The organism is Pseudomonas sp. B21-019, from assembly GCF_024749225.1.
In the GTDB taxonomy this organism is placed as follows: Bacteria; Pseudomonadota; Gammaproteobacteria; order Pseudomonadales; family Pseudomonadaceae; genus Aquipseudomonas.
This window is the reverse complement of record NZ_CP087193.1, coordinates 290,238-751,610: the sequence shown is the minus strand read 5'-3', so window position 1 is coordinate 751,610 and position 461,373 is coordinate 290,238. Positions and strand designations below refer to the sequence as shown.

Below are 461,373 nucleotides of genomic sequence, written 5' to 3'. Positions count from 1 at the left end.
ATGCTCGCGCCGGGCTCGCAGGACATCAAACTCAAGGCTGGGGATGTGTTGAAGTTCCGGATTGCGATGACGCAGGAAGGGATGTACCTCAAGCCTGCGGCTTTGGAGTACTGAGTCGTCTGCAATCTTTTGATCTGAGACATGGCACTTGACCTTGCCAGCATGGCAAGGTTGATCCTGTAGGTAATTTCTACAGGGAGCGTGACCGATGTCCGAATCCACCACTTTCGATCTGCCGATTGCCGGCATGACCTGCGCCAGTTGCGCCGGGCGTGTCGAGCGTGCCTTGAGCAAAGTCATCGGCGCCACGGCCGTCAGCGTCAACCTGGCCACCGAACAGGCTCGGGTGCAAGCGCCCAGTGACAGCCTGCCGGCCTTGATGGACGCCGTGCAGCGGGCTGGTTACAGCGTTCCACAGCAGACCCTCGAATTGAGTATCGACGGCATGACCTGTGCGTCTTGCGCCGGCCGCGTCGAACGGGCATTGACCAAGGTGCCTGGGGTGAAGAGTGTCAGCGTCAACCTGGCCAACGAACGGGCGCACCTCGAACTGCTTGGCCAGGTCGATCCGCAAACCTTGATCGGCGCCGTGACCAGGGCCGGTTATTCCGCCCGCGTCTGGGAAGTCGAACACCCGCAAACCGACAATCAGCAACAACGCCTGAACCGTGAACGCTGGGCCTTGCTGGCGGCCATCGCCCTCGCCTTGCCGCTGGTGCTGCCGATGCTGCTGCAACCTTTCGGTGTGCACTGGATGCTCCCGGCGTGGGTGCAGTTCGCGCTGGCAACGCCGGTGCAATTCGTCTTCGGCGCCCGCTTCTATGTCGCTGCGTGGAAAGCCGTGCGCGCTGGTGCCGGCAACATGGATTTGCTGGTGGCTCTGGGCACCAGCGCCGGCTACGGCTTGAGCGTTTACGAGTGGGCCACCGCTGCCGGTCGCATGCCGCACCTGTATTTCGAAGCCTCGGCGGTGGTGATTGCCTTGGTGTTGCTGGGCAAATACCTGGAAAGCCGCGCCAAGCGCCAGACCGCCAGCGCCATCCGCGCCCTCGAAGCCTTGCGTCCGGAGCGAGCCATTCAAGTGATCGACGGCCGCGAGCAGGAGGTTGCGATCAGTGCCTTGCGCCTCAACGATCTGGTCATGGTCAAACCCGGCGAGCGCTTCCCGGTGGATGGCGAAGTGGTGGAAGGCCAGAGCCACGCCGATGAAGCGTTGATCAGCGGCGAAAGCCTGCCGGTGCCAAAACAACCGGGCGACAAGGTCACCGGCGGTGCGATCAACGGTGAAGGTCGGCTGCTGGTGCGGACCTTGGCGCTCGGCGCAGAAACCGTGCTGGCGCGGATCATCCGCCTGGTCGAAGACGCGCAGGCGGCGAAAGCGCCGATCCAGAAACTGGTGGATAAAGTCAGCCAGGTGTTCGTGCCCGTGGTGCTGCTGATTGCACTGGCGACCCTGGTTGGTTGGTGGCTGTACGGTGCGCCGCTGGAAACCGCATTGATCAACGCCGTCGCAGTGTTGGTGATCGCCTGTCCTTGCGCGCTCGGGTTGGCCACTCCGACCGCAATCATGGCAGGCACCGGTGTGGCGGCGCACCACGGAATTCTGATCAAGGACGCCGAAGCCCTGGAGCGCGCCCACGAAGTCAGCGCCGTGGTGTTCGACAAGACCGGCACACTGACCTCGGGCACGCCGCGCATCGCGCATTTGAGTGCCATCGAGGGTGACGAAGCCGCCTTGCTGCAAATGGCCGGAGCGCTGCAACGCGGCAGTGAGCACCCGCTGGCCAAGGCGGTGCTGGATGCCTGCGCCGAGCGCGGCTTGACCGTGGCCGATGTCAGCGACAGTCAATCGCTGACCGGGCGCGGCATTGCCGGCAGCCTCGATGGTCGGCGATTGGCCCTGGGCAATCGGCGTTTGCTGGAAGAAAGTGGCTTGAATGCCGGGCCATTGACCGACTCCGCAAGCGCCTGGGAAACCGAAGGCCGGACGCTGTCCTGGCTGATCGAACAAAGCCCCGAACCTCGGGTGCTGGGCCTGTTCGCCTTCGGTGACACGCTCAAGCCCGGCGCCCTGCAAGCGGTGCAACGCCTAAGCGCCCGCAATATCAGCAGCCACCTGCTGACCGGCGATAACCGCGGCAGTGCCAAAGTCGTCGCCCAAGCGCTGGGCATCAAGGATGTTCACGCCGAAGTACTGCCAGCGGACAAAGCCGCCACCGTCGCCGCGCTGAAAAAAACCGGCGTGGTGGCGATGGTCGGCGACGGCATCAACGACGCCCCGGCCCTGGCTGCTGCTGACATCGGCATTGCCATGGGCGGCGGCACGGATGTCGCCATGCACGCTGCCGGCATCACTCTGATGCGCGGTGACCCACGGCTGGTGCCGGCGGCGCTGGAGATCAGCCGCAAGACCTACGCGAAAATTCGCCAGAACCTGTTCTGGGCCTTCGTCTATAACCTGATCGGCCTGCCACTGGCGGCATTCGGCTTCCTCAACCCGGTGCTGGCCGGCGCGGCCATGGCGCTGTCGAGCGTCAGCGTGGTCAGCAATGCGTTACTGTTGAAAACCTGGAAACCCAAAGACCCGGAGGACGATCGATGAACATTGGCCAAGCGGCCCGCCAGAGCGGTCTGAGCGCGAAGATGATCCGCTATTACGAATCCATCGGCCTGCTCAAGGCGGCCCATCGCACCGACAGTGGCTACCGGGTCTATGGCGACGACGACCTGCACACCCTGGCGTTCATCAAGCGCTCTCGGGACTTGGGTTTTTCACTGGAAGAAGTCGGCAAACTACTGACCCTCTGGCAGGATCGCCAGCGCGCCAGTGCCGATGTGAAGGCCTTGGCCCGTCAACACATCGATGAGCTGAACCAGAAGATCCGCGAACTTGGTCAGTTGCGCGACACCCTGCAAGACCTCGTAGAACACTGCCACGGCGACCACCGCCCGGACTGCCCGATTCTCAAGGAGCTGGCCTCGGGTTGCTGCGTCGAACCCGCTCATTCTTGAGCGCCAACCCCTTCACCACCAGCAACAGGGTGAGGGGAATGCCGTGGAACAACAGCACCACCGCGCCGGGTGTCCACCAGGAATAGAACGGCGCGGCGATCAACATGCCGACGCCGAACCCGGTCATTTGCAGCAGCGTCAGAAAACTGAAAATCGGCAGGCGCAGGCTGTCCGGTTCACGTTGCAGGCGCGACATCAGGCCAACCTCCGAGAACCCGTCGCCTATCCCGGCGGGCAACGAAAACAGCAGCAAACCGTACAGGGTCTGCTGCTGAAACGTCAGGATGAATCCGCAGGACATCAGCAACACGCCAAAGAAAAATCGCCGCTCAAGGTGCGCGTTGTCCGTGCCTTTCAGGCGACTGGCGATTCGCGCACCGATGAACTTGCCGCAGGCCCACACCGCCAGCATCAGGCCCAGGGTGGTGCTGGCCGACTCGGGTGTGAGCAGTTTTGAAATGATCGGAAGACCGACGTTGTGCGCGGCGCTGCCCAAGGTGTCGGCCATGGCGACGGCCAACATCGCCGCCAGTACCGGCGCCGTGCGCAAACCCTGGCGCAAGGCCTGCCATTCGCCCTGTTTGTGAAGAGGTTCATCACAGCTGGGGGCCGGTCCGCAAAACCGCAGTGGCACAATCAGCAGCGCAGCCAGCAGGTACGTGACCACGTTCAATGCAAATACCGTTTCAAAGCCAAATCCCGCCACCAACAACCCAGCCACCAGACTCCCGCTGACCATCGCCGCAGACGACGCCGAAGTTATCCAGGCGTTGGTCTTGAGTAATTGCGCCTCTTCGATCAGGTGCGGCAATTGGCTGTTGAGGCCGATGGCGAACATCGAATTACCAAACCCCAGGCCAAACGCGATCAGCGGCAATAGCAACGCTTGTTGGCTGACCGGCAGCACCAGCAGCAGCCCCAGCAAACCGGCACGCAGCAGATCGAAGGCAATCAGCGGCAGGCGCCCGGCCCAGCGGCGATAGAACCGGGTACCGATCAGGCTGGCCAGGATCCCCCCGGCGACACGGCTGGCGAGGAAGATGCCGACGCTCATGGCGTTATTGCTGAGCAGGTAGACGTAGGTAGCCAGGGCGACCATGTTGAGGAAAGCGCCGAAGTCCGAAATCAGCCGGGCGGCGACGATCAACTGAGCATTGCGGATGGAGTTCACATTCAGTCCTTGAGTGTGCGGGGTATTGCTGGTGTAAAAAACCCGGCCAAAGCCGGGTTTTGGGTCAACCGATCACTGCATCCACGGCGGAGGCGGTTCTTCGGCTTTGCTTGGTGGCGCATCGTCCGCCGCCCGAATCGCTTGGCGACGCTCTTCGTCGAGACGGGCCGCCTCGATCTCGCGCATGATCCCGCCGACGTCCGCCAGTTCTTCCGGCTCGTCGAACTCGCCGGTCAACACGCTGGCCGGGTGCAAGGTGCCGGCTTCGTACAACGCCCACATTTCCTTGGCATACTTGGTGCGTTTCAACTCCGGTGCAAAACGACCGAAGTACGACGCCATGTTGCCCACGTCCCGCTCCAGCATGCTGAACGCGTGGTTGTTGCCCGCCGCATCCACTGCTTGCGGCAGGTCGATGATGACCGGGCCAGTCGGCGTCAGCAGCACGTTGAACTCGGACAGGTCACCGTGCACCAGACCGGTACACAACATCAGCACGATTTGCGAAATCAGGTAAGCGTGATACTCGCGTGCCTGGTCCGGCTCCAGCACCACATCGTTCAGGCGAGGCGCGGCATCGCCGTACTCGTCAGCCACCAGTTCCATCAGCAGCACGCCTTCGAGGAAGTCATACGGCTTGGGCACCCGCACCCCGGCACTGGCCAGGCGGAACAGCGCCGCCACTTCGGCGTTCTGCCAGGCGTCTTCGGTTTCCTTGCGGCCAAACTTGGAGCCCTTGGCCATTGCGCGAGCCTGCCGGCTGTTGCGCACCTTGCGGCCTTCCTGATACTCGGCCGCTTGACGAAAACTGCGTTTGTTCGCCTCCTTGTAGACCTTGGCACAACGCAGCTCGTTGCCGCAGCGCACCACATAAACAGCTGCTTCTTTACCACTCATGAGTGGGCGCAGCACCTCGTCGACCAGACCGTCCTCGATCAGGGGTTCAATGCGTTTTGGAGTCTTCATCAGCTTTTATTGTGGGTCCTTTATTACCAAACACGCGAAAGTCATTCGTTATACGGCAATCCTCTCATTCGGGGGAGGGGTTGCCGACCTATGAACGTTCCCATGAACATCAAGATGCACACAATGTGCCGGATTAATCGGGCAAAACTCATCGACCACCCCGGATCATAGCTGAGCGAGAACCACTTGTTGACGACGGAGTGCCAAGGTATTTGCGACAGAATCTAACCTCGATCGCTGGCGTTCGCAGGATTTTTCTCAACAGGCCTCAATTTCCCCTCTCCCCGGCCGAAGTCATTAGAGAGAAAAGGAATTGTCTGACAAACGCCTCGACAACAATCAAGAAGGCGCGCTCAAGGATCGGGGCGTATCAAACGTTTTCGGCTGCCAATAATCCGCGAGTCATCAGTACTGCGTGGGCCTACAAGAAAAACTGGAGCGCGGATGAACATCAAACAGAAGTTGACCTGGGCGTTTGCAATCATCGCCTGCTTGCCCGTGGTGCTGGTCGCCACCCTCGTCGTGCTGAACTTGCGCAGTGATGCCAAGGACAATTTTGTCGACGGCAGTGGCCGCGAGATTCGTCAGGTCAGCAATGCCATGCAGCTGTTCTTTGATGGCATCAGCCAGAACGTTGACTACCTGGCGACCCAACCGCTGATCAAGAACTCCGACGACAGCCTCAAGACCTACATGAGTGCCAACGCCGAGAGCATTCCCCAAGGCGAAATGGACAAGAAGGTCTTCGCCCTCCTCCAGGACCTTGGCAACAGCCACCCGGCCTACGCCTACGCGATTCTCGGGACGGCGGCGGGCGGTTACGTGTCCTGGCCGGACGATGCGAAGCTGAGCAATTACGACCCGCGCCAGCGCCCGTGGTACAAGGCGGCCCAGGCCAAGCCGGGCAAGCCGCTTCGCACCGAGGCCTATTACTGGGCCCAGGATGACGCGACCTACGTCAGCACCGTGCGCACCATCGATAACAAACTGGGCAGCAATGGCGGCGTGGTCAGCATCGACGTGACGCTCAAGCAGCTCACTGAAATCGTCAAACAGATCAAACTCGGCGAAACCGGCTACCTGATGCTGGTGGAAAACACCGGCACCATACTGGTCGATCCCAAGCAGCCGGAACACAATTTCAAAGCACTGAGCAGCCTCGGCGACGGTTACGCGCAACTCGGCAAGGCCGGCAAAGGGCTGGTAGAGGTTGAGCTCAATGGCGAGCGCTACATGGCCAACGTCTGGCCGTCGGAGCAACTGGGCTGGACCTTTATCGGCCTGATCAAGCAGACCGACGTGATGAGCTCGGCCACTCAACTGACCTGGCTGATCGCGATCATCGCGGCGGTACTGGCGGTGTTCTTCGCCATCGTCGGCGCCAGTTTCGCCAGCCTGATCGTGCGGCCGATCCGCAGCGTGGCCAGCGGTCTGGAAGGCATCGCCCAGGGCGAAGGCGACCTGACCAAGAACCTGCACATCCGTGGCAGCGATGAAACCGCGCAACTGGCCAACTGGTTCAACCAGTTTCTGGCGGCGATCCGCAACCTGATTCAAAGCATCGGCGGCGCCGCGACCAAGATCCTCGCCACCTCCAAGAGTTCGACCCAAGTGTCCAGCGACATGGCCGAAGCCGCCGGGCGTCAGCGTGAAGCGGTGGACATGGTGTCCACGGCGTTCCACGAAATGGTCGCCACCGCCAACGAAGTCGCGCGCTCTTGCAGCCAGGCCGCCGAGTCGGCCGACAGCGGTCAGCGCCAGGCCCGTGAAGGCCAGCAGCAGATCGATGCCGCGGTGAGCAGTGTCGATCGCTTGAGCCAGGAAATCGAACAGTCGGCGCAATCGATGCAACAGCTTGAGCGCGACAGCAACGACATTCAGTCGATCCTCGGGACCATCCGTTCCATCGCCGAACAGACCAACTTGTTGGCCCTGAACGCGGCCATCGAAGCAGCCCGGGCCGGTGAACAGGGTCGTGGCTTTGCGGTGGTGGCGGATGAAGTTCGCGCCCTGGCCAAACGAACTGCCGATTCCACGGCGGAAATCGACGGCCTGCTGGGCAACCTGGCCAAGCGCACCAGTCAGGTAACACAGCAGATGCATGCGAGCCTGGAGGTGTCTCAGCAATCGGTGACCCGCATCGGTGAAGCGCGCAGCAGCTTCGGGCAGATCCGTGAGTCGGTGGATGTGATTCGTGACATGAATACTCAAATCGCCACGGCGGCTGAGGAACAGCATCAGGTGGCCGAGGACATCAATCGGCATATCAGCCAGATTCATGGCGATGCGCAGTTGGTGGCGGAATTGGCAAACTCGGCGCGGCTGGATTCTCAGAGCCTGGCAGGGTTGTCGAATGAGCTGGACGGGTTGGTTCGCCGCTTCAGGACCTGAGGTTCAAAGGACAAGATCAAAAGATAAGATCAAAAGATCGCAGCCTTCGGCAGCTCCTACGCGCCTGTGGGCGCTGCCGCAGGCTGCGATCTTTTAGCAGTGTTACTGCTTGAACAACTCACCAGGGGTAAACCCGAACAACCCCTTGAACGCCGCAATAAACGCCGACGTCGAGTCATACCCGCAAGACAGCGCGGCATTGGTCACGCTGTCCCCCTCCTCCAGCAAACTCAACGACGACAGCAGCCGCATGCGCTGCCGCCAACTGCGGAAGCTCAACCCGGTCTCGCGCTGAAACAGCCGCATCAGGGTTTTCTCCGACATGCCCAAACGCTCGGCCCATTCCTGCAAGGTCACCGTGCACTCGGGACTTTCGATCAGTTCGTTGCACAAACCCAGCAGTCGCTCATGCCGGGGCAACGGCAAGGAAAACCCAACCTCCGGCAGACTCGCCAACTGATCCAGCAGCACGCCCACCAATCGCGCCTCCTGACTGTCGCCCTGTGGATACTCCACCGGCAACTGGCAAAAGCGCTTGATCAGCTCCCGGGCCAATGGCGTGACTTCCAGCACCCGGCAACGCCCGTCCGCCCATTGGCAGTCCTCGCGGCGCACGTACAGGCTGCGCATTTCGGCACGCATCGAGGTCACGACCTGATGCTCGAGATCCGCCGGAATCCAGATGCCCCACTGCGGCGGCGCAAAGAAACTGCCCTCAGCGGTGTGCACGCCGAGAACACCGCTGATGGCGTAGGAAAACTGCACCCAATCATGACGATGAGGCGGCGTCCACGAACCGGCGTTCAGGCTTTCCGCCCGCGCATACAACGGACGCGGCAACACCGTCAGCGCCGGGATGGTCCGCTCGAGGGTAAGTTGTCCGTTAGTCGGCATTGATTGGCCTTATGTCGCAAGACGGCTGATAGGGCCGACGTTAGGCTAAGTCATCAATTCTTACAAATGGATTCGGTGCCGGTTATGCATGCCTTCAAACACCTCAAACGCGTGGTCACCGACTGGTTCTTGTGCGGCATGCTGATCGCCACGCTGCTGGCGTATTTCTTCCCGACCTTCGGCGCCACCGGCGGCGGGATGCATGCCGAGTGGGTGATCAACATCGGCGTGTTCCTGGTGTTCTTCCTGCACGGGGTCAACCTCTCCAGCGAGCAGATCCGCCACGGGCTGAAAAACTGGAAGCTGCACGTGATGGTCCAAGCCTTCACCTTTGCGGTGTTTCCGTTGATCTGGCTGCTGAGCGACACACTGCTGGGCTCACACATTCCATCGTTGCTGATGCTCGGTTTCCTCTACCTCTGTGCCCTGCCCTCGACCATTTCCTCATCCGTAGCCCTCACCGGCAGCGCGGGCGGCAACGTACCGGCGGCGATTCTCAACGCGAGCCTGTCCAGCGTGCTGGGGATTTTCCTGACACCGTTGCTGGTGAGTTTCGTGGTCGGCAGCGGCGCTGGCGGCATCGACCTGGGTTCAACCCTGCTCGATCTGTGCGCGATGCTGTTGTTGCCGCTGGTGCTTGGGCAATTATTGCGGCCGTTGCTGGGAAAAGTTTTCGCCCGGTACAAGCGCTACACCAACATCGCCGACAAACTGGTGATCCTGCTGCTAGTGTACTCGGCGTTCTGCAACTCGATGGTCTCGGGGATGTGGCAGCAACAGGGCAATAGCGTGATTCTCACGGCGCTGATCGGCAGTGCGATTCTGCTGGCGATCATCTTGTGGATGACCACCCGCACCGCCCACGCGCTGAAATTCAGCCCCGCCGATGAGATCGCCGCGGTGTTCTGCGCCAGCAAAAAATCCCTGGCGGCCGGAGCGCCGATGGCGGCGCTGATCTTCGGCGCCAACCCCGGCCTTGGGTTGATCCTGCTGCCAATCATGATCTACCACCCGTTGCAGCTGATCGTGTGCTCGGTGATGGCCGAGGGTTACGCCAATCGCAACCGGGAACTGGCCGCACAGCAAAATGCGGCAGTGCTTAGCCCTCAATAATCAGCGCTCGATAATCGCCGTCACGCCCTGACCGCCGGCGGCGCAGATCGAGATCAACCCTCGGCCCTTGCCCGCCGCGTCCAGCAGCTTCGCCAGGTTGGCGACGATCCGCGCACCGGTGGCGGCAAACGGATGCCCGACGGCCAATGAACTGCCTTTGACGTTGAGGCGACTGCGGTCGATGGAACCCAGCGGTGCGTCGAGGCCGAGGCGGGTTTTGCAGTACTCCGGATCTTCCCAGGCCTTCAATGTGCACAACACCTGCGCGGCAAACGCTTCGTGGATTTCGTAGTAATCGAAGTCCTGCAAGGTCAGGCCATTGCGCGCCAACAAACGCGGCACCGCATACACCGGTGCCATCAGCAGCCCCTCGGCACCCTTGACGAAATCCACCGCCGCCGCCTCGCCATCGCGCCAATAGGCAAGCACCGGCAAACCACGCGCCTTCGCCCATTCCTCACTGCCCAGCAGCACCACCGACGCGCCATCGGTGAGTGGCGTAGAGTTGCCCGCGGTCAGGGTGCCCTTGGCACTTTTCTCGAAGGCCGGTTTCAGTGAGGCGAGTTTTTCCAGGGTCAGCTCCGGGCGCAGGTTGTTGTCCCGGGTCAGGCCGAGGAACGGCGTCATCAAATCGTTGTGCCAGCCTTCGGCGTAAGACGCCGCCAGTTTCTGATGGCTTTCGAGGGTCAGCCGATCCTGCTCGTCACGCGGGATGCCCCAGGTCTGGGCCATCAATTCACAGTGTTCGCCCATCGACCGGCCGGTGCGCGGCTCGCCGATGCTTGGGAAGTCCGGGATCAGGTGTCGGGGACGCAATTGCAGGAAGGCTTTCAGTTTGTCGGCGGTGCTTTTGGCGCGGTTGGCTTGCAAGAGGATCTTGCGCAGGCTTTCGTTGACGCCGATCGGCACGTCCGAGGCCGTGTCGACACCACCGGCAATGCCACATTCGATTTGCCCCAGGGCGATTTTGTTCGCCACCAACAACGTCGCCTCCAGCCCCGTACCGCAGGCCTGCTGGATGTCGTAGGCCGGCGTCGTCGGCGACAAACGCGAGCCCAATACACATTCGCGGGTCAGGCCGTAGTCGCGCAAATACTTGAGCAAGGCCCCGGCGGCCACTTCGCCCATGCGCACACCGTGCAGGTTATAGCGCTCGATCAGGCCTTCCAGCGCTGCGGTGAACATCGCCTGGTTACTGGCAGTGGCGTACGGCCCGTTGGACCGGGCAAAAGGAATACGGTTACCACCGATAATCGCGACGCGACGCAGCTGATTCATGAAAAAAGCTCCTTCTGATAGTCAATGGTGAACACACATCCCTGTGGGAGCGGGCTGCAATTCCTGAAAGACCTGCTAAACCCAAGCTCAAACCAACCTGCAATGTTCAAGCGTAGGCCTTATCTCGTGGATCGAACGACTAATTGCCATTCCTGGTCCACACTTTTAACCCCGGCTTCTGGAGCGTGATTCATGTCTGACCGCTATATCGACTTCGCCAATTCGTCCATCGGCCATCGTGTGGTCGGTGCCCTGGGTCTGCCGTCGCCGGTACGGCTGGAACGCTGGCAAGCAGGCCGACTGCGGCCTGTCGAGGGGGCGCTGTTGATTGGCGGTGGCCCGCTGGCGGAAAAAGTCAGCGCCTTGGCCAACCGCCTGACCGACACGATTTACAGCTACGGCACCGACCCGACCCTGGCCACCGCGTGGATTCCCGGCCACGGCCAGAAACTCAAGGCCGTGGTGTTCGACGCCAGTGACCTGGTGCAGGTCGATCAGCTGAAACAGCTGCGCGAGTTCTTCCAGCCACTGATGAAAAACCTCGATCACCATGCGCATCTGGTAATTCTGGGTCGGGCGCCGGAGACCTTGAGCGACCCGTTCGCCGCCAGCACCCAACGGGCCCTGGAAGGGTTCAGCCGTTCGCTGGCCAAGGAACTGCGCAGCGGCGGCACCTTGCAGCTGATCTATGTCGGCGAAGGGGCCGAAGATCAACTCGAAGGCCCGTTGCGGTTTTTCCTCTCGCCCAAAAGTGCGTTCATTTCCGGGCAAGTCATACGCTTGAAGGCGTGTGCGGCGCAGGTGATGGACTGGACCCGTCCGTTGTCAGGGCGCAAGGCACTGGTGACGGGCGCGGCCCGCGGCATCGGCGCCTCGATCGCCGAAACCCTGGCCCGCGACGGCGCCGAGGTGATCCTGCTCGACGTGGCGCCGGCCAAAACCGATCTCGATGCCCTGGCCGCGCGCCTCGGCGGGCGCAGCATCACCCTGGACATCTGCGCCGAAAACGCCGCCACGCAACTGATCGAACAGTTGCCGGATGGCGTCGACATCGTGGTGCACAACGCGGGCATCACCCGGGATAAAACCCTGGCCAACATGACCCCGGAATTCTGGGACGCGGTGCTGGCAGTCAACCTCAACGCGCCGCAAGTGCTGACCAAGGCGCTGCTCGACAGCGGCACCTTGCGCGACAACGGCCGAGTGATCCTGCTGGCGTCCATCAGCGGCATCGCCGGCAATCGCGGGCAAACCAATTACGCCGCGAGCAAGGCCGGGCTGATTGGCCTGGCCCAGGCCTGGGCGCCACTGCTGGCAGGGCGCGGCATCAGCATCAACGCGGTGGCGCCAGGATTCATCGAAACCCAGATGACCGCGCACCTGCCCTTCGGCGTACGCGAAGCCGGGCGGCGCTTGAGTTCGTTGGGCCAGGGCGGCCTGCCGCAAGACGTCGCCGAAGCCGTGGCCTGGATGGCACAACCGGGCACCGGAGCGTTTACCGGGCAAGCGCTGCGCGTGTGCGGGCAAAGCGTGTTGGGAGCCTGACCATGACCACCGACTGGCACACACTCAATAGCGAACCGGGCCTGCAGACGCTGTATTTAAGAGCGGCAACGCGACGCAAAATCACCGGCACCGCACTGCCTGAGCTGGGTTATCACTGTTGGGTCAACGTCGATCCGAAACGCCTGGAGGCTTATCGCAAAGTGTGTGGTTTCGCCGACAACGGGCTGCTGCCACCGACGTATCCGCACATCCTGGCGTTTGCCTTGCAGATGCAACTGCTCACCGCCAAGGCGTTTCCCTTCCCGCTGCTGGGGCTGATTCACTTGAGCAATCGCATTCGAGTCATGCGCCCCATGGGCGGCGTGAGTCGCGTGCGGGTCAGCGTGAAGGTGCAGAACCTGCAACCCCATGCCAAGGGCGCGACCTTCGAGTTAGTGACGACGCTCGACGACCAATTGGGGCTGCTGTGGGAAGCCGAAAGCCAGATGCTCTGTCGCAGGGTCAAACTGGCAGGCGAGCCTGTCGAGCAAGCGTTTGCAACGACCTTGTCGCTGACCGAAGTGGCCCACTGGAAAGCACCGGCGGACATTGGTCGCCGGTACGCCAAAGTGTCTGGAGACTACAACCCGATTCACCTGAGCGCGATCAGCGCCAGACTCTTCGGCTTTCCCAGCGCCATCGCCCATGGTCTGTGGAACAAGGCGCGCACCCTGGCAGCCCTGAGTGATCATTTGCCGACGGCCAACGTCGAGATTGCGGTGCAGTTCAGAAAACCGGTGCGTTTGCCCAGCGAAGTGACGCTGATGTCCAGCGCGGAGGGGTCCAGTGGCGACTTCCAGTTGATGGGGGCCGGGGAGATCGAGCATATGGTGGGGCAGTGGCGGCCGGTTGCCTGATGGATTGTGGTGAGGGGGGCTTTCCCCCTCGCCACAGTACGCTCAGGAACTCAGCAAACCCCGAGGCTGCGGAAACAAATTATTCAACGTATCCAACAAACGCACGTGATAGATCGGCTTGCGAAACAGATCCAGCACCTGCAACCGCAACATGTCACTCACATCCTCCATATCCGCATGCCCCGACGTCACAATCACCGGCAAATGCTGACGAGCCGTGTGCTCACGCAGACGCTTGATCAACGATATGCCGCTTTCCTCCGGCATCCGCAAATCAGTAATCACCAGCGCAATATCAGGATGACGAGTCAAATGATGCAGGGCGAGCTTGACCGACGTTGCCGTAAAACACGTAAAACCCTCGCCCTCCAGCAACTCCGCCAGTTCCAGTAACGCATCCTCCTCATCATCGACCAGAAGAAGCTGTTGCCGAGGGAGGGCTGGAGCGTTCATGGGGCAACACCTGCAATGGACTAAGCCATGACGTTAGAAGCCCTTTGCAGGATTGGCAAATGACTGCCTGTGCCAGTCTTCAAATCAAAGCGCAGCTGAAATCGTGTTGAACATTGTGGTGACCGCCGTGGAGATAGGTGCCACAAACGTTGCCAGCACCACGGCCACCATGCCTGCAATGATTGCGTACTCGATGCCCGAAGCACCTTCGGTGTCTTTGGCAAGGTCTTTGTAAAAAGCGATGTGGGATTTGATCTTCTGAACCGTTTTAGAGAAGGACATGACGCGTCTCCTGAATGACAGCGGTTGTTGCACTGCCGCAACATGATTCCCATATGCCAGCATCAGCATTGTCGGCAAACCCATGCCCAACAACTGTAAGAACGCATTAATACTTAAGCAGTAACCGGTTGATTAACGTCACAAAACAGTACTTTGGGCATCAGTCCGTTACTTTTGTCAGATATTTACCGCTCAGTGATGGCATTTTGCTTTACCTGCGCTACCGTCAAATAGCGAAACAGTCCCACGTTCATAACTGCCTGATTACGAAGTCATCTCGTTAGAAGGCTTGGGGGCGTTACGCCGCAGGAAAGGGGGAGAGCCTTCATGAACAGCCGCGTCACCCTGGGCCTGGCCGGGCTGTTCCTGGCAGGCGCCATCATTGCCGGTTACTGGGGGCTGGCGCTGAGTCGCCAACCGGCCCCCGAGCCTGTCGCGCAAATCGGCACATCAACGCCCTCGATACAGGTCTCGGTGGATGACCCGACCCGCCAACCGGTGGTGGTGCTGCTGCGTGATATCGCACCGTTCGAGCAGATCACCGCCGCCGACGTGACCCTGGAAAAACTGCGTACCGCCCCGGTTGGCAGCCTGACCCGTCTCGAACAAGCCATTGGCCGTACACCCTGGCACGCGCTCACCGCCGGCAGCTGGCTCAATGATCAGAGTTTCGAAGCCGGCGGTACGCTGGCGCGGATGATCCGCGCCGATGAACGCGCCCTCGCCGTGGCGGCGGATGATGTGATCAATGTCGGCGGCCAACTGAGCCCCGGCGATTATGTCGATGTGCTGCTGTTTCTGCGCATGGACACCAACAACCTCCAGCAGTCGGCCCAGGTCGTGGTCCCGGCGTTGCGCGTACTCGGGGTCGGCGAGCAGTTGGGGCTGACGAACGATGGCAAGCCTGCCAACCCGGCACTCAGCCATGAAGAGAAACTCAAGCAGGAACAACTGCGCACCAGCGCCCGCACCGTGTTGCTCGCCGTCCCTGAATCCCTCTTGAGCCGCCTGATGCTCGCGGCACAGGTCGGGGTTTTGCGTCTGGCTGTGCGCAGCGCCGAGGAACAACGCCTGAGCCAATACTGGGCCGGCCGTGGTGACTCATCGGCGAGCCTGGCCAACGCCAACCGCGAGCTGGTGCAGTTCAGTCAACTGGCCCTGGCCGGCACTCCACAATCCCCCGCCCCCAGAGGCGCAGCACCGCGCAAGCCGAGCGTGGAAGTCATTCGCGGCAATGCCGTCACCCAACAAACGCCCTGAATCGAGCGAGGACGCTTCTCCATGCGTAGATGTTTCACGCAGCACTTCCTCGAAAACGGCCACGTCGATAAACACGGCGGATTATCGCAATGAGCCAGAGCCAGAACCTGAGCCAGACCTTCCTCGCGATCACACGCAACAACACCGACTTGGAGTGGCTGCAAGGGGCGCTCGCCCCTTTGGGCCGGGTGATCAGCGCCGGTGGCGGCAACCTCGACGAGCTCCTGACGCTGGTGGACGTGACCTTCGCCAGCCTGGTGTTCGTGGGCCTGGACCATGAGCATGTGGTGGCCCAGAGCGCGTTGATCGAGGGAGCCCTGGAAGCCAAACCGATGCTGGCGATCGTGGCCCTGGGCGATGGCATGGACAACCAACTGGTGCTCAATGCCATGCGCGCCGGAGCGCGGGATTTTGTCTCTTACGGCTCGCGGTCCAGTGAAGTCGCCGGCCTGGTGCGACGTCTGAGTAAACGCCTGCCGACCGTGGCGCCGAACACCCAACAGATTCCACAAGGTGGCCTGACCGTACTTTACGGCGCACAGAACAATGCCGACGGCGCGTTGCTCGCCCACCACCTGGCGCACGTGGTGCAAAAGAGCGGCCAGCAAACGCTGCTGCTGGATCTGGGGCTGCCCCGTGGCGACAGCCTGGCCTTGCTGGGGTTGGAGAGTTCGTTTCATTTCGGCGATGCATTGCGCCACCTCAGGCGCCTCGACGCAACGCTGATCGACAGCGCCTTCACCACCTGCGACGCCGGGCTGCGAATCCTCGCCTACGCCAGCAACGATGAACCGCTCGAACAGACCAGCGCCGCCGAGCTGTACATGCTGCTCAGTGCCTTGCGCCAACATTTCCAGCACATCGTGGTGAACCTCACCGGCCAGTCGGACAGCGAAGCCTTGCGCACCTTCGTCAGCCATTGCGACAAGTTGCTGTGGTACACCGATCAAAACGTGCTCGACTGCCGACGCAACCTTGAGGTGCTCAGCCGCTGGCGCGAAAAAGGCCTGAAGCTCGACCACGCCAGATTGCTGGTGGACCGCTACCTGCGCAGCGTCGCGCCGGACTCCGACACCTTGGGCAAAACTTTCGGCATGGAGGTGATCGCGGTGTTTGCCTACAGCCCGGAAGTGCGACTCAACGCCAAGAATCAAGGGCTGAGCCTGTTCGAGCTGGCCCCGCGCGAGGGCCTGACCCAAAGCCTGCGCGCCCTCGGCGAGCAGCTGGCCAAACGCTCCGAAAGCCCGGATAAGCCCAAGGCCGGCTGGTTCAACCGGTTGAGGGGCGTGCAATGAGCGGGGAAAAACTCTTCGGCGCGCCTTCGCACGGGCCGACCGGCAATACCGACCACGAAGGCCTGAAACTGGTGCTGCACCGCTACATCATCGACGCCATCGAAGAGTCCGGAAAAAACCTGCTGGAAGGGTCGCGGCCCATGCTGTCGCAGTTCGTCACCGACAAAGTCGCCGAATACATCGCCCGTCTGCACCTGGCGATTTCCCGCTACGAGATGGAACGGCTGGCGGAAGAAATCGTCGACGAACTCACCGGTTTCGGTCCGCTGGAAGTGCTGCTGCGCGACTCGGCGGTGACCGAAATATTGGTCAACGGCCCGCACCGGGTGTTCGTCGAACGTGAGGGAGTGTTGCACCTCAGCGACCTGCGGTTCATCGACGACCACCACGTCGAGCGGGTCATGCAACGGATTCTCGCGCCCCTGGGCCGACGGCTCGATGAGTCTTCGCCGATGGTCGATGCACGCCTGCCCGATGGCAGTCGGGTCAACGCGATCATTCCACCGATTGCCCTCGACGGCCCATGCCTGTCGATTCGGAAGTTCCGCAAGGACATGCTCAAAAGCACCGACCTGATGGCGATGCAAACCATCGACCAGGCGATCTTCGAGTTCATTCAGGAGGCTGTGGGCAAGCGTTGCAACATCCTGGTCAGCGGCGGTACCGGCACCGGCAAGACCACACTGCTGAACATTCTCAGCCAATTGATCGCCCCTCACGAACGGCTGGTCACCATCGAAGACGTCGCCGAACTGCAACTCGGCCATCCTCACGTGGTACGCCTGGAAACCCGACCGCCGAATGCCGAAGGCCACGGCGAAGTGAAGGCCAGCGACCTGATTCGCAACGCGCTGCGGATGCGCCCGGACCGGATCATCCTCGGCGAGATTCGCGGCGTCGAAGTGGTCGACGTGCTCACCGCCATGAACACCGGGCACGACGGCTCCATGAGCACCGTGCACGCCAACAACGCCCAGGATGCACTCTTGCGCCTAGAGACGCTGGTGGGCCTGACCGGGCGGCTCATCGCCGAACGCACCCTGCGGCAAATGATTTGCGCGGCGCTGGACGTAGTGATCCAACTCACGCGCCTGCCCGATGGCCGCCGCTGCGTCAGCGAAGTGGTGGAGGTCGTCGGTATTCGTGACGACGTCTACGTGACCAACACCCTGTTCCGCTTCGACCGACACACCGGCCGCGGTTTTCTGCGCGAGGCGGCCAACCCCGCCGGCGACAAACTGCGTCGCGAGTCGGCACTCTCTCCCTTGGCGTATTGAGGGTCACGGCATGCTCAAACCGGCGCTGCTCATCCTGCTTTGCCTGACGCTGTTGGGGGTGTCGATCCGTTTGTTCTACAACAGTCTGCGCCAGGCCGGCATCGACCGAACCCTCGGCCGCCTGACCCAGGGGCAACCGCAACTGACCGTGGCGAAATCATCCTGGTCTGGCCTGGAACGGACCTTTCTACGCGCCGGCCTCGGGCGCCCCACCGAGCGCATCGGGTCGTGGCTGCTGCTCTGGGCCTTGGGCGCCCTGCTGGGGTTTGCCCTCGCGGGCTGGATCGGTTTGTTGATGTTGCTACTGGTGCCGCCCCTGGCTCTGCGGCTGTACATCAGCTGGCGATATCAGCGCCGACTCAAGCGCATGATCGAACAACTGCCGACGCTGCTCGACCACACCGTGCGCAGCCTGAAGTCCGGACGCACCCTGGCCGATGCAGTGCTGGGCGCCATCAACGCCGCCGAAGCGCCACTGAAAGACGCCATGGCTCGGGTTCAACGCAACGTGCACTTGGGCGTCAGCCTGCCGGACGCCATCTCGGACCTCGCCGAGCTGTATGAGAAAGACGAGTTTCGCCTGTTCGCCCTGGGCCTGAAGGTCAATCACCGCTACGGCGGCAATGCCAGTGAGCTGTTTGAAAACCTGATCAAAATGATCCGCGAACGAGACCAGGCGGCGCGCCAACTGCGCGCCATGACCGGCGAAACCCGCGTCACGGCCGTGGTGCTGGGGCTGATGCCTGTGGGGCTTGCCGGTTACTTTTTGGTGTCCAATCCGAAATACCTGTTGGCCATGTGGAACAGCGGCTCGGGACAAATGATGCTGGCGACCGCGTTCGGCTTGCAGGTCGTGGGCTGCCTGGCGCTGTGGCGCATGTTGCGAAGCGTATGAAAATCGCCCTGCTGCTGAGCGCACTGCTGTTTCTGGCGGCCACGCTGTTGCTGCTCAGTGGCCTGCTGGACCAGCACCGGCGTGCACGCCAGGTAGCCCAACGGCTGGACGGCAAACCGCTGAGCGACCATCGCGTCAGTCACTGGCTACAACTGCTGGGCGACAGCCGCATCGGTCAGCGTTCGATCCAACTGGACAACGAAACCCAGACCCTGCTCAACCGCCTCGGCTGGCGCAGCGCCCGACAACGCTCGCTGTTCGCCGCCTGCCAGATCGGCACACCGGTGCTGGCGTTGGCCCTGTGCCTGTTGATTCAGGGCCTGTTCTTCCCGCAGGTGAACAACCACTGGATCACTCCAACCCTCGCCACAGCCCTCGGTTACCTGCTGCCCAAACGCTTGCTCGCCGCCGCCGCGCAGCAGCGGCAAAAACAACTGGCGATCGAGGTATCAACCTTCATTCCACTGCTGCGCATCCTGTTCGAATCCGGCATGGCGGTGGAACAGTCACTGCGAGTGTTGAGCGTCGAAGGCAAACAACTGCTACCGACCCTGACCCACGAATTGCGCCTGATACTGGCGCGGGTCGATTCCGGTCTGGAACTGGGCGAAGAACTGAACAAGGCCACCCAATTGCTCGCGGTGGACGAATTCACCGACACCTGCGTGATCCTTCAACAACTGATTCACCAAGGCGGCGGCGCGATGAAATCACTGCTGGCGCTCAAGCTGCTGCTCGATGACCGACGCCTGACACGCTTGCAGGAATACATCTCCAAGATGTCCGCAAAAATGTCCGTGGTGATGATGTTGTTTCTCTTCCCGGCATTGCTGATCGTGCTGGCCGGACCAAGCTTCACCGCGCTGGCGCGGGCGTTTGGTTCTTGAAAGACCAACGAGCCTGTGGCGAGGGGACTTGCCCCCGTTGGGCTGCGAAGCTGCCCCAAAATCTCTGGTGGTCCAAAGATCTTGTGAGTGCTACGCACTCAAACGGGGGCAAGCCCCCTCGCCACAGGTCGTTCCTACAAGGGGTCAGCTGTGTGGCGCGGCTTTTGGTACGTCGACGTTATCCAGCACCCGATTCACCGCCAGCTCGGCCAGCATGATCACCTGCTGAATCGCCAGGAGCGTATGCCGCTGTGGGGCGTCGACATAGACTGCAATGTCGCTGGTCATGACGCTGGCCGAGGCCAGTGATTCGCAGACATGGGCCAGCAAGCTTTCGTTGTCCATGTCCGGGGCGACCAGAAACATCCTGCTTGGTTTGCGGCCTTCGGGTTGTTTGGGTGGTGGTTTTAGGTAGTGGTCGAGCGCGCGTTCGGCGGCTTCGTTGAGTTTTTTGGAATCGGGGGATTCGTAGGGGGAAGTGCTGTCCACTTCAGGCGGATTCGGTGTGGCTTTGAACATGGTGAAGCTCCAAGTAAGTAATGGAGTTGCCACTAATCGCCGCGATGCGATGGGGGTGGCAGCTGTACGCAGGTTCGCGGACCGAGCTACTTGGAAACCCGGCATACCCAAAGGTATCCCGCGCACAGCCACCATAAGACCAAACGACACACTCCGAAGGAACGGCGGTTGGGGACGATGATTATGCACCAAGTAAGCTATTTCAGGCCGCGACGCCCGGTCGCTGAATTGTCAGCGACGGACAAAGGCTAGAGACGCAGCTTCCGACGGGCAACCTGAAAAATGCGTGGGAAAAGATCTGCGCACTGAGACATCAATTAAACATTCAAAAGCGGAGCGCGGAGCGTCCCTGGCGGCGTTCCCACGCGGGAGCGTGGGAACGATCATTCGTTAACCGATTGGTCGGCTGTCAGGCCGCCAAGATCAAAAGATCGCAGCCTTCGGCAGCTCCTACAGGGGAACGGCGTACACCCGCCCCTCACCACTCAACAGGCCGAGCGTTAGCTCGCCTGCCGCCTTTGATTTTGATCTGCCCGCCCCTTCGGGAGGCTGAGTGGAGGTGTTCATCTGGGGATTGGCGCGCAGCGCCGTTCGACGCAGTCGAACCCATCGCATGTAGGTTGAAGCGAAGCCAACCGTAGGGCGATGCCCCCAGATGGATACCGGAGCGAAGGAACGCCGAGCCTTAGCGAGGGGCCGTACGCTTGGGGCGAGACCTTTTGGTTCCTTTTGGGGCGTTTGCCAAAAGGGACTCGCCGTCAGGGCGAAACCATAAGTAGCCGTTACCGCAGAAACGGATATGTACACACCGCAAACAAGAACATGGTCGGCCCAAAGGCCGCCAAGATCAATGCGCAGAAACCCGCCGCCCCCCAGCATTCCCGGGCGACAACGCCAACGCCACCTGCGTACGATTATGCATATGCGTCAACCGCAACACCTGCGACACATAAAGCTTCACCGTGTTCTCGGTAATCCCCAACTCACAGGCAATCTGATAATTGGTCTGCCCCTTGCCCACCAACTGCGCCACCTCCAACTGCCGCGGCGACAACTGATTGAACACCGCCGGCATCCCCACCACCCGCTCCGGTTCACCGACCACACCGTCAACCGAACCTGACACAGGTTCCGGGGACGCCCCCCGACGAACCTTGTCCAGATCCTGATAAAGCTCATCGATCGATTCACAAAGATACTGCAGCTTCTGACTCAAATGCCCCAACTGCAGATTTCTCTGCCGCTCCTGCAAGGCCACCTCCTGACGCTGCAAACCTTCGAGCAACTCAGCCAGATCAATCGGCTTCTGATAGTAATCGGCGAACCCGATACGCAAAGCCTTGATCACATCCTGCTTGTTCGCATGCCCGGTGAGCATGATCGCCTCGAATGCCCGATGCTTGCCGGACAACCGCTGCAGCGCCTGGACAAGCTGGATGCCATCCATGTCAGGCATCTGCAAATCACACAGCACCAAGCCGATATTCACGTCTTCGCTGAAACGCTCGATCGCCTGATGGCCGGAGACACAAGGCACACACCGATAACCATTGAGCTCGATGAACTCGCAAAGCTCTTCGACAATCAACGGCTCATCATCAACCACAAGAACTTTTACTGCCGAGGTAAGCTTGTTCACGTGCCACTCCATGCCAAGTCTGGCTTGGCTGCTCCTGCACCGACACCACAGGCTGTACAACAACAGTTTTGAAAGTAGACGCACTTTCCAACTATGTACATAGAACAGGGGACGCCTGCGATTAATGCATCCAGGCCAGTGTGAGCAGCACACCCACCAGCACGAACGGCGCAAAGGGCTGTTTTTTTGACGCGCCAGGCTCCAGGTAACGAAGACGCGCTCTAAGCCTCTGCCCCATATGCAGCCAGAGTCTTGGCGCCAGCAGCAGCCAGAGCACACTGGCCACCCCGGCGCCGATGAAACCGCCGAGCAGGTGCGTACCGTCCGTCGCAAGACCCAGCGTCGCCATCAGCTTCACGTCGCCTGCCCCCATGCGTCGCACTGCATAACCGGGCAAGGTGAAGGCCAATGCCAACAACAAAGCCCAGCCGCCCTGCACCGCCTCGGCCCCCAGCCACGTAGTCCCTGTCCACAACAGATAGATAAGCGCCAGCACACCTGCACCGACGGTCAGGCCATTGGCGATGTGGCGCTCTCGGGCATCCTGTGCTGCGCAAAGCGTCAGCCAGATGAGTAGGACAAGGCTCTGCATCCGGTAAAAAACGTCCGTTTTGGCTGAATGATTCTATGCTGACACTACGCAGTAATTGTCAGGGTAGACGCACTCATGAAAATAGGCCTCCCCCGCCAACAAAAAGGTGCCGTGGCGATTGAGTTCGCCTTGGTGTTCGTGATTTTTTTCGCCGTGTTTTATGGGTTGGTCAGTTACAGCCTGCCGCTGTTACTGATGCAATCGTTCAATAAATCCACGGCCGAAGCGGTGCGTCGCAGCGTGGCGCTGGACCCAAGCACCGCCAATTACGACACCGCCGTACGAACCGTTGCCACCACCGAACTGACCCGGCAGCTGGCCTGGATTCCCGCCGCACTGAACTTCAACGTGGCCACCGACGCCAGCGCCACCTACACCGGCGGCGTGCTGACGGTCAGCATCAACTACCCCACCAGTAAACTGAATCAAGTGCTGCCGTTTCTGGTGCTGCCGGGAATCGGTTCGGTGCCCAATCTGCCGGCGACCCTCACGGCCCAATCGAGCCTGCAGTTTTGAGCTCCGGGGACAAACTCTTCGGGCGTCTGCTCAATCGCCATCCGCCACAGACCCCGAACACGCCAGACCCTGCGAGCGTGCAACGTGTCGGCTTGCAGCTGCATCTGAATGATGAAGGTCGAGTGATTCAGCTGAGCGGTCCGCTGCGTCATCTGCTGGCGCAACAAATAACCGACACGCAGTCACCACCGCACCTGCTCGATTACCTCATGCCCCATAGCACCCTGTCGGTCGAAGGCTCGCCGGCCGAATGGCAAGGACAGAGCCTGGACCTGGATTTTTTCAGCCTCGCCGGACAACCGCTGCACCTGCGCGGCTGGGTGCAGCCGTTGGGCGAAGAATGGTTGTTGCAGTTGATCGACATCGGCGATCTGTTGCTCGAACGTCGACAAGCGCGCAGTCGTGAACAGTGCCAGTTGCTCGCGGCGCAGGTCAGCGAGCAGTTGCGCCTGTGCAGCCTGACGCGCCTGCCCGAGGTACTGGCCGAACAACTGCAAGGCCTGGCCCAGCGTTTTCAGATTCCGTGCATGGCCATGGCCTTGCTCGATGAACAGGCCGAGGGTTGGTTGATTCACCAGCAGTACGCGGCCTTCGATGCACCAAGGTTGTGGGAAACCCATCAACACCTGGGCACCGGCCTCGACAGTTTGAATGGCTCAGTCCCCCAACAGTTGACACCCAGCGAGCACCCACGCCTGCAAAGCATCTTCGGCAATGCCGAAGGGTTCGCGGTGCCCTATCGCAATGCCCTGGGCGTGGTCGCGTGGTTGCTCTGTGGTTTCTACCCGGTGCAAGAACGTGCTCCCGACTTGAGCGAGCGCGACTGGTTGCAACTCACCGCCGCCCTGGCCGGCCCGCTGCTTGAGCGCTTGCGCGAGCATCAGCACCACCTGCAACTGGAACGGCTGGAATCTCTACAAGCCTTGCTCGGTACCGGTTGGTGGGAGGTCTTCAGCGACCATGCCGAAGTGCAATTGGCGCCGTCGCTCGCCAGTACGCTGAACCTTGCGAGCGCTCGTTTTCCGCTGCACGACTGGCTCGAACAGATTCATCCCGCCGACCGTGAAGAGCTGACGATTCGCCTGCAATCCTTGCAGGACGAAGGCGCGCCGTTGCTGTTGTGCGTACGTCTGCATCGCCCCGACACGACACAAACGCCGATCTGGTATCGACTGCAAGGCCAGGCGTTGGGCATCGGTAAAAACCGCCGGCTGGTGGGTTTCATGCTCGACATCAGCGACATCAAAAACCAGCAGCAGAACGCCGCTGCCGCCCATGCCCGGCTGGACAACTTGATCGCCAGTTCACCGGCGGTGATCTACGTGCAGCGCTATGTCGAAGGTGCGCTGCAACCGACGTTTTTCAGCGACAGCCTGTTGCCGCTGCTCGGTTGGTCGCTCGCCGACTGCGCCGCAGGCTCGCTGGTGGAGCGGGTCCATCCCGAAGACCGCGACGGCTATTTCGAGCGTACCCGGCAACTGCTGCGCGAGGGTTCGGTGAGCGCCCGTTATCGACTGCGCGACAGTCACGGCGATTACCACTGGCTGCTCGACGAAGCCAAACTGCTGCGCGATGACCTCGGGTTGCCGGTGGAAGCCGTGGGCCTGTGGCTGGATGTCACCGAGGCGACCCTGGCCACCGAGAAAGTCAAACAGAGTGAAGAGCGCTATCGGATTCTGGTGGAAGATTCCCCGGCGATGATCTGCCGCTACCGCCCCGACCTGACGCTGACCTTCGGCAACCGGCCTCTGGCGACCTATCTGGAATGCCAGCCCGAGCAGCTGCCGGGGGTGAACCTGGGCAGCTGGATGTCGCCGGAGCAGCGCGAAGCGTTCCTCCAGCGCCTCAGTCGACTGAGCCCGGAGTTCCCGGTCAGCACTGCGGAGATCAACCTGCAACTGCCGGGACGGGAACACGCCTGGTGGGTCTGGTCGGATCGCGGCGTGTTCGACGACCAGGGTCGTTTGCTGGAAATTCAAGCCGTGGGCCGCGACAACACTGAGGTCAGGCGCGCCCAGCAGCAGCTTACCCAGAGCGCGAAAATGGCCACCCTCGGCGAAATGGCCACCGGGCTTGCCCATGAAATCAATCAGCCGCTGAACGTGATGCGCATGGCCATCGTCAATGTGCTCAAGCGTCTGAGCAATGGCGACGCGCAAATCGATTACCTGACTGACAAGCTCAATCGCATCGACGCCCAAGTCCAGCGCGCCGCGCGGGTGGTGGATCACATGAGGGTGTTCGGCCGGCGTTCGGAGGTCGAGCAGCAGCCGTTCAATCCGGTTCAAGCCATCGACGGCACGCTGGCGCTGCTGTCCGAAGGCCTGCGTGGCAAAGGCATCGAGCTGCGGGTCAGCGAGAGCGGTTTTGATGTGCAGGTGCGCGGTTACGTCGATCAGCTGGAACAGGTGCTGATCAACCTGATGGTCAATGCACGGGATGCGTTGCTGAGCAAACGCGAGGCCGACCCGGCGTTTAAACCGTGGATTTCGCTGTACGCCGAACGTGATGAGCATTCAGTGCGGCTGTGGGTCGAGGACAACGGCGGCGGCATCGACCCACGGTTGCTGGAGCGGATTTTCGAGCCATTCTTCACCACCAAACCGGTGGGCGTCGGCACCGGGCTCGGGTTGTCGGTGAGTTACGGCATCGTCGAGAACATGGGCGGACGGTTGAGCGTAAGAAACGCAGCCGAAGGCGCGCGATTCTGTATCGAGTTGCCGATTGTCACGGGCGATCAGATCACCAGCGACGCGCGCCCTGAGTGACAACTGAGGTTGGCGCCGACGTCAACCTTGTTCAAGTCGACCCCAAGGCTTATCAGCACAGTGTTGATCAGACTGTCGAGCAACGGGTTGAGCACGCCGTTGATTGCGCTGACCAGCAAACTGGTCACGCTGCTCAGGATCGCCCCCAGACCGCCGACGAGACTGCCTGACGGGCCATACATATCGACATGAAGGTTGACCGGGGTGTTGAGCAAGTTGCTGACAATGCTGCTGGTGGAAAATGAGTAGTAAAACGGCGGCTGGTTGATGTCCGGCAGGCTGTTGGCCGGTGGTGCGGAGTAGACATGGGGCATGTTGGTGTTCGCCGCCACACTGGTGTCGGCAACGACATCGATGCCACCACCGATGCCTGGCACACGCGGATCGCAGGTGATGGGCACGAACAAAAACCTGCGACAGGTTTTGATGCCGATATCGATCAGTTTCAACGGCTGCACCGTGACCGTCGGTGGTGCGGTGTTGCTGCCGAACATACTGGCGGCATCGATCCGGCCGATTTTCAGGTTCACCAGCGATGTTCTGGTGTTGGTGGTCAGGGTTTTGTTGGTGTTGCTGACGCAGCTGTAAGCCGTGACGTAACTATCGGCACTGGCGACGTCCAGCGCCACGTCGAGCCGTATCGGCCCCGGTAGCACGATGACGTCGGGCGTCTGACAGGGCACGCCGATGGCACAGGTCAGTGAATTGAGCACCGCCACCAGGTCGAGATTGAGCAAGGCGTTGAGGGTGTTGGTCAGCGGTCCTGCCAGATCCGCCGCGGCATTGACCAGCGCCGCGATGGCGTCCAGCGCTGGCAAGTCGATCGACAACAACGTGCGAAGCTGTGCGGTTCTCACGTAGATCCGATTGGGCCCCAGCGGATCCAGCGCGGCGTTTTTCGGATTGCCGATCGCGGAGAGTTGCGGCGGCTCCAACACCTGCACCCGAGCGGTGATTTGCGCCAGCCCTGCCAGATTGATCGGCACTGTCGCCACCACACCGTTTTTCTTGTTGGCCAGTTGCACGACGCCTTCGATCAGGTTGAACACACTCACAGTCGTCGCGAACGTTGAGACGTCGCTGCCGTTCTCGACGTGCAGCAGATTGCCCAACACCACAGTCGTGGAGCCAGCGGCCACCTTGAGGGCTTGCAGACCGACAATGGTCGCCGTCGCGCCGAGGGTGCCGCCGGGGTCCAGCACATTGACGGCGGTCTGGATCAATTGGCTGACGGCCACCGAAGCGCCCAATACCTGGTTATACCCGGCGGCGTTGAGGCCGAGGTCGACCTTCAGTCGGTCAAGGTAACCCAGCAGGCTGATGTTGGTGTTCACCAACCCATCCCACCCTGCCACGGACACGTTCAGACTGCCGCCGAGCAAACCGCCGAACAGCGCATTGAGGGTGGCCGACTTGCTGCTATCGATGCTCAGCGCCGTGGTGCGCAGGGTCAGCGAAGCCAGCGGTGGCGGCAGCCCCGCAACGGCGGTCGCCGTCAGGTTGAGGGTGGCCCCGGCCGGCGCACCGCCGAATAGGGCGCCAACGCCACCGGCGAAACTCTGCGGCACCGAATGACTGACGATCACCCGAATGGCTTCGCTGCTGCTTGGGTTAGCCACAAAAACCCGAAGACTGTTGGCGTCCAGGCTCAAGGTGCCACAGGCTACCGCCAGGCTGCGCGTGGGGTCAGGAAGGGTGAAGCCGTTACGATTTACGCTGGCAGTGGCATAAGCGGTGGCTGTGGCACCCACGGCGCAATCACCGTTGCGCGTGGCAGCCTCCAGTGCGGCCATGTCGGCTATCCGCTGCAAGCTGCGTTTTTCCAGGTACAAGTGGCCACTGTCGACCACGATCAGCAGGAACACCAGGGCCATGCCGAGGGTCAGCACTGCCATCAAACCGATCGCTCCCCGTTGCCGGGCCGGGCTACGAAACTGCAAGCAGGGAGACATGGCGCACTCCTTTGCCGGCGCACCGCCGAGGGCTACCTCCATTGATGAACAGCAGTGTAGACAAGGGTTTGCCGGATTGCTGGCAACTAGCCATCCCACCAACAAAAACTCCCTGTGGGAATGGGCTTATTGTGGGAGCGGGCTCGTGTGGCGAGGGGGCTTGCCCCCGTTCGGCTGCGAAGCAGTCGTAAAACCAGTCACCACTTTCTAAGTTCAAGATTGTGGTTGCTGGTTTTAGGGGAGCTTCGCGCCCCAACGGGGGCAAGCCCCCTCGCCACAGGCTCGCTCCTTGGGGGCTGTGGTGTTTTCAGCGCGGTGGATAGTTAGCCAATATGCGCCCGACCGTCTGGCGTATCGTACTGCTGCGGTCCTCTGGCTTGGGTGTGCGGCTGAGGGTTTGCTCGTCGCTGCCACGCCACACCAGTTTGCCGTCCTTGCCATCGAGCAGGTCGATCTGGATGGTCGCCACCTTGTAGCTGACGTTGCGGGTTTCGTTGTACATCGGCCCGCCCCAATAACCGTTCCATGGGCCACCATAACCGCCACCATAGGAGGTGGTCACTTGTTGCTGGCGATCTTCAACGATCAGGTAGGTCTGCACCTTAAGGTCTGCCTTGGCGCCGGCGGCGGCCGGACGCAAGCCACGCTGATCCAGTTGATCGGCAACGGCCTGGCGGATGCGTCGCTCGGTCAGGTCACTCTTGATCCTTGGGTCGTCGGGACGGTATTGCACGGCGGGCTCTTTCCAGCTCCAACTGCGATAGGCGGCAAAGTCGCGGCTGGCATCGAAGTCATGATTGACCTCGTTGGCGGCGCAGGCAGTGAGCAGCGCGGCGATAGCCAGTAAAACGAGACGGCGGAACATGATTTTTCTCCGATTGAAGACATGCACCTGCGGGGCGCTTCCTGAACAGGAAGCTAACTAGGAGGATACGCCGACATGGCCTTTTCGACAGCTTCGCGCAGGGCATCGGCACGCTCGCTCTGGTTGCCCTGACTGCTGGTTTCGGCACTGGCACTCCACACCGGTTGACCGGTGCTTGCGTCGAACAGATCGACCCGCACCACCACAACCTGTACCTGATAAGTACGGACGACCGGCACGCTGTTGTACATGCCGTAACCCGTGCCATAGCGGTTGTAACCACCGCCGTAATACCCGCCGCCATAGCCGCCACCGTAACCAGAGCCGTCCTGCACCTGGCGCAAGCGGGTTTCCAGATGCAGGTCGGCGCTGACCAACAGGTCCGCCGGGCGGTTGTCGTGCAGTGGGCGCAAGCCGCGCTGGTCAAGGGCATTGCTGACGACTTCGGCCACCTGCTCCGAATCGGCCCAGGCCGTGCCCGCAGGCAGGCTCCCGTTGAGCCAGGCCCAGCTGCGGTAGCGACCGTAATCCCGTGGCGCCGCCGGGTAGGCGCTGCGGTCGAAAGTGCCGGCGGCCTGGGGCGGTGCCGGTGGCAAGGGATTGGACGTCGCGATGTAAGGGTTGCTGCCCTGACAGGCCGCCAACCCCAGACAGATCACCAGTAAACCTGAACGACTATTCATTGCGCACTCCGGTCAGATCGGCCGACAGATCCAGTGCAAGTAGCGCCCAAGCCCGGCGAAGCTTGGGTGACGGCGGTGAGCCAGTTCCATTTCCAGCAAGTCGAGCAGTTCGGCGCGGGCCTGGAATTCCACCGGCATGTAGTCATGAAAAACCCGCACTCCACTCTGGGTTTCGACCCGCCACAGACCCTCAAGTTGCGCTGCCAGATCCCGTGGATCAAGCGGCTGTTGCGGCGTCAGGCTCTGCTTCTCGCCAGCCATGTCGTTCTTGCGCATCTTGCGGAAATGGCCCTTGAGCAGGTTGCGGTAGATCAGCGCGTCGCGGTTATAGAACGCCAGGGACAACCAGCCGTCCGGCTTCGTCAACTGATGCAGCACCGGCAAAATCGCATGGGGTTCGGCCAGCCATTCCAGCACGGCGTGGCACAGCACCAGGTCATAGGGTTCGGTGAGTTGACCGAGCAACTCCTGCCACGGCGCTTGAATGAACGTCGCCGTCTGCCCGGCTTCGGCGAAACGCTGGCGAGCGCCTTCAAGCATCGGCTCGGCGGGTTCGGCCAGGGTCACCTGATGACCGCGCTGGGCCAGCCACAACGACATGTGGCCCAGGCCGGCGCCGATGTCCAGTACGCGCAACGGGCGGTCCGGCAGGGTTTCGGCCAGGTCGGCCTGCAGCACCGCGAGGCGGATCGCCCCTTTTGCGCCACCGTAGATTTTTTCAGCGAAGCGGGTCGCCAACTGATCGAAATGACGGTCGCTCATCAGCTGAACCGCCGTTCGCTGTCCGCGAGCTTGTTACGTACCACTTCATTCATGTCCAGCCCCAACTCGCTGCACAGCAGCAGTAAATACAGCACGATGTCGCCGATTTCCTGCCCGGCATGGGCCAGTTTGTCCGCCGGCAACTGGCGCGACTGGTCTTCGGTCAGCCACTGGAAGATTTCCACCAGCTCGGACATTTCCACGCTCGCGGCCATGGCCAGGTTTTTCGGGCTGTGAAATTGCCGCCAGTCATTGCGGTCACGAATGGCGTGCAGGCGTTCGGTCAGTTCAACAAGGTTCATCGGGCTCTCCTGAAGGCGTATAGCTTCAGGGGGATGACGGGTGAAGGCAAGTGGCAGCGTTGTGTCTGCGTACTTGCGCCATACTCAAAAAAATCGCAGCCTTCGGCAGCTTCCACGGGAACCCCGGAGCACGATCAATAGCCCAAGGCTCGGATCCGGCAACCACGCCACCACTCCATCAGGACGTACACATGCAGGTAGACAGCTTTTTCGAATGGCTCGGCCAGGCAATCGGTTCGGTCATCCGTTTTATCATCGACACCCTCAGTGGCCTGTTCAACCTGTTGAGCAACGCCGGCAGCAATTTTGTCGAAGGGCTGGCCCAGGCATTGGGCATGGAAACCTCGATCATCAGCATCATCACCTTGATCCTCGGGCTGATGCTGCTGTGGTCGGCGATCCGCGCCTTCATGAACGCGTCGATCATCATGGGGATTATCTGGTTGCTGCTGGGGTTGTGGTTGCTGAGCTGGATCATTCACTAAGGCTGCCCCACAGGCTCGCTCCCACAATGGATCGATGCGAATTCCGAGTTCGTCGCTACAATGCAGGCGCCCCCAAGGAGCCTGCATGTCCAACCTGATTGCCGACTGGCGCGACCGTCCGACCCATCGCCGCGTCTGGGCGCTCGCCGCCCCGATGATTCTCTCGAACATTTCCGTACCGCTGGTGGCGCTGGTCGACAGTACCGTCATCGGTCACCTGCCCTATGCTCATCAGCTCGGCGCCGTCGCGGTGGGCGCCAGTCTGTATACCTTTCTTGCCTGGGCCATGGGCTTTCTGCGCATGGGCTCCACCGGATTTGCCGCCCAGGCGGCCGGGCGTGGGGATGGCGCTGCGTTGCGGCAGATTTTGCTGCAAGGTCTGTTGTTGGCCATGGGCCTGGCCATTCTGTTGGGAGCGTTGGGCGTGCCGTTGAGCGGGGTCGCGTTGCACTTCATGCAACCGTCGGCGGAGCTGGATCAACTGACCCGCGAGTTTTTCCACACACGGCTGTTCGGGCTGCCGGCGGCGCTGGCCAGTTATGCGCTGGTCGGCTGGTTTCTCGGCACCCAGAATGCCCGGGCTCCGCTGGCGATTCTGCTGAGCACCAACTTGGTCAACATCGCACTCAACCTGTGGTTTGTGCTTGGCCTGGAGTGGGGAGTGGTCGGCGCGGCACGGGCCTCGGTGATCGCCGAGTGGACCGGCGCGTTGATCGGCCTGTTCATGACCCGCAAAGCCCTGCGCGCTTATCCCGGCCATATTGCCTGGGCCGCGCTGGCGTTGTGGCAGAGCTGGCGCCCATTGTTGGCGGTCAACCGCGACATTTTCATCCGCAGCCTGGCGTTGCAGTCGGTGTTCTTCCTGATCACCGTGCAGGGTGCACGACTGGGAGATGCCACGGTCGCCGCCAATGCGCTGCTGCTCAACGGCCTGCTACTGACCGCCCACGCACTGGACGGTCTGGCCCACGCCGTGGAAGCCCTGTGCGGACACGCCATCGGCGCTCGCGACCGCGATGCCCTGCGCCGCTCACTGGTGGTGGCGTGCGGTTGGTCGCTGCTGGCAAGCCTGGGGTTTGCCCTGCTGTTTCTGTTCGCCGGGCACCTGTTCATCCAGATGCAGACCAACATTCAGAGCGTGCGCGACACCGCCTTCATCTATCTGCCGTACCTCGCCGCGCTGCCGCTGATTGCGGTCTGGAGTTACCTGCTCGACGGCCTGTTCATCGGCGCCACCCGTGCCCGGGAAATGCGCAACGGCATGCTGTTGACCGTGATCCTGCTGCTGCCCTTCGCCTGGATGCTGCAAGGCTTGGGCAACCATGGACTGTGGATAACCTTCCTGTTGTTCATGGTGCTGCGCAGCCTGACCCTTGGCACATTCGCCTGGTACTTGCGCAAGAACGACGGCTGGTTAAAAGGATGACGAGCGACATACCTTCAACCCGTTCAGGGTTGATCGTTCTGCCACAGGTTGCGCAGGCTATCGAGACGCTCCTGCTGGGTGGTTCCCGATAACGGTTGCCCCGGCACGGCGTCAGGGTGCTGCAAGCGCAGCCATAACCAGCCATCGAGCACCGGGCGCTCACTGAAACCCAGCGCCAGCCCTTCCTGCAGGTGAGCCCACAAGCTGTTGTAGTCGGTGCCGGTGGATCGGCTCCAGCGCCAGGCATGCTGCTCCAGCAGGCAGGTCTGCAAGCTGTCTCGCTGACGCGAGCTGAGGTTTTCTTCGATGGCCAGCGGCCTGACGGCAAGCCGTGGATTGAACAACTGTTGCCAGCCCAGACAGCCAATGGCCCGATCGGCCCAAGTGCCGCCGAACCAGCGTAGCTGATCGATCGGACCGAGCCAGCGACTCAGCTCCTGCGCATCGCAGGCATCGAAAAAGTAACTCGCCGTTTGAGGGTTGTAGTAACACAACAAGGCCCGGTGATGCAGGCTGAAGGTGACGGTGAGCATGTGGCGCAAATGCTCCAGCAGTTGTGATGAAGAGGCTTCACTGACCAGCAGCAACCCGCCCCATGTGTGCGGCTCACTTGAGTACAGCTCGGCGAGTGCCGGGCATTCGCGAAGGTCGACCAACACTGGCCCGTGCTCACGCAACGGATGAAACTCGGTGCCTTCGAACAGCCAGAACCATCGGACATGAGCAAACTGTTGCCGCAACATCGCACCGGCCCGAGGCACGCCCGGCACATCGAGCAACAGCCATTGCGGGGTCGAGTCGGGCGCCTGAACGGCAATCATGCCGCACCGCTCTGGCCAAGCTGCGTCGCTGCCCGGCAAGTGCATAAGGATTGCGCGCAATGACTGAAACTGCCCCCACCTGGCAGCAAACACAGGAGTACCAAGGGTTCGCTGGATTGCAGCAAGCCCAATAAACCATCAACCGCGCGGCTGGTTTCAGTGGTCGAGGCGGATAGCAGCTCGGCCATGCCCGGCTCTGCGCTGGACGGTGCTCCGGGAAGAAATCCGCTGATCAAGGGTTGATCAGGATCACCTTCGATAAAGCTCACCAGCACTTGCGTGCCCTCACTCAAGGGCATGACACCCGCGCTTTCCAGCTCGCCAGACAACGGCAACCAACAGTGGCTGGGGGCTGCGCCTTCGCCCTGATATAGCCAGTCAAACTGCACGGCGACCGATCTGCTGGGATCGGGGCGAGATTCACCGACGTCGACTACCCATCCCCTTTGCAGGCTGTGCATCCTGGGTTTCACAACGGGATGAGCCGCGATGAAAGGCACCTCCTGCGCAACGACGCGCAGCTGGTTGCGATACAAAAAATCTGGCTGTTGTCCTCCCTGATGCTCGACATGGGTCACTAGCCAGAGACGATTCCAGTCCGCATACGGATGACCTGACAACGGCATCAGTTGACCGCTGCGCAGCGTTGGCAGGTTCGTCTGCCCCTCGGCAATCTGCCCGCAGCCATGAAGCTTGAACTGATGCACTCCCGGTCGTTCGCTCACATCCTCGAAGCCCCTCTCTTCACCACGGCGAAACTGCCCCGGACCGTCGCCCAAGACCAGACAATGCCCACGCGCACGGTGCTCGAAGTAGTAATGAAGCCGCTCCTGGGCGCATAGACGCTGGAGAAACTGCAGGTCCGATTCCCGATACTGCGTGCAGAAATCACGGGGCGGATAATCGCCGCTCAGGTCGAAACGACGATCCTTGCCGGCAATGCCGTGCTCCTTGAGAACCTGGGCGAGAATGTCCGGCACCGAGCGATCGCTGAAAATTCGCTGATTGAAGCGCTGGGCCAGGCAAGCAAGCCTGGGGCCCAGACGTACACGACAAAGCCTGGGCTCATCGCCATGACCAGATTGAACGAGGCCAAGCAACTGCCCGTGAATGCCCTCCCCCTGCGGCCCGAAGTGCAAAAAGGCCGAGCGGTACAGCAGGCTTGCAAGGTCCAGCGTCGGGTCATCGTTCAGCAGATCCACGTCGAACGCAAAAGGCTCGCTGATCGCTTCACTACCGGTAAAGGCCAAGACCTCAAAGGGGTCGGCAAGACCCGCTATATCCAGACGAAATGACGGTTCGTTGACTGGATCGAACATCGGCGATTCTCTACAGGAGGGGCGGCCGGGGATTCTCGCTGAGAGACATGGCCGAGTAGAGTGCCGAAGTACAACTTAGGAAATGACCTACGTGAAAAGAAGACCACATCGCTTGGATTGCTAGGTATGTGGGTCATTTCGCGTGAAAAAAGAGAAGCCCCGCACCAGGTCATCTGAAATTTCCGCAACCTACGGAGAAATTTCAGACAACCTGATGGGCGCGGAGCCTTACCTCAAGAAGACAGGTAAGACGAACGGGTCAGGCCCAGACGCAAGGCATCGAGGAACTGGGTGCGCTCGCTGGCGCTGATGCGGGCACTGGCGCACTTGTCGCGGTAGTGGGTCATCAGCTCTTCCGGCGACAAGTGCACGTAACGCAGCATGTCTTCGATGGTGTCGTGGGTTTCGATACCGGCGTGGTAAACGCTGCCGTCAGCATTCTGATAGATGTTCACCGAGTCGGTGTCACCGAACAGGTTGTGCATGTCGCCAAGAATTTCCTGGTAGGCACCCACCAGGAAGATCCCCAGCAGATAGTCTTCACCGTCATTCAGACCGTGCACCGGCAGGCTGGTCTCGATGCTCTGCTCGTCGACGTACTGCTTGATCTTGCCGTCGGAGTCGCAGGTCAGGTCTTGCAGCACCGCACGGCGCAGCGGCTCTTCGTCGAGACGGTGCAGCGGCAGGATCGGCAGGACCTGGCCGATGGCCCAGGTGTCCGGCAGGCTCTGGAATACCGAGAAATTGCAGATGTACTTGTCGGCCAGTTTGTCGTTGAGTTCGTCGAGCACCTGACGGTGGGAACGCTGACGGGCCTTCAACGAGTTGTGCAGGCGGCGGCAAACGGCAAAGTAGCACTGCTCGGCCAGGGCTTTTTGCGCCAGGGTCAGCTTGCCATCGGCGTATTGGGTGGCCACATCGCTCATGTAGTGCGTGGCGCGCCAGTAGGTCTCGGTGACCATTTCGATGTCGGTCGGGCCGAGCAGGTCAACCAGCCACTGCACGGTTTCCGGCAGTTCTTCCTTGTTGTCGATCTTCGGCACGTCGTCGTTGTGTTTCTCGACGTCGGTCACCTGCACCACCAGCATCGCGTGATGGGCGGTCAGAGAGCGGCCACTTTCAGAGAAGATGTTCGGGTGCGGCAGGCTCTGCGCGTCGCAGAATTCCTTGAGCATCCCGACCACGACACCGGCGTAATCGTCCATGTCGTAGTTGATCGAACTGGCGTTACGCGAGTGAGTACCGTCGTAGTCCACGCCCAGACCGCCGCCGACGTCGATGTGATCGACCGGCAGGCCAAGGTTGCGCAGTTCGCCGTAGTAACGAATCGCTTCCTTGAAGCCATGCTGGTAGTCCGCCAGGTTGGCGATCTGCGAACCCATGTGGAAGTGCAGCAGGCGAATGCCCTGGTCCAGGCCAGCGGCACGGAAACGCTCGACCACCGACAGCAGCTGCGCCGCCGACAGGCCGAACTTGGATTTTTCGCCACCGGTGTCTGCCCACTTGCTCGACGCCAGGGACGACAGACGCACACGCAGGCCGACCTGAGGCTTGACCTTGAGCGACGCCGCTTCTTCGATCACCAGACCGACTTCGGATTCTTTCTCGATCACGATGAACACGTTGTGGCCCAGCTTCTGGCCCATCAGCGCCAGACGGATGAACTCACGGTCCTTGTAACCGTTGCAGACGATGGTGCCACCCTTCGGCGCCAGCGCCAGTACCGCCAGCAGCTCAGGCTTGGAGCCGGCTTCCAGACCGATCGATACGTTCTGGGTGGCGATGATGTTCTCGATCACCGCTTCCTGCTGGTTGACCTTGATCGGGTACAGCGCGGTGTACTTGCTCTGGTATTCCAGGCGCTCGATGTTGGCGTCGAACGCACCGGTCAGCTGACGCACGCGGTCTTGCAGAATGTCTGGGAAACGCACCAGCAACGGCAAGGACAAACCGCTTTTGCGCAGTTGGTCGACTTGCTCGAACAGGTCGATAGGCGAACTGGTCGGGCCGTTCGGACGAACTTCGACGCGACCGGCGTCATTGATCGCGAAATACCCGGCCCCCCAATGGCGAATCCCGTAAACACTGCGGCTGTCCGCAACTGTCCATTGGCTGCCATCGTCTTTGCGTGTGCGTCTTACGGACATCGAAGTCCCCTATAAAGAAGTCATAGAGCGTCGCCTTGAGTTCAGGCCGGCGCAGTCTAAAGAATGAAAATGACGTTTCGTCAACGAGGGGGTAGACCTCGCTGACCGCAGTGAGTTTAGAAACCGGTCATGAACAGGCTCTGTGAAAACCATGGAGACGACGCCAGACCAGAATGCAATCAGGACTGGATCAAGCCGCAGGTGGTTTTCACAGAGGCTGCTAGCCGCCGGACTTCTTCGCTTTGAAACCGTGCTTGATCAGCTCAGCCAAGAGTAGCTCGACATGATCGCCCTGGATTTCGATGATCCCGTCTTTCAACGCCCCACCGGTCCCACAACGTTTCTTCAACGTAGTGGCCAGTTCCTTGAGCGCGTCTTCGGCCAACGGCACGCCGGTGATGGTCGTCACCGTCTTGCCGCCACGGCCCTTGCTTTCGCGACGCACGCGAGCGATGCCGTCGCCGGCCGGGATAACGGTTTGTTTGCAGATGCAGGCATCCACCGGTTTACTGCATTCCGGGCAATGACGACCTGCGTCGGTGGAAAATACCAGGCCACCAAGGGCGGCGAAGGATGCGGCTTTTTTGGCCACCGGCAATCCTCTTGGGAGGACAAAGACTGATCGCAACCTTGGGCAAGGTTATCGACCGCGAAGCCCCACTCAGGCAGGGGCAGCGCTACTGAAACGGTTACAACACTGTGTATGCGCGTAGGAGCTGACGAATGAAACGAGGCTGCGATCCTTTGATTTTGCTTCAAAAGCCAGATCAAAAGATCGCAGCCTCGTTGCACTCGACAGCTCCTACAAAAAGCAATGCCGGTTCAGTTTGAAAAGGTCGCGCAGTGTAACGGCAAAAAGCCGACTTGCTAAGAGCCAATCGGCGCCAATTTACAGCTCTTTTGCGACGTCATCCCCTTGTGCGCGAAGATAGCGCTTCAGAGCTGCCAAAGAGTCCGGGCAGTACGGCTTTTGCTGGATTTCCAGCAGGACCTGATCGATCGGGATAAAGCGCGCTTCCAGCACCTCTTCCGGTTGCAGGATCAATGGGCCGTCCCACACCGCCGAAAACGCCGAACACCAGAGCCGGTTGCCGGTGTCCTCGAAAAAAAAGTGATCGTGGGCGGTCAGTTCCACACCGCTCACCCCCAGCTCTTCTTCCAGCTCACGGGCCGCCGATTCGGCGTAGGTCTCGGTGGCCAGCACCATGCCGCCGGCCGCCACGTCCCAATAACCGGGATAAATCGCTTTGCTCAGGGTGCGCCGGTGAACGCACAGCTCACCGGCAGAATTGAACAGCATGATGTAGGTGCCGCGCCCGATCAGCCCGCGCTCGCGCAAGTCGGAGCGCACCAGAGCGCCGAGCAGGTTGTCCTGCTCGTCGACCCAGGCGATCTGTTCGGCATCGGAGGCCGCGCGGTGGGCGGCCTCTTTAGCGCTATCTACCATGACTCAGCCCTGATTGAGCAGTTGACGCAAGTCGATCACCGCGGCGTTGGCCCGGGAGATGTAATTGGCCATGACCAGCGAGTGGTTGGCCAGCACACCGAAGCCGCTGCCGTTGAGGATCATCGGACTCCAGACCGGCTCTTGCGAAGCCTCCAGCTCACGGATGATCTGGCGCACGCTGACCGTAGCGTTTTTCTTCGCCAGCACATCGGCGAAGTCGACTTCGATGGCGCGCAGCAGATGGGACAATGCCCAGGCCTGACCACGGGCTTCGTAGAACACGTTATCGATCTGCATCCACGGGGTTTCAACGACTTCTTCGTCAACCTGCGGCACCTGACCGAGCGCCGGGACTTCGGTTTTCAGCGCAGTGTTGAGCTTGACCCGGCCAACGCTGGCCGACAGCCGTTGCGACAGCGAGCCCAGACGAGTCCCTACATCACCCAGCCAGTTGTTCAGGTTGTCGGCGCGGGCGTAGAACAGCGCGCTCTTCTGGTCAGGACCCGACAGGCGTGCCTGATAGCGGCTCAGGGAGTTGATGCCTTCCTGATACTCGGACTCACTGGATGGCAGCACCCAGCTCTTGTTGTCGAAGTTGAAGCGCGGCTCGGCCTTGGCCAGGTCGGCGTCTTCGGCGGACTGCGACTGGGAACGGGCGAAGTCTTTACGCAGCGCACGGCTCAGGTCGCGGACCTGGACCAGCACGCCATATTCCCAGCTCGGCATGTTGTCCATCCACAGGCCCGGCGGGAAACGGTCGTTGGAAATATAGCCACCCGGTTTGGTCAGCAAGGTACCGGCGACAGTCTTGAGGGTTTCCACCGTGGTGTACCCGACCACCATCTGCTTGCCTTCTTTCTCGGCTGCCACCTGGGCATTTTGCTGAACCGGGAACAGCGCGGGCTCCTGGCTCCAGTACCAGCCCAGCGCGATAGCCACCAACAGGTAAAGGCAAATCAGAGTGGCCAGCGCCCGACTGAACAACAGGCCACCAAAATAACTGCGGGTGGCCGATTTCGGTTCAGCGGCACGCTCAGGCGCGCTGCCCGTGCGGTTCTTCCAGTCCAGCATGGCGATATCCTTTCAATCACTTGAGTTCATCGGTTCGACTACAACCCTACGCCATCGTGCCTTATTTGCCGCGCATTAAATCCTGCGGGACACAGCGAGCCATACAATGACTGCAATCGAAGCCGTCACTATAAATGAAGCACAGCGTTGAGCCTATGCGACCAGTCGGTCGGGAACTGAATGATGTCGCTTTGCAGATTATTGACGCAGGACACTCATGCAATTGAAAAGAGGTGCTAGCATAGAGCCACCAGTCGATCTCAGCATGCACCCTAACTAGTAGTCAGGATATGACCGAGCCAGAAGACCCCAGCCGTGAGCGCCTCAAGCACCACTTTGCCCAGCGGGTAATTCATCAGGCACGTCAGATTCTTGAGATATGGCAACGCCTGCAACGCAACGAATGGTCCATCGCCGACTTGTCGGAGCTGAGCGAGGCCAATCTGCGCCTGCTGCGCTTTGCCGAACGTTTCGAACAACCGGAACACACCCTGCTGGCCCGTCATATCGGCCAGTCGCTGGAGGCCGTCGACGCCAATCGCGGACGCCTGAGCAGCGGATTGATCACTGACCTCAACCGCCTGATGCAGCGCTTGTCCCGCACCGGCCTGCGCCATGGCGATCAGCTCGAACACACCTTTCTGCCACCGCTGCGCAAGCCGATCTACGTGATGCTGCAGGATCACGACCGGGCCGAACGGCTGGCCAAGCAACTTGAGTTCTTCGGGCTCAGCGCCCAATCCCTGGGCAGTGTCGCCGCGTTCCGCGCCTCGATGGTCGAGCGGTTACCGGCGGCGATTGTCATGGACGTCGACTTCAGCGGTGCCGGCATCGGCCTGAAACTGGCGGCCGAAGCCCAGCAAGGCCTGGAGCAGCCCTTGCCGTTGCTGTTTTTCAGCTTGCACGAAACCGACACCCCGACTCGCCTCGCTGCCGTGCGCGCCGGCGGCCAGGAGTTTCTCACCGGTACCCTCGAAGCCTCGAGCCTGCTGGAAAAGATCGAAGTGCTGACCTGCGTCGCCCAGTACGAACCTTATAAAGTGCTGATCATCGACGACTCCCGCGCACAGGCCTTGCACACCGAACGCCTGCTCAACAGCGCCGGGATCGTCACACGGACCTTGATCGAACCGATCCAGGCCATGGCCGAACTGGCGGATTTCCAGCCTGACCTGATCATCCTCGACATGTACATGCCGGCCTGCACCGGTACGGAACTGGCCAAGGTAATCCGCCATAACGACCGCTATGTCAGCGTGCCGATCATTTATCTGTCGGCCGAAGACGATCTGGACAAGCAGCTCGACGCCATGAGTGAGGGCGGCGACGACTTCCTGACCAAACCGATCAAGCCGCGACACCTGATCACCACCGTGCGCAACCGCGCGGCGCGGGCGCGCAATCTGAAAGCGCGGATGGTGCGCGACAGCCTGACCGGTTTGTACAACCACACCCATATTCTGCAGCTGCTCGAAGACTGTTCATTCCGTGCCCGTCGCGAAAACAAGCCGCTGAGCTTTGCGATGCTCGACATCGACCACTTCAAACGGGTCAACGACAGCCACGGCCATCCCATGGGCGACCGGGTGATCAAGAGCCTGGCGCTGTTCCTCAAGCAACGGTTGCGCAAGACCGACTTCATCGGCCGTTACGGCGGTGAAGAGTTCGCCATTGTCATGCCAGACACCGATATTGAATCGGCCTACAAGGTGCTCGATGAAATCCGTCAGCGCTTTGCCGAAATTCACTACCCCGCGCAACCCCTGGACCTCTGGTGCACCTTCAGTGCCGGCGTCGTCGAACTGCACGAAGGCTCCGACAGCCTGATGATGGCCACACAGGCAGACGAGGCGCTGTACCGCGCCAAGGACGCCGGACGCAACCGCGTGCAAGCCGCGCGGGAGTCAAAGCAAAGTGCCACTTTTTCATCGGAATCGACCGACTCGGTCATAACGCTGTAACAGAAACGCAATAACTTCAGGTACTTACCATTCTGCCATTGGTAGTCCGCAATGCGCCTGAAGCTGTTGACCAATCTCAATACTCTCCTTCTGGTCGCCGTTTGCGTGGCCCTCGGCGCTACCCTCTGGTGGTCGCAAAAAGCCCTGGAACGCCCCTATCTGTTGATGGAGCGTTACTTGGGCCTGTCTCAGCAGTTTCAAAATGAAGTGGCGCGCAACGTCGAGGATTACCTGGCCAGCGGCGATGCCCTGCGCCTGAGCAGCGCCAGCCAGGCCATCGACAGCCTGCAAAAAGAGCTCGGCGAATTACCTCCGAGCCTGGCCGACACCTTGCGCCCCAGCCTGTCGAACCTGGAAGAGTTCAGCAAGACTGACTTGCTGGCTGCCGGCAAACTCGCCGGTGATCCACAAGCCCTGCTGCTGCAAGCTGAACGCGAGCTCGGCGCCAGCCTCGATCAGCTCAGTCAATACGCCAATGGCAACGCGGCGTACCTGACGCCTTTGCTCTCCGCTTCCCAGCATCTGGGCAAGTTGTCTCTGGCCCGGGACAAACTGGTCAGCAGCGGGCGCAGCGAACTGGCCGCCGATGTCGAGCGCGAAGTCGCCAACATCCGCATTCAGGCTGAACAATTGAACACCTTGCCGCTACTGGGGGTGACCGCCAGCAGTGAATCGAACACCGATGATTTCGCCGCCATGATGGGCCTGGAGAACGGCGAAAAAACCGTCGCCGAAGATGCCGGCGTCAGCCTCAAGCGTGAACTCAACAGCCTGCTCACCCGCTACCCGGCTGAACTGGCGCGCACGCGCGAACAGATCCAGAAACGCGCCGACCTCAGCGCCGCGACTCACTTGAAAATCACCGCCGTGCAACAGGCCACCGCCGGGCTGGAACCAGTAGTGCGCGCCCAGCACGGGCAAATCCAGGGCGAAGTGCGGCTGATGCAGGGCGTGATGATCGGGCTGATCCTGCTGATCGCATTGCTCATCGATACCTTGCAGCGACGCCTGGCCCGAACCCTGACCAATCTAGCCCCGGCGCTTTCGATCTGGGCCGAGGGCGACTTCAGTCGCGACATTCAACTGGGTGCGACCAACCGCGAGTTGCATGACATTCAAGCCTCGCTCAATCGCTTGCGCGCCTATCTGGTCGACCTGGTGGGAACCATTCGCCTCAACGCCGAGCAGGTCGCCGGCAGCAGCCGGACGCTGGCCGAATTGAGCAATGACCTGCACAGCGGCGCCGAGCATCAGGCCGGCGACACCGCGTTGATCCGCGACTCCCTCGGCGAACTCGAGGCGACGATTCAACAAGTCGCCGGTGACGCCAGCCAGGCCGCGAACGCCAGTCGTCATGCAGGGCTGGCGGTGGAGCACGGTCAGAAAGTCATCGGCCTGAGCCTCACCGGGCTGCATGCGCTGGTGGGTGAAGTGCAAGGCAACGCGCAGATGATCGAACATCTGGCCGAAGAGTCGGCGACCATCGGCGGCGTGCTGACGGTGATTCGCTCGATTGCCGACCAGACCAACCTGCTGGCGCTGAATGCCGCCATCGAGGCGGCCCGCGCCGGGGAGATGGGCCGGGGGTTTGCGGTGGTGGCCGAAGAGGTTCGCTCACTGGCGCAACGCACCGCCGGTGCCACCGCCGAGATTCAGACGCTGATCGCCGGCCTGCAAACCGCCGCGCGGCAATCGGTCGAAGGCATGCGCGCCCAAGTCGAACACGCCGAAGCCACGGCCAACCAGGCCCAGGCCGCCGACGGTGCATTGGATAAAATCGTCGGAGCGATCCAGACCATTTCCGACACCGCCGTGCGCATCGCCGATGTCACTGCCCAGCAGAGCGGCGCCGTCAGCGAAATCCGCGATCACAGTGAGCGGATTCATCAATTGGGTGGGGATAACTTGCTGCGTATCGGCGAGGGGCGTGAGCAAGGGGAGAATTTGCTGGTGCTGGGCGGACGGTTGCATACCGCCGTTCAAGCCTTCCGCGTCTAGTTGCCCCCCTGCAGGAGCTGCCGAAGGCTGCGATCATTTGATGTTGATCCTGGCGGCAGATCGAGCGTTGAAGATCAAAGTCAAAATATCGCAGCCTTTGGCAGCGCCTACGGGAGATCGGCGTAGTCGCATACATTGCACACTCAGCTATCATGCCCGCACCTCCGATACGCGAGATTGTCATGCGCCGTTTGCTCTGCCTGCTGTTTTTAGTGCTCGCCCTCCCGGCCTCCGCCGCCGGGTTGCTGGACAGTCGCCCCAGTTCCACCCTGGGTTCGATCAACAACAGCGCCGACTTTCTGCCGGTGCGCGAAGCCTTTCAGTTGAGCCTGGTAGAAAGTACGCCACAATCGATCAAGCTGCGTTTCGTCGCCACCGAGGGTTACTACCTCTACCGCCATCGCTTCCAGTTTCGCGCAGATCCGGCCGACGTTGGCCTCGGCGCGGCTCAACTGCCCAAGGGCGAACAAAAGCACGATGAATACTTCGGCGATGTCGAGGTTTACCACGGCATTCTCGACGTAGAACTGCCACGCACCGATTCCCGCGCCTTTACGCTGGCCGTGACCTATCAAGGCTGCGCCGACAAAGGCCTGTGCTACCCGCCCGAAACCGAACGCCTGAGTATTGATGGCAGCGGTGCCACGACCACAGCCTGGGGCTGGCGCGAACTGGCGCTGTTCTTCCTCGCAGGCCTCGGGCTGACCTTCACCCCCTGCGTGCTGCCGATGCTGCCGATCCTCTCCGGGGTGGTCCTGCGCGGACAGATCGGCGGTTTACGTGGCTTCAACCTGTCGCTGGCTTATGTGCTGCCGATGGCCATCTGCTTCGCCCTGCTGGGCGCCTTGATGGGCATGTTCGGCGCACAGCTTAATCTTCAGGCGCGCTTGCAATCGGCCTGGGTGCTGGTGCCGTTCGCGCTGTTTTTCGCGGTGTTTGCCTTGGCCATGTTCGGGGTGTTCGAACTGAAACTGCCCTACGCCATCAGCAGCCGCCTGGACCGGATCGCCGGGCGTACCGAGGGTGGCTCGCTGTGGGGCGCGGCGGTGCTGGGCGTGGTGTCGAGCCTGCTGGTTTCGCCCTGCGTCTCGGCCCCCTTGGCCGGTGCGCTGCTGTACATCAGCGCCAGCGGCGATGCGCTGGGTGGCGGCTTGAAACTGTTCATGCTCGGCCTGGGCATGGGCGCGCCGCTGTTGCTGGTAGCGACTGGCGGCGCGGCCTGGTTGCCGAAAAGCGGGCCGTGGTTGATCTACGTGAAAAACGCGATTGGTGTGCTGCTGCTGGGGCTGGCGATCGGTTTGCTCAGCCGGGTATTGCCGGGCCAGATCACCTTGCTGTTGATCGGCCTGCTCGCCGGTGGCGTCGGTTTGTTCATGGGCGCGCTGGAATTCGTCTATAAACCGCCGAGAAAACGCTTGGGGCAATTGTTGGGGATGTTCCTGCTGTTTTATGCACTGGCCTGTTGGTACGGCGCGTTCAGCGGTCAGTCCGATCCGTTCAACCCCATTGGCCAGCCGCGCATCGTCGCCAGCAACGAGCAGCAACCGCAAATCGCCAGCACCTGGCAAACCATCACCACTCCAGCCGAACTGGATCGTGTCCTTGCCGAAGCCAAATCCTCTAGCGCGCCGCTGCTGCTCGACTGGTACGCCGACTGGTGCATCAGTTGCAAAGTCATCGAACACGAAGTGCTCAACGATGCCAACGTCGTCGAACGTCTCAAAGGCTATCGACTGATCCGCTTCGACATCACCGCCAGTAACACCGAACAGCGCGCCCTGCTCGACCGCTACAAGCTGTTCGGCCCTCCGGCGCTGATGTTTTTCGGCAGGGACGGCGTCGAACGCATCGATGTGCGAGTGATCGGCGAGATAAACGCCATGGACTTCGCCGAACGTGTTGCGAAAGCAAATGACCGGATTTAATCACCCGGTCACATATTTCGCGCAAACATCGGCCATCGTGCTGCCTATTGCATAGAACTGGACAGTCACAAAGGCTTTGCGGCATAGTCGCCGGGTTCTGACAATTGCACACAGATTACAAAGGAGCAGCAGATGGCGACCCTATTGGTTTTGCACGGCCCTAACCTGAACCTGCTCGGTACCCGGGAACCGGGCGTCTACGGTGCAACCACCCTGGCACAAATCAACCAGGACCTGGAACAGCGGGCGCGCAATGCCGGCCACCATTTGCTTTACCTGCAAAGCAACGCCGAGTACGAATTGATTGACCGCATCCACGCTGCTCGCGGCGAAGGTGTGGACTTCATTCTGATCAATCCAGCAGCTTTTACGCATACAAGTGTCGCGTTACGTGACGCGCTGCTGGCGGTGAGCATCCCATTCATCGAAGTGCATTTGTCTAACGTGCATAAACGCGAACCTTTCCGCCATCACTCTTACTTCTCCGATGTAGCGGTGGGAGTGATCTGCGGCCTTGGCGCCAGCGGTTATCGACTGGCCCTGGAGGCCGCACTAGAGCAGCTTGAAAGACAGGCAACGGCTTGAACAACAAGCGTTAAACGCCCCTGACCGACCCTTGGGAGTTGATGATTCATGGATATCCGTAAAGTTAAGAAACTGATCGAATTGCTGGAAGAGTCCGGCATCGACGAGCTTGAGATCAAGGAAGGCGAAGAGTCCGTACGCATCAGCCGTCACAGCAAGACGCCGGCTCAGCAGTACTACGCACCGGCTCCGATGCATGCACCGGCACCGGCACCAGTTGCTGCCGCCGCTCCGGTTGCTGCCGCTGCTCCTGCGGCTCCAGCGGCTCCAACGCTGAACGGCAATGTTGCCCGTTCGCCGATGGTCGGCACGTTCTATCGCAAATCTTCGCCGTCCTCGCCGTCCTTCGTTGAAGTTGGCCAGACCGTGAAGAAAGGCGACACCCTGTGCATCGTCGAAGCCATGAAGATGATGAACCACATCGAAGCTGAAGCCAGCGGTGTGATCGAATCCATCCTCGTCGAAGACGGCCAGCCGGTTGAGTACGACCAACCGCTGTTCACCATCGTTTGAATCGCGGAGAGCCTTTGATGACTGCGAAGTTGGAAAAAGTTCTGATCGCCAACCGCGGTGAGATCGCCCTGCGGATTCTGCGTGCCTGCAAGGAAATGGGCATCAAGACCGTCGCCGTTTACTCCAAGGCCGACAAAGAGCTGATGCACCTGGGCCTGGCAGACGAATCCGTCTGCATCGGTCCGGCCTCCGCCGCTCACTCCTACCTGCACATTCCGGCCATCATCGCCGCCGCTGAAGTGACCGGCGCAACCGCCATTCACCCAGGCTACGGTTTCCTTGCGGAAAACGCCGACTTTGCCGAACAGGTCGAGAACTCCGGTTTCGCGTTCATTGGCCCGAAAGCCGATACCATCCGCCTGATGGGCGACAAGGTATCGGCCAAGCACGCCATGATCGCCGCTGGCGTTCCAACCGTCCCGGGCTCCGACGGCCCACTGCCTGAAGACGAAGAAACCGCTCTGCGCATTGGTCGCGAAGTCGGTTACCCGGTGATCATCAAAGCCGCTGGTGGCGGTGGTGGTCGTGGCATGCGCGTGGTGCACAAAGAAGAAGACCTGATCTCCTCGGCGAAACTGACCCGCTCCGAAGCGGGCGCAGCGTTCGGCAACCCGATGGTCTATCTGGAAAAATTCCTGACCAACCCACGCCACGTGGAAGTTCAGGTACTTTCCGACGGTCAGGGCCACGCCATCCATCTGGGCGACCGCGACTGCTCGCTGCAACGTCGTCACCAGAAGGTTCTCGAAGAAGCGCCGGCACCGGGCATCGACGAGAACGCGCGCGAAGAAGTCCTCGCCCGCTGCGTCAAGGCTTGCATCGACATCGGATACCGTGGCGCCGGCACTTTCGAGTTCCTGTACGAAAACGGCCGCTTCTACTTCATCGAGATGAACACTCGTGTCCAGGTAGAGCACCCGGTATCGGAAATGGTCACCGGCATCGACATCGTCAAGGAGATGCTCAGCATCGCCGCCGGCAACAAGCTGTCGTTCACCCAGGATGACGTGGTCATCCGCGGTCACGCGCTGGAATGCCGGATCAACGCCGAAGACCCGAAAACGTTCATGCCGAGCCCAGGCACGGTCAAGCATTTCCACGCACCAGGCGGCAACGGCGTTCGCGTCGATTCGCACCTGTACAGTGGCTACGCCGTTCCGCCGAACTACGACTCGTTGATCGGCAAGCTGATCACCTACGGCGCAACCCGTGACGAAGCCATGGCGCGCATGCGCAATGCGCTGGACGAGATCGTTGTCGACGGGATCAAGACCAACATCCCGCTGCACCGTGATCTGACCCGTGACGAAGGCTTCTGCAAAGGGGGGGTGAACATTCACTACCTCGAGCACAAGCTGGCTGGCGACAAGCACTAAGCTTCAGCCGGAACATGACAAGGCCGCCTTCGGGCGGCTTTGTTGTTTCTGAAGATGCCGCCCAGAAACCTTGTGGCGAGGGAGCTTGCTCCCGCTCGGTTGCGCAGCAGCCGCAAGACCATTCATCCGAGCGGTGTCAGACAGAGCCGTATCTGCCATTTTGGGACCGCTTCGCGCTCCAGCGGGAGCAAGCTCCCTCGCCACAGAGACCGACGTCTCCGCTATTGGATGGCAACCCGGTCGTCTTCTGCCGCGCGCTCGCGTAAACTTGCGCGCTTCTCGCAGCCCGCTAGGCTGCAATCTATATTTTTCAAAGGTGCCCGCCATGCCTTGGCTGCAAGTCCGTCTCGCCATCAGCCCAGAACAAGCCGAAACCTACGAAGACGCTTTCCTTGAAGTGGGCGCCGTGTCGGTGACCTTCATGGACGCCGAAGATCAGCCGATCTTCGAGCCGGAACTCAACACCACCCCGCTGTGGTCGCACACACACCTGCTGGCCCTGTTCGAAGGCGGCACCGACGCCGCCAGCGTACTGGCCCACCTCGAGTTGCTGACCGGCAGCCCGCTGCCCGAGCATCACAGCGAAGTGATCGAAGACCAGGACTGGGAACGCAGCTGGATGGATGGCTTCCAGCCGATGCGCTTCGGCCAGCGCCTGTGGATTGTCCCGAGCTGGCACGCCGCACCCGAGCCTGACGCGGTAAACCTGCTGCTGGATCCGGGCCTGGCGTTCGGCACCGGCACTCACCCGACCACCGCGCTGTGCCTGGAATGGCTCGATGGCCAGGACCTGAAAGACTGCAACGTGCTGGATTTCGGCTGCGGCTCGGGAATTCTGGCGATTGCCGCCCTGTTGCTGGGCGCCAAACAAGCCGTCGGCACCGATATCGATGTGCAGGCCCTGGAGGCCTCCCGCGACAACGCCGGACGCAACAACATTGCCGACGAGCTGTTGCCGCTCTATCTGCCGGAAGATTTGCCGCAGGTTCAAGCCGACGTGCTGGTGGCCAACATTCTTGCCGGCCCGCTGGTGTCCCTGGCGCCGCAACTGTCCAGCCTGGTCAAGCCCGGCGGTCGCCTGGCGCTGTCGGGCATCCTCGCCGAACAGGGCGAAGAGGTCGCTGCCGCTTATGCCCGGGATTTCGATCTGGATCCGATCGCCAATCGCGACGGCTGGGTACGCATCACTGGCCGTCGGCGCTAGAATGAGCGCCTGCATAAACCGGATTGCCGCATGACCGATAGCTTCGTCACCCAGTGCCCGCATTGCCAAACCAGCTTCCGCGTCAGCCATGCTCAGTTGAGCGTGGCCCGGGGAGTGGTTCGTTGCGGCTCATGCTTGCAGGTGTTCAACGCCGCCAGGCAGTTGCTTGAGCAACGGGCCGGCAAGGAAGCGGTAAAACCGGCTGCATCGGCGCCCGTAGAACCGCCAGTGCAGCGAGCCATCAGCCAAAAGCAATGGACCGCGGCCGAAATGGACCTGGACAGCCTGGATCTGGACGAAGAACTCGCCCGGCTCGAACAGCGGGAAATCCAGCCGACGACGGAATTCGGTCGCCCCCGCGAAGACAGCCTCAGCGCTCATCGCGACAGCACCGAACACGACGAAGCCCCTTGGCCCGACAGTCTCTTCAGTGAGTCGGCCGCCGATCGCGCGCAAGCCGCCGACGCGCTGACACCAGCACCGATGGTCGAATCGACGATCGAGCCAAGCAAACACTCGCGCACCGAGCCTTCGCTGTCCATGGAGCCCGTGCCACTGGACGATGAGCCCGAGATACAGCAACTGCGCCTGCATGACCCGCTCGACGCCCCGATCCCTTTTGGCAGCCTGTCGGCGAAAACCGATGACGATGAGATCGACGATGACCTGCCCTCCGTCGAGCCCCTGCGCAAGCGACGCGAACGCAGCGAACCGGCCATGCGCGCTGAAGTGCTACAGGACCTGACCGACGATCCGTTGCAACTGGATTGGCAAAAACGCCGCTCCCCTTGGGGTCGGCGCTTTTTCTGGCTGCTGCTGATCCTGCTCGGCGCCGCCGGCCTCGTTGGCCAATACGTCGCCTACCACTTCGATGAACTGGCGCGCCAGGACCAGTATCGTCCGTGGTTCCAGCAACTGTGCCCGCACATCGGCTGCACAGTGCCGTCCAAGGTCGACATCGCGAAAGTCAAAAGCAGCAATCTGGTGGTCCGCAGCCACCCGGACTTCAACGGTGCGCTGGTGGTCGATGCCATCATCTACAACCGTGCACCCTTCTCCCAGCCGTTCCCGCTGCTGGAGCTGCGCTTTGCCGACCTCAACGGCCACCTGATCGCCAGCCGTCGCTTCAAGCCCGGCGAGTACCTCAACGGCGATCTCGAAGGCCTGGCCGAAATGCCGCCGCAAACGCCGATCCACATCGCGCTGGACATTCTCGACCCAGGCCCCAAAGCGGTGAACTACAGCCTGAGCTTCCATTCGCCCGAGTGAAACACTCAAGCGTTGCAGGCTTGACGGCGGTTTCCTGACTTTAGCCGTTCAAACCAAACCGCTGGCGATAACGAATTAGTTGTTCAGATTTTGTTCAATTCAGCCTTTATCCAGTCATCGAGAGCGGGTATCATGCCAACCCTTTTTCGAACTCTCATGATCCGGCCCCACAACAGGGAAGTCCTATGTCGGCGGTACGCATCGGTCCATATACATTGCACAACGGCTTGATCCTCGCCCCCATGGCGGGTGTCACCGACCAGCCCTTTCGTCAGCTGTGCAAACGATTGGGCGCAGGACTTGTAGTCTCGGAAATGGTCACCAGCGACATGAGCTTGTGGAACACCCGCAAATCGCGGATGCGCATGATCCACGAAGGCGATCCCGAGCCCCGCTCGGTACAGATCGCCGGCGGAGATGCGCAGATGCTGGCGGATGCGGCCCGAGCCAACGTCGAACTGGGCGCACAGATTATTGACATCAACATGGGCTGTCCGGCGAAGAAGGTCTGCAACAAGGCCGCCGGCTCTGCACTGTTGAAAGATGAAGCATTGGTGACCGAGATCCTGCAGGCCGTGGTGGCTGCGGTCGATGTGCCGGTCACCCTGAAGATTCGCACCGGCTGGGACCGGGCGAACAAGAACGGTCTGACGGTGGCGAAGATCGCCGAACAGGCAGGCATCACGGCGTTGGCCGTACATGGCCGCACGCGTGCCGACCTGTACACCGGGGAAGCTGAGTACGACACCATTGCCGCGATCAAGCAGGCGGTGTCGATTCCGGTCTTCGCCAATGGCGATATCGATTCGCCCGAGAAAGCCCGGTACGTGCTCGACGCGACCGGTGCCGATGGCCTGTTGGTGGGTCGGGCTGCCCAGGGGCAGCCATGGATTTTTCGTGAAATCGACCATTATCTGCGTACCGGTGAAAAACTCCCGGCACCGGAACTGATCGAGGTGGAATGTATTCTGCTTGAGCATCTGGCCGCGCTGCATGCCTTCTATGGCGACGTCATGGGCGTGCGCATAGCTCGCAAGCATGTGGGCTGGTATCTCGCAACCTTGCCGGGCGCCAGGGAGTTTCGCGCCCACTTCAATCGTTTGGAAGATACGGAAGCACAATGCGCCTACGTTCGGGGCTTCTTCGCCGAACGCTACAAGAGCCTGACAGGGGACGGAGAAGGGGTGGCCGCATGACGATGATGACCGAGACTTTAGTGAGTGGAACAACACCCGTGAGCGACAACGTGAATTTGAAACAGCACCTCAATACACCGAGCGAAGAAGGTCAGACCCTTCGCGGGAGTGTCGAGAAGGCGCTGCACAATTATTTCGCCCACCTTGAGGGCGCTGCCGTCACGGATGTGTACAACCTGGTGCTCTCCGAAGTCGAGGCTCCCCTGCTCGAATGCGTGATGAACTACGTCAAGGGTAACCAGACCAAGGCCAGTGAGCTGCTCGGACTGAACCGGGGCACCCTGCGCAAGAAACTCAAGCAGTACGATTTGCTGTAAGCATTCAATCAAACCAGAAAGGCGCCCGCGTAAAACCGGTCGCCTTTTTTGCTGACTCCTTTGCTTTTGATGGAAATTGAGATGACCGACCAGACTACCCGCCTGCCGATCCGCCGCGCCTTGATCAGCGTTTCCGACAAGACCGGGATCCTTGAATTCGCCAAAGAGCTCGAAGCCCTGGGCGTAGAGATCCTCTCCACCGGCGGGACGTTCAAGCTGCTGCGCGACAATGGTGTTGCCGCAGTGGAAGTCGCGGATTACACCGGTTTCGCAGAAATGATGGACGGCCGGGTGAAAACCCTGCACCCGAAAATCCACGGCGGGATCCTCGGTCGTCGCGGTATCGACGACGCCATCATGAGCGAGCACGGCATCAAGCCGATCGATCTGGTAGCGGTCAACCTGTACCCGTTCGAAGCCACCATTAACAAGCCAGGCTGCGACCTGCCGACCGCCATCGAGAACATCGACATCGGCGGCCCGACCATGGTTCGTTCGGCGGCAAAAAACCACAAAGACGTGGCCATCGTGGTGAATGCCAGCGATTACGCCAACGTACTGGAAAGCCTCAAGGCCGGCGGCCTGACCTATGCTCAGCGTTTCGACCTGATGCTCAAGGCCTTCGAACACACCGCGGCCTACGACGGCATGATCGCCAACTACATGGGCACCGTGAACCAGGCGGCTGAAACCCTCAGCACAGAAGGCCGCAGCGAATTCCCGCGCACCTTCAACAGCCAGTTCATCAAGGCTCAGGAAATGCGCTACGGCGAGAACCCGCACCAGAGCGCGGCGTTCTACGTTGAAGCCAAGCCTGCCGAAGTCGGCATCGCCACGGCGACCCAACTGCAAGGCAAAGAGCTGTCGTACAACAACGTGGCCGACACCGACGCCGCACTGGAATGCGTGAAGAGCTTCGTCAAACCGGCCTGCGTGATCGTCAAGCACGCCAACCCGTGCGGCGTGGCCGTGAGCCCGGACGCCGAAGGCGGCATCCGTCAAGCCTACGAACTGGCCTACGCCACCGACACCGAGTCGGCGTTCGGCGGCATCATCGCGTTCAACCGCGAGCTGGATGCTGAAACCGCCAAGGCCATCGTCGAGCGTCAGTTCGTCGAAGTGATCATCGCCCCATCCGTCAGCGCAGAAGCCCGCGCCATCGTGGCCGCCAAAGCCAACGTACGCCTGCTGGCCTGCGGCGAGTGGTCGGCTGACCGCGTTCCGGCCTGGGACTACAAACGCGTCAACGGCGGTTTGCTGGTACAGAGCCGCGACATCGGCATGATCGGCAGCGAAGACCTGAAAGTGGTGACCAAGCGCGCGCCAACCGAGCAGGAAATCAACGACCTGATCTTCGCCTGGAAAGTCGCCAAGTACGTCAAATCCAACGCCATCGTCTACGCCAAGAACCGTCAGACCATCGGTGTCGGCGCCGGCCAGATGAGCCGCGTGAACTCCGCGCGTATCGCCGCGATCAAGGCTGAACACGCCGGTCTGCAAGTCGCCGGTTCGGTGATGGCATCCGATGCGTTCTTCCCGTTCCGCGACGGTCTGGACAATGCGGCCAAGGTCGGCATCACTGCGGTGATCCAGCCAGGCGGCTCGATGCGTGATGCTGAAGTGATTGCTGCTGCCGACGAGGCCGGCATCGCCATGGTCTTTACAGGCATGCGCCACTTCCGTCACTGATAGACCGCTCCCCCTGTAGGAGCCTGTAAAAGCTCGTAGGAGCTCGTAGGAGCTGTCGAGTGAAACGAGGCTGCGATCTTTTGATCTGGCTTTTGAAGCAAAGTCAAAAGATCGCAGCCTCGTTTCACTCGACAGCTCCTACAGTTCCTACAGCGCCCACAGGGGTTTGCAGCGCCACTCATAGTTTTTTGAGGTTTTTGAAATGAATGTTTTGATCATTGGCAGCGGTGGCCGTGAACACGCCCTGGCCTGGAAAGTGGCTCAGGATCCGCGCGTGCAGAAAGTGTTCGTTGCCCCGGGCAACGCAGGCACAGCCATTGAAGCCAAGTGCGAGAACGTCGCCATCGACGTGCTGGCCCTCGAGCAGCTGGCTGACTTTGCCGAGAAGAACGTTTCCCTGACCATCGTCGGCCCGGAAGTGCCGCTGGTAGCAGGCGTTGTCGATCTGTTCCGCGCCCGTGGCCTGGATTGCTTCGGCCCGACCGCGGGTGCCGCGCAACTGGAAGGTTCGAAAGCCTTCACGAAGGATTTCCTGGCACGCCACAAGATCCCGACCGCCGACTACCAGAACTTCACCGAGATCGAGCCGGCCCTGGCTTATCTGCGTGAAAAAGGCGCACCGATCGTGATCAAGGCCGATGGCCTGGCCGCCGGCAAAGGCGTGATCGTGGCCATGACATTGGCTGAAGCTGAAGACGCGGTGCGCGATATGCTCGCTGGCAACGCGTTTGGCGATGCCGGTTCCCGCGTGGTCATCGAAGAGTTCCTGGACGGCGAAGAAGCCAGCTTCATCGTCATGGTCGACGGCAAGAACGTACTGCCGATGGCCACCAGCCAGGACCACAAACGCGTCGGCGACGGCGACACCGGTCCGAATACCGGCGGCATGGGCGCCTACTCCCCGGCACCGGTCGTCACCGCCGAAGTCCATCAGCGGGTCATGGACCTGGTGATCTGGCCAACCGTGCGCGGCATGGCCGAGGAAGGCAACGTCTACACCGGTTTCCTCTATGCCGGCTTGATGATCGACAAGGCTGGTAACCCAAAAGTTATCGAGTTCAACTGCCGTTTCGGCGATCCTGAGACTCAACCGGTGATGCTGCGCTTGCAGTCGAGCCTGGTGTTGCTGGTCGAAGCGGCCCTGGCGCAAGCGCTGGACAAGGTCGAAGCACAGTGGGATCCACGTCCGAGCGTCGGTATCGTATTGGCCGCTGGCGGTTACCCGGGTGACTACACCAAAGGCGTTGCCATCAACGGTCTGGATGCAGCCGCGGCACTGGAAGGCAAAGTCTTCCACGCCGGCACTGCACTCAAGGACGGTCAGGTGGTGACGGCCGGTGGTCGGGTACTGTGCGCAACCGCCATGGGCACCAGCGTCGACGCAGCCCAGCAGCAGGCTTACAAACTGGCGGCTAAAATCGACTGGGAAGGCTGCTTCTATCGTAAGGACATTGGCTACCGCGCCATTGCCCGCGAGCGTGGCGAAAATCAGGAATAAGCCATCCATTCGGCCAGGCAGGGGCTTGCAGCCCTTGCCGGACTATTCCGGCGCCGCGCATAGTTATAATCTGGCATCAACCTACGAAGGGATTTCGCCGTGCGCTGGCTCAGGATTGCCATAGGCTTCACCGTCACTCTGCTGACCTTGCTCTGCATGCTCCCGGCCCAGGCCACGCAAGGCAGTGGCTGGGCGGTATTGCTCGACGAACAGGGCGATCTACAGCTGAGCGACATCCGCTCCGGCCGCTACACCAATCAATTCAGTCCCGTCGAACTCGACCGCCTCACCGCAGCCGGGCCCGAGGGTGCGCTGTGGCTGCGTTTCAGGCTGGCACCCGGCAAACACGAACAGTTGCTGAGGGTGTTCGCCCCCGACCTGTCGCACCTCAATCTGTATGTGCTCGACGGCGACCAGCTGATCGATCAATTGAATACCGGCACCGGGCAGCCTCAGGCTGAGCGCCCCCTGCCCAGCAACGACTTCATGTTGCCGCTGCCACAAAGCGACAAAACCCTCGACATCTATATGCGACTGGTCTCCGAACACCAGTTTCGGCCTTACATCACCCTGCAATCGGCGGTCATGAGCGCAGCCACTCAGAACCAGACGTTGATCTACGGTCTGCTCTTTGGCTGTCTCGGGATGCTGATCCTGCATAACCTGACCCGCTACACCTACACCCGCTCGCGTAGCAGCCTCTGGCTGGCAGCGTGCGAAGGGTTGCTGCTGCTCAGCCTGGTGCTGCTGCTGAACCTGGCCCGCCCATGGTTGCCGAACTGGTCCGTCGTACAAACACCCGGTGCCTATCTTGCCTTGCTGCTGACCGCACCTTGCGGCCTGATGTTCGCCTACCGCTTCTTCGCCCCGCTCGGCCCACACCCGCTGAACAAGCTGCTGCTGGGGGACATCCTGTTCATCGTGGCCTGCGGCCTGCTGCTGTTGTTCGTCAACACCCTGCCGCTGAACCTGATCACGTACGCACTGGTTGCCCTGGCCGGCCTGAGCATGCTGTTCGTCAGCGCCCATCACTGGCAAAAAGGTTATCGCCCGGCCCGCCTGTTCGTGGCGGCCATGGTGGTGTTCAACCTTGGCACGTTGATTATCCTGCCGGCGCTGCAGGGGCTGACCCTTGTCGCCCCGCAAGGCCTGATCATCACCCTTCTGGTGTTTATCTGTATCAGTGGCCTGTTGATGAGTGTGGCCCTGGGCGAGCGACAGCGTAGCATCACCGAAGACCGTTTCAGCGTCAGTCGCGACCTGGCTGCCAGCAATGCCGAAATAAACGCCAAAGCTGAATTCCTGGCGAAAATCAGCCACGAAATCCGCACCCCGATGAATGGTGTGCTGGGCATGACCGAACTGCTGCTGGGCACACCGCTGTCGGTCAAGCAGCGCGACTACGTGCAAACCATCCATAGCGCCGGCAACGAACTGCTGACGCTGATCAACGAAATTCTCGACATCTCCAAACTCGAGTCCGGACAGATCGAGCTGGACGACGTGCAGTTCGACCTCAATGCCCTGATCGAAGATTGCCTGAGCATCTTCCGCGCCAAGGCCGAACAACAGAACATCGAGCTGATCAGTTTTATCCAGCCGCAGGTGCCGCGCGTCATCAGCGGTGATCCGACGCGCCTGCGCCAAACCTTGCTGAGCCTGCTGGAAAACGCCCTGAAGAAAACCGATGAAGGCGAGATTCTGATCGTTGTCGCCCTGGATGAACGCAGCGCCAAACCGCGGCTGCGCATCGCCGTGCAGGACAGCGGCCAGCCGATGGAGGCTGAAGAGCGCGACGCACTGATGCACGCCGAGCTGCACAGCAAGCATTTCCTCTCGGCCACCAGCCTGGGGGGCAATCTGGGGCTGGTGATTGCCCGTCAGCTGATCCGTTTGATGCAGGGCGAATTCGGCATCAAGAGCGGCGCCAACCAGGGCAGCACATTGTGGCTGACCCTGCCACTGGACCCGGACCGTCTCGAACACCCGACCTCGGACCTGGACAGCCCGTTGCAAGGCGCACGCGTACTGGTCGTGGACGACAACGACACCTGTCGCAAGGTGCTGGTGCAGCAGTGCAGCGCCTGGGGCTTGAACGTCAGCGCCGTACCGTCCGGCAAGGAGGCCCTGGCGCTGCTGCGCACCAAGGCCCACCTGCGCGATTATTTCGACGTGGTCCTGCTGGACCAGAACATGCCCGGTATGACCGGCATGCAACTGGCCGCCAAGATCAAGGAAGACCCGAGCCTGAACCACGACATTCTGCTGATCATGCTCACCGGCATCAGCAACGCGCCGAGCAAGATCATCGCGCGCAACTCCGGGATCAAGCGCATCCTCGCCAAGCCAGTGGCCGGCTACACCCTCAAGACCACCCTGGCGGACGAACTGAACCAGCGCAACAACGGCCCGGCCACCTCGCAGCACCTGCCCACCGGCCCTACCCTTCCGGTCAAGGTACCCAGCGACTTCCGCATCCTGGTGGCCGAAGACAACAGCATCTCGACCAAAGTCATCCGCGGCATGCTGGGCAAGCTCAACCTGCAACCGGATACCGCCAGCAATGGCGAGGAAGCCTTGGTGGCAATGAAGGCCCAGCGTTACGACCTGGTGCTGATGGACTGCGAAATGCCAATCCTTGACGGCTTCTCCGCCACTCAGCAATTGCGTGCCTGGGAAGTCGGCAACCAGCGGATTCGCACCCCCGTGGTGGCGTTGACCGCACACATCCTCGCCGAGCACAAAGAGCGCGCGCGTCAGGCCGGCATGGACGGGCACATGGCCAAACCGGTCGAGCTGTCGCAGTTGCGCGATTTGATCGAGCATTGGGTTGCCCAGCGTGATCAGCAGAACCGCACAGTGTCGACCCTCTGAGAGCCCTCGGGCTGGCACTCGGTCAAATGTCCAGAGCGCTCAAGTATTTCAGGGACTGAGACACCACAGACTTCTTCACTTTCTCCCGAAACGTGCCGTAATGAAGCGTGTTGAACGTGATCGTGGTTATCTGTTCGGTGCTTTTTTGCTCAAGCGAATCATTGTTGCTGAACAGGAACCGAGAGATATCTCGCACTATCGAAAACTTGCGGTGATAGACCGCCATATCCACCTTGTGCGTGCCGTTCATCACGCAAGGAATCATCTGAAAGTAAGCCATATCTCCCTTCAGGGTCGTGGATTCAAACATTTCGAGCGCCAGCGAATTGCGCTCCAACGCTGTCAGGGCGCGGCTGATGGGTATTGAGAATCTATCACCGATGGACTCCCGGATACGTTGTATCGCCTTGCTGCCCATCGGAGCAGCTGGCGCGGGCGAAAACGTTTGAGGTGCGGGCACATCCCATCCCAGAAAACGAAGTTGCCCGCAGTAGTAGTCGAACCAGTCGCCCGATAATCCATCATTAATTGCATCGCGTGTGGCTCTTTGCGCAAAAGCCGTGCTCATGTAGACGTCTTCGCGGTGGGACGCCGGCAGATCGCTGGCGAACGACACGATACTGCCGCCAACCACCGCTGCCGGTGGTGCAATCAGATCCGTCATGACCGAACCTCCTCTGGCTGCGTGGTGCTGCAGGCATTGTCGCGCACGGTCAACATTGCAACATTGGTCTCAATCCGGTCCTTGACCTTCAGAGCAATTTGATCTCGTACAGGTGCATATACCGTTTCCGATAGATTCGCCCGGACGTAACGGCAGCTAATGATGCCTTGTACGTCTTCGCCCCAATAGAGGTGCGCCAAAGGGCTGGAACTCAGCAATTGACGGGTTTTGAGCTCGATACATACACTACTGAACGAAGTCGGTGTTGGCGCCACGATCACCAGCAAACGAACATCCATCGCAGGTGCCGACACCTCGGTGGACTGCTCTTCGGACACTTTTTGCATATGGCTGCGCAACAAGTTGGCTGCCGGGTTGATGTCCGATTCGTTGACAATTTGTGACAGCACTTCTGCAGTCACATGCCCTTCATCTGCCCCTACTTTGGACATCGCTGAGGCCACCCACTGAACCGCCGTTTCAACACTCTCTGGAGGGAGACTCAAGTCTTCGCGCGCTTTACCGCGCCACATCCAGATACCATCCAAAACTTTCATGTAGGTGTCATACCAACTCACACCCGGCTCTAGTTCTGTTTTTTTATTGGCTGCCAACTGTGCATACAACACCGTATTGACCACATCATCATAAGTGGTCAAATCCTCTGATTCGGGCACTATCAAAACCGCAGCCCCGACAATCAACACTGAATAATCACATCTCATTTAAATACCTTCATACAGAGAAGGACAGTCGTTTTTTTCGACCGCCCTTCCAAGCATTCATCAAATGTCGTAATCGAGCTTATCAGCCGAGTACTTCACCAGTTTCGTTGCAATCAGCTCACGAGTAGCCGCAGCCAAAAGATCATTTTTTTCGAAAGCTGCCTCACCGCGATACAGACTTACGTCACGAACATCCGTATCGACGAACATTACTTTTACCGATGAATTCCGGCGTGTAAAACGTACTGCGCCAATGGCAAAAACAGTGGTCCCGTTCACATCGATACACGAGCCGGTCGTTACTCCACCCACACCTTGTGCCAGCAAGTTGCGCTCATAAAGCGTCAATGCGGTATCGCGTTTTTGCAGGGCGGCAATCGCATCACCCGCGGTTTTCAGCATCAGTGCAGTAGCCGGACCCGGTACGGCAAGGCCTGTGACTACCGAAGCAAGAATCTCCAGCACCATCTTGTCCATGCGGACACTGGTTCCCGACACGTTCAGATCGTTGTAGTACTTGCTGATGGTCATCCAACCCGTTTCACCCATGACTTTACAGAACTGCGCATACCATTCTTTGCCCTGGTGCTCCAGTGGAAACTGTTTGTTTGCCACAAGCGACGCATAGTGAAACGCATTCTGCGCGTCACTGCGGTTAATACCGGTGAGGTTACCGCTGAAACTAATGAGGCCTTCGCCTACAACCGATCCTTTCGACGGCGCTTCAATTTCGTCACCCGGCGCCAACAAACCACGAGATCTAATAAGCGGCGTCTCACCCAGATCATAACCCTGAAGATTTTCCAAGCAGGCAGCAATATAACTTTCACTAAACATATTATTCATAACTTCTTCCTTATTGACATTAAAGCAAGCTCCTCATGAACTTGCCGAAAGAAACAATAAACAAATTAACCCACCACGACAAACCCAAACATGTAACATCATCCACAACAGCAATCACACAACTAACCATTCAGACTCAGCCCAACAGCCTACACATGAATAAAAATAACTTTCAGACCTTATAAACTCGCCCCCCACAGGCACTTGACCAACTGATAGACTCCGCTTCACCCGTCTCTGGATGCGAGCCAAAACCATGCTCCATGTGTTATTCAGCGTTTACCTGAAGATGTTGGTGCTCTACAGCCCGTTCTTCGTGTTGTCCTGCTTCATCAGCCTGACCCGCGGTTATTCGCGCAAGGAACAACGTCGCCTGGCCTGGAAAGTGGCAATTGCCACACTGGTTTCCAGCGTTTTGCTGTACCTGTTCGGGAGGGTGATATTTGACGTGTTCGGCATTACCGTGGATGCATTTCGCATCGGCGCCGGCAGCGTGCTATTCATTTCGGCGCTGGGCATGGCTCAGGGCAAGTCGGTGGTGCAGACCGACAATGTGCAGCAGGACGTGACCATCGTCCCGCTGACCATCCCCCTGACTGTCGGCCCGGGCACCATCGGCGCCTTGCTGGTGATGGGCGTGAGCCAGCCGCATTGGGACGACAAACTCACGGCCATTCTCAGTATCGCCCTCGCCAGCTTCACCGTTGGCGTGGTGCTGTATTTGTCGAACCGCATCGAACGGATTCTGGGTGACCAGGGGTTGCAGATTGTCAGCCGGTTGATGGGATTGTTCGTGTGCGCTCTGGCGGCACAGATAATCTTCACCGGGGTGAAAGGTTATCTGGTGCCTTAATCGGCCAAGGAGCTCTAAAAAGCCGGTTCTACAAGCGCCTCGATCTGATGATTCGACATCAGCTCCGTTAGCATTGCGCTGCCCGAAACGCCCTTTTGCCTCAGCAACTCGGTCACTATTTCCGAAACCGCGCGCGATCGATAACCACTGAGCGCAAGGAACACGTCCCCCCGCAACGTCACATCCGATGAGTAAACACCGCGAAAGATCAGACTGTGCCCGCTGTCCAGGCCGTTCATTACCAGGTGTTCATCGACCAGGCTGACCCATAACTGATCCATGATTGAAGCGTCCAGAATCAGCTTCCCCGGAATCAAGGGTGGGAGCTCAAGCGGGTAACGACAATCGACGATAACCGATTCAAGTTTCAACCACGCCGTCTGGGTCAGCCGGCTAGTCGTTGTCCCTTGACCCATTTTGAGTACCAGGATACTGACATCATCGGCAATCAACGGGAGTAGGTCATCGGCCGTCTTCAGTCCCTCGACCACCAGTACTTCGGCGTTTCGCTGAATATACTCAAGTGGCCCGACCGTATTTTTTTGCGGATAGGTGTGCAACAAACCATTCCCGATCTGGTGCAGCATCACATTGGTTTGATGCCGGGTACCCACCAGTGTGTATTGCGCAGGAAGGGTGGTTTTCGGAATCCGGATCAATCGTCCGGTCCGGACCACATACCATTGAAGGTAGTCAGGATCTTTGACGGACAGAAAATCGGCGCATCGATGTTGGTTCGCCAGCGCTGCCAGCCGCTCACTCAATGGACCGTCCAGTGCAGCGACCCAGAGGCTGTCCACACCCGTAACCCGTACCGGTTCGTTGTGCTGTAAATCCACCTCCACGCCCTCGAGAGTCGTCGCCCTCAGACCCGCGCCCTCTACCGTCACGTCGGTAAAGGTCCAAGGGGCCCACACCTGTATCGGGGCCGGCAATGCTTCTACTTGCAAAAGTCTGGTGCCCTGGGCAAATGCCGTACTCAAATGTTTCGTATCAATAAAGCGCTGGCTGAAAATCTTGCCCGTTGAAAGATCGAACAACCAGGCGGCCTGATTGTCTGGAGCAATACTCAGTAACCGTACTTCTTTTCCATGGCCAGGATCCGAGAGCAACAGTCGATCGTCCAGATACCAGGCGCATAAGCCGGCATCCCCCGTAAAGTTGGTCAAGCCAAGGAGGGCGAAACTCGACACCGGATAGCGCGTCGACACTTGCGGCAGTGCGGACCACCATTGGGCTCGATCCTTGAACCAGGTGTCGCTGAGTCCGCCCAATCGAAGCATGCCATCGGGCATCACATTGAAGAACAGACCGGATTCGGTCAGAGCCAGGTAGCCCTGCTCAACGGCGACAACATTATTCAGGCCCGAGGGTGCAATTTCTGTGGAAGACCATTGCACGCGGCCATCCACCATCGACCTTTGCTGTCGCACGAGGCGTTGGTCAGGCTGGTCGTAGGTAACAAATACTTCGCCCTCGGCACCGGCAGGAACAATCAGTCGAAGATCATTCAGAATCGAATCTTTCCATCCCCGCGCATGGCGACGTCGGGCCGGCGCACGGATGATCAACCCGTCAACCTCTCGGACCCAGACCAGATCGTGCCACTTGTCTTCGAACTGCCAACAAATCGAAACCAGCGCACCGGGGCGCCAATTCACGGTATCGATGGACTCTGCCGGCAACACATAGTTGCCCAGCACCGGCTTCCAGTCCGTGAGCGTGTTGACCTGTAGAACAGCCTGCAATGCCGGATCGTGACCGCGGGTGATCGAGCCAAGCAACACCGCACCGTCATGGATCATATATGTCAGCTCATCATGCGGGCCTTCCTTTGGAATGGACCGCTGCACGATCTGAATGCCGCCATTGGCCACGGCCTCACAGCGGACAATGGTCAAGCCTTCTCTTACCAGCAAACGGTATCGTTGAAGCAGCGTGCCGGTGATCGCGTCGACCTGCCAGACATCGAAGTTCTCGGGGTGATAGAAATAGGCCGAGCCCTCGACCACCGCGCCCAATACGACCTCGTCGGCCAACAGCACATTCGGGTCGCGGATATACAGAAAACGATCCTCAGCCGAGTCGTAATACGCAGCCACCGTCCTCGGTTCGTCCGGCTTTTCAAACGGCACCACAAAGTTGTGAACGGGGGTGTAAGGCATGGCCAGGCGATGTTCACGAGCCAGTGATTTGAAGTGATCCAGCAACGCTTGCTCTCCGAGCGCCGGATCGGCCGTTTCTTCGACAACCTCCAATTGCAGGGCAACGAGATCAACGCGCACGATCTTGTTACCTGCCAGTTTGAGCAACACATCGTGAACCCCGCTACCTGTGAACCTCACAGCCAGAGTGCCCAACATGAGGCTGCCCGCAGGCTCTATCTGGATATCTGTCTCCGCCAGCCAGGTAGCCAGCAACACCCAGTGCATGGCCGCGTGACCCGGTGCGTCGAGCTCAAGACTCACCCCCTGATTGAGCAGCACGGAACATTGAGCACCGGCACCCGCTATCCGATAGGAGACCAGGCCGTGCCATGCCTTGGGTAGCACAGGCACCACCAGCGAGCGCTCAACATTATCGAGACGAACGTTGAAAACTGTTGGTTTGCAGACAGGGTTCAGTCGGTGGACGACGTACTCACCCGGAAACGAATAAAAGGAAAACAGGAACTGCCATTTCCCCTGTTCATTCTTTTTTTCCAGCCGACGTGCCGTATCGAATCCGTCAGCATGACGAAACGTGACGAACGGCAGCAACTTGTACTCATAGCCATACCAGGTTTTGGGTGTGCACGGCAAAACGATCGTCTGCCCAGGCTTCGGCGAAAAAAGCGCCGAGCCCGGCAACTCAAGGCCCAAGCGTATATCAATAGCGCGGTGGTAATCCTCATCGTAATCCGGAACCCCGAAATGATCCCGAAGCGGGAACAGTTTAGGGCTGTCGAAATGGACCGTTGATGCGCGTAAATCCAGCTCGGTGAGCACCAGCAACGGATGTGCAATCCAGGCATCCGACGCCTTGTCCAAGTGAAAGCCGCCCTGAAGATACGCTTTCTCCAGTCGTTCAAAAAAGAGGCCGACCCCTTTGGCCTCCTCGGCAATGGTGGCAAACCCTTCGGCCAGCGCAGCGACACCCACCGCCAACCCGCCCAGAATCACCCCGACACCGCCCAGCACCGCAGATACGGCGCCTGCGCCGGCCAATCCCGCACCCAGCCCGGCCGCCCCCAACACAGCGCTCGCGGAGTCGAACGCCAATTGCGTCCCGAATTGCGCCTTTTCAATGTCATTGCCGGCATGGCTCAACTGGTAAATATCAAACCCGACATTCACCATTCCCAACACCGTGCCAACGCCTTCATTCGCCACATGCCCCAACGCCTTTTGCACCAATGGCGCACTGGTGCGAGCGATCAGCTTTTCATCATCCAGGGCCTGTCGCACCAGTGTCACAACGCCAATCACATCCACCACATTGCCATGGACCAGTTGGGCGTAGTTGACGTAGGCATGCAGGCGAATGGCGGTGGTCAGTGCCTTGTCGCTACCGCCGGCCGCGCCTTCGTGATGACGCAGCGAGTTCATCAAGGCTTGTACGGTGAAACCGGCATTGAGCGTATGAACACTACCGGCGTCCACAGGATCAGGCGAGTTGGCCGGCGCACGCGGTTGAGCCGCCAAGGAATGGAAGGTTTGCGAGAGGAAGTTTTTAATCCTGAGGAGTCGATGATCATCGGTGGTGACACGCACAATGGTCTGCGCTGGATCGTTATTGACCAGACTGATCTTGTAAGCGCCTGTCGGGGTGATCTCCAATGTCTCAAACAATGCAATGGCACCCGACGATAGCCCGTGTTTCTCCTGTAGCTGCCATGTCGCCTGCGCGATCTGCCCGCCCCACCAGTGAGCGTCCAGTTCCAGCAACGAACTGCCCAATACCCCATTGTTGACCAGTGACCGTCCTCGCGCGCTGGCCAGTCGCTGTCTTGCCCGGGGCGTCTGTTCAGGCAGGCTGCCTGACTCGGAAAGACTGGACACCCGGACACCCGACGGCAGCACTCGTTCATTGAGTCGGCCAGCGTCGAGGTCAATCAAATCAAAGGTTGGACGCGCAGGCTCTCCATATGCTGCGTAAGGCTTGGCCATCTCTTGCCGAACGAAAAAATGTGTCAGCGCTTTGCTGAGCGCTTCAGCGGTATCAAACTCGAAAACACTAAAATTCGGATCGTAGAAATGATAAGTACTGCGGCCTCCACTGAATGTTTTAGCCACCAGCATCGAGTGGTTGTCAGAGTTGAGCATCAGGGTGCTGCTGCCGGTTTTACCTTCGAGCGTCGCAATGACGTGTGCCAGATCGGAGCGCACCACCGGTCCGCCCAAGTCATGGACGTCAACATCGCGCAGTTCCTCGATAATGCTCACAAACGCTTTCGAATGGCCGGTGTCAGGTTCAATGACCGCCAGGTAAAACCGTTCACGCAGTGTGTTGGCAGCTTCATCACCCTTGCTGATCGCCGCTGCCATGGCCAATGCCAATGGGTAGCAACGCCCCGCGATCCGGTCGCCGACCCCCTGAAGCAACAAATCCTGCGGCACCAGTTTGAAGCTGCCGTGATCGAAACTTTCCAGCACATCGGCCATGCGCTCGGCAATCCGGTCACGGAATTCGAGTTTTGCTACCTGCTGAATACGGGCGACCTGACGCCCCCATTGCAGCAAGGTCAGAGCCCCCTCCAGCGCCTGCTTCTTCAGTTCAATGCTGGTCTCGGACAACACCAAGGAAGGTATCGAAGCGCTGGCCAAACCGGCAACGAATGCGGGGTGATTCTCTTTGAACAGCTCCCGTTCAATCGCCCCGTAACGGTGTGACACGCCCAACTCAGACACATTGTTCGCGAGGTTTTCCAGGCGTGCGTTGACGTGTCCGAAGTTGCGTTGATCCATTGCCCGCGCGCCCAGCAACGAACCGATCAACCACCGCTGCAAGGGGTTAAGCTGTTCAACCTGCAAAGTGCCCCGGCCAATTCGATGAAGCAATTCATCAAGCGGCAGATCCCCGTCTGCCGGCTCTCCGACCAACGATGGCGGTAGCGTGATCTCCTGCGTGAGGATGGACTGGCGCTCGTCAAAACTCAGCTGCACTTGCTTGTCGAAAGTCACTTCACCAGAGACACGTTGGCTCATCGCTCGCAAAAAGGGTTCACCAAGGTGCTGCGCCAAGGACTGCAACAAATCGGTCGACATCACATGTCGACCTTCGATGACTGGCCAGCCATGGTCGAAATGGATTGTCTGACTCTTTAGTAATTGATCCACCTTGCCGACGTAACGCGCCTTGAATTGCCCGGCCTCCCAACGTTGTTTTTCCCTGCGCAGCCACTCGACGGTGTCGCTTTCGTTTTCTTTCCAGGAATGATCCAGCTCCTCCTCGGTGTCCCGGTTCACCATGGCGGCGGCGACAATAGCCACATCCTTTCGCCACGCCCCCGCTGCTGGAGGTATGGAGTGGATTTTTGCGTAATCCGCGAGTGCATCGCGCATCGCAGCAGGCCCGGTCAGATAGATTGTCACTTCGCTCTGGGGGCGAATGCCGTCGCTGTAGTAAATCGCTGCGGCTTCCACCAAAAAAGTGAGGGCGAGTTCTTCTTCAGGCGGGAGTGCATCCAACGAACCAAATTTTTTCTCGACCACCTCCCGCGCAAAACCGCTCATGGCCTCGCTATCAATCAAGGCGACCTGGTTCTCCATAGCCAAGCGGGTCGTGGCATCAACAATCTCATAGTTGAGTTTGAAACGATCGATGACAGCACTCAACATTGCCGATCCGGCATGAGCCATGAGAAACGCATTACTCAGGCTGGCCTGCTCGGCAACTGCCCGCATTCCATCCGGACGTACGAGACGTTCGACGGGGGCGCGAAAAACGCTGTTCAAGTCCGGGCGACTTTTCGCGAAACGCTCCAGTGCGGGACGATGCTCTGCAGGGATGACTTCGAAATAGTTTGTATATTTACCTCTTAACGCTTCTCGACCTGGCATCCATCCAGGATTTTGATCGAGCAACAACTGCAACACGCCCAGGCGCTCATCACTGCTGAATTGATTGATCTCCACATCGCCCAACTTTTCTACAAGAGGTGGCAAGTTATCGACATCTGCGTAAAATCCGCCTTCAGCCATCAAAGCTTCAATGCGCACCACATCGGAGGCGGCGGCAAAATTGCCTCGCAAACTTATCTCGCGCTCATAAATGCTCTGCAAGTGCAGCGGTGTTGCATTCTCCGCCAGGTTGCGGAGTTCCACTCCCGCCAATGCCAAAATGCTCTGACCATTCTTTTTCCGCAACATTTCCAGGGCGGTTTTATCCTGGCCATACCCACGGACCAGAAGATCAATCCGGGCATCATCCGCTTTAACACCGCGTTCCACCGCCTTGTTGATATGTGCGAACATTTGCTGCTTAAGAACAATGGCTCGCTCTTCATATTTGTCACCCAGCTCAAGAAATGTTCCCGTGCTATGTCCGCCATTAATCATCGCATCGGCCTTCGCGGCCTCGACAATGATCCGATTGGTTTCATAGGCCAATAACGCGTCGCTGTCATACCAGAGTTTCACGGCATAATCGTGCCCGGCCAAAACCTTGCACCAAACATTAATGTAGTCGCGCTGAATATTTCCTACCCCCCCTCCAAGCCAAACGAAGTGTAGATTTTTCGGCACTTCGGTTGCTGCGGCAGACAGCTCTGCAATGCTGGTGGACAGGCGCGTGTGAAAGCCTTCGACTCTGTCGCGGATTTCAGTCAAACCCGGAGCTTCAGCGCCCTCCGGCGCAGCTTTCGGCTCCACTTCCACGGCACGTCGATGCCGGCTCTTGGATTCAACAAAAGCCCCCAGGGCTTCGCGCAGCAAACCAAGCGGTGGAAGCATTCTCGGAAAATCGAGCATGCCGATACAAGAAAAGTAATATCGAAATACCGCATCGTATTTCTCTGTACCCTTATGTTCCTGTAACGCCTTTTCAAGATCAGACAGTTTAAATAAATCAATAAAATTGACGTAACCGCTCACACGACGAGCCGATTGCTCACCCATAAAGATACTTCCCTGTAAAAATAAGATTTCTCATCCGTCAAAATGGATGGATGCACCCGACGCTCAAACAACACTAACTGAACAAAACTTCAGCCCGGAAGCAAAAAAAACAAACAACTGATGACCAACCGAACACTTAGAAATATTAAAGCCGTCAAACACAACAAAAAAAGACAAGCAAAAGGCAACCCTCAACAAACGCGACAGTTTCTTTTGTGCCAGAGAAAAACAAACTTACATCAAGACATCTAACCGCCTGCCGCAAAAACTTCCTGTTTATCAACGCCAGGCCATTTTGAAACGCGGCCTCCAGCGAGGCCGCCGACACTCATGATGTTGGCTTGTCGCCATACCAACGAGGCGTATACACCCACTTGCCGCCCTCGGCACGAGGAAACACGCAAGTGGTGGAGGAGCCGATCAGCACCATGGTGCGCATATCGACCTGATCGGGGGTCAGTTCGCCGAGCGTCGTGACCCGGAGCGTCTGGCCGGGGCGACCGATGTCACGGCCCAGCACCACCACCGTTTCCGGCGTTCGATGCCGGCCGACGATGTCCAGCGCCTGGCCCAGTTGCCATGGCCGTGCGCGGGAGATCGGGTTGTAGAACGCCAGCGCCAGATCGGCCTCGGCCGCCAGGTCCAGACGCTTTTCGATGATCGTCCATGGTTTGAGGTTGTCCGACAGCGACATCACACAGAAGTCATGGCCCAGCGGCGCACCGGCCTGCGCAGCAGTGGCCAGAGAAGCAGAAACGCCTGGAAGGATCTGCAGATCAACGCTGTGCCATGCTGGCTCACTCGACTCGTGTAACGCCTCAAGCACCGCCGCCGCCATGGCGAACACGCCCGGATCCCCGGATGAAACCACCACCACCGAGCGCCCTTGGGCGGCCAGCTCAAAGGCGTGGCGAGCGCGTTGCATTTCCTCGCGATTGTCGGTGCAATGCAGCACCTGATCGTCGCGAAACGGCCCAGCCATACGTACGTAAGTTTCATAACCGAGCACGTCATTGGCGCGCGCCAGTTCGGCCTTGACCGCCGACACCATCAGTTCGGCAGCGCCAGGGCCCAGGCCGATCACAGCCAAACGACCGCGCGCACGACCGATCTGCGCAAGCTCCAGTGGCTGACTGGCCACCGCGATGGCGATTCCGTTATCCGCCGTCACGACTGTGGCGTTCGGTACGGTGTGGCGGGCCAATTCGCTGACGCCGCTGACCGACGCAAAACGCAGTGGCACGCCCAACTCAAGCGCCGCCTCGCGCAACGCAGGGTTGGCCATGTCCAGGTCGCTGGCCAACAGGCACGCCAGCGATTGCACGGCGATTTTCGCCTGATGCAAAGCCATTCGAACGGCGCTCGGCAGGTCCGCCACCTCGGCGCTCACCGCCACCAGCACGCTGCGCGGGTAGATCATCAATTCATTGGCCACAGGCGTGCGCTCGGCACTGCCGACATGAATCGACAACCGAGCCTGGGGATCTTCCGGTAACTGTGCCTGATCAAGCCACGGCGCAGCCCCTTCAATGCGCACGCTTTGGCCCGCGAGCAAATCCGAGACGAAGCGCTTGCCCAGTTCCAGATCACCCAGGGCGTAGCCGCTTGGTGGATTGAGCAGGCAAGTGCCGAAGCGCAATTCACCGCTGGTGGTGATCGCCGCCGCGACGTCCAGGCCGGCGGCAATCTCGCGCGCCATGACGTTCACCCCGCCGAGACCACCGAGCAGCGGCACCACCGCGCTGCCGTCCTCAGCCACGGCCAGCACCGGCGGCTCGACACCCTTCTCCAGCAACAATGGCGCCAGGGTGCGGATCACGATCCCTGCCGCGCACAGGGCGATGATCGGTGTGTCCTGTTGATAAAGCTCACGCAGGGTCGCGCCGAACTCGCGATAGCTGCGATCCGCGCCTTCGACCCGATCAGCCAACCCATGGATCAAAGCCCCCGAGTAAAGCTGTTGGATTTTGCGTGCGGTCGCAAGGCTGCCATTGCCGAGAATGACAATCGCCGGAGCAGAATGGGCCATCAGCCTTGCCACCTTTCACCTGGAACGATAATCAGCGAGAAATACGGCGAGGACATCGGCTCGACCTGATCCAGCGGCACGATTTTCTGGTTGGCCATGGTCGCGCGCTCCACATACAGCGCACGCTCTGCCAGACCGAGTTCTTCCAGCACCTGACGGACCTTGGGAAAGTTGCGCCCCAGTTTCATGATCACTGCCGCATCGGCATCGGCCAGGCGACGCTTGAGGTCTTCGTGGGGCAGCACGCCGGACAACACCGACAGGCTCTGATTGCGATACACCAGCGGCGCGCCCAGTACCGAGGCGCCACCGAGCATCGAGCAGACACCCGGCACGACTTCGGCTTCGTAACGCTCGGCCAGTCGATCGTGCAGGTACATGTAGGAGCCGTAGAAGAACGGATCGCCTTCGCAGATCACCGCCACATCACGGCCGGCGTCCAGATGCGCGGCGAGTTGTTCGGCGGCCGTATCGTAGAAATCGCTGATCACTTGTTCATACGACAACGGCGCCGGCAGCGCTTCGGTGGTCACCGGATAAACCAGCGGCAGCAGGGTTTGTGGATCTTGCAGATGCGCTTCGATGATGCCGAACGCATTGCCCTTCTTGCCCTTGGCAACGAAGTACGCCACTACCGGCGATTCGCGCAGCAGGCGCAAGGCTTTGACGGTAATCAGTTCCGGATCACCGGGGCCGACGCCCAGGCCAATCAAACGTCCAGGTTGCTGCATCATTCGATCTCCGTGGCGAGGGCATTGACGGCGGCGGCGGCCATGGCGCTACCGCCCAGCCGGCCTTGCATGATGACGAAAGGCACGCCACGGCTGTCCGCCGCGAGCATCGCCTTGGATTCGGCGGCGCCGACGAAGCCCACCGGGAAGCCGAGGATCAGCGCCGGCTTCGGCGCGCCGGCATCGAGCATTTCCAACAGATAAAACAGTGCGGTCGGTGCGTTGCCGATCACCACCACGCTGCCTTCCAGATGCGGGCGCCACAGCTCCAGCGCGGCGGCGGAACGGGTATTGCCCAACTCGCGGGCAAGCTCCGGCACGCTGTCGTCGCGCAGGGTACAGATCACCGGGTTGTTGGCCGGCAAGCGCGCGCGGGTCACGCCTTCGCTGACCATCCGCGCGTCGCACAGAATCGGCGCACCGGCCGCCAGCGCATCGCGCCCGGCCTTGCCGGCGCCTTCGGAAAATTGCAGACCGTCGATGGCTTCGACCATGCCGCAGGCGTGGATCACCCGCACGGCGAGTTTCTCCAGATCGGCCGGAATACGGTCGAGGTTGGCCTCGGCACGAATGATCGCGAAGGAGTTGCGATAGATCTCCTGACCGTCGCGGATGTAATCAAGCATCAAGGGAACTCCGTGAGCGGGCGTCGAGCAAGGCTGCGACCGCTTCAATAGTAAGGTTGTGTGCGTGCAGGGCGCCGAAACCCGGATGCCCTGCATCGCGAAAATAGAGGTCGTAGTGACCGGGGGCGACGGCCAGCAGCGTGACCGGTGCTACATGGGCCGCGGCGCAGGAACGCTGGCAGCCGGACAAATGCACTGCTTGATCGTGACGTTGCAACAGCGCGGCCAACTGCATGGCGTCGCTCTTGGTATCGGCCAGGCCCTTGCCGCAGCCAACGGAACCGGTGCAGGCGATCAACCGTGACACAGGCTGATCAGCCTCACATAGCAGGCCCAGTTGCTCCAGACGCCTAATCACTTCAGGCGCTCGCTCTTTTTGAACGTTGGGCAGCAACAGACTTTGCCATGGGGTGAAACGCAGGCTTGCGTCGCCGAATTCGCACGCCAGTTGCGCCGCACCTCTGAGCATGACGGGATCGAGCCGCCCCAACGGAGGGACGGCGCCGATGTAGACGTATTCGGTTCCAACCTGTGGATGGACGCCGATGTGCAGGGCACCCGGAGTCAACAAGCGCTGCCAATCGGTAATCGACTTCAAGGGCACACGCTCGGCCAGGCGAGCGAGAAACTCTGCGAGTGGATACTCGGCCAACAAATGACGCATTCGTGTTTGATCCGGACGCGCCAGGTCGAGAAACAACTCCAGCACCGCTACCACCAGTGCGTGCCCCTGCTCGAGTGACACCGCGCCTGCGGGCCTGTCCGTAGGGCAACCCGCCAGACCGAACGCCAGCAACAGCTCGCCGTTTCGCTCAGCAGCAGACAACCACAGATCATGCGGGTGTTCGAGCATCGCCAACGCCTCGCCGCCATCGAGTTGCACGGCAAACTTGGCGCTGAGTTCGTGGAAACGTTCGTGGCTTTGCAGGGTGGTGAGGATCTGCTCCGCCAGCGCATGCGTGTCGAAGAACATGTGCCGGTCAATCCCGGCAGACGGGCTGAGCATCAGATTGCGCACATCGTCGCCCGCCGCGGTACGCGGCCCCAACCCTGCGGCGAGCAGGCTGTCGATCAAAGCCGTCTGCTCACTGCCAATTCCGCGAATCTGCAGGTTGGCCCGGTTGGTCGCCTCGATCACGCCCCCGGCAAACCGTTCGGCCGCGCTGGCCACCGCTTCAGCCTGGGCCGCGCTGATCGAGCCGCCGTTCAATTTGATCCGGCAGATTCCGCCATCCAGCGCCGGGACGATACGCAGCAACCCCGGGCAGGCCGAGGGGCGTAAGGCGGTAGACATCGGGCGTTCGTTCAAAGGGGCGACCGGCTGTGTGGGAAAGGCGCTTCGCGGGCGAAGGCGCGGTATTATGCCTGCTTTGTCCGACGGCATGAAAAGCCTGCCCGTCGGAACACCCCGTTTGAGGCATTTTTTGAGGACTGCAGATGTCGCCCTGGCTGACAGTAGTAGGTATCGGTGAAGACGGCTTCAAGGGCCTGGGCAAGAACGCCCGTCGCGCCCTTCTGGGCGCTTCGCGGATATTCGGCGGCCAACGGCAACTGGATTTGTTGCCCGTGTGCATTCGCGGCGAGCGCCAGCTCTGGCCCAGTCCATTCTCCCTTGAACCACTATTGGCGCTGCGGGGCGAACCGGTTTGCGTGCTGGCCAGCGGCGACCCGATGTTCTTTGGCGTCGGTGCCAGCCTGGCGCGGCAACTTCCCGGCGCAGAAATGCTGATCCTGCCCGCCCCATCCTCCGCGTCACTGGCGGCCGCTCGCCTGGGCTGGCCGTTACAGGATGTGGTGACGCTGTCGGTGGTCGCCCGCCCCGTCGCGGCGCTCAACGCTCATTTGTTCAGTGGTGTGCGTTTGCTGGTGCTGAGCAACGACGGCCAGAGTCCAGCGGCCATTGCGGCGCTGCTGCGTGAGCGCGGTTTCGGGCCGAGTCGCCTGACCGTGCTGGAACATCTGGGCGGCAACGCCGAACGACGCATCGAGGGCGCTGCCAACGACTGGAGCGACCCGACGATCGCCGATCTGAACCTGATCGCCATCGAATGCATCGCTGAACCCAACACACCGCGCCTGTCGCGCCTGGCCGGCCTGCCGGATTCGGCCTTCCAGCACGACGGCCAACTGACTAAACGCGACGTGCGCGCCATCACCCTTGCGCGCCTAGCCCCGGTCCCCGGCGAACTGCTGTGGGACGTCGGCGCCGGCAGCGGTTCGATCGGCATCGAATGGATGCGCGCTCACCCGAGTTGCCGAGCGCTGGCCATCGAAGCGGATGAGGGACGGCAGGCGTTGATCGAACACAACCGCGATGCCCTGGGCGTTCCCGGCCTGCAATTGATTCGCGGCAGTGCGCCGCAAGCCCTGAGCGGACTCGAACGCCCGGACGCGATTTTCATCGGCGGTGGCGTTACCCGTGAGGGCGTGCTCGATACCTGCTGGGCGCAACTCAAACCCGGCGGCCGGTTGATCGCCAACGCTGTGACACTGCAAAGCGAAGTGACCTTGATGGCCTGGCGTGAACGGCATGGCGGTGAGCTGACCCGCATTCACGTCGCCCAGGCGCAACCGCTGGGCGAGTTCGATACCTGGCGTCAGGCGCTGCCGATTACCTTGCTGGACGTGACGAAACCCCTCGATGCGTGACGAAACCGCCGAACAACCCGCCCCGCTGCGCAGCGGCCTGACCACCGGCAGCTGCGCCACCGCCACCAGCCTCGCAGCTGCCCGCTTGCTGCTCGGCGGCGTGGAAGCGGACGCCGTCGAGATCATTCTGCCCAAAGGCAAACGGGTGCAAATGCGCCTGGAATTCTGTCGGCTGACGGACGACGGCGCCGAAGCCGGAACGATCAAGGACGCCGGCGACGACCCCGACGTGACCCACGGCGCCCTGCTGTTTTCCCAGGTGCGCCTGCACAGCGAACCGGGCATCCGCTTCAGCGCCGGCCGTGGTGTCGGCACCGTCACCCGACCAGGGCTAGTGCTGAACGTCGGTGAACCGGCGATCAACCCGGTGCCGCGCAAGATGATCACCGACCACCTGACGTTGCTGGCCGAGGAGCTGGATTACCAGGGCGGCTTCGAGGTCACGGTGAACGTCGAGGACGGCGAAGCCCTGGCGCTGAAAACCATGAACCCGCGGCTGGGAATTCTCGGCGGCTTGTCGATCCTCGGCACCAGCGGCATCGTCCGGCCGTTCTCCTGCGCGGCCTATATCGCCTCGATCCACCAAGGCATCGACGTCGCCAAAACCAACGGCTACCTGCACATCGCCGCGTGCACCGGCAACGCCAGCGAAGACACCATGCGCCGGGTCTACGACTTGCCGGAAATCGCCCTGATCGAAATGGGCGACTTCGTCGGCGCGGTGCTCAAGCACTTGCGCAAAGTGCCTGTGGATAAACTCAGCCTGTGCGGCGGCTTCGGCAAGATCAGCAAACTGGCGGCCGGGCACATGGATTTGCACAGTCGGCATTCAAGCATCGACCTGCCGCAACTGGCCGAATGGGCCGCAGCGGTCGGTGCCGATACGGCGTTGCAACAGGCGATCCGCGACGCCAATACCAGTCAGCAAGCCTTGGCCATGGCCAGCACCGCCGGGATCGCCCTCGGCGACGCGGTGTGTCAGCACGCCCTCGACTTTGCCCGCAGCGTGGTGCCGGCGCAGGTTCAGGTCGAAGTGTTCGCCATCGATCGCCAGGGCGGGATTGTCGGCCATGCGGGAGTTTTTCAATGAAGCGCGTGTTGTTGCTCGGCGGTGTCACTGAAGCATTGGCCATCGCCCGAACCCTGGGGCCGGAGCACATCTACAGCCTGGCTGGCGTCGGTCGGGTGCCGACCGATCTGAACTGTCAGGTCCGCGTTGGTGGCTATGGCGGCGCCGAAGGTCTGGCGCAGTTCATCCGTGACGAAGGCATTGACCTGCTGCTGGATGCGACCCACCCCTACGCGGCTCGCATCAGCCACAACGCCGCCACCGCCGCGAAGTTGAGCGGCATTGCCTGCTGGGCCTTGCGCCGTCCGGCCTGGCAGCCACACGCCTGCGACGACTGGCGCGAAGTCAGCGACTGGGCCGAGCTGATCGAAGCGCTGAAAACCTTTCGCCGACCGCTGTTCACCCTCGGTCGCGAACCATTGCAGCACCTGCACGAAATCCCGCCTGAGCAATTCTGGACGTTGCGTGCACTGGACGTTTATCCGGGCAACGAGCGCTGCGAAGTGATCGGCGCGCGTGGGCCGTTTCTGATCGAGGACGAACGCGCGTTGTTCGAGCGGCGGCGGATCGACGTGCTGATCAGCAAGAACAGCGGCAGCACCGCCACCGAGCCGAAGCTGGAAGTGGCGCGGGAACGTGGGGTGCCGGTGCTGGTGTTGAAGCGGCCGGTGTTGCCGGGGGTTGAGCGGGAGTTTGGGTCTGTGACTGAGGTTTTAGCGGCCCTCACACAAAACCTGTAGCAGCTGGCGAAGCCTGCGTTCGGCAGCTGCTACAGAAAATGTGCAACCCCCTACATATCCATCGGACCTAACGCACAACATCATCCAAATCGGCTGACTTGTGGGCTCACAACCCAACTCCTATATTTCGAGCCCCACCCATGTAGCGGGGAATGCCGGATGACTGAAAAATTCACTCGTTTCGATATCACTGAGTTTCTCCTGACGTCTGCCGATATGTGGCACTACATCAAGGCCTGCGAAGAGGAAGACCCGGGCGATGGAAGTTTCAATCGTGTGGCGCTCAGGGACGTCAAACACACAATCCGGGCAAGAATCCAAAGCGACCCTCAATTCGCTCAGGCATTAAGAATCGAAGTCGCTACACTCTTTCAAAACGGCGAGGCTGAGCTTGCACGCCGGCTGCTCGACATGCTGACTGACGCGCTGCGACACCACACCGCACGCGGTCTTTTTACTTATCGCCCCTGATCAGGCTAAATAACCGCGCCTGATCGCCCACTCAAACGGATCTGTCCCATGTCCCGACAACGGCTCGCATTTGCCTGGATCGCCTGCTTTGCAGTGCTGTTCAACATGCTCGCCATGCCGATGTCCGGAGCGATGGCGCAAACGGCGAAATCGCCGGCCGAACAGTTGCTGTGGGGCAGTTTCTGCTCTTCCAGCGGCACGAAGCTGGTGGCGATTTCCCTGGGCGACATCGAGCAGAAAGCCCCGCAGAACGACGATCATTCCAACATGCAGCATTGCTGGTGTTGCTCGGGCTCCGCGCCGTTGGTGGCGTTGCCGGGGCATTCGCCGCAGTTGTATTTCGCGCGTTTCGACGCCAATCGAAGCGTGCCGCCCGCCACGCTCGACACACCGACACCGCGCCAGCAATGGCCGAGTCTCAATCCCCGCGCGTCCCCTCTGGTGTGATTCCTTCTCGCAATTGACCTGCGTTTTGAATCGTTCTGGAGAACTGCCATGTTGAACAAACTCATCGTCCTGGCTGTGTTGCTGCTGCCTGCCTGTTTTGCCAATGCCCACGAATACAAGGTTGGCGAACTTGAGATCGCCCATCCGTGGTCGCAGGAGTTGCCGCCCAACGCGCCCACCGTCGCGGCGTATTTCGTGATTCACAACAGCGGCAAAACCGCTGATCGGCTGCTTAGCGTCGGATCGCCAATATCCGGCAAGGCCGAGTTGCACGAACATGTGATGCAAAACGATCTGATGAAAATGCAGCAAGTGCCCAGCGTCGAGATTCCGGCTGGCGGCGATGTCACCTTCGCCCCGATGGCATACCACGTGATGCTGCTGGAGCTCAGAGACCGCAGCCTGTTGAGCGACGGCAAGCGCTTCCCGCTGACCCTGCACTTCGAGAAGTCCGGTGATGTAACGGTCGAGGTCTCGGTGCAGAAAAAGGCACCGGACAGCATGCAAGAGCACATGCACGCCCAGTAATCGCCCCCGTTGAAAACGCCTATGCGCCCGCATAACGCCAGGTCATCCGCGCACCGCCGTCAGCCAATGAGCCTGACCCGCGGCAGCTGGATCAGCCTGTTCGCCATGCTGATGATCTTTATCGGCCCGCTGATTTCTCAGTCGATGCCGATGGATTCGCGCGCGCCTGCGTCTACAAACATGGCTGCAAGCATGTCCATGAACATGTCGATGGGCATGAGCATGGACATGTCGGCAATGGAGCACGCCGACCACGACGCACAACCCACCGCCGAACACTGCCGGCCGGCAGCCGAGCATCACGCGCTGTGGGAAAAATGCGGCTATTGCAGTCTGCTGTTCAATTGCCCGGCGCTCACCGGTGGCGCTTCATTCACCGCGTTCGACACCCCGCCCGCCACCACCTTCACCACACCCGCCACCCGCCTGGGCCATGCCCGGCAAACCTTCTTCCCCGGCGCCCGCACCCGCGCCCCGCCCATCGTCGCGTAAACACCCACCTCTGATCTCACACGGTTTAGAAGACAGCCGCAGGCTGCCGGCCGTGTCGTTTACGACTGTTCGATGGAAATTGTCATGTCCAGGTTTTCTGCTGACACACGTTTGGGCGCTGCCCAGGCTTTTTTTGCCCTGAACCCATCCCGCGTTCGCTTCAGGCAGGCCACCGCCGCCCTTTGCGGCTTGTTGCTGACGCCAATGGTGCTGGCCGATGAACACGCCGGCCACACCGAAGAACTGAGCCCGACGGTAATCACTGCCATCGCGCCGAGTTCGCCGCTGACTGTCGTCACCAACCCCAAGGACCCGCGCCAACCAGTGCCGGCCAGCGATGGTGGTGATTATCTGAAGACCATCCCCGGCTTCGCGCTGGTGCGCAACGGCGGCACCAATGGCGACCCGGTGCTGCGCGGCATGTTCGGCTCGCGTCTGAATATCCTCACCAACGGCAGCATGATGCTCGGCGCCTGCCCGGGCCGGATGGACGCGCCGACCTCGTACATTTCACCGGAAACCTACGACAAACTCACCGTGATCAAAGGCCCGCAAACCGTGCTCTGGGGCCCCGGCGCATCGGCCGGCACCATCCTGTTCGACCGGGAGCCGGAAAGCTTCGGCGAACTCGGCACCCGGGTGAATGCCAGCGTATTGGCCGGCTCCAACGGCCGCTTCGACAAAGTGCTGGACGCCGCCGCTGGCGGGTCGCTGGGTTACGTGCGCGTGATCGGCAACACCGCGCATTCCGATGACTACAAGGACGGCAACAACGACACCGTGCCCTCGCGCTACGACAAGTGGAACGGCGATGTTGCTGTCGGCTGGACGCCGAACGCCGACACCCTGCTGGAATTGACTGCCGGCAAGGGCGACGGCGAAGCCCGTTACGCCGGGCGCGGCATGGACGGTTCACAGTTCTTGCGCGAAAGCCTCGGCCTGCGCTTCGAGCAGTCGAACATCGGTGAAGTGCTGGATAAGGTCGAGGCGCAGGTCTACTACAACTACGCCGACCACGTCATGGACAACTACACCCTGCGCACGCCGTCCGGCACCGGGATGATGGCCGGCCCCATGGCTTCCAACGTCGACCGCCGAACCCTCGGTGCGCGGATCAAAGCCACCTGGCGCTGGGCCGATGTGCAGCTGATCAGTGGCCTGGATGCGCAGACCAACGAACACCGCCAACGCAGCGCCATGGGCGTCGACACTTACAAGGATGTGCCCCGCAACAAGGACGCCGACTTCCACAATTACGGCGTGTTCAGCGAACTGACCTGGTACGCCGCCGACCGTGATCGACTGATCACCGGCGCACGACTGGACCGTGCTTCGGCCAAGGATTATCGGCAGACCATCGGCTCCGGGATGATGGCCCGCCCCAACCCGACCGCCGACGACACCCGCGCCGACACCCTGCCCAGCGGTTTCGTGCGTTACGAGCATGACCTGGCCGACAGCCCGACCACGCTGTATGCGGGCCTCGGTCATGCCCAGCGTTTCCCGGATTACTGGGAGCTGTTTTCGCCCAAGTCCGGTCCTGCCGGTTCGGTAAATGCGTTCGACTCGATCAAGCCGGAGAAAACCACCCAGCTCGACTTCGGCCTGCAATACAAGACCGCAGACCTCGAAGCCTGGGCCTCGGGTTACGTCGGGCAGGTGCGTGACTACATCCTGTTCAACTACACGCCGGGGATGATGGGCATGACCTCGCAAGCCGAGAACATCGACGCGCGAATCATGGGCGGCGAACTCGGTGCAGCCTACAAACTGACGGCCAACTGGAAAGCCGACGCGACCCTGGCCTATGCCTGGGGCAAGAACAGCAGCGACGGCACTGCCCTGCCGCAAATGCCACCGCTGGATGCACGTTTCGGCCTGACCTACAGCGAAGACAACTGGAGCGCCGGCGCCTTGTGGCGGGTGGTCGCGGCGCAAAACCGCATCGACCGGAACAAGGGCAACGTGGTCGGCAAAGACTTCGACAAAAGCTCGGGGTTCGGCGTGTTCTCGCTCAACGGCGCGTACCGGATCAACAAGAACTGGAAGGTCAGCAGCGGCGTCGACAACTTGTTCGGCAAGGCCTACGCCGAACACCTGAACCTGGCCGGCAACGCCGGTTTCGGCTTCCCGGCCAATGATCCGCAAGCCATCAACGAACCGGGGCGCACGCTCTGGACCAAGGTGGACATGAGTTTCTAACAAGAAAAATCAAAAGATCGCAGCCTCCGGCAGCTCCTACGGGATGTGTGTACACCCGCAATTGCGGCGGTATCCTCGGCCCGTGTAGGAGCTGCCGAAGGCTGCGATCTTTTAACAAAAACAATTGAATCGCCACGCGGAGCACACCCGATGAAACAACCCAAACCGAATTTCTACAACCTGGCCTGGCGTTGGCATTTCTACGCCGGCCTGTTCGTCGCGCCGTTCATGGTGATGCTGGCCCTGACCGGCATCGTCTACCTGTTCAAACCGCAACTCGATCCATTGATGTACGGCAGCCTGATGAACATCCCGGCAGGTCATCACACCGTGGCCGCCGACGACCTGCTCAAACGGGTGAAAGAGGCGTATCCACAAGCCCGAATCAAACAATACCTGCCGCCGGTCAACGCCGAACGCAGCGCGCAATTTGTGGTGATCAATGAAGGTCATGAACTGAACGTATTCATCGATCCGTACCACGGCGACATCCTCGGCGAGCAGGACGCGAAGAACAATCTGCAGGCGCTCGCACGCTCGATTCACGGCGAGTTGATGATCGGCACCGTCGGTGATCGACTGGTGGAACTGGCCGCCGGTTGGGGCGTGGTGTTGGTGGTCTCCGGGGTGTTTTTGTGGTGGCCACGCGGTCAGTACGCCGGCGTGCTGTGGCCGCGCCTCAGTCGTCGCGGACGTGTGCTGTGGCGTGACTTGCACGCAGTGACTGGCTTCTGGGGCGCGGCGTTTTTGCTGGTGATGCTGCTCAGCGGCATGACCTGGACCGGCTTCTGGGGCAAGCAATACGCCGACCTCTGGAACCGCTTTCCGGTCGCCATGTGGAATGACGTGCCCAAGTCCGACGTCGAGGCCCGCAGCCTCAACAGCGCCACGCGCCAGACCGTGCCGTGGGCCATGGAAAATACGCCGATGCCAATGTCCGGCGACCACGCCGAACACATGGCTCACGCCAACACCCAGACCGGCCCGGCAGCGCCGACCATCAGCCTGCAAGACGTGCAAAACATCGCCGTGCAGCGCAAGGTCGAGCCCGGCTACAGCATCACCTTCCCCACCACCGCCACCGGCGTGTTCACCATCGCGGTGTTCGCCGATGACCCGCGCAACGACGCCACCCTGCATGTCGACCAATACACCGGCGACGTCCTCGCCGACGTGCGCTGGCAGCATTACAGCAACGTCGCCCGCGCCACGGAGGTCGGCGTGATGCTGCACGAAGGCAAGATGTTCGGCCCGTTCAATCAGATCATCGTGCTGCTGATCTGCCTGATGATTTTGCTCAGCGCCGTCAGCGGCGTGGTGATCTGGTGGAAGCGTCGGCCACAGGGCAAGTTCGGTGTGCCACCGTTGCGTCACGACCTGCCGAAATGGAAAACCGCAATGGTCATCATGTTCGCCCTGGCGGTAATGTTTCCGTTGGTGGGGGCTTCGCTGGTTGTCGTGTGGCTATTGGATTGGGGGCTGCTGTCACGCCTGGGCCGGCAAATTGAATCCACCTCACCTTCATCATGAAACAGGCGAGATACGCGTACGCGTAAAGCCAATACAATGCGGGGCCGCCAAGCTTTTGTGGCGAGGGAGCTTGCTCCCGCTGGGTTGCGCAGCGACCCCAAACCTGACGCCGCGGTTTCTGAGGGGATACCGCGTTGTAGGGTTTTACGACTGCTGCGCAGCCGAGCGGGAGCAAGCTCCCTCGCCACAGGTGTGTGCTGGTTTGAACGATCATCAGGAATGAAATGACTTCGCTGAACATCACCAACCTCGCCTGGACACCCCTGGGCCACGGCCACTGCCATCACCAGTTCCAGCTGCGTGACGCCTCCTTGCACGTGGCTGCCGGTGAGTTCGTCGGGTTGATCGGCCCCAACGGCAGCGGTAAAACCAGCCTGCTGCGGTGTGCTTATCGCTTCAGTAAACCGGAAAGCGGCGACGTAAAACTCGACCATCACAACGTCTGGAAGCAATCCTCACGCTGGTGCGCGCAACGCATCGCGGTGGTGTTGCAGGAATTTCCCGACGCCTTCGGTCTGACCGTCGATGAAGTGGTCGCCATGGGCCGCACACCGCACAAAGGTCTGTTCGATGGCGACACTCTCGAAGACCGGAAGCTCGCAACCCAAGCCCTCGAATCGGTCGGCCTCAAGGGCTTCGAAGACCACGCCTTCGCCACCCTGTCCGGCGGTGAAAAGCAGCGCGTGATCCTCGCCCGCGCCCTGGCCCAGCAACCGCAATTGCTGATCCTCGATGAGCCGACCAACCACCTCGACCCGCGCTATCAACTGGAACTGCTGCAGCTGGTCAAACGCCTGCAGATCGGCACGCTGGCGAGCATCCACGACCTCAATCTGGCGGCGGCCTTCTGCGATCGGCTCTACGTGATCCATCACGGTCGCATCGTCGCCAGTGGCACCCCCAAAGAAGTCCTGACCACACACCTTTTGCACAACGTGTTCGGCGTCGACGCTCTGATCGATGACCATCCCTTGCACGGCTACCCACGAATCACCTGGATAACCCAACCATGACTTTGCGTTCCCTGCTTTGCGTCGCGTTGTTGCTGGGCAGTGCCCATGCCTTCGCCGAGGCCACGAAATACCCGCTGACGGTTCAGAGTTGCAACCGTGCAGTCACCTTCAAGCAAGCGCCGAAACACGCGGTCAGCCACGACATCAACATGACCCAGATGATGCTCGCCCTCGGTCTCAAACCCAGGATGGCCGGCTACAGCGGCGTGACCGGATGGAAATCGGTGACACCCGAAATGCAGACCATCCTCGACGGTTTGCCGGAGCTGGCGGCCAAGTACCCGTCGGTGGAAACCCTGCTCAACGCCAACGTCGATTTCTTCTTCGCCGGTTGGGACTACGGCATGCGCGTCGGTGGTGACCTCACGCCGCAAACCCTGCAACCACTGGGCATCAACGTCTACGAGCTCACCGAGTCCTGCGCGTTCGTGATGAAGCGTCCACCGGCCAGCCTGGAAGACACCTACAACGACCTGCGCAACCTCGGCAAAATCTTCGACGTGCAGGATCGCGCCAATGCCGTGATCGCCCAGATGCAGGCGCAAGTCGCCGAGGTGCGCAAGGACCTGCCGACGGACAAGCCTCGGGTGTTTCTCTACGACAGCGGTGAAGACCGGGCCATGACTTCCGGGCGCCTCGGCATGCCGCAAGCGCTGATCGATGCTGCCGGCGGACGCAACATTCTCGATGACGTAGAGGCGAGCTGGACCCGGGTCAACTGGGAGAACGTGGTCGAGCGCAATCCGCAGGTGATCGTGATCGTCGATTACGGCGAAGTCACCGCCGAGCAGAAGGAGCAGTTTTTGCTGAACAACCAGGCCCTGCAATCGGTGGACGCGATCAAGAACCAGCGCTTCATCGTCATTCCTTACGTGCAGGCCACCCCGGGGATCGACAACGTGCTGGCGGTCAAAACCCTGGCCAAGGGTTTCCACGGCGAATGATTGACCGTCGCTATGCCTTGTTGCTGATCGGCCTCGGCGTGCTGTTGCTGATGTCGTGTGTGGTGTCGCTGGGCTTCGGCCCGGCGCGGGTGCCGGTGGACGTGGTGTGGCGGATTCTGCTGCACAAGGCCTTCGGTCTTGGCGAGCAGAACTGGACGGCCGGACAGGAACACATCGTCTGGCTGATCCGCGTGCCGCGCATGTTGCTCGGCGCGCTGGTGGGCGCCGGCCTGGCGCTGATCGGTGCGGTGCTGCAAGCGGTGACGCGCAATCCGCTGGCCGATCCGCACTTGTTGGGCGTGACCTCCGGCGCGACCCTCGGCGCAGTGATCGTGGTGTTGCATGTCGGTGAAATCGTCGGCCTGCTGACCTTGCCCATCGCAGCGTTTATCGGCGCATTGTTGAGCATGTTGACTGTGCTGATGATCGCCAATCGCAATGGGCGGCTGGACAGTGATCGGCTGCTGCTGTGCGGTGTCGCGGTGTCGTTCGTGATGATGGCGATCGCCAACCTGCTGCTGTTTCTGGGCGACCATCGCGCCAGTTCGGCGGTGATGTTCTGGATGCTCGGCGGCCTAGGGCTGGCGCGTTGGGAATTGCTCGCCGTGCCCGCCGCGAGTGTGTTGCTCGGGTTGGTGTTGCTGCTGGGCATGGCCCGGCCGTTGAATGCGTTGATGGCCGGTGAACAGACCGCCGTGACCCTGGGCCTCAATGCCCGCACTGTGCGGCTGCGGGTGTTTTTGATTGCCTCGCTGATGACCGGGGTGCTGGTGTCCATCAGCGGCTCGATTGGTTTTGTCGGGCTGATGGTGCCGCACATTGCCCGGCGATTGGTGGGTGCCGAGCATCGGCGGTTGCTGCCGGTGTGCGTGTTGTTGGGCAGCCTGTTCCTCGTCTGGGTCGACGTGGCCGCACGCACCCTGATCGCCCCGGAAGACCTGCCCATCGGCGTCGCCACCGCTGCGATTGGCGGGCTGTTCTTCATCGGCCTGATGCGCCGGCGCTGACCTCTCCGGAGGTGCGCAGTCCCCTGTAGGAGCTGCCGAGTGAAACGAGGCTGCGATCTTTTGATCTTAAAAAATCAAGATCAAAAGATCGCAGCCTTCGGCAGCTCCTACAAGGGATTGCAATTCTGCGTTTGTTTTTGTGTGTTTATGTGAATACCAAAATACCAGACCTTTCCCACGCATCTTTCAGGTTGTCCGTCGGAAGCGGGCTCTCTAGTCTTTGGCTGTCGCTGACAACTCAGCGATCGGGTGTGAGAAGCCCGGCAACTTATGGTCATCCAGTGTCTGTACACGCATAATCGCCGCCAGCTTATTAGCTGCCTGCAAATGTGTTATGGCGGCTGTGTGCGGGCGGACTTCGGTCCGGCCGGGTGTCCATAACCGGTCTTCTCACCTCGCACATAGCTGCCACCTCTTCCCTTGTGAGAAGCGGCAAGTGGAGGCTCCAACGCTGGAGAAATTTTTCAATGGACAAATTAATTCCTGACCCACCCTTCAACACCACCACCCCCAACGCCGAAGCCTCGCGCAACGAAGAATTACTCAAGGATCGCGAAGCCATAAAACGCGCCCTCGACTATTACCTCGATCCCCCGGCGCCCTACACCGAAAAACCCCGCCGCCCCAGCACCATGTTCTTGGTCGCCCCGAATATGGACACCGAAAGCCTCCTGGCCCACGCCTACGAATCGTTAGCCACGGCGAGTGTCCTGGCCAGCGATTTCGCTAACTCCCTGACCGGCCCGCAGCGCTACACGGCGCTGGCGATTCAACAGAGCATCATGCTGGCGGAACTGGCGGTGAACCGGGCGCTGGATAACGTCGACCCGGCGTAGTCCCCCTGCTCGCGATGGAGGCAGCACCTTCAGCATCATTGGTGACTGACACATCGCATTCGCGAGCAGGCTCGCTCCCGGTGAGCCCCTGCGAAAGCTTAGTGAGCGATCGCAGGGGGTGGCGGGGGTAGCCATTTCATTGTTGGTTCATCGACCCTTAGAATGCACGCCTGACTATTCTCAGGATGAGCCTCATGTTGAAAACTGTTTTCCTGTCGCTGCTTGTGTTCGGCTCCAGCTCGGTGCTGGCCGATACCAAGGTCGATGTCTCAAAGATTTACGGCAACATCCAGTTCGTCGACTCTTACCCAGACTACAAGGTCAAGATTGACAACGGCTGGCCCGATCTGAAAGTAAAAAAAGTCGATAGCTACCCCGACTCTGTCGGCAAATGGAAAATTGTCGATAGCTACCCCGATTACAAGATTCAAATCGTTGACTCCTACCCTGACTTCACCATCAAGTATGTGGACTCCTACCCAGGCGTGAACTGACAAACTTTGCATCACCGCTGCCGTCACGCGGCAGCACCACAATGAAGCACGTCTGCGCACCACGCACCGCCGCTCGTCCTCTCCTGGTGCGTTCAATCCCCGCGCAACCGCTCTAACACGACATTTCCGTGCCCGTCCCCGACCGGGCACAGCCCTTGCAAATCAGCCTTCAGTCGTCCGCATCTGCCAACCATAAAAAACTTTAACGTTCATGGAGATCGCACAATGAAGCGTCGCAGTTTGATCAAGGCTTTCACACTCACGGCAAGCATTGCCGCGATGGGCATGACCTGGACTGTCCAGGCCGCCGAGACCATCAAGGTCGGTATTCTGCATTCGTTGTCCGGGACCATGGCGATCTCCGAAACCTCGCTCAAAGACATGGCGTTGATGACCATCGACGAAATCAACGCCAAGGGCGGTGTGAACGGCAAGATGCTCGAACCTGTGGTCGTGGACCCGGCATCGAACTGGCCGCTGTTCGCCGAAAAGGGCCGGCAGTTGCTGACCCAGGACAAAGTGGCGGTGGTGTTCGGTTGCTGGACCTCGGTGTCGCGTAAATCGGTATTGCCGGTGTTCGAAGAGCTCAACGGCCTGCTGTTCTACCCAGTGCAATACGAAGGCGAAGAGATGTCGCCGAACGTGTTCTACACCGGCGCGGCGCCCAACCAACAGGCGATTCCGGCAGTGGAATACCTGATGAGCGAAGAAGGCGGCAGCGCCAAGCGCTACTTCCTGCTCGGCACCGACTACGTCTACCCACGCACCACCAACAAGATCCTGCGCTCGTTCCTGCACTCCAAAGGTGTGGCCGACAAGGACATCGAAGAGGTCTACACCCCGTTCGGCCACAGCGACTATCAAACCATCGTGGCCAGCATCAAAAAGTTCTCCGCCGGTGGCAAGACCGCGGTCATCTCCACCGTCAACGGCGACTCCAACGTGCCGTTCTATAAAGAGCTGGCCAACCAGGGCCTGAAAGCCACCGACGTACCGGTCGTGGCGTTCTCGGTGGGCGAAGAAGAATTGCGCGGCATCGACACCAAACCGCTGGTGGGCAACCTCGCGGCATGGAACTACTTTGAGTCGGTGGAAAACCCGGTGAACAAGAAGTTCGTCGATGACTGGAAAGCCTACGCCAAGAAACACAACCTGCCGGGCGCCGACAAAGCGGTGACCAACGACCCGATGGAAGCCACCTACGTCGGCATCCACATGTGGGCGCAAGCCGCCGAAAAAGCCAAGTCCACCGACGTCGACAAAGTCCGCGAAGCCTTGGCCGGCCAGACTTTCGCCGCACCGTCCGGCTACACCCTGACCATGGACAAGACCAACCATCACCTGCACAAACCAGTGATGATCGGCGAGATTCAGGCCGACGGTCAGTTCAACGTGGTGTGGCAGACCGAAGGGCCGATCCGCGCCCAACCGTGGAGCCCGTTCATCCCGGGCAACGACAAGAAGCCGGAGTATGCGGTGAAGAGCAACTGAGCCACTGGGGCCTGAGCATGGAGCTCAGGCCCGACACAACTCCTGTGTGAGCGGGCTTTGTGGTGAGGGGGCTTGCCCCCGTTGGGCTGCGAAGCGGCCCCAAAAAACGGGACTACTGCGTAGTCCAGCGGGAGCAAGCTCCCTCGCCACAAAATTTGCTCCCACACTTAGTCCGCGCAAGGACACTGACATGCCCATTGCCTTTTACCGCTTGATCCTCGCCATCGCTCTGTTACTGCCGATGGCCGTCCACGCCGGCGACGCCGAAGACTTCGTCGCGGCCAATCCCGTGCAGCAAGCCAAGCTTCTGGAAACCTGGGCCGCGCAGCCCGATCCGGCCCGTATCGAACTGATCAACGCCCTGCAACAAGGCGAACTGACCATCGATGGCCAACCGAAAACCCTGCGCCTGAACAATCGCCTGCGGGGTCTGATCGACACCGCTTTGGCCAGCCACCAATTGCTCGCCGCCGACGCCAAAATCCGTCTGGCCGCCGCGCAGCAATTGCAGAAAAGCGCCAAACCGGCGCAACTGAAATTCCTCGACCAACAGCTGACCAGCGAACAAGACGAAACCGTTCACGCCGCCCTGAGCCTGGCCTTGGCCAATCTGCAACTGGTCGACAGTGACCCCGCCGTGCGCCTCGCCGCCGTGCGTTTGCTCGGCGAAACCGGCGACCCGCTGGCCCGCACCCGCCTCGAAGGCTTGCTCGAACCCGGCGTCGAAGCCGACGCCAGTGTGCACACCGCCGCCGAAACCAGCCTGGCCCAGGTCAAACGCAAACTGCTGATCGGCGAGATGCTCGGCCAGGCCTTCAGTGGCATGTCCCTCGGTTCGATTCTGCTGTTGGCGGCCCTCGGATTGGCGATCACCTTCGGCCTGCTCGGGGTGATCAACATGGCCCACGGCGAGATGCTGATGCTCGGCGCGTACTCGACGTACGTGGTGCAGTTGATGTTCCAGCGCTTCGCCCCACAAGCCATCGAGTTCTATCCGCTGATTGCGCTGCCGGTGGCGTTTTTCGTCACCGCCGCCATCGGCATGGCGCTGGAGCGCACGGTGATTCGTCACCTCTACGGTCGCCCGCTGGAAACGCTGCTCGCGACGTGGGGCATCAGCCTGATGCTGATCCAGTTGGTGCGGCTGGTGTTCGGCGCGCAGAACGTCGAAGTGGCCAACCCGGCGTGGTTGTCGGGCGGGATTCAGGTGCTGCCCAATCTGGTGCTGCCGTACAACCGTATCGTGATCATCGCGTTTGCCTTGTTTGTGGTGGTGCTGACCTGGCTGCTGTTGAACAAGACGCGCCTCGGCTTGAACGTGCGTGCCGTCACCCAAAACCGCAACATGGCCGCCTGCTGCGGCGTGCCCACCGGGCGCGTCGACATGCTCGCCTTCGGTTTAGGCTCGGGCATCGCCGGGCTCGGTGGCGTGGCGCTCAGCCAGATCGGCAACGTCGGCCCGGACCTCGGCCAGAGCTACATCATCGATTCGTTCCTGGTGGTGGTGCTCGGCGGTGTCGGTCAATTGGCCGGTAGCGTGCTGGCCGCATTCGGCTTAGGCATCGCCAACAAGATTCTCGAACCGCAGATCGGTGCGGTGCTGGGCAAGATCCTGATCCTCGCGCTGATCATTCTGTTCATCCAGAAACGTCCGCAAGGCCTCTTCGCACTGAAAGGACGGGTGATCGACTGATGAACCAGCCTCTGCTCGTTACCGCGACAAAAAAAGCCGGCCCCAAAGTCACCATCACTGTTGGCACGGTGATTCTCGTTTTGCTACTGGCGTTGCCATTGCTGTCGTTGTTATCGCCCGATAGCGCGCTTCACGTCTCGGCCTACACGCTGACACTGGTGGGCAAGATTCTTTGCTACGCCATCGTCGCCCTCGCCCTCGATCTGGTCTGGGGTTACGCCGGCCTCCTGTCCCTCGGTCACGGTCTGTTCTTCGCCCTCGGCGGTTATGCCATGGGCATGTACCTGATGCGCCAAGCCTCGGGTGACGGCTTGCCGGCGTTCATGACGTTCCTGTCGTGGACCGAATTGCCGTGGTACTGGACCGGCACCAGCAGCTTCCTCTGGGCCATGTGCCTGGTGGTATTAGCGCCGGGATTGCTGGCGCTGGTGTTCGGTTTCTTCGCCTTCCGCTCGCGGATCAAGGGCGTGTATTTCTCGATCATGACCCAGGCCCTGACCTTCGCCGGGATGCTGCTGTTTTTCCGCAACGAAACCGGGTTTGGCGGCAACAATGGCTTCACCAATTTCCGCAGCATTCTCGGGTTTGGCATCACGGAACCTGGGACTCGCGCGGTGTTGTTTTTCGCCACGGTACTGTTGCTGGTGGCGAGCCTGTTCATCGGCTGGCGGCTGGCGCAAAGCAAGTTCGGCCGGGTGCTGACCGCGTTGCGCGATGCCGAGAACCGCCTGATGTTTTGCGGCTACGACCCGCGCGGCTTCAAGCTGTTTGTCTGGGTGTTGAGTGCGGTGTTGTGTGGCCTGGCGGGGGCGCTGTATGTGCCGCAAGTCGGGATCATCAACCCGAGCGAAATGTCGCCGACCAACTCGATCGAAGCGGCGGTCTGGGTTGCCTTGGGGGGGCGCGGCACGCTGATCGGCCCGCTGCTGGGTGCCGGTGTGGTCAACGGGATGAAGAGCTGGTTCACCGTGGCGTTTCCGGAATACTGGCTGTTCTTCCTCGGCGCGCTGTTCATCGTCGTGACGTTGTATCTGCCTAAGGGTGTGATCGGTCTGCTGAAGAAAAGGGGTGAATCATGAGAATCACAGCGACTGCGGAATTCATGCTCGAACCGGCCTTTTTTCCACCGCAGCCCAACAAGGACGCTGGCAGCAGCCGCGATGCCATCGGCCTCGGCCAACGCGTCGGCCCCGGCCTTAATACGCGCCACGGCACCATACTGACCCTGGAAGACATCAGCGTCAGTTTCGATGGTTTCAAGGCGCTCAATAATCTGAACCTGTACATCGGCGTCGGCGAATTGCGCTGCATCATCGGCCCCAACGGCGCGGGCAAAACCACGCTGATGGACGTGATCACCGGCAAGACCCGCCCCAGTCACGGCAAGGCCTGGTTCGGTGAAACCCTGGACCTGACGCAGATGAGCGAAGTGCAAATCGCCCAGGCCGGTATCGGTCGCAAGTTCCAGAAGCCAACCGTGTTCGAAGCCCTGAGCGTGTTCGAAAACCTGGAGCTGGCGCAGAAAACCGACAAGTCGGTGTGGGCCAGCTTGCGGGCTCGCCTGAGTGGTGAACAAAAAGATCGCATCAGTGAGGTGCTGGAAACCATTCGCCTGACCAGTTCGGTCAATCGCCCGGCAGGGTTGTTGTCTCACGGGCAGAAGCAGTTTCTGGAAATCGGCATGCTGCTGATGCAAGACCCGCAACTGCTGCTGCTCGACGAGCCGGTGGCGGGCATGACCGACGCCGAAACCGAATTCACCGCCGAGCTGTTCAAGCGCCTGGCCGGCAAGCATTCGCTGATGGTGGTGGAACACGACATGGGCTTCGTCGGCTCGATCGCCGACCACGTCACCGTGTTGCACCAGGGCAGCGTGCTGGCCGAAGGGTCGCTGGAGCAGGTGCAGGACAATGAGCGGGTGATCGAGGTGTATCTCGGTCGCTAGCTGCTCCCTGCGTAGGAGCTGTCGAGTGAAACGAGGCTGCGATCTTTTGATCTTTGCATGTCGCGCCCGATGAAGATCAAAAGATCGCAGCCTCGCTCCGCTCGACAGCTCCTACAAGGGTGGGTCAAGGGTGGGGCGGTGCAGGTAAAGCCCGGGATCGGGTGGAACAGAAGGAATCTTGAACATGCTGCAAGTCGACAAGCTGCACCAGTACTACGGCGGTAGCCACATCCTGCGGGGCCTGACGTTTGAGGTGAAGGTCGGCGAAGTCACCTGCCTGCTCGGGCGCAACGGCGTGGGCAAGACCACCTTGCTCAAATGCCTGATGGGTTTGCTGCCGGCCAAGGAGGGCGCGGTGAACTGGGAAGGTAAACCGATCACCACGTTCAAGCCGCACCAACGGGTTCACGCCGGGATCGCCTACGTGCCTCAGGGCCGGGAAATCTTCGGCCGGCTGACCGTGGAAGAAAACCTGCTGATGGGCCTGTCGCGGTTTCCTGGCTCCGAGGCCAAGGAAGTCCCGGCGTTCATCTACGAGCTTTTCCCGGTGCTGCTGCAAATGAAGCAACGGCGTGGCGGTGACTTGTCCGGCGGTCAGCAACAGCAACTGGCGATCGGCAGGGCACTGGCCAGTCGTCCACGGCTGCTGATTCTCGATGAGCCCACCGAAGGCATCCAGCCGTCGGTGATCAAGGAAATCGGCGCAGTGATCAAAAAGCTCGCGGCCCGTGGCGACATGGCGATTTTGCTGGTGGAGCAGTTCTACGATTTCGCCGCCGAGCTGGCCGATCAATACCTGGTGATGTCCCGGGGCGAGATCGTGCAGCAGGGTCGTGGCGAAAATATGGAAGCCGAAGGTGTGCGTGGACTGGTTACGATCTAACCTGCAGCCTTCTGACGATAAATTAGACGATATGAATTTACCTCTCCCCACTGCGCTGTTTACCCCGAGCTGGCATGCCGAGCTGGAGCTGGGCTACGCCCGTTTCGGCACCAGCACCCGCCCGGTGCAGCGCCGTCATCAAGGCCCGCTGCGGGTGCAGAAGCACTTGTATGCCGAAGGCCCCGAGGTCTGTCAGCACATCATCGTCCACCCGCCGGGCGGGATTGCCGGCGGTGATCGGCTGGATATATCGGCCAGCGTCGGTACGCACGCCTGGGCGCAAATCACCAGCCCTGGCGCCGCCAAGTGGTATCGCGCGGCCGGGCCGGCTTATCAGAAACTCGAATTGCGCGTTGGCGCCGGTGCGACGTTGGAGTGGCTGCCACAAGAGACGATTATCTTCAGCGCCGCTCAGGCTGAACTCAGCACGAGCATTGATCTTGAGGGCGATGCCCGGTTGTTCTACTGGGACGTGGTAGCGCTGGGGCGTCCGGCCAGTGGCGAGCGCTTCGACCTCGGGCACTTCCAGGCCCACCTGGATATCCGCCGCGACGGCCAGTTGCTCTGGCACGAACGCCAGCGCATTACCGGGGATGACGGCTTGCTGGACTCGCCGATCGGGCTGGATGGGCAACCGGTGTTTGCGACGTTGCTGGTGACCGGAGAGATTGATAGTGAATTGCTGGAGAAGTGCCGCTCGCTGCCCAATGAGGTGCGCGGGGATCTGACACAGCTGCCAGGGCTTTTGGTCGCCCGATGCCTGGCCAGCGAGGCGCTGTTGGCACGGGGCTGGCTGATTGATTTATGGCGATTGCTCCGGCCGGCGTTGCTCGGCCGCGAAGCCGTTCCGCCCAGAATATGGGCCACCTGAATACGCTCCTACAGAAGACTTTTTAACTGCCGATTATGGATTTCTACGATGGACCTGACCCCACGCGAAAAAGACAAGCTGCTGATCTTCACCGCCGGCCTCGTGGCCGAGCGGCGTTTGGCTCGCGGCGTGAAACTCAATTACCCGGAGGCCATGGCCTACATTTCCGCGGCGCTGCTCGAAGGCGCGCGTGACGGCCAGACCGTGGCCGAGCTGATGCACTACGGCACCACCCTGCTCAGCCGCGAACAAGTGATGGAAGGCATCCCGGAAATGATCCCGGAGATCCAGGTCGAAGCGACGTTTCCCGACGGCACCAAACTGGTCACCGTTCACCAACCGATCGCCTGAGGCCGCGCCATGACTTACCACATCCGCGATGCGCTGCACGCCGATCTGCCGGCGATCCGCGACATCTACAACGATGCCGTGCTCAACACCACGGCGATCTGGAACGAACAAGCCGTAGACCTGGGCAACCGCCAGGCCTGGTTCAGCGCGCGGCAAGCCCAGGGCTATCCGATTCTGGTGATCGTCGACGGCGACGACAACGTACTCGGCTACGCTTCATTCGGTGACTGGCGGCCCTTCGACGGGTTCCGCCACACAGTCGAGCACTCGGTGTACGTGCGCAACGACCAGCGTGGCAATGGCCTCGGCCCGCAACTGATGGCAGCGCTGATCGAGCGCGCCAAAGGCTGCAACAAACACGTGATGGTCGCCGCCATCGAAAGCGGTAACGGCGCCTCGATCCGGCTGCACGATCGGGCCGGTTTTGTCGTCACCGGCCAAATGCCGCAGGTGGGTACCAAGTTCGGCCGCTGGCTGGACCTGACCTTCATGCAACTGATCCTCGACCCCGGCGCAATGCCACCCGGTTCCCACAAGGAGTGATGCCCCATGAACGCCGCCCAACTGCGACGCGTCAACGTTGAAAGCTTTGCGCACTATCGTCAGGGATTGATTGATCTGCTGCTCGACGCCGTCGGCTATGGCGCCAGCGTCGGGTTCATGGCGGATCTGGACGCCACCCAGGCCCGAGCCCATTTCGATGAAGTCCAGGACAATCTGAACAAAGGCAACGTGCTGCTGTGGGTGGTGGTCAAGGACGAACAGGTACAGGCCAGCGTGCAACTGAACCTGTGCCAGAAAGCCAATGGACTGAATCGCGCCGAAGTGCAGAAACTGCTGGTGCGTGAACACGCCCGTCGTCGCGGCCTGGGCCAGCAGTTGATGAATGCCCTTGAGCTTACGGCCCGCCAGCACAAGCGCGGCATGCTCTACCTCGACACCGAGGCCGGCTCCCCCGCCGAAGACTTCTACAAGGCCATGGGTTACACCCGTGCCGGCGAAATTCCGGACTACGCCTGTGACCCGAACGGGCGCTACAAACCGACCGCCCTCTACTACAAGATTCTCCAAGGAGCCCAGTGATGATTCCCGGTGAGTACCAGATCCAGCCCGGCGACATCGAGCTTAACGCGGGCCGACGCACTGTCAGCCTGAAGGTGGCCAACAGCGGCGACCGGCCGATCCAGGTCGGCTCGCATTATCACTTCTTCGAAACCAACGACGCGCTGACCTTCGACCGCGCCGCCAGCCGTGGCATGCGCCTGAACATCCCCGCCGGCACCGCCGTGCGCTTCGAACCGGGGCAGAGCCGCGAGGTCGAGCTGGTGGACTTGGCCGGGTATCGCCGGGTGTTCGGGTTTGCCGGCAGGATCATGGGCGACCTCGATTAAAGATCAAAAGATCGCAGCCTCGCTTCGCTCGACAGCTCCTACAGAAAAACGCGATAGACGGGGGAACACGATCCCCTGTAGGAGCTGTCGAGCGGAGCGAGGCTGCGATAGCGAGCGACGCGAGCGGTCTAAAACCCAATTGAATCCCAAGGCAAGCGCATGAAAATCTCAAGACAAGCCTACGCCGACATGTTCGGCCCCACCGTCGGTGACAAGGTCCGCCTGGCCGACACCGAACTGTGGATCGAAGTGGAACAGGACTTCACCACCTACGGCGAAGAGGTGAAATTCGGCGGCGGCAAAGTCATTCGCGACGGCCAGGGCCAAAGCCAATTATTGGCACGCGATGTCGTCGACACCCTGATCACCAACGCGCTGATCATCGACCACTGGGGCATCGTCAAAGCCGACGTCGGCCTCAAGGACGGACGCATCGCGGCCATCGGCAAGGCCGGCAACCCGGACATCCAGCCCAACGTCACCATCGCGGTCGGCGCCAGCACCGAAGTGATTGCCGGTGAAGGCATGATCCTCACCGCCGGCGGCATCGACACCCACATCCACTTCATCTGCCCGCAGCAGATCGAAGAAGCGCTGATGAGCGGCGTCACCACCATGATCGGTGGCGGCACGGGACCTGCCACCGGCACCAACGCCACCACCTGCACTTCAGGGCCGTGGCACCTGGCGCGCATGCTCCAGGCCGCCGATGCGTTCCCGATGAACATCGGCCTCACCGGCAAGGGCAACGCCAGCCTGCCGGAACCTCTGATCGAGCAGGTCAAGGCCGGCGCCATCGGCCTCAAGCTGCACGAAGACTGGGGCACCACCCCGGCGAGCATCGACAATTGCCTGACCGTGGCTGACCAGTACGATGTGCAGGTGGCGATTCACACCGACACCCTCAACGAGTCCGGCTTCGTCGAAACCACCCTCGCCGCCTTCAAGGGCCGCACCATCCACACCTATCACACCGAAGGTGCCGGTGGAGGACATGCGCCGGACATCATCAAGGCCTGCGGTTTCGCCAACGTGCTGCCGAGCTCGACCAACCCGACCCGGCCGTTCACCCGCAACACCATCGACGAACACCTCGACATGTTGATGGTCTGCCACCACCTGGACCCGAGCATTGCTGAAGACGTGGCTTTCGCCGAAAGCCGCATACGCCGCGAGACGATTGCCGCAGAAGACATCCTGCATGACCTCGGCGCCTTCTCGATGATCAGCTCCGATAGCCAGGCCATGGGTCGCGTCGGCGAAGTCATCACGCGCACCTGGCAGACTGCCGACAAAATGAAAAAACAGCGCGGTCCGCTACCCCTGGACGGTGAAGGCAACGACAACTTCCGCGCCAAACGCTACATCGCCAAGTACACGATCAACCCGGCGATCACCCACGGCATCAGCCATGAAGTGGGCTCGATCGAAGTCGGCAAGTGGGCGGATCTGGTGCTCTGGCGCCCGGCATTTTTCGGGGTAAAGCCGACGTTGATCCTCAAGGGCGGTGCCATTGCGGCCAGCCTGATGGGCGACGCCAACGCGTCTATTCCAACGCCGCAACCGGTGCACTACCGCCCGATGTTCGCCAGTTACGGCGGCTCGTTGCACGCCACCAGCCTGACGTTTATCAGCCAGGCGGCACAGGAAGCCGGTTTGCCTGAAGCCCTGGGCCTGAAGAAGAAAATCGCCGTGGTCAAAGGCTGCCGCGATGTGCAGAAAACCGATTTGATTCACAACGATTATCTGCCGAACATTGACGTTGACCCGCAGACTTATCAGGTCAAGGCCGACGGTGTCTTGCTCTGGTGCGAGCCAGCGGATGTGTTGCCGATGGCTCAGCGTTACTTCCTGTTTTGAGATTCGGTCAGGCATAAACCCGGCGCGAGGGGTGTCATTCTTCGTGCCGGGTTAGCTGTTTCTCAGGTCAATCCGTTGCTGGTGCGTTCATAAAGGCGATGTCCACCCTTTGCAGTTTCGCCCGATCCATCGCCTGTTGGGTCAGGGTTTTAAGCAGCGTTTTCATCTCGATATCGATCAGGTTCAGCTCGGCCGCATAAGCCTCGTCAGTCATGACCTGTCCCGGGGCAATTTGGCTTTCCGGCTTACCCAACTCTGCGGCGAGTACCCTGAGCTCCTGCTTCAGATCGGCCTTTGCCTGCAACGAAAGGTCCGGTTCGGAGGTTCTCTTTTCAAGCGCCATGTAAAACTCCGTCGTTGCATCGATTCGGCGCCTGAAGACCTTGAAGGCGCTTCGATTCGAGCCCTGGAGGTAAGTTTCCCAGAACGGCTGTTCGATGATCGAATCACGCAATAAATCGCCGGCTTCCAGTTCTACGACCCGCCGATACGCACTCTCGATCATCTCGGGAGTCACACCGGTGTGCGTGCGAAATTGCAAATCACGGGACTGCCAGGGCAGGTCCAGTCGCTCCGCCAGATCCGTCATGTAAGCCAGGTGAACCTCGACCTCATCGATGCTTCCCGACACTTGACCTTCAGCATCGACATTTCTGAATTGCTCTCCGTTCGCCAATCGTTCAGCCACCACTTTGTGGGCGATCCGGCTCAACTCGTCCAGCCTTGATTTGCCTCTGGCCAGCTCCACCAACTCGCCTTCCACCAGGCTTGGGTTAGCCAATGCGTAGGCCTCATGGATCAGCACTTCCACGCCCATCGCATTGAACAACTGCGCACCGGCATCCACGCATCGGGCAACCTCGTCGCGGCCCATGACAAACAGATTGCGCCGCAGCTCGCTGTCCCTGGCCATGGCCTCCAACATTCGCCACAGCTTGCTCGTCACATCCGTCCGGAAGGCCTTGTCGTTCTTGAAGTGAACGGATCGGGTCAGTTTCCTGATCTGATTAAAAAAGGGCTCCGAGCCAAACTCATCCTCAACGCTGTTCCATACCTCTTGTCTGGCGACCCATTCGGGTCGCGTCAGGCCTTCCTCCCAATCCAGACTGTCGCGAACGCCACGGGGCGGATACGGGCGATCAGGGTCCATGCCGACAGACTGGATGTACTCTCTGAGCGTCTGCAGAGTGAAACGCGGCAACCATCGCTCATCGCGACTCAATAGTGTGCGAGCCAACAGCTCCGCTTCAACGGAGCCACGCCTGACCATGGGAATATAGGTCAGCTCGTTATGCCGCAAATCCAGGTAAAAGTGGCGATACCGCGGCTGGGAAAACAGCCCGTCAGGCCAGGTTCCAATACTGGTATCGGCAAGGAGCACGGTATGTAATCTGCGCATGCCGCCAATGTCCGGAACCTGCCGCAACGGGTTTCCTTGCAGGTCCAGGGTTTCCAGACGGGAAAGATTCCTCAGACCGGCGATCGACTGCTCATTCAACTCGATTCGATTGTTCCTGAGGCTTAACTCCATCAGCCCACGCGCTCGCCCCACCGCACGGGGAAGCTGTGTGAGCTGGTTGTCGTGCATGTCCAGCGAACACAAACGGGGAAAATGATCGAGAAAAGACACCTGTGCATCGGCAAACCCGGTCCCGGACACATGGAGTCTGGTGACGTGGGCAAAATTGCCTTCCAGGGCCGGCATCGTCTGCAGAAGGCGCCCCAGCGGCATGCCTTCGAGGTTGAGCACATAGCCTCGCGGATTGCCATGCGGATCCAGATCGCGGATCCCGGTTCGCTGCCAGCACTGGCGAATGGCTCTGTACAGCGTGTTTCTGGAGTGCCACTCAGCTCTCCCGGCCGAGCTGTACCTGAAGGCTTCGGTCGGCGAATCCAGCCAGCGCTGGAAATTGGCGTTGAGGCGATTGAATTCGGCTTCAAGTGCACTTGCTCGCTGCTCTGGGTGGCCGCCCTGACCGCCGGCATCCAGATAAGTCTGAGCTTCGGCCTCCGTCCAACCCGGGCGCACACTCCTGACCCGCTCCTGTGGTGTCAGTCGCCCGGTGAGTCGCTGAATGCCTGAAGAAGCTTGCATACCACCGCGCAGCTTCATCGTCTCGGGATCGTAGGTGGGCTTGCGCAAAGGATTTTCCACCAGCATCAGACGTAGCTTGTCACGCGCCAATGGTGCATTTTGAACGGTGCGTTTGAGCATCGCGCCCTGGTTGATCTCATAGCCCAGTGCTCTGCGCTCCGCGTCAGGCAGGGCATGCAATACCGAAGAAAACAGGTCATCGGCTCCGTGCAGATGCTGATCATCGGCATCGCGCGCCTCATACCCTTCGTCCGTGCTGACCAGCACTTTGCGCACCGGCGCGTCTTCAGGGCCAACACTGTCGCGCAGACGGCCAGTCAGCGAATGTTCGCGAATTTCGATGCGCACATCACCCGGCCAGTTCGGCAAGGTTTCCAGGGTGTGTAGTGCCAGCCTCTCTGTGTCCAGTGCATGCAGTGAATCAAGGAAAAGCCCTTCATAGGCACGCGCCAGACGCAACTCCAGCAAAGCGGCTCGCACCTGTTGCCGCAGGTGCAACCCAATGCGCTTGTGCTCGGCAAGCGCCTTCAAGTCAGCGGGTTCAGCTGTGCTCAGCAGTTCCTCGGCCATGCGGGTGGGCAATTGGGCATAGGCGTCCTGAAGCACCAACGCGCCGACATTGCTTGAGCGTGGCAGGCCATTTGCGGGCAGCTTTCCCGTGTCCGCCCATGTTTTGAACCGGTTGATCTCATCGATCAGCAACGCTGGCGGCGCTTCGTTTTCGACATGCAGCCGACGCAATATCGCTTCTTCAACACCACTGGCAATACGGATGTGTTCAAGCATCGCATCATCGAACGCATCGACGATTGTCCCCAAACGTCGCATGAGCTGGGCCTTGGTCCATTCAACGGGACGGTCGAACTCGGCATGCCAGGTACCGGCATTGTTGTGCTCGAGTTTTGGCTTGTAGGCCGTCGGCCGGCCGGGATGCTGGATTCGCGATTGACCCGTCTGCGGATCGTCTTGTACGGCGAAATATTTGCCGTCGCGCGACAGAAACTCCTGACCGTCATGCCGATGCAGGCCTCGCTCGTTAAGCGTTGAATCCGGGGCCAAATCGACCTGACGCTCGTAAGGGCTCAAGTCAGGATTCCACAAACGGGTCTTGCCGTCGTCAAGCACGACCGGCTTCAACTGGTCGATAAACGTCGAAGGCTTGATCGCTGCCGCCGCGCCCGTCGGTAGAACATGCCCTGCCCCCATGATTGCCAGCTGGGCAGCATTGATCAGGACACCGCTCAGCAGTGCCGCCGCTTCATCCTTGTCTCCCTTGCTCCAGTCCTCGATGCCCTCCATGGTTTCGAGCACCATTTGCCCGACCATGATGCCCAGCATGGCTTCTCCCAAACCCGGTACCAGCATCGCGCCGAAGTTGAATACGTTCCAGCCGATACTCGCGTAACTGTTCAGTCGCGCCCAACGGGCGTTGGCATCTTCGTCGTCAGTGGGAACGGCAATGTGTCGCGCATCCGCGATGGCCTTGTCACGCCGCCATCGACCGAGCGCAGACCAAAGCAAACCGTCAATCACGTTGGTGATCGGCTCCGCATCGGGATTCTCCACCGCCGTCTCCCGCCACCACGGCCCCATGTTCAAAGGTTCACGCTGTTGCCAGGTGAAGGTGGTAAAGCGTTCTCTGATGCGAGTGAAAAACCTGCCCTTGTCTTTTTGCGGCACGAACCGGCTGAAGAATTGTTGATAGTCCGAGGAGCGCAGCTGACTCGTCAGCTCCTTCATGAAATCAGTGAAGGAGCCGTACTCTTTCAAGGGATGATCAGGGTCATCGGGCACATAGGCAATCAGGGGGCCCTCAAGCCGACTTTGCTTATAAACATCTTCCCTTCGCAGCATTTCCTCGACAACGCCGCTAGGGCCATTGGCAAAAAATGCCTTGAGTAGTTTGAACTGGTCAAACTCTTGCCCAGGCAAAATTGCCAATCGCTGCGACCACTCCATCATTGCTCGCTGATGTACCGGGACCAGATTGTCGTAAAGTTTTTTTATTTGCGTTGGATCAGCCACGGCACTGAACAGCACAATACCGGTCAACTTCACACCCATCAGTGTCAAGCGATGAGACTGTAAAGGGTGATGCCCCATCAAGACAGTTGCCTGGTTATCCCGCAGTTGCTTTAGTTTTCCGTATGCATAAGAAGTGACATCGCCCTTCAAGTACGCAATTAATGCCGATTCACTGAACGCGGCCTTTTCGGTCCCGATGAAGTGCTGCTCAAGGGATGCCTTCGCATCAGCCCGGGCCGGGTCCAGCAACCCGGTAATGTGCCGCTGATACTGCGCACCGAGATCCAGCTCTCGACAAAGGCTCGCAAAACTTTCGACGGTCAACGGATGGCGCTTCAGCGCACCTTCGGCATCGGTAACGAAAATGCCGGAGCCGTCGCGAAAGGCGCCTGCACGGGTGTCAGCGTCCTCGAAGTTGTGCAGCGCGGCCTCCATCAGGGTGGACTGCCTGAGCCGGCTGGCTTGGGTATCGATGCCAAAACCCAGCGGGGCTGGAATATAAAGCCGTACTGTAGTTGCCTGGACATCCAGTTCCAGGTTCCGTTTTTCTTTCAGCGCTTGAATGAGCAAGGGTTCAGCGAATGCATTGATGTCCTCTTGTAAATCCCCCAAGACGTCATCGAGGTTGTCTTGCAATCGCCAGCGCTCACTGATGAGTTCCTGGAGATACTGACGGTCGATAGCGCTGGCCTTGACGTACCACTCGGGAAAGTCGGGTGGCTGAATTGCATTTGATACAAGTTTTGATACCGATGCTTTATTTATTAACGCCGGAACTTTGGTTGCAAGATAATTCAGATAAATGTTTTCGCTGACAGCGAAAGCTGGAGAAGCGTCCGAAACAGATCCTTCTGATATTTCATTCATTACGCATGTATCCCTATGCGATCAACAGAACACCAAGCTTATTCAATAGCGGCAAAAACAAAAGCTCAAATAGTTGTTGGAAAACAGCGACAAAACAAACAACACCACTCAACTTGAGAATCTAAAAAATAAATAAATACCACCCGCAAAATTCGCAAGCCTGATCCGCCTTGCCAGCGGTAGTTTTTACCCGCCGGCAAAGGGGCTAAGATGCCAAGAGTTTCCAGTCAGGTACCGGCCATGCGCTTATCCGAATTCATCAGGCAACACGTGGACCGTATCGTCGATGAATGGGAACAGTTCGCCAGAACGATCGCCCCGGCGGCCGAGTACATGGATCAAGCAGCCTTGCGCGACCACGCCAAGGCGATTCTGCTGGCTGCCGCGCGAGACATGTCCACTGCACAGACTGCCAGCGAACAACAGGCCAAAGCCAAGGGCGAAGGCCCTGAGAAGACCCCGAGCCTGGACAAGGCCGGCGCCAGCCATGGCGAGCTGCGCCATACCGTGGGTTTCGACCTGGTGCAGATGACCAGCGAATTTCGCCATTTGCGTGCCTGCGTGATCCGCCTGTGGGTCAACAGCCTGGACGCCCCCGAAATCGCCTATTTCCAGGACATGATCCGTTTCAACGAGGCCATCGACGAAGCCCTGGCCGAATCCACCGAGGCTTATGCCGAGCAGGTCAATCGCTCCCGGGACATCTTTTTGGCAATCCTCGGCCATGACCTGCGCGCACCGCTGCAAGCAGTGAGCATGTCCACGGAAATGCTGCTGCGCAAAGCCGCTCTCGAAGGCGATGCGCTGACGTGCGCAATCCATATCCAGCGTGGCGCGCGGCACATGGCGGTGATGGTCAGCGATTTGCTGGAGCTGGTCCGCAGTCGCCTGGGCAAGCGCCTGCCGATTGAACCGGCGCCCATGGACCTGGCCGAGACGGCGCGCGAAGCGATTGCCCAAGCCTGCGCGGCTCATCCGCAATGCGATCCGACACTGAGCGTCGAAGGTGATACCCAGGGTGTATGGGATGGCCGAAGGCTCGCTCAAATGCTGCAGAACCTGATCGGCAATGCGTTGCAACACGGTTCGAACCACTGCGCGGTCAAACTGACCCTCAGGGGTGAAACGGACAACATTCGCCTCACCGTGCACAACGACGGTACGCCGATTCCACCCGAGGCAATCGGCACCATCTTCGATCCGTTGGTACGCAGTGCCGACGAAGAACTCGGCGCGCCGAGCACCAGCCTTGGTCTGGGATTGTTCATCGTCAAGGAAGTGGTTGATGCCCATCAAGGGACGATCGAGGTCAGTTCCAGCGCCGAGCAGGGCACGCTGTTTAGCGTGGTGTTGCCCAGGAAGGTGTGACGCCTTGGGACCGCTGTGGCGAGGGGGCTTGCCCCCGTTCGGCTGCGCAGCAGTCGTAAAATCGACGCATGCGGTCAGTCTGAAAAACCGCGATGACCGGATTTGGGGTCGCTACGCAACCCAACGGGGTGGTGCGGCGTTCCGACAAGCCCCCTCGCCACAGGTTTAGTGTTTACAGCTATTCGATCACCAAGCGCCCCAACCGCTGCTTGAGCATGCGGTTCTCGGCCCGAAGTTGCTGGACCTCGTCAAGCAGGTCCAGCGCCAGGGCGACGCCTTCCCATTCCAGCTCCAGCTCGCGCCGCAGCTTGGCGGCACGCTTGGCCAAGGTCAGTTCATAGTCGGTGAAACGCCAATCCTTGGGCACAGCCCCCTGCGGTTCGAGGATGCCGTGTTCAACGATCTCGATCACATGCACGTCCGACAATTCGGTCGCCTCGCAGAATTCTGCCAGGTCCAATTGAACGATCACGGGGTCGCTCATGATTGGGCTCCTCCTTATCTCGGAATCAAAAATTCTCTCGCGGATCAAAAGCAGCTTTCTTCGCCAACTCCTCCCACAACGCCTTGACGTCATGGTCGAGTTTTTTCGGCATCACCGCCTTGAGCTGCACGAACAGGTAGCCGCGGTGGCCGGCCTTGTGCAGCAGGCCGTGGCCCTTGGCGCGCATGCGCTGGCCATTCTGGCTGCCGGCCGGCACCTTGAGGTTGATCTTGCCGGTCAGGGTCGGCACCGCGACTTCGGTCCCCAGCGCCAGTTCCCACGGCGCCAGCGGCAAGGTGATGATCAGGTTCTCGCCTTCGACATCGAATTTGGGGTGCGGCGCAAAACGAATGGTCAGGTACAGGTCGCCATTGACCCCGCCACCGATACCCGGCGCGCCCTGGCCCTTGAGGCGAATGCGCTCGCCGTCGGTCACGCCGGCCGGGATCTTCACGTTCAGGCTTTTGCTGGTGTTGCTGACATGCTGGCCGGCAGCGTTGTACTGCGGCACCTGAAAGCTGACCTTCTTCGATTCGGTCGACAGGGTTTCTTCCAGAAAAACCGGTAATTCCATTTCCACGTCTTGCCCTCGACGCCCGGTACTGCGACGCGACTGTCCACCACCACCAAAACCAGGCCCACGGTTGCCGAAGATCGAACTGAAGAAGTCCGAGAAATCGCCCGTGTCCTGACCACCGCCACCGAAACCACCACGACTCTGCCAACCCGGCGGGCCCTGGAACGGCTGGCCATGGTGACCGTATTTGCGCAAGTCGTCGTATTCGGCGCGCTTGTCGGCGCTTTTCAGCGCTTCATAGGCTTCGGACGCGTCCTTGAACTTGGCCTCGGCGTCTTTTTCCTTGCTGACATCGGGGTGGTATTTGCGCGCCAGCTTTCGATAGGCGGCCTTGATCGCCTTATCGTCCGCGGTCGGCTCCACACCGAGAATCTTGTAATAGTCTTTGAAGTCCATCGAGGGAATCACCATCCATTATCGAAATCGCGCCGCTCGGTACAGCATGCTCTGGTTTACAGCGTTTGAATTGATCAATCTCAATTTGTGACCGGGCAGCGCATCAGTAGTTTATCGGCAGCCAGGCGCAGTTCTTGCTGTCGCCCAAGGATTGCCAAACCTATGCAGGGAAGTTTGGGGGTGATGGACCATCTTTCAAGCGCAGATCAATGTGATTTAACAGATAGTCGGCCTTCGAATCTGCGCCGCACTGACATACACTGCGCGGCCGTTTTTTAACCGGAACTTGAAAGACATGAAAAACGCATCTCCAGCCCGTGCCTGTGGTATCGACTTCGGCACGTCCAACTCCACCGTCGGCTGGCTGCGCCCCGGCATGGAAACGCTGATCGCGCTGGAGGACGACAAGATAACCCTGCCCTCGGTGGTCTTCTTCAATATGGAAGAACGCCGCCCGGTGTACGGCCGGCTGGCGCTGCACGAGTACCTGGAAGGTTACGAAGGCCGGCTGATGCGCTCGCTCAAGAGCCTGCTGGGTTCCAAGCTGATCAAGCACGACACCAGCGTCCTCGGCACGGCGATGCCGTTCAAGGACCTGCTCGGGCTGTTCATCGGCCAGTTGAAGAAGCGCGCCGAAACCGCCGCCGGTCGGGAGTTCGAGGAAGTGGTGCTGGGCCGTCCGGTGTTTTTCGTCGATGACGACGAGGTGGCCGACCAGGAAGCCGAGAACACCCTGGTGGACGTGGCCCGCGCCATCGGCTTCAAGGACGTCTCGTTCCAGTACGAGCCGATCGCCGCGGCGTTCGACTACGAGTCGACCATCGAAAAGGAAGAGCTGGTACTGATCGTCGACATCGGCGGCGGTACGTCGGACTTCTCCCTGGTGCGCCTGTCCCCTGAGCGACGCGGGCACGACAACCGTCACGACGACATCCTCGCCACTGGCGGCGTGCACATCGGCGGGACCGATTTCGACAAGCAGCTGAGCCTGCAAGGCCTGATGCCGCTGTTCGGCTACGGCAGCCGCATGAAGAGCGGCGCCTACATGCCCACCAGCCATCACATGAACCTGGCGACCTGGCACACCATCAACTCGGTGTACTCGCAGAAATCGACCCTGGCCCTGGGCAGCATGCGTTACGACATCGAAGACACCGGCGGCATCGATCGCCTGTTCAAGCTGATCGACCAGCGCGCCGGGCACTGGCTGGCGATGGAAGTGGAAGAGACCAAGATCCAGCTGACCCACGCCGACAGCCGTCATGTGCCGCTGGATCGCATCGAGTCCGGTTTGAGTGTGGAACTGACTCGTGCGCTGTTCGAATCAGCCATCGACAATTTGCTGGAGCGGGTGCGCAACAGCGTGACCCAGCTGCTGAACGACGCCAATGTGCGGGTCGATCAGGTGGATACGGTGTTCTTCACTGGCGGTTCGAGCGGGATTCCGGCGCTGCGCAACAGCGTCTCGGCGATGTTGCCGAACGCGCAGCATGTGGAAGGCAACATCTTCGGCAGCATTGGCAGCGGGTTGGCGATCGAGGCGGCCAAGCGTTACGGCCCGATGGATTGACCTGAAACCCAGTGGCGAGGGGGCTTGCCCCCGTTGGACTGCGCAGCAGTCCCTTCTTTTGGAGATAAGGGGGGCCGCTTCGCGACCCAACGGGGGCAAGCCCCCTCGCCACAGTAGATCAACACAGGATCAAACCATCCCCACCTGCTTCAACTCACTCTTCAGGTACGCGTAATAAATCGGCCCCGCCACCACCCCCGGCAGGCCGAACGCGGCTTCGAACACTAGCATCGCCAGCAGCAACTCCCACGACTTGGCACTGATCTGCCCGCCTACGATGCGCGCGTTGAGGAAGTATTCGAGCTTGTGGATAAAGATCAGATACCCCAGTGCCGCCACCGCCACCCAGATCGACAGCGACAAGCCGACGATGGTGATCAACGTGTTCGACATCAGGTTGCCGATCACCGGCAACAAGCCGAGCAGGAAGGTCAGCACGATCAGGGTTTTGGTCAGCGGCAGCTTGATCCCGAACATCGGCAGGACCACCGCGAGGAAAATCCCGGTGAAAAAGGTGTTGAGCAGGGAAATCTTGATCTGCGCGAAGACGATGTTGCGAAACGCCTGGACCAACAGATGCAAGCGGTCGAACAGCGCCGCAGCCAAGGGCTTGCGCTTGGTCAGGTCCGGCACGCGCTGCAAGGCGATGATCGCCCCCAGCACCATGCCGATCAGCAGCGTCACGAACATGTGCGCCGCGTCCTTGCCCACCAGTTGCAAGTCGCTGAGGTGCTTGCTAACCCACTCGCCGATGGCCACACGAAACTCGGCGGCACTGGCCGGCAAATAAGCGTCGATGAACGGCGGCAGCTGCCCGCGTGCGCGGTCGACCACACCCATGAATTTGTCGAGGGAAGCACCGGGGTTTTCCGCCTCGTGCAGCAGGAAACTGATCGCACCGGCAAAGATCAGCGCCAGCACACTGACCACCAAAGTCCCCAGTAACGCCACCGCCAGCCAGCGCGCGCGGCGGCCTTCGATCAGCCGTTGCAATTGCGGCGTGAGCATGTTGACCAGTTCAAACACCAACAACCCGGCCAGCAGGCTGGGCAGCAATCGCAGAGGGATCACCAGCAGCAAACCGCCAAAAATGATGACCCAACTGATGAGCAACAAGACCTGACGCTGAGAAAACGCTGACATACAGCCTCAAAACGAACGACGTAAAAGGATTGGCAGTCTGCCAGCGTTCCGGCGCCGAAGCGAGCGGATGACCCACAAGCGGCGTCGCCCCGAAAAGTTCGCAGCCTGCGGCAGCACCCACAGGCGCGTAGGAACTGCCGCAGGCTCGGGCCGCGTTCGGACGATCTTTTGATTTTTTACTTTTTCTTCAGGCACTCGCTCATGAACGCTTTGCGCGCATCGCCCTTGAGGGCCTTGGTGGCGGCATCGGCGTTGCAGGTTTTCATTTTTTCTTGCTGAGGAGTCAGGGGTTTGGCGACATCGGCGGCCGGCGCGGCTTTGAGGCAGGTGCTCATGAAGGCTTTGCGCTCATCGCCTTTAAGGCTCTTGGCGGTAGCGTCGGCATTGCAAGTGGTCATCTTGTTCTGTTGGGCAGTGGCAGCAAAACCCTGAGAGCAGAGCAGCAGACCGATCATCAACAACGGGGCACGCAACATCTTCATGGAGTTTTCTCCTTGTTACCGCACCGATGGGTACGGCCTCGCTCTGGAGTGTAGACAAAGCCTGTTACACGTTCACCTGCTATCAAGGTGGCTGCGCCGATACTGTTCCGGCGTGCACCCGGCCTGGCGCTGAAACATCGCGATAAACGCCGAGCCAGTGCTGTAACCCATGTCGAAGGCGATTTCCTGAATGCTGCGATGGCTGTCCAGCGCTTCGATCGCCGCCAGAAACCGCAACCGTTGCCGCCATTCACCGAAACTCATGCCCAATTCGCGAACAAACTGCCGGGCCAACGTGCGTTCGCTGACGTGAATCTGCCCGGCCCAATACGCCAACGGCCGGTTATCCCCAGGCTCGGTCTGCAAGGCTTCCAGAATGCCAAGTAACCCGGGGCTGCTGGCGTAGGGCAAATAGCACTCATGCATTGGCGCCTGTTGCAGTTGGTCCACCAGCACTTGAGCCAGACGCTGATCCGCGTCGTGCTCGGGAATTTTCACATCGCGGGCGGCGAAGTCTTTCAGGATCGCCTTGAGGATGTCGCTGATCGCCAGGGTGCAGGCCTGTTGCGGTAGATTGCGGCACAACGTCGGCGCGAGGCAGACCGCGCGATAGTTGATCGGCTGATGGCTATAGAAACTGTGTTCGGTCCCGGGCGGCACCCACACCGCGTATTGCGGCGGTGACATGAAGCGGCTGCCGTCGACATCCATGTGCAACACGCCATGGGCCGCGTACTCCAGCGTGCCCCACGGATGCCGGTGAGGCGCAGCGTATTCGTGGGCGTTGAAGTCGGCATAGCGGAAATACACCGCCGACGGCAGTTCGCTGAAATCCAACAGGTCGATGTGTTTACTGTTCATGCTGTCCGGAATCAGGGGCAGGTTGTCTGGATCGCAGTATAGGCTTGTATCCAGACAGGCGGATAATTGCCCCTCATTAACGTTCTGGCTTTTTCCCGATGCAATACGCTTATCCCCTGCTGGCCATTTTCATTTGGGCTGGCAACACCGTGATCAACAAACTCGCGGTGGGCGCAATCTTCCCCGCCGAAATCGGCTTCTACCGCTGGCTGCTGGCCGGGATTCTGTTCACGCCTTTCATGCTTAAGCCGGTGATCGCCCATTGGCCGGTAATACGTCCAAACCTGGGGAGGATCTTCATCCTCGGCGTACTCGGCATGGCGGTTTATCAGAGCCTGGCCTATTTCGCTGCAACACTGACGTCGGCCACCAACATGGGGATCATTCTGTCGCTGATGCCGTTGATGTCGCTGGCCATGGCGATAGTCAGCCTCGGCCAACGCCTGACCGCCGGAGCCCTGGCCGGTGCGGTATTGTCGTTTGCCGGTGTTCTGGTGGTGGTGTCGTCCGGCAGCCTTGGCGCGTTGCTGGAGCACGGGGTGAACCTGGGCGACGCGATGATGCTGATCGCCACGCTGGCGTATGCGGTTTACAGCACCTTGCTGAAAAAATGGCAACTGCGCTTGCCGCCGCTGGTGTTGCTGTATTTGCAGGTGCTGGTGGCGGTGGTGGTGCTGTTTCCGCTGTTCCTCGCCTCACCGAAAATCGGTCCGACCCTGCATAACATTCCGCTGGTGCTTTACGCCTGTCTGCTGGCCTCGATGCTTGCGCCACTGGCGTGGATGCAGGCCGTGGTGCGCCTGGGCCCGAGCCGGACCACGCTGTTTTTCAACCTGCTGCCGTTGATCACCGCGCTGATTGCGGCGGTGGTGCTGCATGAGCAGTTGGCGTTGTATCACCTGGTGGGTGGGGTGCTGACGTTGGGTGGGGTGATTTTGTCGGAGCGCTGGACCACCACGTTGGGCCGCGCATAACCCTTTGTAACGAGGGAGCTTGCTCCCGCTCGAGCGCAAGGCGGTCGCATTCTGGGGGCTGCTTCGCCGCCCAACGGGAGCAAGCTCCCTCGCCACAGGGGTTAAACGCCTGCCGCCTTCAACCGCGCGGCATGCTCGACAAACAACCGCACCGGCTCCGCCCCTTTGCCCACCAGCCCCAGGGATTGGTTGACGATATCGAAGTGATCCATTGGGTATTGGTCGCCAATCACCGTCCCGAGATGCGAGCTGTAGCGCCCGACCATCCCGTCGCAATGCCCCGCTTCACGCACGAAGGTTCTGGCAAACAACCGGCAACTGCGGTTAGTGCCGTCGAACAGGTTGCACCCGCGATCGGTCTTGCCCGGCTGCAAAGTCCCGGACCAGGAGTAATAGCGCACGCCATTGACCACTTCCGGACCATGCCCACCCCAGGTGTCAGGCAGCCCCTGTGGATAACGCTGATTGAACAGCGCCACGCCGGCCGTGGTCAGCGATTGATGCGAAGCCGGGATATCCACCGGCAGTCGCGGCCCGCGATAACCGGTTTCCAGCAGGCACATCAACGCGCTGATCAGCCACAGTAGAAAGCTGAGCAGTCGGCCCCTGGCGCTGTTGGCCGGATAGTGATCGTGCAGGTAGTCCACCAACTCCGAACCGTGATTGGGCCCGGCCACCGAGGTCACCGACGCCACCTGGTCCGGGCGTTTTGCGGCAGCGTAACGAGCGGTGAGCGAGCCCTGGCTATGGCCGATCAGGTTGACCTTCTCGGCCCCGGTGTCGCGCAAAATTTCCTCGATCCGCGCCAGCAATTGCTCACCGCGCACCTCGGTTGAATTGAGCGGCGAGACCTGCACCGCGATCACAGTCGCCCCGTCCCGGCGTAATGCCGAAATGATCCCGAACCAGTACGGATAGAGCAGCAGACGGATAAACCCGAGCATCCCCGGAACCAGCACCAACGGGTAACGCGTGGCGGAGCCTTGCGACATGGATGAACATCCTTGTGGTCGGTGAGATGAAGCAAGGCTGGATGCAAGGCCTCAGCCAAGCATCGCCACCCAAGATGACAACTCGACGACCAGTCTATGACATCCACCCTACTTCAACCCCACCACGCCCGCCACAATCAGCCCGACCGACACCAGCTTGAGCGCCGTCAGGCTTTCGCCCAGTAGCGCAAAGCCAAGAAACACCGTGCCCAGTGAACCGATAGCGGTCCAGATCGGGTAGGCGATGCTCACCGGCAATTCGCGCATGGCCAGGGTCAGGAAGTAAATCCCGCCCACCGCGGCCACCACGGTGATCACCGAAGGCCAGAGCCGGGTAAAACCTTCGGCGTACTTCATGCCCATGGCGAAGGTGACTTCAAACCCGGCGGCGATCAGCAAGAACAGCCAGGCCATCTAGAACGCCCTGGCCAGCGCCAGCAAGCGCTGTTCGGCCTCGGCCACGGATACCTGGAAGGTGCGCTCGGCCGACTCTTCGCCCTCGGCGGCGACAACCGTGACGTCAGTGATGCCGATGAACCCCAGTGCCGTGCGCAGCAACGGGTCGGCATGGTTCATCGCTTCAAGCTCACCACCCGGCCCGAAACCAAACCCGCCGCGACTGGTAATGATCAACGCCTTCTTGCCCCGCACCAGCGGCTCGTACTGCGCGATGCCGTTGTCCAGGGTGTGATTGAACGTCAGCCCGAGCCGCACAATCTGGTCGATCCAGGCCTTGAGGCCGCTGGGCACGCTGAAGTTGTACATCGGCGTGGAAATCACCAGCAGATCATGGCCGAGCAACTCACCCACCAACTCATCGCTGAGTGCCAGGTCGGCCTGCATCGACAGCGGTCGCGCTTGAGGCTCCGGATGAAAAGCAGCCGCTACGAAGGCTTCGTTGACGGCCGGGATCAACGCCCGGCCGACTTCACGGCGGGTCAATTGCGACTGCGGGTTACGGACCTGCCAGGCTGAAAGAAACACCTCGGCCAACCGCCGCGAATGAGAGCGTTCGCCACGGGGGCTAGCGTGAATGGCAAGAATTGTGCTCATCTGAATCTCCTTGAGGGCTAAACTGAAACGGCTTGTGGCTGCAGCTTGAAGCGCACAGCCGCCTGCCTTCAAATGAGCAAAAATCAGTCTGGATGAATCTATTTCATCCATGGAGTTTTAAATGTTTGCCTCGTTGCCATTGACCGCCCTGCGGGCTTTCGAATCCGCCTCGCGCCTGCTGAGTTTCAAGGCTGCCGCCGAAGAGCTGTCTGTGACGCCTACGGCGGTTTCCCACCAGATCCGCTCCCTGGAAAACTGGCTCGGCGTGCCGCTGTTCGAACGACTGCCCCGGCAGGTGCGCCTCACCGAGTGCGGCGAACGGCTGTTCCGTAGCCTGCATGGCGCCCTGCTGGAGGTGGCGCAAAGCGTCGATACCTTGCGCCCGCAACGCAGCGGCACGAGCCTGACGATCTCCACCACCGCCGCTTTCGCCGCCCTCTGGCTGGTGCCTCGGCTGGGACGGTTTTATGCCCGGCACCCGAACATCAACGTGCGGCTGGACACTCACTGCGAAGTCATCGATTTGCATCAGGACGCCAGTGTCGATCTGGTGCTGCGTTACAGCCAAGACGACTACCCGAACCTGTATGGGTTGTGCCTGTTCGACGAATCCTTCGGGGTTTATGGCTCGCCTGAACAAGTGGCCCTGGCGACCCGTCGGGTACCCACCCTGATCAGCGTGCAGTGGCAAAACTCCAAACTGTATGCCCACGGCTGGGAAGCCTGGTGCGCGCAATCCGGCGAAACCTGGCTGACCGGACAGCCAGCGGTGCGTGAATACGACGAAGAACATTACGCCCTGCAAGCCGCCGTCGCCGGGCAAGGTCTGGTGCTGGCGAGCAATATTCTGGTGTCGGAGAGTGTGGCCAGCGGCTTATTGCTGCCTTACCGGGGTGAGATTCAGGTCGACGGGGCCGGATATAGCGCACTGTGCGTACCAGGGCGCGAACGGCATCCGCCGGTGCGGGCGTTTTTTGTGTGGTTGCAGGAGGAGGCTCGATTGTCTGGCCTATTGCCAAGATCGAAGCCAGCGGCAGCTCCTGCAGGGGAACGCGCTCCAATGTAGCTGCCGCTGGCTGCGATCTTTTGATCTACCGGGTGGGCTTGACCGTCACCGGCGCCTTGCCCGCCTTCATCTGCTCCAGCAACGGCGCACATTGATTCGGCTCGCCAGCGCTCGGCGCGATCAGCGCCAGCAAACCCGCCGCCGGCGCGGCAATCACCCCCAGCGCCACCATCCCGGCCCCGCGCAGCATCAGCGGCACCGCTTTCACCCCCGCATCCGGCTTGATGAACTTGCCCCGCACATACAGTGGCGAACGCAGCGAAATCAAGCGCCAGCCCTTGGATTCCGGGCTGATGGTCAGGTCCAGTTGCTCGGTCGCCATGTTCGCAGTGCCATCGATGTAGACAATCGCGTTCTCGGTATCGAAGACGAACAACTGCGTGGTCGCCAGACCGCTCTTGATGTCGAAATTGGCCGCCGCGCAGTTGATCTTCACTTCCTTGTCGCCAAAGATTTTCCCGACCACATAGTTGCCGACATTGAGCCCGGCCAGCTCCATCAGCTCGCGACTGATGGCGCCATCATTGATCAACATCTTCAAATTGCCGTCGGCAGTGCCCAGCAGCTTGGCCACCGAGTTGCCACGACCGGTAAGGTCGGCGTCGCCATTGAGCTCACCGAAACTGGTTTTCATCCGTTCAATGGACGGGAACAACTGTTTGAGCTTGAACTTGCGCGCGGTCAGTTTGGCCCGGCCTTCCAATGGTTCGGCGCGCCCGTTCAGGCGAATCTGCGCATCCAGATTGCCGCCAGCCACGCCGAAACGCAGGGGCTCGAGGCTGAGCACGCCATCGGTGAGCACCAAATGAGTGTAGAGGTCGTTGAACGGCAGTTTTTCGCTGTGGACGATGCGCTTGCCAGTGAACTCGACGTCAGCGTCCATGTCGCGCCAGCGCTCGGTCTTGAATTCCTCGACCGGCAGTATCTTGTCCGCCGGCTGCTTGCTTTCACCGCCGCGGGCCTTTTGCTTGGCATTGGAGTCGGCGCCGATCAGTGGGGCCAGGTCGGCAAACAACAGTTGATTGGACTCCACCGCCCCGCTGAGCTTGGGCCGCGGTTGGCTCGCGACATAAGCCAGGTTGCCATGGATGTCGCTCTCGCCAATCTTGCCGTTGAAGTCCTCATAGCGGTAAACCGCCCCGCCCGACTCATGCAACTTGGCAGTCAAATGCCCATCCGTGGCGTACGGCGGGGTATCCGGCAGGGGCACGCCGATCAGCGGATAGAGCTTGCCCAGGCTGGCACCGGCCAGTTTCAGGCGCAGATCCAGGGCGCCGAGATTCAATGGATCGGTAAGCGTACCGGCCAGTTCGACGCTGGTGTCGGCAATCTTGATTTGCGCATGAAGCGGGAACGGCTTGGCGGCATCCTGTAAGGCCAGCAGACCGCCGATCTTGCCTTGGCCGGCGAGATTCTGGTCGTGGTATTGGCCTTTGACCTTCAACGCGAACGCGTAATCCTGCGGCGAACCGCCCTTCTCAAGCGCAGCTTTCGCCGCTTTGTCGCCGACGATGTCACTGAACGGAATCGGTTTGCCCAGCGGATCGATAAGCAAGTCGAGGCGGGTTTTCAGGCTCTGGTCGTCGAGCGTGACATGGCCCTTGTCGAAGCCGATGGCACCGATGTCCACCACCCAGTTAGAAGGCTCGGCATTCGGATCCTTGGGGTCGAACTTGAATGTCCAGTTGGCGCGGCCGTCGGCCAGACGCTGCAGGTCGGCATTGGGCTCGGTCAGGTCGATGCGCGGGATCGTCACCCGCTGTGTCAGCAAGGCCAGCGGCGAAATGCGCAGTTCGACGCGTTTGAGGGAGGCCATCTGCGGTTGCTTCGACCAGTCCGGGTTGCCCAGGCTCAGGTCCTCGGCCACCACGTGCGGCCACGGCACCCAGGCCCGCCAGCCGCCTTCGTCGGGCTCGCGCTGCCAGACCACCGCGAGGTTGCCATTGATGGCGAACGGACGATGCAGTTCTTCAGAGACTTTGGCGTTAAGGGGCGGTTTGATCCGGTTCCAATCGAAGAACGCGATGATCAGCACCAGGACGGCCAGCAGCACAACGAGGCTGGCGGAGGTCCAGGCAAGCATTTTACGAGTGCGCGTCATTGCACAGAGCTCCTGAATACGACTGAGCGCCCTGACAGCGACGCACTGATGAAACGTTAGGCCAGAACCGGCCTGCCATGAAATCTAGGACTGGGAAATGGCGCGCAGGTTTAACCGAATAGGGACTTAACACTCAAATAATCGGCCGGAGACACCCTGCTCCCTCATCCGGTGTTACCGCACCCGCACTTTTGCGAGGCGAGAGCGGGTCGAAAATACCCACCTCAGTGCAAAAAAGCTCGCCGGAAACGCCCGTTCTAGAGCGCTGCGGCCGAACAATCAATTCTGTTGATTATTACCATTGCGTTTATGAACTTTTGTATCGACTTATCGAGAGTAGCATTGACCTCGTACCCACTTTATCGCCCTCCCAAGGAGCAACCCATCATGAAACGCGAATTACTGCTTAGCCTGACCCTCTCAATGTTAGCCAGCACCGCTTTTGCTCTGCCGGCTGCCGATCAGGCCACTCCACAAGTCAAAGACAGCCACTCGGTGTTCAGCCAGACCGTTGCCGATGGTGCCAACGGTAACGAGCGCCTGAAAGAAAAAGGCCTGATCACCCAGGATGGCTCGGATCGCACTCCACAGGGCCAAACCCTGGCCGCTGACGGTACTGACCGCACTCCACAAGGCCAAACCCTGGCGGCTGACGGTACCGACCGTACCCCACAAGGCCAAACCCTGGCTGCTGACGGTACCGATCGCACTCCACAAGGCCAAACCCTCGCTGCTGACGGTACTGACCGCACTCCACAAGGCCAAACCCTGGCTGCTGACGGTGCCGACCGTACCCCACAAGGTCAAACCCTGGCCGCTGACGGTACCGATCGCACTCCACAAGGCCAAACCCTTGCTGAAGGTGGTGGTGACCGTGTGATCGAACGCAACAGCGCTGTGAGCTAAGCCCATGGCGGCCTGGAAAAAAAGCCCAATCCCCGGATTGGGCTTTTGACTTTATAGAAGCTGCATTTCCCCCGCGTGATCCCCCGACAGTCCGTTCGACGCCAGCGAAGCCGATTTGCTAGAGTGCGCCGCTGTCCCTGTCCAGAAAACACCCTTGCGATGCTGCCCCGCGCCGAACAGAAACAACAGACCCGCAACGCCCTGATGGACGCTGCCCGCCACCTGATGGAAAGCGGCCGAGGATTCGGCAGCTTGAGCCTGCGCGAAGTGACGCGAACCGCCGGGATCGTGCCCACTGGTTTCTACCGGCACTTCGCCGACATGGACGAATTGGGCCTGGCGCTGGTGTGCGAAGTCGGCCAGACCTTCCGCGAAACCATCCGCCTGGTGCGCCATAACGAGTTCGTCATGGGCGGTATCATCGATGCCTCGGTGCGGATCTTTCTCGACGTGGTCACGGCCAATCGCTCGCAGTTCCTGTTTCTTGCCCGCGAGCAGTACGGTGGCTCGCTACCAGTGCGCCTGGCCATCGGTCGCTTGCGCGAAGGTATCAGCTCAGACCTGGCAGCCGATTTGTCACTGATGCCCAAACTGCAGCATCTGGACATCGCCGGCCTGAGCGTCATGGCCGATCTGATCGTCAAAAGCGTGTTCGCGACCCTGCCGGACATCATCGATCCGCCGGCCGAAGCATTGCCCGAGCACCTGACACCACAGGCGAAAATCACCCAGCAGTTGCGGTTTATCTTTATCGGGCTGAAGCATTGGCAGGGACTCGGCAGTACCGAGTAACCCGTTAGAAAAAGATCGCAGCCTTCGGCAGAAGGCTGCGATTTTTTTGTGCGCTGCAAATTGGTGCGTAAACACCCGTCACGCACCAACTTCAATCAAAGTCCTGCAACATTGTGAGCCTCCCCCGTCGCTCTGACAGGCATTTCCTACCTCCCCCCCGATTGGCAAGCCCCTTGCTCTAGCCTGAACATTGTTCATTGCTGGAAGCCTTCCGATGCTGGTGATTCATCGCAGAATCGACCCTCAACCCGTCTGGGCCGCCGAGTTGCACCTGACCTTCGAAGCCAGGAGCAAAAGTCGCTTGCGCTGTTTCAGTGCCGAGGGTGAGGACGTCGGCTTGTTTCTGGAGCGCGGCCAGCCGCCGTTGTATGACGGCGAATGCCTGCAAGCCGAAGACGGGCGCATCGTTCGCGTCTGCGCTCGCCCCGAACAACTGCTGCACGTCACCTGTGCCAATGCGTTCGAACTGACCCGCGCCGCCTATCACCTGGGCAATCGACACGTGGCCCTGCAAGTCGGCGACGGCTGGTTGCGCCTGCTCGACGATTACGTGCTCAAGGCCATGCTCGAACAGCTTGGCGCCAAGGCCGAGAACATCGAAGCGCAGTTCCAGCCGGAACACGGTGCCTACGGTGGTGGCCATCACCACTCGCGCCACGGTGACGAGGACTTCAACTACCCGCCGAAACTGCACCAGTTCGGCGTGCGTTTATGAACCCGGCCTGGGCGCTGCTGCGCCTGGCCAGCCCGCAGCTGCCGATCGGCGGCTACAGCTATTCCCAGGGCCTGGAAATGGCGGTGGATAACGGCCGGGTCAATGATCCCGACAGCGCGCGACGCTGGATCAGTGATCAGTTGCTGTTGAACCTGGCGCGTTTCGAAGCGCCACTGTTGCTCGCCCATTGCACCGCTGCCGCCGAAGAAAACTGGGGCCTATTGCTGCAACGCTGCGAAGAGCATCGCGCCAGCCGCGAAACCCGCGAGCTGCATCAGGAGAGCCGGCAGATGGGCTATTCGCTGCAGCAACTGCTCAACGGATTGCCGGAACTGGATGCACCAGCCCGTGCCTTTCTCGAGCAACGCCCCGAACCGCACCTGGCTCTCGGCTGGGCGCTGGCGGCTCGCGCCTGGAACATCAGCCCGCAAGATGCGCTGGCCGCCTGGCTCTGGAGCTGGCTCGAAAACCAACTGGCGGTGTTGATGAAAACCCTGCCGTTGGGCCAGCAAGCCGCACAACGCCTGACCAGCGAACTGCTGCCGTTGCTGCAACAGGCGCAGCAAGACGCTACCCGAATCAATCCCGAACACGTTGGCAGCGCCGCTTTCGGCCTGTCCCTGGCGTGCATGGCCCATGAGCGCCAGTACAGCCGTCTGTTCCGTTCCTAGGGCCTTTTAGTTTGGAGAATCACATGAACACACAACCCCTGCGCGTCGGCATCGGCGGCCCGGTCGGCTCCGGCAAAACCGCCTTGACCCTGGCCCTGTGCCTGGCCCTGCGCGAGCGCTACAACCTGGCCGTCGTGACCAATGACATCTATACCCGCGAAGACGCTGACTTTCTGGTGCGCAACGAAGCCTTGGCGCCGGAGCGGATCATCGGCGTGGAAACCGGCGGCTGCCCGCACACGGCGATCCGCGAAGACGCCTCGATCAACCTCGAAGCCGTGGACCAACTGAACCGTCGCTTTCCGGGGCTGGATCTGATCCTGGTGGAGTCCGGCGGCGACAACCTCTCGGCGACCTTCAGCCCGGAACTGTCCGACCTGACCATTTACGTGATCGATGTCTCCGCCGGCGACAAGCTGCCGCGCAAGGGTGGCCCCGGCATCTGTAAATCCGACCTGCTGGTGATCAACAAGATCGACTTGGCGCCGCTGGTAGGCGCCTCTCTGGAAATGATGAACAGCGACACCCAACGCATGCGCAACGGCAAGCCGTTTGTCTTCAGCAACCAGAAAACCGGCCAGGGCCTTGAAGAAATCATCGCCTTCATCGAACGCCAGGGCCTGCTGACTGCGGCCTGATCACACTTATCAACAAGGAAGCTTATCCATGACACTGAAACGCATTCTGGGCGCCATGGCCCTGCTGCTGACCCCAGCCATTGCCTTCGCCCACCCGGGCCATGGCGACAACGGCTTGATCGCCGGCATCAGCCACCCGATCGGCGGCCTCGATCACTTGCTGGCGATGGTTGCCGTGGGGTTGTGGGCGGCGCAGCAGAAAGGCGCTGCGCGCTGGGCCCTGCCGTGCACATTCGTGGGCACCATGTTGATCGGCGGCTTGCTGGGTTTTGAAGGGCTGAACCTGCCGGCGCTGGAGAGCGGGATTGCGGCATCGGTATTGGCGCTGGGCCTGGCGGTGGCGTTGGCAGTGCGTCCGCCGTTGAGCCTGGCGGTGGCGGCGACCGCGTTGTTCGCGCTGTTTCATGGCGTGGCGCATGGTCTGGAATTGCCGGACATGTCCAGTCCCTGGGCGTATGCCGCAGGGTTTGTGGCAGCGACAGCGGCGTTGCATGCCGCGGGTTATGCGGTGGTTCGCGTCTTGCCTCAGGCCGCGGCACCGTTGGTTCGGCTGGCGGGTGCAGCGTCGGCGGCAACCGGTGCCTGGTTGCTGGCGGGTTGATTCCCTAGCGTCTGAACTGGCCCCTTCGCGATCCGGTTTGCCCGCGAAGGCGGCCTGACAGACACCGCATCTCTAAGGCCTGCTAACATGTCGCGCAATTAACCCTGCCGTGACGACGCCAGCCAATGCCGCATGCTTCCCGCTCTGCCTCCCAGCCTGAATTGACCGCCCTGTTCGCCTCAGTGCATCAGCACTTCCAGGACGTGATCGTGCCGCTCTGGCAGGGCCCCGGCTGGAACGCCGACATGGCGTTGCCTTATGAGGCGCTGGATGCCGAGCATAAACCGCTGCCCCCTCAGCGCTACCGGGCCATGGCCTGCGCGCGGCAGCTGTACCTGTTCTCCAGCCTGATCGGCCAGGTGCCCAAGGCTGAAGAGCGCGCGGCGGCGCTGTTTCGTTCCTTGCAACGGCATTTCCACGATGCCGAGCATGGCGGCTGGTTCTACAGCATCGACCCGCAAGGTACGCCGCTGGACCAGCGCAAAGACCTCTACACCCACGCCTTCATCCTGTTCGCCTGCGCCCATTATTGGGACAAGGTTCGCGAACCGCTGGTGGAGTCGGTACTCAACGCCGCGCTGGAAGTGGTGGCGCAGCGTTTCGCCACGGGCGACGGCCTGTACGAAGCCAGCCTGGACCGTGATTGGTCCTCGCTCGACTCCGGGCCATTGCAGAACCCTCTGATGCATTTGGCCGAAGCCTTCCTCGCCACCCTTTCGGTGCGCGAAGACGCGGCTGTGCAGAACGCTCTCATCGAGTTATGCACAGCCATGCAAAAGCGTTTCATCGACCCGGGACATGCGGTGTTGATGGAGAAGCCGCTGGGAGCTGTGGATAACTGGTTCGAGCCGGGCCATCAGTTCGAATGGTATTTCCTGCTGCAATCCTCGCCATTGCTGCGCGGCTCGACACTGCACGCCTCGCTCGAGCGCGCGTTTGCGTTCACCGAGCAACGGGGTGTCGATCAGCAGACCGGTGCCGTGCGAGCGATGCTGGAACTGGACGACCGCCCTCGCGACGCAACCCAACGCATCTGGGCTCAGGCCGAATACCTGCGCGCCCTGACCTTGCGCCCGGACAGCGAAGCATCGGTGCAATGCCAATTGCAGGCGTTGCAGCAGCGCTTCCTGCATGCGGGCGGTTGGTATGAGTGTCGCGATGAGCAGGGCGAAGTGAGCCGCAAGGACATGCCTTCGACCACGCCTTATCACTTGGCAACCTGCTATCGCGGATTGGCCGAGTATCTCGGCTGAGTTTTTGTGGCGAGGGGGCTTGCCCCCGTTGGGCCGCGCAGCAGCCCTAGTGTTCTGTCAGTTGCATCGCAGGCGGCTGCTTCGCACCCGAACGGGGCGGTGCGGCGTTCCGACAAGCCCCCTCGCCACAATTACGCCTTGCTGCCATTACGCTCAATGGCAAACCCGCTCCAGGTCTGGCTCACCGGCATCAGCTCGAGGCTGTTGATGTTGATGTGGGCCGGTGCGTTGAGCACCCAGAAAATGGTCTCGGCGATGTCTTGCGGCTGGATCGGATCGGCACCGGCGTAAGTGGCGTTGTAACGCTCCTGATCACCGGCGAAACGCACCAGCGAGAACTCGCTCTCGCACAGGCCCGGCTCGATGTTGCTGACCCGCACGCCCGTACCTTGCAGGTCGCAGCGCAGGTTCAGGGAGAACTGTTTGACGAACGCCTTGCTCGCGCCATACACGTGGCTGCCCGGGTACGGGTAGTTGCCGGCGATGGAGCCGAGGTTGACGATGCTGGCACCACGACCATGAGCGATCAAACGCGGCAGCAACAGGCGGGTGCTGTACATCAGGCCTTTGATGTTGGTGTCGACCATGGTGTCCCAATCATCGAGATCGCACTTGGGTGCCGGGTCCACACCGAGGGCCAGGCCGGCGTTGTTGATCAGCCCGCGCAGCTTGGCGAAGGACGGCGGCAGGTTGGCAATCGCCTCCTCCATGGCCTTGCGGTCCCGTACGTCGAGCACCAGGCCATGGACCTCGGTCTGCTTCGACAACTCGGCGCACAGGGCATTGAGGCGCTCTTCACGACGACCTGTCAGCACCAGTTTCCAGCCGGCCTCGGCAAAACGACGGGCACAGGCTTCACCAAAACCGGAGGTCGCGCCGGTAATAAACAGGGTGTTGGACATCGTGTTCTCCTTGCGTCGGCTGACAGTCAGCCCTTGGAATAGAAAATCAACCGGCAGCATGCCCGGCCTTTTCCACAGCGGCAACCATGGCAAAAACCGTACAAAAAATGATCAATGCTGGCAACACCCCATGCCCCGTGGCTTGCAGCCATGTACACGCACCTTATCCACAGGCCGGTCCACAGTTTCCGGGGGCAAGTGGAAAAGCTGCAAGCCGCTATCCACAAGGCTTTGCGGGTAGGTTTGAAAGTTTTTTCTTGACCCTGAGGCATCCGCTGTGTAGCCAAGGGCAATTTGCAAGACCGAGTGGTCATAGCGACGATGGCGCCAAGCCAGCAACCACGGCCCTCAGCCGAGTCTTTCCAGAGTTTAACCACAGACTTATCCACAGGCTTGTCCACCTCGATTCATACCGTGTTCGCTCATAACAAAAAGGTTGACAATGCCCACTTCAGGCTCGCCAAAAGCACCTGATCAAAAAACAATCATCTCTCTGCAAGCCACGTATTCAAAGGCTTACAGCCAGCTACTCCCACGTTATTCACAGCCAGCTCCACAGCAAACGGGGACAAGTCAAAACCGTGACAAAACAGCAATTTGCAGCGGCTTTATGTCGCGCTTTGAGAGGTCATGAATATTGTTTTCCACAATTTCCCTTTACCTCAAACCACTGCCTCGTGTAGGGATTGTGCGGGCATAAAAAACGCCCTGAGTTCGTCAGGGCGTTTTCCAGGCTCTTCTGTTTTAGTGCCCGCCGAGATAGGCGTTACGCACCTCCTCGTTCACCAGCAGCTCCTTGCCGGTGCCGCTGAGGCGGATCTGGCCGTTGACCATCACATACGCCCGGTCCGACAGCTTGAGGGCGTGGTTGGCGTTCTGCTCCACCAAAAAGATGGTCATGCCCGTCTTGGCCAGTTCCCGCAGGGTCGCGAAGATCTGTTTCACCACAATCGGCGCCAGCCCCAGGCTCGGCTCATCGAGCAGCAACAGCTTGGGTCGACTCATCAACGCCCGGGCGATGGCGAGCATTTGCTGCTCGCCGCCAGACATGGTCATGGCCCGCTGGTTACGCCGCTCTTCAAGCCGCGGAAACAACTCAAACATGCGCTGCATATCTTCCTTGGCGTACTTGTCACCGATCGGGATGGTGCCCATCAGCAGGTTTTCCTCGACGGTCATGTCGGGGAACACCCGGCGGCCTTCCGGCGACTGAGCGATACCGTTGGAGGCGATGTAGTGGGACGACTTGTGAGTGATATCCACACCCTGATAGACGATTTGCCCGTCAGTCGCCCGTGGCTGACCGAAAATCGACATCAGCAGAGTCGACTTGCCGGCGCCGTTGGAGCCGATCAGGCTGACGGTCTCCCCTTCATTGATGTGCAACGAGACTTTCTTCAGGGCCTGGATCGGTCCGTAGAACACGTCGATCTCTTTCAGTTCGAGGATCGGTTGACTCATACCAGTTCCTCTTCGTCGGCGCCCAGGTAGGCGGCAATCACTTTCGGATCGTGTCGGATCGCATCAGGCCCGCCCTCGGCGATGACAACGCCGTGGTCCAGCACCACGATGTGGTCGGAAATGCTCATGACCATGCCCATGTCGTGTTCGATCAGCACCACGGTCAGATCATGCTCGTCACGCAGCAGCCGGATCATCGCGCTCAGCGCTTCGGTTTCCTGAGGGTTGAGGCCGGCGGCCGGTTCGTCGAGGCAGATGATCTGCGGCCGGGTACACATGGCCCGGGCGATCTCCAGACGGCGTTGCTGACCATAGGACAGTTCACCGGCCAGACGGTTGGCGCAGTCCACCAGGTCCACCACTTCCAGCCAGTAGAACGCGTGGTCCAGCGCATCGCTTTCGGCCTTGCGATAACCCTTGGTGTTGAGGATGCCGGCCAGCATGCCGCGGTTGACCCACATGTGCTGGGCCACCAGCAGGTTTTCCAGCACCGACATTTCCTTGAACAGACGAATGTTCTGGAAAGTCCGCGCCAGACCGGCACGGTTGATCAGGTGCGTGCCACCGAACATCTTGTAGTGGAGCCGGCTGATGAAGCTTTTCGGCGAAACGAAATCGGTTGCCTTGAACGGCTCCCCGAGCATTTTGATGACGTTGGTTTTCACCCCACGGGTGTTGAGCTCGATATGCCCGCCGGACGCTTTGTAGAACCCGGTCAAGCAGTTGAACACAGTGGTCTTGCCCGCGCCGTTGGGGCCGATCAACGCGAAGATCGAGTTGCGCTTGACCTTCAGGCTGACGTCACTCAGCGCCTTGATGCCACCGAAGTGCATCATCAGATTCTCGACCGAGAGTACGACTTCACTCATGGCGCTACTCCTTTACGCGGGGTCACACCGGTACGGCTGATCCGGATCAGGCCGCGCGGTCGCCAAATCATCATCAACACCATCAGGATGCCGAACAGCAGCACGCGATATTCAGCGAAGCCGCGTAGCAGTTCCGGGGCGACGGTCAACACGAATGCTGCCATCACCACGCCGATGGTCGAACCCATGCCGCCAAGTACCACGATGGCGAGGATCAATGCCGATTCGAAGAAGGTGAACGAGGTCGGGTTCACAAAGCCTTGATAGGTCGCGAAGAACACACCGGCCAGACCCGCTGTCGATGCACCAATGGTGAACGCCGACAGTTTGACCAGCACGTGATTCAGGCCCATGGAGCGGCAGGCGATTTCGTCTTCACGCAAGGCTTCCCATGCGCGACCGACCGGCATGCGGGTCAAGCGATGCTTGATGTACAACACGGCCAGCACCACCAGGAACAACACCGCATAAATGAAGTAGTACTTCACATCCGGGTTGTAGGCGATGCCGAAGAACTCATGAAACGGTATTCCGCCGTCCTTCGCCCGCTTTCCGAATTCGAGACCGAAGAAAGTCGGCAACGGCGCCGCCATGCCATTCGGGCCACCGGTCAGGGACAGCCAGTTATTGAGGATCAACCGGATGATTTCACCGAAGCCCAGGGTCACGATCGCCAGATAGTCGCCGTGCAGACGCAGCACCGGGAAACCCAGTATGCATCCCGCCAGCCCGGCAGTGATCGCCGCCAAAGGCAGCACAGTCCAGAAGCCCAGCCCCAGGTATTGGTAACCGAGCGCCAGACCGTAGGCACCGATGGCATAGAACGCCACATAACCCAGGTCGAGCAGGCCGGCCAGGCCGACCACGATGTTCAGGCCCAGGCCCAGCAGCACGTAGATCAACCCAAGGATGACCACGCCCAACAGGTAAGAGTTGGAGAAGAACGGGAATACCACGGCGACAACGACCACTAGCGGGACGACCCAGCGCAACCGGGATTTGTAATCAGGCGCCAGAACATGAACCCCGGAACCGGTGCTCTCAAAGCCTTCGAGAATTCTCAGGCCTTTGGGGGTTTGCAAGAACAGGCTCAGGGCAAAGCGGCCAGCCATAACGATGGCGACTATCCATGCCACGCGCGTCGGCTGCAGGTTGAAGCCGTAGCCGTCGAGGACCACACCAACAATCGGGCCGAACACAATCAGGGCGATGAGGCCGGCAAGAATCGCGTCAACCAGGCTTTTTTTGATATCAATGGTTTTTTTAGTGGTTGAAGACATCGCTTACACCTTCGACACAAGAGGACGGCCAAGCAGGCCTTGGGGCCGAAAGACCAGAACAAGAACGAGCAGCGAGAAGCTGAAAACGTCTTTGTAATCCGAGTTGACCAGCCCCGAGAACAGCGACTCGGAGATCCCGAGAATGATCCCTCCCAGCATGGCGCCGGGCAGTGAGCCGATCCCGCCGAGCACCGCCGCGGTGAACGCCTTGATCCCGATGACGAAGCCTGCGTAGAAGTCGAACGTGCCGTAGTTCATGGTGATCAGCACGCCGGCCAGGGCCGCCATCGCTGCACCGATGATGAACACGTAGGAAATCACCCGATCGGTGTTGATCCCCAGAATCGAAGCCATCTTGCGGTCTTGCTGGGTGGCGCGGCACATGCGGCCGAGTTTGGTGTACTTGATGACGTAGGTCAGCAGGCCCATGCCGACGAATGCGGCAACCAGAATGAAGATTTTGGTGTAGGTGAGTTGAACGAAGCCGCTCCCGACTTCAACTCGCCATGCACCGGTCAGCAGTGTCGGTACACCCTGTTGACGGGCGCCCTGACTGATCTGTGCATAGTTTTGCAGGATCAGCGAAATACCGATGGCGCTGATCAGCGGTGCCAGTCGGGTGGAGTTGCGCAGCGGTTTGTAAGCGACACGCTCGATGACCCAGCCATACACCGCAGTGACGATGATGGTGAAAACCAGGGTGCCGAGCATCAGCAGCGGGAAGGATTCAATACCGAAGTAAGCCAGCAGAGCCAGACTGATCGCCGCGAGGTACGCAGAGATCATATAAACCTCGCCATGGGCGAAGTTGATCATGCCGATGATGCCATAGACCATTGTGTAGCCGATGGCGATCAGGCCATAGACCGACCCGAGGGTCAGGCCGTTGACCAGTTGCTGCAGGAAAATACCATCCATAACGCAATCTCACGCACTTGAGAGACTGCACAGAAGCCAGTTGCAACGGACCGGGGTTCAGCCGCCGGTGCAACACGCTGGTGTGCAGCTCTACGAGAAAAGACAGGTACTGCACGGACATGTTTCAGGACTGCCCGGCGCGCAAGGCGCCGGGCAGATCAACCGCTCATATCACTTCTGTTTTTCCAGCTGGTGGTATTTGCCGTCCTTGTCCCACTTGTAAACCACGTAGTCGGAGACTTTCAGGTCGCCCTTGCTGTCCCAGGTCTTCTCGCCCATGACGGTCTTGACCGGGTTGGCTTTCAGCCATTTGGCAGCGTCTTCGCCCTTGTTGGATTTGGCGCCATTGAACGCCGCGGCCAGGGTCTGGACCGAAGCGTAGGCGTACAGGGTGTAGCCTTCAGGTTCGGTGCCGGCCTTGCGGAAGGCGTCTACCACGGTCTTGCTGTCTGGCAGCAGACGTGGGTCGGCGCCGAAGGTCATCAGTACGCCATCAACGTTCTGTGGGCCACCGGCGGTGGTCACCAGTTCGTCAGTCACGATGCCGTCATCGGACATGAACTTGACGTCTTTGAGGCCCTGTTCACGCAGCTGCCGAACCAGTGGACCGGCTTCCGGGTGCAAGCCGCCGAAGTAGACCACGTCGGCACCGGCCGCACGGATCTTGGTGACGACGGCGCTGAAGTCTTTCTCGCCGCGGGTCAAGCCTTCATACAGCACTGGCGTTACGCCGCGCTTGATCAGTTGAGCCTTGGTGGCATCTGCCAAGCCTTGGCCATAGGTGTCCTTGTCGTGCAGCACGGCGACTTTCTTGCCCTTGAGCACGTCGACGATATAGTCGCCAGCCACGATACCTTGCTGGTCGTCACGCCCGCACATGCGGAACATGGCACTCAGGCCGCGCTCGGTCACCTTGGGGTTGGTGGAACCTGGGGTGATCGTGATGATGCCGGCTTCGTCGTAGATCTCGGAGGCAGGGATGGTCGACGAGGAGCAGAAGTGACCTACCACACCAACGACTTTCTTTTCAGTCAGGTCTTTGGCGACCGTCACAGCCTGCTTCGGCTCGCAGGCGTCATCGCCTTTGACCAGTACGATTTTTTCCCCGTTGACACCGCCGGCGGCGTTGACCGCATCGGCGGCTGCCTGCGCACCCTTCATGTACTGCTCGCCAAATGCCGCGTTGGCGCCTGTCATAGGGCCCGCCACACCGATTTTCACATCAGCCTGTGCAAACGCAGAAACACCCAACGCAGCTGCCACTGCGAGGGCCAGAAAGCCTTTCTTGTAAAACGTCTGGGACATGAGGTGGTGCTCCAAGGTTTTTTTTAGTTGGCACTGCGACTTCACTGAATGCTCAGAGCAAGGGCCGTGCCATCGGTTTTTTATTCTGAAAAAAGTCGCTGCTTTCTTGTTATTTCGACTGTTTCGATCCCATTTTCATTGGGCGTGCAACCGTCTAAACCGCGGGAGGTGAAACCATTTATTTCAAAAGGCGCAACCCGCATGCGCCATCATTGCAACCGCAGCGCCAAACGGTGTGCAACCTGCCTGTAACAGCCCGCGTCACCGAACTGCACACTGCCGGTGCACAACTGCTACAACCCGCACCATTACAGGCTAGCCGCTTCGCTGAAAAGCGCTGCTTCCAGCAACATATTTCAACAATCAGATCACGATCCGCAGGCACTGGCCCGCGTGATACAGCGAAAAACCGGCCTCATACAGACAGCTTCGCAGCCCCACACCCGCCAATGGCTGCATGGGTGCGAAGGGAATCGGCAGGGCTTGAGGATTTCCGTTACACAAGTAGTCGGCGAAGGCTTTGCCGACCACTGTGCCGGTGGTCACGCCTCGTCCGTTGTAACCGGTGACGGCCACCAGACCCGGCGCTGGCTCGAACAGGCGCATCAAATGATCGGGGGTGAAGGCGATGCAACCGGTCCAGGTGCATTCCCATTCCACCGGTTTCAGGTAGGGGAAGTAATGCTGCTGAACCCGATCGGCCCAGGCTTTGAGGAACCAGGTCGGTTTCTGGTTGCCATTGCCGAGACTGCCGAGCAACAACCGCCCCTCGGCATCACGACGGATGCTGCTGAGCACTTGCCGGGTGTCCCAGGAGCCCTGACCACCGGGCAGAATTTGCTGCGCGGCGTCTTCGGTCAGCGGCACCGAAGCCACTTGATAGTAATAACCGGGGAAGAAGTTGCGGCGTAGTTCCGTCCAGTCGCCTTCGGTATAAGCATTGGAGGCGATCACCACCTGTTCGGCCAGCACCGAACCCTGGGCGGTCTGCACTGACCAGCGCTGGCCCTGACGTTCGAGTCGGGTCACCGGGGAATGATCGAACAACTGACCGCCAAGGCCGATGGCCGCGTTGGCCAGCCCCGTGGTGTAGGCCATCGGGTTGATCGTGCCGGCACGCCGGTCGAGCAGCGCAGCGGCGATTTTCCTGGTGCCCGTGGCTTGTTCGCAGGCAGTTCCGGTCAATAGCTCCACCGGTGCCCCACGACGTTTCCATTGTTCTTCGCGACTGCGCAGGTCCGCCTCGCCACGCGCGTTGTGCGCCATGTGCAGCGTGCCTTCGCGGCGCAACTGGCAATCGATGTTGTATTTGTCGACGAGGCTGAACACCAGCGACGGCGCCGCTCCGAGCATACGGTTGAGCTGACTGCCGACCGCCTTGCCAAAACCGGCTTCGATTTCGTCCGGAGGAATCCACATCCCGGCGTTGACCAGCCCGACGTTACGCCCCGAACCGCCATGGCCGGCGCGATGCGCTTCCAGCACACAGACACTTTTGCCTTGCTCCAGCAGATGCACCGCCGCCGACAGCCCGGTGAAACCGGCACCGATGACGCAGACATCCACCGTCACTTCCCCCTTGAGCGCCGCATTGTCGGGCCTTTGCGGCGTCAGTTTTTCCCACAGACACTCTTCGCGTAACGGCATTGCCAGACTCCAATCAGAAACCTAACCAACCCTCGTTGTGCAGAGGCCGCCAAAAGATCGCAGCCTGCGGCAGCTCCTACAAAACCGCAGCCAGGCACAATCCCGTAGGAGCTGCCGAAGGTTCGGGCCGCGTTCGGACGATCTTTTAAGGCGCACCACCATTGTGTCAGTCGAACGTAATCCCCTGAGCCAACGGCAATTCCAGCGAATAGTTCACGGTGTTGGTCTGACGGCGCATGTACCCGCGCCATGCGTCGGAGCCCGACTCACGACCACCGCCCGTTTCCTTCTCGCCGCCGAACGCGCCGCCGATTTCCGCGCCGCTCGGGCCGATGTTGACGTTGGCGATGCCGCAATCGCTGCCCACCGCTGACATGAACCGCTCGGCTTCACGCACGTCGGTGGTGAAAATGCACGACGACAGGCCCTGTGGCACGGCGTTGTTCAGGCGCAATGCCTCTTCGAAATCGGTGTAACCGATCACGTACAGAATCGGCGCGAAGGTTTCGTCGCGCACCACATCGCTCTGTTCCGGCATTTCGACGATGGCCGGCGAAACGTAGTAAGCGTTGGGGAATTTATCTTCCAGCTGACGCTGGCCGCCAAACACCCGACCGCCTTCGCTCAAGGCTTGCTCCAGCGCGTCCTGCATGTTGTCGAAGCTGTGTTTGTCGATCAGCGGCCCGATCAGGTTGCCTTCCAGTGGATGGCCGATGCGCACCTTGGAGTAAGCGGCTTTCAGGCGGGTGACGATTTCTTCTTTCACCGATTCGTGGGCAATCAGGCGACGCAAGGTGGTGCAACGCTGACCGGCAGTGCCGACGGCGCTGAACAGAATCGCCCGTACGGCCATGTCCAGATCGGCGCTTGGGCCGAGGATCATCGCGTTATTACCGCCCAGTTCCAGAATGCTACGGGCGAAACGCGCGGCGATTTTCGGCGCCACTTCGCGACCCATGCGGGTGCTGCCGGTAGCGCTGATCAGCGCGACACGCGGGTCATCGACCAGGGCTTCGCCTGCATCGCGACCACCGATGATCACTTGGCTCAGGTGCGGCGTGGCGTCGCTGAAGTTCTTCAGGACACGGTCGAACAGCGCCTGACAGGCCAGCGCGGTCAGCGGGGTTTTCTCCGACGGCTTCCAGATCACCGGGTTGCCGCACACCAGCGCCAGCGCCGCGTTCCAGGCCCAGACGGCGACCGGGAAGTTGAACGCGCTGATCACGCCGACGATGCCCAGCGGGTGCCAGGTTTCGCGCATGTGGTGGCCAGGGCGCTCGGAGGCGATGGTCAAACCGTACAACTGACGGGACAGACCGACCGCGAAGTCGCAGATGTCGATCATTTCCTGAACTTCACCCAGGCCTTCCTGAGTGATCTTGCCGGCTTCCCAGGAAACCAGCTCACCGAGATCGGCCTTGTACTCGCGCAGGATGTCGCCCAATTGACGAACCAGTTCGCCACGGCGCGGCGCCGGCACCTTGCGCCACAATTCGAACGCATGATCTGCGCGACTGATGTGCTGCTCGACTTCAGCGGCGCCTTCCCAGTTCACGGCGGCAATCCGACTACCGTCGATGGGCGAATGCACCGGCACTTTGCCGTTCTGGTACAGGGCCGGGTTCACACCAAGACGATCAAGCAATGCGGCAACCATGGGTCACTCCTCGAGCAGAAACAGAAAACGTGCAGCCGGATTGATTCGACTGATCTGACCTGTAGTTTTAGCGCTCCCGAGGTTCTCCAACAAACGACGATTAAGCGAGATATCATTCCGTTTATTCATGCTGCGAATCTACCGGTAACACGCGTGCCACGTAGAGAGACAAGAACAAGGAGAACCGATGCTGAATAAACGCTACTTGCCGTCGATCACTGCGCTGCAGTGTTTCGAGGCCGTGACCCGGCATTTGAGCTTCACCCGCGCCGCCGAAGAGCTGAACCTGACCCAGAGCGCCGTGAGCAAACAGGTCGCGCAACTCGAAGAGTTGTTGCAGCACCTGCTGTTCCGCCGGGTGCGCCGACGCCTGCAAATGACCCCCGCCGGCGATTTGTATTTGGTGGAGGTGCGAAAAATCCTCACCCAAGTCGAAATGTCGACCCATTACCTGCGCTCCTACGGCGGTGACACCGAAGTCTTGCGCGTCTCCACGCCTCCGACCTTCGGCGCGCGCTGGCTGGTGCCACGCTTGAAAGGCTGGCGCCTGCGTCATCCATCAATTCATCTGGACCTGTGCAGCGAGCAGGAAGCCGACGATCTGCTGCAAGGCCGCAGCGACCTGGCGTTCTACTTCGGCCAGGGCTCACGGCCCGGCACCGAATGCCTGAAGCTGTTCGGCGAAGAGCTTGTTCCTGTGTGTGCCCCCGGCAGTCTGCCGGACACACCGTTCACCGATCCGACCCAACTCACCGACCTGGTCCTGCTGCAAAACGCCTCCCGGCCCCAGGCCTGGCACGACTGGTTCGACAGTCAGGGCTACCACACCGAACACAGCTACCACGGCCCGCGTTTCGAAACGTTCTATATGTGCATCCGCGCCGCCCAGGTCGGCTGCGGCGTGGCGCTGTTGCCGAAGTTTCTGGTGGAAGAGGAATTGGCCGACGGCAAACTGGTCATTCCCTGGCAGCATGCAATGCCCAGCACCGACGCCTATTACCTGGCGTATCCGGAGCATTCGGCGGAAGTGCCCAAGGTGCGGGATTTTGTGAAGTGGATGCTGGAGCGGACGGATAATCCGGATGCACCGCAAAATTGAAATATCACGCAAAACTCTGTGGCGAGGGGGCTTGCCCCCGTTGGGTCGCGTAGCGACCCCAAAACCTGCAATAGTGGCCCCTCAGACAGATCGTGCATGCCGAATTTACGACTGCTGCGCAGCCGAACGGGGGCAAGCCCCCTCGCCACAAAAAATTGCTGGCAATCCTCACCGCTGATATGCGCCACTAGCCCCATTCATTGAAACAGCTGCAACGTCGCGGCCACGGGCCGCGACCCGCCTGGAGACCCGTTATGAGCGAGAGTGTGTTTGCCGATCGCATCGTGCAGAACCTGCTCGACACCGACTTCTACAAATTGACGATGATGCAGGCGGTGCTGCACAACTACCCTAACGTGGAAGTCGAATGGGAGTTTCGTTGCCGTAACAGCGAGGATCTGCGCCCGTACCTGGCGGAGATCCGTTTCCAGATCGAGCGCCTGGCCGAGTTGAGCCTGAGCGCCGATCAGTTGAGCTTCCTGGAGCGCATCAGCTTCCTGAAACCGGACTTTCTGCGCTTTCTCGGACTGTTCCGTTTCAATCTGCGCTATATCCACACCGGCATTGAAAACGGCGAGTTGTTCATCCGCCTGCGCGGGCCGTGGCTGCACGTGATTCTGTTCGAAGTGCCGTTGCTGGCCATGGTCAGCGAAGTGCGCAACCGCTATCGCTACCGGGAAATCGTCCTGGAACAGGCCCGCGAGCAGCTCTATCGCAAGTTCGACTGGTTGACCGCCAACGCCAGCACCGACGAATTGTCCGAGTTGCAGGTAGCCGATTTCGGCACTCGCCGACGCTTCTCGTATCGCGTGCAGGAAGAAGTGGTGAACGTGCTCAAGCACGACTTCCCCGGTCGTTTCGTCGGCACCAGCAACGTGCACCTGTCCCGCGAGCTGGACATGAAGCCGCTGGGCACCATGGCCCACGAATGGATCATGGCCCACCAGCAACTCGGTCCGCGGCTGATCGACAGCCAGATCGCCGCCCTCGACTGCTGGGTCCGCGAGTACCGTGGCCTGCTGGGGATCGCCCTGACCGACTGCATCACTTCCGATGCGTTTCTCGGCGATTTCGACCTGTTCTTTGCCAAGCTCTTCGACGGCTTGCGTCACGACTCCGGTGACCCGGTGCTCTGGGCGGAAAAGGCCATCGCCCACTACCACAAGCTGGGCATCGACCCGATGAGCAAGACCCTGGTGTTTTCCGACAGCCTGACGTTGCCCAAGTCCCTGGAGATTTTTCGGGCGTTGCGCGGTCGGATCAATGTCAGTTTCGGTATCGGCACTAACCTGACCTGTGACATTCCGGGTGTCGAACCGATGAGCATCGTGCTTAAAATGACCGCATGCAACGGCCAACCGGTGGCCAAGATTTCTGATGAGCCTGGCAAGACTCACTGCAAAGACCCGAATTTCGTCGCCTATTTGCGACACGTTTTCCAAGTACCTGCCACCCTTTCCAGTACATCAAGCAAGGAGTGAATTCATGCAAGCCGTACAGCGTGAGATTGCTGAACAGCTCAAGGTCCAACCGCCGTTTGTGGATCAACTCGCCCTTGAGGCTGAAGTCGCCCGGCGAATCACCTTCATTCAGGATTGCCTGGTCAATTCCGGGCTCAAGGCCCTGGTGCTCGGTATCAGCGGCGGCGTCGACTCCCTGACCGCCGGCCTGCTGGCCCAACGCGCCGTACGTGAACTGCGTGAACGTACCGGTGATAACCGCTACAAGTTCATCGCCGTGCGCCTGCCGTACCAGACGCAGTTCGATGAACACGACGCCCAGGCCTCGGTGGACTTCATCGCCCCTGACGAACGCCACACGGTGAACATCGGCCCGGCAGTCAAATCCCTGGCCAGTGAAGTGGCAGCCTTCGAAGGCAAGGAGGCAGTCTCGGTGGATTTCGTATTGGGCAATACCAAGGCGCGGATGCGCATGGTCGCGCAATACACCATCGCTGGCGCGGCTCATGGCCTGGTGATCGGCACCGACCACGCGGCAGAAGCCGTGATGGGTTTCTTCACCAAATTCGGTGACGGTGCCTGCGACCTCGCACCGCTGAGCGGCCTGGTGAAAAACCAGGTCCGGGCAATTGCCCGCAGCTTTGGCGCGCCGGAGTCGCTGGTGGAAAAAACCCCGACCGCCGACCTCGAAGACCTGTCGCCGGGCAAACCGGACGAAGCGTCCCACGGCGTGACCTACGCCGAGATCGACGCCTTCCTGCACGGCGAACCGGTGCGCGAAGAAGCGTTCAAGATCATTTGTGATACGTACAAGAAGACTCATCACAAGCGTGTGATGCCGTTCGCGCCTTGATTCTGTCCCCTGTAGAAATGAGCACAAAAAAAGCGTCCCGGGTGGACGCTTTTTTTATGCGTTTGAATCGATTACTTCAGTGTAACCGTGCCTTTCATCATCGAGATGTGGCCCGGGAACGAGCAGAAGAAGCCGTATTTTTCGGCTGCATTGAGCTTCGACACATCGAACGTCACAGAATCCTTTTCGCCAGCGCCAATGACTTTGGTGTGAGCGATGACGCGGGTATCACCTTCTTTCAGGTAATTCTTGTCGATGCCAGCCGACAGGCCGTCGGTGGCGATCGGCTGCATGTCAGCCTCTTTGCTGATCACCAGGTTATGGCCCATGACGTTTTTCGGCAGGCTGCCGGAGTGGGTCAGTTCAACGGTGAAGGTCTTGCAGCTTTTGTCGATTTCAATGGCCTTGGTGTTGAAGGACATCTGATCGGTGGAGTCGATGGTCGTTTTGCACTCAGCAGCCATCAATTGGCTGCTGGCCAGTGTCAGCAGGGATACCGCAACAAGTTTGGCAAACATGGTGAATCTCCAAGGCAGGGTTAACAAAAGTGCGAATGGACAGAAGACTGCCTGAAATCTTCGCAAGTTCCTATGACCTGAATCAAAAATTGTATACAACTTTCGGGCTATGACACCCATCGAAACAATCTACCAGCCAGACGTCTGGGACGGCCCTATCATCAGCGCCATCATTACTCACCTGGAGCGCCTGTCATGTCTTTCAGCAGCTTGTTGAGCAGTTTGTTGGCCGCCTACGCCTGTGGCGCCAGTGGCACTTACGAAACACCTGAACGCGCGGTTTAACCCTTGGAACGATGCGAGCCTGCCTTTACTCTGTGGTCCTGGTTGACCATGGAGTAAGGCATGTCTTTAACGTCCGTTTGTGTATTTTGCGGTGCCAGCACCGGCACCAATCCGGCTTATCGTGAAGCGGCTGTCGCCCTGGGGCGAGCATTGGCCGAGCGCAAGCTGACCCTGGTCTATGGCGGCGGCGCTGTCGGGCTGATGGGGATTGTGGCTGATGCCGCACTGGCGGCCGGTGGCGAAGTGATCGGGATCATTCCGCAGAGCCTCAAGGACAAGGAAATCGGCCACAGCGGCCTGACCCGCCTGGAAGTGGTCGACGGCATGCATGCGCGCAAGGCGCGAATGGCCGAGCTCAGCGATGCCTTCATTGCCTTGCCCGGCGGTCTGGGCACGCTGGAAGAGCTGTTCGAAGTCTGGACCTGGGGCCAGCTCGGTTATCACGGCAAACCGCTGGGTTTGCTGGAAGTGAACGGTTTCTACAGCAAGTTGACGTCTTTTCTCGATCATATCGTCGGCGAAGGCTTCGTTCGCGGGCAGCACCGTGACATGCTGCAAATGAGCGAATCACCGCAAACCCTGCTCGATGCACTGGACGCCTGGCAACCCTCGGTACCGCCAAAATGGACCGAGCAAAAACCCAGCTAACGGCTCGGTGCCGATACAGGGCAGAATATGCGCCGCTCAACCTCACCTTCGACCCCAGAGGATCGCCCATGGCTAAACCTAATTATTCCTTCGCCAAACGTCAGAGAGACTTGGCCAAGGAGCAGAAGAAAGAGGAAAAGCTTCAGCGCAAGAAAGCTACAGCTGAAGAAGAAGCAGCAGCACTGAACCCGGATGCAGAAGGTGAAGTGGCGGCAGAAGATGATGCTGAAGCACCGAAAGATCAGGCGCCCGACGCCTGAGACCCTCCGGGCCCGATGATCTGATCAGGCCCACCGGATCTGTGTCCAGGGTCAGCAACGATGTTGCTGACCCTCACAGGCCAAATTGAAACCTTCCTCCAAAAAAACACATACCCACGTGGGGTCTGCGCTACTCCAATGGCATCACTGTCACCCGAACTTCGGGATCATGGCTGCCGCCGCCCAGAATCACCCCACGCAACGGCGACACATCGGAAAAATCCCGGCCCCAGGCCAGGGTGATGTGCTCCAGCGCCGGTTGCACATTGTTGGTCGGGTCAAAATCCACCCAACCCAGCACCGGGCAAAACACCGACACCCACGCATGCGACGCATCGGCGCCGATCAGCCGTGGCTGGCCCGGTGGGGGCTGTGTCAGCAGATAGCCGCTGACGTACCGCGCCGCCAACCCACGGGAGCGCAGGCAAGCGAGCATCAAATGCGCGAAGTCCTGGCAAACCCCACGACGCCTCTCCAGCACTTCCACCAACGGCGTCGCCACTTGGGTCGCCTCGGCGTCGAAGGTGAACTCGCTGAAGATCTTCTCCATCAACGCTTGAACACCCAGCAGCAATGGCCGGCCAGCAGGAAAGCAACTTTCGGAGAACTCGACGAAACTGCGCTTCAAATGCACGTAGGGCGATTCGAACCGATAACGGCAGGCTTCCAGCAACGCAGGCGAGAGTGGCTGACTGCTGTAGGTCAGCGCGTTGCAGGTCGCTTCCCAGGCCGGTGATTGATTGAAGTCCAGTGACGGCCGTTCCAGCACTTCGACGGTGAGCCGAGCGTTGACCAGCAACTCATCGTGGGGGCGCTCGAACGCCAACCGGGTCAGCGGATTGCCGAACACATCCAGCTCATCCCGGCGTGAAGTCGGCTGGGGACTGATCTGCAACTGCTGTTCGGTACAGCGCTGCCAGGCACAGGCGCGCGGCCACAGGTGCGCCAGTTGCTGGGCCAGGGATACCGGGCTGTCGTAGTGATAATGGGTGTCGTGGAAAATCTGGTAATGGGCACTCATCAGACGGACACCGTGCGCTGGCTGACATCATCGACATGGGCGAAATGGCGCAAGGCCAGGCGATCCGACACCTGTCCGCTGGCATCGGCGATCTCTTGCAGCAGATCTGCCAGCCCCTCTAAGGCGGCGTGAACACTGGCCTCGCCGAACAGCGAGTTCTCCAGGCAGCCCAGATCGAAGTGCACCAGCCGCTCCACCAACTGCAGCAGACCCGTTTCGCGCGGCGCGCCGAAGTCGTCGTTCAAGCGCTTCAACGTACGGGTCACCAGTTTCAACTGGAACAGCACCGCGTGCGGGTTCTGCTCGTCGAGCAGCAGCAGGTCGAGCACCGGGATCAATTGCGCCACCGCCAGGTACCGCGATCGGTAGGTGATGCTGCTGTTACCCAGTTCCAGCAGCCACTCCAGCCCGGCCTGATCGAAAGCCCCTGCGCCGCGCAAAAACGCCGCCAGACTGCCGCTGAGAAATTGCAGCCGTTCGATTCGCCGACCGATCATCAGGAAACGCCAGCCCTCATCCCGGGTCATGTCGTCGAGGGCAAAACCGGACAGCGCCGCCAGCGACATCACCAACCGATTGAGGAAGTCCAGCAACTCGCCGAAATCCGGCTCTTCGGTTTCCAGCCCCATAGCCTCGCGCTGCAACTCCACCAGCGCTTGCCAGTTCTCTCGCGAGAGCTTGCCGCGTACTTGCGACGCCGCCCACTGCAAACGCTGCAGATTGGAGCGCAGGCTGAACGGCCAATCATCGCCGAGCAGCGCCGCCAGCAATCGTTCCGGCAACTCACCCTCCTCCGGCAACAGATTCAGGCGTTCACCGAGATCGACCGCCGCCTCCAGGGCTTGCGGGTCATCGCCATCGACATAGCGCGCGAGCATGACCCTCAGTAGCCGCGCGCTGTCATCGCAGCGCTCGCAGTAACGGCCGAACCAGAACAGATTCTCGACCACCCGCGATGGCAGATACGGATCACGGCGCACCAGATCGTGAACGCCAATGTTGCGCTGGGCTTTCCATTGTTCGCCGCTGGGCGGGTGATCGCCCAATACCCAGGTGTCCTTGCTCGCACCGCCGCGCTGCATCGACACCGCTTCGGCATCGGCCTCGGCGGCAACCCGGGTCAGGCCACCGGACAGCACTCGATAACCCTCCCGACTGGCCACCGCATACACGCGCATGCCGATGGCTCGCGGTTGCAACTGTCCGCCTTCGGCCTGCCAGATCGGCGCCTGGGACAGTTGCGCCAATTCTTGCGCAACATAGGCATAAGGCCGTGCCTGCATGCGCTCGGCCAGAGCCTGGCGCTGTTTTTCACTCAAATCACGCCCAAACACCGGTGCGAAGCTCTGCGACGGAAATGCTGGTTTGATCAACAGTTCCGGCAGTTTCTCCAAGGCCTGGGCCAGCACCGGCGCTTCGCCGCACCACCAGGTTGCGATGGACGGCAGGATCAATTCTTCGCCGAACAGGAATTGATTGATTCTCGGCAGGAAGCCCAGCAAACCCGGCGACTCCAGCACACCGCTGCCGAGGGCGTTGGCCACCAACACCCGGCCCTGACGCACCGCTTCGAGCAGCCCCGGCACGCCAAGGGCCGAGTCGGTGCGCAGCTCCAGCGGGTCGCAGAAATCATCGTCGAGCCGACGCATGATCGCGTGAACCCGACGCAGCCCGCTCAAGGTCTTCAGGTACACCGTGGCATCACGGACGGTCAGATCACCGCCTTCCACCAGTGGATAACCGAGCTGACGAGCCAGGTACAAGTGCTCGAAATAGCTTTCATTGAAACGCCCCGGTGTCAGCAGGACCACCAGTGGCGCTTCATCGTCGCTCGGCGCCTGCCGGGCGAGTGTTTCCTGAAGTGTGCGGAAGAACCCGGACAGGTGCCGCACCTTCAAGTCGCGGTACAACTCGGGGAACGCTCGGGACACGATGGTGCGGTTTTCCAGGGCGTAACCGGCACCGGATGGCGCTTGAGTGCGGTCGGCGGTCACCCACCAGCGACCGTCAGGCGTGCGCGCCAGATCCACCGCATACAGATGCAGAAAAGCCCCGTCGGGCGGGGCAATGCCCTGGCAAGGCCAGAGGAAGTTGTTATGACCGAACACCAGTTCAGCCGGCAGCAGGCCTTCGGCGATCAAGCGTTGAGGACCGTACAGGTCCGCCAGCACAGCATTGAGCAAACGCGCCCGTTGAGCGATCCCGGCCGATAACTGCTGCCACTCATCGGCTGCAATCACATGAGGCAACAAATCCAGCTCCCACGGCCGATCGGCGCCCTTGGGGTCGGCGTAGACATTGTAGGTCACGCCGTTTTCCTGAATCTGCCGGGTCAGCAGCGCCTGACGCTGCACCAGTTGCGCTGGCGTGCTGCGTTGCAATTGATCGAACAGCCGCCGCCAGTGCGGGCGCACGGCGCCGCTGTTGTCGAGCAGTTCGTGATAGGTGCCCGCGGTCAACGGGTAGCGGTCAAGCAGGTCAGGCATGGAAAGCTCGGCAGACAGCAAAGAACGGTCAGACTAACGCAGGCTCATGACGCCCGGATAGACGAAAAATCCGAGCGTCGCGTACGGTTTAAAAACGTCGTAAATCGAGCGTCATCGGCAGCTCGTCGTTGATTTCCAGATTCGGTATCGGAAGTTTCCCTGGCGAGTGTCCGACGCGGAAGAAACGCGCCATCCGCCGGCTCTCGGCCTCATTGGCGTTCACCGGCAGGCTGTCGTAGTTGCGCCCGCCCGGATGGGCGACGTGGTACTGACAACCGCCCAGCGAGCGCCCCATCCAGGTGTCGAGCAAGTCGAACACCAGCGGTGCGTGGACCGGGATAGTCGGTTGCAGACAGTTGTACGGTTGCCAGGCACGGAAACGTACACCGGCGACGAACTCGCCGACCCGACCGGTAGGTTGTAACGGCACCGGGATGCCATTGCAGGTCAGCAGATAACGTTGCGGCGCCAACCCCGTCAGCTTGACCTGCAAACGTTCCAGGGACGAATCCACATAACGCACCGTACCGCCCGCGCTGCCCTCTTCGCCCAACACATGCCAGGGCTCCAGCGCCTGACGCAATTCCAGCTCGATGCCGCTGACGGCGTAGTCGCCGACCTTGGGAAAACGGAACTCCAGATGCGCCGCGAACCACTCTGCCCGCACCGGATAACCGGCGGCATTCAGGTCGACGATCACATCGGCGAAATCCTGCTCGATAAAGTGCGGCAGCAGGAACCGGTCGTGCAGTTCGGTGCCCCAGCGCGCCAGTTTCGGCGGCGCATAAGGCTCGCGCCAGAACCGCGCCACCAGCGCCCGCAACAACAACTGCTGAGCCAGGCTCATGCGTGCATGGGGCGGCATTTCAAAGGCTCGCAGTTCCAGCAAGCCGAGGCGTCCGGTGGCGCCGTCCGGTGAATAGAGCTTGTCGATGCAGAACTCGGCGCGGTGGGTGTTGCCGGTCACGTCGATCAGCAAATTGCGAAGCAAGCGATCCACCAGCCATGGCGGGCATTCTTCGCCTGGCGTCGGCATCTGGGCGAAGGCGATTTCCAGCTCATACAGCGAATCATTGCGCGCTTCGTCCACCCGCGGTGCCTGGGATGTCGGACCGATGAACAGCCCGGAAAACAGGTAGGACAGGGATGGGTGGTTATGCCAGTAGCTGATCAGGCTGCGCAGCAGGTCAGGACGGCGCAGAAACGGTGAGTCAGCCGGGGTCGCGCCACCCAGGACGAAATGGTTGCCGCCGCCGGTGCCGGTGTGCCGGCCATCGATCATGAACTTCTCGGTGGTCAGCCGGGTCTGGCGCGCCTCTTCATAAAGAAACTCGGTGCGTTCCACCAACTCGTCCCAGGTGGCGGACGGCTGGACGTTGACCTCGATCACGCCCGGATCCGGGGTAATGCGGAAGTTGCTCAGGCGCGGATCGCTCGGCGGTTCATAGCCTTCCAGCAATACCGGGCAATGCAGTTCCTCGGCGGTGGCTTCGATGGCGGCGACCAGCTCCAGGTAGTCCTCGACCCGCTCCAGTGGCGGCATGAACAGGTACAACCGACCTTCACGTGCTTCGGCGCAGAACGCGGTGCGGGTCAGCCAGTCGGCGGACTGGTCGATCTCGGGTACACGTTCGTCGGCCGTTTTCGGTTGAGCGTGATTCTGTAGCTGCTCGGTGTCCGGCAGCGCCGGGAAATCCTGATTCGGGTCCGTGGGGTGAATGAACGGGTACTCCGCGGCTTTCACCCAAGGCTGCGAACCGAGCGGCAAGCGATACCCCAGTGGCGAATCCCCCGGCACCAACCGGCAGTGTTCCTCGCGCAGGTACCAGCGACCGCTCTGCCATTGATCGCCCTTGGCGGTGCGCGCCAGCGGCAGGACCTGACCGATGACCTTGTCCAGGCCTTGACTGAAGACTTTGCGCAGGCGCGCACGCTCCAAAGGTTCTTCCAGGCGTGAGTCTTCAGCGCTGACGTTCTGCGGTAAGGCGCCTTCACGCCAGAGGTAATAGAAATTGTCTTCGTAGGCCGGGAACACGAAGCGTGTCGGAATTTTCAAGCGTTCGGCGACGCTCGCCAGAAAACGCCCGGCCAGTTCACCATCGGCGCCGTAATCTTCCTGCTCATCGGCAATCAGCGCGCTGTTATGCCAGATCGGCACGCCATCGCGGCGCCAATAGCAGTTCAGCGACCAGCGCGGCAGTTGCTCGCCGGGGTACCACTTGCCCTGACCGAAATGCACCAGGCCCTTGGGCGCGTAATGCTTGCGCATGCGCTGGAACAGTTCGGCGGAGAGGCGCCGCTTGTCTGGCCCGAGCGCGGCGGTGTTCCACTCGGCGCCGTCCGGGTCATCAATGGAAACGAATGTCGGCTCACCGCCCATGGTCAGGCGCACGTCGCCTTCGAGCAAATCGGCATCGATCTGCCGGCCCAACGCCTGAATCGCCAGCCATTGGTCTTCGGTGTAGGGTTTGGTAACCCTTGGCGCTTCCCAAATCCGCTCGACCGACATTTCGTGGGTGAATTCGCACTCGCACGGTTCCACCAAACCACTGATCGGTGCCGCAGAGGATGGGTCGGGACTGCACGCCAACGGAATGTGTCCTTCACCGGCAAACAACCCCGAGGTCGCGTCCAGGCCGATCCAGCCTGCACCGGGCAAATAGACTTCGCACCAGGCATGCAGGTCAGTGAAATCCACTTCAGTGCCCGAGGGACCGTCGAGGCTTTTGACGTCGGCGGTCAGCTGAATCAGGTAACCGGAAACGAATCGCGCCGCCAGGCCGAGGTTGCGCAGCAACTGCACCAACAACCACGCCGAGTCGCGGCAGGAGCCGGAAGCATGCTCGAGGGTGTATTCCGGGGTCTGTACGCCCGGCTCCATACGAATCAGGTAACCGATGTCTTCGCTCAGGCGCTGGTTGAGTGCGACGAGGAAATCCACGCTGGGCAGCGGCGTGCGGTCGATGCCGTCCAGATAGGCCTTGAATGTCGGCGTCAGGGGCAAGGTTTCCAGGTACGGCGCCAGCTCTTTGCGCTCATCCGCTGCATAGGCGAAAGGGATCTTCTCGGCGTAGGGCTCGAGGAAGAAGTCGAAGGGATTGAAGACTGCCATCTCGGCCAGCAGGTCGACCTCGATCCTCAGTTCATCGGTTTTCTCCGGGAACACCAACCGCGCCAGGTAATTGCCCTGAGGGTCTTGTTGCCAGTTGATGAAATGCTGCTCGGGCGAGACCTTCAGCGCATAGGACAGTATCCGCGTGCGGCTGTGGGCAGCCGGACGCAGGCGAACGATCTGCGGACCGAGCTCGACGGCGCGGTCGTAGCGGTAATGCGTGACGTGATGCAATGCGACATGAATCGACACGGCGTGCCTCCTGCGAGCCTTAAACTTATAGGAAAGCGCGCAAGACTTATGCCAGACAGCGGCGTTGGCGCTTTCTCCAATTGCTTGAGGCAGTACAGCACCAAAATCGGGCGATGCGGGAAATTGGTTTGGCGCAGTTGCACGCAAATGTGGCGAGGACGTGAATGTACGCGGTCTCTGTGGCGAGGGAGCTTGCTCCCGCTGGGGCGCGCAGCGGCCCTAAAAAACTGACGACTGCTTCGCAGCCGAACGGGAGCAAGCTCCCTCGCCACAATGAGATTCGTTGTTCCTGAAACGCAGAACGCCAACCCGAAGGTTGGCGTTCTGTTCAGCTCAAGCGACGTTTAGCGCGGTACAACCGGCTTGCGCGCAGGCTTCGGCCCCTTGCCTTTGGCCGCGTCCTTGCGCTCCTTGGCCGCCTGCTGGTTGCGGGCGAATGCCGCCGCCTTGGCCTGTTCACGCTTGTCCCACGGGTTGCCGCCATCGCTGGCACGCGGTGGCAGGCCGGTGTGCTGGGTCAGGATCTTGGTGGTCGTTTCCTTGGCCACTTTGTGGCTGCCGGCCGGCGTCGAGTTCTTGCGACGGGCGCTCTGGTAGCTGTCGGTCGCGGGCTGATGCAACGGGATCAACTGGTTCTTGCCCGGCCCGATCAGGTCGGCGCGGCCCATGCGGGTCAGCGCTTCACGCAGCATCGGCCAGCCTTTCGGGTCGTGATAACGCAAGAACGCTTTGTGCAGGCGGCGCTGCTCTTCGCTCTTGACGATGGTCACGCCGTCGCTCTTGTAAGTGACCTTGCGCAGCGGGTTCTTGCCCGAGTGGTACATCGCGGTGGCGGTGGCCATCGGCGACGGGTAGAACGCCTGCACCTGGTCGGCACGGAAACCGTTGCCCTTGAGCCACAGGGCCAGGTTCATCATGTCTTCGTCGGTGGTGCCCGGGTGAGCGGCGATGAAGTACGGAATCAGGTACTGCTCTTTCCCGGCTTCCTTGGTGTACTTCTCGAACATGCGCTTGAACTTGTCATAGCTGCCGATGCCCGGTTTCATCATCTGGTTGAGCGGACCTTCCTCGGTGTGTTCCGGGGCGATCTTCAGGTAACCACCGACGTGGTGGGTCACCAGCTCCTTGACGTACTCCGGCGACTCGACCGCGAGGTCGTAGCGCAGGCCGGAGGCGATCAGGATCTTCTTCACACCCGGCAAGGCCCGGGCGCTGCGATAGAGCTGGATCAGCGACGAGTGATCGGTGTTGAGGTTCGGGCAAATGCCTGGGAACACGCATGAAGGCTTGCGGCACGCGGATTCGATTTCCGGGGTCTTGCAGGCGATGCGGTACATGTTCGCGGTCGGGCCGCCGAGGTCGGAAATGACGCCGGTGAAGCCCGGGACCTTGTCGCGGATCTCTTCGATTTCGCGAATGATCGACTCTTCGGAACGGTTCTGGATGATCCGGCCTTCGTGCTCGGTAATCGAGCAGAAGGTGCAGCCACCAAAGCAGCCACGCATGATGTTCACCGAGAAACGGATCATCTCGTAGGCCGGGATCTTTTCCTTGCCGTACGCCGGGTGCGGAATGCGCGCATAGGGCATGCCGAACACGTAGTCCATTTCTTCGGTGGTCATCGGAATCGGTGGCGGGTTGAACCAGACGTCGACTTCGCCGTGCTTTTGCACCAGAGCGCGGGCGTTGCCCGGGTTGGTTTCCAGGTGCAGCACGCGGTTGGCGTGAGCGTAAAGCACCGCATCGCCACGGACTTTTTCAACCGATGGCAGACGAATGACGGTCTTGTCGCGAGTCATTTTCGGGCTGGCCAGGATCTGTACGACCTTGGCTTCTTCCGGATCTTCGACCGGTCCCTTTTCCTGCTCGATTGCGCAAGCCTGAGTGTCTTGGGTGTTCACGTACGGGTTGATGATCTTGTCGATCTTGCCCGGACGGTCGATGCGCGTGGAGTCGACTTCGTACCAGCCTTGCGGCGTATCACGACGAATGAACGCGGTACCGCGAACATCGGTGATGTCTTCGATCTTGTGACCGTAGGACAGGCGCTGGGCGACTTCGACGATCGCACGCTCGGCGTTGCCGTAGAGCAGGATGTCGGCGCAGGCGTCGATCAGGATCGAGTTGCGCACCCGATCCTGCCAGTAATCGTAGTGGGCGATGCGGCGCAGGGAGGCTTCGATGCCGCCGAGCACAATCGGTACGTGCTTGTAGGCTTCCTTGCAGCGCTGGCTGTAAACCAGACTCGCGCGGTCCGGACGTTTGCCCGCCAGGCCACCGGGGGTGTAGGCGTCGTCGGAACGGATTTTCTTGTCGGCGGTGTAGCGGTTGATCATCGAGTCCATGTTGCCGGCCGCGACACCGAAAAACAGGTTCGGCTCGCCAAGCTTCATGAAATCGTCTTTGGACTGCCAGTTCGGCTGCGCGATGATCCCGACGCGGAAGCCCTGGGCCTCCAGCAGCCGGCCGATGATCGCCATGCCGAACGACGGATGGTCGACGTAGGCATCACCGGTGACGATGATGATGTCGCAGGAATCCCAGCCGAGCTGATCCATCTCCTCCCTGCTCATGGGCAGGAATGGCGCTGGCCCGAAACATTCGGCCCAGTACTTGGGATAGTCAAATAACGGCTTGGCTGCTTGCATGTCGATAACCGGTGTTGGCTTTCATTGAATTTCGCGGGCGCGGAATATAGCACAAATTTTGACCAATTCCGACGGCTATGGTCGGAAATCGGTGGAGCTGTTTTCGCAAAAATCCCGGGGCTACATATAACCCTTGTGGCGAGGGGGCTTGCCCCCGTTGGGCTGCGAAGCGGCCCCCATAGTTTATCTGTGATACCGCAAATTCAGGATCTACGACTGCTTCGCAGCCGAACGGGGCGGTGCGGCGCTCCGACAAGCCCCCTCACCACAGAAGCCCTCGCCACAGTTATTCATCGTCGTCGAAGTTGTAGCTACCCGGCGCCAGGTTTTCAAATCGGGTGTATTTGCCGATGAAGGCCAGGCGGATAAAGCCGATCGGGCCGTTCCGCTGCTTGCCGATGATGATTTCGGCAATGCCTTTGTGTTCGGTTTCCGGGTGATACACCTCGTCCCGGTAAACGAACATGATTACGTCGGCGTCCTGCTCGATCGCTCCCGATTCCCGCAAGTCGGAGTTCACCGGGCGCTTGTTCGGGCGTTGTTCCAGGGAACGGTTGAGCTGGGACAGTGCCACCACCGGGCAGTTGAATTCCTTGGCCAGGGCTTTCAGGGACCGGGAGATCTCGGAAATCTCGTTGGTCCGGTTGTCACCACTGGACCCCGGGATCTGCATCAGTTGCAGGTAGTCGATCATGATCAGACCGATCTCACCGTGCTCACGCACCAGACGACGGGTCCGGGCGCGCATTTCCGAGGGGCTGATACCCGCCGTGTCGTCGATGAACAACTTGCGATCATTGAGCAGGTTGACCGCCGACGTCAGGCGCGGCCAGTCGTCGTCTTCCAGGCGACCGGCCCGGACCTTGGTCTGGTCGATGCGACCGAGGGACGACAGCATACGCATGATCAGCGATTCGCCTGGCATCTCGAGGGAGTAAACCAGGACAGCCTTCTCGCTGCGTAGCACGGCGTTTTCCACCAGGTTCATCGCAAAGGTGGTTTTACCCATGGACGGACGGCCGGCGACGATGATCAGGTCGGCCGGTTGCAGGCCACTGGTCTTCTCGTCGAGGTCGGTGTAACCGGTGGACAGGCCGGTGATCGAGTTATCGGTGTTGAACAAGGTGTCGATGCGGTCGATGGCCTTGGTCAGCAGGTCGTTGACGCTGACCGGGCCGCCGGTTTTCGGACGGGCCTCGGCGATCTGGAAGATCTGCCGTTCAGCCTCGTCGAGAATCTCGGCGGCGGTGCGGCCTTCAGGGTTGAAAGCGCTGTCGGCGATTTCGGTACTGATGCCGATCAACTGGCGCAGGGTTGCCCGCTCGCGAACGATCTGGGCATAGGCCTTGATGTTGGCGACGGACGGCGTGTTTTTTGCCAGTTCGCCAAGGTAACCGAGACCGCCGACCTGGGACGTCTGACCTTCCTTGTCCAATTGCTCGGCCAGGGTCACGACGTCGATCGGCTGGTTCTGGTCCGCCAGTTTGGCGATGGCCCGGAAGATCAGGCGGTGGTCATGCCGATAGAAATCGCCGTCGGAGACTTGATCGAGCACGCGCTCCCAGGCGTTGTTGTCCAGCATCAGACCACCGAGCACGGCCTGTTCGGCCTCGATGGAATGCGGCGGCACCTTCAGGGCAGCGGTTTGCAGATCGTATTGCTCGGGAGCGGAGATATCGTTCATGGCCACTTGGTTTATTCAGGAAAAGCAGGAGTTGTGAAAATCAGGAACTGCAGAAAGACAAAGGGCACGACCTGTAAACAGGATCGTGCCCGATGTTACCGGCAAGCACCCGAGGGTGCCAGCCGACAAGTACTGCTTAAGCTGCTACCACGACAACGCGTACGGTGGCTTCAACTTCGGCGTGCAGGTGCACGGCTACGTCGAATTCGCCTACGTTGCGGATGGTGCCGTTCGGCAGACGAACTTCGCTTTTTGCAACTTCAACGCCAGAGGCGGTCAGTGCATCAGCGATGTCGTGGGTGCCGATCGAACCGAACAGCTTGCCTTCGTCACCAGCGGTGGCAGTGATAGTCACTTCCAGCTCAGCCAGTTGGGCGGCGCGGCTTTCAGCCGATGCTTTACGGTCTGCTGCGGCTTTTTCCAGCTCAGCGCGACGCTCTTCGAACGCAGCCAGGTTGGCTGGGGTCGCAGCGGTAGCTTTGCCGTATGGCAGCAGGTAGTTACGACCGTAACCAGCCTTAACGTTCACTTTGTCACCCAGGTTGCCCAGGTTGGTGACTTTTTCCAGAAGGATCAGTTGCATGTGAAAATCCTCTTAACTTTTAACCTTCACCGTTCGCGCTATCGGCATCTTTCGGTGCCGAACGACCGCGAAAATCAATCAGGCTGTCGACGATGGCCAGAACCACCAGCAACGGATAGATCAGCTGCATGAACAGCAACAGCGTGACGTACAACCCCACCAGCCAGAATTTGGCCAGTCGCTTTTGCGCCACCAGCCCGTGAATCAGGGCCAGTCCGGCGAACACCAGCGGTACGCTGCACAACGGCGTCAACATGGCCATCTGCGGGCCAAGATTTGGCCCCAGAAGCATTAACGCCAGCAGCAACATCGCCGGTCCCAGCGGGATTCGGATGGCGCGAAACTCGCGACCAAAACCACCCGGGTTGTACAACAACGCCTGCCAGTAGCGCCCGACAATCAGGCTCAGCACACTGACGATTTGCAACAAGGCCGCAATCAGGCCGGTCAGGACCGGTGCAATCAGGGACGCAAAGCGCGCTTGCTCGTCTACCGACAATTGCTGGTAGACCTCACCGAGTAGCGACGGCATGACTTTTATCAAAGCCTGCGCCAGCATCTCGATCTGGGGCGCAAAAGCCGCCCCCAGCACCACTGAAAACACCAATCCCATCGCTATGCTGACCAGCAGCACGCGGTTCCAGGACTCGCTTGCGCGCAAAACCAACGCAAGGCTCGAAGACCCCAGCAGCACCAGAAGTGCCCGTGGGTCGTCGAAGAAAAGCCACCAGATCAACGCCGGCAGCAGTCCCAGAGCAAGTACGCCAACGGCGTCCTTCAATCCGCGCCGCAGGAGCACAAGGCATCCAGCGGCAGCACCCAACCAATACAACAACGGCAATGTTGCGCATCCGGCCACTACCAGAGTGGCCTGCATACGGCCGCGCATGATGAACTCAGCTAAGGCGCGCATGCATTCAATCCTTTGCTACGTGTCGACTGCCCGGTCTCAGCGGCCGTGGCTGTCGGTGTAGGCCAGCAGGGCCAGGAAGCGGGCGCGCTTGATAGCGGTGGCCAGCTGACGCTGATAACGTGCTTTGGTACCGGTGATGCGGCTTGGAACGATTTTGCCGGTCTCGGATACGTAAGCTTTCAGAGTGTTGAGATCTTTGTAATCGATCTCTTTCACGTCTTCAGCGGTGAAGCGGCAGAATTTACGACGACGGAAGAAACGTGCCATGTAATAGGCTCCTCAAAAGGTCCGTGGATTACTCGTCAGCGTTATCGCTGTTGTCGCTGTCATCACTGTCAACGCCTTCAGCGTCGGAGTGCTCAGGACGGTCGCGACGCTCACGGCGCTCACTGCGGTTTTCTTCAGCCTTGAGCATCTCGGATTGGCCGGTAACGGCTTCTTCGCGACGGATGACCAGGTTACGGATCACTGCATCGTTGTAGCGGAAGTTGTCTTCCAGCTCGGCCAGGGCCTTGCCAGTGCACTCAACGTTCAGCATCACGTAGTGAGCCTTGTGAACATTGTTGATTGCGTAGGCCAGTTGACGACGGCCCCAATCTTCCAGACGGTGGATTTTGCCGCCGTCTTCTTCGATCAGCTTGGTGTAACGCTCAACCATGCCGCCGACTTGCTCGCTTTGATCCGGGTGGACCAAAAAGATGATTTCGTAATGACGCATGAATGCTCCTTACGGGTTGTAGCCTGCCGCTCAAAAGCGGTCAGACAAGGAGTGAATGACACTTATGGACTTGCTTGCGATAGACACATGCGTGCCTGCCGTCACAGCAAGGGGCGCAATTGTAGAGAAGGGTCGAGGGAGGTGCAAGGCAATTGGTGATTATTTGAACAATCACCCGAACTAAAATCCGAACACCTGTAGGACTGTAGGACTGTAGGAGCTGTCGAGTGAAACGAGGCTGCGATCTTTTGATCTCGAAAAATCAAAGTCAAAAGATCGCAGCCTCGTTTCACTCGACAGCTCCTACAAGAGGAGTGTCAGGACTTTTTGGCGGTCCCGGCGGCTTTGACGCCGCGCTGGCGCAGCGCTTCGAACAGGCAGACGCCGGTGGCGACGGACACGTTGAGGCTGCTGACGCTGCCAGCCATCGGCAGGCGCACCAAATAGTCGCAAAGGTCGCGAGTCAGGCGGCGCATGCCGCTACCTTCGGCACCCATGATCAGGATGGTCGGGCCCGTCAGGTCCTGCTGATACAGATCCTGCTCAGCCTCGCCCGCCGTACCGACGACCCACAAGCCGCGCTGCTTGAGTTTTTCCAGGGTGCGCGCCAGGTTGGTCACGGCGACCAACGGAATCACTTCCGCCGCGCCACAAGCAACTTTTCGAACCGTCGGGGTCAGCGTGGCTGATTTGTCCTTCGGCACGATCACCGCCAGCGCGCCGGCCGCATCGGCCGAACGCAGGCAAGCGCCGAGGTTGTGCGGATCGGTCACACCGTCGAGCACCAGCAGCAACGGTGCGCCTTCGGTGCGATCGAGCAGCTCGTCGAGCATCGCCTCGCCCCAGACCTGGCTCGGGCTCACGTCCGCCACCACGCCCTGGTGCACGCCTTCAACCCAGGCATCCAGCTCACGACGCTCAGCCTGACCGACGGCCACGCGATTTTCGGCAGCGAGTTCGATCAGCGTCTGAACCCGCGGATCGCTGCGGCCTTCAGCCAGCCAGATCTGCTTGACGCGTTTTGGGTGGTGACGCAGCAACGCTTCTACCGCGTGCACGCCGTAGATCTTTTCCAACTGACTCATGACTTGGCCTTAGGTTTACGCGCCCCGCCGCTTCTGGCGGCTGGAGCGGAACCCGCTTTTGGCGGGCCTTTACGGTGTTTGCTCGGTTTGGCTGGCTTGCCGCCGGAGGCCTTTTCAGGCGCCGACCGCCCGGTCTTTCCCCCAGACGCCGCTTTACCGCCGCTTTTCGCTTCAGACAGCAATGCCTGTTTCATTTCACGACTTTTGCGCAACTCGGCATTTTTTGCCGCCGCATCGCTCGGACGATAGGCCTCGACGGCCTTTTCCTTGGCAGGACGACGCCCGGCCTTGGCCAGTACCGGCTCGGCAGCTGTTTTGATAGCAGGCGCTGCGGTTTCAGTGCCGCGCTTTTTGCGACCGATCGGTGCGCTGATGGTTTTTTCGGCCATCTCGAAGTCGATCTTGCGCTCGTCGAGGTCGACGCGCATGACGCGCACTTCAACAGTGTCGCCCAGGCGGAAGCTACGACCGGTACGCTCACCGGCGAGGCGGTGGTGTACAGGATCGAAGTGGTAGTAGTCGCCCGGCAGCGCGGTGACGTGCACCAGGCCTTCGACGTAAATATCGGTCAGTTCGACGAACAGGCCGAAACCGGTCACGGCGGTGATCACCCCCGGGAACGATTCGCCCACGCGGTCTTTCATGAACTCGCACTTGAGCCAGTTCACTACGTCGCGGGTCGCTTCGTCGGCACGACGCTCGCTCATCGAGCACTGCTCGCCGAGCTGCTCCAGGATCGCTTCGTCGTACGGATAGATCCGCGCTTTCGGAATGGTCATCGCGCCAGCACGGCGAACGTGCGGGGTGTCCATTTTCGAATGGATGACGCTGCGAATCGCCCGGTGCGTGAGCAAGTCCGGGTAGCGGCGAATCGGCGAAGTGAAGTGGGTATAGGCTTCGTAATTCAGGCCGAAGTGGCCCTGGTTATCGGCGCTGTACACCGCCTGGCTCAACGAGCGCAGCATGACGGTCTGGATCAGGTGGAAATCCGGACGATCCTTGATGCCCGCGAGCAAAGCCTGGTAATCCTTCGGCGACGGGCCGTCCTTGCCTTTGTGCAGGGACAGGCCGAGCTCGCCGAGGAAGGCGCGCAGTTTTTCCAGACGCTCCGGTGGCGGACCGTCGTGGACGCGATACAACGCAGGAATTTCGTGCTTTTTCAGGAATTCGGCGGTGGCCACGTTGGCCGCCAGCATGCATTCTTCAATCAGCTTGTGAGCATCGTTGCGAACGGTCGGACGGATTTCGGCAATCTTGCGCTCGGAACCGAAGATGATCCGGGTTTCCTGGGTTTCGAAATCGATCGCGCCACGCACGTGACGGGCCGCCAGCAGAACCTTGTACAGCGAGTACAGCTGCTTGAGGTGCGGCAGAACGTTGGTGTATTCACCACGCAGCTGACGCGCTTCGGTGACTTTTGGCGTCTCCAGCATGGTGCTGACCTTGTTGTAGGTCAGGCGGGCATGGGAGTGAATCACCGCTTCGTAGAAGCAGTAGTCGGTCATTTCGCCGGATTTGGAGATAGTCATCTCGCAAACCATGGCCAGGCGATCGACGTGCGGGTTCAGCGAGCACAGGCCGTTGGACAGCTGCTCAGGCAGCATCGGCACCACGCGCTCGGGGAAGTACACCGAGTTGCCGCGAACCTGGGATTCGTTATCCAGCGCCGAACCGATTTTCACATAGCTGGAAACGTCAGCGATCGCCACGTACAACTTCCAGCCACCGGAGAACAGGCGCAGCTTGCCCGGCTTGGCTTCGCAGTAGACCGCGTCATCGAAGTCGCGCGCATCTTCACCGTCGATGGTCACGAACGGCAGATGACGCAGGTCGATGCGCTTCTCTTTGTCTTTCTCTTCGACTTCAGGCTTGAGCTTGGCGGCTTCTTTCAAGACCGCTTCAGGCCAGACGTGCGGAATATCGTAGGTGCGCAGGGCAACATCGATTTCCATGCCCGGCGCCATGTAGTTACCCACCACCTCGACCACGTCGCCTTGCGGCTGGAAGCGTGGCGTCGGCCAGTGAGTGATCTTCACTTCGACGAACTGACCGATCTGCGCGTTGGCGTTGCGACCTGGCGTCACCAGCACTTCTTGCTGGATCTTCGGATTGTCCGCGACGACGAAACCGATACCGCCCTCTTCGAAGTAACGACCGACGATGCTCTCGTGGGCACGGGACACCACTTCGACAATCATGCCTTCGCGGCGACCGCGACGGTCGAGGCCGGAAACTCGTGCCAGGGCACGGTCGCCATCGAACACCAGGCGCATTTGCGCCGGGCTCATGAACAGGTCGTCACTGCCGTCGTCCGGGACCAGGAAGCCGAAACCGTCACGGTGACCGCTGATGCGGCCCAGGATCAGGTCGAGCTTGTCCACCGGCGCATAAGTGCCGCGACGGGTATAGATCAGTTGAGCGTCGCGCTCCATGGCGCGCAGGCGGCGGCGCAGGGCTTCGATCTGGTCTTCTGTGGTCAGACCAAACTCTTCGACCAGCTGCTCGCGGTTAGCAGGCGAACCTCGATCAGCAAGGTGCTGAAGGATCAGTTCGCGGCTAGGAATAGGGTTTTCATATTTTTCCGCTTCACGAGCGGCCTCGGGATCGAGGGACTGCCAATCGGCCATTAGAGAGTTTTCACCTTGTCTATATGCGGGTTAGTTTGGCATAGGCGTAATGAAACGGGAAATTTCAGGCTGTGACAGCCCATCTAAAGCCCTTTATCGACACCGCGAAGCTGATTTGAATGCCGTCGGTAAAATTTTCCAGGTTTTTTTGATGACAGGGGTTTACAGTTAAAAAGACGCTCCGTATAGTGCGCGCCATCGACGACGCACTAGCGCTGCCGATACTGCCCAGATGGTGAAATTGGTAGACACGCCAGCTTCAGGTGCTGGTGACCGCAAGGTCGTGGAAGTTCGAGTCTTCTTCTGGGCACCAATTTCGAGCTTGAGATTAGATCAATTTCAAGGCTCACACAAAAACCCGCGAAAGCGGGTTTTTGCATTCCAGGCTTCTGAATTATTAAAATTAAATCAGGGGTTTACAGATCAAAATGCTCTCCGTATAGTGCGCCACATCAACAGCGGCAACGCTGAAGATCATGCCCAGATGGTGAAATTGGTAGACACGCCAGCTTCAGGTGCTGGTGACCGCAAGGTCGTGGAAGTTCGAGTCTTCTTCTGGGCACCAATTCAAATTCAAGGTCACGATCTTGAATTTCACAAAAACCCGCGAAAGCGGGTTTTTGCGTTTCTGGCCTTTGAAGCCATCGCCGCCCTTTGTGGCGAGGGAGCTTGCTCCCGCTGGGCTGCGAAGCGGCCCCCTCATTCTTTCAGTCAAACCTTATTGCCCGGTTTTGCGACTGCTCCGCAGCCGAGCGGGAGCAAGCTCCCTCGCCACAGAAGTCTGCACCAGGCCCTCTAGCAAACCCTCACCCGCCCCGCAAGGCGCACTTGAGAAACAATATCGTTTATCATTGTTTCAAGTTTTTGCAATGCGACAGTGAGGAACCCTGCGAATGATGTTTCGAAATACCCTGCGCCGCGGCCTGACCATCACCCTCCTCGGCCTGACACTCGCCACGCCCCTCACCCAAGCCGCCGATCCGGTTTCCCTGACACTCTATAACGGTCAACACAAGGAAGTCGGCGACGCGGTCGCCAAAGCCTTCGAAGCCAAGACAGGGATTCACGTCAATGTGCGCAAGGGCAGCAGCAACCAGCTCGCCAGCCAGATCGTCGAAGAAGGCGATCGCTCCCCCGCCGACGTGATCTACACCGAAGAATCGCCACCGCTGAACAAGCTCGGCGAACAAGGCCTGCTGGCAAAAGCCGATGCCGCCACGCTTGAAGTCCTGCCCAAGGATTACGTTGCCGGTAATGGCACCTGGATTGGCATCACGGCACGGGTCCGGGTCGTCGCTTTCAACCCTAAACTGATCGACGAGAAAGACCTGCCCAAGTCAGTGATGGAGTTCTCCAATCCAAAATGGCAAGGCAAGGTCGGCTTCGTGCCTTCCAGCGGTGCCTTCCAGGAACAGGCCGTGGCGATTATCAAGGTCCACGGGATGGACGCCGCCGAAGAGTGGCTGACCGGCCTGCGCGCGTTCGGCAAGACCTACAGCAACAACATGGTTGCACTGAAAGCCGTGGAAAATGGCGAAGTCGCCACCGTGCTGGTGAACAACTATTACTGGTTCGCCTTGCAGCGTGAAAAAGGCCAACTCGACTCGAAACTGCATTACTTCACCGGTGGCGACGTCGGCGGACTGATCACCGTTTCCAGCGCTGGCGTACTGAAATCCAGCAAACATCCAAAAGAAGCCCAACAATTGCTCGCCTATATGGCCAGCGAAGAAGGTCAGCGCGTGATCACCCAGACCACCGCCGAATACCCACTGCACAAGGGTATGGCATCGGATCGCGGGCTCAAGCCATTCAGCGAACTGCAAGCGCCGAACGTCACGCCAGCCGACCTCGGCAACGCCGAAGAAGCCCTGGACCTGGAACGTGACGTTGGCTTGAACTGATGAGCACCTCGTTATCCGCCCCCGCCTCGCGTGGGGGCTACATGCCACGGCGCAAGCGGCCATCGATCTGGCTGCTGCTACCGGTTCTGCTGCTGGTGGTACTCAGCCTGTTGCCACTGGCCTATGTCGGTCTCAAAACCTGGCAAGCCGGCTGGGTCGAGGCACTGCATCTGCTGTGGCGGCCCTACGTGTTTGGCCTGCTGCGCAATACCCTGGCGCTGATGCTGGGCGTGACACTGGCCTGCGGTGTGATTGGCTTGTCACTCGCCTGGCTGCTGGAGCGCAGCAATCTGCCGGGACGGCGGTTATGGGGCGTGATTCTGTGCCTGCCGTTCGCGGTGCCGGCATTTGTCAGCAGCTTCACCTGGGTGTCCCTGAGCGCTCACTTCGAAGGGCTGGGTGGGGCGATTCTGGTGATGACGCTGTCCAAGTACCCGCTGATCTTTCTGCCGGTCGCGGCAACGCTGCGCAATCTCGACCCCTCTCTTGAAGAGTCTGCCCGCACCCTGGGGCAGAATCGTTGGGGTGTATTCTTCAAAATCACCCTGCCCCTGCTCTGGCCGTCACTGCTGGCCGGTTCACTGTTGATTGCGCTGCACATGCTGGTGGAGTTCGGCGCGCTGTCGATCATCGGCCTGCAAACCTTTACCACGGCGATCTATCAGCAGTTCGAACTGGAATTCAGCAACGCCAATGCAGCGATGCTTTCTGCGGTGTTGCTGGCGCTGTGCCTGGTGCTGCTATGGCTTGAGTTACGCGTGCGCGGCAAAGGCCGTCACGTACGCACCGGTCAGGGCGCTGCGCGACATGCGGAGCAGGTTCGCCTCGGGCCGTGGACGGCTGTGGGACAACTTTACTGCTTGCTGCTGGCGATCATCGGCAGCGGCATTCCACTGGGAATGCTGGCGTACTGGCTGATGGTGGGTTCCTCGGCAGCGTTCCCGGTGGCCGCGATCAGCGAGGCATTGCTCTCGTCGCTGGCGCTGTCGCTCGGTGGCGCTGCGCTGTGCCTGGTGCTGGCGGTGCCGGTGGGGTTGCTGGTGGTGCGCCATAAAGGCCGACTGGCAATCTGGGCCGAGCGCTTGCCGTATCTGCTGCATGCACTGCCGGGATTGGTGATTGCGCTGACCCTGGTGTATTTCGCCCTGCATTATGTGCCAGTGCTGTACCAGACCTCGGCGTTGCTGCTGATTGCCTATGCGCTGTTGTTTCTGCCACTGGCGCAGGCACCGATTCGCACTGCACTGAACAAGGCCGCGCCGCAATTGGAAGAAGCCGCACGCACGCTGGGGGCGTCGTCTTTCAGCGCGTTTTGTCGGGTGACCCTGCCCATCATCTTCCCCGCCCTGGGCGCTGCGTTTGCGCTGGTGTTTCTGGATGCAATGAAGGAACTGACGGCGACGCTGCTGCTGAGCCCGACCGGGCTCAATACTCTGGCGACGGAAGTCTGGGCGCATACCGCGAATGTGGAGTTCGCGGCGGCGGCGCCTTATGCGGCGTTGTTGATATTAGTGTCGGGATTACCGGTGTACCTGCTGACGACGCGGATGTATTTGAGCCGCTGATAAAGCAAAAGATCGCAGCCTTCGGCAGCTCCTACACAGGGATATGCGTTTCCACTGTAGGAGCTGCCGAAGACTGCGATCTTTTGATCTGCGGGGTTTATTACGCCCTGAACTGCCCCAGGCTCGCCTTCAACTGCGCCGCCAACCCATCCAGCACCTTGCCGCTGGCCGTGGTCTCCACGACCGCCTGAGCTGCTTTCTCAGCTTGAGCATGAATGGTCTCAACCCGCCCACGCACGGCCTGCGCACCTTGCGCCTGATGCGCCGCGGCCTGGGTCGCCAGGCCGATCGCCGCATGCACCTGCTCGACCGACGCCTGCACCGACTGCTGCAACCGCGCACTGTCGCGCAACACCAGCAAACCTTCACTGGCCTGACGCCCAGCCTGCCCGATTGCCGCAACAGCCTCACGCGCGCCCTGCTGCAGCGCAACAATGTGCGCCTGAATGTCACCGGTGGAGCTCTGCGTCTTGCTCGCCAGCGCCCGCACCTCGTCCGCCACCACGGCAAACCCACGACCGGTCTCGCCGGCACGCGCAGCTTCAATGGCCGCGTTCAGCGCCAGCAAGTTGGTTTGTTCGGCGATCCCGTGAATCACCGTCAGCACCACTTCAATCTGCTCACTCTGCTGCGCCAGACGCTCGATGACTTTCGCACCGGTGTCGACTTGTCCGGCCAATGCCTCGATGAGACTGCCGACTTTCGCCGAAGTCCGGGTGTTCTCATCCGTGGCCTGACGAATGCCCACCACCTGCTGCAAAGCGGCCTGCATGGCGTGGCTTTCAGATTGAGCCTCATCAGCCATTTGCGACAACGCGCGCAGGCTTTCGGCCACTTCATCGCGCTGCATGCCAGCCGCCGCATCGGCACCGGCATTGCGCAGGGTCATGGCGCCGATTTCCACGCCGGTACGCTGAGCCACATCGCCCGCCTCACGCACGATCGGCTGCAATTTATCCACAAAGCGATTGACCGCCGAGGCCATGTCGCCGATCTCGTCCTGGCTGTTGATCTGCACGCGCTTGGTCAGGTCGCCCTCACCCGCCGCCAGGTCATCCATCGCGACAATGAGCATTTTCAGGCGATTGACCACTCGACGCCCCAGCACCACCGCCAGTAACAGCAGCACACCGAAACCCACCACCGCCAGGCCCATGCCGATGCGCCAGCGCAAAGCCCCCGCGGCTTCCTGCACAGCGCCCGTGGTGTTGGCTTTCATTTCAGAAGCGGTGGACTGCGCCGACTGTAGACGCCCGCGCATCGCCGTTGCGCTGTCGGCCGCCGCACCTTTGAGGCTGTCACCCACCAATTGATCGCTGCTGGCGATCAGCGCCGAGAAGCGCTTGTCCAGCGCCGCCAGATCGGTTTCCACGGAGGCAGTTGAGACCCCCATCAAGACCTTGCCGATTTCCACCCCATTGGGACTGATCGAAGCCTCAAGGTAGTAGACCGAAGGATCGCTCTTCGCTGCATCCAGCACCTTATCCAGCGCCCGCTCACCCTGGCCTTTCTCCAGCAGCCCCTTGTTGATCGGGTTCTCTCGGTTGAGGTAGCGCGTCAGGTGCTGGCCCGTGGCGTCGTCATAGACCACGAACAGCACGTTGGGATTGCGCTGGGCGCGGCGAGCGAATTCGGACAGGGTAGGAATGTCGCTGTCCCACATGGCGCGGGGTGCGACCGAGGCCAGAAGTTGCGCCATGTCATTGGCCGATTCCTTCAGGTCCTTCTCCAGCGTCGTACGCAGTTGAGCCTGCTCGTCTTTCAAACGTGAAGACAGCCCAGCGGTCAGGCGCTGACGGGTACTGCTGGACAGGTTATCCAGGCTCGACGTGACTTCACGCCCCGCCTGCTCCAGCTCACTGGAGAGCTTTTGGCTATCGGCGCCCAGGCGCACGCCCAGATCGGTTTCCAGCGCAGTCACCGTGCTCCGGGTCAGAGCGACAGCCACCAGCACCTGCACCAAAAGGGCGATACCAAGGGTAACGAACACGGGCCGCAACAAACGGCTTTGTAACAGTGAGAGAACGGCCGACACAGGAAATCCCTCTACTCTAACGCCATTAAATTGATGGCATTCTGAAGGCGATATTCACAGCAAAGGTCATGCCGTCCAACAGGCATAAACGACAAAGGCCCCGATTAAGGGGCCTTTGTGTTTTACATCAACGACTTATTAAGCGAACGGGTGACGCAGAACGATAGTTTCGTTGCGGTCCGGGCCCGTCGAAATAATGTCGATCGGCGCGCCGACCAACTCTTCGATGCGCTTGATGTAGTTGCGCGCAGCCTGAGGCAGCTCTTCCAGGGTCTTGGCACCCAGAGTCGATTCGCTCCAGCCCGGCATCTGCTCGTACACCGGCTCCAGGCCGATGTAGCTGTCGGCGTCGGTCGGTGCGTCGATCACTGCACCATCTTCGTTCTTGTAGCCTACGCAGATGTTGATGGTTTCCAGGCCGTCCAGCACGTCCAGCTTGGTCAGGCACAGGCCCGAGATGCTGTTCACATCGATAGCGCGACGCAGGATCACGGCATCGAACCAGCCGCAACGACGGGCACGGCCAGTGGTGGCGCCGAACTCGTGGCCACGCTTGGCCAGGAACGCACCAACGTCGTCGAACAGCTCAGTCGGGAACGGACCGGAGCCGACGCGCGTGGTGTAAGCCTTGGTGATGCCGAGGATGTAGTCCAGGAACATCGGACCAACACCCGAACCGGTGGCGATGCCGCCAGCGGTGGTGTTGGAGCTGGTGACGTACGGGTAGGTGCCGTGGTCGATGTCCAGCAGGGAGCCCTGGGCGCCTTCGAACATGATGTCCTTGCCGGCACGACGCAGGTTGTGCAGCTCTGCGGTGACGTCGAGCATCATCGGCTTGAGCAGCTCGGCGTATTCCATGCACTCGTCGAGTGTCTTCTGGAAGTCGATCGCTGGCTCTTTGTAGTAATTGACCAGTACGAAGTTGTGGTAATCCAGCAACTCGCCCAGCTTGGCGGCGAAACGCTCACGATGGAACAGATCACCGATGCGCAGACCGCGACGGGCAACCTTGTCTTCGTAAGCCGGGCCGATGCCGCGACCGGTGGTGCCGATCTTCAGCTCGCCACGGGCCTTTTCACGGGCCTGGTCCAGCGCTACGTGGTAGGACAGGATCAGCGGGCAGGACGGGCTGATACGCAGGCGCTCGCGCACCGGTACGCCTTTCTCTTCCAGCTTGTTGATTTCCCGCAGCAGGGCGTCGGGTGCAACCACCACGCCGTTACCGATCAGGCACTGCACGCCTTCGCGCAGCACGCCAGACGGGATCAGGTGCAAGACGGTTTTTTCGCCGTCGATCACCAGAGTGTGACCAGCGTTGTGGCCACCTTGGTAGCGCACTACGGCGGCAGCATGTTCGGTCAGCAGATCAACGATCTTGCCTTTGCCCTCATCACCCCATTGGGTGCCCAGGACTACGACATTCTTACCCATAACACTTGTCCTCATTCGCGCAAACTTGGTGCCGGCGGCGGCCGGCAGGAAAACTCAAGAAGCCAGTGGCGATACTTGCCAAAGCCCGTTCTGCTGAATCAATTGCCGGTCGCAGTCCGCTTCACGGGCGGCGGCCAAAGGTTGCCCAGGCAATGCCTGAACGACACGCTGACCCTCACTGCGCAACTGGCAAACCTGCTGCCAGAGTGCTGCATCCGTACTGTCAGGCATCCAGATACCGCCAGACGGTAGCTCGATCTCAGCACGCCCCAGGGTCACCAGGGTTTTCAAATCGGTGGAGAAGCCTGTCGCCGGACGGGCGCGACCGAAGTCGGCACCGATATCGTCGTAACGACCGCCCTGAGCGATGGACTGGCCAACACCTGGCACGAACACGGCGAACACCACACCGGTGTGGTAGTGGTAGCCGCGCAATTCGCCCAGGTCGAAGTACAGCGGTAACTCCGGGAAACGCGTGGACAGACGCTCGGCAATCGCCAGCAAATCGTCCAGGGCCGCCAGAACAGGCGCCGGCGCATTGGCCAGACGCTCGCGGGCAGCGCTCAACACTTCACGACCGCCACACAGGTCGACCAGCGCTCGCAGCATGCCCGACAGATCGGCAGGCAGGCCTTCGGTCAAGGTAATGACCTCGTCGATGGCTTTACGTTGCAATGCATCGAACAACTGTTGCTCGACTTCGCCGGACAAACCGGCGGCGCGGGCCAGGCCGCGGTAGATGCCGACATGCCCGAGGTCCATGTGCACATCCGGCACATCGGCCAGTTGCAGCATGGCCAGCATCAGGCTGATGACTTCCACGTCGCTGCTCGGGCTGGCATCGCCGTACAACTCGGCGCCCAGTTGAATCGGGCTGCGCGAGGACGACAACGCACGTGGCTGAGCATGCAGCACGCTACCGGCATAGCACAGACGGCTCGGGCCTTCGCGACGCAGGGTGTGCGCATCGATGCGCGCCACTTGCGGCGTGATGTCGGCACGGAAACCCATCTGCCGGCCCGACTGCGGGTCGATGACCTTGAAGGTGCGCAGATCGAGGTCCTGGCCTGCGCCGGTCAGCAGGGATTCCAGGTACTCGATATGGGGAGTCACGACAAACTCGTAACCCCAGCTCTGGAACAGATCCAACACCTGGCGACGCGCAACTTCAATGCGCGCAGCCTCCGGTGGCAGTACTTCTTCGATGCCATCTGGCAGCAGCCAGCGGTCTACCGTTGCCATTACGCCATTCCCCTATGATCCGGGCAGCAAGCCTTTGGGCGAGCCTTGAGTGAAGCAGAAAATGATCGGCTCATGTGCATAAACCCCGCGCATGAACAACGTGGCGAAAAGCCTGGAACCGGCTTCGCCAACCACTTTCCTCGAAAAACCTGTCGAGTCATTCAACTCGGGCGCCTGCATCAAAACAGCAATCAAACGTGCAGACGCAAAAAAGCCGGGAATTTCCCGGCTGCCGCATCATACACACGTTTTCCCAAAGGATCACCCCGCCCGAGGCTTTAGCCGCCAGGCGGGGGATGATTCAGGTCAACGTCGTATCAAGGCTTGGCTTTTTCCAGGTAACGGAAGAAGTCACTGCTCGGGTCCAGGACCATGACGTCGGATTTGTTCGCGAAGCTTTCACGGTAGGCACGCAGGCTACGGTAGAACGCGTAGAACTCCTGATCCTGGCCGTATGCCTTGGAGTAGATCGCAGCAGCCTGGGCATCACCGTCACCGCGAACCTCTTCGGATTCACGATAGGCTTCAGCCAGCAGCACGCGGCGTTGACGGTCGGCGTCGGCACGGATGCCTTCGGCCAGCTCGTTACCCTTGGCGCGGTGCTCGCGAGCTTCACGCTCACGCTCGGTGCTCATACGCTCGAACACGCTGCGGTTCACTTCCTTCGGCAGGTCGATGGCTTTGACCCGGACATCGACAACTTCAATGCCCAGCTCTTTTTCCGCCATCTTGTTCAGCGAAGCGGTGATGTCCGCCATCAGCGCATCACGCTCACCGGACACCACTTCGTGCAGGGTGCGTTTACCGAACTGGTCACGCAGGCCCGATTCCAGACGACGGGAAAGACGCTCGTCGGCAATCTGCTTGAGGCCGGAAGTCGCGGTGTAGAAGCGCTCGGCATCTTTCACGCGCCACTTGGCGTAGGCATCGACCATCACGGCTTTCTTTTCCAGCGTCAGGAAACGCTGTGTCGGTGCATCCAGCGTCATCAGGCGCGCGTCGAATATGCGCACCTTGTTAACGTAAGGCACTTTCACATGCAGGCCTGGCTGAACATCGGCCTGGACCACGCGACCGAACTGCAGCAACACCGCACGCTCGGTCTGAGCCACGATGTAGAAGCAGTTCCAGGCAACGATCGCCACGACGACGCCGACAATAAGGGCGATCAGCGATTTATTGCTCATCAGCGACTCTCCCTGGTACGTGCCTGCTGTTGCTGCAGATCAGCTGCCGCACGCACATTCACTTCATTGCTGCTGGCTGCTGCGCCGGTCACCGGAGTGCTGGTGCGGCGACCATCCTCGACCATCTTGTCCAGCGGCAGATACAGCAGATTGCTCTGGCCATTCTTGTTGCCGGTCACGAGAACCTTGCTGGTGTTGCTGAAGATTTCCTGCATGGTGTCCAGGTACAGACGCTGACGGGTAACTTCAGGCGCCTTGCGGTACTCGGCCACCAGCTTGGTGAAGCGGTCGGCCTCACCCTTGGCGCGGGAAACGGTCTCGTCGCGGTAACCGTTGGCATCCTCGAGGATGCGCTGGGCCTGACCACGGGCTTCCGGCACGACGCCGTTGGCGTAGGTTTCAGCCTGGTTACGCGAACGCTGCTCGTCTTCACGGGCGCGGATCACGTCATCGAAGGCTTCCTGGACTTCACGCGGTGCAGCAGCGCTCTGTACGTTGACCTGAGTGACGGTGATACCGGTGCGATAGGTATCGAGGAAACGTTGCAGACGTTCCTTGATTTCGCTGGCCATCAATTCACGACCTTCGGTCAGCACCTGGTCCATGGCGGTAGAACCCACCACGTGGCGCAAGGCACTGTCGGTCGCGTGCTGCAGGCTGATTTCCGGCTGATCGACGTTCAGCACGAAGTCCTGCAGGTTGCTGATCTTGTACTGCACGGTCAGCGGCACTTCGACGATGTTTTCGTCTTCAGTCAGCATTTGACCCTGCTTGGTATAGGCACGCTCACGCGTGACGTTTTCCAGGTACTTGCGATCGATCGGCGGGAAATAGATGTTCAGGCCCGGGCCGACGGTTTCATAGTATTTGCCGAAGCGCAGCACCACGGCCTGCTCCTGCTCGTCGACCACGTAGACAGCGCTGTACAGCCACACGGCCGCGAGCACGGTCAGACCGATGCCGAGCAGGCCACCAAAGCCGCCACTCTTGCCCGGACCACCGCCCTCGTCACCGCGTTTCTTGCCACCACCGAACAACCCGTTCAGGCTTTCCTGCAGCTTTCGGAAGGCCTCGTCGAGATCCGGTGGTCCCTTGCGGTCGCCGTTATTGCGGCGCTTGCCACCCCAAGGATCCTGATTATTCGAGTTGCCACCCGGCTCATTCCAAGCCATAGCGCTCTCCATCTGATAAAGCAAAGACGCACCCACGGCGCGCCGACCAATGCTACAGAATGCCTGTCACCGCGGCACAACCGCTTTCTCAGGCTTTTATTGCAAAGTGTGTTGCTCGATGAATTCCATCGGTTGCAGACCTTCGCGGCTCACGAGTCGATTCAATTCGATCCGTGGCAAGCGAACGGCCAGCAGGCTGATGCCTTCTTCGTCGTGTTCTTCTTTTTGCACCGCACCGAGTTCGAAAAACTGCGCACGCAGTCGAGCAAAACGTTGCGGCAAGCGCAAGGTGCCAACAAACAAATCGCTGCCCAACAGTTCCGCCACTGCCTGCTTGAGCAAATCCAGGCCGGTACCGTCCTTGGCCGACAACCAGACCCGCTGCGGCTTGCCATCGGCATCGCGCTGGATCTGCGGCTCAACCCCCTCGAGCAAATCGAGTTTGTTGTATACCTCAAGGATCGGCAAGTCTTGTGCCCCGATCTCCCCGAGCACCACCATGACCTGTTCGATCTGGGCCATACGATCAGGCTCGTGCGCATCGATCACGTGCAGCAGCAGGTCGGAGTTGCTCGACTCTTCGAGCGTAGCTCGAAATGCCTCGACCAGTTTGTGCGGCAGGTGACGAATGAAGCCCACGGTGTCGGCCAGCACGATCGGCCCGAGGTCATCGAGCTCGAGTCGGCGCAAGGTCGGGTCGAGGGTCGCGAATAGCTGGTTGGCGGCGAAGACGTCGGAATCGGTGACCGAGTTGAACAGCGTCGATTTGCCGGCGTTGGTATAACCCACCAGTGAAACCGTCGGAATGTCAGCACGTTTGCGCCCGCGACGAGACTGCTCGCGCTGGCTGCGGACCTTTTCCAGGCGCCCCTTGATCTGCCGCAGACGAATCCGCAACAGGCGCCGGTCGGTTTCCAGCTGGGTTTCACCCGGGCCGCGCAGACCGATACCGCCCTTCTGCCGCTCAAGGTGAGTCCAGCCGCGAACCAGTCGCGTACTCATGTACTCAAGCTGGGCCAGTTCGACCTGGAGCTTGCCTTCATGGGTGCGGGCGCGTTGAGCGAAGATATCGAGAATCAGACCCGTGCGATCGATCACGCGACACTCGAAAATACGTTCGAGGTTACGTTCCTGACTGGGCGTGAGGATGTGATTGAAAATCACCAGATCGACCTGCTCGGCTTTGACCAGGTCGCGTAACTCTTCGACCTTGCCGCTGCTGATCAGGGTTTTGGCGGTTGGCCGATGACGCGGCACGTTAAAAAACGCGACGGTCTCGGCACCTGCCGAAATTGCCAACTCCTGAAACTCCTGCGGATCTTCGCGCGCCTCAGGGTCCTGACCATCCAAGTGAACGAGAATTGCCCGCTCACCACCACCGTGGCGCTCAAAGAACAAAGGAGACTCCTATCAGGCGTTACCTGGCTCAGCGTCGCCTGCTTCGGATTCGGTTGCGCTAGGCAGACGAATTGGACGAACCGGCACCACTGTAGAGATAGCGTGTTTGTAAACCATCTGGCTGACGGTGTTTTTCAGCAGGATAACGAACTGGTCGAAAGACTCGATCGTGCCTTGCAGTTTGATCCCGTTGACCAGGTAGATGGAAACCCCCACTTTCTCTTTACGTAAAGTATTCAAGTAAGGGTCTTGTAGCGAATGCCCTTTTGACATGTGCCGCACTCCTTTAAGGATTCAATATAAAAAATAGGTAAACAGATGGCTTGGGGCCGTCACACCCCCAAGGATAGACGGCAATTGCAAGGACTCAGCTCAATATGGAGATGGTCCCGAGGTATTTCAAGGCGCGCGGCAGATTGTCGCAATCGAGGCTGTCCAACCAGTGTAAATCAGCCCAACTACGCAGCCAGGTGAACTGGCGCTTCGCCAATTGGCGCGTGGCAATGATTCCACGCTCCTGCATCTCGGCTTGCGTCAGCTTGCCATCCAGGTAATCCCAGACTTGTCGATAACCTACAGCACGTATAGACGGCAACCCGGAATGCAAGTCACCTCTATCTCGCAGGGCTACGACCTCGTCGACGAATCCCTGTTCCAACATATTTGTGAATCTTTGTTTAATGCGCTCGTGCAGTACCTGGCGATTTGCCGGAGCGATGGCCAAGTTCGCGACAGTATAGGGCAATTGTTGCAGTCCCGAAGCGGCTGCTTCAGTACTTTGCGCAGATTGTCGCAAGCGTAGCTCAGTCATGCTCTGACCGCTGACGCGATAAACTTCCAGTGCACGACTAAGGCGCTGCGGATCGTTCGGGTGAATTCGCGCCGCGGATTGCGGATCAATCACCGCCAATTGATCGTGCAGGGCTTGCCAGCCAAGGCGTGCAGCCTCTTCTTCGATTTGCGCACGAACGTCCGCATCGGCCGCCGGCATGTCAGCCAGACCTTCGAGCAAAGCCTTGTAATAGAGCATTGTGCCGCCCACCAGCAGCGGAATATTGCCCCGCGCGGTGATCTCGCTCATGGCTTGCAACGCATCGCGACGGAAATCCGCGGCGGAATAACTCTCGGCCGGATCGAGAATATCGATCAGGCGGTGCGGGAATTCGGCCAGAATCTCTTTGGAGGGTTTGGCGGTGCCGATGTCCATGCCGCGATAAACCAGCGCCGAATCGACACTGATCAGCTCGCAGGGCAGGACCTTGGTGAGTTCGATGGCCAGGTCGGTCTTGCCGGCGGCCGTCGGCCCCATCAGGAAAATCGCGGGAGGGAACTGGCTCATCAACGACCGCGCAAGAACAGTTTGTCCAGATCGTCCAGGCCCAGTTGGGTCCAGGTCGGTCGGCCATGGTTGCATTGACCGCTGCGCTCGGTGTTTTCCATGTCCCGCAGCAGGCCGTTCATTTCCGGCAAGGCCAGGCGCCGATTCGCGCGAATCGCGCCGTGGCAGGCCATGGTGCCGAGCAGTTCGTTCAGGTGCGCCTGAATCCGGTCGCTGGTGCCGTATTCCATCAAATCCGCCAGAACGTCGCTGACCAGTCGGTTAGCCTCGGCCTGTTTCAGCAAGGCGGGGATTTGCCGGATGGCCAGGGTTTCCGGGCCAAGACGCTGCAATTCAAAACCCAGACGCTGGAACCAGGCGACGTTTTCTTCGGCGCAGTCGGCTTCGCGCTGGCTGACCGCCAGGGATTCCGGCACCAGCAACGGCTGACCGCTCAACCCCTCACTGGCCATGGCGACTTTCAGGCGTTCGTACATGATCCGCTCATGGGCGGCATGCATGTCTACCAGCACCAGGCCTTGGGCGTTTTCCGAAAGAATGTAGATGCCCTTGAGCTGCGCCAGTGCGTAGCCCAGCGGCGGGATGTCGTCCTGCCCGGCCGGCAGCGCGACTGCGTTGGCCTCGGGCAACGGCGCGAAGAACTCGCGATAGGCCGCCTGGGCTTCAGCGACGGGCACGCCGGACTGAGGCCGCGGCGTGTATTGATACTGATAACCGGCACCGGCGCCAGTACCCGCCGAGGTATTGAAGGACGGCTGGGCCTGAGGCTGCTCCAGCAGCGCATTGGCCGCCAAACGCATCTCGCCTTGAGGGCCAAACTCGCCAGCTTCGATACCGGTCGGCCGGACCATGGCCGTCGCGACAGGCGCGGCCAACTGGTCTTCCGGCCGCACATCGCCCAAGGCGCGGTGCAAAGTGCCGTAAAGGAAGTCGTGAACCATGCGCCCGTCACGGAAACGCACTTCGTGTTTGGTAGGGTGCACGTTGACGTCGACGCCCGCCGGATCGACTTCGAAAAACAGCACGAATGTCGGGTGCCGACCGTTGAACAGCACGTCGCGATACGCCTGGCGCACTGCGTGGGCTACCAGTTTGTCGCGCACGGCACGGCCATTCACAAAGAAATACTGCAGATCCGCCTGGCTGCGGTTGAAGGTCGGCAACCCGACCCAACCCCACAAATGCAGGCCATTGCGTTCGATTTCGATCGGCAGCGCCTGCTCCAGAAAGCCCGCCCCACAGATCGCCGCCACACGCCGGGCGCGGGCCGCGTCATCATGGGCTTCGTGCAGGCTGAGGATGGTTTTGCCGTTGTGACGCAGATGGAACGCCACATCGAACCGCGCCAGCGCCAGACGCTTGATCACTTCTTGCAGGTGATCGAATTCGGTTTTTTCGGTCTTCAGAAACTTGCGGCGCGCCGGGGTATTGAAGAACAAATCGCGCACTTCCACCGAAGTGCCCACCGGATGAGCCGCTGGTTGCACGCGAGGAGCCATGTCCCGGCCTTCGGTTTCCACCTGCCAGGCCTGATCGGCATCGCGAGTGCGGGAGGTCAGGGTCAGGCGCGCCACGGAACTGATAGATGCCAGCGCCTCACCACGAAACCCCAGGCTCATAACCTGTTCGAGGTCTTCCAGGTTGCGAATCTTGCTGGTGGCGTGACGGGCCAGGGCCAAAGGCAGGTCATCGGCGGAAATGCCGCTGCCATCGTCGCGCACCCGCAGCAGCTTGACACCGCCCTGCTCCACATCGACATCGATGCGTTTGGCGCCGGAGTCGAGGCTGTTTTCCAGCAACTCCTTGATCACCGAGGCCGGGCGCTCAACCACTTCACCGGCGGCAATCTGGTTCGCCAGCCGTGGGCTGAGTAGCTCGATACGCGCCGTGTTGGTCAGCACCTGGTTCATTCTTTGGCCGCCAGTTCAGTGCCTGGAATGGTCAACGTCTGACCAATCTTCAGCTCGTCACTTTGCAAGTTGTTGGCACTGCGCAAGGTGGCCGCAGACACCTGATAACGCACGGCGATCATCGCCAGGGTTTCACCGGGGCTGACGCGATGGTCACGCGGGCCTTGGGCGATCTTGCCGGAATCGCGCAGCCAGGCAATGTAGGTGCCCGGCGGCGGGTTTTGCTGGAAGAATTGCCGCACGCCGCTGCTGATGGAGCGCGCCAGCGCCTGCTGGTGGCTCGATGCCGCGAGTTTCGAGGCTTCGTTGGCGTTGGAGATGAACCCGGTTTCCACCAGGATCGACGGGATGTCCGGCGACTTCAACACCATGAACCCGGCTTGCTCCACGCGCTGTTTGTGCAGCGGCGTGACGCGACCGATGTTGCTCAAGACTTTCTGGCCAACGTTCAGGCTGGAAGTCAGCGAAGCGGTCATCGACAGGTCGAGCAGCACGCCGGCAAGCATCCGGTCCTTGTCGTCGAGGCTGACGTTGCCGGCACCGCCGATCAAGTCGGAACGGTTTTCGCTGTCGGCCAGCCAACGGGCGGTCTCCGACGTAGCGCCGCGGTCAGACAGGGCAAACACCGACGCACCGAACGCAGCGGCTGAAGGCGCGGCGTCGGCGTGGATCGAAACGAACAGGTCGGCGCCCTTCTTGCGGGCGATTTCGGTACGGCCGCGCAACGGAATGAAGTAGTCGCCGGTACGGGTCAGTTCGGCGCGGAAACCTTTCATGCCATTGACCTGACGCTGCAACTCACGGGCGATGGCCAGCACCACGTCTTTTTCACGCTGACCGCGAGAGCCCGAGGCGCCCGGGTCTTCGCCGCCGTGACCGGCATCGATCACCACGATAATGTCGCGCTTGCCAGCCGGTGCGGGTGGCAGCTTGATCGAAGGCTCGGACGGCGTGACGGGTACGGCGGGTACCGTGGCCACAGACGGTGTTGGCGCAGGCGGTGGCGCGGCGTCGGCCGCGTTGTCGAACAGGTCGACTACCAGGCGATTGCCGTACTGGGCGTTCGGCGCCAAGGTGAAGCTTTTCGGCGTGACGGCTTTTTTCAGGTCGATGACCACCCGCAAATCGGTCGGCGTACGCTGAGCCGAACGCATTGCCGTGATCGGCGTATTGGCCGTGGAGACGTTCAGCGGCGAGCCGAGCGTCGCGCCATTGATGTCGATTACCAGCCGATCCGGTGCGGTCAGGGTAAAGACGCTGTGCTGGACAGGCCCCGTCAGGTCGAACACCAGTCGAGTGTTATCCGGCGCCCGCCAAAGGCGAACACTGTTGACCTTCGTCTCGGCCACAGCGTCGACGGTCACCGCCAAAAACAACACCCCTACGGCAGCAACCAACGCGCGAAAGCGCATACCTAACCCCATCATTTATTTGGATTCCAATGCCAAAACGGCACACCACGACTCGCCACGCGAGCCTTGGGGCAAAATTCTCAGCGAACGCCCGCTGTCTTGCGGGCTAATGGTAATGGTCAGGTCGGGCTTTGGCAAAAAGCCTGCACCCTTCTGGGGCCATTCAATAAGACACAATGCGTCGTCATCGAAATAGTCGCGGATGCCGAGGTACTCCAGCTCCTCGGGGTCGACCAATCGATATAAGTCGAAATGGAAGGCGCGGACGGCGCCGATCTCGTAAGGCTCGACCAGGGTAAAGGTTGGACTTTTTACCGCGCCGGTATGCCCCAGGCCACGGATGATGCCCCGGGACAGCGTGGTTTTCCCCGCGCCCAGATCCCCTTCAAGAAAGATCAGACCGTGCCCTTCGGTGGTTTTGGCGATACGTGCGCCAAAATCGCTCATGGCCTGTTCATCGGCCAGGTACAGGGTTACTTCAGACACGGTGCTTGCTCCTCCAACAACTGACGAATGGCTGGAATCAGATCACTGGCCGCCAGCCCGCGGCCGAATTTACCTTGTTGCTCGCCGGCATTGGCGTGCAGCCAGACCGCCAGGCAGGCCGCGTCATACGCGTCCAGGCCCTGAGCGAGTAAGGCGCCCACCAGACCGGCCAGCACATCACCCAACCCGGCCGACGCCATGGCCGGATGGCCCTGATGACACAGCGCCAGACGCCCATCGGGGCTGGCAATCAGACTGCCAGCGCCCTTGAGCACTACCACCGCTGTATATTTTTTGCTCAACGCATGGGCCGCGGCCGGGCGGTCAGCCTGCACGGCGGCTGTCGATATCCCCAGCAATCGTGCCGCTTCGCCCGGATGCGGCGTGATGACACTACCTGCGGGCAAGCTCACGCCACCTTCGGCCAACAGGTTCAATGCATCGGCATCCCAGACTTGTGGCTGCGACGCGTTGGCCGCGGCCGACAACAGACTGCGCCCCCAGGCGGCCTGCCCCAGACCCGGGCCGACCACCAGCACCGTGGCCTTCTCCAGCAGGCCCATCAATTGATTGGCCGACGACGTGCCGAGCACCATGGCTTCCGGCAAACGCGCCAGGGCGGCCGGAACGTGCTCACTGCGCGTGGCCACGGACACCATGCCGGCACCGCTGCGCAGGGCACTTTGTGCGCTAAGCAGGATGGCGCCGCCAAAACCGCGATCACCACCAACGAGCAATACGTGACCAAATTTGCCTTTGTGGGCAGTTGGAGCGCGGCCGGTCAGACGCGGCACATTACCGGCCGTCAGGCGACGCGCACTGATCTCGGCCCCAATAAATGTCTCGGGGGCGACGTGCAGATCGTTGAATACCAAATCGCCCACCACATCCGCCGCGTCACCGGTAAACAGCCCCACCTTCAAACCGATGAACGTCACCGTCAGGTCTGCTCGAACCGCAATGCCGAGCTGGCGCCCCGTATCGGCGCACAGCCCCGAGGGGATATCCACCGCCGCAACCGGGAGCCCACTGGCATTGATCGCGGCGATGACGCTGGCGAACGGCTCGCGTACTTCACCGGTCAGGCCGGTGCCGAGCAAGGCATCCAGCACAATGCCGCGCAACTCGGAGTGCGGGGTCCAGCCTTGAATGGCCACGCCTTCGGCCACCGCCTCGGCATGGGCCGACGCGGCATCGCCCTGCAAACGCCCGGGGTCGCCGGCGGCCAGCACCCGCACATGCCAGCCGGCACGTCGGGCCAGCACGGCCACCAGATAACCGTCGCCCGCGTTATTGCCGTGGCCGGCCACCACACTCAGTTCGTGCCCGGTCGGCCAATGGCGGACCAGCGCACGCCAGGTCGCCCGCGCCGCACGCTGCATCAATTCGAAGCCCGGTGTACCGGCCGCGATCACGCTCGCATCGAGCCCTCGGACTTGCGCGGCGCTATACAGCGCGTCGGGTAATTCATCTTTAGTGTGCGGCATGCGTCTTCAGGCTCCGATGTCTGGCAGAATTATACGCATCTCAGCTCCGGTTTCTCTCGCCTCATGCCCGCTATTACCACAGACCTGCCCGCCCTCGCCCAATCCATCAAGGACTGGGGCCGCGAGCTGGGCTTTCAGCAAGTCGGCATCAGCGGCCTCGACCTGGCCGAGCATGAGCAGCACCTGGAGCGCTGGCTCGCCGCTGGCTATCACGGCGAAATGGATTACATGGGCGCCCATGGCAGCAAACGCTCGCACCCGGAAGAACTGGTGCCGGGCACCCTGCGCGTGGTTTCCCTGCGCATGGACTACCTGCCGGGCGACACGCACATGGCGCAACGGCTGGCCCAACCAGAAAAAGCCTACGTCTCGCGCTATGCCTTGGGCCGTGATTACCACAAATTAATTCGTAAACGCGTGCAACAACTGGCGGAAAAAATCCAGGCAGTGATCGGCCCGTTCGGCTACCGCGCCTTCGTCGACAGCGCCCCGGTGCTGGAAAAGGCCATCGCCGAACAGGCTGGCCTGGGCTGGATCGGCAAAAACACGCTGGTCTTGAATCGCAAGGCCGGCAGTTACTTCTTCCTCAGCGAACTGTTCGTCGACCTGCCGCTGCCGGTGGACCCGCCCCACGCCACCGAGCACTGCGGTCGCTGCACGGCCTGCCTGGACATTTGCCCGACCAATGCCTTCGTCGGCCCCTATGTGCTGGACGCCCGTCGCTGCATTTCGTACCTGACCATCGAACTGAAAAGCGCGATTCCTGAAGATTTACGACCGCTGATCGGCAATCGGGTGTTCGGTTGCGATGACTGCCAGATTGTCTGCCCGTGGAACCGCTTCGCCCGGCCCTCCGGGGAAAGCGACTTCAAACCCCGGCACAACCTGGACAACGCCGAACTGGCCGAACTGTTCATGTGGGACGAAGAAAAATTCCTCAGCAGCACCGAAGGTTCACCGCTGCGCCGGGCCGGTTACGAGCGTTGGTTGCGCAATCTGGCGGTCGGCCTGGGCAATGCGCCGTCGAGCATTCCGGTGCTGGAAGCGCTGAAGGCCCGGCGGGACTATCCGTCGGAACTGGTGCGTGAACACGTCGAATGGGCGCTGAAACAACACGGGCTCGCGTAGGAGCTGCCGCAGGCTGCGATCTTTTGATCTTAAAAAATCAAAGTCAAAAGATCGCAGCCTGCGGCAGCTCCTACACAGGGATCGCGGGGTCAGGCTTCATCGTTATAAACGAACTTGGGCATTTCCCAATGGAAACGGATCGCCAGCAAGCGCAGCAGGAAGCCGCCGAATAGCGTGATCAGGATCGCCTGTTCACCCGGCAATTGCAGATAGATACAGAATAAATAGCACCATGCCGCGGCAAACGAGACGCTGGCGTAGAGTTCGCGGCGGAAAATCAGCGGGATGTCGTTGCAGAAGATGTCCCGCAGAATGCCACCGAATACCCCGGTGATCACGCCGCTGACCGAGGCCACCAGCATGCCGTGGCCCATTTCCAGGGCGGTCATGCAGCCGATCAGGGTGAACGCCACCAGGCCCACGGCGTCGAGCACCAGAAACAGCGAGCGCAGATGACGCATCCAGCGCGCCGCGAAGACCGTGAACATCGCTGCGATCGACGTCAGCACCAGGTATTCCGGGTGTTTGACCCAGGTCAGCGGGTAATGGCCAAGCAGCACGTCGCGCACCGAACCGCCACCCAGCGCCGTGACACACGCAATCAGCACCACGCCAAACCAGTCCATGCCGCGACGGCCCGCAGACAGGGCGCCAGTCATGGCTTCGGCAGTAATGGCGATCAGGTAGAGCATCAGCAACATGGTGGCGGTCCTTACAAGAAGGCGCGCAGTCTAGCCATTTAGGGACGGCACCAAAAGAGGGCAGCAACAACACAACGCCCCCCGTAGGAGCTGCCGAAGGCTGCGATCTTTTGATTCTGTTTTTCAAGATCAAAAGATCGCAGCCTTCGGCAGCTCCTACAGGGGCGGACTGTGGTGCGCAATCAGAACTTGATGAAATTCTTGCGGTAGTGCTGCAGCTCGGCGATCGATTCGCGGATGTCGTCCAGGGCCAGGTGAGTGCTGCCTTTTTTGAAGCTGTCGCGCACATCCGGTGCCCAACGCGCGGCCAACTCCTTGAGGGTCGACACGTCGAGGTTGCGGTAGTGGAAATAGCTTTCCAGCGACTTCATGTGGGTATAAAGGAAGCGACGGTCCTGGCAGATGCTGTTGCCACAGATCGGCGACTTGCCCTTCGGCACCCATTTCTCCAGGAAGGCGATGGTCTCGGCTTCCGCTTCGGCCATGCTGATGCGGCTGTCGCGAACCCGTTGGGTCAGTCCGGAGCCGCCGTGTTGACGGGTATTCCACTCGTCCATGCCGGCGAGGATCTCGTCGCTGTGATGGATGGCGATCACCGGACCTTCAGCCAAGGTGTTCAAATTACTGTCGGTGACGATGGTGGCCATCTCGATGATGACGTCGGTATCAGGGTTCAGCCCGGTCATTTCCAGGTCGATCCAGATCAGGTTCTGCGGGTTTTGCATTGTGTCGGCTCCTAGGCAATGGTGCGCAGTTTAGCCTAGGCCGGTGGCCGGGCGTGCTAAACTCGCGGCCGTTTTACCTAATCGCTGCATTCTCGATACGGAACACCCATGGCCAAACGCCAACTCAATCGTCGTCAAAACTGGCGCATCGAAAAGATTCAGGGCGAGCGCGCTGCCCGCGCCGCCAAACGCGAGTCCTCGGCTGTCGAGGCACTCGAAGGTGGCGACCTGGGTCCGGAACAGACGGGCCTGGTGATCGCGCACTTCGGTGTACAGGTCGAAGTCGAGGCCCTCGATGGCGAATTGGCCGGCCAGGTATTCCGCTGCCACTTGCGCGCCAACCTGCCGGCGCTGGTGACCGGCGATCAGGTCGTATGGCGTGCCGGCAACCAGGGCATCGGTGTGATCGTGGCGCAACTGCCGCGCAAAACCGAACTCTGCCGTCCGGACAGCCGTGGCCAGCTCAAGCCGGTGGCGGCCAACGTCGATATGATCGTCATCGTCTTCGCCCCGCTGCCCGAGCCTCACGCCAACCTGATCGACCGCTATCTGGTCGCCGCCGAACACGCCGGTATCCGGCCGTTGCTGCTGCTGAACAAATTCGACCTGATCGACGAGCAGAACGCTCCGGCGCTGAATGCCTTGCTGGCGGTTTACCGCACGCTGGGTTACCCGGTGCTGGAAGTGTCGGCGCACCACGGCAACGGCATGGAGCAACTTCAAAAACTGTTGGATGGGCACATCAGTGTGTTCGTCGGCCAGTCCGGCGTCGGCAAGTCGTCGCTGGTCAACAGCTTGCTGCCAGAAGTCGAAACCCGCGTCGGCCCGCTGTCCGAGCTGTCGGGCCAGGGCACCCACACCACCACCACCGCGCGGTTGTTCCACTTCCCCGGTGGCGGTGAGTTGATTGACTCCCCGGGTATCCGCGAGTTCGGCCTGGGTCACGTCAGCCGTGCCGACGTCGAAGCCGGCTTCATCGAGTTCAACGACCTGCTCGGCACCTGCCGCTTCCGCGACTGCAAACACGACCGCGAGCCGGGCTGCGCCTTGCTCAAGGCCCTGGAAGACGGCCGCGTGCAGCAGCAGCGAATGAACAGCTACCGGTCGATCATCGCCAGCTTGCCTGAAAACAGCTATTAAACCGACGCGCCGGCCGCCCCGACATTAATCGGACGGCTGGCCGCTCGTAACTACCTACAAAACAACCTACAAAACACCCCGTCGACTTAAACATCAGATATTTCTGTAGGGCGTCCGCACGCCTGTTTGAAGGGCACTTCTCTTTAACCGTGAAGGCCTTGTTCCAGCCATTCAACTGCATACATTCAAGCCCTCTTCGCACATTAGCGATACCGAGGGACAGCCATGCAAACCTATCATTTGTTCATCAGCCACTCGTGGAACTATTCAGACGCCCACGACAATCTGGTCCGCCTGCTGGGCGCACAGCCGGACTTCAGTTTCAAGAACTTCTCAGTACCACCGCACAACCCGATCATGGGCGCCCGCACCGACAAGCAGCTCGAAGAAGCCATCGAAAACAAGATTCGTCCCTGCTCGGCAGTGCTGATCATGGCCGGGATGTATTCGACCTACAGCAAGTGGATCAACAAGGAAATCGAGATCGCCAAACGCATGGGCAAAGTGATCATCGCGATCAAACCGTTCGGAGCCGAGCGGATTTCCAACGTAGTGCGCGAGGCCGCACACGCCGAATGCGCGTGGAACACCAAGAGCATCGTCAATGCGATTCGCCTGCATACGGCGGTGTGATCATGCGCAAGGGACTGTTTATCGGTATCAACGACTACACCCATGTTTCGCGCTTGAGCGGCTGCAGCAATGACGCCATCGCCATGGCTTCCGTGCTTAAAACCGACGCCAACGGCGATCCGAACTTCAAGAACATCGTGCTGACCTCCGCCGAGGATTACCTGAGCCGGGAAAAACTCGAAGACCAGATCCGCGAGCTGTTTTCCGGTGACTGCAATGTCGCGCTGTTGTACTTCGCCGGGCATGGCGGCTTTGACGCCGATACCGACGAAGGCATGCTGATCCCGCAGGACTACAAAAACGCCAAGGACGGAATTCGCATCAGCGACATCCTCAACTGGGCGACCAAAGCCACCAAGATCAAAAACAAAGTGATCATTCTCGACTGTTGCCAGAGCGGCTCGGCTGGCCAGGTGCGCGCGTTGCGCAGCGAAAGCAGCATGGTCGGCGAAGGCATGACGATTCTTACCGCCTGCAAAAAGGAAGAGCCGGCCATGGAGGGTGCGCAACACGGCGTGTTCACCGGGTTATTGCTCCAGGCCCTGCACGGCGGCGCGGCGAACATCCTCGGCAAGATCACCCCCGGCAGCCTCTATTCGTTTGTCGACAACGCCCTCGACGCCTGGGAGCAGCGTCCGGTGTTCAAGACCAACGTGTCGCAGTTCATTTCCCTGCGCGAAGTGTCGCCACTGATCCCCAAGGAGATCCTGCGCAAACTGCCCGACTGGTTCGCCGAAGCAGAGTCCGTGTTCCCCCTCGATCCCAGCTACGAGCCCACGGAAACGACGTTCGATCCGGAGCACGGCGACGTCTTCAAGCAACTGCAAAAGTGCAACCGCCACAGCCTGATCGAACCGGTGGACGCCGAACACATGTACTACGCGGCCATCAACTCCACCGGTTGCTGCCTCACGGCACTCGGCGCCTATTACCGCGAACTCGCCCTCAAAGGACATTTCTGATGCCCGTATTCATCAGCTACCGTCACGTGGATCGCCCCCACGCGATCGCCATCAACAGCCGTCTGATACAGGCCAACATCAAGACCTACTTCGACGTGCTGGATCCGGAATCACAGACCACCGACGACATCACCGGGGTCATCACCCGCAACATAACCGCATGCACGCATCTGATGGCGGTGGTCTCTGACAAGACTGCGCTCTCGTGGTGGGTACCGTTCGAAATCGGCGAAGCGACCATCAGCAACCGACGGATTTGCTCATTCAAGACCGAACCGGCGGAACTGCCGCTGTACCTCGATAAATGGCCAAAGCTCAGCACTGACAAGGATCTGGATTTTTTCATTGATGCCTACCGTGAAGAAGTGGCGACCAAGCGCTCCATGACGCTGGATTCGATCAGCGAATCCCTTTACGGCACCTACAGACGCAATGCCGAGGTGTTCCACGACCAGCTCAAAAACCGCATCCGACGGGGTTACTGACAGGTGTGAAAAAGCCGCGATGATCGCGGCTTTCTTGTATTTCGCAGTTCAATCCTTTTTGGGCCGTGGCGGGTTGTCCTGACGATAGGTGTGCTGGGGATTGATGACCAGTTGCCTGACCTGGCTGTCCAACTCTTTGCTGTGATACAGGTCCAGGCATTTGAGCAGCTCAAAACGAACACCTTTTCGCTCTGATTCGACCAGTGGATTGTGATAATCACGAGCCAGAAACTGGTCAACCAGAGATCTACCAGCTTGAGGTGCTTGCTCCAGATCGAAATAGGTCCAATCCATAAGCGCACTGGCACTGCTTCCGGCATCCTGGGCGGCTTCAGGTTCGCTCTTGTAGGCTGTAGCGATGCAGTCCGCCAGCACCATATCCTTGTAATTTTGCGCGTAGGTGCGCCCGCCTGCCTGTGGGGAGTTGGTCGGATCATCCTTGGCCCAACTGTTGGAAGGTGCGGCCGCCCAAGCCAGTGCCAAAACCGCAGTCAAATATTTCATCACGACAAACTCCAGAAGTTCGCGCGGTCGGTTTGATAATTCACACCCGGCTCATTGAAATAGCAGTGGTCGTAACACATTCTGCCGTCAAACAATGTGGCATGCCCTTGAGCATCCGACCAGCCAGAAACTTCAAACAAAATAAGTCCCTTCCGGCCCGCCAGGGTGCCGCCGTTTGCGGCCGGGTATCTGACCGTCTCGGCACTTCCCCATTGCTGTTCCAGATAGGCAATCAGGCTTTTGACGCGATAAAAGTACCAGCGCTTGTCAGCGCCAGACACGGTTTCGCCAACTATTCGTGGTATGAGTGAGCCGGAGTAATTGAGGATATAACTCATGCGTACTGCGCACGTGTTGACCCACCTTAGGGCCGGATCACGGCTTTTGATGTTCATTGCAACATTGCCGCCGATGACTGTCGCAACTTTTTCAGATGGATTGAGGGTGTCGTAAATCCGTTGAGAAGCCGCCCACGCGCTAGAAAATGAGGGTCGAATCATGTTTCATCCTTGATGTTGGGAAGCAGAAAATCGCAGCAGTTTAATCCTTCATACTTGAGGTGACGATGGTGACACGCGCCGCTCAACAGCACCTCATGCTTCCGGCCCTTGGCGTTACGACCAGCGTGCTGGGACCGAACGGTGTACATCTGAGCAGACGGCTGCCATAGCCCTGAACGACGGTGTCATGAAGGTGTGTTGCCCTGAAGTTACGACGCACAGGCAGATGATGCGGTGCCCCTATTAACGGCCAAATAACAGGATCTACGCACGCTATCAGCGCTAGTGATACCGTGCGAAAAACGCTGCCCGCCTTTGCCGATCTCGATCATTTTCGTGACGTCACGAAAATGATTAGCGGCATCCACTCCAGCGGTTTCGCTGTTGCAGCTGTGGCAAGGATTGATTATCCATAACGACTTCCTGATAAGAAGCCAGAAGGTGTAAACCTTATTCAGGACGAAGCAGCAGAGACAAAAAAGCCGCGATCATTCGCGGCTTTTTTGTGGGTCACTACTTGGCTGGCGCTGCCGGCTTCGGCGCAGGATTATCAAACAGATTCAAACGTTCACGAAGTTCGTGTGCCGGCAGCGGTTCTTTGTCCGCCGGCAATGCGTTCGGATCGGCTGGCGGCGCAGGCACTTCGCCCGGACCACCCTGCCCTTGCGTCGGCGCTGGCGCCGGTTCGGCACCTTGTTCGCCTTCGATGGCTCGCTGGGCTTTCTTGGTCAGCACCACGATGTCGATCCGGCGGTTGACCGGGTTGAACGGGTTCTCCCGATCGAACAGTGCCGATGAGGCATAACCCACGACGCGCGCCACCTGTGAGTCTGGGTAGCTGCCGGCGACCAATGCGCGACGAGCCGCGTTGGCGCGGTTGGCCGAGAGTTCCCAGTTGCCGAAATCGCCGGTGCCCGAGTACGGCTTGGCATCGGTGTGGCCGCTGATGCTGATCTTGTTCGGCACCGCTTTGATGGTGTCGGCCATGGCCAGCAGAATATCTTCGAAGTACGGCTTCAGGCGCGCACTGCCGGAGTCGAACATCGGGCGGTTTTCGGCGTCCATGATCTGGATGCGCAAACCGTCCTGGGTGATCTCGAAGAGGATCTGATCCTTGAATTTCTGCAATTGCGGGTTTTCATTGACCTTGTTCTGCAACTCTTGCAGCAACAACTCCAGGCGTTCCTTCTCGACCTGCTCGGCCATGCCTTCAACCTGCTCGGCGTCGATGGTCACCTTGTCTGGCTGCGGCTGAGATTTCACCTCCGGGTTGAGGGTGTTCTCCGGCGCCAGGGTCGGCGTGCCGCCCAGGTCGATGATGTACGGCGTACCGCTTTCGGAAAACCCGACCGGGTCCTTGAAGTAACCGGCGATGGCGATCTTCTGTTCAGGCGTCGCGGTGGACAGCAGCCACAACACCAGGAAGAACGCCATCATCGCCGTCGCGAAGTCCGCGAAGGCGATTTTCCAGGCGCCCCCGTGATGTCCGCCGGCGATGCGCTTGACGCGCTTGATGATTATCGGCTGGTTATTTTCCATGACTTAACGACCGCGAACCGCTTGTTCCAGCTCAGCGAAGCTAGGACGGTGCGCCGGGTACAGAACCTTGCGACCGAACTCCACCGCCAGCGACGGCGGCATCCCGGAAGCCGAAGCCACCAGCGAGGCCTTGATGGCTTCGTAGGTATTCAGTTCTTCCTTGGCATCGTGAGCCAGGGAGTGGGCCAGCGGGCCAAAGAAACCGTAGGCCGCGAGAATACCGAAGAAGGTACCGACCAGTGCCGCCCCCACGTGCAGACCGATGGACTTCTGGTCGCCTTCGCCCAGGGATGCCATGGTCACCACGATCCCCAATACCGCCGCGACGATACCGAAACCGGGCATGGCGTCGGCGATGCCGTTCACCGCGTGGGACGGGTGCTCGAGGTCTTCCTTGAGGCTGTAGAGTTCCATGTCGAACAGGCCTTCCAGCTCATGGGGAGCCATGTTGCCGGAGGACATGATGCGCAGGTAATCGCAGATGAACGCGGTCATGCGTTCGTCTTTGAGCACCGCCGGGTACTTGGCGAAGATCGGGCTCGCGGCGGCATCTTCGATGTCGCCTTCGATCGCCATCATGCCTTCGCGACGGCTCTTGTTGAGGATCTCGTAAATCAGCCCCAGCACTTCCAGGTAGAAGGTGTGGTTGAAACGCGAACTGAACATGCCCAAGGACTTCTTGAGCACGTGCATTGTCATGTGGCCGGGGTTGGCCTGCAGGAAGGCGCCAAGGGCCGCGCCACCGATAATCATCACCTCGAAAGGCTGGATGAGAGCGGCAATCTTGCCGTGGGAAAGCACGTATCCGCCGAGCACGCTCGCGAATACGACGATGATGCCGATAATTTTAGCCATAGGTAGGAGAGCACTTACTGAGTCGGGTTCAAGGTCATATTCGGAAGTTAAAAAATCTCTTCTTCTACTTATCGGCAAAACTGCGCCAGACTATAGCCAGTTAAGGCGAAAAGCTAATTTGACCCGTTCAGGGCATAGGTAAAGCAGACGATGATCGCGTCCAGACATGGCTAACGAAACGAACGTCCCAACGCCAAAACCAACCACGCTTGAAAGCTGGGTCAAGCTTCTCGATGGCGTACGCCTGCCGGTTCCGCAAGCCAGCCACGACCGGGTCTGCAAAGCCATCCGCGATAACCGCAGCTCGCTGCGCGACATCGCCGACCTGATGCAGGAAAGCCCGGCCCTGGCCTTGAGCGTGATTCGCGAAGCCAACCGTCACACCCATGGCAGCATGACCGAGCCTGCTGAAAACCTTGAGGTGGCGATCAATCGCCTCGGTTTGAAACGCACCGAAGAACTGCTCGACCGCCTGCCTGCCGAACCCCAATTGCAAATCCCCGTCGCCCTGCGCCAGCTCCAACTGATCAGCCAACACGCCACTCAACAGGCCAACGGTTTTTTTGCCAGTCGCCTGGCGCGACTGTGGCAGGACATCCACTGGGGCAGCCTGCTGTTTCTCTCGCCACTCTGGCCCATGGCGCTGACCCATCCGCAGTTGCTTGAAGAGTGGGAGTTGCGGGTCATCCATAAAGGCGAGTCGGCACGCAAAGTCGAAAAGCAATTGTTCGGCGTGCGCCTGCTGGAAATCTGTCTGGCGCTGGTGGACGTCTGGCGCCTGCCGATCTGGGTACAGCAAGGTTATCGGCTGCTGCGCAGCGAACAACGTGAGCTGGTGAAAGTCCTGCGCATCGCACGTGACAGCGATCACCCGTTGCGCCAACAGAACCGCCTGGATGACGACCCGACGTTGCGCCGCTGGCTCAATCAGCCCGCCAATACCGTGCTGCTGGCCAACGGTCTGGCGCTGGCGGCACAACAGGCCTGGGATAGCCCCCATTGCGAGCGCTGGCAGTACCTGACCAGCCTTTACCTGCAAATGCCGATGGATGAGGTGCAGCAACAATTGCACCAGCAGGCCGCCAACAGCGCTCGTCAACACGCCATGCCGGACCTCTGGCACCCGGCCGAATCGCTGATCTGGCCACCGGGTGCGCACCGCGTGCATGCCGGGTTGTTGCCCGCCCCGGCGCCGACCGCCGAAGACCTGGCGAAGTGGCGCAAGCAATGTGCCGAATTGCTGGTGGAGCCGAGCCGTTTTACCAATGCCATGCACTTGACCACATCGGCCCTGGATGCCCTGGTGGCGTGTGGCATGCGCCGGGTGATGATTCTGATGGCCGACCGCACGCACGCCAATTTGCGCGTGCACCAGACCGCCGGGCTACCCAAGGAAGTGGCCGGTTTGAACCTGGTGGTCAGCCAGAGCACCGTGCTGCAACGCCTGCTCGCGCAACAGGCCCAGGTGCGCCTGACGCCGGCCAACAACGCACAATTCTCGGCCCTGCTGCCAGCCAGCCTGCGCTCACAGTTCAGCGGCGAACACCTGCTGCTGCGCTCACTGGTCAACAACGGCCGGGTGATCATGATCGTGGTGGCGGATCAGGGCGGCGGACCGTTCTCGGAAATCACCGTGCAAGCCTTCGGCAAAACCGCACAATGCATCGAAAAGGCCCTGCACAGCTTTAGCCACCGCTAGGGCCTGTTTACCGTTATTTCCTGCCCCAAAATAACTGATAACAGGCCCTCATGACGCTGCGCTACAATCCTCCCCTTTGTGCTCTGGAGACCTCACATGTCTGACTTCTCTGGCTTGGCGCTGGTGATCGAGCCGAGCGACCTGCTCCCGCGTCTCGACTCCCGCGAACTGATTCTGGTGGACCTGACCAGCAGCGCCCGCTATGCCGAAGGGCATATCCCCGGTGCACGCTTTGTCGATCCAAAACGCACTCAGCTGGGCCAGGCGCCTGCGCCGGGCCTGCTGCCGACCCACGCCGCGCTTGAAGCATTGTTCGGCGAACTGGGGCACAACCCTGATGCGGTCTATGTCGTCTATGACGATGAAGGCGGCGGTTGGGCCGGGCGCTTTATCTGGCTGCTGGATGTCATCGGCCACAGCAAGTATCACTATGTCGACGGCGGCCTGCCGGCCTGGCTGGCAGAAGGCTTGCCCATGTCAATCCAGATCCCGCCGGCAGTCGGCGGCCCGGTCGCCCTGACCCTGCACGACGAACCTGTCGCCACCCGCGAATACCTGCAAAGCCGCCTCGGCGCCGCTGACCTGGCGATCTGGGACGCACGTGGCCCGCTGGAATACTCCGGCGAGAAAGTGCTGGCGGCCAAGGGCGGGCACATCCCCGGCGCGGTCAATTTCGAATGGACCGCCGGCATGGATCAGGCGCGCAACCTGCGTATCCGCACCGACATGCCGAAAATCCTGGAACAACTCGGCATTACCAAAGACAAAGAAGTCATTACCCACTGCCAGACACACCATCGTTCTGGCTTCACCTATCTGGTGGCCAAGGCGCTCGGTTATCCGCGGGTCAAAGGCTACGCCGGCTCCTGGGGCGAATGGGGCAACCACCCCGACACGCCCGTAGAGATTTAAGTTTTTCAAGGACAGTTAATGAATAAGCGTTTGTTTATCCTCAGCCAATACCTGCTGCCCCATCACTTGCTCTCGCGACTGGCCGGCTGCATTGCCGAATGCCGTGTGCGCTGGTTCAAGAACGCCTTTACCGCCTGGTTCGCCAAGCGTTATCAAGTGGACATGTCCCAGGCGCTAGTCGAAGACCTGACCGCTTACGAGCACTTCAATGCGTTCTTCACCCGCGCCTTGAAGGACGGTGCTCGCCCGCTGGATCAAACGCCTGGCGCGATCCTCAGCCCGGCCGACGGCGCCGTCAGCCAGCTCGGTCCGATCGAACACGGTCGCGTTTTCCAGGCCAAGGGCCACAGCTTCAGCGTGCTGGAACTGCTGGGTGGCGACGCGGCCAACGCAGCGCCCTTCATGGGCGGCGATTTCGCCACCATTTATCTGTCGCCGAAAGACTACCACCGTGTGCACATGCCGCTGGCCGGTACCCTGCGCGAGATGGTCTACATCCCCGGCCGCATCTTCTCGGTCAACCAGACCACCGCTGAAAACGTTCCGGAACTGTTCGCCCGCAACGAGCGTGTAGCGTGCATTTTCGACACCGAGCGCGGCCCGATGGCCGTGGTGTTGGTGGGTGCGATGATTGTGGCGTCGATCGAAACCGTTTGGGCTGGCTTGGTCACACCGCCAAAACGCGAGCTGAAAACCTTCCGCTACGATGAAGCGGCCCGTGCGCCGATTCACTTGGAAAAAGGTGCGGAACTGGGTCGTTTCAAGCTCGGTTCTACGGCGGTCGTGCTGTTCGGGCCGGATCAAGTGAAATGGGCTGAAGGGCTGGGCGCTCTTTCGCCGGTGCAGATGGGCCAGGGCATCGGCCTGCCAACCGCCTGATCCCTCGATCCGATCCCACGAACGCCTTTCGTGGGATCGGACATTTCCTCCCGCTGCGCCCCCTCCTCCAGCGTTCATAGCTGCTACAGTCAAAGTCATTCGTTGCCCATTTCCCGGTCGGAGTTTGTCCACGGCATGAATGAGACCAATCCTGCCCTGCTGCTACGCGCACCGATCCCGATGCAGTCGCGCCTGTCTTTCTGCGAAGCCACGCCACGCGACCTCAAGCGCTGGATCGCCAACCTGCCCAAAGCCAACATCGGCGAAACCGCTCGCCAGTTGTATCAAGGCTTGAATGAACTCAACCAGCTGCTCACACCCAGCGACAATCGCCTGCAATTGCTCGAATTGCTGCGGCCCGAGGTGTATTACGTCTGCAAGCACCTGGAGCGGCATTTTCTGCACCAGGCCATTGTGCTCGACGAGCGTTCGCGCAAGATTGCCAACCTTTGCCAGGCGCTGCAGAGCCACTTGGCGATCGGTTACAAGCAGATCGTCGTCCGCATTGCACCGCGTTTCAGTAAAGACCGTGCGCCGCTGCTGACCCAGGCATTGCAACGGGCCGTCCATTGCCTGAATGGTACGTTGATCCGCGCCACTGAGCTCTATTGCCCGGCGCCCGAAGGGCTGTGGCTGGAACTGCATCAGCTGTACCGGATCGGCTGCGAACATCAGCTGCAACATCAGAGCGTGCGCGATGAACTGGCCAGCCAGACGCAAAGCCTGAGCATCGAGCAGACCTACGTCGTCGCCCTCCTGCTGGGTGCTTCACGCTGCAATCAACTGCGCCAGAACCAGATCGCCCGGCTCGCCGAGGTGCTGGAACCCTGGAGCCAATGGATCAAGCTGCAACCCTTCAAACCGGACAACGGGCTGTTTGCCGTCGCCCCGGACCTCGACAGCGGCCCGCGTTATCGCGTCAAATTCCCTGCCGAACAACAGGAGCGCTTGTTGGGGATCGACCCGCAGCCCCTGGTCGCCGCCATCGAAACCCATCTGCAACAATCAGCCGACAAGGCATCGCCGCTGCCGGTTCCGACAGGGCTGAATCTGGATACGCTGCAACACCTGTATGCCGCCTGGGGCCAGGCCTCCGAGCGCGGTTTCCAGCGCACCGTCGGCCACGGCACATTGACCCTGTGCGTGGGCATGAGCGCCCTGCACTTTTATCTCGGTGGCAAACGCCCGTTCAACGACATCCTGAAAAAAACCGGCGCCCGTCCCGCGCAGTTCTCGGCAGCCGAGCCGGCAGGACGCGCCAAGGACCAATGGAAACAGGCCTTCGACGCCGCCCCCCATGGCACGGCAGACACGCTGCTGCCCTACGAAGAGATCGAATATCCACACCTTCAGAAACATGACAACCACGAGGCGTCCGGCCAACAGCATTTCCCGACCTACGCGCTACCGGTGATCAATCACAGCCCTGGCGGTTATTGCCTGGCCTGGCCCGGCGCAGTGCCTGCCGAACTGCAGGCTGGCGAAATGGTCGGCATCGAGGATACGGCCGGTCAAGGCTGGAGCGTTGCCGTGGTGCGCTGGATCCGCCAGGTACGGGGCGGCGGCACGCAGATGGGTATCGAACACGTTGCGCCTTACGCCGAACCCTGCGGCCTGCAACTGATTCGCTCCGGCGACGAACACAGCCAGTACTTGCGCGGGCTGTTACTGCCCGCTATCAGTGCCATCGACCTCCCGGCCACCCTGCTCACGCCGCGCCTGCCGTTCCAGGAAGGTAATAAGGTGTTGATCAACACCAATGGCCAGGAACGCCCGGCCGAGCTGGAGAGACGGATGACGAGCACCAACAGCTTCAATCAGTTTGCCTACCGTTCGCTGGAGGTAGCCAGAAACGAAAACGCCGCGGAAGGCGGCGTGGTCGGGGTAGCGCAAGAGTTTGATTCGTTGTGGAAGTCGCTATAACGGCGAGTCCCAGAAGGTGCCCCCATCGCGAGCACGCTCGCGATGGGGCTCGCCCGGACGGTCGAAAACTCAGAGCTGCCCGTCGCGATCCCGGAAGCCCAGCAGATACAGCACGCCATCCAGCCCAAGGGTGGAAATTGCCTGCTTCGCCGATTGCTTGACCAATGGTTTGGCGCGGAACGCTACGCCCAGCCCGGCAATCGCCAGCATCGGCAGGTCGTTGGCACCGTCACCGACGGCAATCGTCTGCTCCAGACGCAAACCTTCTTTATGCGCCAGCTCACGCAGCAAATCCGCCTTGCGTTGCGCATCGACAATCGGCTCGACCGCCACGCCGGTGACCTTGCCGTCGACCACTTCCAGTTCGTTGGCGAACACATAGTCGATGCCCAGCTTGGCCTGCAGTTGCTTGGCGAAGTAGGTGAAGCCGCCCGACAGAATCGCGGTCTTGTAGCCCAGGCGCTTGAGTTCGGCGAACAGGGTTTCGGCGCCTTCGGTCAGGCGCAGGGAAGCACCGATGGAGTCCAGCACGCTGACGTCCAGCCCTTGCAGCAAGGCCAGGCGTTCCTTGAAGCTGGCGCGGAAGTCCAACTCGCCGGCCATCGCCCGCTCAGTAATCGCGGACACCTGGTCGCCAACGCCGGCGGCCTTGGCCAGTTCGTCGATGACCTCGGCTTCAATCAGCGTCGAGTCCATGTCGAACACCGCCAGACGACGGTTACGGCGGAACAGCGAATCTTCCTGGAAGGCGATGTCGACGTTCAGCTCTTGCGCAACGCTGAGGAATTCAGCCCGCAGCGCTTGCGGGTCAGCCGCTTCGCCACGCACGGAAAACTCGATGCAACCCTTGCCCTTGTCGGCCGGGGTGTCCAGCGGCATGCGCCCGGAAAGGCGATCGATATGGTCGATGTTCAGGCCATATTTGGCGGTGATCGAACTCACACGCTGCAATTGCTCGGCGGTCACTTTGCGGGTCAACAGGGTGACGATGTGGCGTTTCTTGCCCTGGTTGCCGACCCACTGCTGGTAATCCTCTTCGGACACCGGCGTGAAACGCACTTGTTGCTCAAGCTCATAGCCTTTGAACAGGATGTCTTTGAGCACCGAGTTGCCTTGCTCGGTGTCAGGAATTTCAACCAGGATGCCGAACGACAGGGTGTCGTGGATCACCGCCTGACCGATGTCGAGAATGTTCACACCACCCTGGGCCAGAACGCCGGTTATGGCCGCAGTCAGACCCGGACGGTCGACTCCCGTGATGTTTATCAGGACGATTTCGCGCAAGGCGCACCCCCGCAGGTGGAAAAAAACCGCATTCTACCCATTTTCAGTGACCATCGGGCACCGCGAGCGCTTTGACGGCCTAGGGCCTGTCGCTATACTGCGCGTCAACTTCACGGACAAAGAGCCGAGCTCAAGTGAACCGGCCCACGCCAGTAAAAACCGATAACTTCTTTCTGCTGATCTTCCGGGCACTGCGTCATCGCCGTGTGCCGATCGCATTACGCATTGCCAGCCATAACGTGATCCTGGTCGCTCTGGCCCTGGTGATCTATGCCTGTGTGATGGGTTTGCAGTTCAAGCAGGCCATGCACGAGCAGGCGGATGCCCTGGGCGAAAGCCTGACCACCCAGACGGCTACGTCGGCCACGGAGCTGCTGGTGTCCAACGACATCCTCAGCCTGAATGTGCTGCTCAACAACCTGACCAAGAACAAGCTGGTGGCCCACGCTGCCATCTACAGCGTGGATAACCGCATCCTCGCCGAAGCCGGTCAGCGTCCCAAGCACGGCCTGCTGGGCGAAGCCGAAGGCATGTACCAGAGCAAGATCACCTTCCAGGACGTGACCGCCGGGCAACTGCGCATCAGCCTGGACATGGATCAGTTCCAGCAGCCGATGACCATCAGCCTGCAAAGCATGGGCATTCTGAGCGCGATTCTGCTGGCGCTGTCCCTGGCCTTGAGCCTGCGCCTGGGCCGCAATATCTCCACGCCGCTGCTGCAATTGCGGGTGTGGCTGCGCAATATCGACGAATACACCCCGGCCACCGAGCGTCAGGATGAAGTCGGCGATCTCGCTCGTCAGCTGCACGCCAATTTCGCGCCGGAGCCGGCCGAACCGGAGCCTGTTCCGGAGCCCGAGTTCAACGACAGCGATGACGACGAAGAGACCGATCCGGCCTTCGAAGTGCGCAACCTGCGTGATCCGAGCTTCGATGAAACCCGACCGGTGGCAGGTCTCAAGCCTGCGCCGCGACGCATTGTCAGCACGGTCGAAGACGACGATGACGACGAAGATCCGTTTGCCGATCTGCGTGACGACTCGACAGACAGCGCGCCGAAATCCGTCGCAAAGCCGCAGGTATCGAACGTACCTCAACACAGCGCGGTACTGGCGGTGCAACTGGGTGCACAGGATCAACTGCGTCGCCTGCCCCGCGCACGTCTGGAAGAGCTGCTCAAGCGCTACCGCGATTGCCTCGATCAGGCGGCGTCGCTCTACCAGAGCGAACTGCACACCCTGAACGATGGCAGCACGCTGATGCTGTTCCACACCGAAGACAGCGGCGATGACTACCTGACCAACGCCATCTGCTGTGGTGAGTTGCTGCGCGCCCTGGGCCATCAATTGCAGATCGAAGTCGCCGACAGCGGCATCACCCTGCAATTGCAGTTGGGCCTGACACTGGGCGACGAACTGTTCGGCTTGAGCCAGATCGACCTGCTGTTGACCGAAACCGCTCAGGATGCACTGGCCCTGTCGCAACACAGCCGCAACCTGCTGCTGGTGGAGCGCAAGATCAGCGACGACGCGCTAATTCGCCAGCGTGCACGGATCCGCCCGATTGCAAGCCCTGAGGGTGCGTGCTGCGTAGAACGCCTGATGGAGCCTTATCCATCGATGCTGGAGCGGCAACTGGCGCGGATGCACGAACGCCGGGCGTAAATCTTGCCCCCCCGCTGCAAAGAGGCCCGCAGACGATTGATCGTTTGCGGGCTTTTTGTTGCCCCCTTAACTCTTGTAGCAGCTGCCGAGCCTGCGAGGCTGCGTTCGGCTGCACAGCAGTCGTAAAATCAGGCGATGGGTACGGTCAGGCAAAACGCGCCAACAGGCTCTGCGAGGACTTCGTCCTCGAACGCAGCCTCGCAGGCTCGGCAGCTGCTACGACCAACCCGCAAAAACAACAAAGCCCGCACGATGGCGGGCTTTGCTTTGGATCAATCCAGGCTCAGAACCTGAACACTTCCATATCCGTACGAATCGGCGAGGCCATCGGGATCTTTGGCTGTTTCTCCGGCTCTGCTGCCGGTGCCACAGGCTTGGCAGCCGGTTTGCGCGGTGCTTCAGCGATCGGCGGCTGGTTGGCCAGCGGCTTGAGCGCTGTCGACAGTTGCTCGGCCAGACGCTGCAGCAACACACCCTGGGCCTGAACCTGAGACGCCGTACCGCCGGCGTGCTGCTCTTGCAGATGAATGATACGGTTATCACGCACCTGACCACGACGATCGATCAGGCGCCATTGCGCGTCCAGGATCGCCGGTTGCGACACACCCGAGTCCAGACGGGTGATGGTCAGCAGAACCTGAACGTCCGGCGTGAAGCCCACTGTCGCAGGTGCCAGGACAACGCGTTGGCTGTCCAGATGACCAGCGACCTGACGCAGCAACAGCTGATCGATGTCCGACGACAGGCTGCCCGCCCAACGACCGTCGGCCGATGCTTGAAGGCTGCCATCCGGCTGACGCTGCAACAAGGTTTCGCGTTGCAGGTAATCAGCAACCGTTACCGGGCCCAACAATACCGCCATGCCCGCGCTTTGCGCAGGCTGAGCCGGACTTCCGCTGTCCAGCTGATACAGCGACACCGGCTGGTGCACGCTGCAACCCGCCAGGCCAAGAACGCCAGCGAGCATCAAAATAAAAGGAAGGCGCAGAGCAGTCATCGTCCCATCCAGGTGGCTGCCACAAGGCTCACCACAGTGAAAATACTCAAAAAATATGAAGAACGCTCGGCCACGCCGGCGCTTGAAAGGCCATATCATCCGTGAATATGCGTTCCGACTCCAGCGCCAAAGCGTCGATCTACGCGTCAAATCGTAGATCGAGCGCTCTAGGACGCTTAATTGAGGTTTTCGACGAACAGCGCATCCACCCTCTGGAAGCCCCGTGGCAGTTTGTTACCGCGACGTCCACGCTCACCTTTATAGTGTTCAAGGTCGTCCGCCTTCAGTGACAAGGTACGTTTGCCGGCCTGCAGCACCAAAGTAGCGCCCTCCGGCAAAACAGCGATGTCCGTGACATATTCTTCGCGACTGGCAACACGCTCACCGGGAATCCCGATGATCTTATTCCCTTTACCTTTACCTAATTGTGGCAGATCGCTGATTTTGAAGATCAGCAGGCGACCCTCGGTGGTCACCGAGGCCAGCCAGTTGTGTTCACGGTCGGCCACCGGACGCGGCAGGATGACCTTGGCGTTGTTCGGCAGGCTCAACAGGGCCTTGCCCGCCTTGTTCTTGGCTTGCAGGTCTTCGCCCTTGACCACGAAACCGTAACCGGCGTCGGATGCGATCACGTACAGCGCATCGTCTTCAGGCATCAGCACGCATTCGAAGCTCGCCCCTGGTGGCGGCGTCAGACGGCCGGTCAGCGGTTCACCCTGGCCACGGGCCGACGGCAGTGTGTGGGATGCAACCGAATAACTGCGGCCGGTGGAGTCGATAAACACCGCAAACTGGTTGGAACGCCCGGCCGCCGAGGTCTTGAAGCCATCCCCGGCCTTGTAGGACAGTCCGGTAGCATCGATGTCGTGACCTTTGGCGGAGCGAACCCAGCCTTTTTCCGACAACACGACCGTCACTTTCTCGTTCGGCAGCAGATCGTGCTCGGTCATCGCCTTGGCTTCGGCGCGCTCGACGATTGGCGAACGACGGTCGTCGCCATAGGTTTCGGCGTCTTTGATCAGCTCGCTGCGTACCAGTTTCTTCAGCTTGGCTTCGCTGCCCAGCAGGGCTTGCAGCTTGGCCTGTTCCTTGAGCAGTTCATCCTGCTCGGCACGCAGCTTCATTTCTTCCAGTCGCGCCAACTGACGCAAGCGGGTGTCGAGAATGTAGTCGGCCTGGATTTCGCTCAGGGCATAGCGCTCGATCAGGCTGGCCTTCGGCTGCTCCTCGGTACGGATGATGTGGATCACTTCGTCCAGGTTGAGGTAGGCAATCAGCAAACCGTCCAACAGGTGCAGGCGACGCTCGACCTTGTCCAGACGGAATTGCAGGCGTCGACGCACGGTCCGCACGCGGAATTCCAGCCATTCCACCAACAATGCGCGCAGGTTCTTGAGCTGCGGCTTGCCGTCGAGGCCAATGATGTTGATGTTGACCCGGTAGCTGGATTCCAGCTCGGTGGTCGCGAACAGGTGTTGCATCAGCGCTTCGTGATCGACCCGGCTGTTGACCGGAATAATCACGATGCGGCAAGGGTTCTCGTGGTCCGACTCGTCGCGCAAGTCCGCGATCTGCGGGGCTTTCGACGGTTTGGCCTGCATCATCGCGGCAATCTGCTCCAGCACTTTGGCACCAGAGACCTGGTGCGGCAGCGCCGTCACGACGATGTCGCCGTCTTCGACGTGGTAAACAGCGCGCATGCGCACCGAACCGCGACCGGTTTCGTAGATTTTCAGCAGGTCGGCGCGCGGCGTGATGATTTCCGCTTCGGTCGGATAATCCGGGCCCTGAATGTGTTCGCAGAGCTCCTCGACCGTGGCTTTCGGTTCATCCAGCAAACGCACGCAAGCGGTCGCGACTTCGCGCAGGTTATGCGGCGGGACGTCGGTGGCCATGCCCACGGCGATACCGGTGGTGCCGTTGAGCAGAATGTTCGGCAAACGGGCCGGCAACACCAGAGGTTCTTCCAGGGTGCCGTCGAAGTTCGGGCCCCAGTCCGCCGTGCCCTGGCCCAGTTCGCTGAGCAGCACTTCGGAATAACGCGACAGCCGCGCTTCGGTGTAACGCATGGCCGCGAAGGACTTGGGATCATCCGGCGCACCCCAGTTACCCTGGCCGTCGACCAGCGTGTAGCGGTAGCTGAACGGCTGGGCCATCAGCACCATGGCTTCGTAGCACGCCGAGTCGCCGTGAGGGTGGAATTTACCGAGCACGTCACCGACGGTACGCGCCGACTTCTTGTGCTTGGAATCGGCGTCCAGCCCCAACTCGCTCATCGCATAGACGATGCGTCGCTGTACCGGTTTCAGGCCGTCGCCGATATGCGGCAAGGCACGGTCCATGATCACGTACATGGAGTAGTTGAGGTAGGCATTTTCGGTGAAGTCAGCCAGTGACCGGCGCTCTACACCGTCCAGGCTGAGATCAAGGGAGTCGCTCATGCGGGCCTCATTATTTCGTGGTCTGGCGCAGCAGCATGGTGCCACCGCGCTGGGTAAATTCAAGTTTGTTCAGTGCGCTCATGCCGAGCAGCACTTGATTGCCGTGCAAACCGGGCGCCACCAGCGCGCGAACGTCACGCAGCACGATGGCGCCCAGTTGCAGCCGGTCGAGGCGGGTTCGATAGCCCTCGCTCAAGCCATTGGCCGTGCTCAGGGTCACCCCGAAGCCTTTTTCCAGCTTCAATCGTTCAGCCATTTCGGCCGGGATCGACACATCGGTCGCACCGGTATCGAGCATGAACTCCACGGGCTGGCCGTTGATCTGGCCGGTGGCGACAAAATGCCCCTGGCTGTTGCCGATCAGCTTCACTTCGATAAAACCCTGGCCCTGCTCAGAGCTGACGACGGTGTTGGGATTCTGTTGACGCTCCTCCCATTGACCGAAGAACCGCGTCGCCAGAAACAGCGCGGCGCCCCAGGCCAGCACCATCAACACCCGACCGGCGCGTTTGCCCGGCGGTTGCTGACTCATGGCTTGGCACTCCAGCCACCTTCAGGCGCGGCAAAGCGCCACACAATCGGCCGTACTTCACCGTCGGCGCGCGCACCGTTGTTGTTGTCGATACCGATCCAGGCACCTTCGACGTCGATGATCAGCGCTTCCGCCAGCCCAAAGGGTTGTGAATAACGACGATTTTCCTGCAAGGCCTCGGCAGCAAACGACCAGCAGCGCTCGACCTTGGTCGTCACCGCATCACGGCGACAGATCTGAAAGGCGTTGCGCTCAAGGGTAAACAGCTTGCCGTCGAACAATGACAGATCAGCAAAATCCCGAGGGCGAGCTCTGGCGTGGGGAAATTGCGCTGGCTGCATTTCCACCCCGCCTTCACTCAGCAGCACACAGCTACCGTCGCAGTCCCACACTGTTTGCTGGCGCTTGATCAGCAGCAAACCGCGGCGCTCACGTTCGGCGGCCAGCCACAGCGTGTCACCGGCCGGATTGATCGCCAAGCCTTCGAATAATGCATTGAAGTGCAACAACATGCCGCTCGCCCGCGCTTCGCGAACCAGCATCGGCGAGATTTTCAGCCAGGACGCAGGCCCGGTTGGCGGTACTTGCAACACCGCGGCGTGGCCTTCGCTGACGATGTAACGATTGCCCGCGCTGTCACAGGTGATGCCTTCGAAATCCAGATCCCCGCCCCGCACGAACGATGCCGCCCAAGTCCGCGCACGCAAGCCCCAAGGCAAACCGGTGTCGGGCACCAGGGGTACGTCAATGTGCACGGTTTCGGCTTGCCAGGTGGAGTTGCGGGTGTCGAGGCGATAGATTTGATCATCGTCGCGATCCGAAACGGTCCACAGCTCCTTGCCACACTGGGCCAGCCCCGAAAGATTGCCGCCGCGCATGCCGTCGACGGCATGTTCGGACAACAGGCGCAGCTCTGGCGCGGGTTCGGCAGAAACCGTCACCGAAGTCAGCAGCAACGCACACGCCAGGGCCCAGCCAAACCGCATCAGCCCAGAACCTCGGCCAGGTTGCCTTTGGATTCCAGCCAGGTCTTGCGATCGCCCGCGCGTTTTTTCGCCAGCAGCATGTCCATCATTTCCGAGGTCTCGGCGAAATCTTCACCCAGTGTCAGTTGCACCAGGCGCCGCGTGTTCGGGTCCATGGTGGTTTCGCGCAACTGTGGCGGGTTCATTTCACCCAGCCCCTTGAATCGGGTGACCTGCGGCTTGCCGCGTTTCTTCTCGGCCACCAGGCGATCGAGGATGCCGTCGCGCTCGGCCTCGTCGAGGGCGTAGTAGATCTCTTTGCCCAGGTCGATACGGTACAGCGGCGGCATGGCGACATAGACGTGACCGGCATCCACCAGCGGGCGGAAATGCTGGACGAACAAGGCGCAGAGCAAGGTTGCGATGTGCAGACCGTCGGAGTCGGCGTCGGCGAGGATGCAGATCTTGCCGTAACGCAGCTGGCTCATGTCCGCCGCGCCCGGGTCGACACCGATCGCCACGGCGATATTGTGCACTTCCTGGCTGGCCAGCACTTCGCTGCCGTCGACTTCCCAGGTGTTCAGGATCTTGCCGCGCAACGGCAGGATCGCCTGAAATTCTTTGTCCCGCGCTTGCTTGGCCGAACCGCCTGCGGAGTCACCTTCCACCAGGAACAGCTCGGAACGCATCGGGTCCTGCCCGGCGCAGTCGGCGAGCTTGCCCGGCAATGCCGGCCCTTGGGTAATGCGTTTGCGCTCGACCTTCTTGCTGGCCTTCAGACGACGACCGGCGTTGTTGATCGCCAGTTCGGCCAGCAACATGCCGGTTTCCGGGTTGGCGTTGAGCCACAGGCTGAAAGCATCCTTGACCACACCGGAAACGAAGGCGGCCGCTTCACGGGAGGACAGGCGCTCCTTGGTCTGGCCGGAGAATTGCGGTTCCTGCATCTTCATCGACAGGACGAAAGCGATACGCTCCCAGACGTCTTCCGGCGCCAGCTTCACACCACGCGGCAACAGGCTGCGGAACTCGCAGAACTCGCGCATGGCGTCGAGCAAGCCCTGACGCAGACCGTTGACGTGAGTACCGCCCTGGGCTGTCGGGATCAGGTTGACGTAGCTTTCCTGAACGCTGTCGCCGCCCTCGGGCAACCACAGCAACGCCCAATCGACGGCTTCCTTGTTACCGGCCAGGCTGCCGCAGAACGGCTCGTCAGGCAGGCGTTCAAATTCGCTGACCGCGTCTACCAGGTAGGAGCGCAGGCCGTCTTCGTAATGCCATTCGACTTTCTCGCCGGTGGCCTTGTCTTCAAAACTGACCAGCAACCCCGGGCACAGAACGGCCTTGGCCTTGAGCACGTGCTTGAGGCGGCTGATGGAGAATTTCGGTGAATCGAAATACTTCGGGTCCGGTGCGAAGAACACGCTGGTGCCGGTATTGCGCTTGCCGACGGTGCCGATGACTTCCAGCTCGGTTTTCTTGTAACCGTCGGCGAAGGTCATCTGGTATTCGTTGCCGTCACGTTTTACACGCACCCGGACTTCGGTCGACAAGGCGTTGACCACGGAAATACCCACCCCGTGCAAACCGCCGGAGAACTGGTAGTTCTTGTTGGAAAACTTGCCGCCCGCATGGAGTTTGGTGAGGATCAGCTCGACGCCCGAAACACCCTCTTCCGGGTGAATGTCCACCGGCATGCCACGGCCGTCATCGCTGACTTCCAGGGAGTGATCGGCGTGCAGGATGACCTGCACCGACGTCGCGTGCCCGGCCAAAGCTTCGTCGACGCTGTTGTCGATGACTTCCTGGGCGAGGTGGTTCGGCCGACTGGTGTCGGTGTACATGCCGGGGCGTTTGCGCACCGGGTCGAGGCCCGAGAGGACTTCGATGGCGTCTGCGTTATAAGAGCTAGCGCTGGGAGTGGCCATGGGGTCTCGTCGTCAGTGTTCAGTGAAAATAGGGGGGCAATGATCACAGTGCTGTGAAATCGATCGCCTGATACAAATCTGCGCCGATGCCGGCAAAACTCAATATTGCCGGCAGTTGCGCGGCAAAACCCTGGAAACTATGGTCGCCGCCGGCCTGAATGCGCAAGGCACAGGCCCGGTAATATTGTTGGGCGAGGCGATAGTCCAGCGTTTCATCGCCAGTCTGCAACCATACCTGAAACCGCTGCGGATCCTGGGGCGCCGGCACTTCCAGCTCGGCCAGGGCCGTCACGTGGTCGTGGGTCATTTCCCAGGTCTCATCGGTATACAGGTTTTTCTGCGTCCCCAGAAACCCGTCGAACATCCGGTGTGGGCTGACGGCAGGGTTGATCAACAGGGCTTTCAAGCCATGGCGCTCGGCCAGGTGAGTCGCATAGTAGCCGCCGAGTGAGCTGCCGACCAGCAGTGGCCGCCCCAGCTCCGCAATCGCCTGTTCCAGCTGAGCGATGGCCTCGCGGGGATGGTGATGCAGGGCCGGCACACGCAACTGATCGCTCAAGCCCAGCCGCTCCATCACTTCGATCAACTGAGTGGCCTTTTTTGAGGCAGGCGCGCTGTTGAAACCGTGGATATAAAGGATCGAACCAGACATTTGAGCTCCCTGTGCGTCGGGTAAAGAAGGCGGAGTTTACTGCAGGAGCTGTCGAGTGCAACGAGGCTGCGATCTTTTGACTTTGTTTAAAAGCAAGATCAAGAGATCGCAGCCTCGTTGCACTCGACAGCTCCTACAAGCTCCTACAGGGGGAATCGGTAAGTGTCAGTAGCCGTTGGAGCCGTAATCAATCTGGAAATCGAACCCGGTCACGCGCTCAACGCCAGTTTCAAGCTGACCATCGGGCAACAGCCGCAACCACCGATACCCCGGCGCCTGCTCACTCACTTTGAAATCGTCACTGCCCGGTTCGAACTGGATGCAGGTCGAGGGTGATGCGATCAGGCGAACACCGTTGCGCACTTGATCAATCTCCTGATGAACATGCCCCCAAAGCACCGCACGTACCTGCGGAAACCGATCCAGCACCGCGAACAACGCCTCTGGATTGCGCAATCCAATCGGCTCCATCCACGCGCACCCGATCGACACCGGATGATGATGGAAGCACACCAGATGATGCCGCTGCGGCGCCTCGCTCAACGAGCGCACGAGCAATTGCAACTGCTCATCCTGCAAATACCCCGGCACTGAACCCGGCACCGCCGAATCGAGCAACGTCACCCGCCAGTTGCCGATGTCCACCACCGGCTCCAGCAATGCACTGTGCACCGCCGCCTCGGCCATGATCCGCGGCTCGTCGTGATTACCGGGGATCCAGCGCGCCGGGGCATCGATCTGCCGGGTCAGGTCGCGAAACAGCTGGTACGACTCCAGCGTCCCGTCCTGGGACAGATCGCCAGTGGCAATCATCAGATCGATCTGCGGTTGCTGCTTCAATACCAGCTCAATCACCTGTTGCAGGCTGTCGCGGGTATTCATGCCCAGCAACGTCGCGTCCGCCTCGGCAAACAGATGACTGTCGGAGAGTTGCACCAGCAACGCCGGATCGGCGGTGGTCAAAGTGGATACGCTCGGCAAGGCGTTCTCCCAGGGCGTGATCACGGGATTGGAAAGTGCCGCAATTATGCTGGGGGACGATCAAAAGAGGAAACCTGTGAACCGGAAGCAGTTCACAACTACACAGCACTCTTAGCGCACAACGGCGTACTCGTGTCCGCAAGCCAGGCAATGACTCAGCCATTCCCCCAGGAACAGATTGAGTTGAGCCTTTTCGTCCGGCTGATGCATCGCGGCGTTCGGGTAAGGATAGATGCCGCGAAAGCGTCGTGCATGTTCGGCGCTGATAACTTCAGCCATGCGCGCGTCGTGATACACCTGCACTTCCAGTTGCGGCACTGGCAACCAGGGCAGGCTGTGCTCCTGACGCACCTGCAGGGTGGTGGTGTACGGACAGGCTTGCAGCACTTCCAGGGCCAGCACGCCAAGCATCTGGTCACCTTGGGTCACGGCAATGCGCCGGGCCGCCGGATCGTTGCGCATGTCCGGCAACAGTCGCATCAGGCGCGCGTAGTTGGCCTCGCAAGAGGCTTGCAGCCCCACGAGGTCGACCCGATATCGATCGCGCAGCTTGTTTACGACCATAACCCCCTCACTTCCACGCGGTTCAAAGCCAGCCACTGCAAGGCAATGATGCTCGCCGCGTTGGCAATACGTCCGTCACGCACGGCTTGCAGGGCATCTTCGAAAGCCCAGACCGTGACGCGAATATCTTCTGCCTCTTCCTCCAGCCCATGCAGGCCGCCAACCCCGGCACTGTCACAACGCCCCAGGTACAAATGCACAAACTCGTTACTGCCACCCGGCGATGGAAAATATTTGGTCATCGGCCAGAGCGCCCCGAATACAAGTCCAGCTTCCTCCTGCGCTTCGCGGTGAGCAACTTCTTCCGGTACTTCATCCTTGTCGATCAGACCGGCGACCAGTTCGATCAGCCACGGATTGTCGGTCTTGCCCATGGCGCCGACGCGAAACTGCTCGATCAGCACCACTTCGTCGCGCTGTGGATCATAAGGCAGCACACACACTGCATCGTGGCGCAAGAACACTTCACGATTGATCTCGCGACTCATGCCGCCGTCGAACAATTCGTGGCGCAGGTGCACGCGGTCGAGCTTGTAGAAACCCTCGTAGCACTTTTCACGCCGAACAATATCAACGGCGGTCGGAATGGCGTTGGCAAAATCAGTCATGACAATCCTCGTTTACTGCAAATCCGTTACGAGGCTCCTTTTTGTTACTTGCAACCTCGACTTCGCGCCATCCTAACGCGCCCGCGATGTTTGATGCAGCCCCTTTACAGTCAGCGGGATAGACGGTGAGGGCGAAACCAACTCTAATTAGCTTAGTGGCGAACTGACTGCCTCGTTGAGAGTCGAAGCGGTTAACTTTTCGCCTTCCCCTGTTTCATTAAGGACGCCCATGTCGCTTTTCAAGATCGCCTCCGTGGCCGCCATCGCCCTGACCCTGGGTGCGTGCCAGAGTCTTTTCCAGCCCAATTACCGGGCGCCGCTGGAAACCACCCGCGACGCTTCCGAACAGCTGAAACCAGGTTGCGCCAACCCTGACTGCCCGCTGGTGAACATCGATACGCTGCACTTCCCGGCTGAGCCTGCGCTTGACGGCATCATCGAAAAACGTTTGCTGCAAATGACCCGCACCTCACCCGACGCCTCTGTAGCGCCGACGCTGGCGGCGTATCGCGAGCAATTTTTGAGCAGTGCCGAGCCGCGCTACAGCAGCTACTTGCAAGCCAAGGTACGTGAGCAGCATGACGGCTTGGTGATCATTGAACTGTCCAGCTATCTGGACAATGGCGGTGCCCATGGCACGCCAGGCCGCGGTTTCATCAACTACTCGCGTCAGCAGCATAAAGTGCTGACGCTGTCGGACATGGTGATCCCGGGGCAGGAAGAAGCGTTCTGGAAAGCGGCCCAGGTGGCGCACAACAGCTGGCTGATCAGCACCAAACTCGATCAGGAGCCGGAGTTCGTCAAGAGCTGGCCCTTCGTGAAAACCCAGAACGTGGCGTTGACGTATGGCGGGGTGATCCTCAAGTACGAAGTGAGCACCCTTGCGCCTTACGCATTGGGCCACGTCGAACTGAAGATCCCCTACCCACGCCTGAACGGCATTCTCAAGCCTGAGCTGTTTCCCGGCCGTAGCTGAAGGCTCGACCAAGCACCAGTTGCAGCAGCCCTGCCAGTACCAGCGACGGCAGGGTTGCGCCGATGTCCGGATAGAGATTGGCCAGCAAGTGATAAGTACTCACCCCGCCCAACCAGGCGAGCAACGCCGGCCAGCGCAAGGCGGCCGAGGCCACTTGGCTACTGCGTTTGCGCAGGATGAAGTGATCCACTAGCACCACGCCGAACAGCGGCGCAAACACCGAACCGATCAACAGCAGGAAATTCTGGTACTGGGCCAATGGCGCCAGGCAAGCGATCAGCGTGCAGATCACGCCGATGGCCAAGGCCAGATGCTCAACTTTCAAGCGCAGCAGAATCCCGCTGGACACCGCCGCCGAATGAATATCGGCAAAGGCATTTTCTGATTCATCCAACAGAATCAGCAGCAACGGAATCCCCAGGCCAGCACCGGCCAGCGCCAGCAGCAAGGCATTCACTTCACCACTCGGCGCGAACGCCAGGGTGTACGCCACGCCCAGGCTCATCAGCCAGAAGTTACCGATAAAGAAACCCAACGCCGTACCGCCGAAGACATTCTTCGCACGCTTGCCGAACCGCGAGTAGTCGGCAATCAGCGGCAGCCAGGACAGCGGCATCGCGATCGCAATGTCGAAACCGACGGCGAACGGCATCGAACCATCACCGGCCTGCGCCCACAACGCCGCCAGGTCGGCCTTGGCGAACAGGTTCCAGGTCAGCCAGATGCACGCGGCCAGCAACAGCCAGATGCCCCACTTGCGCAGGATCTTGCGCACGAAGGTCAGCGGACCGCTGACCGCCAGCAAGGTGGCCAGTGCACCGAAGAACAGCGTCCACAGCAATGGGTTCGACCACAGGCTGCCTTCGCTGAATGCACGGGCGCCGAGCAGGCTGGCGGCGTCGCGCATCACAATGATTTCGAACGAACCCCAACCGATCAGTTGCAGCAGGTTCAGCACCGCCGGAAGGCTCGCGCCTTTTGCACCGAGGCTGAGTTTGAGCGCGGCCATCGATGACAGGCCGGTGTCACTGCCGATCACGCCGACAGCGGCCAGCAACAGCACGCCGACCAGCGTGCCGAGAAAAATCGCCAGCAATGAGCCGGACAGGCCCAGACCCGGTGCGAGCAAAGCGCCGGTCTGCAACACCATCAAGCCGATGCCGAGGGAAAACCACAGGGAAAACAGATCACGACCGCCGAAGACGCGCTTGTCGGTCGGCACCGCGATATCCGGGGAGTAAGTGCTGGGTTGAATGCTCAAGGGTGTTATCTCAGAGGAACATGTGTTGTGGTGTTGACCACCCTTTGTGGCGAGGGAGCTTGCTCCCGCTGGTCTGCGAAGCAGACCCAAAACAAGTCACCGCGGTCTGACAGTCAGGTTGCGATTACCGATTTTACGACTGCTTCGCAGCCGAGCGGGAGCAAGCTCCCTCGCCACAAGGGTAAGCGGCGCACCCGAGTGCGCCGGTCAGATCAAACCTTCTTGTACAGCTGACTGCCTTCCTGCTTGAACCGCTCAGCCTGCTCCGCCAGTCCCTTGGCGACTTCGACATCGACGGTTTCGATCCGCTGGTTGGCCGCGTATTCACGGACTTCCTGGGTGATTTTCATCGAGCAGAATTTCGGCCCGCACATGGAGCAGAAGTGCGCGACCTTGGCCGAATCCTTCGGCAGTGTTTCATCGTGGTACGAACGTGCGGTATCTGGATCGAGGCCCAGGTTGAACTGGTCTTCCCAACGGAATTCGAAACGCGCCTTGCTCAAGGCGTTGTCGCGAATCTGTGCCCCCGGATGCCCTTTGGCCAGGTCGGCGGCGTGAGCGGCGATCTTGTAGGTGATGATCCCGGTCTTCACGTCATCCTTGTTCGGCAGGCCCAAGTGCTCCTTCGGCGTCACGTAGCAGAGCATGGCGCAACCGAACCAGCCGATCATCGCCGCACCGATACCGGAAGTGATGTGGTCGTAGCCTGGGGCGATGTCGGTGGTCAGTGGGCCAAGGGTGTAGAACGGCGCCTCGTCGCAGCACTCCAGCTGCTTGTCCATGTTCTCTTTGATCAACTGCATCGGCACGTGGCCCGGGCCTTCGATCATGCACTGCACGTCGTGCTTCCAGGCGATTTTGGTCAGCTCGCCGAGGGTTTCCAGCTCACCGAATTGCGCTTCGTCGTTGGCGTCGGCAATCGAGCCCGGACGCAGGCCATCACCCAGCGAGAAGCTGACGTCGTAGGCCTTCATGATTTCGCAGATGTCTTCAAAATGGGTGTAGAGGAAGTTTTCCTTGTGGTGCGCCAGGCACCACTTGGCCATGATCGAACCGCCACGGGAGACGATACCGGTCACGCGCTTGGCGGTCAGCGGCACGTAGCGCAGCAACACACCGGCGTGGATGGTGAAGTAGTCGACGCCCTGCTCGGCCTGCTCGATCAGCGTGTCGCGGAACAGCTCCCAGGTCAGGTCTTCGGCGACGCCATTGACCTTCTCCAGTGCCTGATAGATCGGCACGGTACCGATCGGCACCGGCGAGTTACGGATGATCCATTCGCGGGTTTCGTGGATGTGCTTGCCGGTGGACAGGTCCATGACCGTGTCCGAACCCCAGCGAATGCCCCAGGTCAGCTTCGCCACTTCTTCTTCGATGGACGAACCCAAGGCACTGTTGCCGATGTTGCCGTTGATCTTCACCAGGAAGTTACGGCCGATGATCATCGGTTCCAGTTCGGTGTGGTTGATGTTGGCCGGAATGATCGCGCGACCGCGGGCGATCTCTTCACGGACGAATTCCGGGGTGATGATTTTCGGCACGCTGGCGCCAAAGCTGTGGCCGGCGTGTTGCTGGTCCAGCAGGCCGGCGGCGCGGGCCACTTCGAGCTTCATGTTTTCGCGGATGGCGACGTATTCCATCTCGGCGGTGATGATGCCTTTGCGGGCGTAGTGCATCTGGCTGACGTTGGCACCCGGCTTGGCGCGACGCGGGTTGTTGACGTGGGCGAAACGCAGCTTGGTCAGCTCCGGATCAGCGAGGCGTTCCTGGCCGAAGTTGGAGCTCAGGCCGGACAGGCGTTCGGTGTCGCCACGGGATTCGATCCACGGCGACCGCACATCGCCCAGGCCTTTGCGCACGTCGATGATGACGTTGGGATCGGTGTACGGGCCCGAGGTGTCATACACCACCACTGGCGCGTTGATTTCGCCGCCGAAGTCGGTCGGGGTCACGTCCAGGCTGATTTCGCGCATCGGCACGAGGATGTCGGGGCGTGTGCCCTGAACATAGATTTTTTGCGAGCGGGTAAACGGCTGAACCGATTGCTGATCGACCTTGGCCGAATCACTCAGGTTGGTTGCGATTTTTGATTTTGTAGTCATCACGGGCTCTCCAGACACACATCCAGGCAGTGGATTTTTGTCGGAGCGAACCTGTAAACGAATGGACGCACGGGCGCTGAAAAATCCAGCAGGTGCTGTGCTCGATGCTCGAGGGGTGTTCGATTGTCGAACAACATCCCGGACGAAGCACAAGAGGACTCGCCGGGTGACGAGAAATCTTGTTCCCTACGCAGGCGCTAACCTGATCAGGTTCAACGGGATCCGAAATTATTCGATCTCAGCCTCATAGCAAGGCACCCCGACAAGAACCCGGCCAGTCTAGACATAACCGGCAAAGAACGCCAACACCACGGTAAACACCATGATGAATGGCGCAATCAGCGGATTGTTGCCGTGCCTGCGTGCAACTACACTCGCTACGCCGTGCCGCGCCTTGACGCTCTGCCTTGACGCTGCAGGGCGCCGCGCCGTAGCCTTGGCGCTCAAATTATCAGCGTAATTTTTAGGGATGGCCTCATGCTGCGCAAACTCTCACTGGCCCTTGCCGTGTCTTGTGCGTCCAATGGAATGGCCTGGGCAGCAGAAGCGCCCTTATCGACCAAGACCGACCTGGTCAGCGTCTATCAGGAAGCGGTGGATAACAACGCCGATATCGCCGCCGCCCGTGCCCAATACGGCGCCCAGAAGGAAGTCGTGCCCCAGGCCCGCGCCGGGCTGCTGCCCAACCTGTCGGCCGGTGCCAACATGAACGACACCCGTACCGCGCTCGATCAGCCATCGGTGACCTCGAACCGCAGCGGTACGGTGTATCAGGCGACCCTGTCGCAACCGATTTTCCGCGCCGACCGCTGGTTCCAGTTCCAGGCCGCCAAGGACGTCAACGAACAGGCCGCCTTGCAACTCTCGGCCACCGAACAGAACCTGATCCTGCAAAGCGCCGAAAGCTACTTCAACGTGCTGCGCAGCCAGGACAACCTGGCCTCGACCAAGGCCGAAGAAGCAGCGTTCAAACGCCAGCTCGACCAGTCCAACGAGCGCTTCGACGTCGGCCTGTCGGACAAGACCGATGTGCTGCAATCCCAGGCCAGTTACGACACGGCGCGGGCCAACCGGATTCTCGCCCAGCGTCAGGTGGATGACGCGTTCGAAGCGCTGATCACCCTGACCAACCGTCAGTACAACTCGATCCAGGGCATCGTCCACACCTTGCCGATCCTGCCGCCGGCGCCGAACGACGCCAAAGCCTGGGTCGATACCGCCGCCAGGCAGAACCTCAATCTGCTGGCCAGCAACTACGCGGTGAGCGCCGCCGAGGAAACCCTCAAGCAGCGCAAGGCCGGGCATGCACCCACCTTGGATGCGGTCGCGCAATACAAGAAAGGTGACAACGACGCCCTCGGCTTTACCAACCCGAGCGCGACCGGCGTGCATTACGGCGGCGATGTCGAGCAGCGCACTGTCGGCCTGCAATTGAGCATTCCGATCTACAGCGGCGGGCTCACCAGTTCCCAGGTGCGTGAGTCTTACTCACGGCTGGATCAGACCGAGCAACAACGCGAAGCGCTGCGTCGTCAGGTCGTGGAAAACACCCGCAATCTGCACCGCGCCGTGAACACCGACGTCGAGCAGGTGCAGGCGCGTCGGCAGTCGATCATTTCCAACCAGAGCGCGGTGGAAGCGACCGAAATCGGTTATCAGGTGGGGACGCGCAACATCGTCGACGTGCTCGATGCCCAGCGTCAGCTGTACACCTCGGTGCGCAACTACAACAACACCCGCTACGACTACATCCTCGACAACCTGCGCCTGAAGCAGGCCGCCGGCACCTTGAACCCGGGGGATTTGCAGGACCTGACGCGTTATCTCAAAGCCGACTACAACCCGGACAAGGACTTCTTGCCACCGGATCTGGCGAAGGCTGCGGCGGAGCAGTTACGAGCTAATCCCGCTCATTAAAAGGTAAACCTGTGGCGAGGGAGCAAGCTCCCTCGCCACAATTGGTCGGTGACAAACTCAAGACTTGTCGATCAACCGCCCCAACCCATCCAGCAACCGTTGCAACGCGCCCTGATTGGTGCGCATCACCTTCAGCCCCGCCTCCGCCATCCGCTGTGCATCGCGCGGCAGTTCGAACAGCCGCTGCACCGCCAGTGCCAGACCTTCGGCATCATCGACCTCGGCCAGCGCCCCGGCGCTGCGCAACTGCGCGGCGATTTCGAGGAAGTTGAACAGGTGCGGCCCGCTGAGCACCGGTTTGGCCAAGGCCGCCGGCTCCAGCAGGTTATGGCCGCCGTTGGGCACCAGGCTGCCACCGACGAAAGCGCTGTCGGCCAGGGCGTAGAGAAACAGCAACTCGCCCATGGTGTCGCCCAGCAGCACCGAAGTGTCTGCATTCACCGGCTCGCCCGTCGAACGCCGTACCGTGGCGAAACCTTTTTGCCGGCACAACTCAAACACCGGGTTGAAGCGCTCCGGATGACGCGGCACCAGAATCAGCAAGGCATCGGGGTGATTGGCCAGCAGCCGACGATGGGCATCGAGCACCACCTCGTCTTCACCTTCGTGGGTACTCGCGGCGATCCACACCGGGCGTTCCTGCGCCTGCCATTGTCCACGCAACTCGGCAGCACGTTGCAGTAATTGCGGGTCGATAGTCAGGTCGAACTTGATCGAACCGGTCACTTCAACCGTTTCCGGGCGCGCGCCCAAATCGCGAAAACGCTGCGCTTCGGCTTCGGTCTGTACTGCGAACAGGCTCATCTCGGCGAGCATCGGCTGGGTCAGTTTATGGAAGCGGCCATAGCCTTTGGCCGAGCGTTCGGACAGTCGCGCATTGGCCAGGGCCACGGGAATTCCACGCTTGGCGCACTGATGGATATGGTTGGGCCAGAGCTCGGTTTCCATGATCACCGCCAGTTTCGGCCGGGCCCGATCAAGGAATCGCGCCGCAGCGCAAGGCAAGTCATAAGGCAAATAGCAGTGCTGAATGCGCGGCTCGTTGGCAAACAGCGCCTGGATGCGCTCGGATCCGGTCGGGGTCATGCAGGTGACGGTGATCGGCAGCGTCGGATATCGCTGCAGCAAGGCACGGATCATCGGCGCCGCGGCGATGCTTTCGCCCACCGACACCGCGTGCACCCAAAGGCCGTCCGGCTTCATCGCCGGTAGCGCGAGGGAGAAACGCTCGCCAATGCGTTTGGCGTACGCGGGCGCCTTGCGCGCCCGCAGCCAAAGCCGAATCGCTACCAATGGCAGCCCCAGGTAAAACAGCGCGGTGTAGAGGGTTCTATTCATGGCGGCGGAGTTTATCGGTTTTTTAGCCAATCGCCTGCAAGTGCACGGCAAAACGTTCCGCCAGCCAACGGGCTGCCGGGCCGAGGGGCTCGTCGCGGCGCCAGACCAGCTCCACAATCAATGCCGGCGGCGTCCATTCGCTGGTCAGTTCGACCATCAGATTCTGATACGCCGGGTACTGCACGACATGGCGCGGCAACCAGGCCCAGCCAAGGCCGCGCATCACCCACTCGGCCATCACATAGAAACTGTCGGCCCGCCAGACCTGCGGGCTGGCTGGTTCACTGCCGGGATAGACGCTGGACTGCGTGGACATCAGCAACTGTCGATGCTGCGCCAGTTGCTGGCAATTGACCTGCGTCTGTTGCGCCAATGGATGCCCCACGCCGCACACCGTGACCATTTCAACGCTGCCCAGCACTCGGCGCTCAAGGGCTTCGGGAATCTGCTCGTGATAAAACAGCAAACCCAGGTCGGCCCGACGCTCCACCAGTTTGCGCGCGACATCACCCTGGGCAGCGCTGGTCAGTTGCACTTCGAGGCTGGGAAATTGTTCGGCCAGGGCTTCGAAGCTTTCAACCACTGCCTGATAAGGCATTGCCTCGTCCTGAGCCACCCGCAAACTCGCTTCCTGGCCGCGCATCATCGCCAATGCCCGGCCGTTGAGGCGCTCACATTGGCGCAGCACTTCCCGTGCCTCTTCAAGCAGCGCGGTGCCGGCTTCGGTGAGTTTCGGCTGGCGACCACTGCTGCGATCGAACAGGCTGACGCCCAGGTCTTCTTCCAGCAGCGCAATCGAACTGCTGACCGCCGACTGCGCCTTGCGCTGATCCCGCGCCACCGCGGAAAAGGAACGCTGTTCCGCGACACTGACAAACAAGTGCAGCTGTTCCAGACTCCATTGCATGTTCATGGCTCAACCCATCTTCAGAACAGATAGGTAATGACTTTACCGCATCTGGCGGATCTCTAGAATGCCGACCTCAGAAAGCAACACTTCATACGAGGATTGACCCATGACCGCTTACTACTACCTCGCAATTGCCATCTGCGCCGAAGTGATCGCCACCGTTTCGATGAAAGCGGTCAAGGGTATCAGCACGCCACTGCCGCTGCTGCTGGTCATCGTCGGTTACGGCATTGCTTTCGGGATGCTGACCCTGGTGGTGCGCAGCGTTCCGGTCGGCGTGGCCTACGCGGTGTGGGCCGGCATGGGCATCGTGATGGTCAGCGTCGCGGCACTGTTTATCTACGGGCAGAAACTGGATGTGCCGGCAATGCTGGGGATGGCGTTGATTGTGCTGGGCGTCGTGGTTATTCAGTTGTTCTCGAAAACAGCGGGGCATTAACTGCTGACATCAACCTCTTGTGGCGAGGGGGCTTGCCCCCGTTGGGCCGCGAAGCGGCCCCGAATCCGGTCACCGCTTTTTTCTGACATATTGCGGCGGCAGGCTTTACGACTGCTGCGCAGTCGAACGGGGGCAAGCCCCCTCGCCACAATGGATCTCTTGATCGCCAGCAAAACCTCCAATCCATGAGTCTGTATACTGCGCCCTCGTCTTGAACACTGAGGTCGCTGCATGCCATCCGTTATTTCCACCGACGTTCTGATTGTCGGCGCTGGTGTCGCCGGCCTCTGGCTGAATGCACGCCTGCGCCGCCAGGGTTTCTCGACCGTGCTGGTGGAAAGCGCCAGCCTCGGTGGCGGGCAAAGCCTGAAGTCCCAGGGCATCATCCACGGCGGTGCCAAATACGCGTTGCACGGCGCCCTGACCGGCGCCTCGGAAGCCATTGCCGACATGCCGCGTCGCTGGCGTGAGGCGCTGGCCGGCGACGGCGAACTGGACCTGTCCGACGTGCGCGTATTGTCCGATGCCCATTACCTCTGGTCCCCCGGCACCCTCGCTGGCAACCTCACCAGCTTTTTCGCCAGCAAAGCCGTGCGCGGGCGGGTCGATCAGGTCAAAGGTGATCAATTGCCGCCGGCGCTGCAAGACAAGCGCTTCAAGGGCAAGGTCTATCGCTTGACGGAACTGGTGGTCGACGTGCCAAGCCTGATCCAGCGCCTGGCCGACCTGGCTGGCGACGGTCTGCTGGCCGGTCAGCACATCGAACCGCTACTGGAGAATGGCGAACTGGTCGGTTTGAAAGTCGACGAACGCGAAATCCGCGCCCAGCGCATCGTTCTCAGTGCCGGTGCCGGCACCGCTGACCTGCTGACCACGCTGGGCCTGAGCCAGCCGGCCATGCAGCGCCGTCCCCTGCACATGATCATCGTCAAAGGCCCGAGCCTCAAACCGCTGTACGCCCACTGCCTGGGCGGCGGGCCGAAGCCGCGCGTCACCGTGACCACTCACCCGGCCGCCGATGGCCAGTGGGTCTGGTACGTGGGAGGCGACATCGCCGAAGCTGAAGGCGTGGCCCGCGAGCCAGCCGCGCAAATTGCCGCCGCCCAGAAAGAACTTGGCCAACTTCTGCCGTGGATCGACCTGAGCACCGCACAGTGGGCGACCTTGCGGGTCGAACGCGCCGAGCCGCTGCAATCGGGCCTGACCCGCCCGGACAACGCCTTCCTCGCCGAGCAGAATCGTTTGCTGGTGGGCTGGCCGACCAAACTGGCCCTGGCACCGGACTTCGCCGACCGCGTCATCGCCTCGTTGCAACGCGACGGCATTCAGCCAAGCCATGCCGCCCCGCTGCCGGAACTGCCGAAACCGCCGATCGGTGTCCCTGCCTGGGAGCAACTGCTGCCATGAGCCAACCGACCCTGCATGACCTGCATCGCCCGCTGGGCAGCACAGGCCTGCTGGTATCACCCCTGGGCCTGGGCACAGTGAAACTTGGCCGCGATCAAGGGGTGAAATACCCCAACGGTTTTCAGATCCCCGACGACGACGAAGCCCGCAGGCTGCTCAAACTCGCGCGCGACCTGGGCATCAACCTGATCGACACCGCCCCGGCCTATGGCCGCAGCGAAGAGCGTCTCGGCCCGTTGCTGCGTGGTCAGCGTCAGGACTGGGTAATCGTCAGCAAGGTCGGCGAAGAGTTTGCCGACGGTCAGTCCCGCCATGATTTCAGCGCTGCGCATACCCGGTTCTCGGTGGAGCGCAGCCTGCAACGCCTGGAAACGGACTTTATCGATCTGGTGCTGGTGCATTCCGACGGCAACGACCTGGCGATCCTCAACGACAATGAGGTCTATGCGACCCTTGCCGAGCTCAAGCGCGAAGGCAAGATTCGCGGTTTCGGCTTTTCCGGTAAAACCGTCGAAGGCGGTTTGAAGGCTCTGGAACAAGGTGATTGCGCAATGGTCACCTACAATCTGAACGAACAGAGCGAGAAGCCAGTCATTGACTATGCTGCTGCTCACGGCAAAGCGATCCTGGTCAAAAAGGCCCTGGCCAGCGGCCACGTCTGCCTGAGCCCGGGTGTTGATCCGGTGCGTGCCAGCTTCGAGTTGTTGTTTGAACACCCGGGGGTGGCCAGTGCTATTGTCGGGACCATCAATCCGCTGCACCTCGCCCACAACGTCGCGACCGTTGCCCAGGTCCTTCATAGGGCCTGTTGACGTTTGGTGACGACCGCGACGCTGGCCGTCAACAGACCCTAGCCATTGATGCCGCCCACGCGGCCTTAAGCAGGAGCCGACATGCCGCGTACGCTGATCAGAAAGAACCCGAGCAACTTCAAGACCCTGCCGCTGTTCGTCGAAGCCACGCCCGAAGGTTTGAGTTATCAGAGCGTCGGGATGCCGTTGAATTTTTCCCAGACCCTGCAACGCCGCCGTCCGGTGACGGTGGCCGATAGCGAGCGGTTTGCCCTGGAGCTGGCGAACCTCGGGGTTTCGGTGCGCCTGACCCTGCATTGGCAGAATCGCGACTACTGGGTGTTGGTGCGTCAACGTCGGCAGGATCGCGGCGACGTGGTGCTCAAGCTGATCTCCGGCTACGTGCCGGCCCATGAGCTGAACCTGCCGCTGCACACGGCGACCCAGGAAATTGCCGAAGAGTGCCTGCTGGAAACCCCGGAAGGCTGGCTCAGCGGGCGCTTCAACGAAACCTGGCTGCCAGCGCCCTACTCGGCTGCCCTGCACTACCGCGAAGCCCTGCCGTTTCGCCTGACACCACTCTCCGGCTCGGCGCGGCCGGTGCGCTGCGCGAACATGCCGCTGATCGAACGTCCCCGGGCCTACGTGCACTTGCCGACAGCCTCGCTGCAATTGATCTACGATTTGCGCCTGGACGTGCCCAAGGAAGCCAAATCCCTGAGCCTGTTCCATGTCGACGAGCGGCTGGAGGGCGATCAACTGGTGGCCCGGCTCGATCGCAAACGTCCCGATTTGTACCTGATGCCACTTGAAGACGGGGTGCCCCTCCCCGAGTTGTATACGCTCAAGCGCGATAAGCTTTTACCGGCCAGTACCCGTGGACTGTACCTGGCGGAGAGCTTCGCTATCCAACAAGGTTGGGTGGTCCGTGAAGAACGTATTCGCTGGAAGGACTGGATAGCACAACAAGGGCTGGGGGTACCGAAAGCTCAGCGACAAGGGTTGAAGCAACTTAGCGTGAAGGCTCTCCGACTGGTGAAGCTGGTGCGGGGAACACTGAGTAAATAATTGCTTGCGCCTAGCTTGATCGTTGCTTGTCCATGAACGTGCGGAACTGCGCAAACAAATGAAAGTAGCGATTCTCCCGCTTGCCCATGCCGCGCTTGGGAGAGAACGATTCATCAGCAAATGCACCGGTGATACGAACACGGGAAGCCTTGGTATCCATGGTGCAAATCCGGGCTCCTGCCTGTTGTAATACGTATTTGAGCAGTCGTTCGGAATGTAACTGCCTTCCTGTCGCCTTGCAGAAGTCGAAGATGTGCTCGATCCTTTTCCCATAAGCCATATAGGTATCGCGCCCACAAATGGCAAAACGATCGTTCAGCCCCCCCACCACTGCCAATCAGGGATATAGCTATTCAGTCGCCTGGCTTCAGGGTGATCGAACACATAGGCGGGAAGCGGTGTGTGATAGAAATTGTCCGGACGAACGAATACTACGAAATCAGGATTGAAGGACTCCATCATGGCGGTGACTGTGTGCAGCGAATTCAGCTGATAGATCAGGTTCCGAAGTGATGCGTACTCGTCAGCCCAGGTATCGCCGAGTGCCTTGACTTGTTCAAAGTTCCAACGCTCAAGAACACCTTCCGTTGAAGTGAGCTGGCCCGTCATAACCTCGAAGGCCTTATAGTTATCCGCCTTCAGCTCCCCCCTTTCGCCTGAGCGCGCGTTCTGGACTTCGTCGACTTTATACAGATGATAAAAGCATTTTACGTTGCTGTTCGGGGGCAACTGCGCAAGAACGTTTTCTTGAATGGAGGGAAAGCAGATTTCCGAATTTCTTGGGATACCAAAAAAAGCCACCGCAACATTTAACACTCGACAACACCCCTGAAAGAAAACGAGCCCGCTTTTCGGCGCCCTGCTGGTGACCGGTTACCAACAATCATTCATTTGCGACGAAGCAATGTTTGCCACCAACTACGACGCCGCAGAGGCACGACGATGACGTCCGACTTTTGCAGCCAGTCTCGCTCATAGTCCCAGGCATGCCCGCCCCAGAGCTTTCCTGCCTCGTTGGAAAAACCCAATGTCATCAGTTGGTAGGTATAACCAGTGTGACTGCGCAGCCAATCGAACAACACCAGTGCATTAAAGCCGGTGGAAGGTCCAACATACCGCTTGCCTCCTGGTCGGTCGACCGGATAGTTCCACAGTGCCGGTAACGGAATGCGCTCCCAAAAAAGCGCCACTCGCGGCAAAGCGCACATTGGCTCCGTACATCCCACCAGCATTGTGAAACAACGCTCGCCAGCGTGTTCGAAAAGTCGCCGCACTTCAGATCCATAAGGAAGGCCGAAAAAGTAAGCGTCCGGCGCGTTGTAGCCATGAACGAATACATTGACGCTCTGCGGGCGAAGCAATGCTGATTTAACACAGGTGTTGAAGCTGACCACGACGTCATCAATGCCAATATTCAGTGCCTGGAAATCGGCCGACGTAATAGCCGGATTATTAGCTATAAGCACAACGCGAGCGGCCGAGCGCAGACAGTCTTTCAGCTCCTGCGGCAGTCCATCCATAACGGACTGGTGCCCACCAGGCATTGCATCCAGCGCCAATTGTTCACAGGTTTGAGGCTTCTGACATTCCATGAGCTACTCCGGAACCTTCATCCCATGACGTAACTTGACCCACAGACGAGTGAATGCCGATGGCGGTCGCCAAGGACGCATTTCACGCTGGATTTCAACAGCGAGGGTACGTCCCACACGTGCAAAGGAATACTGGCTCTCAGCGAACGCCTGCCCGTTACTGGCGATACGAGACGCTAACGCAGGATCATTCTCCAACAGCTTGAGTTTTTCCACTGCCTCCTCTTCGGAGCGATAGAACACGGTGTTGTGCATATCCTGAAAGCCCAACAACTCATCTTCTTCACCTTGACTCCAGGCCAGCAGTACACAGCCACAGGCCATGGCTTCAAAGTTTTTGATCATGAATTCGCCCATGCCGATATCGGCACTGACAAAGATCTTGATGCGATTGAGTGTTTCAAGATATTCGGCGCCAGACTGGGTCCGGGTTACCAACATGCCGGTACGCCGAGCCAGCGATTCAAGGACGGCCTTGCGCTGCGCATATTCGGTACTTTTCAAACTGCCCAGAAACCCGATCGGAATGTCTCGAACACCGTCCATGTTATGCAGCATCTGTTCGTCATATCCTTTTGAAACGAACACTGCATCAATATTTTCAGCTTGCATCCTACGCGCAACAACAGCGCCAGACACCAGCACGCGAGAGCTTGGGAGACGGCGATACAGACGCGAATAAACTCTCCGGTACTTACTGTCGGGCATGTAGTTCTGATAGGCGTCATGCTCGAGAAAAATCAGCCCGGGAATACACTTTAGAACACTGAGCTGCGGCGCGAGGCGCTTGACTCTGGAGAAAATCACGACCCGGTCAAAGTTCTGATAATTGACCGAAGCGAGAAACGGGCCGAGCTTCATCTGTTGCAGTTTGCTTAGGCGATAGACAACGCAATCGGTGCAGTTCTGCTGCACGATTTCATACAGACGGTCCAATATGACACGCTGCTCATCCATCACCAGGAGCATGACTTTCATAAAATAACTACCACAAGACAACAGCAGGTAAGCGCGGATTTGTACCGGCCAACGTCAACGGGAACGGTTATACCTCCAAGGTAAGACCGTTCACGTACATTACAAAACGAGAGACGCCCACCTCAACGGCTGCGTATCTTCTCGACGATTGCAGTGGTCGAGCTGTTTTCCACCAACCCCAGTACTTTCACCGTCCCGCCGTAAGCGTTGACGATGTCCGCGCCAACCACTTGGTCGACCCCGTAATCACCGCCCTTGACCAGTACATCCGGTTTGACCGCACGCAGCAGGTTTTCCGGGGTGCCTTCAGAGAAACTGATCACCCAATCCACGGCGCCTAAACCCGCCAGTACCGCCATGCGACGGTCGACGCTGTTGATCGGCCGACCCGGCCCTTTCAAGCGGCTCACCGACGCATCGTCATTGACCGCCACGATAAGGCGATCACCTTGGGCGCGCGCCTGTTCGAGGTAAGTCACATGGCCGGCATGCAGGATGTCGAAGCAACCGTTGGTGAACACGATCTTCTCTTTGTGCGCTCGCGCGTCATCGACCGCCAGCAGCAACTGCTCGAGGCCCAGCACACCGCGCTCGGAGCCTTCCTCGCGCTGGATCGCGCGACGCAGTTCCGGTGCGCTGATGGCCGCGGTACCGAGCTTGCCGACCACGATGCCCGCCGCCAGATTAGCCAGGGCCACCGCATGGGGCAGCTCTTCGCCAGCGGCGATCGCCGCCGCCAGGGTAGAAATCACCGTGTCGCCGGCGCCGGTCACGTCGAACACTTCACGGGCACGGGCCGGCAGGTGCAGCGCCGGATGATCCGGACGCAGCAAGGTCATGCCGTGCTCGCCACGGGTTACCAGCAACGCACCGAGGTCGAGGTCGTGCATCAGCTGCGCGCCCTTGCTCACCAGTTCGTGCTCATCGGCGCAACCGCCGACGATGGTTTCGAACTCGCTGAGGTTCGGGGTGATCAGGCTCGCGCCACGGTAGATCGAGAAATCCTTGCCCTTGGGATCGGCCAACACCGGAATGCCACGGGCACGGGCGGCCTGGATCAGCACCTGATGGTTTTTCAGCGCGCCTTTACCGTAATCGGACAGCACCAGCACCTTGATGCCTTCGAGCAATTCGTCGACTTGCTCGCCCAGCGCCAGAGCGTCAGTTGCGAAAGGCTCTTCGAAGTCGATACGCAGCAATTGCTGGTGACGGCTCATGACCCGCAGCTTGACGATGGTCGGCTGGTGCGCAATGCGCTGGAACAACGCACGCACGCCGGCGCCCTTGAGGCTATTGACCAGGCTGTCGGCGGCTTCGTCGTCGCCAGTCACACCGACCAGCGAGGCCGGCGCACCGAGCGCGGCAATGTTCAAGGCAACGTTGGCGGCGCCGCCCGGGCGGTCCTCGATGTGCTCGACCTTGACGACCGGTACCGGCGCCTCAGGAGAGATCCGTGAGGTACCACCATGCCAGTAACGGTCGAGCATGACATCGCCGACCACCAAGACAGGGGCTTGATTGAATCGCGGCATGGACAACTTCATGGAGCAACCCACATACAAAATGAACAGGGGCGCGATATTAACACAGGGTTGGCGCTGGCTTGCGGGGCGCCTGCAAGCGGATGAATCGGCGGGGATTTCTGTTCATTTATTGAGCAGAAATTGCGATAAACGATGGCAAGCGCCCTCAAGTTGCAGCGCCTGGGTGTCGATCTCGCACTCCGCCGTCAGCGGTGCCTCATAAGGGCTGTCGATGCCGGTGAAGTTCGTGATCCGCCCTTGGCGGGCCGCTCGATACAGGCCTTTGGGGTCTCGTTGCGCACACACCGCCAAGGGCGTGCTCACATATACCTCGATGAAATCGCCCTCAGCGAACAACCGACGAGCGGCATCACGCTCAGCGCGAAACGGCGAGATCGCCGCCACAATCACAATCAAACCGGCGTCGACCATCAGCCGTGCCACCTCGGCCATGCGCCGGATGTTTTCCCGGCGACACTCGGCACTCATTCCCAAGTCACGACACAGGCCATTGCGCAAATTGTCGCCATCGAGCAGGAACGTGTGCAGCCCGTGCCGATTGAGTTGCAACTCCAGCGCATTGGCCAGGGTCGACTTGCCCGCGCCTGACAGGCCCGTCAACCAGAGGCAACGCGGGTGCTGGAATTTGATTGCGGCGCGGTCGCGGTTCGACAATGACAAATCGTAAGGCCTGATCTCCGGAACAGGTATCGACAGGGTCTCATTCATAACCGAGCATTTCGTAATCGCGCTGGTACACCCGTCGCACCAGCCGACGGGTACGCACCGAGCAGAAGTCGCGGGCGAGCATCGGACGCCGCTGTTGCGAGCCGTTGACGTGAGGTAACACCGCCCAGTGGCCCACCTGTTCGCAGACCAGGCGAAAATCTCGCTCCAGATGCTCCTGGTAGCCGATGAAGTCCAGGGCCAGATGCCCCAGGGAGTCGGTCAGAAAATCCGTTTGCGCGGCAAAATGCATTTGCCGGCGGATTGTCTCCGAATGCAGCCAGCGAGCGACGAAGTCATCAAAGTCGCGGTAGTGGCTGACCAGCTTCTGCGCCGCCTGGTCGCGCCGGCCCAACTCGTTGCCCCGCAAAAAAGCATAAGCCGAGTAGGCCCTTTCCAGCGGATCACGAACGAAGGCGAACTTGAAACTGGCGGCGAACTGCTCGGGAAATTGCTGCTCGTACCAGTACAACGGCAAGTGCCCGGGGCTCCAGCCATCGAACATCGCTGCACACACGCTGCTCCCGGCACACTTGGGAACATGAATGAATAGACAGGAACGCTGCTCGAAGGCCTGTGGGAAACTCAGGTTGGCCGACATCGACTTGTTGATCACCTGACGGTCCACGACCGACAGGCGTCCCAGCAGGAAAGCCCGCTGCGGCTTGGGCAAGAGCTTCCAGAGATAACGTTGCAGCATGGCAGTACCCGCGCGAAAGGGTTGGCCCCCTCGATTGAAGTCAAAGTTCGTTCAGGAACCTTAACAAGCGCGTTGCCGAGATTTATTCCGGTTTGGTCAAGAAGCGTAAAGGTCTGGATACAATCCACCGGACGCGTTGCACGTCGGTGAACGCAAGGGTGAGCAGGGCTCACCCTTGCATCGAGTCAGGCGATGTCTTCCGCCGGGGCGTCGAGCCCCATGGCGTTCAGGCGGGCGTAGTAGCCATTCTGCGCCAGAAGCTCGGCATGGGTGCCGCGCTCGACGATCCGGCCCTGATCCATGACCAGAATCAGGTCAGCCTTCTCGATGGTCGACAACCGGTGAGCGATGACCAGCGTCGTGCGACCTTTCATGACCTGATCCAGCGCAGCCTGAATATGCCGCTCGGATTCGGTATCGAGGGCCGAAGTGGCTTCGTCGAGAATCAGCAACGGTGCATTCTTCAGCAGAGCCCGGGCAATTGCCAGACGCTGACGCTGACCGCCGGACAGCAACACGCCGTTCTCGCCGACCTGGGTGTCCAGGCCTTCGGGCAACTGCGCAATGAAGTCCATCGCGTAGGCGTCTCTTGCCGCTTTCTCGATGTCTTCGCGGGGAGCCCCAGCCAGATCGCCATACGCAATGTTGTTGGCCACGGTGTCGCTGAACAGCGTCACATGCTGGGTCACTTGGGCGATGTGCCTGCGCAGGTTCAGCAGCTTGTACTGTTCCACTTCAACGCCATCGATCAGGATCTCGCCCTTGTCGTGGTGGTAGAAGCGCGGAATCAGGTTGGCCAATGTCGACTTGCCGCTGCCCGAACGCCCCACCAATGCCACCATTTGCCCCGGCTCGACCGAGAAACTGATGTCATCGAGTACCTGGCGATCGGTGCCCGGGTAAGTGAAGCTCAAGTGACGCACATCCAGACGACCGCTGACGGCATCGCGCTCGATGGTGCCGGTATCGACTTCAGGTTCGACGTCCAGTTGCTCGAAGATACTCTCGGCGCCGGCCACACCTTTCTGGATGGTCGAGCTGACTTCGGACAATTGGCGGATCGGCTTCGGCAGCAGGCCCGCCAGAGTAATGTAGGCCACCATGTCACCGGCGGACGCATCGCCGCGCAGGAACAACACCAGGAACATCAGCACCGCCATGGCGGTGTAGATCACCAGTTGCAGCAGCGGTGTATAGATGGCGCCGGTGCGAGTCATGCGCAGTTGCTTGTCGGTGTTGCCCTGGCTGGCATTGAAGAAACGCCTTTCTTCATAGACTTCGCCGCCGAAGCTGCGCACCACACGATAGCCCTGGATCGTTTCCGAGGCCACGTGCGTCACGTCGCCCATGGCGGCCTGGATCTTCTTGCTCTGTTTACGGAATTTCTTGCTGGCGGTGCGCACCATCAAGGCGATCAACGGCAGGATCGCGACCATGACCAGCGTCAAGCGCCAGTTCATGAACAGCAGCGAGGCGAACAGGAACATCACCGTCATGCCTTCACGAATTACGACCTTGATCGCATCTGTGGCCGCCCCCGTGACCATGGTCACGTTGAAGGTGATGCGCGAAATCAGATGACCCGAGTTATGCTTGTCGAAATAGCGGTTGGGCAGGACCAGCAGGTTGTTGAACAGCTGCACACGCAAGTCGTGGACCAGCCCGAGAGAAACCTTGGCCAGGAAGTAGTTGCCCAGATAAGATCCGAGCCCCTGCCACGCTGCAATCAGGATGATCAGCAGAGGCACGGCCTGCAGCAGCTGCAGGTCACGCAGGTACGGTACGGTTGGAAACAGCGCCGCTTCGGGGTTGGACAGGCCGTCGACGAAATACTTGAGGATGTACCCGAGCATTGGCTGAGTCGAAGCGAAAATCAGAAAACCGACAATGCTGATCAGGAACAGGCTGATGTACGGCCGGACATAGCTGAGCAGGCGGAAGTAGATTTTCAAGCTCGATGGGCTTGCGGAGAGACTGGAGTCGGTCATATCACGCGAATGTCGATAAAAAGGACGCTGACTTTAGCACAGCTTCTTCTGGGTTCTGGCAATCGCATAAAGGCTGTTATTGTTAAGCGTCATATTCAGCATCAAATAGCCATCACCCCGAATGGCCGATCAACTTCAGGATTGAATCTCTCAGCATGCAACTCAGTGGCTTCAACAACACATCCAATCGAGTCTTCGATTTCATTTGCCTCTGGATTCTTCCACTTGGCTACTTCTTGCTGCTGTGCGCGATGTTCTTTCTGCCTGGTCGCAGCCTGCATCACAAGCTTTTTTATGGGCTGTTCAGCATTCCATCGTTTATTGTCCTGTGCCTGCGCCCCCGCGAACTCAAAGAGTTGCTGCGCGAACCGATCTTCGTCGCGGCACTGTTGTTCGCCGCCTGGGCCTTGCTCAGCCTGAGCTGGGGGCCGCCGATGGAGCAAAGCGTCATCGGTCAGTTCAAACCCTCTTTACACACCCTGCTGTTGTTCGCTGGCTGCTACCTGCTGGTGCGCTACCGAAGCGAGATCATCCAGCCCCTGCTGTTCAGTGCCGCAATGGTCGGGCTGTTCGCGTCGGCCTACAACCTGTTCATGTTTACCCGCCTCTACGAGCCGGGCATGCGCCTGATCGGGAGCGGCGCATTCGACAACCCACTGCTCAGCTCCCACGTATTCGGTTTTTTTTGTACCTACTGGCTGAGCGTGAGCATGACCTGCAAGCGTCGCCAGATACTCTGGCTGAGCATCCCGGCGATGGCGATCATGTTCGCCGCGGTGATCGCCACCGGCTCCAGAACCCCGCTGGTTGCTTTGACAATGGCAGCGCTCTGGCTGAGTTTCATCATCTGGAGCCGCCGTTCTTTCGTATTGCTGGGCGCGCTGTTGATCATCGGCGCAGCGGTTGCCGTACTGTTTTCGCAGATGATCGTCGAGCGCGGCGACTCCTATCGCTTTGAAATCTGGCAGCTGGCCCTGCAAAAAATTGCCGAGCACCCATGGATCGGTCATGGCTACAACGCCACCCTGACTCTCGACCCCGGTATCGGCTACACCTTGCAGGAGCCTCATAGCTTCGCCTTGGGGGTGCTCTATTACGTTGGTATTTTCGGCTTGCTGCCGTGGCTGTTCTTCCAGGTCCGGGCCTTGCTGAATAGCTGGCGGTATCGCCTGCAACCGTTGTTCATCATCGCCTCGACCTGGCTGGTATTCGGCATCGGCGCCGGCCTGACCGAAGGCGGTGGCATCATCTCCCGGCCCAAGGAGCACTGGTTTCTGCTGTGGATTCCGCTGGCGCTGATCGCCGCATTAAGCATCAACCAGCGTGCCAGGCGCCTATTGGCAATGCCGATCAGAACCTTGACACCAGCCGCCCTGCAACAACTGACCGCCAATGCCCAAGTGATCGAAGAAGACGGGCTGGGACCAAAAGTCCTACGCCTGGTCGATGGCAGCTTTCTCAAGTTGTTCCGTCGCCGTCGCTGGTACACCTCGGGCAGCTTCAATCCCTATTCCGAACGGTTTGCCGCCAACAGCCAGCAATTGCGCAACATGGGTATCCCGACCCCGCAAATTCTGGACCTGTATCGACTCAAGGACGGTAGCAGTGCCGTGCACTATTCGCCGCTGCCAGGCAGCACTTTGCGTCAAGTTCTTCAAGGCATTACCGCGCCCGCGGTGCGTCAGGCACTGGTTGAGCGTTTCGGCAAGCTCCTGGCGCAACTGCATGAACAAGGTATCTATTTCCGCTCCCTGCACCTGGGCAACGTACTGGTCCTGGATGACGGTGAGTTCGGCCTGATCGATCTGGCAGACATGCGCATCTATCCGTCATCGCTGAGCCTGTCCCTGCGCAAGCGCAATCTGCGCCATATGCAGCGTTACACCGAAGATCGACGCTGGCTGTTCGAAGAACACTTTGATGCGCTACTTCAGGGCTACGCCGTGATGGCGTCGAAATCTGCCGTGGATAACCTGCACAGGCAAGTGCTAACCAGGAGTCATCCCGCCCAGGCTCATTAATGGTCGAAACCAACCCCTTCATTGCGCTGGCGGCCTATCTGCTGGCCATCGTGACCGCCGCCCTGTTGTTGCGCGCCGTTCCGAAAATCGCCCGACACCTCAGGCATGCCGGTGAGAGCCGCTTTGCCAGTATCGATGGGTTGCGCGGCTATCTGGCTTTCGGCGTGTTCGTGCACCACTCGATCATTACCTGGATCTTCCTGCGGACCGGTGTGATCGGATTTCCACCGAGCAATTTCTACTCCCAGCTGGGTCAGGGCAGCGTCGCGCTGTTTTTCATGATTACCGGTTTTCTGTTCTGGAACCGCTTACTCACCCAGGGGCGTCAACACGACTGGCTGGCCTTCGCCGTATCGCGACTGTTTCGTCTCTACCCGCTGTACTTGCCGCTGATGTCGATTGTGTTTGTCACCGTGTTCTATCTGCAGAACTGGGAACTCAAGGATCCGGCTACCCGACTGCTCGGCCAGACACTGGCGTGGCTGACCTTCGACCGACCGGACGTCAACCAATACCCGCAGACCGGCATGCTGATCTCCAACGTCACCTGGACCCTGGGCTACGAAGTGTTCTTCTATCTGGCGCTGCCGCTGGCTGCCATGGTGTTCATCTATCGCGGCAGCTGGTTGCGGGTGGGGTTGTGCCTAATCGGCATTTACGCACTGTACAAATTGGTCGGTTGGGAGCACTCGCTGAAAAATCACTTCCTGGTCAGTTTTCTCGGCGGAATAGGCGCCGCGTACTGGATTCGTCGGCCGTCTCTGGTGGCCTGGGGTCAGACCCGACTGGCGGGGATCATCGCCCTGATAGCGTTGGCGATTGCGTTTACAGCATTCAACCGCGCGTTCAACCTGATGCCGTTGCTGTTGCTCTCGCTGTTTTTTGTGATCGTGGCGTCTGGCAACACGCTGTCTGGTGCCCTCAAGCCGTGCAGCATCCGCTGGCTTGGAGAAATCAGCTACAGCGTCTATCTGCTGCACGGGTTCGTGCTCTGGGCGATAGTGCAGCGCCTGCCGTTGGTGTTGCAGCTGGATGCCCGGGAAGCCTGGATCTTCCTACCGTTGCTCGCCCTATGCAGCTGCCTGCTGATCATCATCAGCAGCCTGACATTCCTGTACATCGAGAAACCGGGCATCGATGCTGGCAAGAAAACCCTGCAGTGGCTGCGCCAGCACAGGGAAGGTCAGAAAAAACTCCCGCAGAAGGTCGCTCCACAACGTTGAGCAATCACCGGGGCTGTCACTGACGGGCATACGCAAGAAAGCCCTCGAAACGTGCGGCAAGCTGTAACTGCCACGACCGAAGGTGTACTCCGGGTATCGCAGCTTGAAACGCGCCCGCTTCGCGCGTTTTTCTCGATAGCGTTGTATCCAGCCCATGTCTCAGTCTTTTTCCAAGGGTGAGAAAAACAACCGCCCCAGCCCTCGCCAGGTCTTCTTGTTCCAGGCCTTGAACGGTATCTGCGCCAGCAGCTCCCGCGCCAGCTTGCGGTCACGATTGGAGGTTTTCAGGAACATTGAGCTGAGGAATTTGTAGCGCACCTCGTCGTACAGCGGATGATCGCTGAACAGCGCGTAGGAGCGCAGGATGTTGTCGATCATGAAGCGGTTATTCTTGTAGGAGTTGGTGGCGTGCTTGCGATAGCGTGCCATCAGCACATTCAGGCCATCAATGAAGTAACCGGCGCGGGTCACCTTCAACTCGATCAGCAAGTCCTCCAGCCGAATGTTCGGATCGAAACCGCCCACCTTGTCCAGAGCTTCGCGGCGGATCATCAGGGTCGGTGCCGGCGGATAGGGCTTGCGCTCCAGGAACATGTCATCGAAATCCAGACGACGGAACGGCACATCTCGACGCTGACGTTTCTCCGGATAGAGATTGCCGTCGGCGTCGATCAGTTCGATGTTGCCGGCGCAGATCCCGACCTCGGGCTTGCCATCCATATACGCCACCTGGGTGGCGATGCGCTCCGGCAACATGATGTCATCAGACCCGAACGGCGCGATCAAACTGCCCTTCGAGCGCGCAATGGCACCGTTGAGGGTGTTGGTCAGCCCCTGGTTCTGCTGGACCCGGAAATCGAAGCCGTGCTGCGCCTGCAAGACATTGATCCGCTCGACGCTGTCATCGCTGGAGCCATCATCGATGACCAGCAACTCGATATTTTTGTAGGTCTGGTTGAGGACGCTGAGAATGCTTTCCTCAATATAGCGAGCGTGGTTGTACGACGCGATGATGACCGTGACGAGAGGTTGCACGTCGCTCATGGTTGTTCCCTGCGGGCTTGGCTCAAGCCGGAGTCGATCAGGTTCAGGTACTCCTGGCGGAATACCTCGATGTCGTGTTGCTCCTGGAGATAGCGGTAGGCCTGCTCACCCTTGGCCTTGAGCTCGTCATCCGACAGCCCCAGGTAGTTATCCAGCGCAGCGACCAGCGTCGGTACGTCTGCCGGGGTAATTGCCAGACCGCCCGCGCCCTGAATCAGCGGCAACATGGCCGGCACGTTCGAGGCGATCACCGGCAGGTGCCCGCTCATGCCCTCGAGCAATGCCAGCCCCAGGCCTTCAGCCAAGGACGGCATGGTCCAGATGTCGAACGCCCGAACATACTGCAAGGCGTTTTCCTTGAAACCCAGCAAGTGGGCGCGACCGGTCAGCCCAAGGCGCTCGATCTCGGCGGCCAGGCGCGACTCTTCACGCCCCGCACCAATGATTGCCAGTTGGGTGTTCGGGTATTTGTCCTTGAGGGTGGCAAAGGCCTGCAGCAGATAGGTGTGGCCCTTGACCGGCACCAGTCGGCCCAATGCGCCGATCAAGCGCACCGAGGGATCGATGCCCAACAACTCGCGGGCACGCTCGCGGCGGTGCTGCAAACCTTCAGCCTGCTCGATGTCGATGGCGTTGGTGATTGCGTAGGTATTCTGGTCGGTAAAGCCGCAGTCGCAATCGAGCAGGTACTGTTTGACCGCTGGCGACACACCGACAAAGCGCCAATGGCGATCGATCAGGCGCTGGGTCTGGCGGCGCCGGTAAAACCGGTCGTACTCGCCAAAACCGTGGGAAATGCCGATGCACAGCGGTACTTTCAACCAACGGTTGAGCGCCAGCATCATGTTCACCGGTTTGAAGCGATTGCAAATCACCACGTCGAATTTTTCTGTGCGGCAGAACTTGTACAGCTGCCACATGGCGCGCAGGCGCATGCCCTTGAGGGACTTGTCGGAAAACTCGAAATATACCGAACGATCGGCGCGACTCACTGCCTCGCCAGGCCCTGGCTTGCCGCGCAGGAACGCCGCGGTCACTTCATAGCGATCACTCGGCAGGGCCTTGACGATCTGCTCCGCGAGGTCGGCAAAATCATGGGCTTTGACGTTGTAGTCAGGCTGCAACTGCAGAACCTTTGACCGTTGACTCATAACTCTCCCCGGTGAAAACCAGTCGCATCGATGACCCAGGCCGGCTCGGCGGCAAGGCGCCTGATCTCGGCTGGATCGGGTGGGGACAACCGTGACCACTCGTTGCGTTTCCAGCAGACAAAGTGGAAATACGGAAACCGACGATCGCCATCACGATCGTTACTCAAACAACCATCGCGCCAATACCAGCGATGCGGAAAATCATCCGTGCCGTCGTGCCACTTGATGCAACCGCCCGGGGTACTGAACGCCTCGGTGAATTCGCTGCGGCGACGCCACGGATTGAGCTTGCCCACCAGGGAGAACAGTGGCTCGGGGAAATTCTTGCGCCAGAGGAAGATCCGACTGAATGCGCCTTCATCCAGCGCGTGATGCGCCTGATCGGTAAAGCGTGTTTGCCAGTCCTTGATCTGCATGAACAACTCACGTTTGCGGGCAGTGTTGCGCATCAAACAGAGATGGCCTGCCACCCGCCGCTCGTGGGTGGAGAACAGGTCATAACTGGCCAACCGATCAGCGGTGAAATAACGTCGCAGATCACCAAATACCAGATCAATATCGCCGAACGCCCAGAAATCATAGCCTTGCAGGCGGTCGACATGGATATGCCCCAGGGCCGGCTTGATGTCGCAGAGCTTGTAAGACGCGTCCGGCACAAAGTCGATATTCAACCGCCGTGACACCAGCGCGCAGTACTCGCTGAAACTCATGGCTTCAACAGTCACGTTGGGCGGCAGGTTCTCGGGAGTGCCGCAATCACTGAACAGCAGCCAGTCGATATCGGCGTTGCGTCGGCAACTCTCGAGGAAAAACGGCATCCAGAACGGCCAATGACCGAAATACGGAATCAGGAACAGGATACGCGGGCATGGATTGATCACAGAAATACTCACTACTGCTTGGATACGCCGCCATGCTAGGGGCCGCGATACTTCATTTCTGCCTCACAGATGTTTCACCATGCTTCAGAACCCAGAACAACTCGTGCCGCCTGACCGCCTTGCGAAAGAACTCGTTCTCTCCATAGACGGGTGGCACTCTACTGGCCAGCAGCCACTGTATCAACCGCCGCAAACGTCGCTTGAACGGCATGGGCGGTTGCAGGTCGTGCATCATGCCCAACGCCATCGCTTTATCACGCTGACGCGCCAAAGGCATCGGCAGGCAACAGGGCTGCATCGCCGTTGCCGAATCGAACGTCGGCGGCAGGGCGATGCCATGACCCGCATCACCCATCGGCCAACGATCATTGTCATGCAGATGGTTGGCATAGCCAAGCACGGTGGTCGGCTGCCACTCCAGCCCGCTCAACGCTTCGAGAACCGCTGCCTGGGCACAGATGTGATCCGGGTGCGGGTCGAGGGTCGGGTGCGGCAATACGATCACTTGCGGACGCGCCCTCAGCAACAGTTCACGCAGATCGGCCAGCAAATTGTTCCAGGTCGGCGCGCCGTCGACATCGCCCGGCAGGGCAAATGGATTCAACTGACGAAACAACCGGGTGTCACTCAAATCCGCTTCGCGCGAACCCACCGGCGTGGCCGGCGCCGCCTGCATCGCCGCCAGTTGCAGGCAAAAATACCCCAACTGCACGCAATGGGCTTCAGGCACCCCGGCCCAGCGCGGTACAGCGATGCTATCCCAGGCCCGCAAACGGCCTTTGAGGCGAGCCGCCTCGATTGTGCTCAGACCCATCTGTCGATAATGTTCGGCTTCGATTTCACCGGCGGTCAGGGTGACGATCCAGGCTTCGTCAGCCTGGCTGTACAGACCGTAGGCGGCCAACTCTGCGTCGTCGGCATGGGGAGCAATCACCATCACTCGCTGACGGCGGTAGTCCGGTTGCTCGAACGCCCAGAGCACGGGCTCGCCGAGCAATCGGCAGAAACGCCCACGCAGACGCAACTCACCTTGCGACAACACGCTTGCCTGACCACTGAGATTGAGATAACGCAGCCCGTTTACACCGCGCTCGAAAGTTTGCCGGTCGGGATTATCGCCCCCCAGCAACTCGACCACCGGATCGATAAAGCGCCCCAGCCAAGTACTTTTCACCCTCAGCGCCAGTATCAGCGTGGCGTCATCGACCAGCATGACGCCCTCATCCAGCCGTAGCCGTTCACCGTCCAGATGAATCTTGGGTTGCGGGGTATACGGCGGGAAGCTGTATTGGTAATCGTCCTGGGGGGAATAAAACAGATGGTCCGCAAACCACGCCTCATGGGCGATCCAGCCCAGCACCGCAAGCACCAGCGGCAGCCACCAGGCCACCAGCCCGCCGATCGCGATCAGCAACATCAACGCAATCAACAGGCCGATGCGTTTGTTGCGCCGATGGCGCTTGAGCAGTTGCTGTTTGCGGCTCATGGGTTGGCTCATACCGTGAAGACCGGCACAGAATTGCACCAACGGTCCTTGTACTCACGGTCGGTTCGACCAAAGGAAAACCGCAGGGGCTTATCCAACGCACGAGCATGTTCCCAGGCGCTTTGGGTGTTGAGGAAGCTCAGCACGCTGCCGGGGCTGAATTCACGGGTCTCGGGATCGACACCACCGTTGACGTATTCGACGCTGATCCATTCCGGCGCCTCGACGCGGTACACCAGTTGAGTCGCTATCGGTGCGTCGTTGAGGAAAATCACCGAGCCGATCAGCAACTCGCGCAACAACTCGATCACCTCGCCCATGCGCTCGGCACCGGTGGCCGGAAAGCCCCAGCGACGCTGGAACAGGTCGCAATAGATCGCAGCCAGTTCACTGCTGGAAAACTCGGTAACCGGCCGCACCACGCCGCCCGCCTCTTCCAGCAGACGCAACTCGCGGCGCTGGTTGTAGCGAAACTTTTTCGACAATTCTTCAGGCGTGCGGGCCAGCGCCAGTTGTTCTGTCTGCAGCTTGATACCGGTAAAACGACCTTCGCTCAGCGCCGACAGGTAACGCCCCCGATGGCGCAGCGGTGCCTGGGCATCGGCGGCGGCCGGGAGGATCAGTTCGGCATTGCCGAGGTCGAACAGGCCCTTTTTACCTGTGCGCTTGAGCACGTCCTTGGACAGCGCCAGGTCGCGCCCCCAGGTTGGGATGGCGGCTTTCACTTCGCCGTCCTGCTCCCAAGCCAGGTAGCGCACCGGAATGTCGGCCAACTGTGCCAGACGTTCGACTACCAGGGGATGGGTCGCGACGCTGCCGCCAAAACGTTGCCAGGTTTGTGCATAAGTCGAGGCGTCGACCTGCGCCCAGCCACGCTCACGCCAGCCTTGAAGTCGGTTGAGCATTAGCCCCTCGGTGCCAGTTCGGTGACGTGCGGCAAATGCCAGAAAGCATCGCGCACCGCGCGATCGGAGAAGCGCTCACGCAAGCGGTCGAACATTAGCTCGGCGCACTGGCGGCGTTGCTGCTCATCCATCGCGGCCAGATGTTGCAGCCCCTGAGCCAGGTGTCCGGCATCCCCCAGCGGAAACAGAATGCCCACGCCTTCGACCACTTCCCGGGCACCGCCGCTCGCGGTGGCGAGCAGCGGCACACCGGCGGCCATGGCCTCCAGCAATACCATGCCGAACGGTTCGTGATCGGAACTCAAGGCAAACACATCGAAAGCGCGGAAGTAGCGACGCGCCTCGGGCACCTGGCCGAGGAACAGCACGCGATCGCCGATACCCAGTTCACGCGCCAGGTCCTTGAGGTTCTGCTCCAGCCGACCGCTGCCCAGAATCACCAACTGACTGTTGGCCGGCAACCCCGGCAATGCCGTGGCAAAACCATGCAGCAGCGTATTCTGATCCTTGTCCGGATGCAGGCGCCCAACGTTGCCGACAATCCAGGCATCCATCGACAGACCGAGGGTTTCCCGGGCCTCGCGAACCGATAACTGACTGGCCTGCAACGCCTGCACATCAATCCGGTTATAGAGCGTCTGAATCCGCGCCTGCGGCCATTTCGGCAAGCAACGGCGCATGTCGTCACGCACCGCATCGGAAACCCCGAGCAGGCTCAGGCGCTTGCGGAAAATATGCGCGAACAGTTTGCGTGTGCTGCGCTGGTAATCGCCAAACGCGTGATGCACGCCAATGACCGGCAACGAAGTACCGAGCAAGGCGATGTAGATCGGTTTGAAACGGTGAGCAATACAGAAACTGAAATTGCGCGAGGCGGCGATCTTGCGCAGATCGCCGATGGCGCCCAGCTTCAGGCCACGAATGGCCTTGGAGCTGTATTCCATGAACAGCACTTCGTCGGACGCGCAGCTCGCGGCGACTTGGCTATCTGCAGCCCCGGTCAGAAACACCGTGGTCACGCGATAACCGGTCCCCGCGAACAGGCTGGCGTACTGCCGGGCGCAGTCCAGAAACGGCCCGTCATAGCCGTGACAGAACTGCAGCACATGGCGTTCAGCCGAGCGAGTCATAAGCGTCCGCGCCTTCTTTGACCACCAGAATGTCTTCCATGATCAGGTACTGCAGGTCGGAACCAAAGAACATATTCAAGGCATCGGTCGGCGAGCAGATCATCGGCTCGCCACGACGGTTGAGCGAAGTGTTCAGCGACACACCGTTGCCGGTCAGCACTTCCAGCGCCTTCATCATGTCGTAGTAGCGCGGGTTGTATTCGCGCTTGAGCACCTGGGCCCGGGATGTGCCGTCTTCGTGGACGACTTCCGGTACGCGGGTTTTCCACTCTTCAGCCACTTCGAAGGTGAAGGTCATGAACGGTGCCGGGTGATCGATCTTGATCATTTGCGGCGCAACGGTGTCGAGCATCGACGGGCAGAAAGGCCTCCAGCGCTCGCGGAACTTGATCTGATGGTTGATACGGTCCGCCACACCGGCCACGCTCGGGCAGCCAATGATCGAACGGCCGCCCAAGGCACGCGGACCGAACTCCATGCGGCCCTGGAACCAGGCCACCGGGTTGCCATCGACCATGATTTTGGCGATCTGCTCCGGCATATTGTCGAGCTTGCGCCACTTTGGCTTGTCGGCGTGACGGGCGCAGGCCGCGATCACGTCTTCGTTGCTGTAGGACGGGCCGAGGTAGACGTGCTCCATCTTCTCGACCGGTACACCACGAGCATGAGACACGTAAGCCGCCGCACCCACCGCGGTACCGGCATCGCCGGACGCAGGCTGGACGAACAATTCTTTGATGTCGTCGCGGGCGATGATTTTCTGGTTCAGCTTGACGTTCAACGCACAACCACCGGCGAAGGCCAGCTTGCCGGTTTCCTTGAGCACATCGCCCAGGTAATGGTCGATCATCTGCAACGCCAGTTTCTCGAACAGCGCTTGCATGCTGGCGGCGTAGTGGATGTACGGCTCGTCGGCGATATCGCCTTCGCGCTTCGGCCCCAGCCACTCGATCAGCTTCGGTGAGAAGTAGAAACCCTTGCCCTTCTCTTTATAACGACGCAGGCCGATGACGTTGGCGTAGTCGGTATTGATCACCAGTTCGCCGTTCTCGAACGAGGCCAGACGGGAAAAATCGTATTTGCTGGCGTCGCCGTACGGCGCCATGCCCATGACCTTGAACTCACCGTCGAGCATTTCGAAGCCGAGGAACTCGGTGATCGCGCCGTACAGGCCGCCGAGGGAGTCCGGATCGAAAAATTCCTTGATCTTGTGGATCTTGCCGTTTTCGCCATAACCGAAGAAAGTCGTGGCGTATTCGCCCTTGCCGTCGATCCCCAGGATCGCGGTTTTCTCTTTGAAACCGGAGCAGTGGTAGGCGCTGGAGGCGTGGGCCAAGTGGTGCTCGACCGGCTCGATCTTGATCTTTTTCGGATCGAAACCCAATTGCTCGAGGCACCAGACAATCTTGTTGCGATAGCGCTTGTAGCGACGGTTACCCATCAGGATCGCATCGAGGGCGCGGTCCGGGGCGTACCAGTAGCGCTTGGCGTAGTGCCAGCGAGCCTTGCCGAACAGGCTGATCGGTGCGAATGGAATCGCCACCACGTCAACGTCGGATGGCTTGATGCCAGCCTGCTCGAGGCAGAATTTCGCCGATTCGTAAGGCATGCGGTTCTTTGCATGTTTATCACGCACGAAACGCTCTTCTTCAGCCGCCGCGACCAGCTTGCCGTCGATGTACAAGGCTGCGGAAGGATCATGGCTAAGGGCGCCGGACAGGCCAAGAATCGTCAATGCCACAGGGGTCTAGCCTCTTTAGTCTGCATGCAGGCGCAACGCGCCTCAAAAATTAATGTGCCCTCGCAAGGGGCGAGAGACAGCTAAAGGGCGGGATTATAGCTTAAAAGCGGCGGCAAGCCTCTAGCGGGAAGTGGCAAGCCGGCGCGTTGACAGATGAAGGAGCTCGACATAGACTCCTGCGCAAATGGACTGGGGGATCCCGGTCGGCGTTGTGGCCTCGGTGAGTTTCACCGGGGCTTTTCGCTTTCTGAGAGAGGGAAAATCTTTAGACCCCAGTTCTCGAAACCCTCCCCCACATTATTACGCCCACCACTGCAGTAGAACTTGCGCTTGAGTACGTCAAAGGCACGATTCTCTTGCCCTGACCGCAAAACGCTCATACCAATGGGTCTTGCAACAAGATCCGCTAGCTGTAAGCCCGTAGAATTCACTTGCTTGGTTGCAAAGACGATATCGAACGGCAACTGAATGCCTAATCGGTTCGCGCCATCGCACATGCGACGGAACTCGAGTTCAAGCTCGTTATCCTCCCGCTTCCCTCGACGCTCGAATATCACATGAGTTAAAACGCTCTGTTGATTTTTTTCCTGTAAATACTCATAAAGCGTTTCCAGGCAGAAGCCGAGTGCGACGTGATAAGGATTGTGGACAGGACCTTGTTTTTCACGAAGGGCAGCTTTGTCGATAACACAGCTGATCAGGACGAAATTGCTGGCTTCAATGATGCCCGTCAGCTCGTCGAGAAAAGCATGTTTGTGTTGCCTCGACGTGAATAGACTAGAGAACGCGCCCTTTTCTTTTCGAATTTCCAATTCATGCAGACCGATCAGGTCGTGCCCCATATGATTGAATTTAAACTTCTGAAGGGCAGGAATAGCCCTCTCGCAATAATGCCTTTTATGAAACACACAAAATGCCAGCACAAACATTGGATAGTTTGGATCTAATGTTCGCATCCCATGATCGCCGCTCTCATCCACATAGATTATGAAATCGCTGTACCTCCCGAACGGAGGTGAAAGCTTTTTCGCTTCAACATTAGTTGAGGCTTCGTTTTCGTTCTCAAAAAGAAAAAACTGTTGAGAGGGCAAGATCGGGGTCGCCACGAGCTATTTACCCTTTGTTTTTCGAACCAGGTGCGTTAGATGTAGCACTGACACGTCGGAATACAAAAGAATTACCCGCGACCCGACCGCCAGTAAATCCTGATATTTCCGTCGGCAGCCTGCCGGTAAATCGTATAGGGCAAGAAAACCGTGTCGAATACACCCGAAAGGGTCAAATCCAGCAATACGAACGGCACCAGAATACCCGTGGGATCGGGCGGCGCGTGCAAGAGGCAAAAGTCGTGCGCCATACCGCTGTAGATGCGAGGAATGGACTGACAGTAGGTCTTTTGCTTTCTGAGGCCTCGGGCGGCCTCTTCGTCATCCTGCAGCACCGTGACAGCGGTCCCGCAGCCAGACAGCGTCAGTGAAAAAGAGCTCAACATCACAGCCATTTTTATCGTCAAAATCTGCCCTCCGAGAACGTCAGGCAAACTAGCATCGTGGCTATTCAGGGCACAGTTCATGGGCTCTGCAGATCATGTAGGACAATTCACAAGAACTTGTCCGCCAGATCTCGGGAGACTGATCTGGCGCCATCGCGGGCAAGCCCGCGATGGGGTCGAAGACCCGCTTCAAGTAGCGCTAGAAATATCTTTGGGCAGACGCTGATCAATCACTTGGTACAGCGCACTGCTCTCGGGCCAGTTGCGCATGAACCGCGCCCGATCCCGCGCATATGCGGGGGCAAAGCTGCTGAGCGAACCATGCTGACACATCGAATCCAGGTCGATCAGCGCCCAGCGATCCTGTTGCCAGAACAGGTTATGGCCCTTGAAATCGCCATGACTGATCCGCTCGCCAATCAGTTCGGCGAACAGGTAATCCAGAGCCTGCAGCTCAGCCTCTGGCGCATCCCCGCTCTCAACGTACGGTGCAAAGCGCTCGATGATGTCCGGCCCCGGCAAATACTCGGTCACCAGGTACGCCCGGCTGCGCAGCCAGAGAAAACGCTTCTCCAGCAACGCCAATGGTTTTGGCGTGGCAATACCGAGGAACGCCAGGCGATTGCCTTCGCGCCATGAATGCCAGGCGCGGCTCGGGCGCCAGAAACGCTTGAGCCAGTGGGTAAAGCCCTTGATGTTGTAACGCTTGACCACCAATGTGCGCCCAGCCACCTCGACCTTGCCGACGCTCGCCGCGCCGCCGGTCTTGTACAGATGCCCCTGATCGAGCAAGGCATCGGCCTGTGCCAGCACCGGCAGCATCGCTGCCTCTTCCTCACGGCGAATCGCCCGCAAGCCGAACGCACCACGCTGGACGCTGAACAGCGTGCATTCGCGGCCGACCTTGATCAGAAAGTCCTTCAAACGCCAGCGACGGACCTTGTCGATCTGTTTTTGCAACGCCTCCATCGGCAACGCGTGTTCGCCGTTACTCAGCAGGTAATACACCAACAACTCTTCGGTGAAGGGTTCCAGCGCTTTGGGCAACTGGGCGAAAAACACCCCGAGGTTCTCCAGGACTTTCTGTTGCGACAGCGGCTTGCCCGCCGTTTCGACACAGATCCCGGCGCCATCGATCAAATACAACTGACCGCCATGGCGCAGCAGATTGTCCAGGTGCAGGTCTTCCTGCCACAGGCCTTTGCTGTGCAGCTGGCCGATGGCGCCCAACGCCTCGGCCAGCACCGCGGATTGTTCATCCGCCAATGCGGGCAAGTGTTCGACCTGCTTCCAGGCATCCCCCAGGCTCTCGGCGCCCTCCAGGAAATCGAACAACAGCCAACCGCCCTCGCCGTCCTTGAGGCCGTCGGCCAATAACAACGGCGTGGTCAGCCCCTGAGCGGCAAGCAAACGCACGCCATCCAGTTCACGTTGAAAATGCCGCGCCGCCTTGCCACCAACCAACAACTTGGCCAGCACCGGCCGGCCGCGCCAGACGCCAGCCCCCACATAACGCTGTCCCGGCAACACCCGCAACAGACTCAGCAGCTGCAACTCGGCAGGCCCCGCGGCATCGGCCAGTGGAATGCTCAGCGGCAGGCTCGGACTGCGACCGGCGTTTTTCAGTTCGGACAAACGCATCAACGCGTCTCCTTGTTACTGCGCCGCGCACTCAGGCGCGATACCCAACGGTCCACCCGCGAACTGCTCAGCGGCTGATCCAGATAAACCGCCAACAACTCGCGCAGCTGACTGTCGCTCCACTCCGGCGCCCGACGCAGCAACGGCTCCAGATCCTTGACCCGATCACGCTTGCCGAAAAACAGCGGCCGGGTTTTTTCCAGGTCGATCAACTGAGCCAGATAGCCGTCACCGGTAGCCTGAAGAAAAATGTGCTTGGGGTAGAAGCAACCGTGGACCTGGCGCCTGCCGTGCAGGCGTCGCGCCAGTTGCCCACAGGCCTTGAGAATGGCCGAGTGCTGTATCTCGCTCAGCTCCGACCAGCGCTGCAACAGCGAATCCAGATCATCCCAACCGTCCAGCGCGTGAGTCAGCAGAATCGCCCGAACTTCGCCGTCGACCTTGCGCTCACCAAAAAACGCCGCCTGCAGCGCCGGAATCCCCAGTGTCCGATAACGACTGATGTTACGAAATTCACGGGCAAAGCTCGGCTCGCCAAAGGGCGAATGCCGGGAGCGCGTCAGGTAGTTGCTCTGGCGCTTGAGGTAGTAGCCATGACCGTCCAGATCCAGCCGAAACACACTGCTCCAGCCACCACGGCCGGTGTTGGGCTCATCCACCGCGTCGAGCTGTTTGACCCAAAGTGCGTCGAAGGTGCCGAGACCATGACGCTCGAACAGCGCACGGTCTTCAGCAGCCAGAAAATCAGTCATTCGCGTCCCTCAAAAAATCTCACCACGTGCCGAATGCGTTTCTTGTCCGCGGCATCGAGCCGGGCGCATTGGCGGTATTGCAGGTAAAAGCGCAGGCGCTGGGTGGCCGACAGGTGATACTTGGCGACCTTGTCGAGGCAGGCCAGGTCTTTGGTGATGCGGTATTTGAGCCAGAAGCCGCGCCAGAAATCGCCATTGGGGCAATCGATCAGGAACAGCCGGGCCTCATCGTCGACCAACAGGTTGCGCCACTTCAAATCATTATGAGTGAAACGGTTGTCGTGCATGGTCCGGGTGTAACCGGCCAATTGGCGACTGACGGTATCAACCCAGGCGCGGTCCGCCAGTTTCGGATCATGCCGATTAGCCAGGACCGACAAGTCTTCGGTATGCGGCAGTTCGCGAGTGATCATTGCCCCACGAGCGTATGTCACACCGTGCCGCTCCAACCCCCAGGCCACAACCTCTGCGGTGGGAATGCCCCACTTGGCGAAACGCTTGAGGTTCTGCCATTCGGCCTTGACCCGAGGCTTTCCCAGGTAGCGCCGCAGGCCTTTGCCGGCACTGACGTAGCGTTTTACGTAATAGTTGACGCCTTTGCGCTGGACGCGAATAACTTCAGACAGCGGATCATGGGTCAGTTGCTCGCCCTCGAGGGCAAACACCGCATCAAGACTGCCGAAATCTTCTGCCAGATCGCTGTAAGCCGGCTCCAGTGTCCAACCCGACATCAGAGCGCATCCCCGTAGCGCTGTTTACGCTCATAGAGCTTGTTGGCCTTGCCTTCGAGCCACGCCAGTAACCCGGCTTCTTCTACCAGAATCTGGCGCAGAGGCTGCTGAAAGTACCCTTTGAGGAAACGCAGCTTGTCACGACGGGTCAGGCCGATCTCCAGCGCTGAAAAATATAGCGCTGCCAGGTCCTTGTTGCGCCAGCGCCGGGTAATCGCCGGGCGGGCCTGGGCGCGGTGCAGGTCGATCACCGACAACTTGAGGTCATCGCAGGTCACCGGCTTATCGGTGTGCAGCAGGAAGTGGCAGATGTAGCAGTCGCGATGGTTAACCCCGGCGCGGTGCATCATGCCGGTCATGCGCGCGACTTCGGCGATCAGGGCGCGCTTGAGCTTTGGCTCCGGCGGGTGCTTGACCCAGTCGATGCTGAAATCTTCAAGGCTGACGGTGGGCGCCAATTCTTCAGTGACGATGAACGAATGCTGATCCGCCGGGTTGCTGCCCTTTTCGCCATAAGCGACGGCAGTCATGGTCGGCACGCCGACTTCTTGCAGGCGTTCAATGGCCTTCCACTCCTGGCCCGCGCCCAGCACCGGCAGCTTGGCGGTCAGCAGGTTCTTGAAAATCTCACTCCAGCCGATGCCCCGGTGGATCTTCACGAAGTACCCGTGGCCGTCCACTTCAGTTCGCAGTGTCCGGCGCGCTTCGAGCTCGCGGTACACCTCGCCCTTGAGGCCCTCGACTTCGGCGAACGGGTCGCGTCCGGCCCAGAGGCTCTTGAACGGTTCAGCCAGCATCAACTTCATTAAGCGTGCTCCGCCAGAATCACATCGGCCGCGTGCTGCGGCATGCTGTAGAGGTCGGCCGTCTCGGCGAAGGCCAGACCGTTGCGGCTCCAGGCCGCCCGTGCATCAGTGTCGTTCAACATGCCGGTCAGGTACTGAGTCAGTTGCGCCTGATCGAAGGGTTCGTCCAGCACCAGACCCGCGTCGGCCTCGGCGATGTAATGGGCATAACCGCACACTGCGCTCACCAGCACCGGCAAACCGGCTACCAGGGCTTCAAGCAATACCGTCCCGGTGTTTTCGTTGTACGCCGGGTGGATCAGCAGATCGGCACCGAGCAGGAAGCGCGGGATATCGCTGCGCCCCTTGAGGAATTGCACGTTGTCGCCGAGCCCCAATGTGGCGCTCTGCAATTGGAATACTTTGGGGTCGTCCTGGCCAATTACAAACAGCCGGGTGCGTTTTTTCAGCTCGGTTGGCAGCGCGGCCAGTGCCTTGAGGCTACGGTCCACGCCTTTGGTCTTGAACCCGGAACCGATCTGTACCAGCAGCAGCTCATCGTCCTTCAGGTTGAATTCGGCGCGGAACCCGGCGCGAATTTCATCCGCGTTCACGGGGCGACGACGGTCCTGGGCAATGCCCGGTGGCAGCAAATGGAAGCGCGCCAGCGGTGTGTCGTAATGCTTGATGAACAGCGGCTGCTGGACTTCGGAAATCATCAGCACTTCGGTCTTGGCATCTTTGGCGAACACTGCGCGTTCGTACTCGGCGAAGTGCCGGTAGCGGCCCCAGCGACGGTACAGCGAGTTGCGCAGGTTTTGCGCCTTGTCTTCGAAGCAGCCGTCGGCGGCGTAGTAAACGTCCAGGCCCGGCATTTTATTGAAACCGATCAAGCGATCCACCGGGCGCTTGGCCAGATCGGCCTCCATCCATTCGGTGAGTTTCTCGTTGCGCCGATGATTGAAGAACGCCTTGACCGGCGCCACCAACACTTCGAAGCCCGGAGGGATGTCGCCCTCCCAGATCAACGTGTAGACACGGATTTGATGGCCGCGCTGCTGGCATTCAAGGGCGATGCGCATGAAGTCACGCTGCAAGCCGCCAAACGGAAAGTACTTGTACAGGACAAATGCCAATTGCATCAACGCAGCTCCTCAGCCAGTAACAACGTGCTCAGTCGGCTCGCGACACGCTCGGGATTCAGACGCGTGAAGCACAGGGGCCACTCGCGTTTCAGGTCGAACCGACGGGTATCGTCGGCCGTCGGTTGATAGGTGCATTTTTTTTGCAGGCACGGTGCGCAAGGGAAGTCGCTGGCCATGTGAATCTGCGATTTGCCGTAGGCGCCGGTCAGGCCCGGATTGGTCGGGCCGAACAGTGACAGGGTCGGCACGTCCAGCGCCGCGGCCAGGTGACCGAGACCGGTGTCCACCGCCACGCACGCTTGCGCGCCGGCCAGGACTTTGCCGACACCCGCCAGGTTCAGCTTGGGCAGCACTTCGACGTGTTTCATGTCTTTGGCGATGCGCTCGGCGCGGGCCTTTTCGACCGGGTTGCCCCACGGCAGCTTCACCGCCACGCCGAGATACCCCACCCGCTCGGCCAGCTCGCGCCAATAGGCTTCGGGCCAGTGCTTGGTGTCCCAGGTGGTGCCGTGGAGAAACACCACGTACGGATTCTTGCGCGGCAATTCCACCAGCCGCTCGACGTTCAGGCCGTAATCACCCAGGCCTTTGGGCAGGTCGTAACCCAGGGCCAACGCGAACAGCTGACGCACTCGTTCAACCGCGTGCTGCCCACGGGCCACGGCCAGACGTCGGGAATAGAAGCGCGCGGCGATCGGTTCGCGGGCCGAATTCTTGTCCAGCCCGGCCACCGGTGCTTTGGCATAGCGAGTCAGCAACGCACTTTTCAGCAGGCCCTGAGCATCGATCACCAAGTCGTATTTGGTCGCGCGAACGCTTTGCTTGAAGCGCTTCCACTCGCCACTCTTGATGGTCTGCCAGATGTTCTTGCGCCAGCGACGGATCGCCACCGGAATCACCTTGCCCACGGCCGGGTGCCAGGTCGGGATCTCGGCGAAACCTTCTTCCACCACCCAGTCGAACTTGATGCCGGGGATCGCCCGCGCCGCATCGGTCAACGCTGGCAACGCGTGAATCACGTCGCCCAGCGAAGAAGTCTTGATCAACAGTACCCGCAAACTATTTGACCTCGACCACAGTGCCCAGCAACCGCTGCAAGGCTTCGTTCACCGCTTTGGGCATGAGCTGGCGCAAGCAGTTGTAATGACCGAAACGGCAGGTGCGATCGAAGCACGGACTGCATTCGATACCCAGGCGCACGATCTCGACGTGTTCGGCCAGCGGCGGCGTGAAGCCCGGCGACGTCGAGCCGTACACCGCCACCAGCGGGCGGTTCAGCGCGGCGGCCACGTGCATCAGGCCGGAGTCGTTGGAGACCACCGCGTCGGCGCAGGACAGCAGATCGATGGCCTCGGCCAGGGAAGTGCCGCCACTGAGGTTCACCGACTCTTCACGCAGCCCCGGAATCAACCGCCCACGAATGTCTTCACCCACCGCGTGATCGTTTTTCGAGCCGAACAGCCAGACTTGCCAGCCTTCACGAATCTTCGCCTCGGCGACCTTGGCATAGTGCTCGGACGGCCAGCGCTTGGACTCGCCGAACTCGGCGCCGGGGCACAGCGCCAATACCGGACGATCAAGGGCCAGGCCGAACTTGGCCAGCGCGCCGTCGCGGGTCACCGGGTCGATCTGCAGGCTCGGCCGTGGATAAGGTTTCGGCAGCTCGATGCCAGGCTCAAAGGCCAGGGCCATGAAGCGCTCGATCATCAACGGATAACGCTCTTTGTCGAGCGTGCGCACATCATTGAGCAGGCCGTAGCGGAACTCGCCACGCCAGCCGGTGCGTTTCGGGATGCCGGCAAAAAACGGCACCAGGGCCGATTTCAGCGAATTGGGCAGCAGGATGGCCTGGTCGTACTGACCGACCAGGGATTTACCGATGCGCCGACGCGTTGCCAGTTCCAGCACGCCGTGGCCGAGCGGGAAGCTCAAGGCCTGGCGTACTTCGGGCATGCGCTCGAGGATCGGCCGGCTCCACTCGGGGGCCAGCACGTCGATTTCGCACTGCGGGTGGCGTTGTTTGAGACACTGAAAAAGTGTCTGCGCCATCACCATGTCACCGACCCAACTGGGCCCAACGATCAGAATTTTCATGTGGTTTCCAAAAACGAACCGGGGAGGCATACGCCTCCCCGCCTCGAGAATCCAGCACCTGCGGGGTGAGCCGCCAGGTCATTTGGACGAGCCTGTACAGGCTCGTCAGATCAATTTTTGCACATCCAGTGCGTGCAGCTTAGCCAGTAAATCTCTTGGGCTGACTTGTTAATGTGGCGAGGGGGCTTGCCCCCGCTGGAGCGCGGAGCACTCCCAAAATCTTCAACCACTTACACATATTATCGAGTGTAACGCTTTGCGACTGCTGCGCAGTCGAACGGGGGCAAGCCCCCTCGCCACAGCAAGCTCCCTCGCCACAAAAGCCTGCCGCACTCATGTCAGCTTAACCCCAGCTCACGCCAGATCCGCATGACCTGCCGTCGCTCATCCGCGAACTGGTCGCCCGGTATCACGCCGGCATCCTTCTGCAAGGCCTCCCGGTGAGCGGCGGAGCGGTAGGCTTTATAAGCCTCACGCAACAGGCTGGCGTCTTCGGAGGGTATCAACCCTTCCTCCTCCAGCCCTTCCAGAATGCGGATATTGTCGGTATAGCGCAGCAATGACGGATGTGTTTCAGACCACGCCAGAGCCGCGTATTGCACCATAAATTCAATATCGACGATACCTCCAGCGTCCTGCTTGAGATCGAACGGCGCCGTGGCCTCGAAGGCATTTGCCGCCGTGCCCGCCGCTGTGCTCTTGCTGCCGAGATTATCGCGCATCTTGGCGCGCATCTCGCTGACCTCCTGGCGCAAGGTCGACAGGTCCCGCGATTTGGCCAATACCGTCGCGCGAACCTTCTCGAATGCCTGGCCGACATCCTGACTGCCCACCAGCACCCGCGCCCGCACCAGCGCCTGGTGCTCCCAAGTCCAGGCCTCGTTTTCCTGATACCGGGCAAACGCCCCCAATGAACTCACCAGCAAACCGGAAGCGCCGGACGGTCGCAGGCGCATGTCCACTTCATACAGCTGACCGGAGTTGGTCTGGGCCGTCAGCAAGTGAATGATCCGCTGCCCGAGCCGGGTAAAGAACTGCGCGCCGTCGATGGGTTTCGGGCCGTCGGTTTCCGCTTGCGGATCCGCGTCATGGATGAACACCAGGTCCAGGTCCGAACTGTGCCCCAATTCCAGACCGCCGACTTTCCCGTAACCGACAATGATGAATCCAGGGTCGCACACGCTGCCGTCGGTGCGCAGCGGTGTACCGTACTTGGCCACCGTCTGGCGCCAGGCCAGGGCCAGCACTTGTTCGAGGATCGCTTCGGCAAGCCAGGTCAGGTAATCGCTGACTTTCATCAACGGCAGGCTACCAGCAATTTCCGAAGCAGCGACACGCAAGCGGTGCGCCAGTTTGAAATGCCGCAGGGCCTCCATTTGTTGTTCGAGGTCGTCTTCGGGAATCCGCGTCAGACGCTCGCGCAACTCGGCCGCCAGTTCCGGCGCCAGCGGCGGCTTGAACAGCCGGCCTTCGTTGAGCAATTCGTCGAGCAGCAACGGGAAGCGCGTGATCTGCTCGGCAATCCACGGGCTCGCCGCGCACAGTGTCAGCAGACGGCGCAGCGCACCGGGGTTTTCGGTCAGCAGCACCAGATAGGCGGAACGCCGCGCCACCGCTTCAACCAGTGGCAGCACGCGCTCCAGCACCAGATCGGGATTGGCGTGCTCCACGGCCTGGGCCAGCAAGCGCGGAATAAATGCATCGAGACGCTCCCGCCCCAGACGCTGCATGGCACGCAATTGCGGACTGCTGCGCAGACTGGCCAATGCTTTCAGCGCCTTGGCGGCATCGGCGAAACCGCCCTCTTCGAGTTGGCGGCACGCGGCTTCTTCGTCCTGGGCTTCTTCCCACAGCGGCAGCCATTCCCCGCCGACCACCACTTCGCTCTCGGTGCCTTGCTCTTCATCAGGATCGGCAATCACCTGACCAAAGTGCCAGGCCACCCGGCCACGCCAGTACATCAGTTGTTCGTGGAATGCCGTCCAGTTGGCAAACCCGAGCATAAAGGCAATGCGCGCCTGATCCTGCGCGCCGTCCGGCAACATCTGGGTCTGGCGGTCGGCAATCGCCTGAATCGCGTGCTCGGTGTAACGCAGGAATTCGTAGCCTTCGCGCAGTTCGCTGACCACCGCCGGAGGCAGATAGCCCTGCCCCTCCAGGGTGCTCAGTACTTTTAATAGAGGACGCTGCTGCAGGCTCAGGTCGCGACCACCGTGAATCAGCTGGAAGGCCTGGGCGATAAACTCGACTTCACGGATGCCGCCGGAGCCAAGCTTGATGTTGTCGGCCATACCCTTGCGCCGGACTTCCTGCTGGATCAGCTGCTTCATGGTGCGCAGCGCTTCGATGGCCGAGAAGTCCAGGTAACGCCGGTAAACGAACGGCCGCAGCATCTCGAGCAACTGGGCGCCAGCCACTTGATCGCCAGCCACCACCCGCGCCTTGATCATCGCGTAGCGTTCCCAGTCGCGACCCTGATCCTGGTAATACTGTTCCAGCGCATTGAAGCTCAGCACCAGAGCGCCGGACGAACCGTAAGGCCGCAAGCGCATGTCGACGCGGAACACAAAACCGTCGACAGTCATCGGGTCCAGCGCCTTGATCAGACGCTGGCCGAGGCGAATGAAAAACTCCTGGTTATCCAGCGAGCGTTTCACGCCGACGGTTTCGCCGCCCTCGGGGTAGGCAAAGATCAGGTCGATGTCCGACGACAGATTCAGCTCCACCGCGCCAAGTTTGCCCATGCCGAGGATGACCATTTGCTGCGGCTCGCCGCTGCGCCGCCCGGTGGGCACACCGAACTGCTGGCAATGCCGCGAGTACAACCACTGATAGGCCTGATCGATGCTGGCATCGGCCATGTCCGAGAGGTCGCGACAGGTCTGCACCAGATCGGCCTGGCGAGTCAGGTCGCGCCAGATGATCCGCACCTGGTGACGATTACGCTGGCGGCGCAGGGCACGGCCTAGCTGGTCGTCGGTTTCGGCGGCGCTCACCGCCATGGCGATCTGTGCGCACAACTCGCCCGGTGCCAAGGCGCGGTCCAGTTCGCCGGACTGCACCAGTTCCAGCAACATCAAAGGGTCACGCAGACTCTGTTCAATCACAAAGTCGCTGGCAGCGGCGACGCGGGCAAATTGCGCCCAGCGCTCAGGCGTCCAGGCAGACAGGCCATGGTCATCGGGAAGAACCCCGACTGTCGTACGAAACGACTGCTCGGCGCGGGTGACTAACGGCAGGAGCCCATCGGGCAGTTCGGCAAGCGAAGGGAGGCTCATGGTCTATCCTTGATCGGCGTGTGAAGGGCTGCATGTAGTGATTCGTGAAAACACACTACGTGACTGACTGTCGAACAAAGGTTAGAAATAGCTGAAATTTCTTTATTTTTGGCAGCGATCATCAAGCTTCCACCTTTTTCGATTGGCAAAAGACCAACCTTAACGATTATTCTCACAACGCAGCCGGAGGCCACAAGCCAATCATCTGTAGTTTTACTACTCGTCTATACATTCGAAAGGCTGAAATGCCCGAAGATTTGTAGTAAAACTACACGCCGCCGGAACAACCTATCGGCAATCCAAGAATTTATATCGTCTGCCCACAAGGCCAGTCGCAAACTCAGGCAACCGATTCTGGAAGCCTTTCCGCCCTGGAGCAAGCCATGCAAGACCTCGATCCCGTCGAAACCCAGGAATGGCTGGACGCCCTGGAATCGGTTCTCGACAAAGAAGGCGAAGACCGTGCTCACTATCTGATGACCCGTATGGGCGAACTCGCAACCCGTAGCGGTTCGCAATTGCCTTACGCCATCACCACGCCATACCGCAACACCATTCCCGTTACCCACGAAGCACGCATGCCTGGCGACCTGTTCATGGAACGCCGCATTCGCTCGCTGGTACGCTGGAACGCGATGGCCATGGTGATGCGCACGAACCTGAAAGATTCTGACCTGGGCGGTCACATCTCCAGCTTCGCCTCCAGCGCAACCCTGTACGACATCGGCTTCAACTATTTCTTCCAGGCCCCGACCGACGAACACGGCGGCGACCTGATCTACTTCCAGGGCCACACCTCGCCAGGCGTTTACGCCCGTGCATTCATGGAAGGCCGCATCACCGAAGACCAGATGAACAACTTCCGCCAGGAAGTCGACGGTCAGGGCCTGTCGTCCTACCCACACCCATGGCTGATGCCTGACTTCTGGCAGTTCCCGACCGTATCCATGGGTCTGGGTCCGATCCAGGCGATCTACCAGGCACGCTTCATGAAGTACCTGGAACACCGTGGTTTCATCCAGCCAGGCAAACAGAAAGTCTGGTGCTTCCTGGGCGACGGCGAGTGCGACGAGCCGGAATCCCTGGGCGCCATCTCCCTGGCCGGCCGCGAAAAGCTGGACAACCTGATCTTCGTCATCAACTGCAACCTGCAGCGCCTCGACGGCCCGGTTCGCGGCAACGGCAAGATCATCCAGGAACTCGAAGGCGTGTTCCGCGGTGCTCAGTGGAACGTGACCAAAGTCATCTGGGGCCGTTTCTGGGACCCACTGCTGGCCAAGGACGTCGACGGCATCCTGCAACGCCGCATGGACGAAGTCATCGACGGCGAGTACCAGAACTACAAAGCCAAAGACGGCGCGTTCGTGCGTGAACACTTCTTCAACACGCCAGAACTCAAGGCGATGGTTGCCGATCTGTCCGACGACGAGATCTGGAAACTCAACCGTGGCGGCCACGACCCGTACAAGGTCTACGCGGCGTACCACGAAGCGGTCAACCACAAAGAACAACCGACTGTCATCCTGGCCAAGACCATCAAAGGTTATGGCACCGGTGCCGGCGAAGCGAAAAACACTGCGCACAACACCAAGAAAGTCGATGTCGACAGCCTGAAGTTGTTCCGCGATCGTTTCGACATTCCGGTCAAGGACGAAGAACTGGAGAACCTGCCGTTCTTCAAACCGGAAGAAGGCAGCGCCGAAGCCCGTTACCTGGCCGAGCGCCGTACCGCACTAGGCGGTTTCGTACCACAGCGTCGCGCCAAGAGCTTCAACATCCCGACTCCTCCACTGGACACCCTCAAGGCGATCCTGGACGGCTCGGGCGACCGTGAAATTTCCACCACCATGGCCTTCGTGCGGATCCTCGCGCAACTGGTCAAGGACAAGGAAATCGGCCCGCGCATCGTACCGATCATCCCGGACGAAGCCCGTACCTTCGGTATGGAAGGCATGTTCCGTCAGTTGGGCATCTACTCCTCCGTCGGCCAGCTCTACGAGCCAGTCGATAAAGACCAGGTGATGTTCTACAAGGAAGACCAGAAGGGCCAGATCCTCGAAGAAGGCATCAACGAAGCGGGCGCCATGAGCTCCTTCATCGCTGCCGGTACTTCGTACTCCAGCCACAACCAGCCAATGCTGCCGTTCTACATCTTCTACTCGATGTTCGGCTTCCAGCGTATCGGCGACCTGGCCTGGGCTGCCGGCGACAGCCGTACCCGTGGCTTCCTGATCGGCGGCACCGCCGGCCGTACCACCCTGAACGGTGAAGGCCTGCAACACGAAGACGGTCACAGCCACCTGCTGGCTGCCACCATCCCGAACTGCCGCACCTACGATCCAACCTACGGCTACGAGCTGGCGGTGATCATTCAGGACGGCATGAAGAAGATGACCGAAGAGCAACAGGACGTCTTCTACTACATCACCGTAATGAACGAGTCCTACCAGCAGCCAGCCATGCCGGCCGGTGCCGAAGAAGGCATCAAGAAAGGCATGTACCTGCTCGAGGAAGACACCCGCGAAGCGGCGCACCACGTTCAGCTGATGGGCTCCGGCACCATCCTGCGTGAAGTCCGTGAAGCGGCGAAGATCCTGCGTGAAGAGTTCAACGTCGGCGCCGACGTATGGAGCGTTACCAGCTTCAACGAACTGCGTCGCGATGGCCTGGCCGTTGAGCGTACCAACCGTCTGCACCCTGGCCAGAAGCCTAAGCTGAGCTACGTCGAAGAGTGCCTGAACGGCCGTAAAGGTCCGGTCATTGCCTCTACCGACTACATGAAGCTGTTCGCTGAACAAATTCGTCAGTGGGTCCCGTCCAAGGAATTCAAAGTCCTGGGCACCGATGGTTTCGGCCGCAGTGACAGCCGCAAGAAGCTGCGTCACTTCTTCGAAGTAGACCGTCATTTCGTGGTGTTGGCAGCCCTGGAAGCCTTGGCTGACCGTGGTGACATCGAACCTAAAGTGGTGGCTGAAGCCATCGCCAAGTTCGGCATCAACCCGGAAAAACGCAACCCACTGGACTGCTGAGGAGACACTCTGTGAGCGAACTCATTCGCGTACCTGACATCGGCAGCGGTGAAGGTGAAGTAATTGAACTGTTTGTGAAGGTCGGCGACCGTATCGAAGCCGATCAGAGCATCCTGACGCTGGAATCGGACAAGGCGAGCATGGAAGTGCCTGCGCCTAAGGCCGGCATCATCAAGAGCCTGAAAGTGAAGCTGGGCGATCGCCTGAAAGAAGGCGACGAACTGCTGGAACTGGAAGTCGAAGGTGCCGCTGCCCCAGCCTCTATACAGCCCCCTGCGGCGGCCGCTGCGCCAGCCAAAGCTGAAGCCAAACCGGCTGCCGCACCTGCGCCGGCGGCGCCTGCTGCCGCGCCGGCTGCTGCCAGCATTCAGCAAGTGCACGTGCCGGACATCGGTTCGTCGGGCAAGGCCCAGATCATCGAGATCCAGGTCAAGGTCGGCGACACCGTCGAGGCTGATCAGTCGCTGATCACCCTGGAATCCGACAAGGCCAGCATGGAAATCCCTTCGCCCGCCGCTGGCGTGGTCAAGGCCATCAGCGTCAAGCTCAACGACGAAGTCGGCACGGGTGATCTGATTCTGGATCTGGAAGTGGCGGGTGCCGCGGCCCCTGCTGCTGCCGCTCCTGCCCAGGCTGCTGCGCCTGCTGCCGCGGCTCCGGCTGCACCGGTTGCCGACAGCGTTCAGGACATTCACGTCCCGGACATCGGTTCGGCTGGCAAGGCCAAGATCATCGAAGTACTGGTCAAGGCTGGCGACACTGTTGCCGCCGACCAGTCGCTGATCACCCTGGAATCCGACAAGGCGAGCATGGAAATCCCATCGCCTGCCGCTGGCGTGGTGGAAAGCATTTCCATCAAGCTGGATGACGAAGTCGGTACCGGCGACCTGATCCTGAAGCTGAAAGTCAAAGGCGCAGCACCTGCTGCAGCCCCGGCTCCGGCTGCCGCTGCTGCGCCGAGTGCTCCAGCGCCTGCCGCTGCCGCTCCGGCTGCCGCCGCTCCTGCTGCCCCGGCTGCTGCTCCTGCCAAGCCTGGCGCGAAAGTTCACGCCGGCCCTGCCGTGCGTCAACTGGCCCGCGAGTTCGGCGTCGAGCTGAGCGCTGTCGGCGCCAGCGGTCCGCACGGTCGCATCCTGAAGGAAGACGTTCAGGTTTACGTCAAGGCCATGATGCAGAAGGCCAAGGAAGCTCCGGCCGCTGCAGCTGGTGCAACCGGCGGCGCGGGCATCCCGCCGATCCCGGTCGTCGACTTCAGCCGCTTCGGCGAAATCGAAGAAGTGCCGATGACCCGCCTGATGCAGGTCGGCGCTGCCAACCTGCACCGCAGTTGGCTGAACGTGCCGCACGTGACGCAATTCGACTCGGCGGATATCACCGAGCTGGAAGCGTTCCGTAACGCCCAGAAAGCCGTTGCAGAGAAGGCCGGCGTCAAGCTGACCATCCTGCCGCTACTGCTCAAGTCCTGCGCACACCTGCTCAAGGAACTGCCGGATTTCAACAGCTCGCTGGCACCAAGCGGCAAAGCGATCATCCGCAAGAAATACGTGAACATCGGCTTCGCCGTCGACACCCCGGATGGCCTGCTGGTACCGGTCATCAAGAACGTCGACCAGAAGAGCCTCCTGCAACTGGCCGCCGAAGCTGCTTCCCTGGCTGAAAAAGCCCGGACCAAGAAGCTTTCGTCGGACGAGATGCAAGGCGCCTGCTTCACCATTTCCAGCCTCGGCCACATTGGCGGCACCGGCTTCACGCCGATCGTCAACGCGCCGGAAGTGGCGATCCTCGGTGTTTCCAAGGCAACCATCCAGCCAGTCTGGGATGGCAAAGCCTTCCAGCCGAAACTGATGCTGCCGCTGTCGCTGTCCTACGATCACCGTGTGATCAACGGCGCCGCTGCTGCACGCTTCACCAAGCGTCTGAGCGACCTGCTGGCGGACATCCGCACCATCCTGCTGTAACACCGACTGGCCCTCCCCTGGCGGAGGGCCAATCGCGTTCCACGTTTTCCGAGCGCCACGCTCGTACCTCAACCCCGTCGATTTGGCGGGGCTTTTTTTGCCTGAAAAAAGCCCTCATTCGCACTTTATTCCTACATTCCCGGCTTACGCCACCTACACCCCCAGTCCACTTCTGCCCGATATTTTTTTCCAGCCAATAACTAGTCTTAGTTTGGAGATTTCTTATAGAAACCTCGACAACTTAATCTGCTTAGTTAGCATTACCTCGAATGGATTCGAACATGTTCAAACCAACTGTCGGCCCAATTATCGGCCACACCACAACTAACCATGCGCGTATTTTCTTGCGCGGTGAATTACAGAACGATGCCTTGGTATTTGCGGGCATCCGTTATCGACGCACAGCCGAGAAACTCTGGTCCAAAGGCGTATTTGTAAAACTGTCCGTCTTGCGCGACATGTCCGATGTAATTGCACTCAATGACCTGGCCACCGACACCGACTATGAGTACCAGGCAGGCTGGTTCAGCCCCATGAGCCCGGTGCATACCGTGGAGACAGTTCAGGAACTGCCGCTGCAATGGCCACGGGAGATTTACCGCTTTCGCACGCAGTCCAGCAAAACCAGCCAGCCACGGGCCTATATCGTCGGCTCGTGTCGTTACCTGCGAATGACCGCCGGCATTGCGTCGGCCCCACAGTTGGGCGACCGGATTTTTGCCTCGATCAACAGCCTGGCGGACAGCGCCGAACCGCCCATCAGCGCCATGCTGATGACTGGCGACCAGATTTACGTCGATGACCTGAACCTCCTGGCCCCCGACCGGGAATACCAGGACATCCTAAAGAAGTACCGCACAGCCTTTTCGCAGCCTCATATCTCCAAGTTAATGTCGGGCATGCCGACTTATATGATCCTCGACGACCATGAAATAGAAGACAACTGGCCCGCCAATAAAAGTAACGCCGATGATTACTTATACAAAAATGCCATTGCAGCATATGAGTTATATCAAGCCAGTCACAGCCCCACGCATGAACTGCTGGCCAATGGGCAAGTAAGCAAAAGACTGGAGCAGTATTGGTATCAGTTCTCCGAGGGTGATATCGGGTGGTTTGTCACCGATAGCCGGACGCGACGCAATCTGTCGGCCAACGACCGGCGTATCCTTGACGAAGAACAGGAACAGGCGCTGCTCAAATGGCTGATCAATAGCTCGGCCCGGGTCAAATTCGTGGTCACCAGCGTCATGTTCTATCCCGACCGCAAACTAAACGGCGATGACGCCTGGAAAGCCTTCCCGGAGCAACGCCTACGGCTGCTGGAGACGATTCGTACACGCGGTATAAAAAACGTCTTGTTCATTTCCGGCGATGTCCACGGCTCCCTCACCAGTCGCCTGACCCACAGCGAGAACCCGGATTTCGAAGTCCACACCATCGTGTCTTCACCGCTGTGCAACAGCAAGCTGCTGCCGTATGCCAAGGCATCGACTTTCATCCTCGATCAAGCCCTGGCCCGAACAGCGGCGGGCGACTATCGGCATGAACTGACCAGCGAGGTGATCAGCCAGGACAATTTTGCCCATCTGGTCGTCGAGGCCGAACAGGTTCGCGTCAATTATCACGATCGGGATGGCAAGCCATTGCAGTCGATCAGCATCAAATTGCGTTGACCCTTGGAAAAGATCGCAGCCTTGCAGGAGCCGCCGAAGGCTGCGATCTCTTGATTCACAGCATTACTTTTCGGCGCCTCGTTGAAGAATTCTCCACGTCTGCCGACATATTCTTATAGCACTTGGCCTTCATGTCTCTTGTCAGTCGGTGTCGCAATGATGCAACCTTGCCGCAGGCAACAGTAAAGAGGGCGAGAGCCCGGCGCGATCAGCATATTCGAAGCGAGTTTCCCTCAATGAAAAGCCAACCCGATGCCGCCAGCCGTATGGTGGCCGAGGTAGTGACGCAGTTGCCTGTGCCCTCGCGGCTCGGCATGCTGCGTTTCGAACGGCTGAATGAACCAAGCTGGGCGCTGCTGTTTCTCGATCCCAATTGCGAACGACAGTTCGGCCTGCCAGCGGTGGAGCTTTGTGCTCTGGTCGGCTCGCCCTACGCCAGCCTGATGGAACCCGAAGCGCGCTATCAACTGCATGACACGATCCAGCAGCAACTCACCGAAAGCCCGCATTACCTGATCCGCTACACCTTGCACACCGCCGCCGGCGTTCTGAGCCTGCTGGAACTGGGCGAAGCCTACAAACAACACAATCGACACCTGTTGCGCGGCTACCTGATGGTGGTGGACGGCCTGTTCGACGGCGAACCGTTGCTGCCGGCGCTGGATCTGGAAACCCAGAACTCACGCCTGCAAATCGCCCTGGAACTCAATCAACGTGCCCAGCAGGAACAACTGCAGCACTTGGACCGAGTGCGTGCCCAGCAAGACCTGATCCTGCTGCTGACCCGCCAGCGCTACAGCACCAACAATTCCTTGCAAGAAGCTGCCGAACTGATCACCCGTAGCGCCTGCGACATCTACGAAATCGACTGCGCCAGCCTGTGGAACCTCGATGGCTCGCTACTGACGCCGATCTCGGCCTATCACCGCGCCACCCGGGGTCGCCAACTGCCGGCGCCGATCGACGCCAGTGGTTTTCCCGATTACCTCGACGCCTTGCACACTGGCCGCGCCATCGACGCCCACAACGCCATGCGCGACCCACGCACCCGGGAAATCGCCGAGCACCTGCGCCCGCGCGACGTCAACGCCATGCTCGACGCCAGCATCCGCGTCGATGGCCAGGTGGTCGGCGTGCTCTGCCTGGAACAGATCGGGGCGACCCGCGCCTGGCAGTCGGACGAAATCGCCTTTGCCGGCGAACTGGCGGATCAATTCGCCCAAGTCATCAACAACCACAACCGCCGCACCGCCACCAGCGCCCTGCACCTGTTCCAGCGTGCTGTGGAGCAAAGCGCCAACGCCTTTCTGCTGGTCAATTGCGACGGCGTGGTGGAGTACGTCAACCCAAGCTTTACCGCGATCACCCAGTACACAACCGAGGAAGTCCACGGCCAGCGGCTGTCGGAACTGCCGGCGCTGGAAAACCTCAGCGAGCTGCTGTTCGACGCTCCGTCGGCGCTGGCCAAGAGCAACAGCTGGCAGGGCGAGTTCAAGAGCCGGCGTAAAAACCTCGAGCCCTACTGGGGCCAGTTGTCGATTTCCAAGGTCTACGGCGACAACCGCGAACTGACCCATTACATCGGCATCTACGAAGACATCACCCATACCAAGCTCGCCCAGCAACGAATCGAGCGCCTGGCTTACACCGATAACCTGACCAACCTCGGCAACCGCCCGGCGTTCATCCGCAACCTCGACGAGCGCTTCGCCCGAGACAGCGATACGCCAATCAGCCTGCTGCTGGTGGACATCGACAACTTCAAGCGGATCAACGACAGCCTCGGCCACCAGACCGGCGACAAACTGCTGATCAGCCTGGCCCGGCGCCTGCGCAACAGCCTGAGTTCGAGCGGCAGTCTGGCGCGGTTTGCCAGTAACGAATTCGCGGTGCTGCTGGACGACACCGACCTCTCGGCGGGCCAACAGGTTGCCAATCAATTACTGGCAACCCTCGACAAACCGATGTTCGTCGACAACCAGTTGATCAGCGTCACCGGCTCCGTGGGCCTGGCCTGCGCGCCGCTGCACGGTCGCGACCCACAGACGCTGATGCGCAACGCCGGCCTGGCGCTGCACAAGGCCAAGGCCAACGGCAAACACCAGGTGCAAGTGTTCACCGAAGCGCTGAACGCCGAGGCCAGCTACAAACTGTTCGTCGAAAACAACCTGCGCCGCGCCCTGACCCAGAACGAGCTGGACGTGTTCTACCAACCCAAGCTGTGCCTGCGCAGCGGTCGCTTGCTGGGCATGGAAGCGCTGCTGCGCTGGAACCATCCGGAAAAAGGCATGATCCGCCCGGACCAATTCATCAGCGTGGCCGAAGAAACCGGCCTGATCATCCCGATCGGCAAATGGATCGCCCGCCAGGCCTGCCGCATGAGCAAGGATTTGACCGCCGCTGGCCTGGGCAACCTGCAAGTGGCGATCAACCTGTCGCCCAAGCAGTTCTCCGACCCGGACTTGGTGGCGTCCATCGCCAACATCCTCAAGGAAGAAGCGCTGCCGGCGAACCTGCTGGAGCTGGAGCTGACCGAAGGCCTGCTGCTGGAAGCCACCGAAGACACGCACTTGCAGCTCGATCAGCTCAAGCGTCTGGGCCTGACCCTGGCGATGGACGACTTCGGCACCGGTTACTCGTCGCTCAGCTACTTGAAAAAATTCCCGATCGACATCATCAAGATCGATCGAAGCTTCATCCACGAAATCCCGGACAACCAGGACGACATGGAAATCACCTCCGCCGTGATTGCCATGGCCCACAACCTGAAACTCAAGGTCGTGGCTGAAGGCATCGAGACTGCCGAGCAACTGGCCTTCCTGCGCCGCCACCGCTGCGACGTCGGCCAGGGCTACCTGTTCGACCGACCGATCCCGGGCTCCGAGCTGATCGAAAAGCTCAAACGCTACCCACGCGGCCCAATCGCCTGACAGCGACGTAACACTCGGGCAAACTGGCAGTCTGTATTTACATCTCAACCTGACTGAGAGGACTGATCATGGTTCTGCGCTCGGAAATTCTGGTGAACAAAAACGTGCTCCCGACTAAAGAACAAGCTCTGCCTGGCCGCGAAACCCCGATCAAGGTTCCGGAGAAACACTTCGTCAACGGCAACCCGCTGCTGGGCCCGTTTCCGGGCAACGTAGAATTCGCAATCTTCGGCCTGGGTTGCTTCTGGGGCGCGGAACGTAAATTCTGGCAGCGCGAAGGCGTGTTCAGCACCTCGGTCGGTTACGCCGGCGGCTTCACGCCGAACCCGACCTACGAAGAAGTCTGCTCGGGCCTGACCGGGCACACCGAAGTGGTGCTCGTGGTGTATGAGCCGGAAAAAGTCAGCTATGAACAGCTGCTGAAAATGTTCTGGGAACTGCACAACCCGACCCAGGGCATGCGCCAGGGCAACGACATCGGCACCCAGTACCGCTCGGTGATCTACTGCACCAAACCGGAACAACTGGAAGCGGCGAAGAACAGCGCGAAAGTGTTCCAGGCAGAATTGACCAAGGCTGGCAAAGGCATCATCACCACCGAAATCGACGAAGCCCCGACGTTCTACTACGCAGAGGCGTATCACCAGCAGTACCTGGCCAAGAATCCTGAGGGGTATTGCGGGATTGGCGGTACTGGCGTGACGTGCCCGATCTAACCGCTTAAAGCAAAAGATCGCAGCCTCGTTTCACTCGACAGCTCCTACAGAGAAATGCATTCCGTTGTAGGAGCTGTCGAGTGAAACGAGGCTGCGATCTTTTGATCTTGCTTGTCGATTGACCCTATTCGGCAATCAACCAATCCATCTGCCATCCACCCTGGGTCTGCCCCAACTTCTTGGACAACCACGGCAGCAACTCACGCAATTCCTCTTCCAGCCCCCACGGCGGATTGGCAATCGCCAACCCCGAACCATTCAGGCTGTTCGGCGTATCCAGCGGATGCACCAACAACTCCACCCGCAGCAACTTCGGCGCGCCCGAGCCGGCCAGATCCTGATAGAAGCGCCGCAACGCCCGCTGATCCTTCACCGGATACCAGATCGCCGCCACCGTCTGGCGCATCCGGCCAATCGCCTCTTTCAGCGATGCCGCACAACGCTGCATCTCATCGAGCTGCTCAAATGGCGGATCGATCAACATCACCGCCCGCTTCTCCGGCACCGGCAACAGCGCACGCGGCACATGCCAGCCTTCGCCCAGGTGAACCTTCACCCGACGATCGCCCTTCATGTTGTCCTTGAGCAACACACCGTCTTCCGGGTGCTTCTCGTTCAGCAACACGCGATCCTGCGGCCGGGTCAGGCGCCGCGCCAACTCCGGCGACCCCGGGTAATAGCGCAACTGGCCATCCGGGTTCATCTCGTGCAACACCTTCATGTAATCAGCGGTCAGCGCCGGCAAATCCGGCTGATCCCACAACCGCGCGATCCCTTCCAGGTACTCACCGGTACGACTGGCCTGATCGCCCTGCAGGTCATACAGACCGATGCCGGCGTGAGTGTCGAGATAGGCAAACGGCTGCTCCTTGCGCGACATCAAGGCGATGAGGCGGGTCAAAGTCAGGTGTTTGAACACATCGGCGTGATTGCCGGCATGGAAGGCGTGACGATAATTCATGGCTGCTCCTGCGAAGGCCGGGAAGTTTACCCTGTACGGCGCAGGACGTCAGGGGTTCGCGGCTGAGCGGGCAAGTACAACCCCAATACCGCGCCAATCCATAAACCCTGTGGCGAGCGGGCTTGCCCCCGTTGGGCTGCAAAGCAGCCCCAAAATATCCAGACCACCCCATAACCTGTGGCGAGGGAGCTTGCTCCCGCTCGACTGCGAAGCAGTCGCCAAACCAAGCCACTCGGTACAGCTGACAAAACGGGATTGCAGGTTTTGGGGCTGCTACGCAGCCCAACGGGAGCAAGCTCCCTCGCCACAAAAGCCACTCGACGTTATTCCGAAGGCCGGGCCCGCAACCGCCGCCCCACCACATCCAGCACATCACACCCGTCACGCAATGAAATGGCACAGAGCAAGGCAAAATCACTAAGAATGAAGGATTCGCACTCGACCGAGCCGCGCATCGACATGTTTTCCAGCACCTGAGTGACTGCGCGAATTCGATAGCTGGCTGTGTCGGTCAAGATGTCCAGCGGCGCGAGGGTATCGACGAATAGCGTGGGCATGTCGGTGCTGTTGCCGGTGAGGGCCATGAAGCGGCTTTTTGGGTGGGGAATTGGTTTTTCGTAGGGTGGGTCGGGGTGAAGATTTTTCATTTTCAAGTTCCAGAGGCAGTAAACAGGAACTGCCATCAGCCTTCCTACAGGCTGGGGTGGCAGCTATGCGCGGGGTAGGAATATCGAGGCCTTTGGAAAACTCGACCACACCGAAGCGTGCCCGCGCACAACCGCCGCAACTGATATTACGGACGCACGTTAACGGCCGCAAACCAAGCTTCAACGCTAATACATTTCCAACGACTTTGAAGGGTTCCTACACCCCGCCACTGAGTCTTCAGTGACCACCAGAGACTATCGATGGAATGCATTTCAAACCAGTTCATGGAAACCGATACGAGTTGAAGGAAACTTCTGACGGGCTTGCCCGGAAATTTCGCTATATCGGCCTATCAGGATGCTTCGTCACTCACCACGTGGCTCTATCTTCCTGACTCGCTTTGAGCAAATCTTCTTCCCAAACCTCTAGCGCCAGCGTGTAGACATGCTGAAAAAAGCCCCTAGGGCTCTCCAATTTGTACCACTCCTCACGAGGCCAGCTTGATGCTTCGCCCTCATCTATTTCGAACAAACTTTGGAAATCATAGTTTCGATCATGCAGTTTATCCGCCAGAGACTCCACCAACACGAACTTATGCCTATAAGACAAACACCCGAGATCCAGCGCGTATTTTTTAATCAGGCCTACCCTATCAATCTTATTATCAGGATCATAAACCTCAAGTTCCATGCCAAGTGTTTCCTCCCGATCGTAAACACTAAATCGACCAACGAACCACATTAACCCTGCATCAAACTCCTCATCCACAAATGGACATCGCAACATTCCTTACCTTCCAACGAAATCCGACACACCTATGTAAACGCTACAAGCGGCACAAAAAAAAATACCGTTACTACTCAAACTGCTTTAACGTCAACCTGGCATAGCACTCATAATAAAACTTCGAACCACTGTCACTTTGATCATTCCTAAAATCAAAAAACTGCTTATACAGCGACTGGATCGCAGGATCATTAATCGTTCGCATACTGTCTAAAACCAAGCAAAGCTTGTAAAACTCATCCTCTCGTTTCAAATTTTCCTGTTGATACTCATCTCTCGACATAATCCCGCGAAACCGAGAGCTATGAAACGGCAGTTTTGCACTTTGGCGAAACATCCACAAAAAACATTTAGAAAGCAAACCTGCAAAATACAATCTACTCGGGCAAGCTGGATCAGCAGCCAACTCCAACAACCCTTTGGCACCAAAAATATCCATTACTGCGCTTTGGAAAATTGCAGCATCACCATCATCGTCACTTTCATACATATCAATAACGATGTCGTTATACGCCCATTCCAGTATCAATTCTCGCGTTATACTCTCAGACATCAAAATTCACCAACTAGATTGATCTTCGAGACTAGCTTTTTGAAGATCAACCTTCCACTCCTCACCAGCCAACTTATAAATATCCTCAAAAAAACCTCGATGATCGTCTATTTCCGTTTCGTCCCATGCCATAGACGTATTTGTCTCGTAATCGCTTTCAAACTGTGTAGAAAAATCAAAATTCGACTGCGCTAAAGCATCCTCAAGGATTTTAAACATCAAAAAACGATGCCTATATGGCAAATGCTCGAAACGACCCAATATGAACTTCCTAATAATTTTTTCTCTATCACCACTATCATTTGGGTTATAGACCCACAATGCCTCACCTAGTGTTTCCTCACGATCAAAAATAGAGATACCTCCCAGCCAGTACAAAAGCGTCGGTTCAAAAGGAAGGTCATACATAGGCCACTTCAACATTTTATTATCCTAATCTGGGAATGCAGTATAGGGCTTGACAAGACTACCCTGACGAAACCTGACCTCTGAGTAATTCAACTCATCTATATAATAAGGATTATTTAGATCTTTTTGATTTGGTTTATAACCTCTACCACCACCCGGCATTTCCTTCCTTACAACGGGATCCCCTGTTGGGGTAAAACCCGTGGGAGCAGGTGGGTTTCGACTCATCCTAGAAACCGCATCATTTATCGCATTCATCTGGAGTAACCAGCTTTTGAACTGTGAACTGGGATTAATTCTCTCCTTTTTTCCTTTTTTTGTTGGATGACTCCCATCAATCGATCTCTGCTTTAGCGGTGCATGTGGAATTTCGGGATTATGCTTCGCGACAGTATGCATGTCGTAATCGTCCTCCCATTCCAAAACCCGCCGCTTCGCATTCGCCTCAGCCAACTCATCAATCCGCGCCCGCCGCTGCTCACCCGTCAGCTTCGGAAGTTGCGGCTCACCCTCATCAACCCTAACGCCAGTCGTATCATCCGGCGCCTGACACCCAGGCTTATTCGGCGGCGGACAATTCCCGCTCAACCCCAACGGATCAACCCACCCCGTCGGATTCGGCGTGTATTGATACTGGTTCAGCCCACCCGCCAACTTGACCGGGTCCGGCGTCAGGTAGCGGCCAATCTCTGGATCATAGTACCGATGCCGGTTGTAGTGCAGACCGCTCTCGACGTCGAAGTACTGCCCCTGGAAACGCAGTGGCTGGTCAAGCTGCTCGCCTCCACCGAGTGCGAGGTCCGTGACTTTGCCGTAGGCGTTGTACTTCGCCGACCAGACGATTTCACCGCCGAAATCCGTCAGTTCCTGCGGTGTACCCAGGTGATCGAGTTGGTAGTAGAAGGGGCAGGCCTTTTTCGGGCCTTTGCCGTCGAGCATGGCCAGCGGGCGGAAGCTGCCCGGCTCGTAGACGTAGCTGCGGTAGTGCTCTTTGCTGCTTTCAGCGACCACTTGGTCGCCCTGCCAGAAGAACTCGGTGGTATTGCCGTCGACGGTTTTGGCGATGCGACGGCCAAAAGCGTCGTAGCGATAACTCGCGCAACTTCCATCCGGCAACGTGACGCCGACCAGCCGATGCTGGCAGTCATAGCGGTACTCGGTGACCAGTTTCTGCCCGGTGCCGCGACGCTCGCGGACCAGGTTGCCAAAGGCGTCATAGTCGTAATGACGGTCGCCTTGCATCAACAGGCGATTACCCAGCACCTTCGCGAGGCCGGGGCGGTCCTGCATCAGCAGGTTGCCGGCCGGGTCGTGGGCGAAGCTTTCCGGTGGGTCGTCGCGGGTGTGGCGAACGCGGGTCAGGCGGTTGAGTGCGTCGTAGTAATAGCTGCGCTGGCCGTGACGGCTGTCGGCGATGGTCGCCAGGTTGCCGTTGACCGCATAGCTGTAGTGGCGCAGGTACAGCGGCCGGGTTTGCTGGTTGATCGCGTGGGCTTGTAACCGGCCTTGTTCGTCGTAGTGGTATTGGCTGGTCAGTTGTCCTTGCTGGCGTTGCTGTTCGCGGCCGAAGACGAACTGGTGGCTGGTAAGCCGCGCGCCATTGAGGTCAATGGCCGCCAGCGCACCGCCCTTGGCGTGGTGGTAGTCGAGTTTGCTGCCGTCCGGCAGACGCAGGCGGTTGAGCTGCCCGCAGGCGTCGTAGCCATAGCGCAGGGTGCCCCAGCCCTGATGTTCGGTGATCAGCCGGTCCTGCTGGTCGTACTCGAATTCCAGCGGATGATCGTGGCCGTCGTCGACGCTGGTCAGCCGGCCCAACGAGTCGTAGCGGTATTCGACCTGGGTGCCATCGGGCAAGGTCTTGACCAGCAAGCGCCCGGCCGCATCCCGTTGATAGCCGGTGATCAGCCGCGAGTCGTCATCGCCGAACTCGGTTTTTTCCAGCAGATGCCCGTTGAGGTCGTAGGCGTACGCGGTACGACGGCCGTCGAAGCCGGTTTCCTGTCGGATCAAGCCGTTGGGCGTGTAGTCCAGCTGATATTTTTCGCCGGATTCGTTTTCGATTTCCGTGAGCAGCAGCTGCGCGTTGTCGTAGCGGTACTGGAGCTGGGTGCCGTCGGGATTGATCCGGCGGCTGACCAGATGCAAATCGTCGGCGTATTCGTAGCGGGTGACGTGGTCCAGTTCGTCGCGTTCGGCGGTGATCTTGCCGTAGGCGTTGTAGCTGAACCCGCGCGTGGCCCCGGTAGGCAGCGTGGTCTGGACCAGTCGGCCGACGGCATCCCATTGGCACTGGGTAACGGCACCGTGTTCGTCCTGACGGGTAATCTGCCGCCCCAGCGCATCGTAGGAAAACCGCCGCTGCCCACCGTCCGGCAGCGTTTCCTCGAGCAGCTGTCCCAAGGCATTCCAAACGAACAGATGCCGGCTGGTGTCCGGATAGCGGACCGACAGCAACCGGCCTTGTGCGTCGTAGTGATAGTGGGTGACCTGACCGTCGGGATCGGTCGCCTCGGTGACATCACCCTGAGCATTGCGCTGGTATTTCCACACCGCCTGACCGCGATAGCGCGCATGCAGGAAACCGTTGCGATACTCGTAGGACGTCGGTTCGTCCTGCGGCGGAATCAGTGCCACCAGCCGTCCGACGTCGTCGTAGCGATATTCGGTGACAGCGCCGAGCGGATCCTGCTCGGCAATCAATCGACCCTGCTCGTCGTAGGCCTTGAGCTGTTCGCCGCCATCCAGCCCAACCCGCCGTACCAGTCGCGCCCGGTCGTCGTGGACGTAAACCTCTTCACTGCCGTCGATGTTCCGGACCGTGACGCTGCCCTGGTCATCCCAGACATAGCGCGTGTCCATCTGCGCAAACGACGCCCAGTGGCGAATACATCTGGCCGCCTTGCCAGACCGTTCCCACTCCCAGAAGAAACTCGCGCCACCGGCCAGTTGCCGCTGCAGAATCACGTGCCGGTCGTCGTAGTCGTAACGCTCGCCTTCGCCGGCGGCGTTGCTCGCTTCGATCAGCTGATCGCGTTCGTCGTAGTGGTAACTGACCAGCGTCTGCTCGGTGTGCCACGCCTCGGCGAGGGTCTGGGCCGGGCGGAAACACTGGTAATCGACAGCGATCAGGTGGGCGCGGTCGTAGCGCAACAGCAAGGCGCGGCCGGCGCCGTTGTCGAGGCGCTGGATGCGCTCCTGGCGGTCGCGGGTGATGCGCAGGCGGTTGTCGTAGGCGTCGCTGATCGCGGTCAGCCGGCCGTGGTGAAAGTGGTAGAACCGCGTGTCGTCGCCGGCCTGGGCGAGGATCAGTTCTTCAGGGGCATCGCCGAGATAAATCGCCGCGCGCGACAGGCTGTTGTGGATCGCCGGGCGTTCGCTGCTCGGCAGCGGGAACGTGGTGCGGCGGTTTTCGTGGTCGATCCAGATGACCTGGTCGCCGTCGATTTCCAGCCGATGGGTGAGCGAATGACTCCAGCCAAAACCGAGGCCGACATCGATCTCGGCGGCGCTGGTGCGATAGAGTCGGGTGAAGTCGAACGGCAGGATGCCGTCCAGCGAACCGTCGGTGAGGGTCAGCAGTTCTTCGCCGGTGACCATCGACACCGGGCATTTGTTGGTCGCGGTTTTGTCGACTGAGTCGGCGCTGTCGCCGTTGGGGTTTTTCGCCTGATCCGGGGAGTCGTCGTGGTGTTCGTTTTGCTTGAGCGTGGTGTTGCGTTTGGCATCCCAGCGCAGTTGCATCCGGCCTTTTTTCAGCCCCGCCGCAACACCGCGCGCGGCGACCGCTTTGTACTGGTCGACGTACTTCATGAAGGTGCTGAGGATATTGAATGTCGCCTCAACGAAGCGCATCGCGAGACTGGCCAGCCCCATCCCGTATTTGAGCCCGCGAGCCGTTAAATAGGCTTTGGCGGCGGGTATGCCGACACCTGTGAAAGCCAGCGCTGAAGCGATAAGAATATCGATCAGTACCGAGACAATGACTTGGCTGGCCGCCTCTGCCGCGTTGCCGGCGATCTCGCTGGGCGGGAGCATTTCCAGCCAGAGACTCGCAGTACGCAACAATAAACACAGCGCCGCTTCGTCACTGGCCAGCAGCTGGATTTTTTGCATCACCTGCGGTGATTTTTCCGCCAGTTCACGCAGTTGATCGGCACCGCTGCCCAACCGCTCCGCGAACCGGCCGGGGTCCTTGAGGATGTCCGAGAGCATGCCGAGGCTGTCCCACACGCCCATGACCGCCGCCCAACTGCCCGCCAGCATGCCGTTACCCGCGGCCGCAAAAGCCGATTGCGACCACTGCGGTTTGAAACCTTCCCACTCACTGCGTAGCCAGCCCTCCAAGTCGCTGGTCAGGCCTTTGTAAGATTCAAAAAGATCGTTGATTTTCGAGGGTGCAACTTCACCCTGGACATGAACGCGATAGAACTTGCCGGGTGTGCCTGTGAACTGCCCTTTACCATGTTCATCGAGCGTGACTGGCGTGCTTTCGCCGCCATCAACGGCAATCACATCGACCTGAATGTTCCCCAACGGAATGTCATAAACCGATTCGAACTTGCTCTCGATCTGCAGAATTCCACTAGCCGGACACTGCGCAAGACCCGAGATAAAATCATCGTCGCCACTGCTCACCGCAGTCGTGGTATTGCCGAGTTTTATCACCCGCTCCATGTCCAACAGCGAAGGCATGTCCATCGCCCGGCTGACCCTGTCCGCATTCCGGCTCAAGAATTTGCCAAGCTGTTGGCGATACAAGACCAGTGTGTCTTTGAAACCGTCGAGCTCCTGCTCGATCCGTACGATCTGATCCATCAGTCCAGCTCCGTCATCAGGTAATCCACCAACGCTGATTTCGGCGCTTGAGGCAGGTCTGGCATCTCAAGAAAGCTCGCGACTTTGTGCCGCAACACGCTTTCGGAGAACGCCTCATAAAGATCAGGGCGGTCCTCGCTCAACCACTTCAGCAGGTTGTTGATATGCGTTGTCGCGGACTCGGTGGCGAGGTGGTTGAGCAGCGATTCAGATACTTCCCACCAGGGGAAATCCCTGGCGGTTTTCAGCGCACTACCACCGATATCCAGTGGCTGACCATTGATCAGGCAACGCCCGATCACCGGCATCAGTTGCGCAGCGTTAACCTCGGCAGACTGCAGAATCGGCAGCACATAGCGCCCATCCCAATAGCGGAAAAACACCGCGTTGCCGTTGGGCATCAGAACGTGTGTGAGGCTGCGCAAATGCTCGACCAACGCCTCTTGAGTGGCGCAAGACACCGCCAGCCAACCCCAATCGCGGGACTCAGTGGCGGCTACCCAGTCCAGAAACTCACTGTCAGTGGCGACGATTCCGACATAGGGCATCACCGCTTCCCACTCGGCGTAGGCAGTGCCGGCCCAGATCGGGCTCGGCGCTTGTGCAGTGATCGAGCGTTGCCAGGTTTTGAACGGTTCAGCGGCGCTGGCACTGCTGAAAATCGCGAACAGCTGCTCCGATGGTTGCAGCGGCTGGTGCTCCAGCCAGGCGCGAGGCGACAAAACATCAGGCAGCACAGACACCGCCCTTGCAGCGCTCGCACTCTTCGCAGAACGGCGCGTCGCTTTGCAGGCTGAGAATCTGCGCGGCACTGAGCAGCGCCGCCGGGGCCGCTGCAAGTTTCAACGGCATATCCGGCAAGTTCGGCGCAGAAGCCATGGCCGCCATCGGTGCCCCACCGACCTGAATCGGCACGCTGCTGAAAATCCCGCCGGGGCCGATGTTGATCCACTGCCCGCCCGCCTGAATGGTCGCGCTGGCGCCGCCGTCGATGACCACTTGTTGGCCGGCGCTGACGTGGAATTGCTGACTGGCATTGAGGGCTTGATTGCTCACGCGAATGTGCCGGTCGCCGACCACCACCAGGTGATCGTCCAACCGCACTTCGGTCTGGCGCTGGCCGTGGGTGATGCGTTTTTCGTCGGCCTTCAGCTCATGGCGGGCGGTGCCGGTGACGACGATGCTGCGCTGGTTATCAACCTGCACCTGTTGATCGTTGAGGACGTGCTGAGTCCAGTTGCGCTGGGCGCGCAGGTAGATTTCCTCGGCACCTTTGCGATCCTCGATGCGCAACTCGTTGTAACCGCCGCCACCGGGACTGCTTTGGCTGCGGAAAATACTGCGGGTCTTGTCCGCCGGCAGATCGAGGGGCACAGGCGTCGCGGCGTTGGGCAGGCAACCCATCACCAGCGGTTTGTCGGCATCGGCATCGATAAACCCCACCAGCACTTCCATGCCGACGCGCGGAATCATCACGCTGCCGTAACGGTCGTGAGCCCAGCCAGTGGCGACGCGCAGCCAGCAACTGGAGTGTTCGTTGAGCTGACCGTCACGGTCCCAGGCAAGCTGAACCTTGACCCGACCGTACTTGTCGCAATGGATTTCGCTGTCAGCCGGGCCGGTGACCACGGCGGGTTGATAGCCGAGCATCCGTGGCTTTTCCGGCCCCAGCGGAGGGCGGAAAGAAACGTCCCACGGCGTCGCCAGAAAGGTATTGCGATAGCCCTGAAAATCATCCGGGCTGTCGCTGGTGGCCGACTCTTCCAGCACTTGCGGCTGACGGCCACGGTGTTCGATTTCGGTGATCAACCACAGGTCATTCCACGCCTGACGCGGGTGTTCGGCCAAGTGTAGGAAATGCCCGCTGACCAAAGCGGATTCGTCGCCGCGACCTTCGGCCTGACGGTAATCCGCGCTGTGTCGCTCCAACGCTCGTTGAACCAGATGCTTGCCGTGTTCGCGATCGGTGAATTGGCCGGGGAAGTGGTAGTCCTCCAGCACCGGTCGCTGCTCGCTGTCGAGGCGACTTTCGAGTTGCAATCGCGGTTTCTGGAAGTCGTAGTCGCGACGGGTAACTGCGGTGGTGCGGGTTTCCAGCCGTACATTGAAACGCTTGATCGCCGGCGCATCCGCGGCCATCCCGCTGCCCGGCAGGTACAGCGTCGGTTCGGGCAGACGAGGGAAAACCGTCTGGTCATCGCCGAACACCAGCAGGTGCCCGTCGGGGCTGTGCTGAAAGTGGTAGTGAATACCGACTTCGGCGCACAGTCGCTGGATGAAGGCCAGATCGCTTTCAGCGTATTGCACGCAGTACTCGCGCTGGGGGTAATCACTGCCGAGCCGGAACTCGAAGGCATCGCGCTGGATGCCGTGGTCTTTGAGGATTTGCGTGACGATCGTCGGCACACTTTTGTGCTGGAAGATCCGCTGATTGATACGCCGGTCGAGATACGCCAGACGCGGTACGAGACTGATCTGGTAACCCGTCAGACGGTGCCCGGAATCGCTCTGGCCGACACGAAAAATCTGACCATGAATACCGGAGCCTTGCGCATCGAAACTCAGAAACGCCTGACGATGCAACAGGCTTTCGAGCTCTATGTCGGGCCGCTCGCTGACCAGTTCCAGGTCAAAACGATAGGGTTGGCTGATGGCTTCCTTGCCCGTGAACTCAAGCACCTTGAGCTCATTCTGGACGCCGTCGAGGGTCAACGTGAAACGCGGTTGATTGGCAGGCGCGAACATCCGATGTGTCTCTGCAGAATGAAGGCGGGCGATTCTGCATGAGCGACAAGGGGTGTTGATGGAGGGACAAGGAAATCAGATTTACCCTGCTTTTTTAGGGATTTTTCCTTCAAAAAACTGGATAAAGCACTACAGACATTCCTGTCAGAAGCACCACCGAACAAATGTGGGAGCGCAAAAAAACGGCCCGCCTCCAAAAGGAAGCGGGCCGTTTTCATGTTCGGCGAAAGGTCAGAGCATCAGCTCATCCCCCTCATTGGTTCAGGCGGAAATCCTTTTCGGCCGCGGCGAAGCGCGAAAGCATGCCGCTGGTCGGTGCGCCCATTTTGCTGACGATGTAGATCGCCAGGCTGGCGAAGATGAAACCAGGGATGATTTCGTACAGGCCCAGCAGTTCGAAGTGTTTCCAGACGATCACAGTGATCGCGCCGACCAGGATGCCGGCCAGTGCGCCGTTGCGGGTCATGTTTTTCCAGATCACGGAGATCAGGACAACTGGACCGAACGCAGCACCGAAACCTGCCCAGGCGTAGCTGACCAGACCCAGTACGCGATTATTCGGGTTAGCCGCCAGAGCGATAGCGATCAGCGCAACCAGCAGCACCATGGCACGGCCGACCCAGACCAGCTCAACCTGGGAAGCACTTTTACGCAGGAAAGTTTTGTAGAAGTCTTCGGTCAGGGCACTCGAGCACACCAGCAGTTGGCAGCTCAGCGTACTCATCACTGCCGCCAGAATGGCCGACAGCAGCACACCGGCAACCCACGGGTTGAACAGGATTTTCGCCAGTTCGATAAACACACGTTCGTGGTTTTCGCTCACTGGCATGGCCACGGCAGGGTGTGCCGAGAAGTAAGCGATGCCGAAGAATCCTACAGCGACGGTGCCGCCCAGGCACAGGATCATCCAGGTCATGGAGATGCGACGAGCGTTGGCGATCGACTTGACCGAATCCGCCGCCATGAAACGCGCCAGGATGTGCGGCTGGCCGAAGTAGCCAAGACCCCAGCCCATCAACGAAATCACGCCGATGAAGGTGGTGTTTTTCAGCATGTCGAAGTTGCTTGGGTCTTGCGCTTCAATGGCCAGGAACGTGGTGTCGATGCCGCCAGTGGCCAGCAGCACGATGATCGGCGTCAGCAACAGGGCGAAGATCATCAGCGTGGCTTGTACGGTATCGGTCCAGCTCACCGCCAGGAAACCACCGACGAAGGTGTAGGCAATCGTCGCCGCAGCACCGGCCCACAGCGCCGTCTCGTAGGACATGCCGAAGGTGCTTTCAAACAGACGGGCGCCAGCGACGATGCCGGAAGCGCAGTAGATGGTGAAGAACACCAGGATCACGACCGCGGAGATAATCCGCAGCAGGCCGCTTTTATCTTCGAAACGGCTGGAGAAGTAGTCCGGCAGGGTCAGCGCATCGCCGTTGTGCTCGGTCTGCACACGCAGACGGCCGGCGACGAACAGCCAGTTCAGGTAAGCACCGACGATCAGGCCGATGGCGATCCAGCTTTCGGAAAGACCGGACATGTAGATAGCGCCCGGCAGGCCCATCAACAACCAGCCACTCATGTCGGAAGCACCGGCAGAGAGTGCGGTCACGACGCTGCCCAGGCTACGGCCGCCCAGAATGTAGTCAGAAAGGTTGTTGGTGGAGCGATAGGCCATGAAGCCGATCAGCACCATTGCTGCGATGTAGATCACGAACGTGATCAGGGTTGGATTGCTTACGCTCATTGAGTTACGCCCTGGCATTGTTTTTATGTAGCAGCGGCTGGTGAACCGCTCGCAAACGATGACGTTTGACAGACGATTCGGGGGCCCGCGCATTTATGACTGATGTTTCCCCAGGAAAGCCATCAGCCGGTGCACCGACCGTTTCGACCGGTTGCACCTTGGCCGCGAATGCTATTCAACAAAGCAAATAAGGTGCAACCAGTTTCGTTCGAATAAGTTGCACCTAGTCGGTTTTTCTTGAGAAAGGTCTGTTTTTGCTCCCTTTTAGGGCGTTTTTCAGGTTGCACTAGAAGTAAAAGCACCAAGCAGGCACAGGACTTGTGTACCAGAATTTATTTCCTGACGAGCTGCCTATTATTCCGACAAAAAAAGGGTTGCACCCGGTTGCACCTCAACCAACGCACAGCTAATCTTGCCGTCAGCTGATGCCACGCGGTCGTGGCAAACATGAGGATAAAAATATGGCTACCACCACCCTTGGGGTCAAACTTGACGACCCGACCCGCGAACGCCTCAAGGCCGCCGCGACCTCGATTGATCGCACGCCGCACTGGCTGATCAAGCAGGCAATTTTCAATTACCTGGAAAAACTCGAGGGTGGTGCAACCCTGTCCGAGCTGAACGGTTTGAACGGCAAGGAAGTTGACGAGGTGGGCGAGGTCCACGTCGATCACGCGCACCAATGCTTCCTGGAATTCGCTGAAAGCATCCTGCCGCAATCGGTGCTGCGCGCCTCGATCACTGCCGCTTACCGTCGCCCGGAACCTGAAGTGGTGCCGATGCTGATCGAACAGGCTCGCCTGCCGGCACCGATGTGCGACGCCACCAACAAGCTCGCCGCCTCGATTGCCGAGAAACTGCGCAATCAGAAGAGCGCCGGCGGCCGTGCCGGGATTGTTCAGGGCCTGCTGCAGGAGTTTTCCCTGTCGTCCCAGGAAGGCGTGGCGCTGATGTGCCTGGCCGAAGCGCTGCTGCGCATCCCGGACAAAGGCACTCGCGATGCCTTGATCCGCGACAAGATCAGCACCGGCAACTGGCAGCCACACTTGGGCAACAGCCCGTCGCTGTTCGTCAACGCCGCCACCTGGGGCCTGTTGCTGACCGGCAAACTGGTCGCCACCCACAACGAAGCCGGCCTGACCTCGTCCCTGAGCCGCATCATCGGCAAGAGCGGCGAGCCGATGATCCGCAAGGGCGTCGACATGGCCATGCGCCTGATGGGCGAGCAGTTCGTCACCGGCGAAACCATCGCCGAAGCCCTGGCCAACGCCAGCAAGTTCGAAGCCAAAGGCTTCCGCTATTCCTACGACATGCTGGGTGAAGCCGCCCTCACCGAACATGACGCCCAGAAGTACCTGGCCTCGTACGAACAAGCCATCCATGCGATCGGCAAAGCCTCTCACGGCCGTGGGATTTACGAAGGCCCGGGCATTTCCATCAAGCTGTCCGCCTTGCACCCGCGCTACAGCCGCGCCCAGTACGAGCGCGTGATGGACGAGCTGTACCCGCGCCTGCTGTCGCTGACCCTGCTGGCCAAGCAATACGATATCGGCCTGAACATCGACGCCGAAGAAGCCGACCGCCTCGAGTTGTCGCTGGATCTGCTGGAGCGCCTGTGCTTCGAGCCGCAACTGACCGGCTGGAACGGTATCGGTTTCGTGATCCAGGCTTACCAGAAGCGCTGCCCTTACGTGATCGACTACGTGATCGACCTGGCTCGCCGCAGCCGTCATCGCCTGATGATCCGCCTGGTGAAAGGCGCGTACTGGGACAGCGAAATCAAACGCGCCCAGGTCGAGGGCCTGGAAGGCTATCCGGTGTACACCCGCAAGGTGTACACCGACGTCTCCTACATCGCCTGCGCACGCAAGCTGCTGTCGGTGCCGGAAGTCATCTACCCGCAATTCGCCACGCACAACGCCCACACCCTGTCGGCTATCTATCACATTGCCGGTCAGAACTATTACCCCGGTCAGTACGAGTTCCAGTGCCTGCACGGTATGGGTGAACCGCTGTACGAACAGGTTGTAGGCAAAGTCTCCGACGGCAAGCTGAACCGTCCGTGCCGCGTGTACGCACCGGTCGGTACTCACGAAACGCTGTTGGCGTACCTCGTACGTCGTCTGCTGGAAAACGGCGCGAACACCTCATTCGTTAACCGCATTGCCGACCAGTCGATCTCGATTCAGGAACTGGTGGCCGATCCAGTGGCCAGCATCGAGCAGATGGCCACGCTGGAAGGCGGCTTCGGCCTGCCGCACCCGCGCATCCCGCTGCCACGTGACCTGTACGGTGCCGAGCGCGCCAACTCCAGCGGCATCGACATGGCCAACGAACATCGCCTGGCTTCGCTGTCCTGCGCTCTGCTCGCCACTGCCCATAACAACTGGAAAGCCGCGCCGATGCTCGGTTGCACCTCCAGCACTGAAACCCCTGCGCCGGTTTTGAACCCGTCGGATCTGCGGGACGTGGTGGGCCATGTGCAGGAAGCCACCGTCGAAGACGTCGACAACGCGATCCAGTGCGCCTTGAATGCTGCGCCGATCTGGCAGGCCACGCCGCCAGCCGAACGCGCCGCAATCCTGGAACGTGCCGCCGATTTGATGGAAGGCGAGATCCAGCCGCTGATGGGCCTGCTGGCTCGCGAAGCCGGCAAGACCTTCGCCAACGCCATCGCCGAAGTGCGTGAAGCCGTGGACTTCCTGCGTTATTACGCAGTTCAGGCACGCAACGATTTCACCAACGACGCCCACCGCCCGTTGGGCCCAGTGGTGTGCATCAGCCCGTGGAACTTCCCGCTGGCAATCTTCAGTGGCCAAGTCGCTGCTGCTTTGGCCGCCGGTAACCCGGTACTGGCCAAGCCTGCCGAGCAAACCCCGCTGGTCGCCGCTCAAGCCGTGCGCCTGCTGCTCGAAGCCGGGATTCCGGAAGGCGTGCTGCAACTGCTGCCGGGCCGTGGCGAAACCGTCGGTGCCCGCCTGGTCGGCGACGATCGGGTCAAAGGCGTGATGTTCACCGGTTCCACCGAAGTCGCGCGCCTGCTGCAACGCAACGTCGCCGGTCGTCTGGATGCCCAGGGCCGTCCGATCCCGCTGATCGCCGAAACCGGTGGCCAGAACGCGATGATCGTCGACTCCTCGGCACTGACCGAACAAGTCGTGATCGACGTGGTGTCGTCGGCGTTCGACAGCGCCGGTCAACGCTGCTCGGCGCTGCGGGTGCTGTGCTTGCAGGAAGATTCCGCTGATCGTGTCATCGAAATGCTCAAGGGCGCCATGGCGGAATGCCGACTCGGCAACCCGGAGCGCCTGTCCGTGGACATTGGCCCGGTGATCGACGCCGAAGCCAAGGCCGGCATCGAGAAGCACATCCAGGCCATGCGCGACAAAGGTCGCAACGTGTACCAGGTGGCGATCGCCAACAGCGAAGAAGTCAAACGCGGCACCTTCGTCATGCCGACCCTGATCGAGCTGGAAAGCTTCGACGAGCTGCAACGGGAGATCTTTGGCCCGGTGCTGCACGTGGTGCGCTACAAGCGCAAAGACATCGACCAACTGATCGGCCAGATCAACGCATCCGGCTACGGCCTGACCCTCGGCGTGCACACTCGCATCGACGAAACCATCGCCAAGGTGATCGACAACGTCAACGCCGGTAACGTCTACGTCAACCGCAACATTGTCGGTGCCGTGGTCGGCGTGCAACCGTTCGGCGGCGAAGGCCTGTCGGGGACCGGTCCGAAAGCCGGTGGTCCGCTGTACCTGTACCGTCTGCTGTCGACGCGTCCTACCGATGCGATCGAACAATCCTTCGCCCGCGGCGACGCTATCGCAGCGCCGGACGTGCGTCTGCGTGACGCCATGAGCAAACCGCTGACCGCGCTGCAAGCCTGGGCCGACAGCAACAAGCTCACGGACCTGAGCGCCCTGTGCGTGCTGTTCGCGGCGCAATCGCAAAGCGGGATCACCCGCGTGCTGGCCGGCCCGACCGGCGAGCGCAACAGCTACGCCATCCTCCCGCGCGAACACGTGCTGTGCCTGGCGGACGTCGAAGGCGATCTGCTGACTCAACTGGCGGCGGTATTGGCCGTCGGCGGCTCGGCGGTGTGGCCGGACGCGGAACCGGGCAAGGCCTTGTTCGCACGCCTGCCGAAAGAAGTGCAGGCACGTATCAAGCGGGTGGCCGACTGGACCAAGGACGAAGTGGTGGTTGATGCAGTTCTGCATCATGGCCATTCCGATCAGCTGCGCGCGGTATGCCAGCAAGTGGCCAAGCGGGCGGGTGCGATTGTCGGGGTTCATGGTTTGTCGCAGGGTGAAACCAACATTGCGCTGGAGCGTCTGGTGATCGAACGGGCGTTGAGCGTAAACACCGCCGCGGCGGGTGGTAATGCCAGCTTGATGACTATCGGTTAAACCGTAATAAAGCCGGGCGCCTGCAATGGGCGTCCGGTTTTTCAAGCAAGATCTTTTGCTTCTCCATCACCAAGATCAATCATCCTGTTCAGCCTCTATTCCTACGCCTAGACTCGGACCATCCCAAATAAAGGTAGGCCGCCATGTCCGAGACGTTGCTCAGTTCCCGCAATCTGGCTTTCGAGCTGTATGAAGTCCTTGATGCCGAGGGCCTGACCCAACGTGAGCGTTTCGCCGAGCACAATCGCGAGACCTTCGATGCCGCCATCGGCACTGCCCGCAACATCGCCGAAAAGTTCTTCGCCCCGCACAACCGCAAGGGCGATGAGAACGAGCCGCGCTATGAGGACGGTCAGGCGATTCTGATTCCGGAAGTGAAACCGGCGGTGGATGCCTTCCTCGAAGCCGGTTTCCTCAACGCCGCGCGCAGTTTCGATGCCGGCGGCATGCAACTTCCTACGCTGCTGTCCCAGGCTTGCTTCGCGCACTTTCAATCGGCCAACGCGGCGTCGACCTCCTACCCGTTCCTGACCATGGGCGCAGCCAACCTGATCGAGAGCTTCGGCACCGATGAGCAGAAGCAACGCTTTCTGCAACCGATGATCGACGGTCGCTTCTTCGGCACCATGGCGCTGACCGAGCCGCACGCCGGCTCGTCACTGTCGGATATTCGTACCCGCGCCGAGCCAGCGTCCGACGACACCTATCGACTCAAGGGCAACAAGATCTTCATCTCCGGCGGCGATCACCCGCTGTCGGAAAACATCGTGCACATGGTGTTGGCCAAGTTGCCGGACGCACCGGCCGGGGTGAAAGGTATTTCGCTGTTTATCGTGCCCAAGTTTTTGGTCAACGATGACGGCAGCCTCGGCAAGCGCAACGATGTGCTGCTCGCCGGACTGTTCCACAAGATGGGCTGGCGTGGCACCACCTCCACTGCGCTGAACTTCGGCGATAACGGTGAGTGCGTAGGCTATCTGGTGGGCAAGCCACACCATGGCTTGAGCTACATGTTCCAGATGATGAACGAGGCGCGGATCGGCGTCGGCATGGGCGCAGTGATGCTGGGTTACGCTGGGTATCTGTATTCCCTGGAATACGCCCGCGAGCGTCCGCAAGGTCGGGTGCCGGACAGCAAGGACCCGACTACGGCACCGGTGGCAATCATTCAGCACGCCGACGTCAAACGCATGCTGCTGACCCAGAAAGCCTACGTCGAAGGCGCGTTCGACCTCGGTTTGTACGCGGCGCGGCTGTTCGACGATACCACGACGCTTGAGAGCGAAGCCGAGCGCAAACAGGCCCATGAGCTATTGGATTTGCTGACGCCGATCGTCAAATCCTGGCCGTCAGAGTTTTGCCTGAAGGCCAACGAACTGGCGATCCAGATTCTCGGCGGTCACGGCTACACCCGTGAATACCCGGTGGAGCAGTATTACCGCGACAACCGCCTGAACCCGATTCATGAAGGCACCCACGGCATTCAGTCGCTGGACTTGCTGGGGCGCAAACTGGCGCAGAACGGCGGCGCGGGACTCAAGCAATTGATCCGCCTGATTGCCGACACCGCCGAGCGGGCGCAGACGTACGAAACATTAAGTGCATTGCGTGAACCACTGGAGAAACTGGTGGCGCGCCTGCAAACCGTGACCATCGGCCTGCTGACCGATCTGGCCCAGGGCAAGGTCAACAGCAGCCTGGCGAACTCGGCGCTGTACCTGAAAGTGTTCGGTCATACGGTGATCGGCTGGCGCTGGCTGGAACAGGCGATTCGTGCCGAGGAAGGGTTGACCAACGGTAACGCGGCAGATGTGAGCTTCTATAAAGGCAAGCTACAGGCGGCGCGGTATTTCCTGACGTGGGAAGTGCCGGGTTGTCACCATGAACTGGCGATTCTTGAGGCGCGGGATGATGTGTGCCTGAACATGCAGGATGAGTGGTTCTGATCGGACATGGATTTGTGTAACGGCCACAAAAAAGATCGCAGCCTGCGGCAGCTCCTACAGGATCGGTGTTTATCCGCGATATTTCGGCGAACATCGATCTCTGTAGGAGCTGCCGCAGGCTGCGATCTTTTGATCTTGATCTTTTAGCTCAACCGAAACCCACCCATCTGCCGCGCCAAATCATCGGCCAAACGCTGCAACGTCTGACAGTCTTCACGACAAGCCCTGACCTCCCCCGCCGTGGCCCGTGCCAAATCGGAAATCCCCTGCACGTTGCGGTTGATCTCTTCCGTCACCGCCGATTGCTCTTCAGTCGCTGTCGCCACCTGATGGTTCATGTCGCTGATGCGCTCGACCTGCCCGGTAATCGCCGTCAACGACGCCCCGGTGCGTTGGCTCGACTCAACGCCTGTGCCGGTCGCCGCTTGCCCGGAGTGCATTGAAGACACCGCGTTTTCCGCGCCCTGCTTGAGGCTGCCGATCATTTGCTGAATTTCGTCGGTGGACGACTGAGTCCGTCGCGCCAGGGTCCGCACTTCATCGGCCACCACCGCAAAGCCGCGGCCCATGTCCCCGGCCCGCGCCGCTTCTATGGCGGCGTTGAGCGCCAGCAGATTGGTCTGCTCGGAAATCCCGCGAATCACCGCCAGCACTTGATCGATGGACGCCACCTGATGGGCCAACTCGCCCACTGCTCCGGCGGCGACACCAATTTCGTCGGACATGCTTTCTATATGCCTGATCGACCCGCCCACCACTTCCCGCGCCTGCAGCGCTTCATCCCGCGCGGCTTGTGAAGCGACCGCCGCATTGCCGGCGTTCTGTGCGATTTCCTGCACGGTCAGGCCCATCTCGTGAACGGCGGTGGCGACCATGTCGGTCATTTCCTGCTGACGTCCGGAACGCTCAGCGGTGTTGTCCACCACCCGCGCCACCTGACCGACCGCCGTGCGCAAATGTTCACTGGTGGTCAGCACTTCGCCGATCATCTCGCGCTGACTTTCCAGGAACCGATTGAAACCGCGAGCGAGATCACCCAGCTCATCGGCGCGACTGGAATCTAACCGGTGGGTCAAATCTCCACCACCGCTACCGATGGCTACCAGCGCCGCTGTTACCTGACGAATCGGTCGCACCAATCCACGGGCCAGCAATACCACCAGCAATAGGCACACCAGCGCCACCGCCAAGCCGATGCCGCTGCTCATCCACATCGCCCGACGAGCTTCGGCGTAGATCTGCGACTGCGGCACTTCGGCCACCAGGGTCCAGCCCAGATCACGCAGCGGCAGGCTCAAGGCCAGAAAATCTTCGCCATCGCGGGCAAAACTGCTGCTACCAGACGCGGTGGAGGTCATCACCGCTTGCGCCGCCGAAGCGCCGATCTGTTCGACCAGCGTACGTTTGCCGCTGAACTGCGCCTCGGGATGAATCTGGATCAAACCGTCGGAGCGCACGAGATAGACCTTGCCGCGCTCACCAAAGTTGAAGTTGTGGATCAGCTCCGACAGCTCTTTCATGCTCAGGCCCAGCCCGGCAACGCCCACGACTTTGCCGGCCTGTTCGACCTTGAGGTCGATGAACAGCGCCAACTCGCCGGTGGCGGTGTCATTGTCGATATTGAGGGTGCGCGGCTGATTGCCGTCGAGGAACGAATAGAACCAGGCGTCATTGGGATTGGAGCGGCTGAGCGTGCGGTCCAGGCCCTTTTCGGTGAAGTAATGGTTTGAAGCGGCACCGATGATCAGCGCGGTAAAGGCCTTGTGCTCGGCACGGATGCCTTCCAGATAACTGACGAAACCGGCGGTCTGGGTGCCGTTTTCACCCCCGGCCAGCCAGTCACGCACCATGCTGTTACTGGCGATGTCCTTGGCGGCGGTGAGGGGTTGGACGAGGATGCGCTCGATGTCGTTGCGCATCGCTTCGATGCTCGACGGCAGCGCCTGCTCGACCAGATAGCGCTGGGCGAGGCGGTTGACCACGAGGGTATAAATGCCAACCACGATCAGAATACTGACCAGCAGGGCGGTGCCCATGCTCAGGATCAACTGCCATTGAATACTGCGTCGCCAGAACTGCATGGAGCACCCCCAAAGAATAAAGGGCTGAAACACTGCAACAGCCATGCCGATTGTATACAACTAGATCGACAATTTATTCTTTGGTTGTGCGCAAAGCCGCTCAGGCCTGGTTGATCGTCTTGGCGATCACTTCAACCGTGGCGCTGACTTGCTCTTGGTAACGGTCGAGTTCCTGCTGGTGACGCTTTTGCATTTCGATCTGCTGCGAGCACAGATTCATCGCCGCCAGCACCAGCAAGCGGTCACCGATCAGCGCCGGGTATTTCTTTTTGGTCTCGGCCAGAGCGGCCTTCAACATTAAGGCGGCGTCCAGCAGGGTCTGCTCTTCCCCGGCCGGTGCCTTGATTGAATAGTCTTCACCCAGAATCGAGACGACTTTTACCCCTGCGGCGCCGTAACTCATGCGCTGACAGGGCCGGCGCTGACGCGCTCAACCAAGGCCTGAATGCGTGCAACAGTGGCGCCTTGTTTCTCTTCCTGTTCCATCAGGCTCAGTTGCAGGCTTTCGTTTTCATCCTTGACCTGGGCCAGCTCCGCACTCAGGGATTGGTTGGTGCCGAGCAGGGTCTGGTTCTGTTGCACCAGGTCGCTGACCAGTTGTTCCAATTGGCTTAGGGATGCTTCTAACATTTTGATTTTCCGGGCATTTTCAAAGGGCGCGTACGATAAAGAAAAGTCACTGTGGAAGCCAGGGTTATGCAGGCGCAAGGCCTTGATTTTCCTGGCGGTCGACCTTCCTCGCGAACTTTAAAGACTGTGATTGCCGGTTCTGGTTCCTGCACTTCGTCGTCGCGGCCCTTCTGCGACAAATACGCGCAGCGACTCAAGACTTTAGTCGTATGACCGATAAGTCATCCATACAACAGTCTCAGCCTCGCACGGAGGCGCTTTTTTCGGTGAACACCATGTCCCTAAGAAATATGAATATCGCACCGCGGGCGTTCCTCGGTTTCACCCTGATTGGCGCCATGATGCTGATCCTGGGTGTGTTCGCCCTGAACCAGATGAGCAAGATTCGCGGCGCCGCCGAGGAGATCACCTCAAACAGCGTACCGAGCATTAAAAGCCTCGACGAATTCACCCAGCTGACCCTGCGCCTGCGTGTGCTGGCCTATCGTCTGCTCGTGAATCGTGAGCCGGACGTCCAGCAGAAAACCATCGAGCTGCTGGAAACCCGAAACCAGCAGATCCGAGCGGCTCAGGCCGGCTACGAAAAACTGATCGCCAGCCCGCAGGAGCGTGCAGCCTATGATCAGTATGTGCAGTTGCTGGGGCAGTACCGCCAGATCGAAGACCGGATGAAAAGTCTGTCGCGCAACAATCAGGTCGACGAACAGCGCACGCTGGTCAACACCGATTTGCTGAACAACTCTGAAGCCATGAACACCGTGCTCAATCGCTTGCTGGAGATCAACACCCAGCAGACCATCGACACCAACCAGCAAGCCGCCGACCAGTACTCCTCGGCGTTCAACCTGGTGGTGACCCTGCTGGTCATCGCCACCGGCCTGACCCTGCTGTTCGCCTGGCTGCTGACCAACAGCATCACCAAACCGATCGCCAACGCCCTGAGCGCCGCCGAAGAAATCGCCGAAGGCAATCTGACGCGCCCGATCACGGTCGATGGCGAAGATGAAGCCGGTCGTCTATTGGCCGCCATGGCGAAGATGCAGGACAAACTGCGCGACACCCTGCAACGGATTTCCGGTTCGGCCACGCAACTGGCGTCCGCAGCGGAAGAACTGAATAGTGTCACCGACGAAAGCGCCCGCGGCCTGACCCAGCAAAACAACGAAATCGAACAGGCCGCCACCGCCGTCAACGAAATGACCAGCGCCGTGGAAGAAGTCGCGCGCAATGCCGTGAGCACCTCCGAAGCCTCGAAAAACGCCACCACTTCGGCAGGCGACGGTCGTGACCTGGTGCAGGAAACCGTCAGCGCCATCGAACGCATGAGCGCCGACGTGCAGAGCACCGCCACCCTGATCGGCGATCTGGCCAACGAGTCGCGAGACATCGGCAAAGTGCTGGACGTGATTCGCGGCCTGGCTGACCAGACCAACCTGTTGGCGTTGAACGCTGCCATCGAAGCGGCCCGTGCCGGTGAAGCCGGTCGTGGTTTTGCGGTGGTTGCCGATGAAGTGCGGGCCCTGGCCCATCGCACCCAGCAGTCGACCAGTGAAATCGAACGCATGATCGGCAGCATTCAGAGCGGTACCGAACACGCCGTGGATTCGATGCGTAACAGCACCGAGCGCGCCGAGTCGACCTTGAACATCGCGCGCGGTGCCGGCCTGTCGCTGGACACCATCAACAGCGCCATCGTCGAAATCAACGAGCGCAACCTGGTGATCGCCAGCGCGGCCGAAGAACAGGCGCAAGTGGCCCGTGAAGTGGACCGCAATCTGGTGAACATTCGTGACCTGTCGGTGCAATCGGCCACCGGCGCCAACCAGACGAGTGCGGCCAGCAACGAACTGTCGCGCCTGGCGCTGGACCTGAACAACATGGTTGGGCGGTTTAGCCTGTAACGGCTCCCCCCTGTGGCGAGGGGGCTTGCCCCCGTTCGGCTGCGAAGCAGTCGCAAATTGACCCACGCGTTGAACTTGGCGCACCGCAGCGCCGGCTTTGGGGTCGCTGCGCGACCCAACGGGGGCAAGCCCCCTCGCCACAGGGGATGATCGCCGTCAAAAGCTTTTTGACAGCATCACATTTCAACAGGTTAGAATCGCTGGCACGCGGACTGCATGGTCAGTTTGCGCCCGCCTTTATGCTTCCGGAGTACTGCCTTTGAATGCGACGACCATCAACAGCCTGTTCTTGATCGGCGCGTTGCTGGTAGGTGCGAGCATTCTGGTGAGCTCACTTTCATCGCGCCTCGGGATCCCGATTCTGGTGATCATCCTCGCGGTGGGCATGTCGGCCGGTGTCGACGGTGCCGGCATCATTTTCGATAACTACCCCACGGCCTATCTGGTCGGCAACCTCGCCCTGGCAGTGATCCTGCTCGACGGCGGCTTGCGCACCCGGGTGGCGAGTTTTCGCGTGGCATTGTGGCCGGCGCTGTCGCTGGCCACGGTCGGGGTGTTGATCACCACCGGGCTGACCGGCATGGCGGCGGCGTGGTTGTTCGACCTGAACCTGATTCAGGGCCTCCTGATCGGCGCCATCGTCGGTTCCACCGATGCCGCGGCCGTGTTCTCGCTGCTGGGCGGCAAAGGCCTGAACGAACGGGTGACCGCGAGCCTGGAGATCGAATCCGGCAGCAACGACCCGATGGCGGTGTTCCTCACCGTCACCCTGATCGACATGCTCGCCAGCGGCCAGACCGGCCTGCACTGGAGCCTGCTCGGGCACTTGCTGCGTGAGTTCGGTATCGGCGCCGTCATCGGCCTCGGCGGTGGCTGGCTGATGCTGCAACTGGTCAACCGCATCCACTTGGCCACCGGCCTTTATCCAATTCTGGTGATTGCCGGCGGCCTGGTGGTGTTCGCCCTGACCAACGCCCTGCACGGCAGCGGCTTTTTGGCGGTGTACCTGTGCGGCCTGGTGATCGGCAATCGCCCGGTGCGCAGCCGCCACGGTATTCTGCATATGCTCGACGGCATGGCCTGGCTGGCCCAGATCGGCATGTTCCTGGTGCTGGGGCTGCTGGTCACGCCCCATGACCTGCTGCCGATCGCTTTGCCGGCGCTGGGCCTGGCGCTGTGGATGATTCTGTTTGCCCGTCCGCTGTCGGTGCTGGCTGGCCTGCTGCCTTTCAAGGCGTTCCATGGACGCGAGAAGGCATTCATTTCCTGGGTTGGCCTGCGCGGCGCCGTACCGATCATTCTGGCGGTGTTCCCGCTGATGGCGGGGTTGCCCAACGCGCAGCTGTATTTCAATCTGGCGTTCTTTATCGTGCTGGTGTCGCTGTTGGTGCAGGGCACCAGCTTGCCGTGGGTCGCCAAGCTTTTGAAAGTGACCGTCCCGCCGGAGCCCCTGCCAATCTCCCGATCGGCGCTGGAAGTGCATGTCACCAGCGAGTGGGAGCTGTTCGTTTATCGCCTCGGTGCCGAGAAATGGTGCATCGGCTCACCCCTTCGCGAGCTGAAAATGCCCGAAGGCACCCGTATCGCAGCCCTGTTTCGTGGCCAGCAGCTGCTCCATCCGTCGGGTAGTACGGTGCTCGAAGTCGATGATTTACTCTGCGTGATCGGCCATGAACACAACCTTCCGGCCCTCGGAAAACTCTTCAGCCAGGCACCGCAACGGGGGCTGGATTTGCGTTTCTTCGGCGACTTCGTACTCGAAGGAGACGCCCAGCTGGGCGCGGTTGCTGCCCTGTACGGATTGAAAGTCGAGGGCATCGATCCGAACATGTCCCTGGGCCACTTCATTGCCCAGAAAGTGGGCGGTGCTCCAGTCGTCGGTGACCAGGTGGAGTGGAACAACACCCTCTGGACCGTCGCGGTCATGGAAGGGAACAAGATTGGTAAAGTGGGCGTCAGATTCCCCGAAGGAAGTCGCCCCGGCCCCGGCCTGTTCCTCTAAACTCCACACTTCGTCTCGTTTTCGATCGGTCTCTATGTCAACTCTGCGCACCTTTTTCATCATGGCCCTGCTGGGCTTGAGTCTTTCCATCAACACGCTGCAAGCCGCCGAGCCGCCATCCAGCGAAGCCGTGCAGGCGAGCCTGGACAAGATCGCCGACCGCAAACTGCCGGAGGCCGATCAGAAAGCCCTGCAAGCGGTCCTGCAGAGCACGCTCACCCAGCTCAACAACCGGCGTGATTACGACCAGAAGCTGATCGATCTCAAGCAGCAATTGACCAACGCTCCAAGGCAGAACATCGAGAACCAGCGCGAGCTGACCCGCCTCAAGGCCACCAGAGTGGTGCCGGTGGGGCAACGCTATACCAAAGAGACGATTCAGCAGCTCGAACAACTGCTGACCGAACGCTCCACTCAGCAAAGCGATTTGCAGAAAGCCCTGGCCGAAGCGAACAGCCTGATCATTACCGCCCAGACCCGCCCCGAGCGTGCCCAGGCCGAGATCTCCGCCAGCCAGACGCGCATCCAGCAGATCAACAACATCCTCAAGCTCGGCAAGGACAGCGGCAAGACCCTGACCGCCGAGCAACGCGATCAGCTCAACGCCGAACTCACGGCACTGAACGCCTTGATTCCGTTGCGTCGCCAGGAACTGGCCGGCAACAGCCTGTTGCAGGACCTGGGCAACAGCCAGCACGACTTGCTGTCGGAAAAATCCGATCGCCTGGATCAGGAGATCCAGGACCTGCAAACCCTGATCAACCAGAAACGCCTGGCCCAGTCGCAAGAGACCGTGACCCAGCAGTCCATCGAGGCGCAGAAGGCCGGTGGCAGTAGCCTGCTGGCCACCGAAAGCGCGGCCAACCTGAAGCTCTCCGACTACCTGCTCAAAAGCACCGACCGCCTCAACGAAGTCACTCAACAGAACCTGCAGACCAAGCAGCAACTGGACAGCGTGACCCAGAGCGACTCGGCGCTGGACGAACAGATCAACGTGCTCAAGGGCAGCCTGCTGCTCTCCAAGATTCTCTACAAACAGAAACAGGCCCTGCCGCGTCTAAGGCTCGACCGCGATCTGGCCGACCAGATTGCCGACATTCGCCTGTATCAGTTCGAAGTCAGCCAGCAACGGGAACTGCTCAGCAACCCGATCACCTACGTCGATAACCTGCTGGCGACTCAACCACCCGAGCAAGTCACCCCGCAACTGCGCAAGAGTTTGCTGGACCTGGCCAACACCCGTGCGGACCTGTTGGAGCGCTTGAATCGCGAACTGAGCGCGGTGCTCAACGAATCCATCACGCTGCAACTCAACCAGAAACAACTGCTCAGCACCGCGCAAAGTCTGCGGGCTACGCTGGACGAGCAGATGTTCTGGATTCCCAGCAACAAGCCGCTGGATCTTGAGTGGATGCACGGCGTGCCGGAACGCCTGCAACGCCAGGTCACGACCCTGCCGTGGGCTTCGAGCCTGAGCGAATTGGCCGATGGCCTGACGCAGCGGCCGCTGCTGTTCCTGCCGCTGGCCCTGCTGATCGGCGCGCTGCTGTGGCGCCGCAAAAATCTCTATGCCCGCCTGAGCAAAGTTCACCAGGACATCGGCCACTTCAAGCGCGACAGCCAGTGGCACACCCCGCAAGCGATTCTGATCAATATCCTGCTGGCGATGCCGGTTTCCCTGGGTCTGGCCTTGTGCGGCCTGGCCTTGCAGATCGACGCCCGCGGGCAGAACGCCAATATGGGCGCGGCACTGCTGCAGATGGCCCAGGCCTGGCTGGTGTTCTACACCGCCTACCGCATCCTCGCGCCGGGTGGCGTGGCCGAACTGCATTTCCGCTGGGAAAAGCCCCAGGTCGAATTCCTTCAAGGCTGGATTCGCCGGCTCGGGCTGGTGGTGATGGCCCTGGTGACGGTGGTGGCGGTCGCCGAACTGCAACCAGCGGTGCTGGCCGATGACGTGCTTGGCATGCCGGTGGTGCTGACTTGCTACGCCTTGATGGCCTGGCTGCTCAGCCGCCTGCTGGTCAGCAGCCCAACCCATGAAAACGCCTCGCTGTTCCGCAAGGCCGTGGGAATCATGTTCACTGTCCTGCCGATCGCGTTGTTCGTCGCCGTGTGCTTCGGCTACTACTACACCGCGCTGAAACTCAGCGACCGGTTGATCAACACCCTGTACCTGCTGATGTTCTGGCTGGTGATCGAAGCAACCTTCGTGCGCGGCCTCAGCGTTGCGGCACGCCGCCTGGCCTATCAGCGCGCCCTGGCCAAACGCCAGGCCGCGAAAGAGGCTGGCGACGGCGAAGCGGTGATCGAAGAGCCGACCCTGGACATCGAGAAGGTTAACGAGCAGTCCCTGCGACTGATCCGCCTGGCCCTGCTCGGCGGTTTCATCGCGGCGCTGTATTGGGTCTGGTCGGACCTGATCTCGGTGTTCTCGTACCTGGACAACATCACCCTCTACGAATACACCAGCGGCACCGGCGCCAACATGAGCATGGTGCCGATCAGCATCGGCGACATGCTCGGCGCGCTGATCATCATCGGCATCACCTTCGCGCTGGCGCGCAACTTGCCGGGTCTGCTGGAAGTGTTTGTGCTGTCGAAGCTGAATTTGGCCCAGGGCAGCTCCTACGCCACGACCACGTTGCTGTCCTATGTGATTGCCGGCGTCGGTTTTGTTTCGACCCTGTCCACGCTCGGCGTGAGCTGGGACAAGTTGCAATGGCTGGTGGCGGCGCTGTCGGTGGGTCTCGGTTTCGGGATGCAGGAAATCTTCGCCAACTTCATCTCCGGCATCATGATCTTGTTCGAACGCCCGGTGCGGATCGGCGACACCATCACCATCGGCAACCTGTCGGGCACGGTGAGCAAGATCCGCATCCGTGCCACGACCATCACCGACTTTGACCGCAAGGACATCATCGTCCCGAACAAGACGTTCATCACCGGGCAACTGATCAACTGGTCGCTGACCGACACCATCACCCGGGTGACCCTCAAGCTCGGCGTCGACTACGGCTCGGACCTGGACCTGGTCAAAGAGCTGCTGCTCAAGGCGGCCCGCAATAACCCGCGCGTGCTGAAGGACCCGGAACCCCAGGTGTACTTCCTGAACTTCGGCGAAAGCACCCTCGACCACGAGTTGCGCATGCATGTGCGTGACCTCGGCGACCGTAACCCGGTGCTCGATGAGGTCAACCGTTTCATCAATCGCGAGTTCAAGAAGCAGCACATCAACATCTCGTTCCGGCAGATGGAGGTCTATCTCAAGAACCTTCAGGGCCAGGAATACAAGATGGTGCCGATCGAACCGGAAACCAAAACCATTGTTCCGGCACCCACCAGCAAACCGCGGCAAGAGCCACCGCCTGTCGAACTCGACTAAGCGTGCTATCCCTAGCAGAATGCTCGGACATTCTGCTGGAGATGGCCGTTGAAAGCCCTCGACGAACTGACCTTCGACAATCGCTTCGCCCGCCTGGGCGACGCGTTCTCAACTCATGTACTGCCTGAGCCCATTGCGTCTCCGCGACTGGTGGTCGCCAGCCCCGCCGCCATGGCGCTGCTGGACCTGGATCCGGCCGAGGCCGAAACGCCAGTGTTCGCCGAGCTGTTCGGCGGCCACAAGCTGTGGGCCGAAGCCGAGCCGCGGGCGATGGTCTATTCCGGGCATCAGTTCGGCTCCTATAACCCGCAGTTGGGCGACGGGCGCGGCCTGTTGCTGGGCGAGGTTTATAACGAAGCCGGCGAGCATTGGGACCTGCACCTCAAGGGTGCCGGTCAGACGCCTTACTCACGCATGGGCGATGGACGCGCGGTGCTGCGCTCCTCGATCCGCGAATTTCTTGCCTCCGAAGCCCTGCATGCCCTGAACATCCCCACCACGCGCGCATTGTGCGTGATCGGCTCCGACACGCCGGTCTGGCGTGAGAAACAGGAACGCGCGGCCATGGTCCTGCGCCTGTCGCCGAGCCATGTGCGCTTCGGGCATTTCGAATTTTTCTACTACACCAAGCGCCCCGAGCAGCAGAAAGAACTCGGCCAGCACGTGCTGGCCATGCACTTCCCGCACTGCCTGGAACAGCCGGAACCGTACCTGGCGATGTTCCGCGAAATCGTCGAGCGTAATGCCGAACTGATCGCCAAATGGCAGGCCTATGGGTTCTGCCACGGCGTGATGAACACCGACAACATGTCGATCCTCGGCATCACTTTCGACTTCGGCCCGTTTGCCTTCCTCGACGACTTCGACGCCCACTTCATCTGCAACCACTCCGATGACCAGGGCCGCTACTCCTTCAGCAACCAGGTACCGATCGGCCAGTGGAACCTCAGCGCCCTCGCCCAGGCCCTGACACCGTTCATCAGCGTCGAAGCCCTGCGCGAGACCCTCGGCCTGTACCTGCCACTGTTCCAGGCCCACTACCTGGACCTGATGCGCCGCCGCCTCGGCCTTACTACCGCCGAAGACGACGACCAGAAACTGCTGGAGCAGCTGCTGCAACTGATGCAGAACAGCGGCGTCGATTACAGCCTGTTCTTCCGCCGCCTGGGCGATGAATCACCCGAACTGGCCGTCGCCCGCCTGCGTGATGACTTCGTCGACATCAAGGGCTTCGATGCCTGGGGTGAGCGCTACAGTGCCCGAGTTGCCCGTGAAGGTGAGGCTGATCAGGAGCTGCGCCGCGAACGGATGCATGCGGTGAATCCGCTGTACATTCTGCGCAATTACCTGGCGCAGAAAGCCATCGATGCAGCGGAAAGCGGCGACTATTCAGAAGTTCGTCGACTGCACGCGGTACTGAGCAATCCGTTCGAGGAGCAGCCGGGGATGGAAAGTTATGCCGAGCGGCCACCTGAATGGGGCAAGCATCTGGAGATCAGTTGTTCGTCGTGAGACTGAACAACACTGAATATTCAGACGGGTACTCGCCGGCGCTTTTGGTCATAGGCTTCGATATGGTCGCCTATGATCTCCACCAGGTTTTCCAATGGATGTAATTCATCGCCGTCCATCATTGCTAGCAACTCGTACCGCGACTCAGCCAGCAGGTTGTACTCAGCTTCCGATTCAGGTCGCTTTAACAACCAGGCTACAAATGGCCAATGTTCAATGGCTTGCTTAACGATATCGCTCATTATTGCTCCCTATTAGTGGCGCTTCGGTCTTGCTGCGTGAAGATACGGATCAAGACTAAGAGTTGAATCGCTCGCAGCCAATCAGTCGGGGACACCATTACTCGTAGGGGGTATCTCTAACCAAGGAAGGCTATTGCCTACAAACTCCCACCTTGATAAACATCATTTCCGACTCCAGATCAGTTCCATAGATTGCCTACTCATCCGGAACCCGATCATGACCGACCCACTCCTCATCCCCTGCCCCCACTGCAACGGCCTGAACCGCATCCCCGCCGAGCGCCTCAACGATCATCCAAAGTGCGGCCGCTGCAAGGCCGAGGTCTTGTTGAACAAGCCGTTCGAATTGAAGCAAGGCGATTACGCCAGTCAGATCAAGGGTGACCTGCCGTTGCTGGTGGATGTATGGGCGGATTGGTGCGGGCCGTGCAAATCGTTTGCGCCGGTGTTCGAGCAGGCGGCGGGGCAATTGGCGGGCAAGTGTCGGCTGGCCAAGCTGGACAGTGAGGCGAATCAACAGTTGTCGGCGCAGCTGGGGATTCGCTCGATCCCGAGCCTGATTCTGTTCAAGAACGGCCGGGAAGTGGCTCGCCAAAGCGGGGCCTTCCCGTTACCGCAGTTGATGAGCTGGTTGCGCAGTCAGGGGATCTGATTGCCTTTCAGGCATTTTCCAACAGGTTGTGCAGTTCGACGAATTGCTGGGTCAGCTTGTGCCGCGGGTCGAGGTGGATCAGCGGCGTGTTGGCCTGATGGGATTCGCGCATGCGCACCGAACTGGCCAGGTACACCGGCAGCACCGGCAGCCCTTCGGCGATCAGTTCGTCGAGGATTTGCTGGGGCAGGCTGGCGCGAGCCTGGAACTGGTTGACGACAATGCCTTCGACTTCCAGCCCTTCATTGTGGTCGTCCTTCAACTCTTCGATTTCCGCCAACAGCCCATACAACGCCTGGCGCGAGAAGCTGTCGCAGTCGAAGGGGATCAGCACACGATCAGCGGCGATCAAGGCCGAGACGGCATAGAAATTCAGCGCCGGCGGGGTGTCGAGGTAGATCCGGTCGTAATCGCCGTCCAGCTCCTCGAGCAATTTGCGCAGCTTGTTGATCTTGTGTTTGGCCTCAAGCTTGGGCTGCAAGTCTGCCAGCTCGGCGGTGGCAGTGATGACGTGAAGGTTGTCGAACGGAGTTTCGTAGATGTCGACCTGACCTTTCTTCGAGAACGGCCCGGAGGAAAGGGTCTGCTTGAAGAAGTCGGCGATACCCATCGGGATATCCTCACCGGTGAGCCCCGTCAGGTATTGAGTGGAGTTGGCCTGGGCATCGAGATCCACCAATAACGTGCGATAGCCTTCGCTGGCGCTGACCGCCGCCAGATTGCAGGCAATGCTTGATTTGCCCACGCCACCTTTCTGATTGAACACCACGCGCCGCATGTCTAAACCTCCGTGTATCAAAGAATGACCGAGTGTAGTGGTCCACATCGCTGCTTAGCTACCTCGCCAGCATCTAGACTACACAGTCATAGGCAAATCTCTGGCCTGAAAAGCTGCCAACTCGTCCATTGATAGCCGACAGTGCCGACAGACATGTCCGCCGCATTGTGGATAATGGCAAAACGACAGCTTTTCGCGAACCAGACGGTACATTTCGTTGCGCAAAATGTAACCAGCATTTGCTACACGCCCGCAGCACCGGGATAATGCGCGCCACTCGGCGTTAAGCGCCACGTCAGGTCAGCCGCGGTTCTTGCGACTCACCGCGTTAAAGGAAGCCCGCAGGGGCGGGATGAATGTCTGTGATCAACTTCAACATCGCCCAATGGCGCGCTTGGGCCCCTGGGCTTGAAAGCGTGGATGATTGGCAGGCCTGGAGCCGACAACCGGTCGTGCTCGAGCCCAGCGATGCCGCCCCGGATGTGTCGTTTCTGCCGGCCATGCAGCGTCGGAGACTCAGCCGTCTGGCGCGGATGGCGTTCAGTGTCGGCTGGCCCTTGGCCGATGGTCATCCGGATTTACCGTTGGTCTTTATTTCTCGCCACGGCGAAACCCCGCGCACCTTCGAAATTCTCAGCGATCTGGCGACCGACCAACCGTTATCGCCCACCCAGTTCAGCCTCTCGGTGCACAACGCGGTCATCGGCCTGTGGTCGATCATGCGTGGCGAAACCAGCGAAATGACCGCCCTCGCCGCCGCCGGCGATGGCCTTGAACACGGCATGCTAGAGGCCGCGGCGCTGCTTGAGGAAGGCGCGCCCGCGGTACTGCTGATCGTCACCGAAGAGCAACCGCCCGCCGCCTACTCGGCCTGGATCGATGATGTGCCATTCCCTTACGCAGTCGGCCTGTTGATCACCCCCGGCAATCAGTGGCAACTGTCGCTGAACAGCGCCCCGCACACGTTGTCCAAAGCCCGCTGGCCCCATGCCCTGAATCTGTTGCATACGCTGCTCGGCCAGCAGACTACCTGCCAACATGTCTGGAAAAATCGTGTATGGACCTGGCAACGCAACCCGTAACCGATAAAAACCGCGACGCCTACTACTGGCGCCTGCTGGCCACCGCCGCAAGCTTTACCCTGTTCGGGTTGAGCAGCCTGTGCCTGCGACTGGTGGTGTTCCCGCTGTTGAACTGCCTGCCAGGAGACGCTCAGGTCCATCGTCAGCGCGCGCGACATACGGTCAGTCGGTGTTTCTGGTTTTTCATTCAGTTCATGGCACGCAGTGGCGTGCTGACCTATGACATTCAGGGGGCGGAAAAGCTCGGGCGCCCAGGCCAAATGATCGTCGCCAACCACCCCTCGCTGATCGATGTGGTGTTTTTGATCGGCCTGGTGCGCCACGCCAACTGCGTGGTCAAGAAAAGCCTCTGGGAAAACCCGTTCACTCGCGGTCCGCTACGCTGTACCGAATACATCAGCAACGATGGCAGCATGGACATGCTCGACGCCGCTGCCGATGCGCTGAAAAGCGGTCAGACCCTGATCATCTTTCCCGAGGGCACCCGGACCCGACCCGGCCAACCGCCGGCCTTTCATCGGGGGGCGGCGGCAATCGCGCTGCGCGGTGCGAGAATCCTCACCCCGGTGATTATCAAGGTCAACCCGACCACATTGACCAAGGCCGAACCCTGGTATCGGATCCCCAAACGCCGCGTGCACTTCAGTTTTCGCGTCGGGGCCGATATAGACCCACAGGCCTTCGCTACGCAAGGCCCTGCACCCCAGGCCTCGCGAAAGCTCAACGACTATTTGCATTCTTACTTTATCAAGGAGCTCGCCGAAGATGAGCGATCAGAACACCGTTAGCCTGATGCAGGAAATCAAAGAGCTGATCATCGAAGCCCTGGGCCTCGAAGACATCAGCGTCGACGACATCGGCGACAACCAGACGCTGTTCGGCGAAGGCCTGGGCCTGGACTCGGTAGACGCACTGGAACTCGGCCTGGCGATCCAGAAAAAGTACGGTATCAAAATCGATGCCGACGCCAAGGACACCCGTAATCACTTCAGCAACGTGGCGAGCCTTGCGGCGTTCGTCACTGCAAAACAGGCAGCTTGAGACCGGACCATGCAAACTCGTGACGATATTTTCAACACCCTGCGCGATGCTCTGGTCGAACTCTTCGAGCTGGACCCCGAGCGCATCAGCCTGGAATCCAACCTGTACCAGGATCTGGAAATCGACAGCATCGATGCGGTCGACCTGATCGATCACATCAAACGCCAGACCGGCAAGAAAATCGCCGCCGAAGAATTCAAATCGGTGCGTACCGTCAGCGACGTGGTCGAGGCGGTCTACCGTCTGGTTCAGCCCGCCGCATGAGCCGACTGATCGGCCTTGGCCTGCTGCTCGCAGGCCTGCTGTACCCCTTTGCGGTGTATTTCGGCATGGAGCATTTTGCCCCGTGGCAGTTCGGTCTGCTGCTGGGCAGCCTGTGGCTGGCGCGAGCGCTGACCGGCGAACGGCGCCCCGGCAGCCTGTGGATGTCCACGGTCGCCATCGCGTTCTGCCTGCTGCTGGCAGCGTTCGACAGCCCGGTGCTGCTGCGCTGGTACCCAGTGCTGATCAGCGCGTTCATGCTGGTGCTGTTCGGTCTTAGCCTGAAATACGGCCCGCCGATGGTCGAACGCCTGGCCCGCCTGCGAGAACCGGAATTACCGCCCAGGGCCATTCGCTACACCCGCCAGGTGACCATTGCCTGGAGCGTGTTTTTTCTTTGCAACGGTTTGTGCGCCGCCGCCCTGACCCTTTGGGCGCCGCTGAGCTGGTGGATGTTGTACACCGGCCTGATCTCCTATGGATTGATCGGCCTGATGTTTGCCATTGAATGGCTGATACGACAACGGGTACGAGGCCACCCATGAATTGGATAAAACTTGAGCAACTGCTGCTCAAGGCTCAGCCGGAGCGTGCCGTGACGGCGGAGCCGGCGTTGAATCACGCGCAATTGTGCGACCGGGCCCTGAGCCTGGCTGCCGGCCTGCAAGCCCAGGGTGTGCAGCGCATCGCCGTGCACCTTGAAGACGCCGCCGACCTGGCCATTGCCCTGCTCGGCGCCTGGCGTGCCGGGGTCAGCGTACTGCTGCCCGCCGACCTGCAAGCGCAGACGCGCCAGCGCTGGTCGACCGAGGTCGATCTGTGGCTGACCGATCAGGCCGACGATGCACACCTGAGCGATTATCGGCATCCGCCGCTGCCAGCCCACCCGCTGGACCTGGATCGTTGTCAGCTGAGCCTGTGCACCTCCGGCTCCAGCGGCGAACCCAAGCGCATCGACAAAACCCTGCGCCAACTGGCCAATGAAGTCGAAGCGCTGGAGCAATTGTGGGGCGCAGATCTGGGCGAAGCCTGCATCATCGGCAGCGTCGCCACCCAGCACATCTACGGCTTGCTGTTTCGGGTGCTGTGGCCGCTGTGCGCCGGGCGTTCGTTCGTGCGCAAGCAACTGGCTTTCCCGGAAGACTTGCAACGCGCCAGCCGTGAACACCCGGCCTTCGCCTGGGTCGCCAGCCCGGCATTGCTCAAGCGCATGGGCGACAACCTCGACTGGCCAGCGCTGAGCGCAGTGCGCCGAGTGTTCTCCTCCGGTGGCGCGTTACCCGCCGAAGCCTCGCAAAGCCTTTACGAACGCCTGCAACAATGGCCGACCGAGATCCTCGGCAGCTCGGAAACCGGTGGCATCGCCTGGCGTCAGGGTCAGGCTCTCTGGCAGCCCTTCGCCGGCGTGGAGCTGAGCCAGGACAGCGATGGCGCCCTGCTTATCGCATCGCCATACCTGCCGGCAGGTCATATCGAACACACCGCCGATGCCGCGCGCATCGCCGCCGACGGCCGTTTCGAGCTGTTGGGGCGGCTGGACCGGATCGTCAAACTGGAAGAAAAACGTATCTCGCTACCCATGCTCGAACACGCGCTGATGGCGCACGCCTGGGTCGCCGAAGCCCGCCTGGGAGTGGTTCAGGAAAACCGCGCCTCATTGGGGGCGCTGCTGGTGCTCAGCGAGCGAGGTATGCACGCGTTGCGCAATCAGGGACGACGCAGCCTCACGCAAGCGTTGCGTCAGCATCTGAGCCAGCACTGTGAAACGCTGGCCCTGCCACGACGCTGGCGCCTGTTGCGGCAGTTGCCGCTGAACGCGCAGGGCAAACTGCCCCAGGCTGAGGTTGAAGCCTTGCTGCTGGCGCCCCGCCCAAAGGCGCCGCAAGTGCTGGAGCAGGTCGAAGCCGATGGTGAGTGGAGCCTGCAACTGGCCGTCCCGCCGGACCTGGCGTATTTCAGCGGACACTTTCCCCGGGCCCCGGTATTGCCCGGCGTGGTGCAAGTGGAGTGGGCAATGAGCCTGGGCCAGCAATTGATGGACCTGCCGGCAAAGTTCGCCGGCATGGAAGTGCTGAAATTCCAGCAACTGGTACGCCCTGGCGATGAAATCCAGTTGCACCTGCGCTTCGACCCGGCGCGCGGCAAATTGTATTTCGCCTATCGCAACGAAACCGCCACCTGCTCCAGCGGGCGGATTTTGCTGGAGGCTACCGGCGATGCATAACCCCTGCGCCGTAATCCCGGTCTACAACCACGAAACCGCAATCACTGCCGTGGTCGATGCGCTGCTTGCCTGTGACCTGCCATGCATTCTGGTGGACGATGCCAGCAGCCCCGCCTGCGCCAAGGTACTCGACCAACTGGCGCAGCGCGACCGGGTTTATCTGATCCGGCTCACCGTCAATCAGGGCAAGGGCGGCGCAGTGATGACCGGTCTGCGGGAAGCTTCGCGCCTGGGTTTCAGCCATGCCCTGCAGGTAGACGCCGACGGCCAGCACGACCTGCAAGACGTCAAAGTCTTCATCGAATACTCACGCAACCATCCTGGGGCGGTGATCTGTGGCTATCCGCAATACGACGCCAGCGTGCCGAAAGGTCGTTTGTACGCGCGCTACCTGACTCACGTCATGGTCTGGATCAACACCCTGTCGCTGCAGATTCGCGACTCGATGTGCGGCTTCCGTGTCTATCCATTACCGCCAACCCTGGCACTGATCGACTCGGCCAGAATCGGCAAGCGCATGGACTTCGACTCCGACATCCTGGTGCGCCTGGCCTGGCGCAATCTGCCGATGCAATGGCTGAAAACCAGGGTCCATTACCCGCTGGATGGCGTTTCACATTTCCGTCTGTTCTACGACAACGTACTGATTACGAGCATGCACACCCGGCTGTTCTTCGGCATGTTGCTGCGGGCACCGGTGATCCTCTGGCGACGGTGGCGAGCATGAGCGACAACGTAGACAAACAGCACTGGGCCGATCGCCAGGAGCGTGGCAGTTTCTGGCTGATGAAGTTCACCGCATTCTGCGCAAAGGTCCTGGGCCGACGCCTGCTGAGCCCACTGCTGTACGGCATCGTGCTGTACTTTTTCCTGTTCGGACGCAGCGCCCGCCAAAGCGCCTGGCAATACCAGCAGCGGCTCGCCGACTGGAGCGGGCGCAGCGAATTGCGTCCGACCCATTGGCGGGTGTTCGGCCAGTTCATGGCCTTCGCCGATTCCATGCTCGACAAACTCGACGTGTGGAACGGCAAGCTGAGCATCGAGCAGATCGAAATCATCGACCCGGCGCTGCTGCGCAATAAACTGCGCGGCACACGCGGGCAGATGCTGGTGGGCACGCATCTGGGCAATCTCGAGGTTTGCCGGGCACTGGCCGAGATCGGCGAGAAAGTCACCATGAACGTGCTGGTGCACACCAAGCACGCCGAGCAGTTCAACCGCCTGCTGGGCGAAGCCGGGGCAACCAATCTGCGGCTGATCCAGGTCAGCGAGCTCGACCCGGTGATCATGCTGCAACTGCATGAGCGCCTGGAGCGCGGCGAGTGGCTGGCAATTGCCGGCGACCGCGTACCGCTGCATGGCGGGCGTAGCGTGACGGTGGACTTTCTCGGTCATCAGGCAGCCTTCCCTCAGGGCCCTTGGCTATTGGCCGGTCTGCTGAAATGCCCGGTCAATCTGCTGCTGTGCCTGAAGAAACCCACGGGCGACTATCGACTGACCCTCGAACCGTTCACCGAGGCGGTGGTATGGAAACGCAGCGAGCGCGAACAGGTCATTCATCAGTGGGCCTCCCGCTACGCCGAACGTCTGGGTCACTATTGCCTCGAAGCGCCCCAACAATGGTTCAACTTTTACCCTTTCTGGAAGACCGATGACGACGCCAACGCTTGAGCCGGTAACCTTCGGCGAACTCCCTTTGTGCATCGAAGACGTGCTGGCCCTGGCTAACCGTCAGGTGCCAACGCAGTTGCAGGGCGACCCCGAGTTTCGCCAGCGCATTGCCAAGGGCCCGCAGTTCCTTGACTCCCTGCTGGACAAGGAAGGTGTGATCTATGGCGTGACCACCGGTTATGGCGATTCCTGCGTGGTGGCGGTGCCGCTGCATCACGTCGAGGCGTTGCCCCGTCATCTGTACACGTTCCACGGCTGCGGCCTGGGCAAACTGCTCGACGCCCAGGCCACCCGCGCGGTGCTGGCGGCGCGTTTGCAGTCGCTGTGCCAGGGCGTGTCCGGGGTACGCGTGGAATTGCTGGAGCGCCTGCAAGCGTTCCTCGAACACGACATCCTGCCGCTGATTCCGGAAGAAGGTTCCGTGGGCGCCAGCGGTGATCTGACGCCGCTGTCCTACGTCGCCGCAACCTTGTCCGGCGAGCGCGAAGTGATGTTCCGCGGCGAACGCCGACAAGCTGCCGATGTGCACCGCGAACTGGGTTGGCAGCCGCTGGTATTGCGCCCCAAGGAAGCCCTGGCGTTGATGAACGGCACCGCCGTGATGACCGGCCTTGCGTGCCTGGCTTACGCCCGTGCCGATTACCTGCTGCAGCTGGCCACGCGCATCACCGCGCTGAACGTGGTCGCTTTGCAGGGCAACCCGGAGCACTTCGACGAGCGCCTGTTCGCCGCCAAACCCCATCCAGGGCAGATGCAAGTCGCCGCGTGGTTGCGCAAGGATCTGGCGATCGACGCGCCGACCGCGCCGCTGCATCGCCTGCAAGATCGTTACTCCCTGCGTTGCGCGCCACACGTGCTCGGTGTGCTGGCCGACAGCCTGAACTGGCTGCGCTCGTTCATCGAGATCGAACTCAACAGCGCCAACGACAACCCGATCATCGACGCTGAAGCCGAACGCGTGCTGCACGGCGGGCACTTCTACGGCGGCCACATCGCGTTCGCCATGGACAGCCTGAAAAACCTGGTGGCCAACGTCGCCGACTTGCTCGACCGTCAGCTCGCGCTGCTGGTGGACGAACGCTACAACCATGGCTTGCCGAGCAACCTGTCCGGCGCCACTGCCGACCGTGCGATGCTCAACCACGGCTTCAAGGCCGTGCAGATCGGCACCAGCGCCTGGACCGCCGAAGCCCTGAAAAACACCATGCCGGCCAGCGTCTTCTCGCGCTCCACCGAGTGCCACAACCAGGACAAAGTCAGCATGGGCACCATCGCCGCCCGCGACGCCATCCGCGTGCTGGAGCTGACCGAACAGGTTGCCGCCGCCACGCTGCTGGCCGCCAATCAAGGCGTGTGGCTGCGCGGCCAGGCTGAAGACGCGCGCCCACTGCCGCCGGCCCTGGCCGCGATGCACGAAGAATTGGCCAAGGACTTCCCGCCAGTCATCGAAGACCGTGCCCTGGAAGGCGAATTGCGCCTGTGCCTGCAACGCATCGCCGAGCAACACTGGAGGCTGCATGCGTAGCAAGGGAGTGCTTCACACCGATACGGAAATCCTCGTCCCGTTCTTTGACGTCGACACCATGAACGTGGTCTGGCACGGCCATTACGTCAAATACCTGGAAGTCGCCCGCTGTGCGCTGCTGGACAGGATCGGCCACAACTACGACGCCATGGTTGCGTCGGGTTACGCATGGCCGGTGATCGATTTGCAGTTGCGCTATGTGCGCGGCGCCGTGTTCGGCCAGAAGCTGAATGTGCGCGCCAGCCTGGTGGAATGGGAGAACCGACTGAAGATCAATTACCTGATCAGCGATCTAGCAACCGGCGAACGTCTGACCCGCGCTGTTTCAGTGCAGGTTGCCGTCGACATGAGCAGCCGCGAAATGCAGTTGGCTTCGCCCAAGGTGTTTACCGACGCGGTTGAAGGGGTGCTGCCATGAATTTGCGATTCCTTTGTAGCAGCTGGCGAAGCCTGCGTTCGACTGCGCAGCAGTCGCCACCGGATATGCCTGAACGACGGCTTCGCCGCCGGACGCAGCCTCGCAGGCTCGGCAGCTGCTACGGGATTGGTGTGAGCTTGATATTGATGCTGGGCTTTTCTTCGTTGGCCCAGGCCTTCGATCTGCAGCAACTGAGCGATCAACTGGCCAAACCCGATGTGATCCACGGCAACTTCATCCAGGAAAAACACCTGCGTGCCCTGCCCCAGCCGCTGACCAGCAAGGGCACCTTCGTTCTGGCGAAGAGTCACGGCTTGCTCTGGCTGCTGAAAACACCGCTGCAACAGGACTACCGCATCAGCGACAAGGGCATTGCCCGGCGGGATGCCAGCGGCTGGCAAATGCTGCCGAACAAGAGTGCCGGCGCCGAACAGAACCGTTTGTTCCTCGCCGTGCTGCAAGGCGACAGCAGTGGCCTGCAACGGGATTTCGAGCTGTCGCTGAGCGGCGATGCGCAGAACTGGAAACTGACCCTGACCCCGCGTTCGATGCTGCTCAAGCAGGTGTTCAATCAGATCAACATTGACGGCGGCGAACTGGTGCACAACATCGAGCTGCTCGAAACCCAGGGTGACCGAACCCTGTTGCGCATGCAGGACAGCACCAGCGCCCAACCTTTGAGCGATGCGGAGCAACATGACTTTGCCGAGTGAACGGACGCTGCCACGGCTGTTTCTGATCCTGCTGCTGGCGGTGCTCGCGCTTGCCGGTTGGCAGTGGCGCGATGGCGCTCCACTGTCCGCCAACCTGATGGAACTGGTGCCAGGTACCGCGCCGGACGCGCTGGAACTGCGCGCCGAACAACGCATGCAAGAACCGCTGAACCGGGAAATGCTGGTGCTGGTCGGCCATAAAAACCGTCAGCAAGCCATCGCCATGGCGCAAAAAATCGGTGAGCAGTGGCAGGCCAGCGGCGTGTTCGAAAAGGTCCAGTGGAACCTGCAAGCCGACTTGCCGGCGCTGCGCACGCAATTGCTGCAAGGCCGACTGGCGATGCTGTCCGCGGCCGACCGCCAGCAACTCATCGAGCACCCCGACGCCTTTATCCAGCAACGGGTGCAAGCCCTGTTCGATCCCTTCACCGGGTTCAGCCTGGTGCCGAGCCAGGATGACTGGCTCGGCCTGACCGGGCGCATCCAGAACAGCCAGCCACAGCGCGGCTCGGTGCAGTTGGACATCGGCAGCGGCGTGCTGGTCGCCGATGCCGACGGCAAGAGCTGGGTGATGCTGCGGGCGCGAACCGTCGGCAACGCATTCGACATGAACCTGCCGCTGCAAGTGGCCGACCTGCTCCAGCACAGTCGCGAAGAAGCCGCCCAGGCGGATGTACAACTGCTCGCTGCCAGCGGCCTGCTGTATGCCGCCAGCGGTCAACGGCAAGCCGCACGCGAGATTACTTGGGTCGGCGGCGGCGCCACGATGGGGATTCTGTTGCTGCTGTTGCTGGCCTTCCGGCGTTGGCGGGTGGTGCTGGCGTTCGTCCCGGTGCTGGTGGGCATGCTGTTCGGCGCGGTGGCCTGCGTGGCGCTGTTCGGTCAGATGCATGTGATGACGCTGGTGCTGGGCTCAAGCCTGATCGGCGTGGCGGTGGATTACCCACTGCATTACCTGTCGAAAAGCTGGAGCCTGAAACCCTGGCACAGCTGGCCGGCGTTGCGCCTGACCCTGCCGGGACTGACGCTGAGCCTGATCACCAGTTGCATCGGCTACCTGGCCCTGGCCTGGACGCCGTTCCCGGCCCTGACCCAGATTGCCGTGTTCTCCGCCGCCGGCCTGCTCGGCGCTTATCTGTCGGCGGTGTGTCTGCTGCCGGCGCTGCTCAAGGGCGTGCAACTGCGTCCGGCGCAATGGCCGATGCGCATTGCCGAGTCTTTGCTGGCGCTGCGTGAATCGCTGCTCAAATACGTACGCACGCCGGTGCTGCTGGCGCTGCTGATCGCCTTCTGTGTCGGCGGTCTGTTGCAGCTGCAGACCAAAAACGACATTCGCCAATGGATCGGCGCACCGCAACAACTGACGGACGAGGCGCAGACCATTGCGCGCGTCACCGGCCATCAACCCACCAGCCAGTTCTTCCTGGTGCGCGCGGCCAATCAGCAGGAGTTGCTCGAACGCCTGACGGCACTGAGCGAGCGTCTGGATCAGTTGGTCAATCTGGAAAAACTCCAGGGCTACCTGTCGCTCAACCAGCTGGTCAGTACGCCGAGCGAACAGCGTAAAGTGCGTGATGCACTGGGCAAGCTGCCGCAATTCTGGCAACCGTTGCTCGACCTTGGCGTGCCTGCTGACGCGCTGCAAGCCGAGCTGGTGAAGTTACAGGCGCTGCCCACCGAAGACATCGACGCGGCGCTGGCCGGCCCATTGGCCGAGCCCTATCGCACCCTGTGGCTGGGGCCGACCGATAACGGCGTGGCCGCGATGGTCAGCCTGCAGGGCTTGAACAATCCAGCGCTGTTGCGGGTCCAGGCGCTGGACTTGCCGGGTGTGCAACTGGTCGACCGCCTCGGCGACCTGAACAAGGTATTCGCCGCAACTCAAATCAGCGCCGCTGAATTGAAACTCGCCTCCTGCGTGTTGATCGTGCTGGTGCTGATCCTGCCCTTCGGTCTCGGCGGCGCGCTGCGAATCGTCTCCCTGCCGCTGCTGGCGGCGTTGTGCAGCCTGGCAAGCCTCGGCTGGCTGGGTCAGCCGCTGACGCTGTTCAGCCTGTTCGGCCTGCTGCTGGTGACAGCCATCAGCGTCGACTACGCGATCCTCATGCGCGAACAGATCGGCGGTGCCGCCGCGAGCCTGTTGGGCACCATGCTGGCAGCCGCAACCACATGGTTGTCGTTTGGCCTGCTGGCGGTATCCAGCACACCGGCGGTGAGCAACTTCGGCCTGTCGGTGAGCCTCGGCCTGGCATACAGCTTCATCCTGGCGCCGTGGGCCGGACGCCAAGTCCATACCGCACCGGTTGCGGAGCCAGCAGCGTGATGGTTGCGGCGTTCTGGGTCATGGCCCTGGTGTTGTTCGCCATGGCCACCCACGTCGGTCGACGTTTCGGTCTGATTCCGATCGTCAGCCAGTTGTTGCTGGCAACCTTCGGCCTGCCGCTGCTGATGTATTTCTGGATCGAACCGGGCTGGCAACTGAGCGGTGCCGACCTGATCTCGCCAGGTTGGCTGAAGAACCTCTACAGCCTGAGCTTTGCCTTGCTGCTGGGGCACATTCTCAGCGACGTGATCGACCTGCGACTGGATCGCCAGAGCCTGAAAATCGCCCTGCCGAGTTTCTGCATTCCATTTGCCTGCGGGCTGGCGACAGCGGTCTGGTTACTGCCGCCACAGCCGTGGATCAGCTCGCTGGCGGTCGGTCTGTTGTTCGCCATCACCGCGATTCCGGTGTTGTACCTGTACCTGCGACACATCAACTACCCGCCCGCCGCCACCCGACGCCTGGTGCAGACCGCGATATTGATCGACCTGACCTGCTGGACCCTGTTCGCGTTCGCCCAGGGCAGCCTGCACCTGAGCAGCCTGTTGCTGCCGCTGGCCAGCGCCTGTCTGCCGTTATTGCTGCGACTGCTCGGGTTGCGCCAACCGTTGCTGCACAGCGGTTGCTTCTTCGCGCTGCTGGTGGTCGCCGAACACTTCAAGCTCAATGCGCTGATTTTCGGCATCGGTTACCTGCTGTGCATGGCTGCGCTCAAGGTGTCGCTGGTACTGCCATTGCCAACGGCGTGGATGAGTCGTTTGCAGACCTGGATCGCCATCCCGTTGATCCTCACGTTCGGCATCGTGCAGATCAACGTGCACAACGCCATCGACAGCCTCGGTGGGGTGCAACTGGCCGCGCTCCTGTTGTTGCCGATCGCCAGCAAGCTGTTGGGCAACTGGCTGGGCCTCGGCTGGGCCGGCGTCTCGTTTGAAGGCGCCAGCCGCTGGCGGGAAAGCCTTTTACTGAATATCCGCGGCTTGAGCGAAATCGTCTTTCTCAACCTGCTGCTGCAACAACAACTCATCAGCCCCGAGCTGTATTTCGCGCTGATGTTGATGGGCCTGGTCGCAACCCTGCTGCCGGCACTCGCCGGCATGCACCGAATCCCTTTGAACATCGCCGCCCCGGCAAGGAGCACCCGTGCCAACAGTTGAAATGGAACGTCGTCAGGTGGTGGTGATCGGTGCCGGCCCCTCGGGCGCCATCGCCGCCGCGCTGCTCAAGCGCAAAGGCCATGATGTGCTGATGATCGAACGCCAGCATTTCCCGCGGTTTTCCATCGGTGAAAGCCTGCTGTCCCACTGCCTGGATTTCGTCGAAGAAGCCGGCATGCTCGAGGCGGTTAATGCGGCCGGTTTCCAGTTGAAGAACGGTGCGGCATTCGCCTGGGGCGATCAGTACAGCACCTTCGATTTCGGCGAGACGTTCAGCAACGGCAAGCCGACGACCTTCCAGGTCCAGCGCGCCGACTTTGACAAGCTGCTGGCCGACCAGGCTGAACTGCAGGGAGTCGACGTCCGTTACGGCGAAGCCATCGTCAGCGTTGATTTCAGCTTGGCGAAACCGCAGCTCGATGTGCTTCGCGAAGATGGCAGCCAATACCGCGTCGAGGCCGATTTCGTGCTCGATGCCAGCGGCTACGGTCGCGTACTGCCACGCTTGCTGGACCTTGAGGCACCGTCGAACTTTCCGGTGCGCCAGGCGGTGTTCACCCACGTCGAAGACTGTATCGACAGCCCGGCTTTCGAACGGGAAAAAATCCTCATTACCACCCATCCGACCCAGCGCGACATCTGGTTCTGGACCATCCCGTTCAGCAACGGTCGTTGCTCGGTGGGCGTAGTGGCCGCCGCCGAACACTTCGCAGGCCGCACCGAGAATCTGGACGACTGCCTGCGCGGCTTTATCGCTGAAACTCCAAGCCTGGCCGGGGTGCTGAACAATGCGGTGTGGGATACCCCCGCGCGAACCATCGGCGGTTATTCGGCCAACGTCAAAACCCTGCATGGCCCTGGCTTCGCCTTATTGGGCAATGCCGCGGAATTTCTCGACCCGGTGTTCTCCTCCGGCGTGACCATCGCCATGCGTTCGGCGAGCATGGCCGCCGGGGTGCTGCACCGCCAACTGCAAGGTGAAAGCGTCGACTGGCAGACCGAATTCGCCGAACCGCTCAAGCGCGGCGTCGACACCTTCCGTTGCTACGTCGAAGGCTGGTACGCAGGGACTTTTCAGGATGTGATTTTCTATCAGGGCGGTACAGAGGATATTCGCCGCATGATCAGCTCGATCCTCGCGGGTTACGCCTGGGATGAACGCAACCCGTTCGTCAGCGAAGCCAAACGTCGACTGCGGATGATCTCAGAGCTTTGCGCAAAGGATGCGACATGAGTTATTTGAGCGACAACTACGTCGAAGAAACCCGTTTCGGTTTCTGGTTCCTGCGCAGCCACACCTGGCAGCACCATGTATTGCGAGTGGCGATCAATGATTTGCGCAGCCTGTTCAGCGAGCCATTGCCCGACAACCCGGTATTGCTCGATGCCGGTTGCGGCCAGGGCAAGTCGTTCCAGTACTTGCGCCAGACCTTCGCGCCCAAGCGCCTGATCGGGCTGGACGCCGACCCTCACAGCCTGAACCTGAGCGGCGAAGAAGCGGTCCGCCAGGGCATTGATGTAGAGCTGATCGGCAGTGACTGCGCCAGCATCAAAGTGCCGGACGCCAGTGTCGATCTGCTGTTCTGTCACCAGACCTTCCATCATCTTGTCGAGCAGGATCAGGCCCTGGCCGAGTTCTATCGGGTGCTCAAGCCGGGCGGTTATCTGCTGTTCGCCGAGTCCACCGAGGCTTACATTGATACGTGGGTGATTCGCTGGTTGTTCCGCCATCCGATGCACGTGCAAAAGAGCGCCGCCGGCTACCTGGAGATGATTCGTCGGCAGGGTTTTGAATTCGGCCCGAAAAACGTGTCTTACCCTTACTTGTGGTGGAGTCGCGCCAAGGATTTCGGCCTGCTCGAACGCTTCGGCTTGCGCCAGCCAAAACCCTTTGGCCAACGGGAAGAAACCCTGGTCAATGTGGTCGCGCGCAAGCCCCTTGAAGAGAGTGTCTGATGATCCGTTTCCTGCTTCTGGGTTGTGTCCTGCTACTGAGCGCCTGTGCCAGCCAGACGCCGCTGCCCGAGCGAACCCCGAACCTGGCGTTGCCACTGCAACTACACATCGAACGGCAGATGGCCGAGCAGCGTCAGGACTGGCTCCTGGTGATCCAGCGTGAAGGCCCGGGCATTCGCTGGTCGATGATGGACCCGTTGGGGATTCCCGTGGCACGACAGAAACTGATCGATGGCCAATGGCAAGCCGACGGTTTGCTACCACCCAATCCGGAAGCCCGGGAGCTGTTCGCCGCCCTGTTGTTTGCATTGACCCCCGAAGGCGAGTTGCACGGCAACTATCCCGCCGCCCGGCAGCATGACGGGCAACGGTCGTTGTCGGCGCGCTGGAACATCCGCTATTCACAACCAAGTCTTTCGCAACCACCGAGCTTTGAATTGAACGTGTCCCAAGGCCCGCATTATCGCGTCACCCCGTTAGGCGAGAACACACCATGACCGCTTACCTGAACGCCCTCGGGGTAATCTGCGCCCTCGGCCGCGACAAGCAGGAAGTCGCCCGCAACCTGTTTGCCGGCGATTGCTCGGGCATACGCAACGAGGCCGGCTGGGTCGCGGAGCGCTCGTTGCCAGTGGCGGCGGTGCGTGGTGAGCTGGCACCGATTCCGGCTGAGTTGGCTCATCAAAGCAGTCGCAACAATCAATTGCTGCTGGAGGCCGCGCTGCAAATTCGCCAAGACATCGAGCAGGCGATCCAGACCTACGGCCGCGACCGTATCGGCGTCATTCTGGGCACCAGCACCTCAGGCATCGACGAAGCCAGCCGCGGCCTGGCCCATTACATCCGCGAACATCACTTCCCGGCTGATTATGACTATCAGCAGCAAGAGCTCGGCGCACCGGCGACGTTTCTCGCCGACTGGCTGCAATTGAGCGGCCCGGCCTATGTGATCTCCACCGCCTGCACCTCCAGCGCCCGCGCTCTGATGAGTGCCCAACGACTGCTCGACCTGGGCATGTGCGATGCCGTGTTGTGCGGTGGTGTCGACAGTTTGTGCAAGCTGACCCTCAATGGCTTCTCAGCCCTGGAAGCGGTGTCCGAGCAGCGCTGCAACCCGTTCTCGGCCAACCGCAACGGTATCAACATCGGCGAAGCCGCAGTGCTGTTTCTGATGAGCAAAACCGCCGGCAGCGGCCAACCGATTGCTTTGCTCGGCAGTGGTGCCAGCTCCGATGCACACCATATTTCCGCGCCGGAGCCCACCGGCCGTGGTGCCCGGCAAGCCATGCACAAAGCCTTGAGCCGCGCAGGCCTGCAACCCCAACAGATCAGCTATCTGAACCTGCACGGCACCGCCACCCAACACAATGACGCCATGGAAAGCCTGGCTGTGACGGCGCTGTTTCCACAAGGCGTGCCTTGCTCATCGACCAAACCGATGACCGGCCATACCCTCGGCGCCGCTGGCGCCCTGGAAGCGGCGTTCTGCTGGTTGAGCCTGAGCGCGGATAACCACGAGCATGCCCTGCCGCCCCATGTCTGGGACGGGCAGCCCGACCCCGAGTTGCCGGCATTGCATTGGGTGACCCCGACCGACCACCTGACGTCCATTGCACCCCGCTACCTGATGAGTAATTCCTTTGCCTTTGGTGGCAATAACGTCAGCCTGATTATCGGAGACGCCCCATGATTACCTGGCCGCTCGCCGAACTGCTGCCCCATGCCGGCGACATGATCCTCATCGATCAGATCCTGTCGTTCGACGACGAGCAGATCTATACCCGACTCACCGTCAAGCCCGGCGGCCTGTTCAATCGCCCCGACGGCAGTCTGCCGGCCTGGGTCGGCATCGAGTTGATGGCCCAGAGCGTCGCCGCTTACGCTGGCTGCCATGCGCGCCAGAAAGGCAATGCGGTGGAACTGGGCTTCCTGCTCGGCAGCCGCAAATTCGAATGCAACGTGGAACACTTCCCTGCCGGCACCGAGCTGACCATCCATGGGATACGCTCGCTGGAAGACGACAACGGCATGGGCGTGTTCGAATGCCACATCACCGCCCCCGGCATCCACGCGACCGCCCGGTTGAACGTGTTCCGCCCGCCTCAAGCCGCTCAATATCTGCATGAATCCCAAGGAGTCGAGTGATGACTGAATCCGTACTGGTCACCGGCTCCAGCCGTGGTATTGGCCGCGCCATCGCATTGCGTCTGGCCCGAGCGGGGCATGACATCGTGCTGCACTGCCGCAACGGCTTGGCGGACGCCGAAGCCGTCAAAGCCGAAGTCGAAGCCCTCGGGCGTAACGCGCGCATCCTGCAATTCGACGTCAGCAACCGCGCCAGCTGCAAAGCCATCCTTGAAGCCGACGTGGAAACTCACGGCGCCTATTACGGCGTGGTACTCAACGCCGGCCTGACCCGCGACGGTGCTTTTCCGGCCCTGAGCGAGGAGGATTGGGATGTGGTGATGCGCACCAACCTCGACGGTTTCTACAACGTGCTGCACCCGGTGATGATGCCGATGATCCGTCGTCGCGCCGCCGGGCGGATTGTCTGCATTACTTCGGTGTCCGGGCTGATCGGCAATCGCGGACAGGTCAATTACAGCGCCTCCAAGGCCGGTCTGATCGGCGCGGCCAAGGCGTTGGCGATTGAGCTGGGCAAGCGCAAAATCACGGTTAACTGTGTCGCACCCGGCCTGATCGACACGGCGATGCTCGATGAAAACGTGCCGGTGGAAGAACTGATGAAAATGATCCCCGCACAACGCATGGGCACCCCGGATGAGGTGGCCAGTGCAGTGAATTTCCTGATGTCGGCGGAAGCTTCGTACATCACCCGGCAGGTTCTGGCCGTCAACGGAGGCCTGTGCTGATGAAGCGCGTCGTCGTCACCGGCATGGCCGGCATCACCTCACTGGGCAGCGACTGGGACACCATCGCCGCCAACTTCGCCGCCAACCGCAGCGGCATTCGTCGCATGCACGAGTGGGATCGCTTTACCGAACTCAATACCCGCCTGGCCGGGCCAATCGACGACTTCCAGGTGCCAGGCCACTGGACGCGCAAGCAGTTGCGCAGCATGGGCCGGGTATCGCGGCTGGCAGTCGGTGCTGCAGAACAGGCCCTGGCGGACGCCGGGCTACTGGGTGATGAGTCGATCAAGGACGGGCGCATGGGCGTGTCCTGCGGCTCGTCCACCGGCAGCACCGACGAGATCAAGGCGTTCGGCAAAATGTTGCTCAATTCGGTGGCCGAAGGCCTGAACGCCAACTCCTACGTGCGGATGATGCCGCACACCACGGCAGCGAATATCAGCATCTTCTTCGGCCTCACCGGCCGACTGATCCCGACCTCCAGTGCCTGCACCAGCGGTAGCCAGGGCATCGGTTACGCCTACGAGTCGATCAAGTTCGGCCGCCTGCCGCTGATGCTCGCCGGCGGCGCCGAAGAGCTGTGCCCGACCGAGGCCATGGTGTTCGATGCGCTCTACGCCACCAGCCTGAAAAACGATGCCCCGCAAACCAGCCCGCGCCCTTACGACAGCGGCCGCGATGGCCTGGTCATCGGTGAGGGCGGCGGCATGCTGGTACTCGAAGAGCTCGAACACGCCCTGGCGCGTGGCGCCCGCATCCACGCCGAGATCGTCGGTTTCGGCAGCAACGCCGACGGCCAGCATGCCACCCGCCCCGAGCTGATCACCATGCGCCGGGCCATGGAGCTGGCTTTGGAAGACGCCGGGCTCGACCCAAGCGCCATCGGCTATGTAAATGGTCACGGTACAGCGACAGAACAGGGTGACATTGCCGAAACACTGGCGACCAACAGTTTGTTCGGCGAACACATGCCGATCAGCTCGCAGAAGAGCTTCCTCGGCCACACCCTGGGAGCCTGCGGCGCGCTGGAGTCCTGGTTCAGCATCGAAATGATGAACCGCGACCTGTACGTGCACACCTTCAACCTCGATGAGGTCGATCCCCAGTGCGGCAAGCTCGATTACCTGCGCGGTGAATTCCGGCAGATGAGCAACCAGTACGTGATGAACAACAACTTCGCATTTGGTGGGGTCAACACCTCGTTGATCTTCCGCCGCTGGTCGTAAACGAGCCACGCAGGGGCGATCATTACCGGGGTTGCGCTGAAAGGGGATTTGGCGAAGGTTCAGTAACGCCAGAATCGACAAAGGGCGCCTTTCGGCGCCCTTTCACAAACAGGTCGGCTTGTCATCGCCCGGTACCTGCCTGGCTCTGCGATGGCTGGTTACCCAGGATCCTCAGAGTCTCACAAGCCCCTTTCGGGAACGCGGGCAGTATTGCTTGAAACTTAACGGGAGACAACGGGTGGCGACTCGCCCAACTGTGCCACCTCTGATGGCATCACAGGCCAAGAGCGTTGCGTACCGCGGCTTTGATTGCGTAAAACTCAGATAAATCACTAGGACGGATCCATTACTTGAAGTGTCCTGAGTGCGGTGATTTGCTCGCTTTCACTTCCCTTCAACCTTACGCGTCAACAACTCCACAAACGCCTTGGCCATCGGCGACTTCTGATCCTTGCGCTGCACCAGCCACACCGCCGAAATCGCCTCCGGATCGAGCAACGGCCGATACACCACACCATCGATACGCATCCGCTGATAAGACGCCGGCAACACCGATACCCCCAAACCCGCCGCCACCAGCCCGATGATGGTCATCGCCTCGCCAGCCTCTTGAGCAAAGTGCGGGCTGAAGCCGGCGTCCCGCGCCAGAGTGAGCAGTTGTGCGTACAGACCGCTGCCATAGCTGCGCGGGAAAAATACGAACGGCTCGAGGGCCAGAGCGGACAGGAACAGACCTTCTTCGCTGCCATCCACCAGCGGATGCTTGGAGCTGAGCACCGCCACCAATGGCTCACGCATCAGTTCCACCACGCTGAGGGAGTCCGGCAAGCCCAACGGTCGCATGATGCCGACCTCGATCGACTCGTCCACCAGCGCATCGGCCACTTGGGTGCTGCTCATTTCCCGCAGGTTCAGGTGCACCGCCGGGAAGCGCTGGCGAAACGAGAAAATCGCCTGGGGAATGGTCGAGTTGAACGGCGCCGACGAGGTGAAGCCGATCTTCAGTTCACCCAATTCACCAAGTTGTGCCCGCCGAGCCACATCCGCCGCTTTGTCGACCTGCGCCAGCACCAGCCGCGCCTCTTCCAGAAACAGCCGACCGGCCTCACTCAGCTCGACCCGACGATTGGTCCGCTCGAACAGACGCGCCCCCACTTCCTGTTCCAGCGCCTGAATCTGCTGGCTCAGCGGCGGCTGCGAGATGCCCAGCACTTGGGCGGCGCGGCCGAAATGCAGTTCTTCGGCGACGGCAATGAAGTAGCGTAGGTGACGCAATTCCATGAAAACTCCATTAGGTCGTTAAACCTATCAAACAGGTCGAATAATATATTGGATAGAAACATTAGCCAGCTATATGATTTTTTCATTGCCTGACCGGCTGCGTCCTCCGAGGTCCGAAGTGAAAACTGCTGTCGCCCCACTCGCCCATGAAATCCCGCCCGCCGCGCTGAATGATGTCGTCGCTGAACACAACGAGATCTACATCGAGAAAGGCACACCGATGTTTATGCGCACGGTGCTGGCGCTGTTCTCCGGAGGCTTCGCGACCTTTGCCCTGCTCTACTGCGTGCAGCCGATGATGCCGCTGCTGTCCCGCGAGTTTTCCATCAATGCGGCCCAGAGCAGCCTGATCCTGTCGGTCGCCACCGGCCTTCTCGCCATCGGCTTGCTGATCACCGGCCCCATCTCCGATCGCATCGGGCGTAAACCGGTGATGGTCGCCGCACTGTTCGCCGCCGCACTCTGCACCATGGCCAGTGCGATGATGCCGAGCTGGCAAGGCGTGTTGGTGATGCGGGCGCTGGTCGGGCTGTCGCTCAGCGGTCTGGCGGCGGTGGCAATGACTTACCTGAGTGAAGAAATTCACCCGCAGCACATCGGCCTGGCCATGGGCTTGTACATCGGTGGCAACGCCATCGGCGGCATGTGTGGACGCTTGATCGTCGGGGTGCTGATCGACTTCGTCAGCTGGCACACGGCAATGCTGGTCATCGGCGGCCTGGCGCTGATTGCCGCTGCGGTGTTCTGGAAAATCCTCCCCGAGTCGCGCAATTTCCACGCCCGCTCGCTGCACCCGCGTAGCCTGCTCGACGGCTTCACCATGCACTTTCGCGACGCCGGCCTGCCGCTGCTGTTTGTCGAAGCGTTCGTGCTGATGGGTGCGTTCGTTACCCTGTTCAACTACATCGGCTATCGCCTGCTGGCCGAGCCGTATCACATGGACCAGGCCTTCGTCGGGCTACTCTCGGTGGTGTACCTGTCGGGCATCTACAGCTCGGCGAAAATCGGCGCCCTGGCCGACCAGCTCGGCCGGCGCAAAGTGCTCTGGGCAACCATTGTGGTGATGCTCGCGGGCCTTGCGTTGACGATGTTTACGCCCCTGCCAGTAGTGATCTTCGGCATGCTGGTCTTCACCTTCGGCTTCTTCGGCGCGCATTCGGTGGCCAGCAGCTGGATCGGTCGTCGCGCGACCAAGGCCAAGGGGCAGGCAACGTCGTTGTACCTGTTCAGCTATTACGCCGGGTCGAGTATCGCGGGGACGGCGGGCGGCATGGCCTGGCATCTGGGTGGCTGGAACGGGATCGGGCTGTTCATCAGCGGATTGCTGGTGATTGCGCTGTTGGTGGCGTTGAAATTGGCGAAGTTGCCGCCGTTGGAGAATTTGAAAGCTTAAGGCTGCGATCTTTTGATCTTGATGCAAAAACGCCCGGCAAATGCCGGGCGTTTTTTTTATCGGGTGACGATCACTCGTGATACTGCGCCGACAGCTCATGCACCGCGCGCAGGAATGCACCGGCATGCTCCGGATCAACTTCCGGCGTAATGCCATGGCCGAGGTTGAACACGTGGCCACTGCCCTTGCCGTAGCTGGCGAGGATCCGGCCGACTTCGGCGCGGATGGCTTCTGGCTTGGCGTAAAGCACGGTCGGGTCCATGTTGCCTTGCAGGGCGACTTTGTTGCCGACGCGTTGGCGGGCTTCGCCAATGTCACAGGTCCAGTCCAGGCCCAGCGCATCGGCGCCGGCGTCGGCGATGCTTTCCAGCCACAGGCCGCCGTTCTTGGTGAACAGGATGACCGGCACTTTGCGGCCTTCGTGTTCGCGGATCAGCCCGCTGACGATTTTGCGCATGTAGGCCAGGGAGAATTCCTGATACGCCGCCGCCGAGAGATTGCCGCCCCAGGTGTCGAAGATCTGCACCGCTTGCGCGCCGGCCAGGATCTGGCCATTGAGGTACGAGGTGACCGACTGCGCGAGCTTGTCCAGCAGCAGGTGCATGGCTTGCGGGTTGTCGTAGAGCATGGCCTTGGTCTTGCGGAAGTCTTTCGACGAACCGCCTTCGACCATGTAGGTGGCCAGGGTCCATGGGCTGCCGGAAAAACCGATCAGCGGCACGCGGCCGTTCAGTTCGCGGCGGATGGTGCTGACGGCGTCCATCACATAGCCGAGGTCTTTCTGTGGATCAGGAATCGGCAAGGCTTCGATGTCAGCCAGGGTGCTGACGACTTTCTTGAAGCGCGGACCTTCGCCGGTCTCGAAGTACAGGCCTTGGCCCATGGCATCGGGGATGGTCAGGATATCGGAGAACAGGATCGCCGCATCCAGTTGCGGATAGCGGTCGAGCGGTTGCATCGTGACTTCGCACGCGAACGCCGGGTTCATGCACAGGCTCATGAAGTCACCGGCCTTGGCACGGCTGGCGCGGTATTCAGGCAGGTAGCGGCCGGCCTGGCGCATCATCCACACGGGGGTGACGTCTACGGGTTGCTTGAGCAGGGCGCGGAGGAAACGGTCGTTCTTCAGGGCAGTCATGTCGGCATCCGGAAAAAAAGTGCGGGCATTTTCTCAGAGCGCGACGCAAAAGGCACGGCGAGAGCCGATCCTTTTGTCTATCGGGTCAATTTGTCGCGGTTTCGGCATCGAAAGATCGTTCCCACACAGAGCGTGGGAACGATCAGTGGAGGGTTAAACGCCCAGGTAATCCAGGATCCCTTCAGCGGCATTGCGGCCTTCGAAGATCGCCGTCACCACCAGGTCGGAACCGCGCACCATGTCGCCACCGGCGAAGATTTTCGGGTTGCTGGTCTGGTGCTTGTACTGGCCTTGCTCCGGCGCCACGACGCGGCCCTGGCTGTCGGTCTGGATGCTGAACTGCTCGAACCACGACGCCGGGCTTGGACGGAAACCAAACGCGATGACCACGGCGTCGGCCGGGATGATCTCTTCGGAACCCGGGATCGGCTCGGGGCTGCGACGGCCACGGGCGTCCGGTTCGCCGAGACGGGTCTCGACCACCTTCACGCCTTCGACACGGTCTTCACCGACGATTGCGATCGGCTGGCGGTTGTAGAGGAATTTCACGCCTTCTTCCTTGGCGTTCTTCACCTCTTTGCGCGAGCCCGGCATGTTCGCTTCGTCACGACGATAGGCACAGGTCACCGCCTTGGCGCCCTGACGAATCGAGGTACGGTTGCAGTCCATCGCCGTGTCGCCGCCGCCCAGCACCACCACCTTCTTGCCTTTCATGTCGACGAAATCTTCCGGCGACTTTTCAAAGCCCAGGTTGCGGTTGACGTTGGCGATCAGGAAGTCCAGCGCATCGTGCACGCCCGGCAGGTCCTCGCCGGCGAAGCCGCCCTTCATGTAGGTGTAGGTGCCCATGCCCATGAAGACCGCATCGAATTCTTCGAGCAGTTGTTCCATGGTCACGTCCTTGCCCACTTCGGTGTTCAGGCGGAACTCGATGCCCATGCCGGTGAAGACTTCGCGGCGATTGCTCAGCACGGTCTTTTCCAGCTTGAACTCAGGAATGCCGAAGGTCAGCAGACCGCCGATTTCCGGGTTCTTGTCGAACACCACCGGCGTCACACCGCCACGCACCAGTACGTCGGCACAGCCCAGGCCCGCAGGGCCCGCACCGATTACCGCAACACGCTTGCCAGTCGGCTTGACCTTGGACATGTCCGGACGCCAGCCCATGGCGAACGCGGTGTCGGTGATGTACTTCTCGACCGAACCGATCGTCACCGCACCGAAACCGTCGTTGAGGGTGCAGGCACCCTCGCACAGACGATCCTGAGGACACACCCGGCCGCAGACTTCCGGCAGGGTGTTGGTCTGGTGCGACAGTTCGGCGGCCTGGAGGATGTTGCCCTCGGCCACCAATTTGAGCCAGTTGGGAATGAAGTTGTGCACCGGGCACTTCCATTCGCAATACGGGTTACCGCAACCCAGGCAGCGGTGGGCCTGGTCGGCCGACTGCTGGGGTTTGAACGGTTCGTAGATTTCCACGAACTCTTTCTTGCGTTGACGCAACAGTTTCTTCTTCGGATCCTTGCGCCCGACATCGATGAACTGGAAGTCGTTATTCAGACGTTCAGCCATAGTTAAAACCTCATCAAACTCTTCAGGCGCATATCACTGCGGGTTGGCACGGGTGCTGGAAAGCAACGATTTCAGGTTGGCAGCCTTGGGCTTGACCAGCCAGAAACGACGCAGATAGTCATCGAGGTTTTCAGCGAGGTTACGACCCCACTCGCTGTCGGTTTCCTCGACGTATTCGTTCAGCACGCGTTGCAGGTGGCTGCGATAGGCTTCCATCGCCTCACCGCTGATCCGCTGGATTTCCACCAGTTCGTGGTTGACCCGGTCAACGAAGGTGTTGTCCTGGTCGAGCACGTAGGCGAAACCGCCGGTCATGCCTGAGCCGAAGTTGTAACCGGTCTTGCCCAGAACGCAGACGAAACCACCGGTCATGTACTCGCAGCAGTGATCGCCTGTGCCTTCCACCACAGTGTGAGCACCGGAGTTACGCACCGCGAAACGCTCGCCCGCGGTGCCGGCGGCGAACAGCTTGCCGCCGGTGGCGCCGTACAGGCAGGTGTTGCCGATGATGGCACTGTCCTGAGTCTTGTAGAGGCTGCCTTTCGGCGGAACGATGACCAGTTTGCCGCCGGTCATGCCTTTGCCGACGTAGTCGTTGGCATCGCCTTCCAGGTACATGTTCAGGCCGCCAGCGTTCCACACGCCAAAGCTCTGACCCGCCGTGCCTTTGAAGCGGAAGGTGATCGGCGCGTTGGCCATGCCCTGATTGCCGTGCTTGCGAGCGATTTCACCGGAGATCCGCGCGCCGATGGAGCGGTCGCAGTTGCAGATATCCAGGGCGAAATCGGCACCGCTCAGGTCATTGATTGCCGAGGTGGCCATGTCGACCATTTTCTCGGCCAACAGGCCTTTGTCGAACGGCGGGTTGCGGTCGACCTGGCAGAATTGAGGCTTGTCTGCCGGGATGTGATCGCTGCCGAGCAACGGAGTCAGGTCCAGGTGGTTCTGCTTGGCGGTCTGGCCTTCGAGGACTTCCAGCAGATCGGTACGGCCGATCAGCTCTTCGAGGGAGCGCACGCCCAACTTGGCCAGCCACTCACGGGTTTCTTCGGCGACGTAGGTGAAGAAATTCACCACCATGTCGACGGTCCCGATGTAGTGATCCTTGCGCAGCTTCTCGTTCTGAGTCGCAACGCCGGTGGCGCAGTTGTTCAGGTGGCAGATACGCAGGTATTTGCAACCCAGGGCGATCATTGGCGCGGTGCCGAAGCCGAAGCTTTCAGCGCCGAGGATCGCGGCCTTGATCACGTCGAGGCCGGTTTTCAGGCCACCATCGGTTTGTACCCGGACTTTGCCGCGCAGGTCGTTGCCACGCAGGGTCTGGTGGGTTTCGGCCAGGCCGAGTTCCCACGGTGCGCCCGCGTATTTGATCGAGGTCAGTGGCGATGCACCGGTGCCGCCGTCGTAGCCGGAGATGGTGATCAAGTCCGCGTAGGCCTTGGCCACACCGGCCGCGATGGTGCCGACGCCCGCTTCTGCCACCAGTTTCACCGAAACCAGCGCATTCGGGTTGACTTGTTTCAGGTCGAAAATCAGCTGCGACAAGTCTTCGATCGAATAGATGTCGTGGTGCGGCGGAGGCGAAATCAGGGTCACACCCGGCACTGCGTAACGCAGCTTGGCGATCAGACCGTTGACCTTGCCGCCTGGCAACTGACCACCTTCGCCGGGCTTGGCACCCTGGGCGACTTTGATCTGCAGCACTTCAGCATTGACCAGGTATTCCGGAGTCACACCAAAGCGGCCAGTGGCGACCTGCTTGATTTTCGAGCTCTTGATGGTGCCGTAGCGCGCCGGGTCTTCGCCGCCTTCGCCGGAGTTCGAACGCGCACCGAGGCGGTTCATGGCTTCGGCCAGGGCTTCGTGGGCTTCCGGCGACAGAGCGCCCAGCGAAATACCAGCGGAGTCGAAGCGCTTGAGCACCGATTCCAGAGGCTCGACTTCGCTGATATCCAACGGCGTGTCGAGGGTCTTGACCTTGAGCAGGTCGCGGATCATCGACACCGGGCGGTTATCCACCAGTGACGTGTATTCCTTGAACTTGCTGTAGTCACCCTGCTGCACAGCGGCTTGCAAGGTGTTGACCACGTCCGGGTTGTAGGCGTGATATTCGCCACCGTGGACGAACTTCAACAGACCGCCCTGCTGGATCGGTTTGCGCGGGCTCCAGGCTTCGGCCGCCAGGGCTTTCTGCTCGGCTTCAATGTCGACGAAACGTGCACCCTTGATGCGGCTTGGCACGCCACGGAAGCTCAGTTCGCAGACTTCTTCGGACAGACCGATGGCCTCGAACAGCTGCGCACCGCGGTACGACGTGATGGTCGAGATGCCCATCTTCGACAGGATCTTGAGCAGGCCCTTGGTGATGCCTTTGCGGTAGTTCTTGAACACCTCATAGAGGTCGCCCAGCACTTCACCGGTACGGATCAGGTCGCCCAGCACTTCATAGGCCAGGAACGGGTAGACCGCCGAGGCGCCGAAACCGATCAGCACCGCGAAGTGGTGCGGATCACGAGCGGTCGCGGTTTCCACCAGAATGTTGGAGTCGCAACGCAGGCCTTTTTCGGTCAGGCGGTGGTGCACGGCACCGGTCGCCAGCGAAGCGTGGATCGGCAGCTTGCCCGGAGCAATGTGACGGTCACTCAGTACGACCTGGGTGCGACCGGCGCGAACGGCTTCTTCAGCCTGATCGGCGACGTTACGCACCGCGGCTTCGAGACCGACGCTCTCGTCATAGTTGAGGTCGATGATCTGACGCTCGAAGCCTGGGCGATCGAGGTTCATCAGCGAGCGCCACTTGGCCGGAGAAATGACCGGCGAGCTGAGGATCACGCGCGAGGCGTGTTCCGGCGACTCCTGGAAGATGTTGCGCTCGGCACCGAGGCAGACTTCCAGCGACATGACGATGGCTTCGCGCAGCGGGTCGATCGGCGGGTTGGTGACCTGCGCGAACTGCTGACGGAAATAGTCGTACGGCGTACGCACGCGTTGGGACAGCACGGCCATCGGCGTATCGTCGCCCATCGAGCCGACTGCTTCGTAGCCTTGCTCGCCGATCGGACGCAGCACTTGGTCGCGCTCTTCGAACGTGACCTGGTACATCTTCATGTACTGCTTGAGCTGATCGACGTCGTAGAACGCCGAACCGTGGTCGTTGTCTTCCATGGTCGCCTGAATGCGCAGGGCATTCTTGCGCAGCCATTGCTTGTACGGATGACGGGACTTCAAGCGGTTGTCGATGGCGTCGGTGTCGAGGATCTGACCGGTTTCGGTGTCCACGGCAAAGATCTGGCCAGGGCCGACTCGCCCCTTGGCAATCACGTCTTCAGGCTGGTAGTTCCAGACACCGATTTCCGACGCCAGGGTGATGAAGCCGTTCTTGGTGGTGACCCAACGCGCCGGACGCAGGCCGTTACGGTCGAGCAGGCACACCGCGTAGCGACCATCGGTCATTACTACGCCAGCCGGGCCGTCCCACGGTTCCATGTGCATCGAGTTGTATTCGTAGAACGCACGCAGGTCCGGGTCCATGGTTTCGACGTTCTGCCACGCAGGCGGAATGATCATCCGCACGCCACGGAACAGGTCGATGCCACCGGTGACCATCAGCTCGAGCATGTTGTCCATGCTGGAGGAGTCGGAACCGACACGGTTCACCAGCGGGCCGAGTTCATCCAGATCCATCAGATCATTGGTGAACTTGGTGCGACGGGCCTGCGCCCAGTTGCGGTTGCCGGTGATGGTGTTGATTTCGCCGTTGTGGGCAAGGAAGCGGAACGGCTGCGCCAGCGGCCATTTCGGCAGCGTGTTGGTCGAAAAGCGCTGGTGGAACACGCAGATCGAAGTTTGCAGGCGCTGGTCGCTCAGGTCTGGATAGAAGGCGGTCAAATCCGCCGGCATCATCAGGCCTTTGTAAATAATGGTCTTGTGGGAAAAGCTGCAGATGTAGTGATCGACATCGGCGGCGTTGGCCACGGACGAACGACGACGGGCGCTGAACAGCTTGATCGCCATGTCCTGATCGCTCAGGCCTTCACCACCGACGAACACTTGCTCGATCAGCGGCAGGCGCTCGAGGGCCAGGCGGCCGAGGACGCTGGTGTCGATCGGCACTTTGCGCCAGCCGACCAGGGTCAGGCCTTCGGCCAGGATTTCGCGGTTCATGTTCTCGCGAGCGGCTTCGGCTTTCACCGGATCCTGGTTGAAGAAGACCATGCCCACGGCATATTGCTTGGGCAGTTCGACGCCGAAGGTTTCCTGGGCGATGGCACGCAGGAACACATCCGGCTTTTGAATCAGCAGACCGCAACCGTCACCGGTCTTGCCGTCGGCGTTGATCCCACCGCGGTGGGTCATGCAGGTCAGGGCCTCAATGGCCGTTTGCAAAAGGGTATGACTGGGCTCGCCCTGCATATGGGCTATCAGGCCAAAACCGCAGTTATCCTTGAATTCATCTGGTTGGTACAGACCTGCTTTCATAGACACTTTCTCACCAGGCTGCCTCTTTTCGAGGCAAATTTCTTTTCAATTCAACCAGTTACCATCCACGCCGAACGTACGCCAGCTTTGCGGGGCAAAAGGGAGGTCATTGTACACACCGACACAGAGGCCCACAAATTTGACGACGAAATGTCGCAAATCTATGTCGCATTTGTGAAAGGTTTAAAGCGATATGCTGTGCTAGTCAAAACTTTTTTAATTTTGACCGCAGCGACTCAAAGACTACTGTGACGCAGACACCACAAGGCACGCGGTCTGTAGAGACGGCATGCGCTTGTAGAAATTTTGAGGTGCTTGGAGAGGCGGCCTGGGTAAGGCCGCCGAATCTTCAGCGAGTTGTTGCCAGTTCCTGTTGGACGCTGGCGACAGTGCGAGGCCAAGGTTTACCAGCCTGAACCTTCGCTGGCAAGGCCTTGATGGCAGTAACGGCTGCATCGCGGTTGGCGAAGCTACCGTAGGTGATGACGTAAAGCGGCTTGCCGTTGAGCACTTTCTTGAAATAACGGTACTCGCCGCCCTGCTCCTTGACGAAGTTTTGCGCGGTCGATTCGGAGCTGGTGCCAAGGATCTGCACTACGTAGCTGCCCGGTGCCTGGCCTGCGTACCAGCTGCCACCAGCGGCTTTGGCCACGGCAGCTGGTTTCTCGGCGGGTTTGGCCACGACGGCCGGCTTGGCGGGCGCTGGAGCCGGTTTGGCAGCCGGTGCAGGCGCTGGCGCTGGCTTGGTCACAGGCGCGACAGGCTTGGCGGTCGCGATTTGAGTCGGCGCAGGCGTCGGCTTGGCGGCCGGTGTTGGCGCGGGCCCCGCTGGAACGCCTGCCGGTGGCGCAGTGGTGGTCACGGTCGGCGGTGTGGCGCTGGAGCCTTCGACCGGTACGCCATCATCGCCTTCGGTAATGCCTCCGGCCGCTTCGGCCAACGGACCACGCATCACCGGCTGCGAGTTACCGACCAGCGGTAATGGCATCGGTTGCGTGTTACCGGCGAATTCCACAGCGGGAGCGCCGCCACTGTTAGGTTTTGGCGTGCCCTGACCCAACGGCAGTTGCGCTTGTTCGTTGGCAGGCGCGCCGGTGGTCGGTGCTTTGTTGCGACCCGGCATCAACCAGGCGGCAGCTACCGCGACCACGACGACGGCGGAAATTGCCAATACGTGTTTCTTCGGCATGTTGAACCCCATACTTGGACGCTTGACCGCTGAGCGGCTGGCAATCATGGCTTCGATCATTGCATCGCGGGCAACCTGGTTGATGTTGCCAGGCCAACCGTCGGAGCTTTCGTGAATATCAGAGATCTGATCCGCGGTGAAAAGTTCGATTCCCCGGCCAGCACCTTCGAGACGCTGATCCAGATATTCGCGGGTTTCTTCTTCGGTGTAGGGCTGCAATTCGATGACGTGAAAACGCTCTTCCTCGAGGCTCAGCGCATCAAGTTGAGCAATCAGCGAGGACTCACCGAACAGGAATACATGCGGACGACCTTCCGGCGCGCCGGCAGCCAGGGCCAACAAGGCTTCCAGTGCAGACTCGTCGAGTTGCTCGGCGTCATCCACCAGTAAATAGACTTCCTGCCCCGTGAGCGCAAGCTGCACCACTTGAGCCAGGATCGCACCGATCTCGGCCTGGGCAACGTCCAGCGCCTGAGCCACTTGATTCAGCACGCCAGCGGCATCGCCGGCGCCACGGGCGGAAACCACCACGCTCTGCACTGACTGTTTGTTGGTGCTGGCTACCAGGGCCTGACGCAACAGGGTTTTGCCGCTGCCTTGCGGGCCGGTGACCACCAGCAGCAACTGGCTGTAGCGAGCCAGGTGGTGCAACTGGCCCAGCACCGGCTTGCGCTGGGCCGGGAAGAATTTGAAGCCAGGCACCCGTGGAGCGAAAGGGTCATGACTTAACTGGTAATGGCCGAGGAAAGCCTCGTCGGCATGCAAACTAGTCATCGGGATCTTATTAACCTTTAAGCTGAGCCAGGGCGCGGTAATCCGCTCCCAGCGTGGCCTGTAAAACCTCTTTCGGATAATCGTCGGTCACCACTGCTTCGCCCATGTGGCGCAGCAGCACCAGGCGCAAACGACCGTCGATCACTTTCTTGTCAATTGCCATGTGTTCGAGAAAATCGGCTTCGGTCATCTCTTCCGGCGGAATGACCGGCAGGCCGGCGCGCTGGAACAGGCGAATACCGCGATCACGCTCTTCTTCGCTGATCCAGCCCAGGCGCGCGGACATTTCCAAAGCCATCACAGTGCCAGCAGCGACTGCTTCACCATGCAACCAGACACCATAGCCCATATGGGTTTCGATCGCGTGGCCGAAGGTATGCCCCAGGTTCAACGTGGCACGCACGCCGGTCTCTTTCTCGTCGGCACCCACCACTGCCGCCTTGGCCGCACAGGAACGTTCGATGGCGTAAGTCAGGGCGGCCTGGTCCAGGGCGCGCAGGCGATCGACGTTTTCTTCGAGCCAGGTCAGGAACGGCTCGTCGCAGATCAGCCCGTACTTGATGACTTCTGCCAGCCCGGCAGACAGTTCACGGGCCGGCAGGGTATTGAGGGTGGCGGTATCGATCAGCACCACGTTGGGCTGATAGAAGGCGCCGACCATGTTCTTGCCCAGCGGATGATTGATCCCGGTCTTGCCGCCCACCGAAGAATCGACTTGCGACAGCAATGTGGTCGGCACCTGGATGAAATCGACGCCGCGCTGGTAGCAGGCCGCCGCAAAGCCGGCCATGTCACCGATCACGCCGCCACCAAGGGCAATCACCGTGGTGCGACGGTCGTGCCGAGCGGTCAGCAGGCCATCGAAAATCAGTTGCAGGGTTTCCCAGGTCTTGAAGGCTTCGCCGTCGGGCAGCACCACGGAAATGACCGAAAACTGCGCCAGACTGCGGGTCAGACGCTCGAGGTAGAGCGGCGCGACGGTCTCGTTGGAGATGATCGCCACCTGCCGCCCGCGAATATGCGGGGCCAGCAGCTCAGGTTTATCCAACAAACCTTCGCCAATATGAATCGGGTAGCTGCGCTCGCCTAGATCGACCTTGAGTGTCTGCATGTGTCCCCACAGTGAAGATGGAATCAGGCGTCCTGCCTTGAGTTTACGAATTCCATGGCGTCTGCTGGTGTGACGCCGTCCGGTAGCCATCCGCCACAACCTTGAGCGGCTGCGACAGGACGCCGAGGATAGCGCATTTCGCCCCGTGCATTAACGGGGCGGCAGCTGCTGCAAGCGTTCGAGAATATCGAGCACCACCATCCGCGGCGGCCGCTCATCGGTTTCCACCACCAGGTCGGCGATTTCCCGATACAGCGGGTCACGGATCGCCAGCAAGTCCCGCAGGGTCTTGGCCGGATCGGCGGTGCGCAGCAGTGGCCGATTGCGATCGCGAGCCGTTCGGCCCACTTGCTGCTCGACAGACGCGTGCAGATAGACCACCCGACCACCGGCGTGCAGCGCCCGACGATTGGCTTCGCGCATTACCGCTCCGCCACCGGTCGCCAACACTACGCCGTCGGACGCGCACAGCTCGGCAATCATCGCCTGCTCGCGGTCACGAAAGCCCGGCTCGCCTTCTTTATCGAAAATCCACGGGATATTGGCGCCCGTGCGCAATTCAATTTCCTTATCGGAATCTTTGAACGGCAGGCGCAGCTCTTTGGCCAGCAACCGGCCGATGGTGCTTTTTCCAGCCCCCATCGGTCCAACAAGAATCAAATTTCGCACAGAATCAATGACTCACAGCAATCGCCTGATTGTTCATGATACGCGGAGTGAGAAATACCAGCAGCTCGGATTTTTTCTCCGAAACCACGTCACGCCGGAAAAGGCGGCCAAGATACGGCACATCACCGAGAAATGGCACCTTATCTACAACCTTGCTCTGAGTATTTGAGAAAACCCCACCAATCACGATGGTCTCGCCGTCGTTGACCAATACCTTGGCGTTGACCTCGTTTTTCTTGATCGGCGGTACATCCTGCACTTTGTTCAGGTAGTCCGGTTCGTCCTTGGTGACCTTGACCTCCATGATGATGCGGTTGTCCGGGGTGATCTGCGGCGTCACTTCCAGGGACAGCGAGGCTTCCTTGAACGACACTGAAGTGGCACCGCTGGAGCTGGCTTCCTGATAGGGGATTTCGGTGCCCTTGAGGATTTTCGCGGTTTCCTTGTCAGACGTGACCACCTTGGGCTGCGAGACGATTTCCCCGTTGCCGGTTTTCTCCATGGCCGTCAGCTCAAGATCCAGCAGCACATTGTCGGTAATGAAAGCGATGCCGATCCCCGAGGTGTTGGAGGAAGTCCCAAGGTCGACGAACGGCGAGTTGGTGCTGGTGCTGCCCGGCGTGCCGACGGTGGTCGAAGAGCCGTTGACCCCGGAGCCGTTCCAATTACCCTTCTGCACCGAACCGCCCCAGCGCACGCCGAGGCTTTTGTCGTAATCGACGTTGGCCTCAACGATGCGCGCCTCGATCATCACCTGACGCACCGGAATATCCAGCTGTGCAACGATGCGACGCAGTTCGTCGAGGCGGTCCTGGGTCTGGTAGGCAATGATGTTGTTGGTCCGCTCATCGACAGTGATTGAACCGCGCTCGTCGACTTTCGCCTCGGCGCTGGTCACCGACTGGAACAGTTTGGCGATATCCGCGGCCTTGGCGTAGTTGACCTGCAACAGTTCGCGACGCAGAGGCGCCAGTTCGGCGATTTGTTTCTGCGACTCCAGTTCCTGACGCTCCCGGGCGGCGATTTCATCGGCCGGCGCTACCAGCAACACATTGCCAATCTTGCGCTTATCCAGGCCTTTGGTTTTCAACACCAGGTCCAGCGCCTGATCCCACGGCACATTCTGCAGGCGCAACGTGATGCCGCCCTGCACCGTGTCACTGGCCACCAGATTGAGGTTGGTGAAATCGGCGATCAGTTGCAGCACCGAGCGCACATCGATGTCCTGGAAATTTAGCGAGAGCTTTTCGCCGCTGTAGGCAAAACGTTCGGCGTTGCGTTTTTGCAAGTCATCGACCGTCATCGGCCGGATGCTGACGGTCAGTTTGTTATCGGTCTGGTAGGTCGAATAATCGAAGGCGCCGCTGGGCTCGATACTGATGATGGCCCGGTCGCCCGTGGCGCTGGCGTTGACGAACTGCACCGGGGTAGCGAAATCCTTGACGTCGAGACGGACGCGCAACCGCTCAGGCAATTGGGTTTTGGTGAAGCCGACGATGATCTTGCCATCGCGTTCCTGAATGTCCGGGGCGATGGACGGATCCGACAGATCGATAACCACGTTGCCTTCACCCTGGGTGCCACGCTGGAAATCCACGCCACGAATAGCCTTGCCCACGGGAGCACTGGCTCTGGCGGGCGCGGGTACCGCCGTGGCCGCGCGTGGTGCGCTGGCAATCGGTTTGGACGCCTTGTTACCGGCCGCCTGCCCGACAACCACAAACAGGTTGTTGCCTTCGACGCGTGCGTTATACGGAGTCAGCTGAGTCAGACCGATGATCAGCCGTGTGCGGTCCTTGGCTTCCACCACCGTGGCGCTGCGGGCATTGCCGCTGCCCAGGTCTCGACTCTTGCTCGCCAGTTGGCTGGTAACGCCCGGCAGGTCCAGCGCAATCCGCGCAGGCTGCTCCGTCGTATAGCCATGCGGCTGCGGTGGCGGCCCGTCGAACGACAACTTCAGCTCGACACGGTCACCAGGCAGCGCGGCGACATCCAGCGCTTTGAGGTTGGCCGCCTGTACCAACGGCGACAGAAACGCTATCCATAGCGAAATACCGAAGGTTGAGAAAATCCTGTTCATTGTTCGAGTTCCACTATGAGTGCTCTTTCAAAGGGATGGTCCGCGGCCGCTCCAGCCAGGCACCTTCGCCATCGGGAACGATTTCGACCACATCGACTTGCGAAGCGCTGATGGCGACGATCCGCCCATCATTACGTCCCAGGTAATCGCCGACTTTCAGCCGATGCACACCGCCCGCCCCGCGCAGTAGCGCAAAGGAGCCGGAGGCATTGGAGATTGTGCCGACCATTTCAAATTGTTCGATGTTGAAGCCTTCGAGGTACTGCTTGACCCGATTGGGGTCGGGTTTGACGTTGCGCGAGCCGTGCTTCTGGCCAGCCAGATCGACTCTGACCTGCCGGGAGAACGGGCTGCGCAGGTTGGCAGCGCTGTAGGTGAATGTCGGATAAGACTGGAATGTCGGCGCTGGCTCAATCTTGCCGGGCGCTCGCAGGCGCACTTCGTTCAGGTAGGCGTCGATGTCGCTGAAACCATTGTCACCACCACAACCGGCCAGGATGACCAGGCACATCACCATCGACAGGCAACGAATCGGGTTCATTTCTGCAACCCCTTGTCGTTGTAGCGGTAGGTCTTGGCAAGGATGCTCATGCGCAGCTTCGGACCGCCTTCGGGATTGGCCGGCACCAGGTCGAAATCATGCAGGGTGACGATCCGGGGCAACCCCGCCACGCCGCTGACGAAAGTGGCCAGGTCGTGATAAGCGCCGGTGACGGTGATCTGGATAGGGAGTTCGATGTAGAACTGCTGGGTGACCTCCGGCAGCAGCTTGATCTCTTCGAATTCCAGGCCGCTGCCCAGGCCGGTGCGGGTGATGTCCTCCAGCAGGCCGGGCACTTCGGTGTCGCTGGGCAATTGCCGTAATAGCATGCCGAAGGAATTCTCCATTTCCTTCATCTGCTGGGTATACAGCTCAAGATTGGCCGCCATGTGGGCTTTGGTCGCGAACTGCTCCTTGAGCGTCGACTCCTCCTCACGCTTGAGTTCCAGGTGGCTTTGCAGGTCGCTGATCAGGAAGCTATAGCCCAGGGCCAGCACCAGCACCATCAGCAGAACACTCGCAAGGACCTTGATCGCCCTTGGCCAGGAACCCATGTTGTTGGTGTCCAGATCGCTGATGTCGATCTGGCGCAACCCTTCGAGCCATTCGGACGGCCTCATTTAGCCACCCCCACAATTGCCGGCTGAGTCTGACGGACGGTCAACTGAAAAACATTGGCCTGATCCAGCTGACCGGCGGTGTTCGCTTTGACTTCCGTGAGATTGGGCGCATCGAACCAGTCGGATGCATCCAGATTGCGCATCAAATCCGAAACACGATTGTTGGACTCCGCCGCGCCGGAGATGGACAAGGTCTTGCCGACCATTTTCACTTCGGTGAAATACACGCCGTCCGGCAAGGTGCGCGCCAACTGATCGAAGATCCTCCCGCTGATCGGCCGGTTGCCTTGCAGGTCCTGGATGATGCGCATGCGCTCGACGAGCTGCTGGCGACGAGCCTTCAGATCGCTGATCTGTTTGATCCGCTCGTCGACCACGGCAATCTGCTTGGCGATGTAATCGTTACGCGCGACTTGTCGATCAATGGCGCTGTTAATGACCTGGTCCGTGATCAGCAGTGCCCCCACCGACCCTGCCAGCACACCGACCAACGCCAGCAAAAAGCGTTTGCGCCGCGCTTCGCGCAACTCTTCACGCCAGGGTAAAAGATTGATCCGTGCCATCAGTCGAAACTCCTGAGGGCCAGCCCGCAGGCGATCATCAGTGCCGGCGCATCGCTCGCCAGGGCACTGGCGTTGACCCTGCTGCTCAGGGTCATGTCAGAGAATGGATTGGCGACCTGGGTCGGCGTCCCCAGACGCTGCTCGATCAACCGGTCCAGCCCTGGGACCGAGGCAGTGCCGCCGGCCAGGAGAATGTGATCGACCGAGCTGTACTGGCCGGAGGCAAAGAAAAACTGCAATGAGCGCGATACTTGTTGCACCAACGCATCCCGAAACGGCTGCAAGACCTCACTGACGTAATCGTCCGGCAAACCGCCCTGTTTCTTCGCCAACCCTGCCTGCTCGACCGTCAGGCCATAACGGCGCTGGATTTCTTCCGTCAGTTGTCGGCCGCCGAACAATTGTTCGCGGGTGTAGATGATCCGCCCATTGTTCAACACGCTCAGGGTGGTCATGGTGGCGCCGATATCGACCACCGCCACGGTCAGATGCTCCTGAGAAGCGGCCAGCTGGGTTGCCAGCAGGCCGAACGATCGCTCCAGGGCATAGGCTTCGACATCGACCACTCGCGCGGTCAGCCCGGCCAGGGCCAGGGCCGCTTCACGAACCTCGACGTTTTCCTTGCGACAGGCGGCCAGCAGCACATTGACCCGCTCGGGGTTGCGCACCGACGCGCCTTGCACTTCGAAGTCGATCGCCACTTCATCCAGCGGATACGGGATGTACTGATCGGCCTCGATCTTCAGCTGGTTTTCCATCTCGTCGTCGGAAAGACCGGCGTCCATCTCGATGGTCTTGGTGATCACCGCCGAGCCGGCGACCGCCACGGCGACGTTCCTCTGGCTGGTTTTGGCCTTGAGCAGCACGCGCGCAAGGGCCTGCCCCACGCCTTCGAGCTCGGCAATATTTTTTTCGACCACGGCACTGGCGGGCAGCGGCTCGACCGCATAGGCCTCGACCCGATAACGGTCGCCTTGGCGGCTTAACTCCAACAGCTTCACCGACGTAGAGCTGATGTCGATCCCCAGAAGCGCATTGGTTTTTTTATTGAAGAGTCCTAGCACTACCAATTCCCTATGACTATCCGTGAGTTACGGACTCTGTAATATCCATTGCGTTCAATACCCCCGTCTTGACAGAAGCGCAAATGACGCTCCCTGCGGAAAAATGCTTATAATGCCGAGCGTTTTTCCGCTTTCACTGCAAGCGCGGGTCATTCTCTTTATAGCCTGAACCCTGATGCCTAATTCATTCTTTGCCCTGGATATCCAAAAGCCTTGATTCGTCTGCTGAAATTCTTCGGTTGGTCCATCGTCGCCGTTTTCTGCGGACTGCTCCTGGGTCTGAGCGGCGCCTTTCTTTACCTTAGCCCTGGATTGCCATCTGTGGAGGCGCTGAGAAGCATTCAGTTGCAGATTCCTTTGCGGGTGTACAGCAGCGACAACAAGTTGATCGCAGAATTTGGCGAAATGCGCCGTACGCCGATCCGTTTCGCCGACATTCCCCCAAATTTCATTAATGCGTTACTAAGTGCGGAAGACGACAATTTCGCCAACCACTATGGCGTCGATCCCAGCAGCCTGATGCGTGCAGCCACCCAGCTGGTAAAGAGCGGACACATTCAGTCCGGCGGCAGCACCATCACCATGCAGGTGGCGAAGAACTTCTTCCTGAGCAGCGAACGCAGCTTCTCGCGCAAAACCACCGAAATTCTCCTGGCCCTGCAGATCGAACGGCAGCTGACCAAGGACGAAATCCTCGAGCTGTACGTCAACAAGATCTATCTGGGCAACCGCGCCTATGGCATCGAGGCAGCGGCGCAGGTCTATTACGGCAAGTCGATTCGTGACGTCAGCCTGGCGCAGATGGCGATGATCGCCGGTCTGCCAAAAGCCCCGTCGCGCTTCAACCCGCTGGCCAACCCGGCCCGCAGCAAGGAGCGTCGCGACTGGATCCTGGGGCGCATGTACAAGCTCGGCAAGATCACCGAAGCCGACTACACCGCGGCGATCAACGAACCGCTGAACGCCAGCTATCACGTGCCGACCCCGGAAGTGAACGCACCGTACGTCGCCGAAATGGCCCGCGCCGAAATGGTCGGTCGCTATGGCAGCGATGCGTACACCGAAGGTTTCCGCGTCACCACCACGGTGCCGAGCGACTTGCAGGAAATGGCCAACAGCGCGGTTCACGAAGGCTTGATGACCTACGATCAACGGCACGGTTATCGCGGCCCCGAGTCACGCCTGCCGGGTAAAACCCGAGAGGCCTGGACCCTGGAACTGACCAAGCAGCGGACCATCAGCAGCCTGGAGCCGGCGATCGTGACCCAGGTCGACAAGAACGGCGTGCAGGTGCTGACCCGCACCGGCGAAGAGCATGTTGCCTGGGACACCATGAAGTGGGCCCGTCCGTTCCTGAACACCAACAGCATGGGCGCCAATCCGAAGCAGCCGTCGGACGTCGCGCAGGTCGGCGATCTGATTCGCGTACAACGTCAGCCGGACAATTCGCTCAAATTCAGCCAGATTCCGCAGGCCCAGGGCGCACTGGTGTCCCTCGATCCGCAGAACGGCGCCATTCGTTCCCTGGTCGGCGGTTTTGCCTTCGAGCAGAGCAACTACAACCGCGCCATGCAGGCCAAGCGTCAGCCGGGTTCGAGCTTCAAGCCGTTCGTCTATAGTGCCGCCCTGGATAACGGCTACACCGCCGCCAGCCTGGTGAACGACGCACCGATCGTGTTCGTCGACGAGTACCTGGACAAGGTCTGGCGCCCGAAGAACGACACCAACACCTTCCTCGGCCCGATCCGCATGCGTGAAGCGCTCTACAAGTCGCGCAATCTGGTATCGATCCGCCTGCTGCAAGCGCTGGGCGTCGACCGCACCATCGACTACATCAGCAAGTTCGGCTTCAACAAGCAGGACCTGCCACGCAACCTGTCCCTGGCACTGGGCACCGCGACCCTGACACCAATGGAAATCGCCACTGGCTGGAGCACCTTTGCCAACGGCGGCTACAAGATTTCCCCGTACATCATCGACAAGATCGAAAGCCGCAACGGCGACACACTGTTCGTTGCCAACCCGCCGAGCGTTCCGAAAGGCAACGTAGTCAGCGACGGCATCGCCGTGCCGGCCGCCAATACCTTCACCGTCAACGCCACCCCAGGCGAAGCGCCGGGCACCCAGCCAGTGTCACAAGCACCAGCGGTGGCCGAACGCATCATCGATGGCCGCACTACCTACATCCTCAACAGCATGCTTGAGGACGTAATCAAGCTCGGCACTGGCCGTCGCGCACTGGCCTTGGGCCGCAGTGACATTGCGGGCAAGACCGGCACCACCAACGAATCCAAGGACGCCTGGTTCTCCGGCTACAACGCCGATTACGTGACCACCGTCTGGACCGGCTTCGACCAACCGGAAAGCCTGGGCAAACGCGAGTTCGGCGGCACCGTCGCCCTGCCGATCTGGATGAACTACATGGGCGCCGCCCTCAAAGGCAAGCCGCCTCATACCCAGCCGGAACCTGAAGGCATCCTCAGCCTGCGGGTCGACCCGGTCAGCGGTCGTGCAGCCACTCCAAGCACGCCGGGCGCCTACTTTGAGCTGTTCAAGGCCGAAGATACGCCACCGTCGGTGAATGAGCTGGGTAACGGCAATGTGCCGGGCAGCCCGCTGCCAGCGGACGAAGCGGCGCCGATCGATTTGTTCTGATCGCCGCACACCAAAAAGCCCCGCCTTCGAAAGAAGTGCGGGGCTTTTTATTGCCTGCCTGCAAACCCCTCAGATACAAAAAAGCCCCGACTCAGAATGAGCCGGGGCCTTTGGCTGAAGCGCTACAACGGCTTAGCCGTTGAACACGTCATCCACGCTTTTCAGCGGGTAGTTCTTCGGATACGGCAGGGTCGCCACGCCGGTCTCGATCGCAGCCTTGGCCACGGCATCGGAGATCACGGTGATCAGACGGGCATCCATTGGTTTCGGGATGATGTACTCACGACCGAATTCCAGCTTGATGCCGCCGTAGGCGTCGCACACTTCCTGAGGCACTGGCAGCTTGGCCAGTTCACGCAGGGCGTTGGCGGCAGCCACTTTCATTTCTTCGTTGATGCGCTTGGCGCGAACGTCCAGGGCACCACGGAAGATGAACGGGAAGCCCAGTACGTTGTTGACCTGGTTCGGGTAGTCCGAACGGCCGGTGGCCATGATCACGTCGTTGCGAGTGGCGTGCGCCAGCTCCGGGGAGATTTCCGGATCCGGGTTCGAGCACGCGAACACGATCGGGTTGGCCGCCATGGACTTCAGGCCTTCAGCGCTCAGCAGGTTCGGGCCGGACAGACCAACGAACACGTCAGCGCCTTCCAGCGCGTCAGCCAGGGTGCGCTTGTCGGTCGCGTGAGCGAAGACAGCCTTGTACTGGTTCAGGTCGTCACGGCCGGAGTGGATCACACCGGTACGGTCAACCATGTAGATGTTTTCGATGTTGGCGCCCATGCTCACCAGCAATTTCATGCAGGAGATGGCGGCAGCACCGGCGCCCAGGCAGACGATCTTGGCTTCCGGCAGGGTTTTACCGGCGATTTCCAGGGCGTTGATCATGCCGGCAGCGGTCACGATCGCGGTACCGTGCTGGTCATCGTGGAATACCGGAATGTCGCACTGCTCGATCAGAGCGCGTTCGATTTCAAAGCACTCAGGTGCCTTGATGTCTTCCAGGTTGATGCCACCGAAGGTGATGGAGATACGCTTGACGGTGTCGATGAAGGCTTGCGGGCTTTCGGAGTCGACTTCGATGTCGAACACGTCGATGCCGGCGAAGCGCTTGAACAGAACACCTTTACCTTCCATCACCGGCTTGGAAGCCAATGGACCGAGGTTACCCAGGCCCAGAATCGCGGTGCCATCGGAAATGACTGCAACCAGGTTGCCTTTGCCGGTGTATTTGTAGGCCAGTTCAGGATCGCGGGCGATTTCGCGTACTGGTTCGGCTACGCCGGGGCTGTAGGCCAGCGACAGGTCGCGGGCGGTAGCAGTGGCCTTGGTGAGCTCGACACTCAGCTTCCCTGGACGAGGATTGGCGTGATATTCGAGAGCGGCAGTTTTCAAATCAGACATGTGGGCATTCCGCTTTTTACTGTTGGACAGACGGACCGCCGAGGATACTCGTGTCGCAAAGTCCCCACAAGACTGACCAGTCACCCCTGTCAAGCGCCCTGCCCTACGACTTTGGGCCAAGAGCCACGGAATACAAGGGATAGACTGTTCACAATCTACAGAATAAATGTCTACAATTTTTATTGCGGTGCGACCTGCAACATCGCCGGATCGGTCAGCGGCAAAAGCCAGCGCGCCTGTCCGGGCTTCAGTCCGCCACGGCGCGAACGATCCACGACCCAGCCACGAGCCTCGATTTGCTTGCCTATGAGCCTTTCAAGCGATGCGCCATCGAACTGGCCCAACATATTGGGTGCAACCCGCAATACAACTGAATCCTGCAACTCGATCCAAACCCCGCCACGATTGCGCTGAACCTTGCTCACACGGCCACTGAGCACGGCGAAGCCGGACGCGTTGATCTGCTCCGCTTTCAGCACAGGTGACTGTCGCCACAGCCCGAGGCCGGCCTGACGAGCACTGCGTTCCGCCGCCTGCTGGCAGCCGACCAAATCGACGTTCGGCGCTACCGCGACCTGAAAACCGAGACCTTCAGCAAGCATCTGCGCTTCGAGGTTGGCGCCATCGACGCTGTAGACATGGGCCAGGGTGCGACCGTAATGGTCCTTGCCTTCTTTACCCGACAGCAAACCGACCCGCCCGTCGCTGGCGGCCACCAGGGCTTCCAGGCGTTTGCGCGCGGCCACGGCGAACGGCTCGTCGGAACGACCCTGCTTGCCCAGCTCCGGCGTGTTCAAACCGATCATGCGCACACTGCGCCCATCGCTCAGACGCAAGGTGTCGCCATCCACCACCCGCTGCACCACAACCGGCGTCAGCCCGCTCGGTGCCGGGCAGAAGGCCTGGGCAGCGGAAAGCCAAATCGCAGGCATAAAAAAGGCGCCCGCGAGGGACGCCTTTTTTATCAGCATGGAAAAACCGTAACGGCTTCCCAAGTTGATCGGCCTTAGGCCTTTTTCGCGCCGAAAGCACCGAAACGGTCTGCGAAACGCTGAACGCGGCCGCCAGTGTCCAGAGTCTTTTGCTTACCGGTGTAGAACGGGTGGCATTCGTTGCAAACGTCGATCGCCAGGGCTTTGCCGTAGGTCGAACGGGTTTCGAACTTGTTGCCGCAGCTGCAGGTAACAGCAACTGCTGGGTATTCTGGATGGATATCAGCTTTCATGGTGTCTTCCTCAGGCTAGCGTGCCGCCACCCAACACTATTGTTGAATACCGCACGTAATTAGGCCGCGGATTCTACCAGACAATGCCGATCACGCAAGCTGTCACTGAAACCGACCGTCTGCTAGGCTCCCGGCCTTCGTCATCGCTCCCCTATCGAGAAAACAATCGCGTGCCCAACGCCATTCTGCGCCTCGCCCTGCCTTCGCCCCTGCGCCGCCTGTTCGACTATCGCGCGCCGGCCGGAGTCCTGCGCGCCCAGTTACACCCGGGCATGCGTTTGCGGGTGCCGTTCGGCCGGCGGGAGATGATCGGGATTCTGGTGGAGATCACCGACCACAGCGAGGTCCCGACGGAAAAGCTCAAACCGGCGCTGGCGCTGCTCGATGCCGTACCGCCGCTGCCGCCCGCGCTGTTCAAGCTGTGCCTGTGGACGTCCCAGTATTACCAGCACAGCCTCGGCGACACGTTGAGCTGGGCGCTGCCGGTGTTGCTGCGTCAGGGTGAACTGGCCGAAGCCCGTCAGGAGCGGTTCTGGTCCGCCGCGCCCGGCGCCAGCCTTGATGACCCGCGCATCGCCCGCGCCCCGCGGCAGCGCGAAGCGCTGGCGACCCTGGCGCAACATCCCCACGGCGTCGCTCATCAGTTGCTGAGCAAACTGATGCTGAGCAAGGACAGCCTCGACCTGTTGCTGGCCAAGGATCTGGTGCAGGTAGACATCCGCAGGCACGCGCCCGGCGCTCGCCACGAACACTGGCTGGCACAACCGGAATTGCCGCTCAACCCGGAGCAGCGCGCCGCTTATGAAGCGATTCGCGCCGGGTTCGACAGTTATCATGCGTTCCTGCTGGCCGGCGTCACCGGCAGCGGCAAGACCGAAGTGTATTTGCAGCTGATCCGCGAAACCCTTGAGGCCGGCAAGCAAGCCCTGGTGCTGATCCCGGAGATCAACCTCGGCCCGCAAACCCTGGCGCGCTTCGAGCAGCGCTTCAATGCGCGCATCGCGCTGATCCATTCCGCCGTCAACGACCGCGAGCGTCTGGACGCCTGGCTGGCCGCGCGGGATGGCGAAGCCGACATTATTATCGGCACCCGTTCGGCGCTGTTCACGCCAATGAAGAACCCCGGCCTGATCATCATCGATGAAGAGCACGACGGCTCCTATAAACAGCAAGAAGGCCTGCGCTACCACGCCCGCGACCTGGCACTGGTTCGCGCCCGGCAGGAAAACATCCCGATTGTCCTCGGCTCCGCTACGCCTTCGCTGGAAAGCCTGCAAAACGCCTACACCGGTCGTTACGGCCTGCTGCGCCTGAATGAGCGCGCCGGTGGTGCCAAGCAACCGCGCTTCCTGCGCCTGGACGTAAAAAGTCGCCCACTGGACAGCGGCATTTCCGGACCGATGCAGCAAGCCATCGGTCAAACCCTCGCCGCCGGCCAGCAGGTGCTGGTGTTCCTCAACCGCCGAGGGTTCGCCCCGACGCTGCTCTGCCACGATTGCGGCTGGATGTCCGAATGCCAGCGCTGCGACGCGCGAATGACCGTGCACCAGCGCTCGGGCGAATTGCGTTGCCACCATTGTGGCTACGTCGAACGCGTGCCTCGGCATTGCCCAAAGTGCGGCAAGGTCGATTTGCGGCCCGTGGGCGCCGGCACCGAGCGTGCCGAGGAACGCTTGGGGATTCTATTTCCGGACGTCCCGGTGCTGCGGGTCGACCGCGACAGTACTTCACGCAAAGACGCGATGAATCAGTTGTTCGCGACCATCCAGAAAGGCCAGCCGTGCATTCTGGTCGGCACACAGATGCTTGCCAAAGGGCACCACTTTCCTCGGGTGACACTGGTGTCGATTCTCGATGCCGACGGCGGGTTGTTCTCCGGTGACTTCCGCGCCAGCGAGCGCATGGCGCAGTTGATCGTCCAGGTCGCCGGACGCGCGGGCCGCGCCGAAGAGCCGGGCAAAGTGATCATCCAGACGCACCTGGCGGACCACCCGCTGCTGGTGCAACTGACCGAGCAGGGCTATTTCGCCTTTGCCGAACAGGCATTGAGCGAACGCCGCTCCGCCGGGTTGCCGCCATTTGCGCATCTCGCGCTGCTGCGGGCCGAAGCGCACAAACCGGGACAGGCCGAAGGGTTCCTCGATGAAGCGTGCAGCGAGGCCGAACGACTGCTGGCCGAACAGCATCTGACCGGCATCGAGTTGCTGGGGCCGGTTCCGGCACCGATGGAGCGCCGGGCCGGGCGCTATCGCGCGCAGTTGTTGCTGCAAGCCACGGCCCGGGCGCCGCTGCATCGATTGTTGAGCAGTTGGTTGCTGGCCTTGGAGCAGATGCCGAGCGGGAGGGCGGTGCGTTGGTCGCTGGATGTGGACCCGGTCGATTTGTATTAAAAGATCAAGATCAAAAGATCGCAGCCTTCGGCAGCTCCTGCCCTGCGATCTTTGCCGCTTTTGTCACCACATATCCATAACCTGCCCGCTATAGTTGGCAAGCCCGTCTTCGCAACGGATAATGCCCAGTTTTTCCACCAGCGCATCGAAGCGCCGCCGCGCCTGCGGTCGAAAGAGAAGACCATGAAAGACACCATTCGCCAGCTGATCCAACAAGCCATCACCCAACTCGTCAACGAAGGTGTGTTGCCTGAAGGCCTGTCGCCGGCGATCCAGGTGGAAAACTCCCGTGACAAGACTCACGGCGACTTCGCCAGCAACATCGCTATGATGCTGGCCAAACCGACCGGCATGAAGCCCCGTGACCTGGCCGAGAAAATCATCGCCGCGCTGCCGGCTGACGAGAACGTCTCCAAAGCCGAAATCGCCGGCCCTGGCTTCCTGAACTTTTTCCAGAACACCCAAGCCCTGGCGACCCGCCTGGACGCGGCCCTGGCCGACGACCACATCGGCGTACGCAAGGCCGGCCCGGTGCAGCGCACCGTGGTTGACCTGTCGGCACCGAACCTGGCCAAAGAGATGCACGTCGGCCACTTGCGCTCGACCATCATCGGCGACGGCGTGGCCCGGGTGCTGGAATTCCTCGGCGACACCGTGATTCGTCAGAACCACGTCGGCGACTGGGGCACCCAGTTCGGCATGCTAATGGCTTATCTGCAGGAAAACCCGATCACCAGCGACGAGCTGTCGGACCTGGAAAACTTCTACCGCGCCGCCAAGCAGCGCTTCGACGAGTCCGAAGAGTTCGCCGACCGCGCCCGTGGCCTGGTGGTCAAGCTGCAAGCTGGCGACCCGGACTGCCTGGCCCTGTGGACCAAGTTCAAGGACATCTCGCTGTCCCACTGCCAGAAAATCTACGAACTGCTGAACGTCAAACTGACCATGGCCGACGTGATGGGTGAAAGCGCCTACAACGACGACCTGATCAACGTGGTCAACGACCTCAAGGCCAAAGGCATGCTGGTCGAGAGCAACGGTGCTCAATGCGTGTTCCTCGACGAATTCAAGACCGCCGATGGCGATCCGCTGCCGGTGATCATCGTCAAGGCCGACGGCGGCTACCTCTACGCCACCACCGACCTGGCGGCCGTGCGCTACCGCAGCGGCGTGCTGAAAGCCGATCGCGCGCTGTACTTCGTCGACCAGCGCCAGGCCCTGCACTTCCAGCAAGTGTTCCAGGTCGCGCGCCTGGCCGGCTTCGTGACCCATCCGATGGATATGGAACACATGGGCTTCGGCACCATGAACGGCGCCGACGGCCGTCCGTTCAAGACCCGTGACGGCGGCACCGTGAAGCTGATCGACCTGCTGACCGAAGCCCAGGAACGCGCCTACACGCTGGTGAAGGAGAAGAACCCGGAGTTGGCCGAAGACGAGCTGCGCAACATCGCCAAGGTCGTGGGCATTGGCGCGGTGAAGTACGCCGACCTGTCCAAGCACCGCACCAGCGACTACAGCTTCAACTTCGACCTGATGCTGAACTTCGAAGGCAACACCGCACCGTACCTGCTGTACGCCTACACCCGAGTGGCCGGCGTATTCCGCAAGCTTGGCAAGGACTTCAGCGAAGTCGAAGGGCAAATCGTCCTCGAAGCGCCGCACGAACATGAGCTGGCGGCGAAACTGGCGCAGTTCGGCGAAATCCTGAATAACGTGTCCGACAAAGGCACGCCGCACATTCTCTGCACCTACCTGTACGATGTTGCTGGCCTGTTCTCCAGCTTCTACGAGAACTGCCCGATCCTCAGCGCCGACACCCCGGCGCAAATGCAGAGCCGTCTGCGCCTTGCCGCACTGACCGGCCGCACTCTCAAGCAAGGCCTGGAACTCTTGGGTCTGGAAACTCTGGAGCGTATGTAAGTTGGCTGCCAAGAAAAAACCTGCACCCAAGCGTGGCGCCAGCCGTTACCAAGCTCCTGCAAAGCAACCGATCCCGGGCTGGCTGTGGATGGCCATCGGCCTGACGGTCGGCGCGTTCATTGTGTTCCTGATGAAGCTGGAGCCGGGCAAGGGCAGTGACAGCGTCAAGCGCGAGAAGGTCGAGCAGCAACAGAAAGCCACCAAGATCGCCGAGGCCAACAAGACCCCGCCGAGCCCGACGCAACCGGTGAAGCCGAAGTACGACTTCTACACCTTGCTGCCGGAATCGGAAGTGATCGTGCCGCCGGATGCGGTGCCGGAGAAAACCCTGCCGACACCACAAGTGCCGGCCGTACCGACCACGCCAGTGACGCCTGCGGAAGCGGCGAAGATCGACACTGCCCGGGCTCAAGCGGCATTGGCCGGCATCACTCCGCCACCAGCGCCACCGGTGGCTAAAGCCGCGCCGGTGACCAAGTTCTTCCTGCAGGCCGGTTCGTTCCGCAAACAAGCCGATGCCGACAAGGTTCGGGCGCAGATCATCCTGCTGGGTCAGGCCGTGGCGGTTGAATCCGGCACGGTGAAGGACGAGACCTGGTACCGGGTACTGGTCGGCCCGTTCAGCAACCGCGAACAACTGACCACCGCCCAGAAGCAACTGGCGGGCAGCGGCTTCAGTAACCTGTTGTTACAACAACGCCAGAGCCGCTGATCCCACTTTACAGCCAGAAGCAATCTGCTTTTGTGGCGAGGGAGCTTGCTCCCGCTGGAGTGCGAAGCACTCCCAATCCGGCCATCGCGGTATGCCAGACAAACCGCGATGCCCGGATTTACGACTGCTTCGCAGCCGAACGGGACGGTGCGGCGATCCGACAAGCTCCCTCGCCACAGGGATTCACTTGCACCCGCCTTCGCAAATGACACACCGCTCGTCCCCCGCCGCGCCCTACAGTTGAAAAACGCTCCACCACCCCCATATGAGTTGGCATAAGGCATTTTCGCCCCGCTGCGTGGAGACTCCCCCTTGACCACCATCGTTTCAGTTCGCCGCCACGGCAAAGTCGTCATGGGCGGCGACGGCCAGGTTTCGCTCGGCAATACCGTGATGAAAGGCAACGCGAAGAAAGTTCGCCGCCTGTACCACGGTCAGGTTATCGCCGGTTTTGCCGGGGCTACCGCTGACGCCTTCACCCTCTTCGAACGTTTCGAAGGCCAACTCGAAAAACATCAGGGCCACCTGGTTCGCGCTGCTGTCGAGCTCGCCAAAGAATGGCGCACCGACCGCTCCCTCAGCCGCCTCGAAGCCATGCTCGCGGTCGCCAACAAGGATGCCTCCCTGATCATCACCGGCAACGGTGACGTGGTTGAGCCTGAAGAAGGCCTGATCGCCATGGGTTCCGGCGGCGGCTACGCCCAGGCTGCGGCCAGCGCACTGTTGAAAAAGACCGACCTGTCGGCCCGGGAAATCGTCGAAACCGCTTTGGGCATCGCTGGCGACATCTGCGTGTTCACCAACCACAACATCACCATCGAGGAGCAGGATCTCGCTGAGTAAGCCTGTGTTGGCCTAGCGCCACGGCTCACTTTTGCTTGAGGACCGCCAATTACTATGCCCATGACCCCCCGTGAAATCGTCCACGAACTCAATCGCCATATCATCGGCCAGGACGATGCCAAACGCGCCGTCGCCATTGCCTTGCGCAACCGCTGGCGCCGGATGCAGCTGCCAGAAGAGCTGCGCGTCGAAGTCACCCCCAAGAACATCCTGATGATCGGCCCGACCGGCGTCGGTAAAACCGAGATCGCCCGTCGCCTGGCCAAACTCGCCAACGCGCCGTTCATCAAAGTCGAAGCAACAAAATTCACCGAAGTGGGCTATGTCGGCCGTGACGTCGAATCGATCATTCGTGATCTGGCCGACGCGGCGATCAAGCTGCTGCGCGAACAGGAAATGACCAAGGTTCGCCACCGCGCCGAAGACGCTGCCGAAGAGCGCATCCTCGACGCGTTGCTGCCTCCGGCACGCATGGGCTTCAGCAACGAAGACGCCGCCCCGGCCCAGGACTCCAACACCCGCCAGCTGTTCCGCAAACGCCTGCGTGAAGGTCAGCTGGACGACAAGGAGATCGAAATCGAAGTCGCCGAAATCACCGGCGTCGATATCTCCGCGCCACCGGGCATGGAAGAAATGACCAACCAGTTGCAGAGCCTGTTCGCCAACATGGGCAAGGGCAAGCGCAAGAGCCGCAAGCTCAAGGTCAAGGAGGCGCTGAAACTGGTTCGCGACGAAGAAGCCGGTCGCCTGGTCAACGAAGAAGAGTTGAAGGCCAAGGCGCTGGAAGCTGTCGAACAGCACGGCATCGTGTTCATCGACGAAATCGACAAGGTCGCCAAGCGCGGCAATACCGGTGGCGTCGACGTATCCCGTGAAGGCGTACAGCGCGACTTGCTGCCGCTGATCGAAGGCTGCACCGTCAACACCAAACTGGGTATGGTCAAGACCGACCACATCCTGTTCATCGCCTCCGGTGCGTTCCACCTGAGCAAGCCGAGCGATCTGGTGCCAGAACTGCAAGGTCGCCTGCCGATTCGCGTCGAACTCAAGGCCCTGAGCCCGGAAGATTTCGAACGCATTCTTAGCGAACCGCATGCCTCGCTCACCGAGCAGTATTGCGCGCTACTGAAAACCGAAGGGCTGCTCATCGAGTTCCAGCCGGACGGCATCAAGCGTATTGCCGAGATTGCCTGGCAGGTCAACGAGAAGACCGAGAACATCGGCGCCCGTCGCCTGCACACCTTGCTGGAGCGTCTGCTTGAAGAGGTGTCGTTCAGCGCCGGCGATCTGGCCAGCACCCATGACGAAAAGGCGATCCTGATCGATGCCGATTACGTCAACAGCCACTTGGGCGAATTGGCGCAGAACGAAGACCTGTCCCGTTATATCCTGTAGGTCTCATTCTGTGTGAGCGGGCTTCTGTGGCGAGGGAGCTTGCTCCCGCTGGGTCGCGAAGCGGCCCCAAAGTCGGTGAATGCGGTTTATCTACAAGACCTCATTCGCCGGATTTACGACTGCTACGCAGCCGAGCGGGAGCAAGCTCCCTCGCCACAGGTCACCCGCCGACACAGGGCCTTCATACAAACGGAAGATCGGCCCCATGACGACCCAACTCCCCACCGACATCAAACTGCACAAAGCCTCGAAAACCCTGACGCTCAAATACGCGTCCGGCGAGGAGTATCACCTGCCCGCAGAATTCCTTCGCGTGCACTCTCCTTCCGCCGAGGTCCAGGGCCACGGCAAACCTATCCTGCAATTTGGCAAGATCGGCGTAGGCCTGAGCAAGGTCGAACCAGCCGGTCAGTACGCACTGAAATTGACCTTCGACGACGGCCACGACAGCGGCCTGTTCACTTGGGAATATCTGTACCAGCTGGCGGTGCGCCAAGAGGATCTGTGGAACGATTATCTTGCCGAACTCAAAGCGGCTGGAAAGACCCGTGATCCGAACGAGTCGGTCGTCAAGCTGATGCTCTAGGTCAGGCCTCTAGGTATTTAGAGGGCATTTTCTAATTCCATCTGTTTGAATGCTTGGCTGCCGGGTCAACGATTGGCCCGCTTGCGAAAAAAATTAAACTCGGGTAACCAATGGAGCTGGCAAGTTCCGTGCAGTGCTCTCTGAACTGAAAAGCAGCTATGCAATCAACGGTCACCCGAGCAGTAGTACCTGGCGCATTGTGTGACTACACAGCTGGGCTCAGGTACTCGCCTCAGGACAATGGAGCGTCGTAGATGAGTAACAAGCAAAACGATGACCTGAAATTCCAGGCTTCAGAAAATACCTTGGGACTGAATCCTGTTGTTGGGCTGCGTAGAAAGGATCTACTGGGTTCCGCTCGAATGGTGCTGACCCAGGCCATCAGACAACCCATCCACAGTGCCAGGCACGTCGCCCATTTCGGCATCGAACTCAAGAACGTGCTGTTCGGAAAATCCGAGCTTCAACCGCAAAGCGACGACCGCCGTTTCCTCGACCCGGCCTGGAGTCAAAACCCTCTCTACAAACGTTATTTGCAAACTTATCTGGCGTGGCGCAAGGAGCTCCACACCTGGATCGATAAGAGCAATCTCTCGCCCAAGGACGTCGCTCGCGGGCATTTCGTGATCAACCTCATGACCGAAGCCATGGCCCCGACCAACACGGCGGCCAACCCGGCGGCGGTCAAACGCTTCTTCGAAACCGGCGGCAAAAGCCTGCTCGACGGCCTCTCCCATCTGGCCAAGGATCTGATCCACAATGGCGGCATGCCGAGCCAGGTCAACATGGGCGCGTTCGAAGTCGGCAAGAGCCTGGGCGTGACCGAAGGCGCAGTGGTCTTTCGCAACGACGTGCTGGAATTGATCCAGTACAAGCCGATCACCGAGCAGGTGCATGAACGCCCACTGCTGGTGGTGCCGCCGCAAATCAACAAGTTCTATGTTTTCGACCTGAGCCCGGACAAGAGCCTGGCGCGCTTCTGCCTGCGCAACAACGTGCAGACGTTCATCGTCAGCTGGCGCAACCCGACCAAGGAACAACGCGAGTGGGGTCTGTCGACCTACATCGAAGCGCTCAAGGAAGCGGTCGATGTAGTCACCGCGATCACCGGCAGCAAAGACGTGAACATGCTCGGTGCCTGCTCCGGCGGCATTACCTGCACCGCCCTGCTGGGTCATTACGCAGCGATCGGCGAAAAGAAAGTAAACGCCCTGACACTGCTGGTCAGCGTGCTCGACACCACCCTCGACAGCGACGTGGCCCTGTTCGTCGACGAGCAGACCCTCGAAGCCGCCAAGCGCCATTCCTACCAGGCCGGTGTGCTGGAAGGCCGCGACATGGCGAAAGTCTTCGCCTGGATGCGCCCCAACGACTTGATCTGGAACTACTGGGTCAACAACTACCTGTTGGGCAACGAGCCACCGGTGTTCGACATTCTGTTCTGGAACAACGACACCACTCGCCTGCCGGCCGCTTTCCACGGCGACCTGATCGAGATGTTCAAAAACAATCCACTGGTCCGCCCTGACGCACTGGAAGTGTGCGGCACGCCGATTGACCTGAAACAGGTCACTGCCGACATCTTTTCCCTGGCCGGCACCAACGATCACATCACCCCGTGGAAGTCCTGCTACAAGTCGGCACAGCTGTTCGGCGGCAAGGTCGAATTCGTGCTGTCCAGCAGCGGACATATCCAGAGCATTCTGAACCCGCCCGGCAATCCGAAAGCACGCTACATGACCAGCACCGACATGCCGGTCAAAGCCGAAGACTGGATGGAAAACTCCACCAAGCACACCGACTCCTGGTGGCTGCATTGGCAGGCGTGGCAGGCCGAACGCTCAGGCAAACTGAAAAAGTCCCCCGCCAACCTTGGCAACAAGGCCTATCCCGCGGGTGAAGCGTCGCCAGGCACGTATGTGCACGAACGTTGAGCTTCAAACAACTCGCAGTCCGCGGCACTGGGAGGTGCCGCGATTGTCATTAATCAGCCTCGAGGCCAGCCTCGAACATTCTGCGACGGCCCGGGATGGCCCGAGCAGCGTTTAAAACCTACAGGGCTTCGTGCATGCCGCAACCGTTCGTATTTCGTACCGTCAACCTGGATGGGCAGACCCTCCGCACCGCGGTACGCCCCGGCAAGCCTCACTTGACGCCCTTGCTGGTTTTCAATGGCATCGGTGCCAACCTGGAGCTGATATTTCCGTTCGTCCAGGCGCTGGATCCGGACCTGGAAGTCATCGCCTTCGACGTCCCCGGTGTCGGCGGCTCATCGACGCCCAGCCGGCCGTATCGCTTTTCGGGCCTGGCGAAACTGACGGCGCGAATGCTCGATTATCTCGATTACGGGCAGGTCAATGTGATCGGCGTGTCATGGGGTGGCGCCCTGGCGCAGCAATTTGCCTATGACTATCCCGAGCGCTGCAAGAAGCTGGTGCTGGCAGCCACGGCGGCCGGCACAGTGATGGTGCCGGGCAAACCGAAAGTGCTGTGGATGATGGCCAGCCCACGACGCTACATCCAGCCGTCCCATGTGATTCGCATCGCGCCGATGATCTATGGCGGCTCGTTCCGTCGCGATCCGACCCTGGCGGCCAGTCACGCCGCGCGGGTTCGCTCGGCAGGCAAACTGGGCTACTACTGGCAGCTGTTCGCCGGGTTCGGCTGGACCAGCATTCACTGGCTGCACAAGATCCATCAACCGACCCTGGTGCTGGCCGGCGACGATGACCCTCTGATCCCGCTGATCAATATGCGCATGCTGGCCTGGCGAATTCCCAATGCCCAATTGCACATCATCGACGACGGGCATCTGTTCTTGATTACCCGGGCCGAAGCGGTGGCACCGATCATCATGAAGTTTCTCGAAGAGGAACGTCAGCGCGCAGTGATGCATCCGCATCCGGCGCCATCGGGCAGTTGACCTGCCCCGGATTTGGTTCAGGAAAAGAGCGTCGACAGGACGTCGTACCGCGCAACAATCCGCAACAACGTCTATGGTGATTTGTTCGGTGAGTTTGTTTTTGGCCTGATGACGAAGGAGTGTTGACTCATGCGCGACAAACCAGCGAAGGGCTCTTTGCCCACTCCCGCTGCATTCATCAACGCACAGAGTGCGGTTACCGGTCTGCGCGGCCGGGACTTGCTTTCAACCTTGCGCAGCCTGGCCACCCATGGCCTGCGCAACCCGGTGTACACGGCCCGGCATGCCTTGAAGCTGGGCGGCCAGCTTGGCCGCGTGCTGTTGGGTGAGACCCTGCACCCGATCAATCCGCAAGACAATCGCTTTGCCGACCCGGCGTGGAGCCTCAACCCTTTTTATCGCCGCAGTTTGCAGGCCTACCTGAGTTGGCAGAAGGAGGTCAAAAACTGGATCGACGAGAGCAACCTGAGCCAGGACGATCGCGCCCGCGCCCACTTTGCGTTTGCCTTGATCAACGACGCCGTGGCGCCGTCCAACACCCTGCTCAATCCGCTGGCGGTCAAGGAGATCTTCAACTCTGGCGGTCACAGCCTGGTGCGGGGTATCGGCCATTTGCTTGACGATCTGCTGCACAACGACGGCTTGCCCAGACAGGTCACCAAACAAGCATTCGAGGTAGGCAAGACAGTCGCCACCACCACCGGCTCCGTTGTGTTTCGCAATGAGCTGCTGGAACTGATCCAGTACAAGCCGATGAGCGAAAAACAGTATTCCAAGCCGTTGCTGATCGTGCCGCCACAGATCAACAAGTTCTACATTTTCGACTTGAGCCCCAGTAACAGCTTCGTCCAGTTCGCCCTTAAAAACGGCTTGCAGACCTTCGTGATCAGCTGGCGCAATCCTGATGTGCGTCACCGCGAATGGGGGCTGTCGTCTTACGTCGAAGCCACCGAAGAAGCGATGAATGTGTGCCGGGCGATTACCGGTTCCCGCGATGTCAACCTGATGGGTGCCTGCGCCGGCGGGCTGACCATCGCCGCGCTGCAAGGGCACTTGCAGGCCAAGCGGCAGCTGCGGCGGGTGTCCAGCGCGACCTATCTGGTGAGCCTGCTCGACAGTCAGATAGAAAGCCCGGCCACCCTCTTCGTCGACGAACAAACGCTGGAAGCGGCCAAGCGCCGCTCATATCAGAAGGGCGTTCTGGAAGGTCGCGACATGGCCAGGGTTTTTGCCTGGATGCGCCCCAACGATTTGATCTGGAATTACTTCGTCAATAACTACCTGCTGGGCAAGGAGCCACCGGCGTTCGACATCCTCTACTGGAACAATGACAACACGCGCCTGCCGGCAGCGTTTCATGGCGACCTGCTGGACTTCTTCAAGCACAACCCGCTGAGTCATCCGGGCGGGCTGGAAGTGTGCGGCACTCCGATCGACCTGCAGAAAGTCACCGTCGACAGTTTCAGCGTGGCCGGCATGAACGATCACATCACCCCGTGGGATGCGGTGTATCGCTCGACCTTGCTGCTGGGTGGCGAGCGGCGCTTCGTGCTGTCGAGCAGCGGTCATGTGCAGAGCATTCTCAACCCGCCGCACAACTCGAAAGCCAACTACGTCGAGAACCCGAAACTGAGCAGCGACCCACGGGCCTGGTATTACGACGCCAAACGCGTCGACGGCAGTTGGTGGACACAATGGCTGAGCTGGATTCAGGAACGCTCCGGCACTCAACACGAAACCCTGATGACCCTTGGCAACCAGAACTATCCACCGATGGAGGCGGCACCCGGTACTTACGTGCGCGTGCGCTGACGTTCAATGATCCACGGCCGCCAATGGCCGTGGCCTGACTCGACCATTAAGAAGACTGGATGAAAACCCGCGACCGGATTCTCGAATGTGCCCTGCAGTTGTTCAATCAGAAGGGCGAACCGAACGTGTCCACCATGGAGGTGGCCAACGAAATGGGCATCAGCCCCGGCAACCTCTACTACCACTTCCACGGCAAGGAGCCGCTGATCCTGGGGCTGTTCGAACGCTTCCAGACCGAACTGACGCCCTTGCTCGATCCACCGTCCGATGTGGAATTGGCACCCGAAGATTACTGGCTGTTCCTGCACCTGATCGTCGAACGCCTGGCCCAATACCGGTTTCTGTTCCAGGACTTGTCGAACCTTGCCGGCCGCCTACCGAAACTGGCCAAGGGGATACGCAACTTGCTCAATGCGTTGAAGCGCACACTGGCTTCATTGCTGGCGCAGTTGAAGGCTCAGGGGCAGTTGGTCAGCGACACCCAGGCGCTGGGGCAACTGGTGGAACAAATCACCATGACATTGCTGTTCTCGCTGGACTATCAGCGGATTCTCGACCGTGAAGGTGAAGTACGACTGGTGGTGTATCAGATCATGATGCTGGTGGCCCCGCACTTGTTGCCGCCGGTCAAAGTCGCGACCGAGCGGTTGGCGTTGCAGTACCTCGAAGAGCATTAAGATCAAAAGATCGCAGCCTTCGGCAGCTCCTACACGGAGTTGTGTTCAGCCGCGATATGGTGGCGAACATCGAATCTGTAGGAGCTGCCGCAGGCTGCGATCTTTTTTCGACAAACTACCCAAATCTTGAATTTTCAAAACAAAAACGCCCGACCTTTACAGGCCGGGCGTTTTTTTGCGTCCTGGAAATCAGGACTGACTGGTTGGCGCCGATGGAGTCGGTGCGATAGTCGGGGTTACAGCAGGGGTCGGTGCAGCGGCGGAGTTCGCCGGACTGACCGGGGTTGCCGGTTTGGCGGCAGCCACTGCTGGTTTCGGAGCGGCCGCTTTCGGGGCGGCTGGTTTCTTCACTGCTGGCTTCTTCGCCGCAGCGGGTTTGGCCGCTGCGGTTTTAGCTGCAGGTTTGGCCGCTGGTTTAGCGGCTGGTTTTGCAGCAGCTTTTGCAGCGGGTTTAGCGGCCGCTTTGGCTGCAGGTTTCGCAGCAGCAGTTTTGGCTGCCGGCTTGGCGGCAGGTTTCGCTGCGGCCTTGGCCAATGGTTTGGCAGCGCTTTTGGCTGCCGGTTTGGCCGCTGCGGTTTTCGCCGCAACAGGCGCAACCTTGGCACCGGTGAGTTTTTCGATTTGCTTGGTCAGGGTATCGACCTTGCTGTGCAGTGCCTTGACCTCATTGCGGCTCGGTACACCCAGGCGCGAAATGGCGCTGTTCAGGCGCTTGTCGAAAGCCCCTTCCAGCTCATCCCACTTGCCCAGTGCGCGATCTTTCACGCCGCTGATGCGCGACTTGGCCGACGAAGCGGAGTCCTTGGCAGCATCGACAGTCTTGCCGACAGCGCTCTTGGTGAGCTTCTCGGCTTTCTCGCCGTCCTTAACCAATGCATCGAAGAGTTTGCTGCCGTCAGTATCAATCTTCGAGTACACGCCTAAACCAGCCAGCCAGATCTTGCGGGAGTAGTCTTCGACCTTCCCGATCCACGAGCTGCCTTCTTTTTCAGTATTCTTTTTGCCAGCCATCCCGTTCTCCTTAAGATTTACGCGCGACACGTTCGAGCAATGCTGTCAGCTCATCGAGCTTAGCAGAGAGTGTCTCCACGTCATGTTTAGACGGAATGCCGATACGATTCAAGGCACTTGCGATACGCGTATCGAAAGCCTTCTCGACTTTGTCGAGTTGAAGTTCGACTTTGCCTTTGAAAGTACTCACTTCACTCTTGGCTTCATCGATCTCGGCATTAGCCGCTTCAAGTTTCTCAGCAACTACTTTTTTGCCTTTCTTTTCAACAGCTTGACCAGCCTTGATCAACTCTTGAACGTACTCGCTACCCTCTTGACCGACCTTGGTGTAGGCACCCAGGCCCGCCAGCCAGATCTTGCGGGCATACGATTTGACGTCGTTCAGAGTGTTGGTCTCAACGTCGACTTTTTTCTTCAAAATAACTTTGGCCATGGTCCACCTCACGCGCAGAAGGGTTGAGGAACTGCCCGCGAAAGTGTCGGGCTCAGGCACAAAGTAGGGAGAAAAATTAGAAACGGCACCCTAACAAATGACACAAATCGGTGGTGCCTCCGGGAAAAGATCTCAGTCTTCGGCAGCGCCTGCAGATGTACACATTTCAATGCAGGCGCTGTCGAAGGCTGCGATCTTTGGGGAATCACGCGAGGGCTTTGTCGAGGGCCCTTTCGATTTCCGATTTGATGGTGCCGCTCATGGCGGACATCAACAGCCCCAATTCGACATCGACCCTGATCGAGTCCTCGCCCACATGTACCGCGCCTTTCACACCGGAGCGCTTGAGGTTCAGGGTGTCACCGGACCACTGCGGCTCCAGGCCATATTGATCGGACAGTTTCTGCGCCAACTTGTCGGCCTTCTCGCGGGCCGCTTCCTTACCCAGGCCATGGGCACGCTCAACACTAATATGGGCCATCGAATGACTCCTGCTTTATGGACACTTCCTGAAGCATCTTGACCGTTACTGCGTCAAAACGTCCCGGTTTCTCTATATCTTACCTTCAGCCTTGCCAAGACAAAGCAGGCCACCGGGATTAGAATGTCCCGCATTCTATTTTGGTGACAGCGATATGACTGATCAGCGCAAAGGCAGCGATGCCGAACCCACCACTCACTTCGGCTTCAAAAACGTTCCGGAAAGCCAGAAAGCGGAAAAAGTCGCTGAGGTTTTCCACTCGGTAGCCGCCAAGTACGACTTGATGAACGACCTCCTGTCGGGCGGCATGCACCGTCTATGGAAGCGTTTCGCGATCGAACTGTCGGGCGTGCGTGCCGGTAACCGCGTGCTGGACATCGCCGGCGGCACTGGCGACCTGACCAAAAAGTTTTCGCATCTTGTGGGACCGACTGGTCAGGTAGTGTTGGCCGACATCAACGAATCCATGCTCAAGGTCGGTCGTGACCGCCTGCTGGATCTGGGTGTGTCCGGCAACGTCGAATTCGTCCAGGCCGACGCTGAAAAGCTGCCGTTCCCGGACAACCACTTCGACTGCGTGACCATCGCTTTCGGCCTGCGCAACGTGACGCATAAAGAAGACGCCCTGCGCTCGATGCTGCGCGTGCTCAAGCCCGGCGGTCGCCTGCTGGTGCTGGAGTTTTCCAAACCCACCAACGCACTGATGTCCAAAGCCTACGATGCCTATTCGTTCGCCTTCATGCCGTTGATGGGCAAGCTGATCACCAATGATTCGGAAAGCTATCGCTACCTGGCCGAATCGATCCGCATGCACCCGAATCAGGAAACCCTGAAGTCGATGATGGTCGAGGCCGGTTTCGACCGCGTGACCTACCACAACATGACCGCAGGCATCGTCGCCCTGCACCGTGGCATCAAACCCTGATGTTGCTGGCCGGCCTGCTCGCCAGCGTTGAACTCGGTCTGAACCGGGTGCTGCGTCTCGACAGCACGGCGCTGCCGCGGCTGGCGCATTTGAGTGGCAAGGTGATTGCCGTCGACTGCCGCAGCCCGGCGTTGCAATTGTTCATCCTGCCCAGCGATGAAGGTCTGATGCTGGCGTCCCACTGGGAAACCGGTGCCGACTGCACGTTGCGCGCACCCGCCTCAAGCCTGCTGAAACTGGCGACGAGCAAAGACAAGACTTCCGTGCTGCATGGCCCGGAAGTCGAGCTCGACGGCGACAGCGGCGTGCTGCTGGAACTGGCGACGGTCCTGCAGGACCTGGAGCTGGACTGGGAGTACGAACTCTCGCGCTGGCTGGGACCTGTGGCCACGCAACTGGTCGGCGGTCACCTGCGCAGTCGCGCACGCTGGTATCAGCAAGGGTTCGCCAGCCTCAACCAGAACCTGGGCGAGTACCTGGCCGAAGAATCGCGCACCCTCGTCGGTCAGCGCGAAGCCGAAGCCCGTTTCAGTGAACTGGACCAGATCAAGCTCGATCTGGAACGTCTCGAGGCGCGTTTCGAGCGCCTTTCCCGATCCCTCGACCCAAGCGATAACGCATGAAGCTGCTTGCCGTCCGCCGTTTGTTGCGCATCCAGCGCGTCGTGATCCGCTACCGCCTCGATGACCTGCTGTTCGCCCTGCCATTGCCCTGGTTTCTGCTGGCGCTGCGCTATGCCTTGCCGTGGCGCTGGTTCCCGCGCAAGCCCCTGGACCTGAGCCGTGGCGCACGATTGCGCCTGGCGCTGCAGGACCTTGGGCCGATTTTCATCAAGTTCGGCCAGATCCTTTCGACGCGCCGCGACTTGCTGCCCGAAGACATCGCCGATGAACTGATGATGTTGCAGGACCGGGTACCGCCGTTCGACTCGCAAGTGTCGGTCCGGTTGATCGAAGAGCAGCTCGGCAAGAAGATCAATGAAGTCTTCTCGCGTTTCGACGTCGAACCGCTGGCCTCGGCTTCGGTGGCGCAGGTACATGCCGCGCAGCTGAAAACCGGTGAAGAAGTAGTGGTCAAGGTGATCCGCCCGGGCCTCAAGCCGGTGATTGCCCAGGACCTGGCATGGCTGTTCATTCTTGCCCGCGCCGCGGAAAAACTCTCGGCCGATGCCCGCCTGCTGCACCCGGTGGACGTGGTCAGCGACTACGAAAAAACCATCTACGACGAACTCGACCTGCTGCGCGAGGCGGCCAACGCCAGCCAGTTGAAGCGCAACTTCGACGGTTCGCCGCTGCTCTATGTGCCGCAAGTCTATTGGGACTGGTGCCGGCCGAAAGTGCTGGTGATGGAGCGCATCTACGGGATTCAGGTCACCGACCTCGCGACCCTGGCCGACCAGCGCACCGACATGAAAATGCTCGCCGAGCGTGGTGTGGAGATCTTCTTCACCCAGGTGTTCCGCGACAGCTTCTTCCACGCAGACATGCACCCCGGCAACATTTTCGTCAGCACCGTGCAGCCCTGGAGCCCGCAGTACATCGCCATCGACTGCGGCATCGTCGGCAGCCTGACCCCGGAAGACCAGGACTATCTGGCGCGCAACCTGTTCGCGTTCTTCAAGCGTGACTACCGGCGTGTCGCGCAATTACACATCGACTCGGGCTGGGTACCGGCAGAAACCAAACTCAACGAATTCGAAGCGGCGATCCGCACGGTGTGCGAACCAATCTTCGAAAAACCTTTAAAAGATATTTCCTTTGGTCAGGTGCTGATGCGCCTGTTCCAGACCGCTCGACGCTTCAACATGGAAGTGCAGCCGCAGTTGGTCTTGCTGCAAAAAACCCTGTTGAACATCGAAGGCCTGGGTCGCCAGTTGTACCCGGACCTCGATCTGTGGAACACCGCCCAGCCGTTCCTCGAACGCTGGATGCGCGAGCGCGTCAGCCCCAAAGCCTTGCTGGGCAACGTGCAGAGCCAGTTCGAGCAGCTCCCGCACCTGGCCAACATGGCCCGCGACCTGCTCGAGCGCATGTCCCAACCCCACGCCAACGACCCGCCGCCGCCGTGGCACCGGCGCAAGGACGACGTGTTCCTGCGCCTGCTCGGTACCGCTCATCTGGCGGGTGGCACGATACTCGCCGCCGGTGGCCCGTTACACGAACTGGGGCATTGGCCCGCCGGAATCATGGTGGCGATCGGCTTGTATCTGGTCGTTCGCCGATAGCCAGTTGGATCATCGGCTGGCACACTGTTTGAACGCTGAATTTGAACATTGGCCTCAACTATTGAAGTAGAGCCCGCTGTCGGAGTCGAAGATGAAAAACTGGCTGGACGAGATCAAGTGGGACGCCGATGGCCTGGTGCCCGCGATTGCCCAGGATCACAAGACCGGACGCGTCCTGATGATGGCCTGGATGAACCGCGAAGCTCTGCAATTGACCGCCGCCGAGAACCGTGCCATTTACTGGTCACGTTCCCGTGGCAAGCTGTGGCGCAAGGGCGAAGAGTCCGGCCACGTGCAAACCCTGCATGAGATGCGCCTGGACTGTGACGCTGACGTGATCATCCTGATGGTCGAGCAGATCGGCGACATCGCCTGCCATACCGGCCGTCAGAGCTGCTTCTACCGCGTCTTCGAGAACGGCGACTGGAAAACCGTCGACCCGGTTCTCAAAGACCCGCACGCCATTTACTCCGCAGGACATACTCATGAGTGACACCCTGACCCGTCTGGCCCAGGTGCTGGAAGAGCGCAAAGGCGCCGCCGCCGACAGCTCGTACGTCGCCAGCCTGTACCACAAGGGCTTGAACAAGATTCTGGAAAAAGTCGGCGAAGAGTCGGTCGAAACCATTATCGCCGCCAAGGATGCCGCCATCAGCGGTGACTGCAGCGATGTGATCTACGAGACCGCCGACCTGTGGTTCCACAGCATGGTCATGCTCGCCCAGTTGGGGCAACATCCACAGGCTGTGCTCGATGAACTGGACCGTCGCTTCGGTCTGTCCGGACACGCCGAGAAAGCCTCGCGTCCGTCCGCCTGAATAATTATTAGAGAGGAACGCAACATGGGCATTTTTGACTGGAAACACTGGATCGTCATCCTGGTTGTCGTGGTGCTGGTGTTCGGCACCAAGAAACTGAAAAACCTCGGCACTGACGTGGGCGAGTCGATCAAGGGCTTTCGCAAGGCCATGAACGACGAAGAGAAACCGGCCGACCCGACTGCGACTCCGGCCCAACCGGTTCCGCCGACCCAGCCACAGGCCACAACGCCTGTGAACCCGCCGCACACCATCGACGTGCAGGCGCAAAAAGTCGAAGAGCCGATCCGCAAAGACTCGTGAGCACTGACTAATGTTTGGTATCAGCTTCTCTGAACTGCTGCTCGTCGGCCTCGTCGCCCTGCTGGTGCTGGGCCCCGAGCGCCTGCCGGGTGCTGCGCGCACCGCTGGCCTGTGGGTCGGGCGGCTGAAGCGCAGCTTCAACGCGATCAAACAGGAAGTTGAACGTGAAATCGGTGCCGACGAGATTCGCCGGCAACTGCACAACGAGCACATTCTGTCCCTGGAGCAGGAGGCGCGGAAGATTTTCACGCCGACTCAGCAGGAGCCAACACCGGTGGAACCTGTAGCCACGCCGACGATTCATGCGCCGGCGGCCGAGACTACGCCGACTGAAACGGTGAAAACCGTTGAAACAGCACCGGTTATTGCTCCAGTAGAACCTGTTGCTCCTGCCGCCGCGCCGACAACGCCGGCGCCTCACGACACCACTTTGCCGCCGCGAGCCCCATGAGCGATCTCCCCGAAAACGACCAGCACATGCCACTGGTCTCGCACCTCACCGAGTTGCGCACCCGTCTGCTGCGCTGTGTAGCGGCGATCTTCATTATCTTCGCCGGGTTGTTCGCCTTCACCCAGCAGATTTACACCTTCGTCTCCACGCCTCTGCGCCAGTACCTGCCGGCCGGCGCGACGATGATCGCCACCGACGTGTCGTCGCCGTTCCTGACGCCGCTGAAGCTGACCATGATGGTCTCGCTGTTCCTGGCAATCCCGGTGATCCTGCATCAGATCTGGGGTTTCATCGCGCCAGGCCTGTACAAGCATGAGAAGCGCATCGCCGTGCCGTTGCTGGTCTCCAGCATCCTGCTGTTCTACACCGGCATGGCCTTCGCCTATTTCCTGGTGTTCCCGCTGATCTTCAAGTTCTTCGCCGCCGCCACCCCGGCCGGCGTGGAAATGATGACCGACATCACCAGCTACCTCGATTTCGTCATGACGCTGTTCTTCGCCTTCGGTGTGGCGTTCGAGATCCCGGTGGCCGTGGTGCTGCTGGTGTGGATCGGCGTGGTCAACGTCGCCTACCTGAAGAAAATCCGCCCGTACGTGGTCATCGGCTGCTTCGTGGTCGGCATGATCCTGACGCCGCCGGACATCTTCTCGCAGACGCTGTTGGCCGTACCAATGTGGTTGCTGTTCGAGATCGGCGTCCTGTTCGGCGGCCTGATCAGCAAGCGCGGCGAGCACCCGGACGAAAAACCGGCTGACGATCACAACGACCAGCCGCCAGCGACCCAAGCGTGAACCTGCTGCTCCTCGAAGAGGCCGACTTTATTGCGGCCGACCGAGTGATCCTGCGCGATCGCCGGTTGACTCATATGCAGGAAGTCCACCGCTGTGAAGTGGGTGACAGCATGCGCGTCGGGCGTATCGGTGGGCTGATGGGGGCCGCCGAAGTGCTGCGCCTGGACGCTGACGAAGCCGAGTTGCGCGTCACCCTCGACCAGCCGCCACCAGCCAAGCTGCCACTGACCCTGGTGCTGGCCCTGCCACGCCCGAAAATGCTCCGCAGGGTGTTCCAGACCGTGGCTGCCATGGGTGTGCCACGAATCGTTCTGGTAAACAGCTATCGCGTCGAGAAGAGCTTCTGGCAAACCCCGTTCCTGGAACCTGAGGCGATTCGCGAGCAATTGATCCTGGGGCTTGAACAAGCCCGGGACAGCGTGCTGCCGGAAGTCGTCATCGAGAAGCGCTTCAAACCTTTTGTCGAAGATCGCCTGCCAGCAATCACTGAAGGCACTCTCGGCCTGATCGGTCATCCCGGCAATTACCCGCCCTGCCCCCGTGGCCTGGACGAACCCGTGACCCTGGCCATCGGCCCCGAAGGCGGCTGGATTCCTTACGAAATCGACCTGCTGGCCAAGGCCGGCCTGCAACCGGTGCAGCTCGGCGAGCGCATCCTGCGGGTCGAAACCGCCGTCACTGCACTGCTTTCGCGGCTGTTCTAACCCAGACACTTACCCTGTGGCGAGGGAGCTTGCTCCCGCTTGGGCGCGAAGCGGCCACCGCTTTTTTCCAGCAAGACCGCATTCACCGGTTTTACGACTGCTTCGCAGCCGAGCGGGAGCAAGCTCCCTCGCCACAGGTGTTTGCTCACCTACAGGTTCCAGCCTGCCTGCCGATACAGTCCCCATAAAACCGAATAATGGTCCGAGGGGAGTTGCAGCATGTACCGTTGGCTAGCCGAAAAACTGGGAAACGTAAGCGTCAATCGCAAACTGGGTGTCGGCTTCGGTCTGGTGCTGCTTCTAACCTTGTTGATCACCTTCACCGGCTGGACCGGCCTGAGCGGTGTGATCAGCCGTGGCGACACGCTCGGGTTTATTTCCAGCCTCAATGAGCTGACCAAAGACCTGCGCCTGGCCCGCCTGGACTACGACATGCGCCGTGGCGAACAAGGCCCGGGCGCCGTCAACGAGCTGATCGGCAAACTCGATAGCGGCCTGAAAACCGCCCGCACGCTAATCGAACAACCTGACGACGTGGCATTGCTCGACCAGCAACTGGCCGCCATCAGCGAGTACAAACGCGCCTTCGCCGATCTGACCCAGGCCACCGCCGCTCGCGAAGACGCTCGCAGCAAACTGGGCGCCACCGCCGATAACGCCGTGGCCCGCGTCGCCGAAGTCGAAAAATCCATGCTGCAGGGCGACAGCGTCACCCAGTTCAACAGTGTGATCGACCTGAGCAAACTGATTCAGCAAGCGCGCTTCCAGGTCCGCGGCTACACCTACAGCGGCAAACCCGAGGCCGAGCAGCCAGCGCTGGACGCCATCGACAACGCCCTGAAAAACCTCGAAAGCCTGCCAGCCAAACTGCCGGAGCAGCACATCGCCAACCTGCAACAGGCGACCGACTCGCTCAAAGCCTATCGCGCGGCGGTCAGCCAGTTCCGCGACTCCCAGGTCGCCAGCGCTGCCGCCTTCAAACGCATGAGCGCCCAAGGCGACATTCTGTTCGACGTCAGCAAAAAGCTCACCACCTCGCAAACCGCCATACGTGACGCCGATACGGCGCATGCCAAAAACCTGCTGCTGATGGCCACCGTCCTCGCGTCGGCCTTTGGTCTGTTCGCGGCCTGGGCCATCACCCGCCAGATCGTCATTCCCCTGAGCCAGACCCTCAAAGTCGCCGAGCGTGTCGCCGCGGGCGACCTGAGCCACAACCTGATTTCTGAACGCCAGGACGAACTGGGCCAACTACAGCGCGCCATGCAGAGCATGACCCTGGGCCTGCGAGAACTGATCGGCGGCATCAGCGACGGCGTGACCCAAATCGCCAGCGCCGCTGAAGAACTGTCTGCCGTTACCGAGCAGACCAGCGCCGGGGTCAACAGTCAGAAGGTCGAAACCGATCAAGTGGCCACCGCCATGCACGAAATGACCGCCACCGTGCAGGAAGTCGCGCGCAATGCCGAGGAAGCGTCCGAAGCCGCCGTCGCCGCCGACCAGCAGGCCCGCGAGGGTGACAGGGTGGTCGGCGAAGCCATCGCCCAGATCGAGCGCCTGGCCCTCGAAGTCGGCAACTCCACTGCCGCCATGGGCGATCTGAAGCGCGAAAGCGACAAGATCGGCAGCGTGCTCGACGTGATCAAATCCGTGGCCCAGCAAACCAACCTGCTGGCGCTCAACGCCGCCATCGAAGCCGCTCGCGCCGGTGAAGCCGGGCGTGGCTTTGCGGTGGTCGCCGACGAAGTCCGCAGCCTGGCCCAGCGTACCCAGAAGTCCACCGAAGAAATCGAAGAGTTGATCGTTGGCCTGCAAACCGGCACTCAGCAAGTCGCGACCATCATGGACAACAGCCGCAGCCTGACCGACAGCAGCGTCGAACTGACCCGCCGCGCCGGCGGCTCGCTGGAAAGCATCACCCGCACCGTGTCGGCGATCCAGTCGATGAACCAGCAGATCGCCGCAGCCGCCGAGCAACAGAGCGCGGTGGCCGAAGAGATCAACCGCAGCGTGCTGAATGTGCGTGACGTATCCGAGCAGACCTCGGCCGCCAGTGAAGAGACCGCGGTCTCCAGCGTGGAACTGGCGCGGCTGGGGACGCATCTGCAGATGCTGGTGGGCAGATTCAAGGTTTGAGCGTTCGCTTAAGACCGAGGTGAAGCCATTCGCGGGCAAGCCTCGCTCCTACGGGGGAATTCCTGTAGGAGCGAGGCTTGCCCGCGAATGCGATGGATCAGGCGACGAAGTTAGAGAACCTGGCGCAAAAACGCCTGCGCACGGGGATCCTTCGGTGCATCGAAGAACTCGGCCGGTGAGGCGTCTTCCAGCAATTTGCCGTGATCGAAGAACAGCACCCGGTCCGCCACTTCCCGGGCGAAGCCCATTTCGTGGGTGACGCAAACCATGGTCATGCCTTCCACGGCCAGGGTCTTCATCACATCCAGCACTTCACCGACCATTTCCGGGTCGAGCGCCGACGTCGGCTCATCGAACAGCATGACTTTCGGCTCCATCGCCAACGCCCGGGCTATAGCCACGCGCTGCTGCTGACCACCGGACAGGCGCGATGGAAACTCGTGGGCCTTCTGAGCGATACCGACCTTTTCCAGCAACACCATGGCCTTGGCCTCGCGCTCCTTCTTGCCGCGCTTGCGCACGACTTTCTGGGCCAGGCAGAGGTTTTCCAGCACGGTCATGTGCGGGAACAGGTTGAAATGCTGAAACACCATGCCGACTTCGCGGCGGTAGGCGTTGACGTCGGTTTTCGGGTCGGCCAGTTGCAGACCGTCGATGCTCACCGAACCGGAGTCGAACGCTTCCAGGCCATTCAGGCAGCGCAGAAAGGTCGACTTGCCGGAACCGGACGGGCCGATCACCACCAATACTTCGCCCTTCGCCACTTGGGTGGTGACGTTGTCCACCGCGCGAACCACCTGACCGCGGGTGTCGAAGACTTTTATCAGATCGCGGACTTCAATCACTTTGCGCGAGCCTCCGCTCAAGCCGACTGGCGATTTTCGACAGCGGCAGGTTGATCAACAGGTACAACCCAGCCACGCAGAACAGGATTTCGAACGGCGAGAACGAGGTAGTGATGACTTCACGACCGCTTTTCAACAGTTCGGTAATCGCGATCACCGACACCAGCGAGGTGTCCTTGACCAGACTGATGAACTGCCCGGCCAGCGGTGGCAGCACGCGCTTGAACGCTTGCGGCAGCACCACATGACGCATCGACTGGCCACCGCTCAAACCGAGGGAGCGCGCCGCTTCGTTCTGGCCGCGTGCAATTGATTGCACGCCAGAGCGGATGATCTCCGCCACGTAGGCACCGGTGAACAGCGACAGCGCGGCGATCCCGGCGAACTCCCGGGAGAGGTTCATCACGGTGCCAATGAAGAAGTAGAAAATGAAAATTTGCACCAGCAGCGGCGTACCGCGCACCAGCTCGACATAGATCGTCGAGAGGTCGCGCAGGGTCGGGTTGTTCGACAGGCGGCACAGCCCGGTGGCCAGGCCGATCAGCAGGCCAAGCACGCCAGACACCAGGGACAACCACAACGTGGTCCAGAGCCCCCATAGCAGCGGGCCGGCGGCCCAATGCCGGGTCACGCCGATCACATCGCCTTCGGCCACATCATCGCCTTGCGCGACTTGCAGGCTGTTGTCGTCAACCGTCAGGTGCTGCTCATCCCCGGCATCATTGCGCAGGGTGACTTCAGTCTTGCTGCCCTTGCGCACCAGCTCACTGACGGTGGAGATGTCGGCCGCGCGCTGGGACTCTTCGGCATGGTAGGCGAAGTACTGCGGCACACGGTTCCAGCGCCATTCGTAGGACATCAGCGAGGTGGCGTAGTACAACGCGCCAGCCAGGCCGATCAGCACCAGCACGGTTAATACGTGCCAGGGCCATTGGGCTTTTTTCTGTTTCATTTAAAGGCAAATCCATAACGATCAGGGCGCCCGCTCCCTCTGTGGCGAGGGAGCTTGCTCCCGCTGGGTTGCGCAGCAACCCTGAAATCAGCCACTGCGCAACGTCGGGTAAACGAGTCAATCGATTTACGACTGCTTCGCAGTCGGACGGGAGCAAGCTCCCTCGCCACAAAGGCGGTGTTACTCCATGTCCTTGAGCCAGGCGGTGTCTTTAAACCACTTGTCATGGATGCGATCGTAGGTGCCGTCTTCGTGAATCTGGTGCAGGAAGTTGTTGATGAAGTTGAGGCTGTCGTAATCGCCTTTCTTCAGGCCGAAAGCCAAAGGCTCATAGGTGAACGGCTTGTCGAGGAACAGCAGTTTGCCGTTGCCGACCTTGTTCACCGCCACGACGTTGTAAGGCGCGTCGTAGATGAAGGCGTCGGCCTTGCCGTTGACCACGTCGAGCACCGCTTCCTGCTCGTTGTCGTAGCCGTGGTACTTGGCTTTGGAAATGAGCTTTTTGGCGACCATCTCGCCAGTGGTGCCGAGCTTGGAGGTGATGCGGTAGTCGGCGGTGTTCAGGTCTTTATAGGACTTGATGGTGCCTTCCAGCTCCTTGCGGATCAGCAGCGTCTGGCCGACCACGATGAAGGGTTCGCTGAAGTTCAGGCGCAGGTTGCGCTCCTGGGTCAGGGTCATGCCGCTGCCGATCATGTCGAACTTGTCGGTCAGCAGGGCCGGGATGATGCCGTCGTAGCCGGTGGATACCATTTCCAGCTTGACGCCCATGGCCTTGGCCATGGCTTTGAGGATGTCGACTTCGAAGCCGATGATTTCGCCGCGCTTGTTGGTCATTTCGAACGGCATGTAGGTCGGGTCCATGCCGACTTTCAGCGTGCCGCGCTTGACCGCGTCATCGATGGCACCGGCCTGCACCGCGCTGACTGCAACCAATGCCGTGACGCCGACCAGCAGCATCGACAGATACTTCTTCATCTTCAAGTCCCCAAAACCCATCGCATTGTGAGGCACGCAAACCGCAGGTTTCCTTTGGGAAACCGGCAGATACGAACAGAAAGTTGTCCGGGCGCACCAATTCGGGGACGGATGCTAACGCACTCGGCCGTTTGCACAAGGGGTTGAAGGAGATTTGTTTGATCGTTCCCACGCAGAACACGGAACGATCATCAGCACAAAAAAAACCCCGCTTTCGCGGGGTTTTTCATTATGCCAACTGAGGCTGCACGCTCAACGGCTTGAGCGGCAACAGCGGCGCATGCGGATCGGCATCCACCGAAGTGCGCCAGGCTTGCAGCCACTCGGCATGGCCTTCGCTCCAGACTTGCTCATGCAAGCGACCCAGTGCCACCGGATCACTCAGCAGGGCCACGCGCTCGTTGTTGGTCAGCCCTTCAGGCCCGACCTTCATCGCATGGCGAACCCGCTCGATACGCAGCCATTCGATCGGCTCGGCCTGACGGTGACGAGACGTCGCCAGCGCACACGCCAACGCGTTCTGCTGTGGATCGACCACCGACCGGACGAAGCCGTCGTGCAGTGCATGCCAGCGGTTTTCGTGGGTGTACTGATCAGTCGCCAGCAACGCCTGCGGCGGAGCGTATTCCTCAGGAATCAGGAACAGGCTCTCGTCACGGGATTTCAGGCCCAGGCCGACACGACTGGAGATCACCGACACCGGAATCGACAGCATCAGCGAACCGACGATCGGCACCAGCCACCAGAGGAAGCTCGGGTTCAGCCAGATCACCAGCAGCGCCCAGAAGAAACCCAGCACGGTTTGCGGACCGTGGCGCTTGACCGCCTCGCTCCAAGGCGTGGAATCGTCGTCACGTTGCGGCGAGTTCCAGGTCGCGGCCCAGCCGAGGAACGCGGCGAGCACGAAACGGGTGTGGAAAATCATCCGCACCGGCGCCAGCAGCATGGAGAACAACATCTCCAGCAGCATCGACAGCGTCACCTTGAACTTGCCACCGAACTCTTTCGCGCCCTTGGCCCAGATCAGGATGATGCTCAGCAGCTTCGGCAGGAACAGCAGCACGATGGTCGTCGAGAACAGCGCGATCGCCTTGTCCGGGTGCCATTGTGGCCAAAGCGGATAGAGCTGACGCGGTTCCAGGAAGTACTGCGGCTCCATCAGCGTGTTGGTCGCCAGCAGGGCTGTCGACAGCACGAGGAAGAAGAACCACAACGGCGCCGACAGGTAAGACATCACGCCTGTCAGGAACACCGCACGGTGTACCGGGTGCATGCCCTTGACCAGGAACAGCCGGAAGTTCATCAGGTTGCCATGGCACCAGCGACGGTCACGCTTGAGTTCGTCCAACAGGTTCGGCGGCAGTTCTTCGTAGCTGCCCGGCAAATCATAGGCAATCCACACGCCCCAGCCGGCACGGCGCATCAGCGCAGCTTCAACGAAGTCGTGGGACAGGATCGCACCGGCGAACGCGCCTTTACCGGGCAACGGCGCCAGGGCGCAGTGCTCGATGAACGGCTTCATGCGGATGATCGCGTTGTGGCCCCAGTAGTGGGATTCGCCCAACTGCCAGAAGTGCAGGCCAGCGGTGAACAGTGGACCGTACACACGGGTGGCGAACTGCTGCATACGCGCATAAAGGGTGTCCATGCCCGACGCACGCGGCGCGGTCTGGATGATCCCGGCGTCCGGCGTGGCTTCCATCAGGCGCACCAGGCTGCTCAGGCATTCGCCACTCATTACGCTGTCGGCGTCGAGCACGACCATGTATTTGTAGTCACCGCCCCAACGACGGCAGAAGTCGTCGAGGTTGCCGCTTTTACGTTTTACGCGACGACGACGGCGGCGGTAGAAGATCTTGCCGAAGCCCTTGGCTTCACGGCAGACGTCCAGCCAGGCCTGCTGTTCGGCGACGCAGATATCGGCGTCGTTACTGTCGCTGAGCACGAAAAAGTCGAAGCGATCGAGGTTACCCGAGGCTGCAACCGACTCGAAGGTCGCCCGCAAACCGGCGAATACCCGCGGCACATCTTCGTTGCAGATCGGCATCACCAATGCGGTGCGTGCGTCCTTGGCGATCGGCTCGTTGCCGGCGCTGGCGCCGGAAATGCGGTACTTGTCGCGACCCGTGATCAACTCGAGGAAGCCCATCAGCGCGGTCCAGAAACCGGCCGACACCCAGCAGAACAGAATCCCGAACAGAATCAGGATGCTGGTTTGCAACGCGTAAGGCAGCACCTGGGCCGCGGTTTGCAGAAGCGGTTGGTGCAGGACTTCTTCAAGATCGACGAACGACCAGCCCTGGTACGGCATGATGCCTTTCATGTACCAGCCGGCGACGATCGTCTGACCGAGCATCAGCACCAGCAGAATATAGCGGCGGATCGAACCGACGGTGCGCCAGCGAGCAGCCGGCAGCACGTTCTCGTCTTTCTGCGGCTGCGGCGGGTTGGTGCGACCGGTCAGCCGACGCCAGCCACGCACCAGAATATTGGTGCGCCATGGCTCCGGAACGACTTTGGTCCGACGGATCGGCGGGGCTGCCTTGAGGCAAACCCGACCACTGGCGTCGAGTCCCAACATTTGCGCATCCGCCAGTTCTTCGGCGGTGTTCAGGGTCAGGCGCCGCCCGACCGACGCCTGGGCGGCATCGGTTGGCGCGTCGAACGCCTGGGACGACAGACGTTCGTGCAACTCACTGAAAGACTTGCAGCCCGCGAGTTCCGCGCGCTGCTCGTCGGTCATCGGCAAATGCGCCAGGTACTCGGCAAGCGTTTGTGGCTGTACTTGTGAATTACTCATCGGCGGGCAACTGATAGCTCCAGGTCTCGGTCAGGACTTGTTCAGTCGGTGCCGATTCCGGTGTGGCAGGGGCCGCTTCGGCAGCGACAGGCTGCTTGGCGTCTTTGTTGTCCTTGTCCTTGGTGTCCTTGACTTGCTGGGCTTGCGCTTCAGCTTGCTTGGCTTCCTTGTCCTTCTTCTCCTGCTGACGGGCGGCGATCTTGTCGGCCTTGGCAACGGAAGAGCTGGACGCTGGCGCCGTGGTCTTGATCGTCTCGGCAGGCGTGATGGTCTTGACCAGTGCTGCACGCATTTCGGTGGACTTGTTCGGATCCTTGATCTTCATCCGCAGGGTCAGGCGCCAGCCCTTGGTTTCAGGGTTGTAACGGACGCTGTTCTCGACCAGTTCCGCGTTGTCGCCAACGCTCACCTGACTGCGCACTTCGGCATCTTCCGGCAAGTCTTGCAGGGACGGACCCTGGAAATCCACCAGGTAGGCCACGCTGCCGTCCGGCTGACGAATCAGGTTCGACTGCTTCACGTCACCCGTGGAACGCAGGGTCTGTTGGACCCAGGCGCTGTCCGCCGAATGCAGGGCGGCTTCGTCGATGGTCCAGTGCATGCGATAGGCGACGTCCAGGGGCTGCCCAGGCTCTGGCAGTTTTTCCGGGCTCCAGAAAGCAACGATATTGTCGTTGGTTTCGTCAGCGGTAGGAATCTCCACCAGATCGACGGAGCCCTTGCCCCAATCGCCTTTCGGCTCGATCCAGGCACTTGGGCGCTTGTCGTAGCGGTCATCGAGGTCTTCGTAGTGGCTGAAGTCACGACCACGCTGCAGCAAGCCGAAACCGCGCGGGTTCTCGATCGAGAAGTTGCTCACGGCCAGGTGTTTCGGGTTGTTCAATGGGCGCCAGATCCATTCGCCGTTGCCGGCATGGATCGACAGACCGCTGGAGTCGTGCAGTTCGCGACGGTAGTTCAGCACTTTCGACGGCTGGTTGGCGCCGAACAGGAACATGCTGGTCAGCGGCGCAACGCCAAGTTTGGTGACCTTGTCACGCAGGAACATCCTGGCCTTGACGTCGACGACCGTGTCGCTGCCCGGACGCAGGGTCAGGCGATAGGCACCGGTGGCGCGCGGCGAATCCAGCAGGGCGAAGATCACCAGGTGCTTGTCGCCCGGCTTCGGCTGCTGAATCCAGAACTCGGTGAAACGCGGGAACTCTTCGCCGGACGGCAAGGCGGTATCGATGGCCATGCCGCGAGCGGACAAGCCATAGGTGTGGCCCTTGCCGACGACGCGGAAGTAACTCGCGCCGAGCATGGTCATGATTTCGTCTTGCTTGTCGGCCTTGTTGATCGGGTAGAGCACACGGAAACCGGCATAACCCAGCTTCTCAGTGGCTTTAGGATCGAACTTCATATCGCCGAAATCGAAACGACTTGGGTCGTATTTGATCTCTTCGACGGCGTTGGCCGTGATTTCGTTGATTTTCACCGGCGTATCGAAGTGCATGCCCTGGTGATAGAACGACAGCTTGAATGGGGTTTTCTGGTTAGCCCACTCGGCTTTTTCGGTGAGGAAGCGAATTTTTTGATAATCCGCGAATTTCATCTCACGAAATTCATTCGGCAGGTTACTGCGCGGGGCTTCGTATTTTTGCCCGGCCAGCTCTTTTGCCTTGACCGATACGTCATCCAGATTGAATGCCCAAAGCTGGCCGGCGCTGAACAGGCAGAGCAGTGCAGAGCCCGCTACCAGAGCATTTCGAAACCGTTTGGCAGACAATTTTGGTGCATTACAGGGACTAACAATCACGAGCAACCCTCGCCGAAAACAGATCAAAAAACCAACGGCCAGTTAAAGTGCCAGCACGGTGTACGGTGGAAAAAAACCGACCCTGCGGACCACTCTTGCCAAGTTGGCGAGCATTGTTCCGACTCCCATGGGGCAAAATGATTCCCCAACAGGCCGCGGACAAGTCTCTACCTAAGTCAAAATGGACCAACGAACGCTGATCCCCGTAGCGCGCGATTATCTAGTAGGCCGCGTTACAACGCATCAGGGGGAAGCAAGTATTTATCGGGAAAAGCCTCTGTTTTCAGCCGAAATGCCCTTAAAAACATGTTTCAAGCGCTTTCACGTCTGTAACAGGAAGGTTACCGGGCCATCATTGACCAGGTGCACCTGCATATCCGCGCCGAATCTACCTGATGCCACAGTGCCATGCACCTGTTTCGCTTTGCCCAATAGATAGTCGAACAGCGCCTCGCCCAAGGCCGGAGGGGCTGCAGTCGAAAAACTCGGACGCAACCCGTTTTTGGTATCGGCGGCCAGGGTGAACTGCGAGACCAGCAACAACCCGCCGCCCACGTCAGCCAAGGACAGATTCATCTTGCCCTCGGCGTCACTGAATACTCGATAGTTAAGCAGTTTATGCAGAAGTTTGTCGGCGCTGGCCTGCGTGTCGTCGGGTTCGACCGCCACCAGCACCAGCAACCCCTGATCTATCGCACCAACCACCTCTCCCGCGACCTCGACTCGCGCGCCGCGCACGCGTTGCAGCAGGGCCTTCATGCTTCGTCAGGCGACAGGTCGAGTAAGCGACGGGCCATCTGATCGGCGGCGCGTACCAATGCATCGGTGATCCCCGGTTCGGACGCCGCATGGCCGGCGTCGCGGATCACCTGCAATTCGCTGTTCGGCCAGGCTTGATGCAGTTCCCAGGCGTTGTCCAGCGGGCAGATCACATCATAGCGACCATGGACGATGACGCCGGGCAAATGGGCGATCTTGCCCATGTCGCGGATCAGCTGATTCGGCTCGAGGAAAGCGTTGTTGGTGAAGTAGTGGCATTCGATGCGGGCGATGGACAACGCACGCTGGGGTTCGGAGAAACGATCGACCACCAGCGGGTTCGGACGCAGGGTCGCGGTGCGGCCTTCCCAGATGGACCAGGCCTTGGCCGCGTGCATCTGGGCGATCTGGTCGTTGCCGACCAGGCGTTTGTGGAATGCCGTGAGCAAGTCGTCGCGCTCGTCCAGCGGGATCGGCGCGATGTAGTCCTGCCAGTAATCGGGGAACAGGCGACTGGCGCCACACTGGTAGAACCACTCGATTTCCTGGGGACGGCAGAGAAAAATCCCGCGCAGAATCAGACCGTGCACGCGCTCCGGGTGGGTTTGCGCGTAAGCCAGGGCCAGGGTCGAACCCCAGGAACCGCCGAACAGCACCCATTTGTCGATGCCCAGGTGTTTGCGAATCCGCTCGAGATCGGCGACCAGATCCCAGGTGGTGTTGTTCTCAAGGCTGGCGTGGGGCGTGGAGCGACCGCAACCGCGCTGGTCGAAGGTGACAATGCGATACAGGTTCGGATCGAAATACCGGCGGCTCTGCGCATCACACCCGGCGCCAGGGCCGCCGTGAATGAACACTACCGGCAAACCTTCCGGTGAACCGCTTTCGTCGACATACAGCGTATGGGTTTTATCGACGGCCAGATCGTGCCGGGCGTGGGGTTTGATCTGCGGGTACAAAGTCTGCATTGCGCGCTCCGTAAGGGGTCGAGGTCATCCCTGTAGGGACTTCTATTATTCTGCCGTCCGGCATCATAAACCCGAATTACTTCAATGAGCATGCCCCTTGCAGCGTCAGCGCTTGTCAGCCCATCTTGTCAGCCCGTCTTCTCAGCCAAATACCCGAGCAGGGTTTCATAGAGTCGGTCGACCTCGGCAACCTGCCCCCGCGCCCGCAAACAACCGTGAACCAGCCCCTGACCGTAATAAAGCATTGCGCTCACGCCGGCGGCGTTGAGTCGCCCGGCGTAAAGCACGCCGTCATCGCGTAGCGGATCGAACTGCGCCACGGCGATCAACGTCGGTGGCAGACCGCTGAAGTCGTCGGCGAGCAAGGGCATCGCATAGGCCGTTGGCTGACGGATACCACCCAAGTACAGCGCGTGATAACAATCCAGATCGCTGCTACCCAGCAATGGCGCGTCGGCGCATTCGCTGCGTGATGGCAACCGGTGATCGCCGCCCAGGCCCGGATAGATCAGAACCTGTGCACAAGGCGCCGGTTCGCCGGCATCGCGCAAGGCCAGACACAGCGCAGCGGCAAGGTTGCCGCCAGCGCTGTCGCCGGCCACCAGCGTCCGCGCCAGGTCGAGTTGAAACGGCCCCGTGCGTAGCGCTCGCCAGACACCCAGACAGTCATCGAACGCCGCTGGAAACGGATGCTCCGGCGCCAGCCGATAATCGACGGCGATCACCAACACACCGAGCACCGACGCCAGTTCGGCGCAGATGAAGTCGTGGGAATCCAGATCCCCCACCACCCAACCACCGCCATGCAGATACACAATGCAGGGCCAACCGTTGGTCGGCAGCGGAACCGGCGGTTGCCAGGCGCGCACCGCCACTCCCGCCAACTCTAGATCGACCACCTCAAGCCCCGCGGGATGTGGCGGGGTAAACGCCCGGCACATCTCGCTGTAGGCCTGACGCATACCGGCGAGGCTGCTGTCAGTGCTGTTGAAGCTGAGGGTTTTCTCGACGAAAGCCGCCATCTGTTCAGAGAGTGGATAAGAAGCCATGGACTACAGCCAGTCAGTTCAAAGTTTTTGATTGATAACCTGTGGCGCAGTCAATTTTTGAGACTGGCCTGAACGGTTGCCGCGCCATTCTTTCCATCGAAACTGCTGACACCCGCCAGCCAGCGCTGAAGGTCTTCGGGATGATCACGCAGCCACTGCTTGGCGACATCCTGCGGCGTCTTACGCTCCATGATCGGTACCATCAACTGGCTTTCCTGGGCAGCGGTGAAGGTCAGGTTTTCCAATAGACGGTTCACGTTCGGGCAACGCTCGGCATAGTCCGGCGCGGTCACGGTGGAAACGGTCGCCGCGCCTTCATTCGGGCCGTAGACGTCTTCGCTGCCGGTCAGGTAGGCGATGTTCATGTTGATGTTCATCGGATGCGGGGTCCAGCCGACGAACACCACGAACTCCTTGCGATTGACCGCCCGTTGTACGGCGGCGAGCATCCCAGCCTCACCGGACTCGATCAACTTGAAGTCCTTCAAACCGAAGCGGTTGGTCTCGATCATGGTTTTGATGGTGGTGTTGGCGCCGCTGCCCGGCTCGATGCCGTAGATCTTGCCACCCAACTGATCCTTGAACCTGGCGATGTCGGCGAAGGTTTTCAGGCCGGCGGCAGCGACATAGTCAGGTACCGCGAGCGTTGCCTGGGCGTCGGCCAGACTCGGTTTGTCCATGACCTTCACCTGATTGGCGGACACGAACGGGGCGATGTTCTTGTCCATCGCCGGTTTCCAGTAACCGAGGAAAATATCCAGACGCTTGTCGCGGATGCCGGCGAAGATGATTTGCTGCACGGCGCTGGTTTGCTTGCTTTCATAGCCAAGGCCATTGAGCAGCACATCGGCCATGCCGCTGGTGGCAATGACGTCGGTCCAGTTGACCACGCCCATACGCACGGTCTTGCAGGAAGCGGGGTCGTTGGCGAAAACGCTGGTGCTCAGAAGAGCAGTGCCGGTGAGGATTAACAGACAGCGGTTGAACAGTCGTTTCATCGGGAAGGCTCGCTCGGCAGCAGATTATTGTGGGCCCGGTGTCTTTGTGCTCCGTGCCCACAACGTTACGCAGCACCGAGTCGGCAAAAGTGACCTGTGGCGACCGTGTTTTGCACGGTGGCGACTGTCCTGATGCGTTATCAAGGCGAACACTAATCTGTGGCGAGGGAGCTTGCTCCCGCTGGGTTGCGAAGCAGCCCCCAAACCATTCAACCGAGTTTTATCAGGTACGCCCGACCAACCGGGTTTACGACGGCTTCGCCGCCGAGCGGGACGGTGCGGCGATCCGACAAGCTCCCTCGCCACAAAGGCCCGTTCGCCACAGGGTTACGCGCTGTAATGCTTTTCGCCCCACGCCAACAGCCCTTGCAGTAATTCCCGGAGTACCACTTGCGTCGGCTCGGCCAAATCCGGGCGATAACGGAACGGCTGGAACTCTTCCATGTACGTGCACTGGCCCAACTCCAGTTGCACGGCATGAATGTTCTCGGCCGGGTTGCCGTAGTGCCGGGTGATGTGTCCGCCCTTGAAGCGGCCGTTCAGCACATGGCTGTAATCGGTGTGCTTCGCGCAGATCGCTTCCAGCTGTGTGGCCAACTGCGGATCGCAACTGGCGCCGTTGAAGGTGCCGAGGTTGAAGTCCGGTAGTTTGCCGTCGAACAGGTGCGGAATCACCGAGCGGATCGAGTGCGCGTCGAACAGCAGCGCGTAGCCGAACTCGGCTTTCAGCCGTGCCAGTTCTTCCTGCAAGGTGCGGTGGTACGGCGTCCAGATCTGCTCCAGATACGTCGCCCGTTCCGCAGCCGACGGCTCCAGCCCTTCGCGGAACAACGGCACGCCATCGAACAGCGTCGCCGGATACAGGCCGGTGGTGGCGCCGACATATAAAGGCTTGTCGTCGGACGGCCGGTTCAGGTCGATGACAAACCGCGAGTACTCGGCCGCCAGGGTGCTGGCGCCCAGTTCGGCGGCGAATTCATAAAGCCTGGGGATGTGCCAATCGGTGTCCGGCAGGCTTTTCGCGTCGGGGATCAACCCCGCTTCCACCGTCGGGGTCAGGCGCAGGCCGGCGTGGGGCATGCTGATCAGCAGCGGCACGCGGCCTTGTTTGAAGTTCAGAACCTTATCCACAACCGCTCTCCTACAGATTTGATTCAACGCCGTGACGCACGACGCGTTTTTCCAGGTCGCCGCCCAGCCAGTACGACAGGTCGGCCGGACGATCGATTTGCCAGGCGACGAAGTCTGCGACCTTGCCGGCTTCCAGCGAACCGTGGGTTTGGCCCATGCCCAACGCGGTGGCGGCATGAATAGTCGCGCCCGCCAGCGCCTCTTCCGGGGTCATGCGGAAGCAGGTGCAGGCCATGTTCAGCATCAAGCGCAACGACAACGCCGGCGAAGTGCCCGGGTTAAGGTCGCTGGCGATGGCGATTTTCACACCGTGTTTGCGCAGGGCTTCCATCGGTGGCAATTGGGTTTCCCGCAGGAAGTAAAACGCGCCGGGCAGCAATACCGCGACGGTGCCGGACTTGGCCATGGCGATGGCATCGTCTTCGGTCATGAATTCCAGATGATCGGCGGACAGTGCGTGGTAACGCGCCGCCAGGCTCGAACCGTGCAGCGATGACAATTGCTCGGCGTGCAGCTTCACCGGCAAGCCGAGGTTCTGCGCGGCGACGAACACCCGCTCGACCTGCTCTGGCGAAAACGCTAGGTATTCACAGAAAGCGTCTACCGCATCCACCAGCCCTTCGGCCGCCAGGGCCGGGAGCATTTCGCTGCAGATGTGATCGATGTACGCGTCGGCGCGGTCGGTGTATTCCGGCGGCAAGGCGTGGGCCGCCAGGCATGTGCTGCGCACGCTGACGGGTAGCTCGGCGCCGAGACGGCGGACCACCCGCAGGATCTTGCGTTCGCTGGCCAGGTCCAGGCCGTAGCCGGATTTCATTTCGACGGTGGTCACGCCATCACGCATCAGGCTTTTCAGACGCTTGGCGGCGCTGGCGAACAGCTCGTCTTCGCTGGCGGCGCGGGTGGCGCGCACGGTGCTGGCAATGCCGCCGCCGGCTGCGGCGATTTCCGCGTAGCTGACGCCTTGCAGGCGCTGCTCGAATTCGCCGCTGCGGTTGCCGCCGAATACCGTGTGGGTGTGGCAGTCGATCAGGCCCGGAGTGACCCAGGCCCCGCTCAAGTCATTGACGGCCGGGTACTCGCCGGCCGGCAGTTCGGCGCGTGGGCCGATCCACTCAATGTGCGCACCGGACGTCACGATGGCCGCATCCTCGATGATCGAGTAGACGCCTTGCGCCATGGTTGCGACGTGGCAGTGTTGCCAGAGCGTTTTCATCCTTGGCCTCCGTTAGGTTATCGATGAGAAAAAATGGGTTCCTGTTCCACCGGTACCGCCTTGCCTGCCGCCGGCTTGACCCACGTCAAGTAGGCCAGCACCAGCAACACAATCCAGACCACGCCGACGATCAACGCCGCCTGGGTGTCCGGGAAATAACCCAGCACGCCGAAGATGAACAGCATGAAGGCAATCGCCGCCATCGGCGCATAGGGCCAGAATGGCACCGGGAATTTCAATTGCGCGACCTGCTCGGCACTCATGGAGCGACGCATGGCCACTTGGGTGAACAGAATCATCAGCCAGACCCACACCGTGGCAAAGGTCGCGATGGAGGCGATCAGCAGAAAGACGTTTTCCGGGATCAGGTAGTTCAGCAACACACCCAGCAGCAGCGCGCAGCTCATCACTATCACCGTCAACCACGGCACGCCATTGCGCGACAAGCGGGCGAAGCCTTTCGGTGCGTGCCCTTGCTGAGCCAGGCCATACATCATGCGGCCCGCGCCGAAGATGTCACTGTTGATGGCCGACACCGCCGCCGAGATCACCACGATGTTGAGGATGGTCGCCGCCGAGCTAATCCCCAGGTTGTCGAAAATCTGCACGAACGGGCTGCCTTGGCTGCCGATCTGCTGCCACGGGAAGATCGACATCAGCACCAGCATCGTCAGCACGTAGAACAGCAGGATTCGCAACGGTACGGCATTGATCGCGCGAGGCAGCACATGCTGCGGGTCTTTGGCTTCACCGGCGGTAACGCCGATGATTTCAATACCGCCAAAGGCAAACATCACCACTGCAAACGAGGCGATCAAGCCGCCCAGGCCATTGGGCATGAAGCCGCCCTGGGTCCAGAGGTTGCTGATATCGGTCGCCTGGGCACCGGGCGCATTGCTGATGCCGAACAGCATGATGCCGAAACCACCGAGGATCATCGCGACGATGGCCGCGACCTTGAGCAGCGACAACCAGAACTCCATTTCGCCGAAGACTTTGACGTTGCACAGGTTCAAGCCGCCGACCACCGAAACGATGCCCAGCACCCAGATCCAGCGGGAGACTTCCGGAAACCAGAAACCCATGTAAATGCCGAATGCGGTCACGTCGGCCATACCGACGATGACCATTTCAAATGCGTAGGTCCAACCGAGGATAAAGCCCGCCATTGGCCCCAGGTAGGTGCTGGCGTACTGGCCGAAAGAACCGGCCACCGGGTTATGCACCGCCATCTCGCCAAGGGCGCGCATGACCATGAACACCGCCGCGCCACCGATCAGGTAAGCGAGCAGGACCGCGGGGCCAGCCATTTGAATGGCCGAGGCAGAACCGTAAAACAGCCCGGTGCCGATCGCCGACCCCAGTGCCATGAAGCGAATATGTCGGGCAGAGAGCCCGCGTTTCAAACCTTTTGCTGGCTGTTGCATCTCTCGTCCTTAATTATTCTTATTCGACGCTAAATTGAATCGCGAGCAGGCTCGCTCCCACAGTCCAATGTGGGCGCGGGCCTGCTCGCGAAGGCCATTACAGGCTAGGCAGCAACTTCGCCGTCACCAGGTCATTCAGGCAACGCGTGGCCAACAACTCACTGGCCGCATTGATGTCCGGAGCGAAGAAGCGATCCTTCTCATAGAACGGCACTTCGGCACGCAGGATCGCGCGGGCTTTTTCCAGTTTTGGCGAGGTTTTCAGACCGTCGCGCAGATCCAGACCCTGGGCCGCCGCCAACCATTCCACCGCAAGAATCCCGCGAGTGTTCTCGGCCATTTCCCACAGACGCTTGCCGGCAGCCGGCGCCATGGACACGTGGTCTTCCTGGTTCGCCGACGTCGGCAGACTGTCCACGGAATGCGGATGGGACAACGCCTTGTTCTCGCTGGCCAATGCCGCCGCAGTCACCTGGGCGATCATGAAACCGGAGTTCACGCCGCCATTGGCCACCAGGAACGGCGGCAGTTGCGACATGTGCTTGTCCATCATCAGCGAGATGCGGCGTTCGCTCAGGGAGCCGATTTCGGCAATGGCCAGCGCCATGTTGTCGGCAGCCATGGCCACCGGCTCGGCGTGGAAGTTACCGCCGGAGATCACGTCGCCTTCAGCGGCGAACACCAATGGGTTGTCCGATACGGCGTTGGCTTCGATGGCAAGCACTTCGGCGGCCTGACGGAACTGGGTCAGGCAGGCGCCCATGACTTGCGGCTGGCAGCGCAGGGAGTACGGATCCTGGACCTTTTCGCAGTTCTGGTGCGAGTCGGACACTTCACTGCGCTCACCCAGCAGATCGCGGTAAGCGGCAGCGGCGTCGATCTGGCCTTTCTGGCCGCGAGCGGCATGAATACGCGCGTCGAATGGCGAGCGCGAACCCAGTACCGCTTCGACCGTCAGGCCGCCAAGGGCCAGGGCGCCGGCGAACAGATCTTCGCCTTCGAACAGGCCACGCAGGGCGTAGGCGGTGGACACCTGAGTGCCGTTGAGCAGCGCCAGGCCTTCTTTCGCTGCCAGGGTCAGCGGTGTCAGACCGGCGACTTTCAGCGCTTCGGTGGCGGGCAGCCATTCGCCTTTGTAGCGCGCCTTGCCTTCACCCAGCAGTACCAGCGACATGTGCGCCAGCGGCGCCAAATCGCCGGATGCACCAACCGAACCTTTCAAAGGAATGTGCGGGTAAACCTCAGCATTGATCAGCGCGATCAGTGCATCGATCACCTGACGACGAATGCCGGAGAAACCACGGCTCAGGCTGTTGACCTTGAGCACCATGACCAGTCGCACCAGGGCGTCGCTGATCGGCTCGCCGACACCGGCGGCGTGGGACAGCACCAGCGAGCGCTGGAGGTTTTCCAGGTCTTCGCTGGCGATGCGGGTCGAGGCCAGCAGGCCGAAACCGGTGTTGATGCCATACGCGGTGCGGTTCTCGGCGAGGATTTGTTCCACGCAGGCAACGCTGGCTTCGATTTGCGCCGAAGCGCTTTCGTCGAGGGTGATTTTGACCGGGTGCTGATAAACATCACGCAGTTGGGCAAGGCTCAGTTGGCCGGGAATCAAATTAAGCGCAGTCACATTCATTCTCCTTTTGAGAGTTTTTTATTAACTAACCAGACGCTCCGGAGATATCCGTTGTCCGTCGCTTCCCGCCTTTTGGAGGGGCCGCGCCTTGGCACGCTGGTGTTGTGGAAATCAGTTGAGGTTCGGTACAGCCTTGTGCAGCAAAATCGGGTCTTTCAAAACAGCAGCGGCGCTGGCGATGTCCGGCGCCAGCCAGCGGTCCTGGTCGTAGGCCGGAATACGTTCGCGCAGCAGGCGCCATGCGGCATCGGTGCCGGCGCCGAAGCGTTGCTCTTTCAGGAACTCAAAAGCCTGAGCCGCCAACAGATACTCGATGGCGAGGATCTGTGTGCAGTTTTCCAACGCGCGATGCAGCTTCAGCGCGGCGTTGGTGCCCATGCTCAGGTGGTCTTCCTGCAAGCCCGAAGTGACGTAGTTATCGAGCACCGCCGGTTGCGCCAACTGGCGGTTTTCCGCACACAGCGACGCGGCGACGTATTGCACGATCATCATCCCGGAGTTCACGCCCGGGTTGGCCACCAGAAAGGCTGGCAAGCCGCTGACGTGCGGGTTGACCAAGCGGTCCAGGCGACGCTCGGCAATGGAGCCGATTTCGGCCATGGCAATAGCGAGCAAGTCAGCCGCCAAAGCAACCGATTGGCCGTGCGGATTGGCCTGGGACATGACACGGAAGTTGTCCGGCGTACCCAGCAGCAACGGGTTGTCGGTCGCGGAGTTGAGCTCGGTTTCGATCTGTTTTCTGGCGTGTTCAAGCTGATCGCGCGCGGCGCCATGCACTTGCGGAATCGAGCGGATGCTCAATGCATCCTGAGTGCGAATGCCTTTGCTGCTGGCGATCACTTCACTGCCGTCGAGCAACGCCCGCAGATTGATACCCACCTGCTGCATGCCCGGATGCGGTTTGAGCGCAATGATCTCGGCATCGAACGCGGCAATCTGACCACGCTGGGCTTCGAAGCTCATGGCGCCGATCACATCGGCCCACTGCACCAGGTTCGTTGCATCGGCCAGGGCCAGGCAGCTGAGGCCGGTCATGCACGGTGTACCGTTGACCAGGCACAAACCATCTTTGGCACCCAGTTGAACCGGTTGCAGCCCTTCTTCGGCCAAGGCTTGTTGTGCAGAAACGATCTGCCCGCGATAGCTGACATTGCCGACGCCCAGCAGCGCGATGCCGATGTGGGCCATGTGGGTCAGATAACCGACCGACCCCTGGGACGGCACTTGCGGAGTGATGCCGCGATTGAGCAACGCCAGCAACGCTTCGACCACCCGGCGGTGAATGCCGGATTTGCCATGGCTGTAGTTGTGGATCGCGGCGCAGAGAATCGCGCGAGTCTGCTCGTCGGACAGCGGAGCACCGACGCCGCAGGCATGGCTGAGCAAGGTGTTGCGCGACAGCTGGCTGAGTTGTTCGTCCTTGAGCGAGACGTTGCACAAGGCACCCAGGCCGGTGTTGACGCCATAGGCGCGCTCGCCGCTGGCGACGATGCGCTGGACGATCGCCTGGGCATTCTCGATCCGCGCCCAGGTTTGGGCCGACAGCTCAAGCTGCGCACCGTGGCGGGCGACCGCGACCACATCCTGCCAACGCAACGGGGCATCGGCGATAACGATTTTTTCAGCCTGGGACATCTAGAGCCTCATACAAAATTCATGGACGTATGACACCTGTGGCGAGGGAGCTTGCTCCCGTTCGACCGCGCAGCGGTCGCAGATTTTCAGGGCCGCTTCGCAGCCCAGCGGGAGCAAGCTCCCTCGCCACAAAAACGATCAACCTCAAACCACCGCAGCCCGCCGCTGTACGAACCGATCCACATACTCATCCGCCGGCGAATGCAGGATCTCTCGTGGCGTGCCGACCTGAATCAGCCGGCCATCCTTGAGAATCGCGATGCGGTTGCCGATGCGCACGGCCTCATCGAGGTCGTGGGTGATGAAGACGATGGTCTTGTGCAGGGTCTTTTGCAGTTCCAGCAACTGGTCCTGCATTTCGGCGCGGATCAGCGGGTCGAGGGCGCTGAAGGCTTCGTCCATCAGGATGATGTCGGTGTCCGCCGCCAGGGCGCGAGCCAGGCCCACACGCTGGCGCATACCGCCGGAAAGCTGATGCGGGTATTTGTTTTCGTAGCCCTTCAGGCCCACGGTGTTGATCCAGTGCAGCGCGCGCTCGGAGCACACCTGCTTGCTCTCGCCACGCACTTTCAGGCCGTAGGCGACGTTATCCAGCACGCTTTTGTGCGGCAGCAGGCCGAAGCTCTGGAACACCATGCTGATCTTGTGCCGGCGAAATTCGCGCAGGGCTTCCATGTCGTATTGCAGGATGTCCACACCGTCCACCAGGATCGCGCCACTGGTAGGGTCGATCAGGCGGTTGAAGTGACGCACCAGGGTCGACTTGCCGGATCCCGACAGGCCCATGATCACGAAGATCTCGCCGGTGCCGATGCTCAGCGACAGGTCATTCACGCCGACCACGCAACCGGTTTCGGCCAGTACCTGGTCTTTGGTTTTGCCCTGGCTAATCATGCCCAGCGCATCCTTGGAGCGGTTGCCGAAAATCTTGAAGACGTTTTTGACTTCAATCTTGCTGATGGCTGCGTTGCTCATTTGCTCACCTCATGCCGTGCACGACCGTACGCCTGTGTAATGCGGTCGATCACCACTGCCAGAATCACGATCGCCAGACCGGCCTCAAGACCACGTCCGACGTTGAGGGTCTGAATCCCCACCAATACGTCTTCACCCAAGCCACGGGCACCGATCATCGAGGCGATCACCACCATCGACAGGGCCATCATGGTGGTCTGGTTGATCCCGGCCATGATGCTCGGCAGGGCCAGCGGCAGTTGCACGCCGAACAGTTGCTGCCAGCGGTTGGCACCGAAGGCGTTGATGGCTTCCATCACTTCACCGTCAACCTGGCGAATACCCAGATCGGTCAGGCGGATCAGCGGCGGCGCAGCGTAAATAACGGTAGCGAAAATCGCCGGGACCTTGCCCAGGCCAAACAGCATCAGCACCGGGATCAGGTACACGAAGCTCGGCATGGTTTGCATGATGTCCAGCAACGGCATCAACACCGAACGCAGGCGATTGCTGCGCGCAGAAAGAATGCCCAGCGGAATGCCGATCAGCACCGAGATGACCGTCGCCACCATCATCAGCGCCAGGGTCTGCATCAGCTTGTCCCAGAGACCGACCGCGCCCACCAGGAACAGCAGGCCGACGATGACCGCCGTGGTCACGACTTTGCGGGTCGCGTGCCAGGCCACGCCCGCCACGATCGCCAGCATCAGCCACCAGGGCGCCGCACGCAGCAGCCCTTCAAGATTGACGATGGCCCACAGCAGGGTGTCGGAGATGCTGCGGAACACGTCGCCGTAGTTGGTGACCAGCGTATCGACCCAACCGTTGACCCAGTCGGCGATGGAAAAGGTAAAGCTTTCGGGAAACATAAGAGACTCTCAATCAAGGGGTTGCGATCAAGCATCCGACTGCCGTTGCCGACAGTCGGAGAGGCTCAACCTACAAGGCCGCGTCGATTTTCTTGGCTGCGTCTTCGCTCACCCACGCGTGCCAGACTTCAGGATGTTCCTTCAAGAAGATCTTGGCCAGTTTTGGCGACTCGATCCGCTCTTTGGCCATACGCCCCAGGTTCTGATTCAACAGGTCGATCGGCAGGTTGACCTTTTCCAGCACGGTCACCAGTTCCGGGGCCTGCTCGTGGAAAGTCTTGGAGAGGCCGACCTTGATGGTCACGCGCTTGTCGACACCCGGTTTTTCTTCCAGTTTGACCACGTCGATCTGGCCCATCAGCGGGGTTGGCGACCAGTAGTAGAACAGGATCGGCTCGCCACGCTTGTAGCTCGACAGCACCGCCGCATCCAGCGCCGGGCCGGTGCCCGGACGGAAGTTGGTGTAGCTGTTTTCCAGGCCGTAGCTTTTCAGCATTTCGCTGTTATCCAGCTCGCAGGTCCAGCCGGCCGGGCAGTTGTAGAAACGGCCTTTGGATGGCTCTTCGGCGTCCTTGAATACCGCGGAATATTTAGCCAGATCGGCAATGTTTTTCAGGTCCGGCGCCTTGGCTTCCAGTTTGCGCTTGGCGTCGCCTTCGATCACGTAGCGCGGCACGTACCAGCCTTCGACGGCACCCACCACCGGAGCGCCGACACCGACGACCTTGCCGGCCTTCTCGGCCTTGTTCCAGACTTCGCTACGGCCGACCCACTCTTCGGCGAACACTTGGATATCGTTGCTGCTCAGGGCGTTTTCCATGGTGATGGAGTTGCCCGGCAGGCTGTCAGTCTTGCAGTCGTAGCCTTTCTCCAACACGACTTGCAGCACGTCGGTCAGCAGCATGGCGCTTTCCCAGTTCAGGCCAGCGAATTTCACCGGTTTACCCGATTCGCACCAGCCAGCCGCCTGGGTGGCACCGGCACTGGCCAGCAGGCCCATGGAAAGCAAAGTGGTCAGCAGGGTCTTGTTCGATTTCATTGTGTGACGCTCCTAATCATGAGTTGGCTTACGGCAGTCAAGAGGCATCCAGCCCTGTCCACGTCCAATCAGGCCTGCGCAACCGCGCTACCCGCCCCGCTTGTTGTTAGGTCTGCAACGTCGTGATCTCTGCAGGAGCTGCCACGGCAGCTCCTGCAGCGGTCTTTTCTCTTATTTGCCGGTGATCATCGGCAGGTTCAGCCCCTGCTCCTTGGCGCAGTCGATCGCGATCTGGTAACCGGCATCGGCGTGACGCATGACACCGGTGGCCGGGTCGTTGTGCAGCACGCGAGCGATACGCTCGGCCGCTTCGTCAGTACCGTCGCAGACAATCACCATGCCGGAGTGCTGGGAGAAGCCCATGCCGACGCCGCCGCCGTGGTGCAGGGAAACCCAGGTCGCGCCGCTCGCGGTGTTCAGCAGAGCGTTGAGCAGTGGCCAGTCGGACACGGCGTCGGAACCGTCCTGCATCGATTCGGTTTCGCGGTTCGGGCTGGATACGGAACCGGAGTCCAGGTGGTCGCGACCGATCACGATTGGCGCGGACAATTCACCGCTACGGACCATTTCGTTGAACGCCAGACCGAGCTTGGCGCGCAGGCCCAGGCCAACCCAGCAGATACGTGCCGGCAGACCCTGGAAGCTGATGCGCTCGCGAGCCATGTCCAGCCAGTTGTGCAGGTGGGCGTCGTCCGGGATCAGTTCTTTGACTTTAGCGTCGGTCTTGTAGATGTCCTGCGGATCGCCCGACAGCGCAGCCCAACGGAACGGGCCGATGCCACGGCAGAACAGCGGACGGATGTAGGCCGGTACGAAGCCTGGGAAGTCGAATGCGTTCTCCACGCCTTCTTCTTGCGCCATCTGACGGATGTTGTTGCCGTAGTCGAAGGTCGGGATGCCTTGCTTCTGGAAATCGAGCATCGCTTTGACGTGAACGGCCATCGATTGCTTGGCGGCCTTGATCACGGCAGCAGGTTCGGTCTTGGCGCGGGCGCGGTATTCGTCCCAGGTCCAGCCGGCCGGCAGGTAGCCGTTGAGCGGGTCGTGGGCGCTGGTCTGGTCGGTGACCATGTCCGGGCGCACGCCACGACGGACCAGTTCAGGGAGGATTTCCGCAGCGTTGCCCAGCAGGGCGATGGAGATCGCCTTACCTTCGGCAGTGTATTTGGCGATACGGGCCAGGGCGTCGTCGAGGTCTTTGGCTTGCTCGTCGACGTAACGGCTTTTCAGACGGAAATCGATGCTCACTTGTTGGCATTCGATGTTCAGCGAGCACGCGCCGGCCAGGGTGGCAGCCAGTGGTTGAGCGCCACCCATGCCACCGAGGCCTGCGGTCAGGACCCAACGACCTTTCAGGTCATCGTTGTAGTGCTGGCGACCGGCTTCAACGAAAGTTTCGTAGGTGCCCTGAACGATGCCCTGGCTGCCGATGTAGATCCAGCTACCGGCAGTCATCTGGCCGTACATGGCCAGGCCTTTGGCGTCGAGCTCGTTGAAATGTTCCCAGCTCGCCCAGTGCGGTACCAGGTTGGAGTTGGCGATCAGAACGCGTGGGGCGTTGCTGTGGGTCTTGAACACGCCGACCGGCTTGCCGGATTGCACCAGCAGGGTCTCGTCGTCGTTCAGGTTGGTCAGGCTTTCGACGATCTTGTCGTAGCATTCCCAGTTACGTGCCGCACGACCGATACCACCGTAAACCACCAGTTCTTTAGGGTTCTCGGCGACTTCCGGGTCGAGGTTGTTCATCAGCATGCGCAGCGGCGCTTCAGTCAGCCAGCTCTTGGCGGTCAGCTTGTTACCACGGGCAGCGCGGATTTCAACATCACGAAACTTGGTAGGTTTAATGTCAGTCACGAAAAAGACTCCTCAGCAATCAATCCAAACCAGCCCAGGCAGTGGGCGAGCAAGCCGATGGGCATCAGTGCACATCAGCGAATCAGTGGACGATGGTTGAGTCTTCGTGACTCATACACATACGTCTTTACTTGTACATACAAGCATATGCAATCAAGCGGCCAACTTGTTGAATGAGCATCCAAGAAAATTTCTGGAAGGGCTGCAAAGCGCCTGGATCAAGGGTTCTGGCGTAAATGAAATTTTTCGCGGGGATTTATTCGGGGACGTGCCGATTGTTACTTGAGCATGGTTTTGCGCCACACTGGGGCGTTCGGTAACAAATTGGTGCGCGATGGGGAACGTTGAAAAGCAAAAGATCGCAGCCTTCGGCAGCTCCTACATTGATCGTGCTCACCACAAATATCGTGGATGGACATCGAACCTGTAGGAGCTGCCGAAGGCTGCGATCTTTTGGGGACGTTGAATCAGCGTGCAGTCAGCTCAATGACACAGCACGAACCATTGATGGCGACGTCCTGCAGACCGACGTTACCGTCCAGCTGCAGGCAATCATGGCGACTGAGTTGCGATGCTTTGTTACCGACCTTCACTTCAAGCGCTTCACTGACACTGAACACCAGCAGAGTCCCGGCTTCACTAAAAAACCGCTGCTTGCCTTCCATCCACTGCAACCGCGCACTGTAACGATCCGGCGCATAAATCAGGTTGAAGTCGCGAATCGGTCCGCCGAGCAATGCGCAGGACACATGACTCTCACCACTGAAGGCAAACGGGTCCAGCGGTAACAACGCCCGCGTGTCCTGACCATCGACGCGCAAGGTCATGCCCTCGCCTTGCAGTACGGTGATCACCCGCTCATAACCGGCAAAGGTGGAAAAACCGCCCGACTCGCCGATGTCGGCAATCGACAGGCGCCAGCCAAAACCATCAAGGCCTACCCCCGTATCACGGGTGATTTCTTCAGTGCTGCCGCCGCCGTTCTTCCACGGCATGCGCGGGTAATCGGTTGCGCGTAAGACCTTCAACTGCCCCATTTATGTCTCTCTACTTATGGCTCTTATTTATGGAACCGCCCTTCCAGACGATGACGGGAACCGGGGTGGATCAAGCGGGCGGCAGTCACTGGCTGACGGCCGGACCAGGTGCGGCGACGAATCAGCAGGCACGGTTCGCCCTTTTCAATCTGTAGCAGCTTGCATTCGGACGGCTCGGCGAGTATCGCTTCGACCACATGCTCGCCCTCGGTCAACGGCGCGACCTGATTCAGATAGGCGTAAGGCGTTTGCAGGGTGAAGTCTTGCTTGAGGTAGTCCGGCGCCACCAGCGCGTTGACGAAACGGTCTTCGATTTGCACCGGGATATCGTTTTCGAAATGCACGATCAGCGAGTGGAACACTTTCTGGCCTTCGCGCATGTCCAGGGCCAGGGCCCGCTCGGAACCGGCGGCCTCTTCTTCGAGGGTGATCACCTTGCACGTGTGACGATGGCCACGGGAGGCGATCTCGTCGGCGATGTTGTGCACTTCAAACAGCGCAGACTGACTTTTCGGCTCGGCGACGAACGTTCCGACGCCTTGCATACGCACCAACAGGCCGTCGGCAGTCATCTCGCGCAGGGCGCGGTTGATGGTCATGCGGCTGAAACCCAGCTGGCTGACCAGCTCGCTTTCCGACGGAACGCGATAGTGCGGCGGCCAGTTTCCACTGTCGATTTGCTGGGTGATCATCTGTTTTACGCGGGCGTACAAGGGCGCCGGACTGTCGCCCATGTTCGCGGCCAACGGGGAGACTGCAGGCGGAGTCGGCACGGTTAATCCTTGTTCATTTGGTAGAGGTTGCTAGCTTGCCGGAGTTTACCGAGCAGGCAAACGTCTGTATATGTATATACAAATAACACACGATGGGGTGCTGAACCATGTCCGCCTTCTTTGCCGAACGCGCGCTGCTGCCTAGTGGATGGGCCAACAATGTACGTCTTGAAGTCAACGCCGATGGCGTGCTGACCCATATCCAGGCCGATTCCCACGCAGATGGCGCCGAACGGTTGAGCGGTCCACTGCTGCCGGGAATGCCGAATTTACACTCCCACGCCTTCCAGCGAGCCATGGCAGGACTTGCGGAAGTGGCGGGTAATCCGAATGACAGTTTCTGGACCTGGCGCGATCTGATGTATCGGCTCGTCGGAAAAATCAGCCCGGACCAACTCGGTGTTATCGCCCGTCAGCTGTACATCGAAATGCTCAAGGCTGGTTACACATCGGTCGCTGAATTTCATTACGTCCATCACGACAATAATGGCCAGCCGTATGCGGACCCGGCCGAACTGGCACTGCGCATCAGCCAGGCGGCCAGCTCCGCCGGTATCGGTTTGACCTTGCTGCCGGTGCTCTACAGCCATTCCGGTTTTGGCGGACAGACCCCGAACGAAGGCCAGCGCCGCTTTATCAACAGCACCGAAAACTACCTGAAGCTTCAGTCGCGTTTGCAGCCGATTCTGGCGCAGCAACCGGCGCAGTCGCTCGGCCTGTGTTTCCACTCGTTACGTGCGGTCACACCGCAGCAGATCAGCGAAGTGCTGGCAGCCAGCGACAAGAAATGCCCGGTGCACATTCACATCGCCGAGCAGCAGAAGGAAGTCGACGACTGTCTTGGCTGGAGCGGTCGCCGTCCGCTGCAATGGCTGTACGAAAACACCGAGGTCGATCAACGCTGGTGCCTGGTCCACGCCACCCACGCCAACCCGGAAGAAGTCACGCTCATGGCCAAGAGCCGCGCCATCGCCGGCCTGTGCCTGACCACTGAAGCCAACCTCGGCGACGGGATTTTCCCAGCGGTGGACTTCCTGGCGCAGGGCGGGCGCATGGGTATCGGTTCCGACAGCCATGTGTCGTTGAGCGTGGTTGAAGAATTGCGCTGGCTGGAATACGGCCAGCGTCTGCGCGATCAGCGGCGTAATCGGTTGTATGGCGCGAATCAGCCGATGGTCGGCCGCACGCTGTACGACGCCGCGCTGGATGGCGGCGCCCAGGCGTTGGGGCAGCCGATCGGCGCCCTGGAAGTCGGCAAGCGCGCGGATTGGTTGGTGCTGGACGGCAACGATCCATACCTGGCGACGGCCAGTGGCGACGGAATTCTCAATCGCTGGCTGTTTGCCGGTGGCGATCGCCAGGTCCGTGATGTGCTGGTCAATGGCCAGTGGGTCGTGCGCGATGGGCGGCATGCCGACGAGGAAGAGAGTAACCGGGCATTCACCCAAGTCCTGCGCGATCTCTTGGGCTGACGCAAAAAACTGTGGGAGCGAGCCTGCTCGCTCCCACAGTTTTTGCTCTTCGGTGACCGTTAGTTCGAGGTCTTGGCCATCTTGCTATCCGACGTACGCCAGATCAGCCGTGTCGTGTCATAGCCCTGCTGACGCGCCCTGCTCAGCAGCTCTTCACGCACTACGCCATTGACCGTCGGGGTCCGTGACAGCAGCCAGAGATGATGGCGACTCGGGTCGCCGACAATCGCGGTCTTGTAGTCATCGCTGACGTACAACACCCAGTACTCTCCCTTCGACACACCGGGTATCAATCGCGAGAACCAGGTATCGAACTCGACCCACAGCTTGTCGGCCTTGCCGGGTACCTGTGGATAAGCCCTGCCCTTGGCCTCTTCCCATTGCCATTGCGAGGTCAGGCAGCGGTTCAGCACCGCCATCTCACCGTCAGGCTTGAGGCTGTAATGGGCTTCGGATTGCGCACAGTTACGCTGGAAATACACCGGCAGACGCGCCAATTCGTACCAGGTTCCCTGGTAACGCTTGAGGTTGACACTATTGACGGTCTTGGGCGCCAACGGATCTACGCCAGAAGAGGCGCAGCCGGCCAATACCAGGCCGGCAAAAAGAACGATCAGGAACCGCTTCATTATTTTTTTCTCCCGTGGGCGAAAAGCCCCGGTTTACTTCAGGCCTTGGCCCGAAAACATCAGCACTTTGTCACCGGCATACTGCACGCTGATAAAGCTGTTTTTGTCGCCCCAGGTGCAACTGGACATGCCGAGTGCGCCCGAGCAGTCGGTCGGTTTGCCCAGCAAGGTTTCAACCTGGGCCTTGGGCATGCCGGTCGACAGCTTCGAATAATTTTCCTGATTGATCTTGCTGCACGCGGCCAACAGCACGCAGAACGAGAGCAAGGCGATAGAACGCAGCGACATGGTGTAACTCCTGGAGCGGAAGAGAGGTGGCATGTTGCCAACCAGAAGCTTAGAAGAGAAAACCCTAATCTGGTTCCCCGACCGTCCGCCTATTTATTAGGCCACTCGTCAGCCTTTTACCGATAAATCAGCCCCTTTCTCAGGTCATTGGGTATTTCGTCGGTTTTCGTCAATACCCGCCTAATCTTTGGCGCTGGCCAGTCGACATAAAAGCAGCGCCAAGCCCTCGACTGTGGCAAATTGACGCCCCTTTGCTGACCAGCCACTGCGCGGTAGATCATTTAATGACCAGAAACATGAAATTCAGCCACAAGATCTTGTTGGCAGCCGCTCTCGTGGTGGCCGTTGCATTCGCCTGTTTCATCCTGTTCAACGATTACCGCCAGCGTCAAACCCTGCGCAGCAGTACCGAGTCCTCGATGCAGGAACTCGGCAGCCTGACCACCAGCAACATCCAGACCTGGCTGGAAAGCCGCATCCAATTGCTGCAATCGCTGTCCCAGCAGATCGCCGTGGACGGCAGCGCCCCGGCCAATCTCAAACGCGCCATCGACCTGCCGGCCTATACCAGCAACTTCCAGCTGAGCTACTTCGGCGGCACCGATGGCGTGATGTTCTCGATCCCGGCCGGCAACCGCGCTGCGGACTACGACCCTCGCGCCCGTGGCTGGTACAAGGCAGCCAACAACGCGCAACAGACCATCGTCACTGAACCCTACATCGCGGCGTCGTCGGGCAAACTGGTGATCACCGTGGCCACGCCGGTGAAGTACCAGAGCCAGATGATTGGCGTCGCCGGCGCGGATATCGACCTGTCCAGCGTCAGCGCGATCATCAACTCGCTGAACTTCGGCGGTCATGGCCATGCGTTCATTGTCAGCGCCGACGGCAAGATCCTGATCCACCCGGACAGCAAACTGGTGCTCAAGAACCTGGCCGACGCCTACCCCAACGGCGCGCCGAAAGTCAGCCCGGGCCTGAAAGAAGTCGAACTGGACGGTAAAACCCAGTTCATCTCCTTCACCCACGTTAACGGTGTGCCGTCGGCGGACTGGTACGTGGCGCTGGTGCTGGATCAGGAAACCGCGTTCTCGATGCTCAGCGAGTTCCGCACCTCGGCGATCATCGCCATGGTCATCGCCGTGGTGATCATCATCGCGCTGCTGAGCATGCTGATCCGCGTGCTGATGCAGCCTCTGCTGATCATGGGCCGCGCCATGCATGACATCGCCGAGGGCGAAGGCGACCTTACCAAACGCCTGACCATTCACGGCCAGGACGAATTCGGTGCTCTGGGCACCTCGTTCAACCGTTTCGTCGAGCGTATCCATACCTCGATCCGCGAAGTATCTTCTGCCACCGGTCAGGTCAACGAAGTTGCCCTGCGCGTAGTGGCGGCCTCGAACTCGTCGATGTTCAACTCCGATCAACAGGCCTCGCGCACCAGCAGCGTCGCGGCAGCGATCAACCAGCTCGGTGCCGCCGCCCAGGAAATCGCCCAGAACGCCGCCCTCGCCTCGCAACATTCGAGCGACGCGCGCAGCTTGGCCGAAGAGGGTCAGCAGGTAGTGGATAAAACCATCGCCGCGATGCACCAGCTTTCGGCAAAAATCAGCGATTCGTGCGGCAACATCGAAACCCTGAACAGCAACACGGTGAACATCGGACAGATTCTGGAAGTGATCACCAGCATCTCGCAACAGACCAACCTGCTGGCCCTCAACGCGGCCATCGAAGCGGCCCGGGCCGGTGAAGCCGGCCGTGGTTTTGCCGTGGTGGCCGACGAAGTACGCAACCTCGCCCACCGCACTCAGGATTCGGCGCAGCAAGTGCAGAAGATGATCGAGGAGCTGCAAGTTGGCGCCCGGGAAGCGGTCAGCACCATGACCGACAGCCAGCGCCAGAGCGAAAGCAGCGTCGGCATCGCCAACCAGGCCGGCGAACGCCTGGGCAGCGTGACGCAGCGCATCGGCGAGATCGACGGGATGAACCAGTCGGTGGCTACCGCGACCGAAGAACAGACCGCCGTGGTGGAATCGATCAACGTCGACATCACCGAGATCAACACGCTGAACCAGGAAGGTGTGGAGAACTTGCAGTCGACTTTGCGTGCCTGTGCCGATCTTGAACAGCAGGCGGCGCGGTTGAAGCAGTTGGTGGGGAGTTTCCGGATCTAGTGCTTTTGCCCGCGAAGGCGGTATCAGGCGCAATGATTGTCTGAAGCCTTGGGCTCATGCTCTACAAAAGAACGCCGGTCGGCAGAACCTGACGCAGGACTGAATTAAGACTAAACTCAGTCCTATTCAATCTGGCGAGGCTCACTCCATGAAGCTTTCATCTCAAATAAAACCGATCAGTTACCTGAAAAGCCACACTGCGGAAATCGTCAAAACAATCACAGAGAACCGTGAACCCTTGGTGATCACCCAAAATGGTGAAGCGAAGCTCGTGGTCATGGATGTGAAAAGCTTTGAAGAGCAAGAAGACACAATGGCTCTTTTGAAGCTCTTGGCGATGGGTAATCGGGAGATTGAAGAGGGCAAGTTTCGGGATGCTGAAGACGTCTTCGCGGATTTGGACAAGGCCGACCATCAATGAGTTTAAAGGTCGTCATTCTTCAATCCGCCGAAACAGACCTCAAAGAAATTCGTACTTATCTCACCAAACAGTTTTCTGCACAGACATGGCAAAACACCTACGCCAATCTAAAGGCAGCCATCCGCCATTTGGGAAGTCAGCCCTATGCAGGGCCAGTCCCGGAAGAGATCGAGAAGCTCAATCTCAGCCAATATCGACAAATTCTCTCAGGAATGAACCGGATCATTTATGAAGTGCGGGAGCAAACGGTTTACGTCCACATCATTGCCGATACGCGAAAAAACCTGCCGACACTGCTGATGAAACGACTGCTGCAAGGGAATCCGTGAGTCAGAACCGTGACCCCGGCCCACTCAAAAACTCCAGCTCCTCAGCCGTAGACTCACGCCCCAACACCGCATTGCGATGGGGAAACCGCCCAAATCGCGCAATGATCTTCTGATGCCGTTCGGCGTAATCCAGGTTGCTGGCAAACACCGCCCGATCCGCCTCGGGTTGCTGTTCAACCAGATCGAGAAACCGCGAAACCGCTTCGTTCTGCACCGCCAGGTTTTCGCAGTGTTCGAACACCAGATAGATAAAAACCCGCTGGATCGGACGCAGTTGCCGATCGAAATCCGCGGCAATGCCTTGCGCCACCAGTGCCTGGGCCCTGACGTCGCCGGAAAAGGATTTGGGGGTGTCGCGAAAGATCATTCGCGGCAATTGATCGAGTAACAGCACCAGGGCCAGCCAACCTTCGGGGCGTTGCGCCCATTCGGTCAATCCGCCGGCCAGTGCCTGCTCGACCAAGTCCCCGAAACGCATCCGCGCTTCGAGGTCCTGACTGTCACGCTTGCCGAACCATAACTTGCCCTTGTCAGCCGCTATTTCGTTGGGTGATTCGAAAGATCCAAACCACCATTCGAGTAACGGCTGCCAGGGCGCGGTCATGTTTTATTCCTTGTGGTAAGCCGTGACGCGGGCAACTTCTTCTTTCGAACCGAGGAACACCGCGACACGCTGGTGCAGGCCTTCCGGCTGGATGTCGAGGATGCGCTGGTGGCCGTCAGTGGATGCGCCACCCGCTTGCTCCACCAAGAACGACATCGGGTTGGCTTCGTACATCAGGCGCAGTTTGCCCGGCTTCGACGGCTCGCGGCTGTCGCGTGGGTACATGAACAGACCGCCGCGGGTCAGGATGCGGTGCACGTCGGCCACCATCGCGGCGACCCAACGCATGTTGTAGTTCTTCTTCAGCGGGCCTTCATCGCCAGCCAGCAATTCGTCGACGTAACGTTGTACCGGCGCTTCCCAGTGACGCTTGTTGGACGCGTTGATCGCGAATTCCTGCGTGGACTCCGGAATCGTGATGTCTTCATGGGTCAGTACGAAGCTGCCCATTTCACGATCCAGGGTGAAGCCTTTGACGCCATTGCCCAGGGTCAGCACCAGCATGGTCTGTGGACCGTAAATCGCGTAACCGGCGGCAACCTGCTGAGTGCCTGGCTGCAGGAAGGCCTTTTCGTTCAAAGGCTCGTTCTGGGTCAGGTATTCGTTCGGGCAACGCAGCACCGAGAAGATCGTACCGACCGGCGCGTTGATGTCGATGTTCGACGAACCGTCCAGCGGGTCGAACACCAGCAGGTACGCGCCTTTCGGGTATTTGCCCGGGATCTGGTAGGCATTGTCCATTTCTTCGGATGCCATGCCGGCCAGGTGACCGCCCCATTCGTTGGCTTCGAGCAGAATGTCGTTGGACATCACATCAAGCTTCTTCTGCACTTCACCTTGGACGTTTTCAGTGCCCATGCTGCCCAGGACACCACCCAGGGCGCCTTTGGAGACGGCGTGGCTGATTTCCTTACAGGCACGCGCCACCACTTCGATCAGGAAACGCAGATCGGCAGGAGTGTTGTTGCTGCGGGTCTGCTCAATCAAATAGCGACTCAGGGTAACGCGGGACATGGACGGCTCCGGAGGAATGGGGGGCTAAAAACCCGCGCAGTTTAACGCGAGTCGGGGCGCATTTCCTCCTATCAGACGTGATACACCCAATAGAGTTCATGCGCGGGATTGAGCGTAGTTGGAAATGGGCCGGGATTGGGCGCCAGTTTCGATATTTTTGGTGGCAGGAAGGACGCCTTCGCGGCAAGCCTCACCCTTGCAGGAGCGACTTGCCCGCGATCTGGCGCACAGCGCCAGCCATCCTCAGGATTTAGCAGCAGGCTTGCGCAGCAAACTGAACGCCATACCCCCCAAAAACAGCACACTGAGCAGCAACACCGCCCACAGCCCGATCTTTTTCCAGTTCGTGCCCAGCACCGTTGGTGCTGTCGCCGCCGGGGTCACCACTGCTCCACCGTCCACCGTCGCCTTGCCCAACGTCGCCAGCTTTGCCGCGCTGTAATCGGGAATCAGCGTCGACAACGGCAAGCTTGCAGCCTTCACCGTCGCACTTCCCAGCGCCAGCGTATAAGGCCCGGCACCGCGCGCCAGGAACACCAATTGCGTGGAGCGCACGGCATACCGCACGGTGGGTGCTTCGGCGCCCAGGCCGCCGCCGCGCTCATCTACCGTCAGTTTCAATTGCTGCACGGTCTGGCCCGACAACTGCAATTCGTTCTGCACCACGTCCTGGCCATTCTGGGTCAAGCGATAGAGCAAACCGTTGGTCAGCGGTTGCCACGGCAGGCTGGTCTCCCGGCGCCCCGACAACGTTACCGGTGCCAGGCTGTTGGGCTGATTCAGCTCGATCTGCAAACGCTGGACGTTCAACCCCATCGGCAATTGCCAGATGTACTCACCGGCCTTCACGCTGCTGCCGGCCAAGGGTTGCGACCAGACCAACGGCAGCGGCAAGGTGCGAGGGTTGGTGCTTTCCAGCTGCGCCGAGGTCAGCACCGGCGCCGATTGCGGTGAACTCCACAGCAAGCGCAAATAGCGCGCCGATTGCCCCGGCAGGCCGACTTCATGTTGCTCGACCCGTTCGTCGGCAAACGTCAGACGCGCCACCTGCCCTTCACCCCACGACTGCCAATGCTGCAGATCGTTGCTGGCTTCGATGCTGAAACGCTGGAAACCGTCGCGTTCGCTGGTCCAGTCGAGGATCAATTGCTGCAACGGCGCCTTGATGCCGCTGGCATCGAGTAACCAGCCGCGCAGCTCTTCTTCGCCCGCCTCCAACTGGCTGGACGGCTGCACTTCGATCAACGTGCCGTTGGTGTTCGATTGCACCCGTACGCTCGGCGTGCGTTCGCTGGCATCCGCCGAGTTGTACAACGGGAACCACTTTACGTCGGTCAGCGTGCGGTTTTCGTGGGTCTGCGCAGGCTCTCGGGCCAGAGCGTACGCCTGAGGCTCACCGGCGGCGTTGAACACACGCACATCGCTGAGATCGGTTTGCCGCGCGTTCAGTTGCACGCCCAAGGGCAATTCCAGGCGATACCACGGGCCCTCGCCGCTCACAGACAATGGCACCTGCGTGGCGAAATCCGCAGGTTTTTCCTGCGCGCCAGCCGACAGTGTCACACCCAGCACAACAGCAGCCCACCAGCCCAGGTTCAGCTTCTGACTCAAGATGACGCTCCTTCGGTTTCAGGGGCCGGTTTTTCAGCATCCGGCACGGCTTCGGCACGCTTGGGTGGCAACGGGGCGAAATAACCCACCACCAACAGCAACACGCCAACGCCGATAAACGACACGATCCGCGCCAACCCGCCACGGTTACTCAATTCAACGAAGAACAGCTTGGCGACCACCAGCGCGATCAGCCCTGCGCCGATCAGCCAGACTTCACGGCGGTGACGCAGATGCCCGCCGATCATCAGACTCAGGGCCATCAGGGTCCAAACGATGGACAGGCCAGCCTGCACCAGCATCGATTCAAGCAGCAGATCCAGCGCGAACGGCACGCCACCCCAGTGGTGAGCCGCGCGCATCACCAGCGCGGTAAAGAAGGCGAACAGTGCAACACCGGCAATCACCTGCGTGGCGTTATCGGTGTAATCCTTGCGGATCGCCAGTTGCGTGACTGCGTTGCGGGACCAGACATAAACGCCGAACAGGGCGAACAACAGGCCCAGCTCCAGCGGGTTGATCAGTGGCACATATGGCAACGGCTCGGCGGTGCCGTCGCTGGCCATGTTCGCCAGCCAAAACCAGCCGAGCATCAACAACGCCAACGGCGCGGCTGCATAGACCCGGTACTCGCGGGGATAAGCCGACACTGGCCATGGCCACGCACGCGGTGCGGCCATCAGCACCAGATACAGGCTCGGCAGAATCGCCCAACCCAGCCAACGCCAGGCGTTGTACTGCTCCGACAACAGCAGCAAGCCATAACGCAGCTCCAGGGCCAACACGCCGATCAATAGCCAGCAGCCGAGCACATGGGCGGTGCTCAGGGCTTTTTCGGGCAGCATCGACGCCAGACGCTGCAACGAGATGAAATGCACGACGAACACCGCGGCCCAAACCAGCCAGCCGAAGTTGGCGGCCGGGTGATAACGCGAATGCCAGGCCGCGAGCAACACCAGACCGGCGGCGGGAATCAGCAAGGTGCAGAGCAAGCCCAGCGACGCCCACTTCAGGCGCGGCGCCAGCACCGCCCACAGCGCCACACTCACCGCCGCGACCGCCAGCAACAACGTCGCTTGCAGGTTCACAGGCGCAAAGCGCAGTACTTCGCTGATCCACGCCAGTGCCCACCAACCCGCGCCCCATACCAGCAACACCTCGGACAAGCGCTGCAGGCTCAACACATCGAAAGCCGAAGCATGGTTGCCTAGCTGCAAACGCCAGGCCCCGACAAATGCCGCCAGCCCCAGCACCAGCGGTGTCCAGAACCCGCTATGCGCCAACGGTCGCAACCCTTCGCTGAGCAGCGGCCCGAGCAGGTCTGGCCCGGCGAACAGGAACGCTACGCCGCCGATCACCTGCAACAGCAGACCAAAGACAAAACTCACCCGCTGCTTCAAGTACAGGCTCAGCCAGATGATGAACAAACCACTGGCCGCCCACACCGCACTCGCGGTTTGCCACGGCAACACGAACAGCACCGCCAGGTTGATCAGCACCAGACCGGCCAATAACACCACCGACAAGCCACGCAGCAAACGTACGTCACTGCGCACCATTTCGTCCCGGGCCGCCAACAACATGCCGGCGATCAGTGCCAGCCCGATCAAAGATGCGCTGAGCAAACCGCTCCAGCCGGCGCTGAATACCGCAGCCGAGTCTCCGCTCGCCCCTCGCAGCCGCACCAGGAACAACGCACCGCCAAGCAGTTGCACAGCAAACGCGCTGAACAGGAACGCCCGCGATTGCAGGCGCAGGCCGACGAACAGCGTCGCCAACCCGGCCAGCGCCCAACTGATCGCCGTGCCGTGAGTGAAGAAAAACAGCGGCGCCAGCAGATAGAGGAACGTCAGGCCCAGGCAGGCCAGCACCGGCAACCCCTGGCGCTCCCACGGCAACGCCTGTTCAGGCAACGCTTTGCGTAATTGGTAGAAGCTGAACAGCAGCGCCACGCCGAGCATCAACGCCCCCAGCGGCGCACCGTCGAGCAGGCTGCTCTCGCCGCTGCGCAATTCGCTGATAAAGGCCAACGCCGAGCCCAATTGCAACAGCAAGGCAAAGGCCCGCGCCAGCGGCCGTCGTTGACGCAGGCCGAGCCAGAAAATCCCCGCGCCTTCCACCGCCCAGGCTGCGGCAGTCCAACGCGCATCAAGCCCCAGAGGGATCGCCAGGCTGGCGAAGATCACCCCCAGCGCCAGACAGGTTTCGGCCAACAACAGTGCTCGACCACCCATCAGCAACCGGGCCAGGCTCATGTAAATAATGCCCAGGGCCAAGGCGCTGAAGGCCGCGGCAAATTCAAAGTGCTCCACCAGTGCGAACTGCAGACCGAAGCCCACCAACGGTGGCGCGAACAACATGGTGCCGTCGACGTAATCCCCCTTGCGCGCCGACCAGCGCAGCAGTGCTTCACGGCTGTCGTCCTCGGGCGCGTCGCTCATCTCCAGCAACTTGCGCCGGGTGAACAATAAACCGATGGCCAGGTACATCAGGAAGAACAGAATCAGGAACGGCTCGGTACTCCACAGCAGCTCCGGTCTATAGGAGCGCAGACCCCAGGCAAAGCCGATGCCGAAGGTGCCGACAAACCCGATCAGGTTGAGCAGCCGCCAGGCCTTGAACCACGCGATGGCGAGGATGCCAGCGTTGAGCAGGGCGAAATAGCTGAACAACGCGACGTGATTGCCGGCGCCGGTGGAGGTCAGGATCGGCGCGGCGAAACCGCCCAACGCGGCAGCGGCGGCCAGGCCCAACGCATTTTGGGTAATGGCGAGAATCGCCGAGAACACCGTCACCACAACCAACAGGCCCAATGCTGCCTTGGGATCAAGCAACGGATGCAGACGCATCGCGGCAAATACCGTCAGGTACAACACCGCGATCCCGGTGCCTTGCAGCATCAGCGCGTAGTTGCTGTTGCGCAGTCTCAGCCACCAGCCCAGGGCGAGCAGACCCAAGGCCGCCGCCGCGACGCCGGCATAACGCAACTCGATCGGCACCACCATGCCTTCGGTGGCATAGCGCAACAGGAAGGCCAGGCCGAGGAACAACAGCACCACACCGACCCGCAACACGGTATTGCCGCCGAACAGCCAGTTGCGTGCGCCGCTGATGGCGCGTTCGATGAAGTTCGGGCCGCGCGGCTCGGCCGGTTGCTGCGGTTCGCGGGCGACCGGCTCGGGCTGCCAGACATTGGCGGGCAACGGACGACTGGTTTCGGCAGCGGCCACGGTGATGGGTTCGAATTCGGGGGGTAGCTCCCAGACCAGCTCCGTAGGTGCGAGAGGGGCTTGCTCAAGAATGATTTCAGGCGACTCAGCGGGTTCGCTGACAACCGGTTCGCCTGGTTCAGGTGCCTTGGCACCCGACACCTCCAGCAACGCCAGTCGCTGCTCGACCGCATTCAGCGCAACCTGAGCCTGATCGAGTAAACGTCGCTGCTCGGCCGTTTGAGTGCTCAAGCGGCCGATACGCATGGCCTGGCCGAGACCCAGCCCGAGCAAAGCGCCCAACAGCGCCTCACTGAACAACTCGTCAAGAATCCAGCCCAGCAGCAGCCCAATCAGCATTAACATCCATTGCATGGTCGATATCCCTAAGCGGCCCATTGCCTTGTGGCGTTTGCACTGACCGCGCAGCGGTCACTGAAACATCCGGTAAAACTGGCGCTTAGTATATCGGGCCGGCCCAACAACAGTTGGGCCTTGCGCACATTTGTCGCTAAAAGTTACTCCAAAGCCTTCCAGATATCCGTGGCGTACTCGCGAATGGTCCGGTCGGACGAGAACCAGCCCATCCGCGCGGTGTTCAATACCGCCGAACGCCACCACTCTTTCGAGTCGTGCCAGTGAGCTTCGACCCGCATCTGCGCGTTCCAGTAAGAGTCGAAATCGGCGCAGACCAGGAAGCGGTCGTAGTCCACCAGCGAATCGATCAGTGAGGTATAACGGGACGGATCGTCCGGTGAGAACACCCCGCTGCGAATCGCTTGCAGCACGTCGTTGAGCCGATGGGAGGCGGCGATGTCCGGCGCGGCGTTGAATTCATGGTTACGCTTGCGCGCTTCCACTTGCTGGGCGCTGAGACCAAAAATAAACATGTGCTCGGCACCGATGCGCTCGCACATTTCCACGTTGGCCCCATCCAGCGTGCCGATGGTCAGCGCGCCGTTGAGGCCGAATTTCATGTTGCTGGTGCCCGAGGCTTCGAAGCCGGCGGTGGAAATCTGCTCCGACAAGTCCGCCGCCGGAATGATGCTTTCGGCCAGGCTGACGTTGTAGTTGGGCAGGAACACCACTTTGAGCAAGCCGCGCACCGTCGGGTCGTTGTTGACCACCCGCGCGATGTCGTTGGTCAGCTTGATGATCAGCTTGGCCTGGTGATAACTGGCCGCCGCCTTGCCGGCGAAGATTTTCACCCGCGGCACCCAATCGATTTCCGGCTCGGCACGAATCGCCTGATACAGCGCAACGGTATGCATCAGGTTAAGCAACTGACGCTTGTATTCGTGGATCCGCTTGACCTGCACATCGAACATTGCCGCCGGATTGACCGCGATCCCCAGCCGCTCATGAATCAGATACGCCAGGGCTTTCTTGCTGTGCAGCCGCTGTTCGGCGAACTGCTTGCGAAACGCAGTCTTCTCGGCAAATGGCTCCAGCGCGAGCAAGTGCTCCTCGGGGTTGTCCAGCAGGCTCGGGCCGAGGGCGTCAACCAGCATGGAGGTGAGTTCGGGGTTGGCCTGATAGAGCCAGCGGCGGAAGGTAATGCCATTGGTCTTGTTGTTGATCCGGTCCGGGTAAAGCTTGTGCAGTTCGGAGAACACCGTGCTGCGCATCAGCTGCGTATGCAGGCCGGACACGCCATTGACGCTGTGGGAACCCAGGAATGCCAGGTTACCCATGCGCACGCGGCGACCGTTGTCTTCCTCGATCAGCGAAATCGCACGCAGCACGTCGAAATCGTGAACGCCTTTGGCTCGCAACGAGTCGATGTGCTGGGCGTTGATCAAGTAAATGATCTGCATGTGCCGGGGCAGCATCCGCTCCATCAGACTGACCGGCCAGGTTTCCAGCGCTTCCGGCAACAGCGTGTGGTTGGTGTACGACAGCGTGTCGACCGTGATCTGCCACGCCGCATCCCACGCCACGTCATAGACGTCGACCAACTGACGCATCAGTTCGGCCACGGCGATCGAGGGGTGAGTGTCGTTGAGTTGAATGGCCGCGTGATCGCCCAGGGTCAGCACCGAGGTGTGCATGTTGCGATGGCGACGCAACAAGTCCTGCAAGGACGCGGAGACGAAGAAATATTCCTGGCGCAGGCGCAACTCCTGGCCGGCCTCGTTGCTGTCCGCCGGGTAAAGCACGCGGGAGATACTTTCTGCCCAGGCCACTTCCGCGACCGCGCCCAAGTGGTCGCCCGCGTTGAAGCGCTCCAGATGCAATTCTTCCATGGCCCGGGCGCGCCACAGCCGCAGGGTGTTGACGCTTGCACCACGCCAACCAACCACCGGGGTGTCGTAGGCGATGGCCCGCACGGTTTCCGACGGGGACCAGACTTGCCTCGACTTGCCGGCTTCATCGGTCACGGTTTCGACACTGCCGCCGAAACCGATCGGGTAGGCCACCTCTGGTCGTTCGAACTCCCACGGGTTGCCGAAGTCCAGCCAGTGTTCGGTCTGCTCCTGCTGCCAGCCGTCGACGATGGCCTGGCGGAACAAACCGTGTTCATAACGAATGCCATAACCATGGCCGGCGATGCCGAGGGTCGACATGCTTTCCATGAAGCATGCCGCCAGACGCCCGAGGCCACCGTTGCCCAGTGCCGCATCGGGTTCCAGCAGACGGATGCGTTCGATGTCGACGCCCAGTTCGGTCATGGCCTCGCGGGCCACATCGAGCAAGCCGAGGTTGCTCAGGCTGTCGTAGAGCAAGCGACCGATAAGAAATTCAAGGGAAAGGTAATAAACGCGTTTCTGGCCTTTGCGGTAGATCTGCCGGGTGTGGTCCATCCAGTGCTCGACCATGTGATCACGCGCCGCCAGGGCAATGGCTTCGAACCAGTCATGGTCGAAGGCGTGATCCGGGTCTTTGCCCACCGCGTAAGTGAGCTTGGTCAAGACGGCGTCGCGGAATGCGGCCACCTCTGCTTCGCGAACAAGTGGTTCTTGAGTCATCGATAAGACCTCGAGCGAGCGTGAAGTTGTCTGAGCCTAGTCGGTCTGACAGACCGTAGAGACTCTGGTTCGGCAGTTTTTCCTGTTAGTACGAGATAGATCGACATTAGGTTATCGCGTGCCTGAAACGATGCAGGGGTCGTGCCGGACACAGGACTATTTTGCGACAAGCAAAAAAAATCTGGCGAAAGGTTGTTCAAAAATCCACCAGTCCCGGTATGATCGCGCGCCCTGATGCACACGCTGGTAACAACCGATGATGAAGCCCAACCTGATCGCCGCCGCGGAAATCGATCGCCTCGATACCTGGGCCAAGTACTCTGCCCCAATGTGCGGCTCGTGCATGTCCAGCTGCTGCACGCTGCCGGTCGAGGTCAAGATCAAGGATCTGATCCGTATCGGCATCGTCGACGAATTCGAACTGGGCGATCCACCCAAGAACATCGCCAAGCGCTTGCAGAAGGAAGGGATTGTCGAGCGCTACAACCAGAAGTCCGAGATCTTCACCCTCCAGCGCATGAGCAACAACGATTGCCTGTACCTGGATCGTAAAAGCCGTTTGTGCACTATTTATGATAAGCGCCCGGACACCTGCCGCAACCACCCGAAGATCGGACCGCGGCCAGGGTATTGCGCGTACAAGCCTAAAGAAGTGGTGCGCGAGAACAGCAGCTCCAGCCGCACCCTCGAAAAGTTTTAAAGCCGCCTCGATCCCCGTAGCAGCTGTCGAGCCCCAGCGAGGCTGCGTTCGGCAGCGCAGCAGTCGCAGGCCTGAAAACACGATTTATATGATGCACCGCAGCGTTTGATTTCACGACTGCTGCGCAGTCGAACGCAGCCTCGCAAGCTCGGCAGCTGCTACAGCCAGACAAACAAAAACGCCCCCGGCCTTTCGACCGGGGGCGTTTTCATTCAGCCTGAGTTAACTCAGTTCTTGGCTTTCTTGGCAGCGCGGGTACGCTCGCCTTCGTCCAGGATCTTCTTACGCAGGCGGATCGACTTAGGAGTCACTTCGCACAATTCATCGTCCTGGATGAATTCCAGGGCCTGTTCCAGGGTGAAGCGAACAGGCGGAACCAGGGCGATGGTTTCGTCTTTACCCGAAGCACGCATGTTGTCGAGCTTCTTGCCTTTGGTTGGGTTGACGCCCATGTCGTTGTCACGGCTGTTCAGACCAACGATCTGACCGTTGTAGATCTCTTGACCGTGTTCAACGAACAGCTTGCCACGCGCCTGCAGGGTTTCCAGGGAGTAGGTCAGTGCCTTGCCGGTTTCTACCGATACCAGAACACCGTTCTGACGGCCGGACATGTCGCCGGACTTCATGGTGTCGTAGCGATCGAAGATCGAGGTCAGGATGCCAGCACCGTTGGTCAGGGTCAGGAACTGGTTACGGAAACCGATCAGACCGCGAGCAGGGATGTTGTATTCCAGACGAACACGGCCTTTGCCATCCGGCACCATGTTGGTCAGGTCGCCTTTACGCAGGCCCATCTCTTCCATGACCTTGCCCTGAGATTCTTCAGGGGTGTCGATGGTTACGTTTTCGAACGGTTCCTGCTTCACGCCGTCAACTTGACGGATGATCACTTCCGGACGACCAACGCCCATTTCGAAGCCTTCGCGACGCATGGTTTCGATCAGTACCGAGAGGTGCAGCTCACCACGGCCGGAAACCTTGAACTTGTCAGCCGAGTCGCCTTCTTCAACGCGCAGTGCAACGTTGTACAGCAACTCTTTGTCCAGACGTTCCTTGATGTTACGGGAAGTCACGAACTTGCCTTCTTTACCGCAGAAAGGCGAGTCGTTTACCTGGAAGGTCATGGAAACGGTTGGCTCGTCAACGGTCAGAGGCTTCATCGCCTCGACGTTGTCCGGCTGGCACAGGGTGTCGGAGATGAACAACGAGTCCATACCGCTCACGCACACGATGTCACCGGCAAACGCTTCTTCAACGTCGATACGGTGCAGGCCGTGGTGACCCATCAGCTTCAGGATACGACCGTTACGCTTCTTGCCGTCGGCGCCAATGGCCACGACTGGAGTGTTCGGCTTGACGCTACCACGAGCGATACGGCCAACACCGATAACACCCAGGAAGCTGTTGTAGTCCAGTGCCGAGATTTGCATCTGGAACGGGCCTTCACGGTCAACTTTAGGAGCCGGTACGTTGTCGACGATCGACTGGTACAACGGGGTCATGTCTTCAGCCATGTCGGTGTGGTCCAGACCGGCGATGCCGTTCAGGGCCGAGGCGTAGACGACTTTGAAGTCCAGCTGTTCTTCGGTAGCACCCAGGTTGTCGAACAGGTCGAAGATCTGGTCCAGAACCCAGTCCGGACGCGCGCCTGGACGGTCAACCTTGTTGATGCACACGATTGGACGCAGGCCGGCTTCGAACGCCTTCTTGGTCACGAAACGGGTTTGCGGCATAGGGCCGTCTTGAGCGTCAACCAGCAGCAGAACGGAGTCGACCATCGACATTACGCGTTCAACTTCACCGCCGAAGTCGGCGTGGCCCGGGGTGTCCACGATGTTGATGTGGTAGCCGTTCCAGTTGATGGCGGTGTTTTTCGCCAGAATGGTAATACCGCGCTCTTTCTCCTGGTCGTTGGAGTCCATCACGCGCTCGTCGTTGAGCTCGTTGCGCTCCAGGGTGCCGGATTGACGCAAGAGTTTGTCTACCAGGGTGGTTTTACCATGGTCAACGTGGGCAATGATGGCGATGTTGCGTAGATTTTCGATCACTTGTGTATCTCGATCAGAGGATTCGGTGTGCTGACAAGTCTTGGCAGCGATTGACAGTAGTGTCCGGCATGGCCGTTACAGCTTGACGGCGGTGTCGGGGGGCCGGTGACGCAGGCCACAGGCAAACAGCCCCGGGCACTTAGCTCGGTCGATAAACGCGCACATTGGCATGCCCCTCACTGAGCAAATGGTGGGCATGCAGGCGACTCATCACGCCTTTGTCGCAATACAGCAGGTACTGGCGAGTAGGGTCCAGTTCCTTGAAACGAGCGTTCAGTGCATAAAACGGCATCGTTTGTACCTCAATGCCAGGAAGCTCCAGCGGGTCGTCTTCGGCGGCATCCGGGTGACGGATGTCGATGATGATCTGGCCCGCCAGCGCTTCGCTGACTTCTTCAATCTGCAAGTCCTGGCCCAATTCGTCGATCACCCGATCGATCGGCACCAGTTTGGCGTTTTCGAGCGCACGCTCGAGCACCGCCATGTCGAATTCTTTCTCTTCGTGTTCAACGCGGTAGCGCTTGGCCGCGGTTTTCGGATTGACCGAGATGACCCCGCAGTACTCCGGCATGTGCCGGGCGAAATCGGCGGTGCCGATCTCGTTGGCCGTGTCGATGATGTCCTGCTTGTGGCTGGCGATCAGCGGGCGCAGCACCAGTTTATCGGTCACGCAGTCGATCACCGACAGGTTCGGCAGCGTCTGGCTCGATACCTGGGAGATTGCTTCGCCGGTGACCAGCGCATCGATGTGCAGCCGGTCAGCGATACTGGACGCGGCGCGTAACATCATACGCTTCAATACGACGCCCATATGACTGTTATCGACTTTGCCGAGAATCTCGCCCAGCACTTCCTCGAACGGCACACTGACAAATAACACGCGTTGGGAGCTGCCGTACTTCTTCCAGATGAAATGCGCGACTTCCATGACGCCCAATTCGTGGGCACGTCCGCCCAGGTTGAAGAAGCAGAAGTGGCTCATCAGGCCGCGGCGCATGATCTGGTAGGCCGCCACGGTCGAGTCGAAGCCGCCGGACATCAGCACCAGCGTCTGCTCCAGGGCGCCGAGCGGATAACCGCCGATGCCGTTGTGCTGGCTGTGGATCACGAACAACCGTTGGTCGCGAACTTCGATGCGCACTTCGATTTCGGGCTTTTTCAGATCGATCCCGGCGGCACCGCACTGGCGGCGCAACTGGCTGCCGACATATTTCTCGATGTCTATCGAACTGAATGGGTGCTTGCCCGCACGCTTGCAGCGCACCGAGAAAATCTTCCCGGCCAGCGCATCGCCATAGTGCTGCTTGCACTTCTCGACGATGTCGTCGAAGTCGCCCAACGGGTACTCGTCGATCTGCAAAAAGTGCGCGATGCCCGGTGTGCAGGTCAGGCGCTCGCCCATCTCTTTCAGGACCTTGGGGTCGCTGACGCGGGTTTCCAGCTCGAGATTGTCCCACACACCGTTCACCACCACGGCCGGGTCCAGATCGCGGAGCACGGTACGGATGTTTTTGGCCAACTGGCGGATGAAACGCATCCGTACCGGGCGGCTCTTGATGGTGATCTCGGGGAAGACTTTTACGATTAGTTTCATGAAAACAGCGCGCGCAGGGCCAGCCGAAAAAGGGGGGCGCGGATTATAGCGGAAATTGCTCAAGGTTTAACCAGTTAATGTGCAGAAGGTTTTGCGCGCACCAAAACAGGTCATTTATGGAATTCGACGCTACATTACAGGGCGAGATTTTGCGCTTTATGGTGCGCCGCCCCCTTATAAGCGTGATATTGGGGCAAAAAACCCATGATGAGGCACTGGCATGCAATTTGCTCCCTTGTGAGGCAGGTTGCCATGGCAGAGTATTCGCGCCGGCATCACCCACATATAAGGGCATCCACTACTAGCCCTAAGCCACCCGGAGGACACTATGTCGAAGTCGGTTCAACTCATCAAAGATCATGACGTCAAGTGGATTGATCTGCGCTTCACGGACACCAAAGGCACTCAGCACCACGTGACCATGCCGGCTCGCGATGCGCTGGATGAAGCTTTCTTCGAAGAAGGCAAAATGTTCGACGGTTCCTCCATCGCTGGCTGGAAAGGCATCGAAGCTTCCGACATGATCCTGATGCCGGACGACACCACTGCCGTTCTCGACCCGTTCACCGAAGAGCCGACCCTGATCCTGGTCTGCGACGTGATCGAGCCTTCGACCATGCAAGGCTACGACCGTGACCCACGGGCGATTGCCAAGCGTGCCGAGGAATACCTGAAGTCGACCGGTATCGGCGACACCGTATTTGTGGGTCCAGAGCCTGAGTTCTTCATCTTCGACGAAGTGAAGTTCAAGTCCGACATCTCCGGCTCGATGTTCAAAATCTTCTCCGAACAAGGTTCGTGGATGTCCGACCAGGACGTGGAAGGCGGCAACAAAGGCCACCGTCCAGGCGTCAAAGGCGGCTACTTCCCGGTTCCGCCGTTCGACCACGACCACGAAATCCGTACCTCCATGTGCAACGCCATGGAAGAAATGGGCCTGGTCATCGAAGTTCACCACCACGAAGTGGCGACTGCCGGTCAGAACGAAATCGGCGTGAAGTTCAACACCCTGGTTGCCAAGGCTGACGAAGTTCAGACCCTGAAATACTGCGTACACAACGTAGCTGACGCATACGGCCGCACCGCGACCTTCATGCCCAAACCTCTGTACGGCGACAACGGTTCGGGTATGCACGTTCACCTGTCCATCGCCAAAGATGGCAAGAACACCTTCGCTGGCGAAGGCTATGCCGGCCTGTCCGACACCGCTCTGTACTTCATCGGCGGCATCATCAAGCACGGTAAGGCTCTGAACGGCTTCACCAACCCGTCGACCAACTCCTACAAGCGTCTGGTCCCAGGTTTCGAAGCTCCAGTAATGCTGGCGTACTCGGCTCGCAACCGTTCCGCTTCGATCCGTATTCCTTACGTGTCCAGCCCTCGCGCTCGCCGTATCGAAGCCCGTTTCCCGGATCCAGCAGCTAACCCGTACCTGGGCTTCGCTGCACTGTTGATGGCTGGCCTGGACGGCATCCAGAACAAGATCCACCCTGGCGACGCAGCTGACAAAAACCTGTACGACCTGCCGCCTGAAGAGGCGAAAGAGATCCCACAAGTTTGCGGCAGCCTGAAAGAAGCCCTGGAAGAGCTGGACAAAGGTCGTGCGTTCCTGACCAAAGGCGGCGTTTTCAGCGACGACTTCATCGACGCTTATATCGCTCTGAAAAGCGAAGAAGAAATCAAGGTTCGTACCTTCGTACACCCACTGGAATATGAGCTGTACTACAGCTGCTGATCCGGTAGCGCCGCGTCACGCGGCGCGACAAAAGAGAGGCCTCCTTCGGGAGGCCTTTTTTGTGGGCGAACGTCTGTCATCGGATGCCCGGTTGCGTGCATCATGCCCGTCATCCGATAAAGCCGAGATCTCCCATGCGCCTACGCCCATGCCTTGCCTTGCTCACTGCCTTGCTGGCCAACAGCGCCTTTGCCAGCCCGGCACCTGCCGCCCTCGCCCCACTGCTTGGCACCATCGAGGAGCGCCTGGCGATTGCCGATCAAGTCGCGTTGAGCAAATGGGACAGCGGCAAACCCGTCGAGGACCGTCAGCGCGAGCGTGAGGTGATTGCCGGCGCCGTTGCCCTGGCACCTGCTTATAAATTGAGCAACGAAGCCGTCGAACAGTTCTTCTCGGCGCAGATCGAGGCCAACAAACTGGTGCAATACGCGCATTTGTCTGACTGGCATGCGCAAGGCAAGGCTCCCAACGACCCTCGCCCCGACCTCGTCGGGCAGATCCGCCCGCAACTTGATCAGTTACAAAAACGCCTGCTGCAACAACTGGCCGATTTCAGCCCTTATCGCAACGACCCGCAGTGCCCGTCCTGGCTGGCCAAGGCCAATAAAACCGGCAACCAAGTATCTCTGCGCGAGCTCGCCAAGGTACGCGCCAGCGCTGAGTTGTGCAGCGCCAGCCGCTGAGCCGGCCTGCCGACATGCGCTGATGTGCTCTATGCTCAGCGCTTAGTCGCCACGAACGGAACAGGGCCGGACACTTGCCCAACGGCCAATGGAAGCCTGCAATGCGCTCATTGTTGTTATGCCTGCTCGTACTGATCGCCCTGCCCGCCGCTGCGCAGATCTATAAGTACACCGACGCCAATGGCAACACCGCCTACAGCAATCAGCCGCCCGACGGCGTCAAAGCCCGGCCGGTCGAATTGCCACCGCTCAACAGCGTCGAGCGCCAGTCGTCAAGCGAGCCGGTAGCACCTGCGCAAGCCAGTAGCCGTGACCAACCGCACAGCGCCTATCAGGTGCTGGAGCTGAGCGGCCTGCCCTCCGAAGAAGCCTTGCGCGCCAACAACGGCACGTTCACCGTCAGCGTATTGATCAATCCACGCCTGCAAGGCACTCATCGATTGAGGCTGTTACTGGACGGTCAACCCTACGGCCAGCCGAGCAACGTGCCGACCCTGCAACTGGTGAACATCGACCGTGGCGAACATAACCTTGCGGTTCAGGTGATCGACGGGCAAAACGTCGTGCAACAGAGCCCCACCGTGACGCTCACCGTCCAACGGGTGCATAAACCTTGAGGGCCTGGCTGTTGATCGCGTGCCTGGTCAGCCTGCCGGCGATGGCCGAAGTCTTCACATATATCGACGCTCAGGGTAATCGGGTCTTCACCGATCAGCCGGGCACCCGCAACGCCAAACGTGTGCCGTTGGCGACAAGCAATCGAATGTCAGCCAACCCGAGTGGCGCAGCGCCCATGACCGCTGCGAAAACAAACCCGGCCAAACCACTGTTTCATTACGACATGCTTCGGGTGCTGGTGCCGGAACCGGATGCCACGATCCGTAGCAGTGCCGGTGAATTGATCGTCAGCGTTACCAGCGAACCCGGCCTGCAACAGGGTCATCGTTACCGTTTGCTGCTGGACGGCCAGCCCACCGCCGAGCCCGGCCCCAGCCCGGTGTTCGCCCTGAGCAACATCGACCGCGGCAGTCACAACCTATCGGTGGAAATCCTCGACGAACAGGGCCGCACCGTCGAACGCACGGCCAATCAGCCGTTCCACATGCTGCGCATTTCCCTGGCGCAGAAACGCCAGGTCAAACCCTGCACCCTCACCGACTACGGCCAACGGCCCGAATGCCCCCTCAAAGACAGGCCTGAAGAAGAAAGAAGCTCCTTCCTACCCTTCTTCTAACTTCGTTCAGGTTTGCGCACCATATTGGTGCAACAATCTGCACCATACCCACATCTCAACCCATTTTGGTTCGAAAGTACCCGAAAAAACTGGCAGAACGCCATGCAAACGAGCGTAAAACGCCAGTTTCAGGCTCTAAACGCTTCTTTTCGGAGCCTTGGTTTGGTTTTTGCATTTTCCTCATACCGGCGCGTTATTCATGCGCATGCCCTGCTCCAAAAGAGGGAGTAGGGCGTGCTCACCGTAAATGGCGATCGCGCAAAGCCCCACGAGACGCAAGACTAGGCATGAGGAGAGAAGTTTGGTTGCTCCAAATGAACGACGAATAACGACGGATTGCGTCTCGTGGGGCTTTGCCCTTCGGGTTGGCGCTGTGATCGCGCCATGCTGCGTTGTAGGACTTGAAAAGGGAACGCCATTCTCTGCGTCCTACGCCTTGCCTGGCGCGATCACAGCGCCAACGCGATTCGCCATTTACGGTGAGCACGCCCTACTATGACCATTAGCGACGCACTACACCGCTTGCTACTCGACAACCTGACCACCGCCACCATCCTGCTCGACGCCGAACTGCGCCTCGAGTACATGAACCCGGCGGCGGAAATGCTCCTGGCCATCAGCGGCCAGCGTAGCCATGGGCAGTTCATCAGTGAGTTGTTCACCGAGTCCACCGAAGCGCTGAACTCCCTGCGCCAGGCAGTCGAGCAGGCACACCCGTTCACCAAGCGCGAAGCGATGCTCACCGCCCTCACCGGCCAGACCTTGACCGTCGACTACGCCGTGACGCCAATCCTGAGCAATGGCGACACGATGCTGCTGCTGGAGGTTCATCCTCGCGACCGCCTCCTGCGGATCACCAAGGAAGAGGCGCAACTGTCGAAGCAGGAAACCAGCAAAATGCTGGTGCGTGGCCTCGCCCACGAGATCAAGAACCCTCTCGGCGGCATTCGTGGCGCGGCTCAGTTGCTCGCCCGTGAGTTGCCGGAAGAAAGCCTGCGCGATTACACCAACGTGATCATTGAAGAAGCCGATCGCCTGCGCAATCTGGTGGATCGCATGCTCGGCTCCAACAAGCTGCCGTCGCTGGCCATGTGCAATGTCCACGAAGTGCTGGAGCGTGTGTGTCAGTTGGTGGAGGCCGAAAGTCAGGGTTGCATCACTTTGGTGCGCGACTACGACCCAAGCATTCCGGATGTCTTGATTGATCGCGAACAGATGATTCAAGCCGTGTTGAACATCGTGCGCAACGCGATGCAGGCCATCAGCAGCCAGAACGAGCTGCGCCTTGGCCGCATCAGCTTGCGTACCCGCGCCATGCGCCAGTTCACCATCGGCCACGTGCGCCATCGCCTGGTGACCAAGATCGAGATCATCGACAACGGCCCGGGGATCCCCGCCGAGCTGCAGGAAACCATCTTCTTCCCCATGGTCAGCGGCCGCCCGGACGGTACCGGGCTGGGCCTGGCCATTACCCAGAACATCATCAGCCAGCACCAGGGCTTGATCGAATGTGACAGCCATCCAGGCCACACCACGTTCTCGATCTTTCTGCCACTGGAACAAGGAGCCACATCGACATGAGCCGTAGTGAAACCGTGTGGATCGTCGATGACGACCGTTCTATCCGTTGGGTCCTGGAAAAAGCCTTGCAACAGGAAGGCATGACCACGCAAAGCTTCGACAGCGCCGATGGCGTGATGAGCCGCCTGGCGCGCCAGCAGCCGGACGTGATCATCTCCGACATTCGCATGCCGGGTGCCAGCGGCCTGGACCTTCTGGCGCGGATTCGCGAACAACACCCACGGCTGCCAGTCATCATCATGACTGCCCACTCCGACCTGGACAGCGCTGTCGCGTCCTATCAGGGCGGCGCGTTCGAATACCTGCCCAAGCCGTTCGACGTCGACGAAGCCGTTTCCCTGGTCAAGCGCGCCAATCAACACGCTCAGGAACAACAAGGGCTGGAAGTCGTCCCGACACTGACCCGCACCCCGGAAATCATCGGCGAAGCACCGGCGATGCAGGAAGTGTTTCGCGCCATCGGGCGCTTGAGTCACTCCAACATCACCGTGCTGATCAACGGCGAATCCGGCACCGGTAAAGAGCTGGTGGCCCACGCCCTGCACCGTCACAGCCCAAGGGCGGCCTCGCCGTTCATTGCACTGAACATGGCGGCGATCCCCAAGGATCTGATGGAGTCCGAACTGTTCGGCCACGAAAAAGGCGCGTTCACCGGCGCGGCCAACCTGCGTCGCGGGCGCTTCGAACAGGCCGACGGCGGCACGCTGTTCCTCGATGAAATCGGCGACATGCCGGCGGACACCCAGACTCGTTTGCTGCGGGTACTGGCGGACGGCGAGTTTTACCGCGTCGGCGGTCATGTGCCGGTGAAGGTCGATGTACGCATCATCGCCGCGACTCACCAGAATCTGGAAACCCTGGTGCATGCCGGAAAATTCCGTGAGGACTTGTTCCACCGCCTCAACGTGATCCGCATCCACATTCCACGGCTGTCGGACCGTCGCGAAGACATCCCGACCCTGGCCAAGCACTTCCTCAGCCGCGCCGCGCAAGAACTGGCGGTGGAACCGAAACTGCTGAAAAGCGAAACCGAGGAATACCTGAAAAACCTGCCATGGCCAGGCAACGTGCGTCAGCTGGAGAACACCTGCCGCTGGATCACCGTGATGGCTTCAGGTCGCGAAGTACACATCAGCGACCTGCCGCCGGAGCTGCTGAGCCTGCCGCAGGATTCAGCACCGGTAACCAATTGGGAGCAGGCCCTGCGCCAGTGGGCCGACCAGGCTTTGGCACGTGGCCAATCGAGCCTGCTCGACAGCGCCGTACCGGCCTTCGAGCGGATCATGATCGAAACCGCCCTCAAACACACCGCCGGCCGCCGCCGCGACGCCGCCGTACTGCTGGGCTGGGGGCGCAATACCTTGACGCGCAAAATCAAGGAATTGGGGATGAAGGTCGATGGTGGGGATGATGATGAAGGGGATGAGGGTTAATCCCTTCACCTGATCATTCCCACGCTCCCGCGTGGGAATGATCATCGCCGCTCCGTGCACCGCCGCAATGCACCGTGAACCGCAATCGCGCACGGCATCTACTTTGAAATCCTCGATTTATCCGTAACAAAACCCGAACTGCAAAAACACAAAAGCCCCGGAATACGGGGCTTTCAGCACTACTCAGCGACTTTTCGTTTCAACATATTAAAAACTGGCACGCCCCCTGCAATAGTCCAATCAGTGATTCGATTCACTACCCAGTTTCGGGGACCTTGGTACAGGCAGGCCGGGGATTCCCCTCTTTACACCGGGCTCACACCGCAACAGCGACGAGCCCCCCGTTTTGGGGTCCTTGGTACAGGCAGGCCGGGGATTCCCTCTTTTATTGCTCTCGGAGATGGATCTCCAGCCGCCAGCGGTCATCGACCTTGCTACCGGCCCAGTCGCCCTGCAGGGGCCGGGCCGCCACCACCGTCAGCAACAATCCCCCATCACTCAATCGCGTTCGCCAGTTCACGTCCTTGCCGTTGAGCTTGAGCTGACCTTTCTGTGCTCGGCCTTCAGCCTCGAACAACAGCGCGACACTGCCGTCGACCAACTCGCCGTGGGTTTTGGGTTCGTTGTTGAACCACACCACCAGTCCATCATTGGTCACCTCGACCTGCTGCAAAACGCTGGGGTCAGGCGCTGTCAGACGACCGATCATCAGGCCCACCATCACCCCGACAATCGCCAGTGAACCCATCACCCGCAGGAATAGTTTCGAACGGGGATCCGCTTGCGGCGTAGAATGCTGCTCATCTTTACCTTCGGAGCCGTGCATGTTTCACGTCATCCTTTTCCAACCAGAAATTCCGCCGAATACCGGCAACGTTATCAGGCTGTGCGCCAACAGTGGCTGCCACCTGCATTTGATCGAACCGCTGGGCTTCGAGATGGACGACAAGCGCCTGCGCCGAGCGGGCCTCGATTACCATGAGTATGCCACCCTGCAACGCCACGCAGACCTCGCCAGCTGTCTGGAAAGCCTCGGCCACCCTCGGCTGTTCGCCTTTACCACCAAGGGTTCGCGACCGTTCCATGATGCCAGCTTCGCCGAGGGCGATGCCTTCCTGTTCGGTCCGGAAAGCCGTGGCTTGCCAGCCGAAGTGCTCGACGCCCTGCCCGGCGAACAACGCCTGCGCCTGCCCATGCGCGAAGGCTGTCGCAGCCTGAACCTGTCCAACACCGTGGCCATCGCGGTGTACGAAGCCTGGCGCCAGCTCGGGTTCAAGTAAGAGACACGCCCTCCGTAGGAGCTGCCGAAGGCTGCGATCTTTTGATTTTGGTTTTTAAGATCAAAAGATCGCAGCCTTCGGCAGCTCCTACACGAAGGTTTCGTTTGCTCCATGAAAAAAGCGCCTTTGAAGGCGCTTTTTTCATGGAGCAAACGAAACTTCTTTTATTGAACGGTCGGAGTCTCGCCAGCCGCCTGCATGCGTTGCAGCTCTTGTGCGTACAGCGCGTCGAAGTTCACCGGGGCCAGCATCAGGGCCGGGAACGAACCGCGGGTCACCAGGCTGTCCAGGGTTTCGCGCGCGTACGGGAACAGGATGTTCGGGCAGAACGCGCCCAGGGTGTGGCTCATCGAAGCCGCGTCCAGGTTCTTGATCAGGAAGATCCCGGCTTGTTGCACTTCAGCGATGAACGCCACTTCTTCACCGTTTTTCACGGTGACCGACAGGGTCAGCACGACTTCGTGGAAGTCGCCTTCCAGCGCCTTCTGACGGGTGTTCAGATCCAGACCGACGCTCGGTTCCCACTGCTGGCGGAAGATTGCCGGGCTTTTCGGGGCTTCGAAGGACAAGTCACGTACGTAGATGCGCTGCAAGGAGAATTGCGGTGCGTTTTCTTCTTCGCTAGCTGCAGTGTTCTGTTGGTCAGTCATCTCAGATCCTTTCTGATCTCGGGTCTTATAGGGTTAGCTATTTCTAAGTAACGCAGTCAGGCCTTGAGCATGGCGTCGAGCTTGCCGGCGCGCTCCAGGGCAAACAAATCATCACAGCCGCCAACGTGGGTGCTGCCGATCCAGATCTGCGGCACGGACGTACGCCCGGCTTTCTGAGCCATCGCGGCACGCACCTGCGGCTTGCCATCGACCTTGATCTCTTCGAAGGCCACGCCTTTGTTCTCGAGCAGGTACTTGGCTCGCGAGCAATAAGGGCAGTAATCGCTGGAATAGACGACGACGTTGTTCATATCACTTCACCAGTGGCAGATTGTCGGCTTTCCAGCTGGAAATACCGCCAGACAGCTTGGCAGCGGTGAAACCGGCTTTCACCAGTTCACGGGCATGAGTACCGGCGGTCTGGCCCATGGCATCGACCAGGATAATGGTCTTGGCCTTGTGCTTTTCCAGTTCGCCGACGCGAGCGGTCAGTTTGTCCTGAGGAATGTTCAACGCGCCAACGATGTGACCGGCGGCGAAATCCTTGGTCGGACGAATGTCGACCACTACACCTGCGTCCTTGTTGACCAGCCCGGTCAGTTCACCGGTGCTCAGGCTGCGGCCGCCGCCTTGCATCTGATAGGCCAATAGCAGGGCCGCCAGTACAACGAAGATACCCACGAGAATGTAGTGGTTGGTGGCGAATTGAATCAGGTGATCAACCATCGAAGGAGGTTCCAGGGCGTTAAAATGTCGGCCAGTATACACAGCCACTATGGTGGGCCAAACCCCGTCCGGCGGTGACGGCGCCGGAACTTAGCTTTAAACTCCTACTCCCTTTTCCATCGCCCTCTTTTAATTCAGCCACGAGTGGAATCCATGACTACCACGCCTAAACCTTTGGTCCTGATTATTCTCGACGGCTTCGGTCACAGTGAGAGCCCTGAATCCAACGCCATCTATGCGGCGAAGAAGCCCGTACTGGACCGTCTGTGGGCCACCGTGCCGAACGGCCTGATCTCGGGCAGCGGCATGGACGTCGGCTTACCGGACGGCCAGATGGGCAACTCCGAAGTCGGCCACATGAACCTCGGCGCCGGTCGGGTGGTGTATCAGGACTTCACACGCGTGACCAAAGCGATCCGCGATGGCGAGTTCTTCGAGAACCCGACCATCTGCGCCGCGGTGGATAAAGCCGTCGCTGCCGGCAAAGCCGTGCACTTCATGGGGCTGCTGTCCGATGGCGGCGTTCACAGCCACCAGGACCACCTGGTCGCCATGGCTGAGCTGGCCTTCAAGCGCGGCGCCGAAAAAATCTACCTGCACGCCTTCCTCGACGGCCGCGACACGCCGCCGAAAAGCGCCCAGTCGTCGATCGAGTTGCTGGACGCGACCTTCCAGGCCCTCGGCAAAGGCCGGATCGCCAGCATCATTGGCCGTTATTACGCCATGGACCGCGACAACCGTTGGGATCGCGTGTCCCAGGCCTACAACCTGATCGTCGATGGCGCCAGCGAATTCAATGCCGCCACCGCCCAGGAAGGCCTGCAAGCCGCGTACGAACGTGGCGAGAGCGACGAATTCGTCAAAGCCACCAGCATCGGTGAGCCGGTGAAGGTCGAAGATGGCGACGCCGTGGTCTTCATGAACTTCCGCGCCGACCGTGCCCGCGAACTGACCCGCGTGTTCGTCGAAGACGATTTCAAGGAATTCGAACGTGCTCGCCAGCCAAAACTGGCCGGTTTCGTCATGCTGACCCAATACGCCGCCAGCATCCCCGCGCCGTCGGCTTTCGCTGCGGGTAGCCTGGAAAACGTACTGGGCGATTACCTGGCGAAAAACGGCAAGACACAGCTGCGCATCGCCGAAACCGAGAAGTATGCCCACGTGACCTTCTTCTTCTCCGGCGGCCGCGAAGAACCGTTCCCGGGCGAAGAACGCATCCTGATCCCGTCGCCGAAAGTCGCCACCTATGACTTGCAGCCCGAGATGAGTGCCCCGGAAGTCACCGACCGCATCGTCGATGCCATTGAAAACCAGCGTTACGACGTGATCGTGGTCAACTACGCCAACGGCGACATGGTCGGCCACAGCGGTGTGTTCGAGGCGGCGGTGAAAGCTGTGGAATGCCTGGACACCTGCGTCGGCCGTATCGTCACGGCGCTGGAAAAAGTCGGCGGCGAAGCCCTGATTACTGCCGACCACGGCAACGTCGAGCAAATGTCCGACGCCTCCACCGGCCAAGCCCACACTGCCCACACCACCGAGCCGGTGCCGTTCATCTATGTCGGCAAGCGTGACTTGAAGGTTCGCGAAGGCGGCGTGCTGGCAGACGTGGCGCCGACCATGCTGAAGTTGCTGGGGCTTGAGAAGCCTGTGGAAATGACCGGGACTTCGATTCTGGTGTAATCCGCTTCTTCAAAAACACCGCCAAACCCTGTGGGAGCGGGCTTGTGTGGTGAGGGGGCTTGCCCCCGTTCGGCTGCGCAGCAGTCGTAAAACCATTGCATGCGGTGTACCTGGTACACCGCAATTGCAAAATTTGGGGCCGCTTCGCGACCCAACGGGGGCAAGCCCCCTCGCCACACAGGCTCGCTCCCCCATTGGTTTTCACTCCAGTTATCACACAGTCCCAATTGGGCGTTTTTTTTGCAGCGTGGGGCGGGCATACTAGGCCGTCCCTTTCCCTGGTGTCGCCCGCCTCTATGCTTCGCGTCCTGATAGCCCTCGCTCTGACATGCCTGCTCCAACCGGCCTTTGCCGACGAGCGCACGCAAACCCAACAACAGTTGGACGCCACGCGTCAGGACATTGCCGAACTGAAAAAGCTGCTGGGCAAGCTGCAGGAAGAAAAGTCCGGGGTGCAGAAAGACCTCAAAGGCACCGAAACCGAGATGGGCAAGCTCGAGAAGCAGGTCGAGGCGCTGCAAAAAGAGCTGAAGAAAAGCGAATCCGAGCTGCAGCGACTCGATGCCGAGAAAAAAAAACTCCAGAGCGCGCGCGTTGAACAGCAACGACTGATCGCCATCCAGGCCCGCGCGGCCTATCAGAATGGCCGCCAGGAGTACCTGAAACTGCTGCTCAACCAGCAGAACCCGGAAAAATTCGCCCGCACCCTCACCTATTACGACTACCTGAGCCAGGCCCGCCTGGAGCAGCTGAAGAATTTCAACGAAACCCTGCGCCAACTGGCCAATGTCGAAAAAGACATCTCCATGCAGCAAGCGCAATTGCTGGTGCAGAAAAGCAGCCTCGACAGCCAGCGCGACGAACTCGACAAGGTCCGCAAGGAGCGCCAGCAAGTCCTGGCCAAGCTCAATGACGACGTGAAGGCTCGCGACCAGAAACTGGCCGCCCGCGAGCAGGATCAGGCAGACCTGTCTAAAGTCCTTAAAACCATTGAAGAAACCCTGGCTCGTCAGGCCCGAGAGGCAGAAGAAGCGCGGCAAAAAGCGCTGATCGCCCAGCAGGAAGCCGAAAAAAAGCGGTTACGTGAGGCTCAGGCTGAAGCAGACGCCAGCGACGCCCCACGCAAACCCGCCAAATCGACGCCCGGTGCCCTGGTTTCAAGTTCAGGCGAGACCTTCGGCGGTCCTTTTGCTTCGACTCGCGGCAAACTTCCATGGCCGGTTGATGGTCGACTGCTGGCACGCTTCGGTGAAACCCGTGGCGACGATGCCCGCACCAAGTGGGACGGCGTGATGATCAGCGCCTCCGCCGGCAGCCAGGTGCATGCCGTGCACGGCGGTCGCGTGGTGTTTGCCGACTGGCTGCGTGGGGCCGGGCTGCTGGTGATTCTCGACCACGGCAACGGCTTTTTGAGTCTTTACGGTCACAACCAGACGCTGCTCAAGTCTGCGGGTGACGTGGTAAAAGCCGGTGAGTCCATCTCCACTGTCGGTAACAGTGGCGGGCAGGACACACCAGCGCTGTATTTCGCTATTCGTCAGCAGGGTCACCCGAGTGACCCGGCGCAATGGTGCCGCGCGCAAGGATAGGCGTTGAGTCACCTACATTAGGAGTTCGTTCGACATGCTGCATTTGTCCCGCCTTACCTCGCTGGCTCTGACGATCGCCCTGGTGATCGGCGCGCCTCTGGCGTTTGCCGCTCAACCGGCCCCGGCGGTCGCGCCTGCCGGCACTGCTGCGACCACCAAGGCGCCATTGCCGCTGGACGAGTTGCGCACCTTTGCCGAAGTCATGGACCGGATCAAGGCAGCCTATGTAGAACCGGTAGATGACAAGACCCTGCTGGAAAACGCCATCAAAGGCATGCTCAGCAACCTCGACCCGCACTCCGCCTACCTGGGCCCGGAAGACTTCACTGAATTGCAGGAAAGCACCAGTGGCGAATTTGGCGGCCTGGGCATCGAAGTCGGCGCGGAAGACGGTTTCATCAAAGTGGTCTCGCCTATCGATGACACCCCAGCCTCCAAGGCTGGCATCCAGGCCGGCGACTTCATCGTCAAGATCAACGGCCAGCCGACTCGCGGCCAAAGCATGACCGAAGCCGTGGACAAGATGCGCGGCAAGATCGGCCAGAAGATCACCCTGACCCTGGTCCGCGATGGCGGCACTCCGTTCGACGTGACCCTGGTCCGCGCCACCATCCAGGTGAAAAGCGTCAAGAGCCAGCTGCTGGAATCCGGCTACGGCTACATCCGCATCACCCAGTTCCAGGTCAAGACCGGCGAAGAGGTCTCCAAGGCCTTGGCCAAGCTGCGCAAGGACAACGGCAAGAAGCTCAGCGGCATCGTCCTCGACCTGCGTAACAACCCGGGCGGCGTGCTGCAATCGGCGGTGGAAGTGGTCGACCACTTCATCACCAAGGGCCTGATCGTCTACACCAAGGGCCGCATCGCCAACTCTGAACTGCGCTTCTCCGCCACCGGCAAGGACGAAAGCGAAGCCGTGCCAATGGTCGTGCTGATCAACGGTGGCAGCGCCTCGGCCTCGGAAATTGTCGCCGGCGCCCTGCAGGATCAGAAACGTGCGGTGGTCATGGGCACCACCAGTTTCGGCAAAGGTTCGGTCCAGACCGTGTTGCCGCTGAACAACGACCGCGCACTGAAAATCACCACGGCGCTGTACTACACGCCGAACGGCCGCTCGATTCAGGCTCAGGGCATTGTCCCGGACATCGAAGTGCGCAAGGCCAAGATCACCAACGAGCAGGACGGCGATTACTTCAAGGAAGCCGATCTGCAAGGTCACTTGGGCAATGGCAACGGCGGCGCCGACAAACCGAGCGGTTCGGGCGGCAAAGCCAAGGCCATGCCGCAGGATGACGATTACCAGCTGGCCCAGGCCCTGAGCCTGCTCAAAGGACTGAGCATCACCCGCGGCCACTGAGATGCGCCTGCGGTTACTACTCGGTCTGCTGTGCAGTCTGGCGGGAGTTGCTCACGCAGCACCTGCCACGACAGCGACCACACCTCACAAGGCTTATCTGAGCCTGATCATCGATGACCTGGGGCAGAACCTGCCCCGGGATCGCCGCGTGCTGGCCCTGCCCGGCCCGGTCACCACGGCAATCATGCCCGATACACCCCACGCCACCGAATTCGCCCGCGAAGCCCATCGCGCCGGCAAGACTGTCATTCTGCATATGCCCATGGATCCGGCCACCGGACCATTCGCCTGGCATCCCGAGTTGCCCATCGAAGAACTTGAAAAGCGCCTGAACGCCGCGTTCAACATGGTGCCCTATACCGCCGGCATCAATAACCACATGGGTAGCCGCATGACCGCTCAGCAACCGGCCATGGCCTGGCTGATGGCGGACTTGCAGCGTAAGCACAAATTCTTCGTCGACAGCCGCACCAGTGCGCAAACCGTGGCCGCCGCCGAGGCGCAGAAGATTGGCCTGGCAAGTGTTTCGCGGGATGTGTTTCTGGATGACGAGCCCACCGAAGCGGCGATCTTCACACAGCTACAGACGGCGATCAGCCTGGCGCGCAAGCAGGGCTCTGCGGTGATGATCGGGCATCCGTATCCGCAGACTCTGGCGGTGCTGGAGCGTGAGTTGCCCAAGCTCAAGGCACAGGGAATTGACTGGATCGACATCAAATTGATGATCAGCGTGCGCGGCAATCGTGCGACGGCTGCTCATGGCAAAGATGGCGTCTACCGCTAACTTGCCGCACCTCCCACAGTGTTTTGCGTAAGCTACAAGGCTCGGTGTTGCGGTCTAGAGATACCGCCCCATGATGTCGTCCACCACACCTTCCTTGCGCAACTGATCCAGCGCAGCCTGCAGCTTGGCCACGGTCTCATCCGGCACGTCCTTGTTCAGGGCCAGGTACAGCTCGGCGCTATTGAAGCGCAGCACGGTCTTGAGCCCGGTCACCCCGTCCAGCCGCGCCAGGTAACGCCCCGCCGGATCACCCGTAGCCCACAGATCGATCTGACCGTTAGCCAGCTTCTTCGCATTGTCCTGGTCGCGCAGCACCACAATCGGCTTCAGCCCTTGCTTGGCCAATGTCTCGGCAATCGCATCGCCCTTGTAGGCGCCAATCTTGTATTTACGCGCCTGATCCAGCGATTCCAGGGTGATTTTGCTATCAGCCTTGGCCAGCATGATCCAGTCGTCCGGGCCGATAGGGCCGACCCACTTGAAGAGTTTCTCGCGGTCCGGCAGCCGCGCCATTACGAACACGCCATAACCGGGCTTTTCCAGGGCGAGTTTGTAGATTCGCTCCCAAGGGAAACGCAGCGTCAGGCTGTAGGGGATATTGGCGCGCTTGAACATCTCGCGGACGATGTCCACGGCGACGCCGTTGATGTTCTCGTCCTGGGCAAAGTTCTTGCCGTTCTTCGCCATGTTGTACGGCGGGAAGTTTTCCGTCAGCAGCACCAGGCCGGTGTCGGGACTTTCTTCGGCGTGAACTCCGTTGATGAACAACAGAGAAGCACTAGCGAGGGCAAGAAGAAGTCGTTTAAGCATGTCGGGCTACCGGAATCCATGGCGTGCCCAAGAGTGCCCTGAGCCCGCCATGCTGTCCACTGGCCTGTATGTTTAACGCATCACGATTCCGCGATGGGCCATGTAGGCCTTGGCTTCCTGAACGGTGTATTCGCCGAAGTGGAAAATACTCGCCGCCAATACCGCACTGGCGTGGCCTTCAAGAATACCGTCGGCCAAATGCTGCAAGTTGCCGACACCACCGGAGGCGATCACCGGAATCCCCAGCGCATCACTGATAGCGCGGGTGACACCCAGATCGAAGCCGTTTTTCATGCCGTCCTGGTCCATGCTGGTCAGCAGGATTTCGCCGGCACCGAGACCTTCCATTTTCTTCGCCCACTCAACGGCGTCGAGGCCGGTTGGCTTGCGACCACCGTGGGTGAAGATTTCCCAGCGCGGGGGTTCGCCCGGACCGGAAACTTTCTTGGCGTCAATCGCGACGACAATGCACTGCGAACCGAAATGCTGCGCCGCTTCGCCGACGAATTCCGGGTTGAACACTGCAGCGGTGTTGATCGAGACCTTGTCCGCACCGGCGTTCAGCAGATTGCGAATGTCCTGCACGGTACGCACGCCACCGCCCACAGTCAGCGGGATAAACACCTGGCTGGCCATGCGCTCGACGGTGTGCAGCGTGGTGTCGCGGCCGTCGACGCTGGCAGTGATGTCGAGAAAGGTAATCTCGTCGGCACCCTGCTCGTCGTAGCGACGGGCGATTTCCACCGGGTCGCCGGCATCGCGAATGTTCTCGAACTTGACGCCCTTGACCACCCGGCCGTTATCCACGTCCAGGCAAGGGATGATGCGTTTGGCCAGCGCCATGGTGAGTCCTCAGCCTTTGTACGAATCGCAGAAAGCTTGCGCTTCAGCGACATCGAGGGTGCCTTCGTAGATCGCCCGGCCGGTGATGGCGCCGATGATGCCTGGTGCCTTGGCGTCGAGCAGCGACTTGATGTCACCCAGATTGTGGATACCGCCGGATGCAATGACCGGGATCTTCGTCGCAGCAGCCAAAGCAGCGGTGTAAGAGACGTTGCAGCCCTGCATCATGCCGTCTTTGGCGATGTCGGTATAAACGATCGCGGACACGCCGTCGGCTTCGAATTGCCTGGCCAGGTCAATGACCTGCACGGTGCTGATTTCAGCCCAGCCGTCGGTGGCGACAAAACCGTCTTTGGCATCGAGGCCGACAATCACCTTGCCCGGGAACGCGCGGCAGGCTTCAGCGACGAAGGCCGGATCTTTCACGGCCTTGGTGCCGATGATCACGTAGCTCACACCAGCTTTCACGTAGTGTTCAATGGTTTCCAGGGAACGGATACCGCCGCCGATCTGAATCGGCAGGTTCGGGTAGCGCTTGGCGATGGCGGTGACCACTTCGCCGTTGACCGGCTGGCCTTCGAACGCGCCATTCAAGTCGACCAGATGCAGACGACGGCAACCGCCCTCCACCCACTTGGCAGCCATGCTCACCGGGTCATCGGAGAACACTGTGGAATCTTCCATGCGGCCCTGGCGCAGACGAACACAGGCACCGTCTTTGAGATCGATAGCGGGAATAATCAGCATCTGGCAAACCTTCAAATTCGAGTGTTCAGCTTCGCTCGGAAATCAGTTTTTCTCGAGCGCCCACAGGTCGCTTTCGATGCTTTCGAACCTCTCTTTGAGGTGCGTCTGCACATCGAAAATCGCCCTGTTGTAATAGTGCGGAGCAATTTCGCGGGTAAACAGCTCAAGGATTTCAGCCGCTTCGAACGAACCCAGGTCCAGTTCGAAGCGGTCTTCCATGAAGCGTTTGATCTTGTGATTGGCCTCGCTCTCCTGCTCGGGAGTGAGGGTCAGGATCGGCGGCTTCTTCTTGACAGCCATTTACCAGCGACCATCCCACGCAGCGAAGTTCTGCAGCAATTGCAGGCCATGGGTATGGCTCTTCTCCGGGTGGAACTGCACGGCGAAACGCGAGCCATCGGCCAGAGCGGCAGCGAAATCGACCCCGTAGTGACCGCTACCGACCACCTGCCGCGCATTGCCGGCAGCGATGTAGTAGCTGTGCACGAAGTAGAAACGCGCCAGGTCCGGTACGTTGTGCCACAGCGGGTGACTCACCGTCTGCTTCACTTCGTTCCAGCCCATGTGCGGCACTTTCAGGTGTTCGCCGTCCTCGTGCAAATCTTTGCCGAAGAACTTCACCTGGCCCGGGAACATGCGGATGCAGTCGACGCCGTCGTTCTCTTCGCTGCTGTCGAGCAAGGCTTGCATGCCCACGCAGATGCCGAGGAATGGACGGTCTTGGCTGACTTCACGCACCAGCGAATCGAAGCCCAGGCGACGGATCTCCGCCATGCAATCGCGAATCGCGCCAACACCGGGGAATACCACCCGGTCGGCTTCGCGAATCACGTCGGCATCGCTGGTGATCAAGACCTTGCCGGCACCGACGTGCTCGAGGGCCTTGGCCACCGAGTGCAGGTTGCCCATGCCGTAATCGATAACCGCGACCGTCTGCATTACAGAACGCCTTTGGTCGAAGGCATTTGCCCGGCCATGCGGTCATCCAGCTCCACGGCCATGCGCAGGGCGCGGCCGAAAGCCTTGAACACGGTCTCGATCTGGTGGTGGGTGTTGTGCCCACGCAGATTGTCGATGTGCAGGGTGACGTTGGCGTGGTTGACGAAGCCCTGGAAAAATTCCTGGAACAGGTCAACGTCGAAGCCACCGACGGTAGCGCGGGTATACGGAACATGCATCTGCAGGCCAGGACGGCCGGAGAAGTCGATCACCACACGCGACAACGCTTCATCGAGCGGCACGTAGGCGTGGCCGTAGCGACGGATGCCTTTCTTGTCGCCGATGGCTTTGGTGAAGGCCTGACCCAGGGTGATACCGACGTCTTCCACCGTGTGGTGGTCGTCGATATGCAGGTCGCCCTTGCTGACAATATCCAGGTCGATCAGCCCGTGACGGGCGATCTGGTCCAGCATGTGCTCAAGAAAAGGCACACCGATATCAAATCGGGCCTTTCCGGTGCCATCCAGGTTGATCGAGGCTTTGATCTGGGTTTCCAGAGTGTCGCGCTCGACAGACGCCATACGTTCGGCCATCACCAGCTCCGCAAAAAATCATTGGGGCGAAAAAGGCAGCCATTATAGGGTCGCGGGCGCTAAACAGAAACACGGGAGGTGATATCACTGACGGAGTGAACCCCGTGCCGTCGGGGATAGACATGTCCATACAAGCAAAAGATCGCAGCCTTCGGCAGCTCCTACACCGACCGAGTCCACACGCTGACCGTAGGAGCTGCCGAAGGCTGCGATCTTTTCGGGCATAAACCCAATGTGCCTGACACCACACATGTCAGGCACAAAGTGTCTCTTAGTGGAACAAGACAGCGGTTTTCTGCAGGGTCACCCAAACACCCCACGCCAACGGAATCCCTACAACCAGCCACGCAGCCACCGCCAATGGTTTGGTGCCCGCATCCGCTTTCCACTCCAGCACGGTGCTGGCGTCAGCACCCTTGTCGTGGCCCAGCGCCTGTTCGGCGGCCAGTTCGGCGTCGGTCATGAAGTACTTGTCCGCCACCGGGCGCACCAGCAGGTTGCAGATGAAACCCAACACCAGCAGGCCCGCGAGGATGTACAGAGTGATGTCGTATGCCGCGGCACGTTCGACGCCGATGCTCAGCTGATATTCACGCAGGTAGTTCACCAACACCGGCCCCAACACACCCGCCGCCGCCCAGGCTGTCAGCAGACGACCGTGGATCGCGCCGACCATTTGCGTACCGAACAGGTCCGCCAGGTAGGCAGGAACAGTCGCAAAACCACCGCCGTACATCGACAGGATGATGCAGAACGCCGCCACGAACAGCGCAACGCTGCCCAGGTGACCGAGGTTCGGGATCAGCGAGTACAGGGCGAAACCCAGGGCGAAGAACACAAAATAGGTGTTTTTGCGGCCCAGGTAGTCCGAGAACGAAGCCCAGAAAAACCGGCCGCCGATGTTGAACAGGCTCAGCAGACCGGTGAAACCGGCAGCAATGGCGGCGATCGAGGCCAGTTGCGAAGCGTCCAGTTGACCGAACGTCAGGTCGTTGCCAAGCAATTTACCGGCGAACACTTCCTGCAACAGCGGCGAAGCCATGCCGAGGATGCCGATACCCGCCGAAACGTTCAGGCACAGCACCAGCCATACCAGACGGAATTGCGGGGTTTTCCACGCCACATTCACGTGGACGTGCCGGTGAGTGATCATCGCGTTCGAAGCTTTTTTCGCCGGAGCCGTCCAGCCTTCAGGCTTCCAGCCGGTTGGCGGAACGCGGTAGGACAGCGCGCCACCGATCATGAACACGAAGTAGATCGCGGCCATCACCAGGAAGCTCTGCCATACACCGACGCTGGTTGGCGAAGCAAAGTGGCCCATCAGGGCCGCAGCCAGTGGAGCGCCGACCATCGCGCCGCCACCGAACCCCATGATCGCCATGCCGGTCGCCATGCCGCGCTTGTCCGGGAACCACTTGATCAGGGTCGAGACCGGCGAGATGTAGCCCAGTCCCAGGCCGATACCGCCAATGACCCCGGAGCCGATCCACATCAGCCAGATCTGGTGGGTATAGACCCCCAGCGCCGAAATCAGCAGACCGCCACACCAGCACAGTGCCGATACAACACCTGCCTTGCGTGGGCCTGCGTGTTCGAGCCAGCCGCCCCAGATCGCTGCCGAGCAACCCAGGAAGATGAAGAACAGGGTGTAGATCCAGCCGAGCATCGAGATCGGCCAGTCGCATTGCGACGAAAATACCTGAGCGATGAAGCTCATGTCCGGCGCGCAAGCCACGGCTTTGGTGACGCCCAGGGCCTTGGACAGCGGCAGCCAGAACACCGAAAAGCCGTAGGCCATGCCGATGCAGAGGTGGATGGCCAGAGCGGCCGGTGGTACAAGCCAACGGTTAAAACCGGGCTTGGCGATGATGCGTTCCTTGGACAGGAACGCGGGCCGGTCGGCAAAGCCGTCCGCCGTGATGCTCGTAGTCATGGTGTTTCCCCCAATTATTAGTAGGGTTCGCCAGCCGCTCCTCACCCCCAGCCTTTATGCACGCAGACATGACTGTTGTTAGGTGAAGCTTCATTTTGGTGCGACATCACGTCGCAGAAGGACGGACGAACGGGCAGAGGTTACCATTTGCACGTGACAGAAAAACCAAACTGACATCACCTTTTGTATGTCATCTGATCTCGTACCACTGGATGAACATTGTTTTCACGCGTACGGGGAATGGCTCCGTTCAACTTCACAGGAATCTCCATGCCGATCATTGTCGAGCTGCTGAACCAGGCCACTTATCAGGATCAGCAAGATCTGCAGAAGATCTACCGCGACGCCCCGGACTGGCTGTTTGCGCCATTTACAGGCAATGCTGAGCTGATCGAAAGCTGCTTGCGGGACGGCTCTCTGATCGCTGGACGCTTCAACGATCGGCTGCTGGGTGCGGCACGTCTGCAACGGCACCATGACACCTGGCATTTGTCCCATTTATGCGTACGAAAAATCACCCGCCGCCGTGGTGTTGCCGAGCGCCTGGTAAGCGAAGCGCAGAAAATGGCGGTGCAATCGGGCGCGACATTGCGCCTGCTGGCGCCCGCCGGGCACCTAGAAGCCCAGGCGCTGGCGGCTAAGCTGAAAGTGCCGCTGGATGTGCTCCCGACATGATCGCTGACCGGGCAGCCACTTCGGGGCGCTATACTCCCCGGCTAAATTTCGAATTCGACTAATACAAGGACTCGCCCATGAAAGCGTTCGGCAAAATCCTGGGTCTGGTACTTCTCGGGCTGTTGCTGATCATTGTGGCGCTGGGCTTTGCCCTGACCCACTTCTTCGATCCCAACGACTACAAAGACGAGATTCGCCAGATTGCCCGCGACAAGGCCCACATCGAGCTGACGCTCAATGGCGATATCGGCTGGAGCCTGTTCCCCTGGCTGGGCCTGGAATTGCACGAAGCCAGTGTGGCGACCCTGGCCAAGCCCACCGAGCCGTTTGCTGACCTGCAGATGCTCGGTCTGTCGGTCCGTGTGATTCCGCTGCTGCGCCGCGAAGTGCAGATGAGCGATGTGCGCGTCGAAGGCCTGAACCTGCGCCTGAACCGCGACAAGGACGGCCACGGCAACTGGGAAGACATCGGCAAGGTGCCGGCGCCTGCGGCTGCGACGACCTCCACCACAACGCCCGCCACTACCGGCGAACCCGCGCCAACGACCACCGCCCAGGCCGAAAAACCGGCTCAGCCGGTCCGCCTGGACATCGACAGCCTGACCGTCAACAACGCCCGCGTTGAGTACAACGACGAGAAAACCGGCAAGCAGTTCAGCGCCGAAAGCATCCAGCTGAGTACCGGCCCGGTCCATGACTCAACCAACATCCCGGTCAAACTCACGGCGTTCCTGGGCACCAACCAACCAGTTCTGCGGGTGCGGACCGAGCTGGCTGGCGAGCTGCGCTTCGAGCGGGCGCTGCAACGCTACAAGTTCGAAGACATGAAACTCTCCGGCGAAGTCGCTGGCGATCCGCTGCAAGGCAAGACCATGACCTTCGCCGCTCAAGGTCAGTTGCTGTTGGACAAGGCCGCCAACGTCGCCGAATGGACTGGCATCAAGATCTCCGCCAACCAGTTGCGCGCCTTGGGTGAACTGAAAGCCAATGACCTCGACAAGACCCCGCAAATCAGCGGTGGCCTGTCGATTGCCCAATTCGATCTGGCGAAATTCGTCGACAGCATCGGCCAGAAACTCCCGGCGATGGCCGAAGGTAGCCTGAGCAAAGTTGAACTGGTCAGCCAGGTTGCCGGCACGCCGACCAGCCTGTCGCTCGATAACATCAACCTGAAACTTGACGACAGCAACTTCAGCGGCCGCATCGCCATTGAAGACTTCGCCAAGCAATCGCTGCGGGCAACCCTCAAGGCTGACACCTTCAACGTCGACCGTTACCTGCCGCCGAAATCCGCCGAAGCCAACAGCGCAACTCAGGTCCGCAAGGCCGAAGTGGCCAGCACCGAAGCCGATGCCCTGGCCGGCCCTGGCAGCACACCGCTGCCGCCATCACCGACCAAAGGCCCGTGGAGCAGCGACCGCTTGTTCCCGGTGGAGCGCCTGAGCAAACTCGACGTGGATGCCGACCTGACCTTCGGCCAACTGACCCTCGACAAACTGCCGATCCAGAACGCGGCGCTCAAGGCCAACGGCCAGGGCGGCTTGCTGACCCTGGAGAACCTGCGCGGCGATCTGTACGACGGTAACTTCGAAGCCAAGGGCACCCTGGATGTGCGCCAGCAAGTGCCGACACTGAACATGCAGACGCGCATCAACAACGTGCCGGTGGAGAAAATCCTCGAGGGCCAGGGGAAAAATCCACCGGTCAAAGGCCAGGTCACGCTCAACAGCACCCTGACCGGCAGTGGCAATAGCGAGAGCGCGCTGATCGACAGTCTCAACGGCAACGCCAGCTTCGTCATCAACAACGGCATGCTGCTCAATGCCAACCTTGAGCAACAACTGTGCAAAGGCATCGCCACCCTGAATCGCAAAACCCTCAGTGGCGAACCACGGGGCAAGGACACGCCCTTCGAGGAGCTCAAGGGCAACCTGACTTTGCGCAACGGCGTGGCCAATAACCCGGACCTGAAAGTGCGCGTCCCGGGCATGACCGTGAACGGTAACGGCGACATCGACCTGCGGGTGCTGGGCATGGATTACCGCCTGGGCATCATCGTCGAAGGCGACAAGAGCGACATGCCGGACCCGGCTTGTCAGGTCGGCGAGAAATTCGTCGGCATTGAATGGCCGCTGCGCTGCCGTGGCCCGCTGGAGCTGGGCGCCAAGGCTTGCCGCCTCGACAGCGAACGCATGAGCCAGGTCGCCAGCAAGCTGGCCGGCGAGCGCATCAGCGAAAAAATCGACGAGAAGCTTGGCGATAAAGTCAGCCCGGAACTGAAAAACGCGCTCAAGGGGCTGTTCAAGCGATGAGAGCCGAGCAGTTTTCAACGGCCGTGCTGGATTGGTACGACCGCCATGGCCGCCACGATTTGCCTTGGCAACAGGGCATCACCCCTTATCGGGTGTGGGTCTCGGAAATCATGTTGCAGCAGACCCAGGTCAGCACGGTGCTGAACTACTTCGACCGGTTCATGGCCTCGCTGCCAACCGTCGAAGCCCTGGCCGCAGCACCGGAAGACGAAGTACTGCACCTGTGGACCGGCCTCGGTTACTACACTCGCGCGCGCAACCTGCAAAAGACCGCGAAGATTGTGGTCGCCGAATATGGCGGCGAGTTTCCCCGTGATGTGGAAAAACTCACCGAGCTGCCGGGTATCGGCCTGTCCACCGCCGGGGCGATTGCCAGCCTGAGCATGGGTATCCGCGCGCCGATCCTCGACGGCAACGTCAAACGGGTGCTGGCGCGCTTTACTGCGCAAGAGGGTTATCCGGGCGAGCCGAAGGTCGCCAAACAGCTGTGGGCGAACGCTGAGCGCTTCACGCCACATGATCGGGTCAACGCCTACACCCAGGCGATGATGGATCTGGGCGCCACGCTCTGCACCCGCAGCAAGCCGAGCTGCCTGCTCTGCCCGCTGGAAAAGGGCTGCGAAGCACACATGCTCGGCCTGGAAACCCGCTACCCGATCCCCAAGCCACGCAAATCCGTGCCACAGAAGCGCACGCTGATGCCGATGCTCGCCAACGGCGACGGCGCGATTCTGCTTTACCGACGCCCTTCCACGGGCCTGTGGGGCGGTCTTTGGAGCCTGCCGGAACTCGACGACCTCGACGACCTGCAACATCTGGCTTCGCAGCACTCGCTGGAACTGGGCAGCCAGCAGGCACTGCCGAGCCTGGTGCACACCTTCAGCCACTTTCAATTATCCATCGAACCCTGGCTGGTGCAGGTCCAGGAGGCCGGCCATCACGTGGCCGAGGCCGACTGGCTCTGGTATAACCTCGCCACCCCGCCGCGCCTGGGCCTTGCCGCCCCGGTCAAAACCTTGCTCGAGCGCGCGGCCGCCGTATTGAACGCAGGAGAGTCGTCATGACCCGCACCATCATGTGCCGCAAGTACAAAGAAGAACTGCCCGCCCTGGAGCGCGCTCCATTCCCGGGTGCAAAAGGTCAGGACATTTTTGACCACGTCTCGGCCAAGGCCTGGGCCGACTGGCAGAAACACCAGACCCTGCTGATCAACGAAAAACGCCTGAACATGATGAACGCCGAAGACCGCAAATACCTTCAGGGTGAGATGGACAAATACTTTTCCGGCGAGGAATACGCCAAGGCTGAAGGCTACGTTCCGCCTGCTCAATAATTGATCAAAAACCGGGGTCGGCACGTAAGCGACGGTAATAATTAAATATTTTTTGAAAACTTGCTTGACGACCCCCTGAAAAACCCGTTTAATGCGCCCCGTTGCCCAGATAGCTCAGTCGGTAGAGCAGGGGATTGAAAATCCCCGTGTCGGCGGTTCGATTCCGTCTCTGGGCACCAAATACCGAAAACCCTGAATCGCAAGATTCAGGGTTTTTTTTATGCCTGCGATTTGATCGGACATCACGCAAGCCACCTCTCCTGACTAGTTTTGACCGCCCCAGTGGAAAACCAGATTGCGAGCGGCACCACTGCCTACATCCGCTGTATCACGCCGCACCTCACCTTTATGCGTGGCGACAACGGTGTACTTGCCGGCAGGCAGCTGAACGTAAACCAACGGTCCAGCCTCACTCAGTGTCAGCACGGTCTGCCCTGCGGCTTTCTGGATAACCAGATCCACATCGGGAACGTATTCGTCCTGAGGCCCGGTGGAGAATGTCATGTGCAGGTTGTAGCCCTTGGTTTGCTGAATGGCTTTAGCCTCGTCCTCTCCAATCCCCCCGGACAGGTAGGTAATCCCGTTTTGTTGTTGCTGCTGGACTTGCACGGCCGAGCTGTCAATTGGCTCAAGGCTGGCGGCGTTAAGCGCGATTGGCAACAGCAGTAGGCCGACAGCGGCGATGGGCAGCATGAATGAATGGACGTACTTCATGATGGCGACTCCCGGGTTACGTAGAACCCACTCGTTACTCCTTTTAGATTTATCGCCGAATACTCAAGTTTTAGATCGATTCGGAATTGGGTTCACTGCGAATCGGACTACACGATTTGCTCCTCAAGTACGAGCTGTAGTCGGTGGTGTCCTGCAAGACGAATCCGGTAATTCCTTCCGACTTATCAGCAGCGCCCGGCATCGCTGACTATCGCTCTCTTGCCATCCTCTTGCGCCTGTTCCCTCCAGATGCGGAAGATGTCATGAGCCTCCTCAAACCCGATAACACTCAAGATCCACAAATGGTTTCACTGCTCGGCAGTCTGGGCGAGCTGATCCGTGACGCGCGCCAAAAGGTGCTGCGCGCGGTCGATACCGTTCAGGTGCAAACCTGTTGGCAGATCGGCCGGCATATCGTGGAGTTCGAGCAGGAAGGGGCTCGGCGGGCGGCTTATGGCAAGCAGCTGCTGTCGACATTGGCGCATACACTGACAGCGGAGTTTGGGAAAGGCTTCGACGCCTCCAATCTCCGCTACATGCGCCAGTTCTATCAAGCATTCCCGATTCGTGACGCACTGCGTCACGAATTGAGCTGGACCCACTACCGCAGGCTGCTGCGAGTCGACAACGACAACGCTCGCCACTGGTACATGAACGAATCAGCACTCCAGAACTGGTCAAGTCGCGCCCTCGAGCGCCAGATCAACACCCTCTACTACGAACGCCTGCTGGCGAGCCGCGACCGGTCTGCCGTCAAACAGGAAGCCGCCACCAACATCCAGCAAATCAACGCCAGCCCTCGGGACTTTATCCGGGACCCCGTGCTACTGGAGTTTCTCGGCTTGCCCAATGCGGGCCTGAGCGAGGAGGAATCTCATGCAGAACTGAATCGGGAACGGGCGGTGCTTGAGGAACGGTTACTCAAGCGCCCCCGATAAGCGCGGGCAGATTGTTCATAAACGGCATGACGACTATGGTGAGTAACTCGTCGCAAAGGTTCAAAGCCGATGAACTTACAGGACATACCCTCACTGGCCCCGACGCAACTCGAGTTGCCGTTGCCCACCCGCACACCCGGCGAATCCTTCAAGGAACCCGCCGCCGATGGTTTCCTCCTTGGCGGCTTCACCTGGCGGCACACCCATCAAGACCCAACTCGCCCGGTGGTGATCATCAACGCCGCCACCTCTGTCCGTTGCCGGCACTATTCGCGCTTCGCCGATTACCTGTTCGCCAACGGCTTTGATGTGATCACTTATGACTACCGTGGCATCGGCGAGTCGCGTCCCGCATCGCTGAAAGGGCTCGAGGCCTCATGGTCCGACTGGGGCGCGCTGGATTTCGAGGCGATGCTGCAAAGAGCGCAACGCGAATTTGCGGGACAACCCATCAATGTCGTCGGCCACAGCTTCGGCGGCTGTGCTGCGGGGCTGGGGGCCTCCGGGCATTTGATCCGACGCCTGGTGACAGTGGGCGCGCAGTTCGCTTACTGGCGCGACTACGCCCCCGCTCATCGCTGGCGGATGTTCGCCAAGTGGCACGTGGTGATGCCGTTGATGACGATGCTTTGCGGCTACTTCCCCGGCAAACGCCTGGGTTGGCTCGAAGACACCCCCGCTGGCGTGGTTCGCGACTGGAGCACGCCCAGCAACCGATATGAGAAACGCCCCAGCGGTCGCCTCATCCACGCCAGAACCGGTCGACTGCCCTTCGCCAACGTCAGCGCACAAACCCTGGCCATCAGCCTCAGCGACGATCCCTACGGCACGATTCCAGCCATAGAACGCCTGCTTGGCTACTTCACCGGCAGTACAAATACCCACCTGAGAATCACACCTGAGGACATCGGCGAAGAAGAAGTCGGACATTTCGCCTTTTTTCGCAGCGCATACCAAGCCACACTATGGCCCATTGCATTGTCCTGGCTGCAGACCGGCGAGCTGGCCCCCGATACACCCGGGCGGCGAGTGCCACGCAACTGATTGATGCACCCTCTCAACGAAATACGGAACGACGCCCATGGCCTCCGCCAACAAGCAGAACAAACGCGCCTCCCGCGCCAAAGCCAAGGCCAAGCAGAACCGCACCCAGCGGGCCGCCGCGCCGGTCGAGCTGGACCCGAACGACGATCGCATCGACTTCGAATCGGTGGACCTGACCGAACTGTTCAAAAAAATGATCGACGCCGAAAAGTCCAGTCAGCAGGCCATGTGCACAGCCTTCCTTGAAGACCCGTTGCTGGAGCTGGTGTACGAACAGGAAGGCGAAGAAGGCGCGATGGACTTCATCCTCGCAGCGCTGATCGAATACCGCCAATGGTCCACCGAGACCGACGAGGCCGGTGCACTGGCGTGGATCGAATCACCGGCCTTCCAGGCTGATTACGTGGCGGCGTCCGACGCCATCGCGGCCCAAACCCAACAGAAAACCCACTGAGTTCCCATGGCATCCCTGAATAAGCAACAGAAACGCGCCAAACGCGCAAAGGCCAAAGCCAAACAGATCCGCATGGTCGGCAGAAAGCCTGCCGATCTGAACGATGACCTGGGTGAGATCGGCGAGCCGATCCCGGAATACACCCTGGCGATGTTCAGCAAAATGCGTGACGCCGAAGCCACCAGCCGCAACGACATGCTGCTGACCTTGCTGTCGAACCTCGCCGGCATCATCAGCGACCATCCAGAACTGCTGGACATGGAAAACGCCGACAACGAAGCCATGGCCGCCACGCACCTGGCCGCCGACATGCTGATCGACTACCGCATGTGGGCCGATGGCATGGACCGCGATGCCGCCCAGGCCTGGCTGACCGATCCGCAATTCATCACCGACTTTGGCGATGCACTGGACAGTTATCGTCAGTCGCTGGATGCGCAGGAAGAAAAGGGCGAGTAAACATCCCCTCAGAAACAAAAACGGCCGCTTGTCATCACTGACAGCGGCCGTTTTTCGTTACGCGGTACGAATCAGTTCAGCACCACCGCGCCCAGTTTCTGCAGCTTGCGACGGCGAGCCACAATCAAACCGGCTGCCACCACCAACACGCTCAGCAAGCCAGTTGCGAGGATCTCCACGCGATGCGCTTCCTGGAACAACATAATGGTCAGGGCCGCGATGATGAATACGATCACCGCGTAGGTCAGGCCCGGGAACAGCCACATGCTGAAGGCGATTTTTTCACCGCGAGCCATGCGCTGTTTGCGCATACGCAGTTGCGAAAACGCGATCACCAGGTACACCAGCAACGCGATGGCGCCAGAACTGGCCAGCAGGAACTCGAACACGGCAGCCGGGGCCACGTAGTTGGCGAAGACTGCAAGGAATGCCGCAGCGGTCGACAGCATCACGGCCCAATAAGGCGTGCCGCTGCTATTGGTGCGCTGGGAAACGGCCGGCGCATCGCCGCGCTTGCCCAACGAGAACATCATGCGCGAAGCGGTGTAGAGCGCGGAGTTCAGGCAGCTGGTGACCGCAACCAGAACCACGATATCAACGATCAGCTTGGCATTCGGGATACCCATGCGCTCAAGCACAGTCTGGTAAGAACCAACACTGGCGAGAATCGGGTCGTTCCATGGCACCAAGGCCACAACGATGAAGATGGAGACGAGGTAGAACAAGCCAATCCGCCAGATGACCGAGTTGGTGGCCTTGGAGATCTGCTGGCCAGGGTTCTTCGATTCCGCGGCCGCGATGGTCACGATCTCGGTGCCCATGAAGGAAAACATGGTGGTCAAGATAGCGCCCAGCACCGCGCCCATGCCGTTTGGCAGGAAGCCTTGAGTGTCGAACAGGTGCGACACGCCGCTGACCTGACTTGTTGGCAAGAAGCCAAAGATCGCCAGAATGCCCAGACCGATAAAGCCGATGATCGCAACGACTTTGACCAGGGCGAACCAGAACTCGAACTCGCCGTAGTTCTTCACGCTGAACAGGTTGGTCACTGTCAGCAGTAACGTGATAACCAAGGTGAAGGCCCAGATCGCCACGTTCGGGAACCAGGCATGCAGAATGGTCGCGGCAGCGTTAGCCTCCAGCGGGATCACCAAAACCCAGAACCACCAGTAGAGCCAGCCGATGGTGAAACCGGCCCAGTGACCGATCGCACGATCGGCATACGTCGAGAAGGAGCCTGTATCTGGCGATGCAACGGCCATCTCGCCGAGCATGCGCATGACCAGAACCACCAGCGCACCGGCGGCAGCGTAGGCCAACAGCACGGCCGGGCCTGCAGCGGCGATGGCGTGGCCGGAGCCGACGAACAGGCCGGCACCGATAACCCCGGCGATCGACAGCATGGTCACATGACGCGGTTTGAGCCCCTGTTCAAGGCCATTGGAGCTTTGGGAACTGCTCATTAAAACTACCTTTGTAAGGAAAAGCGGAAGCGTGCATCCCGTTTGGCGTTCCTTCTCGTAAAAAGAAACCAACAGGGCGTTTCGTATTCTGCACGCAATAATTGCGCCAAAATGTTGCAAACTCCTCAACCTCGGGGCTCTCAGCCTGACCGGGTAGTTATCGCAAGTCATTGAGATTAATGGCAATTCGCCAGAGCGTTACCTGGCGACCCACTTTAGTAACGAAACAGCGCACCAGAAACACACCCCGGAATCACCCCTCGCACAATAAAAGTGCGGATCAGGAACGTTTGGCCGGTTAACGCTTCCAACACCCCGCCAAAGCTGGCAACATCGCGCCCTTTTTTACGGGCAGCCGCACCCCATCGGGTTCAAACGGCTGTTCGGTTGATAGCAGCGCGACAGTCTGCTGTACCGATGCGACAACCTGCCACACGCCATCCGTTTACCGTCCCGAGCGCTGTTGGCTGCCATTCGAACGCTATGCTAGCTTGGCCGCCTCGCCAGGAAGGCGACCAACAGCAGGAGCGCAACACACTATGAGGAACGCACATGGCTGAGGCCACGCCCGCGCTTGAAATCCGCAACTTGCACAAACGCTACGGACAGCTTGAGGTGCTCAAAGGCATCTCGCTGACCGCCCGCGACGGCGACGTGATCTCGATCCTGGGCTCCTCCGGTTCCGGCAAGTCCACGTTCCTGCGTTGCATCAACCTGCTGGAAAACCCGCACCAGGGCCAGATCCTGGTGGCTGGCGAAGAACTCAAGCTCAAGCCCGCCAAGAACGGCGAATTGGTCGCTGCCGACGGCAAGCAGATCAATCGCCTGCGCAGCGAGATCGGTTTTGTGTTTCAAAACTTTAATCTCTGGCCGCACATGAGCGTGCTCGACAACATCATCGAGGCCCCGCGCCGCGTGCTCGGCCAGAGCAAGGCCGAGGCCATCGAAGTCGCCGAAGCCCTGCTGGCCAAGGTCGGCATCGCTGACAAGCGCCACGCCTACCCCGCGCAACTCTCCGGCGGCCAGCAGCAACGCGCGGCCATCGCCCGTACCCTGGCGATGCAGCCCAAGGTGATTCTGTTCGACGAACCCACCTCCGCCCTTGACCCGGAAATGGTCCAGGAAGTACTTAATGTCATCCGCGCATTGGCCGAAGAAGGCCGCACCATGCTGCTCGTGACCCATGAAATGGGCTTCGCCCGTCAGGTTTCCAGCGAAGTGGTGTTCCTCCACCAAGGCTTGGTAGAAGAACAAGGATCGCCGCAGCAGGTGTTCGAAAACCCGCTTTCGGCGCGCTGCAAACAATTCATGTCCAGCAACCGCTAACGGAGCTACCCGCATGCAGAACTACAAAAAGATCTTCCTGGCTGCGGCCGTCACCCTGGCCTTCAGCGCCGGTGCCGTCGCCGAGACCTTGAAGATGGGCATCGAAGCGGCCTACCCGCCGTTCAACAATAAAGATGCCAGTGGCAATGTCGTCGGCTTCGACAAAGACATCGGCGACGCCTTGTGCGCCAAGATGAAAGTCGAGTGCACCGTGGTCACCTCCGATTGGGACGGCATCATCCCGGCCCTGAACGCCAAGAAGTTCGACTTCCTGATCTCCTCGATGTCGATCACCGATGAGCGCAAGCAAGCGGTGGACTTCACCGCACCGTACTACTCCAACAAACTGCAGTTCATTGCCAAAAAAGACGTCGACTTCAAGACCGACAAGGCTTCGCTGCAAGGCAAGGTGATCGGCGCCCAACGCGCGACCCTGGCCGGCACCTGGCTGGAAGACAACATGGAAGGCGTCGAAGTCAAACTCTACGACACCCAGGAAAACGCTTACCTGGACCTGACTTCCGGTCGTCTGGACGGCATCCTGGCCGACAAGTACGTCAACTATGAATGGCTGAAAAGCGACGCAGGCCGCGCTTACGAATTCAAGGGCGACCCGGTGGAAGAAAGCGACAAGATCGGTATCGCCGTTCGCAAGAACGACCCGATCCGCGAAAAGCTGAACGCTGCGCTGAAAGAAATCGTCGCTGACGGCACCTACAAAAAGATCAACGACAAGTACTTCCCGTTCAGCATCTATTGATTCTGACCTGCCTGACCGGCGCCGTTCGCTGACGGCGCCAGTCCTTGGCATTGCCTGCCGCGATTTGAAAAGAAATCCATGATTATCGACCTCTACGGATTCGGCCCGGCGCTCGCCGCTGGCGCACTGATGACTGTGAAACTGGCACTCTCGGCCTTGTGCCTGGGGCTGGTGCTCGGTCTGCTCGGCGCCTTGGCCAAGACTTCCCCGTACAAGCCGCTGCAATGGCTTGGCGGCACTTATTCAACGCTGGTTCGCGGCATCCCGGAATTGCTCTGGGTGCTGTTGATCTACTTCGGCACAGTCAACCTGATGCGTGCGCTGGGTGAGTTCTTCGGCAACCCCGAGCTCGAACTCAACGCCTTTGCCGCCGGCGTGATTGCGCTGGGGCTGTGTTTCGGCGCCTATGCCACGGAAGTGTTTCGCGGGGCGATTCTGGCGATTCCCAAAGGTCACCGTGAAGCCGGTGTGGCCCTGGGCCTGTCGAAATTTCGCATCTTCACCAAGCTGATCATGCCGCAGATGTGGCGCATCGCCCTACCGGGCCTGGGCAATCTGTTCATGATTCTGATGAAAGACACTGCGCTGGTATCGGTCATCGGCCTTGAAGAAATCATGCGTCACGCGCAAATCGGCGTGACCGTGTCCAAGCAACCGTTCACCTTCTATATGGTGGCCGCCTTTATGTACCTGGGCCTGACCATTCTGGCCATGACCGGCATGCACTTCATGGAACGACGCGCCGCTCGCGGCTTTGCGAGGAGCACCCAATGAATTGGGAAGTCATCATCAAGTGGCTGCCGAAACTGGCTCAGGGCGCGACACTGACCCTGGAACTGGTGGCCATCGCCGTGATCGCCGGGTTGCTGCTGGCGATTCCGCTGGGCATCGCTCGCTCGTCTCGACTCTGGTACGTGCGGGCATTCCCCTACGGCTACATCTTCTTTTTCCGTGGCACGCCGCTGCTGGTTCAGCTGTTTCTGGTCTACTACGGGCTGGCGCAGTTCGACGCGGTGCGTAACAGCTCGATGTGGCCGTACCTGCGCGATCCATTCTGGTGCGCCACCGTAACCATGACCCTGCACACCGCCGCCTACATCGCCGAGATCCTGCGCGGCGCGATCCAGGCGATTCCACCGGGCGAGATCGAAGCGGCGCGGGCGTTGGGCATGTCCCGGGCCAAGGCGTTGTTCTACATCATGCTGCCCCGTGCCGCGCGTATCGGCCTGCCGGCGTACAGCAACGAAGTGATCCTGATGCTCAAGGCCAGTGCCCTGGCCAGTACCGTGACCCTGCTGGAGCTGACCGGCATGGCCCGCACCATCATTGCCCGCACCTACCTGCCGGTTGAGATCTTCTTCGCCGCGGGCATGTTCTATCTGCTGATGGCTTACGTGCTGGTGCGCGGCTTCAAGCTGCTGGAGCGCTGGTTGCGCGTCGATGCCTGCCAAGGGCGCTGATGCCTGCGTGCTGACGGGCGAGACCCTACTCGCCCGCTTCGCTGCGCTGGATGCTTTTCTGATCGAGCATCAGGCGCTGTGGAAGCCCCGACCGTTTACCCATCTGCAACTACCCTGGGAAGCGTCCTACCCGGAACTGGCGTTGTGGCTACGCGGGCGGTCGCTGGAAGATGCGGAAAACAGTCATAACCAGCCTGGCTGGCTCGATGCGCCGGAGCCGTTTGCTTCATTGGCAGCGATGTCTCTTGAGCTGAGTGCGGTAGGTGAATTGCCGGCTCGTGCACTCGAAGCGGCGGGCCATCGGTTGAATGTGGATGTGCCGGGGCGCAAGTGGCAGCAGATTGAAGCGTTCGCCGGCTGCTTGCAGTTTGCCCGTGCACCGACGCATTGGCTGGACTGGTGTTCGGGCAAGGGCCATTTGGGGCGACGCCTGCTACAAATCGGTCAACAATTGACCTGCCTGGAATACGACCCGACGCTGGTCGCCAGCGGCCAGGCACTCAGCCAGCGCCATCAAATGCATGCGCTGCATGTCGAACAGGATGTACTCGCGCCTGGCGCAGCACCCTTATTGAATGCCGATCACACACCCGTAGCGCTGCACGCTTGCGGGGATCTGCATGTGCGACTGATCCAGCTCGCCAGCGCCGCCGGTTGCAAACAACTGGCCATCGCACCGTGCTGCTACAACCGGATCAGTCTGAACACCTATCGGCCACTTTCCTGTGCGGCTGAGCGCTCCGACCTACACCTTTCCCTCGATGATCTTGCGCTGCCGATGAGCGAAACCGTCACCGCTGGCGCTCGCGTCCGACGCCAGCGCGACACCTCCATGGCCCGGCGCCTGGGGTTCGACCTGCTGCAACGGCAACTTCGCGGTGTCGACGACTACCTGCCCACCCCTTCCCTGCCCAGCGCCTGGCTGGACAAACCCTTCTCCGATTACTGCCGCGATCTGGCCGCACTCAAAGACTTATCCACAGTCCGCACGCCAGATTGGGCCGCACTGGAAGCCGCCGGTTGGCAGCGACTGGCCGAAGTGCGCAACCTGGAGCTGCTGCGAGGCCTTTTCCGACGGCCTCTGGAGCTGTGGCTGGTACTCGATCGGGCACTTTTCCTCATTGAGCAGGGTTATGTCGTTCGTCTCGGCACCTTCTGCGAATCCCCACTCACACCGCGCAATTTCCTGCTCCTGGCAGAGCGCCCTTAAACAGCCGCAACCTGTGGATAACTCTGTTGATGGAATTATCGTGGATCCAATATCCACGCTGTTTTACGCCTAAAACACTACTGGTCATTTTTTGTTCACAAAAATAAAAAACCCGTAAAACAGGTATTTGCGGACAAATGAGAACGAGTCCACAAAAGCGCAATGATCAAGCAGATTCCGCCAGCCCGTTGTGCATAAGCATTAAATCAAAACGACATAACCGCCGAATTCCGGACATCACGGGCGGAAAATTGCGCCTTGTAATCCCCCTTGCTATACACGCATACGAAGGCGCCGACAGTGCGGCCAAGAACAAGAAAAATCTTCGACCGTGACGTTCTGCAGAGGCCATCAATTCAGCCACCCCGTCACCAACGCCGAAAACCACCTCGCCGCCGCCCTGCAACGCGCTGAACACGCCGAAGTGCAACTGCGGGCTATGCAAAACAGCCGAGCCCGGCGCACCCTGCAGAAACTCAAGAAAGTACTGCATCGCGCCTGACCGAAAGCCTGCGCAAAAATAGTCTGAATTCAGGGGTTTACAGAACCAACCCAATCGCTATAATCGTCGCCCTGACACGCCGGTATAGCTCAGATGGTAGAGCAACTGACTTGTAATCAGTAGGTCCCGGGTTCGATTCCTGGTGCCGGCACCATACAAAACAAAGGCTTGCAGCGATGCAGGCCTTTGTTGTTTTTAGAAAGCGTAATAAGCAAGCTCGCCCGTATCGCATGATTCGCTCCACCTAGAAAGGAGCTTCATCCTACGGATGACGAAAACTCAAAGGGTAGGCCGCCCTGCGGACCTAGAGGTTGGGAACCACCATGGTTAGTCAGGAAAATTCTGTGGGTTTTCGTTGGGATTGGAAATTTATCGTCGGCTCCCTCTTGACTATTGGTGGGTTAGCGATCCCCGTTTACCTCTGGCAGGTTGATCTGAGCTCGCATTCGCTATCACTTAAACTTGTGTCATCTTCAGCGTTACAGCCCGCATCGAGCAATCAATTCCAGGACCTTCAGATCACCCTGAACGGCGCGAGGATTTCCTCCCCATACATTTCATCATTCGAAATGATCAACACCGGGTCAAAGCCAATTCTGAGTTCCGATTTTGAATCTCCTATCGAGGTACTGGGAGATGGCAACGTTCAATTGATAAGCGCTCAAGTCACGGGAACGGATCCAAAGGGAATCCCCGTTAAGCTTTCTATTGAGTCCAATCGCATGGTCATCGCACCATTTCTTTCTAACCCCAATGACGTCATATCGTTCTCCGTTATCACTGGCGACGAGCCGCCGATTTTTAAAGTGAAGGCCCGCATAGCGGGCATTAGGGAGCTTGCGTTAGAAGACTCTTCGGTGAAAAAGGGACGAGCATCCAAACTGGTCATTTGCTCGTTTTTCGCGATCATTGGACTTTTCCTTTACCTCCGGTTTGCGCACGCTGCGGTTTTGCTTCGGAGGGTCACTATTCACCGACCTACCTGTGTAATGATCTGCTTGATGACCGGTGTCGGATCGGCAATCTTCACGGGCAAAGCGCTCGATGAACTGAGCCTCTTCTACGGCATTTCGATTGATCCAAAACTAGAACTGCCTGTTTTGGCCGTGTTGTTCTTTATGATCTGGATCCCCTACGTGAGATGGTGGACACGTGAGCGCAACCGCCAAACTGACCGACATTTGCTATAACCTCTCCTTCAATTAGCTTCCCAAGCTGATAACGAGGGTTCGATTCCCTTCACCCTCTCCACTATTTTCAAGGCCTCCAGCAGTGCATGTACATGACTGCAATCAGTTGGGGGCCGTTTTGGGGGCCACTTCGTGATTTCTCCCATCCCCACCATCGGATGCACCAGGAGCTGCCTAGCGCCTGCGAGTGTCGCCCCCCGTCAGAGTCACCGGCCGAGAGATTGAATTGAATTTTCCGGTTTGGATTTGAAATGACTAATAAAGGTATTTTTTATCTTTATCTTTATCCATCCCATATAGATCAAGGCTTTCAGAACTTTCAAGAAACCCATTTTTTAGGCCACCCCAGCTATTTACGGGGCTATCAGGAAAACTATTCCGCAGCCCATCTCAAACTATTGATCTATATAGTTTTTTTATTTGATTGCCTTTTTAAATAGCCCACCTGCCTTCCTCATCGCCATGTATCAAAGCCACGTCCCTCGCGGGCTGCAGAGCATCCATCTCGCGATCTCGCGATTGGTGGCGAAAAATAGCCACTTTGAACAGCCTCCTGAGATCCGGCAGTAAAATTTTGCGACGTGATGCTGATTCCTTCACAGGCGCTGTCTATGCTTGGGCTTTCTCGAAAGGAGTCGACACTATGCCGAGCGATTATTCACTGTCGGATGTACTGGAAAGGCTGTACGAAAACCAGCAGGCAGTGGAGGCAGCCGTTATGGAGTTGACACTGCAGATTGAGAAGCAAGGGGCACGGGAAGTGGACGGAAATGTTCGTGGGGCACTGTGGACCATGGGTGAAAACGCTGGCCATATCAGACAAGGCCTGGCCCGACTGAAGAAACTGGGCATCGGTTAACCGGCATGGCGTTCGCCACGGCAGAGTGTATTTTCCTAGCTTCTGAGCGAAGTGACACCACCCGTGCTATACCCATAACGTCAGGGCGCAACCTCTAATTGACGTTCGACATGGCCCTTCGTCTGAAAAATTGAGCCTTCACCCGCTCTACCTTGACTAAATAAAGACCAAGGCCATAATCCGCCCCCGATGGCATGCCAATGGATGGCCCAAGAGAGGTGACACTGTGATATTCAGCGTACAAAAAGTAGCCCACATGGCGGCTTTCTTTTTGGCTCGCCGTGAGGGACCAATGTCCCATCTGAAGTTGATCAAGCTGATGTACTTGGCTGACCGGCTCAGCATGGAGCGATATGACGCTCCGATGTCCGACGATGCTCAATACAGCATGAAGAATGGACCAATCCTGTCCAACACTCTGAATCTTCTCCGTGGGATCACACGGGATGAAGTTTGGAGCGATCTCATCAGTCCCGTTGATCACAATCAAGTACAGCTCAATCGAGATTTTGATTGGGATGAGCTTGATGAACTGTCCCGTGGTGAACTGGTAATTCTGGATGAAGTGTTTGCAAGGTTCGGGCGGATGAAGCGGTGGGAGCTTGTCAACTACACCCACACGCTACCCGAATGGGTTGATCCAGGAGCGTCATGTATTCCTATTGATGCTGCAGTGACCTTCCAAGCGCTTGGTTCCTCCGAGGAGTTAGCTCGGGACAAGAGCGCCACTCTGGCTGCACGAAGAAGACTCGGTCAAAAACTATCTGAGATGAGTTGATGCCAGGACCAGGGAGCGTATTTCAGCAAGGAACGCTGTTCATTCTGACTGGACCTGTCCCGCATCTTCATGTCGTGATGAACAATCCTGTCTTCTGCGGTGAAATCGGGGAAATGAGCGTACTTGTGGTCAATGTCTCCTCTGTTCAACAGGGTGCATTCCACGATCCCGCTTGCGTGCTTCATCCGGGATGCCACCCTTTTATTAGCAGAGCCAGCTGGGTAGTTTATAGAGGAGCTACGGTCCTGAAAGTACCGAGGCTGGAGGCGCAAATCGCTTCTGGCGATGTTCGTCCCGATCATCCCGTCTCTCGACTTGTTTACGATCAAGTTCGGTCAGGTTTCGACGTGTCGGATCTTGTGGCTGCGAAAATCGCACGCTACCTTCGTAGGCACGGCATCTAGCCTCAGCTTGCTCACCGACTGATCCAATCTCCGTCCGAAAAAGATCGTGCGTGTTTTTGAAAACACACCGAAACCCGTATTTTCAAAGTTTTCGCTCAGCAAAACCGGGACCTCCAGCGCTTCCCCTTCCATGACCGCCCCTGCGTTGCTATGCAACCGCGCTGCATTTCCTTTCAAAACCTTGCACCAAATGAAGTGGCTGATTCCCCTGCAAAGCCCACGGCCCTTCTGAGTTGCAGGATCGTTTGCACTAGATCGGGATTTGCATAAAAAACGGATGCAAAGCCCGTTGGCGGGAGGGGGATAAGTGCTTTTTTCCGAAGTTTTTCTTGCTCATGCCCTTTTACCTCTCCCAAAGCGAAGAGCCATGCGGCTTTTGAAGAATTCGACCTTGCATCTGAATACAGACCTACGCCCGAGCGCATCAAGACAATGAGTGCTATATGAGATAGCATTCTGCCAAACGGTTCCGAGTCTTTCTGATTGGAACATCGTAAGGGATGGTGAAGGAGCACTGATGGGCGGTATCGCACGACCAAAACCGTCTATTGTCGACAGTTACAAGAAACACAAGGTCGAGGGTGGAAGGCAGTACTATTTTGACCCCAATGAGCAGCGCTTTTACTCATGGGACTCTCTCCATGGTGAGTTTGAGGTATTTGACAAGCGCGGTAATCACTTGGGCTCGGTATGTCCCAAAACGGGAATAACCTTGAAACCACCCGTCAGAGGACGGCGGTTTAACCCAAACTAGGGGATCACTATGAACTTTATTAAACTTTGCCTAAACGGCGACGTGCTGAGCGACGAGATTGATGATTTCGTTCAAGACTGGCATGACGGCAAGGCCGGTGAGGACCAGGAGCTTCACGAGTTTCTCGGTATGACTTGGCAAGAATATTCGGTTTGGGCGACCAATCCGTCGATGCTTTCATACATTTTATCTGCTCGAAAAAATGGCATTAGCTTTGAAGAAGAGCTCAGCCGTGACCGGTTCTCGTTAGCTGCTCGCGCCGCGTCCCCTTTAGAAGCTAAACGTGTCATGGAGTGGTTACAGCAAGAGGAAGCTGGTTGATGTACCCAGAGGAGAAGATGGCGGCAAGGGTACTTAAAAGAAAAGGACTTACCCCTCCTTACAACCTGATTGACCTAGCGAATAGCTATGGTGAGTTGAGATACAGAAGCTTTCCTTTCAAAGCCGACGGAATAACAGTCGGCATTGGCGAACAAGCTCGACCAACCATATATATCAATAGCGATTGCCCTGAGACTCGGCAGCGCTTTACACTTGCTCACGAAGTTGGCCACATAATTATTCCCTGGCATACAGGAACTGTTGTTTCGCATCTCGAACCTGGTTCCGATGATGATGAATATTGGCTAATGGAGCAACAAGCCAATAGATTTGCAGCAGAGCTTCTAATGCCGACAGAGTGGCTAAAGCAGATTTATGCGGAATCAGCTTCAGTAGAAAAATTCTTCAGAAGAGTATTATTAGATACCGGAGCTTCGAAAGAAGCAGTTTTTTATAAAATTTTCAAAGACTTAGATGCGCCTGTTGCATGTGCTCGTCTCGATGAGGTTTTCGGGACGATATCGCAGTTAAAACGAACCAGATTCGCCCCGCATGATGACAAAAGCACTCTTCCTGGGGAAATCTATAACGATATAGATCACGAGTTTGAGGAGTTCCTTATAGATGGAAAGGCATTCTGCGCCTGGACTCTCAAAGGAAAAGAAATTCTAGAGCTGGACCCTCGAACTTGGCGAGAACTTCTGAAGCAGATGCTAGACGATACGAATCTGCAATCCAAACTTGGCAGCATCAACTCAATCATGTCAGCAGCTTTCGATAAATCAAAACATCTTGCAGAGACTGACATCTGCGGAGGCGTGATTAGATCTTTCAGATCGAGGGATGGGTTACCCGGTCTTAAAGAACATGAGCTTTTCGAACAGTATGTCATCAAGCGGGTTAAAGAACTGAAACTGCGTAGTCAGAAGGGGCGCTAAGCTTAGTCCGCCAAAATAATTGGTTTGAGCTCAGCGGATAACAAAGATGTTTGTGCTGCTTGGGTGGCAAAGGCAGTTGAATTATTCGGTATAGGTGTAGCGCCATGTACATGTCCCGCCAGTTGAGTGTTCATCTCCTGCACCACGTCCATCAGGTCGCATAGAATTTGCAGTACGTTGGTTCGTTCCGAGCCTAGCCAGGTTTTGGGCGCCACCAGGCGTTGGCTGACCGTCACTAGGTTTTCGCGCAAGCCTAGTATTCGCTCCTGCATATCGCCACCCACAGTCGTGTTGTACTTCTGCCCCACGACCAAGTTCAAATCCCGGCCGGTCGCCTGGTGCAGATCATCCACCGCCGCCAAACTCGCGGTTCCGCCTGACAGCAGCTTGAGCGCGCCCAGCGCCTCGATCTTTTTCGCACCTCCCACCGTCTCGGTCGAATGGTCATCAACCGCCCGCGTGTGGCTCTGGTACTGCTCGCGGTTGTCCAAGGCTTCAACCTCGCGCTCGATCGCCTGATCCCGGATCTTGCCGTCGGTCTGCCGCAGCCAATTGCCGTCGGCATCGACGCGCTGCTGGGCGGCGTCGCTGTGCTGCCACACCTGGTCACCTTTCGGCACCTTGGGCATGCTCAGGCCGTGGGGCAAGATCGATTGAATGTAGGGCTTGTTCGGCAGACCGTAGGCGAAACACACCACCACCCGCGTGCCTTCCTCTGGAAAAGCGTAAATGCCCATTTCCTCGCCACCGGTGGGTAGTGGCAGCGGGACACCGGTCAGCGGCGGTATGGCCGGATCTGGCTCGTCGTCCGGGCCGAGAACAACGATGTCCACCGCGTAGCGCGGGCGGAAGTCGTCGCAGATCCCGGCGTCCGCCGGCGCATCGGCCACGGCGGTGACCTGGGCGAAGCGCGGCAAGTGGTAAAAGTAATGGACGTACTAATCGATCGCGCAACTGCACGCGGACGTCTGGCACGCAATGAGCCGGGAGGCTGCCCCGAGTATCTGGCTAGCGTGATGGAGTTGGCATACCTGTGCTGGCTGCGCGGCATCGAGGTCGTGACCCTAACGGACGCAAACGAGCTGCCAGAAGGGATTCTGACCAATCGACGCAAAGGCAGTCGGGACAATATTGTTCGATGGACGCCGCGACTGCGTGCCGTATGGGAGGGTGCCAAAGCGTTGCGCGCACGAGTTTGGGAACGCCGGAAAACACCAGTCCCGATCGCAGCGTCAAAGCGCTTTATCATCGTGGCCAGCCACGGGGCCCCCTCCGAAAAACCAGCCTCGATACCGCTTGGCAGCGCTTCATCACATTGGCGATCGCGGACGGAAACATAGATCCAGAAGACCGCTTTGCTTTGCACGATCTGAAGCGGCGCGGCATCACCGACACGACCGGCACCAGAGCAGACAAACAGGAAGCCAGTGGCCACCGCGACGCGAAGATGATGGACGTCTACGATCACAGTGTCCCGGTCGTATCACCATCAGCGGAATAGAAGACGATCAAATATCACTCTGTCAGCTTCTGCCTCTTGATTTTCAACCGTGCCCTATTCTCAGAATTGGACATTATTCGGCTAAGCAGGGAACACAGCGATGGCAAAGGAAATGTCCACTGAAGATAACAATCCATCTTCCCAGAGTAGGGATAATTTCAGTGGGAAAACCAGAAGTGCGCTCGCCCTAAGGGCTGCGCACCGCTGTGCGTTTAGAGGCTGTGGAATTGCAACGGAAGGCCCGAGCGATGCAGGAGCAAGTAAACATGTCAGCATCGGTGTAGCTGCTCATATCGAAGCAGCTGCGCGTGGTGGGCCCCGATACAACGAAAACATGACCCCCGAACAGCGCGGAGATATCAGCAACGGGATCTGGCTCTGCCAGACCCACAGCAGGATTATCGATTCAAATGCTGCGGCGTACCCTCCACTGCTTTTGCAACAGATGAAGGCCGAGCATGAGCAACGAATCAGCATCGAAATGACATCCATGCGCGCCGGATCGACCTGCTACGACTTCGTAGCGCTTGGCCCTTCGATTGTCTTCGTAGGTGAACTGATCGCAATTGAAAAGCAAGCATGGAGCTTCAGAGTTGAGCATTTCGTAATTGGCGATCTGGGAGAGCTTGTCAGGTACATCGAAGGATTCCCGACAGTCGATCCTTACGACAGGTTCGTACTTGTAAATGATCTAGGTGACGGACGAGAACTTGACGAGCCACCAACATGGTCGAAGGCAAGAAACGAATGCGTAATTACAACTCAAGTGAAAGCGAGCGCGAAGAGGCTTGACGTGCACCGCCTTCCAATCGATCTAGCCCTAGGGGATGACCATGATTTGGTTTTCCGGAACGGGGATCTCGCCACAGTTCAGGGTTTAGATTCACTCCCTCAAAAACTCAAATTATGCCTTTCATCTAACAAAGGGGATTACTGGGCGGATCCTACATTTGGTACCAGGATTCGGGAGTACATGACTAACTTTCTCGGATCACCATGGCTGCCTCGCTTGATCAAACTCGAGACTATCCGAATGGCCTCTATCCCATTTAACGATGCAGGGTCTCAGGAGAAGCCAGCGACCCCTCTGTGGTGCGTTCGGAAAGTCATGGCTGTGGATCAGGTCGACCTAAAAGGCAATGCCGGATGGTTTGTTTTTCACCTCAAGCTCGACGTGGAAGGTCTAGGTGAGTGGGACGGTGAAATCCCGATTTTCATTTCCAATGACCTGTGTGCCTCCGCTGACCATCACACGTAACAAGGAGCCACGTGCGGTGTCCCGCTGGGATTTTGCAAACCTAATGACGTAACAAAATTGGCTGTAACTAATTGATTTATATGTTTAAAGCACCTTCCTTGTAATCAGTAGGTCCCGGGTTCGATTCCTGGTGCCGGCACCATACAAAACGAAGCCCTCGCAGAAATGCGAGGGCTTTGTTGTTTCTGGCATCTATAAAAACTGCCCTTGTAGATACCGTCTTAACCCTCCCCTGCGCCAAATCTACCTGCACACCGCCCCATCACAATTTCACTTCAGCGCTAAGCACTTAACTGCCTAATCCAGTCAAGGCTCGCCACGGTAGAACCGGAAGGCCGGTATTCACACCCGATCCATCCTGTGTAGCCACGCTGCTGCAGCGCTGCGAACAAGGCTGCAAAGTCGATGCTCCCCGTTCCCGGCTCGTGGCGCCCCGGGCAGTCGGCAATTTGCACATGAACTGTTCTGTCGTAAAACCGAGCCAGAATATCTGCTGCGTCTCCAGTCAGAAGCTGGGCATGGTAAAGATCGAGGATCAGCCCGACACTCGGGAAGGTTTCCAGCACTTGTTGCGCCTTGCTGAAGTCAGCCATGTAATAGCCCGGCATCTCCTGCGCACAAATTACTTCGATAAGCGGCCGCAAACCCTGATCCTCGAAGTACTTGACGGCATACTCCAGGTTGCTCCCGAAGACACGCCCTGCGTCATCCTGCGTCGTAACACCAGACATAATATGGACATCCGAACATGCCAGCGCCTTTGCATAGCTGGCGGCCCGGAGCAATCCGTTGCGAAACTCTTCCTCCTTGCCCTGCAAGGCAGCGATGCCTTTGGTAACGCCAGCCGGTGCAGCGAATTGAATCAACGGCAGACTGTATTGAGCCAGATGGTCGGCCAAGAGACTCGCGTCGAACTCATAGGGCGATGGGAACTCTACCGCCCGAAAACCAGCTGCAGCGGCGGCTTCGATGCGTTGCAGAAAAGGCAATTCATTGAATTGGAAACCGAGATGAGCATTGAACTTGAGCATTGGGTAAACATCCATCCTGGGAAGAAAATCATCAGCCTGGAGCATCCTTCGCAGCTCCAGCGCTGCACTATAGGTTGATGTTGTCAGCATGCTCAAATCGTGCGGGTCTTTTTTGCTCAAACCTGGGATATGACGATTTCCATTTAGGAAAATAACGTTGTCCCTTTTCCACTTCTCAGAGGCCATTGCTCCCGGACGCCGCTCCTGCCTCGTGCCCTTTGCCGAGAAAAGGGGCGGTCTCCACTTCCAGCATCAGCAACACCATTTCCGTCAACTCGGCGTCGGACTTCTGTCCCGCATAGAGGTCATGGAGTGCTTTGGCGAAGGGAATGCGCAGGTCTTGGTTTTCTTCGCGGGCGGTATCGCTGTATTGCATTAGTTCGCTGATGGCTCGCAATACAGCCGCTTGCCACCGAGCGGTGGTCCTGGGACCATCGCTGGTGATTGCAATCAACTTATCCTTCGTCAGCTGGCGAAGGGCAGGTTCTCGCAACGGCTTATGCTGCTTTGGGTTGCGAGTGATCTTTGACATACCGGACGATACTCAGCGTTTCCTGCCGGAACTGCTCGTAGTCGATCTGCTGGGCGTTAATAAAGGTGCTGCCCATCATGGTCAGCGAGCCCATAAAGCTGGCTTCGGAAATTTCCTCATCGCTCGCGCCAAACAAGCGCGCGGCTTCGGTATGGAACAGGGCGCAATACTTGCAACGGGTCGCCCCGGATACCGCCAGACCTATCAACTCCTTGTACTTATTAGGAATCTTGGTATCTGCCAGCCAGAAATCCCGGGCTACGCCCCAGAATCCGATCGCGCCGCCTTCCGGCATCTGCTTGATCCACTCCGGAACCAGACCCAGGGTCTGTTCAATTTCCTGATAGGTATCACGAATGGCCATTTGACACCTCCTTATCTCTGTAGAGACATCTTCTATAGAGATATAACTAGTTTAGTTCGCTGGCGGCCATGCCAGAGCCGGCTGCAGCACGACTCCAGCAAATGAACTCTTAACCATCGTAGAAACAACAGGATGGATTTAGATTTTTCGGGAGCAATGAAGTACCACTAAGTACCTGGAGTTATCAGACTTAGCGGGTTGGCTAAGAGACGATCTTCGGATGCACGTGCTGGTAAAGCGTGCGCCATACAAAACAAAGCCCTCGCAAAACGCGAGGGCTTTGTTGTTTCTGATGTTTAGAAAACAGGTCTTAGTGACCCGCACTCTGCCCACCATCAACGTGCAGAATTTCCCCGGTGACAAAGTTGGCGCTGTCCAGATACACCACAGCCTGAGCAATATCACTGATCTCGCCCATATGCCCGATCGGGTGCAAATTCCCCAGCGCTTCATGGGTTTCCTCATCATGCATCGGCGTTTTGATGATGCCGGGGCTAACCGCATTCACTCGAATCCCGCGCTTGGCGTACTCGATGGCCAGGGATTTGGTCGCCGCGTTCAAGCCACCTTTGGTCAACGAAGCCAGTACCGATGGCACACCGTCAATGGCGTGGTCCACCAGGCTGGTGGTGATGTTGACGACGTGGCCTTTGCCCTGCTTCTCCATCTCGGTGATCGCGAGTTGGGTGATGTAGAAAAAACCATTCAGGTTCACCGACAGCACCGCGGCATAGTCTTCAGGGGTGTAAGCCGTGAACGGTTTGGCGACGAAGATCCCGGCGTTGTTGACCAGGGTGTCGATGCGGCCAAAACGTGCGATCGCTTCACGAATGACTTGCCGAGCGACTGCCGGGTCGCCGATGTCGCCCGCCACGGTGAGGATATCCGGGTCGGTGGACGATTTGATCGAACGCGAGGTGGCGACAACCTTGTAATCGAGATCACGGAAAGCCTTGACCATGCCTGCGCCGAGACCTTGGGATGCGCCAGTAATAACGATGACTTTTTTCGAATTGCTCATGATGAACCTCTACTCATAAATGATGGTTTGAAAAAGTGATTAATCAGGCTTCAACAGGCGCCTGCGCCATTTGTCTCAACATCTGTTCGTAGTACTCGACCGATTGCGAACCGGACACCAGGTGACGACCGTTCAGCACCATGGCCGGTACCGAATTAATCCCGCGCTCGCGGTAAAACACTTCAAGCTCACGCACTTCCTGGGCAAGCGCTCCGGATACCAACACTTCACGCGCACTCGCCGCATCCAATCCCACTTGCGTCGCTAGTCGAACCAGCGTTTCGCGATCGCTCGGGTTCTGGCCGTCGGTGAAATAAGCACGTAGCAAAGCTTTCTTGAGTGCGAGCTGCCGCCCCTCCTGCAACGCCCACAACAGCAATCGGTGAGCATCGAAGGTGTTATGGAAGTGGGTGCGCTTCTCCAGATCGAACTTGAACCCGATGGCCTCACCCCGAGCGATCTGCATCGCTTTGCCAGCGGCGACGTCCTCGGCACTGCGCCCGTACTTGCGCATCAAGTGCGCAACCGCGTTCTCGCCTTCGGCCGGCATGTCAGGGTTCAGTTCGAAAGGCTTGAAAGTCAGCTCGACCGAGACCTCACCCGCCACGTTCTCGATCGCTTGCTCCAACGCCGTCGCACCCAAGGCACACCACGGGCACACCACATCGGAAACGAAATCGATGGTGACGGAGGCGGTCATGACTGCCCCTCCGCCTCAGCCAGTTGCTTGCGGTACTGGGTGGTAGTGATACCGGCATAGCCCCAGTTATCGGTGTCGACTTCCTCGATCACGATGTGGGTCAGGTCCGGGCGTTTGTTGAGGACGCGTTCCAGGGTTTCAGTGATTTCAGCGATCACCTGAGCTTTCTGCTCCGAGGTAACGCCATCGCGGGTAATGCGTACGCTGACAAAAGGCATGATGAGTCTCCAGTGACCTGCCCTTCGGGATGAATGGGTAGGTGGGTGGAGCTCAATGTAGGAGGTTGGTTTGGGGGGATAAAGGTGGGGGCGGGAACATCATTAGTGACGTGATGTAATGAGTCAGTCCTCAGATCAGACCTTAACCTTTATGCTAATTATGGCTGGCCAATAATTATGGCGTGTCCATAAAAAGAGGTGGTCGACCAAGCGAAAACAGATTTGGTGCTGATCATCGACGAAGTGCAGCACGCGATTTCCTCCGACGACGGCAATCAACTGCTCCTGGCACTCAAAGCCGCTCGTGATGCAATAAACCCACGCCCTAATACACCTGGCTACTTTCTGTTCATCGGAACGGGATCGCACAGGGCGCAAGTCAGCGAACTGACTGCAAAGCGGAACCAAGCATTTTCCGGTGCAACGTCGGCGGCTTATCCGGTGTTGAAAGGGGATTACGTTGAGTACCTGCTGAACCGCCTCGCAATGACGGTGAAGAAGGAGAAATTGCCGTCTCTTGATGTTGCCATTGAAGCGTTCAACACCCTGGGGAATCGGCCAGAGGAAATGCTCAAGGCACTGCGACAGGTCGTGAGGTACGCGTGGAAGAGATTCAACCGGTGGTGATTGCGCTGGTTGCCGAGAACATCATCATGCGGCGTGGGCATGGGATCTATGCGATTACGGATCAGTTTGTTCAGGAGATTTGGTTGGAAGAACGAGCGTTGATTGATGCCAGTTAGAATCCAGATGAAGCCTGTAGCTCAATGCCGACTGGCCATTGAACGGTGCGGCGGTGTTGGGCTTTTCCGCAGCCTGAAAAGATGCCGACACACGGTCCGACACACACGTTGACACCCAGGCTATAGGGGCAGAGAATTTAATTGAGAGCGCGAAACCGACTGCCTCCAAGTGGCAATAGTCGGCGGAGGGACCTCGTTGATGACTTGGAAATCGACGCCTGGTGAGACCTCTTCTCCCCTGCTTGAGGGAGCACAATATCAAGCACCTTTTCATGAAAGCAGCCTGATCAGGCTGCTTTTTTTTTGCCTTGGGAAAAGGTTTCGTTGATAAACAAACACCCAAAAACGCCCACACCTCCCCCATCCGGGCCACTTTCTTGACCCCGATCATCTCCCCTCCAACAAAAATCTCGATCCTGTGCAAGCCTCCAGCCATCGGACGCAGAATCATTTCGCTACTAAACTCGGGACAAGCATGCTCTGGTGCAGGATCATAGCCGGCACGCGACCCACGCCCACCGGGCGGCAAGGTACACAACAATAGCCAGCCCACTTTAGAGGGCATTACCCAAATGGATAGCAGAACCTTACGCAACCTTATGCGCATCGTGCAGACCGGCTCGTTGTCGGCGGCGGCAGAGCATTCCTTTTTGACCGTGCAGGCATTGGCCGCGCAGTTGAACAAGGTCGAAGAGCAGTTCGGTTTTCGGTTGTTTCGTCGCTCCAACAAGGGGCTGACCCTGACCACACAGGGCACGGAGCTCACGCCCTACATGGACAAAGTGTTGGTCGCCACGCGGCAGCTGGAAGAGAAAGTCGCCGCGCTCAAGGTGCCCGGGCAGCGCACGCTCAAGGTTGCGCTTAACACCACGCTCTCGGCCGACTTCAACCGGCGAATGATCGGACGCCTCATCGAGGTGTTTCCTGATTATCAGCTGGAATTCAGCTACGCCGAGTCGATGGAAAACCTCAGTAAATTGAAGAATGAGGACTTCGACCTGGCCGTGCTGATCGGGCCGCAACAGCCGGGGTTGCCCAGCATTGCCCTGCCCGATGTGCAAGTGCAGGTGGTCGGTGCTCATTGCGGTCAGGAAAACGACCCGCTGGTGCTACTTGGCAATAAATTTCAGGTTCGGCCGGCCGACGACTGTCCGTACTCCCACAGCTTCTTGCGCTTTCTCGACGCAGGCCTTGGCAACTACGAGTCAGGCAAGCGGATGATCTATTCCTGCAGTGAAACCCTGACCCTATCGTTGATCACGCAAATGGACGGCCTGGGCATGGTTTCCCGTGAGGCGGCCCTGCGTAACGGCCTGACCATCTTCCCGGGGTTCGAGGATTCCCTCGAAGTGCGGCTGGCGATCAATAATCCCGAGTTGTCGGGTCAGGCCTTGAATGAAGTGGTCGATCTGCCGTTACATGAACGAGCCGAGCGCAATGTACGCAGCCGTTCCCACCGCAACGGAGAGAAAGAGGTTTTTGCTGAAATACGCACATAACAACGTCGGAATGGCTGCATAAAATTCCGGGCGATCGAGCTGCACATGCTGATCCTTGATCAACAGGGGCGTGAGGCTGATGGCAGCCACGATCGCCACCGGCAGGTATTCCAGCGCCCGGGCGACCAGAGGTGGCCAATGATCGGTGTTCACCTGCAGCGGTAACGCGCGTGGCAGGAATGTCACGGCCATCATCAGCGCGACGACCAGGATCAGGAACGTTTGGTCAGGCATACACCCACTCCGCAGCCCACGAATGTGGCGATGAATACGTTGAAGGGTGAGTTGCCAATCAGGCTCAGTGCCCCCATGCAAGCGACCGCGGCCAGTGCAGCGATCAGTTTGTTGCGGGTGTTGCAGAGCGATACCAGCACGTAGAGCATCATCGCGGTCAGTGCATAGTCGAGCTGATATTTGATCAGGTGCGCCGCGTACTGCGCGCAGATCGCCCCCAGCAAACCGCCGAGTACCCACGAGGTGTGGCAATACAGATTGAAGCCGATCAGGTAACGCACATTGACCGGCGAGCCCTTGCCCAGTTTGACGCTGTGGAAGGCGAACGATTCATCGGTCAGCCCACCGGCATAACACCAGCGTTCCAGACGGCTGAGCCCCATCGCCTGCAGGGCCTTGGCCATGTAGACCGACATCAGCATGTGCCGCGCGTTGATCAGAAACGTGGTGAGGATGATAGTGGTCAGCGACGCGCCGCTGGAGATCAGCGCCAGAGCGGCGAACTGCGAGGCACCGGCGTAGACGAACAGGCACATCGCGACCGGCAGCCACACGGGCATCCCGGCATTGACGGCCATCAGACCGAACACAAACGACACCGTGAAGTAGCCCGCAACCACCGGGCTGGCTTCAGCAAACGTGCGCGAGGGCTGGGGCTCGACCATCAGCGGCTGGCTGCTGGACGTCTCATTCATAGGTCCCTCTCAAAGGTAGTTTCGCCGCGCGGCTCACAAAAGCCCTGGGCACTCCAAAAACGTTTGCCGGCAAGGTTAGCATCGTCGACGAACAGGAACATCCGCAGCACACCCACCCGTTTCATGTCCGCCGAGGCCGCTTCCACCAGACGCTGACCGACGCCCTGGCTGCGATACAACGGGCTCACCGCCAGGTGATTGATGGTGCCACGGCTGCCAAGCATGCCGCCCAACACCGCGCCGACCACTTCGCCACTGACATCGAGTGCGAGGAACGCGGTGGTGGTTTTCTGCACCAGCACACCGCGCAGGCATTTGGCGTCCTGCCATTCACAGAACGACACTTCTTCGAATTGCCGAAAGAAGCGCTCCAGGCGTTGGGCATCCTTGGCCGTCGCGCGTCGCAGCATCACCGGTGCAGAGCACTCGGCGATGTTCATCATGGGGTCGAACTGTTCAGCGAACAATGTCGAAAGCGGTCCCGGGCCGCGAGAAGGAAATGGCCAGAATCTGCCGATAGGCCATTTCGTGAGCATGGGTGTTGCGTGCCGGTGTCACGTAGTGACGCATGTCGCGATCGAGGAAGTAGGTGGTGTCGAGGATTTCCAGATAGGTCGTTGCCGCCAACTGTTCCTCTTGGGCCGAATACAAACGGCTCTCCGCCCCGTCCACATTGTTACGCCCCCAGAAATGCACACCGCTGAACGGATAACCGTCGCAGTGGATACCTTCCGGGGTAATTTCCAGTTGCTTGCCCGGCTTGATCTCGATGCGGATCTGATGAATCTGGCATTGCCAGATTTCGTCGTGCAGTTCCGGCGGCAATACGTGTTTGTACACCTCGAAATCCGTATCGATCAGGCTGCGCATCACCGGCGAATTAATGACTTCATTGGAGAAGTCCTGGAAGTGCCGCTCCAGTCCACCGACGTAGCTGTTGTTGGCCTTCGATTGCACGTAGGCGCGATGTTCCAATTGCTTCAAGTCACGGGTGACCGGGTTGTATTCAAAATCGCTGTAGCGACGAAAACGCATGCCCGCATCGGCTTGGCCGTAATAACTGTCCGGCTCCATGTTTTCCCAACTTTTGGTCAATCTGACGAAGTCGGAAAAATGACCGAAGAGGTTGAAGTCGGCTCCCTGGACGTTGACATACTTGTCGCGCCGTAGCGATTCGCCAACTTCTCTGTTCAACACGATCATTACTAGGTCTCCGCTGCATTAAGCGGCCTAATCTAGTAGGTGCCGGATTGACGGCCCATGAGAAAGAATTTCAGGCATATCAAGCGTTGCTTGAAACGCAGGATAAAGTTGCTCCAATTCGACTTTTTACGATCGAAAACAGCCGTTTTCGGTGTTTTTATATGGTTATGAGGCAAAAAAACCCCGAACCAGTCAGGGTTTTTATCGAGTCTGAACAACTCAGCCGATCATCAGAAGATGTTGATCGGGTAATCCACGAATACGCGCAGTTCGTTGCCGCTGACGTTGTACTCGCTGGATTTCTGCGACACACGCAGGATCGAGCTGCGTACCTTCACGCTCAGGTCTTTGGCCGGGCCACTCTGCACGACGTACTTGAACTGGTTGAAGATCTCGCGCTCGGTGCCGCCTTCGCTGGTGGAAGTGGTGATGTTGTCGCCGCGCACGTAGGCCACGTTGTAGCTCAGGCCCGGAACGCCGAAGGCGCCGAAGTCCAGACCGTAACCCAGCTGCCAGCTGCGTTCGTCTTCGGCGTTGAAGTCGGACCAGTAGGAGTTCGCCAGGTATATGGTGTTGCCGCCGTCGCCGACGCGGTTTTGGCCGCGCTGATAGCCACCGTAGGCATAACCCAGGTTGCTGTCGCCGGTGCTGCGCTGGTGGGCGAGGGTGAACGAGTGCGGGCCAGTGGCGAAGGTCGCTGCCAGGCTCCAGATTTTGTTGTCGTCGCCGGTGACACCGTTTTCCCGGACGTAGGAGTTGTCCAGCTTGGTGCGATAGCCGTTGAAGTCCAGGGTCAGGGACTGATCCTTGGCGATCGGGAATACGTAGTTGGCGTTCACGTATTGTTTCTTCAGTACGTCTTCGACGTCGGAAGCGTACAGCGCTGCCTTGAACTGTTCGGTGAACTGGTAGCTACCGCCCAATACGTTGATCGACTTCAAGCCACCACTGTCACGGCCTTCAGCGCTTTTGCGCGATTCGGCGGTGAAGCGACCGGCGTTCAGCTCCAGGCCTTTGATCTCTTTGGAGGTGATCAAAGTGCCGGTATAGCTTTCAGGCAGCAGGCGAGAGTTGTCGTAGTTCAGCACCGGCAGGGCCGGCATCTGGTCACCATAGGTCAGCACGGTGCTGGAGATACGGAATTTGACCGCGCCACCGAACTTGGACAGGTCATCCGCCGCGTTGCCGCTGTCGCCCTGCTTGAAGAAGTCGATACCACCGGCGCCGCTGCGGCCTTTGCCGCCGTCCAGGCGCAGTGCGTACAGACCGAAGGCATCCACACCCACACCGACGGTGCCTTGGGTGAAACCGGACGAGTAAGTACCGATGGCCGCTTGGCCCCATTCGGCTTTGTCCGGGTTGCCATCTTTATAGTCACGATTGATGTAGGCGTTGCGCAGCAGCACTTTCAGGCTGCTGTCTTCAACAAAACCCTTGGATTCGGCCTGGTCGTTAGCCATGGCCTGTGTGGTGCTCAACATCCCCAGTGCGATCAGGCTGATTCGCTTGTTCAACATGTTATTTTCCTTATTACGGGTTGATACGCTCTGTGCCAAACAGCTGAAACGGCGCTATCGCGCTCTTTTTTCACCGCAAAAACAAAAAGGCCCGCCCACGAAAATTCGCGGCGGGCCTTTTATTGTTTTGTCAGTCGTGGCGGTTAGCCACAGGCGTTGGGGCGCATCCTATCTGCGCCCTTAATGATGTGTCAATTTCGTGAATCTTCTGTAAATAGGCGAAAATCGTCTAAGAAATCACTTGTCAGCGATAGCCAATTGCACGACATGGCTGTCGACGAATTGTTCGAAATGGGTGACTTTTCCGTCGGCCAGAGTCCACAAGTGCGCGACTCGGGCATTCATCGCACGACCGGTGGCTTTATAGACGCCGCTGTAATTGCCGTAGGCAAATACCTTGTCGCCCTGAGCGACGTAGTTCTCGACCTTGAACTGAAAATCTTCCCACTCAGTGGCCAGACGCTTGAAGACGTTTTCGACGATAGCGTCGAAACCGACGTAGGTCCCGGCGCAGGGGAAACCCGCCGCTTCGGTCCAGCGGGCGTCATCGGCCAGCGCCGCCGCGGTGTTGCGCGCATTCTCCTGGGAGTTGACGCCTTCGTAGGTGCTTTTGATCAGGCTCAGGTTATCCATGGTGACTCCAGGTGAGTTCAATGGGCGCAGCCGTCGAGGCCACAGGTTTGAAACGCGGATGAAGACTCTGTTGCCGAAAGCGACTGGCTCAACCATTGGGCGAAGGCTTGCGGCTTGCCGAGCCAGGGGCCGATATCGACCAGGGTGAACTGGCCATCCAGTTCCAGCGCGAAGGTAGGGAAGCCCTGACCGCCGACACGGGCCAAGAGTGCGCGGCTGTCCTTGATATGGCGATCGGTATCGGCTGCACTAAATGCCTGCTGGAAAGCCTCGGGCTCAAGACCTGTCTGTGCGGCGAGTTCAAGCAAAACAGCCTCGTCAGCGATGCGTCGACCTTCCACGTAATGAGCCGTCTGCAAACGCCCCAGCAACTCCAGTCCGCGCCCGGCGATCTGCTCGGCTGCCAGCACGGCGGCAATCGGCGGCGTGGAATCGAACACCGCCGTCCCATCACGCAGCAATCCCTCAAAATACGCCTCGCCGAACGGCTGGCCGGTGTACTCGGCGATACGTCGGTCATGGGGCATGACGTAATTGCGTAGTTGTGGCGAAACGGTTTGACGATTGGCACCGCTCATCATGCCGCCCCCGTGGCCGATCACCGGCAACACGGCTTGGGCAGCTTGCACCAAGGGTTTGGCGCCGTAGCACCAACCGCACAATGGGTCGTAAATATAGTGAAGGATCATGGGAAGACTCCGGCAACAAAGTAGAAAAACTCGATGCCGGCAGATTAATCCCCAGACAGTTTCGGAAAAACGCTGGAATGACTTTCAGTCTGTTTCTTGAATCGGTCGAATGCCCCTAGTGACCGGCACCTCCGATCTTGCAGGCATCCACTTTTCCAACGGGCATAAAAAAGCGCCGCCTTCCCGGCAGCGCCTTTATCAATCCGTTGTTTTTCTTCTTATCCTTCCATCACATCCCACAATGCTTCCAGTTCCGCCTCGCTGAATAAACCAGCGGGATAGCGCTCGATCATCATCCGGCGCGGATCAGGTTCTCTGATCTGACGCGTTCCATTGGACTTCAACCACTGTGCCAGGACTTGAAGCGATTCGCTGTTAACTGCCAGGGGATGCAGTGCCCGCTCGCCCACTACGTTCATTTCGGCGTTCATCTCAGCGCTCTCTCCTGGTTTGTGAGCGGCTAACTTATCCAAGGTTTATGACAGAACATCGAAGTTCTCTCCCTCCCCGTGTTGCGCCTTCGAAGATACAAGAGCTATGCCAATGTTTTCGAAGTGTCGATAAGTGGATACAAAAAAAGCCCGCAGTCCTGATGGGCTGCGGGCTTTGTGCAAAACGAAGAGGCTAAACCGTTGCTCAATCGATTTTTCAATCAACTCAAGCTGTTACGACCTCACTCACTCTTTGTGCGGAGCGGGCTGTTGTTGGGTAAGGCAATGAATGTTACCGCCCCCAAGTAACAGTTCGCGACCCGGCACCATGACGACTTCGTGCTGCGGGAACAGGTTCTGCAAAATCTCTTTGGCCGGCCCGTCCAGTGGGTCATCGAAGCTTGGCGCGATGATCCCACCGTTGACGATCAGGAAGTTCACATAAGAGCCGGCCAGACGCACGGTCGGATTGCGCTCCTGAGTGCCGTCCACCGGGTCCACACCTGCGCACTCTTCTTCGGTCGCATACAGCGGCCCCGGAATCGGCATTTTGTGCACCGTGAACGAGCGCCCCTTGGCATCGGTGCTGTTTTGCAGCACGTTCATGGCCGCCTGGCAGCGCGGGAAGTTCGGGTCCTGCGGGTCGTCGGTCCAGGCCAGCAACACTTCACCTGGACGCACGTAGCAGCAGAAGTTATCCACATGGCCGTCGGTTTCGTCGTTGAACAAACCGTCCGGCAGCCAGATGATCTTATCCACAGCCAGGTTTGCGCTGAGCACCGCTTCGATTTGCTCACGGCTCATGTGCGGATTGCGATTGCGGTTGAGCAGGCACTCTTCGGTGGTGATCAGGGTACCTTCGCCATCGACATGAATCGAGCCGCCTTCGAGCACAAAACCCTCGGTGCGGTAGCGCGGGCTGCGCTCGATTTCGAGGATCTTGCCCGCCACCTGCGAGTCACGGTTCCACGGCGAATACAAACCACCGTCGAAACCGCCCCAGGCATTGAAGTCCCAATCCACGCCACGGACTTCGCCACTGTTATTGATGACGAACGTCGGGCCGGTATCTCGAACCCAGGCGTCATCGCTGGACATCTCCACCACACGAATATTCGGCACATCGAGACGGGCGCGGGCATTTTCGTACTGGCCAGCGGAGACCGCTACGGTCACCGGTTCGAAACGCGCGATGGCCTTGGCCACTGCGACATGCGCGGCTTGCGCCGGTTTGCCACCCAGGCGCCAGTTGTCCGGACGCTCGGGCCAGACCATCCAGGTCTGGGTTTGGGGTGCCCACTCGGCAGGCATGTAAAAGCCGTCGGCGCGAGGGGTGCTGTTCAAAGTGGTCATGGCTTCAGGACTCCAGGGAACCGTCGAGGGTTTTGATCGCGCCGTACAGGTTCGGACGACGGTCGCGGAACGAACCCCAGGCGCTGCGAATGTGCTCCAGCTCATCGAGGTCGAAGCTGTGAACCAGAATGCCTTCTTCGGTTTTGTTCAGCTCTTGGACCTTCTCGCCAAACTGGTTGGCGATGAACGACGAGCCGTAGAAGGTAATGTCGTAGCCGTCCTGCTCTTCATTGCCGATGCGGTTGCTGGCGATCAGCGGCATCAGGTTGGCACCGGCATGGCCCTGTTGCACGCGCTGCCAGTGGTCACGGGACGAAATGGTCTTGTCGTGCGGCTCACTGCCAATGGCAGTCGGGTAGAACAGAATTTCCGCGCCTTGCAGCGCCATGCTGCGGGCGCACTCAGGGAACCACTGATCCCAGCAGATGCCCACGCCGATTTTCGCGTAACGGGTGTTCCACACTTTGAAACCGGTATCGCCCGGGTTGAAGTAGTACTTTTCGTGGTAGCCAGGGCCATCCGGGATGTGGCTTTTACGATAAATCCCGAGGTTGCTGCCGTCGGCATCGATGATCGCGATGCTGTTGAAGCGCGCGCGACCGGCCAATTCGTAGAAGCTGATCGGCAGCACCACTTGCAGTTCCTTGGCGACTTTCTGGAAGTGCTTGATGGCAACGTTGTCTTCTACCGTCGTGGCCAGTTGCAGGTAGTCCGGGTTCGGCTTCTGGCAGAAGTACGGAGCCTCGAACAGTTCCTGGATCAGGATGATTTGCGCACCTTTGGCCGCTGCCTCACGGACCAGCTTTTCAGCGGTCTCGATGTTGGCTTCGAGGTCCCAGGAACAGGCCATCTGGGTGGCGGCGACGGTAACGATACGACTCATGAATCATCTCCTGGGCAAGTGCTTGAGGGTCAGTGTGGCATCGACCGATGACAGAACGGGAATCACCGGGCGTGGTTCGTCCACACCGTGGGCAGTGGTGACTTTATAGCCGATAAAAATCGGCTTTAAAAGCAATAAATATCCACCACCTCTAAATAACCTCAAAAATTCCCGATAACAATCGACATTTACAACCTCTGCGAGCTGCCTACAAACCTTCGCCCAGCACCTTCGACAGCATGTCCACAAAGAAGTCCACACTCTGCCGCGACGTGACCATCGGCGGTTTGATCTTGAGAATGTTCAGGTAATCACCCGTCGGCTGCATGAAAATCCCCAACTCACGAAGGCGATCGCACAACGCCGTGGTTTCTTCGGTCGCCGGCTCAAGGGTTTCGCGATTGCGGACCAACTCCACGCCCAGATAGAAACCGGAACCATGCACCGCCCCCACCAACGGATGCCGGTCGATCAAGGCTTCAAGACGTTCCTTGAAGTACCCGCCCACGACCTGGGCGTTTTCCCAGAGTTTTTCTTCTTCCATCACATCCAGCACCGCCATGCCGATCCGGCAACTGACCGGGCTGCCGCCAGCGGACGAGAAGAAATAACCCTCGGCCTCCAGCGCTTCGGCGATCTCCCGGCGGGTAATGACGGCGCCCAACGGCTGGCCGTTACCCATGCCTTTGGCCATGGTGATGATGTCCGGCACCACGCCCTGCTCTTCAAAGCCCCAGAAAAATTCACCCATGCGGCCGTAACCGACCTGCACCTCATCGGCGATGCACACCCCGCCTTGAGCACGGACCAGTGCATAGACCTGCTTCAAATAGCCCGGTGGTAGCGAGATGCCGCCGGCATTGCCATACACCGGCTCGCAGATGAAACCGGCGAGTTGGCGTTTCTGCCCGGCGATTTTCGCCAGGTTGTGTTCGACGCTGCGCACGTAGTCCGGCGCGCTGTCCGGGCCACGGAATTCGCCGCGATAGGTGTTCGGCGCAGTCACCGGGTGCACCCAATCGGGACGGCTGCTCAAGGCCTTAGGGTTGTCGGCAATCGAAGTCGAGACCGCATCCGCCGCCACCGACCAGCCGTGATACGCCTCCAGCACACTGAGCATGTCGCGACCGCCGCTGTAGGCCCAGGCCAGGCGAATCGCCAGGTCATTGGCCTCGGTGCCGCTGTTGACCAGGAATACGCGATCCATGTTGTCCGGTGCCAGCTTTAGCAAGCGCTCGGAAAACTCGGCAATCGCGGCATAGTGAAAACGCGAGTTGGTGTTGAGCAACGACCATTGACGGCCGGCGACGGCGGCCATGCGCGGATGACCGTGACCCAACACCGCAACGTTATTGAGCATGTCGAGGTAGGAGCGGCCCTGCATGTCGATCAGGTGATTGCGCCAGCCACGCTCGATGCGTGGCGGATCGACGTAATAATGCTTCTGGGATCGGGCGAAACTGGCATCGCGGCGGGCCAGCAAGGTTTGCGGGTCGAGCTCCTCTTCGGCATCGCAAGCCAGGCCCAGCAACGCAGCCGGCGAGGGGCACAACGCCTGCCAGGCGGCAGCGCGCGAAGGTGTGCAAAACAACGGTGCGTCGAGCTGAGCACTGCGGCACAACTGTACGATCAACGCTCCGCTGACAGAGCCCAGCACCTGGCCTTTGACCAATGCCGCGCCACTACGCACCGATGGGGTCACACCCCACAACCGGACGCTGAGCTCTGGGCCGTCCAGTTGCAGCAGGCTCTCCCCTTCGATATGGATGACCCCGGCAAAGGGTGCTTCGACCGCCGTGCCGTCAGGCACTTGCAACGCCACATGCAATGGGAAAGTGTCTGGTTCGCTGGCACTGTCCGGTCGGGTTTGGGACAGACGATATTGGCCATATCGACTGGCCGCCAGTCCATGAGTTACGGCGGCTTCCGTCAACAGACGCAGATCGATCCCCTGCTGCTCCCAGTTACCCGCTTCGAAATGCGGGCTGAGGACACCCAGATCGATCAAGGCAAACTCACGCCCCACCAGACTCGGCAGCAAGGGAGCAAAGCCTTCGCTGCCTATGCTCGGCAGGCCTTGACCAACCGCGGCAAGAATCGCCGCCTCCATCAATGCCAGCGGCACCGATATGGCCACGCGGAAAATTTCCCACTCATGGGTCAGGTTGTCGCGACTGTACTCGTTTCCCGGATCAATGCTGACCTGCTGTTCGCCACTCAGCACCAACACCGCCGAGCGCGCAACGATCAGCGGCCAGAGCGCCAGCAGTTCTTCATGTTGCAGCGGATTGATCGCGTGATAGGCCCGAACCGCCGGCAAAATGTAGAACGGATCGCCATCGGCATGGTGCAGCAGCGCGGCACAGGTCACCGACAGATCGGTGATCCGCCAGGTTCGGACCAGGTCGCCGAAATCGATGACACCCTGCAACTGCCATTGGCGCTGCGCATCTCGCTGCCAGACCACGTTGTCGTCGGTGATGTCCATATGAATCGCCTGCACCGGCAGCTTATCCACCAAGGGCTGCAAATGGCGCTCGGCCTGCTCGGCCGCTTCAGCAATCAGCTTGCGTTGCTGATCATCCTTGATCACCGGCAGCAAATGCGCGATCAACGCGTTGGCGTGGCGGGCGTCCCATTGAAGGGTGCGCTCAAGGCCAGGATGGTCGAAGCCGGCCAGCGCCAGGTCCATCTCGCCGCAGAGCCGACCGAAACCGGCGACCACTGCCTGGCTCAGATGGTCGAGGTGCGTCAGGGACTGGCCGTCGATGTAATCGAGCAGACGTACATGCACCGCTTGACCACCGACCTCCAGGGAGAGCAGGTCTGTACCATTTTTGGCCGGGATCACTCGCGGCACCTGCACGCCGGGATGTTCGGCCAAGTGCTTGAGCCCTGCGTGCTGGGCTTGCAGCTCCAGCACCGAGTAATCGCCACGACAGATTTTCAGGACGAAACGCCCCTGCTCGCTGTCGACGCGGTAGTTGAGATCCTGCTGGCTTCCAAGAGCCTGCAACCGTCCGCTCAGCCCGTAATGTTCTTCCAGTAACTCAAGCGCTTGCGCCGCGGACACTTGCGGGCTGGGCAGACTGGCGCGGTGAATCAACGTGGCGAGCGGCATACAACAACCCCTGAAATTTTATTAGGCGCTTATATCGCCACTGCCAGGGGCGATACGCAACCCCCCTTCCCTGGTTGGCCTGAATCAAATGCGTGAGCAACTCTCTTCACCGCCCCACTCGCGCCTGCCGGCACTTTGCGTAAGAATGTCGGCCATCAACGCCTATTGCTGGAGAAACACCATGAATGTGGTCACCACCAACCTGCCCGGTGTTCTGATCATCGAGCCCAAGGTATTTGGTGATGAGCGCGGCTTCTTCTATGAAAGCTTCAACGCCAAGGCTTTCGAAGAAGCAACCGGCCTGAACACCCGATTCGTGCAGGACAACCATTCCCGCTCGCAAAAAGGCGTACTGCGCGGCTTGCACTACCAGCTGCAAAACACTCAGGGCAAACTGGTCCGCGTCACCGTCGGTGAAGTGCTGGACGTGGCCGTGGACATTCGCCGCAGCTCGCCGCATTTCGGCAAATGGGTCGCGGTGCGCCTGTCCGCCAACAACCATCGCCAGCTCTGGGTACCGGAAGGTTTTGCCCATGGTTTCGTGGTGCTGAGCGATTTCGCCGAGTTCCTGTACAAAACCACCGACTACTACACACCGTCGGCCGAGCGCAGCATTCGCTGGGACGACCCGGATCTGGGCATCGACTGGCAGTTGGACGAAACACCGCAGCTGTCGGCCAAGGATCAGTCCGCCGCGTTCTTCAAGGACGCTGAAGTTTTTTCCTGAATTGCTGTCTGAATTTTCAGCGCCAGTGCGCACTTGATCCAGGGTGCGCAGACTGCGCCCGCAAGCCTAGGCATAATGCGTCTGTACCCACAGGCGCTTGATGCTCATGACACCGACCCTCCCCCGCAGACCCCGCTGGCGCAGCCTGGCACTGCTTGCGTTGTGCCTGGCACCCTTGCTGTGGCCGCTGGAGCATCTGGCCGAGCGTTATTACCGCAGCGAGCTGGCAGGGCAGAACCGTCAGACCCTCGACCTCTACGTCGCCAACCTGCTGGGTACCCTGCACCGCTATGAAGTGCTGCCGCAGATTCTCGGCGACCTGCCCGCCCTGCGTGCGACGTTGGGCGCCCCCGACGAGGGCGTGATTCAAGGCAATGCCAATCGTCTGTTGAAACACATCAGTGCCCAGACCGGCGCCGAAGTCATGTACCTGATGGACACCACCGGCAAGACGCTGGCGGCCTCCAACTGGGACAAACACGACAGCTTCGTCGGCCGCAATTTTTCTTTCCGTCCTTATTTCAGTGAAGCCATGGCCGGGCGCCTGGGGCGCTTCTTTGGCCTGGGCACCACCTCGGCCAAGCGCGGTTACTTCTTCGCCGCGGCGATACACGATCGTGAAAAAATCATCGGCGTGTTGGTGGTCAAGGTTGACCTCGATCACACCGAAAGCCTCTGGGGCAAAACCCCGGAACAACTGCTGGTCACCGACCACAACGGTGTGGTCATCCTCACGTCGCGGCCAGAATGGCGTTTCCGCTCGACCCGTCCATTGAGTGATGAGGAGAACAAGGCCGTCGCCGCGATTCAACCCTATCCGACCCGCGATCCAAAGCCGTTGAGTCTCGACCCCAATGCCTGGCTGACCCAAACCCGGCAGATCGAAGAAACCGGCTGGAGTGTCAGTATCCTTGCTCCACGCACCCTGATCGACCGCCCCGTGCGCACAGTCGTGGCCATCGGCGGCGCAACGCTGCTGGTATTGATGCTGCTGCTTGGCCTGATGATGCAACGCCGACGCCATTACCTGGAGCGGATCGCCTTCGAAGCCAAGGCCCGCCAGGAACTGGAAGGCCGGGTCGCCGAACGGACCAGCGACCTCGAGGGCCTCAACCGTCGACTGAAACAGGAAGTGCTGGAGCGCGAACACGCCCAGCAAGAACTGGTACGCGCTCAGGATGATCTGGTACAGGCCGGCAAGCTCTCGGCGTTGGGGACGATGTCGGCGAGTATCAGTCATGAACTCAACCAACCGCTGGCGGCAATCCGCAGCTACGCGGAAAACGCCGAAGTGCTGCTCGATCATCAGCGCACCGAGGATGCTCGCGGCAACCTCAAGCTGATCAGCGAACTGACCGGGCGCATGGCGTCGATCATCGCCCACCTGCGCGCCTTCGCCCGACGTGATCGCCACGCCCCGGAAAGCGTGGCCCTGCAACCGGCGCTGGACGACGCCCTGGCGTTACTGGCCAAACGTCGGCGCAGCATGGAAGTCGAGCTGATCCGCGACCTGCCGGCCGCCACCCTGTGGGTCGAGGCCGGAGAAACCCGTCTGCGCCAGGTACTCGGCAATCTGCTGGCCAATGCGCTCGATGCGCTGACGGAAAAAGGCCCGCCGCGTAAACTCTGGTTGAGCGCCCAATCCACCACCGACGGCGTCACTCTGTACATTCGCGACAACGGCCCCGGGTTCTGCCTGGAAGCGCTGGGTCGTGCCGGCGAGCCCTTCTACACCACCAAGACCCGCACTCAGGGACTTGGGCTGGGGCTGGCGATCTGCGACACCCTGATGCGCGCCTTCGGTGGTGAACTGTCGTTCTCCAACCATAAGGAAGGCGGCGCCCTGATTACCCTGAAGCTGCGCGCAGGCGCGCCGGGCGTGAGCCTGCAACCGTCCGAGGACCGAAGTGCATGACCATCGACAACCGCATCCAGGTCGTGTTGATCGACGACGATCCCCACCTGCGCCAGGCCCTGAGCCAGACCCTGGACCTGGCCGGCCTGAAGATCCTGCCGCTCGCTGAAGCCAAGGGCCTGGCCGGGCAACTGGAACGCGACTGGCCGGGAGTGGTGGTCAGTGACATCCGCATGCCGGGCATGGACGGCCTCGAACTACTGACCGAACTCCACGCCCAGGATCCGGAGCTGCCCGTGCTGCTGATCACCGGCCACGGCGATGTACCCCTGGCGGTGCAAGCCATGCGCGCCGGGGCTTATGACTTTCTGGAAAAACCTTTCGCCAGTGACGCCCTGCTCGACAGCGTACGTCGCGCCCTGGCCCTGCGCCGTCTGGTGCTGGACAACCGCAGCCTGCGACTGGCCCTGAGCGATCGCAACGAACTGAGCGCTCGACTGGTCGGGCAATCGGCGCCGATGCTGCGCCTGCGCGAGCAGATCGGGGCACTGGCGGCGACCAAGGCCGACGTGCTGATCCTCGGCGAAACCGGTGCGGGCAAAGAAGTGGTGGCCCGCGCGCTGCACGACTTGTCGAGTCGGCGTAACGGCCCGTTCGTGGCAATCAACGCCGGGGCCCTGGCCGAGTCGGTGGTGGAAAGCGAGCTGTTCGGTCATGAACCGGGCGCGTTTACCGGCGCGCAGAAGCGCCGCATCGGCAAGTTCGAATTCGCCAACGGCGGCACGTTGTTCCTCGATGAAATCGAAAGCATGAGCCTGGACGTGCAGGTGAAATTACTGCGTTTGCTGCAAGAGCGGGTCGTCGAACGCCTGGGCGGCAATCAGTTGATCCCGCTGGACATCCGCATCATCGCCGCGACCAAGGAAGACCTGCGGCAATCCGCCGATCAGGGGCGCTTCCGTGCCGACCTGTATTACCGCCTGAACGTTGCGCCGTTGCGCATTCCGCCACTGCGCGAACGGGGCGAAGATGCGCTGGTGCTGTTCCAGCATTTCGCTGACGAAGCCAGCGCCCGCCACGGCTTGCCGCCCCACGAACTGCAACCGGGGCAACGGGCGCTGCTGCTGCGTCACAGCTGGCCAGGTAACGTGCGAGAACTGCAGAACGCCGCCGAGCGCTTTGCCCTGGGCCTGGAGCTGGCACTGGACAACAGTGCGCCGGATGGCGGTGTCGGCACCACGGTTGAAGTGGTCAGCGGCGGCTTGAGCGAGCAAGTCGAGAACTTCGAGAAAAGCCTGATTGCCGCCGAACTGGCGCGCTCGCACAGCTCCGTGCGCAGCCTCGCCGAAGCGCTCGGCATTCCGCGCAAAACCCTGCACGACAAGCTGCGCAAGCATGGCCTGAACTTCGCCGATGGCGGCACCAGCAGCCATACCGACGACCTCGATTGAGCTACCGTAAAATCATCCTCATCAAACAAAAGGCCCGCGAATGAACCGCGACAGTCGTCACCTGGAATCGATCCTCTATCGCGACATCCCCCTCACACGGGACATGGGCCTCAAAGTGCTCGACTGGCACGACCAACAACTGCGCCTGCATCTGCCGCTTGCGCCCAACGTCAATCACAAGAGCACCATGTTCGGTGGCAGCCTGTATTGCGGCGCGGTGCTGGCCGGCTGGGGCTGGCTGCATTTGCGTTTGCGTGAAGAAGGCATCGAAGACGGGCACATCGTGATTCAGGAAGGGCAGATCAACTACCCGCTGCCGGTCACCATGGACGCGACAGCGATTTGCCAGACACCGAGTGCGACGGTGTGGAGGAAGTTCCTGGCGATGTATCGACGCTATGGGCGAGCGCGGTTGACGCTGCATTCGCGGATCGTGAATGCCGGGAGTGAAGAGGATGCGGTGAGGTTTACCGGGCAATACGTCCTTCACCGGTAAAGCAAACGATCTTAAAAGATCGCAGCCTCGTTGCACTCGACAGCTCCTACAGAGAAGCGCGCCCCCTGTAGGAGCTGTCGAGTGAAACGAGGCTGCGATCTCTTGATCTTTACGCCCGAGCGAGCGCCAATAGTTTCTCCCGCCATGCCGCTTTAGCCGGCAGCGCCAGGAAGAACTCATTCAGCAACGATTCCCGCGCCGGATAACAGAACGGCGCGCCGCTCAAATCCAGCACCTCACCGCCGGCGCCTTCCAGCACACCTTGAGCCGCGGCCGTGTCCCACTGCGAAGTCGGCGCCAATCGCGGATAACAATCCGCAGCCCCTTCCGCCAGCAGGCAAAACTTCAGCGAGCTGCCGATATTCGCCAGTTGCAGCTCGCCCAGACTGTCACTCAACCCCGCCAGTAAGCGCTCCTGCTCAGGGCTCGAATGACGACGACTGGCGACCACCGTGAAGGCTTCACCCGCAGCCGGCACCTCGCGAACCTGAATTGGCAACGGCTCGGCGCCTTTATCGCCGCGCCAGGCACCCAGCCCGGCACCGCCTACATAAAAACGCCCGCTGGTCGGCATCGACACCACGCCGAACACCACACGCCCCTGCTCGATCAGCGCAATGTTCACGGTGAACTCTTCGCTGCCGGAGATGAACTCCTTAGTGCCGTCCAGTGGGTCGACCAACCACCAACGCTGCCAGCCGGCACGCACGCTCTGGGGGATGTTGGCATCCTCTTCGGACAGCACCGGAATAGTCGGGTCCAGCGCCGTCAACCCGGCAAGAATCACATGGTGAGCGGCCATGTCGGCAGCTGTGACCGGGGAATCATCGGACTTTGCCGTCACGGCAACGTTGACGCGCCAGAACGGCAGGATCGCCTCGCCAGCCTTCAATGCCAGTTCTACCACCGGTGCCATCAACGGATGGGGAAAATTCAACTTCATGGCAGGAACACCCCACGCTGAGTCAACAGATCACGGGCCAGATACAGCGCCGCCAAGGCACGGCCCTCGGTGAATCGCGGGTTCTGCGCCAACGCCGACAATTCCCGCAGGTTGATCTTGTCCATCCCCATCGGCTCGGGCTCGTCACCCTCCAGGCGTTCTTCGTACAAATCGGTGGCCAGCACCACCTGGATTTTCTGGCTCATGTAGCCAGGTGACAACGACAACTCGGTCAGGTGCTCCAGTTGCCGCGCGCCATACCCGGCCTCTTCCTTGAGCTCCCGCTCGGCCGCCGCCAGCACGTCTTCGCCCGGCTCGATCAAGCCTTTGGGGAGGGACAATTCGTAGGCATCGGTGCCACCGCAGTATTCCTCCACCAACACGGCGTGGTCCGCGTCGAGCATCGCCACGATCATCACCGCACCATAACCAGCGCCTTTGCCGACCAATCGCTCGTAAGTGCGCTCCACGCCATTGGAAAAGCGCAATTTCAGCTCTTCGACACAGAATAATCGGCTGGTGGCGACGATTTCGCGGGCGAGTATGGTGGGTTTCTGGCGCATGGGAAGCTCCTTGGCGTGAACGCGTTACTATACCCGGCCTATCCTGATTGTTTACCTCGGATATCTTTTTTACCGCTGGAGAAGTTTTTTATGTCCCTGCTGCCCTGGCGCGACATCGATACCGTTCTGCTGGACATGGACGGCACGCTGCTGGACCTGCACTACGACAACCATTTCTGGCTGGAACACCTGCCAAAGCGTTATGCCGAGTTGCACGGGGTGAGCCTGGCCATGGCGGAGCTGGAATTGCAGCCACTGTTCGAGCGCCATGCCGGTCAGTTGCAGTGGTATTGCCTGGACTTCTGGAGCGCCGAACTGAAGTTGTCGGTACGCGAACTGAAACTGGAAACCGCGCACCTGATCGCCTTGCGTCCGGATGCGGACACTTTTCTGGCAGCGATAAAACAGGCCGGCAAGCGCGTGGTACTGATCACCAACGCCCACCGCGATTCGTTGTCATTGAAACTGGAAAGAATTGAACTGGCGCCTTATTTCGAGCGCTTGATCAGCTCTCACGATTACGGTTTCGCCAAAGAAGACCCGCAGTTCTGGGATGCCTTGCAGGCCGATATCGGCTTCGACCCGGCACGCTGTCTGTTCATCGACGACACCCTGCCGATCCTGCGCAGCGCACGCAATTTTGGGGTGGCGCACCTGCTGGCCGTGAGCGAGCCGGACAGCCGCAAAGGGCCGAAGGACACGGCAGAGTTTGCGGCGGTGGGGGATTATCGGGAGTTCATCGCAGGGCTCTGACTCAATGTAGGAGCTGCCGCAGGCTGCGATCTTTTGATCTTGATCTTTGGCAGTTTCAATGCCGCCAGGATCAAAAGATCGCAGCCTGCGGCAGCTCCTACGGGCCTCACATTACTCAGGAATCCGCAACACCTGCCCCGGATAGATTTTGTCCGGGTGCGAAAGCATTGGTTTGTTGGCTTCAAAGATTTTGTTGTACTTGTTCGCGTCGCCGTATGCCGCCTTGGAAATCGCGCTGAGGGTGTCGCCCTTTTTAACGGTGACGAACCGCGCTGCCTTGGCAACCGGCCCCGTTACGGTGATCTGGTCATCGACGCTACCGACACCGGCAATATTGCCCACGGCCAATAGAATTTTTTCCTTCTCTTCCTGGCTTGCCACTTCACCGGTGACGGTGACTTTGTCGCCATCGATGGTCGCCTGAACATTCGGGTTACCCAAGCCGACCTTGCTGATGTGTGCCTTCAGCTGCTCGCTGGCGTTGGCATTGCCAGGTGTCAGCAGATCAATAAGTTTTTCACCTGCTTCTTTCACAAAGCTAAAAATACTCATGGTGCACGCTCCTTGGGATTTGGGTTCCAGACGCCCAAGACTAGACCAGTCGTTTGAAGACCGGTTCCCAACCGACCAATGACCCAACCCCGCGCAGGCGGTAGAATCGCAAACCTTGCCGGCGCCCTGGAGCGAAGATGGACATCAAGCAGCTGAAATTCCTCATCGCTCTCGACGAAACCCGACACTTCGGCCAGGCCGCCGCGCGTTGCCACATCACCCAGCCGACCTTGTCCATGCGCCTGCGCAGCCTTGAGGAAGAACTCGAGCTGCCGCTGGTCAATCGCGGCCAACGCTTCGAAGGTTTCACTGCACCGGGTGAGCGCGTGCTGGCATGGGCACGTACGGTGCTGGCGGCCTACGACGGTTTGCAGGCCGAAGCGGCGGCCTGTCGCGGCAACCTCGTGGGCACGTTGCGTCTGGGGGTGGTGCCGCTGTCGAGTTTCGACCCGGTGCCGCTGATGCAACGCCTGCACGCCGCACACCCGAACCTGCGGTTCGAACTCTCGGCCCTGAGTTCCGAACAGATCCTTGAACAACTGGCGAATAACCGTCTCGACCTCGGCGTATCGTACCTGGAGCATCTGGACGGCGAGCGCTTCGACTCCCTGGCGTTCAGCGAAACCCACATGGGCCTGCTCTACGATCAACGCTTCTTCAGTTTCGGCGAGACGCCACTGAGCTGGGAGTCGCTGATCGAACTGCCCATGGGCATGCTCACCAGCGGCATGCACTTTCGCCAGTCCATCGACCATAACTTCCACAGCCGTGGCCTGACCCCACAGCCGTTGCTGCAAACCGATGCAGTCCACCAATTGTTACAAGCGGTACACGGTGGCCTGTGCTGCGCGGTGATGCCGCTGAACAGCGGCCTCGAAAACCTCACCGATCACTTGCGTCTGCAACCCATCGAAAGCGCCCAGACCCTCGCCCGGCTGGGGCTGATCATGCGTCGCAGCGCTCCGCGTTCGGCCTTGGCAGAAGCCTGTTTTGCGATCTATCAGAAATCACCGGCAGACACTTGATCGACGCCATCTATCGGTAGATCAGTAATAGCGATTAGACGCGACATGTTGACGCGCCTAGGCTTAAAGCTGACCAAACCGTCGGTGATGCCTAATGAACGCCAAGCGCCCCGGCTGCGCGGCGCCCGCTCTCGAAACGCCCGCGCCCGCCGCAAGCCAGAC

Annotated in this window: 395 protein-coding genes, 4 tRNA genes, 11 pseudogenes and 1 riboswitch (2 of these 411 running past the window's edge); of the genes and pseudogenes, 200 read left to right on the top strand and 210 right to left on the bottom strand. The window is 60.0% G+C overall.

Annotated elements, in window-relative coordinates; all coding sequences use genetic code 11:
- The 3 genes from LOY36_RS03260 to cueR form a co-directional block, all read left to right on the top strand.
- Positions 1–114: the end of a hypothetical protein gene (locus tag LOY36_RS03260; protein ID WP_018928385.1), read on the top strand. It extends 270 nt beyond the left edge of the window; the window shows 114 of its 384 coding nt (coding positions 271–384); its start codon lies beyond the left edge, outside the window; the stop codon is at positions 112–114.
- Positions 115–208: 94 nt separating this feature from the next.
- Entirely contained in the window at positions 209–2,602 is a 2,394-nt protein-coding gene (locus LOY36_RS03255; protein WP_258672281.1) for a heavy metal translocating P-type ATPase, read from the top strand.
- Complete coding sequence (gene cueR, locus LOY36_RS03250) at positions 2,599–3,012, top strand: Cu(I)-responsive transcriptional regulator (RefSeq protein ID WP_007940146.1); 414 nt, start codon at positions 2,599–2,601, stop codon at positions 3,010–3,012. The genes LOY36_RS03255 and cueR overlap by 4 nt, the downstream gene beginning before the upstream one ends.
- Here the strand turns inward: cueR and LOY36_RS03245 are convergent.
- Together LOY36_RS03245 and LOY36_RS03240 are read right to left on the bottom strand one after the other, a co-directional pair.
- The gene (locus LOY36_RS03245; RefSeq protein ID WP_258672280.1) at positions 2,966–4,183 is read right to left on the bottom strand and encodes an MFS transporter; all 1,218 of its coding nucleotides are present in this window, start codon (positions 4,181–4,183) and stop codon (positions 2,966–2,968) included. The two genes, cueR and LOY36_RS03245, sit on opposite strands and share 47 nt — an antisense overlap.
- Positions 4,184–4,255: 72 nt before the next feature.
- Positions 4,256–5,149 carry a PA4780 family RIO1-like protein kinase gene (locus tag LOY36_RS03240; RefSeq protein ID WP_018928388.1) on the bottom strand — a complete coding sequence of 298 codons (894 nt, stop codon included), beginning with the start codon at positions 5,147–5,149 and terminating at the stop codon, positions 4,256–4,258.
- 444 nt (positions 5,150–5,593) lie between these two features.
- Here LOY36_RS03240 and LOY36_RS29060 point away from each other — a divergent pair.
- Both LOY36_RS29060 and LOY36_RS29055 read left to right on the top strand, forming a co-directional pair.
- Positions 5,594–6,682, top strand: a pseudogene (locus LOY36_RS29060) (cache domain-containing protein); the annotation flags it as partial.
- A 90-nt stretch (positions 6,683–6,772) separates the two neighbouring features.
- Complete coding sequence (locus LOY36_RS29055) at positions 6,773–7,540, top strand: methyl-accepting chemotaxis protein (protein WP_370694472.1); 768 nt, start codon at positions 6,773–6,775, stop codon at positions 7,538–7,540.
- A gap of 102 nt (positions 7,541–7,642) precedes the next feature.
- Here the strand turns inward: LOY36_RS29055 and LOY36_RS03230 are convergent, their stop codons facing one another.
- Positions 7,643–8,434 (bottom strand): helix-turn-helix transcriptional regulator, encoded by a 792-nt coding sequence (locus LOY36_RS03230; RefSeq protein ID WP_018928390.1) that lies wholly within the window; start codon positions 8,432–8,434, stop codon positions 7,643–7,645.
- Positions 8,435–8,518: 84 nt separating this feature from the next.
- Between LOY36_RS03230 and LOY36_RS03225 the strand changes: the two genes are divergently transcribed.
- Positions 8,519–9,547, top strand: a complete 1,029-nt coding sequence (locus LOY36_RS03225) for a bile acid:sodium symporter family protein (protein WP_258672278.1) — start codon at positions 8,519–8,521, stop codon at positions 9,545–9,547.
- Here LOY36_RS03225 and LOY36_RS03220 read toward each other — a convergent pair whose 3' ends face one another.
- Complete coding sequence (locus LOY36_RS03220; RefSeq protein ID WP_258672276.1) at positions 9,548–10,825, bottom strand: acetyl-CoA C-acetyltransferase; 1,278 nt, start codon at positions 10,823–10,825, stop codon at positions 9,548–9,550.
- Between the two features lie 192 nt (positions 10,826–11,017).
- On the opposite strand from LOY36_RS03220, the gene LOY36_RS03215 reads away from it, so the two are divergent.
- A complete protein-coding gene (locus tag LOY36_RS03215; protein ID WP_258672275.1) occupies positions 11,018–12,370 on the top strand; it encodes a 3-oxoacyl-ACP reductase in 1,353 nt (450 codons plus the stop codon).
- A gap of 2 nt (positions 12,371–12,372) precedes the next feature.
- Positions 12,373–13,227, top strand: coding sequence for a MaoC/PaaZ C-terminal domain-containing protein (locus LOY36_RS03210; RefSeq protein ID WP_258672273.1), 855 nt, complete (start codon positions 12,373–12,375; stop codon positions 13,225–13,227).
- A gap of 42 nt (positions 13,228–13,269) precedes the next feature.
- Here LOY36_RS03210 and LOY36_RS03205 read toward each other — a convergent pair whose 3' ends face one another.
- Both LOY36_RS03205 and LOY36_RS03200 read right to left on the bottom strand, forming a co-directional pair.
- Positions 13,270–13,680, bottom strand: a complete 411-nt coding sequence (locus LOY36_RS03205) for a response regulator (RefSeq protein WP_018928395.1) — start codon at positions 13,678–13,680, stop codon at positions 13,270–13,272.
- 84 nt (positions 13,681–13,764) lie between these two features.
- Positions 13,765–13,962, bottom strand: coding sequence for a Flp family type IVb pilin (locus LOY36_RS03200; RefSeq protein ID WP_064616077.1), 198 nt, complete (start codon positions 13,960–13,962; stop codon positions 13,765–13,767).
- A gap of 327 nt (positions 13,963–14,289) precedes the next feature.
- On the opposite strand from LOY36_RS03200, the gene cpaB reads away from it, so the two are divergent.
- From cpaB to LOY36_RS03175, 5 genes are all read left to right on the top strand, one after another.
- On the top strand, positions 14,290–15,222 hold the full coding sequence (cpaB, locus tag LOY36_RS03195) for a Flp pilus assembly protein CpaB (protein WP_258672270.1): 933 nt from the start codon (positions 14,290–14,292) through the stop codon (positions 15,220–15,222).
- Positions 15,223–15,311: 89 nt separating this feature from the next.
- Positions 15,312–16,517 carry a pilus assembly protein gene (locus LOY36_RS03190; protein WP_258672268.1) on the top strand — a complete coding sequence of 402 codons (1,206 nt, stop codon included), beginning with the start codon at positions 15,312–15,314 and terminating at the stop codon, positions 16,515–16,517.
- Positions 16,514–17,794, top strand: coding sequence for a CpaF family protein (locus LOY36_RS03185; protein WP_018928399.1), 1,281 nt, complete (start codon positions 16,514–16,516; stop codon positions 17,792–17,794). The genes LOY36_RS03190 and LOY36_RS03185 overlap by 4 nt, the downstream gene beginning before the upstream one ends.
- A gap of 10 nt (positions 17,795–17,804) precedes the next feature.
- Positions 17,805–18,689, top strand: a complete 885-nt coding sequence (locus LOY36_RS03180) for a type II secretion system F family protein (RefSeq protein WP_018928400.1) — start codon at positions 17,805–17,807, stop codon at positions 18,687–18,689.
- Positions 18,686–19,576, top strand: a complete 891-nt coding sequence (locus LOY36_RS03175; RefSeq protein ID WP_064616076.1) for a type II secretion system F family protein — start codon at positions 18,686–18,688, stop codon at positions 19,574–19,576. The genes LOY36_RS03180 and LOY36_RS03175 overlap by 4 nt, the downstream gene beginning before the upstream one ends.
- A 144-nt stretch (positions 19,577–19,720) precedes the next feature.
- Here LOY36_RS03175 and LOY36_RS03170 read toward each other — a convergent pair whose 3' ends face one another.
- The 3 genes from LOY36_RS03170 to LOY36_RS03160 form a co-directional block, all read right to left on the bottom strand.
- Positions 19,721–20,095: a DUF6124 family protein gene (locus LOY36_RS03170; RefSeq protein WP_258672266.1), complete on the bottom strand. Its 375-nt coding sequence runs from the start codon at positions 20,093–20,095 to the stop codon at positions 19,721–19,723.
- Positions 20,096–20,942: 847 nt separating this feature from the next.
- Entirely contained in the window at positions 20,943–21,746 is an 804-nt protein-coding gene (locus LOY36_RS03165) for a response regulator transcription factor (RefSeq protein ID WP_018928403.1), read from the bottom strand.
- Positions 21,747–21,855: 109 nt separating this feature from the next.
- Positions 21,856–22,326: a prepilin peptidase gene (locus LOY36_RS03160; protein WP_018928404.1), complete on the bottom strand. Its 471-nt coding sequence runs from the start codon at positions 22,324–22,326 to the stop codon at positions 21,856–21,858.
- A 75-nt stretch (positions 22,327–22,401) separates the two neighbouring features.
- Between LOY36_RS03160 and LOY36_RS03155 the strand changes: the two genes are divergently transcribed.
- Both LOY36_RS03155 and LOY36_RS03150 read left to right on the top strand, forming a co-directional pair.
- On the top strand, positions 22,402–22,842 hold the full coding sequence (locus LOY36_RS03155; protein WP_258672264.1) for a TadE/TadG family type IV pilus assembly protein: 441 nt from the start codon (positions 22,402–22,404) through the stop codon (positions 22,840–22,842).
- Complete coding sequence (locus LOY36_RS03150; RefSeq protein WP_258672262.1) at positions 22,839–25,610, top strand: ATP-binding protein; 2,772 nt, start codon at positions 22,839–22,841, stop codon at positions 25,608–25,610. The genes LOY36_RS03155 and LOY36_RS03150 overlap by 4 nt, the downstream gene beginning before the upstream one ends.
- Here LOY36_RS03150 and LOY36_RS03145 read toward each other — a convergent pair.
- The 5 genes from LOY36_RS03145 to LOY36_RS03125 all read right to left on the bottom strand — a co-directional run bounded on the left by LOY36_RS03145 (position 25,580) and on the right by LOY36_RS03125 (position 30,174).
- Positions 25,580–27,562, bottom strand: coding sequence for a pilus assembly protein TadG-related protein (locus tag LOY36_RS03145; RefSeq protein WP_258672260.1), 1,983 nt, complete (start codon positions 27,560–27,562; stop codon positions 25,580–25,582). The genes LOY36_RS03150 and LOY36_RS03145 overlap by 31 nt on opposite strands.
- A 307-nt stretch (positions 27,563–27,869) precedes the next feature.
- Positions 27,870–28,427, bottom strand: a complete 558-nt coding sequence (locus tag LOY36_RS03140) for a DUF4136 domain-containing protein (protein WP_258672258.1) — start codon at positions 28,425–28,427, stop codon at positions 27,870–27,872.
- A 53-nt stretch (positions 28,428–28,480) separates the two neighbouring features.
- The gene (locus tag LOY36_RS03135) at positions 28,481–29,110 is read right to left on the bottom strand and encodes a DUF4136 domain-containing protein (RefSeq protein ID WP_258672256.1); all 630 of its coding nucleotides are present in this window, start codon (positions 29,108–29,110) and stop codon (positions 28,481–28,483) included.
- Positions 29,111–29,122: 12 nt separating this feature from the next.
- Positions 29,123–29,872, bottom strand: coding sequence for a methyltransferase domain-containing protein (locus LOY36_RS03130; protein WP_018928410.1), 750 nt, complete (start codon positions 29,870–29,872; stop codon positions 29,123–29,125).
- On the bottom strand, positions 29,872–30,174 hold the full coding sequence (locus LOY36_RS03125; RefSeq protein WP_007937232.1) for a MazG-like family protein: 303 nt from the start codon (positions 30,172–30,174) through the stop codon (positions 29,872–29,874). Before LOY36_RS03125 ends, LOY36_RS03130 begins: the two co-directional genes overlap by 1 nt.
- Positions 30,175–30,365: 191 nt before the next feature.
- Between LOY36_RS03125 and LOY36_RS03120 the strand changes: the two genes are divergently transcribed.
- Positions 30,366–30,659: a hypothetical protein gene (locus tag LOY36_RS03120; protein ID WP_018928411.1), complete on the top strand. Its 294-nt coding sequence runs from the start codon at positions 30,366–30,368 to the stop codon at positions 30,657–30,659.
- A gap of 85 nt (positions 30,660–30,744) precedes the next feature.
- On the top strand, positions 30,745–32,085 hold the full coding sequence (locus LOY36_RS03115; RefSeq protein WP_258672254.1) for an MATE family efflux transporter: 1,341 nt from the start codon (positions 30,745–30,747) through the stop codon (positions 32,083–32,085).
- A gap of 23 nt (positions 32,086–32,108) precedes the next feature.
- Here the strand turns inward: LOY36_RS03115 and LOY36_RS03110 are convergent, their stop codons facing one another.
- The 6 genes from LOY36_RS03110 to LOY36_RS03085 form a co-directional block, all read right to left on the bottom strand.
- Positions 32,109–32,906: a DUF4123 domain-containing protein gene (locus LOY36_RS03110; protein WP_258672252.1), complete on the bottom strand. Its 798-nt coding sequence runs from the start codon at positions 32,904–32,906 to the stop codon at positions 32,109–32,111.
- The gene (locus tag LOY36_RS03105) at positions 32,903–34,225 is read right to left on the bottom strand and encodes a contractile injection system protein, VgrG/Pvc8 family (RefSeq protein WP_258672250.1); all 1,323 of its coding nucleotides are present in this window, start codon (positions 34,223–34,225) and stop codon (positions 32,903–32,905) included. The genes LOY36_RS03110 and LOY36_RS03105 overlap by 4 nt, the downstream gene beginning before the upstream one ends.
- A 233-nt stretch (positions 34,226–34,458) precedes the next feature.
- Positions 34,459–36,372 (bottom strand): arginine decarboxylase, encoded by a 1,914-nt coding sequence (gene speA / locus LOY36_RS03100; protein WP_007937227.1) that lies wholly within the window; start codon positions 36,370–36,372, stop codon positions 34,459–34,461.
- A gap of 220 nt (positions 36,373–36,592) precedes the next feature.
- A complete protein-coding gene (locus LOY36_RS03095; RefSeq protein WP_007914613.1) occupies positions 36,593–36,964 on the bottom strand; it encodes a translation initiation factor Sui1 in 372 nt (123 codons plus the stop codon).
- 297 nt (positions 36,965–37,261) lie between these two features.
- Positions 37,262–37,819: an NUDIX hydrolase gene (locus LOY36_RS03090; protein WP_019582277.1), complete on the bottom strand. Its 558-nt coding sequence runs from the start codon at positions 37,817–37,819 to the stop codon at positions 37,262–37,264.
- Positions 37,820–37,822: 3 nt separating this feature from the next.
- Positions 37,823–38,890 (bottom strand): DUF2333 family protein, encoded by a 1,068-nt coding sequence (locus tag LOY36_RS03085; protein WP_019582276.1) that lies wholly within the window; start codon positions 38,888–38,890, stop codon positions 37,823–37,825.
- 290 nt (positions 38,891–39,180) lie between these two features.
- On the opposite strand from LOY36_RS03085, the gene gcbA reads away from it, so the two are divergent.
- From gcbA to LOY36_RS03020, 13 genes and pseudogenes are all read left to right on the top strand, one after another.
- On the top strand, positions 39,181–40,851 hold the full coding sequence (gcbA, locus tag LOY36_RS03080; RefSeq protein ID WP_258672247.1) for a diguanylate cyclase GcbA: 1,671 nt from the start codon (positions 39,181–39,183) through the stop codon (positions 40,849–40,851).
- Between the two features lie 1,491 nt (positions 40,852–42,342).
- Positions 42,343–42,849, top strand: a pseudogene (locus LOY36_RS29050) (methyl-accepting chemotaxis protein); the annotation flags it as partial.
- A gap of 182 nt (positions 42,850–43,031) precedes the next feature.
- Entirely contained in the window at positions 43,032–44,774 is a 1,743-nt protein-coding gene (locus LOY36_RS03070; RefSeq protein ID WP_258672245.1) for a protein-disulfide reductase DsbD, read from the top strand.
- A gap of 132 nt (positions 44,775–44,906) precedes the next feature.
- The gene (gene aroQ, locus LOY36_RS03065; protein WP_007937215.1) at positions 44,907–45,359 is read left to right on the top strand and encodes a type II 3-dehydroquinate dehydratase; all 453 of its coding nucleotides are present in this window, start codon (positions 44,907–44,909) and stop codon (positions 45,357–45,359) included.
- A 48-nt stretch (positions 45,360–45,407) separates the two neighbouring features.
- Positions 45,408–45,872 (top strand): acetyl-CoA carboxylase biotin carboxyl carrier protein, encoded by a 465-nt coding sequence (gene accB / locus LOY36_RS03060; protein ID WP_018928421.1) that lies wholly within the window; start codon positions 45,408–45,410, stop codon positions 45,870–45,872.
- A 17-nt stretch (positions 45,873–45,889) separates the two neighbouring features.
- Positions 45,890–47,248, top strand: a complete 1,359-nt coding sequence (gene accC / locus LOY36_RS03055) for an acetyl-CoA carboxylase biotin carboxylase subunit (RefSeq protein ID WP_007937211.1) — start codon at positions 45,890–45,892, stop codon at positions 47,246–47,248.
- Positions 47,249–47,573: 325 nt separating this feature from the next.
- Positions 47,574–48,452 carry a 50S ribosomal protein L11 methyltransferase gene (gene prmA / locus LOY36_RS03050; RefSeq protein WP_019650618.1) on the top strand — a complete coding sequence of 293 codons (879 nt, stop codon included), beginning with the start codon at positions 47,574–47,576 and terminating at the stop codon, positions 48,450–48,452.
- Between the two features lie 30 nt (positions 48,453–48,482).
- A complete protein-coding gene (locus tag LOY36_RS03045; RefSeq protein WP_258672244.1) occupies positions 48,483–49,721 on the top strand; it encodes a DUF3426 domain-containing protein in 1,239 nt (412 codons plus the stop codon).
- Positions 49,722–49,906: 185 nt separating this feature from the next.
- Positions 49,907–50,917 (top strand): tRNA dihydrouridine synthase DusB, encoded by a 1,011-nt coding sequence (gene dusB / locus LOY36_RS03040; protein ID WP_018928425.1) that lies wholly within the window; start codon positions 49,907–49,909, stop codon positions 50,915–50,917.
- Entirely contained in the window at positions 50,914–51,234 is a 321-nt protein-coding gene (gene fis, locus LOY36_RS03035; RefSeq protein ID WP_007907419.1) for a DNA-binding transcriptional regulator Fis, read from the top strand. The genes dusB and fis overlap by 4 nt, the downstream gene beginning before the upstream one ends.
- 81 nt (positions 51,235–51,315) lie before the next feature.
- Positions 51,316–52,923 carry a bifunctional phosphoribosylaminoimidazolecarboxamide formyltransferase/IMP cyclohydrolase gene (purH, locus tag LOY36_RS03030; protein WP_019650620.1) on the top strand — a complete coding sequence of 536 codons (1,608 nt, stop codon included), beginning with the start codon at positions 51,316–51,318 and terminating at the stop codon, positions 52,921–52,923.
- 202 nt (positions 52,924–53,125) lie between these two features.
- On the top strand, positions 53,126–54,421 hold the full coding sequence (purD, locus tag LOY36_RS03025) for a phosphoribosylamine--glycine ligase (RefSeq protein WP_019650621.1): 1,296 nt from the start codon (positions 53,126–53,128) through the stop codon (positions 54,419–54,421).
- Positions 54,422–54,520: 99 nt separating this feature from the next.
- Positions 54,521–57,295, top strand: a complete 2,775-nt coding sequence (locus LOY36_RS03020) for a hybrid sensor histidine kinase/response regulator (protein WP_019650622.1) — start codon at positions 54,521–54,523, stop codon at positions 57,293–57,295.
- A gap of 22 nt (positions 57,296–57,317) precedes the next feature.
- On the opposite strand, the gene LOY36_RS03015 is transcribed toward LOY36_RS03020, so the two are convergent.
- From LOY36_RS03015 to LOY36_RS03005, 3 genes are read right to left on the bottom strand one after another with little or no spacing between them, the layout of a single operon-like run.
- Entirely contained in the window at positions 57,318–57,959 is a 642-nt protein-coding gene (locus LOY36_RS03015; RefSeq protein ID WP_019650623.1) for a hypothetical protein, read from the bottom strand.
- Positions 57,956–58,684 carry a hypothetical protein gene (locus LOY36_RS03010; protein ID WP_258672243.1) on the bottom strand — a complete coding sequence of 243 codons (729 nt, stop codon included), beginning with the start codon at positions 58,682–58,684 and terminating at the stop codon, positions 57,956–57,958. Before LOY36_RS03010 ends, LOY36_RS03015 begins: the two co-directional genes overlap by 4 nt.
- A 60-nt stretch (positions 58,685–58,744) precedes the next feature.
- A complete protein-coding gene (locus tag LOY36_RS03005) occupies positions 58,745–59,530 on the bottom strand; it encodes a hypothetical protein (protein ID WP_019650625.1) in 786 nt (261 codons plus the stop codon).
- A gap of 256 nt (positions 59,531–59,786) precedes the next feature.
- Between LOY36_RS03005 and LOY36_RS03000 the strand changes: the two genes are divergently transcribed.
- On the top strand, positions 59,787–60,383 hold the full coding sequence (locus LOY36_RS03000) for a MarC family protein (RefSeq protein ID WP_019582263.1): 597 nt from the start codon (positions 59,787–59,789) through the stop codon (positions 60,381–60,383).
- A 14-nt stretch (positions 60,384–60,397) separates the two neighbouring features.
- Here the strand turns inward: LOY36_RS03000 and LOY36_RS02995 are convergent, their stop codons facing one another.
- The 5 genes from LOY36_RS02995 to cobG form a co-directional block, all read right to left on the bottom strand.
- Positions 60,398–67,480 carry a TcdA/TcdB pore-forming domain-containing protein gene (locus LOY36_RS02995; protein WP_408981104.1) on the bottom strand — a complete coding sequence of 2,361 codons (7,083 nt, stop codon included), beginning with the start codon at positions 67,478–67,480 and terminating at the stop codon, positions 60,398–60,400.
- Between the two features lie 328 nt (positions 67,481–67,808).
- Complete coding sequence (gene cobJ, locus LOY36_RS02990; protein ID WP_258672242.1) at positions 67,809–69,509, bottom strand: precorrin-3B C(17)-methyltransferase; 1,701 nt, start codon at positions 69,507–69,509, stop codon at positions 67,809–67,811.
- Complete coding sequence (locus LOY36_RS02985; protein WP_018928431.1) at positions 69,509–70,240, bottom strand: precorrin-2 C(20)-methyltransferase; 732 nt, start codon at positions 70,238–70,240, stop codon at positions 69,509–69,511. Before LOY36_RS02985 ends, cobJ begins: the two co-directional genes overlap by 1 nt.
- Positions 70,240–70,866, bottom strand: a complete 627-nt coding sequence (locus tag LOY36_RS02980; protein ID WP_019650629.1) for a precorrin-8X methylmutase — start codon at positions 70,864–70,866, stop codon at positions 70,240–70,242. The genes LOY36_RS02985 and LOY36_RS02980 overlap by 1 nt, the downstream gene beginning before the upstream one ends.
- Positions 70,859–72,160: a precorrin-3B synthase gene (gene cobG, locus LOY36_RS02975; RefSeq protein ID WP_309475227.1), complete on the bottom strand. Its 1,302-nt coding sequence runs from the start codon at positions 72,158–72,160 to the stop codon at positions 70,859–70,861. The genes LOY36_RS02980 and cobG overlap by 8 nt, the downstream gene beginning before the upstream one ends.
- A gap of 143 nt (positions 72,161–72,303) precedes the next feature.
- Between cobG and cbiE the strand changes: the two genes are divergently transcribed.
- From cbiE to ureC, 25 genes are all read left to right on the top strand, one after another.
- A complete protein-coding gene (gene cbiE, locus LOY36_RS02970; protein WP_258672240.1) occupies positions 72,304–73,515 on the top strand; it encodes a precorrin-6y C5,15-methyltransferase (decarboxylating) subunit CbiE in 1,212 nt (403 codons plus the stop codon).
- Positions 73,508–74,605, top strand: coding sequence for a cobalt-precorrin-5B (C(1))-methyltransferase (locus LOY36_RS02965; RefSeq protein WP_258672239.1), 1,098 nt, complete (start codon positions 73,508–73,510; stop codon positions 74,603–74,605). The genes cbiE and LOY36_RS02965 overlap by 8 nt, the downstream gene beginning before the upstream one ends.
- Entirely contained in the window at positions 74,602–75,324 is a 723-nt protein-coding gene (locus LOY36_RS02960) for a cobalt-precorrin-6A reductase (RefSeq protein ID WP_258672237.1), read from the top strand. The genes LOY36_RS02965 and LOY36_RS02960 overlap by 4 nt, the downstream gene beginning before the upstream one ends.
- A 159-nt stretch (positions 75,325–75,483) precedes the next feature.
- Positions 75,484–75,795: a hypothetical protein gene (locus tag LOY36_RS02955; RefSeq protein WP_258672236.1), complete on the top strand. Its 312-nt coding sequence runs from the start codon at positions 75,484–75,486 to the stop codon at positions 75,793–75,795.
- 48 nt (positions 75,796–75,843) lie between these two features.
- A complete protein-coding gene (locus LOY36_RS02950; protein ID WP_258672235.1) occupies positions 75,844–76,242 on the top strand; it encodes a DUF2946 domain-containing protein in 399 nt (132 codons plus the stop codon).
- A 48-nt stretch (positions 76,243–76,290) separates the two neighbouring features.
- Positions 76,291–76,770: a copper chaperone PCu(A)C gene (locus LOY36_RS02945; protein ID WP_019650635.1), complete on the top strand. Its 480-nt coding sequence runs from the start codon at positions 76,291–76,293 to the stop codon at positions 76,768–76,770.
- Positions 76,771–76,791: 21 nt separating this feature from the next.
- On the top strand, positions 76,792–77,262 hold the full coding sequence (locus LOY36_RS02940) for a DUF2946 domain-containing protein (RefSeq protein ID WP_258672234.1): 471 nt from the start codon (positions 76,792–76,794) through the stop codon (positions 77,260–77,262).
- A gap of 72 nt (positions 77,263–77,334) precedes the next feature.
- Positions 77,335–79,464 (top strand): TonB-dependent copper receptor, encoded by a 2,130-nt coding sequence (locus LOY36_RS02935; protein WP_408981103.1) that lies wholly within the window; start codon positions 77,335–77,337, stop codon positions 79,462–79,464.
- Between the two features lie 150 nt (positions 79,465–79,614).
- A complete protein-coding gene (locus tag LOY36_RS02930) occupies positions 79,615–80,994 on the top strand; it encodes a PepSY domain-containing protein (RefSeq protein ID WP_019650638.1) in 1,380 nt (459 codons plus the stop codon).
- Between the two features lie 224 nt (positions 80,995–81,218).
- Entirely contained in the window at positions 81,219–82,007 is a 789-nt protein-coding gene (locus LOY36_RS02925) for an ABC transporter ATP-binding protein (protein ID WP_258672232.1), read from the top strand.
- The gene (locus tag LOY36_RS02920; RefSeq protein WP_258672231.1) at positions 82,004–82,951 is read left to right on the top strand and encodes an ABC transporter substrate-binding protein; all 948 of its coding nucleotides are present in this window, start codon (positions 82,004–82,006) and stop codon (positions 82,949–82,951) included. The genes LOY36_RS02925 and LOY36_RS02920 overlap by 4 nt, the downstream gene beginning before the upstream one ends.
- Positions 82,948–83,958 (top strand): iron ABC transporter permease, encoded by a 1,011-nt coding sequence (locus LOY36_RS02915; protein WP_258672230.1) that lies wholly within the window; start codon positions 82,948–82,950, stop codon positions 83,956–83,958. Before LOY36_RS02920 ends, LOY36_RS02915 begins: the two co-directional genes overlap by 4 nt.
- Before the next feature lie 467 nt (positions 83,959–84,425).
- Positions 84,426–84,794 carry a DUF6124 family protein gene (locus tag LOY36_RS02910; protein WP_258672229.1) on the top strand — a complete coding sequence of 123 codons (369 nt, stop codon included), beginning with the start codon at positions 84,426–84,428 and terminating at the stop codon, positions 84,792–84,794.
- A 194-nt stretch (positions 84,795–84,988) separates the two neighbouring features.
- Positions 84,989–85,288, top strand: a complete 300-nt coding sequence (locus tag LOY36_RS02905; protein WP_019650643.1) for a hypothetical protein — start codon at positions 84,989–84,991, stop codon at positions 85,286–85,288.
- Positions 85,289–85,513: 225 nt separating this feature from the next.
- Positions 85,514–86,779, top strand: a complete 1,266-nt coding sequence (gene urtA / locus LOY36_RS02900; protein ID WP_007937152.1) for an urea ABC transporter substrate-binding protein — start codon at positions 85,514–85,516, stop codon at positions 86,777–86,779.
- A 190-nt stretch (positions 86,780–86,969) separates the two neighbouring features.
- Positions 86,970–88,472 (top strand): urea ABC transporter permease subunit UrtB, encoded by a 1,503-nt coding sequence (gene urtB, locus LOY36_RS02895; RefSeq protein ID WP_258672228.1) that lies wholly within the window; start codon positions 86,970–86,972, stop codon positions 88,470–88,472.
- The gene (urtC, locus tag LOY36_RS02890; protein WP_258672227.1) at positions 88,472–89,551 is read left to right on the top strand and encodes an urea ABC transporter permease subunit UrtC; all 1,080 of its coding nucleotides are present in this window, start codon (positions 88,472–88,474) and stop codon (positions 89,549–89,551) included. The genes urtB and urtC overlap by 1 nt, the downstream gene beginning before the upstream one ends.
- Positions 89,548–90,417 (top strand): urea ABC transporter ATP-binding protein UrtD, encoded by an 870-nt coding sequence (gene urtD, locus LOY36_RS02885; protein WP_018928448.1) that lies wholly within the window; start codon positions 89,548–89,550, stop codon positions 90,415–90,417. Before urtC ends, urtD begins: the two co-directional genes overlap by 4 nt.
- Positions 90,418–90,601: 184 nt before the next feature.
- Positions 90,602–91,300: an urea ABC transporter ATP-binding subunit UrtE gene (gene urtE, locus LOY36_RS02880; protein ID WP_019582243.1), complete on the top strand. Its 699-nt coding sequence runs from the start codon at positions 90,602–90,604 to the stop codon at positions 91,298–91,300.
- Positions 91,301–91,331: 31 nt separating this feature from the next.
- Complete coding sequence (locus LOY36_RS02875; protein WP_258672226.1) at positions 91,332–92,171, top strand: urease accessory protein UreD; 840 nt, start codon at positions 91,332–91,334, stop codon at positions 92,169–92,171.
- A 48-nt stretch (positions 92,172–92,219) separates the two neighbouring features.
- On the top strand, positions 92,220–92,522 hold the full coding sequence (gene ureA / locus LOY36_RS02870) for an urease subunit gamma (RefSeq protein WP_007937143.1): 303 nt from the start codon (positions 92,220–92,222) through the stop codon (positions 92,520–92,522).
- A gap of 9 nt (positions 92,523–92,531) precedes the next feature.
- Positions 92,532–93,065: a GNAT family N-acetyltransferase gene (locus LOY36_RS02865; protein WP_258672225.1), complete on the top strand. Its 534-nt coding sequence runs from the start codon at positions 92,532–92,534 to the stop codon at positions 93,063–93,065.
- 6 nt (positions 93,066–93,071) lie between these two features.
- Positions 93,072–93,605, top strand: coding sequence for a GNAT family N-acetyltransferase (locus LOY36_RS02860; protein WP_019650650.1), 534 nt, complete (start codon positions 93,072–93,074; stop codon positions 93,603–93,605).
- Positions 93,605–93,913, top strand: a complete 309-nt coding sequence (locus tag LOY36_RS02855; RefSeq protein WP_258672224.1) for an urease subunit beta — start codon at positions 93,605–93,607, stop codon at positions 93,911–93,913. The genes LOY36_RS02860 and LOY36_RS02855 overlap by 1 nt, the downstream gene beginning before the upstream one ends.
- Before the next feature lie 159 nt (positions 93,914–94,072).
- Positions 94,073–95,773, top strand: coding sequence for an urease subunit alpha (ureC, locus tag LOY36_RS02850; protein ID WP_258672223.1), 1,701 nt, complete (start codon positions 94,073–94,075; stop codon positions 95,771–95,773).
- 67 nt (positions 95,774–95,840) lie between these two features.
- Here the strand turns inward: ureC and LOY36_RS02845 are convergent, their stop codons facing one another.
- Positions 95,841–100,760, bottom strand: coding sequence for a dermonecrotic toxin domain-containing protein (locus LOY36_RS02845; protein ID WP_258672222.1), 4,920 nt, complete (start codon positions 100,758–100,760; stop codon positions 95,841–95,843).
- A gap of 240 nt (positions 100,761–101,000) precedes the next feature.
- On the opposite strand from LOY36_RS02845, the gene LOY36_RS02840 reads away from it, so the two are divergent.
- Positions 101,001–102,128, top strand: coding sequence for a sensor histidine kinase KdpD (locus LOY36_RS02840; RefSeq protein ID WP_019650654.1), 1,128 nt, complete (start codon positions 101,001–101,003; stop codon positions 102,126–102,128).
- A 178-nt stretch (positions 102,129–102,306) separates the two neighbouring features.
- Here LOY36_RS02840 and LOY36_RS02835 read toward each other — a convergent pair whose 3' ends face one another.
- Positions 102,307–102,612 (bottom strand): chaperone modulator CbpM, encoded by a 306-nt coding sequence (locus tag LOY36_RS02835; RefSeq protein WP_019650655.1) that lies wholly within the window; start codon positions 102,610–102,612, stop codon positions 102,307–102,309.
- Between the two features lie 25 nt (positions 102,613–102,637).
- The gene (locus LOY36_RS02830) at positions 102,638–103,585 is read right to left on the bottom strand and encodes a DnaJ C-terminal domain-containing protein (protein WP_019650656.1); all 948 of its coding nucleotides are present in this window, start codon (positions 103,583–103,585) and stop codon (positions 102,638–102,640) included.
- Positions 103,586–103,880: 295 nt separating this feature from the next.
- Between LOY36_RS02830 and LOY36_RS02825 the strand changes: the two genes are divergently transcribed.
- Positions 103,881–105,155: an Hsp70 family protein gene (locus LOY36_RS02825; protein ID WP_019650657.1), complete on the top strand. Its 1,275-nt coding sequence runs from the start codon at positions 103,881–103,883 to the stop codon at positions 105,153–105,155.
- Positions 105,156–105,284: 129 nt separating this feature from the next.
- Here LOY36_RS02825 and LOY36_RS02820 read toward each other — a convergent pair whose 3' ends face one another.
- From LOY36_RS02820 to LOY36_RS02810, 3 genes are all read right to left on the bottom strand, one after another.
- Positions 105,285–106,298 (bottom strand): AI-2E family transporter, encoded by a 1,014-nt coding sequence (locus LOY36_RS02820; RefSeq protein WP_258672221.1) that lies wholly within the window; start codon positions 106,296–106,298, stop codon positions 105,285–105,287.
- A 176-nt stretch (positions 106,299–106,474) separates the two neighbouring features.
- On the bottom strand, positions 106,475–106,780 hold the full coding sequence (locus tag LOY36_RS02815; protein ID WP_019650658.1) for a PsiF family protein: 306 nt from the start codon (positions 106,778–106,780) through the stop codon (positions 106,475–106,477).
- Between the two features lie 72 nt (positions 106,781–106,852).
- Positions 106,853–107,641 (bottom strand): helix-turn-helix transcriptional regulator, encoded by a 789-nt coding sequence (locus LOY36_RS02810; RefSeq protein ID WP_258672220.1) that lies wholly within the window; start codon positions 107,639–107,641, stop codon positions 106,853–106,855.
- Positions 107,642–107,739: 98 nt separating this feature from the next.
- Here LOY36_RS02810 and LOY36_RS02805 point away from each other — a divergent pair, with 98 nt between their 5' ends.
- The gene (locus LOY36_RS02805; RefSeq protein WP_018928463.1) at positions 107,740–108,615 is read left to right on the top strand and encodes a DMT family transporter; all 876 of its coding nucleotides are present in this window, start codon (positions 107,740–107,742) and stop codon (positions 108,613–108,615) included.
- Positions 108,616–108,716: 101 nt separating this feature from the next.
- Here the strand turns inward: LOY36_RS02805 and LOY36_RS02800 are convergent, their stop codons facing one another.
- From LOY36_RS02800 to LOY36_RS02790, 3 genes are all read right to left on the bottom strand, one after another.
- Positions 108,717–109,607 (bottom strand): triacylglycerol lipase, encoded by an 891-nt coding sequence (locus LOY36_RS02800; protein WP_258672218.1) that lies wholly within the window; start codon positions 109,605–109,607, stop codon positions 108,717–108,719.
- Positions 109,608–109,715: 108 nt separating this feature from the next.
- Positions 109,716–110,021 carry a multidrug efflux SMR transporter gene (locus LOY36_RS02795; RefSeq protein ID WP_007903452.1) on the bottom strand — a complete coding sequence of 102 codons (306 nt, stop codon included), beginning with the start codon at positions 110,019–110,021 and terminating at the stop codon, positions 109,716–109,718.
- Complete coding sequence (locus tag LOY36_RS02790; RefSeq protein WP_258672217.1) at positions 110,022–110,660, bottom strand: FMN-dependent NADH-azoreductase; 639 nt, start codon at positions 110,658–110,660, stop codon at positions 110,022–110,024. It abuts the gene before it with no gap.
- Positions 110,661–110,781: 121 nt separating this feature from the next.
- Between LOY36_RS02790 and LOY36_RS02785 the strand changes: the two genes are divergently transcribed.
- Positions 110,782–111,726 carry a LysR substrate-binding domain-containing protein gene (locus LOY36_RS02785; RefSeq protein WP_258672215.1) on the top strand — a complete coding sequence of 315 codons (945 nt, stop codon included), beginning with the start codon at positions 110,782–110,784 and terminating at the stop codon, positions 111,724–111,726.
- A 25-nt stretch (positions 111,727–111,751) separates the two neighbouring features.
- Here the strand turns inward: LOY36_RS02785 and LOY36_RS02780 are convergent, their stop codons facing one another.
- A complete protein-coding gene (locus LOY36_RS02780) occupies positions 111,752–113,827 on the bottom strand; it encodes an AsmA family protein (protein ID WP_258672214.1) in 2,076 nt (691 codons plus the stop codon).
- A gap of 387 nt (positions 113,828–114,214) precedes the next feature.
- Here LOY36_RS02780 and LOY36_RS02775 point away from each other — a divergent pair, with 387 nt between their 5' ends.
- From LOY36_RS02775 to LOY36_RS02745, 7 genes are all read left to right on the top strand, one after another.
- Complete coding sequence (locus tag LOY36_RS02775) at positions 114,215–114,733, top strand: hypothetical protein (RefSeq protein ID WP_086944068.1); 519 nt, start codon at positions 114,215–114,217, stop codon at positions 114,731–114,733.
- Between the two features lie 159 nt (positions 114,734–114,892).
- Positions 114,893–115,525, top strand: coding sequence for a TetR family transcriptional regulator (locus LOY36_RS02770; RefSeq protein ID WP_019650666.1), 633 nt, complete (start codon positions 114,893–114,895; stop codon positions 115,523–115,525).
- Between the two features lie 214 nt (positions 115,526–115,739).
- Positions 115,740–116,240: an urease accessory protein UreE gene (gene ureE / locus LOY36_RS02765; RefSeq protein ID WP_258672212.1), complete on the top strand. Its 501-nt coding sequence runs from the start codon at positions 115,740–115,742 to the stop codon at positions 116,238–116,240.
- Positions 116,237–116,911 (top strand): urease accessory protein UreF, encoded by a 675-nt coding sequence (locus tag LOY36_RS02760; RefSeq protein WP_258672210.1) that lies wholly within the window; start codon positions 116,237–116,239, stop codon positions 116,909–116,911. Before ureE ends, LOY36_RS02760 begins: the two co-directional genes overlap by 4 nt.
- Positions 116,912–116,934: 23 nt before the next feature.
- The gene (ureG, locus tag LOY36_RS02755; protein ID WP_008001031.1) at positions 116,935–117,549 is read left to right on the top strand and encodes an urease accessory protein UreG; all 615 of its coding nucleotides are present in this window, start codon (positions 116,935–116,937) and stop codon (positions 117,547–117,549) included.
- A gap of 28 nt (positions 117,550–117,577) precedes the next feature.
- Positions 117,578–118,150 (top strand): HupE/UreJ family protein, encoded by a 573-nt coding sequence (locus tag LOY36_RS02750; RefSeq protein WP_258672209.1) that lies wholly within the window; start codon positions 117,578–117,580, stop codon positions 118,148–118,150.
- Positions 118,151–118,275: 125 nt separating this feature from the next.
- A complete protein-coding gene (locus tag LOY36_RS02745) occupies positions 118,276–119,403 on the top strand; it encodes an AGE family epimerase/isomerase (protein ID WP_258672207.1) in 1,128 nt (375 codons plus the stop codon).
- A gap of 131 nt (positions 119,404–119,534) precedes the next feature.
- Here the strand turns inward: LOY36_RS02745 and LOY36_RS02740 are convergent, their stop codons facing one another.
- The 8 genes from LOY36_RS02740 to LOY36_RS02705 all read right to left on the bottom strand — a co-directional run bounded on the left by LOY36_RS02740 (position 119,535) and on the right by LOY36_RS02705 (position 129,442).
- On the bottom strand, positions 119,535–120,305 hold the full coding sequence (locus tag LOY36_RS02740) for an SDR family oxidoreductase (RefSeq protein WP_258672206.1): 771 nt from the start codon (positions 120,303–120,305) through the stop codon (positions 119,535–119,537).
- A gap of 744 nt (positions 120,306–121,049) precedes the next feature.
- Positions 121,050–121,766 carry an ABC transporter ATP-binding protein gene (locus LOY36_RS02735; protein WP_019650671.1) on the bottom strand — a complete coding sequence of 239 codons (717 nt, stop codon included), beginning with the start codon at positions 121,764–121,766 and terminating at the stop codon, positions 121,050–121,052.
- Positions 121,763–122,635 (bottom strand): ABC transporter ATP-binding protein, encoded by an 873-nt coding sequence (locus tag LOY36_RS02730; protein WP_018928477.1) that lies wholly within the window; start codon positions 122,633–122,635, stop codon positions 121,763–121,765. Before LOY36_RS02730 ends, LOY36_RS02735 begins: the two co-directional genes overlap by 4 nt.
- The gene (gene livM / locus LOY36_RS02725) at positions 122,632–123,915 is read right to left on the bottom strand and encodes a high-affinity branched-chain amino acid ABC transporter permease LivM (RefSeq protein ID WP_258672205.1); all 1,284 of its coding nucleotides are present in this window, start codon (positions 123,913–123,915) and stop codon (positions 122,632–122,634) included. Before livM ends, LOY36_RS02730 begins: the two co-directional genes overlap by 4 nt.
- A gap of 3 nt (positions 123,916–123,918) precedes the next feature.
- Positions 123,919–124,833, bottom strand: coding sequence for an ABC transporter permease subunit (locus LOY36_RS02720; protein WP_007939055.1), 915 nt, complete (start codon positions 124,831–124,833; stop codon positions 123,919–123,921).
- 171 nt (positions 124,834–125,004) lie between these two features.
- Positions 125,005–126,138, bottom strand: a complete 1,134-nt coding sequence (locus tag LOY36_RS02715) for a branched-chain amino acid ABC transporter substrate-binding protein (protein ID WP_018928479.1) — start codon at positions 126,136–126,138, stop codon at positions 125,005–125,007.
- A 363-nt stretch (positions 126,139–126,501) separates the two neighbouring features.
- The gene (locus tag LOY36_RS02710; RefSeq protein WP_019650674.1) at positions 126,502–127,785 is read right to left on the bottom strand and encodes an FAD-binding oxidoreductase; all 1,284 of its coding nucleotides are present in this window, start codon (positions 127,783–127,785) and stop codon (positions 126,502–126,504) included.
- A 166-nt stretch (positions 127,786–127,951) separates the two neighbouring features.
- Complete coding sequence (locus LOY36_RS02705; protein ID WP_258672204.1) at positions 127,952–129,442, bottom strand: aldehyde dehydrogenase family protein; 1,491 nt, start codon at positions 129,440–129,442, stop codon at positions 127,952–127,954.
- Positions 129,443–129,629: 187 nt separating this feature from the next.
- Between LOY36_RS02705 and LOY36_RS02700 the strand changes: the two genes are divergently transcribed.
- From LOY36_RS02700 to nadE, 3 genes are all read left to right on the top strand, one after another.
- Positions 129,630–130,541 carry a LysR family transcriptional regulator gene (locus LOY36_RS02700; RefSeq protein ID WP_019650676.1) on the top strand — a complete coding sequence of 304 codons (912 nt, stop codon included), beginning with the start codon at positions 129,630–129,632 and terminating at the stop codon, positions 130,539–130,541.
- Between the two features lie 254 nt (positions 130,542–130,795).
- The gene (gene pncB, locus LOY36_RS02695) at positions 130,796–132,022 is read left to right on the top strand and encodes a nicotinate phosphoribosyltransferase (protein WP_019650677.1); all 1,227 of its coding nucleotides are present in this window, start codon (positions 130,796–130,798) and stop codon (positions 132,020–132,022) included.
- Positions 132,023–132,026: 4 nt separating this feature from the next.
- On the top strand, positions 132,027–132,854 hold the full coding sequence (gene nadE / locus LOY36_RS02690; protein ID WP_019650678.1) for an ammonia-dependent NAD(+) synthetase: 828 nt from the start codon (positions 132,027–132,029) through the stop codon (positions 132,852–132,854).
- 71 nt (positions 132,855–132,925) lie between these two features.
- On the opposite strand, the gene azu is transcribed toward nadE, so the two are convergent.
- A complete protein-coding gene (gene azu / locus LOY36_RS02685; protein WP_019650679.1) occupies positions 132,926–133,372 on the bottom strand; it encodes an azurin in 447 nt (148 codons plus the stop codon).
- 345 nt (positions 133,373–133,717) lie between these two features.
- Between azu and LOY36_RS02680 the strand changes: the two genes are divergently transcribed.
- Positions 133,718–134,305: a TIGR00730 family Rossman fold protein gene (locus LOY36_RS02680; protein WP_018928486.1), complete on the top strand. Its 588-nt coding sequence runs from the start codon at positions 133,718–133,720 to the stop codon at positions 134,303–134,305.
- A gap of 68 nt (positions 134,306–134,373) precedes the next feature.
- Positions 134,374–134,565 (top strand): hypothetical protein, encoded by a 192-nt coding sequence (locus LOY36_RS02675; protein ID WP_019650680.1) that lies wholly within the window; start codon positions 134,374–134,376, stop codon positions 134,563–134,565.
- 130 nt (positions 134,566–134,695) lie between these two features.
- Here LOY36_RS02675 and LOY36_RS02670 read toward each other — a convergent pair whose 3' ends face one another.
- From LOY36_RS02670 to rnr, 11 genes are all read right to left on the bottom strand, one after another.
- Positions 134,696–135,586 carry a transglutaminase family protein gene (locus tag LOY36_RS02670; RefSeq protein WP_019650681.1) on the bottom strand — a complete coding sequence of 297 codons (891 nt, stop codon included), beginning with the start codon at positions 135,584–135,586 and terminating at the stop codon, positions 134,696–134,698.
- Entirely contained in the window at positions 135,586–138,072 is a 2,487-nt protein-coding gene (locus LOY36_RS02665; RefSeq protein WP_019650682.1) for a circularly permuted type 2 ATP-grasp protein, read from the bottom strand. Before LOY36_RS02665 ends, LOY36_RS02670 begins: the two co-directional genes overlap by 1 nt.
- An 88-nt stretch (positions 138,073–138,160) precedes the next feature.
- The gene (locus LOY36_RS02660; RefSeq protein ID WP_258672202.1) at positions 138,161–141,436 is read right to left on the bottom strand and encodes a DUF2126 domain-containing protein; all 3,276 of its coding nucleotides are present in this window, start codon (positions 141,434–141,436) and stop codon (positions 138,161–138,163) included.
- A gap of 344 nt (positions 141,437–141,780) precedes the next feature.
- Positions 141,781–144,084, bottom strand: coding sequence for a YgiQ family radical SAM protein (locus tag LOY36_RS02655; RefSeq protein ID WP_258672201.1), 2,304 nt, complete (start codon positions 144,082–144,084; stop codon positions 141,781–141,783).
- Positions 144,085–144,370: 286 nt separating this feature from the next.
- Complete coding sequence (dnaB, locus tag LOY36_RS02650) at positions 144,371–145,768, bottom strand: replicative DNA helicase (protein WP_019650685.1); 1,398 nt, start codon at positions 145,766–145,768, stop codon at positions 144,371–144,373.
- 136 nt (positions 145,769–145,904) lie between these two features.
- Complete coding sequence (gene rplI, locus LOY36_RS02645) at positions 145,905–146,351, bottom strand: 50S ribosomal protein L9 (RefSeq protein WP_007939577.1); 447 nt, start codon at positions 146,349–146,351, stop codon at positions 145,905–145,907.
- Positions 146,352–146,370: 19 nt separating this feature from the next.
- The gene (locus tag LOY36_RS02640; protein ID WP_019582207.1) at positions 146,371–147,264 is read right to left on the bottom strand and encodes a hypothetical protein; all 894 of its coding nucleotides are present in this window, start codon (positions 147,262–147,264) and stop codon (positions 146,371–146,373) included.
- Between the two features lie 36 nt (positions 147,265–147,300).
- Entirely contained in the window at positions 147,301–147,531 is a 231-nt protein-coding gene (rpsR, locus tag LOY36_RS02635; RefSeq protein ID WP_002551829.1) for a 30S ribosomal protein S18, read from the bottom strand.
- 28 nt (positions 147,532–147,559) lie between these two features.
- Complete coding sequence (rpsF, locus tag LOY36_RS02630; RefSeq protein WP_007939579.1) at positions 147,560–147,982, bottom strand: 30S ribosomal protein S6; 423 nt, start codon at positions 147,980–147,982, stop codon at positions 147,560–147,562.
- A 317-nt stretch (positions 147,983–148,299) separates the two neighbouring features.
- A complete protein-coding gene (gene rlmB / locus LOY36_RS02625) occupies positions 148,300–149,067 on the bottom strand; it encodes a 23S rRNA (guanosine(2251)-2'-O)-methyltransferase RlmB (protein ID WP_018928494.1) in 768 nt (255 codons plus the stop codon).
- Positions 149,064–151,694, bottom strand: a complete 2,631-nt coding sequence (gene rnr / locus LOY36_RS02620) for a ribonuclease R (RefSeq protein ID WP_258672200.1) — start codon at positions 151,692–151,694, stop codon at positions 149,064–149,066. Before rnr ends, rlmB begins: the two co-directional genes overlap by 4 nt.
- Before the next feature lie 226 nt (positions 151,695–151,920).
- Here rnr and LOY36_RS02615 point away from each other — a divergent pair.
- The 4 genes from LOY36_RS02615 (at position 151,921) to LOY36_RS02600 (ending at position 155,163) form a co-directional block, all read left to right on the top strand.
- A tRNA-Leu gene (locus tag LOY36_RS02615) sits at positions 151,921–152,007 on the top strand.
- Between the two features lie 165 nt (positions 152,008–152,172).
- Positions 152,173–152,259 (top strand) — tRNA-Leu (locus LOY36_RS02610).
- A gap of 328 nt (positions 152,260–152,587) precedes the next feature.
- On the top strand, positions 152,588–153,598 hold the full coding sequence (locus LOY36_RS02605; protein WP_258672199.1) for an extracellular solute-binding protein: 1,011 nt from the start codon (positions 152,588–152,590) through the stop codon (positions 153,596–153,598).
- On the top strand, positions 153,598–155,163 hold the full coding sequence (locus LOY36_RS02600; RefSeq protein ID WP_258672198.1) for an iron ABC transporter permease: 1,566 nt from the start codon (positions 153,598–153,600) through the stop codon (positions 155,161–155,163). Before LOY36_RS02605 ends, LOY36_RS02600 begins: the two co-directional genes overlap by 1 nt.
- 100 nt (positions 155,164–155,263) lie before the next feature.
- Here the strand turns inward: LOY36_RS02600 and LOY36_RS02595 are convergent, their stop codons facing one another.
- The 12 genes from LOY36_RS02595 to LOY36_RS02540 all read right to left on the bottom strand — a co-directional run bounded on the left by LOY36_RS02595 (position 155,264) and on the right by LOY36_RS02540 (position 170,262).
- Positions 155,264–157,198: a methyl-accepting chemotaxis protein gene (locus tag LOY36_RS02595; protein ID WP_258672194.1), complete on the bottom strand. Its 1,935-nt coding sequence runs from the start codon at positions 157,196–157,198 to the stop codon at positions 155,264–155,266.
- Between the two features lie 138 nt (positions 157,199–157,336).
- Entirely contained in the window at positions 157,337–158,629 is a 1,293-nt protein-coding gene (locus LOY36_RS02590; protein WP_018928499.1) for an adenylosuccinate synthase, read from the bottom strand.
- Between the two features lie 54 nt (positions 158,630–158,683).
- Positions 158,684–159,871: an ATP phosphoribosyltransferase regulatory subunit gene (locus LOY36_RS02585; RefSeq protein ID WP_007939588.1), complete on the bottom strand. Its 1,188-nt coding sequence runs from the start codon at positions 159,869–159,871 to the stop codon at positions 158,684–158,686.
- Between the two features lie 317 nt (positions 159,872–160,188).
- Complete coding sequence (hflC, locus tag LOY36_RS02580) at positions 160,189–161,058, bottom strand: protease modulator HflC (protein ID WP_007939589.1); 870 nt, start codon at positions 161,056–161,058, stop codon at positions 160,189–160,191.
- Positions 161,058–162,230, bottom strand: a complete 1,173-nt coding sequence (gene hflK / locus LOY36_RS02575) for an FtsH protease activity modulator HflK (protein WP_019582202.1) — start codon at positions 162,228–162,230, stop codon at positions 161,058–161,060. Before hflK ends, hflC begins: the two co-directional genes overlap by 1 nt.
- A gap of 96 nt (positions 162,231–162,326) precedes the next feature.
- Positions 162,327–163,628 carry a ribosome rescue GTPase HflX gene (gene hflX / locus LOY36_RS02570; RefSeq protein WP_253417031.1) on the bottom strand — a complete coding sequence of 434 codons (1,302 nt, stop codon included), beginning with the start codon at positions 163,626–163,628 and terminating at the stop codon, positions 162,327–162,329.
- A gap of 12 nt (positions 163,629–163,640) precedes the next feature.
- On the bottom strand, positions 163,641–163,901 hold the full coding sequence (hfq, locus tag LOY36_RS02565; protein ID WP_007902656.1) for an RNA chaperone Hfq: 261 nt from the start codon (positions 163,899–163,901) through the stop codon (positions 163,641–163,643).
- 94 nt (positions 163,902–163,995) lie between these two features.
- Entirely contained in the window at positions 163,996–164,967 is a 972-nt protein-coding gene (miaA, locus tag LOY36_RS02560) for a tRNA (adenosine(37)-N6)-dimethylallyltransferase MiaA (RefSeq protein WP_019582201.1), read from the bottom strand.
- Positions 164,967–166,877, bottom strand: coding sequence for a DNA mismatch repair endonuclease MutL (mutL, locus tag LOY36_RS02555; protein ID WP_408981102.1), 1,911 nt, complete (start codon positions 166,875–166,877; stop codon positions 164,967–164,969). The genes miaA and mutL overlap by 1 nt, the downstream gene beginning before the upstream one ends.
- Entirely contained in the window at positions 166,874–168,304 is a 1,431-nt protein-coding gene (locus LOY36_RS02550) for an N-acetylmuramoyl-L-alanine amidase (RefSeq protein WP_019582199.1), read from the bottom strand. Before LOY36_RS02550 ends, mutL begins: the two co-directional genes overlap by 4 nt.
- Entirely contained in the window at positions 168,305–168,775 is a 471-nt protein-coding gene (gene tsaE, locus LOY36_RS02545) for a tRNA (adenosine(37)-N6)-threonylcarbamoyltransferase complex ATPase subunit type 1 TsaE (RefSeq protein ID WP_258672193.1), read from the bottom strand.
- Positions 168,763–170,262 (bottom strand): NAD(P)H-hydrate dehydratase, encoded by a 1,500-nt coding sequence (locus tag LOY36_RS02540; protein ID WP_258672192.1) that lies wholly within the window; start codon positions 170,260–170,262, stop codon positions 168,763–168,765. The genes tsaE and LOY36_RS02540 overlap by 13 nt, the downstream gene beginning before the upstream one ends.
- Positions 170,263–170,325: 63 nt before the next feature.
- Between LOY36_RS02540 and queG the strand changes: the two genes are divergently transcribed.
- Positions 170,326–171,390: a tRNA epoxyqueuosine(34) reductase QueG gene (gene queG / locus LOY36_RS02535; RefSeq protein WP_258672191.1), complete on the top strand. Its 1,065-nt coding sequence runs from the start codon at positions 170,326–170,328 to the stop codon at positions 171,388–171,390.
- Between the two features lie 89 nt (positions 171,391–171,479).
- On the opposite strand, the gene LOY36_RS02530 is transcribed toward queG, so the two are convergent.
- Positions 171,480–172,091 carry a trimeric intracellular cation channel family protein gene (locus LOY36_RS02530; RefSeq protein WP_019650696.1) on the bottom strand — a complete coding sequence of 204 codons (612 nt, stop codon included), beginning with the start codon at positions 172,089–172,091 and terminating at the stop codon, positions 171,480–171,482.
- A gap of 182 nt (positions 172,092–172,273) precedes the next feature.
- A complete protein-coding gene (orn, locus tag LOY36_RS02525) occupies positions 172,274–172,816 on the bottom strand; it encodes an oligoribonuclease (RefSeq protein WP_019582197.1) in 543 nt (180 codons plus the stop codon).
- A 108-nt stretch (positions 172,817–172,924) separates the two neighbouring features.
- Here orn and rsgA point away from each other — a divergent pair, with 108 nt between their 5' ends.
- The 4 genes from rsgA to LOY36_RS02505 all read left to right on the top strand — a co-directional run bounded on the left by rsgA (position 172,925) and on the right by LOY36_RS02505 (position 176,036).
- Positions 172,925–173,956, top strand: a complete 1,032-nt coding sequence (gene rsgA / locus LOY36_RS02520) for a small ribosomal subunit biogenesis GTPase RsgA (protein ID WP_018928510.1) — start codon at positions 172,925–172,927, stop codon at positions 173,954–173,956.
- A 225-nt stretch (positions 173,957–174,181) separates the two neighbouring features.
- On the top strand, positions 174,182–174,589 hold the full coding sequence (locus tag LOY36_RS02515; protein ID WP_258672190.1) for a TIR domain-containing protein: 408 nt from the start codon (positions 174,182–174,184) through the stop codon (positions 174,587–174,589).
- A gap of 2 nt (positions 174,590–174,591) precedes the next feature.
- Positions 174,592–175,551 carry a caspase family protein gene (locus tag LOY36_RS02510; RefSeq protein ID WP_258672187.1) on the top strand — a complete coding sequence of 320 codons (960 nt, stop codon included), beginning with the start codon at positions 174,592–174,594 and terminating at the stop codon, positions 175,549–175,551.
- The gene (locus LOY36_RS02505; protein ID WP_258672184.1) at positions 175,551–176,036 is read left to right on the top strand and encodes a toll/interleukin-1 receptor domain-containing protein; all 486 of its coding nucleotides are present in this window, start codon (positions 175,551–175,553) and stop codon (positions 176,034–176,036) included. The genes LOY36_RS02510 and LOY36_RS02505 overlap by 1 nt, the downstream gene beginning before the upstream one ends.
- Positions 176,037–176,084: 48 nt before the next feature.
- On the opposite strand, the gene LOY36_RS02500 is transcribed toward LOY36_RS02505, so the two are convergent.
- From LOY36_RS02500 to motA, 4 genes are all read right to left on the bottom strand, one after another.
- Positions 176,085–176,540, bottom strand: a complete 456-nt coding sequence (locus LOY36_RS02500; RefSeq protein WP_258672182.1) for a type VI secretion system amidase immunity protein Tai4 — start codon at positions 176,538–176,540, stop codon at positions 176,085–176,087.
- Positions 176,540–177,040, bottom strand: coding sequence for a type VI secretion system amidase effector protein Tae4 (locus LOY36_RS02495; protein WP_258672181.1), 501 nt, complete (start codon positions 177,038–177,040; stop codon positions 176,540–176,542). The genes LOY36_RS02500 and LOY36_RS02495 overlap by 1 nt, the downstream gene beginning before the upstream one ends.
- Before the next feature lie 513 nt (positions 177,041–177,553).
- Positions 177,554–178,579, bottom strand: a complete 1,026-nt coding sequence (gene motB / locus LOY36_RS02490; protein ID WP_258672180.1) for a flagellar motor protein MotB — start codon at positions 178,577–178,579, stop codon at positions 177,554–177,556.
- A 3-nt stretch (positions 178,580–178,582) separates the two neighbouring features.
- Positions 178,583–179,434: a flagellar motor stator protein MotA gene (motA, locus tag LOY36_RS02485; protein ID WP_018928515.1), complete on the bottom strand. Its 852-nt coding sequence runs from the start codon at positions 179,432–179,434 to the stop codon at positions 178,583–178,585.
- 166 nt (positions 179,435–179,600) lie between these two features.
- Between motA and LOY36_RS02480 the strand changes: the two genes are divergently transcribed.
- From LOY36_RS02480 to LOY36_RS02465, 4 genes are all read left to right on the top strand, one after another.
- Positions 179,601–181,133 (top strand): HDOD domain-containing protein, encoded by a 1,533-nt coding sequence (locus LOY36_RS02480; protein ID WP_258672179.1) that lies wholly within the window; start codon positions 179,601–179,603, stop codon positions 181,131–181,133.
- A gap of 96 nt (positions 181,134–181,229) precedes the next feature.
- Positions 181,230–182,045 (top strand): thiosulfate sulfurtransferase, encoded by an 816-nt coding sequence (rhdA, locus tag LOY36_RS02475; RefSeq protein WP_007939613.1) that lies wholly within the window; start codon positions 181,230–181,232, stop codon positions 182,043–182,045.
- 18 nt (positions 182,046–182,063) lie between these two features.
- A complete protein-coding gene (asd, locus tag LOY36_RS02470; protein ID WP_007939614.1) occupies positions 182,064–182,924 on the top strand; it encodes an archaetidylserine decarboxylase in 861 nt (286 codons plus the stop codon).
- 135 nt (positions 182,925–183,059) lie between these two features.
- Complete coding sequence (locus tag LOY36_RS02465) at positions 183,060–184,847, top strand: molecular chaperone (RefSeq protein WP_258672178.1); 1,788 nt, start codon at positions 183,060–183,062, stop codon at positions 184,845–184,847.
- Positions 184,848–184,916: 69 nt separating this feature from the next.
- Here LOY36_RS02465 and serB read toward each other — a convergent pair whose 3' ends face one another.
- Positions 184,917–186,131, bottom strand: coding sequence for a phosphoserine phosphatase SerB (gene serB, locus LOY36_RS02460; protein WP_007939616.1), 1,215 nt, complete (start codon positions 186,129–186,131; stop codon positions 184,917–184,919).
- 134 nt (positions 186,132–186,265) lie between these two features.
- Between serB and LOY36_RS02455 the strand changes: the two genes are divergently transcribed.
- Positions 186,266–187,795, top strand: coding sequence for an AhpA/YtjB family protein (locus LOY36_RS02455; protein WP_258672177.1), 1,530 nt, complete (start codon positions 186,266–186,268; stop codon positions 187,793–187,795).
- Positions 187,796–188,078: 283 nt separating this feature from the next.
- Here LOY36_RS02455 and LOY36_RS02450 read toward each other — a convergent pair whose 3' ends face one another.
- The 9 genes from LOY36_RS02450 to LOY36_RS02410 form a co-directional block, all read right to left on the bottom strand.
- Positions 188,079–188,792, bottom strand: coding sequence for a membrane integrity-associated transporter subunit PqiC (locus LOY36_RS02450; protein WP_019650709.1), 714 nt, complete (start codon positions 188,790–188,792; stop codon positions 188,079–188,081).
- A gap of 176 nt (positions 188,793–188,968) precedes the next feature.
- Positions 188,969–191,233: a DNA topoisomerase IV subunit A gene (parC, locus tag LOY36_RS02445; RefSeq protein WP_258672175.1), complete on the bottom strand. Its 2,265-nt coding sequence runs from the start codon at positions 191,231–191,233 to the stop codon at positions 188,969–188,971.
- A 10-nt stretch (positions 191,234–191,243) separates the two neighbouring features.
- Positions 191,244–191,765 (bottom strand): TIGR02281 family clan AA aspartic protease, encoded by a 522-nt coding sequence (locus LOY36_RS02440; protein ID WP_018928522.1) that lies wholly within the window; start codon positions 191,763–191,765, stop codon positions 191,244–191,246.
- A complete protein-coding gene (locus LOY36_RS02435; protein WP_258672173.1) occupies positions 191,762–192,751 on the bottom strand; it encodes an esterase-like activity of phytase family protein in 990 nt (329 codons plus the stop codon). The genes LOY36_RS02440 and LOY36_RS02435 overlap by 4 nt, the downstream gene beginning before the upstream one ends.
- Positions 192,751–194,658, bottom strand: coding sequence for a DNA topoisomerase IV subunit B (parE, locus tag LOY36_RS02430; protein WP_019582186.1), 1,908 nt, complete (start codon positions 194,656–194,658; stop codon positions 192,751–192,753). The genes LOY36_RS02435 and parE overlap by 1 nt, the downstream gene beginning before the upstream one ends.
- Before the next feature lie 43 nt (positions 194,659–194,701).
- Entirely contained in the window at positions 194,702–195,310 is a 609-nt protein-coding gene (locus LOY36_RS02425) for a YqiA/YcfP family alpha/beta fold hydrolase (RefSeq protein ID WP_258672172.1), read from the bottom strand.
- 165 nt (positions 195,311–195,475) lie between these two features.
- Positions 195,476–196,291 carry a 3',5'-cyclic-AMP phosphodiesterase gene (cpdA, locus tag LOY36_RS02420; RefSeq protein ID WP_258672171.1) on the bottom strand — a complete coding sequence of 272 codons (816 nt, stop codon included), beginning with the start codon at positions 196,289–196,291 and terminating at the stop codon, positions 195,476–195,478.
- Between the two features lie 111 nt (positions 196,292–196,402).
- Positions 196,403–196,855 (bottom strand): DUF1249 domain-containing protein, encoded by a 453-nt coding sequence (locus tag LOY36_RS02415; protein WP_007939629.1) that lies wholly within the window; start codon positions 196,853–196,855, stop codon positions 196,403–196,405.
- Positions 196,846–197,463, bottom strand: a complete 618-nt coding sequence (locus tag LOY36_RS02410; RefSeq protein ID WP_258672170.1) for an NUDIX domain-containing protein — start codon at positions 197,461–197,463, stop codon at positions 196,846–196,848. The genes LOY36_RS02415 and LOY36_RS02410 overlap by 10 nt, the downstream gene beginning before the upstream one ends.
- A 229-nt stretch (positions 197,464–197,692) precedes the next feature.
- On the opposite strand from LOY36_RS02410, the gene LOY36_RS02405 reads away from it, so the two are divergent.
- The gene (locus LOY36_RS02405) at positions 197,693–198,439 is read left to right on the top strand and encodes an RsiV family protein (RefSeq protein ID WP_258672168.1); all 747 of its coding nucleotides are present in this window, start codon (positions 197,693–197,695) and stop codon (positions 198,437–198,439) included.
- Here the strand turns inward: LOY36_RS02405 and cytX are convergent.
- Together cytX and thiC are read right to left on the bottom strand one after the other, a co-directional pair.
- Positions 198,408–199,700 carry a putative hydroxymethylpyrimidine transporter CytX gene (cytX, locus tag LOY36_RS02400; protein ID WP_258672167.1) on the bottom strand — a complete coding sequence of 431 codons (1,293 nt, stop codon included), beginning with the start codon at positions 199,698–199,700 and terminating at the stop codon, positions 198,408–198,410. The genes LOY36_RS02405 and cytX overlap by 32 nt on opposite strands.
- A 212-nt stretch (positions 199,701–199,912) precedes the next feature.
- On the bottom strand, positions 199,913–201,802 hold the full coding sequence (thiC, locus tag LOY36_RS02395; RefSeq protein ID WP_258672166.1) for a phosphomethylpyrimidine synthase ThiC: 1,890 nt from the start codon (positions 201,800–201,802) through the stop codon (positions 199,913–199,915).
- Between the two features lie 166 nt (positions 201,803–201,968).
- Positions 201,969–202,074, bottom strand: a riboswitch (TPP riboswitch).
- A 205-nt stretch (positions 202,075–202,279) separates the two neighbouring features.
- Between thiC and LOY36_RS02390 the strand changes: the two genes are divergently transcribed.
- Complete coding sequence (locus LOY36_RS02390; RefSeq protein ID WP_019650714.1) at positions 202,280–203,719, top strand: TolC family outer membrane protein; 1,440 nt, start codon at positions 202,280–202,282, stop codon at positions 203,717–203,719.
- Between the two features lie 57 nt (positions 203,720–203,776).
- Here the strand turns inward: LOY36_RS02390 and waaA are convergent, their stop codons facing one another.
- On the bottom strand, positions 203,777–205,057 hold the full coding sequence (gene waaA, locus LOY36_RS02385) for a lipid IV(A) 3-deoxy-D-manno-octulosonic acid transferase (RefSeq protein WP_258672164.1): 1,281 nt from the start codon (positions 205,055–205,057) through the stop codon (positions 203,777–203,779).
- A 22-nt stretch (positions 205,058–205,079) separates the two neighbouring features.
- A complete protein-coding gene (locus tag LOY36_RS02380) occupies positions 205,080–205,970 on the bottom strand; it encodes a LysR family transcriptional regulator (RefSeq protein ID WP_018928534.1) in 891 nt (296 codons plus the stop codon).
- Positions 205,971–206,073: 103 nt separating this feature from the next.
- On the opposite strand from LOY36_RS02380, the gene LOY36_RS02375 reads away from it, so the two are divergent.
- The 4 genes from LOY36_RS02375 (at position 206,074) to LOY36_RS02360 (ending at position 209,672) form a co-directional block, all read left to right on the top strand.
- Entirely contained in the window at positions 206,074–206,406 is a 333-nt protein-coding gene (locus LOY36_RS02375) for a multidrug efflux SMR transporter (RefSeq protein WP_007939639.1), read from the top strand.
- A gap of 231 nt (positions 206,407–206,637) precedes the next feature.
- Positions 206,638–207,813, top strand: coding sequence for an FAD-binding oxidoreductase (locus tag LOY36_RS02370; protein ID WP_258672162.1), 1,176 nt, complete (start codon positions 206,638–206,640; stop codon positions 207,811–207,813).
- A complete protein-coding gene (locus tag LOY36_RS02365; RefSeq protein WP_258672160.1) occupies positions 207,810–208,625 on the top strand; it encodes an aldo/keto reductase in 816 nt (271 codons plus the stop codon). The genes LOY36_RS02370 and LOY36_RS02365 overlap by 4 nt, the downstream gene beginning before the upstream one ends.
- Positions 208,626–208,706: 81 nt before the next feature.
- Complete coding sequence (locus LOY36_RS02360; protein ID WP_258672159.1) at positions 208,707–209,672, top strand: metal ABC transporter ATPase; 966 nt, start codon at positions 208,707–208,709, stop codon at positions 209,670–209,672.
- Positions 209,673–209,682: 10 nt separating this feature from the next.
- Here the strand turns inward: LOY36_RS02360 and LOY36_RS02355 are convergent.
- The 7 genes and pseudogenes from LOY36_RS02355 to msbA all read right to left on the bottom strand — a co-directional run bounded on the left by LOY36_RS02355 (position 209,683) and on the right by msbA (position 217,179).
- Positions 209,683–210,488 (bottom strand): annotated as a pseudogene (locus LOY36_RS02355) (hypothetical protein).
- A 71-nt stretch (positions 210,489–210,559) separates the two neighbouring features.
- Positions 210,560–211,264 (bottom strand): hypothetical protein, encoded by a 705-nt coding sequence (locus LOY36_RS02350; RefSeq protein ID WP_258672158.1) that lies wholly within the window; start codon positions 211,262–211,264, stop codon positions 210,560–210,562.
- Positions 211,265–211,267: 3 nt separating this feature from the next.
- The gene (locus LOY36_RS02345) at positions 211,268–212,242 is read right to left on the bottom strand and encodes a glycosyltransferase (RefSeq protein WP_019650721.1); all 975 of its coding nucleotides are present in this window, start codon (positions 212,240–212,242) and stop codon (positions 211,268–211,270) included.
- Between the two features lie 122 nt (positions 212,243–212,364).
- Positions 212,365–213,786: a bifunctional D-glycero-beta-D-manno-heptose-7-phosphate kinase/D-glycero-beta-D-manno-heptose 1-phosphate adenylyltransferase HldE gene (hldE, locus tag LOY36_RS02340; RefSeq protein ID WP_026286608.1), complete on the bottom strand. Its 1,422-nt coding sequence runs from the start codon at positions 213,784–213,786 to the stop codon at positions 212,365–212,367.
- A gap of 102 nt (positions 213,787–213,888) precedes the next feature.
- Positions 213,889–214,494 (bottom strand): adenylyl-sulfate kinase, encoded by a 606-nt coding sequence (cysC, locus tag LOY36_RS02335; protein ID WP_258672157.1) that lies wholly within the window; start codon positions 214,492–214,494, stop codon positions 213,889–213,891.
- Entirely contained in the window at positions 214,487–215,191 is a 705-nt protein-coding gene (locus LOY36_RS02330; protein WP_019650723.1) for a sulfotransferase family 2 domain-containing protein, read from the bottom strand. The genes cysC and LOY36_RS02330 overlap by 8 nt, the downstream gene beginning before the upstream one ends.
- Before the next feature lie 185 nt (positions 215,192–215,376).
- Entirely contained in the window at positions 215,377–217,179 is a 1,803-nt protein-coding gene (gene msbA / locus LOY36_RS02325; protein WP_019650724.1) for a lipid A export permease/ATP-binding protein MsbA, read from the bottom strand.
- 155 nt (positions 217,180–217,334) lie between these two features.
- On the opposite strand from msbA, the gene LOY36_RS02320 reads away from it, so the two are divergent.
- Positions 217,335–219,200 (top strand): bifunctional O-antigen ligase/aminoglycoside phosphotransferase family protein, encoded by a 1,866-nt coding sequence (locus LOY36_RS02320; RefSeq protein WP_258672156.1) that lies wholly within the window; start codon positions 217,335–217,337, stop codon positions 219,198–219,200.
- Entirely contained in the window at positions 219,200–220,423 is a 1,224-nt protein-coding gene (locus LOY36_RS02315; RefSeq protein ID WP_258672155.1) for an acyltransferase, read from the top strand. Before LOY36_RS02320 ends, LOY36_RS02315 begins: the two co-directional genes overlap by 1 nt.
- Before the next feature lie 159 nt (positions 220,424–220,582).
- Here LOY36_RS02315 and LOY36_RS02310 read toward each other — a convergent pair whose 3' ends face one another.
- From LOY36_RS02310 to glnE, 17 genes are all read right to left on the bottom strand, one after another.
- Positions 220,583–221,467: a glycosyltransferase gene (locus tag LOY36_RS02310; protein ID WP_258672154.1), complete on the bottom strand. Its 885-nt coding sequence runs from the start codon at positions 221,465–221,467 to the stop codon at positions 220,583–220,585.
- Complete coding sequence (locus LOY36_RS02305; RefSeq protein ID WP_258672152.1) at positions 221,464–222,618, bottom strand: glycosyltransferase family 4 protein; 1,155 nt, start codon at positions 222,616–222,618, stop codon at positions 221,464–221,466. Before LOY36_RS02305 ends, LOY36_RS02310 begins: the two co-directional genes overlap by 4 nt.
- Entirely contained in the window at positions 222,615–223,499 is an 885-nt protein-coding gene (locus LOY36_RS02300; protein ID WP_258672150.1) for a DUF6625 family protein, read from the bottom strand. The genes LOY36_RS02305 and LOY36_RS02300 overlap by 4 nt, the downstream gene beginning before the upstream one ends.
- A 52-nt stretch (positions 223,500–223,551) precedes the next feature.
- Positions 223,552–224,985, bottom strand: a complete 1,434-nt coding sequence (locus LOY36_RS02295) for a PIG-L deacetylase family protein (protein ID WP_258672149.1) — start codon at positions 224,983–224,985, stop codon at positions 223,552–223,554.
- 8 nt (positions 224,986–224,993) lie between these two features.
- Positions 224,994–225,890 carry an antimicrobial resistance protein Mig-14 gene (locus LOY36_RS02290; RefSeq protein WP_019650731.1) on the bottom strand — a complete coding sequence of 299 codons (897 nt, stop codon included), beginning with the start codon at positions 225,888–225,890 and terminating at the stop codon, positions 224,994–224,996.
- Positions 225,890–227,020, bottom strand: coding sequence for a glycosyltransferase (locus LOY36_RS02285; RefSeq protein ID WP_019650732.1), 1,131 nt, complete (start codon positions 227,018–227,020; stop codon positions 225,890–225,892). The genes LOY36_RS02290 and LOY36_RS02285 overlap by 1 nt, the downstream gene beginning before the upstream one ends.
- A complete protein-coding gene (locus LOY36_RS02280; RefSeq protein ID WP_018928552.1) occupies positions 227,004–228,761 on the bottom strand; it encodes a carbamoyltransferase in 1,758 nt (585 codons plus the stop codon). Before LOY36_RS02280 ends, LOY36_RS02285 begins: the two co-directional genes overlap by 17 nt.
- 227 nt (positions 228,762–228,988) lie before the next feature.
- Positions 228,989–229,867 carry a DUF3800 domain-containing protein gene (locus tag LOY36_RS02275; protein ID WP_258672147.1) on the bottom strand — a complete coding sequence of 293 codons (879 nt, stop codon included), beginning with the start codon at positions 229,865–229,867 and terminating at the stop codon, positions 228,989–228,991.
- Between the two features lie 71 nt (positions 229,868–229,938).
- Entirely contained in the window at positions 229,939–230,274 is a 336-nt protein-coding gene (locus tag LOY36_RS02270; protein WP_258674130.1) for a YceK/YidQ family lipoprotein, read from the bottom strand.
- A gap of 168 nt (positions 230,275–230,442) precedes the next feature.
- A complete protein-coding gene (locus LOY36_RS02265) occupies positions 230,443–231,894 on the bottom strand; it encodes a lipopolysaccharide kinase InaA family protein (RefSeq protein WP_258672146.1) in 1,452 nt (483 codons plus the stop codon).
- Complete coding sequence (locus LOY36_RS02260; RefSeq protein WP_258672144.1) at positions 231,894–232,646, bottom strand: lipopolysaccharide kinase InaA family protein; 753 nt, start codon at positions 232,644–232,646, stop codon at positions 231,894–231,896. The genes LOY36_RS02265 and LOY36_RS02260 overlap by 1 nt, the downstream gene beginning before the upstream one ends.
- Positions 232,643–233,377 carry a lipopolysaccharide kinase InaA family protein gene (locus LOY36_RS02255; RefSeq protein ID WP_018928556.1) on the bottom strand — a complete coding sequence of 245 codons (735 nt, stop codon included), beginning with the start codon at positions 233,375–233,377 and terminating at the stop codon, positions 232,643–232,645. The genes LOY36_RS02260 and LOY36_RS02255 overlap by 4 nt, the downstream gene beginning before the upstream one ends.
- Entirely contained in the window at positions 233,377–234,183 is an 807-nt protein-coding gene (gene rfaP, locus LOY36_RS02250; protein ID WP_258672143.1) for a lipopolysaccharide core heptose(I) kinase RfaP, read from the bottom strand. The genes LOY36_RS02255 and rfaP overlap by 1 nt, the downstream gene beginning before the upstream one ends.
- The gene (locus LOY36_RS02245; protein ID WP_258672142.1) at positions 234,183–235,304 is read right to left on the bottom strand and encodes a glycosyltransferase family 4 protein; all 1,122 of its coding nucleotides are present in this window, start codon (positions 235,302–235,304) and stop codon (positions 234,183–234,185) included. Before LOY36_RS02245 ends, rfaP begins: the two co-directional genes overlap by 1 nt.
- Positions 235,304–236,365, bottom strand: coding sequence for a lipopolysaccharide heptosyltransferase I (gene waaC, locus LOY36_RS02240; protein ID WP_258672141.1), 1,062 nt, complete (start codon positions 236,363–236,365; stop codon positions 235,304–235,306). Before waaC ends, LOY36_RS02245 begins: the two co-directional genes overlap by 1 nt.
- A gap of 1 nt (position 236,366) precedes the next feature.
- On the bottom strand, positions 236,367–237,401 hold the full coding sequence (gene waaF / locus LOY36_RS02235) for a lipopolysaccharide heptosyltransferase II (protein WP_258672140.1): 1,035 nt from the start codon (positions 237,399–237,401) through the stop codon (positions 236,367–236,369).
- Between the two features lie 338 nt (positions 237,402–237,739).
- Entirely contained in the window at positions 237,740–240,679 is a 2,940-nt protein-coding gene (glnE, locus tag LOY36_RS02230; RefSeq protein ID WP_258672139.1) for a bifunctional [glutamate--ammonia ligase]-adenylyl-L-tyrosine phosphorylase/[glutamate--ammonia-ligase] adenylyltransferase, read from the bottom strand.
- A 383-nt stretch (positions 240,680–241,062) separates the two neighbouring features.
- Between glnE and aceE the strand changes: the two genes are divergently transcribed.
- The 5 genes from aceE (at position 241,063) to msrA (ending at position 250,988) form a co-directional block, all read left to right on the top strand.
- Entirely contained in the window at positions 241,063–243,708 is a 2,646-nt protein-coding gene (aceE, locus tag LOY36_RS02225; RefSeq protein ID WP_019650741.1) for a pyruvate dehydrogenase (acetyl-transferring), homodimeric type, read from the top strand.
- Between the two features lie 11 nt (positions 243,709–243,719).
- On the top strand, positions 243,720–245,666 hold the full coding sequence (aceF, locus tag LOY36_RS02220) for a dihydrolipoyllysine-residue acetyltransferase (protein ID WP_258672138.1): 1,947 nt from the start codon (positions 243,720–243,722) through the stop codon (positions 245,664–245,666).
- A gap of 281 nt (positions 245,667–245,947) precedes the next feature.
- Positions 245,948–247,342, top strand: coding sequence for an alkaline phosphatase D family protein (locus LOY36_RS02215; RefSeq protein WP_258672136.1), 1,395 nt, complete (start codon positions 245,948–245,950; stop codon positions 247,340–247,342).
- Between the two features lie 236 nt (positions 247,343–247,578).
- Positions 247,579–250,272: a bifunctional diguanylate cyclase/phosphodiesterase gene (locus LOY36_RS02210; protein WP_019650744.1), complete on the top strand. Its 2,694-nt coding sequence runs from the start codon at positions 247,579–247,581 to the stop codon at positions 250,270–250,272.
- 68 nt (positions 250,273–250,340) lie between these two features.
- Entirely contained in the window at positions 250,341–250,988 is a 648-nt protein-coding gene (msrA, locus tag LOY36_RS02205; RefSeq protein WP_018928566.1) for a peptide-methionine (S)-S-oxide reductase MsrA, read from the top strand.
- A 124-nt stretch (positions 250,989–251,112) separates the two neighbouring features.
- Here the strand turns inward: msrA and LOY36_RS02200 are convergent, their stop codons facing one another.
- The 9 genes from LOY36_RS02200 to putP form a co-directional block, all read right to left on the bottom strand.
- The gene (locus LOY36_RS02200) at positions 251,113–251,949 is read right to left on the bottom strand and encodes a 23S rRNA (adenine(2030)-N(6))-methyltransferase RlmJ (protein ID WP_258672135.1); all 837 of its coding nucleotides are present in this window, start codon (positions 251,947–251,949) and stop codon (positions 251,113–251,115) included.
- Between the two features lie 323 nt (positions 251,950–252,272).
- Positions 252,273–252,596 carry a hypothetical protein gene (locus LOY36_RS02195; protein WP_258672134.1) on the bottom strand — a complete coding sequence of 108 codons (324 nt, stop codon included), beginning with the start codon at positions 252,594–252,596 and terminating at the stop codon, positions 252,273–252,275.
- 370 nt (positions 252,597–252,966) lie between these two features.
- Complete coding sequence (locus LOY36_RS02190; protein ID WP_258672133.1) at positions 252,967–253,287, bottom strand: hypothetical protein; 321 nt, start codon at positions 253,285–253,287, stop codon at positions 252,967–252,969.
- Positions 253,288–253,453: 166 nt separating this feature from the next.
- The gene (locus LOY36_RS02185) at positions 253,454–253,936 is read right to left on the bottom strand and encodes a hypothetical protein (RefSeq protein ID WP_258672132.1); all 483 of its coding nucleotides are present in this window, start codon (positions 253,934–253,936) and stop codon (positions 253,454–253,456) included.
- Between the two features lie 6 nt (positions 253,937–253,942).
- The gene (locus LOY36_RS02180; RefSeq protein WP_258672131.1) at positions 253,943–254,359 is read right to left on the bottom strand and encodes a hypothetical protein; all 417 of its coding nucleotides are present in this window, start codon (positions 254,357–254,359) and stop codon (positions 253,943–253,945) included.
- 9 nt (positions 254,360–254,368) lie between these two features.
- The gene (locus tag LOY36_RS02175; protein WP_258672130.1) at positions 254,369–259,159 is read right to left on the bottom strand and encodes an RHS repeat protein; all 4,791 of its coding nucleotides are present in this window, start codon (positions 259,157–259,159) and stop codon (positions 254,369–254,371) included.
- On the bottom strand, positions 259,159–259,896 hold the full coding sequence (locus tag LOY36_RS02170; RefSeq protein WP_258672129.1) for a DUF4123 domain-containing protein: 738 nt from the start codon (positions 259,894–259,896) through the stop codon (positions 259,159–259,161). Before LOY36_RS02170 ends, LOY36_RS02175 begins: the two co-directional genes overlap by 1 nt.
- Entirely contained in the window at positions 259,886–261,904 is a 2,019-nt protein-coding gene (locus tag LOY36_RS02165) for a type VI secretion system tip protein VgrG (protein WP_258672128.1), read from the bottom strand. The genes LOY36_RS02170 and LOY36_RS02165 overlap by 11 nt, the downstream gene beginning before the upstream one ends.
- A 253-nt stretch (positions 261,905–262,157) precedes the next feature.
- Complete coding sequence (gene putP, locus LOY36_RS02160; RefSeq protein ID WP_258672127.1) at positions 262,158–263,642, bottom strand: sodium/proline symporter PutP; 1,485 nt, start codon at positions 263,640–263,642, stop codon at positions 262,158–262,160.
- Positions 263,643–264,103: 461 nt separating this feature from the next.
- Here putP and putA point away from each other — a divergent pair, with 461 nt between their 5' ends.
- Entirely contained in the window at positions 264,104–268,057 is a 3,954-nt protein-coding gene (gene putA, locus LOY36_RS02155; protein ID WP_258672126.1) for a trifunctional transcriptional regulator/proline dehydrogenase/L-glutamate gamma-semialdehyde dehydrogenase, read from the top strand.
- A gap of 143 nt (positions 268,058–268,200) precedes the next feature.
- Positions 268,201–270,003, top strand: a complete 1,803-nt coding sequence (locus tag LOY36_RS02150; protein WP_258672125.1) for an acyl-CoA dehydrogenase — start codon at positions 268,201–268,203, stop codon at positions 270,001–270,003.
- Positions 270,004–270,146: 143 nt separating this feature from the next.
- Here the strand turns inward: LOY36_RS02150 and LOY36_RS29045 are convergent, their stop codons facing one another.
- The 4 genes and pseudogenes from LOY36_RS29045 to LOY36_RS02135 form a co-directional block, all read right to left on the bottom strand.
- Positions 270,147–270,878, bottom strand: coding sequence for a methyl-accepting chemotaxis protein (locus LOY36_RS29045; protein WP_408981115.1), 732 nt, complete (start codon positions 270,876–270,878; stop codon positions 270,147–270,149).
- Between the two features lie 132 nt (positions 270,879–271,010).
- A pseudogene (locus LOY36_RS29040) lies at positions 271,011–272,039 on the bottom strand (cache domain-containing protein); the annotation flags it as partial.
- A gap of 145 nt (positions 272,040–272,184) precedes the next feature.
- Positions 272,185–272,487 (bottom strand): cell division protein ZapA, encoded by a 303-nt coding sequence (locus tag LOY36_RS02140; protein ID WP_007936757.1) that lies wholly within the window; start codon positions 272,485–272,487, stop codon positions 272,185–272,187.
- Positions 272,484–272,714 (bottom strand): hypothetical protein, encoded by a 231-nt coding sequence (locus LOY36_RS02135; RefSeq protein ID WP_007936756.1) that lies wholly within the window; start codon positions 272,712–272,714, stop codon positions 272,484–272,486. Before LOY36_RS02135 ends, LOY36_RS02140 begins: the two co-directional genes overlap by 4 nt.
- A 209-nt stretch (positions 272,715–272,923) precedes the next feature.
- On the opposite strand from LOY36_RS02135, the pseudogene LOY36_RS29035 reads away from it, so the two are divergent.
- From LOY36_RS29035 to selO, 5 genes and pseudogenes are all read left to right on the top strand, one after another.
- A pseudogene (locus LOY36_RS29035) lies at positions 272,924–273,760 on the top strand (MCP four helix bundle domain-containing protein); the annotation flags it as partial.
- Positions 273,743–274,615 carry a methyl-accepting chemotaxis protein gene (locus LOY36_RS29030; protein ID WP_371916747.1) on the top strand — a complete coding sequence of 291 codons (873 nt, stop codon included), beginning with the start codon at positions 273,743–273,745 and terminating at the stop codon, positions 274,613–274,615. The pseudogene LOY36_RS29035 and the gene LOY36_RS29030, both read left to right, overlap by 18 nt.
- 259 nt (positions 274,616–274,874) lie before the next feature.
- Positions 274,875–276,617: a potassium/proton antiporter gene (locus LOY36_RS02125; RefSeq protein ID WP_019650758.1), complete on the top strand. Its 1,743-nt coding sequence runs from the start codon at positions 274,875–274,877 to the stop codon at positions 276,615–276,617.
- 34 nt (positions 276,618–276,651) lie between these two features.
- Positions 276,652–280,002, top strand: coding sequence for a mechanosensitive channel MscK (mscK, locus tag LOY36_RS02120; RefSeq protein ID WP_258672123.1), 3,351 nt, complete (start codon positions 276,652–276,654; stop codon positions 280,000–280,002).
- A 48-nt stretch (positions 280,003–280,050) separates the two neighbouring features.
- Entirely contained in the window at positions 280,051–281,514 is a 1,464-nt protein-coding gene (gene selO / locus LOY36_RS02115) for a protein adenylyltransferase SelO (RefSeq protein ID WP_258672121.1), read from the top strand.
- A gap of 20 nt (positions 281,515–281,534) precedes the next feature.
- On the opposite strand, the gene LOY36_RS02110 is transcribed toward selO, so the two are convergent.
- Positions 281,535–281,756, bottom strand: a complete 222-nt coding sequence (locus tag LOY36_RS02110; protein WP_258672119.1) for a hypothetical protein — start codon at positions 281,754–281,756, stop codon at positions 281,535–281,537.
- A 217-nt stretch (positions 281,757–281,973) separates the two neighbouring features.
- Between LOY36_RS02110 and trxC the strand changes: the two genes are divergently transcribed.
- Positions 281,974–282,408, top strand: coding sequence for a thioredoxin TrxC (gene trxC, locus LOY36_RS02105; protein ID WP_030129872.1), 435 nt, complete (start codon positions 281,974–281,976; stop codon positions 282,406–282,408).
- A 7-nt stretch (positions 282,409–282,415) separates the two neighbouring features.
- Here trxC and LOY36_RS02100 read toward each other — a convergent pair whose 3' ends face one another.
- Positions 282,416–283,186 (bottom strand): ParA family protein, encoded by a 771-nt coding sequence (locus LOY36_RS02100; protein ID WP_018928585.1) that lies wholly within the window; start codon positions 283,184–283,186, stop codon positions 282,416–282,418.
- 356 nt (positions 283,187–283,542) lie between these two features.
- Here LOY36_RS02100 and LOY36_RS02095 point away from each other — a divergent pair, with 356 nt between their 5' ends.
- From LOY36_RS02095 to LOY36_RS02000, 20 genes are all read left to right on the top strand, one after another.
- Positions 283,543–284,268 carry a beta-ketoacyl synthase chain length factor gene (locus LOY36_RS02095; protein ID WP_258672118.1) on the top strand — a complete coding sequence of 242 codons (726 nt, stop codon included), beginning with the start codon at positions 283,543–283,545 and terminating at the stop codon, positions 284,266–284,268.
- On the top strand, positions 284,244–285,056 hold the full coding sequence (locus LOY36_RS02090) for a 1-acyl-sn-glycerol-3-phosphate acyltransferase (RefSeq protein WP_258672117.1): 813 nt from the start codon (positions 284,244–284,246) through the stop codon (positions 285,054–285,056). The genes LOY36_RS02095 and LOY36_RS02090 overlap by 25 nt, the downstream gene beginning before the upstream one ends.
- On the top strand, positions 285,034–285,309 hold the full coding sequence (locus tag LOY36_RS02085; RefSeq protein WP_018928588.1) for a phosphopantetheine-binding protein: 276 nt from the start codon (positions 285,034–285,036) through the stop codon (positions 285,307–285,309). Before LOY36_RS02090 ends, LOY36_RS02085 begins: the two co-directional genes overlap by 23 nt.
- 9 nt (positions 285,310–285,318) lie before the next feature.
- Positions 285,319–285,573 carry an acyl carrier protein gene (locus tag LOY36_RS02080; protein WP_007936741.1) on the top strand — a complete coding sequence of 85 codons (255 nt, stop codon included), beginning with the start codon at positions 285,319–285,321 and terminating at the stop codon, positions 285,571–285,573.
- Positions 285,570–286,115: a hypothetical protein gene (locus LOY36_RS02075; protein ID WP_258672115.1), complete on the top strand. Its 546-nt coding sequence runs from the start codon at positions 285,570–285,572 to the stop codon at positions 286,113–286,115. Before LOY36_RS02080 ends, LOY36_RS02075 begins: the two co-directional genes overlap by 4 nt.
- A complete protein-coding gene (locus LOY36_RS02070; RefSeq protein WP_258672114.1) occupies positions 286,112–287,794 on the top strand; it encodes an acyl-CoA synthetase family protein in 1,683 nt (560 codons plus the stop codon). Before LOY36_RS02075 ends, LOY36_RS02070 begins: the two co-directional genes overlap by 4 nt.
- The gene (locus LOY36_RS02065; protein ID WP_019650765.1) at positions 287,787–288,521 is read left to right on the top strand and encodes a glycosyltransferase family 2 protein; all 735 of its coding nucleotides are present in this window, start codon (positions 287,787–287,789) and stop codon (positions 288,519–288,521) included. Before LOY36_RS02070 ends, LOY36_RS02065 begins: the two co-directional genes overlap by 8 nt.
- Positions 288,518–289,465: a glycosyl transferase gene (locus LOY36_RS02060; RefSeq protein WP_019650766.1), complete on the top strand. Its 948-nt coding sequence runs from the start codon at positions 288,518–288,520 to the stop codon at positions 289,463–289,465. Before LOY36_RS02065 ends, LOY36_RS02060 begins: the two co-directional genes overlap by 4 nt.
- On the top strand, positions 289,446–290,990 hold the full coding sequence (hutH, locus tag LOY36_RS02055; protein ID WP_019650767.1) for a histidine ammonia-lyase: 1,545 nt from the start codon (positions 289,446–289,448) through the stop codon (positions 290,988–290,990). Before LOY36_RS02060 ends, hutH (LOY36_RS02055) begins: the two co-directional genes overlap by 20 nt.
- On the top strand, positions 290,983–291,408 hold the full coding sequence (locus LOY36_RS02050; RefSeq protein WP_258672110.1) for a thioesterase family protein: 426 nt from the start codon (positions 290,983–290,985) through the stop codon (positions 291,406–291,408). Before hutH (LOY36_RS02055) ends, LOY36_RS02050 begins: the two co-directional genes overlap by 8 nt.
- Before the next feature lie 146 nt (positions 291,409–291,554).
- A complete protein-coding gene (locus LOY36_RS02045; protein WP_258674129.1) occupies positions 291,555–292,121 on the top strand; it encodes an outer membrane lipoprotein carrier protein LolA in 567 nt (188 codons plus the stop codon).
- Positions 292,105–294,444, top strand: coding sequence for an MMPL family transporter (locus tag LOY36_RS02040; protein ID WP_258672107.1), 2,340 nt, complete (start codon positions 292,105–292,107; stop codon positions 294,442–294,444). The genes LOY36_RS02045 and LOY36_RS02040 overlap by 17 nt, the downstream gene beginning before the upstream one ends.
- Positions 294,444–295,601, top strand: coding sequence for a sodium:proton antiporter (locus tag LOY36_RS02035; RefSeq protein WP_258672105.1), 1,158 nt, complete (start codon positions 294,444–294,446; stop codon positions 295,599–295,601). Before LOY36_RS02040 ends, LOY36_RS02035 begins: the two co-directional genes overlap by 1 nt.
- On the top strand, positions 295,588–296,835 hold the full coding sequence (locus tag LOY36_RS02030) for an NAD(P)/FAD-dependent oxidoreductase (RefSeq protein WP_258672103.1): 1,248 nt from the start codon (positions 295,588–295,590) through the stop codon (positions 296,833–296,835). The genes LOY36_RS02035 and LOY36_RS02030 overlap by 14 nt, the downstream gene beginning before the upstream one ends.
- Complete coding sequence (locus LOY36_RS02025) at positions 296,832–297,557, top strand: class I SAM-dependent methyltransferase (protein ID WP_258672101.1); 726 nt, start codon at positions 296,832–296,834, stop codon at positions 297,555–297,557. The genes LOY36_RS02030 and LOY36_RS02025 overlap by 4 nt, the downstream gene beginning before the upstream one ends.
- A complete protein-coding gene (locus tag LOY36_RS02020) occupies positions 297,557–298,054 on the top strand; it encodes a DUF3261 domain-containing protein (protein ID WP_018928600.1) in 498 nt (165 codons plus the stop codon). Before LOY36_RS02025 ends, LOY36_RS02020 begins: the two co-directional genes overlap by 1 nt.
- Positions 298,051–299,247: a beta-ketoacyl-[acyl-carrier-protein] synthase family protein gene (locus tag LOY36_RS02015; RefSeq protein WP_258672099.1), complete on the top strand. Its 1,197-nt coding sequence runs from the start codon at positions 298,051–298,053 to the stop codon at positions 299,245–299,247. The genes LOY36_RS02020 and LOY36_RS02015 overlap by 4 nt, the downstream gene beginning before the upstream one ends.
- A complete protein-coding gene (locus LOY36_RS02010) occupies positions 299,244–299,702 on the top strand; it encodes a hotdog family protein (RefSeq protein ID WP_018928602.1) in 459 nt (152 codons plus the stop codon). Before LOY36_RS02015 ends, LOY36_RS02010 begins: the two co-directional genes overlap by 4 nt.
- Positions 299,702–300,430, top strand: a complete 729-nt coding sequence (gene fabG, locus LOY36_RS02005; RefSeq protein ID WP_019650775.1) for a 3-oxoacyl-ACP reductase FabG — start codon at positions 299,702–299,704, stop codon at positions 300,428–300,430. Before LOY36_RS02010 ends, fabG begins: the two co-directional genes overlap by 1 nt.
- Positions 300,430–301,656, top strand: a complete 1,227-nt coding sequence (locus LOY36_RS02000; RefSeq protein ID WP_019581869.1) for a beta-ketoacyl-ACP synthase — start codon at positions 300,430–300,432, stop codon at positions 301,654–301,656. Before fabG ends, LOY36_RS02000 begins: the two co-directional genes overlap by 1 nt.
- Positions 301,657–302,040: 384 nt before the next feature.
- Here the strand turns inward: LOY36_RS02000 and LOY36_RS01995 are convergent, their stop codons facing one another.
- The gene (locus LOY36_RS01995) at positions 302,041–302,937 is read right to left on the bottom strand and encodes a LysR family transcriptional regulator (RefSeq protein ID WP_086944120.1); all 897 of its coding nucleotides are present in this window, start codon (positions 302,935–302,937) and stop codon (positions 302,041–302,043) included.
- A 118-nt stretch (positions 302,938–303,055) separates the two neighbouring features.
- Between LOY36_RS01995 and LOY36_RS01990 the strand changes: the two genes are divergently transcribed.
- Positions 303,056–304,330, top strand: a complete 1,275-nt coding sequence (locus tag LOY36_RS01990) for an MFS transporter (protein WP_258672098.1) — start codon at positions 303,056–303,058, stop codon at positions 304,328–304,330.
- A gap of 70 nt (positions 304,331–304,400) precedes the next feature.
- Here LOY36_RS01990 and hemE read toward each other — a convergent pair whose 3' ends face one another.
- The 11 genes from hemE to LOY36_RS01935 all read right to left on the bottom strand — a co-directional run bounded on the left by hemE (position 304,401) and on the right by LOY36_RS01935 (position 320,130).
- The gene (hemE, locus tag LOY36_RS01985) at positions 304,401–305,468 is read right to left on the bottom strand and encodes a uroporphyrinogen decarboxylase (RefSeq protein ID WP_018928609.1); all 1,068 of its coding nucleotides are present in this window, start codon (positions 305,466–305,468) and stop codon (positions 304,401–304,403) included.
- 153 nt (positions 305,469–305,621) lie between these two features.
- Positions 305,622–307,040, bottom strand: coding sequence for an FAD-dependent oxidoreductase (locus LOY36_RS01980; RefSeq protein WP_007936832.1), 1,419 nt, complete (start codon positions 307,038–307,040; stop codon positions 305,622–305,624).
- A 33-nt stretch (positions 307,041–307,073) separates the two neighbouring features.
- Positions 307,074–311,519 (bottom strand): glutamate synthase large subunit, encoded by a 4,446-nt coding sequence (gene gltB / locus LOY36_RS01975; RefSeq protein WP_258672097.1) that lies wholly within the window; start codon positions 311,517–311,519, stop codon positions 307,074–307,076.
- A 349-nt stretch (positions 311,520–311,868) separates the two neighbouring features.
- A complete protein-coding gene (locus LOY36_RS01970) occupies positions 311,869–313,482 on the bottom strand; it encodes an AAA family ATPase (RefSeq protein WP_019650780.1) in 1,614 nt (537 codons plus the stop codon).
- A 10-nt stretch (positions 313,483–313,492) separates the two neighbouring features.
- Entirely contained in the window at positions 313,493–314,593 is a 1,101-nt protein-coding gene (gene aroB / locus LOY36_RS01965; RefSeq protein ID WP_019581861.1) for a 3-dehydroquinate synthase, read from the bottom strand.
- 150 nt (positions 314,594–314,743) lie between these two features.
- Positions 314,744–315,262, bottom strand: a complete 519-nt coding sequence (gene aroK / locus LOY36_RS01960; protein WP_019581860.1) for a shikimate kinase AroK — start codon at positions 315,260–315,262, stop codon at positions 314,744–314,746.
- A gap of 4 nt (positions 315,263–315,266) precedes the next feature.
- On the bottom strand, positions 315,267–317,342 hold the full coding sequence (gene pilQ / locus LOY36_RS01955; RefSeq protein ID WP_258672095.1) for a type IV pilus secretin PilQ: 2,076 nt from the start codon (positions 317,340–317,342) through the stop codon (positions 315,267–315,269).
- A 13-nt stretch (positions 317,343–317,355) separates the two neighbouring features.
- Positions 317,356–317,883: a pilus assembly protein PilP gene (locus LOY36_RS01950; protein ID WP_258672094.1), complete on the bottom strand. Its 528-nt coding sequence runs from the start codon at positions 317,881–317,883 to the stop codon at positions 317,356–317,358.
- Entirely contained in the window at positions 317,880–318,503 is a 624-nt protein-coding gene (gene pilO, locus LOY36_RS01945; RefSeq protein WP_019581857.1) for a type 4a pilus biogenesis protein PilO, read from the bottom strand. Before pilO ends, LOY36_RS01950 begins: the two co-directional genes overlap by 4 nt.
- Positions 318,500–319,066: a PilN domain-containing protein gene (locus tag LOY36_RS01940; RefSeq protein ID WP_019650784.1), complete on the bottom strand. Its 567-nt coding sequence runs from the start codon at positions 319,064–319,066 to the stop codon at positions 318,500–318,502. Before LOY36_RS01940 ends, pilO begins: the two co-directional genes overlap by 4 nt.
- Complete coding sequence (locus LOY36_RS01935) at positions 319,066–320,130, bottom strand: pilus assembly protein PilM (protein ID WP_019581855.1); 1,065 nt, start codon at positions 320,128–320,130, stop codon at positions 319,066–319,068. Before LOY36_RS01935 ends, LOY36_RS01940 begins: the two co-directional genes overlap by 1 nt.
- A 216-nt stretch (positions 320,131–320,346) precedes the next feature.
- Between LOY36_RS01935 and LOY36_RS01930 the strand changes: the two genes are divergently transcribed.
- Positions 320,347–322,785, top strand: coding sequence for a penicillin-binding protein 1A (locus LOY36_RS01930; RefSeq protein WP_408981114.1), 2,439 nt, complete (start codon positions 320,347–320,349; stop codon positions 322,783–322,785).
- A 132-nt stretch (positions 322,786–322,917) separates the two neighbouring features.
- On the opposite strand, the gene LOY36_RS01925 is transcribed toward LOY36_RS01930, so the two are convergent.
- From LOY36_RS01925 to rpmE, 3 genes are all read right to left on the bottom strand, one after another.
- Positions 322,918–324,186, bottom strand: coding sequence for a malic enzyme-like NAD(P)-binding protein (locus tag LOY36_RS01925; RefSeq protein ID WP_204123936.1), 1,269 nt, complete (start codon positions 324,184–324,186; stop codon positions 322,918–322,920).
- 179 nt (positions 324,187–324,365) lie between these two features.
- Positions 324,366–325,157 (bottom strand): thermonuclease family protein, encoded by a 792-nt coding sequence (locus LOY36_RS01920; protein WP_258672091.1) that lies wholly within the window; start codon positions 325,155–325,157, stop codon positions 324,366–324,368.
- Positions 325,158–325,192: 35 nt separating this feature from the next.
- Entirely contained in the window at positions 325,193–325,411 is a 219-nt protein-coding gene (gene rpmE / locus LOY36_RS01915) for a 50S ribosomal protein L31 (RefSeq protein ID WP_018929146.1), read from the bottom strand.
- A 170-nt stretch (positions 325,412–325,581) separates the two neighbouring features.
- Here rpmE and LOY36_RS01910 point away from each other — a divergent pair, with 170 nt between their 5' ends.
- From LOY36_RS01910 to LOY36_RS01865, 10 genes are all read left to right on the top strand, one after another.
- Positions 325,582–327,801 (top strand): primosomal protein N', encoded by a 2,220-nt coding sequence (locus LOY36_RS01910; protein ID WP_007936815.1) that lies wholly within the window; start codon positions 325,582–325,584, stop codon positions 327,799–327,801.
- Positions 327,802–327,984: 183 nt separating this feature from the next.
- The gene (argS, locus tag LOY36_RS01905; RefSeq protein WP_258672088.1) at positions 327,985–329,721 is read left to right on the top strand and encodes an arginine--tRNA ligase; all 1,737 of its coding nucleotides are present in this window, start codon (positions 327,985–327,987) and stop codon (positions 329,719–329,721) included.
- Between the two features lies 1 nt (position 329,722).
- A complete protein-coding gene (locus tag LOY36_RS01900; RefSeq protein WP_007936813.1) occupies positions 329,723–330,433 on the top strand; it encodes an SPOR domain-containing protein in 711 nt (236 codons plus the stop codon).
- 312 nt (positions 330,434–330,745) lie between these two features.
- On the top strand, positions 330,746–331,276 hold the full coding sequence (gene hslV, locus LOY36_RS01895; RefSeq protein WP_007936812.1) for an ATP-dependent protease subunit HslV: 531 nt from the start codon (positions 330,746–330,748) through the stop codon (positions 331,274–331,276).
- Between the two features lie 54 nt (positions 331,277–331,330).
- A complete protein-coding gene (gene hslU / locus LOY36_RS01890; protein WP_019581849.1) occupies positions 331,331–332,671 on the top strand; it encodes an ATP-dependent protease ATPase subunit HslU in 1,341 nt (446 codons plus the stop codon).
- 205 nt (positions 332,672–332,876) lie between these two features.
- Entirely contained in the window at positions 332,877–333,257 is a 381-nt protein-coding gene (locus LOY36_RS01885; RefSeq protein ID WP_018929151.1) for a gamma-butyrobetaine hydroxylase-like domain-containing protein, read from the top strand.
- Between the two features lie 254 nt (positions 333,258–333,511).
- The gene (phaC, locus tag LOY36_RS01880; protein ID WP_258672087.1) at positions 333,512–335,191 is read left to right on the top strand and encodes a class II poly(R)-hydroxyalkanoic acid synthase; all 1,680 of its coding nucleotides are present in this window, start codon (positions 333,512–333,514) and stop codon (positions 335,189–335,191) included.
- Positions 335,192–335,325: 134 nt separating this feature from the next.
- On the top strand, positions 335,326–336,180 hold the full coding sequence (phaZ, locus tag LOY36_RS01875; protein WP_018929153.1) for a poly(3-hydroxyalkanoate) depolymerase: 855 nt from the start codon (positions 335,326–335,328) through the stop codon (positions 336,178–336,180).
- Positions 336,181–336,309: 129 nt separating this feature from the next.
- Positions 336,310–337,992, top strand: a complete 1,683-nt coding sequence (gene phaC, locus LOY36_RS01870) for a class II poly(R)-hydroxyalkanoic acid synthase (protein ID WP_258672086.1) — start codon at positions 336,310–336,312, stop codon at positions 337,990–337,992.
- Between the two features lie 59 nt (positions 337,993–338,051).
- The gene (locus LOY36_RS01865; protein ID WP_007936804.1) at positions 338,052–338,669 is read left to right on the top strand and encodes a TetR/AcrR family transcriptional regulator; all 618 of its coding nucleotides are present in this window, start codon (positions 338,052–338,054) and stop codon (positions 338,667–338,669) included.
- Positions 338,670–338,858: 189 nt separating this feature from the next.
- Here LOY36_RS01865 and LOY36_RS01860 read toward each other — a convergent pair whose 3' ends face one another.
- The 3 genes from LOY36_RS01860 to LOY36_RS01850 form a co-directional block, all read right to left on the bottom strand.
- Positions 338,859–339,680, bottom strand: coding sequence for a phasin family protein (locus LOY36_RS01860; RefSeq protein ID WP_258672084.1), 822 nt, complete (start codon positions 339,678–339,680; stop codon positions 338,859–338,861).
- A 10-nt stretch (positions 339,681–339,690) separates the two neighbouring features.
- Entirely contained in the window at positions 339,691–340,113 is a 423-nt protein-coding gene (locus LOY36_RS01855; protein WP_007936802.1) for a phasin family protein, read from the bottom strand.
- 205 nt (positions 340,114–340,318) lie between these two features.
- A complete protein-coding gene (locus tag LOY36_RS01850; protein WP_018929158.1) occupies positions 340,319–340,594 on the bottom strand; it encodes a polyhydroxyalkanoic acid system family protein in 276 nt (91 codons plus the stop codon).
- A 154-nt stretch (positions 340,595–340,748) separates the two neighbouring features.
- Between LOY36_RS01850 and ubiE the strand changes: the two genes are divergently transcribed.
- The 11 genes and pseudogenes from ubiE (at position 340,749) to LOY36_RS29020 (ending at position 348,946) form a co-directional block, all read left to right on the top strand.
- Positions 340,749–341,519, top strand: coding sequence for a bifunctional demethylmenaquinone methyltransferase/2-methoxy-6-polyprenyl-1,4-benzoquinol methylase UbiE (gene ubiE, locus LOY36_RS01845; RefSeq protein ID WP_007936800.1), 771 nt, complete (start codon positions 340,749–340,751; stop codon positions 341,517–341,519).
- Positions 341,519–342,142: an SCP2 domain-containing protein gene (locus tag LOY36_RS01840; RefSeq protein ID WP_019581841.1), complete on the top strand. Its 624-nt coding sequence runs from the start codon at positions 341,519–341,521 to the stop codon at positions 342,140–342,142. Before ubiE ends, LOY36_RS01840 begins: the two co-directional genes overlap by 1 nt.
- On the top strand, positions 342,139–343,743 hold the full coding sequence (ubiB, locus tag LOY36_RS01835) for a ubiquinone biosynthesis regulatory protein kinase UbiB (RefSeq protein ID WP_028939613.1): 1,605 nt from the start codon (positions 342,139–342,141) through the stop codon (positions 343,741–343,743). The genes LOY36_RS01840 and ubiB overlap by 4 nt, the downstream gene beginning before the upstream one ends.
- 91 nt (positions 343,744–343,834) lie before the next feature.
- On the top strand, positions 343,835–344,236 hold the full coding sequence (gene hisI, locus LOY36_RS01830; RefSeq protein ID WP_007936797.1) for a phosphoribosyl-AMP cyclohydrolase: 402 nt from the start codon (positions 343,835–343,837) through the stop codon (positions 344,234–344,236).
- On the top strand, positions 344,229–344,561 hold the full coding sequence (locus LOY36_RS01825; RefSeq protein WP_007899279.1) for a phosphoribosyl-ATP diphosphatase: 333 nt from the start codon (positions 344,229–344,231) through the stop codon (positions 344,559–344,561). Before hisI ends, LOY36_RS01825 begins: the two co-directional genes overlap by 8 nt.
- 24 nt (positions 344,562–344,585) lie before the next feature.
- Positions 344,586–344,864 carry a twin-arginine translocase TatA/TatE family subunit gene (locus tag LOY36_RS01820; protein ID WP_258672080.1) on the top strand — a complete coding sequence of 93 codons (279 nt, stop codon included), beginning with the start codon at positions 344,586–344,588 and terminating at the stop codon, positions 344,862–344,864.
- Between the two features lie 10 nt (positions 344,865–344,874).
- Positions 344,875–345,315 (top strand): Sec-independent protein translocase protein TatB, encoded by a 441-nt coding sequence (gene tatB, locus LOY36_RS01815; RefSeq protein ID WP_258672078.1) that lies wholly within the window; start codon positions 344,875–344,877, stop codon positions 345,313–345,315.
- On the top strand, positions 345,312–346,106 hold the full coding sequence (gene tatC / locus LOY36_RS01810; RefSeq protein WP_019581837.1) for a twin-arginine translocase subunit TatC: 795 nt from the start codon (positions 345,312–345,314) through the stop codon (positions 346,104–346,106). Before tatB ends, tatC begins: the two co-directional genes overlap by 4 nt.
- Positions 346,103–346,810, top strand: coding sequence for a 16S rRNA (uracil(1498)-N(3))-methyltransferase (locus LOY36_RS01805; RefSeq protein ID WP_258672076.1), 708 nt, complete (start codon positions 346,103–346,105; stop codon positions 346,808–346,810). Before tatC ends, LOY36_RS01805 begins: the two co-directional genes overlap by 4 nt.
- 219 nt (positions 346,811–347,029) lie before the next feature.
- A pseudogene (locus LOY36_RS29025) lies at positions 347,030–348,088 on the top strand (methyl-accepting chemotaxis protein); the annotation flags it as partial.
- A complete protein-coding gene (locus LOY36_RS29020) occupies positions 348,074–348,946 on the top strand; it encodes a methyl-accepting chemotaxis protein (protein WP_408981113.1) in 873 nt (290 codons plus the stop codon). The pseudogene LOY36_RS29025 and the gene LOY36_RS29020, both read left to right, overlap by 15 nt.
- A 110-nt stretch (positions 348,947–349,056) precedes the next feature.
- Here LOY36_RS29020 and LOY36_RS01795 read toward each other — a convergent pair whose 3' ends face one another.
- The 20 genes from LOY36_RS01795 to hutC form a co-directional block, all read right to left on the bottom strand.
- A complete protein-coding gene (locus LOY36_RS01795) occupies positions 349,057–349,791 on the bottom strand; it encodes an amino acid ABC transporter ATP-binding protein (RefSeq protein ID WP_007936789.1) in 735 nt (244 codons plus the stop codon).
- Positions 349,784–350,743: an amino acid ABC transporter permease gene (locus LOY36_RS01790; protein ID WP_258672073.1), complete on the bottom strand. Its 960-nt coding sequence runs from the start codon at positions 350,741–350,743 to the stop codon at positions 349,784–349,786. The genes LOY36_RS01795 and LOY36_RS01790 overlap by 8 nt, the downstream gene beginning before the upstream one ends.
- 180 nt (positions 350,744–350,923) lie before the next feature.
- Entirely contained in the window at positions 350,924–351,721 is a 798-nt protein-coding gene (locus LOY36_RS01785; protein ID WP_026345986.1) for a transporter substrate-binding domain-containing protein, read from the bottom strand.
- A 229-nt stretch (positions 351,722–351,950) separates the two neighbouring features.
- Positions 351,951–354,521: a glucans biosynthesis glucosyltransferase MdoH gene (gene mdoH, locus LOY36_RS01780; protein WP_258672071.1), complete on the bottom strand. Its 2,571-nt coding sequence runs from the start codon at positions 354,519–354,521 to the stop codon at positions 351,951–351,953.
- Complete coding sequence (locus LOY36_RS01775) at positions 354,514–356,319, bottom strand: glucan biosynthesis protein G (RefSeq protein ID WP_026345987.1); 1,806 nt, start codon at positions 356,317–356,319, stop codon at positions 354,514–354,516. Before LOY36_RS01775 ends, mdoH begins: the two co-directional genes overlap by 8 nt.
- A gap of 321 nt (positions 356,320–356,640) precedes the next feature.
- Positions 356,641–357,078: a D-aminoacyl-tRNA deacylase gene (gene dtd / locus LOY36_RS01770; RefSeq protein WP_258672065.1), complete on the bottom strand. Its 438-nt coding sequence runs from the start codon at positions 357,076–357,078 to the stop codon at positions 356,641–356,643.
- On the bottom strand, positions 357,075–358,046 hold the full coding sequence (gene pip, locus LOY36_RS01765; protein ID WP_018929173.1) for a prolyl aminopeptidase: 972 nt from the start codon (positions 358,044–358,046) through the stop codon (positions 357,075–357,077). Before pip ends, dtd begins: the two co-directional genes overlap by 4 nt.
- Positions 358,047–358,174: 128 nt before the next feature.
- Entirely contained in the window at positions 358,175–359,095 is a 921-nt protein-coding gene (locus LOY36_RS01760) for an alpha/beta hydrolase (RefSeq protein ID WP_258672063.1), read from the bottom strand.
- A gap of 50 nt (positions 359,096–359,145) precedes the next feature.
- Positions 359,146–360,093 (bottom strand): choline ABC transporter substrate-binding protein, encoded by a 948-nt coding sequence (locus LOY36_RS01755; RefSeq protein ID WP_019650800.1) that lies wholly within the window; start codon positions 360,091–360,093, stop codon positions 359,146–359,148.
- Positions 360,094–360,420: 327 nt separating this feature from the next.
- On the bottom strand, positions 360,421–361,224 hold the full coding sequence (gene hutG, locus LOY36_RS01750; protein WP_018929176.1) for an N-formylglutamate deformylase: 804 nt from the start codon (positions 361,222–361,224) through the stop codon (positions 360,421–360,423).
- Between the two features lie 10 nt (positions 361,225–361,234).
- Entirely contained in the window at positions 361,235–362,440 is a 1,206-nt protein-coding gene (gene hutI / locus LOY36_RS01745) for an imidazolonepropionase (protein WP_258672061.1), read from the bottom strand.
- Positions 362,441–362,457: 17 nt separating this feature from the next.
- Positions 362,458–363,867: an amino acid permease gene (locus LOY36_RS01740; protein ID WP_258672058.1), complete on the bottom strand. Its 1,410-nt coding sequence runs from the start codon at positions 363,865–363,867 to the stop codon at positions 362,458–362,460.
- 97 nt (positions 363,868–363,964) lie between these two features.
- Positions 363,965–365,503 carry a histidine ammonia-lyase gene (gene hutH / locus LOY36_RS01735; RefSeq protein WP_258672055.1) on the bottom strand — a complete coding sequence of 513 codons (1,539 nt, stop codon included), beginning with the start codon at positions 365,501–365,503 and terminating at the stop codon, positions 363,965–363,967.
- A gap of 111 nt (positions 365,504–365,614) precedes the next feature.
- Complete coding sequence (hutH, locus tag LOY36_RS01730; protein WP_258672053.1) at positions 365,615–367,138, bottom strand: histidine ammonia-lyase; 1,524 nt, start codon at positions 367,136–367,138, stop codon at positions 365,615–365,617.
- A gap of 144 nt (positions 367,139–367,282) precedes the next feature.
- Positions 367,283–368,113, bottom strand: coding sequence for a glycine betaine/L-proline ABC transporter ATP-binding protein (locus LOY36_RS01725; RefSeq protein WP_007936770.1), 831 nt, complete (start codon positions 368,111–368,113; stop codon positions 367,283–367,285).
- The gene (locus LOY36_RS01720; RefSeq protein ID WP_018929182.1) at positions 368,110–368,961 is read right to left on the bottom strand and encodes a proline/glycine betaine ABC transporter permease; all 852 of its coding nucleotides are present in this window, start codon (positions 368,959–368,961) and stop codon (positions 368,110–368,112) included. The genes LOY36_RS01725 and LOY36_RS01720 overlap by 4 nt, the downstream gene beginning before the upstream one ends.
- 70 nt (positions 368,962–369,031) lie before the next feature.
- Positions 369,032–370,000: an ABC transporter substrate-binding protein gene (locus LOY36_RS01715; RefSeq protein WP_018929183.1), complete on the bottom strand. Its 969-nt coding sequence runs from the start codon at positions 369,998–370,000 to the stop codon at positions 369,032–369,034.
- Positions 370,001–370,171: 171 nt separating this feature from the next.
- On the bottom strand, positions 370,172–371,854 hold the full coding sequence (hutU, locus tag LOY36_RS01710; protein ID WP_258672051.1) for a urocanate hydratase: 1,683 nt from the start codon (positions 371,852–371,854) through the stop codon (positions 370,172–370,174).
- Between the two features lie 467 nt (positions 371,855–372,321).
- On the bottom strand, positions 372,322–372,891 hold the full coding sequence (locus tag LOY36_RS01705; RefSeq protein ID WP_258672050.1) for a HutD family protein: 570 nt from the start codon (positions 372,889–372,891) through the stop codon (positions 372,322–372,324).
- A gap of 23 nt (positions 372,892–372,914) precedes the next feature.
- Positions 372,915–373,625, bottom strand: coding sequence for a histidine utilization repressor (hutC, locus tag LOY36_RS01700; RefSeq protein WP_162135916.1), 711 nt, complete (start codon positions 373,623–373,625; stop codon positions 372,915–372,917).
- 146 nt (positions 373,626–373,771) lie between these two features.
- Here hutC and LOY36_RS01695 point away from each other — a divergent pair, with 146 nt between their 5' ends.
- Positions 373,772–375,136, top strand: a complete 1,365-nt coding sequence (locus LOY36_RS01695; protein ID WP_258672048.1) for a formimidoylglutamate deiminase — start codon at positions 373,772–373,774, stop codon at positions 375,134–375,136.
- Between the two features lie 59 nt (positions 375,137–375,195).
- Here LOY36_RS01695 and LOY36_RS01690 read toward each other — a convergent pair whose 3' ends face one another.
- Both LOY36_RS01690 and bamE read right to left on the bottom strand, forming a co-directional pair.
- Complete coding sequence (locus LOY36_RS01690; protein WP_019650810.1) at positions 375,196–375,765, bottom strand: lipocalin family protein; 570 nt, start codon at positions 375,763–375,765, stop codon at positions 375,196–375,198.
- 33 nt (positions 375,766–375,798) lie between these two features.
- On the bottom strand, positions 375,799–376,053 hold the full coding sequence (gene bamE / locus LOY36_RS01685) for an outer membrane protein assembly factor BamE (RefSeq protein ID WP_018929189.1): 255 nt from the start codon (positions 376,051–376,053) through the stop codon (positions 375,799–375,801).
- 284 nt (positions 376,054–376,337) lie between these two features.
- On the opposite strand from bamE, the pseudogene LOY36_RS29015 reads away from it, so the two are divergent.
- The 4 genes and pseudogenes from LOY36_RS29015 to LOY36_RS01670 form a co-directional block, all read left to right on the top strand.
- Positions 376,338–377,372, top strand: a pseudogene (locus tag LOY36_RS29015) (cache domain-containing protein); the annotation flags it as partial.
- A gap of 93 nt (positions 377,373–377,465) precedes the next feature.
- On the top strand, positions 377,466–378,230 hold the full coding sequence (locus LOY36_RS29010; protein WP_370695245.1) for a methyl-accepting chemotaxis protein: 765 nt from the start codon (positions 377,466–377,468) through the stop codon (positions 378,228–378,230).
- A 148-nt stretch (positions 378,231–378,378) separates the two neighbouring features.
- Positions 378,379–378,651: a type II toxin-antitoxin system Phd/YefM family antitoxin gene (locus LOY36_RS01675; protein WP_019581817.1), complete on the top strand. Its 273-nt coding sequence runs from the start codon at positions 378,379–378,381 to the stop codon at positions 378,649–378,651.
- Positions 378,648–378,980 carry a type II toxin-antitoxin system RelE/ParE family toxin gene (locus LOY36_RS01670; RefSeq protein WP_096481387.1) on the top strand — a complete coding sequence of 111 codons (333 nt, stop codon included), beginning with the start codon at positions 378,648–378,650 and terminating at the stop codon, positions 378,978–378,980. Before LOY36_RS01675 ends, LOY36_RS01670 begins: the two co-directional genes overlap by 4 nt.
- Position 378,981: 1 nt before the next feature.
- On the opposite strand, the gene LOY36_RS01665 is transcribed toward LOY36_RS01670, so the two are convergent.
- From LOY36_RS01665 to LOY36_RS01645, 5 genes are all read right to left on the bottom strand, one after another.
- Positions 378,982–379,584 (bottom strand): DUF924 family protein, encoded by a 603-nt coding sequence (locus LOY36_RS01665; protein WP_018929191.1) that lies wholly within the window; start codon positions 379,582–379,584, stop codon positions 378,982–378,984.
- 3 nt (positions 379,585–379,587) lie between these two features.
- The gene (locus tag LOY36_RS01660; RefSeq protein ID WP_007933966.1) at positions 379,588–380,598 is read right to left on the bottom strand and encodes a class 1 fructose-bisphosphatase; all 1,011 of its coding nucleotides are present in this window, start codon (positions 380,596–380,598) and stop codon (positions 379,588–379,590) included.
- Positions 380,599–380,841: 243 nt separating this feature from the next.
- Positions 380,842–382,209 carry a DUF3999 domain-containing protein gene (locus LOY36_RS01655; protein ID WP_258672046.1) on the bottom strand — a complete coding sequence of 456 codons (1,368 nt, stop codon included), beginning with the start codon at positions 382,207–382,209 and terminating at the stop codon, positions 380,842–380,844.
- On the bottom strand, positions 382,206–385,793 hold the full coding sequence (locus LOY36_RS01650) for a DUF2339 domain-containing protein (RefSeq protein ID WP_258672045.1): 3,588 nt from the start codon (positions 385,791–385,793) through the stop codon (positions 382,206–382,208). The genes LOY36_RS01655 and LOY36_RS01650 overlap by 4 nt, the downstream gene beginning before the upstream one ends.
- A gap of 143 nt (positions 385,794–385,936) precedes the next feature.
- Positions 385,937–388,387, bottom strand: coding sequence for a glycogen/starch/alpha-glucan phosphorylase (locus LOY36_RS01645; protein WP_019650815.1), 2,451 nt, complete (start codon positions 388,385–388,387; stop codon positions 385,937–385,939).
- Between the two features lie 259 nt (positions 388,388–388,646).
- Here LOY36_RS01645 and LOY36_RS01640 point away from each other — a divergent pair, with 259 nt between their 5' ends.
- Entirely contained in the window at positions 388,647–389,087 is a 441-nt protein-coding gene (locus tag LOY36_RS01640; protein WP_258674128.1) for a YkgJ family cysteine cluster protein, read from the top strand.
- Positions 389,088–389,314: 227 nt separating this feature from the next.
- On the opposite strand, the gene typA is transcribed toward LOY36_RS01640, so the two are convergent.
- A complete protein-coding gene (gene typA / locus LOY36_RS01635) occupies positions 389,315–391,135 on the bottom strand; it encodes a translational GTPase TypA (RefSeq protein WP_008028025.1) in 1,821 nt (606 codons plus the stop codon).
- A 139-nt stretch (positions 391,136–391,274) separates the two neighbouring features.
- Positions 391,275–392,729 carry a tRNA uracil 4-sulfurtransferase ThiI gene (gene thiI / locus LOY36_RS01630; RefSeq protein WP_258672044.1) on the bottom strand — a complete coding sequence of 485 codons (1,455 nt, stop codon included), beginning with the start codon at positions 392,727–392,729 and terminating at the stop codon, positions 391,275–391,277.
- A gap of 328 nt (positions 392,730–393,057) precedes the next feature.
- On the opposite strand from thiI, the gene glnA reads away from it, so the two are divergent.
- The 6 genes from glnA (at position 393,058) to ntrC (ending at position 399,395) form a co-directional block, all read left to right on the top strand.
- Positions 393,058–394,464 (top strand): glutamate--ammonia ligase, encoded by a 1,407-nt coding sequence (gene glnA / locus LOY36_RS01625; protein WP_019581810.1) that lies wholly within the window; start codon positions 393,058–393,060, stop codon positions 394,462–394,464.
- Between the two features lie 134 nt (positions 394,465–394,598).
- The gene (locus LOY36_RS01620; RefSeq protein ID WP_258672042.1) at positions 394,599–395,147 is read left to right on the top strand and encodes a chorismate mutase; all 549 of its coding nucleotides are present in this window, start codon (positions 394,599–394,601) and stop codon (positions 395,145–395,147) included.
- 101 nt (positions 395,148–395,248) lie between these two features.
- Positions 395,249–395,764: a DUF4124 domain-containing protein gene (locus tag LOY36_RS01615; RefSeq protein ID WP_258672041.1), complete on the top strand. Its 516-nt coding sequence runs from the start codon at positions 395,249–395,251 to the stop codon at positions 395,762–395,764.
- The gene (locus LOY36_RS01610; protein WP_258672039.1) at positions 395,761–396,381 is read left to right on the top strand and encodes a DUF4124 domain-containing protein; all 621 of its coding nucleotides are present in this window, start codon (positions 395,761–395,763) and stop codon (positions 396,379–396,381) included. The genes LOY36_RS01615 and LOY36_RS01610 overlap by 4 nt, the downstream gene beginning before the upstream one ends.
- A 495-nt stretch (positions 396,382–396,876) precedes the next feature.
- On the top strand, positions 396,877–397,962 hold the full coding sequence (glnL, locus tag LOY36_RS01605; protein WP_018929201.1) for a nitrogen regulation protein NR(II): 1,086 nt from the start codon (positions 396,877–396,879) through the stop codon (positions 397,960–397,962).
- Complete coding sequence (gene ntrC, locus LOY36_RS01600; RefSeq protein WP_018929202.1) at positions 397,959–399,395, top strand: nitrogen regulation protein NR(I); 1,437 nt, start codon at positions 397,959–397,961, stop codon at positions 399,393–399,395. Before glnL ends, ntrC begins: the two co-directional genes overlap by 4 nt.
- A 385-nt stretch (positions 399,396–399,780) precedes the next feature.
- Here ntrC and LOY36_RS01595 read toward each other — a convergent pair whose 3' ends face one another.
- Positions 399,781–400,221: a hypothetical protein gene (locus LOY36_RS01595; protein WP_018929203.1), complete on the bottom strand. Its 441-nt coding sequence runs from the start codon at positions 400,219–400,221 to the stop codon at positions 399,781–399,783.
- Between LOY36_RS01595 and trmL the strand changes: the two genes are divergently transcribed.
- The gene (trmL, locus tag LOY36_RS01590) at positions 400,220–400,675 is read left to right on the top strand and encodes a tRNA (uridine(34)/cytosine(34)/5-carboxymethylaminomethyluridine(34)-2'-O)-methyltransferase TrmL (protein WP_007939438.1); all 456 of its coding nucleotides are present in this window, start codon (positions 400,220–400,222) and stop codon (positions 400,673–400,675) included. The two genes, LOY36_RS01595 and trmL, sit on opposite strands and share 2 nt — an antisense overlap.
- A gap of 164 nt (positions 400,676–400,839) precedes the next feature.
- Here trmL and secB read toward each other — a convergent pair whose 3' ends face one another.
- From secB to LOY36_RS01575, 3 genes are read right to left on the bottom strand one after another with little or no spacing between them, the layout of a single operon-like run.
- Entirely contained in the window at positions 400,840–401,325 is a 486-nt protein-coding gene (secB, locus tag LOY36_RS01585) for a protein-export chaperone SecB (protein ID WP_007939439.1), read from the bottom strand.
- 56 nt (positions 401,326–401,381) lie between these two features.
- The gene (gene grxC, locus LOY36_RS01580; RefSeq protein WP_007939440.1) at positions 401,382–401,636 is read right to left on the bottom strand and encodes a glutaredoxin 3; all 255 of its coding nucleotides are present in this window, start codon (positions 401,634–401,636) and stop codon (positions 401,382–401,384) included.
- Position 401,637: 1 nt separating this feature from the next.
- On the bottom strand, positions 401,638–402,051 hold the full coding sequence (locus LOY36_RS01575; protein WP_018929205.1) for a rhodanese-like domain-containing protein: 414 nt from the start codon (positions 402,049–402,051) through the stop codon (positions 401,638–401,640).
- Positions 402,052–402,204: 153 nt separating this feature from the next.
- Between LOY36_RS01575 and gpmI the strand changes: the two genes are divergently transcribed.
- The 4 genes from gpmI (at position 402,205) to LOY36_RS01555 (ending at position 407,461) form a co-directional block, all read left to right on the top strand.
- Positions 402,205–403,734, top strand: coding sequence for a 2,3-bisphosphoglycerate-independent phosphoglycerate mutase (gene gpmI, locus LOY36_RS01570; RefSeq protein ID WP_019581806.1), 1,530 nt, complete (start codon positions 402,205–402,207; stop codon positions 403,732–403,734).
- A gap of 296 nt (positions 403,735–404,030) precedes the next feature.
- Positions 404,031–405,323, top strand: coding sequence for a murein hydrolase activator EnvC (locus LOY36_RS01565; protein ID WP_019581805.1), 1,293 nt, complete (start codon positions 404,031–404,033; stop codon positions 405,321–405,323).
- A gap of 34 nt (positions 405,324–405,357) precedes the next feature.
- Positions 405,358–406,677: a S41 family peptidase gene (locus tag LOY36_RS01560; RefSeq protein WP_018929208.1), complete on the top strand. Its 1,320-nt coding sequence runs from the start codon at positions 405,358–405,360 to the stop codon at positions 406,675–406,677.
- Position 406,678: 1 nt separating this feature from the next.
- Positions 406,679–407,461, top strand: a complete 783-nt coding sequence (locus tag LOY36_RS01555) for a divergent polysaccharide deacetylase family protein (RefSeq protein WP_019650822.1) — start codon at positions 406,679–406,681, stop codon at positions 407,459–407,461.
- A gap of 54 nt (positions 407,462–407,515) precedes the next feature.
- Here LOY36_RS01555 and LOY36_RS01550 read toward each other — a convergent pair whose 3' ends face one another.
- The 7 genes from LOY36_RS01550 to LOY36_RS01520 form a co-directional block, all read right to left on the bottom strand.
- Positions 407,516–408,271, bottom strand: coding sequence for an ABC transporter substrate-binding protein (locus tag LOY36_RS01550; RefSeq protein WP_258672036.1), 756 nt, complete (start codon positions 408,269–408,271; stop codon positions 407,516–407,518).
- A gap of 72 nt (positions 408,272–408,343) precedes the next feature.
- Positions 408,344–409,114 carry an imidazole glycerol phosphate synthase subunit HisF gene (hisF, locus tag LOY36_RS01545; protein ID WP_018929212.1) on the bottom strand — a complete coding sequence of 257 codons (771 nt, stop codon included), beginning with the start codon at positions 409,112–409,114 and terminating at the stop codon, positions 408,344–408,346.
- 9 nt (positions 409,115–409,123) lie between these two features.
- Positions 409,124–409,861 carry a 1-(5-phosphoribosyl)-5-[(5-phosphoribosylamino)methylideneamino]imidazole-4-carboxamide isomerase gene (gene hisA / locus LOY36_RS01540; protein WP_007939449.1) on the bottom strand — a complete coding sequence of 246 codons (738 nt, stop codon included), beginning with the start codon at positions 409,859–409,861 and terminating at the stop codon, positions 409,124–409,126.
- Positions 409,862–409,903: 42 nt separating this feature from the next.
- Entirely contained in the window at positions 409,904–410,161 is a 258-nt protein-coding gene (locus LOY36_RS01535; RefSeq protein WP_008005317.1) for a DUF2164 domain-containing protein, read from the bottom strand.
- Entirely contained in the window at positions 410,162–410,800 is a 639-nt protein-coding gene (gene hisH, locus LOY36_RS01530; RefSeq protein WP_258672034.1) for an imidazole glycerol phosphate synthase subunit HisH, read from the bottom strand. It abuts the gene before it with no gap.
- Positions 410,800–411,393 carry an imidazoleglycerol-phosphate dehydratase HisB gene (gene hisB, locus LOY36_RS01525; RefSeq protein ID WP_007939452.1) on the bottom strand — a complete coding sequence of 198 codons (594 nt, stop codon included), beginning with the start codon at positions 411,391–411,393 and terminating at the stop codon, positions 410,800–410,802. The genes hisH and hisB overlap by 1 nt, the downstream gene beginning before the upstream one ends.
- Positions 411,394–411,664: 271 nt before the next feature.
- Complete coding sequence (locus LOY36_RS01520; RefSeq protein WP_258672033.1) at positions 411,665–413,326, bottom strand: OFA family MFS transporter; 1,662 nt, start codon at positions 413,324–413,326, stop codon at positions 411,665–411,667.
- 270 nt (positions 413,327–413,596) lie between these two features.
- Between LOY36_RS01520 and LOY36_RS01515 the strand changes: the two genes are divergently transcribed.
- The 5 genes from LOY36_RS01515 to LOY36_RS01495 all read left to right on the top strand — a co-directional run bounded on the left by LOY36_RS01515 (position 413,597) and on the right by LOY36_RS01495 (position 417,825).
- Complete coding sequence (locus LOY36_RS01515; protein ID WP_258672032.1) at positions 413,597–414,001, top strand: PanM family protein; 405 nt, start codon at positions 413,597–413,599, stop codon at positions 413,999–414,001.
- A gap of 77 nt (positions 414,002–414,078) precedes the next feature.
- On the top strand, positions 414,079–416,313 hold the full coding sequence (locus LOY36_RS01510; RefSeq protein ID WP_258672031.1) for an AsmA family protein: 2,235 nt from the start codon (positions 414,079–414,081) through the stop codon (positions 416,311–416,313).
- Positions 416,310–417,377, top strand: coding sequence for an A/G-specific adenine glycosylase (gene mutY, locus LOY36_RS01505; protein WP_019651458.1), 1,068 nt, complete (start codon positions 416,310–416,312; stop codon positions 417,375–417,377). The genes LOY36_RS01510 and mutY overlap by 4 nt, the downstream gene beginning before the upstream one ends.
- Complete coding sequence (locus LOY36_RS01500; RefSeq protein ID WP_018929219.1) at positions 417,374–417,646, top strand: oxidative damage protection protein; 273 nt, start codon at positions 417,374–417,376, stop codon at positions 417,644–417,646. Before mutY ends, LOY36_RS01500 begins: the two co-directional genes overlap by 4 nt.
- A 103-nt stretch (positions 417,647–417,749) precedes the next feature.
- Positions 417,750–417,825 (top strand) — tRNA-Phe (locus LOY36_RS01495).
- 85 nt (positions 417,826–417,910) lie between these two features.
- Here LOY36_RS01495 and LOY36_RS01490 read toward each other — a convergent pair.
- Positions 417,911–418,360, bottom strand: coding sequence for a hypothetical protein (locus LOY36_RS01490; protein ID WP_019651459.1), 450 nt, complete (start codon positions 418,358–418,360; stop codon positions 417,911–417,913).
- Between the two features lie 263 nt (positions 418,361–418,623).
- On the opposite strand from LOY36_RS01490, the pseudogene LOY36_RS01485 reads away from it, so the two are divergent.
- From LOY36_RS01485 to LOY36_RS01470, 4 genes and pseudogenes are all read left to right on the top strand, one after another.
- Positions 418,624–419,274: pseudogene (locus LOY36_RS01485) on the top strand (DUF1016 N-terminal domain-containing protein); the annotation flags it as partial.
- A gap of 93 nt (positions 419,275–419,367) precedes the next feature.
- A complete protein-coding gene (locus LOY36_RS01480; RefSeq protein WP_258672029.1) occupies positions 419,368–420,342 on the top strand; it encodes an alpha/beta fold hydrolase in 975 nt (324 codons plus the stop codon).
- Positions 420,343–420,379: 37 nt separating this feature from the next.
- Positions 420,380–420,796 (top strand): hypothetical protein, encoded by a 417-nt coding sequence (locus tag LOY36_RS01475; protein ID WP_019581792.1) that lies wholly within the window; start codon positions 420,380–420,382, stop codon positions 420,794–420,796.
- Between the two features lie 6 nt (positions 420,797–420,802).
- Positions 420,803–421,255: a hypothetical protein gene (locus tag LOY36_RS01470; RefSeq protein WP_019651463.1), complete on the top strand. Its 453-nt coding sequence runs from the start codon at positions 420,803–420,805 to the stop codon at positions 421,253–421,255.
- Between the two features lie 71 nt (positions 421,256–421,326).
- Here LOY36_RS01470 and gabP read toward each other — a convergent pair whose 3' ends face one another.
- Positions 421,327–422,718, bottom strand: coding sequence for a GABA permease (gene gabP, locus LOY36_RS01465; protein ID WP_258672026.1), 1,392 nt, complete (start codon positions 422,716–422,718; stop codon positions 421,327–421,329).
- A gap of 552 nt (positions 422,719–423,270) precedes the next feature.
- Here gabP and LOY36_RS01460 point away from each other — a divergent pair.
- From LOY36_RS01460 to LOY36_RS01400, 13 genes and pseudogenes are all read left to right on the top strand, one after another.
- Positions 423,271–424,044 carry an ABC transporter ATP-binding protein gene (locus tag LOY36_RS01460; protein ID WP_007939465.1) on the top strand — a complete coding sequence of 258 codons (774 nt, stop codon included), beginning with the start codon at positions 423,271–423,273 and terminating at the stop codon, positions 424,042–424,044.
- A gap of 13 nt (positions 424,045–424,057) precedes the next feature.
- Positions 424,058–424,804, top strand: a complete 747-nt coding sequence (locus LOY36_RS01455; RefSeq protein ID WP_019651466.1) for an ABC transporter substrate-binding protein — start codon at positions 424,058–424,060, stop codon at positions 424,802–424,804.
- Positions 424,805–424,882: 78 nt separating this feature from the next.
- Positions 424,883–425,578, top strand: a complete 696-nt coding sequence (locus tag LOY36_RS01450; protein WP_007939468.1) for an ABC transporter permease — start codon at positions 424,883–424,885, stop codon at positions 425,576–425,578.
- Positions 425,575–426,264 (top strand): ABC transporter permease, encoded by a 690-nt coding sequence (locus LOY36_RS01445; RefSeq protein WP_258672023.1) that lies wholly within the window; start codon positions 425,575–425,577, stop codon positions 426,262–426,264. The genes LOY36_RS01450 and LOY36_RS01445 overlap by 4 nt, the downstream gene beginning before the upstream one ends.
- Positions 426,245–427,474, top strand: coding sequence for an SAM-dependent methyltransferase (locus LOY36_RS01440; RefSeq protein WP_258672019.1), 1,230 nt, complete (start codon positions 426,245–426,247; stop codon positions 427,472–427,474). The genes LOY36_RS01445 and LOY36_RS01440 overlap by 20 nt, the downstream gene beginning before the upstream one ends.
- Before the next feature lie 337 nt (positions 427,475–427,811).
- Positions 427,812–427,976, top strand: a pseudogene (locus tag LOY36_RS01435) (FkbM family methyltransferase); the annotation flags it as partial.
- A gap of 78 nt (positions 427,977–428,054) precedes the next feature.
- Positions 428,055–428,130, top strand: a tRNA-Thr gene (locus LOY36_RS01430).
- Between the two features lie 169 nt (positions 428,131–428,299).
- Entirely contained in the window at positions 428,300–429,166 is an 867-nt protein-coding gene (locus LOY36_RS01425) for a hypothetical protein (protein ID WP_258672014.1), read from the top strand.
- Positions 429,167–429,809: 643 nt separating this feature from the next.
- Complete coding sequence (locus LOY36_RS01420; protein ID WP_258672013.1) at positions 429,810–430,025, top strand: hypothetical protein; 216 nt, start codon at positions 429,810–429,812, stop codon at positions 430,023–430,025.
- Positions 430,026–430,317: 292 nt separating this feature from the next.
- On the top strand, positions 430,318–430,803 hold the full coding sequence (locus LOY36_RS01415; protein WP_258672012.1) for a Panacea domain-containing protein: 486 nt from the start codon (positions 430,318–430,320) through the stop codon (positions 430,801–430,803).
- Positions 430,804–431,724: 921 nt separating this feature from the next.
- Positions 431,725–431,961, top strand: coding sequence for a colicin E3/pyocin S6 family cytotoxin (locus LOY36_RS01410; protein WP_258672010.1), 237 nt, complete (start codon positions 431,725–431,727; stop codon positions 431,959–431,961).
- 9 nt (positions 431,962–431,970) lie between these two features.
- Positions 431,971–432,282 carry a hypothetical protein gene (locus LOY36_RS01405; protein WP_258672009.1) on the top strand — a complete coding sequence of 104 codons (312 nt, stop codon included), beginning with the start codon at positions 431,971–431,973 and terminating at the stop codon, positions 432,280–432,282.
- A complete protein-coding gene (locus LOY36_RS01400; protein ID WP_258672008.1) occupies positions 432,282–433,220 on the top strand; it encodes an ImmA/IrrE family metallo-endopeptidase in 939 nt (312 codons plus the stop codon). The genes LOY36_RS01405 and LOY36_RS01400 overlap by 1 nt, the downstream gene beginning before the upstream one ends.
- A 2-nt stretch (positions 433,221–433,222) precedes the next feature.
- Here LOY36_RS01400 and LOY36_RS01395 read toward each other — a convergent pair whose 3' ends face one another.
- A complete protein-coding gene (locus LOY36_RS01395) occupies positions 433,223–434,110 on the bottom strand; it encodes a hypothetical protein (protein ID WP_258672007.1) in 888 nt (295 codons plus the stop codon).
- 36 nt (positions 434,111–434,146) lie between these two features.
- Between LOY36_RS01395 and LOY36_RS01390 the strand changes: the two are divergent.
- Positions 434,147–434,721 (top strand): annotated as a pseudogene (locus LOY36_RS01390) (integrase); the annotation flags it as partial.
- A 100-nt stretch (positions 434,722–434,821) separates the two neighbouring features.
- Positions 434,822–435,979 (top strand): hypothetical protein, encoded by a 1,158-nt coding sequence (locus LOY36_RS01385; protein ID WP_258672006.1) that lies wholly within the window; start codon positions 434,822–434,824, stop codon positions 435,977–435,979.
- A gap of 281 nt (positions 435,980–436,260) precedes the next feature.
- Here the strand turns inward: LOY36_RS01385 and LOY36_RS01380 are convergent, their stop codons facing one another.
- The 6 genes from LOY36_RS01380 to LOY36_RS01355 all read right to left on the bottom strand — a co-directional run bounded on the left by LOY36_RS01380 (position 436,261) and on the right by LOY36_RS01355 (position 439,845).
- Positions 436,261–437,010, bottom strand: coding sequence for a hydroxypyruvate isomerase family protein (locus tag LOY36_RS01380; RefSeq protein WP_026286657.1), 750 nt, complete (start codon positions 437,008–437,010; stop codon positions 436,261–436,263).
- Positions 437,011–437,185: 175 nt separating this feature from the next.
- Positions 437,186–437,542, bottom strand: coding sequence for a hypothetical protein (locus LOY36_RS01375; protein WP_258672005.1), 357 nt, complete (start codon positions 437,540–437,542; stop codon positions 437,186–437,188).
- Positions 437,508–437,906 carry a carboxymuconolactone decarboxylase family protein gene (locus tag LOY36_RS01370; RefSeq protein ID WP_007939479.1) on the bottom strand — a complete coding sequence of 133 codons (399 nt, stop codon included), beginning with the start codon at positions 437,904–437,906 and terminating at the stop codon, positions 437,508–437,510. The genes LOY36_RS01375 and LOY36_RS01370 overlap by 35 nt, the downstream gene beginning before the upstream one ends.
- Before the next feature lie 310 nt (positions 437,907–438,216).
- Positions 438,217–438,927, bottom strand: coding sequence for an SDR family NAD(P)-dependent oxidoreductase (locus LOY36_RS01365; RefSeq protein WP_258672004.1), 711 nt, complete (start codon positions 438,925–438,927; stop codon positions 438,217–438,219).
- A 43-nt stretch (positions 438,928–438,970) separates the two neighbouring features.
- Positions 438,971–439,627 (bottom strand): DsbA family oxidoreductase, encoded by a 657-nt coding sequence (locus LOY36_RS01360; RefSeq protein ID WP_258672002.1) that lies wholly within the window; start codon positions 439,625–439,627, stop codon positions 438,971–438,973.
- Positions 439,624–439,845 carry a 4-oxalocrotonate tautomerase family protein gene (locus LOY36_RS01355; protein WP_007939483.1) on the bottom strand — a complete coding sequence of 74 codons (222 nt, stop codon included), beginning with the start codon at positions 439,843–439,845 and terminating at the stop codon, positions 439,624–439,626. Before LOY36_RS01355 ends, LOY36_RS01360 begins: the two co-directional genes overlap by 4 nt.
- Positions 439,846–440,040: 195 nt before the next feature.
- On the opposite strand from LOY36_RS01355, the pseudogene LOY36_RS01350 reads away from it, so the two are divergent.
- Both LOY36_RS01350 and LOY36_RS01345 read left to right on the top strand, forming a co-directional pair.
- Positions 440,041–440,588, top strand: a pseudogene (locus tag LOY36_RS01350) (ATP-binding protein); the annotation flags it as partial.
- A 572-nt stretch (positions 440,589–441,160) separates the two neighbouring features.
- The gene (locus LOY36_RS01345) at positions 441,161–442,087 is read left to right on the top strand and encodes a LysR family transcriptional regulator (protein WP_026346062.1); all 927 of its coding nucleotides are present in this window, start codon (positions 441,161–441,163) and stop codon (positions 442,085–442,087) included.
- Here LOY36_RS01345 and LOY36_RS01340 read toward each other — a convergent pair.
- The 11 genes from LOY36_RS01340 to LOY36_RS01290 form a co-directional block, all read right to left on the bottom strand.
- Positions 442,004–442,321 (bottom strand): AzlD domain-containing protein, encoded by a 318-nt coding sequence (locus LOY36_RS01340; protein WP_007939492.1) that lies wholly within the window; start codon positions 442,319–442,321, stop codon positions 442,004–442,006. The genes LOY36_RS01345 and LOY36_RS01340 overlap by 84 nt on opposite strands.
- A complete protein-coding gene (locus LOY36_RS01335) occupies positions 442,300–443,016 on the bottom strand; it encodes an AzlC family ABC transporter permease (RefSeq protein WP_019651478.1) in 717 nt (238 codons plus the stop codon). Before LOY36_RS01335 ends, LOY36_RS01340 begins: the two co-directional genes overlap by 22 nt.
- Complete coding sequence (locus LOY36_RS01330; RefSeq protein ID WP_177324976.1) at positions 443,013–443,426, bottom strand: GNAT family N-acetyltransferase; 414 nt, start codon at positions 443,424–443,426, stop codon at positions 443,013–443,015. The genes LOY36_RS01335 and LOY36_RS01330 overlap by 4 nt, the downstream gene beginning before the upstream one ends.
- Positions 443,427–443,472: 46 nt before the next feature.
- Positions 443,473–444,219, bottom strand: a complete 747-nt coding sequence (locus LOY36_RS01325) for a 2OG-Fe dioxygenase family protein (protein WP_258671999.1) — start codon at positions 444,217–444,219, stop codon at positions 443,473–443,475.
- Between the two features lie 230 nt (positions 444,220–444,449).
- Positions 444,450–445,736, bottom strand: coding sequence for an OprD family porin (locus LOY36_RS01320; RefSeq protein ID WP_258671997.1), 1,287 nt, complete (start codon positions 445,734–445,736; stop codon positions 444,450–444,452).
- 237 nt (positions 445,737–445,973) lie between these two features.
- Entirely contained in the window at positions 445,974–446,369 is a 396-nt protein-coding gene (locus tag LOY36_RS01315; RefSeq protein WP_258671996.1) for a nuclear transport factor 2 family protein, read from the bottom strand.
- Between the two features lie 17 nt (positions 446,370–446,386).
- On the bottom strand, positions 446,387–447,058 hold the full coding sequence (locus LOY36_RS01310) for a DsbA family protein (RefSeq protein ID WP_258671995.1): 672 nt from the start codon (positions 447,056–447,058) through the stop codon (positions 446,387–446,389).
- A 218-nt stretch (positions 447,059–447,276) separates the two neighbouring features.
- Positions 447,277–447,489: a hypothetical protein gene (locus LOY36_RS01305; protein WP_018929289.1), complete on the bottom strand. Its 213-nt coding sequence runs from the start codon at positions 447,487–447,489 to the stop codon at positions 447,277–447,279.
- Positions 447,490–447,735: 246 nt separating this feature from the next.
- Positions 447,736–448,842, bottom strand: coding sequence for an agmatine deiminase (aguA, locus tag LOY36_RS01300; protein ID WP_258671993.1), 1,107 nt, complete (start codon positions 448,840–448,842; stop codon positions 447,736–447,738).
- Between the two features lie 4 nt (positions 448,843–448,846).
- Positions 448,847–449,725, bottom strand: coding sequence for an N-carbamoylputrescine amidase (gene aguB / locus LOY36_RS01295; protein ID WP_019581765.1), 879 nt, complete (start codon positions 449,723–449,725; stop codon positions 448,847–448,849).
- Positions 449,726–449,933: 208 nt separating this feature from the next.
- Positions 449,934–452,846, bottom strand: a complete 2,913-nt coding sequence (locus tag LOY36_RS01290) for an aminotransferase (RefSeq protein WP_258671992.1) — start codon at positions 452,844–452,846, stop codon at positions 449,934–449,936.
- Between the two features lie 181 nt (positions 452,847–453,027).
- Here LOY36_RS01290 and rfbC point away from each other — a divergent pair, with 181 nt between their 5' ends.
- From rfbC to LOY36_RS01270, 4 genes are all read left to right on the top strand, one after another.
- Complete coding sequence (rfbC, locus tag LOY36_RS01285) at positions 453,028–453,573, top strand: dTDP-4-dehydrorhamnose 3,5-epimerase (RefSeq protein ID WP_258671989.1); 546 nt, start codon at positions 453,028–453,030, stop codon at positions 453,571–453,573.
- 106 nt (positions 453,574–453,679) lie between these two features.
- A complete protein-coding gene (locus LOY36_RS01280; RefSeq protein WP_258671988.1) occupies positions 453,680–455,488 on the top strand; it encodes an ATP-binding protein in 1,809 nt (602 codons plus the stop codon).
- Positions 455,485–456,879, top strand: coding sequence for a sigma-54 dependent transcriptional regulator (locus tag LOY36_RS01275; RefSeq protein ID WP_018929295.1), 1,395 nt, complete (start codon positions 455,485–455,487; stop codon positions 456,877–456,879). The genes LOY36_RS01280 and LOY36_RS01275 overlap by 4 nt, the downstream gene beginning before the upstream one ends.
- Positions 456,880–456,919: 40 nt before the next feature.
- Positions 456,920–457,375, top strand: a complete 456-nt coding sequence (locus LOY36_RS01270; protein WP_019651489.1) for a YiiD C-terminal domain-containing protein — start codon at positions 456,920–456,922, stop codon at positions 457,373–457,375.
- Positions 457,376–457,484: 109 nt separating this feature from the next.
- Here LOY36_RS01270 and cysQ read toward each other — a convergent pair whose 3' ends face one another.
- Together cysQ and nudE are read right to left on the bottom strand one after the other, a co-directional pair.
- Positions 457,485–458,318 (bottom strand): 3'(2'),5'-bisphosphate nucleotidase CysQ, encoded by an 834-nt coding sequence (gene cysQ, locus LOY36_RS01265; protein ID WP_019651490.1) that lies wholly within the window; start codon positions 458,316–458,318, stop codon positions 457,485–457,487.
- Positions 458,315–458,881, bottom strand: a complete 567-nt coding sequence (gene nudE, locus LOY36_RS01260) for an ADP compounds hydrolase NudE (RefSeq protein ID WP_018929298.1) — start codon at positions 458,879–458,881, stop codon at positions 458,315–458,317. The genes cysQ and nudE overlap by 4 nt, the downstream gene beginning before the upstream one ends.
- Before the next feature lie 90 nt (positions 458,882–458,971).
- Here nudE and yrfG point away from each other — a divergent pair, with 90 nt between their 5' ends.
- Entirely contained in the window at positions 458,972–459,634 is a 663-nt protein-coding gene (gene yrfG, locus LOY36_RS01255; RefSeq protein WP_258671985.1) for a GMP/IMP nucleotidase, read from the top strand.
- A gap of 111 nt (positions 459,635–459,745) precedes the next feature.
- Here the strand turns inward: yrfG and lysM are convergent, their stop codons facing one another.
- On the bottom strand, positions 459,746–460,186 hold the full coding sequence (gene lysM / locus LOY36_RS01250; protein WP_258671984.1) for a peptidoglycan-binding protein LysM: 441 nt from the start codon (positions 460,184–460,186) through the stop codon (positions 459,746–459,748).
- 137 nt (positions 460,187–460,323) lie between these two features.
- On the opposite strand from lysM, the gene LOY36_RS01245 reads away from it, so the two are divergent.
- Together LOY36_RS01245 and fdhD are read left to right on the top strand one after the other, a co-directional pair.
- Entirely contained in the window at positions 460,324–461,211 is an 888-nt protein-coding gene (locus LOY36_RS01245) for a LysR family transcriptional regulator (protein ID WP_019651492.1), read from the top strand.
- Between the two features lie 94 nt (positions 461,212–461,305).
- Positions 461,306–461,373, top strand: the beginning of a protein-coding gene (gene fdhD, locus LOY36_RS01240) for a formate dehydrogenase accessory sulfurtransferase FdhD (protein WP_258671982.1). 772 nt of this gene lie beyond the right edge of the window; 68 of the gene's 840 nt are visible here — the first part of the coding sequence; the start codon lies at positions 461,306–461,308; its stop codon lies beyond the right edge, outside the window.

Bases quoted from the DNA above. Each gene is read 5' to 3' on its own strand.
- LOY36_RS01375 (WP_258672005.1), bottom strand. From the start codon at position 437,542: ATGTCAAAGATCACTCGCAACCCAAAGCAGCATAAGCCGTTGCGAGAA.
- LOY36_RS02810 (WP_258672220.1), bottom strand. From the start codon at position 107,641: ATGAACAGTAAACACATCGACCTGTTGGATTTCAGCGAACTGCCGTCG.
- LOY36_RS01760 (WP_258672063.1), bottom strand. From the start codon at position 359,095: ATGGCTTCTTATCCACTCTCTGAACAGATGGCGGCTTTCGTCGAGAAA.
- LOY36_RS02405 (WP_258672168.1), top strand. From the start codon at position 197,693: ATGTCGCTTTTCAAGATCGCCTCCGTGGCCGCCATCGCCCTGACCCTG.
- LOY36_RS02925 (WP_258672232.1), top strand. From the start codon at position 81,219: ATGACTTCGCTGAACATCACCAACCTCGCCTGGACACCCCTGGGCCAC.
- LOY36_RS01920 (WP_258672091.1), bottom strand. From the start codon at position 325,157: ATGCTGATAAAAAAGGCGTCCCTCGCGGGCGCCTTTTTTATGCCTGCG.
- LOY36_RS29055 (WP_370694472.1), top strand. From the start codon at position 6,773: ATGGCCGAAGCCGCCGGGCGTCAGCGTGAAGCGGTGGACATGGTGTCC.
- LOY36_RS03210 (WP_258672273.1), top strand. From the start codon at position 12,373: ATGACCACCGACTGGCACACACTCAATAGCGAACCGGGCCTGCAGACG.
- LOY36_RS02875 (WP_258672226.1), top strand. From the start codon at position 91,332: ATGAATTTACCTCTCCCCACTGCGCTGTTTACCCCGAGCTGGCATGCC.
- LOY36_RS01245 (WP_019651492.1), top strand. From the start codon at position 460,324: ATGGACATCAAGCAGCTGAAATTCCTCATCGCTCTCGACGAAACCCGA.
- grxC (WP_007939440.1), bottom strand. From the start codon at position 401,636: ATGAACAACGTCGTCGTCTATTCCAGCGATTACTGCCCTTATTGCTCG.
- LOY36_RS01445 (WP_258672023.1), top strand. From the start codon at position 425,575: ATGAATTGGGAAGTCATCATCAAGTGGCTGCCGAAACTGGCTCAGGGC.
- LOY36_RS02040 (WP_258672107.1), top strand. From the start codon at position 292,105: ATGACTTTGCCGAGTGAACGGACGCTGCCACGGCTGTTTCTGATCCTG.
- cysC (WP_258672157.1), bottom strand. From the start codon at position 214,494: ATGAATGAGACCCTGTCGATACCTGTTCCGGAGATCAGGCCTTACGAT.
- putP (WP_258672127.1), bottom strand. From the start codon at position 263,642: ATGAGCGTAAGCAATCCAACCCTGATCACGTTCGTGATCTACATCGCA.
- LOY36_RS01480 (WP_258672029.1), top strand. From the start codon at position 419,368: ATGAACTTACAGGACATACCCTCACTGGCCCCGACGCAACTCGAGTTG.
- LOY36_RS02820 (WP_258672221.1), bottom strand. From the start codon at position 106,298: ATGTCAGCGTTTTCTCAGCGTCAGGTCTTGTTGCTCATCAGTTGGGTC.
- LOY36_RS02415 (WP_007939629.1), bottom strand. From the start codon at position 196,855: ATGGTCGTAAACAAGCTGCGCGATCGATATCGGGTCGACCTCGTGGGG.
- LOY36_RS01360 (WP_258672002.1), bottom strand. From the start codon at position 439,627: ATGACCGCCTCCGTCACCATCGATTTCGTTTCCGATGTGGTGTGCCCG.
- hslU (WP_019581849.1), top strand. From the start codon at position 331,331: ATGCCCATGACCCCCCGTGAAATCGTCCACGAACTCAATCGCCATATC.
- LOY36_RS03185 (WP_018928399.1), top strand. From the start codon at position 16,514: ATGAGCGGGGAAAAACTCTTCGGCGCGCCTTCGCACGGGCCGACCGGC.
- LOY36_RS02980 (WP_019650629.1), bottom strand. From the start codon at position 70,866: ATGCTTGATTACATCCGCGACGGTCAGGAGATCTATCGCAACTCCTTC.
- ureA (WP_007937143.1), top strand. From the start codon at position 92,220: ATGGACCTGACCCCACGCGAAAAAGACAAGCTGCTGATCTTCACCGCC.
- LOY36_RS03105 (WP_258672250.1), bottom strand. From the start codon at position 34,225: ATGTTCGATCCAGTCAACGAACCGTCATTTCGTCTGGATATAGCGGGT.
- LOY36_RS02655 (WP_258672201.1), bottom strand. From the start codon at position 144,084: ATGCAAGCAGCCAAGCCGTTATTTGACTATCCCAAGTACTGGGCCGAA.
- LOY36_RS01665 (WP_018929191.1), bottom strand. From the start codon at position 379,584: ATGACCGCGCCCTGGCAGCCGTTACTCGAATGGTGGTTTGGATCTTTC.
- LOY36_RS02020 (WP_018928600.1), top strand. From the start codon at position 297,557: ATGATCCGTTTCCTGCTTCTGGGTTGTGTCCTGCTACTGAGCGCCTGT.
- LOY36_RS01690 (WP_019650810.1), bottom strand. From the start codon at position 375,765: ATGAAGCGGTTCCTGATCGTTCTTTTTGCCGGCCTGGTATTGGCCGGC.
- LOY36_RS02150 (WP_258672125.1), top strand. From the start codon at position 268,201: ATGTCCGAGACGTTGCTCAGTTCCCGCAATCTGGCTTTCGAGCTGTAT.
- LOY36_RS01405 (WP_258672009.1), top strand. From the start codon at position 431,971: ATGAACTTTATTAAACTTTGCCTAAACGGCGACGTGCTGAGCGACGAG.
- LOY36_RS01565 (WP_019581805.1), top strand. From the start codon at position 404,031: ATGCTTCGCGTCCTGATAGCCCTCGCTCTGACATGCCTGCTCCAACCG.
- cpaB (WP_258672270.1), top strand. From the start codon at position 14,290: ATGAACAGCCGCGTCACCCTGGGCCTGGCCGGGCTGTTCCTGGCAGGC.
- rlmB (WP_018928494.1), bottom strand. From the start codon at position 149,067: ATGAGTCAGTTGGAAAAGATCTACGGCGTGCACGCGGTAGAAGCGTTG.
- LOY36_RS01355 (WP_007939483.1), bottom strand. From the start codon at position 439,845: ATGCCTTTTGTCAGCGTACGCATTACCCGCGATGGCGTTACCTCGGAG.
- nadE (WP_019650678.1), top strand. From the start codon at position 132,027: ATGCAAGCCGTACAGCGTGAGATTGCTGAACAGCTCAAGGTCCAACCG.
- LOY36_RS02180 (WP_258672131.1), bottom strand. From the start codon at position 254,359: ATGTTGAAGTGGCCTATGTATGACCTTCCTTTTGAACCGACGCTTTTG.
- LOY36_RS01840 (WP_019581841.1), top strand. From the start codon at position 341,519: ATGTTGCTGGCCGGCCTGCTCGCCAGCGTTGAACTCGGTCTGAACCGG.
- glnE (WP_258672139.1), bottom strand. From the start codon at position 240,679: ATGAGCCTCCCTTCGCTTGCCGAACTGCCCGATGGGCTCCTGCCGTTA.
- LOY36_RS02640 (WP_019582207.1), bottom strand. From the start codon at position 147,264: ATGCGCGCCTTAGCTGAGTTCATCATGCGCGGCCGTATGCAGGCCACT.
- LOY36_RS03070 (WP_258672245.1), top strand. From the start codon at position 43,032: ATGCGCCGTTTGCTCTGCCTGCTGTTTTTAGTGCTCGCCCTCCCGGCC.
- LOY36_RS01400 (WP_258672008.1), top strand. From the start codon at position 432,282: ATGTACCCAGAGGAGAAGATGGCGGCAAGGGTACTTAAAAGAAAAGGA.
- hflC (WP_007939589.1), bottom strand. From the start codon at position 161,058: ATGAGCAATAAATCGCTGATCGCCCTTATTGTCGGCGTCGTCGTGGCG.
- LOY36_RS02665 (WP_019650682.1), bottom strand. From the start codon at position 138,072: ATGCCTGACCTGCTTGACCGCTACCCGTTGACCGCGGGCACCTATCAC.
- fabG (WP_019650775.1), top strand. From the start codon at position 299,702: ATGACTGAATCCGTACTGGTCACCGGCTCCAGCCGTGGTATTGGCCGC.
- LOY36_RS02495 (WP_258672181.1), bottom strand. From the start codon at position 177,040: ATGATTCGACCCTCATTTTCTAGCGCGTGGGCGGCTTCTCAACGGATT.
- LOY36_RS02200 (WP_258672135.1), bottom strand. From the start codon at position 251,949: ATGAATTATCGTCACGCCTTCCATGCCGGCAATCACGCCGATGTGTTC.
- LOY36_RS01310 (WP_258671995.1), bottom strand. From the start codon at position 447,058: ATGATCCTTCACTATATTTACGACCCATTGTGCGGTTGGTGCTACGGC.
- LOY36_RS02770 (WP_019650666.1), top strand. From the start codon at position 114,893: ATGCTGCCCCGCGCCGAACAGAAACAACAGACCCGCAACGCCCTGATG.
- LOY36_RS03010 (WP_258672243.1), bottom strand. From the start codon at position 58,684: ATGAGATGTGATTATTCAGTGTTGATTGTCGGGGCTGCGGTTTTGATA.
- LOY36_RS02955 (WP_258672236.1), top strand. From the start codon at position 75,484: ATGACTGAAAAATTCACTCGTTTCGATATCACTGAGTTTCTCCTGACG.
- LOY36_RS02825 (WP_019650657.1), top strand. From the start codon at position 103,881: ATGAAAAACGCATCTCCAGCCCGTGCCTGTGGTATCGACTTCGGCACG.
- LOY36_RS03215 (WP_258672275.1), top strand. From the start codon at position 11,018: ATGTCTGACCGCTATATCGACTTCGCCAATTCGTCCATCGGCCATCGT.
- LOY36_RS01520 (WP_258672033.1), bottom strand. From the start codon at position 413,326: ATGACTACGAGCATCACGGCGGACGGCTTTGCCGACCGGCCCGCGTTC.
- hisF (WP_018929212.1), bottom strand. From the start codon at position 409,114: ATGGCGCTGGCCAAACGCATCATCCCTTGCCTGGACGTGGATAACGGC.
- dnaB (WP_019650685.1), bottom strand. From the start codon at position 145,768: ATGAACGATATCTCCGCTCCCGAGCAATACGATCTGCAAACCGCTGCC.
- LOY36_RS03045 (WP_258672244.1), top strand. From the start codon at position 48,483: ATGACCGATAGCTTCGTCACCCAGTGCCCGCATTGCCAAACCAGCTTC.
- LOY36_RS02265 (WP_258672146.1), bottom strand. From the start codon at position 231,894: ATGCGTTTGTCCGAACTGAAAAACGCCGGTCGCAGTCCGAGCCTGCCG.
- LOY36_RS02365 (WP_258672160.1), top strand. From the start codon at position 207,810: ATGAGCCAACCGACCCTGCATGACCTGCATCGCCCGCTGGGCAGCACA.
- LOY36_RS01620 (WP_258672042.1), top strand. From the start codon at position 394,599: ATGCGCCTACGCCCATGCCTTGCCTTGCTCACTGCCTTGCTGGCCAAC.
- LOY36_RS01280 (WP_258671988.1), top strand. From the start codon at position 453,680: ATGACACCGACCCTCCCCCGCAGACCCCGCTGGCGCAGCCTGGCACTG.
- LOY36_RS02830 (WP_019650656.1), bottom strand. From the start codon at position 103,585: ATGGACTTCAAAGACTATTACAAGATTCTCGGTGTGGAGCCGACCGCG.
- LOY36_RS02345 (WP_019650721.1), bottom strand. From the start codon at position 212,242: ATGAAAGTCATGCTCCTGGTGATGGATGAGCAGCGTGTCATATTGGAC.
- LOY36_RS01440 (WP_258672019.1), top strand. From the start codon at position 426,245: ATGCCTGCCAAGGGCGCTGATGCCTGCGTGCTGACGGGCGAGACCCTA.
- LOY36_RS02840 (WP_019650654.1), top strand. From the start codon at position 101,001: ATGCGCTTATCCGAATTCATCAGGCAACACGTGGACCGTATCGTCGAT.
- LOY36_RS01275 (WP_018929295.1), top strand. From the start codon at position 455,485: ATGACCATCGACAACCGCATCCAGGTCGTGTTGATCGACGACGATCCC.
- gltB (WP_258672097.1), bottom strand. From the start codon at position 311,519: ATGAAAGCAGGTCTGTACCAACCAGATGAATTCAAGGATAACTGCGGT.
- LOY36_RS02390 (WP_019650714.1), top strand. From the start codon at position 202,280: ATGCTGCGCAAACTCTCACTGGCCCTTGCCGTGTCTTGTGCGTCCAAT.
- nudE (WP_018929298.1), bottom strand. From the start codon at position 458,881: ATGCGCCAGAAACCCACCATACTCGCCCGCGAAATCGTCGCCACCAGC.
- gabP (WP_258672026.1), bottom strand. From the start codon at position 422,718: ATGAGCAGTTCCCAAAGCTCCAATGGCCTTGAACAGGGGCTCAAACCG.
- cbiE (WP_258672240.1), top strand. From the start codon at position 72,304: ATGTCGCCCTGGCTGACAGTAGTAGGTATCGGTGAAGACGGCTTCAAG.
- ubiB (WP_028939613.1), top strand. From the start codon at position 342,139: ATGAAGCTGCTTGCCGTCCGCCGTTTGTTGCGCATCCAGCGCGTCGTG.
- ureE (WP_258672212.1), top strand. From the start codon at position 115,740: ATGCTGGTGATTCATCGCAGAATCGACCCTCAACCCGTCTGGGCCGCC.
- putA (WP_258672126.1), top strand. From the start codon at position 264,104: ATGGCTACCACCACCCTTGGGGTCAAACTTGACGACCCGACCCGCGAA.
- secB (WP_007939439.1), bottom strand. From the start codon at position 401,325: ATGACTGACCAACAGAACACTGCAGCTAGCGAAGAAGAAAACGCACCG.
- LOY36_RS02835 (WP_019650655.1), bottom strand. From the start codon at position 102,612: ATGAGCGACCCCGTGATCGTTCAATTGGACCTGGCAGAATTCTGCGAG.
- LOY36_RS01705 (WP_258672050.1), bottom strand. From the start codon at position 372,891: ATGGGGCAGTTGAAGGTCTTACGCGCAACCGATTACCCGCGCATGCCG.
- LOY36_RS02965 (WP_258672239.1), top strand. From the start codon at position 73,508: ATGCGTGACGAAACCGCCGAACAACCCGCCCCGCTGCGCAGCGGCCTG.
- aguA (WP_258671993.1), bottom strand. From the start codon at position 448,842: ATGACCACTTTGAACAGCACCCCTCGCGCCGACGGCTTTTACATGCCT.
- LOY36_RS01450 (WP_007939468.1), top strand. From the start codon at position 424,883: ATGATTATCGACCTCTACGGATTCGGCCCGGCGCTCGCCGCTGGCGCA.
- LOY36_RS02510 (WP_258672187.1), top strand. From the start codon at position 174,592: ATGCGCAAGGGACTGTTTATCGGTATCAACGACTACACCCATGTTTCG.
- dusB (WP_018928425.1), top strand. From the start codon at position 49,907: ATGTCGGCGGTACGCATCGGTCCATATACATTGCACAACGGCTTGATC.
- LOY36_RS01365 (WP_258672004.1), bottom strand. From the start codon at position 438,927: ATGAGCAATTCGAAAAAAGTCATCGTTATTACTGGCGCATCCCAAGGT.
- LOY36_RS02720 (WP_007939055.1), bottom strand. From the start codon at position 124,833: ATGGATGGTATTTTCCTGCAGCAACTGGTCAACGGCCTGACCCTCGGG.
- LOY36_RS02440 (WP_018928522.1), bottom strand. From the start codon at position 191,765: ATGAGTCAGCAACCGCCGGGCAAACGCGCCGGTCGGGTGTTGATGGTG.
- ureC (WP_258672223.1), top strand. From the start codon at position 94,073: ATGAAAATCTCAAGACAAGCCTACGCCGACATGTTCGGCCCCACCGTC.
- LOY36_RS01650 (WP_258672045.1), bottom strand. From the start codon at position 385,793: ATGCAATGGATGTTAATGCTGATTGGGCTGCTGCTGGGCTGGATTCTT.
- LOY36_RS02360 (WP_258672159.1), top strand. From the start codon at position 208,707: ATGCCGCGTACGCTGATCAGAAAGAACCCGAGCAACTTCAAGACCCTG.
- LOY36_RS02780 (WP_258672214.1), bottom strand. From the start codon at position 113,827: ATGACGCGCACTCGTAAAATGCTTGCCTGGACCTCCGCCAGCCTCGTT.
- LOY36_RS03175 (WP_064616076.1), top strand. From the start codon at position 18,686: ATGAAAATCGCCCTGCTGCTGAGCGCACTGCTGTTTCTGGCGGCCACG.
- LOY36_RS02090 (WP_258672117.1), top strand. From the start codon at position 284,244: ATGGACCTGGCAACGCAACCCGTAACCGATAAAAACCGCGACGCCTAC.
- LOY36_RS02310 (WP_258672154.1), bottom strand. From the start codon at position 221,467: ATGAGCGACGTGCAACCTCTCGTCACGGTCATCATCGCGTCGTACAAC.
- LOY36_RS02730 (WP_018928477.1), bottom strand. From the start codon at position 122,635: ATGAGTGAAGTCGTACTCTCGGTCGAGAATCTGATGATGCACTTCGGT.
- LOY36_RS02185 (WP_258672132.1), bottom strand. From the start codon at position 253,936: ATGTCTGAGAGTATAACGCGAGAATTGATACTGGAATGGGCGTATAAC.
- tatC (WP_019581837.1), top strand. From the start codon at position 345,312: ATGAGCGATCTCCCCGAAAACGACCAGCACATGCCACTGGTCTCGCAC.
- LOY36_RS01980 (WP_007936832.1), bottom strand. From the start codon at position 307,040: ATGGCTGAACGTCTGAATAACGACTTCCAGTTCATCGATGTCGGGCGC.
- hutC (WP_162135916.1), bottom strand. From the start codon at position 373,625: ATGGGCGACAGTCCGGCGCCCTTGTACGCCCGCGTAAAACAGATGATC.
- LOY36_RS03090 (WP_019582277.1), bottom strand. From the start codon at position 37,819: ATGGTAGATAGCGCTAAAGAGGCCGCCCACCGCGCGGCCTCCGATGCC.
- LOY36_RS02700 (WP_019650676.1), top strand. From the start codon at position 129,630: ATGCTGAATAAACGCTACTTGCCGTCGATCACTGCGCTGCAGTGTTTC.
- hflK (WP_019582202.1), bottom strand. From the start codon at position 162,230: ATGGCTTGGAATGAGCCGGGTGGCAACTCGAATAATCAGGATCCTTGG.
- LOY36_RS01385 (WP_258672006.1), top strand. From the start codon at position 434,822: ATGGCAAAGGAAATGTCCACTGAAGATAACAATCCATCTTCCCAGAGT.
- LOY36_RS02285 (WP_019650732.1), bottom strand. From the start codon at position 227,020: ATGACTCGCTCGGCTGAACGCCATGTGCTGCAGTTCTGTCACGGCTAT.
- LOY36_RS01615 (WP_258672041.1), top strand. From the start codon at position 395,249: ATGCGCTCATTGTTGTTATGCCTGCTCGTACTGATCGCCCTGCCCGCC.
- orn (WP_019582197.1), bottom strand. From the start codon at position 172,816: ATGCAAAACCCGCAGAACCTGATCTGGATCGACCTGGAAATGACCGGG.
- tatB (WP_258672078.1), top strand. From the start codon at position 344,875: ATGTTTGGTATCAGCTTCTCTGAACTGCTGCTCGTCGGCCTCGTCGCC.
- LOY36_RS01315 (WP_258671996.1), bottom strand. From the start codon at position 446,369: ATGGATAACCTGAGCCTGATCAAAAGCACCTACGAAGGCGTCAACTCC.
- accC (WP_007937211.1), top strand. From the start codon at position 45,890: ATGACTGCGAAGTTGGAAAAAGTTCTGATCGCCAACCGCGGTGAGATC.
- LOY36_RS01755 (WP_019650800.1), bottom strand. From the start codon at position 360,093: ATGAAACGACTGTTCAACCGCTGTCTGTTAATCCTCACCGGCACTGCT.
- LOY36_RS02530 (WP_019650696.1), bottom strand. From the start codon at position 172,091: ATGTTGCTGATGCTCTACCTGATCGCCATTACTGCCGAAGCCATGACT.
- LOY36_RS02935 (WP_408981103.1), top strand. From the start codon at position 77,335: ATGGAAATTGTCATGTCCAGGTTTTCTGCTGACACACGTTTGGGCGCT.
- LOY36_RS03180 (WP_018928400.1), top strand. From the start codon at position 17,805: ATGCTCAAACCGGCGCTGCTCATCCTGCTTTGCCTGACGCTGTTGGGG.
- LOY36_RS03225 (WP_258672278.1), top strand. From the start codon at position 8,519: ATGCATGCCTTCAAACACCTCAAACGCGTGGTCACCGACTGGTTCTTG.
- LOY36_RS02905 (WP_019650643.1), top strand. From the start codon at position 84,989: ATGTTGAAAACTGTTTTCCTGTCGCTGCTTGTGTTCGGCTCCAGCTCG.
- LOY36_RS02550 (WP_019582199.1), bottom strand. From the start codon at position 168,304: ATGATGGGGTTAGGTATGCGCTTTCGCGCGTTGGTTGCTGCCGTAGGG.
- fis (WP_007907419.1), top strand. From the start codon at position 50,914: ATGACGATGATGACCGAGACTTTAGTGAGTGGAACAACACCCGTGAGC.
- purD (WP_019650621.1), top strand. From the start codon at position 53,126: ATGAATGTTTTGATCATTGGCAGCGGTGGCCGTGAACACGCCCTGGCC.
- LOY36_RS01515 (WP_258672032.1), top strand. From the start codon at position 413,597: ATGCCGATCATTGTCGAGCTGCTGAACCAGGCCACTTATCAGGATCAG.
- LOY36_RS02590 (WP_018928499.1), bottom strand. From the start codon at position 158,629: ATGGGTAAGAATGTCGTAGTCCTGGGCACCCAATGGGGTGATGAGGGC.
- azu (WP_019650679.1), bottom strand. From the start codon at position 133,372: ATGTTTGCCAAACTTGTTGCGGTATCCCTGCTGACACTGGCCAGCAGC.
- LOY36_RS02960 (WP_258672237.1), top strand. From the start codon at position 74,602: ATGAAGCGCGTGTTGTTGCTCGGCGGTGTCACTGAAGCATTGGCCATC.
- LOY36_RS02865 (WP_258672225.1), top strand. From the start codon at position 92,532: ATGACTTACCACATCCGCGATGCGCTGCACGCCGATCTGCCGGCGATC.
- LOY36_RS02735 (WP_019650671.1), bottom strand. From the start codon at position 121,766: ATGAGTCAACCGATCCTCGAACTGAAAGAGATCGACGTGTTCTACGGA.
- LOY36_RS02775 (WP_086944068.1), top strand. From the start codon at position 114,215: ATGAAACGCGAATTACTGCTTAGCCTGACCCTCTCAATGTTAGCCAGC.
- mutL (WP_408981102.1), bottom strand. From the start codon at position 166,877: ATGAACCAGGTGCTGACCAACACGGCGCGTATCGAGCTACTCAGCCCA.
- LOY36_RS03135 (WP_258672256.1), bottom strand. From the start codon at position 29,110: ATGAATAGTCGTTCAGGTTTACTGGTGATCTGTCTGGGGTTGGCGGCC.
- LOY36_RS02805 (WP_018928463.1), top strand. From the start codon at position 107,740: ATGCAATACGCTTATCCCCTGCTGGCCATTTTCATTTGGGCTGGCAAC.
- LOY36_RS02070 (WP_258672114.1), top strand. From the start codon at position 286,112: ATGAATTGGATAAAACTTGAGCAACTGCTGCTCAAGGCTCAGCCGGAG.
- LOY36_RS03000 (WP_019582263.1), top strand. From the start codon at position 59,787: ATGCTCCATGTGTTATTCAGCGTTTACCTGAAGATGTTGGTGCTCTAC.
- LOY36_RS02075 (WP_258672115.1), top strand. From the start codon at position 285,570: ATGAGCCGACTGATCGGCCTTGGCCTGCTGCTCGCAGGCCTGCTGTAC.
- LOY36_RS02715 (WP_018928479.1), bottom strand. From the start codon at position 126,138: ATGTCCCAGACGTTTTACAAGAAAGGCTTTCTGGCCCTCGCAGTGGCA.
- LOY36_RS02505 (WP_258672184.1), top strand. From the start codon at position 175,551: ATGCCCGTATTCATCAGCTACCGTCACGTGGATCGCCCCCACGCGATC.
- asd (WP_007939614.1), top strand. From the start codon at position 182,064: ATGAATAAGCGTTTGTTTATCCTCAGCCAATACCTGCTGCCCCATCAC.
- phaC (WP_258672087.1), top strand. From the start codon at position 333,512: ATGAGTAACAAGCAAAACGATGACCTGAAATTCCAGGCTTCAGAAAAT.
- thiC (WP_258672166.1), bottom strand. From the start codon at position 201,802: ATGACTACAAAATCAAAAATCGCAACCAACCTGAGTGATTCGGCCAAG.
- LOY36_RS03165 (WP_018928403.1), bottom strand. From the start codon at position 21,746: ATGGAGTGGCACGTGAACAAGCTTACCTCGGCAGTAAAAGTTCTTGTG.
- LOY36_RS01345 (WP_026346062.1), top strand. From the start codon at position 441,161: ATGGATAGCAGAACCTTACGCAACCTTATGCGCATCGTGCAGACCGGC.
- LOY36_RS03005 (WP_019650625.1), bottom strand. From the start codon at position 59,530: ATGAATAATATGTTTAGTGAAAGTTATATTGCTGCCTGCTTGGAAAAT.
- LOY36_RS01785 (WP_026345986.1), bottom strand. From the start codon at position 351,721: ATGAAGAAGTATCTGTCGATGCTGCTGGTCGGCGTCACGGCATTGGTT.
- LOY36_RS01740 (WP_258672058.1), bottom strand. From the start codon at position 363,867: ATGCAACAGCCAGCAAAAGGTTTGAAACGCGGGCTCTCTGCCCGACAT.
- LOY36_RS03125 (WP_007937232.1), bottom strand. From the start codon at position 30,174: ATGAACCTTGTTGAACTGACCGAACGCCTGCACGCCATTCGTGACCGC.
- LOY36_RS03140 (WP_258672258.1), bottom strand. From the start codon at position 28,427: ATGTTCCGCCGTCTCGTTTTACTGGCTATCGCCGCGCTGCTCACTGCC.
- accB (WP_018928421.1), top strand. From the start codon at position 45,408: ATGGATATCCGTAAAGTTAAGAAACTGATCGAATTGCTGGAAGAGTCC.
- LOY36_RS02025 (WP_258672101.1), top strand. From the start codon at position 296,832: ATGAGTTATTTGAGCGACAACTACGTCGAAGAAACCCGTTTCGGTTTC.
- LOY36_RS02600 (WP_258672198.1), top strand. From the start codon at position 153,598: ATGAGCACCTCGTTATCCGCCCCCGCCTCGCGTGGGGGCTACATGCCA.
- parC (WP_258672175.1), bottom strand. From the start codon at position 191,233: ATGAGCGACTCCCTTGATCTCAGCCTGGACGGTGTAGAGCGCCGGTCA.
- rpmE (WP_018929146.1), bottom strand. From the start codon at position 325,411: ATGAAAGCTGATATCCATCCAGAATACCCAGCAGTTGCTGTTACCTGC.
- LOY36_RS02110 (WP_258672119.1), bottom strand. From the start codon at position 281,756: ATGAGCGATATCGTTAAGCAAGCCATTGAACATTGGCCATTTGTAGCC.
- LOY36_RS01640 (WP_258674128.1), top strand. From the start codon at position 388,647: ATGAAGCCCAACCTGATCGCCGCCGCGGAAATCGATCGCCTCGATACC.
- yrfG (WP_258671985.1), top strand. From the start codon at position 458,972: ATGTCCCTGCTGCCCTGGCGCGACATCGATACCGTTCTGCTGGACATG.
- LOY36_RS01335 (WP_019651478.1), bottom strand. From the start codon at position 443,016: ATGAATGAGACGTCCAGCAGCCAGCCGCTGATGGTCGAGCCCCAGCCC.
- argS (WP_258672088.1), top strand. From the start codon at position 327,985: ATGAAAGACACCATTCGCCAGCTGATCCAACAAGCCATCACCCAACTC.
- LOY36_RS01270 (WP_019651489.1), top strand. From the start codon at position 456,920: ATGAACCGCGACAGTCGTCACCTGGAATCGATCCTCTATCGCGACATC.
- msbA (WP_019650724.1), bottom strand. From the start codon at position 217,179: ATGACCGACTCCAGTCTCTCCGCAAGCCCATCGAGCTTGAAAATCTAC.
- LOY36_RS03240 (WP_018928388.1), bottom strand. From the start codon at position 5,149: ATGAAGACTCCAAAACGCATTGAACCCCTGATCGAGGACGGTCTGGTC.
- rpsF (WP_007939579.1), bottom strand. From the start codon at position 147,982: ATGCGTCATTACGAAATCATCTTTTTGGTCCACCCGGATCAAAGCGAG.
- LOY36_RS02100 (WP_018928585.1), bottom strand. From the start codon at position 283,186: ATGCGGCGCGTGGTGTTCAATCAGAAAGGTGGCGTGGGCAAATCAAGC.
- LOY36_RS02790 (WP_258672217.1), bottom strand. From the start codon at position 110,660: ATGAGCACAATTCTTGCCATTCACGCTAGCCCCCGTGGCGAACGCTCT.
- waaF (WP_258672140.1), bottom strand. From the start codon at position 237,401: ATGAAAATTCTGATCGTTGGGCCCAGTTGGGTCGGTGACATGGTGATG.
- LOY36_RS01860 (WP_258672084.1), bottom strand. From the start codon at position 339,680: ATGGCTGGCAAAAAGAATACTGAAAAAGAAGGCAGCTCGTGGATCGGG.
- parE (WP_019582186.1), bottom strand. From the start codon at position 194,658: ATGGCCACTCCCAGCGCTAGCTCTTATAACGCAGACGCCATCGAAGTC.
- LOY36_RS02370 (WP_258672162.1), top strand. From the start codon at position 206,638: ATGCCATCCGTTATTTCCACCGACGTTCTGATTGTCGGCGCTGGTGTC.
- LOY36_RS01380 (WP_026286657.1), bottom strand. From the start codon at position 437,010: ATGCTCAAGTTCAATGCTCATCTCGGTTTCCAATTCAATGAATTGCCT.
- LOY36_RS02065 (WP_019650765.1), top strand. From the start codon at position 287,787: ATGCATAACCCCTGCGCCGTAATCCCGGTCTACAACCACGAAACCGCA.
- aroB (WP_019581861.1), bottom strand. From the start codon at position 314,593: ATGCAGACACTCAAGGTCGATCTAGGCGAGCGCAGCTACCCGATTCAT.
- mscK (WP_258672123.1), top strand. From the start codon at position 276,652: ATGTCAACTCTGCGCACCTTTTTCATCATGGCCCTGCTGGGCTTGAGT.
- LOY36_RS02010 (WP_018928602.1), top strand. From the start codon at position 299,244: ATGATTACCTGGCCGCTCGCCGAACTGCTGCCCCATGCCGGCGACATG.
- ureG (WP_008001031.1), top strand. From the start codon at position 116,935: ATGAACACACAACCCCTGCGCGTCGGCATCGGCGGCCCGGTCGGCTCC.
- LOY36_RS03220 (WP_258672276.1), bottom strand. From the start codon at position 10,825: ATGAATCAGCTGCGTCGCGTCGCGATTATCGGTGGTAACCGTATTCCT.
- hutH (WP_258672055.1), bottom strand. From the start codon at position 365,503: ATGAATGTGACTGCGCTTAATTTGATTCCCGGCCAACTGAGCCTTGCC.
- LOY36_RS01455 (WP_019651466.1), top strand. From the start codon at position 424,058: ATGCAGAACTACAAAAAGATCTTCCTGGCTGCGGCCGTCACCCTGGCC.
- LOY36_RS02740 (WP_258672206.1), bottom strand. From the start codon at position 120,305: ATGTCCAACACCCTGTTTATTACCGGCGCGACCTCCGGTTTTGGTGAA.
- LOY36_RS01645 (WP_019650815.1), bottom strand. From the start codon at position 388,387: ATGACTCAAGAACCACTTGTTCGCGAAGCAGAGGTGGCCGCATTCCGC.
- LOY36_RS03110 (WP_258672252.1), bottom strand. From the start codon at position 32,906: ATGATTGCCGTTCAGGCGCCCGACTCGACCCCGCAATGGCTGTTGCTC.
- LOY36_RS01715 (WP_018929183.1), bottom strand. From the start codon at position 370,000: ATGAAATCGAACAAGACCCTGCTGACCACTTTGCTTTCCATGGGCCTG.
- mutY (WP_019651458.1), top strand. From the start codon at position 416,310: ATGAGAGCCGAGCAGTTTTCAACGGCCGTGCTGGATTGGTACGACCGC.
- LOY36_RS02255 (WP_018928556.1), bottom strand. From the start codon at position 233,377: ATGTCGGGTTGGACACTGGAGCCGGCTTACAGCGATCTGGCAGAAGAT.
- cueR (WP_007940146.1), top strand. From the start codon at position 2,599: ATGAACATTGGCCAAGCGGCCCGCCAGAGCGGTCTGAGCGCGAAGATG.
- LOY36_RS02515 (WP_258672190.1), top strand. From the start codon at position 174,182: ATGCAAACCTATCATTTGTTCATCAGCCACTCGTGGAACTATTCAGAC.
- urtD (WP_018928448.1), top strand. From the start codon at position 89,548: ATGAGAATCACAGCGACTGCGGAATTCATGCTCGAACCGGCCTTTTTT.
- LOY36_RS02380 (WP_018928534.1), bottom strand. From the start codon at position 205,970: ATGAACATGCAATGGAGTCTGGAACAGCTGCACTTGTTTGTCAGTGTC.
- thiI (WP_258672044.1), bottom strand. From the start codon at position 392,729: ATGAAACTAATCGTAAAAGTCTTCCCCGAGATCACCATCAAGAGCCGC.
- purH (WP_019650620.1), top strand. From the start codon at position 51,316: ATGACCGACCAGACTACCCGCCTGCCGATCCGCCGCGCCTTGATCAGC.
- LOY36_RS01370 (WP_007939479.1), bottom strand. From the start codon at position 437,906: ATGGCCATTCGTGATACCTATCAGGAAATTGAACAGACCCTGGGTCTG.
- LOY36_RS03155 (WP_258672264.1), top strand. From the start codon at position 22,402: ATGAAAATAGGCCTCCCCCGCCAACAAAAAGGTGCCGTGGCGATTGAG.
- LOY36_RS02815 (WP_019650658.1), bottom strand. From the start codon at position 106,780: ATGAAGATGTTGCGTGCCCCGTTGTTGATGATCGGTCTGCTGCTCTGC.
- trxC (WP_030129872.1), top strand. From the start codon at position 281,974: ATGACCGACCCACTCCTCATCCCCTGCCCCCACTGCAACGGCCTGAAC.
- LOY36_RS01475 (WP_019581792.1), top strand. From the start codon at position 420,380: ATGGCCTCCGCCAACAAGCAGAACAAACGCGCCTCCCGCGCCAAAGCC.
- LOY36_RS01575 (WP_018929205.1), bottom strand. From the start codon at position 402,051: ATGGTTGATCACCTGATTCAATTCGCCACCAACCACTACATTCTCGTG.
- hfq (WP_007902656.1), bottom strand. From the start codon at position 163,901: ATGTCAAAAGGGCATTCGCTACAAGACCCTTACTTGAATACTTTACGT.
- LOY36_RS02375 (WP_007939639.1), top strand. From the start codon at position 206,074: ATGACCGCTTACTACTACCTCGCAATTGCCATCTGCGCCGAAGTGATC.
- LOY36_RS02750 (WP_258672209.1), top strand. From the start codon at position 117,578: ATGACACTGAAACGCATTCTGGGCGCCATGGCCCTGCTGCTGACCCCA.
- hutI (WP_258672061.1), bottom strand. From the start codon at position 362,440: ATGAAAACGCTCTGGCAACACTGCCACGTCGCAACCATGGCGCAAGGC.
- LOY36_RS01320 (WP_258671997.1), bottom strand. From the start codon at position 445,736: ATGTTGAACAAGCGAATCAGCCTGATCGCACTGGGGATGTTGAGCACC.
- LOY36_RS01865 (WP_007936804.1), top strand. From the start codon at position 338,052: ATGAAAACCCGCGACCGGATTCTCGAATGTGCCCTGCAGTTGTTCAAT.
- LOY36_RS03255 (WP_258672281.1), top strand. From the start codon at position 209: ATGTCCGAATCCACCACTTTCGATCTGCCGATTGCCGGCATGACCTGC.
- hemE (WP_018928609.1), bottom strand. From the start codon at position 305,468: ATGACTGCCCTGAAGAACGACCGTTTCCTCCGCGCCCTGCTCAAGCAA.
- cysQ (WP_019651490.1), bottom strand. From the start codon at position 458,318: ATGAAGTTGAATTTTCCCCATCCGTTGATGGCACCGGTGGTAGAACTG.
- LOY36_RS02000 (WP_019581869.1), top strand. From the start codon at position 300,430: ATGAAGCGCGTCGTCGTCACCGGCATGGCCGGCATCACCTCACTGGGC.
- LOY36_RS01460 (WP_007939465.1), top strand. From the start codon at position 423,271: ATGGCTGAGGCCACGCCCGCGCTTGAAATCCGCAACTTGCACAAACGC.
- LOY36_RS02435 (WP_258672173.1), bottom strand. From the start codon at position 192,751: ATGCGGTTTGGCTGGGCCCTGGCGTGTGCGTTGCTGCTGACTTCGGTG.
- LOY36_RS03015 (WP_019650623.1), bottom strand. From the start codon at position 57,959: ATGACGGATCTGATTGCACCACCGGCAGCGGTGGTTGGCGGCAGTATC.
- hldE (WP_026286608.1), bottom strand. From the start codon at position 213,786: ATGAAGTTGTCCATGCCGCGATTCAATCAAGCCCCTGTCTTGGTGGTC.
- msrA (WP_018928566.1), top strand. From the start codon at position 250,341: ATGGTTCTGCGCTCGGAAATTCTGGTGAACAAAAACGTGCTCCCGACT.
- LOY36_RS02920 (WP_258672231.1), top strand. From the start codon at position 82,004: ATGACTTTGCGTTCCCTGCTTTGCGTCGCGTTGTTGCTGGGCAGTGCC.
- LOY36_RS01850 (WP_018929158.1), bottom strand. From the start codon at position 340,594: ATGGCCCATATTAGTGTTGAGCGTGCCCATGGCCTGGGTAAGGAAGCG.
- waaA (WP_258672164.1), bottom strand. From the start codon at position 205,057: ATGAATAGAACCCTCTACACCGCGCTGTTTTACCTGGGGCTGCCATTG.
- bamE (WP_018929189.1), bottom strand. From the start codon at position 376,053: ATGTCGCTGCGTTCTATCGCCTTGCTCTCGTTCTGCGTGCTGTTGGCC.
- queG (WP_258672191.1), top strand. From the start codon at position 170,326: ATGCCCGCTATTACCACAGACCTGCCCGCCCTCGCCCAATCCATCAAG.
- LOY36_RS01950 (WP_258672094.1), bottom strand. From the start codon at position 317,883: ATGAACCCGATTCGTTGCCTGTCGATGGTGATGTGCCTGGTCATCCTG.
- dtd (WP_258672065.1), bottom strand. From the start codon at position 357,078: ATGAAGGCCCTGCTGCAACGCGTGCGCGGCGCGCGAGTCGAGGTCGCG.
- LOY36_RS02215 (WP_258672136.1), top strand. From the start codon at position 245,948: ATGTTCAAACCAACTGTCGGCCCAATTATCGGCCACACCACAACTAAC.
- LOY36_RS01550 (WP_258672036.1), bottom strand. From the start codon at position 408,271: ATGCTTAAACGACTTCTTCTTGCCCTCGCTAGTGCTTCTCTGTTGTTC.
- LOY36_RS01290 (WP_258671992.1), bottom strand. From the start codon at position 452,846: ATGCCGCTCGCCACGTTGATTCACCGCGCCAGTCTGCCCAGCCCGCAA.
- LOY36_RS02710 (WP_019650674.1), bottom strand. From the start codon at position 127,785: ATGCCGTTACGCGAAGAGTGTCTGTGGGAAAAACTGACGCCGCAAAGG.
- LOY36_RS01725 (WP_007936770.1), bottom strand. From the start codon at position 368,113: ATGAGCAACGCAGCCATCAGCAAGATTGAAGTCAAAAACGTCTTCAAG.
- LOY36_RS03085 (WP_019582276.1), bottom strand. From the start codon at position 38,890: ATGCTGGACTGGAAGAACCGCACGGGCAGCGCGCCTGAGCGTGCCGCT.
- urtE (WP_019582243.1), top strand. From the start codon at position 90,602: ATGCTGCAAGTCGACAAGCTGCACCAGTACTACGGCGGTAGCCACATC.
- LOY36_RS02910 (WP_258672229.1), top strand. From the start codon at position 84,426: ATGGACAAATTAATTCCTGACCCACCCTTCAACACCACCACCCCCAAC.
- LOY36_RS02605 (WP_258672199.1), top strand. From the start codon at position 152,588: ATGATGTTTCGAAATACCCTGCGCCGCGGCCTGACCATCACCCTCCTC.
- livM (WP_258672205.1), bottom strand. From the start codon at position 123,915: ATGTCTTCAACCACTAAAAAAACCATTGATATCAAAAAAAGCCTGGTT.
- phaZ (WP_018929153.1), top strand. From the start codon at position 335,326: ATGCCGCAACCGTTCGTATTTCGTACCGTCAACCTGGATGGGCAGACC.
- urtC (WP_258672227.1), top strand. From the start codon at position 88,472: ATGAACCAGCCTCTGCTCGTTACCGCGACAAAAAAAGCCGGCCCCAAA.
- LOY36_RS03120 (WP_018928411.1), top strand. From the start codon at position 30,366: ATGCAGGTAGACAGCTTTTTCGAATGGCTCGGCCAGGCAATCGGTTCG.
- LOY36_RS02800 (WP_258672218.1), bottom strand. From the start codon at position 109,607: ATGTCGCAAGGCTCCGCCACGCGTTACCCGTTGGTGCTGGTTCCGGGG.
- hisH (WP_258672034.1), bottom strand. From the start codon at position 410,800: ATGCAGACGGTCGCGGTTATCGATTACGGCATGGGCAACCTGCACTCG.
- pilO (WP_019581857.1), bottom strand. From the start codon at position 318,503: ATGAGGCCGTCCGAATGGCTCGAAGGGTTGCGCCAGATCGACATCAGC.
- LOY36_RS03115 (WP_258672254.1), top strand. From the start codon at position 30,745: ATGTCCAACCTGATTGCCGACTGGCGCGACCGTCCGACCCATCGCCGC.
- LOY36_RS02670 (WP_019650681.1), bottom strand. From the start codon at position 135,586: ATGAGTGCCCATTACCAGATTTTCCACGACACCCATTATCACTACGAC.
- LOY36_RS02290 (WP_019650731.1), bottom strand. From the start codon at position 225,890: ATGCTCAACCGACTTCAAGGCTGGCGTGAGCGTGGCTGGGCGCAGGTC.
- LOY36_RS02315 (WP_258672155.1), top strand. From the start codon at position 219,200: ATGGTCGAAACCAACCCCTTCATTGCGCTGGCGGCCTATCTGCTGGCC.
- LOY36_RS02195 (WP_258672134.1), bottom strand. From the start codon at position 252,596: ATGAAAAATCTTCACCCCGACCCACCCTACGAAAAACCAATTCCCCAC.
- rpsR (WP_002551829.1), bottom strand. From the start codon at position 147,531: ATGGCACGTTTCTTCCGTCGTCGTAAATTCTGCCGCTTCACCGCTGAA.
- LOY36_RS01325 (WP_258671999.1), bottom strand. From the start codon at position 444,219: ATGATCGTGTTGAACAGAGAAGTTGGCGAATCGCTACGGCGCGACAAG.
- LOY36_RS01660 (WP_007933966.1), bottom strand. From the start codon at position 380,598: ATGTCCCGCGTTACCCTGAGTCGCTATTTGATTGAGCAGACCCGCAGC.
- aroQ (WP_007937215.1), top strand. From the start codon at position 44,907: ATGGCGACCCTATTGGTTTTGCACGGCCCTAACCTGAACCTGCTCGGT.
- LOY36_RS02425 (WP_258672172.1), bottom strand. From the start codon at position 195,310: ATGTCTGGTTCGATCCTTTATATCCACGGTTTCAACAGCGCGCCTGCC.
- motA (WP_018928515.1), bottom strand. From the start codon at position 179,434: ATGGCTAAAATTATCGGCATCATCGTCGTATTCGCGAGCGTGCTCGGC.
- LOY36_RS02320 (WP_258672156.1), top strand. From the start codon at position 217,335: ATGCAACTCAGTGGCTTCAACAACACATCCAATCGAGTCTTCGATTTC.
- LOY36_RS29010 (WP_370695245.1), top strand. From the start codon at position 377,466: ATGTTCAACTCCGATCAACAGGCCTCGCGCACCAGCAGCGTCGCGGCA.
- LOY36_RS02860 (WP_019650650.1), top strand. From the start codon at position 93,072: ATGAACGCCGCCCAACTGCGACGCGTCAACGTTGAAAGCTTTGCGCAC.
- LOY36_RS02165 (WP_258672128.1), bottom strand. From the start codon at position 261,904: ATGTTCGCGCCTGCCAATCAACCGCGTTTCACGTTGACCCTCGACGGC.
- hisA (WP_007939449.1), bottom strand. From the start codon at position 409,861: ATGCTGATTATTCCCGCTATCGATCTCAAAGACGGTGCCTGTGTTCGT.
- LOY36_RS01670 (WP_096481387.1), top strand. From the start codon at position 378,648: ATGAGTTTAAAGGTCGTCATTCTTCAATCCGCCGAAACAGACCTCAAA.
- phaC (WP_258672086.1), top strand. From the start codon at position 336,310: ATGCGCGACAAACCAGCGAAGGGCTCTTTGCCCACTCCCGCTGCATTC.
- LOY36_RS01825 (WP_007899279.1), top strand. From the start codon at position 344,229: ATGAGTGACACCCTGACCCGTCTGGCCCAGGTGCTGGAAGAGCGCAAA.
- LOY36_RS02795 (WP_007903452.1), bottom strand. From the start codon at position 110,021: ATGGCCTGGCTGTTCTTGCTGATCGCCGCCGGGTTTGAAGTCACCTTC.
- LOY36_RS01595 (WP_018929203.1), bottom strand. From the start codon at position 400,221: ATGCACGGCTCCGAAGGTAAAGATGAGCAGCATTCTACGCCGCAAGCG.
- LOY36_RS01970 (WP_019650780.1), bottom strand. From the start codon at position 313,482: ATGACTAGTTTGCATGCCGACGAGGCTTTCCTCGGCCATTACCAGTTA.
- trmL (WP_007939438.1), top strand. From the start codon at position 400,220: ATGTTTCACGTCATCCTTTTCCAACCAGAAATTCCGCCGAATACCGGC.
- LOY36_RS02705 (WP_258672204.1), bottom strand. From the start codon at position 129,442: ATGGTTGCCGCATTGCTTGATCGTCTTGGTGTGAACCCGGCCCTGTAC.
- LOY36_RS02985 (WP_018928431.1), bottom strand. From the start codon at position 70,240: ATGCAGCAACCTGGACGTTTGATTGGCCTGGGCGTCGGCCCCGGTGAT.
- LOY36_RS02945 (WP_019650635.1), top strand. From the start codon at position 76,291: ATGTTGAACAAACTCATCGTCCTGGCTGTGTTGCTGCTGCCTGCCTGT.
- LOY36_RS01940 (WP_019650784.1), bottom strand. From the start codon at position 319,066: ATGGCACGGATCAATCTTTTACCCTGGCGTGAAGAGTTGCGCGAAGCG.
- LOY36_RS01510 (WP_258672031.1), top strand. From the start codon at position 414,079: ATGAAAGCGTTCGGCAAAATCCTGGGTCTGGTACTTCTCGGGCTGTTG.
- LOY36_RS02950 (WP_258672235.1), top strand. From the start codon at position 75,844: ATGTCCCGACAACGGCTCGCATTTGCCTGGATCGCCTGCTTTGCAGTG.
- LOY36_RS01340 (WP_007939492.1), bottom strand. From the start codon at position 442,321: ATGCCTGACCAAACGTTCCTGATCCTGGTCGTCGCGCTGATGATGGCC.
- LOY36_RS02995 (WP_408981104.1), bottom strand. From the start codon at position 67,480: ATGGGTGAGCAATCGGCTCGTCGTGTGAGCGGTTACGTCAATTTTATT.
- LOY36_RS02080 (WP_007936741.1), top strand. From the start codon at position 285,319: ATGCAAACTCGTGACGATATTTTCAACACCCTGCGCGATGCTCTGGTC.
- LOY36_RS02350 (WP_258672158.1), bottom strand. From the start codon at position 211,264: ATGGAATGTCAGAAGCCTCAAACCTGTGAACAATTGGCGCTGGATGCA.
- rhdA (WP_007939613.1), top strand. From the start codon at position 181,230: ATGTCTGACTTCTCTGGCTTGGCGCTGGTGATCGAGCCGAGCGACCTG.
- LOY36_RS01790 (WP_258672073.1), bottom strand. From the start codon at position 350,743: ATGAAACAGAAAAAAGCCCAATGGCCCTGGCACGTATTAACCGTGCTG.
- LOY36_RS02305 (WP_258672152.1), bottom strand. From the start codon at position 222,618: ATGAGTCAACGGTCAAAGGTTCTGCAGTTGCAGCCTGACTACAACGTC.
- LOY36_RS03230 (WP_018928390.1), bottom strand. From the start codon at position 8,434: ATGCCGACTAACGGACAACTTACCCTCGAGCGGACCATCCCGGCGCTG.
- LOY36_RS02675 (WP_019650680.1), top strand. From the start codon at position 134,374: ATGGCTAAACCTAATTATTCCTTCGCCAAACGTCAGAGAGACTTGGCC.
- gcbA (WP_258672247.1), top strand. From the start codon at position 39,181: ATGACCGAGCCAGAAGACCCCAGCCGTGAGCGCCTCAAGCACCACTTT.
- LOY36_RS02585 (WP_007939588.1), bottom strand. From the start codon at position 159,871: ATGGCAACGGTAGACCGCTGGCTGCTGCCAGATGGCATCGAAGAAGTA.
- LOY36_RS02855 (WP_258672224.1), top strand. From the start codon at position 93,605: ATGATTCCCGGTGAGTACCAGATCCAGCCCGGCGACATCGAGCTTAAC.
- rsgA (WP_018928510.1), top strand. From the start codon at position 172,925: ATGGCCAAACGCCAACTCAATCGTCGTCAAAACTGGCGCATCGAAAAG.
- LOY36_RS03190 (WP_258672268.1), top strand. From the start codon at position 15,312: ATGAGCCAGAGCCAGAACCTGAGCCAGACCTTCCTCGCGATCACACGC.
- LOY36_RS01925 (WP_204123936.1), bottom strand. From the start codon at position 324,186: ATGTCTGATTTGAAAACTGCCGCTCTCGAATATCACGCCAATCCTCGT.
- LOY36_RS01305 (WP_018929289.1), bottom strand. From the start codon at position 447,489: ATGAACGCCGAAATGAACGTAGTGGGCGAGCGGGCACTGCATCCCCTG.
- LOY36_RS02175 (WP_258672130.1), bottom strand. From the start codon at position 259,159: ATGGATCAGATCGTACGGATCGAGCAGGAGCTCGACGGTTTCAAAGAC.
- LOY36_RS03145 (WP_258672260.1), bottom strand. From the start codon at position 27,562: ATGTCTCCCTGCTTGCAGTTTCGTAGCCCGGCCCGGCAACGGGGAGCG.
- LOY36_RS02480 (WP_258672179.1), top strand. From the start codon at position 179,601: ATGGCTAACGAAACGAACGTCCCAACGCCAAAACCAACCACGCTTGAA.
- LOY36_RS29020 (WP_408981113.1), top strand. From the start codon at position 348,074: ATGCAGAGCATGACCCTGGGCCTGCGAGAACTGATCGGCGGCATCAGC.
- LOY36_RS02190 (WP_258672133.1), bottom strand. From the start codon at position 253,287: ATGGAACTTGAGGTTTATGATCCTGATAATAAGATTGATAGGGTAGGC.
- LOY36_RS02745 (WP_258672207.1), top strand. From the start codon at position 118,276: ATGCCGCATGCTTCCCGCTCTGCCTCCCAGCCTGAATTGACCGCCCTG.
- LOY36_RS01560 (WP_018929208.1), top strand. From the start codon at position 405,358: ATGCTGCATTTGTCCCGCCTTACCTCGCTGGCTCTGACGATCGCCCTG.
- LOY36_RS01500 (WP_018929219.1), top strand. From the start codon at position 417,374: ATGACCCGCACCATCATGTGCCGCAAGTACAAAGAAGAACTGCCCGCC.
- LOY36_RS01885 (WP_018929151.1), top strand. From the start codon at position 332,877: ATGACGACCCAACTCCCCACCGACATCAAACTGCACAAAGCCTCGAAA.
- rplI (WP_007939577.1), bottom strand. From the start codon at position 146,351: ATGCAACTGATCCTTCTGGAAAAAGTCACCAACCTGGGCAACCTGGGT.
- LOY36_RS29030 (WP_371916747.1), top strand. From the start codon at position 273,743: ATGGCGAAGATGCAGGACAAACTGCGCGACACCCTGCAACGGATTTCC.
- gpmI (WP_019581806.1), top strand. From the start codon at position 402,205: ATGACTACCACGCCTAAACCTTTGGTCCTGATTATTCTCGACGGCTTC.
- mdoH (WP_258672071.1), bottom strand. From the start codon at position 354,521: ATGAGTAATTCACAAGTACAGCCACAAACGCTTGCCGAGTACCTGGCG.
- miaA (WP_019582201.1), bottom strand. From the start codon at position 164,967: ATGAGCCAGTTCCCTCCCGCGATTTTCCTGATGGGGCCGACGGCCGCC.
- LOY36_RS02330 (WP_019650723.1), bottom strand. From the start codon at position 215,191: ATGCTGCAACGTTATCTCTGGAAGCTCTTGCCCAAGCCGCAGCGGGCT.
- LOY36_RS02940 (WP_258672234.1), top strand. From the start codon at position 76,792: ATGCGCCCGCATAACGCCAGGTCATCCGCGCACCGCCGTCAGCCAATG.
- LOY36_RS02085 (WP_018928588.1), top strand. From the start codon at position 285,034: ATGAGCGATCAGAACACCGTTAGCCTGATGCAGGAAATCAAAGAGCTG.
- LOY36_RS01410 (WP_258672010.1), top strand. From the start codon at position 431,725: ATGGGCGGTATCGCACGACCAAAACCGTCTATTGTCGACAGTTACAAG.
- ntrC (WP_018929202.1), top strand. From the start codon at position 397,959: ATGAGCCGTAGTGAAACCGTGTGGATCGTCGATGACGACCGTTCTATC.
- LOY36_RS01330 (WP_177324976.1), bottom strand. From the start codon at position 443,426: ATGCTGCGACGCGCGACGGCCAAGGATGCCCAACGCCTGGAGCGCTTC.
- ubiE (WP_007936800.1), top strand. From the start codon at position 340,749: ATGACTGATCAGCGCAAAGGCAGCGATGCCGAACCCACCACTCACTTC.
- LOY36_RS01855 (WP_007936802.1), bottom strand. From the start codon at position 340,113: ATGGCCAAAGTTATTTTGAAGAAAAAAGTCGACGTTGAGACCAACACT.
- cobG (WP_309475227.1), bottom strand. From the start codon at position 72,160: ATGTCTACCGCCTTACGCCCCTCGGCCTGCCCGGGGTTGCTGCGTATC.
- LOY36_RS01820 (WP_258672080.1), top strand. From the start codon at position 344,586: ATGGGCATTTTTGACTGGAAACACTGGATCGTCATCCTGGTTGTCGTG.
- LOY36_RS02210 (WP_019650744.1), top strand. From the start codon at position 247,579: ATGAAAAGCCAACCCGATGCCGCCAGCCGTATGGTGGCCGAGGTAGTG.
- pip (WP_018929173.1), bottom strand. From the start codon at position 358,046: ATGCAGACTTTGTACCCGCAGATCAAACCCCACGCCCGGCACGATCTG.
- LOY36_RS02045 (WP_258674129.1), top strand. From the start codon at position 291,555: ATGCTGGGCTTTTCTTCGTTGGCCCAGGCCTTCGATCTGCAGCAACTG.
- urtA (WP_007937152.1), top strand. From the start codon at position 85,514: ATGAAGCGTCGCAGTTTGATCAAGGCTTTCACACTCACGGCAAGCATT.
- LOY36_RS02465 (WP_258672178.1), top strand. From the start codon at position 183,060: ATGAATGAGACCAATCCTGCCCTGCTGCTACGCGCACCGATCCCGATG.
- LOY36_RS01555 (WP_019650822.1), top strand. From the start codon at position 406,679: ATGCGCCTGCGGTTACTACTCGGTCTGCTGTGCAGTCTGGCGGGAGTT.
- LOY36_RS02760 (WP_258672210.1), top strand. From the start codon at position 116,237: ATGAACCCGGCCTGGGCGCTGCTGCGCCTGGCCAGCCCGCAGCTGCCG.
- speA (WP_007937227.1), bottom strand. From the start codon at position 36,372: ATGTCCGTAAGACGCACACGCAAAGACGATGGCAGCCAATGGACAGTT.
- LOY36_RS03205 (WP_018928395.1), bottom strand. From the start codon at position 13,680: ATGAACGCTCCAGCCCTCCCTCGGCAACAGCTTCTTCTGGTCGATGAT.
- LOY36_RS01720 (WP_018929182.1), bottom strand. From the start codon at position 368,961: ATGTTTCCCGAAAGCTTTACCTTTTCCATCGCCGACTGGGTCAACGGT.
- LOY36_RS02785 (WP_258672215.1), top strand. From the start codon at position 110,782: ATGTTTGCCTCGTTGCCATTGACCGCCCTGCGGGCTTTCGAATCCGCC.
- glnL (WP_018929201.1), top strand. From the start codon at position 396,877: ATGACCATTAGCGACGCACTACACCGCTTGCTACTCGACAACCTGACC.
- LOY36_RS02295 (WP_258672149.1), bottom strand. From the start codon at position 224,985: ATGAGCCGCAAACAGCAACTGCTCAAGCGCCATCGGCGCAACAAACGC.
- motB (WP_258672180.1), bottom strand. From the start codon at position 178,579: ATGGAAAATAACCAGCCGATAATCATCAAGCGCGTCAAGCGCATCGCC.
- hutH (WP_258672053.1), bottom strand. From the start codon at position 367,138: ATGTCCCAGGCTGAAAAAATCGTTATCGCCGATGCCCCGTTGCGTTGG.
- glnA (WP_019581810.1), top strand. From the start codon at position 393,058: ATGTCGAAGTCGGTTCAACTCATCAAAGATCATGACGTCAAGTGGATT.
- LOY36_RS02140 (WP_007936757.1), bottom strand. From the start codon at position 272,487: ATGAGTTACGGCGCCGCAGGGGTAAAAGTCGTCTCGATTCTGGGTGAA.
- cobJ (WP_258672242.1), bottom strand. From the start codon at position 69,509: ATGGCCCATTCTGCTCCGGCGATTGTCATTCTCGGCAATGGCAGCCTT.
- LOY36_RS02500 (WP_258672182.1), bottom strand. From the start codon at position 176,540: ATGAAATATTTGACTGCGGTTTTGGCACTGGCTTGGGCGGCCGCACCT.
- LOY36_RS01420 (WP_258672013.1), top strand. From the start codon at position 429,810: ATGCCGAGCGATTATTCACTGTCGGATGTACTGGAAAGGCTGTACGAA.
- LOY36_RS02450 (WP_019650709.1), bottom strand. From the start codon at position 188,792: ATGACTGCTCTGCGCCTTCCTTTTATTTTGATGCTCGCTGGCGTTCTT.
- aguB (WP_019581765.1), bottom strand. From the start codon at position 449,725: ATGAGTCGTATCGTTACCGTCGCCGCCACCCAGATGGCCTGTTCCTGG.
- LOY36_RS02035 (WP_258672105.1), top strand. From the start codon at position 294,444: ATGGTTGCGGCGTTCTGGGTCATGGCCCTGGTGTTGTTCGCCATGGCC.
- pncB (WP_019650677.1), top strand. From the start codon at position 130,796: ATGAGCGAGAGTGTGTTTGCCGATCGCATCGTGCAGAACCTGCTCGAC.
- LOY36_RS29045 (WP_408981115.1), bottom strand. From the start codon at position 270,878: ATGGTCGCCACCGCCGTTCACGAGATGGGCCTGACCGTGCAGGAAATC.
- hisI (WP_007936797.1), top strand. From the start codon at position 343,835: ATGAAAAACTGGCTGGACGAGATCAAGTGGGACGCCGATGGCCTGGTG.
- LOY36_RS02930 (WP_019650638.1), top strand. From the start codon at position 79,615: ATGAAACAACCCAAACCGAATTTCTACAACCTGGCCTGGCGTTGGCAT.
- LOY36_RS01470 (WP_019651463.1), top strand. From the start codon at position 420,803: ATGGCATCCCTGAATAAGCAACAGAAACGCGCCAAACGCGCAAAGGCC.
- LOY36_RS02845 (WP_258672222.1), bottom strand. From the start codon at position 100,760: ATGAATGAAATATCAGAAGGATCTGTTTCGGACGCTTCTCCAGCTTTC.
- LOY36_RS03200 (WP_064616077.1), bottom strand. From the start codon at position 13,962: ATGTCCTTCTCTAAAACGGTTCAGAAGATCAAATCCCACATCGCTTTT.
- urtB (WP_258672228.1), top strand. From the start codon at position 86,970: ATGCCCATTGCCTTTTACCGCTTGATCCTCGCCATCGCTCTGTTACTG.
- LOY36_RS01675 (WP_019581817.1), top strand. From the start codon at position 378,379: ATGAAGCTTTCATCTCAAATAAAACCGATCAGTTACCTGAAAAGCCAC.
- LOY36_RS01490 (WP_019651459.1), bottom strand. From the start codon at position 418,360: ATGAAGTACGTCCATTCATTCATGCTGCCCATCGCCGCTGTCGGCCTA.
- LOY36_RS01995 (WP_086944120.1), bottom strand. From the start codon at position 302,937: ATGGAATTGCGTCACCTACGCTACTTCATTGCCGTCGCCGAAGAACTG.
- LOY36_RS02095 (WP_258672118.1), top strand. From the start codon at position 283,543: ATGTCTGTGATCAACTTCAACATCGCCCAATGGCGCGCTTGGGCCCCT.
- LOY36_RS02015 (WP_258672099.1), top strand. From the start codon at position 298,051: ATGACCGCTTACCTGAACGCCCTCGGGGTAATCTGCGCCCTCGGCCGC.
- LOY36_RS02245 (WP_258672142.1), bottom strand. From the start codon at position 235,304: ATGCAATTGGCATTTGTCCTGTACAAGTACTTTCCGTTTGGCGGCTTG.
- LOY36_RS02915 (WP_258672230.1), top strand. From the start codon at position 82,948: ATGATTGACCGTCGCTATGCCTTGTTGCTGATCGGCCTCGGCGTGCTG.
- hutH (WP_019650767.1), top strand. From the start codon at position 289,446: ATGACGACGCCAACGCTTGAGCCGGTAACCTTCGGCGAACTCCCTTTG.
- lysM (WP_258671984.1), bottom strand. From the start codon at position 460,186: ATGAGTATTTTTAGCTTTGTGAAAGAAGCAGGTGAAAAACTTATTGAT.
- hisB (WP_007939452.1), bottom strand. From the start codon at position 411,393: ATGGCCGAACGTATGGCGTCTGTCGAGCGCGACACTCTGGAAACCCAG.
- prmA (WP_019650618.1), top strand. From the start codon at position 47,574: ATGCCTTGGCTGCAAGTCCGTCTCGCCATCAGCCCAGAACAAGCCGAA.
- LOY36_RS01425 (WP_258672014.1), top strand. From the start codon at position 428,300: ATGGTTAGTCAGGAAAATTCTGTGGGTTTTCGTTGGGATTGGAAATTT.
- LOY36_RS02680 (WP_018928486.1), top strand. From the start codon at position 133,718: ATGTCTTTAACGTCCGTTTGTGTATTTTGCGGTGCCAGCACCGGCACC.
- LOY36_RS01695 (WP_258672048.1), top strand. From the start codon at position 373,772: ATGTCCGCCTTCTTTGCCGAACGCGCGCTGCTGCCTAGTGGATGGGCC.
- LOY36_RS02050 (WP_258672110.1), top strand. From the start codon at position 290,983: ATGCGTAGCAAGGGAGTGCTTCACACCGATACGGAAATCCTCGTCCCG.
- LOY36_RS03130 (WP_018928410.1), bottom strand. From the start codon at position 29,872: ATGAGCGACCGTCATTTCGATCAGTTGGCGACCCGCTTCGCTGAAAAA.
- LOY36_RS03160 (WP_018928404.1), bottom strand. From the start codon at position 22,326: ATGCAGAGCCTTGTCCTACTCATCTGGCTGACGCTTTGCGCAGCACAG.
- LOY36_RS02060 (WP_019650766.1), top strand. From the start codon at position 288,518: ATGAGCGACAACGTAGACAAACAGCACTGGGCCGATCGCCAGGAGCGT.
- LOY36_RS02260 (WP_258672144.1), bottom strand. From the start codon at position 232,646: ATGACTGATTTTCTGGCTGCTGAAGACCGTGCGCTGTTCGAGCGTCAT.
- aceE (WP_019650741.1), top strand. From the start codon at position 241,063: ATGCAAGACCTCGATCCCGTCGAAACCCAGGAATGGCTGGACGCCCTG.
- rfbC (WP_258671989.1), top strand. From the start codon at position 453,028: ATGAATGTGGTCACCACCAACCTGCCCGGTGTTCTGATCATCGAGCCC.
- pilQ (WP_258672095.1), bottom strand. From the start codon at position 317,342: ATGAACAGGATTTTCTCAACCTTCGGTATTTCGCTATGGATAGCGTTT.
- LOY36_RS02540 (WP_258672192.1), bottom strand. From the start codon at position 170,262: ATGCCGCACACTAAAGATGAATTACCCGACGCGCTGTATAGCGCCGCG.
- LOY36_RS01415 (WP_258672012.1), top strand. From the start codon at position 430,318: ATGTCCCATCTGAAGTTGATCAAGCTGATGTACTTGGCTGACCGGCTC.
- rfaP (WP_258672143.1), bottom strand. From the start codon at position 234,183: ATGAAGTTGATGCTGGCTGAACCGTTCAAGAGCCTCTGGGCCGGACGC.
- LOY36_RS03170 (WP_258672266.1), bottom strand. From the start codon at position 20,095: ATGTTCAAAGCCACACCGAATCCGCCTGAAGTGGACAGCACTTCCCCC.
- LOY36_RS01535 (WP_008005317.1), bottom strand. From the start codon at position 410,161: ATGGCTGTCAAGAAGAAGCCGCCGATCCTGACCCTCACTCCCGAGCAG.
- rnr (WP_258672200.1), bottom strand. From the start codon at position 151,694: ATGGCCGATTGGCAGTCCCTCGATCCCGAGGCCGCTCGTGAAGCGGAA.
- LOY36_RS02410 (WP_258672170.1), bottom strand. From the start codon at position 197,463: ATGACTGATTTTGCCAACGCCATTCCGACCGCCGTTGATATTGTTCGG.
- LOY36_RS02135 (WP_007936756.1), bottom strand. From the start codon at position 272,714: ATGTTAGAAGCATCCCTAAGCCAATTGGAACAACTGGTCAGCGACCTG.